This is a genomic window from Sphingobium sp. B8D3B (assembly GCF_025961875.1).
Lineage (GTDB): Bacteria > Pseudomonadota > Alphaproteobacteria > Sphingomonadales > Sphingomonadaceae > Sphingobium.
On sequence record NZ_JAOQON010000001.1, the window covers coordinates 2,729,865 to 3,132,500 of the forward strand.

Annotated in this window: 398 protein-coding genes, 4 tRNA genes, 1 other RNA gene, 1 pseudogene and 1 riboswitch (2 of these 405 running past the window's edge); of the genes and pseudogenes, 226 read left to right on the plus strand and 178 right to left on the minus strand. The window is 64.8% G+C overall.

The window, feature by feature from the left end:
- Both rpsI and M2343_RS12755 read left to right on the plus strand, forming a co-directional pair.
- Positions 1-353: the 3' portion of a 30S ribosomal protein S9 gene (gene rpsI, locus M2343_RS12750; protein WP_264571594.1), read on the plus strand. Its footprint begins 172 nt before the window's first position; 353 of the gene's 525 nt are visible here — the last part of the coding sequence; the start codon falls outside the window, past its left edge; the stop codon is at positions 351-353.
- A 333-nt stretch (positions 354-686) separates the two neighbouring features.
- Entirely contained in the window at positions 687-1,019 is a 333-nt protein-coding gene (locus M2343_RS12755; protein ID WP_264574067.1) for a zf-TFIIB domain-containing protein, read from the plus strand.
- Between the two features lie 10 nt (positions 1,020-1,029).
- On the opposite strand, the gene M2343_RS12760 is transcribed toward M2343_RS12755, so the two are convergent.
- Together M2343_RS12760 and M2343_RS12765 are read right to left on the minus strand one after the other, a co-directional pair.
- On the minus strand, positions 1,030-2,643 hold the full coding sequence (locus M2343_RS12760) for an ABC-F family ATP-binding cassette domain-containing protein (RefSeq protein ID WP_264576951.1): 1,614 nt from the start codon (positions 2,641-2,643) through the stop codon (positions 1,030-1,032).
- Between the two features lie 108 nt (positions 2,644-2,751).
- The gene (locus tag M2343_RS12765; protein WP_264576952.1) at positions 2,752-3,483 is read right to left on the minus strand and encodes a hypothetical protein; all 732 of its coding nucleotides are present in this window, start codon (positions 3,481-3,483) and stop codon (positions 2,752-2,754) included.
- Between the two features lie 51 nt (positions 3,484-3,534).
- Between M2343_RS12765 and M2343_RS12770 the strand changes: the two genes are divergently transcribed.
- Genes M2343_RS12770 through M2343_RS12780 form a run of 3 tightly spaced genes read left to right on the plus strand, consistent with a single transcriptional unit; the run spans position 3,535 to position 6,024 of the window.
- Positions 3,535-3,765 (plus strand): zinc-finger domain-containing protein, encoded by a 231-nt coding sequence (locus M2343_RS12770; protein WP_181561563.1) that lies wholly within the window; start codon positions 3,535-3,537, stop codon positions 3,763-3,765.
- A gap of 57 nt (positions 3,766-3,822) precedes the next feature.
- Positions 3,823-4,797, plus strand: a complete 975-nt coding sequence (locus M2343_RS12775) for a TauD/TfdA family dioxygenase (RefSeq protein ID WP_264576953.1) — start codon at positions 3,823-3,825, stop codon at positions 4,795-4,797.
- Positions 4,798-4,827: 30 nt separating this feature from the next.
- Positions 4,828-6,024, plus strand: coding sequence for a L,D-transpeptidase family protein (locus M2343_RS12780; protein ID WP_264576954.1), 1,197 nt, complete (start codon positions 4,828-4,830; stop codon positions 6,022-6,024).
- 33 nt (positions 6,025-6,057) lie between these two features.
- Here the strand turns inward: M2343_RS12780 and M2343_RS12785 are convergent, their stop codons facing one another.
- The 9 genes from M2343_RS12785 to M2343_RS12825 all read right to left on the minus strand — a co-directional run bounded on the left by M2343_RS12785 (position 6,058) and on the right by M2343_RS12825 (position 16,621).
- Complete coding sequence (locus tag M2343_RS12785; protein WP_181560981.1) at positions 6,058-6,660, minus strand: murein L,D-transpeptidase catalytic domain family protein; 603 nt, start codon at positions 6,658-6,660, stop codon at positions 6,058-6,060.
- 380 nt (positions 6,661-7,040) lie between these two features.
- Entirely contained in the window at positions 7,041-8,558 is a 1,518-nt protein-coding gene (gene dnaA / locus M2343_RS12790) for a chromosomal replication initiator protein DnaA (protein WP_264576955.1), read from the minus strand.
- A gap of 426 nt (positions 8,559-8,984) precedes the next feature.
- On the minus strand, positions 8,985-10,436 hold the full coding sequence (locus M2343_RS12795) for an efflux transporter outer membrane subunit (RefSeq protein ID WP_264576956.1): 1,452 nt from the start codon (positions 10,434-10,436) through the stop codon (positions 8,985-8,987).
- Between the two features lie 5 nt (positions 10,437-10,441).
- Positions 10,442-11,554 (minus strand): ABC transporter permease, encoded by a 1,113-nt coding sequence (locus M2343_RS12800; RefSeq protein WP_264576957.1) that lies wholly within the window; start codon positions 11,552-11,554, stop codon positions 10,442-10,444.
- A complete protein-coding gene (locus M2343_RS12805; RefSeq protein WP_264576958.1) occupies positions 11,554-12,738 on the minus strand; it encodes an ABC transporter permease in 1,185 nt (394 codons plus the stop codon). Before M2343_RS12805 ends, M2343_RS12800 begins: the two co-directional genes overlap by 1 nt.
- On the minus strand, positions 12,735-14,489 hold the full coding sequence (locus M2343_RS12810; protein WP_264576959.1) for an ATP-binding cassette domain-containing protein: 1,755 nt from the start codon (positions 14,487-14,489) through the stop codon (positions 12,735-12,737). The genes M2343_RS12805 and M2343_RS12810 overlap by 4 nt, the downstream gene beginning before the upstream one ends.
- A gap of 49 nt (positions 14,490-14,538) precedes the next feature.
- On the minus strand, positions 14,539-15,543 hold the full coding sequence (locus M2343_RS12815; RefSeq protein WP_264576960.1) for an HlyD family efflux transporter periplasmic adaptor subunit: 1,005 nt from the start codon (positions 15,541-15,543) through the stop codon (positions 14,539-14,541).
- 4 nt (positions 15,544-15,547) lie between these two features.
- Positions 15,548-16,153, minus strand: coding sequence for a CerR family C-terminal domain-containing protein (locus M2343_RS12820; RefSeq protein ID WP_264576961.1), 606 nt, complete (start codon positions 16,151-16,153; stop codon positions 15,548-15,550).
- A 300-nt stretch (positions 16,154-16,453) separates the two neighbouring features.
- Positions 16,454-16,621, minus strand: coding sequence for a hypothetical protein (locus M2343_RS12825; protein WP_264576962.1), 168 nt, complete (start codon positions 16,619-16,621; stop codon positions 16,454-16,456).
- 110 nt (positions 16,622-16,731) lie between these two features.
- Between M2343_RS12825 and M2343_RS12830 the strand changes: the two genes are divergently transcribed.
- Positions 16,732-16,806, plus strand: a tRNA-Thr gene (locus M2343_RS12830).
- A 204-nt stretch (positions 16,807-17,010) separates the two neighbouring features.
- Positions 17,011-17,451 carry a DUF4168 domain-containing protein gene (locus tag M2343_RS12835; protein WP_181560990.1) on the plus strand — a complete coding sequence of 147 codons (441 nt, stop codon included), beginning with the start codon at positions 17,011-17,013 and terminating at the stop codon, positions 17,449-17,451.
- Between the two features lie 58 nt (positions 17,452-17,509).
- Here M2343_RS12835 and M2343_RS12840 read toward each other — a convergent pair whose 3' ends face one another.
- Entirely contained in the window at positions 17,510-19,624 is a 2,115-nt protein-coding gene (locus M2343_RS12840; protein ID WP_264576963.1) for a malate synthase G, read from the minus strand.
- An 18-nt stretch (positions 19,625-19,642) separates the two neighbouring features.
- Positions 19,643-20,071, minus strand: coding sequence for a GlcG/HbpS family heme-binding protein (locus M2343_RS12845; RefSeq protein ID WP_264576964.1), 429 nt, complete (start codon positions 20,069-20,071; stop codon positions 19,643-19,645).
- 252 nt (positions 20,072-20,323) lie between these two features.
- Here M2343_RS12845 and dapD point away from each other — a divergent pair, with 252 nt between their 5' ends.
- The gene (gene dapD, locus M2343_RS12850) at positions 20,324-21,178 is read left to right on the plus strand and encodes a 2,3,4,5-tetrahydropyridine-2,6-dicarboxylate N-succinyltransferase (protein WP_264576965.1); all 855 of its coding nucleotides are present in this window, start codon (positions 20,324-20,326) and stop codon (positions 21,176-21,178) included.
- 47 nt (positions 21,179-21,225) lie between these two features.
- Here the strand turns inward: dapD and M2343_RS12855 are convergent, their stop codons facing one another.
- The 3 genes from M2343_RS12855 to M2343_RS12865 all read right to left on the minus strand — a co-directional run bounded on the left by M2343_RS12855 (position 21,226) and on the right by M2343_RS12865 (position 23,695).
- Positions 21,226-22,476 (minus strand): mechanosensitive ion channel family protein, encoded by a 1,251-nt coding sequence (locus tag M2343_RS12855; RefSeq protein ID WP_264577561.1) that lies wholly within the window; start codon positions 22,474-22,476, stop codon positions 21,226-21,228.
- A 135-nt stretch (positions 22,477-22,611) separates the two neighbouring features.
- Positions 22,612-22,932, minus strand: a complete 321-nt coding sequence (locus tag M2343_RS12860; protein WP_264576966.1) for a DMT family transporter — start codon at positions 22,930-22,932, stop codon at positions 22,612-22,614.
- 130 nt (positions 22,933-23,062) lie between these two features.
- The gene (locus M2343_RS12865) at positions 23,063-23,695 is read right to left on the minus strand and encodes a PilZ domain-containing protein (protein ID WP_264577562.1); all 633 of its coding nucleotides are present in this window, start codon (positions 23,693-23,695) and stop codon (positions 23,063-23,065) included.
- Between the two features lie 236 nt (positions 23,696-23,931).
- Here M2343_RS12865 and M2343_RS12870 point away from each other — a divergent pair, with 236 nt between their 5' ends.
- Positions 23,932-26,298 (plus strand): ribonuclease R family protein, encoded by a 2,367-nt coding sequence (locus M2343_RS12870; protein ID WP_264576967.1) that lies wholly within the window; start codon positions 23,932-23,934, stop codon positions 26,296-26,298.
- A gap of 70 nt (positions 26,299-26,368) precedes the next feature.
- Here M2343_RS12870 and M2343_RS12875 read toward each other — a convergent pair whose 3' ends face one another.
- From M2343_RS12875 to hisC, 3 genes are all read right to left on the minus strand, one after another.
- On the minus strand, positions 26,369-27,037 hold the full coding sequence (locus M2343_RS12875) for a hypothetical protein (RefSeq protein ID WP_264576968.1): 669 nt from the start codon (positions 27,035-27,037) through the stop codon (positions 26,369-26,371).
- Between the two features lie 113 nt (positions 27,038-27,150).
- Positions 27,151-28,059 (minus strand): prephenate/arogenate dehydrogenase family protein, encoded by a 909-nt coding sequence (locus M2343_RS12880; protein WP_264571615.1) that lies wholly within the window; start codon positions 28,057-28,059, stop codon positions 27,151-27,153.
- Positions 28,059-29,174, minus strand: a complete 1,116-nt coding sequence (gene hisC, locus M2343_RS12885; RefSeq protein WP_181561000.1) for a histidinol-phosphate transaminase — start codon at positions 29,172-29,174, stop codon at positions 28,059-28,061. The genes M2343_RS12880 and hisC overlap by 1 nt, the downstream gene beginning before the upstream one ends.
- Positions 29,175-29,312: 138 nt before the next feature.
- On the opposite strand from hisC, the gene metX reads away from it, so the two are divergent.
- From metX to M2343_RS12910, 5 genes are all read left to right on the plus strand, one after another.
- Positions 29,313-30,452 (plus strand): homoserine O-acetyltransferase MetX, encoded by a 1,140-nt coding sequence (gene metX, locus M2343_RS12890; RefSeq protein ID WP_264576969.1) that lies wholly within the window; start codon positions 29,313-29,315, stop codon positions 30,450-30,452.
- A gap of 5 nt (positions 30,453-30,457) precedes the next feature.
- Positions 30,458-30,913 carry a GNAT family N-acetyltransferase gene (locus M2343_RS12895; RefSeq protein WP_264577563.1) on the plus strand — a complete coding sequence of 152 codons (456 nt, stop codon included), beginning with the start codon at positions 30,458-30,460 and terminating at the stop codon, positions 30,911-30,913.
- Entirely contained in the window at positions 30,906-31,499 is a 594-nt protein-coding gene (gene metW / locus M2343_RS12900) for a methionine biosynthesis protein MetW (RefSeq protein WP_181561002.1), read from the plus strand. The genes M2343_RS12895 and metW overlap by 8 nt, the downstream gene beginning before the upstream one ends.
- A gap of 136 nt (positions 31,500-31,635) precedes the next feature.
- Complete coding sequence (locus tag M2343_RS12905) at positions 31,636-32,859, plus strand: multidrug effflux MFS transporter (protein ID WP_264576970.1); 1,224 nt, start codon at positions 31,636-31,638, stop codon at positions 32,857-32,859.
- A gap of 115 nt (positions 32,860-32,974) precedes the next feature.
- Positions 32,975-33,841, plus strand: a complete 867-nt coding sequence (locus tag M2343_RS12910) for a pirin family protein (RefSeq protein WP_264576971.1) — start codon at positions 32,975-32,977, stop codon at positions 33,839-33,841.
- Positions 33,842-33,857: 16 nt separating this feature from the next.
- On the opposite strand, the gene M2343_RS12915 is transcribed toward M2343_RS12910, so the two are convergent.
- The 4 genes from M2343_RS12915 to M2343_RS12930 form a co-directional block, all read right to left on the minus strand.
- Positions 33,858-33,933 (minus strand) — tRNA-Val (locus M2343_RS12915).
- Between the two features lie 412 nt (positions 33,934-34,345).
- Entirely contained in the window at positions 34,346-35,659 is a 1,314-nt protein-coding gene (locus tag M2343_RS12920) for a DUF3883 domain-containing protein (protein ID WP_264576972.1), read from the minus strand.
- Entirely contained in the window at positions 35,656-36,852 is a 1,197-nt protein-coding gene (gene dcm / locus M2343_RS12925) for a DNA (cytosine-5-)-methyltransferase (RefSeq protein WP_264576973.1), read from the minus strand. Before dcm ends, M2343_RS12920 begins: the two co-directional genes overlap by 4 nt.
- The gene (locus M2343_RS12930) at positions 36,849-38,486 is read right to left on the minus strand and encodes an N-6 DNA methylase (protein WP_264576974.1); all 1,638 of its coding nucleotides are present in this window, start codon (positions 38,484-38,486) and stop codon (positions 36,849-36,851) included. Before M2343_RS12930 ends, dcm begins: the two co-directional genes overlap by 4 nt.
- A gap of 867 nt (positions 38,487-39,353) precedes the next feature.
- On the opposite strand from M2343_RS12930, the gene M2343_RS12935 reads away from it, so the two are divergent.
- Positions 39,354-39,980: an SOS response-associated peptidase gene (locus M2343_RS12935; protein ID WP_264603897.1), complete on the plus strand. Its 627-nt coding sequence runs from the start codon at positions 39,354-39,356 to the stop codon at positions 39,978-39,980.
- Positions 39,981-40,308: 328 nt separating this feature from the next.
- On the opposite strand, the gene M2343_RS12940 is transcribed toward M2343_RS12935, so the two are convergent.
- From M2343_RS12940 to M2343_RS12950, 3 genes are all read right to left on the minus strand, one after another.
- Positions 40,309-40,473: a hypothetical protein gene (locus M2343_RS12940; protein ID WP_181561007.1), complete on the minus strand. Its 165-nt coding sequence runs from the start codon at positions 40,471-40,473 to the stop codon at positions 40,309-40,311.
- A gap of 230 nt (positions 40,474-40,703) precedes the next feature.
- Positions 40,704-41,726 (minus strand): phage portal protein, encoded by a 1,023-nt coding sequence (locus tag M2343_RS12945; protein ID WP_264576977.1) that lies wholly within the window; start codon positions 41,724-41,726, stop codon positions 40,704-40,706.
- Positions 41,723-43,582 (minus strand): terminase large subunit domain-containing protein, encoded by a 1,860-nt coding sequence (locus tag M2343_RS12950; RefSeq protein WP_264576978.1) that lies wholly within the window; start codon positions 43,580-43,582, stop codon positions 41,723-41,725. Before M2343_RS12950 ends, M2343_RS12945 begins: the two co-directional genes overlap by 4 nt.
- A 147-nt stretch (positions 43,583-43,729) precedes the next feature.
- Between M2343_RS12950 and M2343_RS12955 the strand changes: the two genes are divergently transcribed.
- From M2343_RS12955 to M2343_RS13025, 15 genes are all read left to right on the plus strand, one after another.
- The gene (locus M2343_RS12955) at positions 43,730-44,545 is read left to right on the plus strand and encodes a GPO family capsid scaffolding protein (protein ID WP_264576979.1); all 816 of its coding nucleotides are present in this window, start codon (positions 43,730-43,732) and stop codon (positions 44,543-44,545) included.
- Between the two features lie 48 nt (positions 44,546-44,593).
- Positions 44,594-45,676 carry a phage major capsid protein, P2 family gene (locus M2343_RS12960; protein WP_264576980.1) on the plus strand — a complete coding sequence of 361 codons (1,083 nt, stop codon included), beginning with the start codon at positions 44,594-44,596 and terminating at the stop codon, positions 45,674-45,676.
- A 50-nt stretch (positions 45,677-45,726) separates the two neighbouring features.
- Positions 45,727-46,536, plus strand: coding sequence for a phage terminase small subunit (gene gpM, locus M2343_RS12965; protein ID WP_264576981.1), 810 nt, complete (start codon positions 45,727-45,729; stop codon positions 46,534-46,536).
- A gap of 204 nt (positions 46,537-46,740) precedes the next feature.
- Positions 46,741-47,220 (plus strand): head completion/stabilization protein, encoded by a 480-nt coding sequence (locus M2343_RS12970; protein ID WP_264576982.1) that lies wholly within the window; start codon positions 46,741-46,743, stop codon positions 47,218-47,220.
- Positions 47,220-47,444 (plus strand): tail protein X, encoded by a 225-nt coding sequence (locus M2343_RS12975; protein WP_264576983.1) that lies wholly within the window; start codon positions 47,220-47,222, stop codon positions 47,442-47,444. Before M2343_RS12970 ends, M2343_RS12975 begins: the two co-directional genes overlap by 1 nt.
- Positions 47,445-47,446: 2 nt before the next feature.
- On the plus strand, positions 47,447-47,782 hold the full coding sequence (locus M2343_RS12980; protein WP_264576984.1) for a hypothetical protein: 336 nt from the start codon (positions 47,447-47,449) through the stop codon (positions 47,780-47,782).
- Between the two features lie 3 nt (positions 47,783-47,785).
- Positions 47,786-48,238 (plus strand): D-Ala-D-Ala carboxypeptidase family metallohydrolase, encoded by a 453-nt coding sequence (locus tag M2343_RS12985; protein ID WP_264576985.1) that lies wholly within the window; start codon positions 47,786-47,788, stop codon positions 48,236-48,238.
- Positions 48,239-48,273: 35 nt separating this feature from the next.
- Complete coding sequence (locus tag M2343_RS12990; RefSeq protein ID WP_264576986.1) at positions 48,274-48,726, plus strand: hypothetical protein; 453 nt, start codon at positions 48,274-48,276, stop codon at positions 48,724-48,726.
- Entirely contained in the window at positions 48,692-48,955 is a 264-nt protein-coding gene (locus tag M2343_RS12995; protein WP_264576987.1) for a hypothetical protein, read from the plus strand. Before M2343_RS12990 ends, M2343_RS12995 begins: the two co-directional genes overlap by 35 nt.
- Positions 48,952-49,470 carry a phage tail protein gene (locus M2343_RS13000; RefSeq protein WP_264576988.1) on the plus strand — a complete coding sequence of 173 codons (519 nt, stop codon included), beginning with the start codon at positions 48,952-48,954 and terminating at the stop codon, positions 49,468-49,470. Before M2343_RS12995 ends, M2343_RS13000 begins: the two co-directional genes overlap by 4 nt.
- Positions 49,467-50,132, plus strand: a complete 666-nt coding sequence (locus M2343_RS13005; protein WP_264576989.1) for a phage virion morphogenesis protein — start codon at positions 49,467-49,469, stop codon at positions 50,130-50,132. Before M2343_RS13000 ends, M2343_RS13005 begins: the two co-directional genes overlap by 4 nt.
- Before the next feature lie 84 nt (positions 50,133-50,216).
- Positions 50,217-51,212 (plus strand): baseplate J/gp47 family protein, encoded by a 996-nt coding sequence (locus M2343_RS13010; protein ID WP_264576990.1) that lies wholly within the window; start codon positions 50,217-50,219, stop codon positions 51,210-51,212.
- Positions 51,209-51,760, plus strand: coding sequence for a phage tail protein I (locus M2343_RS13015; RefSeq protein WP_264576991.1), 552 nt, complete (start codon positions 51,209-51,211; stop codon positions 51,758-51,760). Before M2343_RS13010 ends, M2343_RS13015 begins: the two co-directional genes overlap by 4 nt.
- An 11-nt stretch (positions 51,761-51,771) precedes the next feature.
- Positions 51,772-53,481 carry a tail fiber protein gene (locus M2343_RS13020; RefSeq protein WP_264576992.1) on the plus strand — a complete coding sequence of 570 codons (1,710 nt, stop codon included), beginning with the start codon at positions 51,772-51,774 and terminating at the stop codon, positions 53,479-53,481.
- 10 nt (positions 53,482-53,491) lie between these two features.
- A complete protein-coding gene (locus M2343_RS13025) occupies positions 53,492-53,719 on the plus strand; it encodes a hypothetical protein (protein ID WP_264576993.1) in 228 nt (75 codons plus the stop codon).
- 90 nt (positions 53,720-53,809) lie between these two features.
- Here M2343_RS13025 and M2343_RS13030 read toward each other — a convergent pair whose 3' ends face one another.
- Positions 53,810-54,571: a hypothetical protein gene (locus M2343_RS13030; RefSeq protein WP_264576994.1), complete on the minus strand. Its 762-nt coding sequence runs from the start codon at positions 54,569-54,571 to the stop codon at positions 53,810-53,812.
- Between the two features lie 293 nt (positions 54,572-54,864).
- Here M2343_RS13030 and M2343_RS13035 point away from each other — a divergent pair, with 293 nt between their 5' ends.
- The 9 genes from M2343_RS13035 to M2343_RS13075 are packed head-to-tail and all read left to right on the plus strand — an operon-like array spanning position 54,865 to position 61,811.
- On the plus strand, positions 54,865-55,437 hold the full coding sequence (locus tag M2343_RS13035) for a phage baseplate assembly protein V (RefSeq protein WP_264576995.1): 573 nt from the start codon (positions 54,865-54,867) through the stop codon (positions 55,435-55,437).
- Positions 55,434-55,784 (plus strand): GPW/gp25 family protein, encoded by a 351-nt coding sequence (locus M2343_RS13040; protein WP_264576996.1) that lies wholly within the window; start codon positions 55,434-55,436, stop codon positions 55,782-55,784. Before M2343_RS13035 ends, M2343_RS13040 begins: the two co-directional genes overlap by 4 nt.
- Positions 55,785-55,801: 17 nt before the next feature.
- Positions 55,802-56,971 (plus strand): phage tail sheath subtilisin-like domain-containing protein, encoded by a 1,170-nt coding sequence (locus M2343_RS13045; RefSeq protein ID WP_264576997.1) that lies wholly within the window; start codon positions 55,802-55,804, stop codon positions 56,969-56,971.
- A gap of 39 nt (positions 56,972-57,010) precedes the next feature.
- On the plus strand, positions 57,011-57,523 hold the full coding sequence (locus tag M2343_RS13050) for a phage major tail tube protein (RefSeq protein WP_264576998.1): 513 nt from the start codon (positions 57,011-57,013) through the stop codon (positions 57,521-57,523).
- Between the two features lie 58 nt (positions 57,524-57,581).
- The gene (locus M2343_RS13055) at positions 57,582-57,893 is read left to right on the plus strand and encodes a phage tail assembly protein (RefSeq protein ID WP_264603898.1); all 312 of its coding nucleotides are present in this window, start codon (positions 57,582-57,584) and stop codon (positions 57,891-57,893) included.
- A gap of 11 nt (positions 57,894-57,904) precedes the next feature.
- A complete protein-coding gene (locus M2343_RS13060) occupies positions 57,905-58,036 on the plus strand; it encodes a GpE family phage tail protein (protein ID WP_181561032.1) in 132 nt (43 codons plus the stop codon).
- A 2-nt stretch (positions 58,037-58,038) separates the two neighbouring features.
- Positions 58,039-60,387 (plus strand): phage tail tape measure protein, encoded by a 2,349-nt coding sequence (locus tag M2343_RS13065; RefSeq protein WP_264577000.1) that lies wholly within the window; start codon positions 58,039-58,041, stop codon positions 60,385-60,387.
- Positions 60,388-60,399: 12 nt separating this feature from the next.
- On the plus strand, positions 60,400-60,810 hold the full coding sequence (locus tag M2343_RS13070; protein WP_264577001.1) for a phage tail protein: 411 nt from the start codon (positions 60,400-60,402) through the stop codon (positions 60,808-60,810).
- The gene (locus tag M2343_RS13075; protein ID WP_264577002.1) at positions 60,807-61,811 is read left to right on the plus strand and encodes a contractile injection system protein, VgrG/Pvc8 family; all 1,005 of its coding nucleotides are present in this window, start codon (positions 60,807-60,809) and stop codon (positions 61,809-61,811) included. The genes M2343_RS13070 and M2343_RS13075 overlap by 4 nt, the downstream gene beginning before the upstream one ends.
- A gap of 11 nt (positions 61,812-61,822) precedes the next feature.
- On the opposite strand, the gene M2343_RS13080 is transcribed toward M2343_RS13075, so the two are convergent.
- Entirely contained in the window at positions 61,823-62,023 is a 201-nt protein-coding gene (locus tag M2343_RS13080; RefSeq protein ID WP_264577003.1) for a DUF5818 domain-containing protein, read from the minus strand.
- Here M2343_RS13080 and M2343_RS13085 point away from each other — a divergent pair.
- Positions 61,970-62,374, plus strand: a complete 405-nt coding sequence (locus M2343_RS13085; RefSeq protein WP_264577593.1) for a hypothetical protein — start codon at positions 61,970-61,972, stop codon at positions 62,372-62,374. The genes M2343_RS13080 and M2343_RS13085 overlap by 54 nt on opposite strands.
- A 48-nt stretch (positions 62,375-62,422) precedes the next feature.
- Here the strand turns inward: M2343_RS13085 and M2343_RS13090 are convergent, their stop codons facing one another.
- From M2343_RS13090 to M2343_RS13105, 4 genes are all read right to left on the minus strand, one after another.
- Positions 62,423-62,890, minus strand: coding sequence for a thermonuclease family protein (locus tag M2343_RS13090; RefSeq protein ID WP_413716020.1), 468 nt, complete (start codon positions 62,888-62,890; stop codon positions 62,423-62,425).
- Between the two features lie 15 nt (positions 62,891-62,905).
- Positions 62,906-63,547 carry a hypothetical protein gene (locus M2343_RS13095; protein WP_264577004.1) on the minus strand — a complete coding sequence of 214 codons (642 nt, stop codon included), beginning with the start codon at positions 63,545-63,547 and terminating at the stop codon, positions 62,906-62,908.
- 78 nt (positions 63,548-63,625) lie between these two features.
- Positions 63,626-64,156, minus strand: coding sequence for a DUF2846 domain-containing protein (locus M2343_RS13100; RefSeq protein ID WP_264577005.1), 531 nt, complete (start codon positions 64,154-64,156; stop codon positions 63,626-63,628).
- A 232-nt stretch (positions 64,157-64,388) separates the two neighbouring features.
- A complete protein-coding gene (locus tag M2343_RS13105; protein WP_264603899.1) occupies positions 64,389-64,889 on the minus strand; it encodes an XRE family transcriptional regulator in 501 nt (166 codons plus the stop codon).
- A 105-nt stretch (positions 64,890-64,994) separates the two neighbouring features.
- On the opposite strand from M2343_RS13105, the gene M2343_RS13110 reads away from it, so the two are divergent.
- The 10 genes from M2343_RS13110 to M2343_RS13150 all read left to right on the plus strand — a co-directional run bounded on the left by M2343_RS13110 (position 64,995) and on the right by M2343_RS13150 (position 72,002).
- Positions 64,995-65,285 (plus strand): carph-isopro domain-containing protein, encoded by a 291-nt coding sequence (locus M2343_RS13110; protein ID WP_264577007.1) that lies wholly within the window; start codon positions 64,995-64,997, stop codon positions 65,283-65,285.
- A 133-nt stretch (positions 65,286-65,418) separates the two neighbouring features.
- Positions 65,419-65,685: a hypothetical protein gene (locus M2343_RS13115; RefSeq protein WP_264577008.1), complete on the plus strand. Its 267-nt coding sequence runs from the start codon at positions 65,419-65,421 to the stop codon at positions 65,683-65,685.
- Positions 65,682-66,023 (plus strand): hypothetical protein, encoded by a 342-nt coding sequence (locus tag M2343_RS13120; RefSeq protein ID WP_264577009.1) that lies wholly within the window; start codon positions 65,682-65,684, stop codon positions 66,021-66,023. The genes M2343_RS13115 and M2343_RS13120 overlap by 4 nt, the downstream gene beginning before the upstream one ends.
- Positions 66,020-66,523: a hypothetical protein gene (locus M2343_RS13125; protein WP_264577010.1), complete on the plus strand. Its 504-nt coding sequence runs from the start codon at positions 66,020-66,022 to the stop codon at positions 66,521-66,523. Before M2343_RS13120 ends, M2343_RS13125 begins: the two co-directional genes overlap by 4 nt.
- Positions 66,524-66,554: 31 nt before the next feature.
- Positions 66,555-66,827, plus strand: a complete 273-nt coding sequence (locus M2343_RS13130; RefSeq protein ID WP_264577011.1) for an ogr/Delta-like zinc finger family protein — start codon at positions 66,555-66,557, stop codon at positions 66,825-66,827.
- Between the two features lie 88 nt (positions 66,828-66,915).
- The gene (locus tag M2343_RS13135) at positions 66,916-69,630 is read left to right on the plus strand and encodes a toprim domain-containing protein (RefSeq protein WP_264577012.1); all 2,715 of its coding nucleotides are present in this window, start codon (positions 66,916-66,918) and stop codon (positions 69,628-69,630) included.
- A 159-nt stretch (positions 69,631-69,789) separates the two neighbouring features.
- On the plus strand, positions 69,790-70,035 hold the full coding sequence (locus M2343_RS13140) for a DUF2312 domain-containing protein (RefSeq protein ID WP_264577565.1): 246 nt from the start codon (positions 69,790-69,792) through the stop codon (positions 70,033-70,035).
- 175 nt (positions 70,036-70,210) lie between these two features.
- Positions 70,211-70,759, plus strand: coding sequence for a hypothetical protein (locus tag M2343_RS13145; protein WP_264577013.1), 549 nt, complete (start codon positions 70,211-70,213; stop codon positions 70,757-70,759).
- On the plus strand, positions 70,756-71,055 hold the full coding sequence (locus M2343_RS16725) for a helix-turn-helix domain-containing protein (RefSeq protein WP_413716021.1): 300 nt from the start codon (positions 70,756-70,758) through the stop codon (positions 71,053-71,055). The genes M2343_RS13145 and M2343_RS16725 overlap by 4 nt, the downstream gene beginning before the upstream one ends.
- Positions 70,941-72,002, plus strand: a complete 1,062-nt coding sequence (locus tag M2343_RS13150) for a tyrosine-type recombinase/integrase (RefSeq protein WP_264577014.1) — start codon at positions 70,941-70,943, stop codon at positions 72,000-72,002. Before M2343_RS16725 ends, M2343_RS13150 begins: the two co-directional genes overlap by 115 nt.
- A gap of 143 nt (positions 72,003-72,145) precedes the next feature.
- Here M2343_RS13150 and M2343_RS13155 read toward each other — a convergent pair whose 3' ends face one another.
- A complete protein-coding gene (locus tag M2343_RS13155) occupies positions 72,146-72,988 on the minus strand; it encodes a MarR family transcriptional regulator (RefSeq protein ID WP_264577015.1) in 843 nt (280 codons plus the stop codon).
- Positions 72,989-73,497: 509 nt separating this feature from the next.
- Here M2343_RS13155 and acnA point away from each other — a divergent pair.
- Positions 73,498-76,173, plus strand: a complete 2,676-nt coding sequence (gene acnA, locus M2343_RS13160; protein WP_264577016.1) for an aconitate hydratase AcnA — start codon at positions 73,498-73,500, stop codon at positions 76,171-76,173.
- 161 nt (positions 76,174-76,334) lie between these two features.
- Complete coding sequence (locus M2343_RS13165; protein WP_264577017.1) at positions 76,335-77,012, plus strand: DsbA family oxidoreductase; 678 nt, start codon at positions 76,335-76,337, stop codon at positions 77,010-77,012.
- A 28-nt stretch (positions 77,013-77,040) separates the two neighbouring features.
- Here M2343_RS13165 and M2343_RS13170 read toward each other — a convergent pair whose 3' ends face one another.
- From M2343_RS13170 to M2343_RS13285, 24 genes are all read right to left on the minus strand, one after another.
- Positions 77,041-77,847: a class I SAM-dependent methyltransferase gene (locus tag M2343_RS13170; RefSeq protein ID WP_264577018.1), complete on the minus strand. Its 807-nt coding sequence runs from the start codon at positions 77,845-77,847 to the stop codon at positions 77,041-77,043.
- 88 nt (positions 77,848-77,935) lie between these two features.
- Complete coding sequence (locus tag M2343_RS13175) at positions 77,936-79,423, minus strand: CpaF family protein (protein WP_264577566.1); 1,488 nt, start codon at positions 79,421-79,423, stop codon at positions 77,936-77,938.
- A gap of 25 nt (positions 79,424-79,448) precedes the next feature.
- A complete protein-coding gene (locus M2343_RS13180) occupies positions 79,449-81,386 on the minus strand; it encodes a GtrA family protein (RefSeq protein WP_264577019.1) in 1,938 nt (645 codons plus the stop codon).
- Positions 81,383-82,408 carry a glycosyltransferase gene (locus M2343_RS13185; protein ID WP_264577020.1) on the minus strand — a complete coding sequence of 342 codons (1,026 nt, stop codon included), beginning with the start codon at positions 82,406-82,408 and terminating at the stop codon, positions 81,383-81,385. The genes M2343_RS13180 and M2343_RS13185 overlap by 4 nt, the downstream gene beginning before the upstream one ends.
- 85 nt (positions 82,409-82,493) lie before the next feature.
- Positions 82,494-82,748 (minus strand): ATP synthase F1 subunit epsilon, encoded by a 255-nt coding sequence (locus tag M2343_RS13190; RefSeq protein ID WP_181561055.1) that lies wholly within the window; start codon positions 82,746-82,748, stop codon positions 82,494-82,496.
- A gap of 149 nt (positions 82,749-82,897) precedes the next feature.
- On the minus strand, positions 82,898-84,343 hold the full coding sequence (gene atpD / locus M2343_RS13195) for a F0F1 ATP synthase subunit beta (protein WP_181561056.1): 1,446 nt from the start codon (positions 84,341-84,343) through the stop codon (positions 82,898-82,900).
- Positions 84,344-84,370: 27 nt separating this feature from the next.
- A complete protein-coding gene (locus M2343_RS13200; RefSeq protein ID WP_181561057.1) occupies positions 84,371-85,243 on the minus strand; it encodes a F0F1 ATP synthase subunit gamma in 873 nt (290 codons plus the stop codon).
- A gap of 84 nt (positions 85,244-85,327) precedes the next feature.
- Entirely contained in the window at positions 85,328-86,857 is a 1,530-nt protein-coding gene (atpA, locus tag M2343_RS13205) for a F0F1 ATP synthase subunit alpha (protein WP_181561058.1), read from the minus strand.
- A gap of 30 nt (positions 86,858-86,887) precedes the next feature.
- Positions 86,888-87,442 (minus strand): F0F1 ATP synthase subunit delta, encoded by a 555-nt coding sequence (locus tag M2343_RS13210; protein ID WP_264577021.1) that lies wholly within the window; start codon positions 87,440-87,442, stop codon positions 86,888-86,890.
- 152 nt (positions 87,443-87,594) lie between these two features.
- Positions 87,595-89,370, minus strand: coding sequence for a hypothetical protein (locus tag M2343_RS13215; RefSeq protein WP_264577022.1), 1,776 nt, complete (start codon positions 89,368-89,370; stop codon positions 87,595-87,597).
- Positions 89,367-89,768 carry a GtrA family protein gene (locus M2343_RS13220; RefSeq protein WP_264577023.1) on the minus strand — a complete coding sequence of 134 codons (402 nt, stop codon included), beginning with the start codon at positions 89,766-89,768 and terminating at the stop codon, positions 89,367-89,369. The genes M2343_RS13215 and M2343_RS13220 overlap by 4 nt, the downstream gene beginning before the upstream one ends.
- Before the next feature lie 7 nt (positions 89,769-89,775).
- Positions 89,776-91,308 carry an NAD(P)/FAD-dependent oxidoreductase gene (locus M2343_RS13225; protein ID WP_264577024.1) on the minus strand — a complete coding sequence of 511 codons (1,533 nt, stop codon included), beginning with the start codon at positions 91,306-91,308 and terminating at the stop codon, positions 89,776-89,778.
- Positions 91,309-91,395: 87 nt separating this feature from the next.
- Positions 91,396-93,339: an acetate--CoA ligase gene (gene acs / locus M2343_RS13230; RefSeq protein WP_264577025.1), complete on the minus strand. Its 1,944-nt coding sequence runs from the start codon at positions 93,337-93,339 to the stop codon at positions 91,396-91,398.
- 106 nt (positions 93,340-93,445) lie between these two features.
- The gene (locus M2343_RS13235) at positions 93,446-93,967 is read right to left on the minus strand and encodes an MmcB family DNA repair protein (protein WP_264577026.1); all 522 of its coding nucleotides are present in this window, start codon (positions 93,965-93,967) and stop codon (positions 93,446-93,448) included.
- A gap of 105 nt (positions 93,968-94,072) precedes the next feature.
- Positions 94,073-94,693: a cell wall hydrolase gene (locus tag M2343_RS13240; protein WP_181561065.1), complete on the minus strand. Its 621-nt coding sequence runs from the start codon at positions 94,691-94,693 to the stop codon at positions 94,073-94,075.
- A 174-nt stretch (positions 94,694-94,867) separates the two neighbouring features.
- Positions 94,868-95,209, minus strand: a complete 342-nt coding sequence (locus M2343_RS13245) for a DUF1491 family protein (protein ID WP_264577027.1) — start codon at positions 95,207-95,209, stop codon at positions 94,868-94,870.
- Positions 95,206-95,718, minus strand: a complete 513-nt coding sequence (locus M2343_RS13250) for a PaaI family thioesterase (protein ID WP_264577028.1) — start codon at positions 95,716-95,718, stop codon at positions 95,206-95,208. The genes M2343_RS13245 and M2343_RS13250 overlap by 4 nt, the downstream gene beginning before the upstream one ends.
- Positions 95,678-96,145 carry a PTS sugar transporter subunit IIA gene (locus M2343_RS13255; RefSeq protein WP_264577029.1) on the minus strand — a complete coding sequence of 156 codons (468 nt, stop codon included), beginning with the start codon at positions 96,143-96,145 and terminating at the stop codon, positions 95,678-95,680. Before M2343_RS13255 ends, M2343_RS13250 begins: the two co-directional genes overlap by 41 nt.
- 181 nt (positions 96,146-96,326) lie before the next feature.
- Entirely contained in the window at positions 96,327-96,914 is a 588-nt protein-coding gene (gene hpf / locus M2343_RS13260) for a ribosome hibernation-promoting factor, HPF/YfiA family (protein WP_181561069.1), read from the minus strand.
- Positions 96,915-96,981: 67 nt separating this feature from the next.
- Positions 96,982-97,683: a DNA polymerase III subunit epsilon gene (gene dnaQ / locus M2343_RS13265; protein ID WP_264577030.1), complete on the minus strand. Its 702-nt coding sequence runs from the start codon at positions 97,681-97,683 to the stop codon at positions 96,982-96,984.
- A gap of 27 nt (positions 97,684-97,710) precedes the next feature.
- Positions 97,711-98,316 carry a dephospho-CoA kinase gene (gene coaE, locus M2343_RS13270; protein WP_264577031.1) on the minus strand — a complete coding sequence of 202 codons (606 nt, stop codon included), beginning with the start codon at positions 98,314-98,316 and terminating at the stop codon, positions 97,711-97,713.
- 22 nt (positions 98,317-98,338) lie between these two features.
- On the minus strand, positions 98,339-99,163 hold the full coding sequence (locus M2343_RS13275) for a shikimate dehydrogenase family protein (protein ID WP_264577032.1): 825 nt from the start codon (positions 99,161-99,163) through the stop codon (positions 98,339-98,341).
- Positions 99,160-99,765 carry a Maf family protein gene (locus M2343_RS13280; RefSeq protein ID WP_264577033.1) on the minus strand — a complete coding sequence of 202 codons (606 nt, stop codon included), beginning with the start codon at positions 99,763-99,765 and terminating at the stop codon, positions 99,160-99,162. The genes M2343_RS13275 and M2343_RS13280 overlap by 4 nt, the downstream gene beginning before the upstream one ends.
- On the minus strand, positions 99,762-100,604 hold the full coding sequence (locus tag M2343_RS13285) for a pyruvate, water dikinase regulatory protein (protein WP_264577034.1): 843 nt from the start codon (positions 100,602-100,604) through the stop codon (positions 99,762-99,764). Before M2343_RS13285 ends, M2343_RS13280 begins: the two co-directional genes overlap by 4 nt.
- A 292-nt stretch (positions 100,605-100,896) precedes the next feature.
- On the opposite strand from M2343_RS13285, the gene hemE reads away from it, so the two are divergent.
- The 10 genes from hemE (at position 100,897) to M2343_RS13335 (ending at position 110,825) form a co-directional block, all read left to right on the plus strand.
- Positions 100,897-101,943 carry a uroporphyrinogen decarboxylase gene (gene hemE / locus M2343_RS13290; protein ID WP_413716022.1) on the plus strand — a complete coding sequence of 349 codons (1,047 nt, stop codon included), beginning with the start codon at positions 100,897-100,899 and terminating at the stop codon, positions 101,941-101,943.
- A 140-nt stretch (positions 101,944-102,083) separates the two neighbouring features.
- The gene (locus M2343_RS13295) at positions 102,084-102,524 is read left to right on the plus strand and encodes a CopD family protein (RefSeq protein ID WP_264577568.1); all 441 of its coding nucleotides are present in this window, start codon (positions 102,084-102,086) and stop codon (positions 102,522-102,524) included.
- A 176-nt stretch (positions 102,525-102,700) separates the two neighbouring features.
- Complete coding sequence (gene rho / locus M2343_RS13300) at positions 102,701-103,957, plus strand: transcription termination factor Rho (RefSeq protein ID WP_181561074.1); 1,257 nt, start codon at positions 102,701-102,703, stop codon at positions 103,955-103,957.
- 28 nt (positions 103,958-103,985) lie between these two features.
- A complete protein-coding gene (locus M2343_RS13305; protein ID WP_181561075.1) occupies positions 103,986-104,666 on the plus strand; it encodes a YjbE family putative metal transport protein in 681 nt (226 codons plus the stop codon).
- Positions 104,667-104,845: 179 nt separating this feature from the next.
- Positions 104,846-105,112, plus strand: coding sequence for a DUF6489 family protein (locus tag M2343_RS13310; RefSeq protein ID WP_264571637.1), 267 nt, complete (start codon positions 104,846-104,848; stop codon positions 105,110-105,112).
- 23 nt (positions 105,113-105,135) lie between these two features.
- Positions 105,136-106,431 (plus strand): tRNA uridine-5-carboxymethylaminomethyl(34) synthesis GTPase MnmE, encoded by a 1,296-nt coding sequence (gene mnmE, locus M2343_RS13315; protein ID WP_264577035.1) that lies wholly within the window; start codon positions 105,136-105,138, stop codon positions 106,429-106,431.
- 80 nt (positions 106,432-106,511) lie between these two features.
- Positions 106,512-108,386: a tRNA uridine-5-carboxymethylaminomethyl(34) synthesis enzyme MnmG gene (mnmG, locus tag M2343_RS13320; protein ID WP_264577036.1), complete on the plus strand. Its 1,875-nt coding sequence runs from the start codon at positions 106,512-106,514 to the stop codon at positions 108,384-108,386.
- Complete coding sequence (gene rsmG / locus M2343_RS13325; protein ID WP_264577037.1) at positions 108,383-109,117, plus strand: 16S rRNA (guanine(527)-N(7))-methyltransferase RsmG; 735 nt, start codon at positions 108,383-108,385, stop codon at positions 109,115-109,117. Before mnmG ends, rsmG begins: the two co-directional genes overlap by 4 nt.
- Positions 109,114-109,896: a ParA family protein gene (locus M2343_RS13330; protein WP_264577038.1), complete on the plus strand. Its 783-nt coding sequence runs from the start codon at positions 109,114-109,116 to the stop codon at positions 109,894-109,896. Before rsmG ends, M2343_RS13330 begins: the two co-directional genes overlap by 4 nt.
- Complete coding sequence (locus tag M2343_RS13335; protein ID WP_264577039.1) at positions 109,893-110,825, plus strand: ParB/RepB/Spo0J family partition protein; 933 nt, start codon at positions 109,893-109,895, stop codon at positions 110,823-110,825. Before M2343_RS13330 ends, M2343_RS13335 begins: the two co-directional genes overlap by 4 nt.
- A gap of 16 nt (positions 110,826-110,841) precedes the next feature.
- Here M2343_RS13335 and kdsA read toward each other — a convergent pair whose 3' ends face one another.
- From kdsA to M2343_RS13355, 4 genes are all read right to left on the minus strand, one after another.
- Positions 110,842-111,678, minus strand: a complete 837-nt coding sequence (gene kdsA, locus M2343_RS13340) for a 3-deoxy-8-phosphooctulonate synthase (protein ID WP_264577040.1) — start codon at positions 111,676-111,678, stop codon at positions 110,842-110,844.
- Between the two features lie 77 nt (positions 111,679-111,755).
- A complete protein-coding gene (locus M2343_RS13345) occupies positions 111,756-112,550 on the minus strand; it encodes an SDR family NAD(P)-dependent oxidoreductase (RefSeq protein WP_264577041.1) in 795 nt (264 codons plus the stop codon).
- 27 nt (positions 112,551-112,577) lie between these two features.
- Positions 112,578-115,376: a DNA polymerase I gene (gene polA / locus M2343_RS13350; protein ID WP_264577042.1), complete on the minus strand. Its 2,799-nt coding sequence runs from the start codon at positions 115,374-115,376 to the stop codon at positions 112,578-112,580.
- Positions 115,377-115,419: 43 nt separating this feature from the next.
- Entirely contained in the window at positions 115,420-116,529 is a 1,110-nt protein-coding gene (locus M2343_RS13355; RefSeq protein ID WP_264577043.1) for a glycerophosphodiester phosphodiesterase, read from the minus strand.
- A 178-nt stretch (positions 116,530-116,707) separates the two neighbouring features.
- On the opposite strand from M2343_RS13355, the gene M2343_RS13360 reads away from it, so the two are divergent.
- Genes M2343_RS13360 through M2343_RS13370 form a run of 3 tightly spaced genes read left to right on the plus strand, consistent with a single transcriptional unit; the run spans position 116,708 to position 118,926 of the window.
- The gene (locus tag M2343_RS13360; protein ID WP_181561084.1) at positions 116,708-117,451 is read left to right on the plus strand and encodes a YebC/PmpR family DNA-binding transcriptional regulator; all 744 of its coding nucleotides are present in this window, start codon (positions 116,708-116,710) and stop codon (positions 117,449-117,451) included.
- 19 nt (positions 117,452-117,470) lie between these two features.
- On the plus strand, positions 117,471-117,962 hold the full coding sequence (ruvC, locus tag M2343_RS13365) for a crossover junction endodeoxyribonuclease RuvC (protein ID WP_181561085.1): 492 nt from the start codon (positions 117,471-117,473) through the stop codon (positions 117,960-117,962).
- Positions 117,963-118,020: 58 nt separating this feature from the next.
- Positions 118,021-118,926, plus strand: coding sequence for a YdiY family protein (locus M2343_RS13370; RefSeq protein WP_181561086.1), 906 nt, complete (start codon positions 118,021-118,023; stop codon positions 118,924-118,926).
- A 23-nt stretch (positions 118,927-118,949) separates the two neighbouring features.
- Here M2343_RS13370 and M2343_RS13375 read toward each other — a convergent pair whose 3' ends face one another.
- Positions 118,950-119,288: a DMT family protein gene (locus tag M2343_RS13375; protein ID WP_264577044.1), complete on the minus strand. Its 339-nt coding sequence runs from the start codon at positions 119,286-119,288 to the stop codon at positions 118,950-118,952.
- 80 nt (positions 119,289-119,368) lie between these two features.
- On the minus strand, positions 119,369-120,472 hold the full coding sequence (locus M2343_RS13380; protein WP_413716023.1) for a fatty acid desaturase family protein: 1,104 nt from the start codon (positions 120,470-120,472) through the stop codon (positions 119,369-119,371).
- Between the two features lie 159 nt (positions 120,473-120,631).
- Here M2343_RS13380 and M2343_RS13385 point away from each other — a divergent pair, with 159 nt between their 5' ends.
- Both M2343_RS13385 and M2343_RS13390 read left to right on the plus strand, forming a co-directional pair.
- Complete coding sequence (locus M2343_RS13385; protein WP_264577045.1) at positions 120,632-121,789, plus strand: GNAT family N-acetyltransferase; 1,158 nt, start codon at positions 120,632-120,634, stop codon at positions 121,787-121,789.
- Between the two features lie 91 nt (positions 121,790-121,880).
- Positions 121,881-122,315: a TIGR01244 family sulfur transferase gene (locus tag M2343_RS13390; protein ID WP_264577046.1), complete on the plus strand. Its 435-nt coding sequence runs from the start codon at positions 121,881-121,883 to the stop codon at positions 122,313-122,315.
- Positions 122,316-122,337: 22 nt separating this feature from the next.
- Here the strand turns inward: M2343_RS13390 and M2343_RS13395 are convergent, their stop codons facing one another.
- From M2343_RS13395 to M2343_RS13410, 4 genes are all read right to left on the minus strand, one after another.
- Positions 122,338-122,739, minus strand: coding sequence for an MAPEG family protein (locus M2343_RS13395; protein WP_264577047.1), 402 nt, complete (start codon positions 122,737-122,739; stop codon positions 122,338-122,340).
- Between the two features lie 199 nt (positions 122,740-122,938).
- A complete protein-coding gene (locus tag M2343_RS13400; protein WP_181561092.1) occupies positions 122,939-124,270 on the minus strand; it encodes an ammonium transporter in 1,332 nt (443 codons plus the stop codon).
- Between the two features lie 17 nt (positions 124,271-124,287).
- Positions 124,288-124,626 carry a P-II family nitrogen regulator gene (locus M2343_RS13405; RefSeq protein WP_181561093.1) on the minus strand — a complete coding sequence of 113 codons (339 nt, stop codon included), beginning with the start codon at positions 124,624-124,626 and terminating at the stop codon, positions 124,288-124,290.
- Positions 124,627-124,825: 199 nt separating this feature from the next.
- On the minus strand, positions 124,826-125,716 hold the full coding sequence (locus M2343_RS13410; RefSeq protein WP_181561094.1) for a prephenate dehydratase: 891 nt from the start codon (positions 125,714-125,716) through the stop codon (positions 124,826-124,828).
- A gap of 185 nt (positions 125,717-125,901) precedes the next feature.
- On the opposite strand from M2343_RS13410, the gene M2343_RS13415 reads away from it, so the two are divergent.
- Positions 125,902-126,543, plus strand: coding sequence for a c-type cytochrome (locus M2343_RS13415; RefSeq protein WP_264577048.1), 642 nt, complete (start codon positions 125,902-125,904; stop codon positions 126,541-126,543).
- A 117-nt stretch (positions 126,544-126,660) separates the two neighbouring features.
- Here M2343_RS13415 and M2343_RS13420 read toward each other — a convergent pair whose 3' ends face one another.
- Both M2343_RS13420 and M2343_RS13425 read right to left on the minus strand, forming a co-directional pair.
- A complete protein-coding gene (locus M2343_RS13420; protein WP_264577049.1) occupies positions 126,661-127,536 on the minus strand; it encodes an LOG family protein in 876 nt (291 codons plus the stop codon).
- Between the two features lie 44 nt (positions 127,537-127,580).
- Positions 127,581-128,249, minus strand: a complete 669-nt coding sequence (locus tag M2343_RS13425; RefSeq protein ID WP_264577050.1) for an extensin family protein — start codon at positions 128,247-128,249, stop codon at positions 127,581-127,583.
- A gap of 273 nt (positions 128,250-128,522) precedes the next feature.
- Between M2343_RS13425 and M2343_RS13430 the strand changes: the two genes are divergently transcribed.
- The 4 genes from M2343_RS13430 (at position 128,523) to M2343_RS13445 (ending at position 134,186) form a co-directional block, all read left to right on the plus strand.
- A complete protein-coding gene (locus tag M2343_RS13430; RefSeq protein WP_264577051.1) occupies positions 128,523-129,671 on the plus strand; it encodes a phosphoserine transaminase in 1,149 nt (382 codons plus the stop codon).
- Between the two features lie 113 nt (positions 129,672-129,784).
- A complete protein-coding gene (serA, locus tag M2343_RS13435) occupies positions 129,785-131,368 on the plus strand; it encodes a phosphoglycerate dehydrogenase (protein WP_264571656.1) in 1,584 nt (527 codons plus the stop codon).
- A 92-nt stretch (positions 131,369-131,460) separates the two neighbouring features.
- Positions 131,461-132,597, plus strand: a complete 1,137-nt coding sequence (locus M2343_RS13440; protein WP_264577052.1) for an ATP phosphoribosyltransferase regulatory subunit — start codon at positions 131,461-131,463, stop codon at positions 132,595-132,597.
- Between the two features lie 98 nt (positions 132,598-132,695).
- Complete coding sequence (locus M2343_RS13445; protein WP_264577053.1) at positions 132,696-134,186, plus strand: DUF389 domain-containing protein; 1,491 nt, start codon at positions 132,696-132,698, stop codon at positions 134,184-134,186.
- 27 nt (positions 134,187-134,213) lie between these two features.
- Here M2343_RS13445 and M2343_RS16690 read toward each other — a convergent pair whose 3' ends face one another.
- Positions 134,214-135,329 carry a DUF924 family protein gene (locus M2343_RS16690; protein WP_319799409.1) on the minus strand — a complete coding sequence of 372 codons (1,116 nt, stop codon included), beginning with the start codon at positions 135,327-135,329 and terminating at the stop codon, positions 134,214-134,216.
- Positions 135,330-135,396: 67 nt separating this feature from the next.
- Between M2343_RS16690 and M2343_RS13460 the strand changes: the two genes are divergently transcribed.
- Together M2343_RS13460 and M2343_RS13465 are read left to right on the plus strand one after the other, a co-directional pair.
- Entirely contained in the window at positions 135,397-135,642 is a 246-nt protein-coding gene (locus tag M2343_RS13460) for a type II toxin-antitoxin system CcdA family antitoxin (protein WP_181561102.1), read from the plus strand.
- On the plus strand, positions 135,642-135,938 hold the full coding sequence (locus tag M2343_RS13465) for a CcdB family protein (protein WP_181561103.1): 297 nt from the start codon (positions 135,642-135,644) through the stop codon (positions 135,936-135,938). The genes M2343_RS13460 and M2343_RS13465 overlap by 1 nt, the downstream gene beginning before the upstream one ends.
- 30 nt (positions 135,939-135,968) lie before the next feature.
- On the opposite strand, the gene tldD is transcribed toward M2343_RS13465, so the two are convergent.
- The gene (tldD, locus tag M2343_RS13470; RefSeq protein ID WP_264577571.1) at positions 135,969-137,411 is read right to left on the minus strand and encodes a metalloprotease TldD; all 1,443 of its coding nucleotides are present in this window, start codon (positions 137,409-137,411) and stop codon (positions 135,969-135,971) included.
- 77 nt (positions 137,412-137,488) lie between these two features.
- Here tldD and M2343_RS13475 point away from each other — a divergent pair, with 77 nt between their 5' ends.
- Positions 137,489-138,490, plus strand: coding sequence for a ligase-associated DNA damage response exonuclease (locus M2343_RS13475; protein WP_264573985.1), 1,002 nt, complete (start codon positions 137,489-137,491; stop codon positions 138,488-138,490).
- A complete protein-coding gene (locus tag M2343_RS13480) occupies positions 138,490-140,121 on the plus strand; it encodes a cisplatin damage response ATP-dependent DNA ligase (RefSeq protein ID WP_264577054.1) in 1,632 nt (543 codons plus the stop codon). The genes M2343_RS13475 and M2343_RS13480 overlap by 1 nt, the downstream gene beginning before the upstream one ends.
- 15 nt (positions 140,122-140,136) lie before the next feature.
- On the opposite strand, the gene M2343_RS13485 is transcribed toward M2343_RS13480, so the two are convergent.
- On the minus strand, positions 140,137-140,766 hold the full coding sequence (locus M2343_RS13485; protein WP_264577055.1) for a TlpA family protein disulfide reductase: 630 nt from the start codon (positions 140,764-140,766) through the stop codon (positions 140,137-140,139).
- A gap of 31 nt (positions 140,767-140,797) precedes the next feature.
- Between M2343_RS13485 and argH the strand changes: the two genes are divergently transcribed.
- The 3 genes from argH (at position 140,798) to pepN (ending at position 145,275) form a co-directional block, all read left to right on the plus strand.
- Positions 140,798-142,180, plus strand: coding sequence for an argininosuccinate lyase (argH, locus tag M2343_RS13490; protein ID WP_264577572.1), 1,383 nt, complete (start codon positions 140,798-140,800; stop codon positions 142,178-142,180).
- Positions 142,177-142,467: a hypothetical protein gene (locus M2343_RS13495; RefSeq protein ID WP_264577056.1), complete on the plus strand. Its 291-nt coding sequence runs from the start codon at positions 142,177-142,179 to the stop codon at positions 142,465-142,467. The genes argH and M2343_RS13495 overlap by 4 nt, the downstream gene beginning before the upstream one ends.
- Before the next feature lie 207 nt (positions 142,468-142,674).
- Complete coding sequence (gene pepN / locus M2343_RS13500; RefSeq protein WP_264577057.1) at positions 142,675-145,275, plus strand: aminopeptidase N; 2,601 nt, start codon at positions 142,675-142,677, stop codon at positions 145,273-145,275.
- 24 nt (positions 145,276-145,299) lie between these two features.
- Here pepN and M2343_RS13505 read toward each other — a convergent pair whose 3' ends face one another.
- The 4 genes from M2343_RS13505 to M2343_RS13520 all read right to left on the minus strand — a co-directional run bounded on the left by M2343_RS13505 (position 145,300) and on the right by M2343_RS13520 (position 148,893).
- Positions 145,300-145,953 (minus strand): ABC-type transport auxiliary lipoprotein family protein, encoded by a 654-nt coding sequence (locus M2343_RS13505; protein ID WP_264577058.1) that lies wholly within the window; start codon positions 145,951-145,953, stop codon positions 145,300-145,302.
- A complete protein-coding gene (locus M2343_RS13510; RefSeq protein WP_181561110.1) occupies positions 145,950-146,912 on the minus strand; it encodes an MlaD family protein in 963 nt (320 codons plus the stop codon). Before M2343_RS13510 ends, M2343_RS13505 begins: the two co-directional genes overlap by 4 nt.
- 74 nt (positions 146,913-146,986) lie before the next feature.
- Positions 146,987-147,787: an ABC transporter ATP-binding protein gene (locus tag M2343_RS13515; RefSeq protein WP_264577059.1), complete on the minus strand. Its 801-nt coding sequence runs from the start codon at positions 147,785-147,787 to the stop codon at positions 146,987-146,989.
- Complete coding sequence (locus M2343_RS13520) at positions 147,784-148,893, minus strand: ABC transporter permease (RefSeq protein ID WP_264573978.1); 1,110 nt, start codon at positions 148,891-148,893, stop codon at positions 147,784-147,786. Before M2343_RS13520 ends, M2343_RS13515 begins: the two co-directional genes overlap by 4 nt.
- Positions 148,894-149,009: 116 nt before the next feature.
- Between M2343_RS13520 and M2343_RS13525 the strand changes: the two genes are divergently transcribed.
- Entirely contained in the window at positions 149,010-149,654 is a 645-nt protein-coding gene (locus M2343_RS13525; RefSeq protein WP_181561579.1) for an HAD family hydrolase, read from the plus strand.
- Between the two features lie 27 nt (positions 149,655-149,681).
- Here the strand turns inward: M2343_RS13525 and pgeF are convergent, their stop codons facing one another.
- The 4 genes from pgeF to M2343_RS13545 form a co-directional block, all read right to left on the minus strand.
- Complete coding sequence (gene pgeF / locus M2343_RS13530) at positions 149,682-150,446, minus strand: peptidoglycan editing factor PgeF (protein WP_264577060.1); 765 nt, start codon at positions 150,444-150,446, stop codon at positions 149,682-149,684.
- Positions 150,443-151,462, minus strand: a complete 1,020-nt coding sequence (locus M2343_RS13535; RefSeq protein WP_264577061.1) for a class I SAM-dependent methyltransferase — start codon at positions 151,460-151,462, stop codon at positions 150,443-150,445. Before M2343_RS13535 ends, pgeF begins: the two co-directional genes overlap by 4 nt.
- Positions 151,452-152,315, minus strand: coding sequence for a prolipoprotein diacylglyceryl transferase (gene lgt / locus M2343_RS13540; RefSeq protein WP_264577062.1), 864 nt, complete (start codon positions 152,313-152,315; stop codon positions 151,452-151,454). Before lgt ends, M2343_RS13535 begins: the two co-directional genes overlap by 11 nt.
- Before the next feature lie 125 nt (positions 152,316-152,440).
- Complete coding sequence (locus M2343_RS13545) at positions 152,441-152,941, minus strand: sterol desaturase family protein (protein WP_264577063.1); 501 nt, start codon at positions 152,939-152,941, stop codon at positions 152,441-152,443.
- A gap of 314 nt (positions 152,942-153,255) precedes the next feature.
- Between M2343_RS13545 and M2343_RS13550 the strand changes: the two genes are divergently transcribed.
- Positions 153,256-153,801, plus strand: coding sequence for a peptidylprolyl isomerase (locus M2343_RS13550; RefSeq protein WP_264577573.1), 546 nt, complete (start codon positions 153,256-153,258; stop codon positions 153,799-153,801).
- 128 nt (positions 153,802-153,929) lie between these two features.
- On the opposite strand, the gene M2343_RS13555 is transcribed toward M2343_RS13550, so the two are convergent.
- The 3 genes from M2343_RS13555 to sseA form a co-directional block, all read right to left on the minus strand.
- Positions 153,930-154,667, minus strand: coding sequence for a TorF family putative porin (locus M2343_RS13555; RefSeq protein ID WP_264571674.1), 738 nt, complete (start codon positions 154,665-154,667; stop codon positions 153,930-153,932).
- 319 nt (positions 154,668-154,986) lie between these two features.
- Positions 154,987-156,231: a cystathionine beta-lyase gene (metC, locus tag M2343_RS13560; protein WP_264577064.1), complete on the minus strand. Its 1,245-nt coding sequence runs from the start codon at positions 156,229-156,231 to the stop codon at positions 154,987-154,989.
- On the minus strand, positions 156,228-157,073 hold the full coding sequence (sseA, locus tag M2343_RS13565; protein WP_264577065.1) for a 3-mercaptopyruvate sulfurtransferase: 846 nt from the start codon (positions 157,071-157,073) through the stop codon (positions 156,228-156,230). The genes metC and sseA overlap by 4 nt, the downstream gene beginning before the upstream one ends.
- A gap of 77 nt (positions 157,074-157,150) precedes the next feature.
- Between sseA and queF the strand changes: the two genes are divergently transcribed.
- Positions 157,151-157,597, plus strand: coding sequence for a preQ(1) synthase (gene queF / locus M2343_RS13570; RefSeq protein ID WP_181561119.1), 447 nt, complete (start codon positions 157,151-157,153; stop codon positions 157,595-157,597).
- A 20-nt stretch (positions 157,598-157,617) separates the two neighbouring features.
- Here the strand turns inward: queF and M2343_RS13575 are convergent, their stop codons facing one another.
- The 4 genes from M2343_RS13575 to hflK all read right to left on the minus strand — a co-directional run bounded on the left by M2343_RS13575 (position 157,618) and on the right by hflK (position 162,953).
- Positions 157,618-159,219 (minus strand): DUF853 domain-containing protein, encoded by a 1,602-nt coding sequence (locus M2343_RS13575; RefSeq protein ID WP_264577066.1) that lies wholly within the window; start codon positions 159,217-159,219, stop codon positions 157,618-157,620.
- 116 nt (positions 159,220-159,335) lie between these two features.
- Positions 159,336-160,835, minus strand: a complete 1,500-nt coding sequence (locus tag M2343_RS13580; RefSeq protein WP_264571679.1) for a DegQ family serine endoprotease — start codon at positions 160,833-160,835, stop codon at positions 159,336-159,338.
- Positions 160,836-160,986: 151 nt separating this feature from the next.
- Entirely contained in the window at positions 160,987-161,832 is an 846-nt protein-coding gene (hflC, locus tag M2343_RS13585; RefSeq protein ID WP_264571680.1) for a protease modulator HflC, read from the minus strand.
- A complete protein-coding gene (gene hflK, locus M2343_RS13590) occupies positions 161,829-162,953 on the minus strand; it encodes an FtsH protease activity modulator HflK (RefSeq protein WP_264577067.1) in 1,125 nt (374 codons plus the stop codon). The genes hflC and hflK overlap by 4 nt, the downstream gene beginning before the upstream one ends.
- 124 nt (positions 162,954-163,077) lie before the next feature.
- Here hflK and M2343_RS13595 point away from each other — a divergent pair, with 124 nt between their 5' ends.
- Genes M2343_RS13595 through M2343_RS13615 form a run of 5 tightly spaced genes read left to right on the plus strand, consistent with a single transcriptional unit; the run spans position 163,078 to position 168,415 of the window.
- A complete protein-coding gene (locus M2343_RS13595) occupies positions 163,078-164,091 on the plus strand; it encodes an Mrp/NBP35 family ATP-binding protein (protein WP_319799411.1) in 1,014 nt (337 codons plus the stop codon).
- Positions 164,092-164,111: 20 nt separating this feature from the next.
- Positions 164,112-166,391, plus strand: coding sequence for a xanthine dehydrogenase family protein molybdopterin-binding subunit (locus M2343_RS13600; protein WP_264577575.1), 2,280 nt, complete (start codon positions 164,112-164,114; stop codon positions 166,389-166,391).
- On the plus strand, positions 166,388-167,410 hold the full coding sequence (gene hemH, locus M2343_RS13605; protein WP_264577068.1) for a ferrochelatase: 1,023 nt from the start codon (positions 166,388-166,390) through the stop codon (positions 167,408-167,410). The genes M2343_RS13600 and hemH overlap by 4 nt, the downstream gene beginning before the upstream one ends.
- Before the next feature lie 34 nt (positions 167,411-167,444).
- Complete coding sequence (gene phbB, locus M2343_RS13610) at positions 167,445-168,167, plus strand: acetoacetyl-CoA reductase (protein ID WP_181561125.1); 723 nt, start codon at positions 167,445-167,447, stop codon at positions 168,165-168,167.
- Positions 168,168-168,220: 53 nt separating this feature from the next.
- Positions 168,221-168,415 (plus strand): ribbon-helix-helix domain-containing protein, encoded by a 195-nt coding sequence (locus tag M2343_RS13615; RefSeq protein ID WP_413716053.1) that lies wholly within the window; start codon positions 168,221-168,223, stop codon positions 168,413-168,415.
- Between the two features lie 29 nt (positions 168,416-168,444).
- Here M2343_RS13615 and M2343_RS13620 read toward each other — a convergent pair whose 3' ends face one another.
- Complete coding sequence (locus M2343_RS13620; RefSeq protein ID WP_413716024.1) at positions 168,445-169,455, minus strand: adenosine kinase; 1,011 nt, start codon at positions 169,453-169,455, stop codon at positions 168,445-168,447.
- Positions 169,456-169,584: 129 nt separating this feature from the next.
- Between M2343_RS13620 and M2343_RS13625 the strand changes: the two genes are divergently transcribed.
- The 3 genes from M2343_RS13625 to rnk all read left to right on the plus strand — a co-directional run bounded on the left by M2343_RS13625 (position 169,585) and on the right by rnk (position 171,258).
- Positions 169,585-170,250 carry an EI24 domain-containing protein gene (locus tag M2343_RS13625; protein WP_264577071.1) on the plus strand — a complete coding sequence of 222 codons (666 nt, stop codon included), beginning with the start codon at positions 169,585-169,587 and terminating at the stop codon, positions 170,248-170,250.
- A 4-nt stretch (positions 170,251-170,254) separates the two neighbouring features.
- Positions 170,255-170,620 carry a hypothetical protein gene (locus M2343_RS13630; protein WP_264577072.1) on the plus strand — a complete coding sequence of 122 codons (366 nt, stop codon included), beginning with the start codon at positions 170,255-170,257 and terminating at the stop codon, positions 170,618-170,620.
- A gap of 239 nt (positions 170,621-170,859) precedes the next feature.
- A complete protein-coding gene (rnk, locus tag M2343_RS13635) occupies positions 170,860-171,258 on the plus strand; it encodes a nucleoside diphosphate kinase regulator (protein WP_264577073.1) in 399 nt (132 codons plus the stop codon).
- Between the two features lie 58 nt (positions 171,259-171,316).
- On the opposite strand, the gene M2343_RS13640 is transcribed toward rnk, so the two are convergent.
- Entirely contained in the window at positions 171,317-172,894 is a 1,578-nt protein-coding gene (locus M2343_RS13640; protein WP_264577074.1) for a S1C family serine protease, read from the minus strand.
- 199 nt (positions 172,895-173,093) lie between these two features.
- Between M2343_RS13640 and ada the strand changes: the two genes are divergently transcribed.
- Positions 173,094-174,137 carry a bifunctional DNA-binding transcriptional regulator/O6-methylguanine-DNA methyltransferase Ada gene (ada, locus tag M2343_RS13645; protein ID WP_264577075.1) on the plus strand — a complete coding sequence of 348 codons (1,044 nt, stop codon included), beginning with the start codon at positions 173,094-173,096 and terminating at the stop codon, positions 174,135-174,137.
- A 171-nt stretch (positions 174,138-174,308) separates the two neighbouring features.
- The gene (locus tag M2343_RS13650; RefSeq protein ID WP_264577076.1) at positions 174,309-175,409 is read left to right on the plus strand and encodes an LPXTG cell wall anchor domain-containing protein; all 1,101 of its coding nucleotides are present in this window, start codon (positions 174,309-174,311) and stop codon (positions 175,407-175,409) included.
- Positions 175,410-175,487: 78 nt separating this feature from the next.
- Here M2343_RS13650 and M2343_RS13655 read toward each other — a convergent pair whose 3' ends face one another.
- Positions 175,488-177,656, minus strand: coding sequence for a primosomal protein N' (locus M2343_RS13655; protein WP_264577077.1), 2,169 nt, complete (start codon positions 177,654-177,656; stop codon positions 175,488-175,490).
- 146 nt (positions 177,657-177,802) lie between these two features.
- On the opposite strand from M2343_RS13655, the gene fsa reads away from it, so the two are divergent.
- Complete coding sequence (gene fsa, locus M2343_RS13660; protein ID WP_181561134.1) at positions 177,803-178,456, plus strand: fructose-6-phosphate aldolase; 654 nt, start codon at positions 177,803-177,805, stop codon at positions 178,454-178,456.
- 81 nt (positions 178,457-178,537) lie between these two features.
- Here the strand turns inward: fsa and M2343_RS13665 are convergent, their stop codons facing one another.
- Positions 178,538-179,752, minus strand: a complete 1,215-nt coding sequence (locus tag M2343_RS13665) for a penicillin-binding protein activator (protein WP_413716025.1) — start codon at positions 179,750-179,752, stop codon at positions 178,538-178,540.
- Between the two features lie 10 nt (positions 179,753-179,762).
- Here M2343_RS13665 and rsmI point away from each other — a divergent pair, with 10 nt between their 5' ends.
- From rsmI to M2343_RS13685, 4 genes are all read left to right on the plus strand, one after another.
- Positions 179,763-180,599: a 16S rRNA (cytidine(1402)-2'-O)-methyltransferase gene (gene rsmI, locus M2343_RS13670; RefSeq protein ID WP_264577078.1), complete on the plus strand. Its 837-nt coding sequence runs from the start codon at positions 179,763-179,765 to the stop codon at positions 180,597-180,599.
- Positions 180,596-180,970, plus strand: a complete 375-nt coding sequence (locus M2343_RS13675; protein WP_264577079.1) for a YraN family protein — start codon at positions 180,596-180,598, stop codon at positions 180,968-180,970. The genes rsmI and M2343_RS13675 overlap by 4 nt, the downstream gene beginning before the upstream one ends.
- Positions 180,971-181,062: 92 nt before the next feature.
- Positions 181,063-182,022, plus strand: coding sequence for a glutathione synthase (gene gshB / locus M2343_RS13680; protein ID WP_264577080.1), 960 nt, complete (start codon positions 181,063-181,065; stop codon positions 182,020-182,022).
- 50 nt (positions 182,023-182,072) lie between these two features.
- Positions 182,073-182,684, plus strand: a complete 612-nt coding sequence (locus tag M2343_RS13685; RefSeq protein WP_181561139.1) for a DedA family protein — start codon at positions 182,073-182,075, stop codon at positions 182,682-182,684.
- Between the two features lie 7 nt (positions 182,685-182,691).
- Here the strand turns inward: M2343_RS13685 and M2343_RS13690 are convergent, their stop codons facing one another.
- Genes M2343_RS13690 through M2343_RS13700 form a run of 3 tightly spaced genes read right to left on the minus strand, consistent with a single transcriptional unit; the run spans position 182,692 to position 184,344 of the window.
- Positions 182,692-183,600, minus strand: a complete 909-nt coding sequence (locus M2343_RS13690) for a tyrosine recombinase XerC (RefSeq protein ID WP_264577081.1) — start codon at positions 183,598-183,600, stop codon at positions 182,692-182,694.
- Positions 183,597-184,097 carry an NUDIX hydrolase gene (locus tag M2343_RS13695; protein ID WP_264577082.1) on the minus strand — a complete coding sequence of 167 codons (501 nt, stop codon included), beginning with the start codon at positions 184,095-184,097 and terminating at the stop codon, positions 183,597-183,599. Before M2343_RS13695 ends, M2343_RS13690 begins: the two co-directional genes overlap by 4 nt.
- Entirely contained in the window at positions 184,060-184,344 is a 285-nt protein-coding gene (locus tag M2343_RS13700; RefSeq protein ID WP_264577083.1) for a BolA family protein, read from the minus strand. Before M2343_RS13700 ends, M2343_RS13695 begins: the two co-directional genes overlap by 38 nt.
- A 50-nt stretch (positions 184,345-184,394) precedes the next feature.
- Here M2343_RS13700 and M2343_RS13705 point away from each other — a divergent pair, with 50 nt between their 5' ends.
- The 3 genes from M2343_RS13705 (at position 184,395) to cobS (ending at position 187,486) form a co-directional block, all read left to right on the plus strand.
- Positions 184,395-185,018 carry a J domain-containing protein gene (locus tag M2343_RS13705; protein ID WP_413716026.1) on the plus strand — a complete coding sequence of 208 codons (624 nt, stop codon included), beginning with the start codon at positions 184,395-184,397 and terminating at the stop codon, positions 185,016-185,018.
- A 65-nt stretch (positions 185,019-185,083) separates the two neighbouring features.
- Positions 185,084-186,403, plus strand: coding sequence for an Hsp70 family protein (locus M2343_RS13710; protein WP_181561143.1), 1,320 nt, complete (start codon positions 185,084-185,086; stop codon positions 186,401-186,403).
- A 75-nt stretch (positions 186,404-186,478) separates the two neighbouring features.
- Positions 186,479-187,486 (plus strand): cobaltochelatase subunit CobS, encoded by a 1,008-nt coding sequence (cobS, locus tag M2343_RS13715; RefSeq protein ID WP_264571700.1) that lies wholly within the window; start codon positions 186,479-186,481, stop codon positions 187,484-187,486.
- Positions 187,487-187,531: 45 nt separating this feature from the next.
- Here cobS and M2343_RS16730 read toward each other — a convergent pair.
- A pseudogene (locus M2343_RS16730) lies at positions 187,532-187,639 on the minus strand (PEPxxWA-CTERM sorting domain-containing protein); the annotation flags it as partial.
- Positions 187,640-188,388: 749 nt separating this feature from the next.
- Here M2343_RS16730 and cobT point away from each other — a divergent pair.
- A complete protein-coding gene (gene cobT, locus M2343_RS13725; protein ID WP_264577085.1) occupies positions 188,389-190,215 on the plus strand; it encodes a cobaltochelatase subunit CobT in 1,827 nt (608 codons plus the stop codon).
- 319 nt (positions 190,216-190,534) lie between these two features.
- Here the strand turns inward: cobT and M2343_RS13730 are convergent, their stop codons facing one another.
- The 3 genes from M2343_RS13730 to M2343_RS13740 all read right to left on the minus strand — a co-directional run bounded on the left by M2343_RS13730 (position 190,535) and on the right by M2343_RS13740 (position 193,628).
- Positions 190,535-191,737 (minus strand): pyridoxal phosphate-dependent aminotransferase, encoded by a 1,203-nt coding sequence (locus tag M2343_RS13730; protein ID WP_264577086.1) that lies wholly within the window; start codon positions 191,735-191,737, stop codon positions 190,535-190,537.
- A gap of 74 nt (positions 191,738-191,811) precedes the next feature.
- Positions 191,812-192,405, minus strand: coding sequence for an aminotransferase class IV (locus M2343_RS13735; RefSeq protein ID WP_264577577.1), 594 nt, complete (start codon positions 192,403-192,405; stop codon positions 191,812-191,814).
- Between the two features lie 35 nt (positions 192,406-192,440).
- A complete protein-coding gene (locus tag M2343_RS13740; RefSeq protein ID WP_264577087.1) occupies positions 192,441-193,628 on the minus strand; it encodes an aminodeoxychorismate synthase component I in 1,188 nt (395 codons plus the stop codon).
- Positions 193,629-193,729: 101 nt separating this feature from the next.
- On the opposite strand from M2343_RS13740, the gene M2343_RS13745 reads away from it, so the two are divergent.
- Both M2343_RS13745 and M2343_RS13750 read left to right on the plus strand, forming a co-directional pair.
- Positions 193,730-194,431 carry an NnrU family protein gene (locus tag M2343_RS13745; RefSeq protein WP_264577088.1) on the plus strand — a complete coding sequence of 234 codons (702 nt, stop codon included), beginning with the start codon at positions 193,730-193,732 and terminating at the stop codon, positions 194,429-194,431.
- Positions 194,432-194,565: 134 nt separating this feature from the next.
- A complete protein-coding gene (locus M2343_RS13750; RefSeq protein ID WP_264577089.1) occupies positions 194,566-194,736 on the plus strand; it encodes a hypothetical protein in 171 nt (56 codons plus the stop codon).
- Positions 194,737-194,768: 32 nt separating this feature from the next.
- Here the strand turns inward: M2343_RS13750 and M2343_RS13755 are convergent, their stop codons facing one another.
- Positions 194,769-195,704, minus strand: a complete 936-nt coding sequence (locus M2343_RS13755; protein WP_181561149.1) for a ribose-phosphate pyrophosphokinase — start codon at positions 195,702-195,704, stop codon at positions 194,769-194,771.
- A gap of 174 nt (positions 195,705-195,878) precedes the next feature.
- Between M2343_RS13755 and M2343_RS13760 the strand changes: the two genes are divergently transcribed.
- Positions 195,879-197,543 carry an NAD+ synthase gene (locus tag M2343_RS13760; RefSeq protein WP_264577090.1) on the plus strand — a complete coding sequence of 555 codons (1,665 nt, stop codon included), beginning with the start codon at positions 195,879-195,881 and terminating at the stop codon, positions 197,541-197,543.
- 6 nt (positions 197,544-197,549) lie between these two features.
- Here the strand turns inward: M2343_RS13760 and M2343_RS13765 are convergent, their stop codons facing one another.
- A complete protein-coding gene (locus M2343_RS13765; protein ID WP_264577091.1) occupies positions 197,550-198,452 on the minus strand; it encodes a hypothetical protein in 903 nt (300 codons plus the stop codon).
- A 57-nt stretch (positions 198,453-198,509) separates the two neighbouring features.
- Between M2343_RS13765 and gltX the strand changes: the two genes are divergently transcribed.
- The 14 genes from gltX (at position 198,510) to M2343_RS13835 (ending at position 218,661) form a co-directional block, all read left to right on the plus strand.
- Positions 198,510-199,850 carry a glutamate--tRNA ligase gene (gltX, locus tag M2343_RS13770; protein WP_264577092.1) on the plus strand — a complete coding sequence of 447 codons (1,341 nt, stop codon included), beginning with the start codon at positions 198,510-198,512 and terminating at the stop codon, positions 199,848-199,850.
- A gap of 128 nt (positions 199,851-199,978) precedes the next feature.
- Positions 199,979-200,659, plus strand: a complete 681-nt coding sequence (locus tag M2343_RS13775) for an energy transducer TonB (protein ID WP_264577093.1) — start codon at positions 199,979-199,981, stop codon at positions 200,657-200,659.
- A gap of 60 nt (positions 200,660-200,719) precedes the next feature.
- A complete protein-coding gene (locus M2343_RS13780; protein WP_181561153.1) occupies positions 200,720-201,178 on the plus strand; it encodes an OmpH family outer membrane protein in 459 nt (152 codons plus the stop codon).
- Positions 201,179-201,204: 26 nt separating this feature from the next.
- Complete coding sequence (ribD, locus tag M2343_RS13785) at positions 201,205-202,161, plus strand: bifunctional diaminohydroxyphosphoribosylaminopyrimidine deaminase/5-amino-6-(5-phosphoribosylamino)uracil reductase RibD (RefSeq protein ID WP_264577094.1); 957 nt, start codon at positions 201,205-201,207, stop codon at positions 202,159-202,161.
- Positions 202,162-202,171: 10 nt separating this feature from the next.
- A complete protein-coding gene (locus tag M2343_RS13790) occupies positions 202,172-202,780 on the plus strand; it encodes a riboflavin synthase (RefSeq protein ID WP_264577095.1) in 609 nt (202 codons plus the stop codon).
- A gap of 55 nt (positions 202,781-202,835) precedes the next feature.
- Positions 202,836-204,122, plus strand: a complete 1,287-nt coding sequence (gene ribB, locus M2343_RS13795) for a 3,4-dihydroxy-2-butanone-4-phosphate synthase (RefSeq protein WP_264571710.1) — start codon at positions 202,836-202,838, stop codon at positions 204,120-204,122.
- Between the two features lie 2 nt (positions 204,123-204,124).
- Positions 204,125-204,988: a DMT family transporter gene (locus tag M2343_RS13800; RefSeq protein ID WP_264577096.1), complete on the plus strand. Its 864-nt coding sequence runs from the start codon at positions 204,125-204,127 to the stop codon at positions 204,986-204,988.
- Positions 204,989-205,020: 32 nt separating this feature from the next.
- The gene (gene ribH / locus M2343_RS13805) at positions 205,021-205,440 is read left to right on the plus strand and encodes a 6,7-dimethyl-8-ribityllumazine synthase (protein ID WP_264577097.1); all 420 of its coding nucleotides are present in this window, start codon (positions 205,021-205,023) and stop codon (positions 205,438-205,440) included.
- Between the two features lie 62 nt (positions 205,441-205,502).
- Positions 205,503-206,198 carry a COQ9 family protein gene (locus M2343_RS13810; RefSeq protein ID WP_264573941.1) on the plus strand — a complete coding sequence of 232 codons (696 nt, stop codon included), beginning with the start codon at positions 205,503-205,505 and terminating at the stop codon, positions 206,196-206,198.
- Positions 206,199-206,302: 104 nt separating this feature from the next.
- Positions 206,303-206,566 (plus strand): FeoA family protein, encoded by a 264-nt coding sequence (locus tag M2343_RS13815; RefSeq protein WP_181561160.1) that lies wholly within the window; start codon positions 206,303-206,305, stop codon positions 206,564-206,566.
- The gene (gene feoB / locus M2343_RS13820) at positions 206,566-208,431 is read left to right on the plus strand and encodes a ferrous iron transporter B (protein ID WP_264577098.1); all 1,866 of its coding nucleotides are present in this window, start codon (positions 206,566-206,568) and stop codon (positions 208,429-208,431) included. Before M2343_RS13815 ends, feoB begins: the two co-directional genes overlap by 1 nt.
- Before the next feature lie 108 nt (positions 208,432-208,539).
- A complete protein-coding gene (ssb, locus tag M2343_RS13825) occupies positions 208,540-209,064 on the plus strand; it encodes a single-stranded DNA-binding protein (protein ID WP_181561162.1) in 525 nt (174 codons plus the stop codon).
- 449 nt (positions 209,065-209,513) lie between these two features.
- Positions 209,514-209,593: riboswitch (cyclic di-GMP riboswitch) on the plus strand.
- A 434-nt stretch (positions 209,594-210,027) separates the two neighbouring features.
- A complete protein-coding gene (locus M2343_RS13830; RefSeq protein ID WP_264577099.1) occupies positions 210,028-211,689 on the plus strand; it encodes a ShlB/FhaC/HecB family hemolysin secretion/activation protein in 1,662 nt (553 codons plus the stop codon).
- 51 nt (positions 211,690-211,740) lie between these two features.
- Positions 211,741-218,661: a filamentous hemagglutinin N-terminal domain-containing protein gene (locus M2343_RS13835; RefSeq protein WP_264577100.1), complete on the plus strand. Its 6,921-nt coding sequence runs from the start codon at positions 211,741-211,743 to the stop codon at positions 218,659-218,661.
- 23 nt (positions 218,662-218,684) lie between these two features.
- On the opposite strand, the gene M2343_RS13840 is transcribed toward M2343_RS13835, so the two are convergent.
- Positions 218,685-219,251: a hypothetical protein gene (locus M2343_RS13840; RefSeq protein WP_264577101.1), complete on the minus strand. Its 567-nt coding sequence runs from the start codon at positions 219,249-219,251 to the stop codon at positions 218,685-218,687.
- Positions 219,252-219,477: 226 nt separating this feature from the next.
- Positions 219,478-219,642: a DUF1674 domain-containing protein gene (locus tag M2343_RS13845; RefSeq protein ID WP_264577102.1), complete on the minus strand. Its 165-nt coding sequence runs from the start codon at positions 219,640-219,642 to the stop codon at positions 219,478-219,480.
- A gap of 108 nt (positions 219,643-219,750) precedes the next feature.
- Between M2343_RS13845 and M2343_RS13850 the strand changes: the two genes are divergently transcribed.
- From M2343_RS13850 to M2343_RS13870, 5 genes are all read left to right on the plus strand, one after another.
- Positions 219,751-221,061, plus strand: coding sequence for an RsmB/NOP family class I SAM-dependent RNA methyltransferase (locus M2343_RS13850; RefSeq protein ID WP_264577103.1), 1,311 nt, complete (start codon positions 219,751-219,753; stop codon positions 221,059-221,061).
- Between the two features lie 79 nt (positions 221,062-221,140).
- Positions 221,141-221,803, plus strand: a complete 663-nt coding sequence (gene rpe, locus M2343_RS13855; protein WP_264577104.1) for a ribulose-phosphate 3-epimerase — start codon at positions 221,141-221,143, stop codon at positions 221,801-221,803.
- The gene (locus M2343_RS13860) at positions 221,800-223,557 is read left to right on the plus strand and encodes a heparinase II/III family protein (RefSeq protein ID WP_181561169.1); all 1,758 of its coding nucleotides are present in this window, start codon (positions 221,800-221,802) and stop codon (positions 223,555-223,557) included. Before rpe ends, M2343_RS13860 begins: the two co-directional genes overlap by 4 nt.
- Before the next feature lie 11 nt (positions 223,558-223,568).
- The gene (gene purH / locus M2343_RS13865; protein WP_264577105.1) at positions 223,569-225,158 is read left to right on the plus strand and encodes a bifunctional phosphoribosylaminoimidazolecarboxamide formyltransferase/IMP cyclohydrolase; all 1,590 of its coding nucleotides are present in this window, start codon (positions 223,569-223,571) and stop codon (positions 225,156-225,158) included.
- Positions 225,159-225,290: 132 nt separating this feature from the next.
- Positions 225,291-225,998, plus strand: a complete 708-nt coding sequence (locus M2343_RS13870; protein ID WP_264577106.1) for a peptidylprolyl isomerase — start codon at positions 225,291-225,293, stop codon at positions 225,996-225,998.
- Here the strand turns inward: M2343_RS13870 and M2343_RS13875 are convergent.
- Complete coding sequence (locus M2343_RS13875) at positions 225,995-230,650, minus strand: NAD-glutamate dehydrogenase (protein WP_413716027.1); 4,656 nt, start codon at positions 230,648-230,650, stop codon at positions 225,995-225,997. The genes M2343_RS13870 and M2343_RS13875 overlap by 4 nt on opposite strands.
- A 139-nt stretch (positions 230,651-230,789) precedes the next feature.
- Positions 230,790-232,112, minus strand: a complete 1,323-nt coding sequence (locus tag M2343_RS13880) for a hypothetical protein (RefSeq protein ID WP_264577108.1) — start codon at positions 232,110-232,112, stop codon at positions 230,790-230,792.
- A 224-nt stretch (positions 232,113-232,336) separates the two neighbouring features.
- Here M2343_RS13880 and M2343_RS13885 point away from each other — a divergent pair.
- From M2343_RS13885 to M2343_RS13905, 5 genes are all read left to right on the plus strand, one after another.
- Positions 232,337-232,412, plus strand: a tRNA-Thr gene (locus M2343_RS13885).
- A 244-nt stretch (positions 232,413-232,656) separates the two neighbouring features.
- Positions 232,657-233,160 (plus strand): hypothetical protein, encoded by a 504-nt coding sequence (locus M2343_RS13890; protein WP_264577109.1) that lies wholly within the window; start codon positions 232,657-232,659, stop codon positions 233,158-233,160.
- A gap of 11 nt (positions 233,161-233,171) precedes the next feature.
- Positions 233,172-233,468, plus strand: coding sequence for a hypothetical protein (locus M2343_RS13895; RefSeq protein ID WP_264573913.1), 297 nt, complete (start codon positions 233,172-233,174; stop codon positions 233,466-233,468).
- Positions 233,469-233,783: 315 nt separating this feature from the next.
- Positions 233,784-234,095, plus strand: a complete 312-nt coding sequence (locus M2343_RS13900) for a hypothetical protein (protein WP_264577110.1) — start codon at positions 233,784-233,786, stop codon at positions 234,093-234,095.
- A gap of 299 nt (positions 234,096-234,394) precedes the next feature.
- A complete protein-coding gene (locus tag M2343_RS13905; protein ID WP_264577111.1) occupies positions 234,395-235,690 on the plus strand; it encodes a YceI family protein in 1,296 nt (431 codons plus the stop codon).
- 40 nt (positions 235,691-235,730) lie between these two features.
- On the opposite strand, the gene M2343_RS13910 is transcribed toward M2343_RS13905, so the two are convergent.
- On the minus strand, positions 235,731-236,210 hold the full coding sequence (locus M2343_RS13910) for an SspB family protein (RefSeq protein ID WP_181561177.1): 480 nt from the start codon (positions 236,208-236,210) through the stop codon (positions 235,731-235,733).
- Positions 236,211-236,319: 109 nt separating this feature from the next.
- Between M2343_RS13910 and hisB the strand changes: the two genes are divergently transcribed.
- The 7 genes from hisB to M2343_RS13945 all read left to right on the plus strand — a co-directional run bounded on the left by hisB (position 236,320) and on the right by M2343_RS13945 (position 241,560).
- Positions 236,320-236,913 (plus strand): imidazoleglycerol-phosphate dehydratase HisB, encoded by a 594-nt coding sequence (gene hisB / locus M2343_RS13915; protein WP_264577112.1) that lies wholly within the window; start codon positions 236,320-236,322, stop codon positions 236,911-236,913.
- Positions 236,914-236,919: 6 nt separating this feature from the next.
- Positions 236,920-237,534, plus strand: coding sequence for an imidazole glycerol phosphate synthase subunit HisH (hisH, locus tag M2343_RS13920; RefSeq protein WP_264577113.1), 615 nt, complete (start codon positions 236,920-236,922; stop codon positions 237,532-237,534).
- Entirely contained in the window at positions 237,531-238,277 is a 747-nt protein-coding gene (gene hisA, locus M2343_RS13925) for a 1-(5-phosphoribosyl)-5-[(5-phosphoribosylamino)methylideneamino]imidazole-4-carboxamide isomerase (protein ID WP_264577114.1), read from the plus strand. Before hisH ends, hisA begins: the two co-directional genes overlap by 4 nt.
- A 110-nt stretch (positions 238,278-238,387) precedes the next feature.
- Positions 238,388-239,152 (plus strand): imidazole glycerol phosphate synthase subunit HisF, encoded by a 765-nt coding sequence (hisF, locus tag M2343_RS13930; protein ID WP_264577115.1) that lies wholly within the window; start codon positions 238,388-238,390, stop codon positions 239,150-239,152.
- Between the two features lie 60 nt (positions 239,153-239,212).
- Positions 239,213-239,530: a phosphoribosyl-ATP diphosphatase gene (locus tag M2343_RS13935; RefSeq protein WP_264577116.1), complete on the plus strand. Its 318-nt coding sequence runs from the start codon at positions 239,213-239,215 to the stop codon at positions 239,528-239,530.
- A gap of 3 nt (positions 239,531-239,533) precedes the next feature.
- A complete protein-coding gene (locus tag M2343_RS13940; protein ID WP_264577117.1) occupies positions 239,534-239,911 on the plus strand; it encodes a histidine triad nucleotide-binding protein in 378 nt (125 codons plus the stop codon).
- Between the two features lie 125 nt (positions 239,912-240,036).
- Positions 240,037-241,560, plus strand: a complete 1,524-nt coding sequence (locus M2343_RS13945; protein WP_264577118.1) for an amino acid permease — start codon at positions 240,037-240,039, stop codon at positions 241,558-241,560.
- A gap of 32 nt (positions 241,561-241,592) precedes the next feature.
- Here M2343_RS13945 and M2343_RS13950 read toward each other — a convergent pair whose 3' ends face one another.
- From M2343_RS13950 to rnpB, 3 genes are all read right to left on the minus strand, one after another.
- Positions 241,593-241,907 carry a (2Fe-2S) ferredoxin domain-containing protein gene (locus M2343_RS13950; protein ID WP_181561185.1) on the minus strand — a complete coding sequence of 105 codons (315 nt, stop codon included), beginning with the start codon at positions 241,905-241,907 and terminating at the stop codon, positions 241,593-241,595.
- Positions 241,904-242,443: a J domain-containing protein gene (locus tag M2343_RS13955; protein WP_264577119.1), complete on the minus strand. Its 540-nt coding sequence runs from the start codon at positions 242,441-242,443 to the stop codon at positions 241,904-241,906. Before M2343_RS13955 ends, M2343_RS13950 begins: the two co-directional genes overlap by 4 nt.
- A gap of 100 nt (positions 242,444-242,543) precedes the next feature.
- An RNA gene (rnpB, locus tag M2343_RS13960) (RNase P RNA component class A) lies at positions 242,544-242,974 on the minus strand.
- A gap of 194 nt (positions 242,975-243,168) precedes the next feature.
- Here rnpB and M2343_RS13965 point away from each other — a divergent pair.
- A complete protein-coding gene (locus tag M2343_RS13965) occupies positions 243,169-245,091 on the plus strand; it encodes a hypothetical protein (RefSeq protein ID WP_264577120.1) in 1,923 nt (640 codons plus the stop codon).
- A 121-nt stretch (positions 245,092-245,212) separates the two neighbouring features.
- Here M2343_RS13965 and M2343_RS13970 read toward each other — a convergent pair whose 3' ends face one another.
- The 9 genes from M2343_RS13970 to M2343_RS14010 form a co-directional block, all read right to left on the minus strand.
- The gene (locus M2343_RS13970) at positions 245,213-246,988 is read right to left on the minus strand and encodes an SLC13 family permease (RefSeq protein ID WP_264577121.1); all 1,776 of its coding nucleotides are present in this window, start codon (positions 246,986-246,988) and stop codon (positions 245,213-245,215) included.
- 131 nt (positions 246,989-247,119) lie between these two features.
- Entirely contained in the window at positions 247,120-247,803 is a 684-nt protein-coding gene (locus M2343_RS13975) for an N-acetylmuramoyl-L-alanine amidase (protein ID WP_264572348.1), read from the minus strand.
- A gap of 53 nt (positions 247,804-247,856) precedes the next feature.
- A complete protein-coding gene (locus tag M2343_RS13980) occupies positions 247,857-248,750 on the minus strand; it encodes a CheR family methyltransferase (RefSeq protein ID WP_264577122.1) in 894 nt (297 codons plus the stop codon).
- The gene (locus tag M2343_RS13985; RefSeq protein ID WP_264577123.1) at positions 248,747-249,835 is read right to left on the minus strand and encodes a chemotaxis protein CheB; all 1,089 of its coding nucleotides are present in this window, start codon (positions 249,833-249,835) and stop codon (positions 248,747-248,749) included. Before M2343_RS13985 ends, M2343_RS13980 begins: the two co-directional genes overlap by 4 nt.
- Before the next feature lie 19 nt (positions 249,836-249,854).
- On the minus strand, positions 249,855-250,220 hold the full coding sequence (locus M2343_RS13990; RefSeq protein ID WP_264577124.1) for a response regulator: 366 nt from the start codon (positions 250,218-250,220) through the stop codon (positions 249,855-249,857).
- 78 nt (positions 250,221-250,298) lie between these two features.
- On the minus strand, positions 250,299-250,739 hold the full coding sequence (locus M2343_RS13995; protein WP_264577125.1) for a chemotaxis protein CheW: 441 nt from the start codon (positions 250,737-250,739) through the stop codon (positions 250,299-250,301).
- Positions 250,736-253,183, minus strand: a complete 2,448-nt coding sequence (locus M2343_RS14000; protein WP_264577126.1) for a chemotaxis protein CheA — start codon at positions 253,181-253,183, stop codon at positions 250,736-250,738. The genes M2343_RS13995 and M2343_RS14000 overlap by 4 nt, the downstream gene beginning before the upstream one ends.
- Before the next feature lie 92 nt (positions 253,184-253,275).
- The gene (locus M2343_RS14005) at positions 253,276-253,929 is read right to left on the minus strand and encodes a histidine phosphotransferase family protein (RefSeq protein WP_181561590.1); all 654 of its coding nucleotides are present in this window, start codon (positions 253,927-253,929) and stop codon (positions 253,276-253,278) included.
- Positions 253,930-253,938: 9 nt separating this feature from the next.
- Positions 253,939-254,433 (minus strand): M67 family metallopeptidase, encoded by a 495-nt coding sequence (locus tag M2343_RS14010; protein ID WP_264577127.1) that lies wholly within the window; start codon positions 254,431-254,433, stop codon positions 253,939-253,941.
- Positions 254,434-254,503: 70 nt separating this feature from the next.
- Between M2343_RS14010 and M2343_RS14015 the strand changes: the two genes are divergently transcribed.
- The 8 genes from M2343_RS14015 to M2343_RS14050 all read left to right on the plus strand — a co-directional run bounded on the left by M2343_RS14015 (position 254,504) and on the right by M2343_RS14050 (position 262,244).
- Positions 254,504-255,403: an RluA family pseudouridine synthase gene (locus M2343_RS14015; protein ID WP_413716054.1), complete on the plus strand. Its 900-nt coding sequence runs from the start codon at positions 254,504-254,506 to the stop codon at positions 255,401-255,403.
- A gap of 52 nt (positions 255,404-255,455) precedes the next feature.
- Complete coding sequence (gene rpoH / locus M2343_RS14020) at positions 255,456-256,364, plus strand: RNA polymerase sigma factor RpoH (RefSeq protein WP_181561196.1); 909 nt, start codon at positions 255,456-255,458, stop codon at positions 256,362-256,364.
- Between the two features lie 62 nt (positions 256,365-256,426).
- Positions 256,427-257,752: a hypothetical protein gene (locus M2343_RS14025; protein WP_264577129.1), complete on the plus strand. Its 1,326-nt coding sequence runs from the start codon at positions 256,427-256,429 to the stop codon at positions 257,750-257,752.
- Between the two features lie 72 nt (positions 257,753-257,824).
- A complete protein-coding gene (crcB, locus tag M2343_RS14030; protein WP_264577130.1) occupies positions 257,825-258,211 on the plus strand; it encodes a fluoride efflux transporter CrcB in 387 nt (128 codons plus the stop codon).
- On the plus strand, positions 258,208-259,449 hold the full coding sequence (locus tag M2343_RS14035; protein WP_264577131.1) for an RluA family pseudouridine synthase: 1,242 nt from the start codon (positions 258,208-258,210) through the stop codon (positions 259,447-259,449). The genes crcB and M2343_RS14035 overlap by 4 nt, the downstream gene beginning before the upstream one ends.
- 239 nt (positions 259,450-259,688) lie before the next feature.
- A complete protein-coding gene (gene ligA / locus M2343_RS14040) occupies positions 259,689-260,090 on the plus strand; it encodes a protocatechuate 4,5-dioxygenase subunit alpha (RefSeq protein ID WP_264571743.1) in 402 nt (133 codons plus the stop codon).
- A 1-nt stretch (position 260,091) separates the two neighbouring features.
- Positions 260,092-260,964 (plus strand): class III extradiol dioxygenase subunit beta, encoded by an 873-nt coding sequence (locus M2343_RS14045; protein ID WP_264577132.1) that lies wholly within the window; start codon positions 260,092-260,094, stop codon positions 260,962-260,964.
- A 170-nt stretch (positions 260,965-261,134) separates the two neighbouring features.
- On the plus strand, positions 261,135-262,244 hold the full coding sequence (locus M2343_RS14050; RefSeq protein ID WP_264577133.1) for a 5-methyltetrahydropteroyltriglutamate--homocysteine S-methyltransferase: 1,110 nt from the start codon (positions 261,135-261,137) through the stop codon (positions 262,242-262,244).
- A gap of 46 nt (positions 262,245-262,290) precedes the next feature.
- On the opposite strand, the gene M2343_RS14055 is transcribed toward M2343_RS14050, so the two are convergent.
- From M2343_RS14055 to M2343_RS14065, 3 genes are all read right to left on the minus strand, one after another.
- Entirely contained in the window at positions 262,291-263,607 is a 1,317-nt protein-coding gene (locus M2343_RS14055; RefSeq protein WP_181561203.1) for an MFS transporter, read from the minus strand.
- A gap of 148 nt (positions 263,608-263,755) precedes the next feature.
- On the minus strand, positions 263,756-264,427 hold the full coding sequence (locus M2343_RS14060; RefSeq protein ID WP_181561204.1) for an RlmE family RNA methyltransferase: 672 nt from the start codon (positions 264,425-264,427) through the stop codon (positions 263,756-263,758).
- Positions 264,427-265,497 (minus strand): Ppx/GppA phosphatase family protein, encoded by a 1,071-nt coding sequence (locus M2343_RS14065; protein ID WP_264577134.1) that lies wholly within the window; start codon positions 265,495-265,497, stop codon positions 264,427-264,429. Before M2343_RS14065 ends, M2343_RS14060 begins: the two co-directional genes overlap by 1 nt.
- A gap of 158 nt (positions 265,498-265,655) precedes the next feature.
- On the opposite strand from M2343_RS14065, the gene M2343_RS14070 reads away from it, so the two are divergent.
- Positions 265,656-265,729, plus strand: a tRNA-Gln gene (locus M2343_RS14070).
- 72 nt (positions 265,730-265,801) lie between these two features.
- Here M2343_RS14070 and M2343_RS14075 read toward each other — a convergent pair.
- The 4 genes from M2343_RS14075 to ispG all read right to left on the minus strand — a co-directional run bounded on the left by M2343_RS14075 (position 265,802) and on the right by ispG (position 270,519).
- Positions 265,802-266,458, minus strand: a complete 657-nt coding sequence (locus M2343_RS14075) for a LolA family protein (protein WP_264577135.1) — start codon at positions 266,456-266,458, stop codon at positions 265,802-265,804.
- Between the two features lie 93 nt (positions 266,459-266,551).
- Complete coding sequence (locus M2343_RS14080) at positions 266,552-268,882, minus strand: DNA translocase FtsK (RefSeq protein ID WP_264577136.1); 2,331 nt, start codon at positions 268,880-268,882, stop codon at positions 266,552-266,554.
- A gap of 156 nt (positions 268,883-269,038) precedes the next feature.
- Positions 269,039-269,356 (minus strand): hypothetical protein, encoded by a 318-nt coding sequence (locus M2343_RS14085; protein ID WP_264577137.1) that lies wholly within the window; start codon positions 269,354-269,356, stop codon positions 269,039-269,041.
- Positions 269,353-270,519: a flavodoxin-dependent (E)-4-hydroxy-3-methylbut-2-enyl-diphosphate synthase gene (gene ispG, locus M2343_RS14090; protein WP_264577138.1), complete on the minus strand. Its 1,167-nt coding sequence runs from the start codon at positions 270,517-270,519 to the stop codon at positions 269,353-269,355. The genes M2343_RS14085 and ispG overlap by 4 nt, the downstream gene beginning before the upstream one ends.
- Positions 270,520-270,772: 253 nt before the next feature.
- Between ispG and M2343_RS14095 the strand changes: the two genes are divergently transcribed.
- Positions 270,773-271,042 (plus strand): hypothetical protein, encoded by a 270-nt coding sequence (locus M2343_RS14095; protein WP_264577139.1) that lies wholly within the window; start codon positions 270,773-270,775, stop codon positions 271,040-271,042.
- 2 nt (positions 271,043-271,044) lie between these two features.
- Here M2343_RS14095 and M2343_RS14100 read toward each other — a convergent pair whose 3' ends face one another.
- From M2343_RS14100 to lysA, 3 genes are read right to left on the minus strand one after another with little or no spacing between them, the layout of a single operon-like run.
- Positions 271,045-271,950, minus strand: a complete 906-nt coding sequence (locus M2343_RS14100) for an SMP-30/gluconolactonase/LRE family protein (RefSeq protein ID WP_264577140.1) — start codon at positions 271,948-271,950, stop codon at positions 271,045-271,047.
- A gap of 49 nt (positions 271,951-271,999) precedes the next feature.
- Entirely contained in the window at positions 272,000-272,770 is a 771-nt protein-coding gene (locus M2343_RS14105) for a siroheme synthase (protein ID WP_264571755.1), read from the minus strand.
- Positions 272,771-272,822: 52 nt separating this feature from the next.
- Positions 272,823-274,085, minus strand: coding sequence for a diaminopimelate decarboxylase (lysA, locus tag M2343_RS14110; RefSeq protein WP_264577141.1), 1,263 nt, complete (start codon positions 274,083-274,085; stop codon positions 272,823-272,825).
- 151 nt (positions 274,086-274,236) lie between these two features.
- On the opposite strand from lysA, the gene msrP reads away from it, so the two are divergent.
- The 3 genes from msrP to M2343_RS14125 are packed head-to-tail and all read left to right on the plus strand — an operon-like array spanning position 274,237 to position 276,748.
- The gene (msrP, locus tag M2343_RS14115; protein WP_264577142.1) at positions 274,237-275,175 is read left to right on the plus strand and encodes a protein-methionine-sulfoxide reductase catalytic subunit MsrP; all 939 of its coding nucleotides are present in this window, start codon (positions 274,237-274,239) and stop codon (positions 275,173-275,175) included.
- 4 nt (positions 275,176-275,179) lie between these two features.
- Positions 275,180-275,827: a sulfite oxidase heme-binding subunit YedZ gene (locus tag M2343_RS14120; protein ID WP_264577143.1), complete on the plus strand. Its 648-nt coding sequence runs from the start codon at positions 275,180-275,182 to the stop codon at positions 275,825-275,827.
- A gap of 33 nt (positions 275,828-275,860) precedes the next feature.
- Entirely contained in the window at positions 275,861-276,748 is an 888-nt protein-coding gene (locus tag M2343_RS14125) for a CHAD domain-containing protein (protein WP_264577144.1), read from the plus strand.
- Positions 276,749-276,753: 5 nt separating this feature from the next.
- Here the strand turns inward: M2343_RS14125 and galE are convergent, their stop codons facing one another.
- The 9 genes from galE to M2343_RS14170 form a co-directional block, all read right to left on the minus strand.
- The gene (gene galE, locus M2343_RS14130) at positions 276,754-277,761 is read right to left on the minus strand and encodes a UDP-glucose 4-epimerase GalE (protein WP_264577145.1); all 1,008 of its coding nucleotides are present in this window, start codon (positions 277,759-277,761) and stop codon (positions 276,754-276,756) included.
- A 163-nt stretch (positions 277,762-277,924) separates the two neighbouring features.
- Complete coding sequence (locus M2343_RS14135) at positions 277,925-278,980, minus strand: mannose-1-phosphate guanylyltransferase/mannose-6-phosphate isomerase (RefSeq protein WP_264577146.1); 1,056 nt, start codon at positions 278,978-278,980, stop codon at positions 277,925-277,927.
- 96 nt (positions 278,981-279,076) lie between these two features.
- Positions 279,077-280,063: a type II secretion system F family protein gene (locus M2343_RS14140; protein ID WP_264577147.1), complete on the minus strand. Its 987-nt coding sequence runs from the start codon at positions 280,061-280,063 to the stop codon at positions 279,077-279,079.
- 15 nt (positions 280,064-280,078) lie between these two features.
- The gene (locus M2343_RS14145; RefSeq protein ID WP_264577148.1) at positions 280,079-281,074 is read right to left on the minus strand and encodes a type II secretion system F family protein; all 996 of its coding nucleotides are present in this window, start codon (positions 281,072-281,074) and stop codon (positions 280,079-280,081) included.
- A 46-nt stretch (positions 281,075-281,120) separates the two neighbouring features.
- Complete coding sequence (locus M2343_RS14150) at positions 281,121-282,410, minus strand: AAA family ATPase (protein ID WP_264573874.1); 1,290 nt, start codon at positions 282,408-282,410, stop codon at positions 281,121-281,123.
- Between the two features lies 1 nt (position 282,411).
- Positions 282,412-283,071: a CpaD family pilus assembly protein gene (locus M2343_RS14155; protein WP_264571764.1), complete on the minus strand. Its 660-nt coding sequence runs from the start codon at positions 283,069-283,071 to the stop codon at positions 282,412-282,414.
- Positions 283,072-283,087: 16 nt separating this feature from the next.
- Positions 283,088-284,536: a type II and III secretion system protein family protein gene (locus M2343_RS14160; protein WP_264577149.1), complete on the minus strand. Its 1,449-nt coding sequence runs from the start codon at positions 284,534-284,536 to the stop codon at positions 283,088-283,090.
- Between the two features lies 1 nt (position 284,537).
- The gene (gene cpaB, locus M2343_RS14165; RefSeq protein WP_264577150.1) at positions 284,538-285,509 is read right to left on the minus strand and encodes a Flp pilus assembly protein CpaB; all 972 of its coding nucleotides are present in this window, start codon (positions 285,507-285,509) and stop codon (positions 284,538-284,540) included.
- Positions 285,510-285,564: 55 nt separating this feature from the next.
- Positions 285,565-286,038 carry a prepilin peptidase gene (locus M2343_RS14170; protein WP_264577151.1) on the minus strand — a complete coding sequence of 158 codons (474 nt, stop codon included), beginning with the start codon at positions 286,036-286,038 and terminating at the stop codon, positions 285,565-285,567.
- A gap of 100 nt (positions 286,039-286,138) precedes the next feature.
- Between M2343_RS14170 and M2343_RS14175 the strand changes: the two genes are divergently transcribed.
- The gene (locus tag M2343_RS14175; protein ID WP_264577152.1) at positions 286,139-287,260 is read left to right on the plus strand and encodes an NAD(P)/FAD-dependent oxidoreductase; all 1,122 of its coding nucleotides are present in this window, start codon (positions 286,139-286,141) and stop codon (positions 287,258-287,260) included.
- 36 nt (positions 287,261-287,296) lie between these two features.
- Here M2343_RS14175 and M2343_RS14180 read toward each other — a convergent pair whose 3' ends face one another.
- Positions 287,297-287,944: a c-type cytochrome gene (locus M2343_RS14180; protein ID WP_264577153.1), complete on the minus strand. Its 648-nt coding sequence runs from the start codon at positions 287,942-287,944 to the stop codon at positions 287,297-287,299.
- Between the two features lie 230 nt (positions 287,945-288,174).
- On the opposite strand from M2343_RS14180, the gene M2343_RS14185 reads away from it, so the two are divergent.
- From M2343_RS14185 to M2343_RS14205, 5 genes are all read left to right on the plus strand, one after another.
- Entirely contained in the window at positions 288,175-288,675 is a 501-nt protein-coding gene (locus M2343_RS14185; RefSeq protein WP_264577154.1) for a MarR family winged helix-turn-helix transcriptional regulator, read from the plus strand.
- A gap of 89 nt (positions 288,676-288,764) precedes the next feature.
- Positions 288,765-289,733 carry an NAD(P)-dependent oxidoreductase gene (locus M2343_RS14190; RefSeq protein ID WP_264577155.1) on the plus strand — a complete coding sequence of 323 codons (969 nt, stop codon included), beginning with the start codon at positions 288,765-288,767 and terminating at the stop codon, positions 289,731-289,733.
- A 6-nt stretch (positions 289,734-289,739) separates the two neighbouring features.
- Entirely contained in the window at positions 289,740-290,960 is a 1,221-nt protein-coding gene (locus M2343_RS14195) for a glycerate kinase (RefSeq protein ID WP_264577156.1), read from the plus strand.
- Positions 290,961-291,047: 87 nt separating this feature from the next.
- On the plus strand, positions 291,048-291,947 hold the full coding sequence (locus M2343_RS14200) for a TauD/TfdA dioxygenase family protein (RefSeq protein ID WP_264577157.1): 900 nt from the start codon (positions 291,048-291,050) through the stop codon (positions 291,945-291,947).
- A gap of 168 nt (positions 291,948-292,115) precedes the next feature.
- On the plus strand, positions 292,116-293,285 hold the full coding sequence (locus M2343_RS14205; protein ID WP_264577158.1) for an amidohydrolase family protein: 1,170 nt from the start codon (positions 292,116-292,118) through the stop codon (positions 293,283-293,285).
- Between the two features lie 74 nt (positions 293,286-293,359).
- On the opposite strand, the gene M2343_RS14210 is transcribed toward M2343_RS14205, so the two are convergent.
- The 4 genes from M2343_RS14210 to M2343_RS14225 form a co-directional block, all read right to left on the minus strand.
- Positions 293,360-294,355, minus strand: coding sequence for an alpha/beta hydrolase (locus M2343_RS14210; RefSeq protein ID WP_264577159.1), 996 nt, complete (start codon positions 294,353-294,355; stop codon positions 293,360-293,362).
- Between the two features lie 32 nt (positions 294,356-294,387).
- On the minus strand, positions 294,388-295,374 hold the full coding sequence (locus tag M2343_RS14215) for a zinc-dependent alcohol dehydrogenase family protein (RefSeq protein WP_264577160.1): 987 nt from the start codon (positions 295,372-295,374) through the stop codon (positions 294,388-294,390).
- Between the two features lie 33 nt (positions 295,375-295,407).
- Positions 295,408-296,343, minus strand: a complete 936-nt coding sequence (locus M2343_RS14220) for an SDR family NAD(P)-dependent oxidoreductase (RefSeq protein ID WP_264577161.1) — start codon at positions 296,341-296,343, stop codon at positions 295,408-295,410.
- Between the two features lie 219 nt (positions 296,344-296,562).
- Positions 296,563-297,126, minus strand: coding sequence for a hypothetical protein (locus tag M2343_RS14225; protein ID WP_264577162.1), 564 nt, complete (start codon positions 297,124-297,126; stop codon positions 296,563-296,565).
- 216 nt (positions 297,127-297,342) lie between these two features.
- On the opposite strand from M2343_RS14225, the gene M2343_RS14230 reads away from it, so the two are divergent.
- Complete coding sequence (locus tag M2343_RS14230) at positions 297,343-298,893, plus strand: TetR/AcrR family transcriptional regulator C-terminal domain-containing protein (RefSeq protein ID WP_264577163.1); 1,551 nt, start codon at positions 297,343-297,345, stop codon at positions 298,891-298,893.
- Positions 298,894-298,924: 31 nt separating this feature from the next.
- Here M2343_RS14230 and M2343_RS14235 read toward each other — a convergent pair whose 3' ends face one another.
- From M2343_RS14235 to M2343_RS14280, 10 genes are all read right to left on the minus strand, one after another.
- Positions 298,925-299,821 (minus strand): pirin family protein, encoded by an 897-nt coding sequence (locus M2343_RS14235; protein ID WP_264577164.1) that lies wholly within the window; start codon positions 299,819-299,821, stop codon positions 298,925-298,927.
- Between the two features lie 92 nt (positions 299,822-299,913).
- Positions 299,914-301,011 carry a branched-chain amino acid aminotransferase gene (locus M2343_RS14240; protein ID WP_413716028.1) on the minus strand — a complete coding sequence of 366 codons (1,098 nt, stop codon included), beginning with the start codon at positions 301,009-301,011 and terminating at the stop codon, positions 299,914-299,916.
- A 113-nt stretch (positions 301,012-301,124) separates the two neighbouring features.
- On the minus strand, positions 301,125-302,375 hold the full coding sequence (locus M2343_RS14245; RefSeq protein ID WP_264577166.1) for an MgtC/SapB family protein: 1,251 nt from the start codon (positions 302,373-302,375) through the stop codon (positions 301,125-301,127).
- A gap of 2 nt (positions 302,376-302,377) precedes the next feature.
- Positions 302,378-302,752: a DsrE family protein gene (locus M2343_RS14250; RefSeq protein ID WP_264573860.1), complete on the minus strand. Its 375-nt coding sequence runs from the start codon at positions 302,750-302,752 to the stop codon at positions 302,378-302,380.
- Positions 302,749-303,507: a HesA/MoeB/ThiF family protein gene (locus M2343_RS14255; protein ID WP_264577167.1), complete on the minus strand. Its 759-nt coding sequence runs from the start codon at positions 303,505-303,507 to the stop codon at positions 302,749-302,751. The genes M2343_RS14250 and M2343_RS14255 overlap by 4 nt, the downstream gene beginning before the upstream one ends.
- A 15-nt stretch (positions 303,508-303,522) precedes the next feature.
- Positions 303,523-303,981 (minus strand): dUTP diphosphatase, encoded by a 459-nt coding sequence (dut, locus tag M2343_RS14260; protein ID WP_181561241.1) that lies wholly within the window; start codon positions 303,979-303,981, stop codon positions 303,523-303,525.
- Positions 303,962-305,215 (minus strand): bifunctional phosphopantothenoylcysteine decarboxylase/phosphopantothenate--cysteine ligase CoaBC, encoded by a 1,254-nt coding sequence (coaBC, locus tag M2343_RS14265; RefSeq protein WP_264577168.1) that lies wholly within the window; start codon positions 305,213-305,215, stop codon positions 303,962-303,964. The genes dut and coaBC overlap by 20 nt, the downstream gene beginning before the upstream one ends.
- A gap of 57 nt (positions 305,216-305,272) precedes the next feature.
- Positions 305,273-306,811: a 2-polyprenylphenol 6-hydroxylase gene (ubiB, locus tag M2343_RS14270; RefSeq protein WP_264577169.1), complete on the minus strand. Its 1,539-nt coding sequence runs from the start codon at positions 306,809-306,811 to the stop codon at positions 305,273-305,275.
- A 48-nt stretch (positions 306,812-306,859) separates the two neighbouring features.
- The gene (locus M2343_RS14275; protein ID WP_264577170.1) at positions 306,860-307,591 is read right to left on the minus strand and encodes a class I SAM-dependent methyltransferase; all 732 of its coding nucleotides are present in this window, start codon (positions 307,589-307,591) and stop codon (positions 306,860-306,862) included.
- An 89-nt stretch (positions 307,592-307,680) separates the two neighbouring features.
- Complete coding sequence (locus tag M2343_RS14280) at positions 307,681-308,205, minus strand: DUF1993 family protein (protein ID WP_264577171.1); 525 nt, start codon at positions 308,203-308,205, stop codon at positions 307,681-307,683.
- Between the two features lie 385 nt (positions 308,206-308,590).
- Here M2343_RS14280 and rpsL point away from each other — a divergent pair, with 385 nt between their 5' ends.
- The 24 genes from rpsL to rpmD all read left to right on the plus strand — a co-directional run bounded on the left by rpsL (position 308,591) and on the right by rpmD (position 322,494).
- On the plus strand, positions 308,591-308,962 hold the full coding sequence (gene rpsL / locus M2343_RS14285; RefSeq protein WP_181561246.1) for a 30S ribosomal protein S12: 372 nt from the start codon (positions 308,591-308,593) through the stop codon (positions 308,960-308,962).
- Positions 308,963-308,980: 18 nt separating this feature from the next.
- Positions 308,981-309,451 carry a 30S ribosomal protein S7 gene (gene rpsG / locus M2343_RS14290; protein WP_181561247.1) on the plus strand — a complete coding sequence of 157 codons (471 nt, stop codon included), beginning with the start codon at positions 308,981-308,983 and terminating at the stop codon, positions 309,449-309,451.
- Positions 309,452-309,634: 183 nt separating this feature from the next.
- On the plus strand, positions 309,635-311,728 hold the full coding sequence (gene fusA, locus M2343_RS14295; protein WP_264571786.1) for an elongation factor G: 2,094 nt from the start codon (positions 309,635-309,637) through the stop codon (positions 311,726-311,728).
- 106 nt (positions 311,729-311,834) lie between these two features.
- The gene (tuf, locus tag M2343_RS14300; protein ID WP_181561249.1) at positions 311,835-313,025 is read left to right on the plus strand and encodes an elongation factor Tu; all 1,191 of its coding nucleotides are present in this window, start codon (positions 311,835-311,837) and stop codon (positions 313,023-313,025) included.
- Between the two features lie 144 nt (positions 313,026-313,169).
- Complete coding sequence (gene rpsJ, locus M2343_RS14305) at positions 313,170-313,481, plus strand: 30S ribosomal protein S10 (protein ID WP_014077880.1); 312 nt, start codon at positions 313,170-313,172, stop codon at positions 313,479-313,481.
- 236 nt (positions 313,482-313,717) lie between these two features.
- Entirely contained in the window at positions 313,718-314,476 is a 759-nt protein-coding gene (gene rplC / locus M2343_RS14310; RefSeq protein WP_181561250.1) for a 50S ribosomal protein L3, read from the plus strand.
- 3 nt (positions 314,477-314,479) lie between these two features.
- Positions 314,480-315,106, plus strand: a complete 627-nt coding sequence (gene rplD / locus M2343_RS14315; RefSeq protein ID WP_264571787.1) for a 50S ribosomal protein L4 — start codon at positions 314,480-314,482, stop codon at positions 315,104-315,106.
- Positions 315,099-315,413 (plus strand): 50S ribosomal protein L23, encoded by a 315-nt coding sequence (locus M2343_RS14320; protein ID WP_181561252.1) that lies wholly within the window; start codon positions 315,099-315,101, stop codon positions 315,411-315,413. Before rplD ends, M2343_RS14320 begins: the two co-directional genes overlap by 8 nt.
- 14 nt (positions 315,414-315,427) lie before the next feature.
- The gene (gene rplB, locus M2343_RS14325) at positions 315,428-316,264 is read left to right on the plus strand and encodes a 50S ribosomal protein L2 (RefSeq protein ID WP_181561253.1); all 837 of its coding nucleotides are present in this window, start codon (positions 315,428-315,430) and stop codon (positions 316,262-316,264) included.
- A 3-nt stretch (positions 316,265-316,267) separates the two neighbouring features.
- Entirely contained in the window at positions 316,268-316,546 is a 279-nt protein-coding gene (gene rpsS, locus M2343_RS14330; RefSeq protein ID WP_181561254.1) for a 30S ribosomal protein S19, read from the plus strand.
- Positions 316,546-316,929 carry a 50S ribosomal protein L22 gene (gene rplV / locus M2343_RS14335; RefSeq protein WP_264577172.1) on the plus strand — a complete coding sequence of 128 codons (384 nt, stop codon included), beginning with the start codon at positions 316,546-316,548 and terminating at the stop codon, positions 316,927-316,929. Before rpsS ends, rplV begins: the two co-directional genes overlap by 1 nt.
- A gap of 3 nt (positions 316,930-316,932) precedes the next feature.
- A complete protein-coding gene (gene rpsC, locus M2343_RS14340; protein ID WP_181561256.1) occupies positions 316,933-317,628 on the plus strand; it encodes a 30S ribosomal protein S3 in 696 nt (231 codons plus the stop codon).
- Positions 317,629-317,652: 24 nt separating this feature from the next.
- Entirely contained in the window at positions 317,653-318,084 is a 432-nt protein-coding gene (gene rplP / locus M2343_RS14345; RefSeq protein WP_181561257.1) for a 50S ribosomal protein L16, read from the plus strand.
- Positions 318,085-318,089: 5 nt separating this feature from the next.
- Positions 318,090-318,293 carry a 50S ribosomal protein L29 gene (gene rpmC / locus M2343_RS14350; protein WP_181561258.1) on the plus strand — a complete coding sequence of 68 codons (204 nt, stop codon included), beginning with the start codon at positions 318,090-318,092 and terminating at the stop codon, positions 318,291-318,293.
- Between the two features lie 15 nt (positions 318,294-318,308).
- Positions 318,309-318,587 carry a 30S ribosomal protein S17 gene (rpsQ, locus tag M2343_RS14355; protein WP_181561259.1) on the plus strand — a complete coding sequence of 93 codons (279 nt, stop codon included), beginning with the start codon at positions 318,309-318,311 and terminating at the stop codon, positions 318,585-318,587.
- A gap of 81 nt (positions 318,588-318,668) precedes the next feature.
- Positions 318,669-319,037, plus strand: a complete 369-nt coding sequence (rplN, locus tag M2343_RS14360) for a 50S ribosomal protein L14 (protein ID WP_014077869.1) — start codon at positions 318,669-318,671, stop codon at positions 319,035-319,037.
- Positions 319,037-319,345, plus strand: coding sequence for a 50S ribosomal protein L24 (gene rplX / locus M2343_RS14365; RefSeq protein ID WP_181561260.1), 309 nt, complete (start codon positions 319,037-319,039; stop codon positions 319,343-319,345). The genes rplN and rplX overlap by 1 nt, the downstream gene beginning before the upstream one ends.
- Positions 319,345-319,920, plus strand: a complete 576-nt coding sequence (rplE, locus tag M2343_RS14370; protein ID WP_264577173.1) for a 50S ribosomal protein L5 — start codon at positions 319,345-319,347, stop codon at positions 319,918-319,920. The genes rplX and rplE overlap by 1 nt, the downstream gene beginning before the upstream one ends.
- Before the next feature lie 41 nt (positions 319,921-319,961).
- Positions 319,962-320,267 carry a 30S ribosomal protein S14 gene (gene rpsN, locus M2343_RS14375; protein ID WP_181561262.1) on the plus strand — a complete coding sequence of 102 codons (306 nt, stop codon included), beginning with the start codon at positions 319,962-319,964 and terminating at the stop codon, positions 320,265-320,267.
- A 10-nt stretch (positions 320,268-320,277) separates the two neighbouring features.
- Positions 320,278-320,673: a 30S ribosomal protein S8 gene (gene rpsH / locus M2343_RS14380; RefSeq protein ID WP_181561263.1), complete on the plus strand. Its 396-nt coding sequence runs from the start codon at positions 320,278-320,280 to the stop codon at positions 320,671-320,673.
- Positions 320,673-321,206, plus strand: a complete 534-nt coding sequence (gene rplF / locus M2343_RS14385; RefSeq protein ID WP_181561264.1) for a 50S ribosomal protein L6 — start codon at positions 320,673-320,675, stop codon at positions 321,204-321,206. Before rpsH ends, rplF begins: the two co-directional genes overlap by 1 nt.
- Before the next feature lie 3 nt (positions 321,207-321,209).
- Positions 321,210-321,563 carry a 50S ribosomal protein L18 gene (gene rplR / locus M2343_RS14390; RefSeq protein ID WP_181561265.1) on the plus strand — a complete coding sequence of 118 codons (354 nt, stop codon included), beginning with the start codon at positions 321,210-321,212 and terminating at the stop codon, positions 321,561-321,563.
- A 2-nt stretch (positions 321,564-321,565) separates the two neighbouring features.
- On the plus strand, positions 321,566-322,309 hold the full coding sequence (gene rpsE / locus M2343_RS14395) for a 30S ribosomal protein S5 (RefSeq protein ID WP_264572349.1): 744 nt from the start codon (positions 321,566-321,568) through the stop codon (positions 322,307-322,309).
- A 5-nt stretch (positions 322,310-322,314) separates the two neighbouring features.
- Complete coding sequence (gene rpmD / locus M2343_RS14400; protein WP_181561266.1) at positions 322,315-322,494, plus strand: 50S ribosomal protein L30; 180 nt, start codon at positions 322,315-322,317, stop codon at positions 322,492-322,494.
- A 102-nt stretch (positions 322,495-322,596) separates the two neighbouring features.
- Here the strand turns inward: rpmD and M2343_RS14405 are convergent, their stop codons facing one another.
- Positions 322,597-323,712: an acyltransferase family protein gene (locus M2343_RS14405; RefSeq protein WP_264577174.1), complete on the minus strand. Its 1,116-nt coding sequence runs from the start codon at positions 323,710-323,712 to the stop codon at positions 322,597-322,599.
- A gap of 227 nt (positions 323,713-323,939) precedes the next feature.
- Between M2343_RS14405 and rplO the strand changes: the two genes are divergently transcribed.
- From rplO to M2343_RS14425, 4 genes are all read left to right on the plus strand, one after another.
- Entirely contained in the window at positions 323,940-324,422 is a 483-nt protein-coding gene (gene rplO, locus M2343_RS14410; RefSeq protein WP_264577175.1) for a 50S ribosomal protein L15, read from the plus strand.
- A 202-nt stretch (positions 324,423-324,624) separates the two neighbouring features.
- On the plus strand, positions 324,625-325,992 hold the full coding sequence (secY, locus tag M2343_RS14415; RefSeq protein WP_181558375.1) for a preprotein translocase subunit SecY: 1,368 nt from the start codon (positions 324,625-324,627) through the stop codon (positions 325,990-325,992).
- Between the two features lie 58 nt (positions 325,993-326,050).
- Positions 326,051-326,698, plus strand: a complete 648-nt coding sequence (locus tag M2343_RS14420; RefSeq protein ID WP_264577176.1) for an adenylate kinase — start codon at positions 326,051-326,053, stop codon at positions 326,696-326,698.
- Positions 326,699-326,759: 61 nt separating this feature from the next.
- Positions 326,760-327,950, plus strand: a complete 1,191-nt coding sequence (locus tag M2343_RS14425; protein WP_264577177.1) for a glycosyltransferase — start codon at positions 326,760-326,762, stop codon at positions 327,948-327,950.
- 9 nt (positions 327,951-327,959) lie between these two features.
- On the opposite strand, the gene M2343_RS14430 is transcribed toward M2343_RS14425, so the two are convergent.
- Positions 327,960-329,459: a lipopolysaccharide biosynthesis protein gene (locus tag M2343_RS14430; RefSeq protein WP_264603900.1), complete on the minus strand. Its 1,500-nt coding sequence runs from the start codon at positions 329,457-329,459 to the stop codon at positions 327,960-327,962.
- A 292-nt stretch (positions 329,460-329,751) separates the two neighbouring features.
- Between M2343_RS14430 and rpsM the strand changes: the two genes are divergently transcribed.
- From rpsM to rplQ, 5 genes are all read left to right on the plus strand, one after another.
- On the plus strand, positions 329,752-330,120 hold the full coding sequence (gene rpsM / locus M2343_RS14435; RefSeq protein ID WP_181558379.1) for a 30S ribosomal protein S13: 369 nt from the start codon (positions 329,752-329,754) through the stop codon (positions 330,118-330,120).
- 488 nt (positions 330,121-330,608) lie between these two features.
- Positions 330,609-330,998 (plus strand): 30S ribosomal protein S11, encoded by a 390-nt coding sequence (rpsK, locus tag M2343_RS14440; protein ID WP_014077853.1) that lies wholly within the window; start codon positions 330,609-330,611, stop codon positions 330,996-330,998.
- 128 nt (positions 330,999-331,126) lie between these two features.
- The gene (locus M2343_RS14445; protein ID WP_181558380.1) at positions 331,127-332,191 is read left to right on the plus strand and encodes a DNA-directed RNA polymerase subunit alpha; all 1,065 of its coding nucleotides are present in this window, start codon (positions 331,127-331,129) and stop codon (positions 332,189-332,191) included.
- A 175-nt stretch (positions 332,192-332,366) separates the two neighbouring features.
- Positions 332,367-333,452: a radical SAM/SPASM domain-containing protein gene (locus M2343_RS14450; protein WP_264577179.1), complete on the plus strand. Its 1,086-nt coding sequence runs from the start codon at positions 332,367-332,369 to the stop codon at positions 333,450-333,452.
- 157 nt (positions 333,453-333,609) lie between these two features.
- Positions 333,610-334,035, plus strand: a complete 426-nt coding sequence (rplQ, locus tag M2343_RS14455; RefSeq protein ID WP_264571794.1) for a 50S ribosomal protein L17 — start codon at positions 333,610-333,612, stop codon at positions 334,033-334,035.
- 183 nt (positions 334,036-334,218) lie between these two features.
- Here rplQ and M2343_RS14460 read toward each other — a convergent pair whose 3' ends face one another.
- From M2343_RS14460 to M2343_RS14485, 6 genes are all read right to left on the minus strand, one after another.
- Positions 334,219-335,019 (minus strand): IclR family transcriptional regulator, encoded by an 801-nt coding sequence (locus M2343_RS14460; RefSeq protein WP_264577180.1) that lies wholly within the window; start codon positions 335,017-335,019, stop codon positions 334,219-334,221.
- Positions 335,020-335,157: 138 nt separating this feature from the next.
- Positions 335,158-336,102 (minus strand): hypothetical protein, encoded by a 945-nt coding sequence (locus tag M2343_RS14465; protein WP_264577181.1) that lies wholly within the window; start codon positions 336,100-336,102, stop codon positions 335,158-335,160.
- Positions 336,103-336,188: 86 nt separating this feature from the next.
- The gene (locus tag M2343_RS14470; RefSeq protein WP_264577182.1) at positions 336,189-338,792 is read right to left on the minus strand and encodes a TonB-dependent receptor; all 2,604 of its coding nucleotides are present in this window, start codon (positions 338,790-338,792) and stop codon (positions 336,189-336,191) included.
- A 244-nt stretch (positions 338,793-339,036) separates the two neighbouring features.
- Entirely contained in the window at positions 339,037-340,572 is a 1,536-nt protein-coding gene (locus M2343_RS14475) for a tannase/feruloyl esterase family alpha/beta hydrolase (protein ID WP_264577183.1), read from the minus strand.
- 38 nt (positions 340,573-340,610) lie between these two features.
- Complete coding sequence (locus M2343_RS14480) at positions 340,611-341,099, minus strand: DUF3237 domain-containing protein (protein ID WP_264571798.1); 489 nt, start codon at positions 341,097-341,099, stop codon at positions 340,611-340,613.
- A 16-nt stretch (positions 341,100-341,115) separates the two neighbouring features.
- Positions 341,116-342,723 carry a carboxylesterase/lipase family protein gene (locus M2343_RS14485; protein WP_264577184.1) on the minus strand — a complete coding sequence of 536 codons (1,608 nt, stop codon included), beginning with the start codon at positions 342,721-342,723 and terminating at the stop codon, positions 341,116-341,118.
- A gap of 408 nt (positions 342,724-343,131) precedes the next feature.
- Here M2343_RS14485 and M2343_RS14490 point away from each other — a divergent pair, with 408 nt between their 5' ends.
- From M2343_RS14490 to M2343_RS14530, 9 genes are all read left to right on the plus strand, one after another.
- Positions 343,132-343,608: a nuclear transport factor 2 family protein gene (locus M2343_RS14490; protein ID WP_264577185.1), complete on the plus strand. Its 477-nt coding sequence runs from the start codon at positions 343,132-343,134 to the stop codon at positions 343,606-343,608.
- Between the two features lie 59 nt (positions 343,609-343,667).
- Entirely contained in the window at positions 343,668-344,147 is a 480-nt protein-coding gene (locus M2343_RS14495; RefSeq protein WP_181558389.1) for a nuclear transport factor 2 family protein, read from the plus strand.
- A gap of 3 nt (positions 344,148-344,150) precedes the next feature.
- Entirely contained in the window at positions 344,151-346,382 is a 2,232-nt protein-coding gene (locus tag M2343_RS14500; protein WP_264577186.1) for a PQQ-dependent dehydrogenase, methanol/ethanol family, read from the plus strand.
- 129 nt (positions 346,383-346,511) lie between these two features.
- A complete protein-coding gene (locus M2343_RS14505; protein ID WP_264577187.1) occupies positions 346,512-347,933 on the plus strand; it encodes an MFS transporter in 1,422 nt (473 codons plus the stop codon).
- Between the two features lie 46 nt (positions 347,934-347,979).
- On the plus strand, positions 347,980-348,444 hold the full coding sequence (locus tag M2343_RS14510; protein WP_181558391.1) for a DUF3237 domain-containing protein: 465 nt from the start codon (positions 347,980-347,982) through the stop codon (positions 348,442-348,444).
- A gap of 2 nt (positions 348,445-348,446) precedes the next feature.
- The gene (locus M2343_RS14515; RefSeq protein ID WP_264577188.1) at positions 348,447-348,920 is read left to right on the plus strand and encodes a nuclear transport factor 2 family protein; all 474 of its coding nucleotides are present in this window, start codon (positions 348,447-348,449) and stop codon (positions 348,918-348,920) included.
- Positions 348,921-349,094: 174 nt separating this feature from the next.
- Complete coding sequence (locus M2343_RS14520) at positions 349,095-349,883, plus strand: SDR family oxidoreductase (RefSeq protein WP_264577189.1); 789 nt, start codon at positions 349,095-349,097, stop codon at positions 349,881-349,883.
- 199 nt (positions 349,884-350,082) lie between these two features.
- Positions 350,083-350,763, plus strand: coding sequence for an epoxyqueuosine reductase QueH (locus M2343_RS14525; RefSeq protein ID WP_264577190.1), 681 nt, complete (start codon positions 350,083-350,085; stop codon positions 350,761-350,763).
- A gap of 89 nt (positions 350,764-350,852) precedes the next feature.
- The gene (locus M2343_RS14530; protein WP_264577191.1) at positions 350,853-351,605 is read left to right on the plus strand and encodes an SDR family oxidoreductase; all 753 of its coding nucleotides are present in this window, start codon (positions 350,853-350,855) and stop codon (positions 351,603-351,605) included.
- Between the two features lie 79 nt (positions 351,606-351,684).
- On the opposite strand, the gene M2343_RS14535 is transcribed toward M2343_RS14530, so the two are convergent.
- On the minus strand, positions 351,685-351,819 hold the full coding sequence (locus M2343_RS14535) for an entericidin A/B family lipoprotein (RefSeq protein WP_181558396.1): 135 nt from the start codon (positions 351,817-351,819) through the stop codon (positions 351,685-351,687).
- A gap of 186 nt (positions 351,820-352,005) precedes the next feature.
- Here M2343_RS14535 and M2343_RS14540 point away from each other — a divergent pair, with 186 nt between their 5' ends.
- Positions 352,006-352,563 (plus strand): NADPH-dependent FMN reductase, encoded by a 558-nt coding sequence (locus M2343_RS14540; protein ID WP_181558397.1) that lies wholly within the window; start codon positions 352,006-352,008, stop codon positions 352,561-352,563.
- A 7-nt stretch (positions 352,564-352,570) separates the two neighbouring features.
- On the opposite strand, the gene M2343_RS14545 is transcribed toward M2343_RS14540, so the two are convergent.
- Positions 352,571-352,849 (minus strand): hypothetical protein, encoded by a 279-nt coding sequence (locus M2343_RS14545; RefSeq protein ID WP_264577192.1) that lies wholly within the window; start codon positions 352,847-352,849, stop codon positions 352,571-352,573.
- A 154-nt stretch (positions 352,850-353,003) separates the two neighbouring features.
- On the opposite strand from M2343_RS14545, the gene M2343_RS14550 reads away from it, so the two are divergent.
- The 5 genes from M2343_RS14550 (at position 353,004) to M2343_RS14570 (ending at position 361,836) form a co-directional block, all read left to right on the plus strand.
- Positions 353,004-356,348 carry a DUF2126 domain-containing protein gene (locus tag M2343_RS14550; RefSeq protein WP_264577193.1) on the plus strand — a complete coding sequence of 1,115 codons (3,345 nt, stop codon included), beginning with the start codon at positions 353,004-353,006 and terminating at the stop codon, positions 356,346-356,348.
- 14 nt (positions 356,349-356,362) lie between these two features.
- Complete coding sequence (locus M2343_RS14555) at positions 356,363-358,846, plus strand: circularly permuted type 2 ATP-grasp protein (protein WP_264577194.1); 2,484 nt, start codon at positions 356,363-356,365, stop codon at positions 358,844-358,846.
- A gap of 23 nt (positions 358,847-358,869) precedes the next feature.
- Positions 358,870-359,766, plus strand: coding sequence for a transglutaminase family protein (locus M2343_RS14560; protein WP_264577195.1), 897 nt, complete (start codon positions 358,870-358,872; stop codon positions 359,764-359,766).
- Positions 359,767-359,896: 130 nt separating this feature from the next.
- Positions 359,897-360,691 (plus strand): DUF1206 domain-containing protein, encoded by a 795-nt coding sequence (locus tag M2343_RS14565; RefSeq protein WP_264577196.1) that lies wholly within the window; start codon positions 359,897-359,899, stop codon positions 360,689-360,691.
- A 71-nt stretch (positions 360,692-360,762) separates the two neighbouring features.
- Positions 360,763-361,836: an AI-2E family transporter gene (locus M2343_RS14570; protein ID WP_264577197.1), complete on the plus strand. Its 1,074-nt coding sequence runs from the start codon at positions 360,763-360,765 to the stop codon at positions 361,834-361,836.
- A gap of 119 nt (positions 361,837-361,955) precedes the next feature.
- On the opposite strand, the gene rpsT is transcribed toward M2343_RS14570, so the two are convergent.
- The 3 genes from rpsT to M2343_RS14585 all read right to left on the minus strand — a co-directional run bounded on the left by rpsT (position 361,956) and on the right by M2343_RS14585 (position 364,648).
- Positions 361,956-362,219 carry a 30S ribosomal protein S20 gene (gene rpsT / locus M2343_RS14575; protein WP_181558404.1) on the minus strand — a complete coding sequence of 88 codons (264 nt, stop codon included), beginning with the start codon at positions 362,217-362,219 and terminating at the stop codon, positions 361,956-361,958.
- 105 nt (positions 362,220-362,324) lie between these two features.
- Positions 362,325-363,521 (minus strand): AI-2E family transporter, encoded by a 1,197-nt coding sequence (locus M2343_RS14580; RefSeq protein WP_264577198.1) that lies wholly within the window; start codon positions 363,519-363,521, stop codon positions 362,325-362,327.
- 89 nt (positions 363,522-363,610) lie between these two features.
- On the minus strand, positions 363,611-364,648 hold the full coding sequence (locus tag M2343_RS14585; protein ID WP_264577199.1) for a quinone-dependent dihydroorotate dehydrogenase: 1,038 nt from the start codon (positions 364,646-364,648) through the stop codon (positions 363,611-363,613).
- A gap of 370 nt (positions 364,649-365,018) precedes the next feature.
- Here M2343_RS14585 and M2343_RS14590 point away from each other — a divergent pair, with 370 nt between their 5' ends.
- The 11 genes from M2343_RS14590 to M2343_RS14640 all read left to right on the plus strand — a co-directional run bounded on the left by M2343_RS14590 (position 365,019) and on the right by M2343_RS14640 (position 373,187).
- Complete coding sequence (locus M2343_RS14590; protein ID WP_264577200.1) at positions 365,019-365,897, plus strand: AraC family transcriptional regulator; 879 nt, start codon at positions 365,019-365,021, stop codon at positions 365,895-365,897.
- A gap of 156 nt (positions 365,898-366,053) precedes the next feature.
- Complete coding sequence (locus M2343_RS14595; RefSeq protein WP_264573823.1) at positions 366,054-366,542, plus strand: RrF2 family transcriptional regulator; 489 nt, start codon at positions 366,054-366,056, stop codon at positions 366,540-366,542.
- The gene (gene sufB, locus M2343_RS14600) at positions 366,539-368,026 is read left to right on the plus strand and encodes a Fe-S cluster assembly protein SufB (protein ID WP_264573822.1); all 1,488 of its coding nucleotides are present in this window, start codon (positions 366,539-366,541) and stop codon (positions 368,024-368,026) included. The genes M2343_RS14595 and sufB overlap by 4 nt, the downstream gene beginning before the upstream one ends.
- 127 nt (positions 368,027-368,153) lie before the next feature.
- Positions 368,154-368,453 carry a cytoplasmic protein gene (locus M2343_RS14605; protein ID WP_264577201.1) on the plus strand — a complete coding sequence of 100 codons (300 nt, stop codon included), beginning with the start codon at positions 368,154-368,156 and terminating at the stop codon, positions 368,451-368,453.
- Between the two features lie 33 nt (positions 368,454-368,486).
- Positions 368,487-368,954: a hypothetical protein gene (locus M2343_RS14610; RefSeq protein ID WP_264571816.1), complete on the plus strand. Its 468-nt coding sequence runs from the start codon at positions 368,487-368,489 to the stop codon at positions 368,952-368,954.
- On the plus strand, positions 368,954-369,700 hold the full coding sequence (sufC, locus tag M2343_RS14615) for a Fe-S cluster assembly ATPase SufC (RefSeq protein WP_264577202.1): 747 nt from the start codon (positions 368,954-368,956) through the stop codon (positions 369,698-369,700). Before M2343_RS14610 ends, sufC begins: the two co-directional genes overlap by 1 nt.
- A complete protein-coding gene (locus M2343_RS14620; RefSeq protein ID WP_264577203.1) occupies positions 369,697-370,041 on the plus strand; it encodes a hypothetical protein in 345 nt (114 codons plus the stop codon). Before sufC ends, M2343_RS14620 begins: the two co-directional genes overlap by 4 nt.
- Entirely contained in the window at positions 370,041-370,793 is a 753-nt protein-coding gene (locus tag M2343_RS14625; RefSeq protein ID WP_264577578.1) for a SufD family Fe-S cluster assembly protein, read from the plus strand. Before M2343_RS14620 ends, M2343_RS14625 begins: the two co-directional genes overlap by 1 nt.
- Before the next feature lie 232 nt (positions 370,794-371,025).
- Positions 371,026-372,237, plus strand: a complete 1,212-nt coding sequence (locus M2343_RS14630; RefSeq protein ID WP_264577579.1) for a cysteine desulfurase — start codon at positions 371,026-371,028, stop codon at positions 372,235-372,237.
- Positions 372,234-372,731: an SUF system Fe-S cluster assembly protein gene (locus tag M2343_RS14635; RefSeq protein WP_181558413.1), complete on the plus strand. Its 498-nt coding sequence runs from the start codon at positions 372,234-372,236 to the stop codon at positions 372,729-372,731. Before M2343_RS14630 ends, M2343_RS14635 begins: the two co-directional genes overlap by 4 nt.
- A 96-nt stretch (positions 372,732-372,827) precedes the next feature.
- Positions 372,828-373,187 carry a HesB/IscA family protein gene (locus M2343_RS14640; protein ID WP_264577204.1) on the plus strand — a complete coding sequence of 120 codons (360 nt, stop codon included), beginning with the start codon at positions 372,828-372,830 and terminating at the stop codon, positions 373,185-373,187.
- 156 nt (positions 373,188-373,343) lie between these two features.
- Here M2343_RS14640 and M2343_RS14645 read toward each other — a convergent pair whose 3' ends face one another.
- Positions 373,344-375,635: a S8 family serine peptidase gene (locus M2343_RS14645; protein WP_264577205.1), complete on the minus strand. Its 2,292-nt coding sequence runs from the start codon at positions 375,633-375,635 to the stop codon at positions 373,344-373,346.
- Between the two features lie 216 nt (positions 375,636-375,851).
- Here M2343_RS14645 and M2343_RS14650 point away from each other — a divergent pair, with 216 nt between their 5' ends.
- Entirely contained in the window at positions 375,852-377,318 is a 1,467-nt protein-coding gene (locus M2343_RS14650; RefSeq protein ID WP_264577206.1) for a carotenoid oxygenase family protein, read from the plus strand.
- 148 nt (positions 377,319-377,466) lie between these two features.
- Here the strand turns inward: M2343_RS14650 and M2343_RS14655 are convergent, their stop codons facing one another.
- The 4 genes from M2343_RS14655 to M2343_RS14670 form a co-directional block, all read right to left on the minus strand.
- The gene (locus M2343_RS14655) at positions 377,467-379,917 is read right to left on the minus strand and encodes a TonB-dependent receptor (RefSeq protein ID WP_264577207.1); all 2,451 of its coding nucleotides are present in this window, start codon (positions 379,915-379,917) and stop codon (positions 377,467-377,469) included.
- A 107-nt stretch (positions 379,918-380,024) separates the two neighbouring features.
- Positions 380,025-380,201 carry a YezD family protein gene (locus M2343_RS14660; RefSeq protein WP_264571822.1) on the minus strand — a complete coding sequence of 59 codons (177 nt, stop codon included), beginning with the start codon at positions 380,199-380,201 and terminating at the stop codon, positions 380,025-380,027.
- A gap of 132 nt (positions 380,202-380,333) precedes the next feature.
- Positions 380,334-380,825: a nuclear transport factor 2 family protein gene (locus M2343_RS14665; protein WP_264577208.1), complete on the minus strand. Its 492-nt coding sequence runs from the start codon at positions 380,823-380,825 to the stop codon at positions 380,334-380,336.
- Entirely contained in the window at positions 380,822-381,382 is a 561-nt protein-coding gene (locus tag M2343_RS14670; protein ID WP_264577209.1) for a nuclear transport factor 2 family protein, read from the minus strand. The genes M2343_RS14665 and M2343_RS14670 overlap by 4 nt, the downstream gene beginning before the upstream one ends.
- A 169-nt stretch (positions 381,383-381,551) precedes the next feature.
- Here M2343_RS14670 and M2343_RS14675 point away from each other — a divergent pair, with 169 nt between their 5' ends.
- Both M2343_RS14675 and M2343_RS14680 read left to right on the plus strand, forming a co-directional pair.
- Entirely contained in the window at positions 381,552-382,559 is a 1,008-nt protein-coding gene (locus M2343_RS14675) for an aldo/keto reductase (protein ID WP_264577210.1), read from the plus strand.
- 2 nt (positions 382,560-382,561) lie between these two features.
- Complete coding sequence (locus M2343_RS14680; RefSeq protein ID WP_264577211.1) at positions 382,562-383,485, plus strand: hypothetical protein; 924 nt, start codon at positions 382,562-382,564, stop codon at positions 383,483-383,485.
- On the opposite strand, the gene ald is transcribed toward M2343_RS14680, so the two are convergent.
- Both ald and M2343_RS14690 read right to left on the minus strand, forming a co-directional pair.
- The gene (ald, locus tag M2343_RS14685; RefSeq protein WP_264577212.1) at positions 383,482-384,600 is read right to left on the minus strand and encodes an alanine dehydrogenase; all 1,119 of its coding nucleotides are present in this window, start codon (positions 384,598-384,600) and stop codon (positions 383,482-383,484) included. The genes M2343_RS14680 and ald overlap by 4 nt on opposite strands.
- Before the next feature lie 92 nt (positions 384,601-384,692).
- A complete protein-coding gene (locus tag M2343_RS14690) occupies positions 384,693-385,331 on the minus strand; it encodes a TetR/AcrR family transcriptional regulator (protein ID WP_264577213.1) in 639 nt (212 codons plus the stop codon).
- Positions 385,332-385,421: 90 nt separating this feature from the next.
- On the opposite strand from M2343_RS14690, the gene M2343_RS14695 reads away from it, so the two are divergent.
- Genes M2343_RS14695 through M2343_RS14705 form a run of 3 tightly spaced genes read left to right on the plus strand, consistent with a single transcriptional unit; the run spans position 385,422 to position 389,598 of the window.
- The gene (locus M2343_RS14695) at positions 385,422-386,894 is read left to right on the plus strand and encodes an efflux transporter outer membrane subunit (protein WP_264577214.1); all 1,473 of its coding nucleotides are present in this window, start codon (positions 385,422-385,424) and stop codon (positions 386,892-386,894) included.
- Positions 386,887-388,041, plus strand: a complete 1,155-nt coding sequence (locus M2343_RS14700) for an HlyD family efflux transporter periplasmic adaptor subunit (RefSeq protein WP_264577215.1) — start codon at positions 386,887-386,889, stop codon at positions 388,039-388,041. The genes M2343_RS14695 and M2343_RS14700 overlap by 8 nt, the downstream gene beginning before the upstream one ends.
- A gap of 27 nt (positions 388,042-388,068) precedes the next feature.
- On the plus strand, positions 388,069-389,598 hold the full coding sequence (locus tag M2343_RS14705) for a DHA2 family efflux MFS transporter permease subunit (protein ID WP_264577216.1): 1,530 nt from the start codon (positions 388,069-388,071) through the stop codon (positions 389,596-389,598).
- Positions 389,599-389,670: 72 nt separating this feature from the next.
- On the opposite strand, the gene gyrB is transcribed toward M2343_RS14705, so the two are convergent.
- Positions 389,671-392,202 carry a DNA topoisomerase (ATP-hydrolyzing) subunit B gene (gyrB, locus tag M2343_RS14710; RefSeq protein ID WP_264577217.1) on the minus strand — a complete coding sequence of 844 codons (2,532 nt, stop codon included), beginning with the start codon at positions 392,200-392,202 and terminating at the stop codon, positions 389,671-389,673.
- Positions 392,203-392,358: 156 nt separating this feature from the next.
- On the opposite strand from gyrB, the gene M2343_RS14715 reads away from it, so the two are divergent.
- Positions 392,359-392,778, plus strand: coding sequence for a hypothetical protein (locus M2343_RS14715; protein ID WP_264577580.1), 420 nt, complete (start codon positions 392,359-392,361; stop codon positions 392,776-392,778).
- Between the two features lie 95 nt (positions 392,779-392,873).
- Here the strand turns inward: M2343_RS14715 and ppa are convergent, their stop codons facing one another.
- The 4 genes from ppa to M2343_RS14735 all read right to left on the minus strand — a co-directional run bounded on the left by ppa (position 392,874) and on the right by M2343_RS14735 (position 397,483).
- On the minus strand, positions 392,874-393,425 hold the full coding sequence (ppa, locus tag M2343_RS14720; RefSeq protein ID WP_181558429.1) for an inorganic diphosphatase: 552 nt from the start codon (positions 393,423-393,425) through the stop codon (positions 392,874-392,876).
- A gap of 19 nt (positions 393,426-393,444) precedes the next feature.
- Positions 393,445-395,400: a M61 family metallopeptidase gene (locus M2343_RS14725; protein WP_264577581.1), complete on the minus strand. Its 1,956-nt coding sequence runs from the start codon at positions 395,398-395,400 to the stop codon at positions 393,445-393,447.
- Positions 395,401-395,488: 88 nt separating this feature from the next.
- A complete protein-coding gene (locus M2343_RS14730; protein ID WP_181558430.1) occupies positions 395,489-396,952 on the minus strand; it encodes a carotenoid oxygenase family protein in 1,464 nt (487 codons plus the stop codon).
- 123 nt (positions 396,953-397,075) lie between these two features.
- Positions 397,076-397,483: a GFA family protein gene (locus tag M2343_RS14735; RefSeq protein ID WP_264603901.1), complete on the minus strand. Its 408-nt coding sequence runs from the start codon at positions 397,481-397,483 to the stop codon at positions 397,076-397,078.
- 95 nt (positions 397,484-397,578) lie between these two features.
- On the opposite strand from M2343_RS14735, the gene hisS reads away from it, so the two are divergent.
- A complete protein-coding gene (gene hisS / locus M2343_RS14740) occupies positions 397,579-398,814 on the plus strand; it encodes a histidine--tRNA ligase (protein WP_264577219.1) in 1,236 nt (411 codons plus the stop codon).
- Positions 398,815-398,855: 41 nt separating this feature from the next.
- Here the strand turns inward: hisS and M2343_RS14745 are convergent, their stop codons facing one another.
- Complete coding sequence (locus M2343_RS14745; protein ID WP_264577220.1) at positions 398,856-399,110, minus strand: GIY-YIG nuclease family protein; 255 nt, start codon at positions 399,108-399,110, stop codon at positions 398,856-398,858.
- A gap of 131 nt (positions 399,111-399,241) precedes the next feature.
- On the opposite strand from M2343_RS14745, the gene prfA reads away from it, so the two are divergent.
- From prfA to M2343_RS14760, 3 genes are all read left to right on the plus strand, one after another.
- On the plus strand, positions 399,242-400,321 hold the full coding sequence (prfA, locus tag M2343_RS14750) for a peptide chain release factor 1 (protein ID WP_264577221.1): 1,080 nt from the start codon (positions 399,242-399,244) through the stop codon (positions 400,319-400,321).
- An 82-nt stretch (positions 400,322-400,403) separates the two neighbouring features.
- Positions 400,404-401,231, plus strand: coding sequence for a peptide chain release factor N(5)-glutamine methyltransferase (gene prmC, locus M2343_RS14755; protein WP_264577222.1), 828 nt, complete (start codon positions 400,404-400,406; stop codon positions 401,229-401,231).
- Positions 401,232-401,504: 273 nt separating this feature from the next.
- Positions 401,505-402,290, plus strand: coding sequence for a DUF4167 domain-containing protein (locus tag M2343_RS14760; protein WP_264577223.1), 786 nt, complete (start codon positions 401,505-401,507; stop codon positions 402,288-402,290).
- 119 nt (positions 402,291-402,409) lie between these two features.
- Here M2343_RS14760 and M2343_RS14765 read toward each other — a convergent pair whose 3' ends face one another.
- Positions 402,410-402,636, minus strand: the 3' portion of a protein-coding gene (locus tag M2343_RS14765; RefSeq protein ID WP_264571838.1) for a hypothetical protein. It continues 79 nt past the right edge of the window; the window shows 227 of its 306 coding nt (coding positions 80-306); the start codon falls outside the window, past its right edge; it ends in the stop codon at positions 402,410-402,412.

The following is a 402,636-nucleotide window of genomic DNA, read 5'->3' on the forward strand; positions in this document are numbered from 1 at the left end:
ATGCCGTCGCCCGCGTGTGGGTGAAGCCCGGCACCGGCAAGATCACGGTCAACGGCCGCGATCAGGAAACCTATTTCGCACGTCCCACGCTGCGTCTCGTCATCAATCAGCCCTTCACGGTCACCGACCGCACCGGCCAGTATGACGTGATCTGCACCGTGAAGGGTGGCGGTCTTTCCGGTCAGGCCGGCGCCGTGAAGCACGGTATCGCGCAGGCGCTCAGCAAATATGAGCCCACGCTGCGCGCCGCCGTGAAGGCAGAAGGCTTCCTCACGCGCGATCCGCGCGTCGTCGAGCGCAAGAAGTACGGCCGCGCCAAGGCTCGCCGCAGCTTCCAGTTCTCGAAGCGCTAAGAACGTCGGCGGCGTTTCGCGGAGCAGACCATGGTCCGGCTCCGCGGACGCGCAGAAGGTTCAGAATTTCCCGTCCGGGACCGGAACAAGGGCTGCTCTTCAGGGCGGCCCTTTTCTTTTGGACGCGTTGTGGGCGCAGCGCGCATAGCTTCACGCGCGAAGGCTTGACCTACGACAGGGCTCACCTACTTTGGGTCTGCGGGCCGGGCCCCTCTGGCGATCCCCTATGGATCGTGATGTCGGACCGCATCGAGTGCGCTCGGTGCCGGGTCCAGACTCACTGAAGACCTGCATCAGCTACCCGATCGACAATCGTTCCATCGGAGGTTTTTCATGACATCAGCCCAGTCCATGCCCTGCCCGGTTTGCCACGTGCCGCTCGTGATGAGCGAGCGCCAAGGCGTCGAAATCGATTATTGCCCCCAATGCCGTGGCGTGTGGCTGGACCGAGGCGAGCTGGACAAGATTATCGAGCGCGCCAGTGCCGAATTGGCGCCTGCTGCTCCGCCGCAGACCCGCGCCGAGCCTTATCCGCCCCAGCCTCAGGCCCAGCAGCCGTACCGCGATGAGCGATATCGCGAGCAGGGCTATCGAGACGGCGGCTACCGCTCGCATAAAGGCTATCCCAAGCGGAAGAAGTCGTTCCTCGAAGAGCTGTTCGACTGATCGGCGGCATTCAGCGTCGCGTGCCAGCGCCGTCCACGCCCAGCGCAAGCCGCTGCTCAATGCCGATCCGGTCCAGAAACGCGGCATCGTGGCTCACGACGAGCAAGGCGCCGTCATAGTCGGCGACCGCCTGCTCAAGGAGCTCGATGCTCTCGATGTCGAGATGATTGGTCGGCTCATCGAGAACTAAAAGCTGCGGCGGCACCGGCCCGCTTGTGATCACGCACAGGGCGGCGCGCAGCCGCTCGCCGCCGCTCAGAACCGCGACATCCTTCAGGGCATCGCGGTTGCGGAAGGCGAAGCGGGCCAGCGCCTCATGCGCCATGTGCGGGATCATGCCGGGATGCGCGGCCAGCATCGCCCGTTGCAGGGTCTGGCCGGCCCTCAACAGGTCGGCATGCTGGTCGAGCAGCGCGATCCGGCCCGGTCCGCGATGGATGGTCCCCGCGCTCGGTTCTGACAGGCCGACCGCCAGGGCGAGCAGGCTGGTCTTGCCACTGCCGTTCGGGCCCGTGATCGCGACGCGCTCCGGCCCGGTCATGGCAAAGGACAGCGGGCCGAACAGCCGGCGCCCGCCCCGTGCCAGCAGCACATCCTCAAACCGCAATACCGTGCGATTATGCGGGAGGCCGGCCGATGGCAGATTGATCTGCAGCGGCGTCAGAACCTCCACCTGCGCGCGGGCGGCCTCCAGCGACTGGCTGGCGGCGCCGATCTGGCGCTCGGCCTGATGACGCTCGCGTGCCCCGCTTTGCTCGGCTTGCTCGGCCCGCTTGCCGAGCAGAATGCGCGGCTGATCCCCCCGCGCCCGGGCAGTGCGCCCGGCCTTGTCCCGCCGGGCCTTGCGCTCGGCCTGAGCCTGGGCATCCCGCTGCTGCCGGGCGAGCGTGCGCTGGGTGCGATCCAGCTCGTCCTCGGCCCGTGCGCGCATCGCATCGCGACTCGCCACAAAGGCGCTCCAATCCCCGCCGACGCTGAAGGCCCCGACCGGCGAGAGCTGGACGATCCGGTCCATGCCTTCCAGCAGTGCGCGATCATGGCTGGCGACGAGTGCGCCGCCCGGCCAGCAGGCCAGCAACTCCCCCACCGCGGCCCGGCCGGCGTCGTCGAGATTGTTGGTGGGTTCATCGAGCAGCAGCAGTTCGGGCTCGGCAAGCAGCATCGCCGCCAGCCCGACGCGGGTGCGTTCCCCGCCCGACAGCGTCGCGCAATCGCGATCCAAAGCCGTGCCGGTCAACCCGACATCGGCCAGCGCTCGCTCAAGGCGCTCGGGCAGAGTCCAGTCCGCTTCTGCCGCATCCTCCGGCGATCCCTCGCCCCCGTCCAGGCGCGCGAGTCTCTCCAGCGCATCGGACAAGCCGAGCGCTTGTGCAACGCTGCCGGCATCCGGCTGGATCTGTCGTAAGGTGCCGATGCGCCCGGTCCGGTGGATCGTCCCCGCCTGCGGCGCGCCGCCCTCTGCGATCAGCGCGAGCAGGCTCGACTTGCCGGCGCCGTTGCGCCCGACAAGGCCCACCCGCTCCCGACCGATGGCCAGAGTCAGGTCAGAGAAAAGCGCCGTCCCGTCAGGCCGGGCGAGCGTGACGTGATCAAGGGTGAGAAGAGCGGGATTTGGGCCGGGCATGGAGCACCTGTGACGAAGGAACAATCGGGCGGATGTCCGGTGCCTTGTCCATGGTGATGTGCTCCTGCTGGCGTTGAAGGGGCGATGTAAGCGCGATCGTGCGCGGAATCAAATCCGCCGCACCAAGCGCGCGACGAGAAGCATCGCGGCGGGAAAGCTGAGTCCCCACAAGGCACCCACCCAGATCAGCCACGGCCAGAACATCTGCAGCGCCAGCGCCGGCATCAGGAGGGCGTTGGCGAGCAAGGCTGCATGGGCCGCGCGACCGCCCCGCCCGGCGGGAAGCGCGAAGGCAGCCAGCAAGGTGGCGAGACTCATCAGAGCGTAGCCCAGCAGATCCACCGCGAAGAGGAAGCTGCGATAGGGCAGGAAGAGAAAAGGCTCGATGCCTGCCGTATCGCCGCTGGCCAGTCTCGGCGCGACGAAGGTAAGCTGAACGAAATAGACGAGGCCCGTGAGCGTGGCATACATGATCGCGAAGCCAAACGCGCTTTGACTGAAGGCCCGACGCCCCAGCGGCGCGAGCCGATGCAGGGCGGCCATGAGGATCACGAAGGCCGGACCGAGCAGCAGCGAGGGCGTGAGCAGCAGCGCCAGCCCGCGCGCCGTGCTGGCAGCATTCGGGCCGCCGGCAGAGCCCAGCAGGCCAAGCCATTCGAGCAGTTGCCCGCAGACATAGGCGAGGGCGAACAACGCGCAGGCCCGTGCAGCCGCATAAGCGAGCCGTGCGGCCGTCGCGCGGTCCTGCTGTTCTGATGGATTGCCCATCGTCTGCCGCTCGTCTTCCAACATGTGCACAGGATAGGTCAGCCCCCACCGCCAGGCTTTGCGCGGGATCAACCGCATCCTCCATATTGCCCGCTGGCGGCGGGGATGCTAACCGCCAACCTCATGCACACGCCGCCTGAAATCATTCACGTTCATGCTCGCCGAGTCTCCTGCGATGGCTCGGGCCACGGCATCCCCGCTGCGCTGGGGCATCCGCGCATCTTCCTGGAGATCGACGAGCATGGCTATGTCGACTGCGGCTATTGCGACCGGCGCTTCGTCCTGGCCGGCGGCCCAGCCGACACCCCGGACATTGTGAACAAACCAGACATTTCGTCCGGCGCCAGCCTCTGAACGGCTGACGACCCAACCGGCGAAGACCGGGCCATCAACGGAGAGGATCGACCGCCCATGCCATTGCATCCCGTGCCGGTCGACGATCCCGCTGTCTGGACCAGTGCCGAAATCGGTGGACGCGAAGGCTTCACCCATCGGCTTTCCCCTGCGCAACGCGACGCTATCGATCGCGCCGTGCTCCGCGTACGCGGCCGAGTCGCAGATGACATCCGGCGCGAGGATTTCTCCTGCCCTGAAATCGACGCGCTGATGAAGGCAGCGCGCTGGCAGCTTTTCCATGGCTGCGGCGCGGTCATCCTCGCCGGGATCGATGCTGGCCGCTATGATCTGGCAGATCATGAGCGGCTCTATTGGGGGCTTGGCACCCATATCGGCACCGGCGTCGTGCAAAGCCCACGTGGCGACCATATCGCCCATGTCCAGAAGGAAGAGGGCGGGCCGCCGCGCGGCTACACGTCCGATCTGGAACTGCGCTCCCATACGGATTTTCACGAAGTGCTCTCGCTCTACGGCCTTCGTGCCTCGGCGCAGGGCGGTGAGAGTGGTGCTGTCAGCCTGCTCGCCATCCACAACATCATGGCCCGCGAGCGACCCGATCTTCTCGCCCGTCTCTACGAGGGCCATTATATAGACTGGCCCCAGCGGCAGCAGCCTCATGAAGAGGCGCTGCCCTTCTTCTGGACATTGGATGGCAAGACGAGCGGGTTCAACAACCGCGTGTTCCTGCGCCATGGCCGCGAGCCGGAGAAGCTGCCTGCTGCATTCCGCGAGGCGCTCGCCCTGTTCGACGAGATCGCGCTGCGGCCCGATGTCCGCGCCGATTTCGTGCTGCAGCCCGGCGAGATGTTCTTCTGGCACAATTTCCTCGTGCTGCACTCGCGCCAGCAATTCCATGACACGCCCGACGCGCGCCGCCTGCTGCTGCGCCTGTGGCTGAACATCCCGGACGGACGGCCGATTCATCCCGCCATGCGCAGCCTGACGGCGGAGATTGATGCATATCATGGCGGGGTTGCGGTGCCGGCCTAGGAGGGACCGATCATCTTGGGAGGACGGCCCATGCCTCGTATCCTGCTCGCTCTTCTATGTTTTCTCATCGCGATGCCGGCGCAGGCCAGCACGCCCTGGTCCCGCCCGGCGGCAACCACGCTGCTCGATTATGGCCGGAAGATCGACTCGCACGGCCTCGATCCGCGCGATTATGAGCTGGACCGGCTCAGCACTGCCCTTGGCGCTGGAGACCAGCGCGGCCTGGACATCGCCGCGACGCGCAGCTTTGCCTTGATGGCCCGCGACCTCGCCAATGGCCGGGTGCCTGCCGACCAGCGCCGCCTCTCCTATTTCCGCACCCCGAATCTCAGCCCGGACGCGGTGCTCGCCCTGATCGACCGCGCGCTGAGCAGCGGCGATATCGCTGCCGAGCTGGACCGGCTGGCCCCTGCCCATGCCGATTATCGCAGGCTTCGGGCCGCGCTGCTGAGCCTGCCGGCCGATGCCGTGGCGGACCGTGCCCGACTGCGCGCCAATCTCGAACGCTGGCGCTGGCTGCCCCGCGACATGGGGCCGCGCTATCTGATCGTGAACGTGCCGGAATATGTGGCGCAACTGGTCGATCGCGGTGCGGTGCTAGCCACCCACCGGGTGATCGTCGGCAAGCCGGGCACGCCGACTCCGCAATTCGCCACCACCGCCACGGGCGTGATCCTCAATCCGACATGGACCGTGCCGCAGTCGATCGTGCGCGAGAGCGTCGGCGCGCTGATCCGCACGCGCCCGGCCACGGCCCGCGCGCGGGGCTATAGCTGGACCCAGCAGGGCGGCAGCCTGCAGGTCGTGCAGCAGCCAGGCCCCGGCAACGCACTCGGGCAGATGAAGATCGACATGCCCAACCCGCTCGCCATCTTCCTGCACGACACGCCGAGCAAGAGCCTGTTCGAGAAAGAAGAGCGCACCTTCAGCCATGGCTGTGTTCGCACGGACCAACCGTTCGACCTCGCCGTGGCGATGCTCGCCGGCACGGACTGGACGCGAGCGCGGATCGACGCTGCAGTCGCCGCCGGCACCACCGTGACGGCCAAGCTGGCCGCACCGATTCCGGTCTACATCGTCTACATGACCGCGCGTGCCGATGCGAAAGGCCGGCTCAACAGGTTCGATGATGTCTACGGGCTGGATGGCGACATTGCCGCAGCCCTCGGCGCCGGCAACCTCGCCGCGACCCGGCAACTCTCCAGCATGGGATGTCTGGCTGGCTAGGCGCCCCGTAACACGCTCGTCAGTGGCGGCGCCTTACACCTTGTCGGCGTAGAGCATCCGTCCGGGGCCGAGCCAGTCGAGCAGAGGGTTGATCTGCGTTTCGCTCACGGCAAAGCAGCCCTCGCTGCGCCCCAGCTTGCCGAGGCGCTTCACCATGTCGTCATTGCTGTACCAGGCGCCGTGAATCACGATGGCGCGCGATTCGGCATTGTCGTTGCTCGTCTCCAGCCCGATCAGCCGCTGCGAGCGGCCATGCTGGCCGGTGTAATGAGCGCCGGTGAGGTAGGCCCCGCGCGAGCTGGCGTTGGAGCCGGGCGCATTGCTGAAGCTGTGCAGGAAACCGCTATGCGCCGGGTCGGACCCACGCCCGTGCGCGACGGTGAGCAGCCGGTGGAGGCCGCTCTCGCGATCGACCAGCAGCATCCGCGCGGCGGCCGAGGGCAGCGAGAAGTCCACGACGACGAACCGGTCGCGCAACTTGACGCTATACTGGTCCATGGCCGCTTCCGCCTTGGCAACGAGCTTGGCCCATTGCGGCGGCGTGCGCACGGCGGCGCGCACACTGGCGGGCACCAGAGCGGCCGATGCGGCCGCTCCAGCGAGCGTAAGAAACTGACGGCGATGCACAACGGACATGACGGCTCTTTTCGATCAATCGATGATTGCAACGCGCCCCGCACCCCGTCCCCACGGAGGCTTCGATAGATCGGAAAATAGGGGAAGAGCCCCCATTTGCCAAGTCCCGTGCGGTGCATCGTGCCTTTCGATGGCCGCGCGTTGGGGAAGAAAACCCCACGACCTGACCACCCCGTGCTCCTGCGAAGGCAGGAGCCTAGGGCGCATGGGACCGCCTAAACCGCCCTGGCCTCCTGCCTTCGCAGGAGCACTGGGTGGATGGGTGGAGAGCAGGTGATCATCTCAAGCTGGCCGAGGCGGGACATGATTATCTCGGGTGGCAGCGGCGCGCCGCCTGCCGAGCCGGATGCACACCGCACCCGACCCACCTCATCACCCGTTCAACCCTCGAGCTGCTTCTGCAGCGTGCGGATATCCGCGTCCATCTCGGGATTGTCGAGGCGCATTGCCTCGATGGTCTTCACGGCGTGGATCACCGTGCTGTGGTCCCGTCCACCGAACACGCGACCGATTTCCGGCAGCGAGCGCGGCGTGAGCTTCTTGGCCAGATACATCGCCACCTGACGCGGCCGGGCAACCGCACGGGCGCGACGCTGTGAGCGCATTTCGGACTGGTCGATCCGGTAATGGGCCGCGCACAGCTTCTGGATCTCATCGATGGTGATGCGCCGGTGGCTCGCGCGCAGCGATTCGGCCAGCATCGACTGCGCCAATTCGGTGGTGATCGCCTTGTCGACGAGCTGGGCATAAGCCACCAGCTTATTAAAGGCGCCCTCCAACTCCCGAATGCTGGTGCGGATGGCCCCGGCGAGCAGGGCGATGACGTCGTCCGGCACGGCGATATCCGCCACTGCTTCGCGCCGCGCTTCCAGAATTTTCATGCGCAGCTCAAGGCCCGCAGGCTGAATGTCGGCGACCAGCCCGCCCGCCAAGCGGGACAGGATGCGCGGATCCACCGAACCAAGCTGCTGGGGCGGACGATCGGCGGCGATCGCGATCCGCGCGCCGGCATCGATGAGATCGTTGAGCGTGTGGAGGAATTCCTCCTGTGTCGGCCCCTTGCCGGCGATGAACTGGATGTCGTCGATCAGCAGCATCCGCGCTTCGCGCAGCCGGGCCTTGAACGAGAAGGTGTCGTTGGCGCGAATCGCGGCCACGAACTCGTTCATGAACCGCTCGGCCGACATGTAGAGGATTGCCCCGTCCCGCACCGACGCACCGGTGGTGCCGCCAAGCGTCTCGCCATAGGCCTGCGCAATGGCGTGGAGCAGGTGGGTTTTGCCAAAGCCGGTCGGGCCGTGGATGAACAGCGGATTGAAGGCCGGGCGGGTCGCGCCGGCCATGGCCTTGGCAGCCGACGCCGCCAGCACATTGCTCTCGTCCGTCATGAAGCCGGCGAAATCGTGACGCGGCTCGAAGCGTTGCGCAGCGCGCCGCCCCGCCGACTCCCGGTTGGTCGATGCGTCCTGCGAGGACGCGAGCGCCCGCGTGGACTGGCCCGGACGCGCCGTGCTCTCTTGCGGGCGGAAGCCGCGCGGGGTGACCGCCACCGTCTCCGGCGCCTCGCTGGCGCGAACGATGCGCAGGTCATGCACGCCGACGGGCGTCGTGCGCCAGGCCAGTGCGATCCGCGTGGCGAAATTGCTGGAGACGTAGCTCGCCGCGAATTCCGACGGCGCCTCGATATCGAGCGTGCCGGACTGAGCGCAGAAGCTGCCCAGCCGCAACGGCCGAATCCATTGATCGAACAGGCGAACCCCGACGGCCCTGCGCAGCCCCGCACGGATCTCCGTCCATGCCTGTTCCAGCGCCTCGCGCTCGGGCTGCTCGCCGATGTCGGCTGGCCCGATGCCGTCGGCAACGCTGCTGAAATGTTGCTGATTCACGTGTTGCCCCATGTCTTCCCGATCCCCGATCGTCCTACTCCTCGCAGGTGATCTGCTGTCAGACGCTGGACGCGAAAATCCCTCGCGGGAGTGCCCCTCCCACGTCCAGTGTTCAACTCAGACCGCTGTATGACGTGGCTACGATTCGAGCCCCGCCGAGGGCAAGTTGTGGCAGTGCTCGCCCCCCCGATCAAGCACGCCCTCTGTCAAAAATCTGAAATAAAATGCTTGACCACGGAATCCCGACCGGAAGGACGGTTAAACAGATAACCAACTGATATTTAACACATTTTTCCAGCCTTGAGAGGCCGGAATTTGCTGCGCCCGCTGCGAATCGTTGGGATTCCGAAGATCAGGTCACGGCGCTCCTGCGCCCCGAAAGTTTAACCGTTCGGACACCATTTGCGCTTGTCCTCTTCTTGTTCTCATACGGCTCGCTCAGCGCGCTCCGTCGGGTTCCATCGAGGCCTGCGACTCGGACGTCCAGCCTCCGCCCAATGCCTTGTGGAGTGCAATCGCAGCCTGTACCGCCCCCGCCTGCGCGCGGTTCAGCTGCTGCATCGCGGACTGGCGCACCAGAGCGGCCCGCGCCAGGGCGAGCCGGTCGTCCTCGCCAGCGGCCTGGCGGCGGGACACCAGCGCATAGGCAGCCTCTTCCCGCGCCAGCGTCTCGCGTGCTGCGGTGAGCCCCTCCACGCTGCGGTCGAATCGATTGATGGAGTCTTCACTGTCCGCCAGCGCGCCGACCACGGCGCCATCATAGCGGGCCGCCGCTGCCTGCGCGCGCGCATCGGCCGCGCGCACCATCGCCCGCGCCCGCCCGCCGTTAAACAGCGGCCAGAACAGGCCGCCCCCGCCCTGCAGCCGGGTGCTGTCCCCGCTCACCAGATCGCCGATCGCGCGGGCCTGCTGGCCAACAGCCAGGCTGAGCGACAGGCGCGGAAACAGATCGGCCCGCGCCACGCCGATGTCGGCCGTGGCTACCGCCAGCTCCCGCTCGGCGCTGAGAATATCCGGCCGGCGCCGCAATAGCTCGGAGGGCAAGCCCGCCGCAATGGCCGGCGGCGGCGCAGGAATGGCGCCCGGCTGCTCCAGTTGCGGGACCAGCGCGGCGGGGTCCTTGCCGACCAGCCGCGCCACTTGCACCGATGAGCTCCGCACGCCGGCCTGCGCCTGCGTCACCGCCAGCCGGGCGGTCTCGGCCTCGCCCCGCGCGCGGCCGGCATCGATGGCATTGGCTTCGCCAGCACGCTCCAGCAGCCCCGCCAGATCGGCAAGCTGCGTGCGCGCGGCAAGCATGTCCTGCGCGACCGCAAGATCCGCCTGCGCCTGCCGCAGACCGACATAGGCCCGCGCCAGTTCGGCGATCAATCGCATCCGCACCGCCTGCGCCGAGAGCGCCGCCGCCTCGCTACGCGCCTGCGCGGCCTCACTCTGGCGCGCCTGCCGGCCCCACAGATCAAGTTCCCAACTGGCGTCGAAGCCGACATCGAACAGCGGGAAGTCCCGCGCGAAACCGGGAATCTGGCCCACCGGCATCTGGCCATTCTCGCTCAGCACCACCTGATTGCCGCTGGCGCTCGTCGTTACCTGCGGCAGGCGCCCGCCGCGCACGGCATCGCGATTCGCCCGCGCCTCCGCCACCCGCGCCTGTGCCTCCCGCAGGTCCGGATTGCCGGCCAGCATTTGCTCGACCAGTTCGTTGAGCATGGGATCGTGCAACTGCTCCCACCACCGCTCGGCCTGCACGGCGCCCGTCCCAGCCTCGCCCAGCCAGCGATCCGTCACATGGGTCTGCGGCGGCGCATAGGCGGGACCGAGCGCACAGGCGGAGAGCAGCAGTGGTGCCAGCGCAGCGCCGGCGAGCGGAGGGAGAGGGGTAACACGCATGGACTTCACTCCATTCGGGCACGGAACAGCCAGGCCGCCGCACTCAGAGAGACGAGGGCTATGACACCAAGCGGCCAGAGCTGATGGAACACGACGGCGGCGGGCATGGCCTTCAAGAACAGACCCTGCACGATGATGAGGAAATAGCGGACCGGATCGGCGTGCGTAATGATCTGCAACCAGTCCGGCATATTCTCGATCGGCGCGGCATAGCCGGAGAGCAGGATGAGCGGCACGGTGACGATGAACGAGCCGAGAAACGCCTGCTGCTGCGTCATCGACATGGCCGAAACGAGCAGACCCAGGCCGATGAGGGCAAGCTGGTAGAAGAGCATCGCGATGAGGAACAGCAGGAAGGAGCCGGTGAAAGGCACCCCGAAGGCAACCTGCGCCACCACCAGAAACAACACGCCATTGACCATGCCGACCAAGAGCGGCGGCACCATCATGCCGATGAGAATCTCATGCACCCGCATGGGCGAGACCATCAGCTGATCGAACGTCCCAAGTTCCCGCTCGCGCGCCACGGCCTGCGAGGTGATGGCGATGCCGGCGATGGAGATGATCAGCGCCACCAGCCCCGGCAAGGTGAACCACATATAATCAAGGCTGGGATTGTACCAATGCGTCACCGCGCTGCCGCCGGCCATGCGCGCACTGATCGGCGCCAGTTCCGCGCCATAGCCCGCCGCGATCTGGTTCACATAGCCCGCGACGATCTGTGCAGCATTGGACCGGCGGCCATCCAGCACCAGGCCCAGCGTGGCGCTCTCCCCACGCGCAAGGCGCTGATCGAAATCCTCCTGGATGACGAGCGCGGCGAGCACCTTCTGCTCGTTGATCGCCTCTTCCATCGCCGCCATGGAGGGCAGCACGATGACGTCCCGAAAGCGCGGACTGCCCTCGATGCGCTGGAGCAATTCCTGCGCATGGGCGCCGCCGGAGCGGTCGACGAGGCCGATGTCGACATTCTTGACGTCCAGCGTGGTGGCGAAGGTGAAGATCAGCAACTGAATCAGCGGCGGCAGCACGAGCACGATGCGCGACTTGGGATCGCGCAACAGCGCCCAGATTTCCTTGACGATCATCGCGCGCAGGCGGGTGAAGCGAGCGGCCATCAGTCAAGGCTCCGCCGCGTCGCGCGGAAGCAGAGGATGAAGAACAGGAGGCCAAAGCCCAGCATGATGAGGATGTTGGGCAGGATGATCGCCCAGATGTCGCCGGCCATGAACACGGTTTGCAGCGCGGGAATGAGGTAGCGCGCCGGCACGGCATAGGTCAGCGCCTGGATCGGCCAGGGCATCGACCCGATCTCGAAGATGAAGCCGGAGAGCAGGAAGGTCGGCAGGAAGGAGGCGAGCAACGCCACCTGACTCGCCACGAACTGGTTGCGCGTCGTCGCCGAGATGAACAGCCCCAGCCCCAGCGCCGGCAGCAGAAAGGCGGCAGCGATGGCGAACAGGGCAAAGATCGACCCGTGGAAGGGCAGCCCGAAGGCGGTCACGGCAATCACCGTGCACAGCGCCATGGAGACCATGCCGAGCAGGAAATAGGGCAGCACCTTGGAGAGGATGAACTCGGTCATCCGCATCGGCGTGGCCAGCAGCGCCTCCATGGTGCCCCGCTCCCATTCACGCGCGACGACCAGCGCGGTGAGCAGCGTCCCGATCATCGTCATCACGATGGCGATGGCGCCGGGCACGAGGAAATAGCGGCTCTGCAGGCCCGGATTGAACCACATGCGCTGGGAGACATCGATGGGCGGCGCAGCCCGGCGCCCGAGGCGCATCCCCAACTCGTCGGCCATCCATGTTTGCCGCACCCCCTCGGCATAGCTCGCGACGAAATTCGCCTGATTGGGCTGGGTGCCATCGGTGACGATCTGGATTGGTTGCGGTGTCCCGTGCGCCATGGCCCGGCCGAAATCGGGCGGAATGACGACGAAGCCGCGAATCGCACCCTGCTGCATCAGCGCGCGGGCGGGCAGCACGGCATTGAGCGGGGTGACCTGGAAATAGGGCGAATGGGCATAGGCCTGCGCCAGCCGCGCGGCCGGCGCGCTGTCGTCCTGCACGACCAAAGCGATCTTGGTGTCGCGCGGATCGAGGGAAATCGCATAGCCAAAGAGGAAGAGCAGCAGCAGCGGCATCGCAAAGGCGATGAGGAAGGTCGAAGGATCGCGCCGGATCTGGGCATATTCCTTGACGATCAGCGCCAGCAGCCGGCGGTGCGAAGAGCCTGCCATGGCGCCGGCACTCGCCTCCACCTGCGCCAGCGTCGGGTCGGGATCGGTCCCACTCATGCCGCGGCCTCCGCGTCCCTGTCGGCGTCGGACGCCTCAATGAGGGCGATGAACGCGTCCTCCATCGTGGGATCATCCTTGCCGGTCAGTTCGCCAGCTTTCGCCTTGAGCGAGTCGGGCGGGCCGCTGGCGATCTGCCGCGCGCGATAGATGAGCGTCACATCGTCGCAATATTCGGCCTCGTCCATGAAATGGGTGGTGACCAGTACCGTGACGCCGCGCCGGACGAGTCCGTTGATATGCGTCCAGAACTCGCGGCGCATCACCGGATCGACACCGGATGTCGGCTCATCGAGGAACAGCACCGGCGGCTCGTGCATCACCGCGCAGGCCAGAGCGAGGCGCTGCTTGAAGCCGAGCGGCAGCGTCCCGGCATTGCGCTTGAGGTTACCGCCGAGCTCGAAAATGTCCGTCACCCGCTCGATCGCCGCGCGCGCCTGCCCGCCGGACAGATCATAAGCGCCGGCGAAGAAATCGAGATTCTGCGCGACCGACAGATCGCCATAGAGCGAGAATTTCTGGGCCATATAGCCCAGCGATCCGCGGGCCTGTGCTGCGGCCCGGCGTAAATCGTGCCCGGCCACCGATCCGCTGCCCTCGCTCGGCGTGAGCAGGCCACACAGCATCTTGAACGTGGTCGATTTGCCAGCACCATTTGGCCCCAGCAGGCCGAAAATCCGGCCACGCGGAACCGTGAAGCTCACATCACGCGCCGCCGTGAAGTCGCCGAATCTTTTGGTCAGCCCCCTGGCTTCGATGGCGGGTGCGTCGCTGGCGGGAATCTCGCGATAGGCCGCCGCCAGCGCGCTGGTCCCTTCCGGCCCGCCCCCTAGCCGCTCGATGAACCCATCCTCGAAGCGCGCAGGCGCCCGAGACACCTGCGTTTCCGGCCCCATATCGAGCGCGTCGGCATCCGGCACCGGATGGCCCTCGCCGATGAGCAGGCGGATCGCGCGGCCCTGCAAGGTGCCGTCGATCACGTCCGGCCGGTCGAGCGCGCGGGTGAGCGCCTGCCGCCGGCGCTCGGCAAAACCGGTGACCCGAATTACGCGGTCGCTGATCGCATCGGTCAGCGTGGCCGGCGGACCCGTGAACAGCGTCCGCCCCTCGCTCAGCAGATACACCGTGTCGCACATCTCGGCTTCATCGAGATAGGCGGTGGACCAGAGCACGCCGATGCCCTCCTTGGTCAACTCGGCAACCATGGCCCACAGCTCGCGGCGGCTGATCGGATCGACGCCCACGCCCGGCTCGTCCAGCAGCAGCAATGGCGGCGTGCTCACCAGCGCGCAGGCCAGGCCCAGCTTCTGCTTCATGCCACCCGAGAGCTTGCCGGCCGGGCGCGCCTGAAAGCGGGCGAGATCGGTGAATTCGAGCAGGCGCTTGAAGACGCTCTCCTGCGCGTCGCGCGGCAGACCCCGCATCTCGGCATAAAGGACGAGATTCTCACGCACGGTCAGGTCTTCATAGAGGCCGAAGCGCTGCGGCATGTAACCGATCGAATCAAGGCGATCGGCAGGCGGCGCGCTGAGAATGGAAACGGTGCCTTCATCCGCCCGCATCAACCCGGCCAGCACGCGAATCAACGTTGTCTTGCCGGCACCATCCGGCCCCACCAGCCCGGTAACCTTGCCCGGCACCACAACCAAATCGACCCCGCCGAGCGCGCGTGTATCGCCGAACGCTTTCACGATCCCCGTGGCCGTCGCGACCGGCTGGCTATCGCCAGCGACTGGCGCGAGGTCGCTCATATCGGCCTGCCGCCGTTATTCCGTCGCGATGGCGACGTCCCGCGCATGGTCAGCGCTTCGCTGTGGGGGCGGGATCGGCGATGGCAACGCTCACCGGCTGGCTCTGCCGCAGCTTGCCGTCCGGATCATCCACGACGATCCGCAAGCGATAGACCAAGTCGGTGCGCAGGTCGCTCGTCTCCACCGTCTTGGGGGTGAATTCCGCGCGCGGCGAAATATAGCCGATGATGCCGGAATAGGATTTGGGGTTGCCATCCGCCGTGATCGTGACCGTCATGCCCGGGGCTATCCGGCTGAGCTGGTTCTCCGCCACATAGGCCCGCACGCGCACCGGGCGATCGATGGCCAGCGTGAAGACGGTTTCGCCCGGGGCCACGATTGCACCGGGTTCGCGCGCGCGCGTCACCACCACACCATCCACGCTCGCGAGCAGGCGGGCGTCATCGAGATCGGTGCCAACGCCCTTTCGCGCAGCCTCGGCCGCCTGCAGCGCCGCGCGCGCCGCCTCGACGTCTTCGCGCCGCGCGCCGGTGCGCACCAGGGTCAGCGCCGCCTGCGCCTCGGCGAGCTGGGCATTAGCGCGATCGCGCATGGCGACCGTGGATTCCCACACATCGCGGCTGATTGCGCCCGGGGCGACCAGCGGCTGCCGGCGTTCAAAGTCGCGCTGGGCATCGCGCGCCGCCGCCTGCGCTGCCGCAAAGCGAGCCTGCGCCTGAGCGACATCTTCCGGCCGACTGCCGCGCTGGAGCTTGAGCAGTTCCGCGCGGGCCTGCGCCACGCGCGCATCGGACTGGGCGACGGCGCTATCGATGGAGGCCCGGTCCAGCTCGGCCAGCAGCATGCCCTGCTTGACCCGCTGGCCTTCCTCGACCGGGATCTGCGCGATCCGTCCGCCGACCCGGAAGCCGAGATCCACTTCCCGAATGTCGACATTGCCATAGAGCGTCAGAGGCCCGTCATCCCGCCCCAGCAGCCCGAAGCCGCGCGTGCTCACGGCAGCGATCAGCAGGACGGCGACGATGATGAGCACGATCAGGCGCTGGCGGGTCATGGCGTCATTCCTCGGTGAGCAGGGTTTCGGCGGACTTGAGCAGGCTGGCAACCAGCGCCTCGCCCGTAGCGGAATCGAGATCGGGCACTTGCATGGTCCGCACCACGCAGGCGCGACCGAGGCGCAAAATCAGCGCCATGCCCATGATATGGAGGATCAGCGGGCGGCGCTCCGCTTCGGTGAGCGAGGGCCGTGCGACGGCGGAGAGCAGGATCGCGGTCTCCACCAGCGGCCCGATCAATCCATCGTAGAGGCGCGTGAAGGCCTCGGTCGGGTGCTGCTGCTCACGCGCCACGAACTGCGCAAAGGTCGCCGAGCGCGACGAGAGCAGGAAGCGCGCCAGCGTCTCCAGCAGCGCCAGCATCTGCGTGCGGGCCTGCGCGGGCGTCTGCGGTGGCTGCTTCTCGATGATGGCGATCAGCGGCGCGTAGATACTGCCCACGACGGAGGCGATATGGTCGGCGCAGGCGAGGTAGAGCCCTTCCTTGGAGCCGAAATGATAGGTGATCGAGGACATCGCCGTCCCGCTGGCGCGGGCAATCTCTCGCGTGCTGGCCCCATCGAAGCCGAAGCGGCCGAATTGCTCCAAGGCAGCTTCGATAATCTGCAACGGAAGATCGCTTCTTGCAGGGCTTTCTGTGCCCATGGATGCGGCCCCGATATCCGTTGCGAGCGCTTTCTTGCGCGTGCGGGTTACGGCCTCATGCATTTTCTTTGCCCGTCGTAGCGTGGCGGACGTGCTGGTGGCACGTCCCTGAACCGCTCGATCTCGACATCCTTCGAGCGGCGTTCAACGATGACCAGCACAATGACGATGGAGATCGCATGAAGGATATTTGTTCGATCGAACGAACAATGTCAAATGGTGAGAGTAACCGTCAGTAAGGCTGGGTTGAACCGCTGCGACGCCCTAGCGACCTGTAGGAGCCTCCTCCTCGCGCCCCTCGACAGGTTGATCCAGCGTGGCCTTTGAATCCGGCGCATCCGTCTTGGCCCGGGCCTGCCCCTTGCGGCGGCGCAGATTGGCCCGCAAGGCTTCGGCGAGCCGGCGTTGGCGGTCGGAGGGCGGGGTACTCATGCCCTTGCTTTACGAATCCGGCTTTTGCGCTGCAAGTCGCCTTGACAAGGCCAGACGGTAAGGCCATAGGCGCGGCCTTGCTGACGCGGGGTACCCCTGCGAACGGCAGTGCTGCCGTAGCTCAGTGGTAGAGCGCATCCTTGGTAAGGCTGAGGTCGCGAGTTCAATCCTCGCCGGCAGCACCATTTTCCCCATCTGCTGTAAAGAACGCAGCGCCCGCCCCTGAAGGGCGGTTGCGGGCCATGATAAATCATCGACTTACGGCGCATGAGTGGCGCTGCAGACACACCTCACCCCGGTGAGTAAACGTGTAATCGACGTTTATTTGCCCCCTCCCCATCGCTCCCTACCTTTCAAGCACGGTTCAAAACATCTGAAAGGTATCCGTCATGAAGTCATCACTGCTTTACACCGCTGCGTTGCTGCTGAGCGGCGGCATTGCCGTGCCAGCCATGGCGCAGGACACCGCAGCGCCGGCTACTGCACAGCCGGCCGCCCCCGCGTCGCCAGCCTCGCCCGCAGCGCCGGCTTCTCCTGCCACGCCGGCCGCACCGGCTACGGCAGCAGCTCCCACGAGCTTTACGGATGCGGAGCTGGTCGGCTTTGCCAAGGCCGCTATCCAGGCGGACAAGATCCAGAAGGACGCAACGGTCGCTGCGGACGCCAAGCAGGAGCAGATGCTCGCCGCAGTGCAGTCCAATGGCCTGACGCCGGCGCGCTACAACGAGATTGCCCAGGCGACCCGGACCAATCCGGATCTCGTGAAGAAGATTCAGGAACTGGCCTCGGCCGACATGGCGACGCAGCAGCCGGCGACCGCGAATCCTTAAGACGCGGCGCGCACAACGCTGAAACGAATTGGGCGGCTCCCTCCGGAGCCGCCCATTTTCATGCCCGGTTGTCCTGCGCCTTCACCCGCAATCGCCACGCATGAAGCAGGGGCTCGGTATAGCCGTTTGGTTGTGCGACGCCCTCGAACACCAAGGCCCGTGCGGCTTTCAGCGCGAGGCTCTCCGGATGGCCTGCCATCGGTCGATAGAGCGGATCGCCGGCATTCTGTGCGTCGACCTTGGCCGCCATCTTCTCGAAGGCCGAATCGACCTGCGCCGGCGTACACACGCCATGAAGCAGCCAGTTGGCGATATGCTGGGAAGAAATGCGCAGCGTCGCGCGATCTTCCATCAGGCCGATGTCGTTGATGTCCGGCACCTTCGAACAGCCAACCCCCTGATCGATCCAGCGCACGACATAGCCGAGAATCCCCTGCGCATTATTCTCCAGCTCCTCGACGATCTCCTGCTCGGACCAGTTGGTGCCGGACGAGAGTGGCACGGTGAGCAGGTCCGAAAGCGGCGCCACCGGCTCGCGGCCGCGCCCCTGCTGGCGCGCCGCCACATCAACGGTGTGATAATGCGTCGCGTGCAGCGTCGCCGCCGTCGGGGAGGGCACCCAGGCCGTGTTCGCCCCGCTCATGGGATGCGCGATCTTCTGCTCAAGCATGTCGGCCATCCGGTCCGGCGCCGCCCACATGCCTTTGCCGATCTGCGCCCGGCCAGAGAACCCACAGGCCAGACCGATCTGCACGTTGCGATCCTCATAGGCCTTGATCCAGGCGGCGCTCTTCATGTCGCCCTTGCGGATCATCGCCCCGGCCCGCATCGATGTGTGAATCTCATCGCCCGTCCGGTCGAGGAAGCCGGTGTTGATGAACACCACCCGATTCTTGACCGCCGCGATGCAGGCCATGAGGTTGGCGGACGTCCTCCGCTCCTCGTCCATTACGCCGACCTTGATGGTGTGCCGGTCCATGCCCAGCATATCCTCGACCGCATCGAACAGATCGTTGGTGAAGGCACATTCCTCCGGCCCGTGCATCTTGGGCTTCACGATGTAGACGCTGCCGGCGAGACTGTTGCGCACCGGGCCGGCGCCCTTGAGATCGTGCAGGGCAATCAGGCTGGTGACGATGCCATCGAGAATCCCCTCGGGCGCCTCGGCACCATCGGGCAGCACAATCGCCGGCGTGGTCATGAGATGGCCGACATTGCGGACGAGCAGGAGGCTGCGTCCCTTGAGCGACCATTCCGACCCGTCGCGATCCTTGAAAACCCGGTCCTGGTTGAGCCTGCGCGTCTGCGTTTTGCCGCCTTTCTCGAACGTCGCAGAGAGGTCACCCTGCATCAGCCCGAGCCAATTGGCATAGGCCGCCACCTTGTCCTGCGCATCCACGGCCGCGACCGAATCCTCCAGATCGACAATGGTCGAGAGCGCTGATTCGATCACTACGTCAGCGATGCCCGAGGGGTCATTCTTGCCGATGGGGTGATTGCGATCGAACACCACCTCGATATGCAGGCCGTTCTTGCGGAACAGGCGGCCCTTGGGCGTCTGGCCGACATATTGGGTGCCATCCGCGATCGCGAAGCCATTGGCGGGATCGCCCATGTCCGCCCAGCTCCCGGACACCAGCGGCACGGCCCTGTCGAGAAAGGCCTTGGCCCAGGCGATGACCTGCGCGCCGCGCTCGGGATCGTAGCCGCCCGGCTTGGCCGTTCCCGGCAAGGCATCCGTGCCGTAGAGCGCATCGTACAGACTACCCCAGCGGGCATTGGCGGCATTGAGCAGGAAGCGGGCGTTGAGCACCGGCACCACCAATTGCGGACCGGCCAGCGTTGCGAGCTCGGCATCGACCTTTTGCGGATCGATGGTGAAGGACGCCGGCTCTGGAACGAGATAACCAATCTCGCGCAGGAACGCCTCATAGGCCGGCTGATCGATCGGTTGGCCGGCCCGCGCCTCATGCCAGGCATCGATCTGCGCCTGAAGATCGTCGCGCTTCGCCAGCAACGCCCGATTGCGCGGTGCAAAATCGGCGAAGATCGCCGCCGTGCCGGCCCAAAAGTCTTGCGCAGTCAGCCCCGTACCCGGCAGCGCGCGCTGCTCGATGAAGTCGGCCAGTTCCTGTGCAACCGAGAGCCCGGCGCGGTCCACCTTGTTCGTCATGCCTTGCATCCCCGCCGTTCAGCCCTGCGCCTTGAGGCCGGCCGCTGCCAGCCCGGCCAGCGCGGCCGCTTCGTCATTGTCCGATGTGTCGCCGGTCACCCCGACCGCGCCGATCGCCGCGCCCTCATCGTCGACGATGATAACGCCACCGGCGGCCGGGATCACCGCATGCGGCGCGGAGGCCGCAAAAGCGCCGATGAACCAGGGCCGCTCCTGCGCCATATCCCCCAGCTTGCGCGAGGAAACGCCCATGGCGAGCGCGCCAGCCGCCTTGCCCGTCGCCACCTGCGCGCGCGCGAAAGAAGCGCCATCGCCGCGCTGAAAGGCGATCAAATGCCCGCCGGCATCCACGACGGCTGCGCTCAGCGGTTTGAACCCTGCGGCCTCCCCTTTCGCGAAGACGCCCTCGATGACCGCATTGGCCTGTTGCAAACTGATCCGGCTCATAAATCTGTTCCTTCCGCTCACGGGCGATCATCGGGATTTGGCTGTGCGTGGACATAGCCGGCCCGTTCAGTCGAGACCAGCGAAGTCCGCGTCGAATCAGCCGCGAAGCGCAACGCCTTGCTGGCGACAGGACATCGGTCACAGCAACTGCCGAAATGCCAACGCCCCGGTCACAAAGCGGTTCAGCATCGTGCAAAAACGCATTAAGGGGCGGCCCACACTCCGCAGTCGCGATGAAATACGAGGGACGTCATGACCGATACCAAGCTGATCGCCACCATCGATGCCGCATGGGAGGACCGCGCCAATATCGGCCTGTCCACCACCGGCGACGTCCGTGCGGCGGTGGAGAAGGCACTGGCGCTGCTGGACAGCGGCGAGGCGCGCGTGGCGGAGCCGACCGACGCAGACGGCAATGGCGGCTGGCAGGTCAACCAGTGGCTGAAGAAGGCCGTGCTGCTCTCCTTCCGCCTTAACGACAATGCGTTGATCGACAATGGCCCCGGCGCCGGCCACTGGTGGGACAAGGTGCCCTCCAAGTTCGCCAACTGGGGCGAGGCGGATTTCCGCGCCGCGGGCTTCCGCGCCGTGCCCGGTTCCATCGTCCGCGCCGGCAGCTATATCGGCAAGAATGTCATCCTGATGCCCAGCTTCACCAATATCGGTGCGTTCGTGGGTGACGGCACGATGGTCGACACCTGGGTGACGGTCGGCAGCTGCGCGCAGATCGGCAAGAACGTCCACCTCTCCGGCGGCGTCGGCATTGGCGGCGTGCTGGAGCCGCTGCAGGCCGACCCGGTGATCATCGAAGATGACTGCTTCATCGGCGCGCGCTCGGAAGTCGTCGAGGGCGTCCGCATTGGCCAGGGCTCGGTGCTGTCGATGGGCGTGTTCATTGGCCAGTCGACCAAAATCGTCGATCGCGCCACCGGCAAGGTCTATATGGGCGAGGTGCCGCCCTATTCGGTGGTTGTGCCCGGCTCGCTCCCCGGCAAGCCGCTGCCGGACGGCACGCCCGGCCCGAGCCTCTATTGCGCCGTCATCGTCAAGACCGTCGACGCACAGACCCGCTCCAAGACGGGCATCAACGACCTGCTGCGCGACTGATCAGGAAAGGGGGCGGGGCCAGACCTCGCCCCACCTTCTCCCCATTCTCACGCTGCTTTGAGCTGGCGCAAATCCCGGCCGCTAGGCTCCTGGAACACCCGCAGATCGAAGGAGTCCAGCACGGCCAGCATATGGTCGAAGATGTCGGCCTGGATCGCCTCATAAGCCGCCCATGCCGTGGTGGTGGTGAAGCAATAGATTTCCAGCGGAATGCCCTGCGGCGTCGGGTCCAATTGCCGCACCAGCAGCGTCATCTCCTTCGAGATGCGCGCATTGGCCCGCAGATAGGCGGCCATATAAGCCCGGAATGTCCCGAAATTAGTGACCCGCCGGCTGTTCACCGGATCGAGGCCGTCATGGGCGATGCGGCTGTTCCATCGCTCCAGCTCCGCCTGCTTTTCCACCAAATAGTCGCCCAGCAGCGCAAAGCGGCGCAGGCTCTGCTCTTCCTGATCGGACAGAAACCGCACGCTGGTCTGGTCGATCATCAACGAGCGCTTGATCCGCCGCCCGCCGGATTCCGACATGCCGCGCCAGTTCTTGAAGCTCTCCTCGATCAGCCGGTGAGTCGGGATGGTGGTGATGGTCTTGTCCCAGTTCTGCACCTTCACCGTGTGCAGCGCGATGTCGATCACGTCGCCATCAGCATTGAGCTGCGGCATCTCGATCCAGTCACCGACGCGCAACATGTCGTTGGAGGTCAGCTGGACGGAGGCCACCAGCGACAGGATCGTATCCTTGAACACCAGCATGATGACCGCCGCCATAGCGCCAAGGCCGGACAGCAGCAGCAGCGGCGACTTGTCCATCAGCTGGGCGATCATCAGAATCGCCGCCGCCGCGAACAGCACGATCTTGAGAACCTGGATATAGCCCTTGATCGGCCGGTTCACGGCGTGCGGCCGCCGCTGGTAGAGATCGTTGACGAAGGTCAGTGCATGGCTGAGCGCCAGCACGATGGTGAGGATCACGAACGCGCCCGCCACATTCTGCACCACCGTCACCAGCGACGGCGGCAGATGCGGCACGGCCGCGATCCCGCGTGAGACGACCATAGCCGGGACGATATTGGTCAGCCGGGCCACCGCGCGGCCGAGCGCGGGCGTATCGTGCGGCAGGACGCGCAGCGCCATGCGCAGCAGGATCGACTTGAAGATGAAGTTCGCGAGCGCCGCGACCGCGATCAGGATTGCCAGCCCGGAGAGGCTTTCAGCCCAGGCCGGCAGACCGGCGAACCATCGATCGAGAAGGGGAATGGAAAAGGAAGGGTCGGTTGCCGTGGGAATAGAATCAATCATGACAAAGGGCGCGGCCGCGAGCGGGCCGGCGATAAGCTCCTGTTTCATCTCAAATTGGGCTGCCAACCTGCCTGCCTTTAGGCATGAAGTCAAACCAGCGGCCGGATTGCGCGGGCCGCTGGCTGCTCCCCCGATCTAGACCGGCGTTGAAATCTTCATGAGGACAAGGCCCGAAACAATCAGCCCGGCGGCGGTTAATCGCAGCACTGTAAGCGCCTCCCCAAAAAACGCGATGCCGACAGCGAATGCGCCGAGCGCGCCGATGCCCGTCCAGATCGTATAGGCCGTGCCGAGTGGCAAAACCTTCAGCGACCATGCCAGACAGGCAAAGCTGAGCAGCATCGCCGCGATCATGACGAAGGTGGGCCATAGCCGGGTGAAGCCATCCGACTGCTTCATGGCCGTCGCCCAGACGACCTCGAACAAACCCGCGATGCAAAGCGCAATCCACGCCATGACAGCCTCCTGAAAGCGCCGGGCCGTCCCGGTCTTGACGTCAGAGGCGGGAACGTGGTCGCCGCAAGGAAAATTTAGGCGCCACACCGCGTGCGATCAAGGGCAGTTAGGCCCTGAGGTGATCATGCCCTCAGCCGCCGCCGAGCAGGCGCTGGCGGAGGCGTTCCATGCCGATGGCGTCAATGGCGACTGCGCGATCGGGCGCCTTGAGCACCTCGGCCAGATAGCCAAGCGTCTGCGCCGCAAGATCGAACTGCTGCAAGGCGGTCGCCCGGCTCGTGACGTCCACCGTTTCGACCAGTTGCGTGCCGAGGTCTTCGATCAGATGCCGCAGCACATCCAGTTCCTCGGCGATCCGCCGATCCAGCTCCGCAGTCGGGGCCGAGGCGCGGGGCGCCGTCCCAGGCGCAGCGGGCCGTGATGACGGCAGAGGCGCATCGACGCGGGGCTGCCCCGTCTGACTTGCGGCAGCGATCCAATTGCCCTCGCGCCAGCCGGACACCGAAATCGTGCCCTCAAAGCGCACGCCGCAGCGATTCTTGTCCACCCAGATGACCGTGGCGCCCATCTCAAGCTGCAAGCGCCGCAAGATGAGGCCTGCACCGACCGGCGGCAGCGCAGCGCCTTCCAGCAATGCGCCGTGCTCGGAGAGATTGCGGATGCGCACCGGAGCGGCGATCCCCTCCGCCTCAATAGTCGCGGACAGGAGCAGATTCGTGCGGGAAGGCCGAGCGGCCGCTGGGTTGGACTGGTCTGCCGGCATCGGCACAATCGGCTTCCTATCCAAAAAACATTCTCTAGATCCGTCGCTCGGCCCGGCGTCCGTCCGACCTCCCGGACGTCTGCGGGGCTGAGGAAATCTCCCCGCAAATAGCAGGCTCGCTTGCCGGCGCAAATCCCATCCGTCGACTCGCGCCCAATGCCGCGTCCCGAAATGCGCCGAACGGGCCGCGTTGCAATTGATTAGCGCCGGCGCCGGCACGTGCCTATATCGACGCTATGGCACCACCCAGAAAGCCCACCCGTCCCCAGCCCGCCGGCCTGCCGACGCGCGAACAGATCCTCGATTTCATCAGCAATGCCGATCAGCCGGCAGGCAAGCGCGAGATCGCCAAGGCCTTTGGCCTGCGCGGCAACGAGAAGATCGCGCTCAAGGCCCTGCTGCGCGACATGGCCGATGAAGGCCTGCTCGAAACCGGCAAGGCGAGAGCGTTCAACCTGATGGGCGGCGTCCCCAAGGTCACCGTGCTGCGCGTGGTCGAGTCCGATGGCGGCCAGGTCATCGCCGTGCCGGAGCGCTGGGAAGCCGAGGGCCACCCTATTCCCAAGCTGCGCGTCATCGAGCGCGGCAAGCGCGGCGCGCTGGGCATTGGCGACCGGATTCTGGCGCGCACCGAGCAGGCCGGTCATGGCTGGGTCGCCCATCCGATGAAGAAGCTGGCCGGCGCGACCGAGCAGATGCTCGGCGTGGTGGCCAAGGACGAGCGCGGCAAGCTGATCCTGCGTCCCGTCGACAAGCGCATCCGCTATGAGACGCCGATCAGCGACCAGGGCGATGCGCAGCCGGGCGATCTCGTGCTGGCCGAGAAGAGTGGCCGACCCCCGCGCGTCACCGCGCGGGTGACGGACGTGCTTGGCGACCCCTTCCAGCCCCGTAGCTTCAGCCTGATCGCCATTCACAAATATGGCATTCCCGATGTGTTTCCCGAGGAGGCCGAGACCGAAGCCGCGAAGGTCCACGACCTGCCCCTCCACGCCGATGCGCGCGAGGACCTGCGCGCCCTGCCCATCGTGGCGATCGATCCGGTCGATGCCCGCGATTTCGATGATGCCGTGTGGGCCGCGCCGGACGATGATCCGGCCAATGAAGGCGGCTTCAAGGCCATCGTCGCCATTGCTGACGTCTCTTATTATGTACGGCCCGGCTCGGCACTGGATCGCTCCGCGCGCAAGCGCGGCAACAGCGTCTATTTCCCCGACCGTGTCGTGCCGATGCTGCCGCACGCGCTCTCGTCGGACATGTGCTCGCTCAAGGCAGGCGAGGATCGCGCCGTACTGGCCTGTCATCTCGTCATCGGACCGGGCGGTGCGCTCAAATCCTGGCGCTTCACCCGCGCGATCATCCGCGTCGCCGCCAACATTCCCTACGAGATGGCACAGGCCGCCATCGACCGCGTCGAAGGCAAGCCAGAGCGGACCTTCTCAGACACCCGGCTCGACATCGGGCTGATCGATCGCCTCAAAGGCGATGGGCTGATCGACGACGCACTGGTTCCGCTCTGGGCATGCTGGCGCGCGCTGGCCAAGGCGCGCGATGCCCGTGGTCCGCTCGATCTCGACCTGCCCGAGCGCCGGGTCGTGCTCGACGAGGAAGGCCGCATCGTCAGCATCGCTATCCGCGAACGGCTGGATGCGCACCGGCTGATCGAGGATTTCATGGTCACCGCCAATGTCGCTGCCGCCAAGGCGCTGGAAGCCAAGAAGGCGCCGGTCATGTACCGCGTCCATGAGCCGCCCAGCCGGGAGAAGCTGACGACGCTCAAGGAGTATCTTGAAACCTACGGCATCAGCCTGGCGCTCGGGCAGGTGATCACCACCAAGACCTTCAACCGGCTGATCGAGCAGATTCCGGATGATGCCGCCGCGCGGCCGCAGATCATGGAGCAGATCCTGCGCAGCCAGACGCAGGCCTATTACGGCCCGCGCAATCTCGGCCATTTCGGCCTGTCGCTCGGCTCTTATGCGCACTTCACCTCACCAATCCGGCGCTATTCGGACCTGTTGGTGCATCGCTCGCTGGTCGGCGCCTATGGGCTGGAAATGCCGGCACCGGCGGACAAATCACTCCCGCGCGAAACGCGGCTCTCTTCGGAAGACGTGGCCGATCTCGCGCCCATCGGCGAGCGGATCAGCCAATATGAGCGTCGGGCGATGGAAGCGGAACGCGAAACGGTCGACCGCTATGTCGCGGCATTTCTGGCGCAGCATGTCGGCGAAATCATGGCCTGCCGCATCACCGGTGTGCAGAGTTTCGGCTTCTTTGCCACCGTCGTCGAGCTGGGCGGCGATGGCCTCGTGCCCGTCTCGACGCTCGGTGGCGAATATTTCCGCTATGACGAGGTACAGCAGGCGCTGATCGGCGAGGACAGCGGCGATCGCTATGCCATGGGCGACCGCATCGACCTGCGCATCGCCGAATCCGACCCAGTAAGCGGCGCGCTGCGCTTCGAGATTCCACACGGCGCCAGCCACATGCCCGAACGCAAGGACCGTCGCCGTCCCGGCAGTGCGCCCGTCCGCCGCACCGGACGCCCGCCGAACATCCGGCACACCGCGCGCCGCAAGGGGCCGGTCAAACGCCGCTGATCGCGCGGGACATTGGATAAAGGGGCGCTCCATCTAGGCGCGCCCCGTCGTTCATTCCTGCGCTGTCAGGTCAAAAGGCATAGAACAGAGAAAACTGCAGCACAGGGTAAACCTTGTACTTGTTGACCTCGTCGTTGACATCCGCCTGCTCCTTGAGCAACTGCTCCTGGAAAGCCGCGTTGGTCGCGAGGCTACCGGTGGCCCGCAGCGCATCCACGCGCGGCGTGCCCTGGAACATGGCGCCGGCGTCCACGCCGAACTTGATGCCGCGCCTCAGGCCACCCGCATAACCCACGGTCAGCAACGGCGCGAAGTCCTTGGCGCGGATCGTGCCGGAGAGCGTGCCGATCTCGCTCGGGGTATAAGTGACATCGCCGATGGTCACAGGCTCGGTCGGCGTCGCCGTAGCGCTGACCCGGTTCTTGGCGATGCGGAAACCACCGGAAAGCCGGAACCCGCCGCCGAACGGATAGACGTCCGCGACGGCGCCATAGGATTCGAGCTTCAGCTTGCCCTCATAGGTCAGGTCGTTGACGTCGATGTCATGGCTGAAATCGAAGAAGGACGCGCTGGCTCGTACGCCAAACGTGTCATTGATCCTCATCCCCACTTCCGGCCCGGCGCCGAGCGTGCCGGCGGTGACGCCAACCGAGTAACGCGCATCTTCTGCGAAGGCGGGCGACACCGCCAGAAGCGTGGCGGTGCTCAGTGCGAGACAGGTCTTCATCTTGATAGGCATTTTTGCTTCCCCCCAAATGTCGTGAGGGCGCGCTCATGCCCGAGCCGGGTACAGGCGTCATATCCTGTCAGGGATATACGCCGCGGACGCGATCGCTGTGTTTCGGCGGCCGATTATTCGTGCTGCCGGCCGAAGTCAGGCGCGGCGTCGTCCTGCCCTTGCTCGATGATCGAGCGACGGATCGCCCGCGTCTTGCTGAAATGCTCGAACAGCGCGTCGCCATCGCCCCAGCGAATGGCCCGTTGCAGTTGCGAGAGATCCTCCGAGAAGCGCTGAAGCATCTCCAGCACCGCGTCCTTGTTGGTGAGGAAGACATCGCGCCACATGGTGGGATCGGACGCGGCAATGCGGGTGAAGTCGCGAAAGCCGCCGGCCGAATATTTGATGACTTCGCTGCGCGTCACGCTCTCCAGATCATTGGCCGTGCCGACGATCGTATAGGCGATGAGGTGCGGCAAATGGCTGGTGACGGCCAGGACCAGATCATGATGCGCGGCATCCATGATCTCGACATTGGCGCCGAGCCGCTGCCACAGCGCCTCGACCCGCGTGACCGCGACCGGATCGGTCCCGGCCGGCGGCGTGAGGATGCACCAGCGGTTGCGGAACAGCGTCGCAAAGCCTGCCTCCGGGCCGCTATTCTCCGTGCCGGCAACCGGATGTGCCGGCACCAGCGTCACATCGGGCAGGACCCTGTGGATTTCGGCGATGATGCTCGCTTGCGAGGATGCGACCTCCGAGAGGATGACATCGGCCGCCAGATCGTCGCGGATCGCCTCGGCAACCGGCGCCATCGCGCCCGGCGGCACGCACAGCACCACCAGATCGGCGTCGATCACCGCCGCGCCGGGCGTGTCCGTCACATCGTCGCATAGGTCGATCCGCCGCGCGGTCTCTCGCACTTCCGGATTGGCATCGTGCCCGACCACCCGCACGGTCGGCGCATAGGCCCGCAGGGCGCGCGCCAGCGACGAGCCGATCAGGCCCAGCCCGATGATGGCAACGCGCGAAAAGGGCAGCATCAGGCGCCGACGATCCGGCGAAGCGCAGCGACGAGCCCCTTCATGTCTTCCGGCGTGCCGATGGTGATGCGCAGGGCATTGGGCAGATCCTGCCCGGGCAGCCAGCGCACGATATAGCCGGCGTCCATCAGGTCCTTATAGGCCGTCTCGGCGCTCGTCTCGCCCTCGAACAGCACGAGGCTGAAATTGGCCTTGGACGGCACGGCGCGTAGCCCCTTGTTGCTAAGCGCCCCGATCTCCGTCTCGAACCAGGCGCGCCATTCGCTGTTGTGCGCGCGGCTCTTCTCCACGAAGTCCTGCGCCTCCAGCGCCGCGACCGCCGCGCGGGACGAGGCGATGGGGAAGGAGAAGGGCTGGCGAATGCGGTGCATCGCGTCGATCACCTCCGCGCTGGCATAGCCCCAGCCGACCCGGCCGGCAGCAAGGCCGAAGATCTTGGAGAAGGTGCGCGTGACCAGCACATTGGGCGCGGTGCGGGCCAGTTCCAGCCCGCCATCGTCATCCTCGGCGTCGAGATATTCGCTATAGGCCTGATCCAGCACCAGCAGAACATGTGGCGGCAGTCCGGCATGCAGGCGGGCGATCTCCGCGCGGGGCGTGAACGTACCGGTCGGGTTGTTCGGATTGGCGAGGAACACCAGCCGGGTGCGATCCGTGACATGGGCCAGGATGGCATCGACATCCGTCGCATAATCCTTGTCCGCGACCTCGACGGGCACTGCGCCGACGCGACGCGTCGCGATGGGGTAGACGGAGAAGCCATAGCGCATGAAAATGATCTCATCGCCCGCGCCCGCGAAGGTGCCGGCAGCCATGTGCAGCACTTCATCCGACCCGGTGCCGTAGATGATCCGGGCCGGGTCAAGCCCGTGCCGCTGCGCAATCGCTTCGCGCAGCTCAACCGCAGCGGAGTCGGGATAGCGCTCCAGGCAGTCGGCAGCGGAACGGAATGCCGCGCGCACCGGCTCGGCTGTGCCGAAGGGATTTTCATTGGACGAAAGCTTCACGACCTCGCGGCCATCATCCGCCTTCGACTTGCCCGGAACATAAGGCGCGATGGCCATGATCCAGTCTTTGGCGACGGGTGCGGCGGGCTTTTGAAGATCGTCTGTCATGGCGTGGCGCTTTAGCCCCGCTGCGCGCAATTGGCAAAGGCCTGTGCGATTCGCCCAAAGCTCCGCGATGATGCGCTCGACAGCCCCGGCCGGCCGGCCCGATTGACAATATCCGCTCTTCGGCTCAAGCGCTGGATCATGTCCATGGAGAGTGCCATCGCTTCCACAGACCAGCGCTTCGGCCTGCGGCGGTCCATCCGGCTGGCAGGGCCGCTCCGGCTCGATAGCGGCGCTAGCCTGACGCCCGTCGAGATCGCTTACGAAACTTATGGCACGCTGAACGCGCAGGGCAGCAATGCCGTGCTGATCTGCCATGCGCTGACCGGCGATCAGTTCGTGGCGTCGGAACATCCGGTGACCGGCAAGCCCGGCTGGTGGACGCGCGCCGTGGGGGCCGGCAAGCCCATTGACCCCGAGCGGCATTTCATCATTTGCGCCAATGTGTTGGGCAGTTGCCTCGGCTCTTCCGGCCCGGCCAGCATCGATCCTGCCACCGGTGCGCCTTTTGCGATGCGCTTTCCCGTCATCACCATCGCCGACATGGTCCGCGCACAGGCGATGCTGCTCGATCATCTGGGCGTGGCCCAGCTTGCCGCCGTGGTCGGCGGCTCGATGGGCGGGATGCAGGCGCTGGCGTGGCCGACCCTCTATCCCGAGCGCGTGCGCGCCGTGCTGGCGATTGCCACCACCGCCCGTCACAGCGCGCAAAACATCGCCTTTCACGAGGTCGGGCGCCAGGCGATCATGGCCGACCCGCGCTGGCGCGGCGGCGACTATTATGCGAGCGGCGAGCCCCCGGCTGCGGGCTTGGCGGTGGCACGCATGGCCGCGCACATCACCTATCTTTCCGAAGCCGGGCTGACCGAAAAGTTCGGCCGCAAGCTGCAGGCGCGGGAGACGAAGACCTTCGGCTTCGATGCCGACTTTCAGGTTGAGAGCTATTTGCGCCACCAGGGCATCAGCTTCGTCGAGCGGTTCGACGCCAACAGCTATCTCTACATCACGCGGGCGACTGATTATTTCGATCTGGCAGAGGATCATGGCGGCAGTCTGGCCAATGCGTTCGCGCGGACGCAGGCGCGCTTCTGCATCATCAGCTTCGATACCGACTGGCTCTACCCCACGACAGAGTCGCGCAACATCGTCCACGCGCTCCATGCGGCCGGTCGGGCCGCGACCTTCGTCGAGCTTTCAAGCCCCTTCGGCCATGACAGCTTCCTGCTGGATGCTCCCGAGATGAATCGCGTGCTCGACGGCTTCCTGAGAGGCGGCGCATGACCGGGATGCACGCTGATATCACTTTGAGCGACGATCCGGTCCGGTTGGACCGCGCGCGCATTCATGGCTGGCTAGCCTCGAGCTACTGGTCGCCCGGCATCGCCCGCGCGCTGGTGGACCGGGCCATCGACGGATCGCACTGCCTCGGCGCCTATCGCAACGGCGCCCAGATTGGCTTCGCCCGCATGATCACCGACCATGCCACCTTTGCCTGGCTGAGCGACGTGTGGGTCGATGACGCCGCGCGCGGAGCCGGGCTGGCACGCCGCATGGTCCAGTGGTTTCTCGATCATCCTGATTTCCAGGGCATCCGGCGTATCGGCCTCACCACGCTCGATGCGCATGGCGTCTATGCCCCGCTCGGCTTCCGCAGCCCGCGAAAGCCCGACCGCTACATGGAACGGCTCGACCCCGCCTTCGACACGCTGCTGAATGGCGAAGAGACTTCGCCGCATGACTGACGGCCTGCGTCCGGATCTTGCACTGATCGCGCGCCACGTCACCACGGGCTCTCGGGTGCTGGACGTGGGTTGCGGCGATGGCGCCCTCATGGCGGCGATGCGCGACGGAGCACACGCAGACGTGCGCGGGCTGGAGATCGATCCGGCCAATGTGGCCGCGGCCGTCGGGCGCGGCCTGCCGGTCGTTCAGGGCGATGCCGACACCGACCTTGGCTATTATCCAGACAAGAGCTTCGATTTCGCGATCCTCAGTCAGACGCTCCAGACGACGCGGCGACCGGACAAGGTGATCGAGCAACTGCTGCGCATCGGCAAACAGGCCTTTGTCTCCTTTCCCAATTTCGCGCACTGGCGCGGGCGCCTCTCGCTGATGTGGGGCGGGCGGATGCCGGTGACGCCGCTGTTGCCCGAGCGCTGGTACGACACGCCCAACATCCACCACCTCACCATCGACGATTTTCGGGCGCTGGTGCGTGAGCGGGGCTGGACCATCGATGCCCAATGGTTCCTCAACCATGGCCGCACGACGGGATCAGCCAATGCCAATCTGTTCGCCGAACACGCCGTCTTCCTGCTGCATGCCTGATGGGCGACACACCATCCTTCCGAATTATGCTGCAGTGCAACAACGGGGTGGCCAGATCGCAGCAGGCGGTGCATAGGGCGTGCCACGAACAGAACAGCGAAACGACGACATGACTGCTGCGGCCAAGCCCTTTCCCATGAACGAACGTGAATTTGTCGGCCTGATGGCGTCGATCATGGCGCTCAATGCGCTCGCCATCGACGCGATGCTGCCGGCCTTCCCCGCGATTCGCGCGTCCCTGAACGTGGCCGACCCCAATTCGCTGCAATATATGATCACTGCCTATATGCTGGCCAATGCCGTCGGTTCGCTGGTCGCCGGCCCGCTGGCGGACCGGTTCGGGCGCAGGCCGATGCTGCTGCTCAGCATTACCTTTTCGGCGCTCGGCGGCCTCGCCAGCGCGCTGGCGCCGACCTACGAGATGCTGCTCACGATGCGCGCGGTGCACGGCTTCTTTGCCGCGGGCCTGGGCGTGCTCGCCGTGTCCGTGATCCGCGATCGCTACTCGGGCGACACCATGGCGCGGCTGATGAGCGTGATCTTCATCATCTTCATGCTGGTGCCGGTCATCGCTCCCTCCGTGGGTCAACTGGTGCTGACCGTGGCATCCTGGCGCGAGATCTTCCTCGTCTTGGCGGCTTACGCCAGCATCGTGCTGGTGTGGACATGGCGCCGGCTGCCGGAGACGCTGGATGAAGACCAGCGCCAGCGCATTTCCCTGCCGGTCATCGCTCGCAACTGGGCGGCGGTCGTCAAGGATCGTCAGGGCCTGGGCTATATGCTCGGCGCGGGGATCATGATGGGCGGCATGTTCGGTTTCCTGAATAGCGCGCAGCAGATTTTCTTCGACGTGTTCGATGCCGGGGCCTTCTTCCCGCTCGCCTTCGCCTGCGTGGCAGGGTCGATGGCGGTGGCGAACTTCTCGAACAGCCGCATCGTCGAGCGCTTCGGTGCGCGCAGGGTTTCGCACCTCGCGCTCATCTTCTTCATCGCCGTCAGCATTGCTCAGCTGCTGGCCAGCCAGATGCATCCCGAGCCGCTGCTGCTGTTCATGGTGCTGATCGCACTCAACATGGGCATGGTCGGCTTTACCGGATCGAACTTCGGCTCGATCGCCATGGAGCCCTTCGGTCACATCGCCGGATCGGCCGCCAGCTTCCAGAGCTTTGCGCGCATGGCGATTGCCACGCTGATCGGGGCGGCGACCGGACAAAGGTTCGACGGCACCACCCAGCCGTTGGCGGAAGGCTTCATGGCCACCGGTCTGGTCGCGCTCGTCTTCATCCTGCTGGCCGAGCGCGGACGCCTCTTCACCCGCCCGCGCCGCAACGCCATGCGGCCCCCACTGCCGCCGCGCTGAGCGGTCTCGGGCGAGCGCCGGACGAGCAGCTGCGCCGTCCGTCCTTCATTTCCTGAGGCCCTCACCCTATCTGAATGGGGAAAGGCTGGCCCGTGCCCGCCTGCGGAGATCGTTCGTGCGCAAGGCAATTCTCGGCCGTTACGGCAGCAATCAGGGTCACTGGGTCGGCGATGGCTTCCCGGTTCGCTCGCTCTTTTCCTATCACGATCTTGGGCAACAGATCAGCCCGTTCCTGCTGCTCGATTATGCCGGGCCGCACGCGTTCGAACCGACCCAGGCGCGGCGGGGCGTGGGACAGCATCCCCATCGTGGATTCGAGACGGTCACCATCGTGTATGACGGCGAAGTGGAGCATCGCGATTCCACGGGCAATGGCGGCATCATCGGCCCTGGCGACGTGCAGTGGATGACGGCCGCCGGCGGCATTCTGCACGAGGAGTTCCATTCGCCCGCCTTCGCGCTCGCCGGTGGTCCGTTCCGGATCGTGCAGCTCTGGGTGAACCTGCCCGGCAAGGACAAGATGGGGCCGGCGGGTTATCAGGCGATTTCGGCCGAAGACATTCCCACCGTCGACCTCGGTGCTGCTACGGGTATCGCACGCATCATCGCGGGCGCCCTTGGCGACGCTCAGGGGCCGGCCCGTACCTTCACGCCCATCAACGTGTGGGATGTACGGCTGACCGCAGGCGCGGACACGACGCTCGCTCTGCCGGAGGGGCACATTGCCCTGATCGTCGCGCTGACTGGCCGGCTCACGATCAATGGCACCCAGCCGCTTGATGAGGCCGAGGTTCTGCTGCTGAGCCAAGACGGCAAGGATGTTCAAATCCAGGCCGCGGGCGAGTCGAGCCTGCTCGTCCTCACCGGTGAACCGATCGACGAACCGATTGTCGGCTACGGGCCCTTCGTGATGAACAGCGAAGCGGAAATCCACGCGGCGATCGATGATTTCAACAGCGGGCGCTTTGGCGCGCCCGTGTGATCGCCGGACAGGATGCTGGTGGGCGATGACGGGCTCGAACCGCCGACATTCTCGGTGTAAACGAGACGCTCTACCAACTGAGCTAATCGCCCCCTCGCGGGATTTCCTGCGCTTTCTAGGTTTTCCCTTTGTCCGTCAAGAGCGGTTTCGCGGAACAGAAAGGCAACTGCAGGCCAAATGCGGACCTAGAAGTCCCGAACTATTCCCGAACTTTTGGAACACGTGCGAAGGCAGGGATTTAATTGATAAGAGGGCTGTTGCCGTGCTGCCAGAATTCTAGCATCGCCGGTTTCCACCCCACCGCTAACGATGCCAGTTAAGAGCCGACGATATGCTGACACGTATTTGTGCGCTTTGACGGCAATGGCTGAGGAGCAGGGCGCAGCAACTACAAAGCTCTTGGTAGCTGTCAGTTTAGCGCCTGCTCGGGAACGATAGCGAGTTCAGCCGAGCGGTCAGCCACAAACACAATCGTTAGGATCGCCTAACTCGACTTCGGCAAGATTAGGGCATGGGCCCAGTATGCTTTCTCCATACCGATCGAGGAAGTGTGTATTGCACTACCTGACGTTTCGTCATCTGAAGCCGAGCCGGATCCTCTACCCATTGGATCGTCGCCACCGAGGTAGGGTCGAAGTTTTCGACAATTGCCAACACATAGTCTCTTCTCAGGGCAATTGCCTGATCATATTCCAGACGGGTGAGCGTAGCTGTACAGATACCGACTGAACTCTTGACCTCAATTAGTTTGAGTGTTCCCGCCTTAATGATCTTGAAATCATAGCCGACTTTTAGACCGCTCGTGTCGGTTACAAGCCACCCAGCGGCCTCAAGGGTTTTCCTAACGGCTTGTTGAGCATCCCACCATCCGCTCGCCGCCGGTGGCGGCGGAGATGTAGTGACTCCAATTGAAGCAGGGTGCGGAACCACAGTTCCGCCCGGCGTCGAAGTTTGTGCGACCGGGACAGGCGGAAGACCTGGCAGCACTGGAGGGGCAGATTGTACAGCTTGTGTTGATTGGAGCCGCGTCCAAGACATTCCAGGATAGGAGAGTGCAAACTCTTGGTGGGCGGGGGAAGCAGGATCGTCGTCGAAGTAGGCGGCAGCCTCGGTAGACGTGAACCCAAAATCGGCCAAGAAATCCGCCACATCTACGTGGCTGCGTCCTGCGGCGAGAAAGCTGTCCGTGTAAATTGCAGCGATAAGTGCAGCGATCGGTATTTTTGTACCGCTGGCTGGCCGAACGATCCCTGAATAGAAGGACACGTTTTGGGGATCATGGACCGTATATTCGCCAGTGACTGGATCTTTGCGAAACATTTTGGGGTTATCTTCGCCGCGATATTTAGGTGGCTCACCCTTTAAATGGCACCAACTCTGAACGAGTGTCGTCGTATTTGAAGGTCGTAGGTGGGGGCAAGTTTTGCGAGAGGCGCTTACGAAGGCCGGACTTTGCATCTCTTGAACTGAGGCGTAGCAGACGAAACCTTTTTGAAGGTTGAGATTGTTCCGCCAAATATTCGAAGGGACTGCCAAAACTCCACCGGTAAGCCCCGTTGGAACCTTATGATCATTGTCGAAAATGATCGCGATCTTTTCAGGATTGGCTCTGCTTGGCTTGTTGTAAAGGTCATCAAGCAACTGTTGCAACTGGCTCGATTCAATGCCGATAGTGGAACCAACCCGAGGGATCTGATTGCCGTAGTGCTTGCAGGCGAGGAAAATCTGGGCAGCGCGGCCACGAAACCCATGACCCGCTACCCCTTTGAGGATCTCTAACGCCTTGTCGTAAACGGCAGGGACATTGATCGGGATCACGCGGCAAGTCGAGAATTGCGGCGGCGTGTTTCAGCCAGATAGGCCGCAGGCGAAAGTTCTCCACGCATCAGAGCCTGATATGAGCAGGTCGCAGCGCTAGAGTAATCAAGTTGGCTTCCATCCTCGCCAGCGATCAGCGCCGGGAGATCGCTGATCGCTTCCGCGACTGTCACCGCTGCCTGCGTTACGAAACTTCCCTCCGGAGAAAGTGAACACCATTCTGCAGGACGACGCGGCGGCATATTGACTCTGCCTGCACGTCGCACACCCACGATTACGACTCTAACGCGGCGCTGAGGGACCCCGAACTCCGCAGCGTTCATTTTCCAAACCTGCGCGTCATAGCCGGCTTCATCGAAGCCCCTCATGATACGCTGTAAGAAAGTCCCACCTGACATGCTTAAAAGTCCAAGAACGTTTTCGAACACGAACAGGTCGGGTTTCATTTTCTCCAAGAGTAAAGAGTATCTAGCATGGAGATGGTTGCGGACATCCGCTTCTGAACGCTTGTTTCCGCCCGTCGAGAAACCTTGACATGGAGGCCCGCCTACCAAGGCGAGAGGCCGCGCCCCGCAGCGTTCTTTCGATGCAGTTACTAAATATTCTATGACCTGATCGTCGTTCATGTCGCCAACGACGGCAAGTGGCGAAACGTTCTGCCTGAATGCCGCGACTGCGGACTTGTCGAAGTCTGCCGCCGCCAACGTTGTCCAACCCTGCCATTTAAAACCGAGCGATAGGCCTCCACATCCTGCGAACACGTCGACCATGTCGCCCGGTGCACCTAGGGCTTCGGCGATTTGCATTGCGAGCAGAGGCGGAACTGCATTGCCGATCTGCTGACATACCGCGCGCTGTGAACCATGAAAGATGAAGTCGTCTGGGAACGATTGCAGGCGCGCTGCTTCCCTGTGGGAGATGGTGCGATCTTGCGAGGCGTCTGGATGTAGAAAGCAGCCATTGCCAGGCCGGGTGTAGTAAGTGCCGATTGTGTAGCTAGGAGCGTCGGGAAGGAGGCGGCCGTAGTAGGTGGAACGTGACCCCTTGCCTGCTGCGCAACTTTCCCGAATTTGCGCCAAACGCGCCGATGGAACATCTTCGGGGATGTTTTTCCAATTCCCACCTGGAGGCACGGCGCGGGCAAATTGAAGATCCAGCGCGCTCAGTTTAGCGCTCTGATGGTTCCAGATCATAATCTGCACTCGTTCCAATTTGCGACGCTAGTCAAGGCATCGCGCTCCCAATCTTCAAGCTTAGGAAAGTCGTCAAGCAGCCGCGCCATATCAGCTCGATTTAGCCCGTAAGCTTTCGCTACGGTGATTTCGAGACGATGCTCAGCCGCGGATCCGCCGCCATTCATAGCGCACCTAGCGATTGAAGACAGCTTTCCTACTAATTGATCGTTCAGCTCGGGCATTCGCGCCTGCCTGACTACGCCAAGAGACATATGGCCGGTAGTAAGCCGCGCTCGAACCTGTGCTTCGACGACGAACGATGAGAGCAGAGCATGAAGAGCAGTAGTGCGGTCTAGCTTGCCATCTCGGTAACACGCGACGTGTAAAGAGTTCCCTGCGACCCAACCTGGTGGAATCACCGTACCAATCATGCGCCGCTTGGATGTGGCTCGGGCCACGTCACGCCATACCGCTCGAGGAAAGCTGGTGGAATGGAACCCCGTGCAAAGAGCTGGACGGACTGACATTGTCGGATCCTCAATTACACCGTGCCGGCTGATCATACGGCCTTTGACGAAGGGGTATCGAGTTCCCTTGGTAACTTTCTCGGCAAGACGGGTTTCGTCTAACTCTCGCCCCAGCCAAAGGTTATGCGGACGATCCCCTTCCCAGGACTGTAAAGTTGATAAGCCACTAAACTTCCCGGCCAATTCGTCAGCTCCCGAGGGAGGCCCAAAAGGAAGGGTCCAGTTGCGAGCTTCCATCGCCGATCTATTTAAGATGACGGCCTGTTCGCTAACTAAAGAGCCATGTGCGTCGAACGACCGTATCCGTCCCTTCCCCGCCGCTCGGCTACCGGCGTGCATAGTAAGCGCGACGACCGGTTGATCCACCCGTTCGAACAAGCGTGCCTCAGATGGATATGTCGCTGCGTCGACGATTCTGTTCGATCCAAATGCCTTGCGGCGTATCGCGGTCGAAGACTGGTCGCCCATGATCGTTGCGGGAAGAATGATCCCGATGACGCCGCCCCTTCGCGCAATACTTAGACTCAAATCCCAGCCACATCGGGCGAGGTTAGTGCCCCACCCGCCCCATGCGCCTTCCGCGCGGGCTGCTGGAAAGCGCGTGTCAAGCACTCGCGAGAGGGCACGTAGGTCCTCCTTGTATCGCTTCGCGCCCAACAAAGACAAATGCCTTACCTCTCTGCTGTCGGGCTTCAGCAGTTCCCAAGGCGGATTCGTGATAACGAAGTCAAAACGCGGGGAGAGATCAGTGGCAAATGTATCGCCCACTATTACATCCGTCTTGACGTTCATGCCGAGCCGACGCGCCATTGCACACACACGCGCGGCGGCCGTGTTGGCCGCAGCAGCCTCTCGGTCGCGAAGCTCAATGAGCCACGGAAGTTTCGAAAGCTTGGGATTTCGGGCCGATACTGAGAGAAGCGCAAGAATGAGGCGCCCATCCCCACAAAATGGATCAGTTGCAGCGATTTTCGTTAATGACGTTATCTCCAGCGCTGAAATCATCTGTTCGGCCAGATCATTAGCTAGCCGGGTCGGCGTGTAGAAGCGTCCGGTCGCCCTCTCCGCCAGGGTCTTGCCGTTGTAGCTTTCCTCGCTGGCCGCATGGCTATCCAGCTCAAGCATGGGCAACCTCAAGCGGTAGGCCTGACTCGGCTTTTATCAGCATTTGAACCAAGAACATAATTTGACCTCTTCCCGCCGCAATGTCGGGCGCCAGAATCTTGGGGGAATGAGAACGTTTCGGCAACCGGAATTCCGTGCGATCGTCAGATTGATATCGAGCGACCTGCGGGCGTTTTCGAACACCCGACAGAGTAGGAGATGCGGACGCTGCATTGCTACCAAACGATCTCAGCAAGAGTTCGTCGCTAGCCGCCAGGAACGACTATTGAACATGAACGTTACGCCATCCCTGTTGCCAATTGGGGGGCGGGAAAACCATAACATCCATAACATGGGCTTATTTTCAATGGCTTACACCATAACATCTGACATAATATTACCATAACCAGATTATGTCTTTTGAAGGTGACATTTCGATTTGAAAAAGCCCCTTCTTTTCAAAGACATTATGTTTCCACCCGCTTAAGATTATAAAAAATTATGGTCGAACCATAACCATAGAAATGGCAGTTTTCTGCTACTTACAGCGCAATATCTCCGCGAGATTATGGATGTTATGGTTTTCCCGACCCCATCCCCCGCCCTTGGGCGGACGAGCGAAAACTCAGAAATTTTTGCGACGTGATTGGACGCTCAGAATAAATTGACCGATTATCGGATCCAAATAGGTGCGAGTGTGCATCAGGATGCATCTGCGGAGCACCGATATATTCGGCCACTCCGTCCGGCTCTTAGGCCGGTTTCCGGCGCCGGTGAAAATGCATCAATACCGACACAAAAAGCGCGCGGGCGAGGCGGGGGGAAAAGCGCGTTTCGCGGGGGGCCATCGCGTAGAGGCGTTTGTCGGGCTGCGGATCGATGCTAGTCATGCGATCAGCGCTGGCATTGATGGAGGCCGCCATCTGCAATCACTTCCGGGCCGACCCCTCTAAGCTCTCGACATGGGCAGAGTATATCGGCGCCCATCTTCCCGAGCCTGAGCTGCAAGCGGCATCCGAGGATGTCTGGCCCCGCAAGCCCGCCATCGTGGCGCGCAGTAGTGAAGGGCAAACCGTCGTTGATCAGATGATCTGGGGCGTCCCGCGAAAGATGCCCGGCAAGCGCCCCGGCACGACGATCACCAAGCACATCACCAACGTCCGCAATCTCGATAGTCCGTTCTGGCGATCAATGATCGCAACGCCGGCGCAGCGTTGCCTTGTGCCCTTCACGCAGTTTGCCGAGCCGAAGATCGGCCAAGGGCGTGAGGAGTGGTGGTTCACGATCAATCAGCAGCCGGTGTCATGCTTCGCCGGGATTTGGCGTCCGAGCGAGGCCGGGATCGTCTTTGCGTTCCTGACCTGCGAACCCAACCCGCTGGTCGCCCCGCTTCACCCGAAGGCCATGCCGGTCATTCTCCATCCCGAGGACTATCAGGTTTGGCTGACCGGCGATTTGGATGCGGCTCGCGCTCTCGCTCAGCCCTTTCCCAGCCAGCTTATGGCAGTCGCCTGAACGTCAGGTGCGGTATCTGCGCAGAGCTTTCTTCCAGACCAGCTGATCTGGAAGCGGGAGCAGGATCGTCTCCCTGTCCTGGCTCGTTTCGATCAGCATGGGCCGCACGCGTCGGCCGCGAGCAGCTGAGCATCGCCGGCAATAAAATCTCATCCGGGCGTCGCGAAACGTGTCGTTCCAATGGCGCTGCTGAAACCACCACCATAGCCCGTGCGGATCGAAGGGCGCTGCGTGTCCGCACCGGCACACCACGCGAACGGCGTTGTGCCATGCTGCTGCTTCGAAAATACACGTCGCGACCCTTATATCGCCAACATAGCGGGCCACTTCATCGAGCAGTGTTCAGCAGCTTCGCGCATGCGAGCGCGCCAAACATAAACGGTCCCTCGTCTCGCGCGCCTGCGCGGATCTCTTCCAAAAACTGGCGGTTACCGTGGCCGCGCTCTTCCAGCGCCTTCGCGACGGCGTCGCGAATGTCGTCAATTCGGTCCATGTGCATGTTCTCCTGATAGAGAACATATGAGGAACATGGTGCGATTCGGTCAATGGAAGAATCTCGGGAAACTTGGCTGACGCGACGAACTGTCGTAAAAGCAAAATTGCAGGCGCTGACTCTGTTGGCCCTGCTTGGCGGTGCCCATCCCCCCCGGATATAACCGCCAATAAAGAGGGGCGTCGCTCTGCGGCGCCCCTCCATTCTTATCCGGTGCTGAGATATGCCAATCACATATCGCGTGGCCGAAATCGCACAACCTCAGTCCCGACCGCCTCATTCAGATCTAGAAACACCGATTGCAAAGGCGCCAGCTCCAGCTCGAAGAAAGCGTCGGTCGCCTTCGTCACATCACCAAAGCCGCCCGCGTTCGCCGGCACAATGCCAAGCAGCTGCGGCGGCACCCGGTGCGCGGCAAGCACGTCGTCGCGCGTCGTGTTCTTGATGCCGAGGAACTCGTCGCTCGCGCCCATCTGCGCGATTGGCAGCAGTTTGATGCCGTTCTCCTTCCCGTTGGGCGAGTGGACGAACAGATTGCGGAAATTGCCCGGCCCGCGCGATCGCTTGAGCGCATCGCGCATCTTGTCCACGTCGCCCTCGGCAAATTCGCCGGTCGCATACATGATGTAGCCCGCATGGCTCCCGTTTTCATAGTAGCGCCGGCGGAACAAGGTGGCGTTCTCATTGAGCAGGGCTGACTGCAAGGCCGAGATATATTCGGGCACGCCGTAAATCTCCTGATTGAGATCGAGCGCGAGCAGCTGATGGACGGTGCCGAACGGGAACTGCTCTTCATGCTGGAACCCCGGCACCCACCAGAAGGCGCCCGGCTCGACGCCGCGCCGCGTATATTTGGCAAGCGGATGATCGAGGCGCAGCAGGTCGCCCAGGCGGTTGCGGATCTCCTGCGCATAGGCGTTCCCGAGCACGAGATAGTCGAGCACCATGCCGGCGAACACCTTGCGGCTCAGCCAGCGCGTCGGCTCGAGGCTGGCGGCCAGCATGTTGCGCTTGAGCATGATCGCGCTCGAATGGTGCGGCGAGGCTCGAAACGCACGGGAAAGGCCGTTGAGCGAGATCGGCGGCTCATACCAGCGGCCATTGTGCCCGCACTCCATCATGTCGAGCATGGTGGCGCGGCTCAGCACCGGCTCGGGATCGCCGAAGCTGAAGGCTTGCACCTCGCTGACCGTGGCCGGCATAGCGGTGGACAGGGCACGTGCATTCTGGCGGCGAGATCGGCGCTTGCTCATTCGATTATCTCCATTGTGCCCTTGGGCTTTTCCTTGCCGTCGAGCGGCTCATTCATCAGGATGTGCATCGTGGCCCATGCGAGGTCCGCGTGGCCGTCATTGCCGCCGCGCCCGGCCTTGAACGTCATGCTGCGTCCGCTGGCTGTGAGGGTCTTCTTCACCGAGACAAATGATGAGACGAGATCGAGCATGGAGGCATCGAATGCGAGGCGGCCCCGGCGCACGACATTCTGCGCCTTCATCACCATCTGGGCTTTCAGCTCGAGCGAATATTCGATCTTGGCGACCGTGCAGCCCGGCATGGCGCCCACCTTAGCGAGGAGCTGATAAACGCCCGCGCCCACGCCCTTGGCGTCAACGCCCAGATAGGTGCAATTGTATCGGCTGAGCATCACCTTGATGAACTCGGCCTGCTGCTCGAAATCGAGGCCGCGCAGTTGGTGGCGCTCGAGGATCCTGAAAGGCTCGCCTTCTCTTTCCGGCGGCGCTGCAATCACCAGCGCGGCATTGTCGCCGTCCTCGCTCTCCTGCGGGTCATAGCCGGCCCACACCCGGCGAGTGCCATAAGGGCGCAGAGCGTCGGGATCGAAATCCACCCACTCCACCAGGCTATCGCAGCCGCAGGCGATCAGATCGTTGAAGCGGAAGGCCGAAAGGCTGTCATCCACGAACTCGCACAGGAACAGGTTGGCGAACTCATCGGGCGCATACTCATCCTGCAGCTCGTCGATGTCGAAAAGATCACAGCCGCCGGCCTCGGCGTCGCGGATGTTGACGATATGGCGCCACACCCGATCCGGCCCGACCGATCCGATCGCCAGCGCCGCATGGCTCACATCGATCTCGATCCGATCCGCCTTTTTTCGCCGCTTGTTTCGGCGCTCGCCAGTCCAATAGGGATAAGCCGGATGCGCCACGCTCGATGGCGTTGAAAAGTAGGTTTTGCGCCACTTCTTGTGCGTCGCCATGCCCGAGGCGACCTTGTTCAGCTCCTCGAATGAGTGAACCCAGAAGAACTCATCGAAATAGAAATTGCCATGCCGGCCCTGCGCCGTGCGGAAATTTGTGCCGAGATAATGCAGCTCGGCCGCCGCTTCCTCCGCCGGGCGCAGATCGGACGTGATCAGCATCGGATCGCCGGTCAGCGCCACGCCGACCAGCTTGGCGAAACTCACGATATAGCTGCGGAACTGATGGGCCTGCGCCTTGGAGGCAGAGAGGAAGATCTGGTTGCGCCCGGTTTCGATCGCGTCGATCAGCGCCTCGAACGCGAAATAGTAGGTCGCGCCGATCTGGCGGGACTTGAGGATCATGCGCGTGCGCTGATCCTTCGCCTCCCACCATTGCGCCTGATAGTCGTACAGCCCTTCGAGGAATATCCGCTTCAGCTCGGCGGCCTGCTCTTCCGTGAAATGGTTCTTGCGCGCTTTCTTGCGCGGCCCGGCGTTGCGATTGGCGACCTTCTCATTGAGATCGCCCTCATGTCCGCCCTCAGCCTGATAGCGGCGCACGCGGGCCATGGCCGTGATCGAGCGCGATAAGGCGTCCAGCTCGGCCAGATCCGCGTTGGTCTTCTTCTCCTTGGCGACCAGCACCATGAAGCGGCATTCGAGGCTGTCCTCGATCTTGCTGATCGAGGGCGCGTCGTCCCACCGATCGCGCTGTTTCCAGCTTTCGATGGTCGCGCGCGGGATCGCGCTGCCCTTCTCATTGACGATGCCATGCAGCGCGAACTCGTCCGCGATCTGGGCCACGCCCCAGCCTCGCCAGTAGAGGCTGCGCGCATGTCGGCGCGGGTCGAACTGCCAGAAGCTGGGCGGCCCTGCTGGGGCAGTGAGGGGCTGGGCAACGGTCATCGCGCCTGACCATGCCGTCCGCGCCGATCAGATCACGGTCCTCCATCGGGTGAGAAGCTCTCGCCCGATGGACTGGCTTGAGGATCACGTCCCGTACGGCCCTTCTGGCGCCAGCACCGCCGATCCAAAACAAGGGAGCCCGCCCCCATGGCCAAGAGCAAGTTTTTCCGCATCGCCGTTGAAGGTGAAACCGTCGATGGCCGCGTGATCCAGCGCGAATGGCTCGAGCAGATGGCCGCCAGCTACGATCCCAAGACGTACACGGCGCGGATCAACTGCGAGCATATCGCTGGCTACAGCCCGGATAAGCCGTTCAATGCCTATGGCACCATTCTGGCTCTGCGCACGGCCGAGGTCGAGCTGCGGATCAGTGGCCAGACCGTCAAGAAGCTGGCGCTCGAAGGCGAAATCGAGGCGAACGATCAGCTGCTCGCGATCAACAAGGCCGGCCAGAAGCTGTTCACCAGCTGTGAGATCCACCCCAATTTCGCGGACAGCGGCAAGGCCTATCTGGTCGGCCTGGCCGTAACCGATCAACCGGCATCGCTGGGCACCGAACCGCTCAAATTTGCGGCCATGACGCGCCCCAACCTGTTCACCAACGCGATCGAAACATCGCTCGAGTTGACGGCCGAGCCGATCGAGCCTGCCGGCATCGCCGAGGCGATCAAGTCCGGCTTCGCCGGCGTCGCGGCCCTGTTCTCGCGCTCGGAAGAAAAGCCGAAGGAAGAGCCGGCACCCAAGCAGGAGCCGGCCAACGACAACAGCTTCGATGTGACGGCTTTCGCGAGCGCCATCGGTGATCAGGTCGCGGCTGCAGTCAAGCCGGCCAATGACGCGATCGCGGCGATCAATGCGCGCTTCGATGCACTCGATGCGAAGCTCGCCAAGACGGAGCAGCCCGGCACGTTCACGCGCACGCCCGCCACCGGCGGCAGCGGCGCGGTGGTCACGGATTGCTGATCACACGCCCCGCTACCTCTCCCGCACCCGCCCCATTGGAGCCTGACCATGCGTAACGAAACCCGCCTCCTGTTTGCCGCCTATGTGAGCCAGATCGCGCTCATCAATGGCGTGGCAACCGCAGAAACCAAATTCACCGTCGCGCCCGTTGTCGAGCAGAAGCTCGAAGAGAAGATCAAGGAGTCGAGCGACTTCCTCGGCATGATCAACATCCAGCCCGTCGTGCAGCAGAGCGGCAACAAAGTCGGCGTCGGCGTCACGCGCCCGCTTGCCGGTCGCACCAACACCGCCGGCGGCAACCGTCGCACGCCGACCGATCCCACGGACACCTCGGATGAAGGCGGCTATTTCTGTCGCCAGACCAACTACGACCATGCGATTCCCTATGCCAAGCTGGACGCATGGCGACACAAGCCCGAGTTCCAGACCCTCCTGCGCGATGTGATCATCAAGCAGCAGGGCCGCGACCGGATCATGATCGGCTTCAACGGCATCTCGGCGGCCGCGACCACCAACCGCGATGACAATCCGCTCCTGCAGGACGTCAATGAGGGCTGGCTGCACAAGATTCGCACCAAGGCGCCCTCGCGTCATCTTGAGGACGGCGCGCTGACCTCCGGCGGCACGAAAGCCATCTACGTCGCCGCCGGCGTCGAAGTCGTAAACGGAGCCGGCACCAATACGGACACCGCCAAGGCCGATTATGCCAATCTCGATGCGCTCGCCTTCGACGCGCTGGATCTGCTCGACCCCTGGCACCGGGGTGACACCGATCTGGTGGTGATCGTTGGCTGGCAGCTGGTGAAGGACAAATATCTGAACCTGCTGCAAGCCGCCGGCGACACCGCGACAGAGCGCGAAGCCGCCCACCGCATCCTCACGCTGCCCAAGCAGCTCGCCGGAAAGCGCGCCATCATCGTCCCCTTCTTCCCGGAGACGAGCCTACTGGTCACCAGCCTCGATAACCTGTCGATCTATTGGCAGGAAGAGACGCGCCGGCGCCACATCAGGGATGAGCCGGCCCTCGACCAGATCGAGAATTACGAGAGCGTCAATGAGGATTTCGTGGTCGAGGATTACGGCCGCTGCGCCCTTGTCGAGAATATCGTGATGGGCGCCAAGCCGGACTGATCGGCCGGCGCCCTTCTCCCGCATTCGCTCCAACTGACAGGACACGCACAATGAGCCTCGCTCGCCGCCACAGGGACCGCATCCTTGCTGCACAGACCGTTGCGTCCGCTCCCAATGTTGGAGCGGCCACCCCCGCCGCCGCACCTCTCCCGGCGGCGGGGGATACCTGCCCGAGCGGATCGCCCGCTGATCGCGCAGCCGCCCAGATCGCCATGCGCCTGACACATGATCTGCGCCGCCTTCACGAAATCAAGGGCGTGGATCTCAAGATCGCCGCCAAGCGCGAAATGCTACCCGAATATGCCGATTGGGTGAAAGGCCTGCTCGATGCCGATGCCGGCGTAGGGACGGGCGTTTCTGCCGAAGTTCTGCCCACTGTCATGGTCTGGCTGATCGACGTGGGCGCGTTTGATGATGCGCTCGAGCTGGTGCCCTTCGTTCTGCGCCATGATGTGCAGATGCCGGCGCGCTACAACCGCGATGCCGCCACGATCGTGGTGGAAGAGATCGCGGAGGCCGCACTCAAGGCGCACAATGCAGGCGCCCATTTCGATCTGGGCGTTCTGCTCCGCGTGGCCGAGCTGACAGACGCGATCGACATGCACGATCAGGCCCGCGCCAAGCTGCGTAAGGCCACCGGCGCGCAGCAGCTCTACATTGCCGAGGACATGGAGGCCAACGCCGAAGGCCGGGCGATACTCGAGGCGGCGCTCGCGTCCCTCAAGGCCGCGCAGGCGCTCAATGATCGCATTGGGGTGAAGGACAAGCTGAAGCGCGCCGAGAAGATGCTCAAGGCGCAGGACGCCGCTGCGGCGGCCACCACAGCGCAACCCAACCACGAAGGCGGCTCAGCCGCCTGACAAGCTCGCCCCCGGCGCTCGGGGGCGGATCGCGCGAGGCGGGAGGTTTTTACAACCGAAGGGCCGCCCTCTGTCCCGATCCTCACCCCCGTAAGCCGAGAGCCGGAAAGGACGCACGATGCTGACGCGCAACGACTATCTGCTGCTCGCCCTAATCGGCATCATGGTCGGGGGAATGGCGCCCCTCGCGCGAGCGATCATGGCATGAGCTTCGTCGCCAAGCCCCCGTCGCCTGAGAGCGGCCCACAGCCGGCGGAAACCGTCATCGAGAATGACGACTTTTTCCCCGCGATCGATCCGCGCGAGATCCGCGAGCTGGCACGCATCACATCCAGCATCACCGCGCCGCGCCTGCGCGGCGCCATTCTGGCCGCCATGGATGCGACGGAGATCGATCTGCGCGCGTGGGTGGCCGAGCAGACGGGGCAGGGGCACGCCACGCTGGCGGACGTTCCTGCGCCCCAGCTGGGTGGAGAAAGCCGCAACCTGATCCGCTATCGCCGCGTCATCGCTCTGCTCGCCAAGGCCGAGCTGATCGATCGACATCGCGACTTTGACACCACCGCCGCCGGCGCAAGCCAGGGCGATGAACTCGATGAGAGCGTGCGCGAGCTGCGCCGCGATGCCGCGCATGCGATCCGCGACATGCTGGGCCGCACGCGCACCACCGTGGATCTCATCTGATGGCCCGCATGCAGCCCCTCACGGCCCGGCAAGGCGACACCATGGACGCACTGATCTGGCGCGAGGCTGGCCTTGGCGCGGGCTCGATCGGCACGGTGCTCGATGCCAATCCGGGCTTGGCCGACCTCGGCCCGATCCTCCCGCTCGGCACCGTCGTCATGGTGCCGATTTCCAAGGCGCCCGAGGCGACCCGCCAGCGCCCCCTCATCCAGCTCTGGGACTGATCATGGACCCTAAATCGATCCTGCCGGCCGCTATCGAAACGATCAGCTCGCTCACGCCCGCACTCATCGGCTCTGCCGTCGCACAGGCGTGGAAGCCGGGCCTAAACTGGCGCCAGCGCTTCGTGCAATGGGTGGTTGGCTCCACGGTGAGCTTTTACGCCACGCAGGGCATCGTCGCCTTCACTGGCTGGAACGAGTTTGTCGCGCAGTCGATCGGCTTCGGCATTGCGCTGGTGGCCTTTGACGCCACCCCGCGCGTGATCGCCTCGGCCTCCGACACGCTCACCCATGCGCCGGGCCGCCTTTCCGATCTCATCTTTGGCAAACGGAAGGACTGAGCCATGCAGCTCTCGCCGAACTTTTCTCTGGCCGAATTCACCGCATCAGCCACCGCCAAGGCCCAGAAGATCGACAACAGCCCGAACGCGCAGCAGATCGCTGCGATGCAGCTGCTCTGCGCCAAGGTGCTTGAGCCGTTGCGCGCGCATTATGGCAAGCCCGTGCGCGTCAACTCTGGCTATCGGTCGCCGGCGCTTTGCGTGGCCGTGGGATCCACCGTCAAAAGCCAGCATGCGCTGGGCGAGGCGGCCGATCTTGAGGTGGTGGGCGTCGATAACTTCACCGCCGCCACGTTCATTCGCAATGCCTTGCCATTCGATCAGCTCATTCTCGAGAACTATGTGCGGGGCGAGCACGATAGTGGCTGGATCCATGTGAGCTATCGCGCCGGCCGCCTGCGGCATGAGGCCCTGACTTATTCCCGCCGCACCTATTTCACGGGCCTTTTGTCGTGAAGTGGGCGCTTGGGATCCTCAAAGCTGGCTGGGGCATGCTGAGCGGCTCGCGTGAGACGCTGATCCTGCTGGGCCTCGCCGGTGCAGCAGCGGGGCTTTACGCTTGGGGGGGCAGCGGCCGCGCCGAGCGCGACCGCCTCGAGGCGTGGGCGCAGCAGCTCTGCCTTGCCGCCGGCGGCGAGTTCACCGGCACGAAGCCCAAGGGCAAAGCCAAGCCGGATGGCTGCACCGCTCTGGTGGCGAGCCTTGCTGCCTATAAGCGGGACTCGCAGAGCGCCACGGCCGCCGCGCTCGCCCGCGCTGCCGAGCGCACGCAGGCGAAGGCCACCGCCGATCGCGCCCTTGCAACCGCGCAGGCCACGCGCCGCACCGCCACCGTTCAAGCCATGGAGAAAGCAGATGAAACGATCGCGCCAGATGATCGCGTTGGGGGTGATTGGTTTGATCGCCTCAATGACCTTGCAGGGCTGCGCCCAGCGCCAGATTGAAACGGCGCCGGCCGTCATCGCGGTGGAAGTGAAAGACACGCCACCGGCGGATCTGCTGGCCTGCCCGGCGGCGCCTGCGCCATTCCCGCGCGATGCCACGGCCACAATCCCGCCGGCGGTCCGATCGGCGCTCATCGCCCTTGCCACGGCCTATGCGGATACGCGCGACCAGTTGCTGCGCGTCATCCGCTGGCATGAGCCGGGCGCCTGCGCGGATCCGCGCCGATGAAAAAGCCGGCGAGCCTTCGCGCCCACCTCACCGCCTATTTGCCCGAGTTGCAGACGCAACCGGACCGCCTCGCCATCTATGTCGAGAGCGGCAGCGTGCGCGCCCTCCAGTCGCGCTCCCACAGCTATGAATTTGCCTACAAGCTGCAGGTGGGCCTCTGGGATTTTGCCGGCTCGGCCGATAGCCTCATGCTCCCCCTGCTGATCTGGTTGGAAACAGAGCAGCCCGAGCGCCTGCGCGATCGCGATGCAACGCCCTTCACCTTTGAGACTGAGCTGCTGGACAGCGACACCAGCGATATCCTGATCTCGATCGATCTCACCGAGCGCGTGATCGCCAAGCCCCGCGAGGATGGCACCGGCTTTGACCTTGAACACCCGGCTGAGCCGCCCGTGTTTGAGACCTTTCCCGGCATCGATAATCCCTTCATTCAAGGCTGGGGCGGCACTGAGCCGCTCGAGGCAAGTAAAGCGCCTGGCACCATTCTGACACCGGCAATACCGCCAGACGCATGAGCGAGGATCTGCTCGAGCTGGAGGCGATGGCCGGCGCGATCGTGCGGGCGCTGCGCGCCGGCGAGCGGCGTGCCATGCTGCGCAAGATGGCCCAGCGCCTCGCCCTGAGCCAGCGCCAGCGCATCGCCGCCCAGCGCGCGCCCGATGGCAGCGCCTTTGAGGCGCGCAAGCAAAAGACCCCTGCGATCCCCTCGCGCGGCCCGGCATGCTTCCTCTATCCATCGAGCGGCGGCGTGCGCCGCGTCATCATGCGCGGCTTCTCATGGGACAGCGATCGCAAGATGACCGGCTTTGATGTGGAGGCCGGCGGCATTCGCTCTTTCCACTTCGACAAGGTGGTGAAGTGGCTTCCCGTGCCCGAGGAATATCGCGGGGGCGGCGGCAGCACATTGCGTCGCAAGGGCGGCCTGCGCCGGCGCGCTATGTTCCGGCGGCTCTCTTCGGGCCGCTATCTCCGCTCTGGCGTGGACGATCGCGGCTTTTGGGTGGGGTTTAGCGGGAAAGCGAGCGAGATCGCCGGCATCCACCAGCACGGCCTTCGCGATAAGCCATCGCTGCGCGCTCGTGCGATTCCCTATCCCAAGCGCGAGCTGATCGGGGCGACGGAGGCGGATCGGGAAATGCTGATCAACCTGCTTTACGAGCAGCTGAGCGGGGCATAGCGACAAAGCACCTTCATCGGGCGAGAGCGTCTCGCCCGATGCGCCTCATGGAATAGGGCGCCAGCCTCGGCCGAAATGGGCGGCATGGCTGATGCAACTTTCACCGCAGTAGATCTCTCGCGCCTTCCCGCGCCCGATGTGATCGAAAAGCTCGATTTCGAGACGATCCTCGCCGATGCGGTGGCGCAGATGCAGGCGCGCATGCCTGACTTTGAGGCGCGGGATAGTGACCCCGCCACCAAGCTACTACAACTCACCGCCTATCTCGCTCAGCTGCTACGCCAGCGCGTCAACGATGCCGCTCGGGCCGTCATGCCGGCTTATGCCACCGGCGCGGATCTCGACAACATCGCTGCCCTGTTCGGCATTGCCCGCCTCACACTCGCGCCCGCCAACACTGAGCTGGGGATCCCGGCCGTCACGGAGAGCGATGCCGATTTCCGCCGGCGCATGGTGCTGGCGCCCGAAGGATATTCCGTCGCCGGGCCGGAGGGCGCCTATATCTTCCACGCGCTGAGCGCCGATCCGCTGGTGCTCGATGCCAGCGCCACCAGCCCGGAGCCGGACGACATTCGCGCGCTCGTGCTCTCGGTGCTCGCCGATCACGGTGCCAATCCGGCGCTGGTCAATGCCATGGCGCAGGCGCTCGATGGCGCGACATGGCCGGGCGAAGTCGTCGTTTCCGTGCTCTCACGCGCAGAGACTGGCGAGGCATCGCCAACGCTGATCGCGACCGTTGAGGCGCACCTCTCCGATGAGACGATCAGGCCGCTCACGGATCATGTGATCGCGCAGTCAGCCGAGATCGTCGGTTTCGAGGTGGATGCGACCCTCACGACATTCAGCGGGCCAGATGGCGCGGTGGTTCTTGATGCCGCGCGCGCGAGCCTCGATCGCTATGTGGAAGAGAGCCACCGGATCGGTCGCGATATCACGGTTTCGGGGCTGCACGCGGCTCTGCACGTCGAAGGCGTGCAGAATGTCGTGCTCGCGCAGCCAACCGCAGATCTCATCATCAGCCGGACACAGGCGCCATTCTGCACCGGGATCTCGCTCACCTATGCGGGCACCGGCGAATGAACGCGCCTAGCATCCTGCCATCTGGCTCAACCCCGCTCGAGAAAGCACTCGAGCAGGTGATCGCCGCCGCGCTCGATATCCCGGTGCCGATCCGCGAAACATGGTCGCCCGATCTCAACCCGATCGCGCATCTGCCATGGCTGGCGTGGGGTCTGAGCCTCGATAACTGGTCGTCGGACTGGTCCGAGGCGATCAAGCGTGAGCGCGTGCGCAAGGCGATCCCGATCGCGCGCCAGAAGGGCACCGCCGCCAGCGTGCGCAGCGTGGTGCAAAGCTTTGGCGGCTCGGTCGCGATCCGCGAGTGGTGGCAGCAGGAGCCGCGCGGGATCCCGCACACATTCCAGCTGCTGCTCAATCTCGAGCAGGCCGGCGCCCCGGCGAGCGCGGCCTTTGTCGATCAGGTCATTGCCGAGGTGAGCCGCGCCAAGCCGGTCCGCTCTCACTTCACATTCACCCAGGGCATCACGGCACGCGGCGGCATCGGCCTTGTCGCGCGCGCGAGGCCTGCGCTGCTCGCCCGGCTCAGCTGCGCCGCGCCGGCCGCCTAATCGGAGGTTCCATGGCTCTCTCTATCATTGTCACCGATGCCGGGCGTGCTGCGCTGGTCAATGCCGAGAACAACGGCACCAGCCCGGTCGTGATCACGCAAGCCGGCATCACCGCGACCGCCGTTGTGCCATCGCCCGGCGCCACCGCTGTTCCCGGCGAGATCAAGCGGATCTCGACAATCTCGGGCGATGTGGTGGCCAATGACATGATCCACCTCGTGGTGCGCGATGAAACGGCCGACAGCTATGCGCTGCGCAGCTTTGGCCTCTATCTGGCCGATGGCACCCTGTTCGCGGTCTATGGGCAAGCCGAGCCGGTTATGGAAAAGTCATCGCAGGCGATGATGCTGCTCGCGATCGACATTGCTTTTGCCGATATCGATGCCGCCCAGATCAGCTTTGGCGATGCCAATTTCATCAACCCGCCCGCCACCGAGACCGTGCGGGGCGTGGTGGAGCTAGCGACGCCTGCGGAAACCGCCGCTGGCGTGGACACTACGCGTGCAGTGCATCCCAAGGGCCTTAAGGATAGCGTCACGAGCTGGCTTAATGCGCGCTTTGGCGAGGGCAATCCTTCCGCGTTCATGAAAGGCCTGCTCGCCACGGCGTCGGCCGCTGCCATGCGCGTCGCGCTCGGGATCAAGAGTGGCGCGCTGAAGGACGAAGGCGCCGGCGGCGGCCTCGATGCGGATCTGCTCGATGGGCAACAGGGATCATACTACTCCAATGTGACGGCGCGGCTCGGTTACACACCGGCAAATAAAGCGGGCGAGACGTTCACCGGCCCGATCTCCGTTCCTTCCATCAACGTGGCAAGCGGCGACCTCTATCTAAGCCGAACGAGTGACAGTTGGGGTTATGTCATCCGCCCTTCAGCCGCTGGCTATCGTAACCTAGGGTTCACGACGGAGGGAGGGGTAGCACCACTCGATAACGTGAATTTTCACGCATTGTATGTTGGACGGCAGGGCCACCGGATCTGGGATGCCGGCAATGATGGCGCCGGCTCTGGTCTCGACGCGGATCTCTTGCGCGGCCTTTCACCCGACCAAGTTGTGACCGTCTCACGCATCCTTGCAGCACTGGGCTTCACGCCGGCGAACAGGGGAGGCGACACCTTTAGTGGCACGATCACAGCGCCAGCTTTCAAACTGGACGGGCTCTATGGTGCAAGTGCTTCGGGTATGAGTGTCGGGACCGGAGACGGCGCGAGCTTCACAACCTTCAATATGGAGGTGAAGAGTTGGTACGGCATCGGCTTCAGGACGTACGACAATTCGGTAAACGGCGTTTATGACAGTCGCGCGGGCCTCTGGAATGTCAGGGCCGGCTATTACATCAACGGCACGTCTGTTTGGCATCCAGGCAATGACGGTGCCGGCTCTGGCCTCGACGCAGATCTGCTGGACGGGCATCAGGCCGACGCCTTTGATCGCATCACGGCGCAAAATCTATCGGCCAATGATGGCTATATCGTGCATGCAAATGGGCTGAAAGAATGTTGGACGACGCTGTTTGTGCCCGGCGACAGCGGAGCGACCTGGGCGCTTCCTGTTGGTCACTCTCAGTGGGTCAATCCCGTGATCTCTATGTCTATCCAAAACGGCGAGAATAACGCGCAGCAGGTGGTCGGCATTGTGTCCGCCAGCCTGACCCACATTCAGATCTACTCCGCCGTGAATTACGGCCAGACCGTTCGCATCCAGACCAAGGGCGTATGAAATGGAAGATATGACCATCAAGATCGGGGTACTCGACAGCGCGACGCACACCGTGCCCGTGACGTTCACGCTGGGCGAGATCGAGCACAAGCGCCCGGTCAACGCCGTCATCAAGGAAAACGGCACGCATGATCGCGCAGCCACAGTTGAGCGCGTCAATGAGGTGGCGCGAGGCGTGGCGGAGAAGATCAAGCTTGGGGTCATCAGGGTCGCCCTGCCTCCTCCCGACCCGGAGTAAGCTCTCACGTCCTGTTTTCGGAAAGGCTAGGATCTACCAATCAGAACTCAGCACGGCATTAATTTTGCGGACTACTAACACTAGCCGGTTTTAAATGCTCCCACCATTGTGAGGAAAAACTTGAGCGTCGCCATTCTGTTGAACGGTTACTAAATGTGTCGTTCCTTGCGAGCAGCTTACTTGCCAAGTCGCCTCTTCCGCATTTTGAACACGTTCAACGTTGGAGACTTCCATGCAAGCAAAATCCGCGTCTCGAATCGTCTTGAGAAAAACGGATCGACGCTGAGATTCTGAAAGATTGTCGATTGCGTTCACGTGATCGACCGCGTCAACATTGCTGTCGTGATCAGCCAAATCATCAGCTTGTTCCTGCCCCACTTCTCGTTGTTCTGCATCCCGCTGCATCAGGACTAGCATTGCGATTTCTGCGAGATGATCTTCTATGGCGCTGACATTCACGCTCATTGCAGCCGAATCAGAACCATCGGCAAGAAGCTGCCATGAAAATGGGATACGAAACTGGCGATCTTGAACCAGAGAACTACCAAGATTATTTTTGATTTCTACGGTAACTTCGCATTCAATTTTGTTAACCGATTTATCTATGTTTGAAGCGGTCGGCAGAGAATAATGGACTTCGACAACTTTGGAGAAATCTCTTCCTTCGGGGATGAAGCGGGCTGTCAAATTATCGTAGGTTTCCTGAACGCCGCAGACTTTGGCGTCTCCAACTTTGATCATGTCGACGATTGAGACTTTTTCGTCTAGCGAGCCAGCCTGATTATCACTTACAATCGAACATCCGGCGACCATTACCAAGGTCAGCGCAGCTACCGCATTCCGCCAAATCATGTTCACCCCCCACACATCGTTGGGTGGAGCTTCTAGCGTTTGCATCACCGCCGGACAATCGCGCGCAGAGCATTCATGATTGAAGCCCGCGGTCAGTCTGCGGTGTCGGCCCTCCCCGGCAAGTAGGTCATCTTGAGTCAGAGTTTCGCAGCCGCGCCGGGCCGAAGTTTGCGGCGCCTCGTTCCGCGACAGCCTAGAATCCTCTGCCTGATCACAACGGACTCCATCGGGCGAGAGCGTCTCGCCCGATGGCCCCCCGCGCATGCCGGAAGGGCGCGCGGCATGGTCTGCCCATGCGCAACCCTTCCGACCTCGAACAGATGACCGGCGAAGTGATCCAGCTGGGCGCGATCGCATCCGTGGATCCCGCGAACGCCACCTGCATCGTGGCCATTGGCGAGATCACCACCGGCGAGCTGCCATGGCTCGCCCAGCGAGCCGGCGGCGTGCGCTCATGGTCGCCGCCTACGGTGGGCGAGCAATGCGTGGTGCTGGCACCCGAGGGCGATCTGGCCAACGGGCTGGTGGTGCTCGGCCTCTACAGCAACGCGCACCCCGCACCGTCAGCCAACCCCGATCTCGTGCAGCTGGCACTCAATGACGGCGCCCTGATCGAATATGATCAGGCGGCCCATGTCCTGAGCGCTACGCTGCCTGCCGGCGGCACGGCGCAGATCGAGGCGCCCGGCGGCATCACGATCAAGGGCGACGTGACGATCGAGGGCGATATCAGCCTCGATGGCAATATCAGCATGAGCGGCACGCTGACGGCCGAGCAGGATGTGCTGGCGGCCGGCAAGAGCCTCAAGAACCACCGGCACAGCGGCGTGACGGCGGGCGGCGCGCAGAGCGGGCCACCGGCATGAGCGGGATGGATCGCCGCACGGGCGCCCCGCTCGAAGGGCCAGACCATATCCGCCAGTCCGTGAGCGACATTCTCGGCACCGCGATCGGCGCGCGCGTCGGCCGCCGTGAATATGGGTCGCTGCTACCCGAGCTGATTGATCGACCAATGACGGCGCCCAACATCCTGCGCCTCTATGCGGCCACGGCTCTGGCGCTCTCGCGCTGGGAAAAGCGCCTGCGATTGCGACGCATCCAGCTGGTTGCGGGCAATCGTCCTGGCACTGCCGCACTCACCATTGATGCCGAGCGCACGGATGCCCCTGCGCCGAACGCCCGGCTGCGCCTCACTTACCCCCTCAACGCTTAAACTCGAGGAACCGACCAATGGCTTTCAAGCACGGCATCACCATCACCGAGATCGATACCGGCGCGCCCACGATCAGCGCCGTGGCCACCGCCGTTATCGGCCTTGTCGCGATCGCCAGCGATGCGAACGCGGCGACCTTCCCGCTGGATAAGCCCGTGCTGATCACGGATCTTGCCGATGCGATCAGCAAGGCCGGCACCAACGGCACGCTCGCCAGCTCGCTGCGCGCGATCAGCTCGATCGTGAGCACGCCCGTGGTGGTGGTGCGCGTGGAAGAGGGCGGCGATGCGGCGGAGACGGCCAGCAATGTGATTGGCGGCGACGTGGCCGGCGAAAAGACCGGCATGCAGGCTTTGCTTGCAGCGCGCGCTCAGACGATGGCTCAGCCCAAGATCCTGATCACGCCCGGCCTCGAGACGCAGGCGGTCACCAAGGCGCTGGCCGGGGTGGCGAAAAAGCTGCGCGCGTTCGCTTATGCCCGCGTCGTCGGCGACACCGTGGCCGAGGCGGGGCTTTATCGCGCCAATTTTGATGAGCGCGAGCTGATGCTGATCACGCCCGACTGGCTGGTCTGGGATACGGCCACCAGCGCCAATGTCACCGGCGATGCTGCTGCCTATGCCGGCGCCATGCGCGCGCTGATCGATCAGCAATATGGGCCGCAAAAGACCCTCTCGAATGTCCCGGTGCCCGGCGTTCTTGGCATCACCAAGGATTTCTATTGGGACATCGAGAATATGGCGAGCGATGTGGGCGTGCTCAATCAAGCGCACGTCACCAGCCTCATCCGCACCGATGCCGGCTATCGCTTCTGGGGCAACCGGACCTGCGCGGCGGATACCAGCCTCTATAAGTATGAGAGCACGGTGCGCGTGGCGCAGCTGCTCACCGATACGATCGCCAAGGGCATGTTGTGGGCGGTGGATAAGCCGCTCACCCCGTCGCTCACCCGCGATATCATCGAGACGATCAACGGCTTTTTCCGCCAGCTCAAGGCGCAGGGCGTGGTGCTGGGCGCCAACGCATGGTTCGATTCCGCGCTCAACTCGGTGGAGAGCCTCAAGGCCGGCAAGCTGCGCATCGACTATGATTACACGGTGCCGCCGCCGCTCGAGGATCTCGGCTTCAATCAGCGCATCACGGACAAATATCTGGCCGATTTCAGCGCGGCGCTGAGCGAGGCCTGATCGCCCGCCATCCTCTTTCCCCGATCATAGGAGCAAATCATGGGCCTCCCCCGCACTCTCAAAAATATGATGCTGTTCAACGAAGGCTCGGCCTATCTGGGCGAAGTCAAGACGGTGACCTTGCCCACGCTCACCCGCAAGATGGAAGAGAGCCGCCTTGGCGGCATGAACGGCCCGGTGAGCTTTGACATGGGCATGGAGGCGCTTTCGGCTTCCTTCACCGCTGGTGGCCCGCTGCGCGACGTTCTGCGCCAGTTTGGCGCAACGACCATCGATGGCGTCTATCTGCGCTTTGCCGGGGCCTATCAGCAGGATGACAGCGGCAACGTCGACGCGATCGAGGTGATCATGCGTGGGCGCCACAGCGAGATCGAGATGGGCGATCAGGAGGTGGGCGAGCCGGGCGAATTCAGCGTCTCCAGCGCGCTCGTCTATTACAAGCTGCTCTGGAACGGCCGCACTGAGATCGAGATCGATTTCATCAACATGATCGAGATCGTGGACGGCGTGGATCGCCTTGCAGCCCAGCGCAACGCCATCGGCCTCTTCTAATCGCCCCGGCCCGGCTTCACCGGCCGGGCCGCGTCCCCCCCTTGCCCTTCTGGAGAGCATGATCATGACCATCCCGGCCGAGCCGATCTTTCGCACCGTTTCCCTCGACAGCCCCGTGCAGCGCGGCGAGCAGTCGATCGACAGCATTCAACTGCGCAAGCCCAAGTCGGGCGAGCTGCGCGGCCTTTCGCTGGTCGACCTCGGCCAGCTCAAGGTCGATGCCCTCACCAAGATCATTCCCCGGATTTCCATGCCCACGCTGACCGAGGCCGAGGTGGCCAATCTCGATCCCTCCGATCTGCTTGCATGCGGCGCGGAGATTGGGAGTTTTTTGCTGCAGAGATCGCAGAGGGCGGCGCTCCACGACTGATCGAGGATGCCATGGCGGATCTGGCGATCACCTTCCACTGGTCGCCGGCCGTCATGGACGAAATGAGCGTGAGCGAGCTGCTGGGCTGGCGCGAGCATGCCGCCCGCCGATCAAGGCCCCCTGAGAAACCCGGAAAGCGGTAGTCATGGCATCCAAGAACCTTCGCCTGCAGGTCATCCTCGAGGGCCTCGATCGCGTGACCGCGCCGCTCAAGGCGATCACCGGCGCCAGCTCGAACGCGCGCAAGGATCTGGCCGAGACGCACAGGCAGTTGCAAAAGCTCGATGCGGCGCAGCAGCAGGTCGGCAAATACAAGGCGGCCGAGGGCCGCTTCGCCGCCGACACGCAGGCTCTGGCGCAGCAGCGCGCGAAAATGGAAGAGCTGCGCGCTACGCTCGAAAAGACCGAGGCGCCGACCAAGAAGCTGCGCAATGAGTTCGCGCGAGCTGAAAAGCAAACCGCCCTGCTCACGGCCAAGGTGGACAGGGGCGGCGATGAGCTGCAGCAGCTCTCCCGGCAGCTGGGCGAGGCGGGCATCGACGTAGCGGACCTTGCGCGCCACGAGAATGATCTGGCGATGCGCACACATGATGCCAATCAGGCCCTGAAGCGCCAGACAGAGCAGCTCGACAAGGTGGCGAAGGCACAGCGCAACACCGATCGGCTCAATGAGGTGAGCGCCAAAGCGACCGGACTTGGCCTCGGCATGGTGGCCGCCGGCACCGCCGCCGGCGCGCCGATCGTCATGGCAACGAAACAGGCCATGACGCTCGAGGCAGCGATGGCTGATGTGCGCAAGGTGGTGGATTTCGATTCCCCGCAAGCCTTTGCGCAGATGACCAGCGATATCCTCGACATGAGCGAGCGGATCCCGATGGCGGCCGAGGGCATCGCTGCGATCGTGGCGGCCGCCGGGCGAGCGAACGTGCCCCGCGAGGAACTGCTGCGCTTTGCCGAAGATGCGGCAAAAATGGGCGTGGCCTTTGAAAGCACTGCCGAGGTTGCCGGCGCGACCATGGCCAAGTGGCGCACCGCTTTCGAGCTGCCGCAAGACGGCGTGGTGGAGCTGGCCGATCAGATCAACGCGCTCACCAACACCTATGGCGGCAATGTCGGAGCCGTTACCGAAATGGTGACGCGCATCGGCCCGCTCGGCAAAGTGGGTGGCCTCGCTGCAGCCCAGATCGCCTCCATGGGCCAAGTGCTCTCAAGCGTGGGCGTTGAAAGCGAGATCGGCGCCACTGGCATCAAGAACATGATGCTGGCGCTCACCAAGGGCAGCGCCGCCACCAAATCGCAGCAGAAGGCGTTCGCATCGCTGGGCCTTGATGCCGAGCAAGTCGGCAAAGCCATGCAGAAGGATGCCGGCGGCGCAATCCTCGATGTGCTGGGACGCCTGCAGGGGCTATCGAAGGAGGCGCAGGCTTCCACCCTCACACAGCTCTTCGGATCCGAGAGCGTCGGCGCGATCGCGCCGATGCTCAACAATCTCGATCAGCTGCGGGAGAACTTCGCGCTGGTGGGCGATAGCAGCCGCTATGCCGGCTCGATGAACGCGGAATATCTCGGCGCCATCGCCACGGCCGAGGGCGCCACCGGCCTTGCGACCAACGGCCTCAAGGCGCTCAACATCACCATGGGGCAATATCTGCTGCCCACGGTGGTGAAGGTCGCTGGCATGGTCGCCGGTGCGGCCAAAACCATGCGCAGCTGGGCGCAAGAGCATCCAGTGCTGGCCAAGGGCATTATGATGTTCGTCGGCGCCGGCGCGGCGCTGCTGATCCTGCTCGGCACGCTGGCGCTCGGCTTCGCCGCTCTCACCGCTGCCGCCGCACCGTTGGGAATCGCGCTCGGCCCGCTGCTGCTCATTGTGGCGGCCGTCGCCGCCGTAGCCGCTGCTGCCTATCTTATCTATGCTAGCTGGGATGGCATCGTTGCCTATTTCAGCGGCCTCTGGAGCGGCATTCTTGACGCGATCCGAAACGCAGTGGGGTTCTTCCGCTCTCTCGACTTCGGACAGATCGGCCGGGATCTCATCCAAGGCCTGATCAACGGCATGCTGGGCAAGCTGGCGGCGCTCAAGGATACGATCGTCGGCGCGGCGAGCAGCGTGGCGAAGTGGTTCAAGGAAAAGCTCGGCATCCATTCGCCTTCGCGCGTGTTCGCGGGGCTGGGCGGGTTCGTGATGGACGGCCTCGATCAGGGCCTTGCTGCAAACACCGCTGGGCCGCTGCAGCGGATCTCCGAGCTATCGGGCCGAATGACCCGGGCGCTGGCCGTGGGCGCCGGTGGAGCGGCCGTGGCGATCGCTGGACCGGCTGCGGCGCAGGGAGGCGCCAGCGCGTCTGCTGCGCCGGCTGCGGCACCCTCCACCTATCATATCGAGATCAAGGTGAGCGGCGCCGGCGTGCCCGAGGACATTGCCGATGCCGTGCGCCGGGCCATTGAGCAGATCGAGCGCGAGAAGCGTGGGCGCGGCTATGGCGACGATTAGGGAGGCGGCGCGATGCATCTGATGGCTCTGGGCATGTTCGTTTTCGAGATGGGATCGCTCGCCCCCGATGAGCTGCAGCGCAAGGCAGACTGGCAACATGCCCGCGCGCCGCGCATGGGCGCGCGGGATGCGGTGCAGTTCACCGGGCCGGGCACCGAGACCATTTCGCTATCGGGCGCCACATATGCCGAGCTGAGCGATGGGCAGGTGAGCATCGACCAGCTGCGCGAGATGGCCAGCGCCGGCGATGCCGTTCCACTGGTGAGCGGCGCCGGCGAGGTGCTTGGCAATTTCGTGATCGAGGCGATTGATGAGCGCCATTCCTATTTGATGGCCAATGGTCGCCCGCGCCGCATCGATTTCGCGATTGATCTGTTGCGCGTCGATGATCCGGCGCCAGAGGATCCCGAGGCCGCGCAATGAGCGGCCACAATATCGCGGACTGGCGCGTGACCCTCGATGGCGTCGATCTCTCCGACCGGCTGCGCCCGCGCCTCGTCTCGCTCAGCCTGTCCGAGCGGCGCGATGATGAGGCCGATCAGCTCGACATCGTGCTGAGCGATACCGATGGCGGCCTTGCGATTCCCAAAGAGGGCGCGGTGTTGAGCGTCGAGATCGGTTGGAAACAGGGCCGCAATGTGCCCATCGGCCTTGTTCACAAGGGCAGCTTCAAGGTGGACGATGTGACCCATGCTGGACCGCCCGATCAGATCACGATCCGCGCGCGATCGGCGGATTTTACCTCGGAGATCCGCAACCGCCGCGAAGGCAGTTGGAAGGATACCACGCTGGGGGCGGTTTTGCGGGACGTGGCAGGCCGCAACGGCCTCACTGCAAAGGTGGCGCCGGATCTGTCGTCGATCGCCCTGGCATCAATCGCACAGAGCCGGGAGAGCGATGTGGCATTCCTGCGCCGGCTCGGTCGGGCGCACGATGCCGTGGCGACGATCAAGGATGGACACCTGATCTTTGCCCGCAAAGGGGCCGGCGTCACCACAAGCGGCAAGCCCCTTCCGGCGCTGGTGATCGAGCGCGCGCATGTCTCCAACCACTCATGGCAGCGCCAAAAGCGCGACGGCCAGACGGGCGTGGCCGCCAGTTGGCATGACAGGGGCCGCGCCAAGCGCCAGACGATCACTGTGGGAGAGGCAGGCGGCGCGAAACGACTGCGCAAGGTCTATCCTGATGAAGCCAGCGCCCAACGCGCGGCCGTTGCCGAGCGGGATCGGCTCAGGCGGGCACCAGCGACGCTGGATCTTAATCTCGCGCTCGGTCGCCCCGACGCGACACCGGAAGCCCGCGTCCGTGTCAGCGGGTTCAAAGATGAGATCGACGCCACAAACTGGCTGATCAGGGAGGTCACGCACCGGCTCGACAAGGCTGGCGGCCTATCGTCCGATCTCCGAATGGAAACCGGCACATAGCAATCTCCCCATCAAGCGCGACCAATCCGCTCAACGCTTAGCAAGTCGAAGCCATCTCTCTCGCCCGCGAGTTTGACGCGCAGGCCTAGGAACGGCCGCAAATTCTTTGCACTGTCGAGACGCCATGTTCCGCCATCGTCTGTCTGCAACACGAACTGGTGTTTATCCTGACGAAGGACACCGAAGACTTCCAACTTGGTTCCTCGACCCATCTTCCCCCCTTTGCCAATCCGCTAGCCCTTGCAGATTGGCATCCTTTGCCGCACTCGATTTGCACACTTCGATCATCTCAGGTCGCGCATATGCTACACGATGAATGTCCATCATGCCTGTCGACACGGATCAAGGTTTGGCGTGAGGACGACTTCTGGTTTGCCCGCTGCGAATCCTGCGGTCACGAGGGGCCGCGCATGCGCGATGCTCATGAAGCGAATGAGAAATTTGTAGCTGATGGCCCGAACGCGCGCATTATCGCCGAAGCCGGCTGGCTGACGCTTCTGCTCATTGCGGTCGGTGCGCTGCTTCTGCTCGCAGTGCTGGACTGGTTCGAGGGGAATATCTGAACACGTCCCGCGACGCCGCAGTGACAGGACCTTTCAAACGTTGCGCGCCTAGCACCAGGGTTCGCGCCGACCGGTCCACGTTCGCGCAAGCCCTTCCTGCACCAACTGGTCCCCGAGCGAACGACCATCGCGAACCAGAACCCGGAGTTTTCGGTTGTACCGATCAGCATCACGGTTGCCGATCGGCCGGATTTCAAATGGCCCTTCGTTGACCAGCTCGAGAAGACGGCGCTTGGCGCGCTGTCCGAGTGCCATCTCAGCATCACATCGAGGCGACCCGATTTCTGGGGTATCGATATCCGCGATGCGAATCTTCACGCCGTCGATCCACAAGGTGTCCCCATCCACAACGCAATTGTGGCGGCTAACGCCGCACAGGTCATAGCGGGCAACGCCCTCGGTCGCGGTCGATGCAAGCGAGCTCGGCGGCGCTGATCGACTCTCAAAATAAGAGAAGCCACTACCGACGCCGATCCCGAGAAGGGCCGCAACCGCAAGGATGGCCGAGGGCCGCAAGACTGCCTTCGCCTGTTAGTTTCTCACGACCGCAGGCGCGGTGAAGTCCCGCTCTGAAGCGGCGTCCTTGGGCGCGCTCTCCATCTTGGACTGCACCAACGGCGCTGTTGCGGGTTGCGCATGCGGCGTGGTGAAAGCGAGGTCCTCATCAAGAAACGCCTTCACGCTTGAACCCATGGGGATGTAAGCGCTCGTGCCTGTCGTAAAGAAGCCCGCCAATGGAACGAGTGCAACAGCGCCGATGACGCCAGCCGTTCCAGTGACGCCCTTGTCATCAAACGTGCCGGTCAGTCGGACGTGCCGGTCGCCAAGGCGCATCGAGACGACGCGCGCTCCAATGTAGCCGGATTTTCCCCACATCCCTTTGTTGCGAACTTCTGTGACTTCTCCAACGACAGGCGTGCCGCCTGGGATCACCGTCACGCCGTTCATCGTGACGCTGGAGGCGACCTCCATTTGGAAGCGCTGGCCGACCCGCAGCTTCTTCTTTTTCGTCGTCAGCTCCTCCCGCATTTGAAGAGGAACTTCCGTTCCGGCGCGCATCACATTCTCGGCGACTGGCGCGATAAGCACGGCTTGGGATGCTGGCGCAATTTCCTGCGCAGACGCAGGTAGCGCGGTCAAAATACCACAAAGACCCACAGCGTAAATTTTCATGTCACTCCCCTCCACTAAAATCCGAACCGATCAGATAGAGCAGATCAGCTCACATGAGCTTGCTCAACCTTAGCCGCATCAGTTGACAGCAACTGTCGCCGTCTCTTTTCGCTCAAAATCGGCAGCGTGCTGAGCATAGCTCTCTTGATCGACGATTTGCAGGTCAGCTCGTCCCGTCATGAAACCGGGCTTAATCTGGCAGCGGACATACTTGGTCTGCCCAGCCGTGAGGTTGACCTCAACGCTGGCAGTTTTGTTGCCTAGGATGTAACTTCCGGCAGGGACGGTCCACTCAGCAAATTTGCCGCGACCGAGCTCCACCAGTTCTACCCCTTTGTACCGGATCGGGCAGGCGATACCCATGCCCATGATCGATTGGGGACGAAACATCACGATTTTTGACGAAGTGGGGGCCGCGGCGGTTACGGTTGCTGCTGCCACACCAGCTCCCAAATCTTCCGTTGTGTGGCTGACCCGCTCATCTGTCGCATCCGACCCGTCGACGACTGTTTGTGCCTTATCCCGAGGCTCGATCTGACTCGGGGTCTGCGCTGATACTGCAGACGATGCGAAGGACGCGCACAAGAGCGCGAAAATGCGAAAGTTCATGAAATCCCCCCAAAAGATTCGCACGAAGCGATATTCAGTTTGGTGGATAAAGTCACCTAATCTCGATCACGTTAACCTTTTATGTGCTGTCCTACACACATCGCACGTGCTGTATTAGAACGTAACAGGAACAAATGGATAAGGTTGGTGACCGGAAATACGTGGCGATTGACGCCGGGGTGCGAGTTTGCGTGCGATCGATGCAGTGTGCGGTGTGCGACGATTGCGGCGGTCAGGGACGATCTGTGGCGAGAGACTGAGCAGCTTCTGCGGGCGCAATCACTGGCGCCTTGCCCTGATCGAGCGCGACAGGTCCGATCGCTGCAAAGCCAGCTGGAAGGCGCTGAGCAAGAATTCGCGCGGCTTCGGCCTTCGTTGCGTCCGCTGGCACCAGTGCGAGCAAACTCTGGAACATATCAGCAAGCGCGTCTTCACTAGGCAGGGCGACTGCCATTGTGACGTACTGGACCAGCGGTTTTGCGGCTTCGATGGCGCGCGCCTCCGGTTCGACCTCGCCCTCGTTCAGCCCGGCAAGCTTCATGACTTCAGCCGGGTCAACGTTATGCCTCGCCAGAACTGCGGCGATGCGGCGCGTCAAATCTAGGGGAAGCTCACCTTTTTTGTAACGCGATGGGGTTTCGTACGACGAGTACGTCCCGAAAGGCATGCCCAATGCTTCGGCGATGCCGCGCACGGTTAGTGGCGGGACTGCGGACTTGCGCAGGGCCTTCAATCGGGTGGCTATCGACTCCATCGCTCAAGTATGCGGAAATTTCGCACACTGACTTATGTATTTTGCCATTGACCGGTGTGCGCAAATATCGCACATGCTCCCTGCATGGAACGCACACAATCCCTTTTCGACCTTTTCGGCGGCATCCGGCCCATGGCGCGCGCGATCGGCGAAGCCCCTTCCACCGTGGCGAGCTGGAAGAGAGGCGGGCGCATCCCCGCTGAGAAGCAGCCCGTTGTCCTCAAAATTGGGCAAGGCATCGGCTTGGGCATCTCCGCCGACCATGTTGTCTTCCCCCTCGGCTGTCCTGCCACTGATGCCTCGGATCTAGCCCATCCGGCGAAAGCGGTCTGTTTCAATCACGCGGACGAAACGAAGCGCGAGGGGCAAGCCTGATGCTCGCCCTCGGCTCCATCCTTTTCCCACTGGCCGGGGCCGCTGCCCTCGCCACGATCATCAAAAGCGGGGCGGACTATCGGGTACAGGCGCGTGCCGCCCTCTCCGCTCTTTTCCATGGAGGATCACAGTAATGATCAGCAGCCGCATCTATCGGCCCGGCGAGATCATGCCGGCGAGTGAGTGCCGCTATTGCCATGGCAAGGGCACGTTGCAGAACGTCCATTCTTCCGCCTGGGCGGCGCCGAGACTGATCCGAGTCCGCTGCACGCACAAGGTGGGCGACCCTTATGGCTTCGCCGAGCAGCAGCGCAGCAACCTGCGCTATTGGCTGATCAGCCTCATCGCGGGCGGCATTCTCCTCGCCCTGGCCCTGCTGATTGGAGGGCGCGGCCAATGACCTTCTCTCGTGTCGATCAAGAAACGATCCGCGCCATCGTGCGCGAAGAAATCGCGCTCGATGAGCTGAACAGGCTTGAGGTTCCCACCTCTCCCACAAACAAGCCTGCCCAGCTCACCAAGCGCGCGGGGGCTGGCGCACCTCCCACTGTGCCGGCCCCCACTACAATCGCCAAAGCCGCTGAGTTCGTCGCGACGCTGCTTCGTGCGGAGCGGGATCGCCGCTGCGATATTGAAGCGGTGACGGTGCATCATCGGCAGAAGGGCACGGAGGTTCGCCTGATCGCCGGCGGTCGTTCGTTCACGCTCACCGTAAATGAAAAGCAGGTGATGGGATGACCAAGCGCCGCGAACCGCTAAGCTTTGCCGCAGCCGTCAACACCGTGGGATCACTGGTGGGCTGGGCGCAACTCGGCCAGATCCTCGGCAAGTCTGAACGGCTCATCCGCTACTGGTCTGATGAGGAACACCGCGCGCAGCCATCGCTTGAGCAGGCCATGGCGCTTGATCGCGCCTATCTCGCCGCCGGCGGCAATCATGCGCCGGTGCTCGAGGCCTATGCCGATCAGCTCGACCTGCATACCTGGACGAGCAGTCCCTGTCCTGCCGGTCTGGCATCAGACATATCCACCGCCACGCGCGAGACGGCCGAGGCGATCAGCATCAGCATCACCTTGATCCAGCCCGGTGCGACCCTGCCAGACATGCGCAGCGCCCAGCGCGAGGTGAACGAAGGAATTGACGCGCTCAATCGCGTCCGCGCCCGCCTCAACAGCATGATCGTTCATGACGGCGGCGCGAAGCAACAGGGAAGCCGCGCGGGGCGGCTTTGTGCATGAGGAGGCCATGTTGGCACGAGAGAATCACCGGATGCCGGGCGCGAGCTGCCCGGCCTGCGGGGGCGGTGCAAAAGCGCGCCGGGTGGGCAAGGTCGCGCTCACCTATCGCGAGATCTACTATCACTGCCGCGACGAACTGGGCTGCGGTCACGTTTTCGTGGCCGAGCTCACCGCGATCAGGACGGTGCGCGTCAGCCAGCGAAATCCGCCGATCCATCCCCTCCCGATCTCAGAGTGGCGGAGGGGGCCGGCGAACGACGATTCCCCCAATCCTGAGCCGAATGCTGGCGCGCTAAAAGCCTAACGGCCGCCAGCCCCTCACAGACTGATTTACGCCGCCCGGAAAGCCTCATTCCGGGAACGCTACCCCTTTGCCTTTTGGATGCCATCCCGTGCGCGATGAATTGCTCAATGAACTGCTCCCTCGCCTCAAGCGCGACTATGGCTTTGCGGAAAAGGGCGAGTGGCTGCGCGAGGGCAAATGCCCCGAATGCGGCGCCAAGAAGTCGCTCTATACTCACGCGGAACACCCGTGGATGCTTCGCTGCGGCCGCCTCGACAGCTGCGGCGCCGAGATCTCAGTCAAGCAGAGCTATCCCGACATTTTCGATAACTGGTCGAAGCGCCACAAGCCGACGCCCGAGAAGCCCAACGCGGCGGCCGATGCCTATCTGCGTAGTGCGCGCGGCTTCAATCTGGCTCCTCTTGCCGGATGCTACGCGCAGGAATGGTACAAGGATCCCGAGCTGAATATCAGCTCGGCGACGGTGCGATTCCCGCTGCCCGGCGGCGGCTACTGGCAACGTCTCATCGATCAACCCGGCCGCTTCGGCGATAAAAAGGCGACCTTTAGCCCCGGCTCAAAGCATCGCGGCCATTGCTGGCTCTACCCCGGCGATGGTTTCGAGACGCTCGCCGCAGAGCGCGAAATCTGGATTGCCGAGGGCATCTTTGACGCCATCGCGCTGAGGCAGGCGGGCATTGCCGCCGTCTCGGCCATGACGTGCAACATCTGGCCCGAGCATTTCCTCGCGGATCTGCGCAAGGCCTGCGCCGAACTCAATCGACCGATGCCCAAGATCATCTGGGCCTTCGATCAGGGCGCCGCCGGCGTGGAATGGTCACGGCGCTTTGCCAAGCAGGCGCGAGAAGCTGGCTGGCCGGTGGGCGCCGCGCAGGTGAGGGTGGATGGCGAAGGCAAGAAGACCGACTGGAACGATCTGTTTCAGGCCGACAAGCTAAAGCCAGAGCATGTTGAGGACTATCTTTGGGCAGGCGACGTAACGATTGCGCAGAGTGCCGATGAAAAAGCGTTCCTGATTTACAAGAAGCATCGCTCGGCCTCCTTCCCGCTGGTGTTCAATGGTCGGCAGCTGTGGGCGACGTTTTCGCTTGAGCGGATCGAGCAGCACCTCGAGCAGCTGCGCGAGGCCGATCCTTCGATCGCCGAGCTTCCCTATGGCGAGCAATGGGAACTGGCGGCCCGCCAGTCCGTGGACATTGCCGAGTTGGCGAACTGCACCTTTCGCACCCTCTATTTCCAGCGCGATACCAACATGGAAGAGGGCGCCTATTATTTCCGCATCGACTTCCCGAAGACGAAGGGCGGCCCGCGCAAAGATGCGGTGAAGGCGCCGTTTTCCGGCTCTGCCTGCTCATCCTCGGGCGAATTCAAGAAGCGGCTCGCGGCCGTCGCGCCCGGCGCGCAGTGGGTCGGCGCGAACTACCAGCTCGATAAGCTGATGCTGCGCCAGTGGACCGATATCCAGACCGTCGAGGCGATCCAGTTCACCGGCTATTCGATCGACCATGAGGGCTGGCTGCTGGGGGATCTGGGCGTCTCCAAAGGCAAGGTCGCGAAGATCAATGAGGACGATTATTTCGTCTTCTCCCGCAAAGCGGTGAAGCTGCGCACCAGCGATCGCCTGCTCTCCATCAAATATGATCCCGACAAGCTCGATATCCGGTGGACGGGCGACATCTATCGTGCGTGGGGCGCCAAGGGCCTCGCGGTGATGACATTCTGGGGCCTCTCGCTGTTTGCTGAGCAGATTCGCGCCATGCAGGAATCGCTCGCCTTCCTCGAGGTCACTGGTCCGCCCGGCACCGGCAAGACCACTCTGATCGCCTTCCTCTGGAAGCTCATGGGCCGCGTCGGCAATTATGAGGGCTTCGATCCGACCAAGGCGACCAATGCCGGCATAGCGCGCACGTTGGGCCAAGTCGGCAATCTCCCGGTGGTGCTGATCGAGGGTGACCGCAATCAGGACACGCCACATAGCCGCCGCTTCGAATGGGACGAGCTGAAGACCGCCTATAACGGACGGGCGGTGCGGACGCGCGCGATCGCCAATGGCGGCATGGAGACATTCGAGCCGCCGTTTCGCGGTGCGATCGCGATCGTGCAGAATGACCCGGTGGAGGCGTCACCGGCGCTGCGTGAGCGCATCATGGGCCTGTGCATCACAAAGGATGGCTGGGGGCCGCAGACACGCGAGGCGGCCGAGCGGATCAACCGCTATGAGCGCGATCAGGTGAGCGGCTTCATCGTTCACATGGTCAAGCGAGAGGCCGAGATCCTGACGCGCTACCGCGAGCGGTTTGCCGTCCATTATGAGCAGATGCTCAGGCAAGAGGGCATCCGCAACGACCGCCTGGCGAAGAACCATGCGCAGCTCGCTGCGATGTTCGATGCGATGCGCATGGTGCTCACCAACATTCCCGACGATGTGGCGAACGAGGTGCAGGCGCAGTTTCGCGTGATGCTGGCCGAACGCCAGCGCCTCACCGAGAACGACCACCCACATGTGGAGCTGTTCTGGGAGCGGTTCGATTACATTGAGGGGCAGGAAACCGAGAGCACGACGCACCGGATCAATCACAGCCGCATCGATGGCACGATCGCGGTCAACCTCGTGCAGTTTGAGCAGAAGTGCGGCGATCTGCGCCTCTCGCTGCCGCCTATCAACGAACTCAAGCGCCTGCTGCGCACCAGCAGAAGCCGCAAATTCATTGCCTACAAGCCGATCAATTCCGGCGTGACAGGCAAAACCACTGCCTGCTGGGTGTTCGAGCGCCCCGCAGGCTCCACCAGCAGCCACCCATAGGAGAGCGCAATCATGCAGCCACAGACTTCCACGCCCGTTGAAATGCGGATGATGGCCGTGCCCGATGGCAAGGGCGGCACCGTCCACAAGCTTATGCCCGTCTCTCCCTCCGTTGCTGCGGGCAGGGGCAAAAAGAAGGCTCGGCCCGCGCCGGATCCAATCAACGCAAATCCCGACGCGGCGGCTCAGAACCTGCGCCAGCTCATCGAACGGCTCGAAACCCTCGAAGGGGAAAAGCGCGGGATCTCTGACGATATCAAGGATGTTTACGCTGAAGCCAAAGCCACCGGCTATGACGTGAAGGCCGTGCGGGCGATCTTGCGGCTGCGCAGCCTTGATCCCAGCACCCGCCTCGAGGACGCGGCCATCCTCGAAACCTACCTGTGCGCGCTGGGAATGGAATGATGCTGGTGGCTCTGCAGCGCACGCTGCTGATCCTCGCGATCATCATCGCGATTCCCTTCCTGTTCGCACGCGGCATCGCCCGCATTTCTGGAGAAAAGCGATGAGCTTCGATCTCTTCTTTCGCTGCATGTCGGATGAGAGCGCCGATCCGCTCACGGTGCCGAAAGCGGCGATCGTGGAAGAGCTGGCGCGCGAGCTGCACATGCGGCGCCAGCATTACCCAGATCGGATCGCCAGCGGCAAAATGACCCGCGAGGATGCCAATCGAGAGATCAGCATCATGGCCGCCATTCATGCCGATCTGGCCGCTGATCTCCTGCTAACCCCCGGCAATGAGGACGCCGCTGCCAAGGCAAGGCGAGAGGCCGATGAACGCCTCGCCCCGTTCAGCTGGCGCGAGCTGGTGAGCTGCCTCCGCCGCGAGATCGCGATGCGACGCAAATTCTATCCGCGTATGCTCGCCACCGGCGATCGTTCGCCGGCCGACCTACGCGCGCAGCTCGAACGCCTCGAGGCCGCGCATTTCTATTACTGGGCACTCGGCCGAGCATGGTGGCCGGATGAGCTGAAACAGCACCGGCAAGAACACACCGGCATGACCGACCGCGATCATCAGGCTTTTCGCGAAGCCTACGCGAAACACCGCGCCCACTTCATCCCCCTGACAGTGGCGCCGCGAGGGGCTTATGCGACGGTCGCCGAGCCGGAGGGAGCAGCGGCATGAGCGACGAAATTCTGCTGACCCCGGCGGAGGCCGCCGCCCGGCTCCATATCAGCGACAAGACATTGCGCCGGCTGCGCCAACAAGGTCATATTCGCTACGTCGCCATCACACCGCGTAAGATTCGCTACCGCCCCGAAGATTGTGACGCGTATGTGATGAGCCGCCGCCGCGAGGACGATCAGTGTCAGTCTACAAGCCGAAAAATTCCACGGTCTACGTCTACGACTTCCAGCATCGTGGTCGCAGATTTCACGGCTCGACGGGCCAGAAAACGAAACGCGCGGCGGAAACTGTAGAGGCGCAGAAGCGCGCCGAGGCAGCTCTCAACATCACCACTCGGCCGCCCATCACCCTCGATGAGGCGGCAGGCATCTATGAGGAAAAGCTTCGCAAAGAGGGGCGCTGGAGCAAGTCAACGGAGTGCTGGATTGACCGCATTGTGAATGCAATCGGGCCGAGATCGTTCATTGCAGACATCAACCATGTGGCGATCGGCAAATATTTTCGCAGCCGCGCCGCCGAGGTGAGCGGCGGCAGCGTCAATCGCGAGATCGATGTAGCGCGCGCGCTCTGGCGCGCCACTGCCAGGGCGAAATATGACGTGGGCGAAATGCCCGATTGGGCCTCAATGCGCTACTCTGTGCGCGAGCACGATCCCCGCGAGCTGCAATTTGATGAAGAGGCTCGGCTGCTCGAGGCGATCCGTCAGGACTATCAACCGTTCGTGCGATTCGCGCTGCTCTCGGGTTGGCGGCTTGCCGAGGTGCGCGGCCTGCTTTGGTCCGATATGGATTTCCCGGCTAAGGTCGCGTGGCGCACGGTAAAGGGCGGCCGGCGCATCAAACGTCCCCTCACAACTGAAATGATCGTTCTGATCGCCACGCAGCCACAGGCCTGCGCGCAAGTGTTCACCTATGTTTGCCAGAAGAGCCGGCAGAAGCGGCGCGAGGGCGAGCGCTATCCGATCTCCAAGGATGGTTGGCGCAAGGTGTGGGCGGAGGCGCTCACCGCCGGCAAGATCCCCGATTTCCGCTTTCATGATCTGCGCCACACCCGAGGTACCCGGATCCTGCGCCAGACCGGCAACCTAGCCGCCGCTCAAAAGGCGCTCGCGCATAAAAACATTCGGACGACCCTGCGATATGCCCATGCGTTCGATGACGACGTGCGCGCAGCGCTCGAGGCGAGCGAGTCCCGAACTATTCCCGAAGTCCCGAAGATGCAGGCAATAAAAAAGGCCTAAGCCCAACAGCTTAGACCACATCAGCAATTTCCGTGTAAACGAGACGCTCTACCAACTGAGCTAATCGCCCCAGCAGCATCGTGACGGTTCGCCCGTCACAGGCGCCCCTTATCGGTCGCTATGGGGGCGGGTCAAGCTGTGCTTCAACGCTGCGGCGCCAGAAGCCCGCCCCTGCGGCGCACCTTGTCGACCCATTGCAGGGCCGCGTCCGCCGTCTCGTCGGTCAGGTCGATGAATACCCGCCGCCCATCGGTGGGATCAGCAAGCCGGACCAGGATTTTGCGTTCGGTCAGCTGCGTGATCCAGCGCAGCGCCGTGGTCGGCGGAACGGCAGCGGCGATGCAGAGGCTCGAAACCGAAACGCGCTGGCCAGCAAGGCGGGCCGCCAGCAGGTCCAACAGCATGTCCCAGGCGGGATCGGCGAACAGGTCCGCCGGCAGAAACTCGTCGCGGAGCCGCCGCGCCCGGATGAGGGCGCGGATCTCCGCGGCACTGGCGCGGCTTTCGATCGGCGATCGCTCCGCCATGGCCGGCTGGGCTGGGACCGCTGCGGCCTGAGACTTTTGTGTGGAGGGCGGCGGGGAAAGCGCCTGTCCGCTTTGCGATGTCGAACCCTCTAGCGATGAAGCAGGCTTGGCGCTGCCGGACAGTCGCTCGAGCGTCTGGGCGAGCCGGCGGACTTCCTCGCTCAGTCTCTCCAGCCGAATGCCCTCCCCGTCCCCGGCGATATCGCGCATCGTCGCAGGTCCGGACGTCATTGGGCGCAGCCCGGCGGAGACGAGCATCGTGACGATGTCCGCAAGGCTGGGATCGCACAACACCTCGGCCTCGACGCCTTCGAGAAGCGCAAAGGCGCTCTCGAGGGAAGCCAGATCGACGAGCACACAGACCCGGCGTCCCTTCAGCATGACTTGTGGGGCCAAGGGATGCTCCAGCCAGTCGCGCGCCTCCTCACCCCTCAGATCGAGCAGGAGCAGGTCAGACACGATCGAGACCGCCGACCAAAGAAGGGCTGTCAGGCTTGTCGACCCGATACATTGCAGTCCCGCCCGCTCTGCAGCCCGCGACAAAAAGTCACTTGCCGGGCGATCCCCTCCCACCAGAATCGTCGGCTGCTCCAACGCTTCGCACAGCATCTGGTCGAGCCGGGGCGCAAAGCTTGCATCATAACGCGGGTTGTCATCGAAGCCTGTTAACATTTGGAGCCTCAATTGCTTGATCTGGCGCCAATATGCGCCATTCGATTAACCTTTTGAACCAGTTTTGTTCCATTTTGGATGAATTGGCTGTCCCGCCACCAATCCAGTCATATCGGCACCGAGCCGGGGCGCCACGTCCGCGCTCTGATTGGCCCGGCCCGCGCTCGCGCTCCCGTTGACAGGTCGCATTGAACCGTTATGGCCCAACCGATCAAAACGCCCTGCGCTGCGACCGCACTGAACGGCTAGAACCATGCGGAGTGCCAGCCACTGATATTTTTCGAGGAGACCCGCTGATGACCGCGATCGGACAGGATACGCTTGGCACGCGCGACACACTGGATGTCGGTGGCAAGCGCTATGGCTATTACTCGCTGGCGAAGGCCGCCGCGAAGCTCGGCGATTGCTCGCGCCTCCCCTTCTCGATGAAGGTGCTGCTGGAGAACATGCTCCGCTTCGAGGATGGCGTCACCGTCACCACCAACGATGCGCAGGCGGTCATCGACTGGCTCAAGAACCCCACGGCCTCCAGCAACGAGATCCAGTATCGCCCCGCGCGCGTGCTGATGCAGGATTTCACCGGCGTGCCCTGCGTTGTCGACCTCGCCGCGATGCGCGACGCGATGAACGCGCTCGGCGCGGACGCCAGCAAGATCAACCCGCAGGTGCCTGTCCACCTCGTCATCGATCACTCGGTCATGGTCGACGAGTTCGGCACGCCCAAGGCGTTCGAGGACAATGTCGCGCTGGAATATCAGCGCAACGCGGAGCGCTACGACTTCCTGAAATGGGGGTCCAAGAGCCTCGACAACTTCAAGGTCGTTCCTCCCGGCACCGGCATCTGCCACCAGGTCAATCTGGAGCATGTCGCGCAGGCCGTGTGGACCTCGGTCGACGCCAATGGCGAGACGGTCGCCTATCCGGACACCTGCGTCGGCACGGACAGCCACACGACGATGATCAATGGCCTGGGCGTGCTCGGCTGGGGCGTCGGCGGCATCGAGGCAGAGGCCGCGATGCTCGGCCAGCCGGTCTCCATGCTCATCCCCGAGGTCGTTGGCTTCAAGCTCACCGGCACGCTGGCCGAGGGCATCACCGCCACCGACCTCGTGCTCACCGTCACGCAGATGCTGCGCGCCAAGGGCGTGGTCGGTCGCTTCGTCGAGTTCTATGGCCCGGGCGTCAGCGCGCTCAGCCTCGCCGACCGTGCGACCATCGCCAACATGGCGCCGGAATATGGCGCGACCTGCGGCTTCTTCCCCATCGACGGCAAGACGCTCGATTACATGCGCCTCACCGGCCGTGACGAAGACCAGATCGCGCTGGTCGAGGCCTATGCCAAGGTGCAGGGCTTCTGGCTCGACCCCGAAGCTGCCGACCCGATCTTCACCGACACGCTGGAGCTGGACATGGGCTCGGTCGTGCCCAGCCTCGCCGGCCCCAAGCGCCCGCAGGACAAGGTGATCCTCACGCAGGTGGACGAGGTGTTCAACGCCGACCTCGCCAAGGTTTACAAGAAGGATGCCGCCGTGCGCGTGCCCGTCGACGGCGCGGCGCATGACATTGGTGACGGCGACGTTGTGATCGCCGCGATCACCAGCTGCACCAACACCTCCAACCCGAGCGTACTCGTCGCCGCCGGTCTGGTCGCCAAGAAGGCCACCGAAAAAGGCCTCAAGCCCAAGCCATGGGTGAAGACCAGCCTCGCGCCTGGGTCGCAGGTGGTTACCGATTATCTCGAGAAGGCGGGCCTCCAGACCTATCTTGATGCCGTCGGCTTCAATCTCGTCGGCTATGGCTGCACGACCTGCATCGGCAACAGCGGCCCGCTCGCCGATCCGATCAGCAAGGCGATCAACGGCAACGACATCGTCGCCGCCTCGGTCCTCTCGGGCAACCGCAACTTCGAAGGCCGCGTGAGCCCGGATGTGCGCGCCAACTTCCTCGCCTCCCCGCCCCTCGTGGTTGCCTATGCGCTCAAGGGCACGGTCACGACCGATTTCGTCGAGACGCCGATCGGCCAGGGCAGCGATGGCACAGACGTCTATCTCAAGGACATTTGGCCCTCGAACGAGGAAGTCCGCTCGGTGATGGAAGGCGCGCTCACGCGCGACATGTTCCAGAGCCGCTATGCCGCCGTCTTCACCGGCGATGAGCGCTGGCAGGCGATCGACGTGACCGGCTCGGATACCTATGCGTGGCGCGCCGGCAGCACCTATGTCGCCAACCCGCCCTATTTCGAGGGCATGGAGATGACGCCCGCGCCGGTCGCCGACATCATCGACGCCAAGCCGCTCGCCATCTTCGGCGATTCGATCACCACCGACCACATCTCTCCGGCCGGCTCGATCAAGGCGGCCAGCCCGGCCGGCCAGTGGCTGCAGGAGCGGCAGGTCGCACCCGCCGACTTCAACAGCTACGGCTCGCGTCGCGGCCATCATGAAGTGATGATGCGCGGCACCTTCGCCAACATCCGCATCAAGAACCTGATGCTGGACGGCGTGGAAGGCGGCATGACCAGCTATGCCGGCGAAGTGATGCCGATCTATGACGCAGCCATGAAGCATGAGGCCGACGGCACGCCGCTCGTCGTCATCGCCGGCAAGGAATATGGCACCGGCTCCTCGCGTGACTGGGCGGCCAAGGGTACGCGCCTGCTCGGCGTGCGTGCGGTCGTGGCCGAGAGCTTCGAGCGCATCCACCGCTCCAACCTCGTCGGCATGGGCGTGCTGCCGCTGCAGTTCCCCGAGGGCACGAACCGCGAGACGCTGGGCCTCACGGGCGACGAGAGCTTCACCATCCGCAACGTCGCCGGCCTCAAGCCGCGCCAGACGGTGACGGTGGAAGCGCGCCGCGCAGACGGCACCAGCTTCACCTTCGAGGCGCTGTGCCGCATCGATACGGTGAACGAGCTGGATTACTTCCTTAACGGCGGCATCCTGCCCTACGTGCTGCGCAAGCTGGCGGCCTGAGGTTCAAGGGACCGGGCACGCTGACCCGATCGATATCGAGAAGGGGGCGATGGACGATGGTCTGTCGCCCTTCTTCATGTCCGGGCGGCGGCGGTAGACGGCCCTCGCCGGGGTTGTGCTCCCCCTCCCCTCCGCTACATTCGTCGCGATCAGGAGAGACCATGACCCCTACCCTCAGAATAGACTTCGTATCCGATATCGCCTGTCCCTGGTGCGTGCTGGGCCTGCTCGGGCTTGAAGAGGCGATCGGTCGGCTGACGGGTGACGTCGATGTCGACCTGCATTTCCAGCCGTTCGAGCTCAGCCCGGATATGGCGCCGCAGGGCCGCACCGTCGTCGATCATCTTGCGCAGGCTTATGGATCAACGCCCGACGAGATCCTCCAGCGCCGCGCCGTGGTGAGCGATCGCGCCGCCGCTTTGGGCTTCGAGATGAAGACCTCGCTGGAGACGCGCGTCTACAACAGCTTCAATGCCCATCGCCTGATGCATTGGGCCGGGCTGCAGGGCCGGCAGCCGGCCCTCGCGCGCGCCTTGTTCGAGGCTTATCACAGCCGCAACGAGAATATCGCGACCGCTGACGTGCTCCTCGACGCCGCCGAGCAAGCCGGGCTGGATCGGGATACCGCAGGCGCGGTTCTCGGCTCGGACCAATATGCCAATGATGTGCGCCAGGCCGAATATCTCTGGCGGACCCGCGGCGTGACAGGCGTGCCGGCAGCGATCATCGACGGTCGCTACCTGATCTCCGGCGCGCAGCCCGCGGAAGCCTATGAGCAGGCGTTGCGGCAGATCGCCGCACAGGCCCCATCAGACGGCAACCCGCCCGCCCCCGCGTAAAAGATGGGGCTGAGCGGGGCCGTGCCGCTTAGCCGGGCTTGCGGAACCGCAACGTCATGCGGTCGCTTTCGCCCACCGCCAGATATTTGTCCCGATCGACCGCGCCATTGCGCAGGGTCGGCGGCAGCGTCCAGACGCCGGTGGCCCAATCGGCCGTGTCGCGCGGATTGGCGTTCACGTCGGAACTTGCCTCCAGAACGAAGCCGGCATCTTCAGCCAACTTGCGGACCGTCGAGACTTTCAGATAGCCGCTCGTCTTCTCGGCCGCGGTGTCGCGGTCTTCGGGCAGGCGATGATCGACCACGCCCAGCACGCCACCGGGCTTGAGCATCCGGAAGAACTGGCCGAAAATCTCGCCACCATTGCCGCGCATGACCATATTGTGGACATTGCGGAAGGTGAGCACAGTATCCGCCGCGCCATCTGGCACCTCGGTCAGCTCGACCAGCTTCACCCCGCCATAGAGCGCGGAATTGGATGCGATCAGCTTCTCTGTGGACTGGCGCCCCTGCCCGCCGGGCTGGACGCCATAATAGGTGCCGCCACCCTTGGCCGCCAAAGGGGCGAGAATCTCGAGATACCAGCCACCGGAGGGGAAATATTCGACGACTGTCTGATTGCCGCTCACGCCGAAGAAGCTCAGCGTTTCGGCCGGGTGGCGATATGTGTCGCGTGCAACATTGCTGGCTGTGCGGGTCGGCGCAGCCACGGCTGCGGCGATGTCCGGCTTGATGGTGACGGCTGCCTCAGTGGTTGCCAGTGCCGGAGCGGTGGCGACGCCACCACCAGCGAGCAGAAACGCACCGGCGAGCATGAGGGATGTCCTGAAAGGCATGGCGTGTCTCTCCGTGAGGGGGCGTTGTGCGGCAAGATGTCGCAAGCCCGGACGGAGCGCAACCCAATGAGGGACGAACGCGCTGCCCTTAGAGGCAGGCTTCGAGCAATGCCTGATCGAAGCCGAAGCCGCGCGCCTTCTCCAGCGTATAGGGGCGCAGGCCCATGGAGCGATATTCGCCGATGATCCGCCCGTCCGCATCTTCATCCAGATACTCGAACTTGAACAGCTCTTGGGTGACGATCACGTCGCCCTCCATGCCGATCACCTCGGTGACGTTGGTCACACGGCGCGAACCGTCGCGCAGGCGCTTCACCTGCACGATCAGGTCCACCGAATCGGCGATCTGCTTGGAGATCGCTTCCTTGGGGATCTTGATGTCGCCCATCAGGATCATGTTCTCCATACGGCCGAGGCACTCGCGCGGGCTGTTGGAGTGGAGCGTACACATGGAGCCATCATGGCCGGTGTTCATGGCTGCGAGCAGATCGAAACACTCCGCGCCACGAATTTCGCCCAGAATGATGCGGTCCGGGCGCATACGCAGGGCGTTCTTGACGAGATCGCCGATGGTGATCGCCCCCTGCCCTTCCAGGTTCGGCGGCCGGGTTTCGAGCGGCAGCCAGTGCGGCTGCTGAAGACGCAGTTCCGCCGCGTCCTCGATGGTGATCACGCGCTCGCCCGGATCGATCATCTTGGAGAGGGCATTCAGCATCGTCGTCTTGCCCGAGCCGGTGCCGCCCGAAATCACGATGTTGAACCGGCAGGCCCCGGCGATCTTGAGCGCCGTTGCCATCTTGTCGGACATCGAGTCGCCCCGCGCCATGATGTCCAGCGTGATCGGCTTGGCGGCGAACTTACGAATCGAGATCGCCGTACCGCGCAACGAGAGCGGCGGCACGATCACGTTGACGCGGCTGCCATCCGGCAGGCGGGCGTCCGCCAGCGGCGTGGTCTGATCGACCCGGCGGCCGACCTGATTCACGATGCGCTGGGCGATCTGAAACAGATGCTCCTCATCGCGGAAGTGAATCTGCGCGAGTTGCAGCTTGCCCTTCTTCTCGATGTAGGTCTGGGCCGGGCCATTGACCATGATGTCGCTGATATCCGGGTCGGCCAGCAATTCCTCGAGCGGCCCGAACCCGAGCAGCTCATCAACCAGCACCTTCTCCAGTGCAAACTGCTCGCGCCGGTTGAGCGTGAGCTTAAGCTGCGCCAGCACCTCCATGATGATCGGCCGGAATTCCTCGGCCAGCTCATCCTTGGTCAGCGTCGCGGCCGCTTCCGGGTCCACTCGCTCCAGCAAGCGCGGCAGCACCTGCTCCTTGATGCGATGGACGTTGGCCTCGAATCCCTGCGAATGATCGGTCTGCGCATGCTCGGAATTCATCCGCTCATTGAGGCGCCCGAGCGCATCGGCGTGACGATCGGGGATGGGATTGGCCGGAAGATCGGGGGCAATAGGCTCCGCTGCTGGAGATGGACTTGTCGGGGCTGCTCCCGGTCCATGCATCGGCCGCGCCACCCCGAAGGATGGCTTGCCGCCCAAACCGTTCTTTCGTCCAAATGCGTTCATCATCGAACCACAGAATTGCGTAGAATCACCGCAACCACTTAGCCGCCATAGGTTGCGAAAGATTAAAGTCGGAACATCGCCGAGGCACTTCGCCTATCCGACGGTAAGCAGCAAACAGGCGGGTGCCTGCCTCCTCTCGATAATGAGCCCTGAGAAAGGCGGCGATGGATTGGTCAGATGCAAAGAAGGACTGGACGTTGAAGTACCGTCTGGGAACCCCGTAGCTGTGTTCCATTCGCTCGACGAGGATTAACGCTGGCGGACGACAGCGCAAATCGCGATCGGTTTGAAGCAATATCGTGGCGGCCAAAGAACGGATCAGCCCAGGATCAGACGGATGTACCGCGACATTCCCGATCGCAGGGAGCATCCAATAAGAATAGAGGTGAAGCGGCCACTCCAACCCTAGCCGCTCAATTGCAGGCCATTGGAACATTGGGTCGGCGGCCAAAACCGCCACTGGTTGTCCTTTTGGAACACTGCCAAGCAGCGCGCCCGTCTCTCGTTCCAACCAGTTTTGATAAGGCCCCTGCGCAATCCCGATATAGACAGCAAACCCGATAACAGCCGCGCCGAGTGGATAACGAGGGACTGCCCGAATGCCTTGAGACGTAATGCGAACGGCTACTGCAGCAAGCAAAGCGCCAGTAACCGGCAGAGCATGATACTGCCATCCTTTGAGTTGTGCGAAATAGGCGAAACCGAATCCTATGGCAACGAGAGCAAATGCTGTGTCTATTGGTTTATCGGGGTCGACAAGCCTTCTGTTCATCACGAAAGCCAGCCCACCGATCAGCCACACGATTTGCGCAGGCTCATCTATCATTAGCAAGAATGGAACTTCGTAGCCGTGATAGGCAGCCCGTACCATTGGCACCATGCGCGTCAGGAAGTCAGGCGCCAGCACTATGACCGCCGCAGCGTAGAGCCCTGCCATGACCGCTAGCACTGCCGTTTCGGGTCGCACGGGTGACCACCGGCGGCGCAATGAAAGGAAGAGCCAAGCCTCCAAAAGAACTGGAATAGCCAGGAAATAGTGCTTTAACGCGAAGCCGTAGGAGGCTGCCAACCCAATAGCGACCGCCAAACATGGCACAACTTCGTGCCCCGACCGTCGCCTAGATATCAGAGCAGCATAAGGCAGCGCGCAGATCAAAGCGAGTTGCTCGCGTTGTCCGAAATCGAACAGCGGCAAGGCGACCATGAACCAGTAGCAAAAAAGCATTACCGCACAGCGTCGCGCGGCGGTTCCGAAGTCGCCGAGAGCACCGATCGCAAGCGCAGATGCCGTTCCCATAGCAATAACGGTGGCCACGAGCAGGTAGCGTGGGGCAACGCCAATTATATCTGCGAACTGTACGATGGGGATGGCAGACCAGAACCAAATCGGGGGATTTAGCTCCCAGATATCCTTGTAAAGCACCGCCCCTTGGATAATTCGCCGGGCGATCCAGATCTGCCACACAACGTCATGGGTCAGGGGAATTGTTGTGAGGACAATTGCAGTTATGGCACTTGCAAAGAAAATGGTGATTTCCGGCCACCAAGAGCGCATCGTATATTTTACTGCCGAGAAATCAAATTTTTCGCGGAATACGTAAAAGCGTGACATGATGAAAAATACCGTCGTGTATAACACCATGCCAGGTATTTGCAGTATAATACCATTAAACTGGCCAGCCGCGCGCAGGGATAGTAGAACGCAGACGTTCGTGCTGTATGCGACTGCGAACGCGAATAGGAAGCGAAGCCCCTCCTGCAGCGCAGCTTCCCCCGTCCGACGAAACGTCCAAACACGGTTAGCAAAAAACGAGAATGAAAGGCCGCCTGCATAACCCACGACGTTCGCTGTCAGGTCGCTATAACCTGCCGCGAGCATAGCCGCGATAATCAGGAGACTGAGCGCAGTGTTAACGGCGCCCACGGTTCCAAACCGAGCAGCGGACGAAAGGAGTTCACTCATGCTACGTCCGAGAGGCGGGCCCGCAAACCTTGGTCAAGATTGTGCACCGGATTAGCCGACTGCACCGGCAAAGCGACTATCTCTTTGATAAGAAAGAGGGGACGGCGCTTGGTTTCCATGTACATTCTGCCCAGATATTCTCCGAACACTCCTAAAATAAGGAGCTGAATGCTTCCGAGCACTAGGATCAGAGCGGCGAGACTTGTCCAGCCCGCGACCGTTCCTGACACAACATAAGCATAACCCACCCAGCCGAGCGCAAGCACGCCGGCGAGAGCAAATAACAGGCCCAAGTACGAAGCAAAACGGAGGGGCAACACGGAGAAGCTCGTCGCAGCGTCAAGGGCAAACGCAATCATCTTTCGCAGGGGGTAGTGGGTAGACCCAGCGAATCGCGGGTCACGTTCATATGGGAGCGCACATTGGTTATAGCCAAGCCAGCTCACCATTCCGCGAACAAACCTATAGCGTTCTGGCATTGCATTGAGGTGGGCAAGTACCCGCCGTGTCATCAACCGGAAATCGCCAGTGTCGGCCGGGATGTCAACTTCAACGATTTTACCCATCAAACGGTAGAAAATGCAGGCCGTTGCCCTTTTGAATACGCCCTCACCATGACGCGCCACCCGCTGGCCGTAGACGACATCATAACCGTCCCTTATCCGTTTGAGCATATCTGGGAGGAGTTCAGGCGGATCCTGTAGGTCTGCGTCCAGAATGAAGATCAACTCACCTCGACTCTGGTGTAACCCGGCTGTTAGCGCAAGTTGATGGCCGTGGTTTCGCGCCAAATTCACACCGGTGACACCCCGTCCCGCATTGACCGCCTTCATGATTTGTGACCACGTGGCGTCGGTCGATCCGTCGTTGACTAGGATGATCTCATAGCTAGTCTCAAACGCAGCCTCGCAGACAACCGTCACCCGCCGGACCAGCTCCTCTATTCCGCCTTCCTCATTGTAGCAGGGTACGACTACCGATAGATCGACTGACCCTATCTCGATCGCGTGTTCGCTAACCATCTGCTGCCCCTTCCAATCTGGAGCCGCACATAAAGGCCAGGCGTTGAGATTCTATAAAGGCTATTTTCCGAAGGCTCCTCGGCCCTCAGCCAGCCTTCTCAGCCAGCACCGTCAACCCAGCCTCGCTCACCTCAGCAAAGCCCCCTTCGACCATGATCACGCGTGGCTCGGCGCCGTCGCGGTCGTAGACCTTGAGGGCGCCGTCCTTGACGGTGGACATGAAGGGCGCGTGGCCTTCCAGCACGCCGAATTCGCCCTCGGTGCCGGGCACGACGACCATGTGGACGTCCTGCGAGAGGACGAGCTTCTCAGGGGTCACGAGTTCGAAGTGCAGTGCCATGGTCTTCTCTCCCCCCTCACATCGGAGGGGTAAAGGGTGGAATGGTCGCGCCGGCTGAACATGCCCGGCGCCGACCCTGTTTCGATTACACCCCGCGAAAGGGTGCCGGCGCCTCTCGCCATCGGCGAAAGGCGCTTCAAGCCGTCAGATCAGGCTGCTTCCGCAGCCAGCTTCTTGCCCTTCTCGATGGCTTCGTCGATGCCGCCGACCATGTAGAAGGCAGCCTCGGGCAGATGGTCGTATTCACCATCGACGACGGCCTTGAAGCTCTTCACCGTGTCTTCGATCTGGACGAACTTGCCCGGAATGCCGGTGAACACCTCGGCGACGTGGAAGGGCTGCGAGAGGAAGCGCTGGATCTTGCGCGCACGGGCGACGGTCAGCTTATCCTCTTCCGACAGTTCGTCCATGCCCAGGATCGCGATGATGTCCTGCAGCGACTTGTACTTCTGCAGCGTCTCCTGAACGCGGCGGGCCGTGTCGTAATGCTCCTGGCCCACGACGGCGGCGGTCAGCACGCGGCTGGTCGAGTCGAGCGGGTCCACGGCCGGGTAGATGCCCAGCTCCGAGATCGCGCGGTTGAGCACGGTCGTGGCGTCAAGGTGCGCGAAGCTGGTGGCCGGCGCCGGGTCGGTCAAGTCGTCTGCCGGCACGTAAATGGCCTGCACCGAGGTGATCGAGCCCTTGTTAGTGGAGGTGATGCGCTCCTGCAGCGCGCCCATGTCGGTCGCGAGCGTCGGCTGATAGCCCACGGCCGAAGGAATACGGCCGAGCAGAGCAGACACTTCCGAGCCGGCCTGCGTGAAGCGGAAGATGTTGTCGACGAAGAAGAGCACGTCCTGCCCTTCCTGGTCGCGGAAATATTCGGCGATCGTCAGGCCCGAGAGCGCCACGCGCGCACGGGCGCCCGGGGGCTCATTCATCTGGCCGAACACCAGCGCCACCTTGGAGCCTTCCGGCGTCGGGTTGCCGTCGGCATCCTTGGCGATAACGCCGGCATCCAGGAACTCGTGATAGAGATCATTACCTTCACGCGTGCGCTCGCCGACGCCGGCGAACACCGAGGTGCCGCCATGGCCCTTCGCGATGTTGTTGATCAGCTCCTGAATGAGCACGGTCTTGCCCACGCCGGCGCCGCCGAACAAGCCGATCTTGCCGCCCTTGGCATAAGGCGCGAGCAGATCGATGACCTTGATGCCCGTCGCCAGAATGCTGGTCTCGGTCGACTGGTCGACGAACTCCGGAGCCTTGGCGTGGATCGGCGCGGTGGTCGCGGCATTCACCGGGCCACGCTCGTCGATCGGCTCGCCAATCACGTTGAGAATGCGGCCGAGCGTCATCGGGCCGACCGGCACCGAGATCTGCGCGCCGGTGTCGACCACGTCCTGACCGCGGGTCAGACCGTCGGTGGCGTCCATGGCAATCGTGCGCACGGTGTTCTCACCCAGATGCTGCGCCACTTCGAGCACCAGCCGCTGGCCGTTATTGTCCGTCTCGAGCGCCGAGAGAATCGCCGGGAGCCGATCCTCGAAGATCACGTCGACGACGGCGCCGATCACCTGGCTGATCTTGCCGACATTGTTGGTGGCTGCCATGTCTCTGCTTCCTTGCCTGCTTGTCCGTTAAAGCGCTTCTGCGCCCGAAATGATTTCCACCAGCTCGGTGGTGATCGCGGCCTGACGGCTGCGGTTGTACTCGATCGTCAGACGATTGATGAGATCGCCAGCGTTGCGCGTCGCATTGTCCATCGCGGTCATCGATGCGCCCTGCTCGCTGGCCATGTTCTCCAGCAACGCCTTGAAGATCTGGATGGTGATGTTGCGCGGCAAGAGATCCGCGAGGATCGCTTCCTCGTCCGGCTCATATTCGACGGCGGCGCCCGAAGAGGCAGGCGCATCCGCCGGCACAGCGACCGGGATGATCTGCTGCTCGGTCGGCGTCTGCACCAGCGGCGAGCGGAACGCGGCATAGAAGAGATGAGCCACGTCGAACTCGCCGGCGAAGAAGCGCTCGGAGATGTCCTGCGCCACGGCCTGGGCCTCGTCGAAACCGGGCGTGCGCACGTCCGTCGTATCGAACTGACCGGCGATGAGGCCGGGGAAGGTGCGCGCGATCACCGCGCGACCCTTGCGGCCGATGAGGTAGAACTTCACCGTCTTGCCCTGTGCGATCAGCACACGCGCCTTGGCGACAGCCGCCTTGACGATGTTGGCGTTGAAGGCACCCGCCAGACCCTTGTCGCCATTGGCCACAACGAGCAGATGCACGTCGTCCTTGCCCGTGCCCGCAAGCAGACGCGGTGCGCTGTCGCCGGTCACCTTGCCGGCAAGACTGGCCACAACCTTCTCAAGCCGCTGGGCATAGGGGCGCCCGGCTTCGGCCGCCGCCTGCGCCTTGCGCAGCTTGGCCGCAGCGACCATCTGCTTGGCCTTGGTGATCTTCTGGGTCGACTTGACCGAGGCGATCCGACCCTTGAGTTCCTTGAGCGAAGCCACTGGCTCAACCTACCTTTTCATCGTCGTGCCGGTCATGCCGGCATCAGGTCCCCACCGGCTAGGCCGATGGGGATGCGAACCATCTCAGGCGAACGTCTTGCCGAACGCGTCCAGCACGTCCTTGACCTTGGCCTTCACATCGTCGCCGAGGTCACGGCTGTCGCGAATCGCGGCCAGGATATCGGCATGGTGGGCGCGCATATGGGCCAGCATCGCCGCTTCGTAGCGGGTGACGTCGCTGGTCGCGATGCCATCGAGATAGCCATTGGTGCCGGCGAAGATCGACACGGTCTGCTCCTCGAAAGGCAGGGGCGAGAACTGCGGCTGCTTTAGCAGCTCCGTCAGGCGCGCACCGCGGTTCAGCAGCTTTTGCGTCGAGGCGTCGAGGTCCGAGCCGAACTGGGCGAACGCGGCCATTTCGCGATACTGGGCCAGCTCCAGCTTGATCGAGCCGGACACCTTCTTCATCGCCTTGGTCTGCGCCGCCGAACCCACGCGAGACACCGAGAGACCCACGTTAATGGCAGGACGGATGCCCTGATAGAACAGGTTCGTTTCGAGGAAGATCTGACCGTCGGTGATCGAAATCACGTTGGTCGGAATGTAGGCGGACACGTCGCCGGCCTGCGTCTCGATGATCGGCAGCGCGGTGAGCGAACCGGCGCCATTGGCGTCGTTCATCTTGGCGGCACGCTCGAGCAGACGGCTGTGCAGATAGAAGACGTCGCCCGGATAGGCTTCGCGGCCCGGAGGACGACGCAGCAGCAGCGACATCTGGCGATAGGCGACGGCCTGCTTGGAAAGGTCGTCGAACACGATCACGGCGTGCATGCCATTGTCGCGGAAATACTCGCCCATCGCGGCGCCGGTATAGGGCGCGAGGAACTGCAGCGGCGCCGGCTCGGAAGCAGTCGCGGCAATGACGATGGAATATTCCATTGCGCCATTCTCTTCGAGCTGACGGACGATCTGCGCAACGGTCGAGCGCTTCTGGCCGACGGCGACATAGATGCAGTAGAGCTTCTTGCTCTCGTCGGTGCCGGCGTTCGGGCCCTTCTGGTTGATGAAGGTATCGATCGCGACAGCGGTCTTGCCGGTCTGGCGGTCACCGATGATCAGCTCGCGCTGACCACGGCCGATCGGCACCAGCGCGTCAATGGCCTTGAGGCCGGTCTGCACCGGCTCATGCACCGACTTGCGGGGAATGATGCCCGGGGCCTTCACCTCGACGCGCGAACGCAGGTCCGACTGGATCGGGCCCTTGCCGTCAATGGGGTTGCCGAGGCCGTCAACCACGCGGCCGAGCAGGCCCTTGCCGACCGGAACGTCCACGATGGTGCCGGTCCGCTTGACGACGTCACCTTCCTTGATCTCGGCGTCCGAGCCGAAGATCACGACGCCGACATTGTCGGCTTCCAGGTTGAGGGCCATGCCCTGCACGCCGTTGGAGAACTCGACCATCTCACCGGCCTGAACCTTGTCGAGGCCGTGGATGCGCGCGATGCCGTCACCGACGCTGAGCACGGTGCCGACTTCGCTGACTTCCGCTTCGGCGCCGAAGTTGGCGATCTGGTCCTTGATGACCTTGGAGATTTCTGCGGCGTTGATATCCATGTTCAGCCTTTCATCGGATTCTTTGGCGCGTTAGCCGCGCATCGCCTGGGCGAGCTTGTTCAGTCGGGTACGGAGCGAGCTGTCGATCATCTGGCTGCCCATCTTGACGACGAGGCCACCCATGATTTCGGGATCGACGGTAAGATCAAGAGCCATGTCGCGGCCCGTGCGCGCCTTGAGCTGCCTGGCCAGCGCGTTCTGCTGGTCCTGGGTCAGCGGGAAGGCGGAGGTCACTTCTGCACGCGTCTCGCCACGATGGGCAGAGAGCAGCGTGGAGAATGCCCGAATCACGGCAGGAATCTGCGAGAGGCGGCGATTCTGCGCCAGTACGCCCAGCGTCCGCTCCGTCAGCGAATCGAGCCCGAGGCTCTGCGCCACGGCCTTGATCGCCTTGGCGGCATTGTCGCGGCCGACCAGCGGGCTCTGCGTCAACGCTTTGAGATCGTTCGATTCGGCCAGTGCGGCCTTGAGAGTCTCAAGGCTTGCCGCCACCGAATCGAGCGCCCCCTTGTCCCGCGCCAGCTCAAAAAGCGCGAGCGCATAACGCCCCGCCAAGCTAGCCTGAATACCGCTGGAATGCTCCACGCGCGCCTTGCCTCTTGTCCGAATTGAATCGCGCCAGAAAAGGGGAGGTACGGCTGCACCCCCCTTGACACGGGGGGGCGGTTAGCAGGGGTCGCCCTGCGATGCAAGTCGGGAGGGACAGGCCGGGCACGGATGCGCCGGAAGGCGTGGCGTCAGCGCAAAATGCGGTACAAACGCGCGCCCGGCTGCTGCAGGCGGTCATCGGGGACAAGCCAGGCCGGCACCTGCCCTTCCGTCAGACTGGCAGCAAGGCCGCGAGGTGCGGCCTTGAGATAATTGCGCGCTTCCGGCGCGGTCGGGCACAGCAGCAGATATTGGGCGGGTGTCGCGAGGACGATCGCGCGCGCGTTGTCGGGCTTGGCCGTGAAGGCGCGAATGACTGTCGCCATCGCGGCACTGTTCCGATGATAGCCCGCTGCGACGATGGAGAGATCGGTGCGATAGAGAATCAGCGGTCCCATATCGATCGGAGCGAAGATCTGGCCCGCACCCAGAGATTTGAACATCGGGCTGGCGATGGCGGCCGGGCAGTCGCCATCCGTCCGCGCGTCGGTGCTGCCTTTATCGGGCGGGAACAGCATCTGGCCGAGCCCATAGGCCGGGAGTGCCGTCGAGAGGAGCAGGGTGCCCGCCATCGCGAGGCTCCAGCCGATTCGCGGCCGAAAATGATGACGCTGGCCGGCGAGCAGCATGATGGCGGTGGCCATGCCGGGCAGGGCATAAAGCTCTGCCACCGCTGTGGCCCGCATCACGGTCATGCCGAGCAGCCAGGCGAAGGCGGCCGCCAACGCCAAACCGAGCCACGTTGTTGCATCATGCGACCGGCGACAAGCCCAGGCCCGCCACATAGCGGCGATGACGCCGGGGAGAGGTGCCAGAATCATCAAGGTCGCGAACGCGCCGCCCTGTCGCCAGAAGGGCAGGCCCTCGCGGACGCTATAATACCAGTAATCGCGCACCAGAGGATCCAGCCCGGCAAATGGCCCCGCCAGACAGGCGGGCGCGATCAGCGCGACCGCAGCGGCGGCGCTGGCTCCGGCGACAATAAGCGGGACGAGGCGCATGGTTGGATTGGCAGGACGAAGCAGGCGGTCGACCAGGAAGAGCATTGCGCCCGCAATGAACAGCGCGGCGATGTAGGGCGCGGAGATCGCGTCGCAATGGCTCTCCACAATCAGGCCAGCGCCGCGGGTGCCGAGAATCAGCAACAGGCTCGCGCCGATCAGCGCCGCCATGAACAGATGGATGCGCCGATCGCCGGTGCGCACAAACGCAAGCGCATAGAGGCCGGCGAACAGCGCCGCATAAGGCAGGCCCTCAATGGATACATGCATCCAGACCGCACAAGCCAGCGCACATCCAACCGCAGCCCAGCGGCCGGGCCGGGTCCACGCCAGCAGGGCGCAGGCGGCCATCAGCAACTGCCAGCCATGATGATCGACCCGCATCGGCGCAAACTGCAGCCCGACCATGAGGCATGCGGGCAACAGGGCGAGCATCAGCAATGCGACCTCCCGCCCGGCGATATCCCGGAGCAGCCGGCCCATGACGAGCATCAGGGCGAGACAGAGCAGGGCCGGCACCGCCACCAATGCGACGACTTCGGCCATGGGCTGGCCGACAAGGGGCCGAAGCAGCACGATCATCAAAGCGATCGGCAGGTCCACCAGCCGGGACCAGTGCAGGTCCCCACCGGTCGGCAGGTTCATGCGATATTGGGTGACGTCGCTCCACGCCTGGCCATTCAGCCAGTCGCGGACCTGGACCATGCGCATGTAATTGTCCGGATCGCCGAGCGAACCCGCCCTTGTCTCGGTCCAATTGGGAATGGCGAGAAGGGCCATGGCGAAAAGCCAGATGAGGGGCACGTACCGGTAAAAGGGCTCACCGTGCCCGAGGCGCTGGCCCGAAACATCCCCGGCAGTCATGCGAAAACGATCGCCTTGCGCAACATATAGGTCGCCTGGAAACTGACAGCGACCGCCAGCGCCTTGGCGAGCAGGGGCATCACCCCGAGCATCGCACCGAGCGCGACGATACCGGTCGTCAGCGCCAGACCGATCAGCGCAGACCCCACGAACAGCGCCTTCTGACGAACGCGATCCGCGCCGCTCGCAGCGAGGCCTTGCGCGAAGACCAGGCGCGAGGAGATCAGCCAGTGCATGAGGATGCCGGCCATATAGCCAAAAGCCGCTGCGGCGGCAGGGGCCATGCCCAGGTGCAGGCCAGCCATGAACAGCCCCACGTCGCCAGCCAGCGCCACGAGGCTGGCAAGACTATAACGCAGATAGGTGTGGCCGAGCAGCCCGGCCAGGAACGCGCCCATCACCCGATCATGCCACCATGCGGCGCCCGGCGGGCACGGCGCGCTGGCTCTCCAGCGCCGCACGCTCTCCCGCGCTCAGGGCGCCCTCATGGCCCGCTTCATGATATTCGGCATCCTCGTTGACGCCCCAGATATCGAACACCCGCTTGCCGGCGATGATATTGCGCACGGTCAGCATGGCCGTCATCATCGCGTGATCCTGATTGTTATAGCGATGCATCCCGTTCCGCCCGATCAGGTGCAGCGTGGGATATGTATACTCCAGCTCGGCGCGAATGGCCGCGACATTCGCCGCATAAGCCTCGTCATAGACGGGATAGGCTTTCTCCTGACGCACCACAGCGCCGCCGACCACCTGATCCGCGCGGATGAGGCCCATCAGTACCATCTCCTCGGTCGCCAGCGCGATCAGCTCGTCATCGCTGGATGACCAGAGCCCGTCGCCCTCGAAGCAGAAATATTCCAGGCCCACGCAAGCGATATCGGGATCGGGCACCATTTCGGGTGACCAGCTGCGGAAATTCTGCACCCGGCCCACCTTCACGCGCGGATCGTGGATGTAGATCCAATTGTCCGGAAACAGGTCTTCGGAGCGGATCATCAGCGCGACTGTCAGAAAATCGCGATAGTTGAGCGCCAGCGCGTGCCCGAGCGTCTTGGGCACCGGATGGATGCGGCTCGCCAGCTCCCGCATCGGCGCGGAGCTGATCACATGGTCGGCACTGATCGCGACTGTATCGCCGGCCGCCCGCGTCGCGGTAACGCGCCACCGGCCTGTCACCTGATCGCGGTGAATCTGCTTGAGGGCATGGCCCATCAGCACATGATTGCCGCCTTCGACCACGCGATCGCGCGCCGCATCCCACATCATCCCGGGCCCGAGGCGCGGGTAGCGGAAATTCTCGAGCAGGGTCTTGGCACCCATGCCGTTGTTTGGCTTTTTGTTGAGGCCAAGGCTGCGCTTGAGGCCATCCAGCACCGCCTTGCCCAGGCTCAGGCCCTTGATGCGCTGCGCCGCCCAGTCGGCGGACATGGTATCGCACGGCATCCCCCACACCTTCTCGGTGTAGGTCTTGAAGAAGATGGAATAGAGCTTGCGACCGAACTGGTTGACCACCCAGTCCTCGAAGCTGCGCACCGGCTTGATCGGCGCGATCTTGGCCTTGGCGTAGCTCAGCATGCACAGGGTCGAGCGGATGATGCCGAGATTGCGCAGCGCCTCGAAGGCACGCAGCGGATAGCTGTAGAAGCGGCCCTGATAATAGATGCGGCTCATGCGGGGCCGCTCGATGAAATCATGGGGCAGGATCTCGTTCCACAGATCGACCACCTCCTGCGATTTCGAGAAGAAGCGGTGGCCGCCGATATCGAAGCGGAATCCCTCATGCTCGACCGTGCGGCTGATGCCCCCGACCTGCGCGGAATCCTTCTCGATCACCGTCACGCGCAGCCCCGCCTTGGTCAGCAGATAGGCAGCGGTCAGCCCGGCCGGGCCAGCACCAATGATGGCCACATCAACGGAATGGGCGGAATTCGACATTCAGGCAGGTCCCCCGGAACCGAATAGGTCGACTCCGGGAGTGAAGGATCTTGCCTAATATTCCATTAATCCACGCCGCTCGGTGCCTCAGCGCGCCGGGCGCTGCCGGTTGGCGACGAGGTGATCCACCACGGCGGGGTCCGCTAGCGTGGAGGTATCGCCAAGCTGATCCACCGCGTCCTCGGCAATCTTGCGGAGAATCCGGCGCATGATCTTGCCCGAGCGGGTCTTGGGCAGGGCAGGAGCGAACTGGATCGCATCGGGCGTCGCGATGGGGCCGATCTCGTAACGCACCCATTGCACCAGCGCCTTGCGTAGTTCGTCATCGCCCTCGATGCCGACATTCAGCGTGACATAGGCGTAGATGCCCTGTCCCTTGATGTCATGCGGCATGCCTACCACGGCCGCCTCGGCCACCTTGGCATGCGCAACCAGTGCCGATTCGATCTCGGCCGTGCCCATGCGGTGGCCGGAGACGTTGATGACGTCATCGACCCGGCCGGTGATCCAGTAATAGCCATCCTCATCGCGCCGGCAGCCATCGCCGGTAAAATATTTGCCGGGATAGGTGCTGAAATAGGTCTGGAAGAAGCGCTCATGATCGCCCCACACGGTGCGCATCTGGCCCGGCCAGCTCTCGGCAATCACCAGATTGCCCTCGCACGGGCCTTCGAGGATCTTGCCTTCGGTATCGACGATCTGCGGCAGCACGCCGAAGAACGGCTTGGTGGCACTGCCGGGCTTGAGATCGATCGCGCCGGGAAGGGGCGTGATCATGTGGCCGCCGGTTTCAGTTTGCCACCAGGTGTCCATGATCGGGCAGCGCCCGTCGCCCACGACGCGGTGATACCAGTCCCACGCCTCGGGATTGATCGGCTCGCCGACCGAACCGAGGATGCGCAGGCTCTTGCGGCTGGTCTTCTCCACCCACGCATCGCCCTCGCGCATCAGGGCGCGGATCGCGGTCGGCGCGGCATAGAAGGTGCTTACGTTGAACTGATCGACCACCTGCCAGAACCGGCTGAAATCGGGATAATGCGGCACGCCCTCAAACATCACCGTCGTCGCGCCGTTGGCGAGCGGGCCGTAGACGATATAGCTGTGGCCGGTGACCCAGCCGATATCGGCGGCGCACCAATAGATATCGCCGGGGCGGTAATCGAACACGTAATGATGCGTCATCGCCGCCCAGAGCAGATAGCCTGCGCTGGTGTGCAGCACGCCCTTGGGCTTGCCGGTGGATCCTGAGGTGTAGAGGATGAACAGCGGATCCTCGGCGCCGATTTCCTCGGCCGGGCAATCGTCCGAGACGCTGTCGCGCAGCACGTCATACCAATGATCGCGGCCCTCTGTCATCGCAACGGCATTGCCGGTCCGGCGCACCACAATCACCGATTCCACGCAGGTGCAGTCGTCCAGCGCTTCATCCACATTGGCCTTGAGCGGGATCGTCTTGCCCCCGCGCACGCCCTCGTCGGCCGTGATCACCACCGTGGAATCGCAATCGGTGATGCGCCCCGCCAGACTGTCCGGCGAGAAGCCGCCGAACACCACCGAGTGGATGGCGCCGATACGGGCACAGGCGAGCATCGCCATCGCCGCTTCCGGGATCATCGGCATGTAGATGGTGACCCGGTCGCCCTTGCGGACGCCTTGCGCCTTCAGCACATTTGCAAAGCGGCAAACTTCCCCGTGCAATTCGCGATAGGTGATCGTGCGGCTCTCATCGGGATTGTCGCCGGCCCAGAGGATCGCCGGCACATCGCCGCGCTCCGCCAGATGCCGGTCGAGGCAATTGGCCGCGATGTTGAGCGTGCCGTCGGCGAACCATTTGATGCCGAAGTCAGCTTCATCGAAGCTGGCGTCCTTGACCTGGGTGAAGTCCTTGATCCAGTCGAGCCGCGCCACCTCCTTGCGCCAGAAGCTCTCTGGTTCTGCAATCGATTGCGTATACAGGCGTGAATAATCGTCACCGGTCACATAGGCGCGCTCGCGCCAATTCGCAGGCACAGGGTAGAGGGGCTGGCTCACGCACTTCTCCAAAGACTGTTATGGCGCCAACCTTAGCCGTTTTGCCAGCCATGCCAAGTCCATCGCGGATGGCACGGAACGGCGGTCCCAGAAGCCGGGACCAGTCTCAGGCGTCGTTGCTCCACAGCAATTGGCCGTCCGGATCGGTGATCTGAGTCAACCGGCGCGCCGCGCGGCGCGCAAGCCGCTGCACTTCGAGCTTGCGCCGCGCGGGCGCCAGAGGCTCGCTGGGCGCAGGGCGAAGGATTTCGGCATCATATTGGTCGGCAACGATGAGCCCCGTGCGCCCTGGCCACAGCGCCTCGGACTCGAACAGCGTGAGATCAAAGCCGACAGGCACGGCCCAGAAGTAGCGATCGCAATAATCGAAATAGTCCGGCCATTTGCCGTCCCCGAGCAGGTCGGCACGGCTGCATTTGATTTCCACGGCAATAATCTGGCCGCGGGCATCCACAGCCATGATGTCGAGCCGGCGACCATTGGGAAGCGGCACTTCGGAAATGCCGAAAATATCGTGGCGCGCAAAGAGACGCAGCACTCCGCGCGTGACGGCCAGCGCCGTTCCATCGGTCAATGCAGGATCGCAGGCGATCACAGGTTCAAGCGCAGGTTCAGGATGTGAGGCCATGTGGCGGGATTAGAACACAATAAGAACAACTGCAAGCCAAGCTCAAACGAGACGGGCCGGCCCAGCGCTCTGCTGACCCGGCCCGGCTTGTGATGATTGGTTGGCTCAGCGGTAGAAGATGTGACCGCCAATGCGCGTGAGGCGATCATGCTTCCAGTTCGGCGACACGCGCGCGGAATGGAAGAACAGGGCGCCTTCCACCGGGTTGTCCCAGCTTCCGTCCAGCGCAATCTGGGCGATTGCGCGCGCGGTGCGCCACTGACCGGCATGGGTCGGCGTGGGCAGCTGGCCCTGACGGACGAAACTGAACTGACCCGGCTGCGTGACGACGCCGCACAGGCTGGTGGGGAAACGCCCGGACCGCGCCCGCTCAAGCACGACATTGGCAACGGCGAGCTGGCCGGTCAGGCTCTCGCTGCGCGCTTCATAATAAATGGTGGTGGCGAGACATTTCGCATCAGCGTCGGAAATCTCTTCGACATTGGCCTGCTGAACCAATTCGGCCAGCGAATCGACAGAGTCGGCAGAAGCGGCTTCGTTCGGAGCCGTCTCGGCATCGGGTTCAACCGTTGCGGGGGTCGTCAGGCTTGCAGCGACGACGGCGGGAACCTCGAGCATTGTCGAGAAACCTTGGCGGGCTGTCCCCTCAGGAGCAGCAGCCAGAGCGATTGTGGACGAGAGAAGTCCAACGGTCGCCACGATGGCGACCACGACACGATTGGGCATTCATTCTCAGTACTGTGCGGTGGGTCGGAGATCGGAATGCAGGTCGCATCTATCGTGCAACGCTCAGCGCTCCGGTCCGCCCCCCGTCTGCGTGTTTGCGATGACCTGTCCCCATGACGGCCACACGCAACCTGCGCGAGTTGGTGGGGCCTTTGGCCGCTCAGCCGGGAACTGTCAACTCGTGCACAGTATCTCGGCGGCGAGCCGTTCCCCGTCTGCGACATCCAGTTCCACGAACCAGATGTCGGGGTCCACCCGGGTTCTTCTGTCTATATATTGTGATATTTCAGAGTCTTGGGTTAAATCCCGTGGTCCGCAGGGCGTGAGAGAAAGAGTCCCGTCAAGGGACGTAACACGCTCAAAAAGCCCGATTGTCCGGCCGCGATCCACCGCCTGCACGACGATGGTTCCGCTCAACGGCTCCCCTTTGTGAAGCACGGTGCCATGCCCCCCCTGCGCCTGGACACGGCGCAACAGAACCCCGATGAGGATCTGGCTCGTCAGGCGTGCGGTCACCGGTCTCCTACTTCCGGGCGCACATAACCCGGCAGGCCGACCAGCGGGATGGTGGAGCGCATGAACGTGCCGGTCCCGCGACCCACTTCCTCCCCCTCGGCATCGACAAGGCGCGCCTCGGCGACGAAAACGCGTCGCTTGCCGCTCAGCCATTTCCCTTCCGCCACGATCGGCCCCGCCTTGAGCGGGCGGGTGAACAGCAGGTTGAATGCGGTGGTGAGGAGGAAGCGATCCGTGACGAGGCTGTTGGCGGCATAAAAAGCCGCATCGTCGAGCATCTTGAAATACAGCGTGCCATGGGTGGCGCCTGCGGCATGGAAATAGTCCGGCGTCACGTCGATGACGATGCGCGCCTCGCCGGGGGCCGAGATATCCAGCCTTGAGGGGAATAATCCGTTGATCGGCGCCGAGGCATAGAGCCGTTCGAGCGCCCGGAAATGCGCGGCCTCGCCGGATGGCGGCGTGCCGTCAGGCTGCGTCACGCGACTCGCCGCCGGCGAGCAGGGCATAGAGCGCGGCGTCCGAGCCAACGCCACGAATGCGCGCAAGATGGCGCTCGTTACGGAGCAGGCGCGAGACGCGGGCCAGAGTCTTGAGATGCTCGGCGCCACTATCTTGTGGGGAGAGCAGCATGAACACGACATCCACCGGCACATCGTCGATTGCATCGAAGGGGATCGGCTCGGCCAGCAGCACCACGGCGCCATGGACGCTCTCAAGCCCTTCCAGCTTGGCGTGGGGAATCGCGATTCCGCCACCAAAGCCCGTCGAGCCAAGGCGTTCCCGCTCGGTGATGCACTCGACAACCTCGGCGGCATCGAGCCCATAGGCATCGGCCGCCAACTGACCCAGCTTCAGGAAAAGCTGTTTCTTGTTAGGAAGGGCCACCGCGGACGAAACAGCGTTCGCCGCGAGCAAGTCGCTGAAATTATCCATGTTCAACCCGTGTCCTGCGGCCGACCTGGGGATTTCTGCGCCGGGGTGAAGTCCACCCATCATGGCCGCCTGGAAAAAACTTGGCCGGCTGATAGGCGCAAAGGCCATTCGGGTCAACCGGTTGCCGGGGAGGGGGTCAGGGGAGGGAGGGCTGCGCATCGCGCGCAGCCCTCGAGCGCGTTCAGGCGCGGGGCGGCTCCACCCAGCCGATGGTCCCGTCAGTGCGACGATAGACCATGTTGAAGGTGGCCGTGCTGCTGTTGAGGAACATGAGCGCATTGGTATTGCGCAGATCGAGCATCATCACCGCATCGGATACGCTGGCGCGCGGAATATCCACGCGCATCTCCGCGATCACCACCGGTGCATCGACGTCCACTTCCTCTTCCGCTTCGCTGGACTGGAAGACGACATAATTGGCATCGTCGATGCCGGGCGCATCGCGTTGGGCTTCGGCGGCGAGCGCCTGGCTGTGGCGATCTTTCAGCCGCCGCATGTAGCGGCGCAGCTGCTTTTCGATGCGTTCCGCGGCCTGATCGAAGCAGACATGGGCATCATGGGCCTCGCCCGCGCCCTTGAGGATCAGCCCTGCCATCACATGGCAGACGATGTCGCAGCGAAAGGCGCCATGAGGCGCGTTGCTGAATGTCACGCTGGAGGAGATGGTGCGCGAGAAATACTTGTCGGCGATCGCCTGCATCCGCTCGGCAACATGCGCCTGAAGCGCCTCGCCGGTGTCGACCTGATGACCCGATACGCGGATTTCCATCTGATTTCTCCTTCTTGTTGGACCTGATGGTCTATGAACGTGGCGCGCCGCCTAGTGAGGATAATCCTCAGGACGGGCGATCGAGCCACAAAGGGTGATCGATCTTTTCCAGAAACGCGGCATGACGCGCCAGTTCCTGCGCGCTCGGCGAAAACAGACGGGCCGGGCGGAACGGGCGGGCAGCCGGAATGGCCATGGATTGTGTGGTCGTCACGGTGACGGTGATCTGTTCTTCCGCCATCAAGGTGAGGCCGATCTGACGCCCGCCGGTCAGTTCGATATAGAGCTGCGCGAGCAATTCCGCGTCCAGCAACGCGCCATGCTTGATGCGGTGGCTGCGGTCGATCCCGTAGCGACTGCACAGGGCATCAAGACTGTGCTTGGCACCGGGGTGAAGGGTCCGCGCAATCGTCAGGCTGTCGATCATCCGCCCCATGTCGACGGTGGGATGGCCGCACCGCTCCAGCTCGGCGTTGAGAAAGCCGAAATCGAACCGCGCATTGTGCGCGACCAGCATTGAATCGCCGAGAAACTCGAGCAACTCTGCGGCCTTGCTGCCGAACAAAGGCTTGTCGGAGAGAAAGCGCGCGGACAGCCCGTGAACCGCCTCGGCCGAGGCGGGCATATCGCGCTGGGGATTGAAATAGGCGTGGTAGGTTTCGCCGGTCGGGATGCGATTGATCAGCTCGACACAGCCGATTTCGACAAGACGGTCACCGCTGAGCGGATCAAAGCCGGTGGTTTCAGTATCGAAGACGATTTCACGCATCGTGGCATTTCACTCGTTGGGGAGGCATTATCGGACCAGCGCCGTGCGAAGGCAAGCAACGAGACGAAAAATCCGCGCTCTCATCCGCCATTTTGGCTGTGCTGTATCCAGCACCAGGTCGGCATGGCGGCGCTTGAGGTGATCGGGAAGCTGACTGGCCTTGATGGCTTCAAACCGCTTTGCGGTCATGCCGGGCCGGCGAAGCACGCGCCGCCGCTGGAGAGACGGCGCAGCGGAAACGACGACGACCAAGTCCATGTGCCGCTCGCCCCGCGTTTCGAACAGCAGCGGGATATCGAGAACGACCATCGGCCGGCTGCGGTGACGACGCAGAAACGCTGCGCGCGCCCCGGCAACGGCGGGATGCACGATCCGCTCCAACGCCCGCATTTCCTCTGGCTGGCCGATCACCCGGGCACCAAGCATCCGGCGATCGACGCCGGCAGCGCTGGTGGTGCCGGGAAAGCGCGCTTCAATCGCGCCGAGCAAGGCGCCGCCGGGCCCCTGCAAATGATGGACTGCGGCATCGGCATCGAACACCGGCACGCCCGCTGCGCGAAACATGGCGGCTGCGGTCGATTTGCCCATGCCGATCGATCCGGTCAGTCCGATGCGGAATGGACGATGTCTCACGCGCAGACCCGACAAGCGGCGGTCAGGCAGGCACGAGCAGGCGTTCGCGCAACTGCGCATCCAGCTCGCGCGGCGGCTGGGCATCGAAGAAGATGTCAAAGGCGAGCGCGGCCTGGCCGATCAGCATCTCCAGCCCGTCAATGCACATGAGGTCGCGCTTGCGCGCCGCCGCCAGCAGCGGTGTTTCCAACGGGGCATAGACGATGTCGTAGACCATTGCCTTATCCGGCAACGGTGACAGATCGGGCGTCCATGCCGGCTGCCCGACCATCCCGAGCGAAGTGGAATTGGCCAGCAGATCGGCTGCCGGCAGTGCCGCATCGAAATCCTGCACGCGGCCGGCCAGACCCAGCCGGTCCAGCAAAGCCTGCCCCTTGGCGGCATCGCGTGCCACGATCGTCAGGTCGGTCACGCCCACGGACCGCAAGGCGAACCCGATTGCCTGCGCCGCGCCGCCGGTGCCGGCCAGAATGGCGCTGGTGCCGCTCCAGCCGCGTGCCAGCAAGGGCTGCAGAAATCCGCCTGCGTCGGTGTTGGTGCCGATCAGCGGCCCGCCGGTTTCGCAGGCGACCGTATTGATGGCACCGATACGATCCCGCACACCGCCAGGATCATCGACATAATCCAGCGCCGCGATCTTGTGCGGAATGGTGATGTTGCAGCCCAGCCAGTCCGGATCGGCCCGGCGCCTGAGGAAATAGCCGGCCAGTTCGTCCGGCGCGACCCGGGTCTTGCGATACTCCGCATCGATGCCCAGCTCTTCCAGCCAGAAATTGTGGATGACCGGCGACTTGCTGTGCGCGATGGGGTCGCCGATCACCTCGGCATATGGTTTTCCCTGACTCATGCCGGCAAGATAGAGCGCACGCGCAAATAGTCGAGTAAAGGAAGTAGGGGCAGGCCCTGTACGGCAAAGAGGCTGCCGGAAATGCGCGAGAAAAGCTGCGCGCCCGGCCCCTCAATGCGATAGCAGCCGACACACCAGCGGCACTGCTCCCAGTCGAGGTCCAGATAATGGTCGATGAAAGCCGCGCTGAGCGGACGCATCTGGAGCGTGACGCTCTCGATCTGGCGCCATTGCGCCTGCTCGGCCTGCGCGATCACGGCCGCGCTGTGGAGCTTATGCGCCCGGCCGCTCATCCGCGCGAGCAGATCGGCCGCGGCTTCCCGTGTCTCCACCTTGTCGATCAGGCTGCCGTCATCCAGCTCCAGCGTCTGGTCGCAGCCCAGCACGAACGCGTCCGGGTGCCGCATCGACGGGCGACGGCATTTCCATTCCGCCACCGCGTCGGCCAGATCGCGGGCGTTCAGGCCCTCGGCGACCAGACTGGCCTTGATCGCATCCTCGTCCACACCGGCCGGAACTGTCTCGAACGGCACGGCAGCGTCGGCGAGCAGGCGCCGGCGACTTTCGCTCTGCGAGGCGAGCAGAAGAGGCGGTGTGCTCATACCGGCCCAAGCCCCGGCAGGCCGCTGCTGCTCTTCAGTCGTTCCTGATACAGGTTGACGATGGCTGCGGCGGTTTCTTCGATGGAACGGCGCGTGACATCGATCACCGGCCAGCCCTGATCGGCAAACATGCGGCGGGCATGCGCCACCTCGCCATTCACGCGCTCAAGATCGACATAGGCCGTTTCCGGCGCCTGATTGAGTGACAGCAGCCGGTTGCGCCGCACCTGCACCAGCCGCTCGGCGCCAGCGGTCAGGCCGACCACCATCGGGTGGCGCAATTTGAACAGGCTCGTCGGGGGCGGGGATTCCAGCACCAGCGGAATATTGGCCGTCTTGTAGCCGCGATTGGCGAGATAAATGCTCGTCGGCGTCTTTGACGTGCGGGACACGCCGGCGAGGACGATATCCGCCTCCTCCCAATTCTCCCAGCCGACGCCGTCATCATGGGCGATGGTGAACTGGATGGCGTCGATCCGCGCAAAATAGGCTTCGTCCAGCACATGTTTGCGACCGGGACGATTGCGCATTTCCTGGCCCAACAAATTGGACATGGCGTCCGTCACTGGATCGAGCGGCGCGACATAGGGGATGCCGATGGCCCGGCAGCCATTTTCGAGCCGGCGACGCAGGGTAGGGTTGGCCAGGGTGAACAGCACCATGCCCGGATTGCGCGCCACTTCTTCCAAGATGCGCTCAAGATGCTGTTCGGAACGCACCATCGGCCAGAAATGGCGGATCGTCTCGACATTCTCGAACTGGGCGAGTGCCGCCTTGCCGATATGCTCGAGCGTTTCGCCGGTGGAATCCGAAAGCAGATGCAGGTTCAGGCGGTCCATATCCACCGTTCATGTGGAACATTGCGGGATAACACAAGGGACAGAACTGTGGATAACTGCTTCCCCTCAATTCATGCCCACTCACCCTGTCGGAACCCGATCATCTATCCACAGCCGCAATGGGTTGCACACAGGCTGTGAATCATGGGGATAACGCCGGCGACTCGTCCCGGCTTCACGGGTCGCCTGAGGTCAAGCTGTTGGCAAAAGGGTGATGAGCGAATAATGCCCGTTGTCCACTCCCCAACAGAATCCAACAACCTTCTCTTTTATATAAATAGGATATTGGTCTGTGCATGACTCGTCCGTGATCGATCCCGGTGTGACGGCACCGCTGCTGAGCGTCCTGCGCGGCGCTGTCCCGGCGCGTCCGCCCCTGTGGCTGATGCGTCAGGCCGGGCGATATCTGCCGGAATATCGGGCTTTGCGTGCCGAGAAGGGCGGTTTCCTCGATCTTTGCTATGACAGTGAGTCCGCGGCAGAGGTCACCTTGCAGCCCATTCGCCGCTTCGGGTTCGATGGCGCGATCCTGTTTTCCGATATTCTGGTGGTCCCCCATGCGCTGGGTCAGGATCTCTGGTTTGAGGCCGGCGAAGGACCGCGCCTTGCCCCGCCGCTGGTCGAGGGCGAGCTGACAAGTCTCGCGCCAGCGCCACAGCGGCTGGCGCCGGTGATCGACACGGTCCGGCGCGTGAAGGCCGCGCTGGCCCCGCAAACGACGTTTCTGGGCTTTGCCGGCAGTCCCTGGACGGTGGCGACCTATATGGTGGCCGGGCAGGGCAGCAAGGATCACGCGGCCGCCCGTCGCATGGCCTATCAGCAGCCGGCGAAGTTCGGCGCCATCATCGATGCCATTATCGAAACGACGGTCGATTATCTCTCGGCCCAGATCGCGGCCGGCGTGGATGCCGTGCAGCTTTTCGATAGCTGGGCCGGTTCGCTTAGCCCGGCACAGTTCCGCCAATGGGTGATCGCGCCCAACGCGCGCATCGTCAAAGCCTTGAAGCTGCGCCATCCCGATACGCCGATCATCGGCTTTCCAAAGGGGGCAGGGGCCAAACTCGTTGCCTATGCCCAGGAAACCGGCGTCGATGCGCTGGGTCTCGATGAGACGCTCGATCCGGCCTGGGCGGCGCGTGAATTGCCCGCCCATCTGCCGCTGCAAGGCAATCTCGATCCGCTGGCGCTGATCGCGGGCGGGGAGACGCTGGATCGGGCGGTGGACGCCATTCTCGAGGCTCTGTCCGGCCGGCCGCACATCTTCAACCTGGGTCATGGCATCTTGCCAGACACGCCGATTGCCCATGTCGAGCAACTGGTGGCGCGCGTTCGCGGGTGATCGGCGGCTCTTGGAAAACGCAAGCCAGCGCCTCGCACCCCGTTTCAATTCCTGGTCGGCTGGCCTAGAAGGCTTGGCGATCGCGCGCGGTTGTTGAAGCACGACAAAGAGGTTTAGTCTCCATGTCCATCCTGCCCGGCATCGGCTTTCTTGGCGCTGCTTATCCGTGGGTTCTTGCCGCACATGTGATCTTCGTCATCTTCCTGATGGCCAGCCTATTTATGATCCCGCGCTACTTCATCTACCATCATCAGACCGAGCCCGGCTCGGCCGAGGATCAGGCGTGGATCGAGCGCGAGACGCGGATGAAGCGCATCATCATGAACCCCTCGATCATACTGGTCTGGGTGCTGGGCCTGCTGCTGGCCTTTCAGACCGGGGCCTGGAGCGAGGGCTGGTTCCACGCCAAGCTGCTGCTCGTGATCATCCTCTCGGGCTTTCACGGCTGGATCGTCCGCTATTCCAAGAAGCTCGCGCGCGGCCTGCGCCCTTGGCCGGAAAAGCGCTTGCGTATGATCAACGAGGTGCCGGCGCTGCTCGTGACCCTGATCGTCATTCTGGTGATCGTCCGCCCGTTCTGAACGGACCTTTGCGAGCGGTGAGAGCGCCATCGCTCTGCGCTTGACTTGGAATCGGCCAGTGCGTAATTCGGGGCGTTCCCTTTACAGGCGCTGACCTATGCGCCTGATTGCCCTCTCCAGGCATTCCGGCACAGTCATATTCCCTTTATTTTCACTCCCGCCGTCGGACCCAATCCATGCATCTTAAAGATTTGAAGCGCAAAGCCCCGGCCGAGCTGGTCGCCATGGCCGAGGAACTCGGCGTCGAGGGCGCGTCGACGCTGCGCAAGCAGGACCTCATGTTCGCCATCCTGAAGGAGCAGGCGGAAAATGGCGAGCAGATCATGGGTCTGGGTACCATCGAGGTGCTGGCCGATGGCTTCGGCTTCCTGCGCAGCCCTGAGGCGAACTATCTGGCCGGCCCGGACGACATCTACGTCTCGCCCAATCAGGTCCGCAAATTCGGCCTGCGCACCGGTGATACGGTGGAAGGCGAGATCCGCGCACCCAAGGATGGCGAGCGCTATTTCGCGCTGACCAAGCTCGTCTCGGTCAACTTCGACGATCCCGATGTGGTCCGTCACCGCGTCAATTTTGACAATCTGACACCGCTTTATCCCGACGAAAAGCTGCGGCTCGACACGCTTGATCCCACGATCAAGGACAAGTCGGCCCGTGTCATCGACATTATTGCGCCGCAGGGCAAGGGCCAGCGCGCGCTCATTGTGGCGCCGCCGCGGACCGGCAAGACCGTGCTGCTGCAGAACATCGCCAAGGCAATCACCGACAATCATCCCGAGGTCTTCCTGCTGGTGCTGCTCATCGACGAGCGGCCGGAGGAAGTCACGGACATGCAGCGCAGCGTGAAGGGCGAGGTGGTTTCCTCCACTTTCGACGAGCCCGCGACGCGCCACGTCCAGGTCGCCGAAATGGTGATCGAAAAGGCCAAGCGCCTTGTCGAGCACAAGAAGGATGTCGTCATCCTGCTCGATTCCATCACGCGCTTGGGCCGCGCCTACAACACCGTCGTTCCCAGCTCCGGCAAGGTGCTGACCGGCGGTGTCGATGCCAACGCCCTGCAGCGCCCGAAGCGCTTTTTCGGCGCAGCGCGGAACATCGAGGAGGGTGGCTCGTTGTCGATCATCGCCACGGCACTCATCGATACGGGTAGCCGCATGGACGAAGTGATCTTCGAGGAGTTCAAGGGCACCGGTAACTCGGAAATCGTCCTGGATCGCAAGGTCTCGGACAAGCGCATCTTCCCGGCGCTGGATGTCGGCAAATCCGGCACCCGTAAGGAAGAGCTGCTGGTCGAGAAGGACAAGCTCTCAAAGATGTGGGTGCTGCGTCGTATTCTCATGCAGATGGGCACGATCGACGCGATGGAATTCCTGCTCGACAAGATGAAGGATTCCAAGACCAACGAAGACTTCTTCGCCACGATGAACCAGTAACGCATTTCAACAGGGGTTACGCGCTGCCATGGCTGAAATCTGGTCCCATATCGTCTCGGACGTCTCCACGCTGTTCTCGGGCGATATCAGCGCCTGGTCCGCGTTCGTCAAAGTTCTGTTGATCGACGTCGTCCTGGCCGGGGACAACGCCATCGTCATCGGCGCGCTCGCGGCGGGATTGCCGGCGCATCAGCGCCGGATGGTCATCTTCATCGGTATCATTGCCGCGCTGGTGCTGCGCATCGCCTTTGCGCTCGTGGTCACGCAGCTCATGCAGATCATCGGGCTGATTTTTGCCGGCGGCATCCTGCTCCTGTGGGTATCCTGGAAGATGTACCGCGAGATCGTGCAGGGGGCGGGGCACAATGCCGGCTCGCCTGAGGTCGAGGGTGACGAGCATTCCGGGCTTCGTCCCGCGAAGAGCTTCATCGGCGCGGCTTGGGCTGTGGCGGTGGCAGACGTCTCCATGAGCCTCGACAATGTGCTGGCGGTGGCCGGTGCAGCCCGCGAGCACCCCGGCATTTTGATGATCGGCCTGGTCTTCGCGGTCGCTCTGATGGGCATCGCTGCGAATATCATCGCGAAATATATCGAGCGCTATCGTTGGATTGCCTGGATCGGCTTGCTGGTCATTCTCTATGTGGCCGCGACGATGATCTACACCGGCATCACCGACAAGGATATCGGGCTGCTCCAGCTCTTCGCCTAAGCCGAGAGGCAAATTGCTAAACAGGAACCGGCAGCGCTCAGCAAAGGAGCGCTGCCGGTTTCCTTGTTTCTGGCTGACCAGTGCGGGGTGATAATCGCCGGCCGAGGGCAATTTGCTAGCGAAATGAGCCCCGATGCGGCATGTCATGCCCACCCTATCTCGCGCGGAGCCCTGCCATCATGAAGTTCAAGGTCGATGTTGAGTGCACCCCGGAAGAGGCACGGTCGTTTCTCGGTCTGCCTGATCTGAAGCCGATCCATGATCTTTATATTCAGGCGGTGCTCGATACGATGAGCGGCCAGACCAACCTTGAGCAGATGGAGCGGATGTTCCGCAGCATGTCGCCGCTGGGTGATGCAGGCATGAAATTGTTTTCCAGCCTCATGGATATTGGCATGGGCGCGGCGGGCGCTGGCTCTCCTGCAAAATCCAAGAACGACGGCTGATTTTTCACGTGGTTTGACGATCGATGACGGATCGGGATACGATTTTTGCGCTCTCCAGCGGGCAACTGCCCGCCGCGATTGCGATCCTCCGGGTATCTGGACCTCTCGCGCTTGAGGCTGCTCGCGTCATAACAGGTCGGGATGCCCCAGCGGCTCGGCAAGCGGCGTTGCGGCGGTTTTTCGATCCGGCGAATGGCGACTTGCTCGATGAGGGTTTGCTGATTTGCTTTCCCGGCCCCAATACAGAGACCGGCGAAGACATGGCCGAATTCCAATGCCATGGCTCCCATGCGGTGGTGCGGGCGTTGGAAGCCGCTCTGGCTGCAATGCCGGGCTTTCGGCGGGCAGAGGCGGGCGAGTTTACCCGGCGCGCCTTTCTGAACGGCAAGATGGATCTCGCCGGGATCGAAGGCTTAGGCGATTTGATCGCGGCAGAGACGGCGCTGCAACGGCGTGCTGCCATGGCGATGATGGGTGGAGCGTTCTCCCGCAAGATCGACTCCTGGACGACAGACCTTCGACTGCTCGCCGCACAGATCGAGGCTCAGCTCGATTTTTCCGATGAAGGGGACGTATCGGGCGCGGACCTCGCGCGCATCACAGCCGCAGCGATTGAGATCAGCGCAGACATGCGTAAGGAGCTGCAGCGTCCCTCCGCGGACCGATTACGCGATGGTATTCGCGTCGCCATCGGCGGTCCGCCCAATGCTGGCAAGTCGTCCCTGTTCAACCAGCTGGTTGGACGCGATGCTGCCATTGTCTCCCCTCATGCGGGAACGACCCGCGATGTGATCGAGGCGTCAGTCGCCCTCAATGGCATCGCATTCGTATTATCTGACTCGGCGGGACTGCGCGAAGCCGGTGACGAGATCGAGCAGATCGGCATCGGACGCGCGGAAGTTCTTTTGGCCGAGGCTGACATCGTGCTGTGGCTAGGGCGGTCTGAAGACGCGCCCTCAGGTCGAGGGGAATTGGTGCAGGTCGCACCGAAAGCCGATCTTGCTCTCGCAGATCGCGAGGCATCGAGCCTGCACGTGTCGAGCGTGACAGGTGAGGGGATTGATTCTCTCATGGAGGAACTGTGTGCGCTGGCCGGCAGCATGCTGCCGGCGCCCGGCGACTATGCGCTGTCACAGCGGCAACGAGCTGTCATAAAACGAGCGGGTGATGCTTTGGATGCCTGCACTGGTGAGCCAGACGAAATCCTGGTTGCAGAAAATTTTCGTCAGGTGCTGGCCGCTCTGGATGAATTGACCGGACGCACCACGACTGAGCTTGTACTGGACGAGGTGTTTCGCGGCTTCTGCATCGGCAAATAGGCGGTGTTTGTTCCACGTGGAACATCGGCCGGCTCCGCAATGCTTTGACGCTCTTTGATGTGGCCGCTAGGGGCTGGGACATGAGCAAGCATGCGCAAGCCATGTTCGATGTCATCGTTGTCGGCGGTGGCCATGCCGGCACGGAAGCTGCGGCCGCTGCCGCGCGCCGAGGCGCGCGCGTCGCTTTGGTAACGGCCGATCCGCGCCGCATCGGGGAAATGTCGTGCAATCCTTCAATCGGCGGGTTGGGCAAGGGCCACCTCGTACGTGAAGTGGATGCATTGGATGGGTTAATGGCGCGCGCCGCAGACAGCGCAGCGATCCATCGCCGAATGCTCAATGCCAGCAAGGGCGCCGCTGTTCGCGGCCCGCGTGTTCAGGCCGACCGCCGGAAGTACCGCGCAGCCATTCAGAGTATGATCGCGGCGCAACCGGGCCTCTCGGTCATTGGCGGTGAAGTGGCGGCATTGGATGTCGGCCCTGCCGGGGCCTTGAACGGCGTCTTGCTCGCGGATGGGCAGAAGCTGGGCGGGCAAGCTGTAGTCCTCACGACCGGAACATTTCTAGGCGGCCTGATGTTCAGGGGCGCGGAGCGAGTTGTCGGTGGGCGGATCGGTGAGCATGCCGCGAGTGCCTTGGCTCAGCAGTTGCGAGACCTCGACCTACCAATGGGCCGCCTCAAGACGGGCACACCGGCCCGTCTGGATGGACGCACGATCGATTGGGCCCGGCTGGAAGAACAGCCGTCAGATCTCGACGCCTGGTCGATGTCTTATCTAGGCTTTGATGACAGCGAGCAGCTACCGCAACTTCGCTGCGCCATCACTCGGACCAACGGCGAAACGCATCGCATCATCCGCGATAACCTCGGCCTCTCACCCCTGTTCTCGGGCGATATTGAGGGGAGAGGACCACGCTATTGTCCCTCGATCGAGGACAAGATTGTCCGCTTCGGAGATCGGGAGGGCCATCAGGTCTTCCTCGAGCCGGAGGGTCTGGATGACCATCTTGTCTATCCCAATGGCCTGAGTTCGTCCCTGCCGACGGACGTGCAGATTGCATTTCTCCGGTCCATGGACGGGCTGGAACAAGTCGAGGTCGCCGTGCCAGGCTACGCGGTCGAGTATGACCATATCGACCCGCGCGCCTTGGACCGGACCCTTTCGCTCCGTGCCATGCCTGCGCTCTTTCTGGCCGGTCAGATCAATGGCACCACCGGCTATGAGGAGGCTGCGGCACAGGGGCTTGTGGCTGGCGCGAACGCTGCCGCTCATGCCTTGGGTCTTGATCCTTTGCTGCTTGACCGGGCAGAAAGCTATATTGGCGTTCTTATCGATGATCTCTGCCTGCAGGGGATCACCGAACCCTACCGAATGCTGACCGCGCGCGCCGAGTTCCGGCTGCGACTGCGTGCGGACAACGCTGCAACGCGCCTCACGCCGACGGCCGTTCGGCTTGGCTTGGCAAGCGCTACCCGAATGACTTGGTGGCACCAGCGAGAACAAGCACGCGTGGCGCTCGCTGGCGTGTTGGAGAAGCAAGTGTCCGGCACTGATTTACGCGCGGCGGGGGCAGATGTTCGCGACGACGGCGTCCGCAGATCCCTCGCTGAGTGGGCTCGTTTCCCGGCAGTGACGCGCGGGCATCTTGCCAAATATGCGCCGGCCCTGAAAACGGGAGAAGACGGCCTTGTTGAGGAGCTTCTGCAGGATGCGATCTATGCGCCTTACGTCGAAAGGCAGGACGCGGAAGTGAGGGCGCTCCGGGCCAATGATGCCATCGCGCTGCCCGCCGACCTCGATTTTTCTGCGGTCGGCGGTTTGAGCACAGAGATGGTCGAACGGTTGACCCTTGCGCGCCCCGAGACGCTTGGTGGTGCCGCCCGGATCAGGGGAATTACGCCGGCAGCTTTGGCCGCGCTGCTCGTCGCAGCGCGGACGGGCCGCGCCGCATGACGGAGGAAGAGGCGCAAGCGTGGCTCTCCGATCAAGGCTGGTGGAATGGTCCAACCGGGGATAGGCTGCGGACTTTTGTGGACCTCGTACTGGAAGAGGCAGACCGGCAGAACCTCATTTCTGTTGGGACCAAGGCATCCATTTGGGCGCGGCATATTGTAGACTCCGCCCAGTTGCTAACTCATGCGGTATCCGCTCAAACGCCCGCCGATGGATTGTGGCTGGACCTCGGAACCGGCGCTGGGTTTCCGGGCATGGTCATCGGCTGCTTGCGCGAGGCGCCGATTCGTCTCGTAGAGGTCCGTCCCTTACGAGTCGATTTCCTCAAACGCTGTGCCGAGTCTCTCGGCCTCGATCATGTGGAAGTCGTGCAATCCAAGGTGGAATCGGCCCGATTTGATCGGCCCGCTGCCATTATCAGCGCCCGTGCTTATGCGCCGTTGGATCGACTGCTCACCACAGCGCATCATTTGGCGGACGAAAACACCATCTGGCTGCTCCCCAAGGGCCGGAGCAGTGAGAAGGAACTGGAAATTATCCGGCCGCACTGGCAAGCTGTGTTTCACGTGGAACAAAGCGTCACGGACGCCGAAAGCGCCATCCTAACAGTCCGCCAGCTGAAAAAACGTGTCCCGGTCCGAGCGACCGATAAAAAGCCGGGCAGTTCGAGACGGAATGGCAAGAGGCGCAGGGCGAGAGTGACGTCGGCGGGGCCAAAAGGACAGTCATGATCAGTATTGCAATCGCGAACCAGAAAGGCGGCGTTGGCAAAACCACCACGGCGATCAATCTCGCTACTGGCTTGGCTGCCACTGGTCACCGCACCTTGCTGATTGATCTTGATCCGCAGGGCAATGCCTCCACGGGGATGGGCGTCACGACGAAAGATCGCGCGCGCTCGAGCTACGATTTGCTGATGGGCGATTGTGATCTCGATGATGCGGTCATTCGCACGGTGGTACCGGGCCTGGACCTCATTCCTGCCACACAGGATCTCTCTGGGGCTGAGATCGAACTGATCGATGTCGAGCAAAGGACCCATCGTCTTGCCAACGCTTTAAACAATACGGAGGCCGGTCGTTGGGAGGTCTGCCTGATTGACTGCCCGCCGTCGCTAGGGCTGTTGACGGTCAATGCCATGGTCGCGGTGCAGTCGATCCTTGTGCCGCTGCAATGCGAGTTCTTTGCCCTTGAGGGCCTGTCGCAGCTGCTGCAGACCTTCGAGCGCATTCGGGCGCGGTTCAATCCGGACCTGTCAATCCTCGGCGTGGCGCTGACGATGTATGATCGCCGAAATCGGCTGACCGATCAGGTCGCGGACGATGTGCGGGCCTGTCTCGGCGACCTCGTGTTCAAGACGGTCATCCCGCGCAACGTGCGCCTCTCGGAAGCCCCCAGCCACGGGCTGCCCGCCCTTATCTACGACATGCGCTGCGCTGGATCGGAAGCCTATATGGCGCTCGCGCGCGAACTGATCGAGAAGCTTCCCAAGGAGACCGTAGCGGCATGAGCGACGCAGATGTATCCGGCAAGCCGCGTCGTTTGGGGCGTGGTCTTTCTGCCCTGCTCGGTGAAGTCGAACGCGACGTATCGGTTTCCGAGGAGGGCCGGGCTGGGGCGGATAGCGGGGCAGGCGATGCGGACCGGCCCAAGGCCGTCCGCTTCCTTGAAATCGTCCGCGTGTCGCCGCATCCCGATCAGCCGCGGCGACATTTCGACGAAGGTGCCCTCTCTGAACTCGCAGACAGCATCCGCGAGCGAGGAATCATCCAGCCCATCGTTGTGCGACCGCTTGGGAATGATCGCTACCAGATAGTCGCGGGTGAGCGGCGCTGGCGGGCGGCGCAGAAGGCACAGCTTCACCAAATCCCCGCGATCGTCCGCGATTTCACCGAGGCAGAAACGCTCGAGATTGCGCTGGTTGAGAACATCCAGCGGGAGGAGCTGAACCCGATCGAGGAGGCGCAAGCCTATCAGCGCCTGATCAATCAGTTTCACCACACCCAGGACGCGCTGGCCCGGATCGTCGGCAAGTCGCGCAGCCATATTGCGAACCTGATCAGGTTGCTGGATCTGCCGGAGCCTGTTCAGGAGTTGGTGATGACCGGGGCCCTGTCCATGGGGCACGGGCGCGCCCTTATCGGCTCCGCCGATTGCGCGGACCTGGCGAAAGATGTTGCGTCAAAGGGCCTTTCCGTCCGCGAAACCGAGCGCTTGGTTCGCTTGGCACGTGAAGGAAAATCCACGGCACGTGCTGAGGCGCGACCCGCATTGGGCCGCGATCCCGATCTGATCGCCATGGAACAGCATCTGTCTGATCTGCTCGGCCTGCGCGTCGGCATTAATCATGAGGGCGGGAAAGGCACGCTGACCCTGCAATATTCCAGCCTCGAACAGCTGGACATGATCTGCCAGAAGCTGACCGGCGGCGGCTTCTAATCGCTTCCTTCGGGCGTCAGCGCCGCTTGGCCAGCGCGTCGAACGCCTGAAGGTCGCGCAGAAGCGCTGGCAGGTCGCGCAACGGCACCATGTTCGGGCCGTCGCTCGGCGCGCGGTCAGGGTCTTCATGCGTTTCGATGAATATGGCCGCGACGCCGATTGCAACCGCAGCGCGCGCCAGCACGGGCACGAAGCGTCGTTCGCCGCCTGAGCTTTCTCCCCGTCCGCCCGGCTGCTGGACACTGTGGGTGGCATCGAACACGACCGGGCAGCCGGTTTCTGCCAGAAGCGGGAGCGCCCGCATGTCGCTGACCAATGTGTTATAGCCAAAGCTCGCGCCGCGTTCGGTCAGCATGACCTGATCGTTTCCGGCACTGCGCAGCTTGCGCACGACATTCGCCATGTCCCAAGGGGCCAGAAACTGCCCCTTCTTGACGTTGACGACGCGGCCGGTTGCGGCAGCAGCCAGCAAGAGATCGGTCTGGCGGCAAAGGAAGGCCGGAATCTGGAGAACGTCCACGACCTCGGCCACCGGCGCGCATTGGGCTGCGTCATGCACATCGGTGATCACTGGGCAGCCGAATTGCGCTTTCACATCCGCAAAGACATCCAGCGCCTGCGCGAGGCCAATGCCGCGGGGCGCATCGACAGAGGTGCGGTTCGCCTTATCGAAGCTGCTCTTGTAGATGAGCGGCATCCCGATTGCGCTGGTCATCTCGACAAGGGCCTGCGCCGTCTCCAGCGCATGCGCGCGCGATTCCATCGCGCAGGGGCCTGCAATCAGGGCAAGTGGGCGGTCATTGGCGATGCGCAGCGGGCCGATGGTGACGCTGTGAGGGGCAATCTCTGTCATGCACCCCGCATAGCCGCCCAACGCGGTCCCGCAAAGCCTGAGCAGCGGGCGCCGGTCAGCATTGTTGGCGCGCTCGCTTACTCTTCCGCCAGGCAGGCGGCGAGGCCACTGCGATAATCTGGAAACCGGGGCTGCCATCCCAGCAGGCGTTTCGCCTTGCCATTCGCGATACGCCGGTTCTCGCTGTAGAAAGCCTGTGCGGCCGGAGACAGGCCTGCGGCTTCTATGGATTGAAGGGGCGGCGCCGGCCGGTCGAGAAGTGCGCAACCGAACGCAATGACGTCATTCTGAGAACAGGGCATGTCGTCGGCGAGATTGTAGGCGCCGCAAGGCCCGGCCATACCCGCCAGCACGCCTAAGACGATATCCTCCACGTGGATCCGACTAAATATCTGGTCCGGCAGATCGATTCTGTGGGCCCGGCCGTCGCGGATTCGGTCCAGAGCGCTGCGCCCCGGGCCGTAAATGCCGGGCAACCGAAACACCCGAACGCGCGCGCCAAGCTTCTGCCATGCCAGATCAGCAGCGGCTCGCGCATTGCGCCGGCCTTGGCCAACGGGCGCACTTTCATCCACCCATGCGCCGCCCGTATCCCCGTAGACCCCGGTTGACGATAGATAGCCGATCCAATTGGCAGGCGCTTCTTCCAGCAAGGCACCGTAGCGCTGCAGCACTGGATCGCCTTCGTCTGTCGGAGGAACAGAGGACAGGATGTGGGTCGCCCGGCGCATGGCGTTCGTGACCGCCGCGTCGTCATCGAATGCGATCGTGCCGGCACGCCCGGTCGCCTCGACCGTCCAACCGCGCGATCGGAGCGCCTCGGCGAGCCGTGTAGCGGTGTAACCCAGTCCAAAGATCAGCATGTGGGGCATCAGGTCGAGTTCCGCATATAGCTGCCCCTAATGGGCAGCGCCCCAGCTCGATCCGGTCCCGATTTCCACGCCAAGCGGCACGGTGAGCTTAACGAGTGGCTCTGCGGCGCTGGCCATGACAGACCGGATGATCGGCGTGGCGGCCGCCACATCGTCTTCCGGCAGTTCGAACACCAGCTCGTCATGGACCTGCAGCAGCATCTTCACCCGGTCCAGTCCGGCATCCCGAAGAGCCGGACCCATGCGCACCATTGCGCGCTTGATGATGTCTGCGCTGGTCCCCTGAATAGGGGCGTTGATCGCGGCGCGCTCCGCGCCCTGGCGGACGTGCTGCACCGGCGACTTGATCTGGTTGAACCAGGTCTTGCGGCCGAACAGCGTGGTCGTGTGCCCCGTGGAACGCACCTTCTCCAGCGTCTCGTTGATATAGGCCGAGATACCTGGGAAGCGGTCGAAATAGCGGCTGATCATCGCCTGCGCTTCGTCCGCGTCGATCTCCAGACGGGCCGCCAACCCCCAGCGTGAGATGCCATAGAGAATGGCGAAGTTGATCGTCTTGGCCCGGGCGCGCGTCTCGCGGTTCATCTCGCCGAACAGCTCCTGGGCAGTCGCGGCATGAATATCCTCGCCGCGCAGGAAGGCGTCCCGCAACTGTGGCACGTCGGCCATGTGCGCCGCAAGGCGAAGCTCGATCTGGCTGTAGTCCGCAGCCAGGATCACATTGCCCTGTTCGGCAATGAAGGCATCGCGAATCTGGCGACCGGTTTCGGTGCGGATCGGGATGTTCTGCAGGTTCGGGTCGGTCGAGGAGAGGCGGCCGGTCTGCGCGCCAGTCAGCGAGTAGCTGGTGTGGACGCGACCGGTATCGTGGTTGATCTGGGCCTGCAGGGCGTCGGTATACGTCGATTTGAGCTTCGAAAGCTGGCGCCAGTCCAGCACCAGCCCGGCGATCTTGACGCCATCCGCCTTCATGCGCTCGAGCACGGTCACATCCGTGGAATAAGCGCCGGACTTGCCTTTCTTTCCGCCTTTGAGGCCCATTTTCTCGAAGAGGATCGCACCAAGCTGCTGGGTCGATCCAATGGCAAAGGGCTGGCCGGCCTCAGCGTGAATCTCTTCTTCCAGCCGTGCCATTTCCTGCGCGAACCGGCCGGAGAGCCGGGAGAGATGATCGCGATCCACCTTGATGCCGCTGCGCTCCATGCCGGCGACCACCGGAATGAGCGGGCGGTCCACCAGCTCATAGACCCGGGTCGCGCCTTCTTGGGCGAGGCGGGGCTTGAACCGCGTCCACAGCCGCCAGGTCACGTCGGCATCCTCGCCGCCATAGCGTGTGGCGGCATCAAGCGGCACCTGCGCAAAGCTGATCGCCTTCTTGCCGGTGCCGGTGACGTCCTTGAAGCTGATGCACGTATGCTCAAGCACCGCGTGCGCAACCTCATCCATGCCGTGGCCAGCAAGGGACTGCCCGGCATCGAGATCGAAGCTCATCACCAGCGTGTCGTCGAAGGGCGTGACAGACAGCCCATGCCGGGCCAGCACGTTGAGATCATATTTGATGTTGTGGCCGATCTTCAGCACGCTCGCATCGGCAAACAACGGGCGAAGGCGGGCGAGGGCGTCCGCCATGGGAATCTGTGGCGGCGCTTCGGCGAACATGTCGTCGCCGCTGCGGTGGCCCAGCGGAATATAACAGGCCGTGCCGGGGGCGGTGGCGAGGCAGATGCCCACCAAATTGGCAGCCATGCTGTCGAGGGAATCCGTCTCCGTATCGATGGCGATGATGCCGCTGGCGTAGGACTGCGCGATCCACGCATCCAGCCGCTCCAGCGTCGTCACCGTCTCGTAGCTCTCGCAGTTGATCGGGGGCAGGGGGATGAAATCCGGGGTCGTCGGGTCCAGCGCGGCGTCCACGACCGCCTCGGCGACGGGATCCGCCGTCTGCCGGCCCGGCGCATGGCTGGCCATGCGGGCCAGCAAGGCCTTGAAGCCCTGATCCTCAAGAAAGGCGCGCAGCGGCTCGGCGGGGATGCCATCCAGCTTGAGATCATCGAGCGCGTGCGGCAGCGGCACTTCGCAGTGGAGCGTAACCAGTTCGCGCGAGAGGCGGGCGAGCTCGGCATGCTCGATCAGCCGCTCCTTGAGCTTGGATGGCTTCATGTCCGGCGCTGCGGCGAGCACCGCATCCAGGTCGCCATATTCCCCGATGAGCTTCGCAGCGGTCTTCGCGCCGACGCCGGGCACGCCGGGGACATTGTCGACGCTGTCGCCCATCAGGGCCAGCACATCGCGCAGCTGCTCGGGTGCGACGCCGAACTTGTCCTGCACATAATCGGGGCCGCGCCGCTCATTCTTCATGGTGTCGAGCATGTCCACGCCCGGCTGGATGAGCTGGGCCAGATCCTTGTCGGACGAGACGATCGTCACGTCCCAGCCCTGCGCCACCGCCTGGCAGGTGTAGGTAGCGATGATATCGTCGGCCTCGAATCCCGCTTCCTCGATGCAGGGCAGCGAAAAGGCGCGGGTCGCCTCGCGGATCAGCGGAAACTGGGGGATCAGGTCTTCCGGCGGCGGCGGGCGATGGGCCTTGTACTGATCGTAAAGATCGTTGCGGAAGGTGTGCGAGCCCTTGTCGAGGATCACCGCGAGATGGGTCGGCCCCTCCTCCTTGTCCAGCGCGTCGGCGAGCTTCCAGAGCATCGCCGTATAACCATATACCGCGCCGGCGGGCGTGCCATGGCGGTTGGTGAGCGGTGGAAGCTGGTGATAGGCGCGAAAGATGTAACTCGAGCCATCGACGAGATAGAGATGATTGCGGGAAGCCATGCAAAGCGGGATAGCGCGGCCACGGGCGGGAGGCCAGCGCCGATCAGGCTCCATCCACGGCGAGGCGCCCCAGAGCCGGGTCATCGGTGAAGAAGCCATCCACCCCAAGCGACAGATAGCGCCGGATCTCTGCCACTGAGCCCGCCTCATGCCGGGCATTTTCGCCGCCGGGACCGCGCAGATCGCTCGGCAAGAAGCGGTTCTCGGGGCGGAAGGTATAGAGGTAGACGCGCAGCCCCGCGGCATGAGCATCGGCGACAAGGCGGGCCGGCTTGGCGAGGCGGCCTTCGGCGTCCAGCGGCATGACCGAGCGCGAGGAGGGGCCGATGGCGTCGGCATAATCGGCAATGGCGGCGAGCCCGGCTGGGGATGCCATGTCGCCATAGGTTGTCTTCAGTCCGTCGAGGGCGGCGTCGGCGGGCTGGCGGTCGAAGGTCTCGAACAACTGGAGCAGCTGGATGTTCGTCGGCCGACCGATTTTCTGCCGAATGGCGCGCAGATTGGTGGTTTCGAAGGACTGAATCACGATCGGGCAGCGGCGCGTATAATCGTGGCCGGCCAGCGCACTGAGCAGGGCGTCTTCAAGCGGCAGGCCGATGCTGGCGAAGTAGGTGGAATGCTTGATTTCCGGAATCAGGCCGATCGCCTTGCCTCGCGTGCCCGCCTGAACCGCGACGAAGGCGATGATCTCGTCCAGCGTCGGGATGGGGAACTGGCCGTCGTAGCTTTGGCTTTCCGGGCGGATGGCACCCAATCGCTCGACGGCACGCAGGGTCTTGAGTTCCGCGAGCGAAAAATCCTCGGTGAACCAGCCGGTGACCGCCTCGCCATCAATTTGCTTCGTGGTCCGGCGGTCTGCAAATTCTGGGCGCTTTGCCACATCAATGGTGCCGCCGATCTCGTTTTCATGTCGCGCAACGAGCACGCCGTCGCGGGTCATCACCAGGTCCGGCTCGATGAAATCCGCGCCGTCCGCAATCGCCCGGCCATAAGATTCCAGCGTATGCTCGGGCCGCATGGCGCTCGCACCACGGTGGGCGAACACGAGGGGCGCCTTGCCGTCCAGCGTCTGAGCGCGGCCGGCTTCCCTGCCGATAGCGGGTGTCGCCAACGCCGCGACGCCCAAGCCGATGGCATCCCTTCGGGTCAACATTCCACCTCCACCGCGAGAGTCAGGACGGGCACGAGCCTATGCGTCGTGCTGGCGCATCTTCGTGACAGGACGATGGCGCTCATTTTGCCTCCTGCCCTCGCGCCCGTTGCCTGATTGGACTTGCCGCGATAGGAGGCCCCCAAGAAAAATCCGGATCACATAATCGAAGGAGCCGGCCGTGGCAGGCCATAGCAAATTCAAGAACATCATGCACCGCAAGGGCGCGCAGGACAAGAAGCGCTCGGCCATGTTCTCCAAGCTCTCGCGCGAGATCACCGTCGCGGCCAAGATGGGCGCGCCGGACCCGGACATGAATCCGCGTCTGCGTCTGGCCATCAACGCGGCCAAGGCGCAGTCCATGCCCAAGGACAACATCCAGCGCGCGATCGACAAGGCGAGCAAGGGTGACGCGGAGAATTACGAGGAGGTGCGCTATGAGGGTTACGGCCCGGGTGGCGTCGCGATCATCGTCGAGGCGCTGACCGACAACCGCAATCGCACCGCAACCAACGTTCGCACGGCCTTCTCCAAAAATGGCGGAAATCTGGGCGCATCCGGCGCGGTGAGCCACGGGTTCGATCGCATGGGCCTGATCACCTATCCGGCCTCCGTGGGCGATCCAGACGCGATCTTCGAAGCTGCTTTGGAAGCGGGCGCGGACGATGTGTCGTCAAACGACGATGAACACGAGATCTGGACGGCCATGGATGCCCTGCACGAGGTCGCGAAGGCGCTGGAAGACAAGCTCGGCGCCGCAGCAAGCGCCAACCTCGCGTGGAAGCCGCAGACCACCGTGGAACTGGACGAGAGCAATGCCGGCACGCTGCTCAAGCTCGTTGACGCGCTGGATGATGACGATGACGTTCAGACCGTCTGGGGCAATTACGAAGTTCCCGACGACGTGATGGAAAAGCTGGGGTGATCGCCCGCATCTTGCGGCCATGATCATTCTGGGTCTCGACCCCGGCCTTGGCACCACAGGCTGGGGCCTGATCCGTGCGCAGGGCAATCGCCTGTCTCATATTGCCAATGGCCAGATCCGCACGGCAGCGAGCGATGCTTTGCCCGCCCGGCTGGTCGCGCTCGATGCGGCGCTAGCGGCCCTCATCGCGGAACATCGGCCGGCGGAAGCGGCGGTCGAAGAGGTGTTCATCAACACCAACCCGCAATCGACCCTCAAGCTGGGGCAGGCGCGGGGCGTTATTTTGCTCGGCGCTGCACGCACCGGCATACCGGTCGGCGAATATGCAGCCCGGCTCGTCAAAAAAGCCATTGTGGGCGTGGGCAATGCGAGCAAGGATCAGATCCACGCCATGGTGATGCGGCTGCTGCCGGGAACGAGCGTGGTCGGTCCTGATGCAGCAGATGCACTTGCCGTCGCCATCACCCATGCGCATCTTCGCGCCAGTCGGCGGCTCGAGCGAGGCGAGTGAGGTCAGGAAGCGGTCCCCGTGCGGGACGGACGTCCTGTCGTTTTAGAAGGAGTTGGGCATGAAGTCGGCCCTCAGGCTTGGCGCAATGGCGATGATCGCGAGCGGCGTTGCGGCTGCACCCGCAGCGGCCGAACTGCCGCCATCGGTCAAGGCCATGCTGGATGCCGCCATCGCAAGCGGGGATGCCGGGGCGCTCGCCACCGTCGCGCGCTTTGCCAAGCAGACGCATCCCGACAATGCCGCGGAGATCGACGAGAAGATTCAGGCGCACAAGGCCGCCATTGATGCCGAGCGGGAAGCCCGGCTGAGGCAGGCGAGCTTCTTTCACGCCTGGTCAGGCAGTGGCGAACTGGGTGGCTTTATCACCACCGGCAATACCGAAAGCTCCGGCATCAGCGCAGGTCTCTCGCTTGAACGGCGTGGGATCGATTGGCTGCACAAGTTCCGCGCCAATGTCGACTATCAGCGCAGCGATGGCGTCACGACGCGCAACCAGTGGCTGGCAAGTTATGAGCCCAACTTCACCCTGAACGACGCGATCTACGCTTATGGGCTCGCGACATACGAGAAAGACCGGTTCCAGGGTTTTTCGGACCGCACCACGGCCTCGGGCGGCGTCGGTGTGCGGCTGGTGCGGCAGGCCGATTTCAGTCTGGACATCAAGGGCGGACCGGCTTGGCGGCACACCGTCGGGATCGACGAGCCCGATACGACTGAACTGAACACGCTCGCCGCCGCCGATCTGCGCTGGCAGATTTCACGCGCCTTCGAGCTCAAGAACAATGCCCAGGCGGTGTGGAGCTCCGGCAATAGCAGCTATGCGAACACCACTGGCCTCACCGGCAAGCTCAACGGTTCGCTCTCCGCGCGCCTCTCTTATGCGGTGCGCCATGAGACGTCGCCGCCCGCAGGCTCGGAGATGACGGATACGATTACGCGCGCGACGCTGGTCTATGATTTCTGACGCGCGCCTCGCTGCTGCCAGCGTCAGGCCTTGCCCCAGAAGAGGAACGCCACCGCGCCGATGAGGCAGGTCAGGGCACCGAAATGGCGCCAGTGGAGCGGTTCACCCAGAAAGGTGACCATGAAGACGCCGAAAACGGTTAGCGCGATGACTTCCTGCGTGATCTTGAGCTGGCCGGCGCTCCAGCCGCTGGCATAGCCGATGCGATTGGCCGGCACCGCAAAGCAATATTCAAAAAAGGCGATGCCCCAGCTGATCAGGATGACCAAGGCGAGCGGTTTGCTCATGCCGCCCTTGAGATGCCAGTACCAGGCCGTGGTCATCAGGATGTTGGAGGCGAGCAGCAGCGCGATCGTGGGCATGAAGCCCAAATGGCAGGTTCGCCGTGGGAAGGCGATGGGGAAAATACGCCGCTCGGGAGCGTGATTCTCACCGGTGGTGACTATCGCGCGACCATCGTGCTCCGCGCGATCCGAACGACCAGTGGGACCATGCCGGGATAGTTGGCCCGATCATAGGTCGACCCCGCGCCCAGATGCTGCGCGATCCGGCGATGGGCCTCGCCCAACGCATGATAGGGCATGCTCGGCAGCAAATGGTGAAGCGCGTGATAGCGCAGACCGACCGGCGCCCACAGCGCGGCCAGTGGCGCGGGTGGCGGCACATTGACGGAATCGAGGAACTGGCCGGTCACCGTCATCGTCTCGCCTTCATTCTCCCAGAGATGGGCGACCAGCGTGCGAAGCTGATTGGCGACCATCGCCACCGAGAGGATCGCAAGATAGGTGAGCAGCGGACGCCAGCCGAGCAGCGGAACGCTGGCGATGAGCGCCATCGACCAGAGGCTGGTGCCGGCTTCCTGCCAGGCCCACATCCGCGCGAAATCACCTTCCGGCGCGCGGCGCCGATAATCGGGATTGATGGACAGGGCCGAGTAGCGCTCCACGATGAACCGGCGCAGCGGGGGAATGACGAGGCTGAGCGGTGCCAGCACGCCGAAGCGCACGATGAACGCCACCGGGGCTAGGGCAGCCGCGAGGATGAACAGGGGCAGGCTCCACGGCTTCATCAGCGCGAGCGGCAGATATTCGGGATCATCGATGGTGCCATAGCGCGTCTTGGCATGATGCTGGGTGTGCACGCCCTCATAGAGAAAGGAGGGGAACAGCAAGGGAATGCCGATCAGCAGGTTCCACGTGAAACGAAAGCCCGGCAGCGCACCTGCCCGGATGTGCGTCAATTCGTGGATGAAACTCGTCGCGCGATACAGCGCCAGGGCGGAAATCACGCCAGCGAGGGCCACGATCCAGCCTTGCGAGGCCAGCATCGCCAGCGCCATGGCAGCATAGCCGACCAGCGCGGAAGCCAGAAAATCAGGCCAGTAGATGCCGGGCCGCGCGGTTGCCAGATCGCGCGTCAAATCCACGGCGGCGCGGAGCATCGCCATATCATCGGGCGTGGTTGCCAACGCAGGGCCCGCTGCGGCGGGGGCCTTGCCGGCTGGCGCGGACGGCGCGGCGTCCAGTCTCTGGTCGATTGCGGTCATGCAAAGGGGTCCTATCGGTCGAATGAGCACAGATCATGGCAGCAATGTGATTTTGTTCTGCCGCCACGGCGCGCGGCTTGACAAATCCGCCGCCAGTTCCGCAGTGCTGTGCCCTCTCAGCAGCGCTTCATCGTCGAAGCGCGGGACAGGGGTATCGCCGTGACATCAGCCGATTTAGTGATCACTCCCGTCTCCGGCAAGGCCGACATGGCGGCGTTCATCGATTTGGCATGGACCATCTATGCCGATGATCCCCATTGGGTGCCGCCCCTTAAGAGCGAAGTGCGCGGCCTGCTGACACCGGGCAAGAACCCGTTTCACGAACATGCCGAGCATCAATATTTCCTCGCGCGGCGCGGCGGCAAGGTCGTCGGGCGCATCAGCGCGCATATCGATCATCTCGCCATTTCCATGCCTGCCGAGCAGGGCATGGGGCCGGGGACGGGCAATTTCGGCATGTTCGAAGCCATGGATGAAGCAACCGCGCACGCGCTGATCGCGACGGCGGAAGGCTGGCTGCGCGAGCGGGGAATGACCCGGGTGCTCGGCCCGATCTCGCTCTCTATCTGGGAGGAGCCAGGCCTCCTCGTGAAGGGCTTCGACCATTCGCCTACGGTGATGATGGGCCATAACAGGCCGGAATATCGCGCCTGGATCGAAGCGGCCGGCTATGCCCATGCCAAGCAGCTCGATACTTACGAGCTAGACATCACGCAGGAATTTCCGCCGCTGATCCAGCGGATCGTCCAATCCGGCGAGCGCAACGAGCGCATTCGCATTCGCCATGTGGACAAGAGCGAGTTCGACCGGGATGCAGCGATCATCCTGCATATTCTCAACGATGCCTGGGGGCGCAACTGGGGCTTTGTGCCGATTACCGACCATGAGGTTGCGCATTTCGGCAAGGCGCTCAAGCCGCTGGTGTTCGAGGACCTGATTCGCATTGCCGAGCTGGATGGCGAGCCGGTGGCCTTCATGATGACGCTGCCGGACATGAACGAAGCGCTCGCCCGCCTTAACGGCACGCTCTTTCCCTTCGGCTGGGCAAAGCTGCTCTGGTGGCTGCGCAAGCCCAAGGTCCGCACCATGCGCGTGCCGCTGATGGGTGTCGTCCAGCGGCTCCAATCCTCGCGCATGGCGAGCCAGCTGGCCTTCATGATGATCGAATATATCCGCCGCGACGCCATCACCCATTATGGCGCGACGCGCGGGGAGATCGGCTGGATCCTCGATGATAATCAGGGCATGAAAGCCATTGCCGAGGCTATCGAGAGCCGCATCAACCGCAGCTATGTGATCTACCAGAAGGCGCTTTGACCGCTTCGCAAATCCGTACCGGCAACCCCTCTCTTGCGCGCAGGGGACTGCCGGGCCTAGGGACGGGCAAGGCCCTTATCGGAGACGCGCCATGTTGCGGCAACTGACCCCATCCCTATTCGTCGCCCCGCAGATCGATGCGGATGTCGTGGCGCAGGCTGCGGCAATGGGCATCTCGCTCATCGTGAACAACCGACCCGAAGGTGAATCGGTGGACCAGACGTCCGGCGACACGATCGAGGCGGCGGCACGGGCGGCGGGGCTCGATTATGTCGCCATTCCCGTCTCGCATAGCGGCTTTGCGCCCTGGCAGCTCGATGCGCTGGATGAGGCACTCGCGAAGAATGGCGAGGGCAAGGCGCTCTGTTATTGCCGCTCCGGCACCCGCAGCACACTGCTTTGGGCCTTGGCGCGGGCACGGGCGGGCGATTCGCCGGATGTCCTGGCCGAGCAGGCGGCCGCGGCGGGCTATGATCTCTCGCCGATTCGCGAGATGATGCACGCACTGGCCAACCAGAAGGGCTGACGGCCCCCACCGGCACTCCTGTTCAGAACGCGAGGCTCAGCGCCGGCCAGAGCAACATCAGCACGCCAATCATGCTGATACCGAATACCATCGTCCGCACCACCGGAACCCCTGCAGCATAAAGCGGAAGATAGACGATGCGCGCGCCGAGCCAGAGCGCGGCGCCGATGGCCGTCCACCGATCGAACAGGCCGAGCTGCGCATCGATGAGGATGGCGATGGCGACGATCGGAAAGGTCTCGAAATAATTTGCCTGCGCTCGCGCCAGCCGCCCGACGAGGGGCTTGGGCTCGGGCAGCGACTGATCGCGCGCGCCGACATTCCAGGCGGTGCCATATTGCGCGGTCTTCGCCCGCACGGCAGCGAAGATGTGAACGAGGGCCAGCAGGCAGCCCCAGGCCAGAATGATCAGTTCAATCGGCATCGTTCAGTCTCCTCATCGGGCGTCTTTCGCCGGACGAGGAATAGGACGGTCAGGCGCGAAATGAAATTGCCGTGTCCGAGACTGCAAATCGTCAGCTGCGGGCCGCCCAAAAAAAAGGCCGGCGCTTTCACGCCGGCCCAGGGATGTTCGCAGGAGGAACAACGGACGGCGGGGACCTTTCGCCCCCGCCGAATTCGGATCAGTTGTAAGCGCGCTCGCCGTGCTCGCCGAGGTCGAGGCCTTCCTGCTCGACTTCGGTGCTCACCCGCAGGCCAGTGAGGGCCTTTGCGATGAACATGGCGATGACGGTGCCGACGGTGGCGATGACGATCGTGGCAAGCACGGCCGTGATCTGCGTGACCAGCTGGCCGCCCATCGCATAGTCGGCGCCACCAGGGCCGCCGAGCGAGGGCGAGTAGACCACTGCGGTGCCGATGGCGCCGATGATGCCGCCCACGCCGTGGATGCCGAAGGCGTCCAGTGAGTCGTCATAACCCAGAGCCGGCTTCACCTTCGCGACGAAGAAGTAGCAGACGATGGAGGCAACGGCACCGAGAACGATGGCACCGAACGGACCGGAGTTGCCCGCAGCGGGTGTCACGGCGACGAGGCCGGCGATGATGCCCGAGCAGAAGCCGAGAGCCGAACCCTTGTGGCCCATCACGCGCTCGGTGAGCATCCAGAAGAGACCGGCCGAGGCGGTGGCGACGAAGGTGTTGATCATGGCGAGAGCCGCAGAGCCATTGGCCTCAAGCGCGGAACCGGCGTTGAAGCCGAACCAGCCGACCCACAGCAGGCCGGTGCCGACCATGGTCAGCGTCAGGCTGTGCGGGGGCATCGGCTCGCTGGGGAAGCCCTTACGCTTGCCGAGGATGAGGGCGGCGACCAGTGCGGAAACGCCCGCATTGATGTGCACCACCGTACCGCCGGCGAAGTCCAGAGCACCCATGGCGAAGAACACGCCGCGCGCTTCCCAGACCATGTGGGCGACCGGGAAGTAGACGATGGTCAGCCAGACGATGGCAAAGACCATGATGGCCGAGAACTTCATGCGCTCGACGATGCCGCCAAGCACGAGGGCGATGGTGATCGCGGCGAAGGTCATCTGGAAGCTGACGAACACATATTCCGAGATCACTTCAGACGTGAAGGTCGCGGCGGTCGAATCCGGCGTGATGCCAGCAAGGAAGAACTTGCCCCAGCTGATGAACTGATTGCCTTCAGGACCGAAGGCGAGGCCGTAGCCGTACATCACCCAGATGAGCATCGCGAGCGCCGCTACGGCCCCGATCTGCGTCATGGTGGCGATCATGTTCTTGGAACGCGTCAGGCCGCCGTAGAACAGGGCGAGGCCGGGCAGGATCATGAGGAGAACGAGGACGGTGGACGTCATCATCCATGCGTTGTTACCCGGATTGGGAACGGCAGGCGCGGCTTCCGCTGCGGCCTCCTGCGCCCATGCGGGCAAGGCGGCGAAGAGCGAAAGGCCCAGAGCCCCCGCCGCGCCGCAGAATGTCTTGAAAGGTGTCATGCGTTACCCCCTTTAACTTACAGCGCGGTTTCGCCGGTTTCGCCGGTGCGGATGCGGATGGCCTGTCCCACGTCGAGGACGAAGATCTTGCCATCGCCGATGGCGCCGCTGTTGGCGGCCTGCTGCACGGCTTCCACAACACGCGGCGCGAGGGCATCGTCGCAGACGACCTCGACCTTGATCTTCGGGACCATGTTGGTGGAATATTCCGCACCGCGGTAGATTTCGGTCTGGCCCTTCTGGCGGCCAAAACCCTTCACTTCACTTACTGTCATGCCAGCCACGCCCAGCGCAGAGAGAGCTTCACGCACCTCGTCCAGCTTGAACGGCTTGATGATTGCCATAATGAGTTTCATCTCTTGCGCCCCCATTGGTTGCAGGGGAATGCCAAGCAAGAGCTGTGCCAAATCATAAACGAGGCGTTAAAGCGGTCGGCAGTCGGGCCTCGTTGAGGCGATTGCCTCAAATTGAGGCGGCATGTGTGAGCAGTGCTTAAAAAGTACGCACAGACCGTTCGCAGTTATCAGGTGGATAGGGCCTCGAGGCCCAGCGACGTCAGATCGAGCGAGAGCGCCCCTGCGGATAACTGCCCAGCAGACGGACCCATTTGCTGTGGAACGCCAGTTCTTCCAGCGCGCGATCGACGGCGGGGTCGCCCGGCATCCCCTCGATATCGGCGTAGAATTCCGTCGCCGAGAAGCTGGCGCCGCGCTGATAGCTCTCCAGCTTGGTCATATTCACCCCGTTGGTCGCAAAGCCGCCCATTGCCTTGTAGAGCGCGGCGGGGATGTTTTTCACCTCGAAGAGGAAGCTCGTCATCACCGGCCCGTCTCGCGAGGGCATGATCGCATCGCGGCCCAGCACGACGAAGCGCGTCATGTTGTCGCTGCTGTCCTCAATCTTCTCATCATGGATCGTGAGGCCATAGAGTCGCGCGGCGAGCGAGGGCGCAATCGCCGCTGCGCCGGGCTCGCGGACCTCGGCGACCAGCGCGGCCGCGCCGGCGGTGTCGGCATAGACGATCGGGCGGATGCCACGGCTGCGCAGATATTTCCGGCACTGCCCCAGCGCCTGCACATGGCTGAGCGCGCTGACCGGCGGCGTCTCGTCCGCGCTCATCAGGCTGTGGTGGATCGGGAGGAAATATTCGTCGATGATCGACAGGCCGGATTCGGGCAGCAGAAAGTGCATGTCCGCAACCCGCCCATGCAGCGAATTCTCGATGGGAATCATCGCGCGGTCGGCACGGCCATCGCGAACGGCATCCAGCGCGTCTTCGAAGCTGAAGCAGGGCAGGGGCAGGCCGTCCGGCGCAAAATCCATCACCGCCAGATGCGAATTGGCGCCCGGCGCGCCCTGAAAGCTGATCGCACGCTCAGGCGCGCGCGCGGCGGCGTCCGTCATCTCGGCGACAAGGCGCTGCGCGGGGAGCGGATAGGTGTCCATGATGGCCGCTGCGCTTAGGGCTTTGGGCCCTGCCGCGCAAGGCACCGGCGCATGTGTCGCGACACAGGCCTTCCGACAGGCTTGCACCCGCGCAATGCAGTCATTAAGGGGAGCGCCGACGGGCACCGGCAGCGCCGCGATTGAGGAGGTCGCGCGTCGGGTAGATTTCTGGAGATTGAGGGCGCATGAGCGATCGTTTCAATACCATTGCAGGCTGGGCACTGTTTGGCGGCATCATTGCGCTTGGCAGCGGCATTGTGAGCAGCAAGCTGTTTCACGCCGAGCGTCCCGAGCCGATGGGCTACGCGATCGAGGGCGTTGAGGCGGAAGGCGAGGGCGGTGCGTCCGGTCCTTCGCTGAACACGCTGCTCGCCTCGGCGGACGTGGCAGCCGGTGAGAAGGTCTTCGCCAAGTGCGTGGCCTGCCACACGGTCAATCAGGGCGGCGCCAATGGCATCGGCCCCAACCTCTGGGCCATCGTTGGCGACCCGATCGGCCATGGCCGTGGCGGCTTCGCTTTCTCGGATGCGCTCAAGAAGGTGGGCGGCAACTGGACCTTCGAGCAGCTGGATCACTGGCTGACCTCGCCGCGTTCGTTCGCCAACGGTACCAAGATGAGCTTCGCCGGTCTCAGCAAGCCTGAAGATCGCGCCAATCTGATCGCCTATCTCAACACGCAGGGCTCGAACCTGCCTCTCCCGGCTGCCGATGCACCGGCCGAGGCCCCTGCGGCAGAGGTCGGTGCCGACAATGCAGCCGCTGCAGGCAATGCGGCGGAAGCGGGCGCTGAGGGCGCTGCCGCCAACGCTGCGACGCCGCACGAATAATCTCATTAGCCAGAGCCCAGGCTTGGGTTCGGTCAAATATTCAAGCAGGCGCGGGGCAACCCGCGCCGCTTTTGTTATCGGACCCGCTGGTATCAGCGAGCCGGACGGGCGCGGACCTCAGCAGCCCCGCTGGCTATCCGCATAAAAGCTCTCGACCACGGCCCAGCCTTCTTCTGCCGTTTCGACCCAGCTGATCAGATCGAGATCGCGTGGGCTGATCACGCCTTCCTCGGCCAACGCCTCGAAATTCACGACGCGTGTCCAGAAGTCCTTGCCGAACAGCAGGATGGGGATGCGCTTCATCTTGCCGGTCTGCACCAGCGTGAGCAGCTCGAAAAATTCGTCGAACGTGCCGAAACCGCCGGGAAACACTGCCAGCGCGCGAGCGCGCAGGGTGAAGTGCATCTTGCGCAGAGCGAAATAGTGGAACTGGAAGGAGAGATCCGGCGTCACATAGGGGTTGGGCGCCTGCTCGTGGGGCAGCACGATGTTGAGCCCGATGGTTTGTGCGCCGACGTCCGCCGCGCCCCGATTGGCCGCTTCCATGATCGACGGGCCGCCGCCCGAACATACGACGAAGTGATGGCAGCCAGCCTCGTTCGGCGGACATTGCGCCGCGATTCGCGCCAGCTTGCGGGCTTCCTCATAATAACGCGCCTTTTCGGCGAGACGCTCGGCGACTTTCCGGGCGCGCTCGTCGGGCGCGGCATCGATCAGCGCCTGCGCGGCCTCCGGCTCGGGAATGCGCGCCGAGCCATAGAAGACGAAGGTCGAGGCGATCTTTGCTTCATCGAGCAGCAGCTCCGGCTTCATCAACTCGAGCTGGAAGCGGACCGGCCGCAGGTCTTCCCGCAGCAGAAACTCGTTGTCCTGGAAGGCCAGCTTGTAGGATTTGCTTTCTGTCTGCGGGGTGGGGATGATCCGCTTGGCATCGACGGCTTCTTCGCGGGCACGGCGAAACTTGCTTTCGCGCACTGTAGGCTGGTCTGTCATCCAGTGGCGCTAGACGATTTCGGCGGAGAAGAAAACTGGCGGGTTCAGCGGCAAAAACTGCCCCGCCCGCCCATGTCGAAATGGAAATGGTCGCGGTGGGCGCTGTTATAGTCCGGGCCGAGCACGGTGCGGAATCGCTTGCACGCGCTCTGGTGGAGGACCCGCAGGAACTGAGCATGGGTGCTCTCGCCCTGCCAATCGTTCACCAGGCTGATTCGGCGCCCGTCGGCCAGCACGAAGGCGGAAATGTCCACGGCATTGGCGTGGGCATGTTCGCTGCGCTTGCCGGCGATGGTCCCACCGGTGCCGCGGACATCGCGGCAGGCATAAGTGCCGAAGGTCTCGACGCGCACCACTTCGCTGCGCAGATAGAGCCGCGCGGCGGGGCGCACCGCATATTGCACCCAGGCCGCGAAATTGGCGGCGAGGGGGCAGGTCATCGGTCCCAGATTGGCCACCGGTGTGCCGATCTCCAGCAGGCGGATGGTATCGATTGTCGTGCAGCCGCCGCCGCGATCCTGATTGGGCAGCGGTTCGAAGCGGACCTTCGCGGTCGAGAGGCGCGCCGCGCACATGCGATAGCTCTCGCTGTTCGGCATTGTGCGTTGTGCGGGCGCTGCGGCGCCCGGCGCCCTTACACCCGTGCGCGGGCTGGGGCGGTCGGCGCAGGCGGCAAGACTGGTGACCAGCAGCAGGCCGACCAGCCTGCGCATTCCCGCCCTCAATCCGACCGATGACGCCCAATGGATCATGGCGCCGTTTATCACGCATCGCAGCTGAACAAAACCTAGACAGTGCAAGGGGATGCCTCGGCCGCCGCGCGCGGTCTGGCGCATGTCCGCCCAAGCTCCGTTCAGCCCGGGCGAGGCACGCAGGTCCCGATCTTAGCCCGATCTTACATTGACACCCGTCTGCAAATCTCTATGGCCGCCGGCGGGCCACGCGGTCCCAACGCCGCGCGTGCTCTCTGCAAGGAGACGCATACCATGACTGACGTTACGAAGCCGGCGACCACGCCGGCCCGCCCCCATTTCTCGTCCGGCCCCTGCGCCAAGCCGCCCGGCTATGATCCGGCGAAGCTGGCCACCGAAGTGCTCGGACGCTCCCACCGCTCAAAGCTCGGCAAGGATCGCCTCGCTTATTGCATCGCCCTGATGCGCGAGCTGCTGAACCTGCCCGAGACCCACCGCATTGGCATCGTGCCCGGCTCCGACACCGGCGCCTTCGAGATGGCGATGTGGACGATGCTGGGTGCTCGCCCCGTGACGACGCTCGCTTGGGAGAGCTTCGGTGAAGGTTGGGTCACCGATGCCGCCAAGCAGCTCAAGCTCGATCCGACGGTGCTGCGCGCCGATTATGGCCAGATCCCCGATCTGAATGCGGTCGACTGGTCGAATGACGTGCTCTTCACCTGGAATGGCACCACCTCGGGCGTGCGCGTGCCCAATGGCGACTGGATCGCCGACGACCGCGAGGGCCTCTCCTTCGCGGACGCCACCAGCGCCGTGTTCGCCTACGACCTGCCGTGGGAGAAGATCGACGTCGCCACCTTCTCCTGGCAGAAGGTGCTGGGCGGTGAGGGCGGCCATGGCGTGCTGATCCTTGGCCCGCGTGCCGTCGAACGGCTTGAGCAGTACACGCCGAGCTGGCCGCTGCCCAAGGTGTTCCGCCTGATGTCCAAGGGCAAGCTCGCTGAGGGCGTGTTCAAGGGCGAGACGATCAACACGCCGTCCATGCTGGCGGTCGAAGATGCGATCTTTGCGCTCGAATGGTCCAAGACCATCGGTGGCGCCAAGGGCCTTATCGCCCGCGCGCAGGCCAATGCCGATGCGCTCAATGCCATTGTGGAATCGCGCGACTGGCTGGGGCATCTCGCTGCCGATCCGGCGATCCGCTCGATCACCAGCGTCTGCCTCACCGTCGAGGGTGCCGATGCCGACTTCATCAAGAAGATGGCCTCGTTGCTCGAGAAGGCGGATGCCGCCTATGACGTCGCGGGTTACCGCGACGCCCCGGCTGGCTTGCGCATCTGGTGCGGTGCCACGGTCGACACCGCGGACATCGAGGCGCTCGGCCCTTGGCTCGATTGGGCCTATGCCGAGACCAAGGCCGCGCTGAGCGCGACTGCCGCCTGACCCCACTTTCCGGTGCTCCTGTGAAAACAGGAGCCCAGGGCTCAGCAGCACTGCCATCCCGCCCTGGGCCCCTGCTTTCGCAGGGGCACTGTCTCTCTTTGAAGGACAGTAAAATGACCAAGCCCAAAGTTCTCATTTCCGACAAGATGGACCCGCAGGCCGCGCAGATTTTCCGCGAGCGCGGGTGCGAGGTGGACGAGATCACCGGACTGAAGCCCGATGAACTCAAGGAAATCATCGGTAAATATGATGGTCTGGCAATCCGCTCGGCCACCAAGGTGACCAAGGAGATCATCGACGCCGCGACCAATCTCAAGGTCATTGGCCGCGCCGGCATCGGCGTCGACAATGTCGATATTCCCTACGCTTCGGCCAAAGGCATCGTGGTGATGAACACGCCCTTCGGCAACTCCATCACCACCGCCGAACACGCCATCGCCCTCATGTTCGCCCTCGCCCGCCAGCTGCCGGAGGCCGATGCCTCCACGCAGGCCGGCAAGTGGGAGAAGAACCGCTTCATGGGCGTGGAGGTCACGGGCAAGACGCTTGGCTTGATCGGTGCCGGCAACATCGGCTCCATCGTGGCCAGCCGCGCGCTGGGCCTCAAGATGAAGGTCGTCGCCTTCGACCCGTTCCTGACGCCCGAGCGCGCCATCGAAATGGGCGTGGAAAAGGCAGATCTGGACACGCTGCTGGCCAAGGCGGATTTCATCACGCTGCACACGCCGCTGACCGACCAGACCCGCAACATCCTCTCGGCTGAGAATCTGGCCAAGACCAAGAAGGGCGTGCGCATCATCAACTGTGCGCGCGGCGGTCTGATCGACGAGGCGGCGCTGAAGGCCGGTCTCGACAGCGGCCACATCGGCGGCGCGGCGCTGGACGTGTTCCAGACCGAGCCGGCAACGGACAGCCCGCTGTTCGGCACGCCCAACTTCATCTCGACCCCGCACCTTGGCGCGTCCACCAGCGAAGCGCAGGTGAACGTGGCGCTGCAGGTCGCCGAGCAGCTCAGCGACTATCTGCTGAGCGGCGGTGTCACCAACGCGCTCAACATGCCGAGCCTGTCGGCTGAGGAAGCACCCAAGCTCAAGCCCTATATGGCGCTGGCCGAGAAGCTGGGCAGCCTGGTTGGCCAGCTTTCGCGTGACGTCATCCCCCGGATCTCGATCCACAGCGAGGGTGCGGCGGCCGAACTGAACCAGAAGCCGATCGTCTCGGCCGTTCTCGCCGGTTTCCTGCGCACGCAGACGGACACGGTGAACATGGTCAACGCGCCCTTCCTCGCCCGCGAGCGCGGCATCGAGGTGCGCGAGATCAAGACCGAGCGCGAGGGCGACTACAGCACCCTGATCCGCGTCTCGGTGAAGACCTCGCAGGGCGAGCGCTCGGTGGCCGGCACGCTGTTCGGCAACGGCGCGCCGCGTCTGGTCGAGCTGTTCGGCATCAAAGTCGAGGCCGATCTCGATGGCACCATGCTCTACATCGCCAATGTCGATGCGCCGGGCTTCATCGGTGGCGTGGGTGGCATTCTTGGCGAGGCCAAGATCAACATCGGCACCTTCCACCTTGGCCGTCGTGAGGCCGGTGGCGAGGCGATCCTGCTGCTCTCGGTGGACGAGACCGTTCCGCAGACGCTGGTCGACAAGATCTGCGCCCTGCCGAACGTGCACCGGGTCTGCCCGCTCAAGTTCTAAATCACGGCCCGGCCCGGCGTGTCATCACGTCGGGCCGGTCACGCTTGTAATTTATCCTCGCTTGGCGAGCGGAATCGGCTAAATGCCGCGGCATGACTGAAGCCATCGCTCCCGGATTGCTGCCCGAAGGGCTTGCCGATCGTCTGCCGCCCAAGGCGGAGGCCTCCGCCCGCCTCGTGCGCGAAGTGCTCGATACCGTCGCATCGCATGGCTATCGGCGCGTGATGCCGGCCCTCGCCGAGTTCGAGGAAACGCTGGTCGCGCGCCTGCAGTCGGCCCGCGCCGAAGATCTGCTCCGCGCCGTCGATCCGCTCTCCCAGCGTAGCCTGGCGATCCGGCCGGACATGACCGCCCAGATTGGCCGCATCGCCGCCACCCGCATGGCTGCGACCCCGCGTCCGCTGCGCCTGTGCTATGGCGGACCGGTGATGAAGCTGCGGGCCGACCAGCTGCGGCCCGAGCGCGAGCGGATGCAGGTCGGCGCCGAGATCATCGGCACAGACAGCGTCGCGGCGGCAGTCGAAATTGTCAATGTCGCCATCGAAGCGCTGCAGCGCGCGGGTGTCAGCGGCATCACCATCGACTTCACCTTGCCCGATCTCGTGACGATGCTGGCCGATGGCCCGATGCCGCTCCCCCAGGGCGATGTCGAGGCGGTCCGCGACAGTCTCGACGCGAAGGACGCAGGTTCGCTGGCGGCGCTGGGCGAAGCAGCGCGGCCCTATCTGGCACTCATCGAGGCGACCGGGCCATTCCACCCCGCCATGGAGCGACTGCAGGCCTTCAACGCGGGGCCGGCCAAAGGCAAGCTGGATAACCTCATTGCGGCACTGCGCGCGATTGCCAAGCCGATCGGCTGGGATATCACGCTGACGCTCGATCCCACCGAGCGCCACGGTTTTGAATATCAGAGCTGGTTCGGCTTTTCTGTCTTTGCCGAGGGCTTCATCGGCGAGATCGGCCGGGGCGGCAGCTATGCGGTGGCGGGGGCGGACGGCAAGGCCGAGCCGGCCATGGGCTTCTCGCTCTACCCTGATCCGCTCATCGATGCCGGGTTCGGCACCACCGCCGCGCAGCGGGCCTTTTTGCCGATCGGCCATGATGGTGCCCGGGCTGCGGCGCTCCGGGCGGAAGGCTGGGTGACCATCGCCGCGCTGGACGAGGCCGACGACCCACTGGCGCTGGGTTGCGAAGCGATTCTGGACGGCACCGAGCTTCGGCGGTTGTAAGGTCCCGGCTCGCCCGCATGGGCAGCAGACTGGAAACACAGCGATTTTCCCTGCTAGGGCGTCAATGAAATGACGGACGTGGCAGAGGAGCCGATCGCTTGACCAACAAGACCTACGCGGTTTCGCGCAACCCCCTCTGGGTCAGCTGGCGGGAACGCTCGATTGCGACGGTGGATCACGACGCAATCCTGCGGAGGATCGTCGAGGAATCCGGCTGGTCGCCGCGCTACGTCTTCATGACGGTCATATCCGCCGGTATCGCCATTCTCGGGCTGCTGCTGCCGTCCAGCGCGGTCCTCATCGGCGCCATGCTGCTGTCTCCGTTGATGATGCCGATCATCGGCCTGGGCTTTGCGCTCGCGACGCTGGACTTTGCGGAAATGCGCGCATCCGGCTTCGCGTTGGCGGTCGGCGCGGTGATTGCGATCGCGTTCACCGCGCTGTTCGTCCTGGTTTCACCGGTGCAGACCGTGACGACGGAAATCGCGGCCCGCACGCGGCCCAATCTCTTCGATCTTCTCGTCGCTTTCTTCTCGGCACTCGCGGGTGGTTATGCGCTTATTCGCGGGCGGGGCGAGACGGTCGTGGGCGTCGCCATCGCCATCGCCCTCATGCCGCCGCTCGCCGCCGTGGGCTTCGGCATCGCCACATTGAACTGGACCATCGCTGGCGGTGCTTTCCTGCTTTTCATGACCAACACGGTTACGATCACGCTCACGGCCGCATTCATGGCCCGGCTCTACGGCTTTGGCTCCCACCTCACGCCGGCCCATACCCGGCTGCAAAGCATCGTCATGGTGGTCTGCATGACGGCGCTCTCGGTGCCGCTGGCGCTCACCTTGCGACATATCGCCTGGGAGACGTTGGCCGCCCGCCAGGTGCGGGACGTGATCCAGCGCCAGTTCCCTCAGACGGCACGCATCAGCGATCTGGAAACGGATTTCAACCGCCAGCCCATGCGGGTCGTCGCCACCGTGCTTACGCCCACTTATGCGAAGGATGCCGAGCGGGACACCGCGACCAGCCTGCGCGATGCGCTGCAGCGGGATCTGGATGTCACCATCGACCAGATCCAGGTGGGGGCGGGTAATAGCGAGGCAGCTCAGGTGGCCGCCGCCCAGTCGCGCGAGCGCACCCAGAACCTCGAGCGCTTTGCGACGACAGCAGTCGACCGGCTGGCCCTCGTCGCGGGCGTGTCCAGCGATGCGGTGCTGGTGGACCGGGGCCGGCGCCAGGCCACGGTCGCAGCCGAGCCGTTCACCGGCGCGTCGCTCGATCTCTACCGCCAGCTGGAACGGCGCGCATCCGACGGCCTGGATGGCTGGACGCTGGTGCTGACGCCGCCGCCCGCCCCGCTGCCGGTCATCGGCTTTTCGGGCGAGGCATTGACCCAGCAGGGCGCCGCCGACCTCGATCTGGCCGTGTGGGCGGCGCGGCGGGTGCCTTTGGGCATCACCATTACGGGGCAGGCCGCACGCGCCGAGATGGTGCGGGAGATTCTGCGCGCCCAACAAATTCCGGACCAGCGCCTGCTGATCGCGCCCAATGGCGATTCAGATGTCCGCCTGAACTGGCGCCTGCCGGACTGATGCCGATCCGCTGCGAGCGGCGGTGGGTTACCAGTCGCTGCCCTCTGCCACCGCTTCTTGCTCCTCGGGCCGGGTTTCCCGTCCGAGCGCCGCATTGCGATGCGGGAAGCGGCCGAAGCGGGCGATGATTTCGCGGTGGGCCTCGGCGAATTTCAGATTATGCTCGAAGCCCGGCGCGCTGAACAACGCGACGCACAAGTCCTGATCGGCCAGATCCTCGCTGTGCATGAACGGCATGTAGAAGAAGGCGCGGGCGCCCTCGACGAATGCTTTGTCGAAGCCACGCTCCAATGCCGTCCGGGCGATCTCGCGGGCGAGCGGATCGGTCGCGAAGGCGCGAGCCTCGCCCCGGAACATGTTGCGCGGAAACTGGTCGAACAGAATGAGCGCCGCCAGCGCCGTGTCGGCATCGGCCATGAACATATCGGCAGGCTTGTCGCGCTGCGCTTCCCAGAGCGAGCGGAAGAGATGCGTCAGCCGCACATCCTCTTCCTCGCTCGAATCGAACCAGCCGTCCGGGCCGATCTCATTGAGCCAGTGATTGAGCACCGCCGGCACCCAGTCGGGATCGACATGCACCTGCGCCGGCTTGCGCTCGGGGAAATGGTCCTGCACGCGCACCGGCAGGCCATCGATGCTTTGTGTCCGGGTCGAAATGCGCGCCAGCCGTTCCGGGGTTTCGTTTTGCTCATGATAGCGAGAGAGCGTGTCGCGATCCTTCTCGTGCCGCATGAAGGGCACGCCCCAACCGCAACTCTCCTGCACGCTCTCCACCGCGATCATGAAAATCTGGCGGGTGCCGGGCAGGATGGTGAAGGGCCGCGAGGCGAAATCCCATTCATCATCCTGAGGCAGCACCGCCTTGCCGCGCCCATAGAGTCGCAGGATCAGCGGCGGCTGGTCGAACGCACAGAACATGATGGTGATGCGCCCGTCTGCTGCGAGATGGGCCTGGGTCTCGTTGCCGGATCCCCCCACATCCAGATAGCCGACCAGATTGGGCCCCAGCACGCGGAAGCTGTCCATGCCCTTGGGACTGAGGTTGATCCGCGCGCCGTCCGCAGCGGTGGCGACAAAGAAGACCGGCTGTTTCTCGATGAAACTGCGTTGCTTGTCGGAAATGGCAGTGAAGAATTCAGACATGGGCCTCAGGTCTTGCTGGTCGGATGCGCACATTGACGCGCATGGTTCATGCGCATAGCTTGCGCATATGAAGCTTGATCCTATCGCGTCCGGCAAGCGCAAGCCAGTCAATCTCTCGCTCGATACTGGCGTGGTGGAGGCCGCGCGGGAGGCCGGGATCAATCTCTCCCAGACCTGCGAAGCGGCCCTGCGCGCGGCGGCGAAGGCAGAGCGCGAGCGGCGCTGGCAGGAGGAGAACAAGGAGTGGGTCGAAGCCCACAACGCGTGGGTTGAGAAGAACGGCCTTCCCCTTGCCCGTTACCGCATGTTTTAATGGCCCAATATGATGTCGTTCGGCTGAGGTCGGGGCAGTATGTCGTAGACTGTCAGGCTGAGGTGCTGTCGGGCATCAACACACGGTTTGTCGTTCCGCTGGCTTACCCAAACGACGCGCCGCCGCCCCGGCCGGGCCTCAATCCCCGCTTTCGTATGCAGGGCGAAGACTGGGTGCTTGTCACCCAGTTTGCAGGTGCAGTGTCGGTGTCGGAAATCCAAGAAATCGCCGGCTCCCTCGCGCAAGAAGAATACCGGATCAAGAACGCGCTCGACATGTTGCTCACCGGGGTGTGAGGGCGTCGTCTGGTCGTCCCGACCGGCGCCTCAGCCCCCGGTGCCGCCGACCGTCAGCCCTTCGAGCAGCAGTGTCGGCTGGCCCACGCCCGCGGGCACGCCTTGTCCCGCCTTGCCGCACATGCCGATCCCTTCATCGAGCGCGAGGTCGTTGCCGATGCCGACAATGCGGTGCAGCGCGGCGGGGCCATCGCCGATCAGCGTCGCGCCCTTGATGGGGTCACCGATCCTGCCATTTTCCACCTTGTACGCCTCGGTGCAGGAGAAAACGAACTTGCCCGAGACGATGTCCACCTGCCCACCGCCAAAGCTGCGCGCGAAGATGCCGGTCTTTACGCGGCTGAGCAGCTCGGCGGGATCGTCGTTGCCCGCGCGCGCATAAGTGTTGGTCATGCGTGGCATCGGCGCATGGGCATAGCTTTCGCGCCGGCCGTTGCCCGTGGGTGCCACGCCCATCAACCGCGCGTTGAGCCGGTCCTGCATGTAGCCGCGCAGAATGCCATCCTCGATCAGCACATTCTCCTGAGTCGGGGTGCCCTCATCATCGATGCTGAGCGACCCGCGTCGCGCGTCCATCGCGCCATTGTCGACCACCGTCACGCCCGGCGCCGCCACGCGCTCGCCGATCTTGCCCGAGAAGGCGCTGGTGCCCTTGCGGTTGAAATCGCCCTCCAGGCCATGGCCGACGGCCTCATGCAGCATCACGCCCGGCCAGCCAGGACCAAGCAGCACGGTCATCTCGCCCACCGGCGCGGGCATTGAGCGGAGGTTGACCTGCGCCTGTTTAAGCGCCTCGTCGATCGCGCGCTGCCAGGTCGCCTCCTCGAACAGGGAATCGTAGAGATAGCGCCCGCCAATGCCAAAATAGCCGGTTTCGCGCCGCCCATTCTCTTCCATGATGATCGAGACGTTGAGGCGGACGAGGGGACGCACGTCGGTCGCCACGAAGCCGTCCGGCCGCACGATCTCAACGACCGACCAACTACCGGCCAGCACCGCAGAGACCTGCACCACGCGCGGATCGCGGGCCCGCGCCGCGGCGTCAATCTTGGCCATCAGGTCGACCTTCTGCGCGAAGGGGACGAGATCGAGCGGGTTGGCGTCGGTATAAAGATGCCGGTTGGTGCGCTGAGGCGGCGTTGTCATCGGCTCACGCGCCGGGTCGAGCAGCTGGAGCGTCTGCGCTGCCTTGCGGATCGCCCGCTCGCTGATGTCATTGGCGTGCGCGAAGCCGGTCATCTCGCCAGAGACGCCGCGCAGGCCAAATCCGGCATCGGTGGAATAATCCGCTGTCTTCAGCCGCCCATCATCGAAGCCGAAGCTCTCGGTCGCGACATATTGCAAGTAAAGCTCGCCATCTTCGCAGCCGGTCAGCGCCTCGGCGGTGAGCCGACGGGCGCTATCCGGGTCGAGAGACCCATCGCGATACAGGAAGGAACGCACGTCTGTGGTCTGGGGAGCAGCATCTGTCATGGCCATGATATAGGTCCTTTGGGGCACATCGCAAAGCCGCGCTGGAACCGGGACGTGCCGGTCGCCATTTAGAGGCCATGGCCGACTTCTCCTGGATTCGCGCGGAGGCGCATGGGCTACATGTCGTGCCGGCCAAGGCGTGGGTCGATCCGGCCGATCCGGTGGAAACAGCCCTCGTCACGCATGGCCATGCCGATCATGCCCGGGGCGGCCACGGCCGCTGCATCGCGACGCCAGAGACGCTGGCGATCATGGACCTGCGGTACGGTCCGCCCGGCGCCGCGCAACCGGTGGCCTATGGCGAGACGATTAGCTTGCCGGGGAGCGTGCAGGCGACATTCCTGCCGGCTGGGCATGTGCTCGGGTCCGCGCAGATCCTGTTTGAACATGCCGGCGAGCGGGTGATCGTCACTGGTGATTATAAGCGCCGGGCCGATCCGACATGCCCGCCTTTTCAGGTTACGCCCTGCGATGTGTTCATCACCGAAGCCACGTTCGGCCTGCCGGTCTTCCGTCACCCGCCCATTGGCGAGGAAATCGGCAAGCTGCTCAAGGCGCGCGAGGCCAATCCCGAGCGCTGCATCCTTGTGGGGGCCTATGCCCTGGGCAAGGCGCAGCGCGTCATCGCGGAGCTGCGCCAGGCAGGTTATGTCGAGCCGATCTATCTGCACGGCGCGCTGGAGCGGATGTGCCGGTTGTATGAAGACCTCGGCGTCGATCTTGGCGAGCTGCGATTGATCGCCGGCATGCCCAAGGGCGCGCTGGCCGGGCAGATCATCCTCTGCCCGCCTTCGGCCCTCAACGATCGCTGGAGCCGTCGCCTGCCCGATCCGGTCACGGCCATGGCAAGCGGCTGGATGCGGGTGCGACAGCGTGCGCGGCAGCGCAATGTCGAGCTGCCCCTGGTGATCTCGGACCATGCCGACTGGGCGGAACTGACGACCACGATCGCGGAAGTGAATCCGGCGCAGACCTGGATCACCCATGGCCGGGAGGATGCGTTGCTGCGCTGGTGCGAGCTGCACCAACGCCGGGCCCGCGCGCTCGCCCTTGTCGGCTATGAGGATGAGGACGACTGATGGAGGCCTTCGCCGCCCTGCTGGATGCGCTCGTCTACACCCGCTCGCGCAACGGCAAGCTCGCCCTGATCGCCTCCTATCTGCGCGAGACGCCCGATCCTGACAGGGGCTGGGCGCTGGCTGCGTTGACGGACGGCCTCGATTTTCCGGCGGTGAAGGCCGGCACGATCCGTGCCTTGCTGATGGACCGTGTGGACCCGGTTCTGTTCAAGCTCAGCCGCGATTTTGTCGGGGATACGGCGGAGACGGCGAGTCTGCTCTGGCCGGAAAATCCCGCCGCGCTTGATCCGCCGAGCCTGAGCGAAACGGTGGCGGCGCTTTCCGCCATGACCCGCCAGTCCGTCGCCCCCGCGCTGGCGCAGCTCATGGACCGGCTCGATGTGAATGGCCGCTATGCGCTCATCAAGATGGCGACGGGTGCGATGCGCATCGGCATTTCGGCGCGGCTCGCCAAGGTCGCTTTCGCGCAGGCGTTCGATGTGCCGGTGGACGATGTCGAGGAATATTGGCACGGCCAGACGCCGCCCTATGGCGCGCTGTTCGATTGGGCCGCCAAGGGTGGCCTTCCGCCGCGCGTCGACCATATCCCCACCTTCCGTCCGTTCATGCTGGCGCATCCCCTGGAGGATGATGTCGTCGCGCGCGAAACGCTCAACATGGCCGACTATGCCGCCGAGTGGAAATGGGACGGCATCCGCGTGCAGATCGTCCATGTGCCTGAGGAGGATGGCGCCGGGCCGGGCGGGGACACGCGGCTCTTCTCACGCACCGGGGACGACATCACCGGCAGCTTCCCGGATATCGCGGCGGCATTTCGCGAGCCCGGCGTGCTCGATGGCGAACTGCTGGTCCGGGGCAGCCATCAGGGTGGCGAAGAAGGCGGCGCGGCGAGCTTCAACGCCTTGCAGCAGCGGCTGGGGCGCAAGACTGTCTCTAAGGCGATGCTCACCGATTTTCCCGCCTTCGTCCGCCTCTACGATGTCTTGCTCTCCGACGGCGAGGATCATCGCGCGTTGAGCTGGGAGCAGCGCCGCGCCGTGCTGGAGGCGCTGATGCCCCGGCTCGACTCCGCCCGCTTCGACATTTCGCCGCTGATCGAGGCTGCAAGCCTTGCCGATCTTGCCGCCATTCGCGAGCGCGCACGCGATGATGCCATTGAGGGCGTGATGCTCAAGCGGCGGGATAGCCCTTATGTCGCCGGCCGCCGCACGGGCTTGTGGTACAAGTGGAAGCGCGATCCGCTGCTCGCCGATTGCGTGCTGATGTATGCCCAGCGCGGCAGCGGCAAGCGCTCCTCCTTCTACAGCGATTTCACCTTCGGCTGCTGGGATGGCGATCCCGATGCCGGCGCTGAGTTGCTGCCTGTCGGCAAGGCCTATTTCGGCTTTACCGACGAGGAGCTGAAGTGGCTCGATTCTCACGTCCGCCGCCACACCGTCAATCGCTTTGGCCCGGTGCGGGAGACGGACAAGAGTCTCGTTTTTGAGGTGGCGTTCGATTCGATCCACGAGAGCAAGCGCCACAAATCCGGCCTCGCCATGCGCTTCCCGCGCATCAGCCGCATCCGCAATGACAAGCCCGCCCATGAGGCCGACCGGATCGAAAGCTTGCGGGCGATGATCTCCGGCTAGGGGAGCTGGGACGGCTTACCCGCCAATTTCGGCGATCAGTTCCTGCCCATCTTCCTCGTCCCACTCCAGGGCGCCGACGATGCGGGCGACTTCCTTGCCCGCGCCATCGTAGAGAATGGTCGTCGGCAGCGTGCCAGTGCCGTAATGGAAGCCGAGCGCATTCTCCCGGTCCAGCCAGGTTTGCAGGGTGGAGAGCTTGCGCGCCGACCAGAAGGCGGGGACGCCATCTTGCTCCATGTCCTGAGAAACGGCGATCACTTTAACGCCCTTGCCCTCCGCAGCCTTGGCGGCGCGGTCGAGGGCAGGCAGTTCGGCCACGCAAGGCGCGCACCAGGTCGCCCAAAGATTGACCAGCATCGGCTTGCCCTGCGCAATGGCCTTGAGCGTCGCCGGTTTGCCCTCGATGGTGGTGAAGGGCTTGTCCGGCATCGCCTCGCCCTTGTGGCTGCGGTCAATGACATGGGAGAAGGTCTTGCCCGCGCTCCCCGGTGCGGCTTCGTCCGGGCTCACTTCATCGGGGGAGAGGGCATTGCCCACCGCGGCGGCGTTGCCGGCGCCTTGCGCGTTTTGAGCGGATTGCCTATCGCAGCCGCTCGCGGCCAGTGAGAGGCCGATCAGCATAGCAAGGGCAGAAATAGAGCGCATGGCAGACTCCGCAAGCAAGGGCGCGAACAGCATGTGGGGCGGTCGCTTCGCGGCCGGGCCGGCCGCCGTCATGCGCGAGATAAATGCCTCGCTTCCGTTCGACAAGCGCTTGTGGCGGCAGGACATTGCCGGCTCCATCGCGCACGCCCGGATGCTTGGCGCGCAAGGCATCCTTGCGCAGGACGAGGCGGCGACGATCATTGGCGGGCTGGAGGCGATCCAGGCCGAGTATGAAGCCGGTGATCTGCCCGAGGATCTCGACCTTGAGGACATCCACATGGCGACCGAGGCGCGGCTGGCCGAGAAGATCGGTCCCGTGGCCGGGCGGCTGCACACCGCGCGCTCACGCAACGATCAGGTGGCGACCGATTTCCGCCTCTTCGTGCGCGATGCTATCGATGAGGTCGATGCCAGCCTCAAGGCGCTGCAGCGGGCGCTGATCGGGCGGGCCGGCGAGCACTCAGAGAGCGTGATGCCGGGGTTTACCCATTTGCAGAGCGCCCAGCCGGTGACGCTCGGCCATCACCTCATGGCCTATTATGAGATGATCGCGCGGGATCGCTCGCGCTTTGCCGATGCGCGCGCGCGGCTCAATCTCTCGCCGCTGGGTGCGGCGGCGCTGGCGGGCACGGGCTTTCCGACCGATCGGCATATGACCGCGCAAGCGCTCGGCTTCGACGGGCCGACGCGCAACAGCCTCGACAGCGTTTCCGACCGGGATTTCGCGCTCGATTATCTCATGGCCGCCACCCAGTGCAGCCTGCACCTCTCGCGGCTGGCGGAAGAGTTTGTGATCTGGGCAAGCCAGCCCTTCGGCTTCATTTCGCTGCCCGATGCCTATTCCACCGGCAGCTCGATCATGCCGCAAAAGCGCAATCCCGATGCCGCCGAGCTGGTGCGCGGCCATGCCGGGCGGATCATGGGCTGCATGACGTCGCTGTGCGTCACCATGAAGGGCCTGCCGCTGGCTTATTCCAAGGACATGCAGGACGATAAGCCGCCTTTGTTCGAGGCGCATGATCTGCTCGGCCTCTCCATCACCGCGATGACCGGCATGGTGGAGACGACGACCTTCCGCACCGAACGGATGCGGGCGCTGGCCGAAAGCGGCTTCGCAACCGCAACCGACCTTGCCGACTGGCTGGTGCGGGAAGGCAATGTGCCGTTTCGCGAGGCGCATCACATCACCGGGCGTGCGGTCAAGGCCGCGGAAGAGGCGGGCGTGCAACTGGCGGCGCTGCCGATCGAGACGCTCAAGGCCATTGATGCGCGGATCGACGAGCGCGTTTTTGCGGTGCTGACGGTGGATGCCTCTGTCGCCAGCCGCAAGAGCTATGGGGGCACCGCACCCGATCAGGTGCGCGCGCGGATTGCCGAAGCGCAAGCCGCGCTGGATGGAGAGACCGGTCGATGAAGGCGATGAATCACAAGATGATCGCGCGTGCCGCTCTGGCGCTGCTCGTGGCGGCTAGTCTTTCGGGCTGCGGCTCGGTGAAGGATCTGCGCCCCAAGGAGGGCATGGGCCAAGTGCCCAAGGCCGCCGCCGCGCCTGAGCGGGAGACGCCCAAGCAGCTCATGACGCCATCCACCCAGGCAAAGCCCGACCGGCAGGCAGATCTGCTCGACCGATCCATGGAGCGCGCCGAGGACCCGTTCGATTTGCCGCCCGGGCCGAACAACGGGCGGAGTGGGGCGGAGTAATCTTGGTATTCTGACCTCCCGTTCGTGTCGAGCGAAGTCGAGACACGTTAGGACTGTCCTCGGTGTCTCGACTTCAGCCTTTAGGCTGAAGTTTATCCTGAGCGCCCGCCCTGCGGGCAGTCGAAGGGCTCGACAGGAACGGATGTTGGGACTTTTACCGCCCGCACCCCGCTTGTGCCCCGCCTGATGCGGGCATAGGACTGAGGCATGGATATTCAGACCACCCAAGCCGCCGCCACGCCGCCTGTCATCCGCCGCGAGGATTATCGCCCGCCGCTCTGGCAGGTGCCGCAGATCAGCCTCGACTTCGATCTCGATGCCCGCGCCACCCGCGTCAAGGCCCGGCTTGAGGTCACCCGCGCCGGCGATCATGCCCAGCCGCTGCGACTGGATGGCGACGGACTGACGCCGCTGCGGGTCGCCGTCGACGGCCGCACGCTCGCCCCCTCCGACTGGCGGCTCGAGGAGGGCGCGCTGCTGATCCCGCTGACCGGCGAGAGCCACGTCGTCGAGACCGAGGTCGAGATCAATCCTGCAGCGAATACACAGTTGATGGGGCTCTACGCTTCTGGGGGCCTGCTCTGCACCCAGTGCGAGCCGGAGGGCTTCCGTCGCATCACCTTCTTCCCCGACCGGCCGGATGTGCTCTCGCGCTATGATGTGACGCTGCGCGCCGACAAGGCGACCTATCCCGTGCTGCTCGCCAATGGCGATCCGGTGGAGGCGGGCGATCTGGAGGGCGGGCGGCATTGGGCGCGCTGGACCGATCCGTTCCCCAAGCCGAGCTATCTGTTCGCTTTGGTCGCTGGCAATCTCGCCTGCAATGCGGACAGTTTCACGACCATGAGCGGCCGGCCGGTGAAGCTCGGCATCTGGGTGGCGGAAAGCGATCTGCCGCGCACGGACCATGCGATGAAGGCGCTCAAGGATTCGATGGCGTGGGACGAGCGCGTCTATGGCCGCGAATATGATCTCGATGTGTTCAACATCGTGGCGGTGGCGGATTTCAACTTCGGCGCGATGGAGAATAAGGGCCTCAACATCTTCAACACGCGCTACATTCTGGCAGACCCGGAAACGGCGACCGACCCGGATTATGACGCCATTGAGGCGGTTGTGGCGCACGAATATTTCCACAACTGGTCGGGCGACCGAGTAACCTGCCGGGACTGGTTCCAGCTCTCCCTCAAGGAAGGTTTCACCGTCTATCGCGATCAGGAATTCTCCGCCGACATGGGCTCGGCACCGGTCAAGCGGATCGAGGATGTGCGCGTGCTGCGCGCGGCGCAGTTCCAGGAAGATGGCGGTCCGCTCGCTCACCCGGTGCGGCCAGAGTCCTATATGGAGATCAGCAACTTCTATACGGCGACCGTCTATAACAAGGGCGCCGAGCTGATCCGCATGATGGCTAGGTTGCTGGGGCCAGAGCGGTTCCGCAAAGGCACCGACCTGTATTTCGAGCGGCATGACGGGCAGGCGGCGACCTGCGAGGATTTCGTCCGCGCGATGGAAGATGGCGGCGGCATCGATCTCGCTCAGTTCCGGCTCTGGTACAGCCAGGCCGGCACCCCGCGCGTGACGGTCGAGACCGCGCATGATGCGACGAGCGGCACGGTGACGCTCACCTTGCGCCAGACCGTGCCGCCGACGCCAGGGCAGGGCGAGAAGCAGCCCATGGCGATCCCATTCCTCTTCGCCCTGTTCGACCGGAAGACGGGCGCCCATGCCGGCGAGGAGTTGGAGGTGCTGACGCAGGCGGAGACGGTCATCACGCGCACCGGTTTCGCGCAGCCGCCGGTGCTTTCGCTCAATCGCAGCTTCTCCGCGCCAATCGTGGTGGAAGCCGAGCAGAGCGCCCAGGATCTGGCCTTTCTCGCCGCGCGCGATGACGATGCGTTCAGCCGCTATGAGGCGTTGCAGCAGCTCATGATCAATGGCCTGCTCAGCCACATTGCGGGCGGACCGCTGGAGAGCGGCGTCATCATCGACTCGATCCGCCGGACGATCAGCGACGACACGCTGGACCGGGCGCTGATCGCCGAAGCGGTGAAGCTGCCAAGCGAGGCCTATCTCGGCGACCAGATGCAGGTCGTCGATCCGGATGCCATCCACGCGGCGCGTGAGGCGCTGCAGCACGAGATCGGCGCGCAACTGGAGCAGGACTGGCGCAGGCTCCATGCCGATTGCGCGCGCAATGGCTTCTCGCTCTCGGCGGACGCGCGCGCGGCCCGCAAGCTGCGCGGGGTTGCCTTGAGCTATCTGGTCGCATCAGGCGCATCGGATGGCCCGGCGCTTGCCTTCGCCCAGTTCGAGCAGGCGGATAATATGACCGAGCGCCAGGCCGCGCTGGCTGTTCTCGCCAATGGCACGGCGGCGGAGCGGGACGCAGCACTGGCGGCGTTCCACGCGCGCTATGCGGGCAACGCGCTGGTCATCGACAAATGGTTCCAGACCCAGGCTTTGGCCTTCCATCCGGAGACGGTCGATAATGTCGCGGCGCTGAGCAGCCACCCCGACTTCACACTCGCCAACCCCAACCGCGCCCGCGCGCTTTATGGCGCGTTTGCCGCCAACCAGTGGGCGTTCCACCGGGCGGACGGCAAGGGCTATGACATGGTGGCAGGCGCCATCATCGCGCTCGACAAGCTCAATCCGCAGACCGCCGCGCGGCTCGTGCCGCCACTTGGTCGCTGGCGCCGGTTCGATGCGCAGCGGGGTGCCGCCATGCGCGCGGCACTGGAGCGGATCATCGCCGAACCCGGCCTCTCGCGGGACGTAATGGAGCAGGCGACGAAGAGCCTCGCCTGAGCGGGATAGGACTTCAGCCGGGCGTCAGGTCCGGCTGGAGACCCAGGTCGCCACGGCATTGGCGACATCGTTGGCGGCGGCGCTGATCGCCGGGGCGACGCCATCTGCGTCGATGCGGCTGACCGGCGCGGAGGCGGTGAACCGCTGGCGCGTCACTGTCAGGCCGTCGGGCGAGAGCATGGTCGCGTCGAACGTGACGACCGCTTCCCGGCGCGTCGCATCGATACCGAATTCGACCAGATCGCCATTGAGGATGTAGCCGGTGCGGGCGAGATACTGGCCGGGGTCGAGCACCAGGATATTGCTGCGCGACCGGATCGTCTCCGATAGGAGAGACTGGAATTGCCGGGCTGGCGTATCGACCCAGATCGCATCCTTCACATAGGCAAAGCTGGTGCTGTTCTCGCGCACCGCCACGCGCGGGGTCGCGAGGGCCTTCGGCACGTTCGGCACATCGATGAACAGGGCGGATTCACTGGCACTGGATGCCGATACCCCGGCCGGCACCGTCGCCGTGCTGGCAATCGCGAGCAGCCGGTCGGGCGGCTCGGCACCGAACTTCACGCACCCGGCCGCCGAAATGAGCAGGCCCGTGATCAGGGCCGCCCGCGCTGCGTTGCGCATCGCTGCTCCGCTGGTCGCCGGGGTGGTCTGCACGTTCGCTCTGCTGTTCGTCATGGCTTGTAATCCGGCAATTTGGGCGAGCCGATCAAGGCGCCTGCACCCTGTTGTTCAACGGTATCCGTCACAGCCTGAAGCGAACGGGAGACCTGACGCAGATCGCGGACCAGCAGGCCGATTTGCGGCATGGTGTCGCGGGTAAAGGTCCGCATGCCCGGCTGTGCCTCCTTCAGGGTCGCATCCAGCGTTTCCAGCGTCGCGCCGGCATTGCGGATCGTCGTGCGCAGGTCGCGGATGAGGGGACGACCCTCTTCGTTCACCAGCGCATTGGTGTTGTTCGCGGCCTGGGCGAGCGATTCGGCAGCCTTGGAGGCATTTTCGAGCGTCAGCTTGGCTTGTGTGATGGTATCAGCCAGTTCCGGTCCACGCGCGGCGATGTCGCCTGTCAGCTTGTCGAGATTCTGCAGGATGCCGGCAATATGCTTCTGGTTGCGATCATCCAGCAGCTCGGTCAATCGCTCGGTGAGCGTCGTAAGCCGCTCCAGCAGCATCGGGGCGCTGTTGAGCAGTTCGCCAAGCGCACCGGGTTTGGTCGGGATGACGGGGACGCCTTCGGGGCAGACCGACTGCGCATTGCGCTCCGGGCAGACGATCGGCGGTGCGCCGCGCACCGCGCCCTCAAGCTGAATTTCCGAGACACCGGTAAAGCCCACGCCATTGATCGTCGCGGTCGTGCCCTGCAGGACGGGCGTCGTCCGGCTGACGACGATGCGCACGCGCACGAACTGGGGGTCGCGCTCCCAAAGCTCGATCGACTGGACCTGCCCCGAGGGCACGCCAGCATAAGTCACAGCAGAGCCGCGGGCGATCCCGCTCACCGACTGCTTGAAGAAGATGTCGTATTCCTTGCGATCGGATTCGCCGATGCGTGAGAACCAGAAGGCTGCCCCGACCGTCAAGGCCATCAGGAGCAGGACGACCGCGCCCACGAACACATTGTTGGATCGTGTTTCCATCTATTTCCTGCTTTCCCCCAACAGCTTTATGGCGCCGTGGTTCCACCCTGTCCATGTCTGCGGCCGATTGTGCATCACGCGCCTCTCATCTTGGCGCTCTGGCCATGGGCAACGCGCCCGCGCGGCCCGTTGAAATATTCCTGGATCCAGGGATGATCGAGCGCCAGCAACTCGTCGATCGTCCCGACCGCGATGACCTTTTGATCGGCGAGCACGGCAACGCGGTCGCAAATGGCGTGGAGCGTGTCGAGATCGTGGGTGATCAGGAACACGGTGAGGCCAAGCGTCTCCTGCAAGGCCCGCGTCTGCTCGTCGAATGCCGCAGCACCGATGGGGTCGAGCCCCGCAGTCGGCTCATCGAGGAATAGCAAGGCGGGATCGAGGGCCAGTGCGCGGGCGAGGCCGGCGCGCTTGCGCATCCCGCCGGAGAGCTCGGATGGGAATTTCGGTCCCGCATTGTCCGGAAGACCGGTCATCAGAATCTTGTAGGCGGCGATTTCCTCGCGCAGCTGAACCGGCAGATCGGGATAATATTCGCGCAGTGGCACCTGCACATTCTCGGAGACGGTCAGCGTGGAGAACAGCGCACCGTTCTGGAACAGGATGCCCCAGCGCTTGCGGATTGCCAGCAATTCCGGGTCCGCTGAGTCGCGGTCCAGCATCTGCTCGCCGAACACCTCGATGGAGCCGGCATAAGGGCTTTGCAGGCCGATGATCGAGCGCATCAGCACCGACTTGCCGGTGCCCGATCCACCCACCACGCCGAGAATCTCGCCGCGCCGCACGTCGAGGTCCAGCCCGTCATGCACGGTCTGGTCGCCGAAGCGATTGACCAGTCCCCGGATGGAGATGACCGGATCGTCGCTAGCGCTCATTTCCACCCCAGCCAGGTGAAGAACACCGCGAAGATGGCATCGAGCACGATGACGATGAAGATCGCCTGCACCACAGCGGCGGTGGTGCGCAGGCCGACTTCCTCGGCATTGCCGCGCACCTGCAGGCCCTGGAAGCAGCCTGCGATCGCGATGATGAGGCCAAAGACCGGCGCCTTGATGAGGCCGATATAAAGGTCGGTCAGCGGCACGACTTCGCGCAGCCGCTGGAAGAAGGTAACGGGCGGAATATCGAGCGAGACCGCGCACAGGAAGGCACCGCCGATCACCGCCATGACCGAGGCATAGAAGCCGAGCAGCGGCATCATGATGACCGCGGCCATGATGCGCGGCATCACCAGCGCTTCCATGGGCGAGACCCCGATGGTGCGCATCGCGTCCACTTCTTCATTGAGCTGCATCGTGCCGATCTGCGCGGCAAAGGCCGATCCTGAGCGGCCGGCGACCATGATGGCCGTCATCAGCACGCCCAGTTCGCGGAAGGTCAGGCGCCCAACGAGATTGACGGTCAGCACTTCCATGCCGAACTGCTCGAGCTGCACCGACCCTTGCTGCGCGATCACGATGCCGACGAGGAAGCTCATCAGCCCGATGATGAAGAGCGCCGAGATTCCGACGACCTCGATACGCTGGACGACCGCGATCAGACGGATGCGCGAGGGATGCCGCAGCAGCATGAATGATGTGATGACCACCGCGCCCAGAAAGCCGAGCAGGCCGATCATCGTGTTGAAGGTCATCCGGGTCGCAACACCCACTTCCTCGAGAATGCGCACGATCGGATGGGGCGGCACATTGCGCGTTTCCAGCGGTTGATCGTTGCGCGAGACGACGTCGATCAGGCGCATTGCGTCGTCACTGGCGCCGGTGATTTCCGCCTGCGTGCGTTTGGCGAGGCTGTGGACGATCCACGCGCCGATTGTGTCGATCTGGGTGACCTGCGTGAGGTCGATCCGGGCGACATCGCCCTCTATCGCCTCGGTGCGATTGGGCAGATCGCCGATCTGGGCGAGCGCAAGGCTGCCGGTGAAGGCAACCGTCCGGCCTGTTGCATCGTTGCTCTCGATGAGGTCGGCAGATTGCGTCATCTGAGCCACAGTGGGCCAGTTTGCGTTGCACGGCAAGCCGAATTGGACCATCTGGCGGGCCGCAGCCCGAGAGCACAGGGAGACATTGAGCGGTGCAGAGGATCGCGATCTACGACATGGACCGCACGATCACCGTGCGCGGCACCTATGCGGCGTTTCTCACGCACATGGCTCTCTCGCTGGCGCCGTGGCGGCTGATTTTCCTGCCTTTGGCGGGCATCGTCATGCTCGGTTACGTGTTGCGGCTGGTCGATCGTGGCCGGGCGAAGGAACTCAATCAGGCGCTGCTGATCGGGCGACGGGTCAATCGCGAGAGGATCCGTCCGGCCGTGGAGGCCTATGCCGACAAGGTGATTGCGCGCAACATTCGCGCCGGCGCGCTGGCCCAGATCGCGCAGGATCGCGCCTCCGGCTGCCGGCTGGTGATCGCTTCGGCATCCTTCCGGCTTTATGTCGAGCCGATTGCGAAGAGGCTGGGCTTTGATGATGTGATTGCTACCGATCATTTCAGCCAGGGTGTCGATTACATCCGGGCACGCATTGCAGGAGAGAACTGCTATGACGTCGCAAAGTTGCGGATGATCGAGGCGTGGATGTCCCGCGAAGGGATTGCCCGGGCCGATGCGCACGTCCGCGCCTATAGTGATCATGTCACTGATGCGCCGCTCTTGGGCTTTGCGGACGAGGGCTATGCGGCCAATCCCCATCGCGCCTTGGCGTCACTGGCGGCGGAAGAGGGCTGGCCGGTACTTCACTGGTGAAGTTGCGCGGCGCGACGGGAATTGCGCCTACGTCGGTAACCCGATGAGCGAAATCTGCCGCCCATAGCCCGGCTCTCCGGCATGGCAGGCGCGACGGTAGGAGAAGAATCGCGCGGGCTGGCTGTATGTGTCCTCGTCGAGCAAGGTGACCGTGCCGATGCCCGCCTGCGCCAGACGCGCCCCGACATAACCGGCGATGTCGAACTGCAGATGGCCGGGACGCCCCTCGGCGAAAAAGCGCTCGTCATCGGGATCGCGCTCCATGAACGGGCGCTCGAAACCGGCACTCACCTCATAGCTCGCCTTGCCGATGCATGGGCCGATGGCACAGGCGATGGTGGCGCGTGTCGCGCCCAAGGACGTCATTGCGTCAATGGTCGCTTCCGCCACGCCGTGGAGCGCGCCTTTCCACCCCGCATGGGCCGCCCCCACGACGCCATGGGTGGGATCGGCAAAGAGGATCGGCACGCAATCGGCAGTGAGAACGCCCAGCAGCAGCCCGGGGCGGGCTGTCACCAGCGCATCGGCTTCCGGTCGGGCGTCGAGCGGAAAGGCAGCGTCTGCAATGACAACCCGTGCGGAATGCACCTGGTGAAGCGTCACCAGCGTCGCTTGCGGCAGTACGGCTTCGCGCGCCAGATCGCGATTTGTCAGGACGGCATCGCGTTCGTCATCCGAACCCAAGCCGACATTCAGCCCGGCGTGAATGCCGGTTGAAACGCCGCCCGTGCGCCCAAGAAAGCCGTGGGGTACATCGCCCAGCGCGCCGGCGCGCAGCACTTCGATGCTCATGCGAACCCCGCCGATGCCGGCCAGTCCGGGTGACGCAAGGCGAGGGCCTTGAACAGCGTGCCCATCTGATCGGGCTCGACCAGCCGGTCACGCGCTACACGGAGATCATCGGCACGTGCCGGATTTGCGCGGGTAAGCGTGGCTGCGCGCGCATCGATGCCCAGCGCCGTGAGCAGGGCGCCCTGCCCGATGCATGGCTGTGGCCGTAGCCCGTGCGCCCGGCCGACGGCGGCCATCATGCCGAAGTCGACATGGGCGGTCAGGTCGCGGGTGCCCGGGGCGTCGAGCGGATCGGCAAAGCGGTGCTGGCTCATCGCTTGCAGCGTATCGCCCGATGCCGGTCCCTCATAGCCATAATCGATGGTCAGCAGCGCACCGCCCTGTCGGCAGAACCGCTCTGCGAGATCGGCGACGATGGCTTCGGCTGCAAAATTGCGCTCGACCATGGATCCCAAAGGCGCATCGCCGAGCGCAAGGGGAATGTGCTGGCTGCAATCCTCACCGCCAAGGATGAAAGCGGCGGGCTCGCGCTGCACGAAGCGTTCGCGCCAGCCCGCGCCGGTGCGCTGGAACTGGCGGATCGGCAGGGCATCGAAAAACTCGTTGGCGATGACGATCAGCGGGCGATCATCGGGCAGTGTCGCCACGCTGTCATGCCAGATCGCGCCCGGCACGGCGGCCTGCTGGCGAGCACGCAGCGTAGGGCTGGTTTCGACGAGATGGACCGGCGGTACGAGCCTGGCTTGGCCCATCGCTCGCAGGGCGTCGGCCGCGAGCGTCCCGCGACCCGGTCCCAGCTCGACATAGGCGAAGGAAGGGCCGACGCCGGCGCGCAAGGCAAGATCGGCCATCCAAAGCCCGATCAGCTCGCCGAACATCTGGCTGATCTCCGGCGCTGTGATGAAGTCCCCGCGCGCGCCCAAGGGATCGCGCCCGGCATAATAAGCGGCATTGGCTGCCGCCATGAAGTCGTGGAGCGAAAGAGTGTCGCGGCCCTGCCAGATGTCAGGCGACACTGTCCTGCCCGGCAATCGGCTCGACGCGGGTCCGGCGGCCCTTCGCGGTCACCACCAGATAGAGGCCCAGCACCAGCATCGGCAGGGTCAGCCACTGGCCCATATGCAGGCCGGTGCGTTCCGCGAACTCCATCAACTGGGAATCCGCCTCGCGGTAGAACTCGACGAAGAAGCGGGCAGCGCCGTAGCAGAGCGCGGCAATGCCGAACAGCTTGCCGGGCTCGTAGCGGGCCTTGGTCTTCCAGAAGAAAAAGGCGAGGATCGCGAACATCAGCGGCCCTTCCAGCAGCGCTTCGTAGAGCTGGCTGGGATGCCGGGGCAGGTCGCCTCCGCCGGGGAAAACGATACCCCATGGCACGGTGGTGACCTTACCCCACAGCTCACCATTCACGAAATTGGCGAGCCGGCCGAAGAACAGCCCGAACGGCACGACGCAGGCGATATAGTCCGCCACCCGCAGGAAGGAGAGCTTCTCGCGCCGGGCCATCCACCAGATCGCGGCGATGACGCCGATGGTGCCGCCATGCAGCGACATGCCCCCTTCCCATAGCTTGAAGATGTCGATGGGGTTCTGGAGGATCGACGGCTGATAGAAGAGAATATAGCCGAGCCGTCCGCCCACGATGATGCCGAGCGTGGCATTGAAGATGAAATCGTCGGCATGGCGACGTGCCATGGGCGCGCCCGGCTGGCGGAGCAGCACGGTTAGATACCAGTAGCCGATCAGAATGCCGGCGAGATAGGCCAGACTATACCATTTGATCGCGAAGAAGCCGAGATCGAGGGCGACCGGATCGAGCCCGAGATTCTGGAAATAGATGGGCGGAGCAGCGGCCAGGACAGCAAGCGTCAAGTGTTTTCCCCGTCAGTTTTGCGCTGCATAGTGCAAGACGTCAGCAACACCAAGGCCGGAGAATGACAGGCCGCGCTGCAAGCCATATCCTCGGCATGGAAAGCACCCGTGGCGGCGAGAGCCTCCTACCGGCCCCGCGCGTCGCGGATGCGGCCCGCGTCCATGCCAGCGAGTTGCCGCTTGAGATCTTCCGGCGCCGGCGCGATCAGGAAGCCGAAGCTCACATTGCCTTCGCGCGTTTCCACGACATGATGCAGGCGATGCGCCTGCACGATGCGCTTCATGTAGGGCGAGCGGGCCACGTAACGATGCTTCACCCGCTGGTGAACGATGATGTCGTGGAAGCCGAGGTAGATGGCGCCATAAGCGGCGATCCCGGCGCCGACAGCGGTCGCCCAGTTGCCCCAGCCCCATTGCACGCCGCCGAGCAGCATCAGGATCGAGGGCAGGGCGAAGATCACGAAATAGAGATCGTTGAGCTCCCAATTGCCGTTTCGCGGCCGATGGTGGCTGGCATGCAGAAACCAGCCGGGCCCGTGCATCACCCAGCGGTGCATCACATAGGCAAAGCCCTCCATCAGCGCGACGGTGAGGATGAAGAGAGCGACGAGGCTGAGGAACGACATGGTGCTCCCGCCTATAGGCTTGCGGGGACGGGCTGTGAAGCGAAAGGGCTGCCTTGTCTTGCGGGGAGAGCGCGGGTTAGCATGGCGTCATGATGATCCTCTCACGCCTTCGCCGGCTGACGATGCCCGTCGCCCTGGCCACCCTTTCGGCAGCGGCGCTTGCCCCGGCCCACGCCCAGCGATCCGAAGCCGAGATTCAGGCGAAGATCGATGCCGAGCTGGAAGCGATCAACCGTGCCGAGGCCGCCGCGCGGGCGGCCGAAGCGGCCGCGGTCCAACGCAAGGCTGAGGAGGAGGCTGCCAAGGCGCGGGAGGTGGTCGAGACGCAGGTCTTTGAGACCGTGCCCGTCGTCCTGACGACCAGCGCCGGCGCCGTCACCCTTGCGATCGAGACAGAGCGTGCACCCGTGACTGCAGCCAATTTCCTCGCCTATGTCGATGGGAAGCGGCTCGATGGCACGTTCTTCTATCGCGCCTTCAAATGGGAGGACGGCACGCCCGGTGGATTCATCCAGGGCGGAACGCAGAACGATCCAAAGCGCATCCTGAAACCCGTGCCGCATGAGCCGACCAGCAAGACCGGGCTGAGCCATATCGAAGGCGTCATTTCCATGGCGCAAGGTGCGCCGGGGACGGCGACGGGCGATTTCTTCATCATCGTCGGCGACATGCGTGGCTTCGACGCGACGCAGGATCAGCCGGGTTTTGCCGCTTTCGGCCGGGTGATCGACGGCATGGATGTCATTCGCAGCATCTGGAACGCCCCGCGCAGCGCGACGAAGGGTGAAGGCGTGATAAAGGGGCAGATGCTCGAGCCTGCCATTCGCATCATCACGGCCCGGCGGGCCAAGGCCGACTGACCTGGTTCGAGGTCGGGTTGTAAGAGCGCGGCCGCTCCCTCGTCGCCCATAATAAAAAGGGGCCGCGACGGATGTCGCGACCCCTTTGTTCAGCCGTCTCCCCCCGGTGACGGCCGCACTTTATTCGATCAGAACGCTGCGCCGACCGAGAACACGACCGCTGCGTCGCTGCCGCGGATCTGGCCGGGCTCGTCGGTGTCGACATAGCGCACGCCGAAGGTCAGCTGCTTCCAGCTGGCGCTGACGCCAGCCGACCAGTCGAACACTTCGCCGTCAACGCCGCCGAGGAAGCTGTCGCTCGTTGCGTAGCCGATGCTGCCGTCAACCGTGAACGGTGTGCCAGGGATGGCGAGCGACGGAGCAGCCTTGATGTAGAAGGCGTCGTTCTTGCCGAGCGCGTCCTGCTTCCAGGCATAGTTGGCGGTCACTGCCAGGCCAACCGGGCCGAGCGTGGTCTTGACCGTGACATAGGGCTCGAAGAAGTCGGTCGCGACGTCGGTGACCGTGTCCTTGGGGTACAGATAGTAGAGCAGACCGGCGTCGACCGTCACGCCCGGAGCCAGCTCCGTGGAGTAGCCGGCGAAGAAGTCGAGCTCAGCGGTCGCGCCATTGCCAGCGCCGTCGAGATCCGGGAAGTCGACGTTCGAACCCCAGGTGCCGAAGTAGAAACCGCTGTCGTGCGTCACGGTGATGCCGGCCTGGATGGCAGCATTCTGCTTCGTCTGCGAGAAGCCGCGGAAGCGGTAGTCGGACACAACGGTGGCGGAGCCGGAAACGGTCAGGCCGCTGTCATCGTCCTGCGCGAGAGCAGGGGTGGCAGTGGCAAAAATAGCGAGGGCCGAGAGGCCCAGAATGGACTTACGCATGGGATTCCCCTTAACGAGATAAAAATGCGATCGTCCCTGCCTGCAGCGCCGGGCGATCGCTTCATTTTGGATCCGCATTTGTTGCGGTTGAGCGGACTTGCCGGCAAGCCGCGATCCTGATGCCTCTGTCTTGTGCGACGCACAAGACAGAAACTGCACATATGTGTTGCGAACTCATGAAGTGTTGCAGCCGCGCCACGCTGGCTATTGACCGAAACCGTAGGGGAAGCAGGCGCATCTGGAGGTTTCGCCAGACTTGTTCAGGCGCGAAGTGCCCCCATGGGCGGTCAGCCAGGGTGCAGTGCAAGCGGCGGGCGACTCAACGAGCGGCGTGGTGCTCCATCGCAAGCTGCCAACGCTGAAGCCCCTGTTCGAGGTCTGCGATGAGATCGTCAGGCTCTTCCAGCCCAACATTGATCCGCACCAGCAAACCCTTGGCCTCCCACTGCCGCGCCGTGCGCAGGCTGGCGGGATCGACCGGCAGGGCAAGGCTCTCGAACCCGCCCCAGCTATAGCCGATGCCGAACAGCGTCAGCGCGTCGATAAAGGCCGAGCGGGCCGAGTCGTCGTTGCTCGCGAATTCGAAAGCAAACAGGCCGGCGCTCCCGGCGAAATCGCGGCGCCACGCTGCATGGCCGGGGCAGGATGCCAAAGCCGGGTGCAGCACGCGCGCAACTTCGGGCCGCGCCTCCAGCCAGCGCGCCAGCGCCAGCGCGCTTTCGCCCTGATGTTTGAGGCGCACGGCCAGCGTCCGCATGCCGCGCAGCACCAGCCAGGCATCGTCCGGGCTGACGGTCTGGCCGAGCATGTGGCCGCGCTTGTGGATGGCGGGCCATAGCGCAGCATTTGCGGTGACGGACCCCATCATGACGTCACTATGGCCGCAGAGGTACTTTGTGCAGGCGAGGATCGACACATCCACTCCCAGCCCGAGGGCCGGCAGCAGCAAGGGTGTCGCCCAGGTGTTGTCGATCAGCGAGATGATCCCGCGCGCCTTTGCCACCGCGACAATGGCGGGCACGTCCTGCACCTCGAAGGTCAGGCTGCCGGGGCTTTCGAGGAAGATGGCGCGGGTTCGCTCGGTGCAAAGCGCAGCGATATCGGTGCCGATGAGCGGATCATAATAGATCGTCCGCACGCCGAACTCGCGCAGCATTCCATCGCACATCGCGCGGGTCGGGCCGTAGACGCTGTCGACCATCAGCAGGTCGTCGCCGGGCTTCAGCACCGCGAGCAAAGCGCCGGCAATGGCGGCGACGCCCGAGGGGTAGAGCAACGTGCCCGCCGCTTCCGGCTCCAACTGGGTGATGGCCTCCGCCAGCGACCAGCTCGTGGGCGCGCCACGCCGGCCATAATAGAGGCGGTGCGGATCGGCAGTCGTGGCGCTGCGCAGATGCGCGACATCCTCATACAATATGGTGGAAGCGCGCCAGACAGGCGGGTTGACGATCCCGCCGGGCTGCCCGGGCATCCCGGTCCATTCCGGGCGGCGACCGGCCTGGACCAGTCGTGTGCCCGGGCTAAGAGGTTTGCCGGTCTTTCCGTCGTCGCTGGTGCCGCTCATGCCGGACCGACCGCCTTGGGCGTCGCGGGATCCGCGCCCCATTCGGACCAGCTCCCGTCGTAGATCCGTACATCCTCCTTGCCCAGCAGTGCTGCGCCGAACAGAAGATTGCAGGCGGTGACGCCGCTGCCACAGCTCATGATCAGGGGCTTGTCGAGGTCGACACCCGCATCGTCAAAGGCTTGGCGCAGCGCATCGCCCTGCTTCCAGCGTCCCTGTTCGTCCAGCAACAGGTTCGAGGGGAGATTGGCCGAACCGGGGATATGGCCTTCCGCCATGCCGGGGCGCGGTTCGGCGGCATCGCCCCGGAATCGGTCGGCGCTGCGGGCATCCACGACTTGCGCGGCGCAACTCTCCAGATTGGCGAACACATCGGCCTTGCTGGCAATCGCGCTGTGATCGCGGGCGGCGGTGAAGGCACCGTTGTTCGACCTGGCTGCCTCGCCTGCTTCGGTCGGGCGGCCTTCTGCCGTCCAGCGCGCCAACCCGCCATCCAAAATAGCAACCTGACGTGCGCCAAAGATGCGTAGCAGCCACCACGCCCGGCCCGCGCTGCTCAGCGGACTATTGTCGTAGATGACGATGCGGTCGTCCTGCCCGATGCCGAGGGCCGCCATCCGCTCGGCGAACTGGGCGTTGGTCGGCACCATCGCGGGGCGTGGATCGCTCGCGTCGTTGAGCGTCGAGAGATCGAGGAACAAAGCGCCGGGAATATGCTGCGCCAGATATTCCGCCTTGGGGTCACGCGGGGTGCCCGGCAAGAAGGCCGTGGCATCGAGGACCTTGAGGTCCGGCGCGCCGAGCGCCTTTGCGAGCCAATCGGTAGAAACCAGCATATCCATGGCGAAGCGTATCCTTGAGGTGGGATGGTTGGCGCAAGGGGTTCGCGCCGGCCACGAATCATATTAAGGCGCGTGGCATGACACTCAAGCATCTCGGTCAGACAAGCGGCCTTCCGGCAAGCCCGGAGGAGGCCGTTCTCGATTATGTGCCCAATCCCCGCAAGGGCCGGCCCTATCTGGTGCGCTTCACCGCGCCGGAGTTCACATCGCTTTGCCCCGTCACCGGCCAGCCCGATTTCGCGCATCTGGTCATCGATTATGTGCCGGGCGAGACGATTGTGGAATCCAAGTCGCTCAAGCTCTTCCTCGGCAGTTTCCGCAATCATGCCGGCTTCCACGAGGATTGTACGGTCGGCATCGGTGAACGGCTGACGGCCGAAATGCAGCCGCTCTGGCTGCGCATCGGCGGCTATTGGTATCCGCGTGGTGGCATTCCCATCGATGTATTCTGGCAGTCCGGTCCGCCCCTGGATGGCGTATGGCTCCCGGTTCAGGATGTCCCCGGCTATCGCGGCCGGGGCTAAGCGGGCACCCGAGCGAACCGTTATTTGAGCAGTCCGCCCAACACGCCGCGCACGAGACGCCCGACCAGCCCGCCGCTGCTCTTGCGACTCGATCCACCGAGAATCGCCTTGCCGATCTCATTGGCGACCTGCCGGCCCACCGAAGAAGCGGCCGAGCGCGTCGCGGACTGGATGGCGCGGTCGAGATTGCTCGGCTTGGAAGCTTCCCGCGCCTGAGCGCGCGCTTCTGCTTCGCGCTGCTTGGCTTCCAGACTGGCCTGCTGTGCAGCGGCCTTGTCCGCCTGGGCTTGTGCCTTGGCTGCATCTGCGGCCGCGGCTGCGGCCTGCGTGCGGGCCAGCAGGATCTCCTCGGCTGATTCGCGGTTGATCGCCTCGTCATATTTGCCGTCGCAGGGCGAAATGGACTGGATGATCGCGCGCTCCTTCGCGTCCAGCACGCCCAGCCGCGAACGCGGTGGCGCGATCAGCGTCCGCTGGACCATCGAGGGCGCGCCATCTTCCTGCAGCAGGGAAACGAGCGCCTCGCCCACGCGCAGTTCGATGATCGCGGTTTCGACGTTCAGAGCGGGATTGGCGCGGAACGTCTCGGCGGCGGCCTTGATCGCCTTCTGCTCACGCGGGGTGAAGGCGCGCAGGGCATGTTGCACTCGGTTGCCGAGTTGCCCCGCCACATCCTCCGGCACGTCGATAGGGTTCTGCGTCACGAAATACACGCCCACGCCCTTGGAGCGGATCAGGCGCACGACCTGCTCAATCTTGTCGACCAGCGCCTTGGGGGCGTCGTCGAAAAGCAGATGCGCTTCATCGAAAAAGAAGACGAGCACGGGCTTTGCAGGGTCGCCGACTTCCGGCAGCGTTTCGAAGAGCTCGGACAGCAGCCAGAGCAGGAAAGTCGCATACAGCTTCGGGCTGCGCATCAGCTTGTCGGCGGCGAGGATGTTGATGAACCCGCGGCCCTTCTCATCGGTGCGGATCAGGTCGCTGATCTCCAGCGCGGGCTCGCCGAAGAATTTGTCGCCACCCTGCGATTCGAGCTGCAAAAGCTGGCGCTGGATGGCGCCCACGCTGGCCTTCGTCACATTTCCATAGCGGCTGGTGAGCATGTCGGCGTTGTCAGCGCAATAAGCCAGCATCGCCTGCAGATCGCCCAGGTCGAGCAGGAGCAGCCCTTCATCATCCGCATAGCGGAAGGCGATGGTCAGCACGCCTTCCTGCGTTTCGTTCAGCCCCATCAGCCGGGCGAGCAGCAACGGCCCCATTTCGGAAATGGTGGCGCGGACCGGATGGCCCTGTTCGCCATAAAGATCCCAGAAGATCGCCGGATTGTCCGAGAAGGCATAGTCAGCCATGCCGATTTCCTGCGCGCGGGCGATCAGCTTGTCGGCGTTCTTTGCCGTCGGCGAGCCAGCCATGGCGATGCCGGACAGGTCGCCCTTCACATCGGCAAGAAAGACCGGAACGCCCTGCGCCGAAAAGCTCTCGGCCAATCCCTGCAGCGTGACCGTCTTGCCGGTTCCAGTCGCGCCAGCGATCAGGCCGTGCCGGTTGGCGCGACGCAGGACCAGACGCTGCGGTTCGCCGTCGAGACTTTGGCCAATGAAGATGCTCGTGTCGTCGCTCATGCCCGTTCTCCAACCACAGGCCAGAGGTAGCTTGGCAAGGGGAGCAAGAAAAGCGGCACAAACAGAAAAGGGCGCGAGGTCATCGCGCCCTTTCACTCCGTCGGGATGCCCCGCGCTTACATGCCGCGCAGGCGGATCGGCACGAAGGCCGGCGGCGATCCGCGGCGGACCACCTGCAGGAGCACGGCGTTGCGGCCGGCATCCTTGGCAGCCTGCGCGGCCTTGCCCAGTTCCGCCTCGCTGGTGACCGGCTGGCCATTGGCCGTGGTAATGACGAAGCCGCGGCGCAGCCCCTTCTGTCCGGCATCGGTCGCGGGGTCGACAGCCGTCACCACCACGCCGCGCGTATCCGCCGGCACGCCAAGCTGGCGGGCGATGGCGGGCGTCAACGACTGGACGGCGATGCCAAGCAATTGCTGCGAGGCTTCCTTGGTGGCCTGGGCATCCTGGTCCGAGAAATCGTCCTCGGCCGGCTGGCTGAAGTTCGCCAGTTCCTCTTCCGCCGGACGCTCCTCGATCGTCGCGCGAATGGTCATGCGCTTGCCATTGCGGATCAGCTCGATCGGCACGCTGGAGCCGACTGGCAGATTGGCGACGATGTAGGACAGCGTCTCGTCCGGATTCACCTCGCGATCGTTGACCTTCACGATGACATCGCCAGCCTTGATGCCGGCCTTGTCGGCAGCGCGGCCCGGCTCGACGCCATGCACAAACTCGCCGCGGTTGCGGGGCAGGCCAAGCGAATCGGCCATGTCTTCGGAAAGCTGGCCGATCTGGATGCCGAGATAGCCGCGCGTGATCGTCTGGCCCTTCCGCAGCGTCTCAATGATCGGGACAGCCTGCTCGGCCGGGATCGCAAAGCCGATGCCGATGTTGCCGCCGGTGGGCGAGAGGATCTGGCTGTTGATGCCGATCACATTGCCGTTCATGTCGAACATCGGGCCGCCGCTATTGCCCTGGTTGATCGACGCGTCGGTCTGGATGAAGCGCTCGCCGCCCCCGGTGTTACGGTGGAGCGCCGAGATGATCCCGGCGGTGACCGTGCTGCCGATGCCGAAGGGATTGCCGATCGCGATCACCCAGTCACCCACGCGCGCCCGTGTCGAATCGCCGAACTTCACGAAGGGCAGCGGCTTGGTGGTGGAGATCTTGAGCACGGCAAGGTCAGAGCGCGGGTCGGTGCCGATCAGCTTGGCCTCATATTCCGTGCGGTCGGGCAGGGTGACGGTGATCGAGTCGACCCGCGCGCCCCGCGCACCCGGCGCGATCACATGATTGTTGGTGACCACATAACCATCTGCCGAGATGATGAAGCCCGAGCCGAGCGACTGCGCCTGGCGCGTCTGCGGCTGGTCGCCCGAGCCGAACAGGGCGCCGAACGGCGTGCCTGCAAACGGGTTCTGCACCTGCACGCGCTGGCGGGTGGAAATATTCACCACGGCCGGCTGCAGGCGCTGCGCCATGTCGGCGAAGCTCATTGGCGCGCCGCGCGGCGCCGCTGCGGCCATATTTTCGTTCTGCGCGGTCTGCGCGACGACGGTGGATGAATTGGATGTCAGGGCAATGGCGGTGCCGCCGAGGAGGAGGGCTGCGGTAATAGCATAAGCGTAGCGCACGAAGATGTTCCTCTTCTCTTCATCTTTCGCCGGGTGTTCCGGAAGGGAAGGCCCGGAGCCGGGGAGTGACCCACCGGCCATGGAATCGCCCGGATGAACGGGCATTGAATGGTCAGCGCGCGACGTAAAAACGCCGCGCCCTCAATCAGCCTTAGCGCCCCCGGAACTGGCGGAGATAGTCGTTGTCCGTGGACAGGACGGCGCTTGTCTCGCCCGGTGCGGTTTCGGCGAAGGTCGTCCGGTAGGACTGCATGGCGCGATAGAAATCGTAGAACTGCGCGTCCTTGCCGAAGCTGGCGGCGTAGACCTTTGCTGCGGCGGCATCGGCATCGGCGCGGATCAGCTGTGCGCGCCGGGCGCCTTCTGCGCGGATGGTCAGCGCCTCCTGCTCGCGCGCCGTGCGCATCCGCTGGAACGCGCTCTGCAGCGGCGTGCCGTCGGGCAGGTCGGCGCGCATGATCCGCACGTCGATGATCTCGGCGCCATACTGCCGCGCGACCCGGTTCAGGCTGGCGGTGATGTTGTTCATCACCTCGCTGCGTTCCGGGCTGAGCAACAGGTCGAAGCGGCGGCGGCCCAGCTCGTTACGCAGGGCCGAACCCAGGATCGGGCGCAGCGCGTCCTCAACTCGGGTCTCGCTACCGGCCGAGATGAACATGCGCCGGGGGTCGACGATGCGGTAGCGTGCAAAGGCATCGACCTGCAGGCGCAGCTGATCGGTGGAGAGCACCTGCTGGCGCTCCATGGCGACCGACTGCACGCGCTTGTCGATCCACACGACCTGATCGACGAACGGCAGCCGGACCTTTAGCCCGGCCCCGGTGTTCCCGAACACCTCATTGGGCTTGTAGGCATTGTAAATGCGCACCGGTTCGCCGAAGCGCAGCACGACGGCCTGCTTGGTTTCCGGCACGATGGAGAAGGTGCTGGCCAGCAGAATCAGGCCGACAGTCGCCAGAACGGCAAGCAGGATGGGGTTGCGCAAGGAGAGGTTCATTGTGCGCCTCCCTGCTGCTGGGCTTGCGGCTGTGCAGGCGTCTCCACGCTCACATTCGCGCGGGGGCGAAGGGCTGGGAGCGGCAGATAGGGCGTCACACCGGGGGTTTCGACAATGGTCTTGTTCACGCCGGAGAGCACACTTTCCATGGTTTCATAATACATGCGGCGACGCGTCACGTCGGGTGCGAGGCGATACTCCTCATACACCTTGTCGAACGCGGCGGCCTCACCCTGTGAGCGGGCAGAGAGCTGCTGCGCATAGGCGCGGGCCTGATTGAGATAGGTTTCGGCAGCCTGCTGCGCAGCGCTGACTTCCTTGAAGGCATCGTTCACGGCGGCTGGCGGATCGGCCTGCTTGATGGCGACGCCCTGAATGCGCACGCCCGCGCCGTAGCTGTCGAGAATCTGCTGCATCCGCTCCTGCACCTGTGCCTCGATGGCATTCCGCCCAGCGCCGAGCGCGTCGGTCAGCGAGACCGTCGCCACCACTGCGCGCATGGCGGATTCGGAAACGGCGGTGATCGTTTCCTCAGGATTGGCGATCTGGAAGAGATATTGCTGCGGGTCGCGGATATTCCAGCGGACAGAATAGCCCAGATTGATGATGTTCTGGTCGCCGGTGAGAACCAGCTTCTCGGATTCATCGCCCGCCGAGCCGAGATCGACCGTGCGGATCTCTTCGACGTCCAGGATGGTCACATTCTCGAGCGGGGCGGGCAGCGACCAGTTGATGCCGGGGCCAAGGGTGCGGCTGTAGCTGCCCAGGATGGAGACGATGCCGCGCTCTTGCGGGCCGATCCTGTGAATGCTGGTGGTGGCAATCCACAGCACGACGATGGCGATGGCGGCATAGAACCAGATCGCGCGCCCGCCGGGGCTGCGTGGCGTGCCGCCACCCTGGCCGCCGAAGCTGTCCCGCGCGCGGCGCATCAACTCATCGATTGCGCTCGGGCCGCGCGAATCCGCGCCACCTCTGTCATCCCGGGGCGGTGGGGTCCACGGGTTGCGCGGACCTTCCTTGCCCTTGCCGGAAGACGGCACCTCGCCCTGCGTGCCCCAAGGACCACCCTCGCTCATTGGCAAAGTCTGGCCGGGATTTTCCATCAATTCCTTACTCATGCCGTGGTTATAGGGACGGTCTTTGCGGAAATACAGGGCCGTGCTGCGATAATTGCCCCTTGGTGAGGGCGTATTCGGGCGCTCTTCGATTCACAAAACAGTCGGCATGTTCTAGAGCGCCCGCATGACTGACTCTCCGATCGATGATGCGTCCGCCCTTCCTCCCGCTCTCACCGCCCGGATCGAAGGCCTGGCAGCGGGCCGCGCCGGGGGACTTCGCCTGCGCGACAATGTCCTCAGCCTGGTGCTGGATGTGAGCGGGCTGGACGCGGAGCAGCGCGATTCCCTCGCCGCGCAGCTCGTTGCCGCGGGGACGAGCGAATTCGGTCTGGAGGATGTGCGGGTCGCGATGACCGCGGAACGCGCCGCGCGCCCCACGATCATTGCGGTGGGGTCGGGCAAGGGCGGCGTCGGCAAGTCGACGCTCTCGGTCAACCTCGCCGCTGCCCTCAAGGCGCTCGGCAAGCGTGTCGGCATGGTGGACGCGGACATTTATGGCCCGTCGCTGCCTCGTTTGCTGGACAGCGAGGATGCCAAACCCAAGGCGGAAGGCAACCGCCTGTTCCCGGTCCAGAACGCCTATGGCATCCCGATGCTGTCCATGGGGCATCTGGCCAAAAAGGGGCAGGCGATTGCCTGGCGCGGGCCGATGGCCGGCAATGCACTCGGGCAGTTGCTGGATGCGGACTGGCAGGGCATCGATCTTCTGGTGGTGGATTTGCCACCGGGCACAGGCGACGTGCAGCTTACCATGATCCAGCGCTACAAGCCGGCCGGGGCGGTGATCATCTCCACGCCGCAGGATCTGGCGCTGATCGACGCGACGCGCGCGGTGAGCTTCTTCGATCAGGCAAAGGTGCCGGTGATCGGCATGGTGGAAAATATGGCAGGCTATGTCTGCCCGCATTGCGGCGAGGTGTCCGATCCGTTCGGGTCCGGCGGAGCAGAAGCGAGCGCCGCGCAAATGGGCTTGCCGTTCCTCGGGCGCGTGCCGCTGGATATCGCAGTCCGCACCGCATCGGATGCCGGCAAACCGCCCGCTGCGGATGAGGGCGTGGCTGGCCAGCCGTTCCGCGCCATTGCCGAGCGCGTCGCCCGCTGGCTCGATCGAAACGGGTCGGGCGCTACGGCCGGTTGATGCGGACGCCGCGCAACAGGATGGGCAGCGGCGGCGGCGCAGAGAAGTCCGGCAAGGGGGTTCGTTCATCCATAAACCGCCGAACGCTCCTGATCGGGGCTGCGGCAGGCGGCGGACTGGCCCTAGCCTGGGGGCTCTGGCCGCGCGACTACGCGCAAACCGCGGATGCAACGGAGAGCGAGACCGCGTTCGGCGCGTTCCTGAAGATCGACCGGAATGGGCAGGTCATCGTCATGGTGCCGCAAGCGGAGCTGGGGCAGGGCGTCTTCACGCTGTTCGCGCAACTCGTTGCGGATGAACTCGGCGCTGACTGGCGCACCGTCGCGGTCCAGCCCGCCCCGCCCGGACCGCTTTACGCCAATCCCACGCTCCTGCGGCAATGGTTCTCCGGGCCGGTCACCGAGCAGTTCGGGGATCTGAGCTTTCGGGCGATCGAGGAATATGCGCGTCGGTATAATCTGGTCCTGACGGGTGGGGCGACCTCGGTTGCCAATTTCCGCGACGCCTTGCGCGAGGCCGGTGCAACCGCGCGGGTGCTGCTCTGCATGGCGGCGGCCGATCGCTGGGGCGTCGGCTGGGAAAGCTGCGACATTGTCGCGGGGATTGTCGGCGATGGGACGAACAAGGCGCGGATCGGCGCGCTGGCCGAGGAGGCCGCCGCTTTCACGCCGCCCGATCCGCTGCCCTTCCGGCCAGAAGGGCGCGAGGATGCCTTGATCGGCACCGAAGCGCCCCGGTTGGATGTGCCGGCGAAGATCGACGGATCGGCCAATTACGCGGCCGACATTCGGTTGCCGGACATGATCTATGCCTCGATTCGGCAGGGGCCGGTCAATGCCATCGCGCTCGAAGCGATCAACGAGGCGGCGGCGCGCGCGGTGCCCGGCATGATCGACATCGTGCAGGAGGCAGGCTGGGTCGCGGTGACCGGCCGCACCTGGTGGGCAGCGAATCAGGCGCTGAGCCGGCTGGATCCCGTGTTCCGGCTCGATGGGCCGGAGCTGGACGACGCAGCCATTGATACCGCGCTGGAAGCGGCGTTCGAGAGCGGTCAGGGCGGGCGCTATTTCCGCCGGGGGGATCTGGAGCCGGTCTTTGCGGGTGCGCAGGTCGTCAGCGCCACCTACGATGTGGCGCCGGCGCTGCATCTCGCGCTCGAACCCATGGCGGCGACCGCGCGCGTCCGGCCGGAGGGCGTGGAGCTGTGGATGCCTACCCAGGCCCCGACGCTGGCTCGCGATGCCGTGGCCAAGGCACTGGGCGTGTCAGCCCGGGACGTTACCATTTATCCCTTGTTCGTGGGCGGCTCCTTCGGGCTCAAGATGGAGGTCGATGCCGGCGTCCAGGCAGCGCTCATCGCCCGTGCCGCCAATGCCCCGGTGCAGCTCATGTGGTCCCGCGCGGAGGACATCATCCGCGATTATCCGCGGCCGCCGGCCCGCGCGCGGATGGTTGCCAAGCTGGGGCCGACCGGTCTGATCGAGGGCTGGTCCGCCAAGGTGGCTGCACCCGCCGCGCTGGCCCAGCAGTGGCGACGGATCGCGCATGGCCGCACGCGCGCGCAAGCGCGGGCCGACACAGCAAACAAGGCCGACGCTCTGGCTGTCTCCGGCATGGACCTGCCCTATGCGATTCCCAATTTCGCGGTGGATCATTTCCCCGCCGACCTCGCGCTGGCGACGGGTCGCTGGCGGGGCAATGCGGACAGCTATGGCTGCTTCTTTTCCGAGAGCTTCATCGACGAACTGGCGGTGGTCTCGCAGGTCGAGCCGCTCTCCTTCCGGATGCAGTTGCTCGGCAACAATCCCCGTCTGGCGCAATGCCTCACCGCCGTCACCGCGCTTGGCGATTGGCAGGGCGGCGTGCCGGGCAGCGGCCAGGGCATCGCCTGCCACAGCATGGCTGGCGGCCACATCGCGGTGCTGGTGGAGGCTGGCTTGTCGCAGGGACGGGTCGCGGTGAAGAAAATCTCCGCCGTCGCCGACTGCGGAAAGCTCATCAATCCGGGGATCGCCCGTCAGCAGATCGAAGGGGGGCTAATCTTCGGCCTTGCCATGGCGCTCGGTGGCGCGCCGGCCTATGCCGGATCGTTGCCAGCCGGGCTGCAGCTTGGCGATTATGCCCTGCCGCGCATGGCGGATGTGGGGGAGGTGAGCGTGGAATTCATCGACAGCAGCGCGGCCCAGTCCGGCCTTGGGGAAATCGGCGTGCCGGCGGTTGCGCCAGCGCTCGCCAGTGCGCTGGCGACGGTCACGGGGCGGCGCTACCGTCGCTTGCCGGTCATGGGAGAGGATGGATGAACGAATCGCAGATGACGGGCGACGCCATCGGCGCTCAAGGTGGCCGGGTGGCCGTGCTGGTCGTCAATCTCGGCACCCCTGATGCGCCGACGCCAGCAGCGGTGAAGCGCTATCTGCGCGAGTTCCTGTCCGATCCGCGCGTCGTCGAGATTCCGCAGGCAGTCTGGCAGCCGATCTTGCGCGGTGTCGTGCTCAATGTGCGCCCGCGCAAGTCGGCGCATGCCTATCAGCAGGTGTGGACGGACGATGGCTCCCCGCTGGCGATGCACACGCGGGATACGGCGCGGGGCTTGCGGGTCATCTGGGAGGACGCGATCACGGTCGACTGGGCGATGCGCTATGGCGCGCCATCCATTGCCGACCGGCTGAGGGCCCTGAAAGAGAGCGGCCATGAGCGCATTCTCATCGCCCCGCTCTATCCCCAATATTGCGGCGCTACCACGGCGAGTGTGATGGATGCGGTCGGCCAGGCGCTGGAAGCGATGCGGTGGCAGCCCGCCATCCGCACCCTGCCGCCCTATTTCGACGATCCTGCCTATATCGAGGCATTGCGAGCCCGCACGCAAAGCCAGTTGGCGGCCCTGCCATTCGCCCCGGATCGCCTGCTGGTGAGCTTCCACGGCATGCCCAAGCGCACCCGCGAGCTGGGCGATCCTTATTATGCGCAGTGCGTGGAGACGGCCCGCCTGCTCGGCGAGGCGCTCGGGCGTGAGATCATCGTCACCTTCCAGTCCCGCTTCGGCCCCGCCAAATGGCTGGAGCCGGCGACGGACACCGTGCTTGAGGGGCTGCCCGGCCAGGGCGTGCGCTCCGTGGCGGTGATGACGCCGGGCTTCTCGGCGGACTGCTTGGAGACGCTCGAGGAAATCGCCCTGCGCGGCAAGGAGAGCTTCGTCGCCGCGGGTGGCGAGCATTTCGCCTTTTTGCCCTGTCTTAACGCTCAGGCGGACGCTATTGCCATGTATCGGCAGCTTCTCGGGCGAGAACTTGCCGGCTGGGTAGAGCCGTCCAGCATTTGACCGAACCCTTGATGACGCGCAGGAGAGGCATTGAATGAGCAGAGTAGCGATCGTGACCGGCGGAACCCGCGGTATCGGCGAAGCAATCAGTCTGGCACTGCGCGAAAAGGGGTTTGAGGTCGCTGCCAACTATGCGGGCAATAGCGAGCGCGCCAAGGCTTTCACGGACAAGACCGGCATTCGCTCCTACGCGTGGGACGTGGGTGATCATCAGGCCTGCCTCGATGGCTGCGCCCAGGTCGCGTCCGACCTTGGTCCGATCGACGTTGTCGTGAACAACGCCGGCATCACGCGAGACGGCGTGCTCATGAAGATGAGCTTCGAGGACTGGAACGAGGTGATGCGCATCAACCTCGGCGGCTGCTTCAACATGGCCAAGGCCACCTTCCCCGGCATGCGCGAGCGGGGCTGGGGCCGCATCGTCAACATCGGCTCGATCAATGGGCAGGCCGGCCAATATGGTCAGGTGAACTATGCAGCCGCCAAGTCGGGCATCCACGGCTTCACCAAGGCGCTGGCTCAGGAAGGCGCCAAATATGGCGTGACCGTCAACGCCATCGCGCCGGGCTATATCGATACCGACATGGTCGCCGCTGTGCCGGCGGCGGTGCTGGAGAAGATCGTGGCGCGCATTCCCGTCGGGCGCCTGGGCCATGCGGAAGAGATCGCGCGGGGCGTTGCCTTCCTGTGCAGCGAGGATGCCGGGTTCGTGACCGGATCGACCCTGTCGATCAACGGCGGCCAGCACATGTATTGAGCCGGGCGGTGGAAGAGACGCCACCGCTTTATGCCGGCCCGGTCAAGCGCAGCATGACCATTGCCGGCCACACGACCTCGATCAGCCTGGAGCCTGTCTTCTGGCGGGCGCTGGAAGACAGCGCCCGCGCGGCGGACCTGCCGCTGAGCGCGCTCGTCGCCCGCATCGATGCCGAGCGGATTCAACAGAGCGAGCCGCCCAATCTTGCCAGCGCCCTCAGATGCTGGTTGCTGGTGCGCGCAGGATAAGCGCCGGGCGCGCCGGCGCGTGCCCGGTTTCAGGCGAGCAGGGTGCCGGCCAGTTCCTTGAGATCGACCTCGGGCCGCGCGCCATAATGCGAGATGACCTCTGCAGCGGCGATGGCGCCGAGCGTGAGGCAGGTCGTCGGGTCCTGCCCACGCACATGGCCGGTCAGGAAGCCAGCGGCGAAAAGATCGCCCGCGCCGGTCGTGTCGATCACGCGCTCGACGGGCGCGGCTGCCACCTCATAGCGGGTGCCGTTCTGGATGGCGATGGCGCCCTTCTCGCTGCGGGTGACGATCAGCGTCGGCAGCTTGTCCGCAAAGCGCGCAATGGCCTTTTCGCAGTCCTGCGTTTGCGCCAGCGAGCAGATCTCGGTTTCGTTGGAGAAGAGGATGTCGATCATCCCGCCGTCGATCAGGCTGATGAAGTCCTCGCGATGCCGCTCGATGACGAAGGCGTCGGACAGCGTGAAGGCCACCTCGCGGCCCGCCTCGCGCGCGGCGGCGATGGCATCGCGCATGGCGGCGCGGGGCTGCTCGGGGTCCCACAGATAGCCCTCAAGATAGAGGATGCGGGCCGAGCGAATCATGTCGAGATCGAGCGCGGCCGCGGGCAGGAACTGGGATGCGCCAAGGAAGGTGTTCATCGTGCGCTGAGCGTCGGGCGTCACCATGATGAGGCAGCGCGCGGTGGGCGGACCGTCGCTCGCCACCTCGGTTTCATAGCGAATGCCCAGCGCGCGAATGTCGTGCGCGAAGATGCGGCCCAGCTGGTCGTCGGCGACCTGGCCGATGAAGCCGCATTTGCCACCCAGCGCGGCCATGCCGGCCAGGGTATTGGCCGCCGACCCACCGGAAATCTCAAGGCCGCTCGCCATATCGGCATAGAGCGCCTCGGCCTGGTCGGCATCGATAAGCTGCATCCCGCCCTTGGTGAGCGCGCGGCTGGCGATGAAGGCATCGTTTTCCTGGGAAATCACATCGACAATGGCATTGCCGATGGCGACGACATCAAGAACAGCTTCGGACAAAAGGCATTCCTTCATGAAGGATGAGGCAGGGCGGGAGAAAGCCCGTCCTTATCCGCCTGATCTCGCCCCGGCAAGCAGCGTGGGACAGGGCATGGGGAACGCCGGCCGCTTGACCGCCGCGCGTGCTCGGGCAAAACCTGTCCCATGGTGTTTCCCGCCTTGCTGCGCGCCCTCCCGCAAATCCTGTTGCCCGGCATTCGCGCGGTGCTCTGGCAGAGTCTCGCCATCACCGTGGCGATCTTTGCGCTTATCGGCGCGGGCGTCTGGTTTGGATTGCGCCTGCTGCTGACCCGGACCGGCTGGCTGGATGCAGACGGTTTCGCCGGCGCAGCGCTCGCCGTCGCAATCGCGCTGGTCATCGGCTGGCTGCTGTTTCGCGCCGTGGCCATCGCCATCGTCGGGCTTTACGCGGATCGCATCGTGGCGGTGGTCGAGCAGACGGACTATCCCACACGCCATGCGCAGGCGGCGGCCGTGCCTTTCGCCACCGGAATGCGGATCGCCTTGCGCTCGGCCGGCCGCGCGGTCGGCTGGAATCTGGCGGTGCTGCCGCTCTATCTGGCGCTGCTGGTCACCGGCGTTGGCGCACCGATCCTGTTCCTTGTGCTCAACGCTTATCTGCTCGGCCGCGACCTTGCCGAACTGATCGAGGGGCGGCATCCGGGCCTGACGGTGTTCACGGCTGGCCAGCGCTGGCAGCTGGGCCTCATTTCGGCGCTTCTATTCCTGCCACCCGTCGTGAACCTGTTGGCGCCGATCTGGAGCGTGGCTATGGCCGCGCACATGTTCCACGCGCGGCGGAAGACCTGAACAGATGCTCTTGCGCTTTGGCTTTCCCCTGCTTGCCCTGCTCCTCTCCGGCTGCGGCGCGTCGCTGGTCCCGCAGACCGGCGGCCTGGCGCCCGCAGTCGGCTATGCGCCGGCCAAGCGGCCCCAGCCGGGCAGCATCGTCGGCGCGGATGCGCGGGGCCTGCAACGGCTCTTCGGGGAGCCGCGGCTGGACATTCGCGATCCTGCGGTGCGCAAGCTGCAGTTCGCCAACGGCCAGTGCGTGCTGGATGCCTATCTTTATCCCCCGGCCGCGAATCGGGAGCCGGTTGTAACGCATGTCGATGCACGCAACAGCGTTGGCGACGACATGGACGCCGCTGCCTGCGCGGGCCTGCTCCGCAGGCGCTAGGATAGCGCGCCCGGGCGCATCGATTGACTTCCCGACCAGTCAATGACAGCTTGCAGGCATGACTGAGCATGTTGGCCAGCCTTGTTGCCTGTCGGGCAACCGATCTTATCGAGGTCAGATCCTCACGGGACGATAGCCCCGGGAGTCGGTGCGTCTTGCCCCGACTGTCGGGGTGAATTCGCGCATCTTGCCCAGCGTCCCCTTGGTGGCGCTGGCCCTCTACCTTGAAAGATCCTTCCATGACCAACACACAGGCGGGCCGCAGGCCGGCCATCCATATGATCGACACGGAAGCCGATCGCCTGACCGAACTGGCGCTCGGCGCCGAAGATCGGTTTCCCGAGGTCAGCGCCTTGTTACTTGACGAAGTGGGGCGAGCGACGGTGAAGACCGCCAGCCAGATCGGCCCCGATGTCGTCAGGATGCAATCCACGGTGTCGTTCATCGACGAAGAAAGCGGCGCCGAACGGTCTGTCCAACTCGTCTATCCCGGCGAGGCGGACATCAATGCCGGGCGCGTCTCCATCCTCACCCTGATCGGCGCGGCGCTGATCGGCCTGCGCGAGGGTCAGTCGATCAACTGGCCGGATCGCAGCGGCAAGCGGCGACGGCTGCGCATCCAGTCCGTCAGCCACTGAGGCGCCATGCGGGCAGGCCGGGCGTCGGGACTTAGGGTGCTGTGCCTGGTCCCGCCGCCTACGGCACCTGTCGCTCGCAGTGATAGACGAGGCGCTCGTTCGGGCTGGATGGCAGACGCGCCTCGATCTCGCCCTGAATCTGCATCAGCTTGGCGAGCCGCTCGGGGTCGATCGAGCAGCCGGACCAGCCGATCTTGTCCCGCAGCGCCCGCATCTCGGCGGCGCTCTGTGCGCTCACCAGATAATTATCGGTGCGATATCGGCCGATACCGGGGTCGAAGCGCCGCACCGAAACAGCGGCCTCGTCTGCCGGCACGAGGGCGCGGGACCAGCCGGTCGCGCCATTCTGGAACTGGGTGCGCCCGTCGAGGCACCCCTGCTGCGTCCAAGTAAAGCTGAGGTCCGCCGTTTCCGAGACGGTGACTCGGCTTAGCCCTGGTTCGAGCCGGCATAGCCAGCGACCGCTTTCGGCCGACGCCGCGCCGTCCGTCTCGTTGCCGACCGCATTGCCGGCATCCGGCAGCGGCTCGGCCGGTGCGTCGGCGCTGTCGAAACTCGGGCGCAGCGCGAAGGTCAGCACTGCAGCCAGCAGCAGCACGCCTGCCGCACCCCCAAAGCGCCGGGCGTGACGGATGTTGCCGCGCGACTGGCCCAGTACGGCGGCGCCACCGGTGAGCGCGGCGGCGGCAAGAAGCAGCGCGGCGATGGCAATCATGTTCTCGCGGCGGGCGATGACCTGCTGCTGGGCCTGCTCGCGCGCGGCGATGGCGCGCTCGCGATCCTTCAGGGCGGCTTCGTTCTGCCGTCGCGCGGCCTCGGCGCGGGCGCGCTCGTCGGCGGCCTGCTGGGCGGCATCGATTTCCGCCATGGATCGGCAGGTTTCGCTGGATCGGCGCACCTGAACATTGGCCTGCCGCAGAAAGCTCGCAATCTCGCGCGTCGATACCGCAAAGCCATATTCAGCATCGCTGCCGTCAGAGAGCGAACCGAAGCTGTTGATGCCGATGACGCGGCCGCAATCGTCCACCAGCGGCCCGCCGCTGTTTCCAGCGGCGAGCGGCGCGGTGTGCAGCACGGTGTCGAACTGGCGGGAGGCGCGCCCTGCCGAGACATTGCCAGAGGTGCGCACGGCGCTCATCGGGCGAATGATATCCTCAATGCTCATGCCCTGCGCGCGATCGACCGAGCCGGGATAGCCAATGGCGGTCACCCGCGTGCCGTCTTCCACCGGGCCGGCCAGGAAAGTCGCGATGGGGATCGACGGCGCATCGTCGACCGCCAGCAAGGCCAGATCATTGCCCGGCGAATAGGCCAGGATGCGGCCGCCATAGCTGTTCGTCCCCTCGGAGGGGATGATGCCGATGACGATGTTGGATTCGCTGCGGGCGAGTTCGACGACATGGGCATTGGTGAGCACGCGGCCCGGCGCGATCATGACGCCGCTGCCATGGCCCACGAAATAGGCATTCTGGCCGTCCGTTGCCACCAGCGCCACCCGCACGACGCTGCGCGAGGCAGCGGCGATGTCCTGCACATCTGCCCGTGCCGGCGTCAGGGCAAGAGGCAGCAGCAGCGCAAGGGCGAGGTGGAGGACCGCTTTGAAGGAACCGAACAGTCCGGTGCGAGGCTTGATCATGGGGAACCTTTAACGCGCCCTTCGAGCTCTCGACAGAGGTTTTCACGGTCCAGGCGCTTTGAAAGCAATTTACGGGAAGCTTGCCCGCATTGCCGGTGCGACAAGGACCCGCCGCTGACCCCGCGCCTTGCGTAAGCATGACCGGCCCGCTTACATCGGATAGCTTCCGCTCGATTGCGGAAGAGATAGGAAAGTTGTTATGCCCGCTCCGGCGCAGGCCATTGATGAAGAGACGGCATGGGCGGCCTTCGCGGCGCGCGACCGCCGCATGGACGGGCGTTTCGTCGTCGCGGTCAAGACGACCGGCATCTATTGTCGACCGAGCTGCCCTGCGCGCCGCCCCCGGCCGGAGCATGTCACGATCCTGCCCGATGGCGGCGCGGCGCGCGCGGAGGGTTACCGTCCCTGCCTGCGCTGCCGGCCGGACGATGTCGCGCCGGATCGCGCTGCCGTCACACGAGCGCTGGCATTGCTGGAAGCTGGTGAGGTCATGCCGCCGCTGGCCGAGCTGGCACGCGCCGTCGGCTACACGCCCCACCATTTCCAGCGCCTGTTCAAGCGGGCCGTCGGAGTCTCGCCGGCGGCTTACTGGCGCGGCCTTCGGGCGGATCGGCTGACGCGCGCGCTCCACAAGGCCGAAAGGATCACAGATGCGATCTACGATGCCGGCTATGAAGCACCCAGCCGCGCTTATGCCGATGCGCGGACGCGACTTGGCATGACACCGTCCGCCTGGCGCAACGGCGGCGCGGACGTGACGATTCGCTTCACGGTCACGGCGACCTCTCTGGGCGACATGCTGGTCGCGGCGACCGACAAGGGCCTGTGCCGGATCAGCTTCGATGAGGAGGAAAGCGACCTGCGGCGGCATTTTCCGCGCGCGACGATCGTTGCTGGGGGTGCCGATTTTGCGGCATTGGTAGCGCAGGTCGTGGCGCTGGTCGACGATCCCACACGGGCGGTGGATCTGCCGGTCGATGTCGCCGGTACGGCATTTCAACAAGCGGTATGGGCGGCCTTACGGGCGATTCCCATTGGTGAAACGCGCACTTACACGCAGATCGCAGCAGCGGTCGGCAAGCCGGCTGCCGTCCGCGCGGCGGGGTCGGCCTGTGGTGATAACAAGCTGGCGGTGCTCATTCCCTGCCACCGGGTTCTGCGCAGCGATGGCGGATTGGGCGGTTATGCCTATGGGACGGATCGCAAGACGGTCCTCCTGGAGAAGGAAAAACGGCAGAAGTAGGACTTTACTGGGGGAACATGAGGATAGAGTCGGCCCCCAATAGATCAGTGGCGAAAAAACAATGAAAACTCATTACCTTACGCGCCGGCCGCCAAGTAAATTTTCCGTTCAACTTGTCGCCATTGCCTAACAACTGGCCGGATTCAGCCGGGGGACGCGAAACCAGCAGGCATGTTCGGCGGTTTTTTCCTCACTATGACACGTAACCATGAAACCCCTCGTACAGCGCTGACCGCGATTGCCGCCGTCTTGGCGCTTGGCTCCACCTCGGCTCTGGCGCAGGAGGCCGGAACCGCTCCACCCGCGGTCGATCCCGCAGGTAGTGAGATCGTGATTCCGGATGCGCAGCGTGCGCCTACGGCGGTCCCGCTCCCGACAACCGCGCCGCCGCTGACGACCGTGGCTCCGATCGTCACGCAGAGCACGGCAGCGCCTTCATCGAGCGCCTTGACGACCGCCCCCATCGTTGCTCCGGAAGCCACAACCGCGGGTACTGTTGATACCCCTTCCCAGGCGCGTCAGGCTGCCCCGTCATCCTCGGAAACGACCTCAGCGCCTGCCGAGCGCACATCGAGTGCCCGCGCGGAATCGACGCGTCCGACTGCGGCGCGTGAACCGGCTCCGCAGCCAGTCGCCAGCGATGCTGTTGCTCCGGCTCAAGCCCAACCTCAGGCGGTTGAGACAGCCCCCGCGACTACGGCGCCGATGGTCAATGAGACACCGCAACCCGCGCCGCTTGAAACCACCGGTGAGGCTGCTTCCAGCGATAACACTGCGATCATCATCGGCGGTGCTGGTGCGCTCGTACTGCTTGGGGCCGGCTTCATGGCCTTCCGTCGCCGCAAAACCTATGACCGTGAGATCGAGGCGGATGCGATGGAGCGGGAGGTGATCCGTGAACCCGTCGTCACGCCGAAGCAGGATACGGTCATGAACCCAGCCTATGCACCTGCCGTAGCGGCGCGTGCCCCGGTTGATTCTTCTGCTCCGACCATGCAGCGCTCCACTGTCGTCCGCGAGGGCGATCTGGAACAACAGGTGGCCGCGGCGCCGTCGCGGGAGAACCCGTTTCTTACCCGCAAGAATCGTCTGCGTCGTGCCAGCTTTCTGATGCGCCATGGCGCACTGCCTGAGGCTGCGCCGGCAACGGTGGACCGCCAGACTGCGGAGGCGGCAGCGCCCGCAACCCAGCCGCAAGCCCCTGCGCGTCAGACGGTTTATAGCTTCGGCGGGACGACCGTCCGCCCGACCCAAAAGCCGCGCACGACCTGATCTCCACCGGTCCGTAGATTAAGATGCAGCCGCTCTTCGTAACGAGGAGCGGCTGTTTCACTACAGCGCCGTTCGCAATCAGACGAAGCTGTAGGGATCGATATCCACACTCACCCGCGTCGTGGACTTCCAATCGATCTGGCCCAGCCATTTGCGGACGATGGCCTGCAAATCCACCCCGCGCCGCGCGTGGACGAGCAATCGGAACCGGTGTCGACCGCGCAGCACGGCCAGCGGCGCTTCGGCTGGCCCATAAACATCCAGACCATCCTGATGCGGCGCAATCTTCCCGATTCGCTGGGCCGTCTCACGGGCGAGCGCGCCGTCGGCATCGCTGACGATGATTGCCGCGAAGCGCCCAAACGGCGGCGCGTTGGCGATTCGCCGGCTTTCCGTCTCCATCGCGTAGAAGCGCGCGCCATCGCCGTCGAGCAGGGCGCGGATCACCGGTGCCTCCGAGGCGCGGGTCTGGATGAAGACCCGTCCAGGCTTCTCGCCACGCCCCGCGCGCCCCGAGACCTGCATGATCTGCTGATAGGTGCGCTCGGCGGCACGCAGGTCGCCCCCATCCAGCCCAAGATCGGCATCGACCACGCCGACGAGCGTCAGTTCGGGGAAGTGATAGCCCTTGGTGACCAATTGCGTGCCGATGATGATATCCACGGCCCCGCCCGCGACATCCCGCACAAAGGCGGCCGCTCGGGCCGGGGACCATAAGGTGTCGGAGGTGACGATGGCGGTGCGCGCCTGTGGGAAGAGCAGCTTCACCTCGTCCGCGATGCGCTCGACACCGGGCCCACAGGCGACCAGCGCATCGCTCTCGTTGCATTCCGGGCAGGCGTCGGGCGTGGGGATGCTGTGGCCGCAATGATGGCAGGCGAGGCGCCGGGTCAGGCGATGCTCGACCATCCACGCCGTACAGTGCGGGCACTGGAAGCGATGGCCGCAATGGCGGCATAGGGTGAGAGGTGCATAACCGCGCCGGTTGAGGAACAGTAAGGATTGCTCGCCGCGCTCCAGCGTCTCCGCCATGGCCTTGACCAGCGGCGGCGCGAGCCATCGCCCCCGGTCGGGCGGGTCGCGCGTCAGGTCGAGGCCGATGATCTCCGGCAGTTCGGCGCCGCCGAACCGGCTAGGCAGGGCAATCTCTTCATAGCGCCCCAGAGCGACCTGATGGCGCGTCTCGATGGCCGGCGTCGCCGAGGCGAGGATGATCGGGCAGCTCTCGAACATGCCGCGCATCACCGCGACGTCCCGCGCATGGTAGCGCACGCCTTCTTCCTGCTTGAAGCTGGTCTCATGAGCCTCATCCACGATGATGAGGCCGAGCTTGGGGTAAGGCAGGAACAGCGCCGAGCGCGCGCCCACCACGACCTGTGCCTCGCCCCGCGAGATCGCCCGCCAGGCGCGACGCCGGTCGGATTGCTTGAGGCCGGAATGCCAGGGCACCGGCTCACAGCCGAAGCGCGCGGTGAACCGGTCGAGAAACGGCTCGGTCAGGGCGATTTCGGGCAGCAGCACCAGCGCCTGCTTGCCCTGCCGCAGAGTCTCGGCCAGCGCCTCGAAATACACCTCCGTCTTGCCCGATCCGGTGACGCCATCAAGCAGGACGGTCTGGAAGGCATGGGCGCGAACATGCTCTGTCAGCCTGTCGGCCGCGGCCTGCTGGTCGGCGCTGAGCGTGACGGTCACGAAGTCGGGGTCCGGATCGGGATAGGGCTGATCGGTGGAGACTTCGACAGCCTCCAGCGCGCCCTGCTTTACCAGCCCGCGAATCACCGCGTCGCTGACTTCGCCAATGGCGGCAAGTTCACGCACCAGCCCCTGACGCTCGCCGATGCGTTCCAGCGCTTGCGCGCGCTGGGGCGTCAGCCGATCCGGCACGGCGCCGGTTGGACGATATTCCACCACTGTCTTCTCGCCATCCAGCGCGGACATGGAGGCGAGCGCCATGCGCAGCACGGCAGCGGGCGGGGCAAGGTAATAATCAGCCGTCCACTCGATGAGGCGGCGCAGCGAGGCGGGCAAAGGCGGCGCATCCAGCACGCCGGTAATGGGACGCAGACGATTGTCGCCAACCGGCGCGACATCCGGGAAGTGGTCCGCTTCCCACACAACGCCGATCATCGGGCGTGGGCCCAGCGGGGCGACGACGATCTGCCCGGGCTCCACGCTCATGCCATGCGGCACCCGGTAATCGAGCGGGCCAAGCGCGGCGTTGAGCAGAATGATCCGGGCGCGGGTCATGCCCCGGCCTTAAAGACTGTCTGGCTCGGAGGAAATGGCATCGTCGCGCTGGCTTCACGCCTGCGCGCGGCGGGCAAGGCCTTACATCCGCCGGCGTGCGGCGCTATAGGCGGCGCCAATCTCTCCACAACCGGGAACCTCTGGCCATGAAATTCTTCGTCGATACCGCCGACACTGCCGACATTCGCGAGCTTGCCGCCACCGGCCTGCTGGACGGCGTGACGACCAATCCCAGCCTCATCCACAAATCGGGCCGCAAGTTCCTTGAAGTGGTGGAAGAGATTTGCGGGCTGGTCGATGGCCCCGTCTCGGCGGAGGTCGTGGCGCTCGATCATGAGACGATGATGAAGGAAGCCGCTGTGCTCCGGAAGATCGCCGAGAATGTCTGCATAAAGGTGCCGCTCACCATCGATGGCTTGAAGACCTGCAAGGCGCTCACGCAGGATGGCTGCCAGGTCAATGTCACGCTGTGCTTCTCGGCCAATCAGGCCCTGCTCGCCGCCAAGGCCGGCGCGACGTTCATCTCGCCCTTCGTCGGGCGGCACGATGACAATGGCTTCGACGGCATGCGGCTGATCGAGGACATCCGGCTGATCTACGACAACTACGCTTTCGAGACCGAGATTCTCGCGGCTTCGCTGCGTCACCCCATCCATGTGCTCGAATGCGCGAAGATCGGTGCGGACGTGATTACGGCGCCGCCAGCGGTCATCAAGTCGCTGGTCAACCATGTGCTGACCGACAAGGGCCTCGCCGCTTTCGCTTCGGACTGGGAGAAGACGGGTCAGTCGATCCTCTGAGTCCTACGGCAGTCCAAAAAGAAGGGCCGCTGTCTCCCGGGAGGCAGCGGCCCTTTTCTTGGGCTCAAAGGACGGCGCGATCTACCGCCCAAAACCCTTCGGCGCGGCATCAACCACGGTCGATCCACTGGCGCCGACCTGTTGTACTTCCAGTGCGCGCTCGGCGATCCCGTCCCTGCCGAAGCGGAAGGCGCCGTCGATGCCGGCGAAGCCCTCGGCGTCGCGTAGCCGCGCCGCCGGGAAGGCGCTCCCGGGCTTCCAGTCCTGCGCGATCCGCACGGTGAGCAGCACCGAATCATAACCGAGCGACGCGAGGCGGTAGGGTGCCGTGCCGTAGGACGAGCGATATTTGGTCGCGAGCGTGCGATAAAGACCATCCGAGACGCCCGCATACCAGGCACCGCGCAGCGCCGTGCTGGCGGAAAGACCGGATTCGGTCGCCCATAGCTCGGTGCCGAGAATGCGCGCGTCCTTGGCGCCGGCGGTGCGCACCAGCGGCGCGGCCTGCAGCGCGATGCGACCGACATCGGCGATCAGCAGCGCATCATAGCTGGAACTGGCCGACAGGCGCTGGACCGCTGATTGCACCGAATTGGCCGAGCGATCGAATGTCTCCATCGCCACGACCGTGCCGCCGGCAGCTTTCACCTCGCTGAGGAACGCCTTGCCGGCTCGCTCGCCATAAACGCCGCGCGGCACGAGCGCTGCGAAATCGCTCAGGCCGCGCGCCCTCGCAAAGCGCACGACGCGGGAGACCGATTGCTCCGGGCTGTAGCCGAGCAGATAGACGCCATTGCCGGCGACGCTTTCGTCATTGGAATAGCTCAGCACCGGGATGTTGGCGGCGCGGGCGATCGGCGCGACGGCGCGCACCTCGTCCGCCGTCAGCGGGCCGAGGATGAGCTTGTTGCCCTCCGCCACGGCCTTGCGCGCGGCCTCGGCCGGGTTGCGCCCGGTATCATAGGTGGTGACGCGCAGCCGCTCGGTCTTGGTATCCAGCAACGCCATGGTGGTGGCATTGGCCAGCGAGCGCCCCACGCCGGCATTCGCGCCACTCATCGGCACAAGCAGGGCGATGCGGTGCCGCTCGGTATCGGTCGGCAGGCCCTGCGTCACGTCCGGCTGCTGCGTTTTGGGCGGCGGCGCAGGCGGCGCGGAGGGCGGCACTACGCGCGTACAGGCCGCCAGCAGCATGGCGCCGATCAGCACAATGCCCTGCAGAATGCGACGGGGCGTCGGGGTGCCTCCAGCCGCGATGTCGAACCTCACTTGCCCCGCAAGGCTCCTCTCTGCCATGGCACACCTCATGTCCGCTTCACTTGAGCCTGGCCTATATATCGTTGCGGGACCGATCGGCAACTTGTCCGACCTGTCGCCCCGCGCTGCCGCGGTCCTCCAAGGCGCGGATGTGGTGGCCGTGGAGGACAGCCGCGTGAGCGCCAAATTGCTGCGCCATGCCGGGTCCGACCGGCCCATGATTCCGTACCATGACCACAGCGATGAGCGGGTTCGCGCCCGTCTGGTCGAGCGCATGGCGAGCGAAGCGGTGGCACTGCTGTCGGACGCAGGAACGCCGCTCATCTCCGATCCGGGATACAAGCTGGTGCGAGACGCCCGTGCGGCAGGCCGATCCGTCAACACGGTGCCCGGTCCCTGCGCGGCCATTGCGGCGATCACACTCTCCGGCCTCCCCAGCGACCGCTTTCTGTTCATGGGCTTCCTGCCGCCCAAGACCAAGGCGCGGACCGACGCGCTGGCTGAGGTGGCGGGTCTGCGCGCAACACTGGTCTTCTACGAGAGCGGGCCACGCTGCGCTGCGTCGCTGGCCGATATGGCGGCTGTGCTCGGCGATCGTCCGGCTGCGCTCTGTCGAGAGATCAGCAAGGCTTATGAGGAAAGCTTGACCGGCACGCTGACCGAACTCTCGGCGGCCTGCGCGCAGAAGGAGCCGCGCGGCGAGATTGTGCTGGTGGTCGGCCCGCCGGGAGAACGCGCCGCGCCGGAAGCCGACGAGATCGATGCGGCGCTGCGCGAGGCGCTGGAGCGGCTGACCGTCTCGCAAGCGGCAGGCGAAGTCGCACGCGCATTGGGGGCGGACCGCAAGGCGCTGTACGCGCGCGCCATGGAGCTCAAGGGAAAGTGAAAGGCAGCCCGCCCACGCCAGCGCGGCTCGCGGCCGAGAAGCGGGGCCGGCAGGGCGAGCGGCTCGCGGGCTGGTGGTTGCGGCTCAAGGGCTGGACGATACTGGCGCGGCGGGTGCGCACCCGCGCCGGCGAGATCGATCTGATCGCCCGGCGCGGCAAGATCGTCGCCTTTGTCGAGGTAAAGACGCGGGCCAGCGAGGCGCTGCTCGATGAGGCCATCGATGAGCGGCGGCTGGCGCGCGTTGCGGCGGCGGCGGAAGCGGTCGCCCACAACTGGCTGGGGCCGGATGATGACATGCGCATCGACGTGATGCTGCTTGCGCCGGGTCATCGGCCACGCCATCTGGAAAATGTCTGGCACGGCGGCTAGCGCCTGCGGTCCCGGTTGCGTCGCGTGTCAGCGTCTCGGTTCAGAACAAGAACAGGGCTTGAAGCAGCCCGAACGGTGGAAGGTAAGAACGGATGTCGCTCAAGGTCGCTCTGCAGATGGACCCGATGGAGTCGCTGAACATTGCCGGCGATTCGACCTTTCACATCATGATCGCGGCTCAGGCGCGGGGGCACCGGCTCTACCATTATCGCACCGATGATCTGAGCTGGCGCGGCGGACGGCTCTATGCGCAGGCGCGTGAGGTGACGGTGCAGCGCGTCGAGGGCGATCATTATCGCTTCGGTGAGACGGTCCGGCTGGACCTTGGCCGTGATGTCGATGTGGTCTGGATGCGGCAGGACCCGCCGTTCGACCTCAATTATATCACCGCGACGCATCTGCTGGAGCGGATCACCGGCGAGACGCTGGTCGTCAACGATCCGGTGGCCGTGCGCAACGCACCGGAAAAGCTGTTCGTGCTGGATTTCGCGCGCTTCATGCCGCCGACGATGATCACGCGCAGCCTTGAGGAGACCCGCGACTTCCTTGCCGAGCATGGCGAGATCGTCGTGAAGCCGCTGTATGGAAACGCCGGTTCGGCGGTGTTTCGCATTGGCGCAGATGGCGCCAATCTCGCCGCTCTGGTGGAACTTTTCGGCGAGATGTGGGTCGAAAGCTTCATGGTGCAGGCTTTCCTCAAGGACGTGGCGCAAGGCGACAAGCGGATCGTCCTCGTCGATGGTGAAGTGGCCGGCGCGATCAATCGTATTCCCGGCAAGGGCGAGATTCGCTCGAACCTGGCCGCCGGCGGCACCGCCGCCAAGACCGAGCTGACGGCGGAGGAGCAGGAGATCTGCGCCGCGCTGGGGCCGGAGCTCAAGAAGCGCGGCCTGCTGTTCGTCGGCATCGATGTTATCGGTGGCAAATGGCTGACCGAAATCAATGTGACGTCACCGACCGGTATTGTCGCCATCGATGCCTTCAACGGCACGGATACCGGCGGCATGATCTGGGATGCGGTCGAGCGCCGGCTGGTGGAGCGGGCGGCCTGAGGCTGCTGCAACAACCAGATGATCGACAAGTCGATGATAGGTGACGACAGATGAGCGATTGGGTCGTTCATCTGATCGATGCCGGCGGTTATTGGGGCATCGCTTTGCTGATGGTGCTGGAAAATGTGTTTCCGCCCATCCCTTCCGAACTCATCATGGGCATTGGCGGCATTCGCGTCGGCCAGGGGAAGATGGATGTGGTGCCCCTGCTGGCAGCGGGGACCATCGGCACCACCATCGGCAATCTCTTCTGGTATTATCTGGGGCTCTGCCTCGGCTATGCGCGCCTGAGACCCTTGGTCGAGCGCTATGGCCGCTGGGCGACGTTGCGGTGGCGGGAGGTCGAGTGGCTGGAGCGGATCTTCCTGCGCCATGGCGACAAGATCGTGTTCATCTTCCGCTTCATGCCGGTGTTCCGCACGATCGTCTCGCTGCCGGCGGGGCTGTTCGCCATGCCATTCTGGCGCTTCGTCATCTGGACGACCGGCGGCGCGCTGATCTGGAACGTCGTCTTGGTCGGGGCCGGCTATTATCTTGGCGTGCGGTTCGAGCGCATCGATGATTATCTTGGCCCGCTCACCAATATCGCGGTGGCGTTTCTGGTCGTCGGCTATCTCTGGCGGCTGTTCACCTGGAAGAGCGAGCCGCGCGACCGGCCGTAATCATGTCTTATCCTTCCGCGCGCGGGTGCGCGTTGCGATAGACATCGAGCAAGTGCGCCGCGTCGACCTGCGTGTAGATTTGCGTCGAGGACAGGCTGGCATGACCGAGCAGTTCCTGCAGTGAGCGCAGGTCCGCGCCGCGCCCGAGCAGATGGGTGGCGAAGCTGTGGCGCAGCGCATGCGGCGTCGTGCGATCGTGCAGGCCAAGGCGCCCGCGCGCGCCCTGCACGGCGCGGCGAATCAGCGCCGGGGAAAGGGGCCCGCCGCGCGAACCCCGGAACAGCGGCGCGTCTTTGCCCGTCGGATAGGGGCAGAGCGCGATATATTCCTCGATCGCGCTGCGGACTTGCGGCAGCAGCGGCACCACCCGCGTCTTGCCCCGCTTGCCCAGCACCCGCAGTGTTTCAGCGAGGGGCAGGGCATCGCCCGTCAGTCCCAAGGCTTCGCTGATGCGCAGGCCCGCGCCGTAGAGCAGCATCAGCACGGCCCAGTCGCGCGCGCCGATCCATCCGTCTCGCGCGGTTTCGGCAATGTCCTCGGCGAGCGCGACGGCTTCATCCGGGCTGATCGGGCGCGGCACGCCGGGCTTGACGCGCGGCCCGCGCATTACCGGAATCGTGGCGCCCTCGCCGCCTACGAACCGCAGAAAGGCGCGCAGGGCCGAGAGCTCCCGCGCCGCCGAACTGTTGCCGATGCCTTCCGCCCGGCGCGCCGCCAGATAGGCGCGCAAATCGCTTGTCGTCAGCTTGGTGAGGGCCGCCGATGTGGGCGGGCGGCCGTCCATGTCCGCCATCCAGTCGAGCAGGCGTTCGGCGGTGGAGACATAGGCGCGCACGGTGTGAAGCGAGCGGCGCCGGCCTTCGGCGAGATGCGCGCGCCAGCCTTCCAGCAGCCCTGCCCGCGTTTCGCCGGTCATGACGGCACGGTGCCGGCGAGCAGCTCCTGCCAGATGCTCAGCAAATCGACCGGATACCAAGCCTCGTCATGGGCCGCCAGCTCCTGTGGCGTCCACCAGCGGTGTGAGAGCATGACGGCCTTCTCGAGATCGGTATGGCCTGCCGTATCGATTCGCGCCTCCGCGACGGGGACCGCGTAAAAGCGTTCCTCGGCATCGACGGGAATGCCCTCGAGCGTGACGAAGGTGACATGGCGGACCGCCACGAGCGGACCGGGTTCGAGGTCGAGCCCGGTCTCCTCGCGCAGTTCGCGCCGCGCGGCCTGCTCAAATGTTTCGCCCCGATCGACCGCGCCGCCGGGCGTCACCCAGAAAGGCGGGCGATCATCGGGCGTGAAGCGGAAGAGCAGCAGCCGTCCTTGCGGATCGGTGACCAGCAGGCGGGCCGCCGGACGTTTCGCGCGACGGGTCACGCCCGGCTCATTCACCCGGCGCGCGGGCTCGAATGGCGAGGGCATGCACCTTCTCACGCAGCAGATCGGCGAGCGCCGCGTTGACCATGCGCTGCCGCGCAACGCGGGATTGGCCGGTGAAGGAGTTGGCGACGATCTCCACGGTGAAGTGGCTTTCGCCGCTGCCATCATCGCCCATATGGCCGCGATGCTTGGCGCTGTCATTGATGACGGCGAGCTGTTGCGGGGACAGGGCATTTTCCAGCCGCCGTGCGATCTCTTGCCCGACCGGGCCTAGCGAAGCGTCAACCATGCGCCCTATATAGGCGTTTTGGTTCACGCAGCCACAGGGAAGAGACGGTCGTGTCAGGGTCGGGGTTCAATCAGGGTGCATCGCGCCGCCACACGCGCTTTCACGGCCGCGTGGAAGGCGAGGCGCGCCGCTGCTCGCATCCCGGCTGCATGGAAGCAGGCGAGTTCCGCGCGCCGCCCGAGGAAAGGCGCGGCGCGCCCGATGGTCCGCCGCAATGGCGCTGGTTCTGCCTGGATCACATCCGCGCGTTCAACACCGAATATAATTACTTCAAGGGGATGAGCCCGGAGGAAATCACGCAGGCGCAGCGCCCTTATGGCGGTTGGGAGCGGGAGACGCGGGCTTTTTCGTCCGCCGCAGCGAGTGGCACGCCGCCGCCGCGCTGGGCCGATTTCTCCGATCCGCTCGATGCGATCGGCGCCCGCTTCAAGATGCGGGCGGCGGAAACCGCGCAACGGCAGGATGGCAAGCCGCTATCCGGCGCGGATCGGTCTGCCCTCAAGACGCTCGGCCTTTCGACCGATGCCGACCGGCGCGCCTTGCGCACCCGCTATACCGAGCTGGTCCGCCGCTTTCACCCGGATCATAATGGTGGCGACCGTGCGCATGAGAAAGCGCTGCAAGACGTGATCGCGGCCTATTCCCATCTCCGCAAGGCGCCGGCCTTCGCCTGACGGACCTTGCCGCGCCGGGTCTACGCTGCCATAGGCGCCGGCCCGCTTTCAGGAAGGTGATTGATATGGCGACCGGCACGCCGGCCCGCGCGATGGGCTTCGACTTCGGCACCACCAATAGCGTGGCCGCGATTGCCCAAGACGGCACGTCGCATATGCTGGAGTTCTCGGGCGACAAGGCGACGGGCGCTGTCTTCCGGTCCGCGCTCTGCTTCTGGGAAGAGGGCGATCGCCGGTCGGCGCTGGCGCGCGAGGCAGGGCCATGGGCTATCGCTGAGTATCTGGAATTTCCGCAGGGCTCGCGCTTCATCCAGTCGTTCAAGTCGGTCGCCGCCAGCCCGCTGTTCGATCATGCCAGCATCTTCGACCAGCGCATGACCTTCGAGCAGTTGGGCGAGGCCTTTCTGGAGCGCATGGTCGCCCATGCCGGTGGCGCGCTGGGCTCCGGGCCGGATGAGCGGCCCGAACGGATCATCGTCGGTCGACCGGTGCGCTATGCTGGCTCGCGACCGGATGAGGCGCTGGCCCGCACCCGCTACGATGCCATGTTCCGCACCTTCGGCACCGATATCCATTATGTCTACGAACCGCTCGGCGCGGCGTTCAGCTTCGCCAGCCGTCTGTCGGAGCCGGCGACGGTTCTGGTCGCGGACTTCGGCGGCGGCACGAGCGATTTCTCCATCGTGCGGATGCGTCCCGCCGGCGACGGGCGGCGCTGCGAGCCGCTCGGCCATGCCGGCATCGGCATTGCGGGCGACCGGTTCGATTACCGCATCGTCGATCATCTCGTGCTTCCCATGCTTGGCAAGGGCAGCAGCTATCGCTCCTTCGACAAGGTTCTGGAAATTCCCCGCAGCCATTTCGCGGACTTTGCCGACTGGTCCCGACTCGCGCTGATGCGCAACCGGCGGACCCTGGAAGAGCTGGCGCGGCTGCAGCGCGCCGCCGTCGATCCCGCCGCCATCGGGCGCATGATCGCCATCATCGAGCGGGAGCTCGGCTATGCGCTGTACGATGCGGTCGGCCAGCTCAAGCGTGCGCTGTCGAGCGAGGATGAAGCGCATTTCCGCTTCGAGAGCGATGATCTGGTGATCGATGCCGATGTGACGCGCGCCCAGTTCGAGCGCTGGATCGCGCCGGATGTCGCGCGGATCGAGGAGACGGTCGATCAGGCCCTGGCAGACGCCGCATTGGACGCCGGCGCCATCGACCGCGTGTTCCTCACAGGCGGATCGTCGCTCATCCCCGCGATTCGCGCCATATTCGAACGCCGGTTCGGTGCCGAGCGGATCGCGACCGGCGGAGAACTGACGTCCATCGCGCACGGTCTCGCGCTGATCGGGCTGGAGCACGATCCGGCGGAATGGGCGGTCTGCTCCGCCTGATGGAACCCTACCTTCTATCGACAGGGCGCGCGGCAATCGGTTAGGGGCGGTATGACTCGCAGGAAGATGATGACTATGACCGATCTGCCCAACACCAATTCCGACATGCGCAGCGAGGTGCTGCTCGATGCGCCCGATCGCGTCGTGAGCGCGCGCGAGGTGTTCGGGGTCGATATCGACATGGAGATCCCCGCCTTTTCCGAAGCGGACGAGCGCGTGCCGGATACGGACCCCGCCTATGTGTTCGATCCGGACACGACGCTCGCGATCCTGGCCGGCTATGCCTATAATCGCCGGGTGATGGTGCAGGGCTATCACGGCACCGGCAAGTCGACTCACATCGAGCAGATCGCGGCTCGGCTCAACTGGCCCTGCATTCGCATCAACCTCGATGCGCATATCAGCCGCATCGATCTCGTCGGGCGTGACGCCATCGTCCTCAAGGACGGTCAGCAGGTCACCGAGTTCAAGGAAGGCCTGCTGCCCTGGGCCTTGCAACGCCCGGTGGCGTTGGTGTTCGACGAATATGACGCCGGCCGTCCGGACGTGATGTTCGTCATCCAGCGCGTGCTGGAAGCGGACGGCAAGATGACCCTGCTCGACCAGAACCGGGTGATTCGTCCGAGCCCGTGGTTCCGCATGTTCGCCACCGCCAACACGGTCGGCCTGGGTGACACCACGGGCCTCTATCATGGCACCCAGCAGATCAACCAGGGCCAGATGGACCGCTGGAATCTGGTGGTGACGCTGAACTATCTACCGGCCGAGACCGAGGCGCAGATCGTTCTCGCCAAGTCCGGCGAATATGATCATCCCGGCGGGCGCGAGGAAGTCGCGAAGATGATCCGCGTCGCGGAACTGACCCGTCAGGGCTTCATCAACGGGGATATTTCCACCGTGATGAGCCCGCGCACGGTGATCTCATGGGCGCAGAACACGCTGATTTTCAAGGATGTCGGCTTCGCCTTCCGCCTGTCGTTCCTCAACAAGTGCGACGAGGCGGAGCGGGCGCTGGTGGCGGAATATTACCAGCGCGTGTTCGGCAAGGACCTGCCGGAAAGCGTCGTCGGCAAGAGCGCCTGACGCGGCAAGGCGGCCCGAGCGCGGGCCGCCTTCGCGAATGGGTGATCAGGCGATGCGCGTGCGGGTCACCCGGTAGCGCAGGGCGACGCCGGCCAGCGCGAAGCCGGCAATCATCATGGCCCAGGTCGCCGGCTCGGGAATGGCGGGCGGCGGTGCCATCATCGCGCGCATCAGCGGGCCGGCGGTCTCCGTGTGCGACTCTGCCTGCGGCTCCGCGGCCTCGTCGAAATAGCTGCCCAGCACTGAATGGGTGAACTTGTAGGGCGCGCCTTCGAACACGGTTGGCGTCGGTTCGGTCACGGTCGCCATCGGCGTGGCGGGCGCCGGGCTGGTGAAATAGCTGTCGAGCACGGAGTGGGTGAATTTGTACTGGCCGCCCTCGAAAACGCCTTGCGAATCCGCATAGTGGCCCAGCCAATTGTTGAGCTGGGCATAATTGTTGAAGTTGCGCACGCCATCCAGGCCCTTGAAGACCATCTGCTGGCTGCCGCCGCTGTTGATCGCAAAGCTGAAATCGCGCTGCGAGAAGCTGGCCTCGGTGTGCAGAATGCTGGTCAGCAGGGCGATGCGCGCATTGAGATTGACCGCCGCGCTGACGCTCTGGATCGGCAGGAGTGCGCCGCTCGTCAGCATCGCGGCAAGGCAGGCAGTCCGGATCATGGGCAATCGTCCTATCACAAAAAGCTGCGCGACCTAGCCGCTCCAGCACCGTCCCTTGGGGACGCTGATAGGCAGGCAGGCCGCGTTCGAAAATGGATTTAACCAAGAAATCCTAATAATTTGGGTGCTGTTCCACAGCGGCACAGTTGAGCGCGCAAAGGTTGACGAGCTGAGATGGGCCGCTCTGCCAAAGGGCAGGAGGGTTGACAGGATCGGGGCACTGGACCAGCCCATTGTACATCATGGCTGACCGTTCCCCCCTCGACCGCTTCAAGGAAGTTCTCACCGGCGCCTCGCGCGCTGTCGCGCATGATGCCGAGGTTGAGCTCGGCTTCACGCCCGATGCACCGCACCTCGCCGGCAAGCAGATCAAGGTGCCCACGCCGACGCGCAATCTGCCGGCGGATCAGGTCGCGCTCGCGCGCGGCTTTGCAGACAGCTTCGCGCTCAAGCTTCGCCACCATGATGCGCGACTCCATTCCGCGCGGGCGCCGAGCGAGCCCGCTGCGCGCGCCGTCTATGATGCCGTCGAGATGGTCCGTTATGAGGCGCTGGGGTCCAAGAACTACGCCGGCATGCGGGCCAATCTCGCCGCCGCGCTGGACATGCGCACCCATTCCGACCCGATCACGCGCGCGCAATCGGCCGATGAAGTGCCGGTGCAGGGCGCCGTTGCCTTGCTGCTGCGCGAGAAGCTGACCGGGGAAGCGCCGCCGCCCGAATCCCTCAAGGGCATCGAATTTCTGCGCGAGTGGATCGACGAGAAGGCCGCTGACGACTTTGAAGGCCTGTCTTTGTGCCTCGACGATCAGCAGGCCTTTCAGGACAAGGTGCTCTCGATGCTCCAGCATCTCGAGCTGGTGCGCGCGGAGGTTCCCCCCGAATCGCCCGATGAGGATGACGAGGACCAGGACGAGCAATCCGAGCAGCAGGATGAGGACAAGGAAGAAGACGAGGGCGAAGAGGACGATCAGTCCCGCGCCGACACGCGCGGCGAGGATAAGGGCGAGCCGGGCGAGGAGATGTCCGAAGAGCGCGAGGAGCAGGACGGCGACGCGGACGAGGATGGCGATGGCGACGCGCAGGATGACGATGGCGCCATGCCCGTGCGCCCCAATCGCCCCTTGTCGGACCTGCCGCCGGACTTCGACTACCACGCCTATACGACGAAGTTCGACGAGGTGGTGACGGCGCTCGACCTGTGTGACGCTGACGAGCTGGTGCGCTTGCGTGGATTTCTTGACCAGCAGCTCGCCCCGTTCCAGGGCGCGGTCTCCAAGCTGGCGCACCGTCTGCAGCGGCGCCTGCAGGCCCAGCAGAACCGCAGCTGGGATTTCGACCAGGAAGAAGGCATGCTCGATGCCGCGCGACTGGCGCGCGTTGTCGTCAATCCCGCGCACTCGCTCTCCTACAAGATGGAGCGGGACACCGATTTCCGCGATACGGTGGTGACGCTGCTGATCGACAATAGCGGCTCGATGCGGGGGCGGCCCATCGGCATCGCGGCGATCAGCGCGGACATCATGGCCCGCACGCTGGAGCGCTGCGGCGTGAAGACCGAAGTGCTGGGCTTCACCACCCGGGCCTGGAAAGGCGGGCAGAGTCGCGAACAATGGCTGGCCGCCGGACGTCCACCCCGGCCCGGTCGTCTCAACGATCTGCGCCACATCATCTACAAGAAGGCGGACGAGCCCTGGCGCCGTGCTAAGGCCAGCCTCGGCCTGATGATGCGCGAGGGGCTGCTCAAGGAGAATATCGACGGCGAGGCGCTGCTCTGGGCGCACAACCGCCTGCTCGCCCGGTCCGAGGAGCGGCGCATCCTCATGGTGATTTCCGATGGCGCGCCGGTGGACGATTCGACGCTGTCGGTGAACAACGGCACCTATCTGGAGCGGCACCTGCGGCAAGTGATCGGCTGGATCGAAGGGCGCTCACCGGTCGAGCTGATCGCCATCGGCATCGGCCACGACGTCACCCGCTATTACAAGCGCGCCGTGACGATCATGGATGCCGAGCAACTGGGCGGTGCGATGGTGGAGCAGCTCGCGGCCTTGTTCGACAAGGACTAGTTGGACGAGCCTTGCGTCGGGGAGCATTTCTTCGCCTGGGGAAGCTCCGACCATGACGCCGAAGCGGTCTTCGCCGATCTTCACCGTTCGTGCTGAGTAGGCTCTGAGGAGCGCCGCAGGCGCATATCGAAGAGCCGTATCGAAGCATCGCAGCGTACGGGCCGGTCCTTCGATACGCTGCTGCGACAGGCTCAGCAGCTACTCAGGACGAACGGAGAGCTGCTCGAAGAATATCCGTGCCGACGCCGGCAATGGCGCCCATCAGGCGGCGCTGGAGGCAGGCCGGCCCAGCGTTCCCGCTCAGACCGGCCTGTCCTTATCAGTTCAGCGCGGCGCAGGCTTCCTGGATGCGCGTGCAGGCCTTGCGGAGGATTTCTTCCGACGTGGCGTAGCTCACGCGGAAGGCCGGGGCGAGGCCGAAGGCGCCGCCGTGGACGGCTGCGACGCCCTTGCTCTCGAGGAAATAGGTGATGAGGTCCTCGTCCGTGGCAATGGTCTTGCCCTCGGGCGTGGTCTTGCCGATGCAGCCGGCGGCATCGGGATAGACGTAGAAGGCACCTTCGGGCGTCGGGCAGTTGAGGCCCGGCGCATCGTTCAGCATCGCCACCACCAGATCGCGCCGCTTGCGGAAGGCCTCGTTGCGCTCGATGAGGAAGCTCTGGTCGCCATTCAGTGCGGCCGTCGCCGCGGCCTGGCTGATCGAGCAGGGGTTGGAGGTCGACTGAGACTGCAGCTTGGCCATCGCCTTGATGATCCACTGCGGACCACCGGCATAGCCGATGCGCCATCCGGTCATCGAATAAGCCTTGGACACGCCGTTCACCGTCAGCGTGCGCTCGTAGAGATCCGGGCAGACCTGCGCGATCGTCTTAAACGGGGTCGGCGCATACCAGACATGCTCGTACATGTCGTCGGTGAGGATCAGCACATGCGGGTGCTTGCGCAGCACCTCACCGAGCGCCATCAACTCCTCGCCGGAATAGGCCGCGCCCGTCGGGTTGGAGGGCGAGTTGAGCAGCACCCAGCGCGTCTTGGGGGTGATCGCCGCGTCGAGCTGGGCCGGCGTGATCTTGTAGAGCTGGTCGGCACCGGCCGCGATGATCACCGGCGTGCCGCCGGCAAAGTTCACGATGTCGGGGTAGCTCACCCAATAAGGCGCGGGGATGATGACCTCGTCGCCGGCTTCCACCGTCGCGATCAGCGCGTTGAACAGAGTGTGCTTGCCGCCCGAGTTCACGCTGATCTCGCTCGTCTTGTAGGAGAGCTCGTTATCGCGCTTGAACTTGGCGGCGATGGCTTCCTTCAGCTCGGCGGTGCCGTCGACATTGGTATATTTGGTCTGGCCACCGCGGATCGCGGCGATGGCGGCATCCTTCACGAAATCGGGCGTGTCGAAGTCCGGCTCGCCGGCGGAAAGGCCGATGATGTCCTTGCCTTCCCGCTTGAGGGCAATGACCTTGTCGGTCATCGCGAGCGTGGCGCTGGGCTGAATACGGCCGAGGGCGGCGGAAGTCCGGGACATGGAAAGCTCCTGACAGTCAGGGATGATGCGCGTGGCGCCCGGGACACTCCCGGACGGCGCGGTGCATAGTCGCCTCAGCCGTGCGGTGCAACCAGCCTCGCAGCCATCAGCCCGCGCGCGGCATTGCCGATGAGGAAACCGTCTGCCAGATCTTCCGGCCGCAGGTCGGCCTCCTGCGCCTTGCCCTGGTCGATCAGGCTCTGGCGCAGCACGCCCGGCAGCAGGCCGCGCGCAAGGGGTGGCGTCAGCAGGGTCTCGCCCCGCTGGAGGAACAGGTTGGTGAAGCAACCCTCCGTCAGATAGCCGGCCTCGTCGGTCAGCAGCACTTCGAACGTGCCCGATTGCCGCAGGGGCACTTCATAATGGCGCCGGTCCGTGGTCTTGTGCCGCACGCGAATATCGTCTCCGCCGAGCAGGCGGGGCGCGATGCTCACCGACGCCGGTCCCTCCAGCAAGGGCGGCATTTCGCGAACCTCAATACTGAGCGTGCCGATCCGGCCGAGCAGGATGCGCACGCGCCTCGGCTCGACAAAGCCGAAGGTCGCGGCCTGCAGTTCGTTGCGCAGCTCATGCCGGTCGAGAATGAAGCCAAGTTCGTGCGCGCTGCGTTCGAGTCGCCGGATGTGAAGGTCGAGAAGCGGCAGGCCGATCTCGGGATCGAAGGCCATGGTTTCGATGAGGTCGAAATGATGGGCCTTTGCGATCAAAGCACGTTCTCCCCAACGGCCAGAAACCGTCCCTTGTCGAGGCATTCCTGCCATTCTGCCTCCCGCTGGCTGTCCGCAACGATGCCGGACCCTAGCCCTACGATGCCCGCCTGCGCGTCCTTCTCCAGCACGATGGTGCGGATGGCGACATTGAAGCGCGCCGTGCCGTCCGGCGCAATATGGCCGATGCTGCCCGTGTAGAGTCCGCGCCCGAAACGCTCCACCTCGCGGATGATCTCCATGGCGCGCAGCTTGGGGGCGCCGGTGATCGATCCGCAGGGGAAGAGGGCGCGCAGCACGTCCGCCGGCCCGAGTTGCGGTTGCAGCCGGCCCTCGACGACGGAGATCATCTGATGGACCGTCGGATAATGCTCGACATGGAAGAGCGCCGGCACCGCGACGCTGCCCGCCTGCGTCACACGAGAGATATCATTGCGCAACAGGTCAACGATCATCAGATTTTCGGCGCGCTGCTTGGGGTCGCTGGCGAGCTCGCGCGCGGCGGCGGCATCGCGGGCCGGGTCGGCATCGCGCCGCGCGGTGCCTTTCATCGGCCGGGTCGTCACCGTGCCATCGGCCAGCGTGAAGAAGCTCTCGGGCGAGAAAGACAGGACATGCCGTCCATCATGGCGCAGCAAGGCGCCGTGGCCGGCGGCGGCGCGGGGCCGGATGGCGCGGTAGGCGGCGAGGGGATCGCCATCGATGGTGACGCGCGCGGGGAAGGTCAGGTTCGCCTGATAGATGTCACCAGCGCGGATATAGTCCAGCACTGCCCCGATGGCGCAGTCATAGTCGGCGCGCGAGATCATCGGCTGGATCGGGCCGATCGTGACGGGCGTCTCCGGGAGCAGCGCGTCCACGGCATCCGCCGCAAGGGGTTGTGGCGCGTTGAACAAGCCGAACCAGAGCAAGGGCCCGGCATCGCCCTCGCGCGGCACATAGCCGTTCAGCCGCGCCTCGAAGGCGTGGCCCGCCGTATAGGACAGGTAGCCGGCGGCGTGCAGCCCGCTTTTGACCGCCGCCTCAACCCGCGCCAGCGCAGGCAGCACATCGGTCAGCCGGTCGGCGCGGATTATGTCGACTGGGTCGCGGAACAGTGTTGCACTGCCCGATCCGTCTGCCCGCGCATCATCGAGCAGCACGAAAGGCGCGTCGGACGATATGGGCAGGGCGGGGCGAGTCATGGCGCCCTATTGGCAGCGTGATGGCATCAAGGCCAGCGTTTCAGCACCGTCAGACTCGGTGTAGAAGCTGGACAGGCGGCAGCGTCGAGGAGGTACGTCTCATGCAGGCTTTGATACATCTGGCTTTGGCGATGGGGAGCTTCGTCGGCACGCACCTTCTCCTGTCCCATCCCCTTCGTGCGCCTCTGGTGGCGCGGCTGGGCGAGCGGGGCTTTCTTGGCCTCTATACCCTCACCGCTTTCGCCACGCTGGGCTGGACGATCCTCGCTTTCCGGGCCGCGCCCGCAGCGCCGCTGCTGTGGATGGCGCCCATCGGCCTGTGGCACCTCGGCGGGCTAGTTATGGCGCTCGCCGGCGTGATGCTGGTCGGCTCCCTCATCGGCAATCCGGCGATGGTCGATCCCACCGGGCAGATGACCGCGCCCGAGCGCGCCCGGGGTGTCTATGCCTTGACGCGCCACCCGATGATGTGGAGCTTCATTCTCTGGGCGCTGGTTCACGCCACGCTCTGGCCATCCGGACGGACGCTGATCCTGAGTGGCGGCATCGCCCTGCTCGCCTGTGTGGGTGCGCTGGGGCAGGACCGGAAGAAGGCGCGGCTCCTGGGTGCGCCATGGCGCCAGTGGCAGGCGCGCACGAGCTTTGTGCCATTCGCCGCGCTCCTGTCCGGGAAGGCGGAGTGGCACGCGCTGTGGCCGGGCGTCGTTCCGGTGCTCGGCGGCGTCATCCTCTGGCTCGGTGCCACCTGGGCGCATCCCTTGCTGGGCGGACCGTTCGTGCCGCCTTGGCTGTGGATTGGATGACACAGTCTCTCCCAAAATCGACGCGCCACCCCGGTTTGGGCCGGCCGGCACCGTCAATGTCGTGGATTGTCAGCCGCTGTTCGGCGCATGGGCGAATCCGTGTCATCGGCTATCGCGGGAGCGGAAGGCGTATCATGTTCGGGTTTGGCAGGATCGCAGGCGCAATAGTGGCTCTGCTCGCGGCGCTGGGCCTTGCGCTGTTGCTGCGTTCCGCGCCCGAGGCGGCGCGTTGGTCGCTGATGATCTGCGTGATGGGCTTCATCGGCGCCACCATGCGTCTGCGCCGACTCGACGCCGGTTTCTGATCTGCGGCCGTGGGAACTGCCCCGGCGCCCGATCAGTCGAACAGCGAGCTGACCGAGCTTTCGTCCGCGATCCGGCGGATCGCTTCACCGAGCAGCGGCGCAATCGGCAACTGACGGATCTTGGTCGAGGCCGCGACGGAGGGCGTGGCGAGAATCGAATCGGTGATGACCAGCTCGCGCAGAGCCGAGCCTTCCACCCGCGCGACTGCGCCGCCCGAGAGCACGCCATGCGTCACATAAGCCACGACGTCGGTCGCGCCGGCATTCTTCAGCGCGGCGGCTGCGTTGCAGAGCGTGCCCGCCGAATCGACGATGTCGTCGATCAGGATGCAGAAGCGGCCCTTCACGTCGCCGATGATGTTCATCACTTCCGATTCGCCGGCGCGCTCGCGGCGCTTGTCGACGATGGCGAGCGGGGCATTGTCGAGCCGCTTGGCCAGCGCGCGAGCACGGACCACGCCGCCGACGTCCGGCGAGACGACCATCAGATTCTCATTCGGGAAACGGGCCTGAATGTCTGCGGACATCACCGGCGCGCCGAACAGATTGTCGGTCGGGATATCGAAGAAGCCCTGGATCTGTCCGGCATGGAGGTCGACCGAAAGGACGCGATTGGCGCCGGCGGTGGTGATGAGGTTCGCCACCAGCTTGGCCGAGATCGGCGTGCGCGGGCCGGGCTTGCGGTCCTGCCGGGCGTAGCCGAAATAGGGAACCACCGCCGTGATGCGCCGCGCCGATGCGCGCTTGAGCGCATCGATCATGATTAGCAGTTCCATGAGATTGTCGTTGGCCGGATAGCTGGTCGACTGCACGACGAACACATCCTCGCCGCGCACATTCTCGTGAATCTCGACGAAGATTTCCTCGTCCGCAAAACGCCGCACGCTCGCATCGGTGAGCGGGAGCTCCACATAATCGGCAATCGCCTGGGCGAGCGGCATGTTGCCGTTGCCAGAGATGATCTTCATGTCGGGGTCCCCATGGCTGCGGTTGTCGCGGCCCCTCTAGCGAGCAGGTGCGCCGCTGAAAAGGCGCTTGTGACGCTTCGGGGACAAGGGATTGCGGTCAATGGCGCGGCAAGGCCGCATATCCGGCTCGGCGATGCCCTTGCTCCCGCCCCCGCCCGCCCATAAAGCGGCGCTATGACAGCCTCTCTCCGGATCGCCATGGCCCAGCTCAACCAGAGCATGGGTGATATCACGGGTAATGCAGAGGCCATGCTGGCCTGCCGAGAAAAGGCACGCGGGCAGGGCGCGGATCTGATCGTCTATCCCGAATTGCAGCTCATCGGCTATCCGCCCGAGGATCTGGTGCTCAAGCCCGCGCTGGCCGCGCGCGCGGAGACGGCGCTGCACCAGCTCGCCGAGGCGACGTCGGATGGTGGCCCGGCGATGCTTGTCGGCACGGTCATCGCCAACAAAGGCCTGCTGTTCAATTGCGCGGCGCTGCTCGATGGCGGCAAGGTGGTCGCGATCCGCCAGAAGCGCGAGCTGCCCAATTACGGCACCTTTGACGAGAAGCGGCTGTTCGCGCCCGGGCCGCTGCCCGACCCGGTCGAGTTTCGGGGCGTGAAGCTGGGTCTGCCGATCTGCGAGGACATCTGGTTCCCCTTCGTCACCGGGCATCTGGCGGAAAAGGGCGCGGAGCTGCTCATCTCGATCAACGGCAGCCCCTATGAGGTGGCCAAGGATGATTTCCGCGTCCGGGGCGTGTGCATGGAGCGCGTCAACGAGACGGGCTTGCCGCTCCTGTATCTCAACCGCGTCGGCGGGCAGGACGAGCTGGTGTTCGACGGCGCCTCCTTCGTGCTGAATGCGGATGGCGACATCGCCCATATGCTGCCGGACTGGGAGGAAGCGCTGGTCATCACGCAGTGGGACCGGGGCGACGATGGCCGCTGGTTCTGCAAGCCGGGCGAGGTGCACGCGCTGGATGCGCACCCGGCGGATATCTATCACGCGATGGTCGTGGGGCTACGCGACTATGTGAACCGCAATCGCTTCCCCGGCGTGGTGCTCGGGCTTTCGGGCGGTATCGACAGCGCGCTTTCCGCAGCTGTGGCGGTGGATGCGCTGGGTGCGGATCGCGTCTGGTGCGTGATGATGCCGTCGCGCTTCACCGGCCAGGAAAGTCTGGACGATGCGGCGGAATGCGCACGGTTGCTCGGCTGCCGGCTCGATACCATCCCGATTTCCCCCGCCGTCGGCGCGTTCGAAGCCATGTTGGCGGAGGCGTTCACCGGGCGGACCGCGGATCTGACCGAGGAAAACATCCAGTCGCGTATTCGCGGCGTGACGCTGATGGCGCTCTCCAACAAGTTCGGCCACATGCTGCTCACCACCGGCAACAAGAGCGAGATGAGCGTGGGCTATGCCACCATTTATGGCGACATGGCCGGCGGCTATTCGGTGCTCAAGGATGCCTACAAAACGACCGTGTTCGATCTCTCGCGCTGGCGCAACGCGGAGAAGCCGGCGCTTGGGCTAGGGCCGGACGGGCCGGTGATGCCGGAACTCGTCATCACCAAGCCGCCCACCGCCGAATTGCGCGAAGACCAGAAGGATTCGGACAGCCTGCCGCCTTATGAGGTGCTGGACCCCATTCTCTACGGCCTGGTCGAGCAGGAAAAGTCGGTCGATCAGCTTGCTGCCATGGGCTTCGATCGCGCGACCGTCGCCCGCATCGAGCGGCTGCTCTACGTGGCCGAATATAAGCGCCGGCAGGCGCCGCCGGGCGTGAAGCTGGGCGGCCGCAATTTCGGCCGCGACCGGCGCTACCCGATCACCAATGCTTTTCGGACGGCCTGAGCGGCTTCAGCGCCATTGTTTGGCGATGTAGCGGATAGCGGCTTCTCCCGTCAGGTCCTGGCCATCATCCGTGGTAATTTGCGCGCGCGAAATTGCAGTCATCACATTTTCGCTTTCGCACGCGGTCCGCTCAATGGCGGCAAGCGTGGTGCTCTCCAGGACGCAGCGAAACGCGGCTTCCTCTGCGGGGACCAACATTGTGGGTTCCGAGGCAGTCACTGAAGCCTGCGCAAGCGCTTTCAGGGTCGAGAGATAATGTAGCAAAAACGCGGGGTCAGTGTCTCCCCCGGCCCACTCAGTCTTTTCCGCAAGGTCGTCCAACCGGGACAGGGCTGCATCAAAAAGGCCAAGCTCACGCGAGGCATTGGCGGCGCGAAGCGTGATCCAGAACCAATCTTCCTTTTGGCCATCCGGCCGCAGCGCTGCCGCCGTATCCAAGAAGGCCTGCTGATAACGAGCCTTGCGAGCGGGGTCATTATCCGTTTCCCAACTCGCGATCAGCAGCGCCGTCGCCAATGCATAAGGATCGTTGCTCCCCATTGCGTTTTGCAGCCACCATGAGCGGTAATGCTGAGTCTCCGAGGATCGCATAGCCTGATAGACGTCGGAAGCGACAAGCGGGGTCGCTCGTTTCACTTCGTCGGAGGAAAAGGCGTCCTTATAGAGGAGAAAGCCGTTATCCGGGCATTCAATGATGGGTGGTACGGGCGTCGGACTGTATGGTTTTCCGTCAGGCCGCTGTCCGAAGGTCGAGTTGCTGGCCATGATCTGCGCGGTGAACGTCTTTCCGCCGACCGGGCATATCTTCGTCTCAGGGATGAAGGTCGTAGCCGGGGCAGGCGCTGCCAACAGTGTACCGATCACAACCAGCACCAGTCCTGCGCACGCGCGCGACACGAGAGCCGACATCCCACCTCCTCAATCGGCTCTAGGAACAAGCCGGTTTGACGTTTAACGGCGGGTGTCATGACTGTCATCACCCGTTTCGCGCCGTCGCCGACCGGCCATCTGCATGTGGGCAACATCCGCGCGGCGCTTCACAACTGGCTTTGGGCGCGCAAGATGGGCGGGCAGTGCCTGCTGCGCATCGACGATACCGATACCGCGCGCAGCGAGGAGCGCTTTGTCGAGGGCATCCGCGCCGATCTCGCCTGGCTTGGTCTGGCGCTGGATGGCGAGGTGCGCCAGTCGGCGCGGTTCGATCTCTATGAGGAGAAATTCGCGGCGCTGCGGGCCGCCGGGCGGGTCTATCCCTGCTTCGAGTCGGCGCAGGAGCTGGACTTGCGGCGCAAGATCCTGCTCGGGCGCGGTCTGCCCCCGGTCTATGATCGCGCGGCGCTGGCGCTGAGCGCGGACGAGATTGCGGCGAAGCAGGCGGCCGGCGAGCAGCCGCACTGGCGGTTCAAGCTGGATCATGATGCGCCGATCGAATGGACCGACCTGATCCGGGGCGACCAGCACTTCGATCCTCGACTGCTCTCCGACCCGGTGATTCGCCGGGCGGACGGCAGCTGGCTCTATATGCTGCCGTCGGTGATCGACGATATCGACATGGGCGTCACCCATGTGCTGCGCGGCGAGGATCATGTCTCCAACACGGCCACGCAGTTGCAGATGTTTGCCGCCCTCGGCGCATCGCTGCCGCAGTTTGCCCATATGGCCCTGCTCACCGGCGCGGAAGGCAAGCTCTCCAAGCGTCTCGGCGCGGTTGGCGTCGGCGATCTGCGGGAAGCGGGGGTCGAGGCGATCACCATCAGCGCACTGCTCGCGCGGCTCGGCACCAGCGATCCGGTGGAGCCGGTGATCGACATGGCGCCGCTGATCGAACGCTTCGATTTCGCGCATTTCGGGCGAGCGCCCGCCCGCTTCTCGGATGAAGAGCTGTTCGGCCTCAACGCCAAGATCGTCCACATGCTGCCCTATGGGGCAGTCGCCGATCGCCTCCCGGCGCAGATCGATGCCGCCGCGTGGCCGGTCGTGCAACCCAATCTCGAGACGGTGGCGGGGGCAGCGGACTGGGTTGCGGTGCTCAGCGGCGAGATCGCGCGGCCCGATCTCGATGCCGAAGACCACGCGTTCCTCGCCCAGGCTGCCGAGGTTGCAACGGACATCGACTTCGCCGCCGATCCCTGGCGGGCGCTGACGAGCGCTCTCAAGCAAAGCAGCGGGCGCAAGGGGAAGGCGCTGTTCCTGCCGTTGCGTCTCGCCCTGACCGGCGTGGATCACGGCCCTGACATGGCCGCGCTGCTGCCGCTGATCGGGCGGGACCGTGCGCTCGCGCGGCTGCGTGCTGCCGCCAGCAGTTGAGCGATCGTCGGCGCCGCTGAGCCCACTCCCGGCCGACCCATGCGTACTCTGACACCCGATAAAAACCCCTTCGCCTGATCTCTATCTAGTGATAGTATAACATCACAAATAAAATCAGGAGAGGTGTCATGTCCCTTGTGTCGTCTCAATCATCCTATGCCCCCCAGAGCGGCTATGCGGCCCGGCGGTCACCGGGCGCGCTGGCAGCGGCCATTGCCTTTAATGGCGGGCTCATCGGGCTGTTGATCGCCTTGCCGGCCACACATTATCTGAGGCCCGCACCGACCCCTCCCATTGATGTGCGGTTCGTGCCGACCGCTCCGTTGCCGCCGCCCGTCACACCGGAGCCGGAGGCGAAAGTGGAGACTCAGCCGACTCGCCCGCTCGATACGCCACGCGACCCGGTGAGGGTCGATCCGCAGATCAACCTCGGCACCATGACCGATTTGACGACGAAGCCCTACCCGCCTTTGCCTGACCCAGATGCCGGCAAGACCATCGTCATGCCGCCCGCCGCGTCCGTCATCGTGCCCGCTCAGCCAGATGCGCGGTTTGCCGACCGGTTTCGCCCGCCTTATCCGCCCGCCATGCAGCGCGAAGGGCGCGAGGGCAGCGTCACGGTGCGGGTCAGCATCGACGAGCGTGGACGGGTGACCGCGGTCGAGCAGGTCCGCGGGAGCGATCCGGCCTTCTTCGAGGCGGCCCAGCGCCACGCGCTGCGGGCTTGGCGTTTCCGCCCGGCCACGCGGGATGGCGTGCCGGTCGCGTCCGAGCAGGTGCTCACCTTGCGCTTCGAACTGGAACGTTAAGCGAGGCGTCACGATGACGCGCTGCTTTTCAAGGCCATGGCGCCGCCCTATGTAGGCGCCATGGCCATTTTTCCCCGCCCGGTTTCTCCACGGAGTGCTGCGTCCGATCTGCGCGAGATGTTCGCACCCGATCGCCCGCACCGCTGGAGCATTCTTGCGCTCTCGGTGACGCTGACTGGCGTTCTGCTCTGGGGGTTCGCGATCGACTCGCGCAAGCCGGAGCAGGAACGGCAGATCATCTACATCGAGAATTGGGAGGCCAACCGGCCGGACAGTGCGATCATCCAGCGCCAGATTGAGGATTTCGCGCGGTATCGGGTGGCGCTTGAGAGCAAGCAGGGCGAGTTTCAACGCCTCGCCGATAGTCTCGGCATCGACTGGCGCGAGGATGCCGCGCGCACCAAGCGCGAGCGCGAAGAACTGTTCGATGCGAAGGAAAAGGAGTTGCAGCAGAAGCTTGCTGCGGCTCTGGCCAAGGAAGGCGGCGTAGCGGGCAATACCGCGACGGCAACGCCCTGACTCTTGCCGGTGACAGCGCTTGGCTGATGGCAGCCATCGCCTTGTCCCACCGCTCACGCGGTCGCACCGCGCCCAATCCCAATGTCGGATGCATAATGCTCGATGCCGCAGGCCGCGTCGTCGGGCGAGGCTGGACGCAGCATGACGGCCGCCCCCATGCCGAGGCGATGGCACTGGCCATGGCCGGGGCATCGGCGCGGGGCGGCACGGCCTATGTCAGCCTGGAACCCTGCGCGCACCCATCCGCGCGCGGCCCTTGCTGTTCGGATCTGTTGGTGGAGGCAGGCGTGCGCCGCGTCGTCGTGGCGGCGGGCGATCCCGATCCACGGACCAACGGTCGCGGCATGGCGCGCTTGCGGGACGCGGGGTTGACCGTTGAGGCACTGCCAGAACTAGCGTCCAGAGCGCGCGAAGCGATGGCTGGCTTCTTCACGCGCCAGCGGGCCGCGCGTCCGCACGTTACACTCAAGCTCGCCACCTCGCTCGACGGCTGCATTGCGCAGGCAGACGGGACGAGCCAGTGGATCACCGGCCCAGCGGCGCGGGCGCACACGCATCTGGAGCGGGCGCGGCATGAGCTGATCCTGGTTGGGCGCGGCACGCTCACGCAGGATCAGCCCCGGCTGGACGTGCGCCTGCCCGGGCTGGAGGCGCGCTCGCCCGTCCGGGTGCTCCTAAGTCACAGCGGTGCGGCGCCAGATGGTTGGCTTGCGATCCAAACTCCGGCTCAAATCGCAGGCCTTCCCGGCGATCATCTGATGGTCGAGGGCGGCGCGCAAACGGCTGGCGCCTTTCTCGCGGCCGATCTGGTGGATCGCCTTCTGCTCTACCGCGCGCCGATCCTCATCGGGCGCGGCAAGGCGGCGCTGGGCGACATTGGGCTCAATCGTCTGGCCGATGCCCACGGCCGCTGGCGGCTGGTCGACGCGCGCAATTTGGCGCCAGACCGGCTGGAGGTTTACGAACGCGTGCGGCCCGCATAGAGCAGCAGGCATGTTTACCGGCATCATCACCGACATCGGCACCATCCAGAGCGCGCAGCAGCGCGGCGACCTGCGTCTGGTCATCGGCTGCCATTATGACATGGAGGGCGTGGATATCGGCGCCTCCATTGCCTGTTCCGGCGTGTGCCTTACAGTGGTGGACAAGGGCGCCAACTGGTTCGCGGTCGACCTGTCCGCCGAGACCGTCTCGCGCACCGCGCAGGGCGCCTGGGCAGAAGGGCGGTTGCTCAATCTGGAGCGCGCGCTCAAGCTCGGGGATGAGCTGGGCGGGCACATCGTCACCGGGCATGTCGATGGCATCGGCGAAGTCGCAGACGTCACAGCCGAAGGTGATTCGCACCGGGTGACCGTGCGGCTTCCGGCCGATCTTGCCCCCTATGTCGCGGCCAAGGGGTCGATCACGGTCGCTGGCGTATCGTTGACCGTGAATTCCGTGGAAGACGGTTCGGAGGGCTCGACTTTCGGCCTCAACATCATTCCGCACACTTGGTCGGTGACAACCTTCGGCCAGCTCGCACCGGGCCAACCGGTGAATCTGGAAATCGACGTGCTGGCCCGATATCTGGCGCGCATGAAGGATTATCAGGCCCGCAGCTAAGGCGCAGTTGCCGAGAAACATTGGCAATCACATTACAATGTGATATTTGCCGTTCATGAGCAGCGAATTGATCGAAAACGTCCGTAAGCTGGTGCGCGATGGCATTCTGTCCCGCTCCGGTCTCGCCCGTGCCGCCGGGCTCCACGCCAACAGCCTGCGCCGGTTGGATGAAGCCGACTGGAATCCCACCGCCGACACACTGGGCAAGCTGGAAAGCTATCTGCTCGCCCGCGCGCACGGGACGGCCTTGGCTAGCGCCGAGGAGATCATCAACGAGGCGCGCAATGGCCGGATGTTCATTCTAGTCGACGACGAAGATCGCGAGAATGAGGGCGATCTTGTCATCCCCGCGCAGATGGCCACCCCGGATGCAATCAACTTCATGGCCACGCACGGCCGCGGCCTCATCTGTCTGGCGCTGACCCGTCAGCGCGTCGAAACGCTGGGCCTCAACCTGATGAGCGCCAGCAACGGCACCCGGCACGAGACGGCTTTCACGGTATCGATCGAGGCCCGCGAAGGCGTGACCACCGGAATCTCCGCAGCCGATCGTGCACGGACCGTCGCCGTGGCTATCGATGCCTCCAAGGGGCGCGAGGCCATCGTGACCCCAGGCCATGTCTTCCCGCTGATCGCGCGCGACGGTGGTGTGCTCGTGCGCACCGGCCATACCGAGGCGGCGGTGGACGTCGCGCGGTTGGCGGGACTCAATCCCTCCGGCGTGATCTGCGAGATCATGAAGGACGACGGGACCATGGCCCGCCTCGATGATCTCATCCCCTTCGCGCAGAAGCATCGCCTCAAGATCGGCACCATTCGCGATCTCATCGCCTATCGCCGCCGCAACGATCATATGCTGGAGCGGCGCGCAGAAGCCACGTTCACCAGTCGCTGGGGCGGAGAGTGGCGGGCGGTGACCTTCTTCAACCGGGCGACCGAGTCCGAGCAGGTCGCGCTCATCAAGGGCCACGTCACGCCCGAGCAGCCGACGCTTGTGCGGATGCATCAGGTGTCCGTCTTCACTGATATTTTCGGCGAAGAAGGCCCGCGCGCCAGCCTGCTCTCCCGCGCGATGGAAATGATCGCCGAGGCAGGGGCCGGCGTCATCGTCGTCATCAATCGCCCGAGCGAAGACCGGTTCAGCCGGCAGATGAAAATCCGCACTGGTGAAGCAAGCCCAGCCGGTATGGACGAGCTGCGCGATTATGGCGTCGGCGCGCAGATCCTGGCCGATCTCGGCGTGCATGACATGATCCTGCTCACCAACAGCCACCACAATCTGATCGCGCTGGATGGCTATGATCTGGCGGTTGTCGAGGAGCGGGCGATCACGGGCGTCTGACCATGATCGAAGGGAGCGCTGCGGCAGTTCTGACCGGCCTCCTGCTCGCATTGTTTTCGGCGCTCGCCTCGGCGGCAGCGCATGCGCTGCTCAAATCGGGCGAGAACAAGCTGGCGGTGCTAGCCTGGATTCGCTGCGTCGAATTCGTGCTCGCCCTGCCATTCGTGCTGTGGATCGGCCTGCCGCCGGCAGTGCTCTGGCCCTGGCTGCTCGCGGCCGTCGTGGTTCATGCCATCTACCAGCTCGTCCTCTCCTGGTCCTATTCGGTCAGCGATTTCAATGCCGCCTATCCCATCGCCCGCGGCTTCGTGCCGGTGTTCACCGCCTTGCTCGGTATGGCGTTGCTGGGCGACCGGCTGGACGGTTTCGTCCTGACCGGCATAGCGGTCGTGAGCACCGGGATTCTGGTGCTGGCGAGCGGCCGATCCATTTCGCCGGCCGGCTTTGCCGCCGCTGCCATCGCCGGGCTGCTGACCACCTGCTACACGCTGGTCGATGCCAAGGGCGTGCGAGCTGCCCCGGATTCGCTGACCTTCATCGCCTGGTTCTTCCTGCTCGGGTCATTCCCCATGCCGGCCGCTCTGGTGGTGCGCCACGGTCGCAACGCCTTGTCCCTCATGATCCGCGACCGGGTCGCCGGGCTTCGGGCGGGGGTGATGGCCGTGGTCGCGTTTGCCCCGGCGCTGTTCGCGCTTGGTCTGGCGCCAGTCGGCGCGGTGGCGGCGGTGCGCGAATCGAGCATCGTCTTCGGGCTTGTGCTTGGCGCGTGGATGCTCAAGGAGAGGCTCGGCTGGCGCCGCCTGACGGGCGGTCTGCTGGTGATGGCGGGCACGCTCGCGGTGATTGCCGGCACGGCGTTCAGATAAGCTCACGAACATATGTCTTGAAAGGAACCGACATGGCCAAGTTTCTGATCGTCGAAGCGCGCTTCTATGACCACCTCAATGATATGCTGATTGCCGGTGCGCGGGCGGCGCTGGAGGCGGCGGGTCATCTGGTCGACGTGCTCACGGTGCCCGGCGCGCTGGAGATTCCCGCCGCTGTGTCGCTGGCCGCTGAGAGCGGGCGCTATGAAGGCTTCGTCGCCATCGGCGTCGTGATCCGTGGCGAAACCTATCATTTCGAGATCGTCTCCAACGAAAGCGCGCGTGGACTGATGGCGCTCACCATGGATGGCATCCCGATCGGCAATGGCATTCTGACCGTGGAAAACGAGGCGCAGGCGCTCGAACGCGCCGATCCGGCCCGCAAGAACAAGGGTGGCGAGGCCGCCGTTGCTGCGATGCGCATGCTGGAGATCGCCGAAGAGTATCGCTGAGACGGCCATCGCGATGGCGGCAGCGATTTCCTCGCGCGTGAAAATGCCGTAGAGCAGGGGCCATGACCCTCGCGCCCTCCACCGCCGCGCCGCAGACTGCCGGTCTGCTGGCTGATGAGACCCTGGACGACCTGCGACTGCGGCTCGCGCCGTTGATCGCGGCCAATGCCGCCTTCGATGGCTGGTCCGATGCGGCTCTCGCGGTCGCAGCCGACACAGCTGGTGTGGATCGGGACGTGGCGGCGCTGGCTTTCTCCGGCGGCGCTCTGACCATGATCGATGCGTGGTTCGCCAGCGTCGATCAGGCCATGCTTGATGCCCTGCCGGCGGAGCGTCTGGCTGCGATGAAAATTCGTGAGCGGATCACGGCACTGGTCGAAGCCCGGCTTGCGGTGCTGGCGCCCAATCGCGAGGCGCTGCGCCGCGCTCAGGCCGTGCTGGCGATGCCGCTCAACCTGCCGCGGGCGACCCGGCTGGGCTGGCGCGCTGCCGATGCGATGTGGCGTGCCGCTGGCGACCGCGCGGTGGACTATAATCATTATTCCAAGCGCACCACGCTGGCGGGAGTCTATGCCGCGACCCTGCTCGTCTTCGTCAATGACGAGAGCGCAGATTATGCCGACACCCGTGCCTTTCTGGCGCGGCGGATCGAAGGGATCATGCGGTTCGAGAAAGCCAAGGGCCGGCTGACTGGGCAGACCGACCAGCATTTCAGCATGGCGCGCTTCCTGGGCCGGCTGCGCTACCGGGGGCGCTAAACATCTGGCGTCCTGCCGATAAGCCACGGCCGCGCCAGCATCGCCTTGCTTCTATCGGGCGATATTGATAGTCGTTCGCAAAACCACAAGAGATCGATATTGCGTTGCGCCTGACCTCCCTAGAACCCAATCGCCCCGCCTATGTCGACAGTGTCGACTGGAACGCCATATCCGAGATGGACGGTCGCCGCCTGCGCGAACTCGGCCTGCATGAGGGCGCCAGCGTCGAACTGCTCCATCGCGCTGGATTCACAGGTCGCGGGGCTCATGCCTGCCGCATCGGGCGCATGATCGTCGCCATGCGGGCGGCGCATGCCGATGCCATCCACGTCCGTACTGCGGCTGATGCGGGTGAGGCAGCGGCGTGATGGATGATCGCTTCACCATCGCGCTGGTCGGCAATCCCAATGCCGGCAAGAGCGCGCTCTTCAATGCGCTGACCGGCGCGCACCAGAAGGTCGGCAATTATCCGGGCGTCACCGTTGAGCGCAAGCTCGGAAGGCTGGTGCTGCCGGATGGGCGGACAGCCGATCTCGTCGATCTTCCCGGCACCTATAGTCTCGATGCGAAGAGCCCGGACGAGCAGGTGACCCGCAACGTCGTGTTCGGCCATCAGGAAGGCGAACGGCGGCCGGACCTCCTCGTCATCGTCGTCGATGCCGCCAATCTCGACAATCACCTGCGCTTCGCGCTGGAATTGATCGCGCTCGGCTCGCCCTGCGTTCTGGCGCTGAACATGGTCGATCTGGCGACCCGCGACGGACTGGAACTGGACGCGACGCAGCTTGCGGCCGACCTCGGCGTACCGGTCATCCCGACCGTCGCCGTGCGCCGGCGCGGGCTGGATGATCTGAAGGCGGCCATGGTGGCGGCAGTGCCGGCCCATGCTCCCGCGCCCGCCGTCCTCGCAACGCACGCAGCGCGGGATGCCGATGATCTGCGTCGCGAAGCGCGCCGAATCGCCCAGCGTGCCATCGTCGCCGAAACGCCCACCCGCCGGATCACCGCACAGATCGACCGGATCGTGCTCCATCCACTCCTGGGACCGCTCATCCTGCTGGCGCTGCTGTTCGTCATCTTCCAGGCCGTTTTCGCCTGGTCCGAGGCGCCGATCGCCATGATCGAGGCAGCATTCGCCTCTCTTCAGGCGGCGATGGAAGCGATCCTGCCCGAAGGCTTCGTGCGCGATCTCATCGTACAGGGCGTCATCAACGGCGTGGGGTCAGTGGTGGTCTTCCTGCCGCAGATCCTCATTCTCTTCTTCTTCATCCTCATGCTGGAGGCGACGGGCTACATGACCCGCGCCGCCTTCCTGATGGATGGTCTGATGGCGCGGGTCGGCCTGTCCGGTCGCGCGTTCATTCCGCTGCTCTCCAGCTTCGCCTGCGCCATCCCCGGCATCATGGCGACACGGACCATCTCGGACCCCAAGGATCGCCTCACCACCATCCTCATTGCGCCGCTGATGACCTGCTCGGCGCGCTTGCCGGTCTATACGCTGATCATCGCCGCCTTCATCCCCTCGACCACGGTCTGGGGCGGGGTCGGTCTGCAGGGTCTGGTGCTGTTTGCGCTCTATGTATCCGGCATCATCGGCGCGGTCATCGTCGCGATGCTGCTGCGCATGGGCGTCATCAAGGGGCCGGGCGGCAGCTTCCTGATGGAATTGCCGAAATATCAGATGCCGATGCTGCGCGACGTCATCATCGGCCTGTGGCAGCGTGCGTGGATCTTCCTGCGCCGCGCCGGCACGATCATCTTCGGCACCACCATTGTCCTGTGGCTGCTGCTCTCCTTCCCCAAGCCGCCGGCGGGCAGTTCGGCCAGCCTGGTCGAGTATAGCGCGGCGGGGCGCATCGCGAGTGTGATCGAGCCGGTGCTGCGGCCGGTGGGGTTCAACCATGAAATCGCGCTGGCGCTGATCCCGGCCATGGCAGCGCGTGAGGTCGCCGTGTCGGCGCTCGCGACGGCCAATGCCATCGAGGCCAGTGAAGATGAGGACGAGACCGCCCGCACACTTGGCGAACGCCTGCAGGGGCGCTGGTCGCTGCCGACGGCGCTGGCCTTCCTCGCCTGGTTCGTGTTCGCTCCGCAATGCCTGTCGACCATCGCGGTTGCCCGGCGGGAGACCAATGGCTGGCGCTGGCCGCTTTTCATGACGGCCTATCTGTTCGGGCTGGCCTGGCTGGCCGCGGGCGCGACCTATTGGACGGCGGTCGCCTTCGGCCTTTAATCGACGCGAGGCGGATGCAGAGCGGTATTGCGATCTGGACGAGACGCCGTTCAGCTTTATAAGCAGCCGTTCGATTTCCTATCCTCGTCGCGTTTTTCGGAGAGCTCCATGGCAGGCAGCGTCAACAAGGTCATTCTGGTCGGCAATCTCGGTGCCGATCCTGAAGTGAAGAGCTTCAGCAATGGCGGACGCATCTGCAATCTGCGCATCGCGACGTCGGAAAACTGGACCGATCGCGCCTCCGGTGAGCGCCGTGAGCGGACCGAATGGCACAGCGTCGTGATCCGCTCGGATGGCCTGATCGGCATTGCCGAAAAATACCTGCGCAAGGGCAAGAAGGTCTATCTCGAAGGCTCGCTGCAGACCCGCAAATGGCAGGACCAGAACGGGCAGGACCGCTATTCCACCGAGATCGTGCTCTCCGGCCCCGGCGCTGTGATGACGATGCTCGACGGCGGCCAGGGCGGCGGCGGTGGCGGCGGTCAGGGCGGTGGTGGCGGCAGCCGCAACGATAGCTGGGGCGGCGGTAATGACGACTTCGGCGGTGGTCGCTCCTCGTCTGGCGGCAGTGGCGCGCGCTCGAGCAGCAGCGCGTTCGACGACGGGCTGGATGACGACGAAATTCCGTTCTGACGGTCGCCCGGCGCACAAGGCGCGCGGGTTCCTTGCAGCGATAAAGCTAGCGCCGGCAGTCTGAATGGACGTGCGGAGCGCTTCTGCGCGTGGGTCTGTCCGCGCCTACGGCGTAAGCAGTTGGCCGCCAGGGGAGCGACCGCGCCGCCGATCACAGTGAGCATGTCAAAATCCCAGGGTCCACGTCAGTTAAATAGAGTTTAACTATAGTCTTCAACGCAATCCTGCAGAGCAATTGCGACGCGTGATTGGCGATACCGCGATGCCATAAGACAAATCTCGCTCCTTATCTTGGCGACTGCCCGGATTATTCCGGAATCGACGAAATTTTCACGCGAACGTGTGTCAGCGTGAAATTTCTATTAATCCTTCATCTTTGCAATCGGCTCTCATTAACCTTGACGGGCTCGATTAACTATGCCCATTAACAGACCGATGAGATCGCCTTGATCTCGAAAGGGCAAACCGTCGGTAACGGCGGGACGCAAAGCCTCCGGTCCTGAGCCTTCAGGATAGCGGGGTTGCCGAAAGGTCGAACATGACACCGCGTGATCTTCCGGGCTCCCCCAGGAGCCTTCGAAAGCCGCCATGCTCCGTAGCGGAGATATGCGGGTTTTCCTTTGAATATCTTGAAAACAGGCGCGTTTTCGCGCGCCAAATGTGGCGCGCGCGATGGCGAGGCTTGGCGTCTCTCACATTCTTGTCACCGCAGAATGAGCGGGCCGGCACGGTGAGGCGGCCCTGCGGCGCCCTGCGATCACGGGCTTTGCAGCAAGAGCAAGAGGCGGGTCGGGCTTCAGCCGGTCAGGGACTTGGCCGCCAGCCTGTCACGGTTACCGACCGCCGCGCGACAACCGCTCTCGTTAAAGATTTCAGAGCCGCCTGACGGCGCTCGCACACCGCGATGCAGGGGGCTGCATCGTGGCGCTCAATCACTTTCCGATGGGGAACAAGGGGATCGGAATGACCATGACGACTCGTAGCTTATTGCTGGCCGCCATCGCGCTGGCGGGCACATCCGCGCATGCGCAGCAGACTGTCGATCCCGGAAGGGTCGACGAGCGTCTGCGCGGGCAGCCGGCCATGCCCTCGGTCTCGCCGGTGGAACTCCCGCAGGCGCCCACATCGGAGGCTGCGCCGGAGAGCACGGCGTCGCTCCGCCTCTCCCTCATCCGGTTCGAGGGAGCGACCGCGGTGCCGCTCGACGTTCTGAACGCTCTGGCCCAACCCTATCTCAACCGCGACATCACCCTGGCCGACCTTTTCCGGCTCGCGGAAGCGGTGACGACGGAATATCGGCGCCGGGGTTTCGTGCTGTCCCGCGCGGTGGTCGCGCCGCAGCGTATCGAAAACGGCGTTGCGACGATCAACATTGTCGAGGGCTTCATCGGTGACGTGCGCGTCGAGGGCGATCCCGGCGGCTATCGCCCGCTCCTCGAAGGCTATTTCGCGCCGGTGCGGGCCGAGCGGCCGACCTCGGGCGATGATCTCGCACGTGCGCTGCTGCTCGCGCGCGACCTCAAAGGCGCCAGCGTGCGTGCCGTGCTGACCCCGTCGAGCGACGAAGGGGCCGCCGACCTCTCTCTCCTCGTCGCGCGCCAACCGATCGAGGCCTTTGTCGCGGTGGATAATCGCGGATCGCGCTGGCTCGGGCCGGTGCAACTCTTCGGAGGGCTGGTTTTCAACGATCTCGCGCAGCTGGGCGGACGCCTTGCCCTCACCGCGGTGGCCGCCCCTGATGAAAGCGGTGAACTGGCCTTCGTGTCCGGCGCCTATGATCAGCCGCTCGGCGGTTCCGGGCTGCGGATGAGCGGCTTTGCCAGCTTCGCGCGCACCAAGCCGGGTGACGAACTGCGGGTGCTGGCCGTCAAGGGCAAGAGCTTCAGCTGGGGCCTTGCTCTCCAATACCCCATGTTGCGCAGCCGGCACACCAACGTTCTCGGGCGGTTCTCCTGGCAATCGCGGGAGAGCAGTTCCCGCAATCGCCTGATCGATCCGGTTTTCGATGACCGCATTCGCACCGTCACGGCCGAATTGCTGGCCAATCATGCCGACCGAATGGGCGGCCAGACGACGCTGCGCGCCTCCGTGACACAGGGGCTCGACGTTTTCGATGCGACAAGGCTGGGCGACCCCGCGAAATCACGAGGGACTGCATCGGCCATGTTCACCCGTCTCAATGGCGAAGTGACGCGGGTGCAGCCTCTCTATCGCGGCCTGCATCTTCTGCTCGGCGCCACGGGTCAGTGGTCGGCCGAAAGCCTGCTGGCCTCCGAAGAGTTCGGCTTGGGCGGCGCCCAATATGGCCGCGCCTATGATCCCTCCGAAATCACCGGGGACAAGGGCATCGCCGGCAAGGTGGAGCTTTTCTACACCATCGCCGCGCGCGGCATGGGGACGGTCGAACCCTATGTCTATTATGAAGGCGGCCGTGTCTGGCAGAACGATCTGCTGCCAGGCGAGCGCCCGCGCGCCGGATTGCGATCCTATGGCGCCGGCCTGCGGGCCGGCATTGCCGACCGTTTCAGCCTCTCGATGGAATACGCCAAGCCCGTCCGCCGCGCCGTGAGCGCCGAGGGCAACCGGGATGGCCGCATCTTTGTGTCCCTGAGCGCCGCTTACTGAGCCGGCGCGACCATCCTCGCGCCGATCGTTCCGATTTCGTGGAGACCTGATATGAGCACGTCCACTCTCGCAGCACAGCCCGCCCTCTCACCCCTTCGCGGCCGCCGGACCGCGCTGCTGCTCTCGGCAGCCATTCTCGCGCTGGCCAGCGCACGCCCCGCTCTCGCGCAGGACGCCAATGCCCTGCCGACCGGCGGCGTGGTGGTCGGCGGCAGCGCCACCATCGGTGCGCCCGTTTCCTCCAGCCTGGCCATCACGCAGACCAGCGACCGCGCGCTGATCGAGTGGAACAGCTTCGACATCGGCTCGAATGCGCAGGTCACCTTTTCGCAGCCGGGCGCCAGCGCCGTCGCGCTCAACCGTGTCGTTGGAGGCGATGCGCCGTCGCAGATCGCCGGGTCTCTCAATGCCAACGGCATCGTGGCGGTCATCAACAGCAATGGCGTGATGTTTGCCGGCACGGCCGACGTGAATGTCGGCGGCCTGATCGCCAGCAGCGCCAATGTGGTGGATGCCGATTTCATGAACGGCGGCCCGCTCGCCTTCACCGGTATGCAGGGATCGACGGCCGAGATCGTGGTCAGCGCTGGCGCCAATATCAGCATTGCCGATCAGGGCCTTGCCGCGTTCTTCGCGCCGACCGTGCGCAATCAGGGCGTGATTTCGGCCCGGCTGGGGCGCGTCGTGCTCGCCTCGGGTAGCAGCGCTACGCTGGATCTGGATGGCACCGGCTTTCTGGAGATCGGCCTCGGCGCGGACAATGCGCTGGTCGAGAACAGCGGCACGATTGCCGCGCGGGGCGGCCAGATCCTGCTCACCGCCCGGACAGCCGGAGCCCTGATCGATCAGGTGGTCAATAGCGGCACGCTCACGGCGTCCGGCATGACCTCCGAACCCGACGGAACGGTCGTGCTGTTCGCCCAAAGTGGCGATCTTGCGATGAGCGGAACCATCGATGCCGGTGCGGACGGTCTGGCCGGCGCCAGAGCGGCCGGTGGGATCGACGTCACCTCGGCGCTGTCCGTGTCTGGCGATATGCTCGTGGAGGGCGCCCGCATCGGCGGGGCCGGGCAGATCAATGTGGCGGACGGGGCGCTGGCGATGTCGCTCAATGTCGGCGGTGCCGATGTGAGCGGCAATGGCGATGTGATCGGGGATGCGCTCGGCGTGATCGGCACCGTCGCCGGTGGCACGCTGCTGAATCTGGGCGAGGGCATCTACGCCGCCGGTGCGACCATTTCACGCGACAATGTGACCATCAATGGTGGCGGTCTGGCGACCATCCGGCTTCCGCTGACGGGCGGCGCAATCAACGGGCTGACCGTCAATGCCGATGACGTGACGATTACCGGCATGCGGTTCATCGGTACTCTGCCCGAAGGCGCGACCGCATCGGGTTTTGATTGGGGGAACTCAGTTACGCGTGGCATCGCGCTGCTCAATGGCGCAGATAACGCAACGATCGCCGGCAACAGCATCATTGGCGTGCGCAACGGTATTCTCGTCGATGGACGCAATGTCACCGATCTGCGGATCACCGGCAACCTGATCGACAATACGAAGAGCGGCATTTCCCTCCAATATGTCGATGGGTCCGCCTCCGGGTTCGTCATCAGCGGCAACAGCGCGGGTGCTTTCGGCAACGAGTGGGGCATCAACCTGCATCTGAACGGGGTGTGGGACGGCACCACGACCGCGTCCGGAAACGGTCTGCTCGGCGCCAATATCTCCGTGGACGAGCAGGCGCGACTGCTAGCGCTGAGCGGTGCCAATGGCGGCATGTCCGTGTTCAACCAGGCCTATACCGCCTCGAACCGGACGCATGTCACGGTCGCAACAAACGGTTCCGGAGGCGCTCAGGGATCGGCGGCGACGCCTCTGTCGTCGGTACAGGCTGGCGTGAACGCCGTCGTGTCCGGCGGCATGGTGGAGGTGCGGGACGGCACCTACGATCTTGGCAGTTCGCAACTCGTCATCCGCAAGGCGCTGACCCTGACTGGCCAGTCGGAAAGCGGCGTGATCCTCGATGGGCGCGCGGTCAGCGGCAACGGGCTCGGGACGATCTCCGTCTTTGCCGACAATGTGTCTCTGTCGAATTTCACGCTATATGGCAGCACGCTCGCCGGCGGTAATTACGGCATCAAGGTCCAGCCCGATCCGGCGGGGCATGTCAGCACGCCGGGCGGAACGAGCGAGCGGGTCCACGACTTTGCGATCAGCAATGTGACGGTGCGTGGCTCGCGGCGAGCCGAGCTGGACCTTAACGGTGTGGTCGGTGCTCGCATAACCAACGTCACCGCCGATGGCCGCAGCGTCGCCGACGACGCAATTCTCACGGAAGGGGCCGGTGTGCAGATCACCGACAGTGCCGATGTGGTGCTGGAGGGCGTGCATACGCTCGGCAATGATTGGGGCGGCGTTGCCCTGTATCAGAGCAACAAGAGCAGCGGCTATAATGGGCAGACGACGAACATCACCATCAATGCTGCTCTCAACAGCTTCGAAGAACAGCTGGGTCTGTTCAGCCAGCTTGAATCGACCACGCAGCAGTTCGGCCAGCTCAACCTGACCGGCTTCGATTATGCGGTGCGCAACAGCGATCATCGCAGCGATGATCTAGACCGGCAGTTCATTTTCTATCGCACCGACCTGGCGGATGCGCTCAGTTTCGCGCGGGACGTGGGCAATGCTGCGGCCAGTTCGATCGAGGGATACGGCCCGGGCGGCCTGACCAACATCTTCACCGTGGCCGAAGGCCTGTCGATCAACACCGCGATCGGCGATGCGCGGTCCGGCGCGACGGTGAATGTCGCCGCCGGCACCTATGAAGAGACCGCAGCCATCACCAAGGCGCTGACCCTGAGCGGCGCAGGCATGGATGAGACGATCATCACCGGCGGCATGACGATCAGCGGCAGCCCGAGCGGACTGACCCTGCGGAACTTCGCGGTGCGGGGCTCGGCCGGCTCCGCCGTAATCAGCAACAGCGGGACGATCACCGGGCTAACCCTGAGCGGCGTGCGGATCGACGGCGAAAATGCCGCGGGCCGCCACGGCTTCATCGGCGGGCAGATTGGTGGCGATATCGCGATCACCGGCTCGGAATTCCTCAATATCCGTGGCTGGGCAGCGTTCGATACGCGCAGCGGTGCGGGTGGCGCCAATGACGGCGCGCAGATTGGTCGTGTCGTGTTCAGCGGCAATCTGCTCGACCACACGGCAGGGCACATCGCCTTCCGGCAGCAGAGCGGCGACTTCGATTATCCGGATGTGACGATCGCTCAGAATATCGTGCGCGATGGCGGCGATTCGGACCTCTCGTTCGGCGCGATCTTCAAGGCGTTCCGCGCCGGAACCGTCGATTTCGTCGGCAACAGCGTCAGCGATGTCGGGGCGAGCAGTTGGACGCCCAGCGGCGAAGCCACCTACGGCGCCGTGCTGATGATGCGGGGCGTGGAGGCGCTGAACCTTACCGACAACATCTTCACCAACAACAACCAGGTTCTGGCTGTCGAGCCCGGCTTTGGCCTGCCGACGGCGACGACCATCACCGGCAACAGCTTCATCAACAATCGCTATGATTTCTACCTGCCGACCAATGTCGCCGGCGCGGGGACACTCAGCTTCGGCAGCGGCAACAATTTCGTCGCGGGTGACGCCACCGTGCAGCATATTGTGTGGCGCAGCGCGAATGATCTCGATCTGACCGGAGTCAGCTTCAACGGCGTGCTGGCGAGCGCACTGACGCTGGACCAGCTCTTCGCTGTCGAAGATCGGATTACCCATGGCGTCGACGTGGCCGGCGCGGGTCTCGCCCATGTGGTGGCCGGCCAGCTCTTCGTCACCACCGCATCCGGCCCGGATGCCGTGCGGCGCGCCCTGGCGCTGGGCCAAGATGGCGATAGGCTGAACCTGTCGGCGGGCACCCACAGTCTCACCGACACGCTGTTTATCACAAAGGATATCGATGTGGTTGGCCAGGGCTCCGGGCTGACCGTGATCGATGCCAGCGGTCATGGCCATTACGGCATAAGGGTGAATGCCGACGATGTTGCATTGAGCGGTTTCGCGTTGCTCGGTTCCCACGCGAACACCAGCTCCACCTACGGGATCAAGGTTGAAAAGCGCGGCGATGCCGATTCCCGGAACACCGGCTTTGCGATTACTGATGTGGCGATCAGCGGATCGCACAAGACCGGTCTCGATCTGAACGCCGTCGTCGGCGCGACCATCGATGGGGTGTCGGTCAGCGGCGTCGTGGCCGGCAACGGCATTTCGATCACCGACAGCGCCAATGTCGTTGTGCGCAACAGCCAGACGGCCGGCAATGCCTGGGGTGGGCTGGCGCTCTATCAGGCCAACAACATCGACGGTGGTGGCAGCACCCAGCAACTCACCAATATCACGATCGAGGCCAGCAACAGCTTCGGTGAATCGAACGGCCTCTACCTGCAGAATTCGTCCACGATGACGGCGCCCGGTGCGATCAATATCCTGGGCTACGACTATATCGTCCGGAATGCCGAGCACCGGCAGGACGGCGCGCAGTTCACCTTCTTCCAGAAGAGCCGGCAGGACGCCTTCGACTATGCCGTTAACCTTGCAGCGGCAAACGCGAGCCTTGTTCAGGGCTGGTCTGGCACGGCGAGCAGCGGCACCTATTATGTCGGCGAGGGGCAGCTCGGTGCTGGGGGGACGGCGATGCTGTCGCTCCAGTCGGCGCTCGACGGCTCCAGCACGGGCGACGCGATCTTCGTCGGCGCCGGCCGCTATAGCGAAGCGGCCAGCCTGTCCGGCTTGCGCGCGCTCATCTTCGAGGGCGCGACTTTGGACGGGATGACACTTGGCGGCGGCGCGGCCGGCAGCAGCATCAGGGGCTCGGTGACGGTGGGGCAGGGCGGCTTCACCGCCGCCGGTCTCCTCACCCTCTCCGGGGATATGGTGATTGGAGCGCCGGCGGGCACGATCAGCCTTGCCTCGGTCGACGGAAACCATGGGCTGAGCCTGAGCGGCAACACTGTCGCCATCGGAAGCGCGGCAATCGGTCGTCTGGACGCCACGGGCACGATGCTCTCGGCCTCCAACATCGCAACGACCGCCACCCAGACCTACACCGGCGCGACCAGCCTCTCCGGCACGTTCAGCACAGGCGGAGGCGCCTTCCGCGTGGATGGCGCGACCACGCTTGGTGGCGCAACCACGTTGGTGACGAACGGCGGAGCTGTCCGTCTGGGTATCGTCAGCGGACCCCCGACGCTGGCCGTGGACGCCGGGCAAGGCCCGATCGAGCTGGGGTCGGTGAACGTCGGCAGCATCACGGCGACCGGCGGTCAGATCATGACCGCGGGCGCTGTCACGGCGGGAGCGCAGAGCTACACCGGCGCGACGACGCTGGCCGGCACGTACAGCGCAACCAGCTTCTCCGTGAACGGCGCCACGACGCTGGCCGGCGCCACCACGGTCGACGCGCTGACGGTGGCCAGTTTCCTCGGCATCAACGGAAGTGCAGGCGGTGGCCAGACGTTCACGCTGAATGCGAGCACGGCCGCTCTGGGCAATATCGGCCAGATCACCCGGCTCGGCGCAACGCGCGTGACCGGCAATCAGGTCGTGCTGAACGGCAGCAGCTACACGGCGAGCGGGCTAACGTTCAGCGGAACGGCGAACGGATCAACGCTGCGCCTGACACAGGCGCTCACCCAGTTCGATGCGCGTCCCGGCGGGTCGATCGCGATCAGCCCCAATCTGATCGGCACCGCCAATGCCGCGCAAAGCGTGGCGTTCCTCACCGGCACCGGTCTTGCGGGTGCCACAGGGGATGGTGACGTCAACCTCGGCAATCTGGGCAGCGAAAGCGTGCGGCTGGGCAGCCTGTCCGTCACGGGCGGGAACTTCTCCGCCGCAACCGTCAAGCTGGCGGGCGACTTCACCTCGCAACTGAGTGGCAACCAGCTGTTCAGCGCCAACACGCTGGATACGCTCGGCAATGTGAGCGCTTCGGTGACTGGCAGCGAGAGCGGCCCCATCGTGGCGGGTGGCTCCGTGGCGGTGAGCGCGGGCGGCTCGGGCACGGGCTCGATCATAGCGGGCGGCCCGGTGCAGCTTGCCTACACCAGCAATGTCTCGCGCGACGTCAGTTCGCAAAGCAGTGTCTCGCTCACCTCAAGCGGCAGCGTAGGTGGCTCCATCCAGGCCGCCGGGCCGGTGGCGCTGAGCGCGACGGGGCCGGTCAGCTCGTCCGTCACCTCCGGGGGCTCGGCGTCCATCGCCTCGCAGTCGGGCATATCGAGCACGGTCAATGCGGGCGGCGGCGTGAGCGTCTTGGCGGGGTCCGGCAATGTGAGCGGATCGATCAAGGCGACCGGCCCGGTCACCGTGCTGGCCAGTGCCGGATCGATCAGTTCGCAGATCGTCACGGCGGGCAGCGCCTCGGTCACCTCGGGCACGGGCAGCATTTCCAGCGCGATCAACGCCGGTGGCGCCGTGTCGGTGGCGGCACCGGGCGCGGTGACCAGCACGATCAGCTCGGGCGGCACGATCTCGCTGCAGTCGAACACGCCGCTCAACGTGCAGGTCAACGGCGGCGCGCTCGTCGTCGATGCGCCCGGCGGCACCATCGAGGGTGTGTTCAAGGAGATCAGCAGCAATGGCGATGGGTCGTTCGTGGTCAACGATCAGCCCGTAGTGGCTGGCGGCAAGATCAACCCGAACCAGATTATCACGGACACGTTCATCACGCCCGTCGGCGGTCAGGTGACCGGCACCGGCGAGATCATCCTGCCCGTCAATCTCACGCTGGGCGTAATCGCGCCCGCCAGCGCTGCGGTTGGTCCGGCGCGGCCTCCGATCGTCGTCAACACCGTCCAGCGGCTGGGCGAGCTGCTGCGGCAGGGCTACAGGGCGATCATCATCCAGATCGACGAGGGCCGGCAGGAGGTGGAGCGGGAGCTGGAATTGGCCAGCGCGCGCTAAGGATCAGCCTCGCCCCCGCTCGCCTAGATTTCCGCGATCTGCGCACAAATCCGGTCGAGCGAGGCGGCTTCCCGCTCGACTTCCCGCAGGCCGATTTCGAGCGGGCAGTTCTTGATATCCCGGCAATTCAGGATCTTGCCGGATGCGCCCTGGGCGCCGTCGATGATCAGCTGGCGGAACTGGGCGGTGCGCTGGAGGCTGCCATCGATGGTGGCGATCACCGCCAGCGCATCCTGATCGTGGCGGTCGCGCATGGCGACCAGCGCGCGCAGTTCGGCGAGCAGCTTTTGCAGTGTGGGGCGGGTTCGTCCGCCGACGGAGCGGACATCGCCGAACGATTCGCGCATGGTGAAAACCTTGTCGGCGGTCGTCCGCTCAAGCTGGCCCCAGGCGAGAATCAGGCGGCCGACCGCCTGCAGCAGCGCGGCATCGCCATCGGCAGGCACAGTCGCAGGTCGTGCGCCGGGGAAAAGATCGGGCTGGTCTTCATTAAGCGGTTCGCCGGTCGGCGTGGGAGAACCGACCGGCGTTCCTTGCTCGACACCGGCATTGTTGCCGGGCGAAGCAGAAGTTCGGTGGGAATCGGACACGTTGCTCATCCGTCAGGCAACAGCGCGCATCGGCATGATGGTGGGATCATCACAGCAGACACAATGGCATCTCGCCCCAAGACCAGCGAACCGACTCTTCGTCCCACTCTCTTTGTGGAGTGTTAAGTGTACTATATGACCGATAGGCGCCGAGAGTGCATCCGAAAATTGCGTTGAACCAAGGCGAACGCCAAAAAAATGCAACATTGCGTGCAGGGGGTGGCGCTCAGAAATCAACTGCGATGCCCTTGCGCTCCCAATCGCCGAAGCGCGTCGGGTCCAGTCCTTCGTCAGAAGGGCGCGGCTGCGCCGGGGCTTGCTCCGGCTGGGGCACCGGCGGGTTTTTCGAAAGGTAGCTCGGCGGCTTGAGATGATCGGGGCGTTTTCCCACGCTTTAATGCTCCGTTTTCGTGCCAATGGCACGCGGTCCGTGACCTGATGATGCCATAAGCGGCATTTCCCGGCCACGTATCGACTTTAGCTGTTATAGGGCCAAGCCATGTCCCGCCCAACCGCCAAATCGCAGCACGTCCCTCAAAATGCCCAACCTGCCGGTCTCCCTGCCCGGCGAGCGGCGCTCAGCCTGCTCGATGCGGTGATCCGGCGGGGGCAGCCGCTCGAACAGGCGCTGGGGGCCGCGGCCCGCAACATCAGCCATCCGCCAGACCGCGCCTTGGCGCATGGCATCGCGGCCGGGGTGTTGCGGTACATGACGGAACTGGATGCGCTGATCGACAGCGCAACCGCCCGTCCGCTGCCCGTGGACGCGAAGGCGCGCATGGTGCTGCGGCTGGCGCTGGCGCAGGCGCTCATCCTCGAAACACCCCCTCATGCCGTGATTGCGACGTCCCTGCCCCTGGTCGATGGCGGGCCGCGCAAGCTCGTTCACGGCGTTCTGGGCACCTTGTTCCGGCGCCAGCTGGCTCTCCCCGAGGCGCCGCGCCTGCCGGATGAGGTCGAGGCGCGCTGGAGCGCGGCGTGGGGCGAAGAGGTTATCGTCGCGGCGCGGCAGCTGATCGCGCACCGTCCTCCGCTCGATCTCACATTGCGCGATGCCGGGGCGACGGAAGAATGGGCGGAGCGGCTTGGCGGCGTGTCGCTTATGCCCGGTCACGTCCGTTTGCCGGCGGATAGCGAGGTAACAGCCCTGCCCGGCTATGCCGAGGGGCAGTGGTGGGTGCAGGACCTCGCCGCCTCGCTTCCGGCCCGGCTGCTCGGGGCGGGGGGAGGCCGTTCCGTGCTCGATCTGTGCGCGGCGCCTGGCGGCAAGACCATGCAGCTTGCGGCTGCGGGCTGGACTGTCACCGCTGTGGACCAGTCCCAGCGCCGGCTGGAGCGGATGCAGGCCAATCTTGCGCGTACCGGGCTTGAGGCAGCTGTGCTGCGCGCCGACCTCACCAACTGGGCGCCGGACGCGCCGGTGGACGCGATCCTGCTCGATGCGCCCTGTAGCGCGACCGGCATTTTCCGGCGCCACCCGGACGTGCTGCACCGCGTCGGCCCGCGACAGATTGCCGAGATGGCCGAAATCCAGGCGGCGCTCGTCGCGCGCGTGTCAGGCTGGCTGAAGCCCGGTGGCGTGCTTGTTTACGCCACCTGTTCGCTGGAGCCCGAGGAGGGCGAGGCGCAGATGGACACCCTGCGCGCGAACCATCCCGAGATGCTGCCACGGCCGATCGACACGGCCTTGCTGCCCGAGGGGCTCGTGGCGGACGGGCATGTGCTGCGCCTTCTCCCCGGTGCGTTGATGCCCGCGGGCGGGCTCGATGGATTCTTCATCGCCAGCCTGTCCCGCTCTGACTCGGTTTAGGGCACGCGCGGCCCAATCCATCCACAACTTTCGGCCTGTGGCAGTTGCACTGTCCGAATCGCAGGGTTAAGCGAAATTCATGATGCCATCCGTGCGTATTTCCCCGTCGATCCTCTCCGCTGACTTCGCGCGCCTGGGCGAGGAGGTCCGCGCCGTTGACGAGGCGGGTGCCGACTGGATCCATGTCGATGTGATGGACGGGCATTTCGTGCCCAACATCACCATCGGCCCGATGGTCGTGAAGGCGCTGCGGCCGCATACCCAGAAGCCGCTCGACGTGCATCTGATGATCTCGCCGGTGGACAGCTTTCTCGATGCGTTTGCGGAGGCCGGCGCGGATATCCTGACCGTGCATCCCGAGGCCGGGCCGCACATTCACCGCACCGTGCAGCGCATCAAGGCGCTGGGCAAGAAGGCGGGCGTTTCGCTCAATCCCGGCACGCCGGCCAAGATGCTGGACTATCTGCTCGAGGATCTCGATCTGGTCCTGATCATGAGCGTGAACCCCGGCTTTGGCGGCCAGAGCTTCATCGACAGCCAGCTTCGCAAGATCGAGGCCGTGCGCAAGGCCATCGACAAGACCGGCAAGGAGATCGCTCTGGAAGTGGATGGCGGCGTGGACGCCGTTACCGCGTCGCGCGTGATTGCGGCGGGGGCCGATGTGCTGGTGGCGGGCACCGCGACCTTCCGGGGTGGCCCGGCATCCTATGCCGACAACATCCGGATGCTGAGGGGCGGATGAGCGCCCGGCCGCTCCCCACGCCTACGCCGCCCCCGGAACCGCCGGTGGAAGACGGTATTGAGCGGGGCAAGCGGCTGATTCGCGTCTCGGACGATCGGGGTGTGTCGCTGACCGAGCGGCTGGCCAATCACTTCTACCGCCTCAGTTGGGCGACGCCGTTCCACAATATGCGGCTCAAGGGCAAATATCCGCTCAAGCTGCTCGCCGTGCCGGATGACGGCATTCCGGGCGACGCGCGGGCGGGCAAGGCGCTGCGGGCGGGCTATTTCCTGTTTCGCGGGCTCAAGCAGCCCGTGGCCACGCTGGACTGGCGCCGCATCGAGCAGCCGGCGGAGTTCGTGGATTATCTCCACAGTTTCCGCTGGATGCGCGATCTGGCGGCCGCCACCACGCGGGACAATGCGGTGCCCGTCGCCGAGGCGCAGATGCGGGCCTGGCTGACCGCCCATGCCGAAAAGCCGACCGACCCTGCCTGGCGTGCCGATAATGCCGGATGGCGTATCCTGTACTGGACGGCCTATTCGCCGCTGATCCTCTCGAGCAACGATCTCGTCTACCGCAGCCTGGTGCTCAACAGCATCGCGCGCACGGCGCGTCATCTCGATCGGGGCGCGGACAAGGCGCCGCTCGGCCTGCCGCGCGTGATTGCCTGGACCGGCATCGTTGCGGCCGGCCTGCTGCTGCCCGGTGGCGATCCGCGACGGATATTTGGCGAGGCCGGGCTGCGGCGTGCGCTGGAGACGGGCTTTTCGAGCGATGGCGGCATCATTTCCCGCTCGCCGCTGGAGCAGGTCGAGGCGATCACGCTGCTGGCGATGCTGCGCGCCGTCTATGACGTCCGCCGCGCCGACCTGCCGGCCTGGCTGGCTGAAACGATGGAGCGCATCGTCGCGGCCCTGCTCGGCATATTGCATGGCGATGGCGCGCCCGGAAGCTGGCAGGGCGGGGCGCCGCTCGATCCCGCACGGATTACCGCTATCGTCGCGGCCTCCGGCATTCGCGCCCGGCCGCTGCGGCAGGCACGCGACTGGGGCTATCAGCGGCTGAGCGGCGGCACGACTGTCGTTCAGGTCGATGCGGCCCCGCCGCCGGTGGCTCGGCTGGCCTCCAATGGCTGCGCCTCGACGACAGCGCTGGAAGTGTCGGATGGGCCGGTGCGGCTCATCGTCAATTGCGGCGGCGCGGCACTGGCGGGCGCTTCTCTCCCGGCTGATCTGACCCAGGGTCTGCGCACAACGGCGGCGCATTCGACGCTGGTCCTGGACGATACCAATTCCACCGCGATCCTCCCCGATGGCGCGCTCGGCAAGGGCGTGAGCGAAGTCGAGCTGGATCGGCAGGAGCATGAGCAGGGCAGCCGGCTCGAAATTGCGCATGATGGCTATGCGCGGCGCCTTGGCCATTTGCATCGGCGCACGCTGGTTCTCACGCATGAAGGGCGGGAGCTGCGCGGCGAGGACGTGCTGCTGCCCGGTAGCCGCCGCCGCAAGCCGGTCAGCTGCCCGCTCGCCATCCGCTTCCATCTCGGCCCGGATATCGAGCCGACGTTGACCGCTGACCGGCAGGGCGCGCTCTTGCGCTTGCCCAGCGGTGCCTTGTGGCAGTTCCGGGTCGGCGCTGGGGAACTTGCAGTGGAAGAAAGCCTCTGGGTGGACGGCGAAGGCAGGCCCCACCCCACGCAGCAACTCGTGGTGAGCGCCACCACGGGGCCGGGCGGAACAAGCATCGGCTGGCTGCTCAAGAAATCGGGATAAGGACAAGACAGATGCAGGATGTGACGATCCGGCGGGCACTCCTTTCGGTGTCCGACAAGACCGGGCTATTCGAGCTGAGCGCCGCGCTGGCGCGCCATGGCGTGGAGCTGGTTTCCACCGGCGGCACGGCCAAGGCGCTGCGCGAGGCGGGGCTTGAGGTGCAGGATATTTCGGACCTCACCGGTTTTCCCGAGATGATGGACGGGCGCGTCAAGACGCTGCACCCCAAGGTCCATGGCGGCCTGCTCGCGGTGCGCGACAATGCCGAACATGTCGCAGCGATGGAGGCGCATGAGATCGGCGCGATCGATCTCGTCGTGGTCAATCTCTATCCCTTCGCCGCCACCGTCGCCAAGGGCGCGGACCGCGACGAGGTGATCGAGAATATCGATATTGGCGGTCCCTCGATGGTCCGCTCGGCGGCCAAGAACCACGCCAGCGTGACGATCCTGACCGATCCGGCCGATTATGCGCGCCTGATCGAGGAGATGGACGAGAAGGGCGGCGCGACCAGCTATGATTTCCGGCGCCTCTGCGCCGCCAAGGCCTATGCCGCGACGGCGGAATATGACGCCATGATCGCAAGCTGGTTCGCCACGGTGGATCAGGGCGAGCCGTTCGCGCCCCGCATGGCGGTGCCGCTGCGGCTCGGCCAGTCGCTGCGTTATGGCGAAAACCCGCACCAGCAGGCCGCGCTGTATCTGCCGGCCTTCGCGCCCCAGGGCGGCCTTGCCGATCACCGGCAGGTGCAGGGCAAGGAGCTGAGCTACAATAATCTGGCCGATGCCGATGCGGCGATGGAGCTGGTCAGCGAGTTCCGCGACGGGCCGCCCACGGTGGTCATCATCAAGCACGCCAATCCCTGCGGCGTTGCCACCGGCGAGACGCTGATCGACGCCTATCGCGCCGCCTTCCAATGCGACACAGTGTCGGCCTTTGGCGGCATCATTGCAGTCAACCGGCCGCTCGACGGGCCGACGGCCGAAGCGATCACCGAGATCTTCACCGAAGTCGTCTGCGCGCCGGATGCCGATGATGCCGCACGCGCCGTGTTCGCGAAGAAGAAGAATCTGCGGCTCATCCTCACCGGCCCGCTGCCCGATCCGGCACGCGCGGGCATGACGATGAAGTCCATTGCGGGCGGCATGCTGGTGCAGACGCGCGACAATGGCCGCATCAGCCGCGATGACCTCAAGGTGGTGACCAAGCGGGCGCCGACCGATCAGGAACTGGCCGACTGCCTGTTTGCCTGGACCGTCGCCAAGCATGTCCGCTCCAATGCCATCGTCTATGCCAAGGATGGCGTGACCGCGGGCATCGGTGCCGGGCAGATGAACCGGCGCGATTCCTCCCGCATCGCGGCCATCCGCGCGCGCGAGGCGGCCGAGGCGGCGGGCTGGAGCGAGCCGCGCACTGTCGGCAGCGCCGTGGCGTCCGATGCCTTCTTCCCCTTCCCCGATGGCCTGCTCGCAGCGGCCGAGGCTGGCGCACGCGCGGTGATCCAGCCGGGCGGATCGCTGGGCGACGACGCGGTGATCGCGGCGGCGGACGAAGCCGGTCTGGCGATGGTCTTCACCGGGATGCGGCACTTCCGCCACTAAGCTGTGCCGGCAGAAGTAGGCATGCAGCCGGAGCGGGCCTCGGTCCGCCCGGTTCTGCGCGCCGGCGGGTTGATGCCGGCCGCCGCGATGTGACATGATGCGGCTTCGCCCGCCTTGCCACTGCCCGGATCGATGCTCTTGTTTCTTCAGCCTGTCCCCGTCCTGCGCCTCAACCTCATCTTCCTCGCTCTTTTCTCCCTGCTGCTGGTTGCGCTGCCCGGGCCGTTGCTTGCGCAAAGCGCGAGCAAGCCGACGCCGGGCTTCATCCGCGTGCGGCTGGAGACGGACATGGGCAACATCGTGCTCGCTTTGAACGCCCGGCGCGCGCCCAAGACAGTCGCCAATTTCATGATTTATGTGGATGACGGCCGGCTGGACGGGACGAGCTTCTACCGCGCCTTCCGCCGCAAGAACGATCCCAAGTCGGGCTTCGTCCAGGGCGGCATCGATACCGAGGCGCGGCGGGTCTACTTCCCCACCGTGGAGCTGGAGCCGACCGACCAGACTGGCCTCAAGCATCTGGATGGCACCATTTCCATGGCGCGCCACAAGGAGCCGAATTCGGGCACCGGCAACTTCTCCATTCAGGTCGGCGCCAATCCCACGCTCGATGCAAGGCCGGGCTATGCCGGCTATGCCGCCTTCGGCCAGGTGGTCGCGGGCATGGATGTGGTCAAGCGCATCATGGCGCGCGACACCTGCTGCGGGCGCGGCGTGATGTTCGGCCAGATGATCAAGGACCGCGTCACGATCAAGCGCGCCGTGCGGCTCGATGGCACGCCCAAGCCGAGCGGCGTGGTGAAGCCCTGGCTGGTGAGCCCGCGCGGCGCGGTTCGCTAGCGGCTGAGCAGCGTCCGGGCCTGTCCGGTCAGTTCCGCGACCATGGCGGCGGAAGGCGCAGGGGCCTGCCGGGCGCGCGCAATGAAGTCCGTGAACTTCTCCACCGCAACCTTGTTCTCCGCGAGCCAGCGATCGAGATGCTCCTCGCTCGTCTTCGCGCCGGCGCGGGCCAGGAAGCCGAGCCGCATCTGCTGCAATTCCCGCGCGCTGCCGGCAACCAGCAAGCGTTCCCACGGGTCGCTCGGCGTCATCTGGGCGGCGAGGGCCTGAAGCCAGTCGATGCCGAGCAGGCTGCCCAGCCGCGTGAAGGCGGCGGCAACGCTCAGCGCGTCCTGCGACCCCTTCTGCGCGAGCATGGCAAGGCCGATGGCGCCATCCATTTTCACCAGCATCACGGTCCGTTCGGCCAGCGCATCCGGCACGCCGAGGCTGGTGAGCATGGCTCTCATGGCTTCGGCGGCCTTGAGCGGCTCGGGCTGCAGCAGGCTGTCGACCTTGGTCTTGAGCGTGTCGATGGCGCCATCGAGCATCGCCATCGCTTTGTGCGGCGCGATGCCAGTCGGCAAGGAGCGGTGCGCATCGCCGATATGGCCTGCCATCGCATTGGCGACGCTGCGGTAGAGGGCGAGCCGCGCCTGCTCGGAGAGATCGGCGCTGTCGATATCGTCCCAGAGCTGCCGCACGCCGAACAGACGCTCGGCGATCACGAAGGCATGGGCAATTTCATCGAGCGAGCAACTGGCTTCCTCGGTGAGGGCAAAGGGCAGGATCACGCCGAGGCGATTGACGATGCGGTTGGCGATCTTGGTGGCAATGATCTCGTCGCGCAGCTGGTGGGCGGCAATCGCATCCCCCTCGCGCTGCTGCATCAGGGGTGGGAAGGCGCCGATCAGGTCGCTTTCCAGCGCGGGATCGCGGGCAAGGTCGCTCTTCTCGATGGCGTCCTGCAGCGTCAGCTTCGCGGTCGAGAACAGCACGGCCAGCTCCGGCCTTGTCAGCCCCAACCCGTCACCGGCGCGGCGCATCAGTTCCTCATCCGGGGCAAGACCCTCCACCTTGCGGTCGAGATGCCCGCCATCCTCCAGCGTGTGGATCAGGTGGACATAGGAGGCGAGGTCCGCGCTCCCGCCCTGCTCCGCGATGGAGAGGCCGAGCGCCTGCAGGCGATTGTCTTCCAGAACGATGGCGGCGACCTCATCGGTCATGGCCCGCAGCAGATCGTTGCGCGCCTCCTGCGCAAGCCGCCCTTCGGCGACCTCCTTGTTGAGCGCGATCTTGATGTTCACTTCATTATCGGAGCAATCGACGCCCGCGCTATTGTCGATGAAGTCGGTGTTGATCCGCCCGCCCTTGAGCGCATAGGCGATGCGCCCGGCCTGGGTGACGCCCAGATTGGCGCCCTCACCGATTACCTTGGCGCGCACGTCCTCGCCATCCACGCGCAGACGGTCGTTTGCGGTGTCGCCGACCTCGGCGTTGTTCTGGTTGGCGGCCTTGATGTAGGTGCCGATGCCGCCGAACCAGAGCAGATCGGTCTCCGCGCGCAGCAGCGCCGAAATCAGCGCCGCCGGCTCCATGGCCGTCTGGTCGGTGCCGACCAGCGCCTGCATCTGCGGGCTGAGCGGGATGCTCTTTTCGCTGCGGGCGAACACGCCGCCGCCTTCGCTGATCAGGCTTGCCTTGTAATCCGCCCAGCTTGAGCGCGGCAGCTTGAACAGGCGCTGGCGCTCCTTCCAGCTGGCGGATGCATCGGGGTCGGGATCGATGAAGATATGGCGGTGGTCGAACGCCGCGACCAGGCGGATGCTCTTGCTGAGCAGCATGCCGTTGCCGAACACGTCGCCGGACATGTCGCCCACGCCGATCACCCGCACCGGGTCCTTCTGCACGTCGACGCCCATTTCCGCGAAATGGCGCTGCACGCTGATCCACGCTCCGCGCGCGGTGATGCCCATCGCCTTGTGGTCATAGCCGTTGGAGCCGCCGCTAGCGAAGGCATCGCCCAGCCAGAAATCATGATCGATGGCGATGGCATTGGCGACGTCCGAGAAACTCGCCGTGCCCTTGTCGGCCGCCACCACGAAATAGGGGTCGGCGCCGTCGCGGATGACCATGCCCTTTGGGTGCACGGTCTTGCCCTTGACGATATTGTCGGTGACGGAGAGCAGCGCCCGGATGAACACGCGGTAGCTCTCGGTGCCTTCGGCCAGCCACGCATCGCGGTCGCTCGCCGGGTTGGGCAGCATCTTGGGGTAGAAGCCGCCTTTGGCGCCGGTCGGCACGATGACCGCATTCTTGACCCGCTGGGCTTTCATCAGCCCCAATATCTCGGTGCGGAAGTCATCGCGCCGGTCGGACCAGCGCAGCCCGCCGCGGGCGATGCGCCCGGTGCGCAGGTGGATGCCTTCCACGCGCGGCGAATAGACCCAGATCTCGCGCCAGGGCAGCGGTTTAGGCAGGCCGGGCACCAGCGCGCTGTCCAGCTTGAAAGCCAGCGCCTCCTGCGCGGCCGGGGTGAAGGCGTTTGTCCGCAGCGTCGCGTTGACCACGGCACGATAGAGCCGCAGGATGCGGTCTTCGTCGAGGCCTTTGACGCCTTCGAGCGCAGTGTCGATGGCGGCATTGATCGTCGCGGCGTCATCGGCATCCTTGCCGCGCGCGGGATCGTGCAGCGCAAAGAACAGGTCCACGATCTGGCGGGCGATATGCGCCTCGCGCCGCAGTGTTTCGACGACGGTCAAAAGGCCGTAGGCAAGGCCGGTCTGGCGCAGATAGCGGAAGATGGCGCGCAGGAAGACGATGTCGCGCGGCCCCAGCTGCGCCGTGACGATCAGTTCGGCAAAGCGATCATTCTCCGCCCGGCCCTCCAGCACGGCATCGAGCGCCTCGCTGACAATTGCCGCGCGGTCGAGCACCTCGGCCGCCGGGCCGCCATCCTGCCGCTCCAGGGTGAAGCGCTGGATATGACCGAGCGACCCCTCCGTCCCCGCGCTGGTGCTGCGCTCCTCCAGCACCCGGAAGCCGAAATTCTCGAACGCCGGCACCGCTTCGGACAGAACGAGCGGTTCAAGCGAATAGATCTTCACCCGCAGCTGGTGGTCGCCATCCTGCGCGATGCGGTAGAAGCGCACGCTGCGATCATCGGGGCCGGTGAGTTGGTGCAGCGCCAGCACGTCCCGGGCGGCTTCGTCCGGCCCGGCGCTTTCCCGGTAGGACATCGGGAAGGTCGGCGCGTAGCGCTGGGCGAGCACGGCGGCGCGTGAACTTTCGCCCAGTTCGATGAGGCCCTGTTCCACGGCTGGCGTCCAGCCGCGCAGCAGTTGCGCGATCTGCAGGTCCAGCGCCTCGGCATCGGGCACCTGTCCTTCATCACGCAGGTCGAAGGTGAAGCGCACCAGCGCCAGACCGCTCTCTTCCAGCGCGATGGACCAGCCGAGCAGGCTGGCGTGCGCCGCCGAGGCGATCAGCGCGGAGATACCTTCGCGACGGCTGGTCGAGAGGTCGTCGCGCATCATCCAGACGAAGGCGAAGAGGTGCCGGCCCAGCACATCGCTCACCAGCTCCAGCTTGGGGCGGGGCCGGTCGGCCAGCGACATGGCGGTGAGCGTGATGCGGTCCCGGTCCTGCGCGCTGAACGCCAGCATCAGGTCGTGCGGCAGGGCGGTGAGGGCGTGCACCAGCGATTTGCCGGCATGACCGGAGGGATTGTAGCCGAACCGCGCCATCAATCCCGAAAGCGTGTCGCGCAGGATGGGCACATCCTCCGGCGCGGTGGCGAGCGCTGCGCTCGTCCACAGACCGGCATGGATGGAAATGGCGGTGATCTTGCCCTCTTCCCGCACCGGCACGAGGAACAGGTCGATCAGCACATGGCGATGGACCTTCGCCATCATGTTGGATTTGAGGATCAGCGGCCCGGCATGGCCAGATTCGAACCAGGCCAGGGCCGCAGCGGCGGACTGGTCCGAAAGCACGGGGCTTTCGGCGGCCCGGCAAATGCCCTTGCGCCGGCTTGGCTGGGCATTCGGCGTCCAAAGCTCGTGCCCCAATTGGGTGAGATTGCCCTTGAGCAGCCAGCGTAGAAAGTCGCCGCCTTCGCCCGCACCCAGGCGATTGGCATCGGCATTGAGCGCATCGATCATCGCCCGCCAGTCGCTCACCGCCGCGCGGACGTGGCACAGGGTTTCCTCCAGCGCCCGACAAAGCTCCCGCCGACCGCGCGCGTCGATGCGGTCGGTCTCGATATAAATCAGCGATTCGCGGACGGCGCCGTCCTCATCGCCAATGGCCAGCAACCCGCCGTCCTCGTTACGCCGCACCGGGAGAATCGGGTGGGCGAGCACGTGGATCACCAGATCGGCCTGGCTCAGGCAATTGCCGATGCTGTCGACAAGAAAGGGCATGTCGGCGTTGATGATGGCGATGCGCTGCCGCCGGCTCGCGGCGCCGGCACTGCGCTCATCGGTCAGGCTGTCGATGAGGATGGCGCTCTCGCCATCCCTGCGCATTGCGGCGGCTTCCAGCACGAAGCGCGCCGCCTCGTCCCATTGGTCCGGTTGGGGCGATTGCTGCTCGCTTTCGAGCACGCCCTTGGCCAGTGCCTCCGCGATGGCTGCCGTCAGCGCGTCGTCGCGATTGGTCTTGATGGTCATGGACATCCTCTTCCACTTGTGCCGGCCCTTGTCTGCCTAACGCACATCTGTGGAAGCAGTGTCGGGCCTGTGTGGTTAAACCCCGCCGGCAGGGTCCGCAACCGGACCATTGCTCGGCCTGCTTATGCTCCGCGCCGGCTTAGGACGCCGGAAGTGCCTTGGCGGCTTTCGTCAGAACCCGTTCGGCAAGCTGGTCGGCGCCGTCGAGCGCTGCGACCATCGCAAGCGAGCCATCGGCCTCTCGCCGCATGATCACCACGGCCAGCCCTTCGCCGTCCACGACCAGTTGATCGGCGGGGAGGGCGGGGGCCTGCTTCAGCACCCTGCGGGAGCGCGCGATGGCCTTGTGCGGCTGTTTGGGAGCTTCGTTGCGGCGCGCCGCGCGGACCTGCGCCACCACGCCCTTGAGGCCGCCCACCGTGGCATGAAGATGCGCGATCAGGGCGCCCGGCTGCATCCGCGCGTCGAGCGCGAACTGGATGGCGCAGACGAACTCGGCCAGGCGCGTCTTGTCATAATGCGTGCCGAAGACCAGCTTCACCAGCGCCGTCAGCGGGCTGCGGGGCTGCACGGCTATGCCGGAGTCGGCGAGCAGCGCGGCATAATCCTCCGGCCGGGCGGCGGCGACCTGCGCCAGCGCATGCGCGAGCCCGACCGCGCGGTAGAGCGCGTGGCGTGTCCGCCCCTCTTGGGCATGGGCGGCCATGGCGGCATCGCGCGCCAGGGCCAGCATGTCGGCCAGCGCCGTATCCTGGTCCGGCAGGGTGATCGTCTCGCTGGTCAGGTCCAGCGCATCGTCGGTCGGCACGTCTTCGGCGAAATCGGTCACGGACGCAGCCGCGATCGTCTGCGCGGAGGGGCCATCGGCCCAGATGGCGGTGGCGTCGGTCGTCCTCACACGCACCGGCGCGGCGGCCTCGGCCTGCGCGATGATGCTTTCGGTCAGCGCGTCCGTCGCGACCTCCTTCCAGTTGATCACGCCATAGACGAAGTCGATCGCGTCATCGCGGGTCGAGAAGGGCATCATGATGCCGCGATACATGACCTCGACGCCACGCTGGTTGGTGAACTCCGCCTCGAACCCGATCGGTGCGGCGTTGGCCACGATCTGCAGATAATGGTCGGTCAGGCGGGAGAGCAATGTGCGCGCCGGAACCTGGCTGGCCCGGCGCACGGAGGTGTCGATATCGCACTGCGCGGCCAGAGCAGGACCGATGAAGGCAATGGTCGGATCCTCGACGCCCGCCGTGAAGTCCAGCAGCACGCTGTGCGAGCCGAAATCCTGCAGTTCCTCGGGATTGAGATCCTCGATGCTCGGCAGCGACCGGTCGCGCAGCAGCGAAGACCAGTAATTATAGGCGCGGATGTGCATGCGCCGCTCGTCGAAGCGGACGAGCGGAGGGGCATCCATGGCTTCGTCCAGCGTGGTGACCGCGTCGGCCTGGCTGTGATGTACGTCCATTCGAGGATTCGCCTGTGGTCGCGTGCAACGGGCGAACCCTGCGCCATGAAGGGTAAAGGCCCGGTAAAGGCACCAAATATCGCCGCCGGCCCGCGCGATACCACAGGCGAAAACGCGATCGGCGCTTGCCATGCCCGGCACACGCTGATAAGCGCCCCGCCTGCATGATCGTGTGCCGCACTGGACACGCATCATGATGATCGCCGGTTTGCCGGCGAGCCGGAGCCGCTTTAGCTCAGCCGGTAGAGCATCGCATTCGTAATGCGAGGGTCAGGTGTTCGAGTCACCTAAGCGGCACCATTTTTCCCAACGGGTGATATCCCCAGCTAATCGCCACGCATCTGGGTCTGGCGACAGTCCGCTTGACTTGCTGGAAAATGTTCCTGAAATGTTCTCATCTCAAGGTGGAGGTGGGGCGAATGATCGAGTTATCAGAGGACGGATGGCGACATGCCCTTTCGGCATCGTTGCGCACGGGCAAAGTGCCTTCGTTGCGGGGACACGGCGATAGAGTGTAAGTTCAATCCTTGGCATGATCCGGAAGATGGCTGGTTCACTTTTGCCGGATCAGGACATTATTATGGCGGAGAACGGCCTAGGCCAGCGTCTTGTACGCCAGGCGGCTCTTGGCAAAGTTTCCGCGTTACGCCGTCTGCGCGGAACCGTCCCTCGCCCACCTCATGAGCCGCCGCAGATCGGCTGGGTTAAGGAAAACCTCGGTCGCGGAACGCTGGCGAAGCGATATAATGATGCCGCGACGGGCGCGCGGCCCGGTCAGGCGCCCACGTTGATGCGGACGATGCCGGATGGCTCGAGAAGACCGGTCAAGTTCGATGGCTTGCAGGGTGAATATGTGATCGACCGAAAGTTCAGGGTCGTGAACCGCCCCAGGGCGCGTGCCCAGTTATTGCGGCAGTCGGAAGCACTAGCGCATAATCGCGCCACTGGAACTTGGGAAGTGCCCAACGAAGCCGAGCGAATCGCTGCGCTCAAGCTGTTTAAAGAGATGAAGATCACGAACATCAAGGTGAGGGTGGTGAAGCCATGAGTGTGCTAGGGGTGGCGCGGATCATCGCTGATTTCATATTGTTTCTCGATCTCACCGATGATGAGGTTCTTGATCCTGATGCAGCTGTCCTCATGATGGAGGATATGGCGGCGAGGCTTCAAGATTTGGACAAAGCTTTCCTTAGAGAGCTGGTCGACGCATTTCCTGTGATCGCCTCAGAATATAGCGGCGAGGCCCAAAAATTGGTGCTCGACATACCCTATAGCTTCTACCTTGAGGAAACACTTGCTGCGGGCGACCCGGTGAGGCTGGCCGAACTGGAAGCGCTCCGCGACGCGAGGGATTGAACGTCCGGTTTTAGGGCGGGTTGCGCGTCACCTATGCCGACGGCTTTGTGCTTCATCGCGTGCTGAAGGGTGGCTTCCGCAGTTTGGCCTTGCCGGCGAGCGCGACCAACCACGCGAGCGATGTCAGCTTTAGGGGCAGGGTCTCAGATGTGCCGGCAAACCGGGCGATCACCAGCTATTGCGCCAGTCAGAGGCTCTAGCGCATAATCGCTCTATCGGAACTTGGGAGGTTCCAAATGAAGATCAGCGTATTGCTGCGCTCAAGCTGTTTAAAAAAATGAAGATAACCAACATCAAGGTAAGGGTGGTCAAGCCATGATTGTTGAACAGATCGCCAGAATCATCGCAGATTTTTTCCTGTTCTTGAATACGACTGATGAGGAATTGTTAGATCTTGATGTGTCCGTCCTCATGATGGAGGATATGGCAGCGAGGCTTCAAGATTTGGACAAAGCTTTCCTTCGAGAGCTGGTCGATGCATTTCCTGTGATCGCCTCAGAATATAGCGGCGAGGCCCACAAATTGGTGCTCGACATACCCAATAGCTTCTACCTTGAGGAAACGCTTGCCGCCGGCGATCCGGTGAGGCTGGCCGAACTGGAAGCGCTCCGCGACGCGAGGGACTGAACGTCCGATTTTAGGCGGCGGTCGTGTCACGCACCTTTCGAAGCCGCCCTATGACGCGCGTCAATAGAAACTTCTCGGTGATTTGAGTGCCCATCTTTGTCGTCTGTGGCACCATTTTTTCCTTAACGGCGGGTCTTGTGCGGTCGTCCCGGTCTGGCGGCTGCTTCGACTGCCTTGCCTTTTGAGCGCTTGCCCTCCCCGAAGCGGTACGCCGCTCCCAACCCGCTTGCTAAGCGCCTGTCCGGCTGGCAGGTTCGGCGGCACTCTATTCGACTGGGTGTTGGGGGAACGCGACGGACATGAGCCTGCATCAATCGCCTGCGCGCTATTCGCTTGCCGCGATTATTCTGCACTGGTTGCTTGCCGCTTTGCTGCTCTTTCAGGTGTCGCTGGGATGGCGCCTGGAGGATCTGGCCGGCCTGCCGCAGTTCGCGGCCTATCAGCTTCACAAGACGATCGGCATCAGCATCCTGCTGCTCAGCGTGGCGCGCCTGGTGATCCGACTGCTGGTGCCCCGGCCCCGTCCGCTTAACACGAGCCTGCTGCTCGCCGCCCTCGCCGGCGGTGTCCATGCCCTGTTCTATGTGGTGATGATCCTCGGACCGCTCACGGGCTGGATCATCGTCTCGACCTCGGCGATCAAGGTGCCGACATTGCTGTTCGGCGTCATTCCATGGCCGCATCTGCCTGTGAGCGCTGCCCTGCACGACCCGGCGGAAGCCGTGCACAGCCTGCTTGGTTGGCTCCTGGCCGGGCTGGTGATCCTGCATGTCGCGGGAGCGCTGCGGCACCACTTTTTGCGCAAGGATATTCTTGGCCGCATCGTGCCTAGCGCCTTGGGCAGACGGGGCGCGCTCAATGTGGTGGCGGGTCTCGCGATCGCGGGCGCGCTAACGGCCTTTGCACTGGCCTGGGTGCTGCCGTTCGGCGGCAAGGCCCCGGCGCAAGCGGGAGCCGGTCTTGCGGGCTCAAACGTGGCGGTCGCGGATAACGCGGGTGACCCTGCCGTCAACGCCAGCAATGCAGCCGAAGATGCTTTGGCGGTCAAGCAGGCAGCGGCGCCTGCCGATGAGCCAGCCAAGGATGAGGCGCAAAAGGCCGCCGCTTGGACGGTGCAGCGCGGCGGCACGCTCAATTTCCGCACGGCCTATTCCGGCTCCGACATCGAAGGCGGCTTTGCACGCTGGGATGCCGACATTTTGTTCAGCCCGGATGATCTGCCCCGTTCGCGCATCGCCGTGACGGTCGATCTGGCGTCGGTCGACAGCGCTGACAGCCAGCGCGACGACATGCTGCGCGGCGACGAGTTCTTCGGCGTGGCGGCGCATCCGCGCGCGACCTTCCGGGCATCGCGCATCACGCATCGCGATGGCAATCGCTACCGCGCAGCGGGCACGCTTTCGCTCAACGGGCAACAAAAGCCAGTGACGCTCGATTTCACGCTGGATATCGACGGAACGGTTGCGCGCGCCCGCGGCTCCACGCGCATCGACCGCACGGCCTTCGGCGTTGGAACCGGAGAATGGTCCGACACCGGTACGATTCCCGACGCCGTGACGATCAGCTTCAATTTTCAGGCAAAGCGGGCGGAGTAAGCGGGAGTAGGACGTGCGCGGGTCGCGCTTGCGCGGCCCCTTACTTCTTCTTGCCGAAGTCTACCGTCACCACGTTGGAGCCGTCTTCGGCCTGTGCGACCGGCGTATCGTTTTCCGCCATCTCCATGGTTTCGACGGCCTCGCCGCTCTCCATCACCTGGAATTCCAGCGAGAAGTTGACGGCCGGGTCCACGAAGAAGCGCAGCGCTGCGAACGGGATCACCAGATGCGCGGGCACCTGATTGAAGGTGAGGCCGACCTCGAAGCTGGTATCGGTAACCTTGAGATCCCAGAATTTATGCTGCAGCACGATGGTCATCTCGTCCGGGAAGCGCTCCGCCAGCCAGGTGGGAATGCTCACCCCCGGCGCCTGCGTCTTGAACGTGATGTAGAAATGATGATTGCCCGGCAGGACGCCCGTCAGCGCAATATCCTGCAAAACGCGCCCCGGAATCGCACGCAGCGCCTCCTGCACGATTTCGTCATAGGGAATCAGGCTGTCTGCTGGCTCTTCCGTCATGGCCACAGTCCTAGCGCGGGGGGCTCGCCGGTCAAGCACAGAGCGTTACAGCCGTTAACGGTCGAGAAGCGCATTGCATGGTCCGCCGCGCGCGTTATAGGCCGCAACCATGCGTAGCGCGGAGATCAGGCGGAAAACCGGCGAGACCGATATCGAGGTGAGCGTCAATCTCGATGGGTCCGGCACTTATTCCATTTCGACCGGCATCGGGTTTCTCGACCATATGCTCGAGCAGCTCTCGCGCCATTCGCTGATCGATCTGAGCGTGAAGGCGGTCGGCGATCTGCATATCGACCAGCACCACACCACCGAGGATACCGGCATCGCGGTCGGTGAGGCGATCGCCAAGGCGCTCGGCGACAAGCGCGGGATCGCCCGCTATGGCGAGGCGCACGCGCCGATGGACGAGACGCTGACCCGCGTCGCGCTCGACATTTCCGGTCGTCCCTGGCTGGTCTGGAAGGTGGAGATCCCCATGCATCGGCTGGGTGAGTGGGACACCGAGCTGATCGAGCACTGGTTCCAGAGCTTCGCGCAGTCGGCGGGGATCACCCTGCATGTCGAGAACCTTTATGGCAGCAACAATCACCACATCGTGGAGAGCTGCTTCAAGGCGCTGGCCCGCGCGCTGCGACAGGCGGTGGAGATCGATCCGCGCAAGAGCGATGCGATTCCCTCCACCAAGGGCACGCTGGGCGGCTGACAGTCCATGACCATCGCGCTCATCGATTATGGCGCGGGGAACCTCCACTCCGTGCACAATGCGCTCCGGGCCGCCGGGGCGCATGGCGTCGTCATTACCGCCGATGCCGAGGTGGTGCGCCGGGCCGATCGCATCGTGCTGCCGGGCGTGGGCGCTTTCCGCGCCTGCATCGAGCCGTTGCGCGCGCTGCCGGGCATGATCGAGGCGATGCACGAGGCGGTGTTCGAGGTCGGGCGGCCGTTCCTCGGCATTTGCGTGGGCATGCAGTTGCTGGCCGATGCCGGCGAGGAGTTTGGGCGGCATGAGGGGCTGGGCTGGATTCCGGGCACGGTGCGACGCATCGAGCGCGACGATCCGGCGATCAAGATCCCGCATATGGGCTGGAATGATGTGGTCGGCGCGTGCGCCCATCCGCTGGTGGAGCCGGGCGAGGCCTATTTTCTGCACAGCTATCATTTCGAGGCGGCGGAGGCGGCGCATGTCGTTGCCACCACCGACCATGGCGGACCGCTGGTGGCGGCGGTCGGCAAGGACAATATTTTGGGCGTTCAGTTCCATCCGGAAAAGAGCCAGGCCTATGGCCTCGCGACCCTCGCCCGTTTTCTGGAGTGGGCGCCATGAGTGAAATTCCGCCGTTCATCGTTTTTCCCGCCATCGATCTCAAGGGCGGGCAGGTCGTCCGCTTGGCCGAGGGCGATATGGATCGGGCGACCGTCTATGGCGATGATCCCGCCGCGCAGGCGCTCATCTGGGCCGAGCAGGGTTCGGATTTCCTGCATGTGGTAGATCTGGACGGCAGCTTTGCCGGCCATGCCGTCAATGGCGCAGCGATTGCGTCCATCGTCCAGGCCTTCCCCGGCCATGTCCAGCTTGGCGGCGGCATTCGCGATCCGCAGGCGGTGCAGGGCTGGTTCGCGCTCGGCGTGTCGCGTGTCGTCATCGGCACGGCAGCGCTCAAGAACCCGCAGTTCGTCAAGGATATGGCGGCAGACTATCCCGGCGGCATCGTCGTCGCGGTGGACGCGCGTGACGGCATGATCGCGACCGATGGCTGGGCCGAGAAGTCGGACATGCCGGTGGTCGATCTCGCCCGCCGCTTCGAGGACGCGGGTGTCGCCTCACTGCTGTTCACCGATGTGGGCCGCGACGGCCTGCTCAAGGGCGTGAACATCGATGCGACGGTCGAGCTGGCGCGGGCCGTGGACATTCCCGTGATCGCCAGTGGCGGCGTGGCGGATATCTCGGACATTCGGGTGCTCAGCCTCCATGCTGGCGATGGCATCGAGGGCGTGGTGACCGGCCGGGCGCTTTACGATGGTCGGTTGGACCTGCGGGCCGCGATTGCTGTGGCGAATGCCGCGTGAATGTCACGCAGCTACCTCCCGTTCGTGTCGAGCGAAGTCGAGACACGCGAGGACAGTGCTGGCCGTGTCTCGACTTCGCTCGACACGAACGGATGTGAGGATTTAGTCCAGTGACCGTCCGCACCCGCATCATCCCCTGTCTCGATGTTGCCAATGGCCGTGTGGTCAAGGGCGTGAACTTCGTCGATCTGCGCGATGCCGGCGATCCGGTCGAGCAGGCCAAGGTCTATGATGCGGCCGGGGCGGATGAATTGTGCTTCCTTGATATCACCGCCAGCCACGAGGATCGCGGCACGCTGCTCGATATTGTCGCGCGCACGGCGGAAGTCTGCTTCATGCCGCTCACCGTCGGCGGTGGCGTGCGCAGCGCGGAGGATGCGCGGGCGCTCCTGCTCGCCGGCGCGGACAAGGTCGCCGTGAACAGCGCCGCCGTGTCGCGCCCCGAAGTGGTGAGCGAGATTGCGGATCGGTTCGGCAGCCAGTGCATCGTGGCCTCCGTCGATGCGCGGCGGGTCGGTGAGGGCCGCTGGGAAATCTTCACCCATGGCGGCCGTCGCGCCACCGGCATCGACGCGCTGGCTCATGCCGCGCGGCTGGCGGGGCTGGGCGCAGGCGAGCTGCTCGTCACGTCGATGGATGGGGACGGCACCAAGCAGGGCTATGATCTCGCGCTGACCCGCGCCATTGCCGATGCGGTCACCGTGCCGGTCATCGCCAGCGGTGGCGTCGGCACGCTCGATCATCTTGTCGAGGGCGTGACGCAGGGCCATGCCAGCGCGGTGCTCGCGGCCTCCATCTTCCATTTCGGCCAGCACAGCGTGCGTGAGGCGCGGGCAGCATTGGCCGCTGCGGGCATTCCCGTCCGCCATCTCTGAGCGCGGCGTCAGCGGGAAAAGCCATTGACGCCCGGCGACGCAGCGGCAAGGACAAGCGCCATGGACAGCCTCTTCCGCCTCGAACAGACCATCCTCGCCCGGCGCGAGGCCGATCCCGACAGCTCCTATGTTGCCCGCCTGCGCGCCAAGGGGCTGGGCAAGATGGCGCAGAAATTCGGCGAGGAAGCCGTCGAGACGGTGATTGCCGCGCTGAGTGAGGACAAGGCGGCCCTGACCGGCGAAGCGGCCGACCTCTTGTTCCACCTGCTCGTCCTGCTCGCCGAGCGCGGCGTTACCCTTGCCGATGTCTGCGCCGAGCTGGATCGGCGCGAGGGCGTTTCTGGGCTGGACGAAAAGGCATCGCGCACAAAGGAGTGAGCCATGGCGATCAACCCGACCCTTCTCTATGACGAGAGCAATATCTTCGCGAAGATCCTGCGCGGAGACATCCCCTGCAACAAGGTGTTCGAGGACGATCATGTCCTCGCCTTTCATGACATCGCCCCGCAGGCGCCGACGCACATTCTCGTCATTCCCAAGGGTGCCTATGTGAGCTGGGATGATTTCTCGGCCCGCGCGAGCGAGGGCGAGATCGCGGCCTTCGTGCGCGCGGTCGGCGCGATTGCCCGCGAGGCGGGGCTGGTGGAGCCGGGCTATCGCCTGCTCGCCAATGTCGGCGCGCATGGCGGGCAGGAAGTGCCGCATCTGCACGTTCATCTGTTCGGCGGACGCGCGCTGGGGCCGATGCTGGCGCGCTGAGCGCGGTTTGCCTGCCATCGACGCCTTCCCCTGTCGCAAGCCCCTTGCGCGTCGCCGATAAGCCTATAGGCTTGGCGGTCAGTTCAGGGGGAGCGGCTGCGGCCGCGCTGTATAGAGAGACGCGCATGATCTTTGGCCGCATCAAGCCACTCGACGCCATTCTCGCCACTGCCGAAAAGAAATCACTGCACCGATCGCTCGGGGCCTTCCAGCTCACCATGCTGGGTGTGGGCGCCGTGATCGGCACCGGCATTTTCGTGCTGACGGCGGAAGCGGCGCAGAAGGCGGGGCCGGGCATGATGCTCTCCTTCGTCATCGCCGGCTTCGTCTGCGCCGTGGCGGCGCTCTGTTATTCGGAAATGGCCTCGATGGTCCCGGTTTCGGGATCGGCCTATACCTATAGCTATGCGGTGATGGGCGAGCTGATCGCCTGGATGGTCGGCTGGGCCTTGATCCTCGAATATGCCGTGGCGGCGGGGGCCGTCTCGGTCGGCTGGTCCGGCTATGTCGTCGGCCTGCTCGAGCATGCGCTGGGCATCGACATTCCCAACATGCTGGTGCGCGGGCCGTTCGATGGCGGTCTGGTCAATCTGCCCGCCATGGGCATCGCCCTGCTGGTCACCTGGCTGCTCGTCATCGGCACGCGTGAGAGCGCGATGGTCAATGCCGTGCTCGTGGTGATCAAGGTCGCGGCGCTCACTCTGTTCATCGTGCTGGCGCTGCCGGTGATGAACATGGAGCAGTTCTCGCCCTTCGCGCCTTTGGGCTTCGGCGGCATCGGCGCGGCGGCGGCGTCGATCTTCTTTGCTTATGTGGGCTTCGATGCCGTCTCCACGGCGGCGGAGGAAACCAAGAATCCCCAGCGCAACATGCCGATCGGCCTCATTGGCTCGCTCACCATCTGCACGATTTTCTACCTGTTGGTTGCTGCCGGGGTTGTCGGCACGGTGGGCTCGCAGCCATTGATGGGCCCGGCCGGGGAAGCGCTGGCGCCGGGCAGCAAGGCGCTGGCCGATCAGTGCGCGGCCATCGGCGATCAGGCAGTGGTCTGCTCGAAAGAAGCGTTGGCCTGGACGATGCGGGAGATCGGCTGGCCGCAGATCGGCAACCTCATCGGCCTGGCTGCTGGTCTTGCCCTGCCGTCGGTCATCCTCATGATGATGTTCGGCCAGACGCGCATCTTCTTCGTCATGAGCCGGGACGGGCTGCTGCCGGCGGTGTTCTCCAAGGTCCACCCCAAGTTCCACACGCCGCATGTCATCACGATCATCACCGGCGTTTTCGTGGCCCTGTTCGCGGCCTTCTTCCCGGTCGGCATTCTCGCCGACATTTCCAATTCCGGCACGCTGTTTGCCTTTGCCGCCGTCTCCATCGCCGTGCTCGTGCTGAGGCGGACGGACCCGACGCGCAAGCGGCCGTTCCGTACACCGGCCATCGCCATCACCGCGCCGGTCGCGATCCTCGGCTGCATCTACCTCTTCTTCAAACTCGGTATCGAGACGAAGCTGATGTTCGTGGCCTGGGCTGTAGTCGGTCTCGTCGTCTATTTCGCCTATAGCCGCTCGCGCAGCCATGTCGGGCGCGGCACCGTCGAGGTGCATGAGGCCGATCCCGACGCGCCGCCGCAGCCCGTGCCGCCCATCGACTGACGGCACCGGTCAGCCGCGCCGCATCGATTATCTCAGGATTTGTTGCGCAGGCCCAGATCGTGCGCGAGAACATCCAGATTGGCGCCGGGGTGGATGATCAGCCATCGGTCCGGCTTGCTGGTGTCGACCACGGTCACCGCGCGCTTGGGGCAGATGTCGAGGCAGCCGACCTCGAGAATGCCGGCACCGGCCTTGCGACCCTTGCCGAGCTGCAGGTGCTTGCGCAGGGCCTTGCCGAGGGTCTTGTTCCCCTCCGGCCCGAAGCCGCCGCCCTTGATCTTCTTCTCGCATTTGCGACAAACCAGCACCGCGTTGGACCAGCGACTGCGGACCTGACGGGCGCTCATGGCGCGGGCTTCCAGCTCTTGCGCTCCTCGGCCACGCGCAGCACGTCATAGGCGGCCTGGATGGCCTGAAAGCGCGTGGCGGCGTCGGCATCGCCGGGCCGCACATCGGGGTGGCATTCCTTGGCGAGTGCGCGCCAGCTCCGCTTCACCGCCTCGAAATCGGCATCGCTCTCCAGCCCCAGCACATCGAGCGCGCGCATCTCGTCGCGCGAGCGGGTGCCATCGCCGGGGCCGGCCCATTGATTATGGGCGCTGGTCCGATAGCCGGAGGCATCGCGTTGCTCATTGTGCATGCGCTCGTTGCGCTCTTCCTCGTCCAATCCCGCGAAATAATCCCAGCCCTTGTTATATTCAGCGGCATGAGCCTGGCAGAAATACCAGCGGTCCGGGCTGTTGGGGGATTTGGGCGCGGGGCAGTTGCCGGGCTGGTCGCAGCCATGCCGGTCACACAGCCGAACGGCCTGCGCTTCCCGCGTGGAGCCATAGCTGCGCCAGCGGGGAAAGCCCCAGTCATTGTTCCGTCCGCTTCTGGCCATCCGATCTCACTTAGTGTGGGTTCGTAGTGAAATCCACCGTAGCGCGGTGAAAATGCGGGTATCGCAGCGGTCGTGCAATTGCCCTGCAGGCGATCAGCAAAATGCCAGGCGGTCTGTAAGCCGGGTTCTGTCCACCGCCGCCGTATCCCGTAAAGGGACGCGCATGCGGATGGGCGACCATTCCTCTAGGGCCATGCTCTCGCAGGGCCTCAAGCAACCAACCCGGGCGATCTCGGCCGAAACAAGCCTAGCAGGCCCGAAGACCTGCGCGCCGCCCCTATTCGGTCTTGCTCCCGGTGGGGTTTACCGTGCCGTCCGCCGTTGCCGGGGACGCGGTGCGCTCTTACCGCACCCTTTCACTGTTCACGCGGCCGAAGCCCAAGCCCGAAGGCGCACGTGACCTGCTCTCTGTTGCACTGTCCCTAACTCCCGCGAGGAGAGCCGCCGGACGTTATCCGGCACCGTTGTTTCGTGGAGCCCGGACTTTCCTCGCCGGACGCAAACGCCCGCCGCGGCCGCCCGACCGCCTGGCGAACGGGGCTATAGGCGCAGGCGGGCGGAGAGTCATCAGTTCAGTTCACCTTCGCCCACTAAACTCAGGAAAAGAAAACTTTAAATTGGCGCAGACCGCCATCTGCGGAGTCACGTTAGAAAGGGCTAGGTTTTGTCGGCATGAGATGTCACTTCAGGATCTGGTGTTGGGACGAGAGGGGGAAGGGACAAATATGTCTATAGTTGTTGGACTGGCGCTGTTTACCGCTGCTGCCAGCATTGAAACAGCTGAGGCGACTCAGGCACTTGCTACAATTCGGGAGCAGACCGCCCGCCTCGATCTTACGGCAGCGGCCAAAACAATGAACGCCGCAATCAGCGAGCGACTTCCGTCACCTGACTCCAAACAGCCCGATAGCATCCTCGACCGCATGACCATCGAGGCTGCTGCCGCTCAAAAGATTTTGCCGGCCGTCCGGACGATCATAGATCGGACGGTCAAAATCCCCTTGGCAGACGATGGCGCCCGTTATCGATTGATGCAGGCGCGTGCATCCGAAGTGAATGGCGACTTTAAGGGCGCCGAAGCGCTTTTTCGGGCGGTTGCCGACGAGACATCGGGCGACCCAGACGAACGGTGGCAGGCCCGCCTGGGCGTCGCGCGGCAGCTACTCATTACTGATCCGGCCGCTGCAATCACTTATCTGAAGTCTTTTCAGCGGAGTGACTTACCGGCCAAATATCGTTGGGAGGCCGACCTGATTGAAGGCCGATCAGAAGCTATTGTTCACAGTGATGCGGTATCCGCAGACATCCTTCGACGAGCGTGGATTGGAGCCGTTGATGCGGCGCCCACAAGCGCTGCTCCAGCCCGCATTGCCGGGGACTTGGCCTTCTTGGCCGCTCGTTCGGCAAACCGCTCCAGCTACCTCGCGATGCTCGCGGTCGGGCATTCGCAAGTTACTTATGGATCCCCGCAAAATGCTGTTTTGGGCAACCTGCCAGTCTGTGGGGAAGCAGGCCTACGGCCGGAAGATGTGGTGATTGTCGAGCTTCTCCGGCAGCAACCGCAATTCAGAACGGATGTGGGGCTGGTATGGGCTAGCAGAGCAGGGATTGCGCAGCCATTTCTGGCGGCGTTGCTGCAAGCCGAATCCATAGACAGTCCGGCCCGTCAGATCAGCCATCTCGCCCTCCGGTGCAGGAGCTTGCCTGCCGCCTCGTATAAGGCGGGCAGAACTTTGGTAGATGAAATAGTTGCCTGGATGTCCGGCGCAGGCGTCTATTTACCGTGGGGGCAAACCGAGCAAGAGGATCTCCTGGAGAACCTGACGGAGCTTGGTCGAAGAGAGGCGAAATATGGCGCGACTTCGATCATGCTACTTCCCCCTTTGATTAATATTGAGATCGCCAGCGAACCTGCCTTCTTCACCGCGGACAAGAACGCTCAATTGCGCTTGCTGGAACTGTCGCAACGCACCCTGTCCATCCTTGATAACAACGACGCGCCCAAATCCTTCATAATGGCCTATCGACTGAAAATTCTAGGAATGTCAGTGGCTGCGCAAACTCGAACAGTTGAGCAGGCCGAGGTCGAGCTTTCCAGTATAATGGACGCCGCGGCCGCCGATTCCACCCTGCCCCTCGATTTGCTGTACGGGATGGCGGTGTCTCTAGACGATGCCCCCAACCTATCGAGCACTATGAAGCGAGAGCTGCTGACCTCTACGCTCGCGGTGCTGCGGCGGCGCGTCGCGCCGACTGACCCGCGACGGCGAGCAGTCATTCTCCGCCTCGCTGGGCGAGAAAGAGAGCGGGGGGACATGAAAGCCGCGGCCACACTCTACGATGCGTTGAAGATCGCGCCGAATGCCTGCTTGAGACCTGACACTCGGCCGACGTTCGTGTCAGCGAACATTCAGTCGGAGGACTATCCATCCGACCTCACCTTTTCCGGGATCGTCGGCAATACAACGGTCGAATTCGACCTAAGCAGTGCCGGCCAACTTGAAAATCCCCGCATCCTCATGGCCGATCCCCCCTTTGCTTTCGACCATGTGGCAGCGGCACGGGTGCCAACGATCCGTTACGATATGCAAGGCGGCTCATCCTGCCGGTTCCAAGTTCAGGACGTTCGGTGGCAATTGCCCTACTGAGCATCCTGTGTCGCCCCACGCTCGCTGCGGTGCCGCGGTAAGAAAGCAAATATGGAGGGCGACACTGCAGTCGTTCTCGTCGGAATTGCAGATCCCCAAGCCATTTCGTGGTGGGGACCCCCTACTGCAGCGGCCAGGTCCAGATGATGAGCGGGGTACCGATGAGCACCACCAGCAGCGAGAGCGGCGCGCCCAGGCGGGCATAGTCGCCGAAGCGGTAGCCGCCGGGGCCAAGGACCAGCGTGTTGCACTGGTGGCCGATGGGCGTGAGGAAATCGCAGCCCGCGCCGACGGCGGTGGCGATGAGGAAGGCTTCCGGCCGATAGCCCAAGTCATGCGCGAAGACGCCGGCGATGGGGGCCATCACCAGCACCGTGGCGGCATTGTTGAGGAACGGCGTCACGGCCATGGCTGCGACCAGAATGAGCGCGACGGCGCCCCAGGGGGGCAGCGCGGCGGCGACATGAGCGAGATTGGTGGCGATGACATCAGACGCGCCGGTGCTGCGGATGCTGTCGCTGACCGGGATGAGCGCGGCGAGCATGATGAGGATGGGCCACTCGACCGCATCATAGGCTTCCCGCACCGGCAACGCGCCGCTGATGACGGTGAGCGCGGCGGCGGCGAAGAAAGCGATGGCTACCGGCACATAACCGCTCGCCGTGGCCGTCATGGCGACGGCGAGGATCAGCAGCGGCAGCCAGCCGCGATGTGACTTGCCCAGCTTGACGCCCCGCTCCGCCAGCGGCAGCGCGCCCAGATCGCGCAGCCGCGCCGGCAGCAGGCCGAGGGGCCCCTGCAGCACGATGACATCGCCCGCACGCAGGTTGATCTCGCCCAGCTTGCGCCCGAGCATCTGCCCGGCGCGCGAGACGGCGATGAGATTGACGCCATAACGCTGCTGGAGGAGCAGCCGCTCCGCGCTCTGCCCGACCAGCGGGGACTCGGCCGTCACGACTGCCTCGGTGACGCCGATCTCGTCCCCTTCGCTGCCTTCGGGCAAATCGCGCGTCTCGCCGTCCAGCTCCAGCGCGTCGCGGGCGATGACCCGCTCCAGCGCATCCGGCTCGCCGTAGAGAATCAGCACGTCGCCTTCCTGCAGTCGCGCATTGCCCTGCGTCGAGAGCGGACGCCGGCCGCGCAGGCGGCTGGTGATCTGCACCTCATGATCGTGGCGCTTGAGGAAGGCGGCGATGGTCTCGCCATCGGGCGGCGTGTCCTCGCGCACCGTCGCTTCGGTGACATAGCCGGAGATGTCCATGGCATCGCCCATGGTCGCCGCGCCCCGCCGATCGCGCGGGAGCAGTCGGTAGCCGAAACGCAGGAACAGCAGGCCCACGATGAACAGGCCAAACCCGGTCGGGAAATAATCGAACATGCCGAAGGGCTCGCCAGTCATCTCCGTGCGCACGCGGCTGACGATGATGTTCGGCGAGGTGCCGACCAGCGTCATCAGCCCGCCCAGCAGCGAGGCGAAGGCCATGGGCATGAGGAAGACCGAGGGACTGGCGTTGTTGCGCTTGGCCATCTGGAAGGCGGCGGGCATCAGCATGGCAAGCGCGCCGACATTCTTGACCAGCGCCGAGGCCGTGCCGACCGTGGCGGTAAGCAGCAGCAGCTGGGAGCGGACATGGCGCACGCGGCCCGCGACGAATTTGAGCCCCACCTCGATCGCGCCGGAGCGCTGCACGGCGGCCGAAAGCACCAGCGCCGAGCCGACGATGATGACGATATCGTCCGAGAAGCCGGAGAAGGCGTCGGCCGGATCGACAATGCCGATCAGGACCGCGAAGAGCAGAACGATGACAGCCGTGACATCATAGCGGAAGCGCCCCCACAGGAAGAGCACCATCATGCCGGCAAGCGTGGCGATAGAGAGCCATTGCGGCCCGGTCATCGCGTTCTCCCCCCAAGCCCGTCGCGGCGCTGCGCGACCACCCTCGCTGTCATCATCCCCGCCAAACGCCCGAAATGGATTTCAGTGTGCGGGTGCTGAAAAATAATCCGGTCCGTCTTGTCCGATCGCGCTTAGTCGTCGCCGCGAGGCCTTGGCAGCAGCAGCGCGAGCAGGATGGCGCGGCATTCCCCGTCGATCACGCCGTCGATCAATTCCGGCCGGAAACGGCGCTGGAACGCCGTCACCGCGGCTTCCGGCTCGGCGATATCATAGCCGAATCGCTCGAGCGCGAGCATGAAGGCGCCGTCGCTCCAGAGTGGGTCCATGAGATTGCGGGTCGGGCGCGGCAGGGCGAGGCGCAGCCGGGCGAGCTTGCTCCAGGGGAACAACTCGCCGGGGTCCTGCTTGCGTGCGGGCGCCACATCGCTGTGGCCGACGACATTGCCGCGCGTGATGCGGTGGCGCTGCATGATGTCGTGGACGAGCGGGATCAGCGCATCGATCTGCGCCTGCGGGAAGGGCCGATAGCCCCATTCATGGCCGGGATTGACGATCTCGATGCCGATGCTCGCGGAATTGACGTCGGTGATGCCGCGCCACCAGGCTCGTCCGGCGTGCCAGGCGCGCTTGGTCTCGTCGACCATGCGGACCACCTTGCCCTCCTCTGTGACGACATAATGGGCAGAAACCTTGCTATCCGGATTGGCCATCCAGTTGATCGCGCTCTGGGCATCCGGCATTCCCGTATAGTGCAGGACGAGGATGGAAACCGGGAGCGTTCGGTCGTCAAAATTGGGTGACGGCGTCTCGATCATGCAGAACTGGGCCACTTTCCTTGCGCATGCCGGCATGTTGCCGGGCGGTGCGGTCAGCCCTGTCCTAGCTCAATGGCGGGTGCGGAGGAAGCGCCGCCTGCAGGCAGCATCATGCGCGGTTGATCGGGCCGGGCTTCACGGGCCTGATAAAGGCAGCTGAGGCCCCGGCAGGCCAAAAAGCCGGACTCGGCACAGGCCATTTCGCCGGCCCCGAGCGCGAGATAGCCGCCGGGCCGAACCCGGCTGGACAGCGTTTTCCACGCGCGGCGGCGCCTCTCTTCGGAAAAGTAAAAGAGCACGTTGCGGCACAGGATGAGATCGAACGGGCCTGCGCCATGAGCGGGGTCGAGCAGATTGTCCTGCTGGAACACGATCATCTGCTGAAGCTCGCCGGCAATCTGCCATTCGTTATCGACGGGATGGAACCAGCGCAGCAATTCGCTGATCGGCAGGCCGCGTTGCATGTCCATCTGCGAAAAGCGACCGCGCTTTGCCTTGGCGATCGCGAGGGCCGATACGTCCGTGGCGTGGATGCTGACCGTGCAATCGGCCAGCGCGGCCGAGCGGTGGACGATCATGGCCAGCGAATAGGCTTCCTGCCCGGTCGAGCACCCGCCGCACCAGATGCGCAGTCGCCGATCCGCGCGCGTTCGGGCGAGGTCGGGCAGGACGCTGTTTTCGATCGCGTGGAAGACGCTGACATCCCGGAAGAACGAGCTTTCGTGATTGAGCAGGGCGTCGATCACTTCGGCCTGCAGGAGCCCGCGAGGCGCCCGCTCGATCGCGTTCACGAGCTCTTCCAGCGTGCGCAGCCCGTGTGCGCGCAGCAGCGGTCGCAGCGACGTTTCGATGCGCCAGCGCCGGGCTTCCGAGAGCGTCTGCCCGGTCTCCCGGTGGAGCAGTTCGGCGAGGCGACAGGCGGCGTTGGAAACTGGCTGCATGGTCATGCGCCTGCCTGCCATTGCTGCAGGATCAGCTCGGCGATCTGAGCGGGGGGCAGAATGGCACTGGCGAGACCTCCCTTCACGACCGACCCGGGCATGCCCCATACCGCGCTCGACTGGTGGTCCTGCGCGATCACCCAGCCGTCCGCGCCGACGATGGCTTGCGCGCCGGCCAGTCCGTCGCGCCCCATGCCGGAGAGGATGACGCCGCAGGCGCCGCGCCCATAATGGCGTGCCAGGGCGGTGAACATGGGGTCAACCGCCGGGAAGCTCTCATGCAGGCAGCGCTGGGTGCTCAATCGCACCAGTATTTGCCCGTGCGCTCCTTTGCCGAGCGAAAGATGGGCAGTGCCGGGTGCCAGATGGATGGTGCCCGGCTGCACTAGCATGGCCTGTTCCGCCAGAACCACGGGCAGATGCGTGGCGCGGCGGAGCTGTTCTGCCAGCAGCGGCTGGAAGCTGGCAGGCAGATGCTGGGTAATGAAGATGGGAAAGGCCGGATTGTCCTCAAGGCCCTTGATGACCGAGAGGATCGCGCTGATCCCGCCGGTCGAACCGCCGATGGCCACGGCGCGCACGAGCGTGCCGGGCGGCCGCAGGCGGGCGCTTGCCTCATCGAACCGCTCCGGGGTGCGGCTTCGTTCGGCCGCCGGCGCCAGATGGGCCAGGCGATCGAGTAGATGTTCCACGAATTGCGGGCTGAAATGGCCGGCGCTGGGCTTGGCCACGACATCACCGGCACCCAAAGCCAACGCCTGCAAGGCGACCTCGCTGCCCTCGCTGCATGAACCGCTGAGCAGCACCACCTGCCGGCGCTGATCGGGGCCAAGCAGGTGAGGAAGCACCTGCAAGCCGTCCAGCTCGGGCATGTCGATATCGAGAAGCACAAGGTCCACCGACTTTCTGGCCACGAAAGCCAGAGCCTGCTTTCCGCTGGCTACCGTGCCAACGACGCGGAAGCGCGGATCCTCGCCCAGCACCCGACCCAGCACACGGCGGACGACCAGCGAATCATCGACGATCAGCACATCGATGGGCGAACCATCGGTTCCGGAGCTGGCATCGGACAGGAGGGCAGCGCACGCCATTCCCGGCGCTCCCGAGCCCTTAGAGAACCCCGACGATCTGGAGCTTGCTCTCCAGCGTGTCGCGATCGAAGGGCTTCATGACATATTCGTCGGCACCGGCATCGACGGCGGCGCGGATATGGTCCACGCCATTCTCGGTGGTGCAGAAGATCACCTTGGGCGGCTGTGCGAAATTGCGGCGGGAGAGTTCCTTGAGGAACTCCAGGCCGCTCATCACCGGCATGTTCCAGTCGAGCAGCACCACGTCCGGCACCTGCCCTTCACACATGTCGAGCGCTTCACGTCCGTCCTGCGCTTCGTGAACGTCGAGATCGAGGGATTCCAGAATGTGGCGCGCCACCTTTCGGATCACCTTGGAGTCATCGACAATGAGGCAGTTCGGCATGAGTCGCGACCCCTGATACTTGCTTGGCTACGTAACCTACGGGCAGAGCGTGTCATTTTGGTAAATTCGTTAAATATCTCAGGCAGCCAGCGCGCCAGAGGGGGCGTTGGTGAAATCGGCGAGCGTGAGCAGAAGATGGCTGCGGCCATCATAATCGACGAGGCCGGAAACGAATGGCCGCCACGCAGGATCGATGCGGCCGCGCAATGGCTGCACGCCGCCCTGCGCCTGGCAGATATCGGTCACGGCATCGATGAGGAAACCATAGCTGTGCCCGGCAATGTCCGCGACAATCGCCAGCGGTGCGGTCTGTGCATCCGCCGCCGTGCCAAAGATGCGCGATTGCAGATCGATCACGGTGAGCACCCGGCTGCGCAGCGCCGCCAGCCCACACACATGCACAGGCGCCAATGGCACGGGTACGATATCCCCCAAGCGCACCACGGCTTCGATGACACAGGCACGCACGGTAATCGGGGCGCCCGCGATGGAGGCGAACAGGAACAGCGAGTCGGTCATGCGGCCTTCCGTGCGAAGCTGGAGATCGCCGCCATCAGCCCGGCGCGGTCATAGCGGTAGATGGAGGGCGGCGCGTCGGGGTCGGCGGGCAGTTGCGGCTGCTCCCGCAGGGCAAGCACTGGAACGCCCATGGGCGCGGGGGCGTGCCCGCTGCCACATAGTACGACATCGGGCGGTGCGTCGCCTGCGGCGCCCAGAACGACGTCATAGCCGGCCTGAACGAGCAGCGGCGCCAGGATGTTGCGCATCCACGGGTCTTCGACATCGGCGATCATGCAGCGCACGGCCTGCGCGGCAGCGTCAGAGGCCGGGCGGGCCGCGACCTCCTCAAACAGGGTGAACGGATCGACCAGCTCCAGTTGCTGCTCGCCAACCAGCACCAGGCCGGCGATCCGTCCCCGGCCGATCGGCACGTCCAGCCGGGCGGGGATTTCAAGAATGTCGAGCACCTCTTCGATGAGGAAGATGAGCAGATCGCGCCCATCGTGCAGGCGCATGGCCTTTAGCACACCGGTCTCATCCGGGCGGACATTGAGCGCCGGCAGCAGGCGCTCCTCGATCCGCGCGAATGCCCGTCCCTCGGAGCGCCCGATCTGCGTACAGTCCAGTTCCTCGACGCGCTCGACGATGGGCAGCGGCATCAGCCGTTCCACGCCATCCCGGTCGCGATAGAAGAGCACCTGCAAGGTATCGATGGCCTCGGTCGGTTCCTGGCTGTGATGATCCCGCCGCGCCTTGTCGGCATCGACCACGGGCAATTGCGCGATCTGGAAGAGCCCGGTGGCGTCGAGCAGCAGCATTGGCTGGCCGTTGTCGGGGAGCGTCATGCCCGCAAATGCCCCGGCGGATGCGATCACCGGTGAGGCCGGGCGAATGACCAGCTCCTCATTGCTGTCGACGGTTTCGACACCCAGCACATAGTTTTGGCCGGCCGAGGAGCGAATGACCATCAAGGTCCGCGGCCCGTTCGCTTCTGCCTGACGGGCAAGGCCCAGCACGTCCTCAAGCGCCACAACCGGATGACGCTCGCCGCGAATGGTCGCGATGCGTCCGCCGGCGACCTCCTCGATCGAGACCATGTTGCTGTTTTCGTGGATCAGCTCGACGACATTGCCACGCGGCATGGCGAAGGTCTGGCCGCCACACCGGACGATCAGGCCCGGAATGATGGTCAGTGTCAGCGGCACGCGCATGGTGATCACCGTGCCGTCGCCAGGCGTCGTGGTGATGTCGATCACGCCGCCGATCTGTTCGATATTGGCCCGCACGACATCCATGCCGACGCCACGCCCGGAGATGGAAGTGACCTCCCGCGCCGTGCTGAGGCCGGGCAGGAAGATCAGGTTCAGCTTCTCTGCGTCGCTCATCCCGGCTGCCTCGGCAGCGGTGACAAGCCCGGCCGCGACCGCCCGATCGACCAGGGCAGCCCGGTCCATGCCGCGCCCATCGTCGGCCACCTCGATGACGATCTGGTTGCCCGACTGCCGGGCGACGATATTCAACCGGCCGACCTCGGGCTTGTCGGCCGCGATGCGGTCGGCCGGTGGCTCAAGGCCGTGGTCGAGGGCGTTGCGCACGATGTGGGTCAGGGGATCGCCGACCATCTCGATCATTTCGCGGTCCATCTCGACATCGCCGCCATCGAGATCCACGACGACCTTCTTGCCCAGTTCGCGGCTGAGGTCGCGCACCATGCGCGGGATGGCCGCATACAGGCGGTCGACCCGCTGCATGCGCGTCTTGCTGATCATGTCGCGCAGGTCCGCGACATTGGTCGACATCCGCTCGAAGCTGCTCTCCACATCCGGCGCGACGCCATGGTCGCGCATCCGGCGCGCCAGATCGTTGCGCGCGAGCACCATGTCGGAGATGCCGTTCATCAGCTGATCGATGAGCGCCAACGGCAGCCGAATCGTGCGCGGGGCTTTGTCGCGCGGCGGGGCGGTTGGTTGTTGCGGACTGGGCGACGGGGGAACGGGTGCCTCGGCGGAGTCCGTGCGCGGCGCGGGCGGTTCGCGGGGCGGGGCCGGCATCGCCCCGGCGGGCGCGATGGGGTGAAAGAGCTCAAATCCGCCGGACCGCAGGGACAGGGCGTCCAGCAGCCCGTCATCATCGGCTTCATCCGGCACGGGTTCACCGCCCAGACCGCGCGCCAGCGCGCCGATTCGGTCCATGACGGCCAGCACCGCCGTAACGGTGGCGGGATCGGCCAGCCGTTCGCCGCGCCGGATGGCTGCCAGCACGTCCTCGGCGCCATGCGCCAGCCGCTCGAAACGGGGCAGGTTCAGGAAGCCGCAGCTTCCCTTGACGGTGTGGAAAAACCGGAAAAACGCGTCGAGGCGAGACTTGTCGGTCGGGTCCGCTTCCCACGCGACGACTTCGCCGGAGAGGACCTCCAGCGTTTCAAGAGTTTCCGCAATGAACTCCCCGATGATCTCGTCCATGCCGCCGCCTGTGGTTAACGCGGCGACACCTTTGGGGCCAAGTCGTGAAAGCCCGGTTAAGACCTGCCGGCCGGGCTCTCACACCGGCGGGATCAAGCCGGCAGGCGCGCGCCGAACAGCAGGTGGGGCTCGTCGGCGCCCGAGATCATCAGCTCACCGCCGGCTTCGGTCGCCACCGTGCGGATCATCACCGCCGCGGCCGTGCGGGTGGTCAGATCGCCATGCCCTTCCAGCCCGGCGCGTATGGCGGGGTCGAAGGTGATGCGCGTGCCTTCGCCGCGCACCGCGATCTCGGTCGATCCGCCCTGCTGCTCCGCACCGATGGCGATCACGCCGCCGCGCGGCAGGGCTTCGCCGGTCAATAGCACCAGATTGAGCAGCAGCTTGGCGGCCGGCTTGGAAAGGCTGTCCCCGGCGATCATCCAGTCGAGCGAGATCTTGCCGCCGGGTGGAAACATGCCTTCCACGGCAGAACGGATTTCGTGCACGGGAATGGCCTCGCCATATCCGCCCCCGGCACCGAAGGCCAAGCGGAAGAATTTGAGTTTGCCCGCCGTCGTCCGGGCGCTGTCCGCCAGCAGCGTGAGGCATTGCTCGCGCATCCGCGGGTCGGTCTCATCGGCAAGCAGCTCGATGCCGTTGTTCAGCGCGCCGACGGGGCTGAGCAGATCATGGCACAGGCGAGAGCAGAGCAGGCTGGCGAAATCGATGGAGTCGGACGCGGTGGATTTGACCAAGACGGGGATATCCTCTCTTCAGGCGATGGCCGTGCCCTCATGGCGCTGCGGGCGCGCGGGTGCAAGCCGCCCATGCGGCGAACCGACCAGTTCGACGGGATCGAAAACGCCATGGATGCGGCCTGACGCAACAACTTGCCAGGCCAGAAGGTCGCCGCGCGCGTCGACGAGCAGCCAGATCTCGCCCGCCGCCCCCGCCATGGCCGCATCGATCGCCGAGGGGACGGCCTCGCCATGAGGATGGGAATGATAATGGCCGACAATAGCCGGTCCGCCCTGGCGCGCCTCGCGATGTGCGGCGATGAGCATGGCCGGATCGACCTCGAAGCGGTGCTCGGGCTGCTCCGCCACATTGGCGGCGGCGCGAAGTTCGGTGATGGCGATGGTAGTCGTCCCGCCGTCCGCGCCGGCCAAGCGCTGGCCCATCAGTAGGCCGCAGCATTCCAGCGGGGCGGCGGCCTTCGCCTGCGCGAGGATCGCATCGCGCAGCGGTCTTGATATGTGCACGGCCATCCCCAGATATTAGGCCGTGGAAACGGGGGTTACCAGCATTACGGCGCTGATCACGCAGGCCGAGCACGGCATGAGACTGGACCGCGCGCTTGCGAGCGTGCTGCCAGCCCTGTCGCGCGAGCGCGTGAAGGCGCTGATCCTGGCAGGGCAAGTGACCGGGCCGGACGGCCGCCCGGCGGCTGATCCAGCCTATAAGGTGAAGGCCGACATGGCCTTTGCCGTAGAGATTCCGGAGGCGGCGCCCGCCGAGGCGCAGCCGCAGGCGATCGATCTGGTGATCGCCCATGAGGATGCGCATCTGATCGTGGTGGACAAGCCGGCGGGCATGGTCGTGCATCCCGCCGCCGGCAACCCGGATGGCACGCTGGTCAATGCCTTGCTCCACCATTGCGCCGGGCAGCTTTCCGGCATTGGCGGGGTCGCGCGGCCCGGCATCGTCCACCGCATCGACAAGGATACCTCCGGGCTCCTGGTCGTCGCCAAGACGGATCAGGCGCATGAGGGGCTGGCCCGCCAGTTCAAGGACCACAGCATCGACCGGCGTTATCTCGCCATCGTGCAGGGGCGGCCTGCGCCGCCTTCCGGCACGGTCAACCAGTGGATCGGCCGCTCGGACGCGGATCGCAAGAAGATGGCCGTGCAGCGCGAGGGGCGCGGCAAGCACGCCATCACCCATTATCGCACGCTCGAGCGACTTGATCGGGCGGCGCTGATCGAATGCCGGCTGGAGACGGGACGGACCCATCAGGTGCGCGTGCACATGGCCCATCTCGGTCACCCGCTGCTAGGCGATCCGGTCTATGCCCGCGGCGGCATCCACAAGGCGCTGCTCGCCGAACTTGGCTTTCGTCGTCAGGCGCTTCATGCGGCCCGGCTAGGGTTCATCCACCCGGTCACAAGCCAGCCTCTCAGCTTTGAAAGCCCGATTACGGATGACATGCAGCAACTGTTCAGCCATCTTTGCGTATAAGGATGAGCGCGATGCCCCTTCTTGTTTGCGCGCTCCAGAAGGATGAAGTTTCGTGAGTAACGGCAGTAATCTCCCTGCAACGATCCCTGCGCTTGGCGGCGATGCGAGCCTGAACCGCTATCTGTCGGAGATTCGCAAGTTCCCGCTCCTCAAGCCCGAGGAGGAGTATATGCTCGCCAAGCGCTATCAGGAGCATGGCGATCCGGAGGCTGCGGCGCGGCTGGTGACGAGCCATCTGCGACTCGTGGCGAAGATCGCCATGGGCTATCGCGGCTATGGCCTGCCTGTCTCCGAGCTGATCTCCGAGGGCAATATCGGCCTGATGCAGGGCGTGAAGAAATTCGAGCCGGACCGGGGCTTTCGTCTCGCCACCTATGCGATGTGGTGGATTCGCGCGTCGATCCAGGAATTCATCCTGCGCTCGTGGAGCCTCGTGAAGATCGGCACCACGGCGGCGCAGAAGAAGCTGTTCTTCAACCTGCGGCGCATGAAGAACCAGATCGAAGCCTTCGAGGATGGCGATCTGCGCCCCGAGGATGTGACCAAGATCGCGACCGATCTCGGTGTCTCGGAAGATGACGTCATTTCCATGAACCGCCGCATGGCCATGGGCGGCGACACCTCGCTCAACGTTTCCATGAACGATGACGGCGAAGGGCAGTGGCAGGACTGGCTGGCGGACGAAGGGCCGTTGCAGGACGAGCGGATTGCCGACGCGCAGGAAAGCGACGTGCGGCACGACATGCTGCTCGATGCGATGGATGACCTCAATGACCGCGAACGGCATATCCTGCAGGAGCGGCGCCTCGCGGAGGAGCCCAAGACGCTCGAGGAACTCAGCCAAGTCTATGGCGTCAGCCGCGAGCGCGTGCGCCAGATCGAGGTTCGGGCGTTCGAGAAGCTGCAGCGCGCGATGCTTCGGATCGCCGGTGAAAAGCGCCTGATGACGGTAGCCGGCTGACGAGTCTGCGGATTGCGCTCGTCGCCTAGGCGAAGGGGCAGTCGTAACGGATAGGGGACGCGATGCAGCGCAAGCGTGCCTCTGGCTCGTGGATGGGATTGGCAGGCCGTAGCCCGCGGGCGCGGGTCTGGCGTGTTCTGGCGATCCTCTTTGTCTTGTTCGTCCTGCCTGTACTCATTGGTGCGGTGCTGTTTACCAGCAGCGCGCCCCTTGCCGACGCCCGCCCCACGCCAACGCCTCTGCAGGTCGGTGCCGGTCGGGCCGCAATCGAGCAGTTGCAGGCCAGCAGGCAGCGGCCCGGCGGTGTCAGCTTGCTTACGCTCACGCCCACCCATCTCGACGGCTTGAGTGCGCTCGCAACTCATGGCTTTCGCCCTGACCGGCTCAACCTCGACCTCCACGATGAGCAGCTTCATGTCGCCGCGAGCCATGCCCTTCCGCTCGGGCGCTGGTTGAATGTCGGTCTGGTTGTGAGCGGCCCGAGTAACGGATTTCCCGAAGTAGAGGCACGCATCGGCGCGGTCTCGTTGCCGGCATATCCGACTCGGCTGCTGCTGGAGGGGTTGCGTCAGCTGCTGCGCCTGCGCGGCGCCGTGATTCCGCCGCTCGACACGGTCGTCCAGCGCTTTTCCATTCGCAACGGCGCGGTGATGGCGGCGGTGCAGTTGCCGCCCAAGACCGGCCTGCTCGATCAGTTTACTGGCGGTGACGCGGTCGACGGCGCGAAGGTGCTGGATCGCTATTGCGCGCTGGTGGCGCTGCAGGCGCGCGATCCGCAAAGCGACTTCGCCATACAGGTCCGCCGTGCGTTCCCGCCGAGCCAAACCGCTACGTCGGAAACGAATCGCGCGGGCTTTGTGGCGCTGGCGATGCTGGTGGTCGATCCGCGCGCCGGGCAACTGGCCGGGCTGGAGCTGAGCGCCACGCGCCGCTGTCCGCCGCCTGCGACAGCAATCACGCTCCATGGCCGGGACGACCTCCCCAAGCATTGGGCGCTGTCCGCCGCGCTGGCTGCGCAGACCGGTGTGCAGTTCTCATCGGCAATGGGCGAGTGGAAGGAACTGGCGGACAGCCTGTCTGCCGCGTCGGCGTTCCAGACCGGCACCGCCTCTGGCTTCTCCTTCGTCGATCTGGCGGCGGACCGCTCCGGATTCCAGGTCGCGCAGGCCGCTGGCGATCCGCGCCGGGCGCAGGACGTCGCGCAACGCCTGGCGACCGCGACGCAGGAACGCCTGCTGCCGCCTGCCCTGCTTCAGAACGACGAGGGGCTGAGCGATGCCGCCTTCGCCGCGCGCTACGGCAGCGTCCAAGACCCGCGCTACACAAGGCTCGTTGCCGAGGTCGACCGGACACTGGCTCGGGATGGATTGCTGGCGCCATCCGACTGAGAAGGCCGACCGGCGCAGCCTCGCAGCGAAGGTCCATTTGCCTGTTGCGCAAAAGCGGCTAGGGCGTGCACCATGCTCAATACAGTTCTCGTGATGATCGGCGGCGCCATCGGCGCGGCCCTGCGCTACCAGTTGGGACGCGCGAGCCTGGGCATCATGGGGCCGGGCTACCCCTGGGGCACGCTCGCCGCTAATGTGCTGGGCGGGCTGGCTATGGGCCTCGTCGCGGGCTGGCTGGCCGCGCGCTATCAAGGCCAGCAGGGCGAGCAAATCCGGCTGCTCGTGGCAGTCGGCGTGCTCGGCGGTTTCACGACCTTCTCCGCTTTCAGCCTGGAGACAATGCTGATGATCGAGCGCGGCGAAGCGCTGAACGCGCTCGGTTATGTGCTGCTCTCCGTTGCCGCCTCCATCGGCGCGCTTGCGCTGGGCCTCACCCTCATGCGGAGTGCCACGGCATGAGCAAGACCGACCTCGCTGGCGTACGCCAGTTCACCGTGCGTGCCGAGGATGATGGCATCCGCCTCGACCGCTGGTTCAAGCGCCACATGCCGGAAGCCAGCTTCGCCATCGTTTCACGTTGGGCGCGGACCGGGCAATTGCGCGTCGACGGCGCCCGCGCGACGCCGGGCGACCGGATTGCCGAGGGGCAGACCTTGCGCGTGCCTCCGCTCGATGTCGCTGCGGCAAAGGAAGCCGGCAAGGCACCACGCCCGCGCCCCATCCTGACCGAGGATCAGATCAACTTTGCCGAGGGTCTGGTCATCCACCGCGACGCGCAGGCCATCGTCATCAACAAGCCGCCGGGCCTTGCCACGCAGGGCGGCACCAAGACGCACGAGCATGTCGACGGACTGCTCGATGCTCTGATGTTCGAGCGGGACGACCGGCCGCGCCTCGTCCACCGGCTGGACAAGGACACCAGCGGTGCGCTGCTGCTCGCCCGCACCTCGCGCAGCGCGGCGCATTTTGCCAAGAGCTTCTCCTCCCGCACAGCGCGCAAGGTCTATTGGGCTATCGTGATGGGCGTGCCCTCCGTCTCGGACGGCTTCATCGATCTGCCACTCGCCAAGCAGCCGGGCACCGGCGGCGAGAAGATGCATGTCGATGAGAAGGACGGCCTGCCCGCCCGCACGCGCTATCGGGTGATTGAGCGCGCCGGCAACCGCGCCGCCTGGGTGGAGCTGCAGCCGCACACCGGCCGCACCCATCAGTTGCGCGTCCATATGGCCGAGATCGGCCACCCGATCGTAGGCGACGGCAAATATGGCGGCAAGGAGGCGTTCCTCAGCGGATCGATCAGCCGCAAGATGCACCTGCACGCCCGGCGCATCCGCATCGACCATCCCGATGGCTCCCCGCTCGATGTGAAGGCCGAGCCGCCCTTCCATTTCGCTGAAACGCTGGCGAGCCTGGGCTTCGACGTGAACGAGGGCGATCTGCCGCTGGAGATCGACATCCAGCCGACCGCCTCCGACCGCAAGGCCGCCGACAAGCGTGCGTCCACCGCCCACGCCAAGGACATGCGCAAGGCTCGCCGTGGGGAACGCCGCTCCCGCAGCGCCCCGGACAAGCCCGAGCGCTTCAAGGGCCCGCCGAAGCCGCGCGGCAAGGGGGCCAAGCCGGCCGGGCCAGCCGCGCGCCCGGGTGCCAAGCGGCCCACCGGCGGCGCACGGCCGCGAAAGCCGGAGCGGGATTAAGGGCAAAAGGCGCAGCGGAATGACACCGCATGCTCCCCTCCTCTTCAGAGGAGGGGCTTGCGTATCCTTTTGAAGGCGAGGTGTTCTCATTCGATTTTGCGCTGCAGGCAGGGCCAATGCGCACGTCCGACAGCATCACCCCGCTTGATTTCGCAGGCGCACAATGACAAGGGCCTCTGCCATTGGAAAGGCGCAGGCCTTCCATTATATTCTTCATTCGACCGATCGAAAGGTCCGCCATGCGCACTCGCCTTTATCCGCTCAGCGAGCTGGAAGACATTCCCGGCACGACCGTGTTCAATGCCCGCCGCTCGCGTGAGGCTTATCACCTGCACAAATTCTGCATGTCGCTGATGGATGCAGGCAATCGCGCCGAGTTCAAGGACCATGAGCGCGCCTATCTCGACAAGTTCAAGATGAGCGAAGAGCAGAAGCGCGCCGTGCAGGATCGCGATTTCAGCAAGCTCATCGATCTGGGCGGTAACATCTACTTCCTCGTCAAGCTCTCCAATACCGATGGCTGGAGCACGCAGCGCGCGGTGAGCTCGATGACCAATATGACGCCCGACGAATATGCCGCGATGATGCGGTCCGGCGGTCGCTCGCCGACTGGCCAGCGCTCCAAGCGGGAGGGCAACTGACATGGCACGGATCACTGCCGGCATTGCGACCAGCCACGTCCCCGCTATCGGCGCGGCCTTCGACACCGGGCGCTCGACCGACGACTACTGGAAGCCGATCTTCGATGGCTATGAGTGGGTGAAGACCTTCGAGCAGGAGGAAAAGCCTGACGTCGTCATCCTGTGCTACAACGATCATGCGTCCGCGATGATGCTGGACGTGGTGCCGACTTTCGCGCTCGGCATGGCCGAGGAATTCGAGCCGGCCGACGAAGGCTGGGGCAAGCGCGACGTGCCCGTGGTCGAAGGACATATCGAGCTGGCCGCGCACATGGCCGAACAACTCGTCATCGACGAGTTCGACATGACCCTGATGAACAATATGGATGTCGACCATGGCTGCACGGTTCCGCTCAGCCTGATGTTCGGCAAGGTCGACAAATGGCCGTGCAAGGTCATTCCGCTCGCGGTGAACGTCACGCAGTTCCCGACGCCCTCGGGCGCGCGCTGCTGGGCGCTTGGCGAGGCGATCCGCTATGCGGTGGAGACCTATCCCGAGGATCTCAACGTGCAGATCTGGGGCACTGGCGGCATGAGCCATCAGCTGCAGGGGCCGCGCGCCGGGCTGATCAATCCCGAGTTCGACAATGCCTTCCTGGACAAGCTCGTCGGCGAGACCGATGAGCTGCGCGCCATCACGCGGCTGGAATATCTGCGCGAGGCGGGCACTGAGGGCATTGAGCTCATCATGTGGCTCATCATGCGCGCCGCGCTCGGCACCGAGGTGGAGGCGTTGCATCGGTTCTACCATGTTCCGGCCTCCAACACCGCCGTCGGCCACATTGTGCTGCGGCCCAAGGAGATCGCGGAAGCGCCTGCGAAGGCCCGCCTTTGAGCGGTTTCGCTCTCTTCAAAGCATCCCAGGAAAGCCCGGCCTTGCGCCGGGCTTTTTCGTTTGTCGGCTCAGCGTGTCGGCCTATCACATAAAGCTTCCTATATATAAAGAATACTTTATATGATGATTTCGTACGGCGTGCGTTGCGCCGGTTGGAGCTGGAGACTGCCATGACGTCCAAACCCCCTTTCCGCGCCGACCATGTCGGCAGCTTCCTGCGCCCGCAGGCGCTTATCGAGGCCCGGCACGATCATGCCGCCGGCAAGATCGACGCTGCCGCGCTGCGCGCGATCGAGGACAAGGCCATTGCCGATGTCGTGGCGTTCCAGGAGAGCGTCGGCGTCAAGGCGGTGACGGACGGCGAGTTCCGCCGCAAATTCTTCCACACCGACTTCCTGCTGCAGCTCGACGGCATCGAGGAGCAGGGCGGCATGGAAGTGCAGTTCCAGAATGCGATCGGCAAGGACGTGCATTTCGCGCCGCCCAAGATGGTGGTGACCGCCAAGATCGCCCACGCCAAGCCGATCCAGCGGGCGGATTACGAATATCTCGCCAGCGTGGTGAGCGAGACGCCCAAGGTGACCATTCCCTCGCCCACCATGCTGCATTTCCGCGCCGGGCGCGAAGGCATCAGCGAGGCGGTCTATCCCGACATGGCCGATTTCTTCGCGGACGTGGCCTCGGCCTATCAGGAGGAAGTCGCCGATCTCGCCGATGCCGGCTGCCGCTATCTGCAGCTCGACGATACCAATCTGGCCTATCTGTGCGATGACAAGCAGCGCGAGAATGCCCGCAAGCGCGGCCTCGATCCCGATGATCTGCCGCGCCATTATGCCAAGATGATCAACGATGCGCTGGCCACCGCGCCGGATGACATGTTCACGGCGATGCACCTGTGCCGGGGCAACTTCCGCTCCAGCTGGGCCGCCGAGGGTGGCTATGAGCCGGTCGCCGAGATCATGTTCAACGAGGTCGATATCGACTCCTTCCTCCTCGAATATGACGATGCGCGCTCGGGCGACTTCGCGCCGCTGCGCTTCCTGCCGAAGGGCAAGATCGTCGTGCTCGGCCTGATCACCACCAAGCTGGGTGAACTGGAGACCAAGGACGAGGTGAAGCGCCGGATCGACGACGCGACGAAATATGTCTCGCTCGACCAGCTTGCCCTGTCCCCGCAATGCGGCTTCGCCTCGACCGTCCACGGCAATGACATCGCCTTCGACCAGCAGAAGGCGAAGATGGAGCTGGTGGCCGAGGTTGCTCAGGAAGTCTGGGGCTAAGGCTCAGCTCGCCTCCTCCCGCCGCATGCGGGAGGGAGCGTCGCTCCTAAAGCGCCCGATCTGGCGGTAGCACCGCCGGGCCGGGCTCACGCAGATGCGGGTCCGGGTTCATGTGCAGGCGCGGTCCTTCGTCATCCCAGATGAAGCGCAGGTTGCGCACGCGGATCAGATAGCTGAGGCCAATCGCCGCGGAGAGAAAGCCCGCCGCGCCGCCGACGCCCATCGCGGCGCGCGCGCCATAGGTGTCGGCGACCCAGCCGATCAGCGGCGCGCCGAGCGGCAGGCCGCCCAAGGTGATCGCGACATAGATGGCCATCACCCGCCCGCGCATCGCCCGGTCCGTCGCCAACTGGACGAAGCCGTTGGATGAGGTGAGCGATGTCTGAGCCGCGAGGCCCACGCCGATCAGCACCAGTCCGAACAAGATATAGCTTGGCGAGAGCGCGGCGGCGGTCATGAAACAGCCGAACAGGAAGGTGCCGATGACCGCGTGATGCATCCGGGGCCGGTCGCGCCGGGCGGTCAGCAAGGCGCCGGTGACTGAGCCGATCGCCATGATGGAGGTCAGCAGGCCATATTCGCTGGCGCCCTGCTGATAGACGGTCGCCGCCATCACGCTGATGAAAATCCCGAAGTTCATGCCCAGCGTGCCGAAGAAGAACAGCATCAGGAACACGGTGCGAATGTCCGGTCGCCCGGCCACATAGCGAAAGCCGTCGAGCAGCCGGCTCACCCCGCGCGGCTGCGCGGCCGCATGGGCATGCCGCGTCACCCGCACATTGAGCAGGCCGGTGGTGACGATCAGGTAGGAGAGCCCGTTGATCACGAACACCCAGCCGGTGCCCACCAGCGCGATGCACAGGCCCGCCAGTGCCGGTCCGATCATGCGGGCGGTCTGGAAGGCCGTGCTGTTCATGGCCACCGCGTTGCCGATGATCTCGTCCCCCACCAGATCGGAGACGAAGCTGTGCCGCGCGGGCGCCTCGAACGCCATGCAGCAACCGAGCGCAAAGCCGAAGATGTAGACGTGCCAGAGCTCCGCCAGCCCGGAAATGATCAGGGCGCCAAGACTGAGCGCCAACAGGGTCTGGAAGCACTGGATCGTGATGAGCAGCTTGCGCCGGTCGACATGGTCGGCGACCGATCCGGTCACCGCCACAAGCAGCACCTGGGGCAGGAACTGCAGCGCGGTGAGAATGCCGACCGCGCCGGCGCTATGATCGGTTAGTTCGGTGAGCACCAACCATGTCTGGGCCGTGCCCTGCATCCAGGTGCCGATGTTGGAAAAGAGATTGGTGCTGACCCACAGCCGGAAGTTGCGGTTGGAGAGGGAGCGAAACATGCCATTGCCGCCTGACCTCATGCCGCCTCCTCTATCCTGTTCCGGCACAACGCCCGACGCGGCGTCTGGTCGCATGTCCATGCGGGTGAGCGACGCTGCTTGCCCGCGCAGTGGCCGGCCAGATGGCGCTAGTCCCCTTGTGCGGTCCGGGTCAACCGCACAACCGCCTTTATGGCGCCTGCCGGCCCTTGAACCCCTGCGCGACGACGAACCACTCCACCGATCCCTTGCGGCTGGACGGCGGCTTGGCGTGCTTGACGGTGCGAAAGGCCGCCTTGAGCTGGCGCAGCAGGCCATCATCCGTCCCGCCGGCAAAAACCTTTGCGACGAAGGCGCCGCCGGGCCGCAGGGTCTGCATCGCGAAGTCGGCGGCCGCCTCGACCAGGCCCATGGTGCGCAAATGGTCCGTCTGCTGGTGGCCGACCGTATTGGCCGCCATGTCCGACAGGACCAGATCCGGCGCGGCGCCCAGCTCCGCGATCAGTTGATCGGGCGCTTCGTCTGCCATGAAGTCCATCTGGAGCAGGGTCACATCGGGCAGCGGCTCGATGGGCAAGAGGTCGATGCCCACGACCTTCGCTTTGGGCAGCACCTTTCGCACCACCTGCGTCCAGCCGCCAGGCGCTGCGCCCAGATCGACGACATGGCGGACATCCTTGAGCAGGCCGAACTTCTCGTCCAGCTCCAGCAGCTTGTAGGCAGCGCGGCTGCGATAGCCCTCTGCCTTGGCCCGCTTCACATAGGGGTCGTTCAACTGGCGCTGCAGCCAGCGCGTCGATTGGGCCGTGCGCCCGCGTGCCGTGCGCACGCGCGTGCCGACAGATTTGTCACCTCTGGCCATTATCCCAGGTCCCGGCTTGAGGCGCTGTCCGTCAGCGCACGGAGAATCCCTTCGCGAATACCGCGGTCGGCGACGCCCAGCCGGTCTGCCGGCCAGATGTCGAGAATGCTTTCCAAGATTGCGCAGCCCGCCACCACCAGATCGGCGCGCTCGTCGCCGATGCAGGGCTGGGCGATGCGGTCCGGAATGCTCATGGTGGAGAGCCGCCCAGCAATATCTCGCATGGCATCGGCCGGCACCGTCAGTCCGTCGATCGCCTTGCGATCATAACGCGGCAGGCCCAGATGGACGCTGGCGAGCGTGGTGACGGTGCCGGACGTGCCGAGCAGGCGCACCGGCACGTCCCTGGGCAGCCGCTCGGCAAAGGCGGCAAAGGCCTCGCGCATTCGCCGGAGCATTTCGGCATAGGCCGCAGCGCGCTCGCTGGCGGTGTCGCCATGGCCGGCCACAGCTTCCGCCAGTGACACGACGCCGTGCGGCGCGCTGTGCCAATCGACGATGCGCAACTGATCGCCATCGCCATCGAGCAGCACCAGCTCGGTCGAGCCTCCGCCGATGTCGAAGATGAGCGCCGGGCCTTCGCCACGTTCCAGCAGCGCCTTGCAGCCGAGGACCGCAAGCCGCGCTTCCTCGCGGGGCGAAATGATGTCGAGCATGATGCCGGTTTCGCGCTGCACCCGGTCGACAAAGGCGCGCCCGTTTTCTGCCTGACGGCAGGCTTCGGTCGCGACAGAGCGCGCCAGGACCACGCGGCGGCGGCGCAGCTTCTCGGCGCAGACGGAGAGGGCGGACAAGGTGCGGTCGATCGCGGCGTCCGACAGGCGCCCGGTGGCGGAAAGGCCTTCGCCAAGGCGCACGATACGGGAAAAGGCGTCCACGATCACGAAGCGGTCACCATCCGGCCGCGCGATGAGCAGGCGGCAATTGTTGGTGCCGAGGTCGAGCGCAGCCAGATTGCCGCGCGGCAGCGGACGATTGAAGGATCGCGCCTTCTGTTTCGCGCCCCCGGCGGACACCAGTGTGCCGGGCTCCTGCCCCATGCGCGGCGCGGGCGTCGCCTTATGCGCCATGACTTCTTGACCTTCTCTTCCGGCGGGACTTCCGCCGGGACTTGCCACCACGCTAGACGTGCGTGGCGGGCGACGCAAGGTGGCTGCCATGCTCCGAACGATGAGGGTGGAAAATCGCCTTGACCGCAGGCAGTCCGCGCCCTATCTGCGCCCGCTCTTGCCCCGTCGTCTAAAGGTAAGACTACGGACTCTGACTCCGTCAATCGAGGTTCGAATCCTCGCGGGGCATCCAGCTTTTCAGATCATCGCGACCGCGTCCGCCCCTTTCGGGGCGGCGCGGCCGGTCGCCGGTTTCGCGGTCGGATCAGCGCGGGCCCCGGGTTCCGCGCGGGTCGCGCCAGCGGAAGGCCGAATCGGCAATGGGCGCGCCATATTTGAGATTGCTCAGGCGAATATTGGTGCGATTGCCCTGCGCATCCAGCGCCACCCAGCCATAGAGCGAGAGCCCGCCCGGCACGCCGGCCTTGCGGGTGAAGATGAGCGTGATCACGCCATATTCGGGATGCTGGGGATCGCGCACTTCCACCGAGACGACGCGCGGATCGCCGGTGTCGACGATCTTGCCATAGCGGGTGATATCGCGCTTGGGGTCGAGCAACGCGCCCAGCGGCGAATTGCGGATCGGCCAGCGCTGCACCTGCGCAACCTGATAGTCGATCATGTAGAGCGAGCTGCCGTCGGCAACGATGAGCAGATCGCCGGCGCCATAATCGAAGCGGATCTTGCCCGGCTGCTTCCAGAGCAGCTTGCCGTTCTGCACCTGCCCGTTGCGGTCGGTCTGGGTGAAGTCGCCGCTCAGCGTGGTGATGCCGCGAACCGCCGTGCTGACGCTCGCGAGGTCGCTCGACCTCGCGGCTTGCGCAGCCACCGGGCTGGCCGGCACCAAGGCCGGCGCCGCGAGCGCGGTCAGCAGCAGAGAGAGGGTGGCGGAACGCCGGGTGAATTTGGGAAGTCTGATCATCGCGCCCGGATAGGTCCCTGCCGTTGAATATCCACTGAATGCCGCGCGCCGCAGCGCGTTCCCGCGCCCGGGGGGCGAGGCAATCGGCCGCTCTTACTTGGGATTGCCCATTTCGTCGCGCAGCACTTCCCGGCGGCCGACATGGTTGGGCGCGCCGACCATGCCTTCATTTTCCATCCGCTCGATCAGGCGCGCCGCGCTGTTATAGCCGATCCGCATCTGGCGCTGGAGCCAGCTGGTCGAGGCCTTCTGGTTCTCGAACACGAGCTGGCAGGCCTTGCGGAACAGCTTGGCATCGGCGCTGTCATCGCCGAGATCGACGCCATCGAGCGCGAAGCTGCCATCCTCGGGCTCCTCGGTGACCGCGGAAATGTAATCTGGCTGGCCCTTGGAGCGCCAATGGTCGGCGACGCCGCGCACCTCGTCATCGCTCACGAACGGCCCGTGGACGCGCATCAGGCCCTTGCCGCTCGCCATGTAGAGCATGTCGCCCTTCCCCAGCAGCTGCTCGGCGCCCTGCTCGCCCAAAATGGTGCGGCTGTCGATCTTCGAGGTGACGAAGAAGCTGATGCGGGTCGGCAGGTTCGCCTTGATGACGCCAGTGATGACGTCGACCGAGGGGCGCTGGGTCGCGAGGATGAGGTGGATGCCGGCGGCGCGCGCCTTCTGCGCGAGGCGCTGGATCAGGAATTCGACTTCCTTGCCGGCCGTCATCATCAGGTCGGCCAGCTCGTCGACCACCACCACGATCTGCGGCAGGGGCTGATAATCCAGCTCCTCCTCCTCGTAGATCGGCTGGCGGGTCTGTTCATCGAAACCGATCTGGACGCGGCGGCCCAGGGACTTGCCCTTGGCACGGGCGCCGCGGACTTTCTCATTATAGCCCGCCAGGTTGCGCACGCCGATGGAGGCCATCATGCGATAGCGATCCTCCATCTGCTCGACCGCCCATTTGAGCGCGCGGATGGCCTTGGCCGGCTCGGTGACGACCGGGGAGAGCAGATGCGGGATGTTGTCGTAGATGCTCAGTTCCAGCATCTTCGGGTCGATCATGATCAGGCGCAGATCGTCCGGCGTCATCCGGTAGAGCAGCGAGAGCAGCATGGTGTTGAGGCCGACCGACTTGCCCGAGCCGGTCGTACCCGCGACGAGCAGATGCGGCATACCGGCGAGATCGGCGATGACCGGCTCACCGAAGATGTTCTTGCCGAGGATGATGGGCAGGCCGCCCTTCTGTTCGGCGAATTGCTGGCTGGTGATGAGCTGGTGCAGCACCACGGATTCGCGGTCAGCATTGGGCAGCTCGATGCCGATCACCGTCCGCCCCGGAATGGTGGCGACGCGCGCCGAGAGCGCCGACATGTTGCGGGCGATGTCGTCGGCGAGCTGGATGACGCGGCTGGCCTTGATGCCGGGGGCTGGCTCAAGCTCATACATGGTGACGACGGGGCCGGGGCGCACCTCGGTGATCGCGCCCTTGACGTGGAAGTCATCGAGCACGCTTTCCAGCAGCCGCGCATTGCGCTCGAGGCCGGGCCGGTCGATCTTGCTGACCGCGCTGGCGGGCGCGGGTGACAGCAGATCGGGAGATGGCAGCGCGCCATTGCCGAACAGGTCTTCCTGTCCCGAGACGGGGCCGAAGGCCTTGGGAATGGCGGCGCTGCTCGGCGACTGGATGGTGATCGGCTGGCGGGGTGTGGTGTCCACCGGGCGGCGTGGTTCCGCCTCGCGCTCGGGATGCGGGTCGCGTTCGGGCTCGGCGACATCCAGGCTGCCAGCTTTCGCCGTCCGCAAGGAGCCAAGGCTGGAGAGCAGCGGCAGGGCGGGGCGGGCAAGATGCCAGAGCGGCTTTTCGAGCGCGAGGCTGCGGACCCACAGCCACAGGCCGCTGGCGATAAAGGCCGCAAGCAGCAGCCATTGCAGAATGAGGTCGGCGGTTTCGCCGAGGCGTGCGGTCAGGGCTGTGAGGCCGTGAGCGAACAGGAAGCCGATGACGCCGCCCCAGCGGGCCGGCAGCCCGACCAGCGGTTCGGGCTGGGCAATCCACAGGCCGGTGCCGATGAGCAGCAGGCCGCCGAGACATTTGGCGATCTGGCCCTGCCAGCCGCTCATGTCTGCATCGGCCCACAGGCGCCGCGCGAAGACGAGGATGAAGGGCAGCAACAGCAAGGCAGGCAGGCCGGCGAAGGTGAAGAGAATGTCCGCTGCCCAGGCACCGGCGGCGCCCATCAAATTGCGCGTCTCCGGCCCGGCGGCGGTGTTCAGGGCTTGGTCGCTCACCTTGTAGCTGAGCAGTGCTAGCAGCAGAAACAGCGCCAGCGCGTACAGCCCGACCGAGCCAGCAAAGGTGCCGATGCGGATCAGGCTCCGGCGCAGCATCGCCTGCCATTCGGGGGTCCGATTCATCGGTGCCCGACTTGCCATTGCCACTCACTCCTTCGTCCGGCGCGGCGGGGTCACGCACGCGCCGTGCCCGAAATGTTCCGCGCGGCGACAATCCTCTTTCACGGACTCGGCGTCAAGAGTCCCCGGTTTTTCGGCATGCTGGGCGCGCTACGGCAGGCGCCGGCGCTGCGAGCCTCACCGGCCAGGCGTTTCCCCGGTGCGAATGGCGTTCCCGATTTCCAGCGTGTCGATCCGCAGCCGGCTGATGCGGGCCTGTCCGATGCGCAGCCGCCCGATGGCGAGCGCGCCGATCGCAATTGCGCCCATGGCAAGGGCACCCAACGCGAATGCGCCGACCGCAACTGCGCCGGTCGCGGAGGCCCCCGTCGCCGTCGCACCGGTCGCCACTGCACCCGTGGCGCTTGCGCCTGTGACGCGTGAGGCGGCCTGCGTCTGCGGTGCGCGCAGATCACGGCTCGGCGCGGAAGGGGCCATGTCGGGCCGGTCAGTCATTCGGCCGCCACGGCGCTGGCATTGGCAGCATCGCTCATCTCGGCTTCCAGCTTGGCGGCTTCGATCTCGGCCGCCTTGGCTTCCACCAGCGAAACGATGTGGTCGATCATCTGGGCATCGTTGATGTGGTGATCGGTCACGCCGGAGAGGTAGACCATATGCTTGCCATTCCCGCCGCCGGTGAGGCCGATGTCCGTCTCCCGCGCTTCGCCGGGGCCATTGACCACGCAGCCCAGCACGGAAAGCGAGATCGGCGTGTTGATGTGCTGAAGGCGGCTCTCCAGTGCCTCGACCGTGCGGATCACATCGAAGCCCTGCCTTGCGCAGCTTGGGCAGGAGACGACACGGACACCGCGCGTGCGGATGCCGAGCGACTTGAGGATTTCATAGCCGACACGCACTTCCTCTTCTGGCTCGGCGGAGAGCGAGACGCGGATCGTGTCGCCGATGCCGGCCCAGAGCAGGTTGCCGATGCCGATCGCGCTCTTCACGGTGCCGCCGATCAGCCCGCCGGCTTCGGTGATGCCGAGGTGCAGCGGGCAGTCCACCGCGTCGGCAAGCTGCATATAGGCCGCGACGGCCAGGAACACGTCGCTCGCCTTCACCGCGACCTTATAGTCGTGGAAGTCCTGGTCCTGCAGCAGCTTGATATGGTCGAGCGCGCTTTCCACCAGCGCCTCGGGGCAGGGCTCGCCATATTTTTCCAGCAGATCCTTTTCGAGGCTGCCGGCATTCACGCCGATGCGGATCGCACAGCCATTGGCCTTGGCGGCATCGACCACTTCCTTCACGCGGGCGGCAGAGCCGATATTGCCGGGGTTGATGCGCAGGCAGGCCGCGCCCGCATCGGCGGCTTCCAGCGCGCGTTTATAGTGGAAATGAATGTCCGCGATGATCGGCACCTTGGCCGCGCGGACGATCTGCTTCATTGCCGCCGTGCTCTCCACGTCCGGGCAGGAAACCCGGATGAGGTCGACACCGGCCTCCTCGCAGCGGCGGATTTGGTCGATCGTCGCCTTCGCATCGTGGGTCGGCGTGTTGGTCATCGTCTGCACGGTCACCGGCGCGCCGCCGCCGACCGGCACGTTGCCAACCATGATCTGGCGGCACTCGCGCCGCGCAATGTCGCGCCACGGGCGCAGGCCGGGATTATGCTCTGACATGATTGTCCTTGGAGAGGGGGCGTGTCCGGGGGTCGGTCATCATCCCGGCGCTTATAGCCCCGCTCTAGGGCAGAGGCGAGGGGGGATTGCGCGGATGGACCCGCTGTCGGGAGCACGGGTCGCACCCCGTCACAAATCGCCATCAGGCGCGCGTGGCAAATCGTCCCGACAAGAGACAGGATGCGCCGAGCCGTTGGCATAGGCAGGAACCCGCGAACGCGCGGGACGTTTTCATGGCCGGAAGGATCGTGACATGGCGCATTCACCTGTGCAGGCTTTGAGCTCTGCCGTTCGTCACCCGGGCATTCACGTCAAACCATTCGATGGCACGGCCATTGGCGCGCGCTATGAGCCAGGCAAGCTCAATCAGTGTCCCGATTGCGCCAGCACGCAATGGTATGTCGGACGCGTCAGCGCCCAATGCGCCGTCTGCGAAACGGCGCTGCCGCTCGCACAGGCCTGCTACGCAACCAGCCCACCGGTGTTCGTGACCCGCTTTGCCAAGCGCGCCAACAAAGCCTAGGCTTAGCCGCCAAAGGGTGCCTCGGGCAGACCCGGCACATCGACGGGAAAGCTGAAAATCGCGCCCGCATGCGGCTCGCGCGCCAACGCCGCCTGGTCCAGCCCAGCCCGCGCCGTGGTGACATAAGCGGCGCGCAGATCCTCACCCCCGAATGCGATCATGGTCGGCCGGCTGACCGGCAGCGTCACCGTCTGGAGCAACTCGCCTTCGGGCGAGAGCCGCACCACCCGGCCACCCTCGAACAGGGCGCTCCAGTAACAACCCTCCGCATCGAACGATCCGCCATCGGGGCGCCCGGTGCCGTGCTCGAACTGGTGAAGGATGCGACGGTTGGAGAGCGTGCCGCTCGCCGGATCGGCATCATAGGCGCGCAGGGCGTGGCTGGGGGTGTCCGCGTGGCAGAAGGTCGTCCCCGACGCATTGAAGGCAGCCGCGTTGCAGGTGAGCATGCCGCTTTCGATCAGGTCGATCGCCCCGTCCGTGCCGACGCGATAGAGCGCGGCATCATGCGCACTCTTGGCCATGTTGACGCTGCCCACCCAGAACCGCCCGGCCGAATCCGTCCGCCCATCATTGAAGCGCAGGTCCGGCTTGCCCGCGAGGATCTGATCGCCAAAGGGCTGCGGCTCGGAGCCCCAGTCGGCCAGAATGGCGAGGCCGTCCTTCATCGCCAGCAGCAAGCCACCGGCCGCGCGGAAGGCGAAGCAGCCGACCGGCTGGGCGAAGGCGCGCATCTCGTCCGCCCCAGTTTCTGGGTCGAAGCGGTGCAGTTCATTGCGCAGGATATCCACCCAATAAAGCCGGCGCTCGGCTGCGTGCCAGCGTGGCCCTTCGCCAAGTGCGGCGCGGGCATCGAGCGCGACCGATACGGCGGGCGAGGCTGCGGGGGCGGAGGGATGTGACGTCATGAACGATCTCCTGAGCCGGTATTCCCGGCGCTCACGGCGGAAAGGCCTATCAATCCTCGGCCGGGACGAGCCAGACGGTCAGCCCCGGCAGTTCGGGCGGGGCTTCTTCCGCGCTGAGCGGCAGGCGTTCCGCGTCGGCGCGGGCGCGGGCGAGAATGGCGGGCGGGGTGTCGGGCGCGAACAGGATGCGGTCTGCCTGGCCGAGCGTGCGGGCTTCCCGAACCGTCAGGTCATCCGGGTCGTCCGAGCGCAAGGCGATGACATGCACGGCGCGGGAGGCCGGCGCGATGCGCGCTTCCAGCCACGGGTCCACCGCAGGCGTGCCGAAGGGGTCGAGCATGCCGCCCGGCGCCAGCGCCTCGCCAAGCGCGCGGCGGCGGTCGCGGGCATCGGGCCAGGCCTCCCGCATTGCGACCTTGGCGGCATTGAGCGCGCTGGCGAGGGCGCCGAGCCGGGCCGGGAGGATCGTCTCCAGCCGCTGACGCAAGGCTGCGGCCAGCCCTGAGGAGGCGCCGCCCGTGGAAACGGCGATCAATACCGGATCGCGGTCGACAATGGCGGGGGTCGTGAAATCGCACAGCGCCGGCCGGTCGACGACATTGACCAGCAGTCCGCGCGCCTTGAGCCGGTCTGCGGCGGCTTGGGCGGCTGTTTCATCCTCCAGCGCCACGAAGGCGATGCGGGCAGTGGCATTCTCGTCCGCAACCGGCACGCCGCCGGCCCGCTCGATCAGCCGGCGCTTGGCGTCCGCGGCCTCCCCAGTGCCAAGCAGGATGACCGGCTGGCCCGACAGGATGACGAAGAGCGGAAGGCTGTGCATGGCGCTCTCCTAGCCGGTCCTGGCCCGTCCGTCTGCCCCTTGCGGCCGATGCTCAGTCCTTAAGAAAATCCGGCAGGCGCTCGGCGGCGATGATCGCCTCGGGCATGATGCGGTCGGCAACGACGGCGAACTGGTCGCCATCCACCATCACTTCGGGCACCAGCGCGCGCGAATTGTAGGTGCTGGCCATCGTTGCGCCGTAGGCCCCGGCGGTGCGGAAGATGCCGAGATCGCCGGTCTTCACCACGTCGATATCGCGGGCCATGGCGAAGGTGTCGCCGCTCTCGCAGACCGGGCCAGCAATGTTGGCCACGATCCGCTCGCCGGTCGGCGCGACAGCCTCGAAGTCGTGGAAGGCATCGTACATGGCCGGCCGGGCGAGGTCGTTCATGGCCGCATCGACGATCACATAGGGGCGAATGACGCCGGGCTTCACCCAGATGACGCGGGTGAGCAGCACGCCGGCATTGCCGACGATCACGCGGCCCGGCTCGAAATAGAGCGTGACGTCCCAGCCCTTGGTCGCCCGCTCCACCATTGCGCCATAATCGGCCGGCGTCGGCGGCACCTTCGTGCGTTCATAGGGCACGCCGAGTCCACCACCCAGATCGATGCGGTCGATGGTGTGGCCGGCCGCGCGGAGTTCGCCCATCAGCGCGCCGATCTTGCCATAGGCGGCTTCGAGCGGGGCGAGGTCGAACAACTGGCTGCCGATATGCGTGGCGATACCGCGCAGATTGAGGCCGGGCAGGGCGCAGAGCCGCTGGAAGATGCCGGCCGCCTGATCGATGGCGACGCCGAACTTGTTTTCCTTCATGCCCGTGGAAATCTTGGCGTGCGTGCCGGCATCGACATCCGGGTTGACGCGCAGCACGGCATCGGCGGTCTTGCCCATCGCGGCGGCGATCTCGGCGAGGACGGCGCCCTCCTCCTCCAGCTCGATGTTGAACTGGCCGATCCCGGCTTCCAGCGCCGCGCTCAGCTCGGCGCGGGTCTTGCCGACGCCGGAGAAGACGATGTCCCCAGCCGGCATCCCGGCCGCCAGCGCGCGCTGCATCTCGCCGCCCGAGACGATATCCGCGCCATAACCCTCGCGCGCCAGTACGCGCAGCACGGAGAGATTGGGGTTGGCCTTGATGGCAAAGGCGATGTGCTTGCGGGGCAGGCCGGCCAGCGCCTCGCGGAACACGCGGGCATGGCGCTCCAGCGTGGCGCGCGAATAGATGTAGACCGGTGTCCCGACGGCCTCGGCAATCGCCGCCATCGGCACGTCCTCGGCGTGCAGTACGCCATCCTTGTAAGCGAAATGATCCATGATCTGCGCCCCTAGAGGCTGGTGCGGCGGATGGAAACCGGCTTTTGCGTCTGGCGGGAGGGGTTATTGCCCCTTCGGCCATCGGCATGTTCATTGCACATGCAGCCAAGGGCAGGCATTGTTCCGGCTCTGGGGGCAGGAGAGTCTTGCCATGCTGATCCGTCAATCTGCCGACCTGACCGAAAACGACGTCACCGATGAAGCGCTGTATCTGCGCCGGCGCGAGTTCATTGCCGGTGTGGCCGGCATCGGCGCCGCCGGACTGATCGCGCCGGCGGCGATGGCGGCGGATGCGCCCGCGACGGTAAAGTTCTCGCCCAACAAGATGAAGATCGACGAGACGCCGACGCCCTTCGCGGACGTCTCGACCTACAATAACTTCTACGAGTTCGGTACCGACAAGAGCGACCCGGCGGCCAATGCCGGCAGCCTGCGAATCGCGCCCTGGACCGTCACCGTGGATGGCCTGTGCCAGAAGCCGCGGAAGTTCGACATTTCGGACATCGTGCGGCGCTTTCCACTGGAAGAGCGCATCTACCGGATGCGCTGCGTCGAGGCCTGGTCGATGGTCATTCCGTGGATCGGCTTTCCGCTCTCCGCGCTGCTGCGCGAGGTGGAGCCGCTCGGCAGCGCTAAATGTGTGGCTTTCCAGACCCTCAACGATCCCAAGCAGATGCCCGGCCAGCGCCGGAACGTGATCGACTGGCCCTATCGTGAAGGCTTGCGGCTGGATGAGGCGATGAATCCCCTCACGCTGCTTTCGGTGGGCCTCTATGGCCGCCTGCTGCCCCGCCAGAACGGCGCGCCCATTCGCCTGGTCGTGCCGTGGAAATATGGCTTCAAGGGCATCAAGTCGATCGTGCGGATCACGCTGACCGACCGCCAGCCGCGCACCAGCTGGCAGATGCTCGCGCCCGACGAATATGGCTTTTACGGCAATGTGAACCCGGACGTTGATCATCCCCGCTGGTCGCAGGCGCGTGAGCGGCGCATCGGCGAGCTGCTGCGCCGCAAGACGCTGCCGTTCAATGGCTATGGCGATCAGGTTGCGAGTCTCTATCGCGGCATGAACCCCAAGAAGCTTTACTGACGGCATGACCAGGAAGACGCGCGATCGCCTGATCTCGGCGCTGGTCTGGCTGCTGTGCGTGGCGCCCCTGCTGCTGTTCGTCTGGCAGGGCCTGACCGGTGGGCTCACGGCCAATCCCATCGAACATGTGTTGCGCGAGCTGGGTCTGTGGGGCCTGCGCTTCCTGTGCATCACGCTGGCGATCAGTCCGTTCGCCAAGCTGCTTAAGATGCCGGCGCTACTCCGTTATCGCCGCCGCATTGGCCTGTGGGCCTTTGCCTATGTGGCCCTGCATCTGATCATGTATGTGGCGGTGGACCAGCAGTTCGGCTGGTCGTTCATCGTCGCGGATATCGTCAAGCGACCCTATATCACCATCGGCATGGCGGCCTTCGTGCTGCTGGTCCCGCTGGCGATCACCTCCGCCAATCGCATCCGGCGCAAGATGCGCGTGCGCGCATGGCGGCGTTTGCACCAGCTTGTCTATCTCATCGCGATCATGGGCGTGGTGCACTATTTCCTGCTGGTGAAGGCCGATACACGCTCGCCGCTGATTTATGGGGGGATCGTGGCGGCACTGCTCGGCTGGCGAGCGGTCATGCGGTTGCGCGCAGGGCCTGCGCGGCCGGCTTCCGCAGCATCCCAGCTGGACCAGCCTGCCCCGAGCCTTTAGCGTCCGACCCGTCATCAGGGGGATGGGCGCGACATGCCGTTTCGGTTCAGATCGTCCGATACATCCGTGGAGGAGGGTTTCCGCCGGATCGCCTGCGAGCGGCTGGACGAGGCGCTCGCTCTCCTTTGCAGCAGCGATGCGCCGCCCGCGCGGATCGTTCATCAGCTGCGGCGGACCTGCAAGGCGATGCGCGGCCTGCTGCGGCTCGTCCGCCCCGCCTTTCCAGCCTATCAAACCGAAAATGCCGCCTTCCGGGATATCGCAGCAATGCTTTCCGGCGCGCGGGACAGCGCGGTGCTGATCGAGACGCTGGATAGCCTGATCGATGCGGACGAGGCGCGCCAGGACTGGGCGATGCTGCGGTCACATTGGGCAGCGCCGGGGCATGGTGCTGCCGGGGCTATGGCCGAGCAGATCGAGTCATGTCGGGCGCCGTTGCTCGCAGCCCGCGTCCGCGCGCCGACATGGGCGCTCACCGCGCGGGGCGAGGACGCGATCCTGCCGGGCTTGCGCAAGACCTATCGGCAGACCCGGCAAGCGATGCGCGGGCTCGAGGCCGTCAGCGGAACGCCCGCTGCTGCGCAAGCCAGTCATGCATGGCGCAAGCACGTCAAATATCACGGCCAGCATATCCGCCTTCTGAGCCGGTTGAACCCGGACCTCGCGAAGCGGCGCCTCGCCAGGACCGATCGTCTCGGCGACCTACTGGGCGACCGGCACGATCTCGACATGCTGATCGCGCGCCTGCGTCAGGATGGCGGATTGCTGTCCGAACCCGCTGCGGCGGCGCAACTCGCTGCCTTGGCGCACAAACGCGCCGAGGCTCTTGCCCGCAAGGCGACCCGGCTGGGTGAGGCGTTGTTCGCCGAGAAACCCTCAGACTTGGCCGCGCACTGGGCTATCCCGCCGCACCGGCGCTGAACCGCTCAGCTATTGCCGCGGATGTCCGAGAGCTTGCGCTCCCATGCCAGCGCGTGATCGACGATGGTGTTGAGATCCGCATAAGCGGGCTGCCAGGGCAGCGTGGCCTTGATGCGGCGGTTGTCGGAGATGAGCGCCGGCGGATCGCCAGCGCGCCGGCCTTCGATGCGGCGCTCCACCTTGCGGTTCGTCACCCGGTCCACGGCGTCGAGCACGTCCAGCACCGAGAAGCCACGGCCATAGCCGCAGTTCATCGTCAGATTGCGCTCCGGCTCGGCCATGAGCGCTTCCAGCGCCAGCACATGCGCGGCAGCCAGATCGCTCACATGGATATAATCGCGCACCCCGGTGCCATCCGGCGTATCGAAATCCGTGCCGAAGACCGCGACGCTCTCGCGCTTGCCCAGCGCCGCTTCGACCGCCACCTTGATGAGGTGCGTCGCCCCCGCCGTCGACTGGCCGGACCGCCCCTGCGGGTCCGCGCCGGCGACGTTGAAGTAGCGCAGCGCGCAGAAATTGAGCGGATGGGCCGCGGCGACGTCCGCCAGCATGATCTCGGTCATCAGCTTGGACATGCCGTAAGGGTTGATCGGCTGCTTGGGGCTGTCCTCGCGCACCGGGCTTTCCTTGGGAATACCGTAGGTGGCGGCGGTAGAGGAAAAGATGAAGTGCGGCACGCCGGCCTGCACCGCGGCCTCGATGAGGGCGCGGCTGTTGGCGGTGTTGTTGCGATAATATTTGAGCGGATTTTCAACGGATTCGGGGACGATGATGGAGCCGGCGAAGTGCATGATGCCCTTGACGCCGTGCTGCCGCAGCACGCCTTCCATGAACGCGGCGTCGCCGATATCGCCTTCCACGAACGCGGCTTTCTCATGCACGGCCCAGCGGAAGCCGGTGGTGAGATTATCGACCACGACGACCGGCCATCCCCCATCAACCAGCGCCAGCACGGCGTGGCTGCCGATATAGCCGGCGCCGCCGGTGACGAGGATGGTGGGCTTGTCGGTCATCGGATTTCCTTGCTGCGTGGGGCCGCCTTGCCACGAGGCTGTTGCGCTTGGAAGTGCCCTTGGCGGTCGCGCGACGACTACACGAACTGGGCGACGACCGGCAGGACGATCATCAAGGCCAGGACGATCAGCAGTGCCCGCAGCCAGTGAGGGCGGGTGCGATTCATGACCGCCCCGGGCGCTCGCTCAGCGCCGCGACGGCCTTGCGGACATCCTGAGAGCGCCCGCGCGGGAGAACGACGATCTCGTCGCCCGATGCGATGACGATCAAGTCCTCCGCGCCGACCACGGTCACCGCCGGGCCATCGCTGCGGATCAGGCAGCCCTTGGCATCAATGGCATAGGCGGCGCCCTGCAGGGCATTGTCCGCCTCATCCTTGTCGGCAAGGTCGTAAAGCGCATCCCAGCTCCCCACGTCCGACCAGCCCATGCTGACCGGGACGCAGGCCACCTTGTCTGCCCGTTCCATGACGGCATAATCGATCGAGTCGGACGGGCATTGCGCGAAGGCTGCGGCATCCGGCAGAATCGCGGCGCCCTGGCGGGTGGCTGCCGCCATCGCCGCGCGCGCAGCGGCCAGCATCGCGGGCTGGTGCGTCGCCAGTGCGGCCAGAAAATCGCGGGCGCCGAACAGGAAGATGCCGGCGTTCCACACATGCCCGCCCTGTGCGAGCATCTGTGCGGCGCGGGTTGCGTCAGGTTTTTCGACAAAGCGGCTGACGGTGTTGACGCCCGCAGCCAGTTCGTCCCCGAGCGCGATATAGCCAAAACCGGTTTCCGGCGCGGTCGGCTCGATACCGAAGGTCACGAGCCAGCCATCGGCGACCAGCGGCCGGGCGCGCTCGATGGCGGCATGGAAAGCCGGGACGTCAGCGATCACATGATCGCTCGGCATCACCAGCATGGCGCTGTCGCTCTCTTCCAGAGCCAACGCGGCCAGCGCGATGGCGGGCGCCGTGTTGCGGCCGCTCGGTTCGAGAATCAGCGTCAGCTCGGGGCCCGCCTGCTTGCGGATGAGCTCGGCATGGGCCGCGTTTGCAACGACAATCGGCGGCGCGCTGCGCTCCAGGCCGGCAATCCGACCAAGCGTCAGCTCGAACATTGTTTCCGGCGCAGTGAGGGCAATGAACTGCTTGGGGCGCTCGTTACGACTGACCGGCCAGAGCCGCGTGCCCGATCCTCCCGAGAGGATGACCGGCGTGATGATCTGGGCGGGCAATGTCGGTCTCCTGATAGCCGGTTCCACGATGGCGACTGTTGTCCTAGTGGCGCACGGGCCACGCGGCCGCAAGGCGAGCCGCGATGAAATGCCCGTTTAAAGCAGTGCCTTCTTGATGGAGCAGGCCGCCGGGCCAAGAATGACGACGAACAGCGTCGGCAGGATGAACAGGATCAGCGGGATGGTCATGATCGCCGGCAGGCGCGCCGCTTTTTCCTCGGCGCGCATCATGCGCTCATGGCGGAATTCGGCGGAAAGGATGCGCAGCGCAGAGGCCAGCGGCGTGCCGTATTTCTCGGTCTGGATCATCGTGGTGACGACACCCTTGAGCGCCTCGACATCCACCCGCTCGGCCAGATTCTCGAAGGCCATGCGCCGCTCGGTCAGGAAGGACAGCTCGATGGAGGTGAGCTGAAATTCCTCGCCCAGTTCGGGATAGGCCGAGCCCAGTTCGCGGGCGACGCGCGCGAAGGCGGCATCCACGGTCAGGCCGGCCTCGGCGCAGATCACCAGCAGATCGAGCGCATCGGGAATGCCCTTGCGGATCGCATCGGAGCGCTTGGTGACCTTGTTGCCGACATAGAGGTCCGGCGCCTTGTAGCTGAGCAGCAGGGCCCCGGCGAAGGCGCCGAACTTCTTGAGCGGCCCCCAGTGCGGCCAGAGGTCAAGACCGTAGATCAGCAGAGCCGCCGAGCCGCCCACGGCGATCGGCAGCACCAGCCGCGCGAAAATCACCGCGATGGCATATTCCTTGGAGCGGATGCCGGCCTGGGCGAGCTTCTTCTGCGCATCCCTGACCTGATCGTCCTGCAGCACCTTGAGCGAGGACAGGAAGCGCTGCATCCAGTCGGTCGTGTCGCTCTGGTGGACGATCTTGGTCCGCCGCTTGGACGGGGCAACGATGATGCCGGCCTTGAGTTGCTCGCGGCGATCGTTCAGCGCCCGCAGTCGCCGGCCCATCGGATTGCGCACCGTCGTGGCGGCGTAGAGCGCGACCAGCACGGCGAAGGTCGCCATGGCGGCAAGTAAGGTGCCGAGATCGGCTGCGGTGAGGCCAAAGAGCGTGGCGCCGGTGGATTGCATGATCGCGCGCTCCCCTCAGATCTCGAAGCTGATCATCTTGGCCATGATGAACACACCGATGCTCATCCACATCATCGCGCCGATGGCGATGACCTGCATCAGGCTGAGGCCGAACACGCCATTGGGATCGCCGATGAAAAAGGCCGACATATATTTGAAGTTGATCCAGCTGATCAGCCCGAAGACGATGAAGGGCAGAGCGCCGATGATGTAGGCCGATGCCTTGGATTCGGACGACATGGCGCGAATCTTCAGCTTCATCTGCGCGCGCTGGCGCAGAACGTTGCTGAGGTTGGCGAGCGTTTCGGCCAGATTGCCGCCCGTCTCGCGCTGGATGTTGATGGTGATGCAGAAGAACTTGAATTCCGCCGTGCCGAGGCGGGCGGCGGTTTCCTGCAGCGCCTGGTCCATCGACTGGCCAATCTTGATCCGCTCGGTGATGAGCTTGAATTCCTCACCCACCGGCCCGGGGATTTCCTGGCTGACGACCATCATCGTCTCGCCCACCGGCAAGCCAGAACGCAGGCCGCGCACGAGCAGGTCGAGCGCGTCAGGGAAATTGGTAGTGAACTTGTTGACCCGCCGCGCAATCAGCCGACCGACGACGAAGTGCGGAATCCCGAAGCCGATCGCGGTCGCGACGAGCACCGACAGAAGAAACGAATAATCGCGCAGCACCATGATGGCGAGCACGCCAATCGCCAGCGCGACGGACGTCGTGACATATTGGCTGAGCGTCCATTTCTTGCCCGTCATGCGCAGTCGGGCGGCGAGCAATTCCGGGTTCGGGATCAGCGATGTGAACAGATGCCCCTGATCGAGACCACGGGCGGCAATCGCCTTGCGCATCCGCGCTTCGATCTGGTTGCTCTCGCTGCTTGCATGGCGCCCACGAATAGCGGCGATCCGGCGGCTTCCGACGCGGTCGGCGGACGGCCCGGAAAGGGCCATGACCAACAAGGCAATGGCCATCGCCGCGAGCAGGATCAGCAGGAGAAGCTGGCTATTCATCAGGGTCTCATCCAGTTACGTCTTGCTCGCAGGCGCATGCATCGCGTCAATCATTGCCCGGCACAGGATCGGCATCCATCTTCTTCTTCGCCTTGCCCGGAATCTTCACCTCCAGCAGCCGGCCGATCAGCGATCCGCCGCTCTTGCCTTTGGCACCCGTCTCGGCGAGGTCGGCCGAGTTCAGTCGGTTGCTCAGATCGAGCAAGGCCTGGCCCAGCTTGCTGGAGCGGCCGCTTTCCGCTGCCGTCTTGCCCAGCTTGGCCGCCTGGGCGGTGACCTTGGCGTCATAGGGCAGCACCACGTCGATGGCCCGCTCGATGCTCTGCTCGAAGTCCTTGCGGGTGATCTCCGCGACGCCGACCTGCACCTTGTTTGCGGCCACGATTACCTGCGATTGCGGGGCGTTCGTCTTGAGCCAGGAGAGGATGCGGATGGTGTCGCGCGCCGCCGCGAGCGTGAAGTCGGTGACCAGCACGATGGCGCTGGATTCATGGATCAAATGCGGGTGCTGGACCAACATGCCACGCGGCATATCCACGAATGTCCATTCGAAAGCAGACCGCAGCTCTTCCTCCAGCTGGAAGTAAGCCGATCCGTCGGTCAGCAATGGCTGGCTGATCGGCGCTTCGGCCGAGAGCACGGCCAGCGTTTCGCTGGCGCGGACCATCGCGCGCTCGATGAAGAGCCCGTCGATGCGGCTGGGATTTTCCACCGCATCAGTGAGGCCGCGCCCCGGTTCGAGATCGAGCGCGAGGGCGCCGGTGCCGAAATGCACGTCGAGATCGAGCAGGGCCGTCGAGCGCTTGCCGCGCGCGCTGGTGAGATAAGCGAGTGACGTGGCGACAGTGGAGGCGCCGACGCCCCCGCGCGCGCCAACGACAGACACCATCATGTGCGCCCGCTCGCTCGCCACCTCGGCCTTGGGCGTCAGGAAGACCGCCTGAGCGCCGGTGAGAATATCGCGCATGGTGTCGACGGCGAGCGGCTTGAGCAGATAGTCCTGCAGGCCGCTGGCGACGAGATCGCGGTACAGGCGCACGTCGTTCACCTGCCCCGAGGCAATCACCACCGTGCCCGGCTCGCAGACCTCCGCCAGACTGTTGATGTCGGTGAGCGGGTCGGCCGATTCGGAGAGGTCGACGAAGAGAATGTTGGGGCTTGCGGACATCGAGAGCGACTGCACGGCATTGCGCAGCCCGCCCTTGTAGAGCTTTTCGGTCGGCCAACCCATCTCCTGCACCGCTGTCCGCAGTACCTCGAGGCTATGATCGTCGCAGACATAGGCGTGAAACGCATCGCGGCCATGCGGTCCGCCGGCTTTCCAGGGTGCGTTCATCTCACTTGCCTCCCACCGACATGCCCTGCAGGCCGCCGGCGCCCGTCGGGGCCGTCTCCTGATAGGTCTTGATGGCTTTGCTGTTCACGACGTTGGTGACGTCCAGGCCGCCCTCGCGCCCTTCCACCAGATCGCGCGGATCGGCGACCATGGCTGCGAGGTTGGTGGCCATGGCACAACCATAATTGTCGCTGAGGCCGCCACTCAAATTGGCTTCCGCCTTGTCCCGCCATGTGGGACAGCCCGGCACGCTGGCGACCGAGCGGCTGACCACGACGCGCAGGCCGCCGATGGGCGGTGCGCCTGCCGTCAGTGGCGCCTCGCCATCCACGAGCAGGCCGTAGCGCCCCACGACCTGCGTCACGCCATCGCGCAGCGCCAGCGAGCCGCTGGTATCGCCGGCGAGCGTCACATGGTCGCCATAGCCAAGGCCAAGGGCGTTGAACCAGACGGTCAACCGGCGCTCGTCCATGCGGCTGAGCGTGCCTGCGCCGTCCGGGCTCAGGTCGAAGACGAAATCGGTGCGCTCGACGACCGGCTGATGCACTGGCTCGACCCCGCGATTGACCTCGCGGGAGCGGGCATTGGCGGACTGACCGATGAGGGCCAGTGCCATCAGGGTTGTGGTGCCGGCTGTGCGGAAGAAGCTTGTCTTGGTCATCTCTCGTCCTTCCACCTCAGAAGCTGAAGCCGGGTGCGGCATTGCCCGAGCGCGCGGCGACGCTGCCCTGCTCGACCGTCTTGGGAGGCAGGGGTTGCGGCGTGGGCCGGGCATCGCCGGATCTACCGTCGTGGATCTGACCACCCAGAATGCGTTGCGCGTCATCGGCACTGCGATAACCGTCAGTCGGCAGCGCGATCTGGCGCGCGTCGACCGGGCGCACGAGATAGGGCGTGACGATGATCACCAGCTCGGTTTCCTGGCGCCGATAGCTCTGCGACTTGAACAGATTGCCAAGAATGGGGATGTCGCCCAGGAACGGCGTCTTCTCGATCGTGTTGCCGCTCGCCGTGGAGAGCAGGCCGCCGATCATGAAGCTCTGGCCCGAGCCCAGTTCCACGGTCGTCTCCGCGCGGCGGGTCTGGATGCCGGGAATGTCGAACCCACTCACGCGCACCGCCGAGCTGCTGTCGAGCTGCGAGACCTCGGGCCGCACGCGCATCGAGATGCGGCCATTGGCAAGCACCGTGGGAGTGAATGCCAGACTGACGCCATATTGCTTATATTCGACGCTGACCTGCTGCTGGGTCGCGATGGGGATCGGCACCTCGCCACCCGCGAGAAAACTCGCCGTTTCGCCGGAGAGGGCCGTCAGGTTCGGATTGGCCAGCGTGACCGCCAGGCCCTGATTCTCTGCGAGATCAAGCGTGCTGAGCACGTTGAGGCCGAGCAGATTGCCCGCGAAGGCCATGGACGTGCCATTCTCGATGACGTTGAACTGGCCCGTCGCCAGCGAGCCGGGGTTGCCCCGGCCAATGCCGAACTGGAAGCCGCCCGTCGTATCCTGCGTAAGGATGTTAAAGCCGAGCGATTTCGTGAAGTTCTTGTTCACTTCCGCAATGCGGACCTGCAGGTTGACCTGCAGCGGCGTCGCGGTGCGCAGCCGGCTGACGACGTTGGTGTCGGCGCCCGAGAAGGCCTGGACGAGCCGCTGGACCTCCGCTGCGTCTTCCGGCGCTGCGACGGTGCCGGTGAGCAGCACCATGCCGTTCATGGTGTTGACCTGCACGTCCGATTCGGGCATGGCGAGGCGGAGCATCTGGTCGATGCTGGTGATGTTGTTCCCGACCCGCACCGCATTGGCATAGAGCATCTTGCCGTCGCGCGCGGTGATGAACACGTTGGTTTCGCCCGATGCCTTGGCGATCAGATAGACCTGCCGCTGCGAGCGGACATGCACATCCACCACATTGGGGTTGGCGATCACCACGTCGGTGAGATTGGCCGGCAGGTTGATCACCCGGCTTTCGCCAACGGCCAGCAGCAGCGTGCCGTCGGTCTTGGGCGCCATGGTCGCCTGGGCATGAAGGGCCGGCGCCACGGTAGCGCTGACGGTCAGGGCGAGCGCGGTGGCGAGAACGCCGGTCGCGGTGCGCGCCATACGGAGCCTGGACGGGCTGTTCATCTCACTTGCTCCCCAGCTCGACATTGGTGACGGCCGTCCCCCGCGCCACGCGCACCATCGGACCATTGCCGGACGGCGCGCCCGAGGGGTCAATGGGTTTGGCGGGAACGGTGCTGCGCTGATAGCGCGACACGTCGGCACCGGTGGAATAGGTGGAGCGGCCATCGACCGGCCGCGCGGCGGGGATCAGCGTGTTGCCGCCATTCTCGGCATCCACCGCATCGATGTCGCCGGAGGCCAGCGCGGCTTCCAGCTCCTGCGTGTTGTCCGCCAGCGAGCGCAGAGCCAGCGACAGAGCGCCAACGGTCTGCGCGACGCTGATCTTTTCGGCCATGCGCGGCGTGACTTCCATGGTCACGTTGGAGAACGTCCGCACCACCGGATTGCCCGATTCGTCGAGCGCGTTGGTGCGCTGATCGGTCGCCAGCACGCGCAGGTTGCGCAGGATGGTCTCAGAGACCTTGAGGGGCGGGCCGTCGCCGCCGCCGGGCACGCTCTGCGTGAGCACCAGGTCGACGCGGTCACCGGGGAACACGAAACCGGCAACGCTGCTCTGCACGGAGACAGGCACCGTCACGGCGCGCATGCCGGGACTGAGCGCTGCGGCGAGGAAGCCGCGATCGCCCGGCTTGATCAGCGATCCCTGCGTGACCGGCTGGCCCGCCGCGATGGCGGTGCGCACGACCGCGCCCACCATCTGGGCCTCGTCGGCTTTCCCCTGAATATAATAGGCGTCCTCGACCAGTTCCTTCGGCCAGGGCTGGAAGCGATAGGCATCCGGCCCGACGATCGTGCCGACCGGCAGCGGCTTGGTCGCCACCAGCACATGCGGCATCTGCGCGGTATCGGGCATGGCCGATGCCGTTGCCTGTGGCGATCCCCCGCCGCTGGTGAACATGGACCGGGCGAGAAACGCCGCCGCCACCGCTATGATCAACGCGCCAGCAAGCAGCGCGATCTTCTTCGGTTCCATTTCGAAACTCGCCTCCAGTTGGCGGAGCCACCCCCGGCCCCAATCCGCGTGATCATTAAGTCAAATGGTTAAGATAGCGTTCGCCGAGAACCCAAAGGCCCGCGAGCGCAATGGCGACGCCGTAGGGGATCTCCGGCTGGCCGATTCGGCGCGTCGTCCGGTGGTGGACGACGGTCACGATAGTGACGAGGCCGCCGATCAGCGCCATGACGATGATGAGGGTCGACATTGCCGCCAGCGGAAGCCACAAGGCCAGCGCGCCAAGCATCTTGACGTCGCCCCCGCCCATCATGCCGAGCGCGAACAAGCCCGTGAACAGCAGGAAAACTGCGAGGGCCAGGCCGATTTGCAGCAGAACGTCAGGATAGAAGGACAGGCCATTGGCCCACCACCAGCAGGGCGCGAGTAGCGCGATGGCCAGATTGAGGCGGTTGGATATGATTCGGCTGCGCAGGTCCGTCGTCGCTCCCCATATGAGGAGCAACGCCAGCATGGCGCTGAGCGCTGTCGATATCCAGACACCCGACATGATGGGGCACGACTAGAGTGTACGCCTTACCAAAGCGTAACCACTATCTGGCGCGCATTCCCTGGCTTTGCCAGGCTGCCGCCGATTCGGAGCGGCGCCGATGACCTCGGTCGATATCCTTATCGTCGGCGGCGGTATCGCCGGGTTCAGTCTGGCCGCAGGCATAGCCGGCAGCGCTCGGGTCATGCTCATCGAGCAGGAAGATCAGCCCGGCTATCACGCGTCCGGGCGGTCGGTGGCGTTCTGGGAAGAGACCTATGGTGGTCCCGGCGTACAGCCGTTGACCAGTGCGAGCGGGCCGATGCTGGCGCGGCCGGAACCGTCATTTTCCGAGCATGGCTTTCTCTCGCCGCGCGGCGCCATCCACCTTGGCCGCCATGATCAGCAGGGGCTTGCCGACCGCTTGATCGCCGATTTCGCGAGCAGCGACGTCCAGTTCACGCGACTCGGGCGTGAGGCGGTTGCTGAGGCCGTGCCGGGCATCCGTGACGAATGGACGATCGGTGTCGCGGCCCCCTCCTGTGCGGACATCGATACCGGAGGCCTGCTCGCTGCCTATCGGCGGGCTGCACGACGCGGCGGCGTGGCAGAGCGGTTGACGAATCGGCTGCTTTCAGCGCGCCGCGAGGGCGCGGGCTGGGCTGTGGAAACCAGCGACGGGCCGCTGTCGTGCGGCGTCATCGTCGATGCGGCCGGGGCCTGGGCCGATGATGTCGCCCGGCGTTGCGGCGTCGCGCCGCTGGGCATCACGCCCCTGCGCCGGACGGTCGTGCAACTGCGCTGCCCAACGGCGCCTGCGCACGTCCCGCTGGTCATTGCGCTGGATGGAAGCTTCTACTTCAAGTCGGAAGGGCAGGGGCGTTTGTGGGTGACCCCGCATGACGAAACGCCGGACGATGCACGCGACGTGGTGCCGGAAGAGCTGGATGTCGCGCGCGCGGTCGATCGGTTCATGCAGGTCACCGACTGGCCGGTCGCGGCCGTGGAGCATAAATGGGCAGGACTCCGTAGCTTCGCGCCCGACCGGCTGCCGGTCTATGGCTATGATGCGGCTGTGCCCGGCTTTTTCTGGTTCGCGGGACAGGGCGGTTTCGGCATGCAAACGGCGCCGGCCGCAGCACAGATCGGCGCGGCCACGTTGCTCGACGAGGCGCTGCCGACGGCGGTCCGGCACATCGATGCATCCATCTACGCGCCGGATCGGTTCGGGTCGTCCCGCTGAAGCCGGACCTTATTGGCTCGGCTTCAGCCTGGCGGCTTATTTGAGGGTCTGAAGATAGGCGATGACGTCGGCGCGCTTGGCATCGTCGGCAATGCCCGCGAACGCCATCTTCGTGCCCGGCATCGCCTTCATCGGCGAGCGCAGATAGGTGTTCAGCGCAGATGCCGACCAGGTAATGCCGCTGCCCTTGACGGCCGGCGAGTAATTGAACCCGGCGAGCGTGCCGGCCTTGCGGCCGACCACGCCGTGGAGCGACGGGCCAAGACCATTTCTGTCAGGCTCGACAGAGTGGCACACGCGGCATTGTGCGAACAGCTTGGCACCATTGGCGGCATCGCCCTCCGGCGCGGCGGCCGGAGCACTGGCGGGTGCCGAGGTTGCGACCTTCGCGGGGGCCGGTGCGGCCGCTGCGGTTTCCTTGGGTGCTGCGGTTTCGGCGGCAGGCTTTGTCGCTGCAGCCTCTGTCGCCTCGGCAGCCGGCGCGGGTGTCGCCGCCGCCTGATTGCTGGCTTCATTTGTGACAGGCACCGCCGCCGCGTTCACGGCGTTTTCCTGCACATTGTCAGGTTCGGAAACATTGTTCTGGACCGGTTCGGCACTGCCGCCACAGGCCGAAAGCACGGCGAGGCAAGGCAGGATCAGGGCAGCGTGAGCGCGAGTCGACAGCGCGCGAAGGGTGGACATTGCAGCAACTCCCAACAATCTTTTCTGTCGTCCTCTCCAACCCTCGCGGGCTTGTGCCCAAGCATCTGGCGTGGCGGACGGGCAGCGTCAACACTCAATTGTGCATTGCGATACGCCGGCCGGCTGGGCGGCAATCCGGTTAGGCGTCAGCTCTCGGGTTGACAGGGGACAAATGATCGGGCCTTTGGAACGACTTGCAATCAGGCGCGCCGGCCACGTGGGGGTTACTATTGGCTGAGAATTCTGAGGAACCGGCAGCGATCGTCCTGCCGACGATCACCGGCGGGAGCCGGCTGGATCGCGAATATGGGTTCACCTATCGCATGATCCTCGTCGCGCGCCGCTATCGCGCGATGTTGGACGAGCGCCTGCGTCCGCTGGGCTATGGTTCGGCCCGCATGGAAGCGCTCTCGACGATCGCCCGGTCGCCCGAACCGAGCGCGCAGATTGCCATCGCCAAGCGGATCGGGATCGAAGGGCCGACCCTCACACGGATGCTCGATACGCTGGAAGCCGATGGCCTGGTGGTGCGGTTGCAGGACCCTGGCGACCGGCGCACCAAGCTGATCCAGCTCACGCCGGCGGGGCAGGAAGCGCTGGATGAAATCATGGCGGTTGCCCACGCCTTCCGTGCGTCCGTACTGGAAGGGCTGAGCGACAAGGAGATCGATCAGGTCAACGTCGTCACCGACAAGCTTATGAGATTGCTGTACGAATCTCCAATGGGCTGATTGCCTTTCGGGGCCGCTGCATCAGGCGCTGGACTTGGCCTGCCGCGCTAGATAGTTGCATTGCGAACGATCTAGGGAGAGCGATCCGCATGGCAACGGGCACGAACGAGCAGGCAGCGCACGGCGCGCCGCGCATTGTGCATCTCGACAAGATAACGATGGGCGGGTTCGAGATTCCCCGGCCCGATATCGCGCATGAGTGGATCGAGCATGATTTCACCGAGCCGCAGGATGTGGCGGCTCGCCTCGCCGGCGCGCAGGTGGCGATCATCAACAAGGTGCGGCTGGACGCCGCCATGCTTGCCGCGCTGCCGGATCTCAAGCTCATTGCCGTGACGGCGACCGGGACGGACGTGGTCGACAGCGTCGCGGCCAAGGCCCGGGGCATCGAAGTGCGCAATGTGGTGGGTTACGCCGGCACATCCGTCGCCGAGCATGTGATGATGCTGATTCTCGCGCTCGCTCGCGGGCTGGTGCCGTTCCGCAATTCGGTGGTCGATGGCCAATGGGAGAACGGCCAGGCCTTCTGCGTCTTCGCCGCACCGGTGCGGGATCTCGTTGGGCAGCGGCTCGGCCTGTTCGGCAGCGGCGCGATTGCGCAGGCCGTCGCCAGCCGCGCGCAGGCGATGGGCATGGACGTCGTGTTTGCCGGGCGCCAGGGGCAGCCGGCCGGTGAGGGACGTATGGCCTTCGAGGAGGTGCTGGCGACCAGCGACATCATCAGCCTGCATTGCCCGCTGACGGACGACACGCGGCACATGCTCAACGCGCAGACGCTGGCCGGCATGAAGGCCGGTGCCGTCATCATCAACACCGCGCGCGGCGCCCTGATCGATCTCGATGCGCTGGAGGACGCGCTGGCGTCAGGCCATATCGGCGGCGCCGGAATCGATGTGGCGCCGGTCGAGCCGCCGCCACCGGGCAGCCCCATTCTGCGCCTTGCTCAACGCGACAATGTGATCGTCACGCCGCACTCGGCGTGGCTGAGCGCACAGGCGGTGACGGAAGTGGCGCGGCGCACCGGCGAGAATGTCGCAACCTTCCTGGCGGCGCGCTAAATGGCCATGAACCGGCGCGCTCTGCTGGAGGAGGCCTTTGCCGTTGCGGTTGCGGCGTGCAAGCGGCCCGAGACGATCATTGCGGCCCTGCCGCCCCGGCCCAAAGGGCGCGTGCTCGTCATCGCCGCAGGCAAGGGCGCCGTGCCGATGGCGCAGGCGGTGGAGCAGCACTGGTCTGATGCCACCGGCCTCGCCGTGACCCGCACCGGCTATGGCGGCCCGCTCACCCGCATTGAACTGGTTGAAGCCAGCCATCCCGTGCCGGATGCTGCAGGTCTTGCGGCGGCAGAGCGCTGCCTCGCTCTGGCTGAGAGCGCCGAGGAAGGCGATCTGCTGCTGGTGCTGCTTTCGGGCGGGGCCTCGGCCTTGCTCGCAGCGCCATCCCCGCCACTCGATCTCGCGGCCAAGCAGGCGGTGACCCGTGCGCTGGTGCGCTCCGGCGCGTCGATCGGCGAGATCAACATGGTGCGGCGCCACCTGTCGCGTATCAAGGGCGGGCGTCTCGCGGCGGCTGCCTGGCCGGCGCAGGTCGTGACCCTTGCCGTCTCGGATGTGGTCGGCGATGTGCCGCAGGACATCGGCTCCGGCCCGACCGTGGGCGATGAAAGCACGGTGGCGCAGGCACAAGCGGTGCTGGCGCGCTATAGCATCGCCGATCCGGGTGGCTGGAGCGAATCGATCAAGCCGGATGATCCCCGCCTGGCGGAGAGCCGGTTTGAGGTGGTCGTCCGCCCCGATGACGCGCTGGATGCCGCCGCCGCATTTTTGCAGGCGCAGGGTTATGAACCGGTCATTCTCGATCGGGAGGCCCATGGCGATGCGCGCGAGGTCGCGCGCCGTCATGCCCAGGCCGCGATCCTGGCGCACAATCGCGCCCAACGCTGCGCACTGCTCTCGGGCGGCGAATTGACGGTGACGGTTACCGGCCATGGGGTCGGTGGCCCCAATCAGGAATATGCGCTGGAGCTGGCCGGGCAGATCGCCGACCATCCCGGCGTCGCCGCGCTGGCCGCCGATACGGACGGGGTGGACGGCAACCGGGATGTCGCGGGCGCCTATGTCGATGGGGAGACCGGCTTTGCGCTGGACGAGGCCGGCATCGATGTCGAGGCAGTGCAGGCCGCCAACGATGCCGGGGGCGCGCTGGGTCAGGTGGGCGCGCTGTTCACGCCCGGACCGACGCTCACCAACGTCAACGATTTGCGGATCATTCTGGTCGATCCTTGACGGCTCGGCGCGCAAGCATTGAATTTGCAAATCATTTGAATCGGAATTAATAGAAGCTGCACAAACATGTGAGACGGGAGAGGTGCGATGGACGTCAGGAGGCTGCATCCGATTTTTGGCGCCGAATTGTCCGGCCCTGACCTGTCGCAAGTACCCGATCAGCCGCTGATCGATCTCGTCGAACGCCTGATGGACGAGCATGTCGTGCTGTGCATCCGCGGCCAGGGGCATATCACGGATGAGGAGCATCTGAGCTTCGCCCGTGCCTTCGGGCCGCTCGAACTGCCCGGCGTCTATCGGCCGGATGAGCCGCGCCGGATGGCCTATGGCCTCTACGATGCCTCCAATCTCGACGTGAACGGCGAGATCGTGGACCGCGAATCGCTGCGGGCCAAGTTCGCCAAGGGCAATGAGATTTTCCACGCGGACAGCAGCTTCAACGACATGCCGAGCAAATGGTCGATGCTGCGCGGTGTGATCGTTCCGCCGGAGCGCGGCGACACCGAGTTCGTGGATCTGCGCCATGTCTATGATGAACTTCCGCAGGCGATGAAGGATCGCATCGAGACGCTCGTTGCCGAGCACAGCTTTGCGGCCAGCCGCATCAAGGGCGGCGCCAGCCCCGAGGAAGCGGCCCGTATCCGCGAGATCATGCCGGGCGCGATGCAGCCGATGGTGCGAATCGGTCCCTCGGGTCGCAAGAGCCTGTTCGTGGGCAGCCATGCGTTCCGCGTCGAGGGGCTGAGCGATGCCGAGGGCACGGCCCTGATCGACGAATTGATCGCCTTCGCCAGTCAGGAGAAGTTTATCTACGCGCACAAATGGCGCCAGGGCGACCTGCTGATCTGGGACAATCGCTATGCGCTGCACCGCGGGACTGCGTTCGATTATGTGCGTTACAAGCGCGATTTGCGCCGCGCCAACGTCAATGAATACGGCGAGGAGCGCAGCGCGATCACCGCGCCGTTGCGCGCCATTTCCAGTTGAGGAGCGCCAGCCGGGTTGAACCGAAGGGCAAAGGCGACGGAAATGCTTGCATTGCTCCATGAAAAGCTGCAAGATAGTTAGGTAGCTAATTACATTGCTGAGGACCGAAGGCTGACGGCACAAAGCCGTCCTCGTTTCATTCGGTCTTCAGGCGAGAGGAGCAGGCCCATGGATTATCCGCTGATCAGTTGTGACGATCACCTCGATCTCAATCAACTTCCTACCGATCTCTGGACGAGCCGGCTGCCCGGCCATCTGAAGGATCGCGGCCCCAAGGTCGAGATGGTCGATGGCCGCGCCACCTGGATGAGCGACGGCAAGAGCCTGGGCGGCTGGTCGGGTGCGCCGAGCACGATGACCGGTCCCAAGCCGATCTTCACCGCCCTGGATCGCGGCGGCATCGTCGATCAGACCGAGCGCCGCCCTGCGGTCGCCGAACTGCGACTGGCCGACATGGATCGGGATGGCGTGTACGCGCATGTCATCTTCGGCCCGGTCACCTCGCTCGATTTCGATGACAAGGAACTGCGCGACGCCTGTTATGGCGCGTATAATGAATGGCTCAAGGAGTTCTGCTCCGCCGCTCCCGACCGGCTGATCGGCGTGCCGATGCTGCCGCCCGAGCCGGAGGCGGCCGTCGCGATGCTGCAGAAGATCGTCGATCTGGGCGGTTTCAAGCAGGCCAATCTGCAGATCGCTATGGCCCAGCCGCGCCTTGAGGACGAGCGCTGGGAGCCGCTTTGGACCATGCTGGAGGAGAATAACATCATTCTCTCCTTCCACGTGACCGTGTTCCCGAGCGTCAGCCGCGCATTCGACAAGTATAAGGGCAGCCCGGGCGCCACCTTCCTGCACGTGAAGATGTTCATCGAGCAGTTCATGGACCCGTTTGTGGACCTGTTTGCCTGGGGCATTCTCGAGCGTCACCCCGGCCTCAAGATCGTCATCGCAGAGAGCGGCATCGGCTGGCTGCCCTGGGTGATCGAGGAACTGGATTATCGCCACTGGCGCCTGTGGGAAGCCGAAGAATTCTGGAACGCGCGCGGCGGCATTCCGCACAAGATGAAGCCGTCCGAGCTGTTCAAGCGGCAGGTCTATGGCACGTTCCAGCAGAGCCCCACGGCAATCGCGCTGCACAAGTTCTATGGTGAGGACAAGCTGCTGTGGGCGACGGACTATCCGCACCCGGACAGCATCTGGCCGAACAGCCGCAAGGTGCTGGCCGAGTTCACCGAGGGCGCCGATCCGGCGCTGGTGCGCAAGATTGCCTATGAGAATGCCGCCAAGCTCTATGGGCTGGACATTCCGGCCCGCGTCGACGCGATTGCCGCTGAGTAAGCGCGCACTTCGCTGTAAGATATGAAAAGGGAGGGCGCGCGCTCTCCCTTTTTCATGGCCAGCCCGCGGCTGCGCTAGCTCTGCTGCGGCACCACGCGCCCGATGAACCGGGCAACCTCGCGCTCGATTTCCCTGTTCTCCGGCACCTCGCCCCAGCCGAACCCGGCGTGCGGCATCGCTTCCCACACGTGCAATTCGGCATCGACGCCCGCCTCTCGCAACTTGCGGTGGAAGAGCACGGAATTGGACAGGAAGAGATCGCGCGTTCCAGTCTGCACCAGTGTCGGCGGAAAGCCCCGGGTGAAGTCGCCGAAGAGCGGGGAAAGATAAGGCTGCGTGAGGTCATGGCCGTTGGCGTAGAGCGCGTTGCACTCCGGCAGCCCGCGCTTGAGCACCACATCCAGCCCTTCATTGGTGAGGAAGCTGTCACCCGACTCGGTCAGATCGACTTCGGGCGTCAGTAGCACGAGACCGGCGGGGAGCGGCAGGCCCTGATCGCGAATCATCAGCGTCACAGCCGCGGCGAGATTGCCGCCGGCGGAACTGCCGCCAATCACGATGCGGCGCGGATCGGTCCCGGCCAGCAACGCCCGATATACCGCAAGGCAATCCTCCGGCGCAGCCGGGTAAGGGTGGTCGGGCGGCATACGATAATCCACCGAGACGACCCGGCAGCCCAGCGCCGCTGCCTGCCGGGCACCGGTCGCCTTGGCGAATGCGCCACCGCCGAAAACAAACGCGCCGCCATGAATGAAGACATAGACCGGACCATCATCAGCTGTTCCGGCGTGCGGCACGCAGTCATGGCAGGTCACGCCGACGATCTGCACGGTGTCGATGGTCACCGGTAGCGCGGCGAGCATGGCCTGCGCCATCGGCTCCCACATGGCGTTGCTGGCCGCCAGCCGTTCCCGCCAGCCTGCCAGATCGGTTGCGCTCGGCCAGTCCGTCGCCGGCGTGGCGGCGCCCTCGATCAGCGCTTGCCGGGCTTGCGGGCTGATCGTCCGGGGTGGCGGGATGTCCCGCGCCGGGAGTTTCACGCTGGTCTGGCCGTGCTCTTCATCCGCCATATTTCTCTCCCGCAGCGACGCCGCCATCCGGTTCAGACAGTGACGACGATCTTCCCGATTTGCTGGTTCGATTCCAGATAGCGATTGGCTTCCACGATCTCGCTGAACGGGAAGGTCCGCGCGATCACCGGTTTGAGCTTGCCCAGCTTCAATCCCAGCAGAATGTGCTCCTGCGCGCGCTTGTACCGCTCGGGATGGTTCCAGATTTCCGAGGCGACCCAGCCGCGCATCGACAGGCCCTTGAAGGCCATGTTCCAGTGCGGATAGGGGGTCGGTTGTTCGGACAGGCCGCCATAGATGAACAGAATGCCACGCTCGGCCATCGCGCTGGTGAGCGTCTGAACATACGGCCCCTGCACCGGATCGAACACCAGCCGCGCGCCTTTGCCGTCGGTGATCTGCATGACGGCCTCGCCCAGATCCGTCTCCCCGGTCGCGATGACATGGGCGGCCCCGTGCGCTTTGAGCGCCTCGGCCTTGTCGCTGGTGCGCGTGGCGGCAATCGAGACGGCGCCGGCCCAGTTGGCAAGCTGGATTGCAGCGAGACCGACGCTGCTGGAGGCGGCGGGGATGATGACATAGTCGCCGATGCCAGCCTTGCCGACCTCGATGATCGCATAGGCTGTCATATACTGCATCCACACCGCCGCAGCCTGCGCGGCGCTGAGCCCGGGTGGTGCGTGCAGGAGGCAGCGGGCCGGCACGATCGCCTGCTCGGCCCAGACACCATATTGGCCGAGCGGATACATGGGCAGGGCACAGATCCGATCCCCCACGGCAAAGCCTGACACGCCATCACCGAGAGCTTCGATGATGCCGCAGGCCTCATAGCCGATCAGCGTCGGCAATGTCGGCTTGGTGGGATAGCGCCCTGCCCGGAACATCGCTTCGGAGCGGTTGAGGCCAATGGCTTCGACCCTGATCCGCACTTCACCAGGGCCGGGCGCGCCGACCGCGATCTCGTCGAAACGGAGCACGTCAGGTGGCCCCAGTTCATGCACGCGGACGACCTTAGCCATCTTTTCTCTCCTGTTGCGGTCAGCTCCGCCGTCTCAAAGCGGTTCGTCGAGCGGCTGCTGCTCGTCGTAGATCGGGTTGTACATGAGCGTTCCGAACTGGGCGACGAGATTGGCGCGGGCCTCGTTCGGCGCTTCAACCGGAATGGCACGGACCAGCGCCTTGCTACGCGCTTCGATTCCGTGCTGGAACTCCGGGTGGGTCATGATGAACAGGTCGCGGCGGCGAATGCCGCGCAGCACGCGCTCACCTACTTCCTCGCTGGACATGAAGAGGCTTGGGTCGAAGCCGGGTGCCGGCCGGGCATCCTTCTTCGCGCCGACGGCCTCGGGGGCCGGGGGCGGCGCATCATTGCGCAGATGCTCGGGGCGGGTGGCGTTGGTCGTGCTGCCGAGCTGGGTCTGCACCGGGCCGGGGAAGAAGACCGAGGCACCAAGCGCGGTGCCGCGCAGATCGGTCGCGAGGCTCTCGAACATGCCGGCCACGCAGAACTTGGCAGCGCAATAGAGCCCGGCATTGCCCACCGCAGAAAAGCCGCCGGTCGAGGATGTGACGACGATCTGCCCTTCCTCGCCATGCTTGAGCATCCGCGGCAGCATGGTGACGAGCCCGTTGACGACGCCGCCGACATTGACGGACATGTTGAAGTCCCAGTCCTTGTAGGTCGCCGTCAGCATCGAGCCGGTCACGCCCACCCCGGCATTGAGCGCCAGCACATGAATATTGCCGAACTGCGCCTCGGCTTCATCGGCGGCGCGTGCCCAGCCGTCGCGGTCTGCGACATCCAGCTTGATAGCGTGAACGGCCAGATTGGTCTTGGCAAAGCCTTCCATCGCCTGATCGAGCGCGTCCTGGCGGATGTCGGCGATGATGACCCGCATCCCCGCTTCACCGAAAGCCTTTGCCATGCCCCAGCCCATGCCGCTCGCGCCGCCGGTGATGAAGGCCGTCTTGCCGCTCACGTTCAACATCAGATCACCTCTCCTCAATCCGCCTGCTCATGCGGGATGGCACGGCCCTATCGAGATCAGAATGACTAAGTCCACAAAAAAGCGGCGGCGCGTGCTTCGCGTGGCTGCGGCGAGCAACGGGCGGATGTGCAATAAGCCGGCGGTAGGCGCGGGGCCGATCCTGCTCGCAGCAAGCCGGCGGTTTGTTGATTAGGTCTTTCCGCCGGATGCCGCGCGCGATCAGCGCACGCGGTTCACGCGCACAGCTGCCTGCCGCCCGACTTGCATCAGATAGCTGCCGAGCGCGCCCTTGCGGATGGTGACCGGGTCCTGGGGGGCGGGCGGCTGGAAGGCGGTCATCCGCTCGGTCATCCGCCAGACCGCGCCATCCCCAAGCGTGACCTGCCAGAGCCCCGGGCCGATCTCGCGCACGCTTGCCACGGTGGCGCTCGTTTCCTTGTCGTCCTGAGATGCGCGCGGCTGGCGCGTGGCGCGCTCCACCTGCTCGGCGCCAAAGCCGGTCGTCGCTGCAGGGGCAGGCGGGGCAGCCGGTGCGGGTGTGGACGTGCGGCTCGTACTGCCGGACTCGGAGGCGCCTGGCACAGGCGCGGGAGAAGAGGCACCGCCTTGCGGCTGATTATACTGCGCCACCGAATCGTAGCAGGCGAGGCGTGCTTCCGTGGACCCAATTCTCGCGCAGGTCGCCAACTGGTCGTTCAGGCTGCCCTGCGCTTGGGCCACGCCGCTCAGTCCGGCTGCGACGATGATGAAGGCGCTGACTGCCGCCACGGATTTGCTGATCACCGGTCCTCTCGCTCCCACATATCTTGTCTTCTCGTGACGCGGTCGTCCGCGTGGCGAAAATCTTACTACGCCATCTATTGCGGGTCTAACGATTTTACGGATCGCTTGGGGATGACGATCATGTCTGATTATTTTGCATAAACATTGACCGCTGCTCGAAAATGCGATGAATCTGGCCGAATCACGCGAAAGGTGGGTCTTTGGGGATCGGTCATCATGAATAAGGGGCGCGCGGCGCTCGGTTCGGTCCGGGCGCGCATCGGCAGGGCATCGATTATCAGCGCCGGGCTGGCCCTGTTGGGCCGGTCGGGCCTGGACGGCTGCACTCTGCAGGCCGTCGCTGCCGACCTTGCGACCGATCCGGCCGAGATCGAAGAGCATTTCGCGAGCGACGATCAACTTCTGACGGCGTTGGCGCAGGACATGGTGCGTGCTGCCGAGGGTGGCGCGGCAGGCCCGGGCTGGCGCGGTCGCCTTGCCTTGCGCGCGCAGACCAGCCGGGCCGCCATGCTCTCCAGTCGCGATGGCGCCAGGCTGTTCGCGCATGTCGCCTCGCGCTTTCCTCTCGCGGTGGGAACGCCGGACGCGGTCGCACCCTTGTGCGAGGTCGGCCTCGCGCTCGATGAAGCCCGCGTGATCGCGCAGGCGCTCGAGCATTTCGTGATCGGGTGGACGCTGGTCGAGCAGGCCCGTGCCGAACCATCGGGACCGGACAGTTCCTTCGATCGCCAGCTGGATGTCCTGCTCGACGGCATCGACGTCGACGCCCCGTCGCCGGCGCCCGGCCCGCGGGACGAGCGTCAGGCCCGGTTCCAGTCCAAGCTCTGGGTCTTTCTGCGCAATGCCCGCGAGAGCGCGAATATCTCCTTCGCCCGCACCGCGCATATCAACGAGCTGGACCGGCGGATCCTGCTGCTCCTTCATGTCCAAGGGGGCATGACCCTCGCGCAGATTTCCCTGGCCTGCGGTGTCGACAAGGCGCAGATCAGCCGTGCCATCAAGCGCATGGGCGAGGTCGCCCTGCTGCTGCGCAGCGGCATCCGCAGCCCCATCCGGCTCAGCCCGAGCGGCAAGCAGCTGGCGGATCGGCTGCAGCGCCATGCCGAGCTGCGCAATCGGGAGCTCACCTTCGGCATCAGCGATGAGGAACTTCAGACGCTCTCCGGAGTGCTGGACATGCTGCTGACCCGCGCCATTGCCCTGTTCGAGCAGGAGCGCAAGCAGGCGGCGAGCAATCAGCGGCCCGAGACCGTGGCATTTCAGGATCTCGTCGATGAAGGCCTGCCGGACGAAAACGGTGTCGCGGCGGACCGCTCACGCGTGTTGCCGCCGTTCGTCACTCTGTGCTCCTACATGCTGCGCGGCGGTGCCCTTGCCCATAAGCGCCAGACCAGCCTGTCGAATTTCGAGACCTGGGTCATGGCGGAAATCTGCCGCAATCCGCCGATCAGCTGGCCCCAGCTGGTGCTGGCATTGGCGCGCGACCAGAGCCAGGCGGGCCGCACCGTCAATCATCTCATCGAGATCGGCCTGATCGAGCGGACCGGACGCCCGGGACGCCGCCACGGCTTCTTCGGTCCGACCGAGAAGGGACGCGCGGTGAGCCAGATCATTGAGGAGACAGCGGTTCGGCGCAGCGAGTTCCTGTTTCAGGGCATCCCTGCCGACCAGCTCGACAGCTTCATGACGACATTCGATGCGCTGACGCACAATGCCGAAGTCCAGCTCGATCGGGAGCGGGCGATCCAGGAAATGGATCGGGATTGAAGGCCTCCGCCCGGCCTGAAATCGTTCAGGCCTAGTCGGGCAGCGGAATGAACTCGCGCTCGCCGGGCACGGTGTCGAATCGGCCCTGCCGCCAGTCGTCCTTGGCCTGTTCGATGCGATCGCGGGAGCTGGAAACGAAGTTCCAGTAGATGTGCCGTGGCCCATCTAATGGCTCGCCGCCGACCAGCATGATGCGGGTCGGGCCATTGGCGCGCAGGACGATCTCGCTGTCCGGCTTGAAGATCACCAGCTCGCCGGCGTTGAAACCGCCGCTCTGGCCTTCCACCGCCAGCCCGCCCGAGATGACATAGACCGCGCGTTCGATATGGTCGGTACCCAGCCGGTAGCGCGCGCCGTCCTGGAGGGTGACGTCGGCGTACAGCATGTCCGAGAAGGCCTGCACCGGCGAAGTCAGCCCGTCGCTGCTGCCCGCCACGACGCGGATGCGCACGCCCTCTGCCTCCGTTTCGGGAATCGTGTCGGCGGGGTGATGGAAGAAAGCCGGATCGACCTCTTCCTTCGCTTGCGGCAACGCGACCCAGGTCTGGAGGCCGAACAACGGCCCGCCTGCGGCGCGGGTATCATCGGCGCTGCGCTCGGAATGGACGATGCCGCGGCCCGCCGTCATCCAGTTGACGGCGCCGGGGCGGATCGGCTGCACCTTGCCCAGTGAATCGCGGTGGAGGATTTCGCCCTCCAGCACATAGGTCACCGTGGCGAGGCCGATGTGCGGATGGGGGCGGACGTCCAGGCCCTCGCCGGCCGAGAAGGTCGTCGGGCCGAACTGGTCGAAGAACACGAAGGGGCCGACCATCCGGCGATGGGCCGATGGCAGCGCGCGCCGGACCTGAAAGCCGTCGCCCAAATCGCGCACGGGCGGCAGGATGATCATGTCGACATTGTCGATGCCGGTCGGGCGCAAGGTCATCGGGTCTGTTCCTTCAGATAGACTGGTTCATATCCTTGCAGAATGACCCGCTCCGTTCCCGGCCGTTTGCCGGCCCGTTCAGGCCAACCCGCTTAGGCCAGGCGGGTCATCCAGCCATGCTGGTCCGGCTTCTGGCCCAGCTGCACGCCGACCAGCGCCTCGCGCAGCGCGCGGGCCACCTCGCCGCCATCGCCATTGCCGATGATGAAATCGCCCTGGGTCGAGCGCACCTCGCCGATGGGCGTGATGACGGCAGCGGTTCCGCAGGCGAACGCTTCCTTCAGCTTGCCGCTCTTGGCATCGGCCATCCACTGCTCAAAGCTGTAGGGTTCCTCCTTCACCGTGTAGCCGGCGTCCTCGGCGACGAGCCGCAACGAATCGCGGGTGACGCCGGGCAGGATCGAGCCGTTCAGCGGCGGGGTGATGATCGTGCCGTCATTGAAGACGAACATGATGTTCATGCCGCCCAGCTCCTCGATCCATTTGCGCTCGACCGCATCGAGGAACAGCACCTGATCGCAGCCATGCTCGATGCCGACGGATTGCGGCTGCAGGCTCGCCGCATAATTGCCGCCGCACTTGGCAGCGCCGGTGCCCCCGGGGACCGCGCGGACATAATCATGGCTGACCCATAGCGTCACGGCCGACTTGCCGCTCTTGAAATAGCCGCCGACAGGGGACGCGATCACGCAATAGATATATTCGCGCGCCGGGCGGACGCCGAGAAACGCTTCGCTCGCGAACATGAAGGGGCGCAGGTACAGGCTGCCCTTGTCGGCATCCGGCACCCAGTCGATGTCCGCCGCGACCAGCTTGCGGATGCTCTCGACGAACAGATCCTCGGGCAGATGCGGCATGGCGAGGCGCGTGGCGCTCTGGTTGAAGCGGGCGGCGTTGGCCTCCGGGCGGAAGCTTGCGACGGACCCGTCGGGCAGGCGATAGGCCTTGAGCCCCTCGAAAATCTCCTGCGCATAATGGAGCACGGCCGCTGCCGGATCGAGCGGAATCGGCTGGCGCGGACCCAGTACGGCATCATGCCAACCCTGCCCCTCGGTATAGCGGATCGTCACCATATGGTCGGTGAAGAGCGTGCCGAAACCGAGCGTGGCCATGGCGGCAACACGGTCCTCGGGCGAGGTGGGGGTGGCGAGCGGCTGGGTCGTGAAGTCCAACATGCGAAATCTGTCCATTGAGGCTGGATGGGTTCAGGTGGCGCAGGCGGTATCAGGATAAACGCAGGCTGTCATGCCCCCGCGCGTCCGCTGGTGGCATCGGTTGCCGCGCCGTTGCAGGTGCGCCGCGCTCAGCTCAGCCAGAACAGGGCAGCGCCCGCCAGCGAGGCGAGCAGGGACGCAAAGAGCGGAGCGGATGCGACGATGCCATTGCGTCCCCCGGCCAGTACAAGCGCCATCACGCCTTTGACGGCGGTATTGGCGAAGACCGGCGCGGCGAGGATGAAGCCCGCCGTAGCATTGTCGAGCGTTTGTGCGGGCAGGCCGGCAAGGGTGAGCACCGCCGCATCCACATCCATGAAGCCGGTGAGGCCGATGACAACCGCGATGCCTTCGTCGCCCCAGACATCCAGCGCCCAGCGCGCCACCAGCGAGAAGATCGCGACGAAGCCGGCGAGCATCAGCGCCGGGCCAAAATCGAAAGGATTGCCCAGCTTGACCGGTGGCCCATCCGGCGAATCGTCACGGCGCCAAGCGAGCAGGGCCATGATCGCCGAGACGACCAGCGCCGGCGCCAGCACCAGTGCGAGCGTCGGCAGGGCGCGGGGCACGAGGATGGCGGTCAGCACCTGCACGCGCACGAACATGACGATGGTGGCGATGGCGATGCCAGCGGTCAGCACGCCGCGTAATTCCGGCTCGGTGCTCAGGCGGCGGGCGTACCAGGCCGTCACCGCCGTGGACGAGACGATGGAGCCGGTCAGTGCCATCATCAATACGCCCCGGCTGCTGCCGAACCGGCGCGCGACGACATAGCCGGCGAAGGAGAGACCGGCGACCAGCACCACCACCATCCAGATCTGGCGGGGATTCCAGGCATCATAGGGACCATAAGTGGCATCGGGCAGCAGCGGCAGGACGACGAGCGCGACCAGCGCGAAGCGGGCGACACCCTCGATCTCGGCTTCCGTCAGCCCGCGCAGCAGGGCGTGCATCGAGTGACGGGCGCTCAGCAGCACGAATGCCGCACCCGCCGCCGCCAGAGCGATGGCGGGTGAGAGCGCCAGCGCGGCATAGCCAATGGCGAAGGTCAGGAGCGCCGCCACAATCGTTGTGGCGGAAAGCTGGTCGTCGCGAATCGCCTGACCGAAACCAATGAGCAGCGCGCCGACCACGCCCAGCGCCATGATCGCGGCGATCATCTCCGGCAGGAGCGCAGACAGGCCACCGGCAAAGCCGATCAGGCCGAAGGTGCGGAACCCCGCCACCCGTTGCCCGGCCTGCTTGTCGCGCTGAGTCCAGCCTCGTTCGAGGCCGATCAGAAGGCCGGCGGCGAGAGCAGCGAGAAGCCCGAGCAGCGATGGAGACAGAGCGAGGCTCATGGTCAGAGCGTCAGCAGGCGGATGTCCGGCCCAGCCGCTGCGAGAAAGGCAATGGGGCCAGTGATCTCGATACGGGAGTCGAGGCCGTCCGCCGCCACGCCTGCCATGGCAAGGCCGCTCTGGCAGAGGCTGATAGCCACGCCTTCATCCAGCGCATCATCCAGCAATTGCGCGAGCGTCGGCTCCCCAGCTGCAGTCCAGGCGGCGTCCTGCGGTGCGCGGATCGGGGTGCGCAACAGGGCAGCCGCCTCGCCTTGCAGGAAGATGCGGGCCGCGCTTCCCAGGGCGATCTCCGCCCGCGCGAGGGACAGGGCCGCGCGCAACCGAGACGGCTCGGCGCTGATGACGACGAGAGCGAGAGGCGGCCGCGCGCTCATGCGCAGGCCAGCGCGGCCTTGCAGGCCGGGTCCGGCGGAATGGCCATGGTCCGCAGACGACGGGCGAGCAGATCGAAGACGATGAGCTTGCCGGTCGCAGCTTCACCGAACGGCACGAGGGCGCGGAGGACCTCCAGCGCCGCCATCGATCCGATGATGCCGGTCAGCGCCCCGACAATGCCTTCCTCGGCGCAGGTGCGGGCGGGGTCGGTGCGGGTGTCGCCGACCAGGCAACGATAGCAGGGCTGGCCGGCTTCCCATCCCCGCCAGACACCGATCTGCCCCTCGAACTGGCCGACGGCGGCGCTCACCAGCGGAATGCGCAGACGCGTCGCAGCGTCGGAAACGGCGAGGCGCGTCTCGAAATTGTCGCAGCCATCGAGGATGATGTCGGCATCGCGCAGCAGCGTCGCGGCATTGTCGGCATCCAGCGCTGTGTTGATCGGAATGGCATGACAATCCGGGTTGAGTCGGCGCACCGCGTCCCGCGCGGCTTCCGCCTTCGGGCGACCGATGTCCTCGCTGGCGAACAGGATTTGCCGCTGCAGGTTGGAGAGGCTTACCGTATCATGATCGATGATCCGCAGGGTGCCGATGCCGGCTGCCGCCAGATAGGCAATCGCCGGGCAGCCGATGCCGCCCGCCCCGATGATCGCGACATGCGCGCCGGCCAGCCTCGCCTGCCCTGCGCCGCCGATTTCGCGCAGCACGATGTGGCGGGCATATCGCTCAAGCTGATCGTCGGTGAAGTCCATCGGGGTGGGCGTGCGTCAGACCGTGCGGACGCCCGTGGAGCCGAAACCGCCCGCACCGCGCGCCGTATCGTCCAGCGTCGCGACCTCGACCATGCGCGCGATCTGCACAGGCGCAACGATGAGCTGGGCGATCCGGTCGCCGCGCTTGATCTCGAAATCATCCTCGCCCAGGTTGACCAGAATGACCTTCAGTTCGCCGCGATAATCGCTGTCGATCGTGCCGGGGGTGTTGGGCAGCGTGATGCCATGCTTGAGCGCCAGCCCCGACCGGGGGCGCACCTGCACCTCGAACCCCTCGGGAATGGCAAGCGCGAGGCCGGTGGCCACCGCATGGCGAGCCATGCTCGGCAGCGTCACATCCTCGGCGGAGACCACGTCCATGCCGGCCGCGCCGGCGGTAGCATAGCTGGGCAAGGGTAGGTCTTCGCCATGGGGCAGGCGCTTCACCGCAATGTCAACGAGCGGCCAGTTCATCGGAAATCCTTTCAATCAGCCGCGTGGCGACGAGGGCTTTGGGCATGTCCGGCCAGTCTTCGACGCCCTGCGCCGTGACCAGATGGACGCTGTTGCGCGATCCGCCCATGACATCGCCGGAGACGTCATTGGCGACGATCCAGTCCGCGCCCTTGCGCTGGCGCTTGGCGATGGCGTGGTCGACGACAGTTTCCGTCTCGGCCGCGAAGCCGACGAGCAGGGCGGGGCGTTGGCCGTGGCGCGCCAGTGTCGCGAGGATGTCCGGATTCTCGGCCAGCGCGAGCGGAGCGGGGGTACCCGAACCGTCCTTCTTGATCTTCTGCCCGGCCTCGTCGGCGGCGCGCCAATCGGCCACTGCTGCAACCAATATGGCAATATCGGCTGGCAAGGCTCCCTCCACGGCGGCCTGCATCTCCCGCGCGGTCTGCACGTCCACCCGGGTGACGCCGCGCGGCGTGGGCAGGCTGACGGGCCCGGCGATGAGGGTGACGCGCGCCCCCGCCTGTGCGGCGGCGGCGGCAATCGCAAAGCCTTGTTGCCCGGACGACCGGTTGGCGATGTAGCGCACCGGGTCGATCGGCTCATGAGTCGGCCCGGCGGTCACCAGCACATGGCGGCCAAGCAGATTGGCGTGGCTGAGATCGGGCGCATGGATCGTTCGGCTGGTGTCGGTCAGCAGCGCGGCCGGTGACGGCGCCTCTGCCAGCAGCCGCTCGATTTCCTGCACGATGGCGGCCGGCTCGGGCAGGCGACCCTTGCCCCACTCGTTGCAGGCCATGGCGCCGACGTCAGGCTCCATCACATGGATGCCATCGCCGCGCAGCGTGTCGAGGTTTCGCTGGGTGGCCTTGTGGTGCCACATCCGCACATTCATCGCGGGCACGGCGAGCACCGGCTTGTCAGTGGCGAGCAGCACGGTGGTGGCGAGATCGTCAGCGATGCCCGATGCCATCTTGGCGAGGATGTTGGCGGTCGCCGGCGCGACGACGATCAGGTCGGCCTCGCGGCTGAGCTGGATATGGCCGATCTCCCGCTCCTCCTTGAGGTCGAACATGTCACCATAGACATGATCCTCGGAGAGCACGCCGAAGGAGAGCGGCGTCACGAATTTGGTGGCTGCGTCGGTCAGCACGGCGCGCACGGCAAGGCCCTTGCCCTTGAGCAGGCGCACCAGTTCCAGCGCCTTGTAGGCGGCGATCCCGCCGGAGACAATGAGGAGGATCCGCTGGGTCATGATGGCTCCATAGCGGCTGGGCGCCGGTCCGGCTAGCGGCTCAGCAGGGGCGGGATGTCAGCCAAGGAGCGCCATGGCGCCGGCGCCGGCCGCTGCCGCGAGAATCGCCACGCCCGCATAGCGCCAGAACCAGCCGACCTTCACCTGCACCAGCTTCACCGCCGGCAAGGGCGGCGGGGGCGGGGCGCCGCCCGGCTCGGGATAGGCTTCCTCCAGCCGCCGGACGAGGCCGGGCAGTCGGCGGATCGTGTCCACCGTTTCGTGGATCGAATCGGCGAGCTTGGCTTCGGGCCCGAGTTCGTCGCGCAGCCAGCTCTTCACATAGGGGCCGGAGACGTCCCACATGTTGATCGTCGGGTCGAGCATGGTCGCCACGCCCTCGACCATCACCATCGTCTTTTGCAGCAGCAGCAGATGGGGCTGCGTTTGCATGTCGAAATCGCGGGTGATGGCGAACAGGCCATCCAGCATCTGACCAACGGACAGCTCGCTGACCGGCTTGCCGCGCATGGGTTCGCCCACGGCGCGCAGGGCGGTCGCGAACTCGGCGACATTGTGGTGGGCCGGCACATATTGCGCCTCGAAATGGATTTCCGCCACGCGGCGATAATTGCCGGTGATAAGCCCGTATAGAATCTCCGCCAGCCACAGCCGCGCGCGCCGGTCGATCCGCCCCATGATGCCGAAGTCGATGGCAACGATGGTGCCGTCGGCCTGCACGAACAGATTGCCCTGGTGCATGTCGGCATGGAAAAAGCCGTCGGCGATGGCCTGCCGCAGGAAGGTGTTGACTAGCCGCGCCGCTAGATCGCTCAGATCATGCCCGGCGGCGACCAGCGCCGCTCGGTCGCTGATCTTGATGCCGTCGATCCATTCGAGAGTCATCACCCGGCCGTTGGTGCGATCCCAGTCGATCTGTGGGATGCGATAGCGCGGCACGGCGGACATGGCCTCGGCCAGTTCCGATGCAGAGGCTGCCTCACGTCGCAGATCAAGCTCGCGCACCGTCCAGCGCTTGAGATTGGCGACGACCAGACGCGGTCGGAGGCGGGAGGCTTCGCCGCCCAGTTGCTCCAGATGGGCTGCAGCCCATTCATAAGTGTCGATGTCGCGGTTGAACCGCTCGCGAATGCCGGGGCGCAGCACCTTGATGGCGACCGCGCGGCCGTCCGTCGTCACGGCACGATGCACCTGTGCGATGGAGGCAGCGCCGACAGCCTGCTCATCGACACTGGCGTAGATCGAGTCGAGCGGTCGCCCGAAGCTGGCTTCGATCTCGGCGCGAATCGCGGAGAAGGGCATGGGCGGGAGCGCGTCCTGCAGCGACAGCAGATCGCGGGCAGCATCCTCACCGACCAGATCGGGGCGCGTCGCCAGCGACTGGCCGAGCTTGATCGCGGCCGGGCCAATGGCTTGAAACGCCTCCGCATAGCGCGGCTCCTTGGGCACGCGCGCACCGAGCCGCGCCAGCCGTGCGAGGCGGCGCACCGGGGCGGGCGTATTGCCATCCCGCTCGATACCGCGCAGCGCGCCGTGGCGAGCCAGGGTCCGCCCCCATGAGAGCAGGCGCCAGAGATGGGTGATGTGGGCTGTCATGACCTTATCGCCCTGCGGAACGCACCATGGGACCGCTGCGCTGGCGAATCATATCTTCCACCCCGAGTGGATGGCGACGAGCCCGCCCATGATCGGCTCGGCCTTCGCCTGCACGAAGCCCGCCTCCTCGATCATGCCCTTGAACTTCGGCATGTCCGGGAAGCGACGGATGGATTCGATGAGATAGCGGTAGCTCTCCGCATCGCCGGCGATCATCTTGCCCAGCTTGGGCACCAGCTTGTGCGAATAGGCGTCATACACATCGCCGAAGCCCGGCCAGGTGGTGCTGGAAAATTCCAGGCAGAAGAAGCGCCCGCCATATTTGAGCACGCGATGCGCCTCGCGCAGCGCCGCCGGGATGTCGGTCACATTACGGATGCCGAACGCGATGGTGTAGGCATCGAAACTGCGATCGCCGAAGATGAGCTGCTCGGCATTTTGCGGCTGCCAGACCAGCCCCTCGATGCCGCGCGTCTGCGCCCGCGTCATACCCACGGCGAGCATATCCTCGTTGATGTCGCTCACCGTCACACGCGCGCCATGCTTGGCCATGCGAAAGGCGATGTCGCCGGTGCCGCCGGCCATGTCGAGAATCGCCTCGTCCTTGCGTGGCTTCACGCGGCGGACGAACTGGTCCTTCCACAGCCGATGCATCCCGCCGGACATCGCATCGTTCATGATGTCGTAGTTGCGGGCGACATTGGAGAAGACGTCGCCGACCAGCTTCGTCTTTTCCTCGGGGGCTACCTCACGATAGCCAAAGGACACTGTCTCGCTCATGGGGCCGGGCTCTAGCCGACTCTGTCGGTCGCGCAAAGGGCGAACCACGCCGGAGCGGCCGATGCCGCGCGGGATAGGCCGCTGTCAGCTCATGCCGGGTCGGCGAGCGGGACCGGCGCGCCGAGATGCGCTAGGAAATCCGGCTTGCCGATCGCGATCCCACGTGCCCGCAGCAGCGCATAGGCCGTCGTCGCGTGGAACAGGAAGTTGGGCAGCATGAAGCCGGTGACATAATCCCGCCCGTGGAACCGATATCCCTGACCGTTCGGGAAGCGCAGCACGATCTCGCGGTCCTCGCTGGCGTCCAGTTGTGCGGGCGTCACGCTCTGGACGAAGGCGATGGTCTTTGCGCGCCGCTCCTGCAGGGCATCGAGGCTCGCCTCGGTGTCCGGCATGGCGGGCGGCTCGATGCCGGCGAGACGGGCGATGCCATTCTTCGCGCTGTCCGACGCCATCTGATATTGGGCGGTGAGCGGGCGCATATCCTCGATCAGCCGGGCGCCCAGCAGATCGGCCTCGGCAGCACGCACATCCGGGCGCGCGAGCCACCTCTCCATGTTGGTCAAGCTGTTGACGAGGAGGGGAACGGTGATCGCGTGCATGGTCAGGGTCATCAGCTCTCGCCTTTGCTGCCAGGGTGTTGGGCCAAGGTATTGGGCCGGGTGATTGGGATGTGCGCGCGCAGGCCGAAAGAGGCAAGGCGGCATTTCAAAACGCCTCGCCGCCGCGCATGCCCCTTGGGGTGAGCCGTGCTTGACCGGTTGGCGGCCTCTCTGTATAGGCCCGCCTGCCTCGCGGCCCGCAACCTGTGCTTTCACTAGGATTCGGTCGCTCGTCCGCTGGGTCATACAGAGCTTGAACATTGCCTATGCTCTTGCGGGGCCAGGGGGTCTTTACCGACCGCCGGGTCTCTTGTCGTTTGGAGGTCAGCCCCGGCTGGTCATCGGCCGACCCAGGACATGCAGATGGCAGAGTAACTGAAAAAAGGTGAAGGGCTTCATGCCAACGATCAACCAGCTGGTCCGCAAGGGCCGCGAGCCGCAGAAGGCCAAGAGCAAGGTCCCTGCGATGGAGCAGAACCCGCAGAAGCGCGGCGTCTGCACCCGTGTCTACACCGTGACCCCGAAGAAGCCGAACTCGGCTCTCCGCAAGGTCTGCAAGGTGCGCCTCACCAACAGCCGTGAGGTCATCAGCTACATTCCGGGCGAAGGCCACAACCTCCAGGAGCACAGCGTCGTGCTGATCCGTGGCGGCCGTGTGCGCGACCTTCCCGGTGTGCGCTATCACGTTCTTCGCGGCGTTCTGGATACCCAGGGCGTCAAGGACCGCAAGCAGAGCCGTTCCAAGTACGGCGCGAAGCGTCCGAAGTAAGCAGGGGAGAACAGAGATATGTCACGTCGTCGTCGCCCCGAAAAGCGCGTCATCCTGCCCGATCCCCAGTATGGCGATCAGGTTCTGTCCAAGTTCATGAACAGCGTCATGTATGACGGCAAGAAGGCCGTCGCTGAGCAGATTGTTTATGGCGCACTGGCCACCGTTGAAACCCGCGCCAAGAAGGACCCGATCTCGGTCTTTCATGACGCGCTCAATAATGTGAAGCCGGGCATCGAGGTCCGCAGCCGCCGCGTTGGCGGTGCGACCTATCAGGTGCCGGTGGAAGTCCGTCCCGAGCGCGCCCAGGCGCTGGCCATTCGCTGGCTCATCAATGCGGCGCGCAGCCGCAGCGAGACCACGATGGCGGCCCGCCTCTCCGGCGAGCTTCTGGATGCCGCGAACAACCGTGGTAATGCCGTGAAGAAGCGTGAAGACACGCACCGGATGGCCGAAGCCAACCGCGCCTTCTCGCATTACCGCTGGTAAGCACTATATTGGATGCCGGGGCCGTCGCAGGACTGTCCCGGCTTCCTGCACCACCGTTCGCTCGGGCCTGTCGAAGGGCTGTTCTTCCGTGAGGGGAGAAACGGGTCCCCGCCGAGCCAACCCGAACGGAGAGGACCCTTTCAGACCGCAGCCCCGCCGCACGCGGGCAATGGAGTAAAGATCATGGCCCGCAGCCACCCGCTCGAGCGTTACCGCAATTTCGGCATTATGGCGCACATCGACGCCGGCAAGACGACGACGACCGAGCGCATCCTCTATTACACCGGCAAGTCCTACAAGATCGGCGAAGTGCATGACGGCGCCGCCACGATGGACTGGATGGAACAGGAGCAGGAGCGCGGCATCACGATCACGTCGGCTGCGACGACCTGTCTGTGGAAGGCTGACGAGGGCAAGGGTCCCGAGCATCGCCTGAACATCATCGACACCCCCGGCCACGTGGACTTCACCATTGAGGTGGAGCGCTCGCTGCGCGTGCTCGACGGCGCGGTTGCCGCGTTCGACGGCGTCGCCGGCGTGGAGCCGCAGTCGGAGACGGTGTGGCGTCAGGCCGACAAGTACGGCGTGCCCCGGATGTGCTTCATCAACAAGCTCGACCGCACGGGTGCCAATTTCTATTATTGCGTGCAGACGATCATCGATCGCCTGGGCGCGACCCCGGCCGTCCTGTATCTGCCCATCGGCGCGGAATCGGACTTCAAGGGTCTCGTCGATCTCGTCAACAACCGCGCGATCATCTGGAAGGATGAGAATCTGGGCGCCGAATTCTTCTATGAAGAAATTCCGGCCGACCTTGCCGACAAGGCTGCCGAGTACCGCGAGAAGCTGGTTGAGCTGGCTGTCGAGCAGGACGATGCCGCGATGGAAGCCTATCTCGAGGGTAACGAGCCCGACGTCGCGACGCTCAAGAAGTTGATCCGCAAGGGCACGCTGAACCAGAGCTTCGTGCCGGTGCTGTGCGGCTCGGCCTTCAAGAACAAGGGCGTGCAGGCGCTGCTGGACGCGGTCGTCGACTATCTGCCCAGCCCGCTGGACATCGAGGACGTGCAGGGCATCAACCCCGACACGGAAGAGCCGGACAGCCGCGCGACCAGCGATGAGGCGCCGTTCTCGGGTCTCGCGTTCAAGATCATGAACGATCCGTTCGTCGGCTCGCTCACCTTCCTGCGCGTCTATTCCGGCACGCTGAGCAAGGGCACCTATCTGAACTCCGTGAAGGACAAGAAGGAAAAGATCGGCCGTATGCTCCTGATGCATGCGAACAGCCGTGAGGACATCGATACGGCTTATGCCGGCGATATCGTCGCGCTGGCCGGCATGAAGGAAACGACGACCGGTGACACGCTGTGCGCCGAGCGTCAGCCGATCATCCTGGAACGCATGGAATTCCCCGAGCCGGTCATCGAGCTGTCCGTGGAACCCAAGACCAAGGCCGACCAGGAAAAGATGGGCGTCGCGCTCAACCGCCTGGCCGCCGAGGATCCGTCCTTCCGCGTTTCGACCGATCACGAATCGGGCCAGACGATCATCAAGGGCATGGGCGAACTTCACCTTGAAATCCTCGTCGATCGCATGAAGCGCGAGTTCAAGGTCGAGGCGAACGTCGGTGCGCCGCAGGTGGCCTATCGCGAGTATCTCAAGAAGGCCGTCGACGTCGATTATACCCACAAGAAGCAGTCGGGCGGCACCGGCCAGTTCGGCCGCATCAAGGTGAAGGTCACGCCGGGCGAGCGCGGTGCGGGCATCATCTTCAAGGACGAGATCAAGGGCGGTAATATTCCCAAGGAATATATCCCGGCGATCGAGAAGGGTATGCGCGAGACGGCGGCCACGGGCTCGCTCATCGGCTTCCCGATCATCGACTTCGAGATCAACCTGTATGACGGCGCCTATCACGACGTCGACTCGTCGGCGCTGGCGTTCGAAATCACCGGTCGCGGTGCGATGCGTGAAGTCGCGCAGAAGGCCGGCATCACGCTGCTCGAGCCGGTGATGAAGGTCGAGGTGGTGACGCCTGAGGAATATCTGGGTGACGTCATCGGCGACATGAACTCGCGTCGTGGCCAGATCCAGGGCACCGACAGCCGCGGTAATGCGCAGGTTGTCGAGGCGATGGTCCCGCTGGCCAACATGTTCGGCTATGTGAACTCGCTCCGCTCGTTCACCCAGGGCCGCGCGAACTACTCCATGCAGTTCTCGCACTATGACGAGGTACCGCAGAACGTCGCGGACGAGGTGAAGGCCAAGCTGGCCTAAGCCGGCACTTTCATCTGGATTTATGTAAATTTGCTGTTATGGGGGCGCCTTCGCGAGGCTTCCCCGAGCGGTTGAACCCAAGCTATTGAGCGAAAAGAGGTAGGAAATGGCTAAGGCTAAATTCGAGCGGAACAAGCCGCACTGCAATATCGGCACCATCGGTCACGTCGACCATGGCAAGACCACGCTGACCGCCGCCATCACCAAGGTGCTGGCCGAAACCGGTGGCGCCACGTTCACGGACTATGCCAACATCGACAAGGCTCCCGAGGAGCGCGAGCGCGGCATCACGATCTCGACCGCACACGTCGAGTATGAGACTGGCGCCCGTCACTATGCGCACGTCGACTGCCCGGGCCACGCTGACTATGTGAAGAACATGATCACCGGTGCCGCCCAGATGGACGGCGCGATCCTCGTGGTGAACGCTGCTGACGGCCCGATGCCGCAGACCCGCGAGCACATCCTGCTCGCCCGTCAGGTCGGCGTGCCGGCGCTCGTCGTGTACATGAACAAGGTCGACCAGGTCGACGACGAGGAGCTCCTCGAGCTCGTCGAGCTGGAAGTGCGCGAGCTGCTCTCGAGCTACGACTTCCCGGGCGACGACATCCCCATCGTTAAGGGTTCGGCTCTGGCCGCTCTCGAAGGCCGTGACGACGCGATCGGCAAGGATTCGATCAAGGCGCTCATGGATGCCGTCGACGCCTACATCCCGCAGCCGGCCCGTCCGGTTGACCGTCCGTTCCTGATGCCGATCGAAGACGTGTTCTCGATCTCGGGTCGCGGCACCGTGGTGACCGGCCGCGTCGAGACCGGCGTTGTGAAGGTTGGCGAAGAAGTCGAGATCATCGGCCTCAAGCCCACCAAGAAGACGACCGTCACCGGGGTGGAAATGTTCCGCAAGCTGCTCGATCAGGGTGAAGCCGGCGACAACATCGGCGCGCTGATCCGTGGCGTTGGCCGTGAAGAAGTCGAGCGTGGTCAGGTTCTGGCCAAGCCAGGTTCGGTCACGCCGCACACCGAGTTCGAAGCCGAGGTGTACGTGCTGTCGAAGGACGAAGGTGGCCGTCACACGCCGTTCTTCGCCAACTATCGTCCGCAGTTCTACTTCCGCACGACGGACGTGACCGGCGAAGTCGTCCTCCCCGAGGGCACCGAGATGGTCATGCCTGGCGACAACGTGAAGCTGGCCGTCAAGCTCATCGCGCCGATCGCGATGGACCCGGGTCTCCGCTTCGCTATTCGCGAAGGTGGCCGCACGGTCGGTTCTGGGGTTGTCGCGACGATCTCGAAGTAATATAGGCAGCGAGCCGCTCGGATCAGGTGATTCGAGCGGCCTGCTTTTTTCGCCGCTTCGCGCGGGCTCGTGAGTGCCAGAACGGCACCGGGGCCATCAGGGTGAAGCGGTTTTGTTTTGGCTCTTTCACATCGGTTAGTGGACATGGAAACGCAGAATATCCGTATTCGTCTCAAGGCATTCGATCATCGCGTGCTGGATCAGGCGACCGGCGACATCGCCGACACCGCTCGTCGTACGGGTGCTCTCATTCGCGGTCCCATTCCGCTGCCGACCCGCATCGAGAAGTTCACGGTCAACCGTGGACCGCACATCGATAAGAAGAGCCGTGAACAGTTCGAGGTCCGCACCTACAAGCGCATGCTTGATATTGTGCAGCCGACCCCGCAGACCGTCGACGCGCTGATGAAGCTCGATCTGGCTGCCGGCGTGAACGTCGAGATCAAACTGGCCTGATGGCCGTAGCGGGGCGGCCTCCGGGTCGCCTTGCAGGACATTTGGATACCGCCGGCTTCGGCCGGGCAGCGTCCTCCGTCGTTTCCGCCTCGCTTGTCGAGGGTCCGGAAGCATCCAGCCCGGACGGGGGAACGCATCGCAAAATCGGGTTGGCTGCCTGGGTCTTAGGGTCCTGGCGGTTTTTTCGTTGGATAAGCCCCCGCATCATGCAGGGGCCTCTATTGGAGGATTGGATCATGCGTACCGGCGTGATCGCGAAGAAAGTGGGTATGACCCGCCTGTTCCAGGATGATGGCCGCCATGTGCCCGTCACCGTCCTGGCGCTCGAAGGCAACCAGGTCATTGCCCGTCGCGAAATGGATAAGGACGGCTATGTAGCCGTGCAGCTGGGTGCCGGCGTTGCGAAGGCGAAGAATGTCGCCAAGCCGCAGCGCGAGCACTTTGCCAAGGCTCAGGTGGAACCCAAGGCGCAGGTCGTCGAGTTCCGCGTGGCCGAGGACGCGCTGCTCGATGTCGGCGCGGAAATCGCTGCCGATCACTTCATCGCTGGTCAGCTCGTCGATGTGACGGGTCAGACGCAGGGCAAGGGCTTTGCCGGCGCCATGAAGCGCTGGGGCTTCGGCGGTATGCGTGCCACGCACGGTGTGTCGATCAGCCACCGTGCCCATGGTTCGACGGGTAACCGTCAGGATCCGGGCCGCGTGTTCAAGAACAAGAAGATGGCCGGCCACATGGGCGACCGTCAGCGCACCCAGCAGAACCTCGAGATCGTCCGCACCGACGTCGAGCGCGGCCTGCTGTTCGTGAAGGGCAGCGTGCCCGGCTCGAAGGGCGCCTGGCTTCTCGTCAAGGACGCCGTGAAGGTCGATCGTCCGGCTGATGTGCCGTACCCGGCCAGCATCAAGTCGGCTGCGAACAATAACGCCGAGGCTCCGGCCGATACGCCTGCGCAGGACGTCGCGGCGCCCGAGGCCACTGAAGGCCAGGAGGGCTAAGTCATGAAGATCAAGGTTCTCACTCTGGACGGCGGCAAGGCCTCCGGCGATGTCGAGCTGAATGACGATGTGTTCGGCCTCGAGCCGCGCGCGGACATTCTGCACCGTGTCGTCACCTGGCAGCTTGAAAAGCGCCGTGCCCCGGCATCGGCGACGCGCGAGCGTTCTGACGTTGCCCGCACGGGCAAGAAGTTCGGTCGCCAGAAGGGCGGCGGTACGGCTCGTCACGGCGATCGCCGCGCCCCGATCTTCATCGGTGGTGGTAAGGCGCACGGTCAGCGTGCCCGTACCTTCGGGCATTCGCTCAACAAGAAGGTGCGTGCGCTGGGCCTGAAGATGGCACTTTCGGCCAAGGCCAAGGGCGGCTCGCTCACGGTTCTGGACAATCTGGACGTCAAGGACGGCAAGACCAAGGAACTGGCGGGTCAGCTCGCCAAGCTCAACCTCGGCAAGGTGCTGTTCATCGACGGCGAGGCGACCAACCTCTCCTTCGCCAAGGCCTCGTCCAATCTCGTCGGTGTCAATGTGCTCCCCGCCATCGGTGCCAATGTCTACGATATCCTGCGTGCGGACAGCCTGGTGCTGACCCGTGCCGCGGTCGAGCAGCTGGAGGCGCGCTTCAATGGCTAAGAAGCAGGCAGCAGCGGTGGCCACGCGTCATTACGACGTGATTGTGGCCCCGCACATCACCGAAAAGGCGACGCTGGTCTCCGAGCACAACGCGGTTGTGTTCAAGGTCGCGCGTGACGCTTCGAAGCCCGAGATCAAGGCCGCTGTCGAGGCGCTGTTCAATGTCAGCGTCAAGTCGGTCAACACGATCGTCCAGAAGGGCAAGACCAAGCGCTGGAAGGGCAAGCCCTACACGCGCTCGGACGTGAAGAAGGCTGTCGTGACCCTGGCCGAAGGCCAGTCGATCGACATCACCACGGGCATTTGAGGGCGGACTGAACAATGGCACTCAAGCATTATAACCCGACGAGCCCGGCCCAGCGTGGCCTGATCCTCGTCGACCGGTCCGGCCTCCACAAGGGAAAGCCCGTCAAGGCGCTGACCGAAGGCAAGCGCAAGACCGGTGGTCGCAACAACAAGGGTCATGTGACCTCGCGCGGTATCGCCGGCGGTCACAAGCAGCGCTATCGCATCATCGACTTCAAGCGTCGCAAGTGGGACGTTGAAGGCACGGTGGAGCGTCTGGAATATGACCCCAACCGCACGGCGTTCATTGCGCTGGTCAGCTATGCCGATGGCGAGCAGGCCTACATCATCGCCCCGCAGCGTCTGGCTGTCGGCGACAAGGTGATCGCAGGCAAGAAGACCGACGTGAAGCCGGGCAACGCGATGGAACTGGGTCAGATGCCGGTCGGCACGATCATCCACAACATCGAGATGAAGCCGGGCAAGGGCGCTCAGATCGCACGCAGCGCGGGCACCTATGCCCAGCTCGTCGGTCGCGATCGCGGTATGGTCATCGTCCGTCTCGGCTCGGGTGAGCAGCGCTACATCCGCTCGGACTGCATGGCGACCATCGGTGCGGTGTCGAACCCCGACAACCAGAACCAGAACCTCGCCAAGGCCGGCCGCAGCCGCTGGCTCGGCCGTCGCCCGCTCACCCGCGGCGTCGCCAAGAACCCGGTCGACCACCCGCACGGCGGTGGTGAAGGCCGGACCTCGGGCGGCCGTCATCCGGTTACCCCGTGGGGCAAGCCGACCAAGGGTGCTCGTACCCGTCACAACAAGTCGACCGACAAGATGATCATCCGGTCGCGTCACGCCAAGAAGAAGAGGTAAGCGATGGCTCGCTCCGTCTGGAAGGGTCCCTTCGTGGACCTGCATCTGCTCAAGAAGGCAGAAACCGCGCAGGAGAACAACGGCCGTGGCGGTCCGATCAAGACCTGGTCGCGCCGCTCCACCATCCTGCCGCAGTTCGTTGGCCTGACGTTCAACGTCTACAATGGTCGCAAGCACGTTCCCGTTTCGGTGAACGAAGACATGGTCGGTCACAAGCTGGGTGAATTTGCGCCGACGCGCTACTTCCCCGGCCACGCCGCTGACAAGAAGGGCAAGCGCTGATGGGCAAGGCAAAAGCTCCCCGCCGCGTCTCGGACAATGAGGCGCTGGCCGTCGGCACGCAGATCCGCGGTTCGGCCCAGAAGCTGAACCTGGTCGCCGCGCTCATCCGCGGCCGCAAGGTCGAGGACGCGATGAACGTGCTCGCCTTCTCCAAGCGCGCGATGGCGGTCGATGTTCGCAAGGTGCTCGCCAGCGCGGTCGCCAATGCGGAGAACAACCACAATCTCGACGTCGACGCGCTCGTCGTCGCCGAGGCGAGTGTCGGCAAGTCGTTCACCATGAAGCGCTTCCATGCGCGTAGTCGCGGCAAGTCCACCCGCATCCTGAAGCCCTTCAGCCGCGTGCGCATCGTCGTGCGTGAAGCTGCGGAAGAGGAGGCCTGATCCATGGGTCACAAGAGCAATCCCATCGGTCTGCGCCTGCAGATCAACCGCACCTGGGACAGCCGCTGGTTCGCGGAAGGCCAGGACTATGGTCGCCTGCTGCTTGAGGATCTCAAGATCCGCAAGTATGTCATGAAGACGCTGCCCCAGGCCGCGATCTCCAAGGTGGTCATCGAGCGTCCGGCCAAGCTGTGCCGCGTGTCGATCTATGCAGCCCGTCCCGGTGTCATCATCGGCAAGAAGGGCGCGGACATCGAGAAGCTGCGCAAGAAGCTGAGCGCGATGACGTCCAGCGACGTGAGCCTGAACATCGTCGAGATCCGCAAGCCGGAAATCGACTCCAAGCTCGTCGCCCAGGGCGTTGCCGATCAGCTCGAGCGTCGCATCGCTTTCCGTCGCGCCATGAAGCGCGCCGTGCAGAGCGCGCTGCGTCTCGGCGCCGAGGGCATCAAGATCACCTGCGGCGGCCGTCTGGGCGGCGCGGAGATCGCCCGTGTCGAGTGGTATCGCGAAGGTCGCGTTCCGCTGCACACGCTGCGTGCGAACGTCGATTATGCAGAAGCCGAGGCCCACACGGCCTATGGCGTTTGCGGCATCAAGGTCTGGATCTTCAAGGGCGAGATCCTCGGCCACGATCCGATGGCGACCGACCGTCTCATGCTGGAGGCTCAGACCTCCGGTGTGCGTCCGGCTCGCTGAGAATTGAGAGCAAGGTAAAGCATCATGCTACAGCCGAAGAAAACCAAGTTCCGCAAGACCTTCAAGGGTCGCATCAAGGGCGATGCCAAGGGTGGAACGGACCTCAATTTCGGATCCTACGGCCTCAAGGCTCTGGAACCGGAGCGGGTCACTGCGCGCCAGATCGAAGCGGCTCGCCGCGCGATCACGCGTCACATCCGTCGTCAGGGCCGTCTCTGGATTCGCGTCTTCCCGGACGTGCCGGTGTCCAAGAAGCCTGCCGAAGTCCGTCAGGGTAAGGGCAAGGGTTCGATCGAATATTGGGCGGCGCGCGTAAAGCCCGGCCGCATCCTGTTCGAGCTGGACGGCGTGCCCGGTCCGCTGGCTGCGGAAGCATTCAGCCGCGCAGCGATGAAGCTGCCGATCAAGACGAAGGTGGTGGCGCGTCTCGGCGACACCTCGCATCTGGGAGCATGATGGTCATGACCAAGATTTCTGACCTCAAGGCGAAGAGCGACGATCAGCTTTCGACCGATCTGGGCGAGCTGAAGCGCGAGCAGTTCAACCTGCGCTTTCAGGCTGCGACCAACCAGCTTGAGAAGCCGAGCCGCGTGCGCGAAGTGCGTCGCGACATCGCGCGGATCAAAACCCTCCAGGCCGAGCGTTCGCGCTCGTCCGCGAAGTAAGAAGGAAACAGGCCCATGCCCAAGCGCGTGCTGACGGGAACGGTGGTTTCCGACAAGGGTGACAAGACGGTCGTCGTCAAGGTGGAGCGCAAGGTGAAGCACCCGCTCTACGGCAAGATCATCCGTCGCTCGAAGAAGTATCACGCCCACGACGATGCCAATGAGTATCACGAGGGTGAGACCGTCCGTATCGAGGAGACGGCGCCGATCTCGAAGCTGAAGACCTGGAAGGTCATCGCGCGGGTCGACACCCACAAGTCTCCCGAGCAGGTTGCTGCAGACGCAGCAGCCTGAGCAGGTCTCAAGGATTTAACGGAACCACCGGGCCAGACACAGGCTGTGTCCCGGCAGGCCAATTGAGAAGGAACCGGATCGATGATCCAGATGCAATCCAATCTTGATGTCGCTGACAACAGCGGCGCCAAGCGCGTCCAGTGCATCAAGGTGCTCGGCGGCTCGAAGCGTCGTTTTGCCAGCGTTGGCGACATCATCGTCGTCTCCGTGAAGGACGCCGCCCCCCGTGGCCGCGTGAAGAAGGGTGACGTTCACCGCGCTGTGATCGTGCGCACCGCCAAGGACGTTCGTCGTCCCGACGGCAGCGTCATTCGCTTCGACGGCAATGCGGCCGTGCTGGTCAACAAGAATGCGGAGCCGATTGGCACGCGTATCTTTGGCCCCGTGGTCCGCGAGCTGCGCGCGAAGAACTTCATGAAGATCATTTCGCTTGCTCCCGAGGTGCTGTGATGAGCGCTGCACGTATCAAGAAGGGTGACACGGTCGTCGTGCTCGCCGGCAAGGACAAGGGCCGCACCGGTTCCGTCCTCCAGGTGATGCCCAAGGATGACAAGGTGCTGGTCGACGGCATCAACGTTCACGCCCGCCACCGCAAGCCCGACCAGGCAAATCCGCAGGGCGGCATCGATCGCAAGCCGGCGCCGCTGCACATTTCCAATGTTGCACTGGCTGTCGACGGCAAGGCCACGCGCGTCCGCTTCGAGGACCGTGACGGCAAGAAGGTCCGCGTCGCGGTCAAGACCGGGGAGGTCATCTGATGGCTGACAAGTACATCCCGCGCTCGCGCAAGCTGTATGACGAGACCATCGTCAAGGCGCTGAGCGAGAGGTTCGGTTACAAGAACCACATGGAAATCCCCCGGATCGAGAAGATCACGCTCAACATGGGCGTGGGCGAGGCGACCCAGGACAAGAAGAAGGTCACCCAGGCCGCCGAGGAAATGGAACTGATTGCCGGCCAGAAGCCGGTCATCACCAAGGCGAAGAAGTCGATCGCGCAGTTCAAGCTGCGTGAAGGCATGCCCATCGGTGCGAAGGTGACCCTGCGTCGCGAGCGCATGTACGAGTTTCTCGATCGTCTGGTGACGATCGCGATGCCCCGCATCCGCGACTTCCGTGGTCTCAACCCGAAGAGCTTCGACGGCCGTGGCAACTATGCCTTCGGCATCAAGGAGCAGATCATCTTCCCCGAGATCAGCTATGACCGCGTCGACAAGGTGCGTGGCATGGACATCATCGTGACCACCACGGCCCGCACGGACGAAGAAGCGCGCGAACTGCTGCGTCTTTTCGGTTTCCCGTTCCCCGCCGAGGCGGAAAAAGAGGCTGCGTGAGCGTGGCCGGATCCAATTTCTAAGGAAGAGAGCTTAAGTCCATGGCGAAACTGAGTTCGATCAACAAGAACGAACGGCGCAAGAAGCTGGTGAAGAAGTACGCCGGCAAATATGCCCGTCTCAAGGCAGTGGCGAATGACACGTCGCTTGATGACAGCGAGCGTCTGATCGCGCGTCTCAAGCTGGCCGAGATCCCCCGCAACGGCAACCCGACCCGGGTGCGCAACCGCTGCGAGCTGACCGGTCGTCCCCGCGCTTACTATCGCAAGTTCCGGCTTTGCCGTGTTCAGCTGCGCGATCTGGCCAACAAGGGCCTGATCCCCGGCGTCACCAAGTCGAGCTGGTAAGGATTAAGAGATGGCACTGACCGATCCCCTGGGTGACCTGCTCACCCGCATCCGCAACGGCCAGCGGGCACGCAAGGACAGCGTGGTTTCGCCCGCGTCTAAGCTGCGTGCACGTGTGCTCGACGTGCTTCAGCGCGAGGGTTACATCCGCGGCTATTCCGAAGAGCAGGTGGCTGGCCATGATGGCCTGCGCATCGAGCTGAAATATTTTGAAGGCGAGCCGGCGATCAAGCACGTCGCGCGCGTTTCCAAGCCTGGCCGTCGCGTCTATTCGGGCTCCAAGGAGCTTCCGGTGGTGCGCAACGGCCTCGGTATCACCATCGTCTCGACGCCCCGTGGCGTGCTCTCGGATGCCGAAGCGCGCGCACAGAATGTCGGCGGCGAAGTGCTGGCGGAGGTGTTCTGATGAGCCGCATCGGCAAAAAGCCGGTCACGATCCCCAGCGGGGTGACGGCCACCATCGAGAACGGTCAGCTTTCCGTGAAGGGCCCCAAGGGCACGCTGGCGCTCCAGATGCGCGACGAGATCAGCTATGAGCTGGAAGACGGTGCGATTTCGATCAAGCCGGCCAACGCGACCAAGGCGGCTCGGGCATTCTGGGGCATGCAGCGCACGCTGGTGCAGAACCTCGTCACGGGCGTGACCGAGGGTTACACCAAGGTGCTCGAGATCACCGGCGTCGGCTATCGTGCCACGGCCCAGGGCAAGAACCTGAAGCTGCAGCTCGGCTACAGCCATGATGTCGATTTCCCGGTTCCGGCCGGCATCGAGATCAAGACCCCCGATAACACCACGGTGGAAATCAGCGGGATCGACAAGCAGCAGGTCGGCCAGGTCGCGGCGGAAATCCGTCGCTGGCGCAAGCCGGAGCCCTATAAGGGCAAGGGTATCAAGTATCGCGGCGAGTTTATCTTCCGCAAAGAAGGCAAGAAGAAGTAAGCCATGGCGAAACTCTCTCTCTTCGATCGTCGCGCCCGGCGCGTGCGTACCGCGATCAAGGCGCGGGCGGGTGGCAAGCCCCGTCTGTCCGTGCACCGTTCCGGCCGGCATATCTATGCGCAGGTCATCGACGACACGCAGGGCAAGACCCTGGCCGCAGCGTCGACCCTGGACAAGGATGTGCGCGGCAAGACCGGCGCCACCTCATCGGCTGCAGCCGATGTCGGCAAGCGCGTGGCCGAGGCTGCTGCCAAGGCCGGCGTTACCAAGGTCGTGTTCGATCGTGGTGGCTTCCTCTTTCATGGTCGCGTGAAAGCGCTGGCCGATGCCGCTCGTGAAGGCGGACTGGAGTTCTGATGATGGCAGACGAAAACACCACCGGTGAGGGCAATCAGCCCGAGGCTGTTCTCGCGCCCGAGACCACGCCGCAGGACGTGACGGGTGTGGCCGCCGAGCCGCAGCAGCAACAGCGCCGTGGCCGTGGCGGCCGCAGCGGTGGCGATCGGGATCGTGGCGGCCGTGGCCGTCGTGACGACCGTCGCGGTCGTGGCGGTGAGGACGACAATGGCGAGGAATTCGTCGAGAAGCTCGTCCATATCAACCGCGTCTCGAAGACCGTGAAGGGCGGCAAGCGCTTCGGCTTCGCGGCGCTCGTGGTCGTCGGTGACGGCAAGGGCCGTGCGGGCTTCGGCCATGGCAAGGCTCGTGAGGTTCCCGAGGCGATCAGCAAGGCGACCGCCGCTGCCAAGAAGGCAATGGTTCGCGTTCCGCTCAAGGAAGGCCGCACGCTGCACCATGATGGTCGCGGGCACTTCGGCGCCGGCAAGGTGACCGTTCGTACCGCGCCGGCAGGCACCGGCATCATCGCCGGCGGTCCGATGCGCGCCGTGTTCGAGAGCCTTGGCGTGGCCGACGTGGTGACCAAGTCGGTCGGCACGTCGAACCCGTACAACATGATCCGGGCGACGTTCGCGGCTCTCACCGAGCAGACCAGCCCCAAGTCGGTCGCTCAGCGTCGCGGCAAGAAGGTCGCTGACCTGCTTCGTCGCGGTGGCGCCTCTGCCGAGGTCGCTGCGGCTGACGCCGAAGCGATTGCGGAGTAACTGACATGGCGAAGATCAAGCTGAAGCAGATCGGTTCCCCGATCCGCCGTCCGGCCTCTCAGGAGAAGATCCTGATCGGCCTCGGCCTGGGCAAGATGAACCGTGTCGTCGAGCTCGAGGACACGCCGGAAGTGCGCGGCGCGATCCGCAAGCTGCCGCACATGGTGCAGATCGTCGAAGGCTGAAGCCTTTTACGACCGACATTGAAAACGGAGCGCGTAGCCTTGAGGGTTACGCGCTCCGTTTTCGTTTGTAGGTAATGCCGAACGCGTACTCGGGAAGGCGGCTCAATGGCCGCGCGGGACGGCCGGGCGGGATGATGTGGCCGGAAGAGCTAGAGCGGATGCAGGTGCACGTGCTTTGACATGCTGGGCCGGCGCGCTGCGGGGCGCGGGCGCCTTGGTCCGGATGCCCAGGGCCAGCGGGCCGACGACGGGCGTCTTGAGCAGAATGAGATGCAGTGCGACAGGGCCGAGCAGCCCCGCGAGAATGCCGACCGGCAGGTGAATCGCGAGCGCGTCGATACCGACTGTGTGGAGTGCCATCCGCGCACCGGCGGTCGCGAACACATGATAGAGGTAGATGGTAAAACTGAACTGCCCAACCTTGCGCGCATAGGGGTGGTGGGGCCAGCGGAGCAGAATGAGCAGGCTGACTGACATGCCCAGTAGTAGCGACGAGGCAATGCTCGTGTTCGGAGAGACGCCGAGCATCAGATAATCATAGAAGGCGCCACTGAAGGCGAGCAATGCAGCCACGGCGGCCAGCGGGACGATCAGCCGCCCATGCTGCGCGATCCATGCCCAGCTTCGATAGACGCACATGCCGAAGATGAAGAAGGGCGCCAACAGGATCGCTTGCGGCAGTGCGAAAAGCGTCGGGATGGGCGGGGGCCATAAGGCAAGTAGCAAGGCGCTGGCGAACATTGGCCACTGCCCGCGATGATCGAGCGCGATGTCGATCAGGCCGATGACGATGAACAGCGCGAGAATTGCCTGCAGGAACCAGAAGTGCGCATAGGGGAAGATGGCCAGCCCCAACAGGGCTTCGGGGGGGATGCCGAACCGCGAGCCTTGCATGTAGGCGACCGTTCCAAACAGGACGGCGGCGATCAGGCCAGGGAGCGCGATGCGCCGCGCCTTGCCGCGCAGAAAGTCGCGCATATGGCCTCGGGTGGGCGGACGCAGGCAGTAGATGAAGCCGGCGACAAAGGCGAAGGCCGGCATCCGGAAGCTGGCGCCCAGATCGACGATGAACCGCGCGGGGTGCCCGTCCTCGATTCGCAGCCCGCTGTCGGTCTGCCCCACGACATGAAAGCCGACGAGCAAAACGGTCGCGATAATGCGCAACTCGTCAATGGAGCCGGGCGCGCTCGGGCGCGACTGATCACCAGCGTTAACCATGTAAAGCCCTAAAGCGAATGACTTTTCGAGCCTTCGCACTTGCAAAATTTGTGAATGCCGGGGTGCCGCTTAACCATGAGGCTTGTCACGCCGATAGCGCCGAGCCGTGTGCAGGACGCGAAGGACGGAGATCGGCCGAGACAGATTCTATGGGGTGACAAAGCAAAGTGCGGCGGCTATGGGCCGCACTTTCCACCAGCGCGACAACAGCGAAAGCGAGTGCACTTATGAAGCTGAATGAACTCAAGGATAATGCCGGTTCCCGCAAGGGCCGGATGCGCGTCGGCCGTGGTATCGGCTCGGGCAAGGGCAAGACTGCCGGTCGCGGCCAGAAGGGTGCCAAGGCACGTTCGGGCGTCGCCATTAACGGTTTCGAGGGCGGCCAGATGCCGCTCCACATGCGTCTGCCGAAGCGCGGCTTCAACAACATCTTCCGCAAGGACTATGCGGTGGTGAACCTCGGCATGGTCCAGAAGGCAATCGACGCCGGCAAGCTCGATGCGGCCGCGACCATCGACCAGGCGGCGCTGCGCGCGGCCGGCATTTCGCGCGGCGGCAAGCATGGCGTGCGTCTGCTCGCCAAGGGCGAACTGACCACCAAGGCGAGCTTCGCCGTGGCCGGCGCCTCCAGCGCTGCCATCGAGGCTGTCGAAAAGGCTGGCGGCAAGGTCGAGATTCTCGCCAAGGCTGCACCGGCCGAGGCCGCATAAACTCCTTGATCGGGAGACAGGCCTGACTGTGAGCTTGCATAGCCGACCCCTCCCGCCGATATGGGCGGGTGGGGTCGCTTGCATATGCCGTCATATGGTCAGGCACCGCTATTCGACAGGCGCCGGTGAGACGTCTAAGGGATAAGGCTGTTCGTCCCCGTTTCTCCTGGGCGAGCATCATTTTTCGGGATTGCAAGCGATCATGGCATCACGCGCCGACCAAATGGCAGCCAATCTGAGCCTCGCGAACTTCGGCCAGGCTACAGAGCTCAAGAAGCGGATCTGGTTCACGGTGGGCGCGCTCATCGTCTTCCGCTTTTTCTCGTTCGTCCCGCTCCCCGGTGTCGATCCGACCGTGCTGGCCCAGCTCTATCAACAGACGCAGGGCGGCATTCTCGACATCTTCAATACCTTCTCCGGCGGCAGCCTGCAGCGCATGAGCCTCATCGCGCTCGGCATCATGCCCTATATTACTGCCTCCATCGTCGTGCAGCTCGGCTCGTCGCTCTCGCCCAAGCTGGCCGCGATCAAGAAGGAAGGCGAAGCCGGGCGCAAGAAGCTCAATCAGTATACCCGCTATGGCACGGTCGGCCTCACGGCGATCCAGGGCTATTTCATTGCCGTCGGGCTCGAAGCCTATGGCGCGCAATCCGGGCTGCAGGCCGTGGTCGATCCCGGCATGTTGTTCCGCATCAGCGCGGTCATCTCGCTGATCGGCGGCACGATGTTCCTGCTGTGGCTGGGTGAGCAGATCACCAGCCGCGGCATCGGTAACGGCATCTCGCTGATCATCATGGCGGGTATCGTCGCGCAATTGCCGGTGACGCTCACCAACCTCTTTGAATCGGGCCGCACCGGCTCGATCTCGGGTCTGGTCATCCTTGGCATCATCATCGTCGGCCTCGGCCTCATCGCGGGCATCTGCTTCGTCGAGCGCGCCCAGCGCCGCGTGCTGATCCAGTATCCCAAGCGCCAGACCAAGCAGGGCGTGATGCAGGCGGACCGCAGCCACCTGCCGCTGAAGATCAACACCGCCGGTGTGATCCCGCCGATCTTCGCCTCGTCGCTGCTGCTGCTGCCGCTCACCATCACGCAGTTCTCCGGCGCGGGTGCCAATGCGTCGACCGGCGCGTGGGGCGACTTCGTGCTGTCGATCAACCAGTATCTGTCGCACGGCACGCCGCTCTACATGGCGCTCTATGGCGCAGGCATCATCTTCTTCTGCTTCTTCTACACCGCGGTGGTCTTCAACCCGGAAGAGACTGCGGAGAATCTCAAGCGCAACGGCGGTTTCATTCCGGGCATCCGTCCCGGCAAGAACACCGAGAACTATCTCGACTACGTGCTGACGCGGATCACGGTGATCGGTGCCATCTATCTGGCCCTGGTCTGCCTGATTCCCGAGTTCGCCATCGCTCGTGCCGGGATTCCGTTCTATCTCGGGGGCACGAGCCTGCTCATCGTCGTCAACGTGACCGTGGATACCGTCACGCAGATCCAGAGCCATCTCATCGCCCACCAGTATCGCGACCTCATCAAGAAGGCGCGTCTGAAAGGCCGGATGCGCTGAGCCGGCCGGGGCAACCCGGCCGCAGGCTTATCCTTCTTGTGAATTTTGGGGGAGTGACATGAACATCATCCTGCTGGGACCGCCCGGCGCCGGCAAGGGCACTCAGGCTCAGCGTCTGGTCGCTGCGCGTGGCATGGTTCAGCTCTCGACCGGCGACATGCTGCGGGCGGCGGTGAAGGCCGGCACCCCGGTGGGTCTCAAGGCGAAGGCGGTGATGGATGCCGGCGAGCTCGTCTCGGACGAGATCGTCTCGGGCATCATCGGCGAAGCGCTGGATCAGCTTGCACCGGATGTCGGCGTGATCTTCGATGGCTATCCGCGCACGGCGGCGCAGGCTGAGAGCCTGGACGTGCTGCTGGGCGCGCGCAACCGTCAGCTCGATCATGTCATTGAACTGGCGGTCGACGAGGATGCACTGGTCGACCGGATCACCGGCCGCTTCACTTGCGCAAGCTGCGGTGAAGGCTATCATGATCGGTATAAGACACCGAAGATCGAGGGCGTTTGCGACCGGTGCGGGAGCACCGAGTTCAAGCGGCGGCCCGATGACAATGAGGAAACGGTGCGCACCCGCATGGCCGAGTATCGCGCGAAAACAGCGCCGATCCTGCCAATCTATGAGGAACGCAACATCGTCAGCCGGGTTGACGGCATGGCGGATATCGATGAGGTGTCGAACGCGATTGTGACCATTCTCGATCGCTGATCCTCCCCTCGTTCGCAAACGAGGCTGGTGCGCTGGGCGCAAATAGGACGGAGCGATAGTGGTGACGGGGATCGAAGCGCGGGTGATAAGCCTTCTGGATGATGGAAGGCGCCGCTACGATCCGGTGAAGCCTGTCATCCGGTCCCATCTCGCGCGCCGCTTCCCTCGCCAGGCCCAGACGCGGATTCTGTTCATCTATGCCGATGACCAGATCGCCTGGCCGCAAATCTACCCTTTCTATCATGACGCGGATCGCTTTGCCCGACAGGGCTATGCGTTCCGCGCCGTGCCTTATCCGGCGGAAAATGCGGAGCATCTGATCAAGGATGCGTCTGCCATCCTGATCCAATCCTTTTATGTGTTGCCGGATGGCGAGCTCGAGCGCGTGTTGGAGCGGGTCAAGTCCGCCAATCCGCACGCGCCCATCACCTATCTCGACTGGTTCGCGCCGACCGATGTCCGCTTTGCCGACCGGGTCGCGGATTATGTCGATCTCTATGCCAAGAAATCACTGATGCTGGAACGCGATCATTATCGCGTCGCCCAAGCAGCGCACACCAATCTCGCGGCTTATTACGGCAACAAGGCGGGGCTGATTGTGGACGAGCCAAACTGGCGCTGTCGGCCGGACATCGTCGACCGGCTCGTGCTGGCGCCGGCTTTTGCGACCGCGCCAGTGCTGCTCAAGGCGTTCGAACAGCGTCAGGCGATCCCCAGCGGTCCCCGCCCCATCGACGTTCATGCGCGCTTCGCGCTCGCACCTGCGCAGTTGCACGCCGAGGGGCGGGTGGACGCGGGCGAGCGCACCCATTGGTATGTAATCATGCGCCGCGAGGCCGAGCAGGCCGTGCGAGCCCTCGCTGCGCGCCATCAGGTGGCGTGGCAGGGCCGGGTCGATCGGGCTGCGTTCATGAGCGAGATGGACCAGTCCCAGCTGTGCTTCAGCCCGTTCGGTTTTGGCGAGATCTGCTGGCGCGATCTGGAGGCGGTGCTGACCGGCGCCGTGCTGGTGAAGCCCGACATGAGCCATCTGGAAACCTTCTGCGACATCTACCGGGCCGGGGAAACCTATGTGCCGGTACGCTGGGATCTGTCGGACCTGGAGGATGTCGTCGCGGACTTGCTCAAGCGCCCCGACGAATGCCGGGCCATCGCGGAGCGCGCCTTCGCGGCAATCAAGCGCCATCTTGATGGCCCCAAGCTCGACATGCTGCTGCAGCGATTGACGGCAGGGACCGCCTCGGCCGGCTAAGCCTGCCTTTTATTGCTCGGATAGTCCGGGCTGGGGCTTTTTGAACCGTCCCAGCTTGCGCAGGACGCCGTTGAAGATGGCGATCAGATCGGTTTCCGGTCCTGCAGGCCGTCCGCGCAGGATCCACACGCCCAAATGGCAGGCGATATAAGCCACCCCGCCGACCGCAATCGTCGCCAGCAAACCGGACACGCTATGCGCGACATGGGCGGGCAGGGCCATCTTGAAGGCGATCACTCCCGCGCACATGCCGCCCACGGCGACAAAGGTGCGCGCGCAGCCGAGAAACTGACGGCGGATGCTGACATGCACGATCTGCTTGGCGAGCAGCATGTTGAGCAGGACAGAGGCAAGGGTGGACAGCACGCGCGCCCCGAGCAGCCCCGTTATGCCGAACAGCAGAAGCCCGGTGATGATAAGCGGCACGCGGAATGCAAAGGTCATGAGATCGCGCACGAACAGTGCGCGGGTCGCGCCCATGGCCATCGCAAGCGGCGCGGTGGCGGTGACCAGATTCTCGAACGCGAAGGTAAAGGCCAGCACCTGCATGATCGGGATAATCTCGATCCATTTCGGGCCGAGCAACACATGAACGAACATGTCGGCAACCAGGCCGAAGCCGGCGCCGGCCGGCACGCAGACGGCGAAAATGACGGTCAGGGTGCGCTGATAAGCCGCGGCGAGCCGGGCGGGATCATGCCGAACCGCGGTGAGGCCGGGAAATAGCAGTCGGATGAGCGGCGTTGAGAGCTCGCGCGTGGGCATCCGCGCCTTCTCATCGGCATAGCTGTAAAATCCGACTTCGCGCTGCCCCAGAACACCGCCCAGCACGAGACTGTCGATGCGCGCGTTGACGGTCGTCAGCACGGAACTGAAGGTCATCCAGATCGAGAAGGACCAGATCTCGCGCACCTTCGAGAGCCTGAGGCGCGGCAGATAGGGCGCATAGAGATGCGTGACCACCACGCTGAGGAACTGCATCAGCACGATCGGGATCACGATCGCCCAATAGGTTTGGTACAGATAGGCGATCACGACCGAAGCAGTGACGGCCGCCACGCGCGTTACGACCCCGGCGATCGCGTCCGGTGCGAAGGAGAGCTGCTTCTGGATCATCGGCCAGCGGGCACTGTAGAAGCCGCTGATGAAGGCCTGCCCCGCAAGCGCGAGCATGATCGGCGCCAGGCGACTGTCGTCATACATGGCCGCGACCGGCCAGGCTGCCCCGGCCAGCAGCAGCGTCAGCATCATCGCGCGGATGAAGCCTAGCGTGAACGCGCTGTGGAAGTGATCGTCCTCGATATCGTTGATCTGGATGAGCGCCTCGGACAGCGGCATGGAGGTCAAGGCCGTCACGACCGCGCTGACCCCCAGTGCAATGGCGACCAGGCCGAAGTCTTCCGGCATCAGCAGGCGCGCCAGCACGATCGACGAGGCGAACGACACTGCGTTGATGATGACCTGCGAGGTCATCACCCAGCCAGCCCCCTTCACGAGTCGCGTGGTCACCGAGGATGTGGGAGCGCTTTGGGACATGAAAAAGGGGCTCTGATTCGGAAACGGGCGACAGGGCGGCGGGCTGGAAGGCTCATAAGAACCCGGCAGGGGTTTTGATACTGTTAAAGAGGCGGTCCGTTCCGGCCTGCCGTTGACAGGGCGCGAGCGTTGCAGTAACGACCGCCGTTCCCAATGCGACAAGGTCAACGGCAGCGCGAGCGAGCGCTCGCCGTGCTTTGCGCGTCCGGGTTCAACGCTACGAGATAGGATGCCCGCCAGAGCATCCTGTGGAGCAGGAGGATATATGGCACGTATTGCGGGGGTCAACATCCCGACCAACAAGCGCGTGATCATCGCGCTGACCTACATCCATGGCATCGGTCCCCGGACCGCCGTGGGCATCGCCGACAAGCTCGGCATCGATCACAGCCGCCGGGTTCAGGACCTGACCGACGCGGAAGTGCTGCAGATCCGTGAGACGATCGACGCCGACTTGACGGTCGAGGGCGATCTGCGTCGCGAAACCGCGATGAACATTAAGCGCCTGATGGATCTGGCCTGCTATCGCGGCCTGCGTCATCGCAAGGGCCTGCCGGTCCGTGGCCAGCGCACGCATACCAATGCGCGCACCCGCAAGGGCAAGGCCAAGCCGATCGCCGGCAAGAAGAAGTAACGCAAAGCCGGATGGCGATGCTGGCATGGCTGCGGCCATGCCATCGCGAGCCGCCCGGCGCCGGAGCGATCCGGCTTCTTCTGTTCCGCCGGGCGCATGTGCTGAAACATCGCATCCGCACCCGCCAGAACAGTCCGGACCAGACGTCCCCGCCGTAGCAGGCCCGCCCAATGGGGGCGCGCCGGACCCGGCAAGGCCCGCAAGGCCAGGGGCGTGCAGGGGCAAGGCGAGACCACCGGACCATCCGGTTCCTCGCTCTCCGCCCCGGCAGCGTGCTAGCGCTCAGGTCTTGGTCCCGCATGGGATCGCCTCTTCCCACGGGCCTGCCGATCACTCGGCGCCCGAGGCGGGATGGGTGATCGACATGGGGACCGGCAAAGGGACGATGCTCCCGGCGCGGACAGGCATGGCAGGGTGTGTGCGACGCAGGAATTGCGAAACAGGCGCAGGCACCGGTTCAACCAGTTTCGAGTAGGAAAGTTAGTCAGATGGCACGGGAACCCCAGCGGCTTCGCAGGCGCGAGCGCAAGAATATCTCGGCAGGCGTCGCGCATGTGAACGCCAGCTTCAACAACACCATGATCACCATCACCGATGCGCAGGGCAATGCGATCAGCTGGTCCAGCGCCGGCATGATGGGCTTCAAGGGCAGCCGCAAGTCGACGCCTTATGCCGCGCAGGTCTGCGCCGAAGACGCCGGCCGCAAGGCCGCCGAGCATGGCGTGCGCACCCTTGAGGTGGAAGTCAAAGGCCCCGGTTCGGGCCGCGAATCGGCTCTGCGCGCGCTGCAGGCCGTCGGTTTTACCATCACGTCCATCCGTGACGTCACGCCGATCCCGCACAATGGCGTGCGGCCGAGCAAGCGCCGCCGCGTCTGATTCGGCCCGACGAGCAGGGCGGGGGTTTCTTTGCGGAAACCCCATCCCTGCCCGACCATTCCTTCTAAGGCCGGGGCCGGATCGCAGCTGCACTCCACCGTCCTCCGCCCAACTCCCAGGGGAAATACATGACTGTCAACATCCGGAACTGGCAGGAATTGAAGAAGCCCAATGGCCTCGAGATCAAGGCCGGGGGCGACCCGAAACGCCGCGCGACCTTCGTCGCCGAGCCGCTTGAGCGCGGCTTTGGCCTGACGCTGGGCAACGCGCTTCGCCGCGTGTTGCTCTCCTCGTTGCAGGGTGCCGCCGTCACCGCGATCAAGATCGAGAACGTGCTTCACGAATTCTCGAGCCTCGCCGGTGTGCGCGAAGACGTGACCGACATCGTGCTCAACGTGAAGCAGATCGCGCTCAAGATGGAGGGCGAAGGCCCCCGCCGTCTTCAGCTCAGCGCCACCGGGCCCACGACCGTCACCGCCGGTGACATCGTGGTGACCGGCGACATGGCCGTGATGAACAGCGATCTGGTGATCTGCCATCTGGACGAAGGCGCCAGCTTCAACATGGAGCTGACCGTCGACACCGGAAAGGGCTATGTGCCTGCCGTGAACAACCGCCCGGCCGATGCGCCGATCGGCCTCATCCCGGTGGATGCGCTCTACTCGCCCGTGCGCCAGGTGGCGTACAAGGTCGAGAACGCCCGTATCGGCCAGGAGCTGGACTATGACCGGCTCAACCTGACGGTTGAGACGGACGGCACCGTCAGCCCCGAGGACGCAGTGGCCTATGCCGCGCGCATCCTGCAGGACCAGCTGCAGCTCTTCGTCCACTTCGAGGATGCGCTGCCGACCGCCGGCCCGAGCACGGGTGCAGGCGCCGGTGCCGCCGCTGACGAAGGCGAGGGCGATGCAAACCAGATCAACCGCTATCTGCTCAAGAAGGTGGACGAGCTGGAGCTCAGCGTGCGCAGCGCCAACTGTCTCAAGAACGATAACATCATCTACATCGGCGACCTCGTCCAAAAGACCGAGGCCGAGATGCTCCGCACGCCGAACTTCGGCCGCAAGAGCCTCAACGAGATCAAGGAAGTGCTCTCCAGCATGGGCCTGCGCCTCGGGATGGACATCCCGGGCTGGCCGCCGGAGAACATCGAAGAGATCGCCAAGAAGCTCGAGCAGGAACTGCTGGGCTAACAGTATCGGGTCAAAGCGTATCTTTGACCCGGTTCAGCTTGGATAATGAGAAGGGCCCCTGCCGCAAGGTGGGGGCTTTTTCTATGTAGGTGCAACGCAAATGTTATTTTGAATATACAACGTTTATAAATTTCAATGATATTTGCATACTTCACCAGCGAATCTGTGAGACCCTGTGCAAATTGGAACATTGAGCCGGCTTGGCGCCAAAGCGTTGCGTAGAAGCTTTACCGAAGCATTGTTTTTTCGATCGCGCATTAATTTCACGCGCCCGTCAGACATCAAAGCGACATTGACCGAGCGATGCAATTATCGGTGCGTCTATTGTGCGCACTGGCGGCAGAAACATTACACGGACGAAATGCCGCTGGAGGCTTGGAAGCACGCTCTTCGGTCGTTGAAGGATTTCACACCCGGCTGTGCGGTCCAATTTATCGGCGGCGAGCCGATGATCGTCCCGTGGTTTTTCGATTTGGTTTCATTTTGTCACGAGGAAAGAATCGACTGGGGCGTCATCACGAATGGCTCCAGCCTCAGCGAAGCCCGGGTACAGGATATCGTCGCCGCAAAGCCTCTCAACATTGATGTCTCGATAGATAGCGCCCTTTCGGCCGAACATGATTCCTTACGAGGGGTAGCAGGATCATTGGGAAAAGTGCGTGCGGGCGTCGAGCGGCTGGTCGCTGAGAGGACGCGGACGCACAGCCGGTTCCTCATCCGGCTGAAACCGACGGTTACCAGGCAAACGATGACCTCGTTGCCAAACTTGGTAGATTGGGCCGAAACGCAAGTTGGCGTGTTTGTCGACTTTTCCCCGGTACGTCTCTGGCGCCAGTCTGATGTCCAAGCACTTTATCCGGCCACCCCGGAAGAATTACGTCAACTAGAGGCGGTGGTCGGCATCCTGATTAGGCGCAAAGTCGCCGGTGCACCGATTGAAACGAGCGCAGACAAGCTGTTGGCGATGATTGATCATTTCTCGGGTCGTCCGAACAGTCACGGTGTTGGTCGATGTAGGGTGGGACTACGTAGCCTCGACATTCGCCCGAACGGCGATGTCATCCATTGCTGGAACTTCAATCGGATCGGAAATGTCCGCGAAGCTTCGATTGCAGATATCTGGGAGAGCGCCGAGAGGCGGGCCATGATCGAGCAAACCGTCGCGTGCGATCTCTTCAAGACGACATGTAGCACCTCCTGTCATGCTCACAGGACCTTGCGTCAGGAGATTGCGCGCGGGATTCGCTATTTGCGCAGCTGACGCACAGAATGCTTTCCCTTGACTCTTCGCCCCCAACCCGCTTTAGGGCGGCGCTTCAAGTCCTTCTTGCAGGAGGCCGGGTTTTGGCGGTGCCCGTTATGCATCGCCTGGTACGGGGTGCCTTGCACGGCCCCATAACGAACGAAGGACTGGACTCATGCGTCACAGATATGGCGGCCGCAAGCTGCAGCGTACTTCCGCTCACCGCACCGCGATGTTCCGCAACATGGCGGCCGCGCTCATCAAGCACGAGCAGATCAAGACCACGCTGCCCAAGGCCAAGGAACTGCGCCCCTATGTCGAGAAGCTGATCACGCTCGCCAAGCGTGGTGGCCTTTCCAACCGTCGTCTGGCGCATGCCCGCCTGCTCGATGACACGCAGCTCACCAAGCTGTTCGACGTGCTGGCCGAGCGCTACAAGGATCGCGCTGGCGGCTACACCCGCATCATCAAGGCGGACATCCGCGCGTCGGACGCCGTGCAGATGGCGATCATCGAGCTGGTCGACCGCGACGAGAGCGCCAAGGGCCAGGACAGCGGCCCGGTGCAGACCGCCGATGAGGACGAGCTGGAAGCCGCCTGAGGCCTGCACAGCCCGGCCTGACCGGACAAAGTATTTAAAAGGCCCCGCTGGCACGACCGGCGGGGCTTTTTTTGCTGTCTGCTGACAGGAAGCCGGAGGAGACGTCGAACCCGACGATGCCGTGAGCGCGCGGGGCCGCATTCCCCCCCCCGCAGCGAAGCCTCTCCGTCATGTCCCTATCGATCAGAGGCTCTTGCGCTGTCGGCTTCCGCCATGGCCGAGCGCCGCGCTCATGCCGCGCGCGGCCTTGATCACGGCCGCGCTGAGGCTGGGCTGCATCTCGGCATCGTAACGCACGGCGGGAATGGCGACGCCAAGGCTGCCGAAGATCTGGCCGCGCGCATTGAATACCGGCGCCGCCGTGCCATTGGTGCCGAGCGCGCTGGGGCTGGTCGCCACGAAGCAGCCCTGCTTGCGCACCCGCTCATTCTCGGTCTGCAGCAGTTCGTAGGTCATCGGCGGCGTGCCCGCCTCCAGCGGTGGCCCCTGCCGTTCGATGGCGATGCGCACATCGGCCTCGTCCAGCCAGGGCAGCATCGCGCGGCCGAGCGCGCCCCAGACGAGCGCGCGGGTCTTGTAGGTCTCCACGACATATTGCAGCGGGTGGAGCGCGTTGATCGTCTCGATGATCGAACAGCTATGCTCGTTCGGCAAATAGAGCGCGAAGGCGCAGGTCTCCTGAAACGCATCCGACAGGTCGGCGAGGAACGGCCTCGCGATGGCGCCATAATCGAATTGCGCGGCGACTATGGAGGAGAGGCGCACCAACTCGCGGCCGACGCGATAGCTGCCATGGCTCGACTTCTCGACAAAGTTCATCGCGCCCAGCGACTGCAGCAGGCGATAGGCGGTGCTGGTCGGGATGCCGACATCTTCGGCGAGATCGCGCGGGGTGAACTCGCCATGTTCGGCGACCGACTTGAGCGCTCGCAGCGCGCGCTCGATCGCGCCGGTCATTTCGGGAGCTTCACTGGCCTTTGCCATCACCACGCATCCTTCTTGCCGCGCCGGCCGTTTCCCGCCCGCTCCGCGCAGCCCAGCTTCGCAGGCTCTTAGGGAGTGGGCGGTAAATTCGCAATCACCGGACCCCGGTCGCGCGCAATGCCAATGTGCGGCGCGGCTTCAGGGGAAGTTCTTGCGTTGGACCGTCCAGCGCGGATCGGTGCAGAGCGTGCAATCCGCGCCGACGAACCAGCGCGCGGCGCGCGGGTCGCCCTTGAGCTGCCAGTCCAGCCAGGCCAGCGCCACCGTGCCATAAGCCCCGCCGTTTTTGAGCAGGAAGGTGCCGGAATGAGCGACATCCTTGCGCACCGCGAGCATCGCGGGGATGCCGCTGATGCGCGAGAAGTCGTCCGTGCCGTTGGGCAGGGCGCTGTCCTTCTCGCCATGAATATAGGCAATCGTGCCGTGGATCGTATCGAGCGATTTCTTGGTGATCTCGGGCGCGCCGGGCAGGCCGCCGGTGCCGATGTTCCACACGCCGCCATTGAGCATCAGCGTGGTCGTGACGCGCGGATCGGTGGAGGACATCGCCAGCGCCTGCAGCGTGCCGCAGCTATGGCCGGAAACACCGATCTTGCTGGTATCGAGCCGGCCCTTGAGCGGGCTGCCATCCTTGCTGTTCTGCGCCACTGCCCAGTCGATCGCCGCCTTCATCTCGTGCGGCAGCGTGCCGGTGGGGCCATCGAGCGGCGGCGGCGTTTCCGGCATGCCGAATTCGCGCGGCCAGCGCCCGAAATTATTCTCCTCGCCCTTGGGGCCGATCTTGCCCAGCGCCACGACGAGATAGCCATGCGCGGCAATATGATCGAGCATGTAGCGATAGGCATTGCCCTTGTCCGCGCAGCCGCCATTGGCCCAGATGAAGATGGGGAGCTTCTTGTCGCCAAGCGTGGCCAGATTGGCCGGCTGATAGACGGTGTGATGATCGAGGCCGTCAATCTCATCGGTCATCGTCACCCGATAGGGGCCGGCTCCGCCGCTGGTGGAGGTGGTCGCTGGGGCCGCCGTGGCCAGCGCCGCGCCGAGTGCGAGGGATATCAGGGCCTTGCTGCTGCTGTTCAACATTGCTGCCTCTCCGGCTTCATCGGGGTTTGAGAAATGGCCGGGGCGGCGGCGGGAGGATGGCCAACCCGCCGCCGCCTGCCGGTTCGTCAGAAGGTGCGCTTGAGCGACAGCGACCACTCGCGCGGCATGCCGGGATTGGCAGCCACGGTGCCCGAATTGTTGTTGGGGCCGATGCCAGTCCAGTACAGCTTGTTGGTGATGTTGGTCACCTGCAGGGCAAGCTGCCAGTCATCATCCGCCGAGTTCCAGGCGATGCGGCCGTTGAGCAGACCGTAGGACGGCAGATAGGACAGCACGTTGTTCTGCACCGTCAGGGTCTGCTGCCGCGAACGCCAGCTCCAGTCGAGACGCGGCGTGATCGATCCGGCGGAGCCGATATCGAACTTGTACTGCGCGCCGACGCTGATCTGCCGCTTGGGCGCATAGGGCAGCGTCATGCCGTAACGCAGGCCGGCGCCCAGACCGCCCGACGGTGCCGTGCAGGTCGTCGGCGTGAGGGCCGGCGAACAGCCCGACAGCTGGTCATATTTGAAGTCCAGCAACGCCGCCGAGGCATCGATGAGCAGATTGTCGACCGGCTCGAGCGACAGTTCGGCTTCCAGACCCTTGAGCGTCGCCTTGCCCGCGTTGACGAAGTAGGAGCAGGTCAGGTCGTTGGGCGAAATCGGGCAGCCCGCATTCGGTGCGGTCGTCACGCGGGAGAAGACGCTCGCGATGAAGTCCGAATATTTGTTGACGAATGCCGAGACGTTCAGCTGCGCGCGCCGATCAAAGAACCGCGACTTGAAGCCGATTTCATACGCCTTGAGGTTCTCGGGATCGAACGGAACCGCCTGCGCCGGTGTATAAGGACGGGGATTGATGCCGCCACCCTTGAAGCCGGTGGCGACGCTTGCGTAGGTCATGATATCCGGCGTCCACTGATATTGCAGCACGGCGCGCCAATCGACATTGTTGCCCTTGTAATCGCCCTCAGCGCCATTCAGTCCGCAGAAGGCAACGTGGACGACGCCATAGTTCACGCCATTGACCGTGCAGGGGAAATAAGGCGCCGGGTTACCGGCCTGCACGCCCGGACGACCGCCCCGGAAGAAGCGGAACGTCTTTTCCTCCTCGGAATAGCGGATGCCGCCGTTCAGCTCGAGCTTGTCGGTGATCCGCCAGGAGGCATTGGCAAAGGCCGCCCAGTTGGTGGCGGGGATTTCGTCATATTCGGTGAAGATCAACAGACCCTGGTTGATCGTGCCGCGATAGGTGCCGAAGCGATTGATGTAGAAGCCGCCCACGACCAGATCGACCTTGTTGTCGAACAGGCTGGAGGCAAGGCGTAGTTCCTGGCTGAACTGCCAGTTGGTCGCTTCATAATCGATCAGCGCGTTGCTGAGCGGTGTGGCATCGAAATCCTGCACCCAGTTGGCCGTGAAGCTGCGATAGGCTGTGATCGAGGTCAGCTTGAGATTGTCAGAGAAGCTGTAATCGATGTTGCCGCTGACGCCCCAGCCATTCACGCGGCTCTGCGACTTGAAGCAATAGGGAGGGGAGCCATCCACCGGCTGCGCATCGCAGTAGGTGGAGTAATTGACATAGGGGCTCTTGGTGAAGCTGTCCCCCGCCACGCCCCAGGGCGAATAGGGTACGAACGGCGAGGTGCCGGTCGTGGGATTCCACAGATTGAGGCCGTTTGTGGGGGCCGTGGAATACATGGGGTAGTTGCGGCTGAGGTTCAGCCCCGTCGTGCCCGGCGTGTAGCTGGTCGCGTTGGCCGTGCCGACGAAGATCAGCGTCTGCGGTGCGGCCTCCGAATCGTCGCGGGTAATGTCGCCACTGATGTTGATTTCCAGATCTTCGGTCGGCACCCAGCGCAGGGAGCCGCGCGCCGCGACATAAGATTTCCCGCCTTCGGTGCCGAGCTGGCAATCGCGCCCGTCGGTCTGGGAGGGAATGTTGTAGACCGCGTCCAGTTGCGGATGGGTACATGCGAAGTCATAGACCTTCACATAACCGTCCTGATTGCGCGACACGCCCGAGATGCGGGCGAACAGACGATCCGGCACGATGGTGAAGTTGGCGGCAGCGCGTACATCCACGCGATTGAGGCTGCCGACAGTCGCTTCCACGAAGCCGCCGTCATTGCCATCCGGCTTCTTGGTGTAGAGCTTGATGGCGCCACCGATGGAGTTCATGCCCGCCAGTGTGCCCTGCGGCCCGCGCAGCACTTCGACCCGCTCCAGATCGAGCAGATCGAGCACCGATCCGGTGAGGGTCGAATAATAGACGTCGTTCACATACACGCCCACGCCCGGCTCGAAGGCGAGGCTGAAGTCGGCCTGGCCGATGCCGCGAATATGGGCCTGCAATGACGGGCCCTGCGGATTGCTCTCGCGCAGGTTCACGTTCGGCGCTTTGGTGGCGATCTCGGTGATGCTGGTCTGGCCGCGTGCCTCAAGCTGCTGCGCGCTCAGCGCGGTGATGGCGATCGGCGTCGACTGCACGTTCTGCGAGCGGAACTGGGCGGTGACGATGATGTCTTCCGTCTTGCCGCCCTCTTGCGGGGCCGCATCCGTCTGTGCGGCGGCCGCGGTGGCGAACAGGCTGGCGGGCACGCACAATGCGGCGGCCAGGGTGATGCGTGATATGCCACCGAGGCGGACATGGCCACGCGCGCGTCCTTTCAGAAACTCGGAAATCATTGGCTCTCTCCCTCAACTCGAATTTTGAAAAAATCGGCTGTCTGGACTCAGAATTTTGTCTTTTTACGTCGTCTGAAAACTGGCGTGGCCCGGTCGATGCGGTCTGGCTTCGTGCCTGTATCTGCGCGATTGCGTGAACCGGATCGGGCCCTGCTCCCCCTTCTTCCCCTCCTTCTTCAGTGTCTGGCGCGCACCCTCCGGCAGAGTCGCTCAGGCGACGAGCCATAGGGTGTCGCGAGTGTCGTTACGTGCCTCCCCGCGCATGGCTGTCGCAGCGCAGATCGGCGCCTGGACCGGTCTCGGCGCCCTTGGAGTGTGATGCTTGTGCGGGCCAGGCGCAGAGCGGGCGGGCCGTCGTCACGGTCCCGTCCGCGTCCGCATGCCGGGCGAGGATCGCGCCGGGCGCGGTGCCCTGCTCCACCCATGCCACCAGCGCCGCGAGCAGGTCGCTCTCGGGCTTGCCGGTCGCGCTGCGGTCTTCCGATCCGCCGAAGCGGTCCGTGCCGGCCCCGCCCCGGCAGTGCTGCATGCCCGGGACCATGTAGAGCCGGGCGAAGGCGTCGCGGTCCTGCTCCGCCTCTGCGCCCATGCGCGCGAAGAGATCGAGCGTGGAGAGTGGCTGCACGGATGCATCGGCCCAGCCATGATAGAGGATCAGCTTGCCCCCGCGCGCCGCGAAGGCCCGCATGTCCGCGCTGCGGGCATCCATGGTCGCGAAGCTTTTCCGGGCGGCCGCGAGATCGGCGGCAAGATCGAAGCTGGCCGGGTCCCAGCCGGCGTCGCCCCGGCCTGCACTGTGACGCGCATGGCCGAACATCTGGACAGGCAGCGGTGGCAGGCCGCCGGGGCGGGCCGTGATGCCGGGCAGCAGACCGAAATCATGGGTCTTGCCGGTGCTGTCGGTAAGCGGGGCGACGATGTTCGCGATGGTTTTGACCGTGGCGGGCGCAAGGCAGTCTGTAGATTGGCCGGGCTTGCAGGCGAGCTCCTCGACGCGGAAAGCGCAGCTGCGCGGATCGCCGATAATGCCATCGACCGCGCCGTCATTCGCATCGCAGCGCGCAATGGCGCGGCGGGAGACCAGATCCCAGTCCGCCGCGCTGATCGCGACGCCGTCGTTCTGCGTCTGGGCCAGATGCACATGCAGCAGCCGGGCGGCGAGCAGGGGCACGTCCAGACCCGGCGCGCCGATGAGCGCGCCGTCATAATCGCCGGGGTAGAGCTGTAGCTCGCGCAGGCCCTGCCGTCCCCCGCCGGAGCAGCCGAGAAAATAGGCGTGCGCGGCCGGCGCGCCGTAAAAGCCATCGATGATCGCCTTGGAGACCTGTGTCAGCCGGTGATAGGCGATATGGGCATAGGTTTCCGATTTGCGGGCATCGTCGATCCAGCGCTCGCCCTGGCGATGGCCGGTATCGCTGGAGGCAGCGGCAAAGCCCTGCTCCACGCCGCGCGCCATATCGGCATAATTATAATAGCCGGCCTCGCCGCCGACGCCGGTGCCGAGGAAGCGCCGATTCCAGTCGCGGGGAAGCCAGAGCTCGAAGCCGATGTCGCCGTCGATCATGCCGGCCAATCGGCAGAAGTCCGCTCGCACCGCTTCGCCTTTCGGCGATGTCGGCGAGGTGGGACTCTGCCAGTGCGAAGCGGGCGCCACCGTTTCGAGTGTGGTGAGCGTCACGTTGGCGGGCAGGAGGGCGCGGGCCGCTGCGCAGCGATCGGCAAAGGCCGGCGTTCCATTGGCGGCGAGCGCAACGGAGGCGCTGCCGAGCAGGCCCGCCAAAGCGAGGGTCTTGAAAGCTGTGAGGGATCGCGCCGCGATCACAGCACCGCCCAGTAGGAGAACACCGCGCGGTCGGCGCGGCGATCGATCTTGCCCACGAACATCGTGCGGCAGAGCCAGTCATGCGGGCCTTCCGGCGCATCGAACACCGGGCTGGCGCCGGCATAATAGTCCGCCGGGTCGACGGCCTCGTAATTCTGGAGCCGGGCCAGCACATCCTTGTTGCCATGCCGCACGCCGCGGTTCTGCAGCTCGATGATCGTGCCGTCATCCGCCTGGATCAGATAGCGCGCCTCGAACTTGACGGTGTGGTCGGTGCGGATGGTCGGCCAGTCGCCGCCGCTGTGCGGGACGACGATCCCATTCAGGCGCGGGCCGCGTACGATGCCGCTTTCCACGCCCACAAAGCCGCGCTCGGCACCCCAGAAGGTGGGGCCGTAGCGATAGCGCTTGGTCAGCTCGATCTCGATCTCGAAGGCGAAATCGAGCGCGGGCGGCTGGCGCTCGGGCGTTAGCGATCTACTCATTAGCGGCCCCTCCTCATCAGCGTATCCAAGGCCCGGGCGGGCGCGGTTCGCGTTCGCCGAGCTGCTCGGAGCCGAAGCGCGCCATGTAGCTGCGCTGCGCGGCCAGCGGATCGGATTCGAGCCGAACGGTCTTGCCGAAGCGCATCGTGGCCCGCAGCGAGGTTTCGTAGGGCAGCCACACCGGCATGTGCGGATTGTCCGGCCGGCCGGTCCGGGCGAAGGACGTCCATGCGCCGGACATGGCGGCACGCAGGGCATCGGCTTCGGGCGTCACCGTGCCGACGCCGGAATGTGCCTCGATATTGCCGAAGGTGAAGGCCAGCTCAATGCCATGGGGCGACACCCCGTGCAGACTGCCAATGTCAGTCGGCCAGTCGACCAGATAGAGATAGGCCGGTGCCCGCCCGAGCGCGGCCTTGCTTTCGGCCTGGATCGTCGCGTCGAGCAGATAGGACCGGTCGGTGGTCAGCCGTGCGAACAGCCGGGTGTTGCTATGGTCTGGGAACATGCCCCGCCAGGTCTCGATGGCCTTGGGCGCCTCGCCAGACGGGAAGAACCGCAGCGATTCCTCCAGCACCCGCGCATCGCTCATCGTGTCGTAGGAAGGCACATGGCCGAGGAATATCGTCGTTTCCTCGATCGTGGTGCCGAGCATCATCGGCACGTCGGCGCTGAGCAGCGGCGCGTGCGGCAGGAACGGGTGCTGGACCACGCTCAGCCCGTCCACGAAGGGACGGAACTGGCCGGTCTCGTTACGCACCTCGATGCCGGTGGCGGTCAGCGTGCGGGTCGGCACGTCCGCCAGCCGGCGCAGCCCGCCCTTGCGGATGCCCAGCTTGTGCAACAGGCGGTCGGCGCGGTCGAGCGAGATTTCTCGCGAGTCGAGCCGGATCCCGGGGCCGCTTTGCGAGATGGCGCGGTGGAACAGGCCCGAGGCCGACGGCATCGTCATCATCGCATTGATTTTGCGGCCGCCGCCCGAATGGCCGAAGATCATTACCCGGTCGGCATCGCCACCGAACTGGCCAATATTCTCGCGCACCCAGGCGAGGGCCAGCGCAATGTCGAGCGCGCCGGCATTGCCGGAGAGCGCATAGCGCTCATCACCCGCTTCCGAGAGATTGAGATAGCCATGGACGTTGAGGCGGTGGTTGATCGAGACCATCACGACGTCATGATTGCGCGCCAGCCAGGCGCCATTGCTGACGGGATCGTCCGAGCCACCGACTTCCCAGCCGCCGCCATGGACCCAGACCATCACCGGCTTGCTGCCGGTCAGCGAGCCGGTCCAGACATTGGCGACGAGGCAGTCTTCGGAATTCGTGGGCGTGTCGGGACCGCCGAGAAAGCCATGCTGCGGGCAGCGCGGCCCGTAGCGCGAGGCGTCGCGCACATCGCTCCAGGGCTTGCGTACGACAGGCGGGAGGAAACGTGCGGCGCCGCCCGTCGGCTCGCCATAGGGGATGCCCTTGAACGCATAAACGGCGCCCTCGGTGATGCCCTGCACCTTGCCGGCCGAGGTCGAAACAATGGGCCGTTCACCGACGGTGCCGATAGCGGCGAGCGAGGGCGCGGCGATCAATCCGACGCCAGCGCCGAGCAGGCCGCGCCGCGAGAAGGCCATGTGTGGACGCCGTGACGCGCCGCCTGCGCGCGCGGTGGAGCACGGATCGCTCATCGCATCGCCTTCCGCGCTCGGAAGGCGCGCTGAGACACGCGGATGCAGCCGGGATGCAGCATTGTCCTCTCCTGTGAACCAAGCTCCTGCCGCGACTCTTTCTTGAATCGTCTAGCAATCGTGAGATGAAACTTGCAAATTTGTTCATTCAGTGCAAGCTGGTTCCGTTCAATGAGAAAAAATTGCCGTTTCCCCTTTCGTTGCGGAGCGGTTGAGCGGGGAAATGCGGATCGCCGAGTCGGGCCAGAGGTCTGAACCAGGCGACCGCGCGGAGAGGGTGCGATTCGGTCCGGCGCGTGTGCGACGGCCGGCGACATCGGATCGGACGATCATGGGTCGGGAAGAGGTGAGAGGATGAAGATATCGCTAGTGCTGGGTGCCCTTGTGCTGGTGGGCGTGACCGCCGCGATCAGCTGGTGGCTCGGGATCAATCACGAGCGCAGGCGCGAGCAGGCCAATATCGAGATGGTGCTGGCAATGTGGGATGGCGTCATCAATCGCGCCGATCCCGATGCGGTGATGAAATATATCGATGAGGATTACATCCAGCATAATCCCAATGTGCGGCAGGGCCGCGAGGGGGTGCTGGAGCTGATCTCGCTGATCCGCAATCCGCCCCCCGCGATGATCCCGCCCGGCAAGAAGACGCTGAAGAAGGCCATCGCGCAGGGCGACTATGTGGTGGTGATCTGGACCCAGCCGCAGCCCGATCCGCACAATCCCGGCGAGACCTACTCCGGCGAAGCCTTCGACATGTTCCGCATCGCCAATGGCAAGGTGGTCGAGCATTGGGACGATACCCGCAAGGCGCTGACACCCTGGCGGCGCTAGGGGCTGACCCCAGTTCCGGCGCCCAAGACAAGATTTGAGACCTGAGGAGAGGAACGTTCATGGCCAGTTTCGCTGACGACCGCGCGGAAATCGAGGATCTGCAGGCGCGCTATCTGTTCGCGCTCGATTGGCAGGACCCGGATGGCTACGCCGGCACCTTCGCCGAGGAAGGCGTACTGGATTGGGCCGGTGGCATCGTGCGAGGGCGCGAGGCAATCCGCGAGGAATGCAAGGGCATGCGCACCTACTTCTCGGGGCGCGGCAAGGGCGAGGAGCCGACTCGCCCGCCGCGGCTGCGCCACTTCATCACCAACATCACCGTGAAGGTGGAAGGCGACAAGGCCTGGAGCCGCTCCTTCTGGTTCGAGATCGACAACGATACCCGCCTGCGCACGCCCTATGTGGGCGGCTATGGCCATTATGAAGATGAGTTGCGTCGCGTCGATGGCAAGTGGCTCTTCACCTTCCGCAAGATATGGAACGAGTGCATGGAGGACCGCGCCGCCGAATATGTGAACCCCGTCACGCAGATGGGTTGAGCAGTGTCCGGGCGTCCTGCCGTGCCGCCATCCGGTGTGTCGAGCCTGCTTGGCGCCATGCTGGGCCTTGCCCTGCTGGCGGCCTGCTCGAACGCGCCACCCGGCAGCATGGCGGGACCGCCTCCGTTCGGTGCGGGCGACGATTGGGACAATCCGGGCGGGGATTGGGCGGAAAGTCGCTACTCCCGCCTCACCGATATCGACAAGACCAATGTGGGTAGGCTCGGCCTCGCCTGGGAGTATGATCTCGGCACCACCCGCGTGCAGGAAGCGACGCCGGTCGTCATCGACGGGGTGATGTATACGTCCGGCAATCTCGGCCGGGCCTATGCGCTGGACGCGGCAACGGGCCGGCAACTCTGGGCCTTCTCGCCCGAGGTCGACATGCAGGTCAATCGCTACGCCTGTTGCGATCAGGCCAATCGCGGCGTGGCGGTGGCGGACGGCAAAGTGTTCGTCGCCGCGCTCGACGGATGGCTCTATGCGCTCGACCAGAAGACCGGCGCGGTCGTCTGGAAGGTCGACAGTTTTCTCGATCGCAGTCGGGCCTATACCAGCACGGGCGCGCCGGAAGTGGCGGGCGACCTCGTCATCATCGGCAATGCCGGCGCGGAATATGACACGCGCGGCTATGTCATCGCGTTCGATATCCGCACCGGCAAGGAAGTCTGGCGCTTCTACACTATACCGCGCGATCCCGCGCTGGGGCCGCAGGAAAGCAAGGCGCTGGAGGCGGCGCTCAAGACCTGGAACCCGAAAAGCCGCTGGGATATCGGCGGCGGCGGCACGGCCTGGGATGCGATTACCTACGATCCCGAATTCGATCAGGTCATCATCGGCGTCGGCAATGGCGGGCCTTATGCGCAGGCGATCCGTTCGCCGGGCGGCGGGGATAATCTCTACCTGAGTTCGCTGGTCGCGCTCGACCGCAAGACGGGTGCGATGAAATGGCATTTTCAGGAGACGCCGGGCGACAACTGGGATTTCACCTCCGTCCAGCCGATGATCCTGACGCGCATGGCCGTGAACGGCGCCGAGCGCCCCGTGCTGCTGCACACGCCCAAGAACGGCTTCTTCTTCATGCTGGACCGGGAGACGGGCAAGCCGCTCGCTGTGCACAGGATGGTGCGCACAAGCTGGGCTTCGGGCTGGGACCTCAAGACCGGCAAGCCGATCGCCACGCCCGAATATTCGGACATCAATGCGGGTCCCAAGCTGGTCTTCCCGGCCCCGCCCGGTGCACGCAACTGGTATGGCGCGGCTTATGATCCGCAGCGCAAGATGTACGTCGCCCATTTTCTCGACATGGGCAATCTCATCATGGTGCCGCCCGCCAATCTGACGATGCCGCGGCGCAAGCTGGCCCTGAACGCGGGCACGGAATCGATCTTCACGCCCTTTCTGGAGGCTGCGCTTCCCGGTCTCCCCAAGGATGTGCAGAAGACCATCACCGATCTGCCGCAATGGCAATGGGTGAAGGACAAGCCCTGGGCGGCCGATGTGCGCGCCGTCGATCCGGTGACCGGCAGGACGATCTGGAGCTATCCGCGCGAGGATGGCTGGCAGGACCGCAGTGGCGTACTCACGACCCAGAGCGGCCTCACCATCTTCGGCACGCTGTCCGGCAAGCTGGTCATCCTGGATTCGGATACAGGCAAGGTGCTGCGGACGATCGAGACGGGTCGCTCGATCCTCGCTGCCCCGATGACCTATCGGGTGAAGGGCGTGCAATATATCGCGGTGCAGACCGGCTGGGGCGGGGGCGGCTGGGGCTTGGTCCCCGATTATTCCGCCGCCTATGCCAAGGGGAACGCCAATCGCATCCTGGTCTTTCGGCTGGATGGTGGGCCGGTGCCGATCCCGCCGGACCTTCCGCCGGAGGGGCCGATCCCGGCGCCGCCCGCGCAGATCTCCGGCACCGATGCCGATCGGTTGGCGAAGGGACGGGTGCTCTTCTCGAAAAACTGTTCGATCTGCCATTCCAACATGCCGCGCGCACCGCTGCCGAGCCTGACCCGCATGAGCGACGGCGCGCATCAGGCGTTCGAGCAGATCGTGCTGGAAGGGCTGCTGCTGCCCAACGGAATGCCGCGCTGGGACGATCTGCTGACGCGCGCCGACGTGCAGGCGATCCATGCCCATCTGATCGATCTGCAGAGCAAGGCATACGCCCGGCAGCAGGCCGGAGCGCCGCCGGAAACCCCGATCTACTCCCGCATCACCACGGCCAACTGATGAGAGCATGAGCGAGATGGATAACCTATTCTCACTGTCTGGATTGATGTCGCTCTCGAGAGATGTGGAGAGGCGCGCCTTGCGGATGAGCATCCTTGTCTGCCCAGCCTCGGACGCGGGTGGTCGCGTATGACTGCCGCAGCGACGGCCATGCCCGAGCAGGATGGCATCGACATTTTCGAATCGGCCCGGCTCAAGCCGCGCTACTGGCTGCTCGTCGTCCTGTTGATGACGCAGGGCCTGTTCGAGTTTTTCGATTTCTACATCATCGGCTTTCTGGTCAGCGTCATCGGGCCGGAATGGAACCTGACTTTCGGCCAGGTCTCTATCGTGCTGCTCTCGGCGGGCGTGGGTCAATTGGTGGGTGCGCTACCCTTCGCCTGGTTCGCGGATCGTTACGGGCGCAAGCCGGCGCTGATTTCCGGCATCGTGCTCTATTCGTTGGCGGCCGGCTGCGCGGCCTTCGTGCCGGACGGGAGCTGGATGCTGTTCGCGTTCCTGCGCTTCATCGTCGGCGTGGGCTATGGCGGCACGCAGATCACCTTGCTGATCGAGATCGCGCCGACGCGCTGGCGCACCATGATCGCAAGTGCGAGCGGCCTGATCGCGCCCGGCGGGGTGTTGCTGGCCTCGTTGCTGGTCGCCAATTTCCTGCCGACCATCGGCTGGCGCGGCCTCGCCCTGCTCGGTTTCTTCCCGCTCGTCATCGCCTTCGCACTCTACTTCCTGGTGCCGGAATCGGTCCGCTGGCTGGTCTCCCAGGGCCGCGCGACCGAAGCGCATGATGTGCTCGCCAAATATGTCGATCTGCCCAAGGACCAGATCCCGCTGCCGCGCGTGCCCAAGGAAGTGCGCCGCGCCCGCCTGCGCGACATCGCCTTGTATCCAGGTCGCTTCTGGCTGATCGTGGCGACCAGCTCGGGGCTCGGCATCGCGGGCTTCGGCGTGGCCTTGTGGGGCCCAACGGTGCTCACCATGCTGCTCAAGATCCAGCCGGCCGAGGCGGCTGCCTATTTCGTGTTCGTGAGCATTGCCGGCATCGCCGGCCGGGCGCTGTGGACGGTCACCCCGCACTTCATCGGTCGCTGGCGCTCCGCGCTCATCTGCCTGTTCGGAACGGCGGTGACGATCAGCGCGGCGGCCTTCCTGCACCCTTATTTCGTGGCCGGGGTGCCCGTGTTCCTGCTGTGCCTGATGTGTGGATCGCTATTCTACGATGGCGGTGCCTCCAACAGCTCGCCTTACGGGACGGAATTATTCCCGGTCCGCCTCGCCGGGCTGGGCGGCGGCCTCGTCCAGATGGTCAGCGGCTTCGGAAAGCTGCTCGGGCCGATCATTCTCGCGCTGATCGCCGGCAGCGGCAATCTGCTCTCGCCGCAGGCGACGGAAGCCGCGATCACGCCCGGCTTCCTCACGCTCGCCGCCTTTGCGGTCATTGGCTTCCTCGCCACCTCGATGCTGCGATACGAGACCCATGGCGTCCGCATGGTGACGGACGAGGATGATTTCGTTTCCGGCAAGGTCAACGCCAAGCCGCCGCCGCTCGCCTGAGCGCCGCCACCCGCCTCATCCACACACCCACATGCAAGGAACCGGTATGCAACCGCCTGAACTGGAATATGTCTTCACCATCGAAATCGATCTGAGCCCTCGCTTTCGTTACGGCCCGACCACGGACGGGCTGGAGCGCGGCTATGTCGGCGTGCTCGGTGGCCGCATCACCGGTCCGCGCCTCAATGGGCGCATCGTGCCCCACACCGGCGGCGATTGGCCCAGCATCCGCCCGGACCAGACCTGCGACTTCAACGCGCGTTACCTGATCGAGGCCGATGACGGCACGCTGATCCAGCTGCGCAACACCGGCGTGCGCCATGGCCCCAAGGAGGTTCTGGATCGCCTGCAGAATTATGAGCCGGTCGATCCCTCCGAATATTATATGCGGGTGACCCCGCAGTTCGATGCACCGGAAGGGCCACATGGCTGGCTCAGCCGGACCGTGTTTATCGGTAAGACGGATCGGCAGAAGACCAAGTCTGTGTTCAACTATTGGGCGGTGCTCTGAACATGGCGGAGTCCTCTGCAGGGCTGTTTCCGGTGGATCGGGCGATCGCGCAGGGCGCGGTCGTCGATCCGGCACAGGCCGGGAGCGCCGATCATGTCGCGCTGACGGCGCGCAACCGGGCGTTGATGATCGACTTCGTGACGATCCTCTATGAGCAGCGCGACCCGCGCCGGGCCTTTGAGCGATATGTCCATAAGGACTATATCCAGCACAACCCGATCATCGCTGATGGCCGCGAGAATGCGCTCAAATGGCTGGAGCCGGTCTTCTCCAAGCCAGGCACGGAGATTCAGGTCCGGCGGGTGCTGGTGGATGGCGACTACGCCACCGTGCAGATCATCGGACGGATGGGGCCGGAAGATGGCGGCAGTGCGGTCATGAACATCTTCCGCATCGAGGACGGGTTGATCGTGGAGCATTGGGATGTGACGCAAGCGATGCCGGCGGAAACGGCAAGTGGGCGGCCTTTGGGTTGAGGGCAGCGCCAATAACTTGAGCCGTCATTCCCGCGAACGCGGGAATCCAGAACCCAGCCGCATTGCCATCGCGCCTCTGGATTCCCGCGTCCGCGGGAATGACGAGAGTGTGATGGTGTCAGCCGCTCGCCGACGCTAGGCTGGGCCGAACGAGAAACACAGGAGAGGCAAGCCATGGATCTGGGCATCAGGGGCCGCAAGGCGATCGTCAACGGCGCCAGCGCCGGCATGGGCAAGAGCGCGGCGATGGCGCTGGCCCGCGAGGGCGTGGACGTGTTCATCTCGGCGCGGGGTGAGCAGCGGCTGATGCGCGCGGCGCAGGAGATTGCCGATGAGACCGGCGCGCGGGTCCTGCCAATCGTCGCCGATCATGCCAGCGCCGAGGGGCGCGAGCGCATTCTGGCGGCCTGCCCGGAGCCGGACATTCTCGTCGGCACCTGCGCCCCGCCGCCGATGACGCCGGACTATCGCGCGATCACCGGTGAGCAATGGCAGAGCGCCATCGAAATTTCGCTGCTCTCGCCCATCGAGTTCATGCGCCGCGTGCTCGATGGCATGGTGGAGCGCCGATGGGGCCGGGTGGTGAATATCGCCACGGTGGCGGCGAAATATCCTGGCGAAATCCGGGCGCTCTCGGGCAGCACGCGGGCGGCGCTGGTGAACTACAGCGTCGCCGTCTCGAAGGTGGTAGCCAAGCACAATGTCGTCATCAACAACCTGCTGCCGGGCATGCACCACACCGCGACAGTCGAGGACCAGTTCAATGCCCGCGCGAAGGCCAAGGGCACGACCTATGAGGATGAGGTCGCCGAGTTCGTGCGGGACTGGCGGATCGCCAGCGGGCGCTTCGGCAATGCGGAGGATGTCGGGGCGTTCGTGGCGATGTTCTGCAGCGAGTTTGCCAACTACACTACCGGCCAGAGCCTCACCATCGATGGCGGTGCCACGACCTCGACCTTTTAGAGGACGGTTGGTTGGTCGGGCGGATGATGAGATATATGATCTCCGTTCACCCTGAGCCTGCCGAAGGGCTGTCCTTCTCAGCTCAGCCCGAACGGCGTGGGGAAGGCCGGACCGTGTTTGGGGTTAAGGCATAGATCAGTCTACCCGCCCGCCGCACAGCGGGTGACGCGCGCCCGGCGATCTGCTATGGGCGCGCGCCATGACGAACCCCAATAGCCTCGATTACGAACGCCCGGTCATCACGCCGCCCGATGGCGAGAAGAAGGTGCTGCTGCACAGCTGTTGCGCGCCCTGCTCGGGCGAGGTGATGGAAGCGATGACCGCGAGCGGCATCGACTACACCATCTTCTTCTACAATCCGAACATCCACCCCAGGGAGGAATATCTGCTGCGCAAGGAGGAGAATATCCGCTTTGCCGAGCAGCATGGCATTCCCTTCGTCGATGCCGACTATGACACGGTGAACTGGTTCAAGCGCGCCAAGGGCATGGAGAATGAGCCCGAGCGGGGCGCGCGTTGCACGATGTGCTTCGACATGCGGTTCGAACGCACGGCGCTCTACGCGCATGAGCATGGCTTCCCGGTCATCACCTCCTCGCTCGGTATCTCGCGCTGGAAGAACATGAACCAGATCAACGATTGCGGGGAGCGCGCGGCGGCGCATTATCCCGGCATCAAATATTGGACGTTCAACTGGCGCAAGGGCGGCGGCGCGGCGCGGATGATCGAGATCAGCAAGCGCGAGCGTTTCTACCAGCAGGAATATTGCGGCTGCGTATTCTCGCTGCGGGATACCAACGCGCACCGGGTCGCCCAAGGCCGTGAGGAAATCCGCATCGGCGAGCTGTATTATGGGGACGAGCCTTCCGCGCAGGGCTGAGCCATGCGGGAGGGGTTTGACCACAAGAAACGGGACGCGCCCGTCCGGCCGCGCGTCTAGCTGATCAGCTCCACTTATGGAGCTGGATCATGACATTACTGGATCGCAAAGTCGCCATCATCACTGGCGCGAGTTCGGGGATCGGGCGCGCCGCTGCTCTGCTGTTCGCGCAACAGGGCGCGCCCGTCGTGCTGGTTGCCCGACGCGAGGCGGCGCTTGAGAGCGTCGCCGAGTCCATCAGAGCGCGGGGTGGTCGGGCGGCCATCGTCGCGGGCGACGTGTGCGAGGAGGGGACGCACCGCCGAGCCGTCGCGGTCGCCTGTGAGACCTTCGGGGGGCTGCATATCGCGTTCAACAATGCCGGGCTTGTCGGGACGATGCAGCCGCTGGCAGACCTCACGCCGCAGGATTGGTCGCAGGCGCTGGCGGTCAACCTGACGGCGGCTTTCCTCGGCGCCCGCGCGCAGATTCCGGCCATGCTCGAACAAGGCGGCGGCGCGCTTGTCTTCACCGGCAGCTTCGTGGGCAACAGCGCCGGCTTGCCGGGCATGTCGGCTTATGGGGCGGCGAAGGCGGGGCTGCTTGGTCTCGTGCGCGGCATTACGGCAGATTATGGCGCGCAGAGGATCCGCGCTAATGCCTTATTGCCGGGCGGGACAGTGACCGGGATGGCAGGCGATGGCGATCAGCAGGCCTGGGCGGCAAGTCTTCACGCGATGAAGCGGATCGCCCAACCGGAAGAAATCGCGCAGGCGGCGCTATTTCTGGCCAGCGACATGGCGAGCTTTGTGACTGGCTCGGCGCTGTGGGCGGATGGGGGCAACGCCGCCGTCAAATTGTGATGCTGGGGACGTTGATAGTTGGCGGGCGGGCTCTTGAAGGATCGGGCGGCCGTATCAAGGCCGCCCGTGTCACTCTCGCTTAGTTGCCGTCGATCACTTCCTGCCCGGCCTGACCAACCGATTCAATGTCCTTGCCGGCGCCTTTGACAGTCGCGCAAGCCTGGAGTGCGAGGGCCGCGCCGAGCAGCAGAATCAATGTGCCGCGCTGTTTCATGATCGTCTTCCTTCTGTTTGTTCCGGGCGATGAAATGCTTGAGCGAGGGTTCGGTTGCGATTCCCGGTCGGCGGGCGCAGCTTGCAGGGAAGGTGTCAGGGAACGCGTGCCTCGTCGGGCCGTTCAGGAAGATGAGACGGCAGCGCCTCGGCCGCGCCGGATAGCAACCAGATGAAAGGGTCAGTGATGAGCGGGAAGATCGATGTCGCGGTAATCGTGGGCAGTCTGCGCAAGGACTCGTATAACCGCAAGGCGGCGCTGGAGCTGGCGCGCCTCGCCGATGACGATATGGCGCTGCGGATCGTGGAGATCGGCGATTTGCCGCATTATGATGAAGATGCGGAGACCGACAGCCCGCCGGCAGCGTGGACGCGCTTTCGCAAGGAGATCGCCCCGGCCGACGCGTTGCTGTTCGTCACGCCCGAATATAACCGCTCGGTGCCGGGCGTGCTCAAGAACGCTATCGACGTTGGCTCGCGGCCCTATGGCCAGAGCGTGTGGATGGGTAAGCCCGCGGCGATCATGACCGTCTCGCCGGGAGCGCTTGGCGGGTTCGGCGCCAATCATCATCTGCGCCAGATGCTGGTCTTTCAGGACACGCCGATCCTCCAGCAGCCCGAGGCCTATGTCGGCAACGCGGCCAAGCTGTTCGAGGATGACGGCCGGCTGACGGACAAGAAGACGGAGGATTTTTTCCGCAGCTTCCTGGATGCCTTCCGCAAGCTGATCGACCGGGCGGGCTGACCGGCGCTCAGTTTACGATTGCCTTGAGGCGCCGCCAGATTCGCGTGCGCAGCGGCGTGCGCGATTCGATGCTCAGGCCACGCGCGCGCGCAGCCCGCATGAGATCGCGGGTCAGCGCGCGCAACTGGCGATCGTTGAGCGCCGTCGACACCCGGTGGTGGCCGCCGCGCATGCCGCTTTCGGCAATATGCAGCGTCAGGATGACGCCATGGTCCGCGCCGCGCCGCTCCCAATCGATAAGCGCCCCGGAAATATACTCCTGCCGCCTGAAATCCTGTTCCGCCATGCCTTCCTCTGTTGCGCCCGGCTTGCGCGCCGTCCTGCTCGTGCAATCCCTGACCGCCGTTTCTTAACGTTTTGGAAAGGCCGGGCCGAGCCGTTGGCGCACCGGGCGCGCATTGTCTATTGCGCATTGCACAATATTCGCATTCACTGCGCGGATGCTCAAAGCTGCAGTTTATCATCGCACGGCCTATCACTATAGCAGGCCGATCCGTCTCGGGCCGCAGATCATCCGGCTTCGACCCGCGCCGCATAGCCGCACCAAGGTGCCGAACTATGCCCTGCGGATCGAACCCGAGGGCCATTTCATCAACTGGCAGCAGGACCCGCACGGCAACTGGCAGGCGCGGCTGGTCTTTCCCGATCCAGTCGACCGTTTCGTAGTCGAAGTGGATCTGCTCGCCGATCTCGACGTCATCAATCCGTTCGATTTCTTCGTTGAGCCTAATGCCGAGGAGTATCCGTTCGCCTATGACGAGGCGCTGAAGACGGATCTGGCTGCCTATTTCGAGGTCGAGGCGCAGGGTCCGCTGTTCGAGGCGCTAGTGGCGCAGCATGCGGGCCATCAGGGCCGCACCATCGATTTTCTGGTGGAGATCAATCGCCAGCTCGAACAGCGCATCGGCTATGTCATCCGCATGGAAACCGGGGTGCAGACCCCGGAAGAGACCCTGCAGATCGGCACCGGCTCTTGCCGGGATAGCGCCTGGCTGCTGGTGCAGATGGTGCGGCGGCTGGGCTTCGCGGCGCGGTTCGTCTCGGGCTATTCGATCCAACTGGTTGCGGATGTCGAGCCAGTGGAAGGCCCCAAGGGCGTGACGCGCGACGTGGTCGATCTCCACGCCTGGGCGGAAGTCTATGTGCCGGGCGCCGGCTGGATCGCGCTGGATGCCACTTCCGGCATGTTCGCCGGCGAGGGGCATATCCCGCTCTGTGCATCGCCCCATTATCGCTCGGCTTCGCCCATCGAGGGGCTGGCCGAGCCGGCGGAAGTGGACTTCCGCTTCGAGATGCGCGTCTCGCGCATTGCCGAGGCGGTGCGGATCACCAAGCCGTTCACCGATGAGCGCTGGGCCGCCGTGCAGGCGCTGGGCGAACAGGTCGACGCCGACCTCGTCGCGCAGGATGTGCGGCTGACCACCGGCGGCGAGCCGACCTTCGTCGCCGAGAATGGCGGGCAGGAGGATGAGTGGAACGGCGGCGCCGTCGGCCCGACCAAGCAGGGCTATGCGGACAAGCTCGTGCGAGCGCTGCGGGAGAAATTCGCGCCGGGCGGGATGCTCCACCACGGTCAGGGCAAATGGTATCCCGGCGAGAGCCTGCCGCGCTGGGCCTATGCGGTCTACTGGCGCAAGGATGGCGTGCCGGTGTGGCGCGACCCGATGCTGATCGCGCGGGAAGAGGCCGAGGGCAAGCCGATCGCGACGCCGGCGCTTGCCGCACGCTTTCTGGCGACTATCGCCGCAGGCCTTGAGGTTCAGCCCGATTATGTCGCGCCGGTCTATGAGGATGAGCAGGAGTGGGCGCGCAAGGCGGAAGATTTGCCCGTCAATGTGACGCCAGACGATAACAAGCTCAGCGATGTCGAGGCGCGCGAGCGGATGAAGAAGGCGTTTGCGATGGGGCTGGTCGAGCCCGTCGGCTACGCCTTGCCCATCCAGCGCTGGCAGGCCGCGCAAACCAAGCCACGCTGGCAGAGCGAGGTCTGGGCGGTGCGCCGGGGCAAGCTCCATGCCGTGCCGGGCGACAGCTCGCTGGGCTATCGCTTGCCGCTGGGCTCGCTGCCCTTCGTGCCGCCGGCCGACTTCCCCTACATCCACCCGCGGGACACCAGCGAACCGCGCGAGCCGCTGGCGGATTATCATGTCCAGCGTGCGGAGCGGGCGCGCCGGCCGGATGTGCGCGAGCAGCGCGTAGCCTCCCGCGCGGAGGCCGGCGGCGCGGCAGCGCAGGAGCGGGTGGAGCAGGAGATCATCGAGGGCGCGGTGCGCACCGCGATCACCGTCGAGCCCAAGGCACATTATCTCTCCGTCTTCCTGCCGCCGGTGCGCGAATTGGAGGATTATCTGGAGCTGATCGCGCAGGTGGAGGCCGCAGCCTGCGCCATGCGCGTCGAAGTGCGGATTGAAGGCTACGCCCCGCCGCCCGACCCGCGCCTGCAGGTGCTCAAGATCACGCCCGACCCGGGCGTCATCGAGGTCAATGTGCAGCCGGTCGCGACATGGGGCGAGACGGTCGAGCTGACCGAAACGCTCTACGATGTTGCGCGAGCGCTCAAGCTCACGGCCGACAAGTTCATGGTCGATGGGCGCGCGGTGGGCACGGGCGGCGGCAATCATCTCGTGCTCGGCGGGCCGAGCCTCACCGATTCGCCGTTCATCCGCAGGCCGGACCTGCTCAAGAGCTTCGTGCTCTACTGGCAGCGCCATCCTTCGCTCAGCTATCTCTTTTCCGGTCTGTTCATTGGTCCCACCAGCCAGGCACCCCGCATCGACGAGGCGCGGCATGACGGGCTGTACGAGCTGGAGGTGGCGCTGGCGCAGGTGCCGAAACCGGGGGAAGGCGCCACGCCGCCGCCCTGGCTGGTCGACCGGCTGTTCCGCAACCTGCTGGTTGACGTGACCGGCAACACGCACCGCACCGAGATCTGCATCGACAAGATGTTCTCGCCCGATGGGCCGACCGGGCGGCTGGGGCTGGTCGAGTTCCGAGGCTTCGAGATGCCGCCGGATGCGCGGATGAGCCTGGCCCAGCAATTGCTGCTGCGCGCGCTCACCGCCTGGTTCTGGCGCGCGCCGCAGGAGGGCAATCTCGTGCGCTGGGGCACCCGCCTGCACGATCGCTTCATGCTGCCCCATTTCGTCTGGGAGGATTTTCTCGACGTGCTCGGCGACCTCCGCCGGGCCGGTTATGATTTCGATCCCAACTGGTTCGAGGCGCAGAAGCAGTTCCGCTTTCCTGTCCATGGCGCGGTACGGGCCGGCGGGCTGGAACTGGAGATTTCCCATGCGCTGGAGCCTTGGCATGTGCTGGGTGAAACCGGCGCAATCGGCGGGACCGTGCGCTATGTGGACAGCTCCACCGAGCGGCTGCAGGTGCGCGTTTCAGGGCTGGTCGAGGGGCGGCATGTCGTAGCCTGCAACGGGCGTCGGGTGCCATTGGCAGCCACTGGCGTGGCGGGCGAGGCGGTGGCCGGCGTGCGGTACAAGGCGTGGGCGCCGTCAGACTGTCTCCATCCGCGCCTGCCGGTCAACGCGCCGCTGACCTTCGATGTGTTCGACGCATGGAGCGGCCGGTCGCTCGGCGGCTGCGTCTATCATGTGGCGCATCCGGGCGGACGCAATTATGACGACGTGCCGGTGAATGCCTATGAGGCGGAGGCGCGGCGCAAGGCGCGGTTCCAGGACCATGGCCATACGCCGGGCTCCATGGCGCTGCCGCCGGACGAGAAAACGGGGGAATTTCCATTGACGCTCGATCTGCGACGGCCCGCGACCCTTTGAACGCGTCGCTTGCCATGACTGCCGGGGAAGAGGACATCGGCCAGGCCCTCGCGCGCTATGCGCGGGAAGCCGGGCGCGGTGACCTCATGCTCTCGGCGCAGGGCGATCCTGCCATGGCGCATCGCTGGGAAGCGATGTTCGGTGCCATTGCCAGCGCCGCGCGGGGCGGCTTCGCCGGCCTGCAGGCTCGGGCCGACCAGCAGGTCGTCGATCTCGGCATGGCCTTCCGCCTGACCGGCGAGGTCGAGGAGCGCGTCTGGCCGCTCAGTCCCGTGCCGATGCTGATCCACGCGACGCAGTGGCAGGGCATCGAGGCGGGTCTGGCGCAGCGGGCCGATCTGCTCGAGCATGTGCTCGATGATCTGTATGGCGCGTGCAGCCTTGTCGCCAGCGGCGAGCTGCCGGCGGCGATCGTGGCCGGTGCGCCGGACTACTGGCGGCAGATGCGCGGCCTGCCGCCGCCGCGCGGCCACCGGCTGCAATTCTACGCGGTCGATCTGGCGCGCGGGCCGGATGGCGAATGGCGGGTGCTGGCCGATTATGTCCGCACGCCGGTCGGCGCGGGCTATGCGCTGGAAAACCGGCTCGCGATGACGCGGGCGACGGATGACGCACTCGGCATCGTCAATTTCGTGCGGCTGGCACCCTTCTTCTCCGATTTTCGGCAGGGCCTCGCCGCCATCTGCGCCCGGCCCGATCCGCGCATCGCGCTGCTGACGCAGGGGCGCTACAACCAGAGCTATGCCGAGCAGGCGCACCTCGCGCGCTATCTCGGCATCCTGCTGGTCGAGGGGCAAGACCTCACCGTACGCGACGGGCAGCTTTATGTCCGCACCGTCGAGGGTGTGAAGCGGGTCGATGGGCTGTGGCGGCGGATGGGCACGGACCTGCTCGATCCGCTGGCGTTCGATTCGCGCTCGACCATCGGCGTACCGGATATTTTCGAGGCGATGCGCCACGGCGGCCTCGTCATCGCCAACTGGCCCGGTGCCGGGGTGCTGGAGACGCCGGCACTCGCGGCCTTCCTGCCGCGCCTCTGTCGCAAGCTGCTCGGCGAGCCGCTGCGCATTCCCAATGTTGCGACATGGTGGTGCGGGCAGGCGAAGGAGCGCGCCCATGTCCGCGAACAGGCGGACCGGCTGGCCATCGGCTCTGCCTTCGGCTTGCCGGTGCCGGCCATCCCCCATGGCCGGGCGCGCCTGGCCTCGCGCCTCAGTCCTGCGGAGAACGCGGCGTTCCTTGCCGAGCTGGAGCAGCGCCCGATGGACTATATCGGGCAGGAGCTGGTGCAATTGTCCACCACGCCGGCGCTGGTCGATGGCGTGCTGCTGCCGCGCCCGTTCATCCTGCGTGCCTTTCTCGCCCGTGATGCGCATGGCCAGTGGCGCGCAATGCCGGGCGGGTTTGCGCGGCTCGCAGCGCATGACGACATGCGGGCGGTGCTGATGGGGCAGGGCGATATGTCCGCCGACGTCTGCATCGTCGCCGATGAACCGCAGACGGCAGTGGTCACGCTCGACAGCGGTGCGCCGGTCGCCATTCGCCGGGTCGCGGGCACGCTGCCCAGCAAGGCGGCGGATAACTTCTTTTGGCTCGCGCGCTATCTGGAGCGCGGCGAAATGGTTCTGCGCATGATCCGCGTGCTGATCGGCGGCAGCATCGAAGGCGAGGCAGCCTCCGCGCTCGACCGCCCGACGCTCGGCCGCGTGGCCGATACGCTGGTTGCCTGGGGCAGCGCGCGCAAGGACAAGCTGGGTGAAGGCACCGGCAAGCTTTGCGTCCATGCGCTGAGCGAACCGGAGATGCCAGGTAGCGTCCAATCCCTGTTCGAGGCGGCCGAAGCGATCGGTCGCGGCCTTCGCGAGCGGCTGGCGGTGGATTTCTGGCGCCTGCTCAGCCGCCAGATCGACCGGGTGAGCGAAGCGCGCGAATCGCAGCTCATGGCGCATGTCGCGCGGCTGCTGGATCGTTGCGCGGCGCTCTCCGGTCTGTCTGCCGAGAATATGGTGCGGGGTGCGGGCTGGCGTTTCCTCGAACTGGGTCGGCGGCTCGAACGCGCGATCCATCTGTGCCGGCTGGCGCGCACCTTCGCCGGTGACGATGCCAATGGGCACGATCTCAACCTGCTGCTCGATCTGTGCGATTGCCAGATCAGCTATCGCACCCGCTATCTCTCCGGTTTGGCGCTGGCGCCGGTGCGCGACATGCTGCTGCTGGAGCCGGGCAATCCGCGGTCGCTGGCTTTTCAGGTCGATGCCATCCTCGATCATCTCCGCGCCTTGCCGACGCTGCGCGACGACGGGATGCCCGAGCCGCCGGTGCAACTCGCTCTGGCGCTCTCCGCCCGCCTGCATGCCGCCTCGGCCGAGATGCTCACGGCGCGCGATCTGGAGGTCATCGAGACGGCGCTGCTCGATCTCTCCGACCGGATCGATGATCGCTTCTTCCTCAAGGGCGAGGATGCGCCACGCGCCTCCGGCATGACGCGGCTGGCATAGATGAGGCGGATGCATAACAAGCGATGAGATATCGGGTCAGCCACATCATCCGCGTCGATTATGATCCGCCCGTGCGGCTGGCGCATTTCAATCTGCGTCTCGCCCCCATCGCATGGCCGGGTCAGCAGGTGCGGGACTATCGCCTCATCGTCGATCCTGTGCCCGACGTGCGCCAGGAGCGCGTCGGGGCCTATCCGTTCAACCTCACCCGCATCGAGATGCTCAAGCCGGTGGCCTCGCTGGAAGTGCGCTCCACGTTCATTGCCGATGTGAGCGAGGCCGAGCTGGATCTGCTTGGCGCCCAGATGAGCGTGACGGAGGTGGCGCAGGCGGCGCTAGCCGTCATGGATGTCGGGCCGATGTCCCCCGTGACCTATCTCTTCCCATCCCGCTTATTGCCGCTCGTGCCGCAGATCGCCGCCTGGGCGCGGCCGCACCTGGCGCCCGATGCGGACTGCCTGAGCGCGGCACTGGCGCTGGCCCGGCACATTCAGGCGACCTTCCATTACGACACCAAGGCAACCGAAGCCGATACGCCGGTGGCCGAGGCCTTCTCCATCCGGCGCGGCGTCTGCCAGGATTTCGCGCACATCCTCATCGTCGCGCTGCGTGCCGCCGGTTTGCCGGCGGCTTATGTGAGCGGCTATCTGCGCACCGATCCGCCGCCGGGGCAGGCGCGGCTGGTCGGCGCGGATGCGATGCACGCCTGGGTGGCCTTGTGGTGCGGTCCCCTGCGCGGCTGGGTAGGGATTGATCCGACCAATGGCGTGCTCGCCAATGGCGATCATCTCGTCGTCGGCATGGGCCGGGATTATTCGGACATCTCGCCCATCGACGGCGTGTTCGTCGGTGGCCATTCCCAGAAGACCTTCAATTCGGTGGACGTGTCACCCATGGACAGCCGCGTAACTTCCGGCTGACCGCTGCACGGTCCAAGGCCTCCCTCATGAGCGACCTCTCCCGGTCGAGCGGACCTGATCCGCTCGACGCATCGGCGCGGAACGTCGCTGCGCCCTGATCGTTAGCGTCGGTGAACAGGGAGATGCACACATGGATACCGGAGCCAGACTGACGATGCTCGCGCGCGCCGGCTTCGCGACCCGTGGCGCGCTTTACATCGTCATTGCCTTCCTCGTGCTGCGGGCTGGGCGGGCCGAAGATCCGTCGGGCGCGCTTGAATATCTCGGCGATGGCGGCGGCATGATTCTCCTTGGCCTGATGGCGGCGGGGTTGATCGGCTATGGGCTCTGGCGACTGTCGGACGCCGCTTTCAACATCGAGCAGCATGATGATGATACCAAGGGCAAGATCAGCCGCGTCGGCGCGGCAGCAAGCGGCCTGATCCACCTGTTTCTGGCGTGGCAGGCGATCCGGCTCATGCGGGGCACCTCCGGTGGCTCGGGCGGTGGGACGGAGGAAAGCGCACAGAGCGCCCTCCAATTGCCGGGCGGCTTTATCCTGCTCATCATCGGTGGCCTGATCCTGATCGGCACGGGGCTGTATCAGCTCTTCAAGGCCGCCAAGGGCAGTTACTTGAAGCATCTGGAACCGCAGGTCGCAGGCAAGGCCTGGGCACAATGGACCGGTCGACTGGGCTATGCGGCGCGTGGGGCGATCTTCCTGATCACCGGCGGCTTTCTGGTCTCTGCGGGGCTGGATTCGCAGGCAAGCGAGGCCGGCGGCATGTCGGACGCGCTCGCCTGGCTGACCAACCCCTGGGACATCCTGATTGCCATCGGCTTGCTCGGCTTTGGCATGTTCAGCCTGATCGAAGCGCGGTACCGGCGCCTGCAGACCGTTTCGGCCGGCCCTCTGGCAAGCGGGGCATCGCGCTTCGGCTGGTGAGCTGAGCCCAACGGCACATTGCGCAGACACCGCGAGGCACTAAGCTGACGGCGAACGATAAGGGGGATGTCATGACAGTTCAGCAGCGCGAGGCGGATCCGGCGCCGCGCGAACGGCAAGGTCCGGGCGCGCGGATCGCCATGGCGACCGTGATCATTCTGGCGGTCGTGGGCACTGCGTGGCTGTTCGTCAAAATGTCCGGCCTGCTGCTGCTGGTCTTCGCGGCTTTGGTGTTGGCGGCCATTCTCGACGCCATAACCCGCGTCATCTGCCGCATCCCCAAGCTGCCGCGCGGACTGGGACTGGCACTCGCGGTGGTGACGCTGCTGGCGGTCATCACCGGCGCTTTCACGCTGTTCGGCACGCAGATCGTGGGAGAGTTCGACACCATCCGGGACAGCATCCCGCCCGCCATCGATCAGGTGCAGGCGCTGCTGGAGCGGTTTGGCCTCGGCGACGCCACCCGCGACCTGATCGAGCAGGGGCAGGGCGACCTCTCCAATCTTCTCTCTCAGGCCGGCGGTTATGCGCTGACGGCGGGCAATGGCATCGCCAATCTGGTGCTACTGTTCGTCGGCGCCATTTTCATCGCCAGCGATCCCGCCGTTTATCGGCGCGGGCTCATCTTGCTGATGCCCCGGCGGGCCGAATCCCCGCTCGGCGAGGCACTCGATGATGCGGTGCGCGGCTTGCGGGGCTGGATGATGGGACAGGCTGTCTCGTCGGTGGTCGTGGCGGCGTTGACCTGGGCCGGGCTCGCGGCGCTGGGCGTGCCCGCAGCAGGCGGCCTTGGCATTATTGCGGGTCTGCTGGATGTGATCCCGATGATCGGCCCGATCATCGCGGGCGTGCCGGCCGTGCTGCTGGCCTTTACCGTGTCGCCGATGACCGCGTTGTGGACGACCCTGGTTTTTCTCGTCATCCAGCAGTTGCAGGGCAATTTCCTGCAGCCGATGATCCAGAAACAGGCCGTGGACGTGCCGCCCGCCGTGCTGCTCTTCGCGGTAGTGGCGGCCGGGCTTCTGTTCGGCTTCATGGGCATGCTGCTGGCTGCGCCGCTGACGGTCGTGGTCTTCGTGATGGTCCAGCGGATCTATGTGCGGACCCTGCTTGGGAAGAAGATCAAGATCGCCGGGCAGGACTGACGGGCGCGCGAGAACCGCGGCTGATCATGAAGGACGGGAGGGGCCAGCCGCTCGTCCGGACAACAAAAAAGGCGCCGGAAAGTCCGACGCCGTTCTTGTCTTGAAATCCGCGAGAGCGCTCAGGCCAAGCCGGCGACGCTCTTGGTCAGGCGGCTGAACTTACGCGAGGCGGTGTTCTTGTGGAGCACGCCACGGGCCACGCCGCGCGACAGCTCGGGCTGCGCGGCGGAAAGGGCTGCCTGCGCCGCTGACTTGTCACCCGCTGCGACCGCTGCTTCCACCTTCTTCACGAGGGTGCGGATGCGGCTCATGCGGCTACCGTTGATCTCAGCGCGACGTGCGTTGCGACGAATGCGCTTCTTTGCCTGCGGCGTATTGGCCATGAAATTCCTCGAACTCGAAACTGTTTTTGGGCGCGCGGCCCGACTCGCCAGGCGGAAGCCGCAGGCGCGCGAAGGCCGGGCCATTAGCCCTGATCCGGGACAGCGTCAACCGCCTTGTGGCGACGAAGCCGGCTTCTGCGTGCCTGCCGCATCCGTGCGCAAGCGCGCTTCCACCTCGCCGACCGGGACGGAAGCGGCATCCGGCAGGTCGTCTGGCTCCGTGATGGGGAGCGCGGCCTCATCCTGCCCGCGCATCCCGCCCACGATATTCCAGGTGGCGATGAACAGGGCAGCGATGACCGGACCGATCACCAGCCCGCTGAAGCCGAATAGTTGCAGCCCGCCCAGCGTGGTGATGAGCACCAGATAGTCCGGCATCCTGGTATCCCGCCCGACGAGGATCGGCCGCAATAGATTGTCCACCATGCCGATGACGAAGATGCCGCAGAAGATGAGGATGAGCGCCTCGACCAGCGCGCCGCTGACCAGGAGATAGACCGCGACTGGCACCCAGACGATGCCGGTGCCCACGGCGGGCAGCAGCGAGAAGAAGCCCATCATCACGCCCCAGAGCAAGGCGCCTTCCACGCCCAGCAGCCAAAACACGACGCCGCCGATGAAGCCCTGCACAATGGCGACAATGATGCTGCCCTTCACGGTCGCGCGGATCACCAACACGAATTGGCGGAGCAGTTCGCGACGCGGCCCATCGCGCAGCGGCGTGCGCTTGATCACGCTCTCCATCAGAGTCTCGCCATCGCGCAGCAGGAAATAGGTGAGATAGAGCATGACGGTGAACGCGATGAACAGGCTGAACGCACTCTGGCCGATGTTCACGGCTTGCGCCGCCACGAACTGAAAGCTGTCTGCCGCCGCTTCGCGCAGCCGCTCTTGCGCGGCATTGAAATTGTCGAGCCCGTAACGCTGGAGCCAACTTTCGGACCAAGCGGGCATGCTGGCGCGCAGATCATCGAACAATTGCGCGAAGTTGATCTCGCCGGACTGAATGCGCGCGTAGAACACGCTCGCTTCCTGGATCAGCGCGATGGTGAGCAGCAGCGCCGGTACGATCACCAGTGCGATGATGAGCAGCAACGTCAGGCCGGCAGCGGCGCTGGGCCAGCGCGGCATGATGTCGCGAATCTCGCGATGCACCGGCTGGAACAGGATGGCGATGATCACGCCCCACAGGATCGCCTGGAAATAAGGCTCCAGAATGAACGCGAAGGCGACCGTGATGAGGATGACCAGCGCGAGAAAGGCGTGATCCTCGATCTTGCGGGGCGGTGGGCTGGCATCCATGCTGGGCGAATTCCGTTCAGTTCGTCTGGCGCGACCTCATCGCAAAAACAGCGCAAAGGCAATGTCGATCCGTTGAGGCCGGCAATTCCTCAGCGCGTGTTGACCCCGACGGCCTGGCTGATCGACGTGAACCCATCCCGGCGCAAGAGATCGGCGAGTCCGGCATTGATGCGCGCGGGCAGATACGGCCCCTCATAGACCATCGCCGAATAGAGCTGGATGAGGCTCGCGCCGGCGCGGATGCGGGCATAGGCCTGCTCGGCGGTACGGATGCCGCCGGCGCCGATCAACGGCAGCCGGTCGCCGAGGCGCTGGCGGAAATCGCGCAGGCGGCTAAGGGCCATATCATGCAGCGGTGCGCCGGACAGGCCACCCGATTCCCCGGCAGTGGCGGAGCGGAGGGAGGCCGGACGGCTGATCGTGGTGTTCGTTACGATCAGTCCGTCGATGCGGTGCTGCAAAGCCAGTTCCGCGATGTCGTCGACGTCCGCCGGCTCGAGATCGGGTGCGATCTTGAGCAGCATCGGCGGCCCATCCTCTGCACGCGCGGCCATCACGCGGCCGAGCAGGGCGTCGAGCGCGCCCCGGTCCTGCAGGGCGCGCAGGCCGGGGGTATTGGGCGACGACACATTGACGGTGAGGTAATGGCAATGGGGGCTCATTGCCCGCACGCCTTCCTCATAATCGGCAATGCGATCCTCGGTGTCCTTGTTGGCGCCGATGTTGATGCCGATGATCAGCCCCCGTGGCTTGCCGCGTCGACCGAGCCGGGCGCAGGCCGCCGGTTGCCCGCCATTGTTGAACCCCAGCCGGTTGATGATGCCGCCATCCTCGACCAGCCGGAAAATGCGCGGGCGTGGATTGCCGACCTGTGGGCGTGGGGTCAGCGTCCCCAGTTCTCCAAAGCCGAAGCCCAGCGCGCCGACCCGGTCAATCACCTCGCCATTCTTGTCGAACCCGGCAGCGAGGCCGACGGGGCTGGCGAAGTCCAGTCCGAACAGCCGCTGGGCCAGAATTGGGTCCGGCTTCGGCGCAGGGGGGAGCGGCAGGCGCAGCGCGGCAAGGGCGAGGCCATGTGCGCGCTCCGCATCGAGCGCGAACAGGAGAGGGCGGAGCTTCTGGTACATGCCGCGCGCTATGCCAGCGCTCGGTCAAGCGGTCAAAGGGCAGCGCGACGGAGCCGTGGCGTGGAACCCCACCGGGCTGCGATTCGCATTATCATGACGATTCCGTCCAATCCAAGCTGAACGAATCGGGTTACGGCGAGACTGCGACCCGAAGGGCTCTTGGTCATTTGGCTCAGAGACCTTGAACTTTAGCGGTCTGGCGGGTGATATTGCCTGCCGGGCCGCTTTTTTATTTGCCGCATCAGCGATTTGTGCGAAAGGTCGGTCAGGGTGGAGCACGCGATGGCGTGGCCTTGGCCCTGCCGAACTGCCAGTCCTTCCGATCGAACATTTCGGCTCGTCTTTCCCTGGAGAGTGGTCAGGGTCGCGCGTGCGTCACAGATTCTCCGTTGCCGATACTGCGGACATGGTAGCGCTCAGCTACTTCGTTCCGCCTGTCGATCTGGCACATTATTTTGGCGCAATGTACTTGTTCACGGCGGACCAGCCGCGCGTGGCGGACCATACCCGTGCGGACTTCGCGCAAATTCGCTTTATGCTCGCCGGTTCGGGCGCCTATCGGTTCGTGGACGGGCACCGGGCGGAGACCCCTGAATGCTGCCTGCTCGGCGCGACCAGCGCGGCGACGCATTTCGATGTGCACGGGCCTTTGCAGGTCTTCGGCGTTTCCGTTCTGCCGCTAGGCTGGGCGGCGCTGCGGGCCGGCGATGCGGATGCGACATCCGATGATGTCGTCGATCTCGCTGCCCGGTTCGGCCCGGGCTGGACCGACATGCTCTCGGCGCTGCGGAGGATTGATGATCCCGGCAGCGCGGAAGATATCTTCTGGGCTTTCATCCGCGATCACCTTCATCCCGTCCCGGATGCAGAGCGCAGATTCATCGAGGTCGTGGATCGCTGGCTGGCAGACGAGCAGTCGCCCCGGGTCGAGGTGCTGCAGGAGACGACGGGCCTCTCCGCGCGCCAGCTGGCGCGCTGGTGCAATCGCCTATATGGCGCGCCGCCCAAATATCTGGCGCGCAAGTATCGCGCGCTGCGCTGTGCCCAGGTTCTCGCGCGCGAAGATCTGGAGTGGGCGGAAGTGAGTGGCGATGCCTTCTATGACCAATCGCATTTCATCCGCGAGATCAAGCATTTCACGGGCCTCACGCCCACGGAGCTGCGCGAGCGGGCCAGCATCGTGATTCGCCTCTCGATGAAGCGCGCGGAGCTGAAGGACGGGATCGCCAAGCTGAGTCAGATCAGCTGACTCGCCAGCCGCTGTCGCCTGCCCGCCCCTGATGGCGTAAGGCAACAGAAGCGCCCGCGCTGCGAAATGCTCTGCTTTCGGGCTTGATTTCCGCCGAGCGTCGGCCCATTTGCGCAATCAGACCGATTTACTCCGATTTGAGAGTCGTTTGCAAACATGCGCCTGTCGAGCCTTGCCGATTACGCCGTGCTGATGATGCGGACCGCCGCCTCGCAGTGCGGTGGCGCGCGGGCGAACGCCGCGAGCCTCTCGGCCAAGGCCGGCATCCCCGTGCCGACCGGACAGAAGCTTGCGAGCCTGCTCGGCCGGGCCGGGCTGATCAAGGCGACGCGCGGCAGCGGCGGCGGCATCAAGCTGGCGCGCCCTGCAGCGGCGATCACGCTGGCCGACATCATCGAGGCGGTGGATGGACCGATCGCGCTCACTGGCTGCCTCGAGCCCCACGGAGCGGAATGCTGCGCCCTCTCGCAGCCCTGTGACATCCGCCCGCACTGGATCGGCGTCAACGCGCTGGTCCGCGATGCGCTGGCGCATGTCACGCTGGCTCATCTCATCGCTTCCCCTGAAACGCTGCCGGTTGCGGCTTTCTCGCCCCCGGGCCTGACTGGCCCTGCAAGCGCAACCGCCATGGAGTCCGTGCAATGACTGCCCCGGTCGATACCCGCCCCAAGAATGAAGATGCGCTCGCCGCCGCCAAGAAGGTGAGCGACTATGAGTGGGGCTTCAGTTCGGACATCGAGCAGGAGTTCGCGCCCAAGGGCCTGAGCGAGGACACTGTCCGCTTCATCTCGGCCAAGAAGAACGAGCCGGAATGGATGTTGGAGTGGCGCCTCAAGGCCTATCGCCACTGGCTGACGATGGACTCGCCGGACTGGGCGAAGCTGAACGTGCCGCCCATCGATTATCAGGACGCCTATTATTATGCGGCGCCCAAGAAGAAGGTCGAGCTGGGCAGCCTGGACGAGCTCGATCCGGAGATCCGCCGGACTTACGAGAAGCTGGGCATTCCAATCGAGGAGCAGAAGGTGCTCGCCAATGTCGCGGGCGCGCGCCGGGTTGCTGTGGATGCTGTGTTCGACAGCGTTTCCGTTGCGACCACCTTCCGCAAGGAGCTGGAGGAAGCCGGCGTCATCTTCCGCTCGATCAGCGAGGCGATCCGCGAGTTCCCCGAGCTGGTGAAGAAGTGGCTCGGCAAAGTCGTGCCGATGCATGACAACTACTTCGCCACATTGAACTGCGCGGTCTTCTCGGATGGGACCTTCGTCTACATTCCGGAGGGCGTGCGCTGCCCGATGGAGCTCTCCACCTATTTCCGCATCAATGCCGAGAATACCGGCCAGTTCGAGCGCACGCTGATCGTCGCCGACAAGGGCAGCTACGTCTCCTATCTGGAAGGCTGCACCGCCCCGCAGCGCGACGAGAACCAGCTCCACGCTGCCGTGGTCGAGCTGGTCGCGCTCGACGATGCCGAGATCAAATATTCGACAGTGCAGAACTGGTATCCCGGCGATGCTGAGGGCAAGGGCGGCATCTACAATTTCGTCACCAAGCGGGCGCTCTGCCAGGGGCGCAACAGCAAGGTGAGCTGGACGCAGGTGGAGACCGGCAGCGCGATCACCTGGAAATATCCCAGCTGTGTACTGAACGGCGAGAACAGCGTCGGCGAGTTTTACTCGGTGGCGGTGACCAACAATCGCCAGCAGGCCGATACCGGCACCAAGATGATCCACAACGGCAGGAACACCCGTTCGACGATCGTCTCCAAAGGCATCAGCGCGGGCAAATCCAACGGCACCTATCGCGGCCTTGTGCGGATGAGCGCCAATGCCGAGGGCGCGCGCAATTTCACCCAGTGCGATTCGCTGCTGCTGGGTGACCAGTGCGGCGCCCACACCGTGCCCTATATCGAGGTGAAGAACCCGAGCGCCATCGTCGAGCATGAGGCGACGACGAGCAAGATCAGCGACGATCAGCTCTTCTACGCCCTGCAGCGCGGGCTGGATCAGGAAGCGGCGGTGAGCCTGATCGTCAACGGCTTCGCGAAGGATGTGCTCCAACAGCTGCCGATGGAATTCGCAGTGGAAGCACAGAAGTTGCTGGGGATCAGCCTTGAGGGATCGGTTGGGTGACTCCTGCGCTTTCTCCCACCGTCATGCCGGACTTGATCCGGCATCCCGCTTCGTCCAGCGCGGCGCCGAAAGGCAGCTGGACCCCGGATCAAGTCCGGGGTGACGAATTAGATAAGGCCATCGGAGGGTGACCGGCGAGTTCGACGAGGTCAGCGCAAATCCCGCCGAGTTAAAGCGACAAGGCGGTCCCGAGGTGGAAGCGCACGTCCATTGCGCTAACCATCGGACGGAGCTTGATCGAAGTAGCGTGGCGGGTTGTTTTTACTGCTGCACTAGTTTCGCCGCTGCCGGGATAGAGGATTGGGTTGATGATGGCGGAACAGCCTTGTGCCCGAACTGCGGCATCGACTCAGTGATTGGGGATGCTTCTGGTTTCCGGGTTTCGGATGAAGCATTTTTGAAGCGGATGCACAGCATCTGGTTCTGACGATCAAGAATTTAAGAATCGAAGGACAGACTTTTGAGCGACGAAGACGATATCCAGGATGCCCTCGCCGATTTCGCGGAAGATGTCGGCAATGGCCAGTCGTGGACGGCGGCCATCCGCATCCTGACCGAGGATTATGAACTGGAAGAGGGCGAGCTTCAGCCGCGTGCCGTCCAGGATTTCGGCGATCTCGATGCCTATCAGGCGCAGTGCCGCGAGGCGCTGGCCAAGGGCGATGCGACGTTCACCGAGCGGCTGCGGACGGACAAGGCGTTCCACAAGGCGAAGGCGCCCAACCTCGCGCGCATGGGGCCGGTGAGCGAGTTCGTCGTGGGCCTGCTGGAGAAGGGCGCACCGGAGCCGGGCGCCGACTGGTGGCCCTATATGCCGATCAAGCGGCACATCGACACGCTGTTCCCCGCCCCCGGCGACGTGCGCGACATGGCCTTCTGGACGGCCCGCACGCTCATCCGCCAGCACGAGCAGGAAGGCGCGCGCTGATGCTGATCATCGACAATCTCCACACCGAAATCGACGGCAAGGCCATCCTCAAGGGCCTCAGCCTCTCGATCAATGCGGGGGAAATCCACGCGATCATGGGGCCGAACGGCGCGGGCAAGTCCACGCTGGCCTATACGCTTGGCGGCCGGCCCGGCTATGAAGCGACGCAGGGCAGCGTCTCGTTCAACGGCGCCGATCTGCTCGACATGGAGCCGCATGAGCGCGCCGCCGCCGGCTTGTTCCTCGGCTTCCAATATCCGGTCGAGATTCCTGGCGTTTCCAATGTCCAGTTCCTGCGCGAGGCGCTGAACAGCCAGCGCCGCGTCCGCGGTGAAGAGCCGCTGTCCGCCGCCGATTTCCTGCGGCTGGCGCGCGAGAAGGCGGCGCTGCTCGGCATGGACATGGAGATGCTCAAGCGCCCGGTGAATGTGGGCTTTTCCGGCGGCGAGAAGAAGCGCGCCGAGATGGTCCATATGGGCATATTGGACCCGAAGCTGGCGATTCTCGACGAGACCGATTCCGGCCTCGATATCGATGCGCTCAAGACCGTGGGCGCAGGGATCAACGCGATCATGCGCGCGCCGGACAAGGCCGTGCTGCTCATCACCCATTATCAGCGCCTGCTCGATTATGTGCAGCCGGACTTCGTGCACGTGCTCGCCGCCGGCCGCATCGTGAAATCGGGTGGACCGGAACTGGCGCTGGCGCTGGAGAAGGACGGCTATGCCGAGGTGGTCGCCGCATGAGTTTGATTGCCGCCTTGATGCTCGCCCAGAGCGCCGTCGCTGCGCCGCCGGTGCCGAATGAGGGCGCGACCGACGAGGGCATCACCGTCATCGCGCAGCGCCTGCGCGGCGTCCAAGTGGGCATTACCCGTGACGCGGCGGGCAAATATCATTGCGGATTGAGTGAATCGACCGGCGTGCGCAAGCTCGACGCGGCCTTGTGCAAGGCCACCACGCAATGCGTGCGCAAAGGCAAGGCGACGCAGGACGAGGTGCGCGCCTGCGTGGACAAGGCCCGGCCCTCGTTGGTCGCGCGCATTCGCGAGTATCTGTCGACCGAGCGTGCGGGAGGCGGCGCATGATGGCACCGGCAACGCTCCCCACGCGCCGCGACGAGGCTTGGCGCTATAGCGATCTCGACGCTGCGGCGCAGGTCTGGCCCGTGGGCGCGCCCGAGCGGATCGTCGTCGCGCCCGGCGAAGTGCGCACGCTGGCGCTGCTGCAGGATGGCGCGGACGGCGAGAGCATCGTGCGCGATCATTTGGTCGAGATCGGCGCGAGCGGGACGCTCAACGTCCATCTGCTGAACAGCGGCGGCACGCTGGGGCGGGTCACCTTCGACGTGACGATGGCGCGCCATGCGCATTTCGAGCTGAAGGCGGCGTTGATCGGTGGCGCCGCGCAGACCATCGAACTGGTGACCACGCTCAACCATGCTGAGCCGGAAGCGACCAGTGCACAGACCGTGCGGGCGATCGCGGCGGGCAAGGCGACGACCAATTATCTCGGTCAGATCCGCGTTGCGCGCGATGCGCAGAAGACCGATGCCGCGCAGAGCTTCAAGGCCATGCTGCTCGGCCGCACCGCCACGGCCAATGCCAAGCCGGAGCTGGAGATCTTCGCCGATGACGTGAAGTGCGCCCATGGCGCCAGCATCGGCCAGCTCGATGCCGCTGCCTTGTTCTACATGGCCTCGCGCGGGATCGATCCGACAAGCGCCAAGGCGCTGTTGCTCGAAGCCTTCATCGCCGGGCTGTTCGACGACATGGCCGACGAGGCCGAGCGCGAGCGGTTCGCGACCGTGGCGCGGGCTAGGCTGGAGGCGCTGGGATGATGGGGCGTGCTGCTCTTCTGAATGGTTCGCTGACCTCTGCCATCCCCGTGCTCCTGCGAAGGGGCCGTGCTGGGCGTGTCTCGACTTCGCTCGACACGAACGGGAGGGTGGGCGTGATCGGGTTATTCCGGCCTCGGGTTCGCGCTCGCGCGCTCTATTTGGAGTTATCGGCGTGATGACGACCAAGACCCCGTTCGTGTCGAGCGAAGTCGAGACACCCTCCGCCGCAACCATGAACGCGCTCCACAGCCGCCGCACCGATTTCCCCGGCCTCGTCACCGCTGACGGCAAGCCCTGGCACTATCTCGATACCGCCGCCACGGCACAGAAGCCGCAGGCGGTGATCGACGCCACGGTGCGGGCAATGGGCGCAGACTATGCCACGGTCCATCGCGGCGTTTACGCCCGCTCGGCGGATATGACGCTGGCCTTCGAGGCCGCGCGCCGTCGCGTGGCGGAGTTCATCAACGCGCCGAGCGAGAATGAGATCGTGTTCGTGCGCGGCGCGACCGAGGGGATCAATCTCGTCGCGCAGAGTTGGGGTGGCGCCCATCTCAAGGCCGGCGACCGCATCCTGCTCTCGACGCTCGAGCATCACAGCAATATCGTGCCCTGGCAGCTCATTGCGCAGCGGACCGGTGCGCAAATCGACGTCGTGCCGCTGACGCCGGATGGTCGCATCGATCTGGATGCCATGGCGGCGATGCTCCGCCCGGAGCACAAGCTCGTGGCACTTGCGCATGTCTCCAATGTGCTCGGCAGCGTGCTGGACGTGCGGCGCGCGGCGGAGATTGCCCATGGCGCCGGGGCGCTGCTGCTGGTCGATGGCTGTCAGGCCGCGCCGCGTCTCGCCATCGATGTGCAGGCGCTGGGATGCGATTTCTATCTCTTCTCCGGCCACAAGTTGTACGGCCCAACCGGCATCGGCGTGCTGTGGGCGCGGGGCGCAATCCTCGAGGCCATGCCGCCTTATCATGGCGGCGGCGCGATGATCGACAAGGTGACCTTTGCGCGCACCACTTATGCACCGCCCCCGGCGCGGTTCGAGGCCGGGACACCCGCGATCATCGAGACGATCGGGCTGGCGGCGGCAATCGATTATGTCGAGGCGATCGGGCTCGATCGCATGGCTGCCCATGAGGATGCACTGGTCGCCCGCACGCGCGAGGCGTTGCGCGGCATCAACACCATCCGCCTGCTCGGGCCTGAGGATGCGGCGGGAATCGTGTCTTTCGTGATGGAGGGGGTTCATCCTCACGACATCGGCACTATCTTGGATGAGAGCGGCGTGGCGATCCGCGCGGGCCATCACTGCGCACAGCCGCTCATGGCGCATCTCGGCGTCGAGGCGACGGCAAGGGCCAGCTTCGGGATTTACAATGATGAAAGCGATATCGAGGCGCTGCTGCGCGGCCTCGATCGGGTCAGGACGATATTCGGATGAATGACGAGAGCAGAATCAGGACCGAGGAAGTCGAAGGCGTCGCCCCGCCGCCGCGCGCTCGCGTGAGCGATGTGGTGGAGGATGCTTCCGGCGTTGCGGAAAACGCCTCGGACAAGGTCGCCCGCAAGCGCGACTATCTGGAGGGCTTTCTCGCCCAGAAGCCCAGCGATGCGCCCGCCGGTGAGCCGGGCGGCGCGACCTATGATGCGGTGATCGATGCGCTCAAGAGCATCTTCGATCCGGAAATCCCCGTGAACATCTACGATCTGGGGCTGATCTACGGGGTCGAGGTGGGCGAGGACAATCATGTCGCCGTCACCATGACGCTCACGACGCCGCATTGCCCGGTCGCAGAGTCGATGCCCGGCGAAGTGGAAATGCGCGTGGGATCGGTGCCCGGCGTCGGGCTGGTGGACGTCAATCTCGTCTGGGACCCACCGTGGGACCCGCAGAAGATGAGCGATGAAGCCAAGCTGGAACTGGGGATGCTGTAAACACTTAGCCCCTCCCCTTCAGGGGAGGGGTTGGGGTGGGGGCTGGCGGTTATTTCCCCGACCTGCCCGACCGGAGTTACTGTGAAGGACGGAGCCATGACCACGACCACCACCAAGCGCCCGCTGCCCGCCGCCGTCACGCTGACGCCGGCCGCCGAGCAGCGCGTTGCGGATCTGATGGCCAAGGCGCCTGAGGGCGCGATGGGCGTCAAGCTCTCCACGCCGCGCCGGGGCTGCTCGGGGCTGGCCTATTCCGTCGACTATGTGAGCGAGGTCGCGCCGTTCGATGAGCGCATCGAGACGCCCGGCGGCCTGTTCTTCATCGATGCCGCCTCGGTGCTCTACCTCATCGGCTCGACCATGGACTGGGTGGAAGACGATTTCGCCGCCGGCTTCGTGTTCAACAATCCCAACGCCAAGGGCGCCTGCGGCTGCGGCGAAAGCTTCACCGTCTGAAGGCGGGCAGTTCTCCCCTCTCGTCATTCCCGCGCACGCGGGAATCCAGGGGCGCAATCGCAGTTCGGCTGGGTTCTGGATTCCCGCGTGCGCGGGAATGACGGGAATAAGTGGGCTCTGAGTTTGGCCAGCCCACCATTCGGCAGCAGTCGAGCCTCAGAACCCTACCGACCAACGCAGGGCCATGCCCAGTTCATCGGGTATGGCCGCGATGTTGCTGCCCTGCTCGCGCAGGAAGAGGTTGGCGCCCAGCCAGCCGGGGCCGATGCCGCGCTCATAGCTCAGCTCATAATCGCGCTGGCGGCCGCGCGGCACGAGGTTGAGCGGCACGCGCGCGTCGGTCGCGATTTCCTGCTCCCAGTCCCAGGCTTGAGGCACGATCAGCGTGAAGCGGCTGGCGATGACGCGCAGCGGTTGCGCGATGCGCAGGCCCACCAGATCGCCGGGCGCGAAGAGATTGCCCCGGGCCAGATCAGCCGACCAACTCTGGCTGACCAGCGATCCGCCTTCGCGCAAGGTTCCACCCGCTGCGGCGCGGGTCCAGCCGCGCTGCCAGTTGGCCGAGAGGCGGACGGCGCCCGGCAGGTCGGCGCGCGCACTCAGCCGGGTAAACAGGCTGCGCGCTGACTGCGCGCCGAAATTGGCGGAGAAGCGGGCGCCGAGCAGCGTGGCCTGTTCGTCCAGCATCGTCGTCCCGGCAGTGAGGCCGATCGCCCCGCGCTGATAGTCGAGCGAGAGCGACGCCGCGTGATAGGGCGTAGCGCGCCACTGCTCGGCATCCGCGAGAGCGGCACGTTGCATATCGCCCCGCTCGAACCCGCCGGTAACGGTCAGCGCCGGTGACAGCTGCTGCGAGACGGTGAGGGCGGCTTGGGCCTGCCGGTCGGCATGATCGGCATCGAAGCCATGATCCGCCATCAGGAAGCTGGGGCCGGCACGGTCGGCGAGGCGCTGTTCCAGGGCGGCGATGCCCGTCCGCAGGCCAAACATCACGCGCGCGTGGGGCGCGATCTGCGCGCTCAGCGTGCCGGAGAGCAGCCGGGTGCGGGCCTCGTCTGACTGACGGAACGCAAACGGATCGCGCGTGGTGGCGGCCTCGACCGTCGGGCGGAGATTGAGCGACAGGCTGAGCGCCGGCGTCCCCAGATTGAGATGGCGCTGGGCGGTGTCGAGCGCAGCGGCGAATTCCCGGCGCGGTGCAGGGCGGGCGAAGCGCGGGGTCAGGTCCACGCGATAGGCGCGCTGATAATCGTCCAGCGCAACCGCATCCAGCGCGGCAGGCGTGGCATCGCCCATCGGTGCGGACAGTATGCTGGTCGAAAGGGGTGAGAGCGCGATCTGTGTGCCAGCCATGCTGAGCGGGCCGACAGGCTGGAACGCCTTGGCGATATCCAGGATGCCCACGCCATAGCGCGCATCCGCGCCCGGCGCGCCGACATCGCGCGCGCTGTTCTTGAGCAGCGCAACGATCTGCGCGCTGGTGAGATTGGGGAAGGCATCCGCCAGCAGCGCAGCGGCGCCGGCCACCTGCGGCGCGGCGAATGATGTCCCGGAATAGAGATAATCAGTGCCGGTGTGATCGAAGGACAGGACGCGACTGCCGAGCGCGGCGATGCTCACGCTCTCGAAGCCGGCGACACCGGCCGAGAAGCTGCTCACCGTATCGTTGCTGTTTACCGATGGCGCGATGATCACGAGGCCGTTGCTATAGGCCGGATTGGCAAAGGATTGCGCCAGCTCGTCCGGCGCGGCCATCATGGGCTGGCCGTCCTCGTTATTGCCGGCGGAAATGACAATGATGATGCCGGCCTGGGTGGCGCGCTTAACCGCCTGCAGCAGATAATTGGGAGCCGCGCCGCCCCCGAGCGAGACGTTGATGATCCGTGCGCCATTGATCCTGGCATGGTCGATGGCGTTGGCAATGGCCGTGGTGCTGTGCTTGCAGCCATCGGCATCGCAGTCGGACTGGTCGTCGGTCCGCAGCGCCATCACGGTCGCGCCCCAGGCCATCCCCATCACGCGCCGGTTGTTGCGCCCTGCAGCAAGCACCGCCGAGACCGCCGTGCCATGGCCCTCCACATCCGTGTAGCTGCTGTTGCCGGCAAAGTCCGCGGAGGCGGCGCTGATCCGGCCGGTGAACTCGCCGGTCGGATCCGAGAGGCCGCTGTCCACCACGCCGACCGTCACACCCGCGCCGCTGGCGCCCGCCTGATAGGCAGTGATCGCGCCATGATAAGGCAGGCCGGAGGAATTGCGGTATTCGCTGGTGTCGTAATTGACCGTGCTGGGTGTCGGCGCGGGCGTGGGTGCCGGGGCCGGAGTTGGGGTCGGTGTGGGAGCCGGGGCGGGTGTGGGTGTGGGCGTCGAATTGAGCGCGCCGCCGCCACCCCCGCAGCCGGCCAGCGTCAGCAGCGCCACTACCGAGCCAAAAGCGATCACATGCCGCATGATTGCAGGTTCCCCGTCCGCGCGACGATGCGCGCTGCGACACTAGCGGCGCCTGGTTAACGGGCTGTTTCGCAAAAACAGGGCTGCGAGGGGGCGGTTGCCAGCCTGTCCAATCAGGCGACGAGATGATCCAGGCGCGTGTTGCGCTCGATCAATTTCTGCGGATGCGCGGGCCGGTAGATCAGGCGCGAGAGAGAGAATCGAGGAGAGCGACGCATGGCCCATTTCCCCAACACGTTCGGTTTCACCGGTACACTTCGCCCGCTCCGTTTGCAGGGCGACATTCACGACGTCGAAATCGAGGGGGAAATCCCCGCCGATCTGGATGGCGCCTTCCACCGCGTCCACCCGGACAATCAGTTCGCGCCCAAATTCGAGGACGACCAGTTCTTCAATGGCGACGGCATGGTCAGCATGTTCCGGGTCAAGGATGGCAAGGTCGATTTCCGCCAGCGTTATGCGCAGACCGACAAATGGAAGCTGGAGAACAAGGCCGGCAAGTCGCTGTTCGGCATGTACCGCAATCACCTGACCGACGATCCGAGCGTCGAAGGGCAGATTCGCGGCACCGCCAACACCAATGTGCTGGTCCATGCCGGCAAGCTCTACGCCATGAAGGAGGACAGCCCCTGCCTGCTCATGGACCCGAACACGCTGGAGACGCATGGCTATACCGATTTCGGTGGGCGGATCGACAGCAAGACCTTCTGCGCCCATCCGAAGATCGACCCGGCCACCGGCAATATGTGCGCCTTCTCTTACATGTCCAAAGGGCCGATGACCCATGACATGAGCTATGTGGAAATCTCGCCAACCGGCGAGCTGCTGTTCGAGATTCCCTTCCAGAACAAATATCTGTGCATGATGCATGATTTCGGCGTGACGGAAGATTATGCGGTCTTCTCGGTCATGCCGCTGCTCACCAGCATGGAGCGGCTGGAAAAGCGCCTGCCCTATTTCGGGTTCGACACCACCCAGCCGGTCTGGCTTGCCGTGCTACCCCGGCAGGCCGGCGCCACGGCCGCGGACATGCGCTGGTTCAAGGCGCCATCCAACTGCTTCGTGGGCCATGTGATGAACGCCTTCAACGAGGGCACGCGAATCTACTTCGATCATCCGGTGGCGGCCAACAACAGCTTCCCCTTCTTCCCGGATATTCACGGCGCGCCGTTCGATCCGATTGCGGGCCTGGGCTATCTCAGCCGCTGGAGCGTCGACATGGCGTCCAACAGTGACGAGTTCGAGAGCATCGAGAAGCTGACCAATCTCGCCGACGAGTTCCCCCGGATCGATGATCGCTACGCCACGCAGGCTTATCGCCATGGTTGGATGCTCGTGATGGATCGGGAGAAGCCCTATGAAGGGCCGGGCGGTCCGTTTGTCGGCATGATCAACAGCCTTGCCCATATCGATCTCGCCACGGGGAGCACCAAGATCTGGTGGCCGGGGCCGCAATGCGGCATCCAGGAGCCCTGCTTCGTTCCGAAATCAGCGGATGCGCCGGAAGGCGAAGGCTATGTGATCGCACTGGTCGACAATCACGTGACCAATTATTCTGAGCTGTGCTTCTTCGATGCCCAGCATGTCGACGAGGGACCGATCGCCCGCGCCAAGCTGCCCGTGCGCATCCGGCAGGGGCTGCACGGCAATTGGTCGACTGGGGAGCAGCTGGTGGGGATTTGAGGGGCGAGGCTACTCCCTCCAAAGCCGCCATCCCAACATCCCGTTCGTGTCGAGCGAAGTCGAGACACCAAAGCAGAGCGCTGATCGTGTCTCGACTTCGCTCGACACGAACGGGGAAGGGCATGGTCAGCCCTCCCCCGCCGCGTGACTAGAACGAGACCTTCACCGTCGCGCCCCAAGTGCGCGGGTCGCCGGGCAGGCCGGCGATCAGGCCGGTATTGCCGGGGCCGACGAACAGCTGCTCGTAATAATTCTCGTTAAAGGCATTTCGCACCCATCCGAAGATGTCGAGGCCGGCATCCGTCCGGAAGCCGAGCCGGACGTTCGACAGGCTGTAGCCGTCGATCCAGGTGTAAGCCGAGGGTGAGGCGTTGGACGAGAAGTTGGAGCGATAACTGCCGTCATAGCCGACATACACCTCGCCGGTCTGGCCGAGCAGCGTGGCCGGCACATTGCCTTCCGTGCCAAAGGAGAGCGCCCATTTGGAGACGCCCGGTAGGCGCTGGCCTGAGATGTCGCAATTGGCCGGGCTAAAGCCACCGGGGGTGCCCGGCGCGCTCGGCGTATTGGTCCCGGCTGCCGTGCCGCCAGAAAGCTCCGGCGGACAAGGCGCGTCGACGAAGCGCCGATAGGTCGCGTCCGTGTAGGCGCCATTCACATAGGCATTGAAGCGCTGGCTCGGGCGCACCGAGAAGTCGACCTCCACGCCTTGCGAGCGGACCTTGTCGGCATTGGCGAGATAGCCGCGCAGCACGCCGAACTGGCCGTTGTTCACCGTGGCCTGATAGTCCTTGATGTCGGTGCGGAAGGCCGAGAGGTTGAGCGTCGCGCGACGATCCCAGAACTGCGCCTTGATGCCGGCCTCGAAATGCTGGACCTGCTCGGGCCGGATCTGCCCGGCGGCGAGGATCGGATTGCCGGCGGCATCGGTGGGCAGGCCGTTCTGGTTGATGCCGACCGTCTTGAAGGTCTTGGCATAGGTCGCATAGGTCAGGATGTCCGGGGCGACGCGGTAGCTCACTGTGAGGTCGTAGCTGAAGTTCCAGTCGCTGGCCTCCGGCGCGCTGAGCTGCGGGGTAAAGACACCGAGCTGCGCCGCACGCACAGTGCCCGTGTCCGTCGCGAAGATTTCCACACCCTGCCCATCGAAGACGCGGCGCTGGTAGAAGCCTTCCTTCTTGTCATAGTTGAGGCGCAGGCCTGGCTGGATGGTCAGCGCGTCGGTGGCCTTCCACGCGAGCTGGCCGAACAGCGCCAGGCTGGTGCTCTTGAGATATTGCGTGTTGCGCGCGGTCAGCCCGTTCAGCACCGCCGGGTTGCTGGCGAGCGCACTGGTCGGGTTCAGCGTCCAGCGGCTGGATGCCGAACCATGCTGCTCGGTTCCCTGCGTGTCGATCCGCTGGTTGAAGGCAAAGGCGCCCAGGACGAAATCGAACTGCTTGCCGCTGTAATTATAGCGCAGCTCCTGCGTGTACTGATCCTGCTGGGAGGGATTCTGCGAGAGCGTGACGATCGGCAGGCCGGTGAAATCGCGGTCGTTCTCCGGTTTCCAGTTCCAGCTGCGCCAGGCCGTTACGGAGGTGAGCGTGCCGGGGCCGACATCCCACTTCAACCGCAGGGCGACGCCGCCGATCACGTTGCCGGCATTGAGGCTGGCATCGAGATCGGTGAGGCGGTCAAAGCCATTGAGGCTGGGTGGCGCGTAGTTCTGCGCCGCAGCCAAGGCGGCGAACTGGCGATTGAGCGGGCGCTGGGTGGCGCCCGTGCGCACGAACACCGAGCCGCAGCAGGCCGCATCCTGCTCGCTATAGTCGCCCACAAGGGTGGCGCTGAACGTGTCGGTCGGCTTCCAGAGCAACTGCCCGCGCAGGCCGATATTGTCCTGGCTCTGAATCCACCGGTCGGTCGTGACATTGTAGATCGTGCCACGCCGGCTGGTGCTGGAGACGGCGATGCGTGCGGCCAGCGTGTCCGAGAGCGGGCCGGAAATGGCGGCCTTGGCCTGCTTGAAGTTCAGGCTGCCCACGCTGACCTCCGCCTTGCCCTCAAAGTCGAAGGTCGGCTGGTTGGTGGTGATATTGATCGCCCCGGCTGTGGTGTTCTTGCCGTAAAGCGTGCCCTGCGGCCCGCGCAGCACTTCAATCTGCGCAACGTCGAGAAAGTCGAAGGTCGCCGAGGCCACGCGCGAATAATAGACGTCATCGACATAGATGCCGACGCCCTGCTCGAAGCCATCGCTGGTGAGGCCGAAGGGCACGCCGATGCCGCGGATGTTGACCGCCGTGTTGCGCGGATTGGACGAATAGAATTGCAGCGTGGGGGCAAGCTGCTGGAGACGGCCCACATTGAAGGCCCCGGTGCTGTCGAGCTGGGCACCGCCGACGACGGAGACGGCAATCGGGATTTCCTGCGAGGTTTCGGAGCGCCGGCGCGCCGTCACCACGATCTCCTGCGGGGCGCTGCGGTCTTCATGCGCTGCGGCCGTGCTGCGGGAGCCGGTAGCGGGCGCTGGGCCCGCGGTTTCGTCCGCTTGCGCGGTGCCATGAAAGAGAAGAGCTGCGGCGAGCGCGCTCAGCGAAAGAAGCGGTCTGTTGACCATGGTGAAATCCCCTTGTTTGGAAAAAAGGGATGCCTCCAGTGGTCCGGTCAGCATCATGCTATGGGTCTGTTATCGGCGCGGGCGGCCAGGCGGCCCGCCGGAAATTGTCAGGCGGTCAGCCTGGTCTTCTCGGTCACCTCGATCTGGACGAGGCGGCCTTCATGCACGGTCAAATGCACGGCGCCGAATTTGAGGCGGTCAAGATGCTGCCGAATCAGAGAAAGCGCGCTGCCATGGGGATCATCCCCGCTCTGCGCAGCGGAATGGGGCGTGGGTGTGGACATCGGCCGTTCCTCCTGTTTTGCCGGGTCGGAGGCACTAACTTAACTCAATCGATTATATTGACAATAGGATTGCGATGAACATTTGCTTTTCCGCGAGGAACGGCAGCTTCCTCCTGCGCCGCCCCAGCTCCGCTAAGGTCGGCGCGTAGGCATGAGCCGCTTCACAGACCGGCGCGCGAAGACCCAGCGCCCGTCTTCGCGCACCAGATCGTCCTCATAGGCGGCCATGAGCATGGGCGTAGGGCGGCTCCGCTCATCCGGCACGACGTAGAGGGACATGGACGTCGCCCTGGCGCTGTCCGAGCCGGTGAAGGTCACGACCTCGTTGAAGAACAGGTGATAATTCGGCTCTGCAAAGCCCATGGCATTGCCGGCGAAGACCTTGCGCATCATCTCGCCCGTAGCCGGCCCCCGCGCTTCTGCGCCACCGCCGGCGGCATAGACGCCATCCTTACCGAACAGTCGCCCGAACCCCGCGAAGTCGCGCGCGTCGAGCGTGCTGCCATAAGCGACGAGCAGCGCGTGGATGGCGGCGCGATCAGCTGTCTCGTCGCGCTGGGCGCTGGCAGGAAGAGCGGCACCGGCGAGCAGCGCGATCGCGGCGATGGGGCGCAGCCCGATCATTGCGCGGCCTGACGCGCGCGGACGACCTTCATCCATTCCTCGGCGGTGGGCATCACCGGATAATCGACGCGGCGCCGGATCTTCCATTCGCCACTCTCGCGGATGAATTCGTCCTCATAACGGCCCGCGAGCGCGGGGACGGGCTCGCCATTCGGGCCGCGCCAGATGAGCAGGTGGCGCGAGTGCGCCGTCGCCCGGTCACCGTCGATGTCGATCTGGATGTTGGACGTGAGGTGATAGTTCTCGTTGTTCAAGAAGCCCGCGGGCGGCGTGCCATAGAGGTTGACGAGCAACTGGCGGATTGCTGCGCGCCCCTTGTGGACTGCCTTCCCGTTCGCCCATTCGCCATCGGTGGCAAACAGATTCGCATAGGCGGTATAGTCGCGGGCATCCTGCGTGGCGGCATAATCGACGATGATGCGCCGGATCGCCAGCTCATCCTCCACCCGCTGCAGCCGCTGCTCGACGGTGAGCGGCGCTTTTGGCGTCTCCGCCAGGCTCGCCCCGCTCAGTCCGACCATGGCCAGCAAGCCTGCAGCTATAATTGCATCACGCATCGCACTCTCCCTCTATTCTGTGTGCCCTTGCCGGGCATCATCGAGCGGAGGTTAATGGCCGAAGGTGGAAATTTGAATGGACGCGCTGTCCTCAAGGCTGACGGCGATTGCTTAGCATGGTAGCGATTGCCAATCGCACGATCGTGTCAGGAGGGAGAGGAGAGGGACTATGGACTATCGCTATCTGGGGCGCAGCGCCCTCAAGGTCTCGCCGCTTTGCCTTGGCACCATGATGTTCGGCGGCGCGACGGACGAGCCCACGGCGACGCGGATCATCCACAAGGCGCGGGATCAGGGGATCAATTTTCTCGACACTGCCGATGGCTATAATGGCGGCCAGTCGGAGGAAGTGGTGGGCCGCGCGATCCGCGGCCATCGGCATCATTGGGTCGTCGCCACCAAATTCGGCCATGCCTTCGGGAAGGGGCCGAATGAGGGCGGGCAGTCGCGCAAATGGATCGTGCAGGATGTCGAGGCGAGCCTCAAGCGGCTGGGCACCGATTATATCGATCTCCTTTATTTTCATAAGGCCGATCCTCATGCGCCCTTCGAGGAAGGCCTGCGGGCGATCGACGATCTGATCGCGCAGGGGAAGCTGCGTTATTATGGCGTGTCGAACTTTCGAGGCTGGCGCATCGCCGAGATCTGCCGCGCGGCGGACGCCATTGGCATGGACCGGCCGGTTGCGAGCCAGCCACTGTATAACATGGTCGATCGCCTCGTTGAGGTGGAGCAGATGCCCGCCGCCGGCCATTATGGCCTGGGCGTCGTGCCCTACAGCCCGCTGGCCCGGGGCGTGCTGAGCGGCAAATATGCCGGTGACGGGCCGCCGCCGGCGGACTCCCGCGCCGCGCGGGGCGACATCCGTCTCAAGCAGACCGAGTGGCGCACCGAATCGCTGGCCATTGCTGAGGCGGTGAATGCCCATGCCGCCGCTAAGGGCGTGAGCACCGTCGCCTTCGCTTTGGCCTGGGTGCTGCGCAACCGCTTCGTCAGCGCCGCGATTGCCGGTCCGCGCACCGAGGCGCAGTGGGATGCCTATCTCGATGCGCTGAGCGTGCCGATGGGCCCCGAGGACGAGGCCTTTGCCGACGGACTGGTGGCCCCCGGTTATGCCTCCACCCATGGCTATACCGATCCGGCCTATCCCATCGAGGGCCGGCAGGTGCGGGACTGAGCATGGCCGCTGCGGCGGATATCTACGCGGCCCCGGCGGTATCGGTCGATGCGCTGCATGATCGGCTCTATCGCGGCGATATCGTCCGCTTTAGGACCCTTCCGGCGATGCGCACGCTCGCGGATCATGCGCGCGCCTTCGTCGAGCAGCACCTCGCGCCCCACGATCCGGAGCGCATTCACGCGGCGCTGGACAGGGTGGCGCTGGCGGAAACGCTCGACGCCGTACAGCGCGCCTTCTCCAATGACGCGCAAGCCAAGAACTTATGGCGCGCGCTGTTCGAGGCGGTGGGGTTGCAGGCCGACGACGTGGCGCGGGACCGGCTGCTGCTGCGCTTCCAGCCGCCCGTGCCGGCGGATAACCAGCCGCACAAAGCGCGCAGCACCGCGACGGTCGGCTTCCATCGCGATAGCTGGGGCACCAATCTGGCGGCGCAGGTCAACTGGTGGGCGCCGGTCTGGCCGATCACAAGCGGGCGCACCTTCGCGTTTCTGCCCGAGCTGTTCGACCGGCCGATCCCCAATGACAGCGCCGATTTCGATCTCGCCGAAGCGATGGCCCGGCGCCGCACCGGCAGCGCCTCAGCCGATCGCGGTCGCATGGCGCCGCGCCCGCTCGTCCCCATCGATGCCGCCCAGGGCACGCCGGTGCTGATCGCGCCGGGCGAGATTATCGCCTTTTCGGCGCAGCACGCTCATGTCGGGGTGGAAAACCGGACCGGGCTGACGCGCATCTCGTTGGAGACGCGCACCGTGCGGATCAGCGATCATCTGGCAGGGCGCGGCGCGCCGAATGTCGATGGTCGCGCGCGCTGGATTGCCTATGCGCTGTTCCGGCGGCTCAGCGATGGCAGACCGCTGGCCGATGTGCTGGGCGTCAGCCCGTTGATGCCCTTTGGCGAGGGGCCGGCGGTTCCCGGGATTTAGGACCCGAGTGCGGCCTCCACCGGTTCCACCTCATAACCCAGCGCCTCCGCGACGGCGGGGCAGGTGACCTTGCCGGCACGGACATTGAGGCCATTGGCCAGATGCGGGTCGCGGGCAAGCGCGGCGCGCCAGCCGAGATCGGCGATGCTGAGCGCATGGGGCAGGGTGACGTTGTTCAGCGCGTAGGTGCTCGTGCGCGCCACGGCGCCGGGCATGTTGGCGACGCAATAATGCACGATGCCATCCACAATGAAGGTCGGCTCGGCATGAGTTGTCGGCCGGCTGGTCTCGAAACAGCCGCCCTGATCGATCGCGACATCGACGAGCACTGCGCCGCTCTTCATGGATGAGAGCATGTCGCGTGAGACCAGCTTTGGCGCAGTGGCGCCGGGTACCAGCACCGCGCCGATCACCAGATCCGCATCGACAAGGCTTTCCGCAAGCGCCGCGCGGCCCGAGAAGCGGGTCTTCGCGCGCCCCTCGAAGTGGGTGCCGAGACGCTCCAGAACATCCGGGTTGCGGTCGAGAATCGTCACGTCGGCGCCCAATCCTGTGGCCATCTGCGCGGCATTGAAGCCGACCACGCCGCCCCCGAGAATGACCACCTTGGCCGGCAGGACGCCCGGCACGCCGCCGAGCAGAACGCCGCGCCCGCCATGCGCCTTCTCAAGCGCGGTCGCGCCGGCCTGTATGCTCATCCGCCCGGCCACCTGGCTCATCGGTTTGAGCAAGGGCAGCGTGCCGTTGGGCCCGGTCACCGTTTCATAGGCGATGGCCGTCACGCCGGAGCGAACCAGATCGGCCGTCTGGGCGACATCAGGGGCGAGATGGAGATAGGTGTAGAGAATCTGCCCGGGCCGAAGCATCGCGCGCTCCTCGGGCTGCGGCTCCTTGACCTTGACGATCATCTCGCACTGCTCGAACACCGTCCGCGCATCGGGCTGGATGATCGCCCCGGCGGCGCGATAATCCTCATCGCTGCTGCCGATGCCTAGACCCGCGGCCTGTTCGACCCAGACTTCATGGCCGTGCGCCACCAGTTCCCGCACGCTCTCCGGGGTGAGGCCGACACGATATTCGTGGTTCTTGATTTCCCTGACTGTCCCGATGCGCATCGAATTTCTCCTGTCTTCTGCACATAGGAGAGGATGTGTTGGAGACAATGAGGCTGCGGGCCGCGCGGGGGCGACGATGCGCCGCCCGGATCTCAGGTGCCCCGCGCGTAGGCCCGCATGAAGATGTGCGTGAAGCGGAGTGCATAGACGTCAATCTCGGCGTCGTTCAGTCGCTCGAATCCCCAGATCGCCCGCATGTGCTGGCCGATGCACAGGCCCATCAGGGCTTCCACCATGACTGCGGGGTCTTCCTCGATCAGCGCGCCGCTGGCGATCTGCCGGGCAAAGAAAGCCTGCAATGCGCCTTGGACAGGCTGCGCGGCCCGCTCATGGAAAATCTTGCCGACCTCGGGAAAGCGCCCACTCTCCGCAACGACCAGCCGCCAGGTGGCCTGCCCATCGGGTGACGTGATCTTGCGCAGGAAGGCGCGACAGAAGGCGATAAGCGTGCACTCAAGATCGGCCTTCGTTGCCAGCACATCTTGAATCTCGGCGCGAAACTGCAGGCTGACTTCCTCAACGACTGCGGCGAACAGGTCTTCCTTTGATCGGAAATAGCCCCACAACGTCGCTTTGGAGCCGCCGAGCGTCTTGAGCAGGCCAGACATCGACGTGCCGGCATAACCATGCTCCAGAAACGAGGTGCGCGCAGCGTCGACAATGGCCTGCCGGCGGTCCTGCTTGCGGCTTTCCCGGCGCGTGACGGGGAGTGTTTCAATATCCTGCTCCATAACCGTACTATACAGTACAGTTTTCTGTTGACAACCCCGTCATGGAGGATCAGAGCGCTGACTGTACCCAACAGTACGGTTTTTCGACTCATGGCCACGACTTTCCTGTCTCGACGCGCTGGTGCCCTGCTCGCGATGCTGGCTCTCCCCGGCTGCGCGGCCGTCCCCCATATGGGACCGGCACCGGCGATCGCGCCGTCCGACCATTACGCGGCGAGCCAGAGCCTGGCTCCGACTGCCCCGGGCGCGCCTTGGGTCAAGGCGGATTGGTGGGCCAGCTATGGCGACCCGCAGCTCGACGGGCTGATTCAGGAGGCGCTGGCCGGATCGCCGGATCTCGCGGTTGCGCTAGCCCGTGTCCGCCGGGCCGGGGCGATCGCCCAGCAGGCCGGCGCGGCCCGCTTGCCCTCGCTTGATGTGTCCGCCGGCGGCTCCGCTGCCAAGCAAAGCTATAATAACGGCATTCCGCCGGCTTTCGTGCCGCAGGGCTGGAACAGCTCGGGCAATGTCCAAGCCGCGCTCGGTTTCGATCTTGACCTCTGGGGTCGCAATCGCGCGGCCTATGCCGCTGCCCGCTCGGATGCCGAGGCGGCGCAGCTCGATTATCAGCAGGCGGCGCTGATGCTCTCCACTAATGTCGCGGATGCCTATGCCGATCTGGCGCGGCTGTTCGCGCAGCGGGCGGTGCTGCAGACGGCGCTGGAGGTGCGCGAGAAGACGCAGGGCCTGGTGAGCGATCGCGTGACCTCCGGCCTCGATACCCAGGCAGAGCTCAAGCAGGCCAGCGCCGCCGTGCCCGCCGCCCGCAGCGATCTCGCCGCGACGGATGAGCAGATCGGGCTGGCTCGCAACCGGCTGGCAGCCCTGCTCGGCGCCGGCCCGGATCGCGGTCTGGCGATCATGCCGCCGGCCGTGACCATCGCGGCGCGGGGCATCCCCGAGGATGTCACCACCGATCTGGTCGGCCGCCGGCCCGACATTGCCGCCGCGCGTGTGCGGGTGGAGGCCGAGGCGAGCCACATCAAGGTTGCCCGCGCCGATTTCTATCCCGCTATCAACCTGTCCGCGATCTTCGGCTTTCAGTCGCTCGGGCTATCCAACCTGTTCAAGAGCGGCTCCGACTATGGCAGTGTTGGTCCGGCGATCACCCTGCCGATCTTTCGCGGCGGCGCACTGCAAGGGCAGTATAAAGGCGCCCGCGCCGGCTATGACGAGGCCGTGGCGAGCTACGACCGGACAGTGACCGACGCCTATCGCGCCGTCGCAGATGCCGTCGTCAGCCAGCGCGCGCTGGCCGTTCAGCTTGAGCAATCGCGCAAGTCGCTCGCGGATTTCGACGCGGCTTATGCGATTGCCACGCAGCGATACGAGGGCGGGCTCTCCACCTTTCTCGATGTGCTGACCGCGCAGGACCGTGCGCTGCAGGCCAAGCGCACCGTGGCCGATCTTCAGGCGCGGGCCTTCACGCTCGACGTCGCACTCGTCCGTGCGCTCGGCGGCGGATTTACCGATACGGGCACGGCTGCCCAAACGACGCCCACCAAGGATGCTACCCATGGCTGAAGCTGACCCTCACTTCCCCGCCGCTACTGCAACGCAAACGTCGGACGCTGCGCCCTCCCGCAGTCGGCGCAAGACGGCTTTGCTGGCGATTGCCGGCGCGGTTCTGCTCGCGGGCATCGGTTATGGCGGATGGTATGCCGCCATCGGCAGCCACTATGTCGAGACCGACAATGCCTATGTCGGCGCAGATACCGCGCAGATTACCCCCATGGTCGGCGGACAGGTGGCGGCCGTGCTCAAGACGGACACGGACAGCGTGAAGGCGGGCGACATCCTTGTCCGGCTCGATGATCGCGATGCGCAGATTGCCCTCGCGACCGCGCAGGCCGAATTGGCCAAGGCGCGCCGCCAGTTCGGGCAGGCGAGCGCGACAAGTAACGCGCTGTCCGATCAGGTTCTCGCCCGGGGCGCGGACATCCGCAGCACGCAGGCCCAACTCGTCGCGGCGCAGGCCTCGTTCGAGAAGGCGCAGGTCGATTATAGCCGGCGCAAGGCGCTCTCCGCCAATGGCGCGGTCTCCGGTGATGAGCTGACGGCGGCGACCAACGCGCTCGCCGGCGCGCGTGCCGCGCTGGAGCAGGCCAAGGCCGCCATGGCGCAGGCCAGCGCGTCGCGCGGGGTTGCCGCGGGCAATCTCGCCGCCAACGATGCGTTGATCCAGGGCAGCACGGTTGAAACCAATCCGGATGTTCTCGCCGCCAAGGCAAAGGTGCGGCAGGCCGAGCTCGATCTTGAGCGAACCGTCATCCGCGCACCCATCGATGGCGTCATCGCCAACCGGACCGTGCAGGTCGGCCAGCGCATCGCGCCGGGCGCGACGGTGATGCGCGTCGTGCCGGTCGGTCAGGTCTATGTCGACGCCAATTTCAAGGAGAGCCAGCTCACCAAGGTGAAGCCGGGCCAGCCGGTGACGCTGGTGTCCGATCTCTACGGCAGCAGCGTCGAATATCATGGCCGCGTCGTCGGCTTTTCGGGTGGCACCGGATCGGCCTTCGCGCTGATCCCAGCCCAGAATGCGACCGGCAACTGGATCAAGGTGGTGCAGCGCCTGCCGGTGCGCGTCGCGCTCGACGCCAAGGAGCTGGCCGCGCATCCGCTGCGGGTGGGGCTTTCGATGACGGCCGAGATCGATACATCGGCGCACTGAGCGCGACCGGATAGGAAGGGCACAGACATGGCCAGCAAAGCGGATGATTTCACGCCGCTCTCGGGCGCTGCGCTGGTGATTGCCGGCGCGGTGCTCGCGCTCAGCAATTTCATGATCGTGCTGGACACGACGATCGCCAATGTCTCGGTGGCGCATATCGCCGGCTCGCTTGGCATCTCCGCCTCGCAGGGCACGTGGATCATCACATCCTATGCGGTGGCGGAAGCGATCTGCGTGCCGCTGACCGGCTGGCTGGCGGGGCGTTTCGGCACCGTGCGCACCTTCACCTTCGGCATGATTGGCTTTGGCATCTTCTCGGTGCTCTGCGGCCTTTCGAGCAGCCTCGGGATGCTGGTCGCCTTCCGCATCGGCCAAGGGTTGTGCGGCGGGCCGCTAATGCCGCTCAGCCAGACCTTGCTGATGCGCATCTTCCCCAAGCATCTGCGGGGGCAGGCAATGGGCCTGTGGGCGATGACCACCGTCATCGCGCCGATCCTCGGCCCCATCCTGGGCGGAACCATCAGCGATAGCTGGTCCTGGCACTGGATTTTCTTCATCAACATCCCGGTGGCCGCGCTCTGCGCCTATGGCGCCGTGCGCTTCCTGAGCCGCGCCGAAACGAAGACCGAGAAGATGCGTGTCGACACGATCGGGCTGGCGCTGCTGATCCTGTGGATCGGCGCGCTGCAGGTCATCCTCGACATCGGCCGCGAGCATGACTGGTTCGGGGACAGCAAGATCGTAATCCTGGCGATCATCGCGCTGATCGGCTTCGCGCTGTTCCTCGCCTGGGAGCTGACCGAGGCGCAGCCGATCGTCAATCTGCGGGTGTTCCGGCATCGGGGCTTTTCCGCAGCGGTGCTCAGCCTGTCGCTTGCCTTCGGGACGATGTTCTCGGCGGTGGTGCTCATCCCGCAATGGCTGCAGACCGACCTTGGTTACACCGCCACCGACGCTGGCTATGTGACCGCCTTCATGGGCGTGGCTGCTGTCATCATGTCGCCCATCGTCGGCAAGCTCACCAACAAGGTCGATCCACGCGTTCTGGTGACATTCGGCATCCTGTGGCTCGGCCTCACGTCGCTGCTGCGGGCGCACTGGACGTCGGGCGCGGACTTCTGGACGCTGGCCTTCCCGCAGCTGATGCAGGGCATCGGCATGCCCTTCTTCTTCATTCCGCTCACCACGATTGCGCTCTCGGCGGTGGACCCGGACGAGACCGCATCGGCGGCGGGCGTGATGAGCTTCCTGCGCACGATGGCCGGCGCCATCGGCACCTCCGTCGCGACGACCATGTGGGCCAATAATGCCGTGACGGCGCGCAGCGAGATGGTCGGCGCCATGAACAGCGAGGCGACGCGCGAGGCGCTGCAAGGCGCCGGCTTCTCGCTCGATCAGGTGCGCGGGGTGATCGAGCAGACCGTCCAGCAGGAAAGCCTGACGGTGGCGATCAACCACATGTTCCTGCTGTCCGCGGCCGCCTTCGTGTTCGCTGCCGCAGCAGTATGGTTCGCGCCCCGGCCGAAAAGGGCCGTCGATCCGGGCGCGGCACACTGATGGACACCCTCAGCCGACTCGATATCAAGCAGGCCGAGGGCGCCTCATTCCAAGCCGGCTAGTGGGGGCGCCTCAAACGTCGAGATTGGCGACGTTGAGGGCGTTGTCCTGGATGAACTCGCGGCGTGGTTCGACGATGTCGCCCATCAGGCGCGTGAAGATCTCGTCGGCGACGTCCGCCTGCTCGATCTCCACGCGGAGCATTGAGCGCACATTGGGGTCGAGCGTGGTTTCCCACAGCTGGTCGGCGTTCATCTCGCCAAGGCCCTTGTAGCGCTGGATCGCGAGGCCCTTGCGGCCGGCGGCCAGCACGGCGTCGAGCAGTTCGGACGGGCGAGTGATCCGCACGCCGCGCGCCTGCGTGGCGGCGGGCAGGGCGGTCTCCTCGCCGTCGCTGTCTTCCGCCTCGCTCTCGGCCTGCGCCTGCGCGGCAGCGCGCGCGGCGAGCAGATGGCTTGGGCTGGCGTAGAGGCTCGCCTGCTCCTTGGTCAGCGTGTCCAGCTTGCGGGCTTCGGCGGAATTGAGGAAGGCCGGCTCGATGATGTGGTGATCGGTCACGCCGCGCACCAGCCGCTCGAGATGATAGCCGCCCTCGGCCGAGAGGCGGCCGGTCCAGCGGCCTTCCTCGTCGGTCCGGTCCAGCCATTCCGCCGCGCGGGCGAGCGCCTGCGCGCGGGCATCGTCGGAGAGATCGAAGGCCAGCGCGCCGGCCAGCGCCAGCGCCTCGACGATCGCACCGTCATAGCGACGCGGCACATAGCGCATCAGCGCGCGGCTGCGCCGGGCATGGTCGATGAGGTCGCGCAGGTCCTGACCCGAGCGGGTGCCGGTTTCCGTCTCCAGCACCAGCGTATCGACACCATTGTCGACCAGATACTGGTCGAGCGCGGCTTCGTCCTTCAAGTAGACTTCGCTGCGCCCGCGCGTAGCTTTGTAGAGCGGCGGCTGGGCGATGTAGAGATGCCCGGCCTCGATGATCTGCGGCATCTGCCGGTAGAAGAAGGTCAGCAGCAGCGTGCGGATGTGGGCGCCGTCCACGTCGGCGTCTGTCATGATGACGATCTTGTGGTAGCGCAGCTTCTCCAGATTGAAGTCGTCGCGAATGCCGGTGCCCATCGCCTGGATGAGCGTGCCGATCTCGCGGCTGGCCAGCATCCGGTCGAACCGGGCCCGCTCGACATTGAGGATCTTGCCGCGCAGGGGCAGGATCGCCTGGAAATGCCGGTCGCGGCCCTGCTTGGCCGAGCCGCCGGCCGAATCGCCCTCGACGAGGAACAGCTCGGATTTGGCGGGATCGCGCTCCTGACAGTCGGCGAGCTTGCCGGGCAGGGAGGCGATGTCCATCACGCCCTTGCGGCGCGTCAGTTCGCGGGCTTTCTTGGCAGCCTCGCGCGCGGCGGCGGCGTCGACCACCTTCTGGATGATCGACTTGGCGTGGCCGGGATTTTCCTCCAGCCATTCCTGCATCTTGTCGGCCATCAGGCTTTCAAGCGGCTGGCGCACCTCGGAGGAGACCAGCTTGTCCTTTGTCTGGCTGCTGAACTTGGGATCGGGCAGCTTGACCGAGACGATGGCGGTCAGCCCCTCGCGCATGTCCTCACCGGTAAGGCTGACCTTCTCCTTCTTGAGCAGGCCGGACTTGTCGCCATAGCTGTTGAGCGTGCGCGTCAGCGCGGCGCGGAAGGCGGCCAGATGAGTGCCGCCGTCTCGCTGCGGGATGTTGTTAGTGAAGCAGAGGACGTTCTCGTAATAGCTGTCGTTCCACTCCAGCGCGACATCAATGCCGATGCCGTCCCGGTCCGCCGAGATGGCGATGGGGTCGGGCATCAGCGCGTTCTTGTTGCGATCGAGATATTTCACGAAGGCCGCGATGCCGCCCTCGTAGAACAAGTCGTGCTCCTTCACCTCTTCATGGCGCTTGTCGCGCAGCAGGATGCGCACGCCGGAGTTGAGGAAGGCAAGCTCGCGATAGCGATGCTCCAGCTTGTCGAAATCGAACTCGGTGACGTTCTTGAATGTGTCGGTTGAGGCGAGGAAGGTGACGCGCGTGCCCTTTTTGGGCTTGCCGTCGACCACGGGCGCATCGCCGCGCACGACGAGCGGGCCTTCCGCATCGCCATAGCGGAAGCGCATCCAGTGCTCCTTGCCCTCGCGCCACACGGTCAGCTCCAGCCACTCGGACAGGGCATTGACGACAGAGACGCCGACGCCGTGCAGGCCGCCGGACACTTTATAGGCATTGTCGTCGGAGGTGTTCTCGAACTTCCCGCCGGCGTGCAGCTGGGTCATGATGACCTCGGCCGCCGAAACGCCTTCCTCGCGGTGAATGTCGGTCGGGATGCCGCGACCATTATCCTCGACCGAAACGGAGCCGTCCGGGTTCAGCTCGATCAGCACCAGATCGCAATGCCCGGCCAGCGCCTCGTCAATGGCGTTGTCGCTGACCTCGAAGACCATGTGGTGCAGTCCGGAGCCGTCATCGGTATCGCCGATGTACATGCCGGGGCGCTTGCGCACGGCGTCCAGGCCCTTGAGCACCTTGATGCTGTCGGCACCATAATCATTTGCGTTCTGAGCGGGGGTCGTATTGCTATTGTCCGTCATGCCCCAGCCTATAGGAAAAGGGGGCGACGAACGGAAGCGAAATGCTGTTTTTTCACCGTGCGGAAAGGGGCGCTCATGGCCCATTCAGGCAGAAGGGGGTAGAGCGGCAATCGGGCGCGGGAAATGGGAAACCGGAAAGGACGCAGGATGCGTTTCATGTCTCGCCTGTTCACAGGCATTATCGGGGTCGCGATGGTCGCTACGGTGCCCGCCGCCGCCCAATCGACTCGCGCAGCAGATGCGCAGGCCAAGAATGACGCCAAGCTCGCCAAGGCGCTGGAAGGGCGCACCGCCGGAGAGCCGGTCCGGTGCATCAGCCTGAGCAGCGTGCGCTCGACGCAGATCATCGACAAGACGGCGATCATCTATGAGGTCGGCGGCAAGCTCTACGTCAACCGGCCGGTGAGCGGCGCCTCGTCTCTCGACGATGACGATATTCTCGTCACCAAGACGAGCAGCTCGCAGCTGTGCGATGTCGATATCGTACGGCTGGTGGATCGCGCCGGGCACTTCCCGCGCGGGTTCGTCAGCCTGGGCAAGTTCGTTCCCTATGAGAAGGTGAAGACCGCGAGCTGAACTCATTCCGACATAATCTCATAAAAAAGAGGCTCCCGGCGGTGCGCTGGGAGCCTCTTTTTGTATCTGCGGGGCCCGTGCAGCGGGCCAAACGATCAGGCGGCGCTCTTCGCGGCCTTGTTCTGCTGGTAGCGCTCAATGGCTTCCAGCGTGATCTGGCGGGCTTCCGCGCTGTTGCCCCATGTGCCGACACGCACCCACTTCTCGGCCTCGAGATCCTTATAGTGCGTGAAGAAGTGCTCGACCTGCTTGAACACGATGTCGGGCAGATGCTCCTTCTCGGTCACATTGGCGTAATAAGGGAAGGTCGCGTCGTCGGGGACGCAGAGCAGCTTCTCGTCACCACCATGCTCATCCTCGAGATTGAGGACGGCGATGGGGCGCGCGCGCACCACTGAGCCCGGGATGAAGGGCGAGCGGGCCACGACCAGCGCATCGAGCGGATCGCCATCGGGCGAGAGGGTGTGCGGCACGAAACCGTAATTTGCGGGGTAGCGCATCGGCGTGTGCAGGATGCGATCGACGAAGAGGGCGCCCGATGCCTTGTCGAACTCATATTTCACCGGCTCGCCACCGGTCGGCACCTCGATGACGACATTGAGGCTTTCCGGCGGATTGCTGCCGACAGGAATCATATCGATGTTCATGGTTTTTCGCACCCACAGGTTAATTGACGGAAGTCTCGCCGGTCCGCGCTGTCAGCAGTCGGTCGAGACTGGTTGAACCCTCTTGTGATTTTTCGAGGCGCGGATAGCGCAGGCCGCCGGAATAATCGAGCGTGATCGTGCGATATCTTTTGTCCCGCCTCAGGGTCAGGACGAGCGGATGTTTTTGGGCCGTCGCCCGCACGCCCTCGCGGAAGACATCGGCGGAAAACTCGGTGTCGCCAACCGCCGTGATCGAATCGCCGACCGCGATAGCAGCCTTGAAGGCGGGGCTATCCCAGATGACAGAGCGTACGACGCCATCCTCCCCGACGATCAGCCCGGGGCCGAAGCTCTGGTCGACATATTTGCCCACGGTCTCGGCGGCCCGAATCGTCGAGTTGGTGATAAGGCCGTAGGTCAGCTTGTAGCCGCCTAGGTCGAACCCGGCCTTGGTGACCTCGCTATTGGTCTGCTCTACCCGCTCGCGCAGCAACCCGTCCCAATCATAAGCGACGACGCCGTTCAGCGTGTCGATGACATCCTGACGATTGTAGGTCAGCACGCCCCAGTCGCGATCGTTCACGCCGAAGAAGGCCTTGGCGAAATCGTCGAGGCCGCGCGCGCCGGCGGTTTCGCGGCGGATGATGGCATCCACTTCCAGCCAAATCATCAAGCCTTCGTTATAATAGTCTTCCGGGCGCTGCCAGCTCGTCCAAGCCTTGGGGCGGCGCGCCGCGATGATCGGATCGTAGGTGGTGTCGATCACCGGGCGCCAGGTGCGGCCTTTGGTCGCGTCGAGCCGCGCCGCGATGGCGGCCAGCGCATCGAGGGTTTCGGCCTTGCTCAGCAGTCCCGCGCGGGCGGAGAGCACATAGCCCCAGAACTGGGTCTGTCCTTCATACACCCAGAGCAGATCGTCCTGCATGGGGGTGGCGAAATCTGGCGTCCAGAGCATCTCCGGGCGGCGATATTTGCCGTTCCAGCTATGGGTGAATTCGTGCGCGAGCAGGTCGCGGTCGCCCAGCGCGGCCTCCCATTGCGTGAAGTAGCCCAGCGAGACGCCATTTTCGCTGAGCCGGTGATGCTCCAGGCCGATGCCGCCCAGCTTGTCCGAGATGGAGAGCAGGAAATTATAGCGATCATAATGGCGCGCGCCGAACAGGGCGACGGCTTCATCGATGAGGCGGCGATGCAGGTTGATCTGCGGCTCGGTGGCTTTGAGCTCTTCCGGCGTATCGGCAAAGACGCTCAGCCGCACGTCCGGCGTCAGCGCGATCTCGCGGCTGTGGAGCCCTGCGAAGATCGGCGAATCGACCAGCGTTTCATAATCGGTCTCCTCGTAGCGGACCGTCTTGCCGTCGCGCTCACTGGTCAGCGCAGTCGCCGCGGTCCAGCCTTCCGGCAGCGTGACGCTGGCCTGAATCGGGATGCGGCGGGTGTAGAAGCCGGCGGGATAAAGCGAGACGCTGTCCCACTGCAGGTTGAGCAGCGAATCGGTCATCACGATCCGGCCCTGATTGCCCGCGGTGGGCGCCAGAAACTGGAAATTGGCGATCACGGCGCCTGCCCCGTCCGGCACGGAGAGGTGAAAGGCGTAGACGTTGAGCGGGTCGCGCTTCCAGCGCAACGGCCGGCCGTCCGCCGTGGTGAAGCTCAGGCCCGCGATCTTCTCGATCTGCCCGCGTGGGGCGTGGTGGCCCGGCAGCCATTCGGGCAGCAACAGGGTCAGCGGACCACCGGTCGACATGGGGATGGTCTCGCGGATGGTGATGATGCGCCGGTCCACATCGGTTGCGTCCACCTCCACCTTGAGCGTGCCGCTGGTCCAAGCGATGTCCCGCGCTTGCGGCACGATGCTCAGGATCGGGAGAGCCGCGGGGGCAGAGCGCAGCGGCGGCGCGGCGGCATCCTGGGCGAAAAGGGCGCTCGCGGGCAGGGTCAGCAGGAGTAGGGCAGGCAAAAGGCAACGGCGCATCATGGCACTCCGGGGAAGTAGATGCGCCCAGCATGACAAGGGGGTGGCAAGGCGTCCACCCCCTCGGTCGATATCCTATGCTCGGCCCTCAGGCGGCGCGCGGCAGCTTGCTGGCGTCCGCCCAATTGCCATGCAGGCCGGAGCGGATGCGAATGGGCAGCTTGGCGCGGGCGATCGGCCCCGCGGGCAGGTTGAGCGCGTCGAGCACCACCAGGTCGGAATAGTTGGTGATGAGATTGTCCACGAGCGCGATGATGTAACCATCGCCCTCCGGCGCATCGGCCGAGCGCGGCACGAAGCAGGGCTCCTGGATGATCGATTCCGGACCCGCCCACCAGCAATCCTCGGTGCGTGCGACGAGATCCCAATGGCCGATCTTGTTCATCTTGAAGCCGCTGGCGCGCCCGCGCAGGAAGTCCATCGGCATGTCCGGGTCCATCACGAGGCCCCAGCCGTGGCGATAGGGCTGGCCGACGAAGCGCTCGTCGATGCGGGGAAATTCGTCGATCCAGTCGGTGAGCTTCTCGATGCTGGCGAATTCTTCACCGTTGGAGGCCAGGTCGACCGTCCAGCGGGTCAGGAAGGGACGCGCCGCGACCGGATCGAAGCTGTCGTCATGGATGTCCGGGAAGAAGGGGAAGCTGTTCCCTTTCGCCTCGCAGGTGTCGAAGTGGATCTTGGTGCCGTCCTGATAGGCGTTCATGACATGGCTGGCGAAGCAGTTGTCGCGCTTGAACCAGCGAATGTCGGAGCCGTCAGCGCCGCGCTTCAGCACGCCGAGATAGACCGGGAGCGTCTTGTCGAAGCCGAAATGCGGCTTGCCGGCCTTCAGCCGATCCCAATTGCCGGTGATTGGCACGATGTGGAAGATCACATAATCCTGCGTCAGGCCGAAGTCGTGCATCATGCAATAATAGGGAACCTTGAAGAAGGTCTCGAACAGCACATTGCCCTGCGGGTCGATCTCGAAATAGCTGACATCGTCGGTCAGCACGCCGGTCGCGGCATAGCCATGGTTGCAGAAATTGCCGGTGACGGGGTCGATCTTGCCATGGCCGGAGAAGGTCTGGTTTTTGATCTTGCCGTCAAAATTCGTGTAGCCCTCGGTTTCCAGGCTGAGCGGATCCATGATGAGACAGGGGCTGTCCTCCTTCATCGCATAGAGCTTGCCGGCGTGGACCATGACGTTGGTGTTGGCCGTGCCGCGGATCATGCCCTTGACGCTCTCGTCATCGGTCAGCGGATTGCGATACATGCCGAACAGCGACTTGCCGGCGGCCCGCTCGGCCTTCCACTTGTCGGTCTGGGCGTAGCGCTGGCGGAAATCGACCTTGCCATCATGGAAGTGGAACAGGCTGACCATGCCGTCGCCATTGAAGAACTGATCGTTCTCGAACATCGGCGGGAATTGCGCATCGGGGTGGACGCGATGGAAGGTGCCATTGAGTTGCGCGGGGATTTCTCCCTCGACTTCCATATCCAGAATGTCGCCTTCGATGCGCAACGGGCGCAGCACGCCTGTCATGCCGGGCGTATTGGGGTAGTGGGCCATCCGACTCTCCTTGATTGATCTCTCAACAAGTCGAGTGAATGGCCGCTTTCGAAAGGGGCGGCGTTGATCCGTGTCAAACCCTCAGCCCCACCGCGCTTCAGATGAAACGGATGGGGGCGGACCTTATTCGCCGGGAAAGCGCTCGAAGCTCGGCAGCGCGTCCAGCGTGGTCATCCAGTGCGGCCGCTCTGCGGTCTGGATCTGCACCTGCGGCGGCAGCGCCTCGGGATCGTCGAACGTGGCGGCCTGGATGTCGATCAGCCCGGGCAGCGCCTCCGGATTTGTGAAGAACAGGCCCGTGCCGCAGACGGGGCAGAAGCTCCGGGTCACGGACGGCGAGGAATGATAATCGCTGACATTGCCATTCAGCACCGTCACCGCTTTCTCGGCAAAGGCGGCCCAGAGCACCATCGGCGCGCCGGACGATTTGCGGCAGTCCGCGCAATGGCAGAGCGCCACATGCTCAGGTGTCCCCGTAGCCCGGTAACGCACTGCGCCGCATTGGCATCCACCTTCCAGACTCTCGCTCATCATCGTCTCCTAAATCCTACCTAGGAACATAAAGTGAACAATCTGCCCTTGCAAGCCGGTTTCCTTAAAGCACGATTCCCGCTAGAGGCGCGGCCATGGCGAAAATCGAGACACCCCGGCCCGTTCGCGGCACTCAGGATATGATCGGCGACAGCGCGGACCGCTTCGCGCATGTGGTCGAAACATTCGAGAAAGTCCGCAAACTCTATGGCTTCCGGCGGATCGAAGTGCCGGTATTCGAACAGACGGCGGTCTTCTCCCGCTCGCTGGGTGAGACCACCGACGTCGTCTCCAAGGAGATGTACAGCTTCGAGGATCGCGGCGGGGATTCGCTCACGCTGCGTCCGGAGTTCACCGCCGGCATCGCGCGGGCCTATATCACCGAGGGCTGGCAGCAATATGCGCCGCTGAAGGTTGCGACGCACGGGCCGCTGTTCCGCTATGAGCGGCCGCAAAAGGGGCGCTATCGCCAGTTCCACCAGATCGATGCCGAGATCATCGGCGCGGCCGAGCCGCTGGCCGATGCCGAGCTGCTGATCTTCGCCGACCAGTTGCTCAAGGAGCTGGGCATCAGCGAGGGCGTGACGCTGACGCTCAACACGCTGGGGGATGCCGCAAGCCGCGATGCCTGGCGCGCGGCGCTGGTCGCGCATTTCGAGGGGCACAAGGCGAGCCTGAGCGAAGACAGTCTGACCCGGCTCGAAAAGAACCCGATGCGCATCCTCGACAGCAAGGACCCGCGCGATCAGGCGGTCGTGGCGGACGCGCCGGATATCGACGCCTATCTGACCGAGGAGGCGCAGGCCTTCTTCGAGAGGGTGACCGACGGGCTGAAGGCGGCCGGCGTAGCATGGACCCGCAATGCCCGGCTGGTGCGCGGGCTGGATTATTATCGGCACACCGCGTTCGAGTTCGTCACGGATCGGCTGGGCGCGCAGGGGACGGTGCTGGGCGGCGGACGTTATGACGGGCTGATCGAGACGCTGGGCGGGCCGGCGACCCCGGCGGTCGGCTGGGCGGCGGGGATTGAGCGGCTGGGGATGCTGCTGGGTGACAGTGGCACGCAGAAGCTGGATGCCGTCATCGCTCTGGAGGATGATGGTCTGCTGAGCCTGGCCATGCGCGGCCTCACCGCTTTGCGCCAGGCTGGACACTCCGCTGACCTTGTAGCGACGGGCTCGGCTCGCAAACGCTTTGACAAGGCGGCGAAGATCGACGCGCATGCCCTTATATCCCTCGGGACGCGCGACGGTGCGATCTATCTCAATGTGCGCGGAGACGGCAGCGATACAGCAGCGCGTGCCGAAGCGATGATCAGGTCCATCGGATGATTGGTTGCACCGCTCCTTTCTCCCGTCACCCTGAACTTGTTTCAGGGTCCATGGAGCTGCGGCTCGGCCAGTCCCCACGTCACCGCGAGGTCGGCCCAGTCGGGATTGTTCGCTTCAATGAGGTTGATCTTCCAGGCGCGATGCCAGCGCTTGAGTTGCTTTTCGCGGCTGATCGCCCCGTCCATGGTCTCGAAGAATTCGGCATGGACGAGGCGGTGAACGCGGTAGCGCGAGGTGAAGCCCGGACTCTGGGCGGCCCGGTGTTGCCCAATGCAGGCGGGGAGATCGGACGTCACGCCGACCTACAAGGTTCCGCGTTTCTGGCTGGCGAGAATATAGGTGCACGGATTGCGACGTCGCATGCCCCTACCATTGCCGTGCCATGGATGCTGAAACAAGTTCAGCATGACGGGGGCAGGGCGCAGGCATGACCACCATCTCCCCTGATCGCATCGCTGCGATCCTCCGGCGGCAGGAGGAGGTGCAGGCGCAGATGGCGCGGCCGGATCTTGATCCGGCGGAGTTCGTGCGGCTCTCCAAGGACTATGCCGAGCTGGAGCCGGTGGTGCAGGCCGCGCGGGCGGTTGTGGCGTTGCGCGCCGAGCAGGGCGAGCTGGAAGCGATGCTCGCCGATCCCGAAATGAAGGCGATTGCGCAGGAGGAACTGGAAAGCCTGCGCGCGCGGCTTCCGCAGGCCGAACATGCGCTGGCCTTGGCGCTGCTCCCCAAGGATGCGGCGGATGCCCGCCCGGCGATGCTGGAGATTCGCGCCGGCACCGGCGGCGATGAGGCTGCACTGTTCGCCGGGGATCTGTTCCGCATGTATCAGCGCTATGCCGAGACGCAGGGCTGGCGCGTCGAGATCATCTCGGCCAGCGCGTCCGAGGCGGGCGGCTTCAAGGAAGTGATCGCCAGCGTGACCGGCACTGGGGTGTTCGCGCGCATGAAGTTCGAGAGCGGCGTCCATCGCGTGCAGCGCGTGCCGGTGACGGAGAGCGGCGGGCGCATCCATACCTCGGCGGCGACCGTGGCCGTGCTGCCCGAGGCCGAGGATGTCGACGTGCAGATCAACGAGGCGACCGACCTGCGGATCGACGTCTATCGCTCGTCCGGCTCCGGCGGGCAGCATGTGAACACGACCGACAGCGCCGTGCGCATCACCCATTTGCCGACGGGTCTCGTCGTGACGCAGCAGGACGAGAAGTCCCAGCACAAGAACAAGGCGAAGGCCATGAAGGTGCTGCGCACACGCCTCTACGAAGCCGAGCGCGAGCGCACGCAGGCGGAGCATGCGGGCGCGCGCAAGGCGATGGTCGGCTCGGGCGACCGCTCGGAGCGCATCCGCACCTATAATTTTCCGCAGGGCCGCGTGACCGATCATCGCATCAACCTGACCCTGCATCGCCTGCCGGAAATTCTCGAAGGCCCTGGACTAGACGAGGTGATCGCCGCGCTCATCGCCGAGGATGAGGCTGCGCGGCTGGCGCAGCTCGACATGGCGGCGTGAGCGGCGGGGGTGTGTCGACCATGAAGCCGGGAGCGGGGGGCTGCTTTGCCCTGGGCTCCTGCCTTCGCAGGAGCACGAGCTTGTGAGCCGGCTAGCCGATTGGCTGCGCGCCGCCACGACCGCTCTGGGCGCGGTCAGCGATACGCCCCGGCTCGATGCTGAACTGCTTGCCGCCCACGCGCTGGCGATGAGCCGCGAGGAGATGATCCTCGCCATGCCCAGGCTCTCCTGCCCCGAGGGCGCCGATGCGCTGCTCGCCCGGCGGCTGGCGCATGAGCCGATCGCCTACATCACCGGCACGCGGGATTTCTGGACGCTGACCCTGAAGGTCGCGCCGGGCGTGCTGGTCCCGCGACCGGACAGCGAGACCCTGATCGAGGCGGCGATCGCGCAGTTCGAGGGGAGGCAGGCGCCGGGTCGCATTCTCGATCTCGGCACCGGCTCGGGGGCGCTGCTTCTGGCGGCGCTGGATGTCTGGCGGGAGGCGAGCGGCATCGGCGTCGATGCCTCTGCGGCCGCGATCGAGATCGCACGGGCGAATGTCCGGCTTTGCGGGATGGAGGCGCGGGCGGAGATCCGCGCGGGGGACTGGGCCGAGGGGGTCGACGAGCGCTTCGATCTTATCCTCTGCAACCCGCCTTATATCAGCACGTCCGCCATGCTGCCGCGGCAGGTGCGCGATCATGAGCCAGCCAGCGCCCTGTTCGCAGGGGCCGATGGGCTGGACGATTATCGGCGGCTCGCCGCGCAGACGGGCGACCGCCTCGCCGCAGGAGGCGCAGCGATCTTCGAGATCGGTTTCGACCAGGAGGAGACGGCCGGCGCACTGTTTCGGGAAGCCGGCTTCCACGTCGCGGTGCGCCGCGATCTGGCCGGGCGGGCGCGGGCGCTGGTGCTCACCAGGGCATAGGGCTGCGCTTTTTCACGGCTCCCAACGATTTTCGCTTGGTTTGATGCACGGGAACGACTATCTGCCAGTTTCAGGACCACTGTTGCAAACGCGCGAAGCGCTTGCGTGAGTGGTCTGCTCCCACAGTTTTGGCGGCGTTCTGGAATTGGAGCCGTTGGCCGAAGCGCGGGGCGAGAGCGGTGTCAAAACCGTTCCGCCAACGATGTGTTGTATAGCGCTTGGGGCCATTGATCGGGAACGCCGGGTTTTAGTCGAGAGCATAGGGACGAACCTTTGATCAATAATCGTCAGGCCGGTCGCCGTCGCGGTCGGAATAACCCGCGCCAAGGGGGCGGAGGCAATCGCGGTAACGGCGATTCGGGCAACCGGATCGACAGCCGCGCACGGGGCAATGCGCCTCAGCTTCTCGAAAAATATCGCAATCTGGCGCGCGACGCCCAGATGTCCGGCGATCGGGTGAACGCGGAATATTATCTGCAGTTCGCCGATCACTATTTTCGCGTCCTCGCCGACAACCGTGCGCGGCAGGAGGAGCAGCAGGGCCGCTTCCGTCGCAACGACGATGGCGATCAGGACAACAGCTTCGACAATGACGAGCTGATCGACGGCAGCGAGGATGGCGACGAGTTCGCACCGCGCCATCAGGATTTCCGTCAGCAGGACAATCGCAATCAGGACGAGCGCCCGCGCCGCGATCGTGGGCGGGACCGGGACGGGCAGGATCGCCCGGCACGGCAGGAGCCGCGTCAGGACCAGGGCGAGCGTGCGGAACGGGCAGAGCGGCCCGAGCGTGCTGAACGCCCGGAACGCGCCGAGCGCCCGGAGCGTGCTGAACGCAAAGAGCGTCAGCCGCGCCGTCCGCGCGTTGCCAATGATGACGAAACCGATCGGGATGAGGGCGAGATCGGCCTTCCCGGTCTGCCGCCCTCCATCGCCCGCATCGAATCGGACGAGTCCGAGGATCGGGCCGAAGCGCCGGCAGAGGCGAATGACGCCACGGAAGCGCCCGCAAAGCCGCGCCGGGGCCGTCGCCCTCGTGCGACCGAAGCGGCGGAATGATCTGATCCGGAGCCGCGTTCTTTGAGGGCGCGGACGTGTGATCCGGTTCGACCAAATCAAAAGAGCACGATCGGCCATATAGCTGATCGTGCTCTTGTCGTTTCAGGCGCTGAGTGGGCCTAGCGCTCGGTTGCCTCGAGCAGATCGTCGCTCAGCGGATCTTCGACGCTCTGGTCATGTCCCGTCCCGCTCGAGAGGAACATCAGGCCCATGAGCGCCGCCGCCATCATGATGGTAGCGAACACGCCGCCGACGACCATGCCGAGGAAGACCCAGGGCAATGGGCCGCGCAGCCACCAGAGCAGCCCGGCGACCGCAAGACCGACCAGCAGCGACACGCCGGCGA

What these genes read in the sequence shown, in the direction of transcription:
- M2343_RS14460 (WP_264577180.1), bottom strand. Translation starts at nt 335,019, where the DNA reads ATGGCAAAGGCCAGTGAAGCTCCCGAAATGACCGGCGCGATCGAGCGC.
- M2343_RS14065 (WP_264577134.1), bottom strand. Translation starts at nt 265,497, where the DNA reads ATGGCGCATAAGGCGACGCCCGCGCCGCGCATGGGGCAGGAGCCCGGC.
- M2343_RS14625 (WP_264577578.1), top strand. Translation starts at nt 370,041, where the DNA reads ATGGCACCGGCAACGCTCCCCACGCGCCGCGACGAGGCTTGGCGCTAT.
- M2343_RS13250 (WP_264577028.1), bottom strand. Translation starts at nt 95,718, where the DNA reads ATGCCCTGCTCGCCGGCGGCGAGTCGCGTGACGCAGCCTGACGGCACG.
- M2343_RS14585 (WP_264577199.1), bottom strand. Translation starts at nt 364,648, where the DNA reads ATGTACCAGAAGCTCCGCCCTCTCCTGTTCGCGCTCGATGCGGAGCGC.
- M2343_RS14480 (WP_264571798.1), bottom strand. Translation starts at nt 341,099, where the DNA reads ATGAGTAGATCGCTAACGCCCGAGCGCCAGCCGCCCGCGCTCGATTTC.
- M2343_RS13060 (WP_181561032.1), top strand. Translation starts at nt 57,905, where the DNA reads ATGGCGGATCTGGCGATCACCTTCCACTGGTCGCCGGCCGTCATGGAC.
- rplO (WP_264577175.1), top strand. Translation starts at nt 323,940, where the DNA reads ATGAAGCTGAATGAACTCAAGGATAATGCCGGTTCCCGCAAGGGCCGG.
- mnmE (WP_264577035.1), top strand. Translation starts at nt 105,136, where the DNA reads ATGACGGATCGGGATACGATTTTTGCGCTCTCCAGCGGGCAACTGCCC.
- M2343_RS13995 (WP_264577125.1), bottom strand. Translation starts at nt 250,739, where the DNA reads ATGACCGACTCGCTGTTCCTGTTCGCCTCCATCGCGGGCGCCCCGATT.
- M2343_RS13735 (WP_264577577.1), bottom strand. Translation starts at nt 192,405, where the DNA reads ATGGCCTTCGATCCCGAGATCGGCCTGCCGCTTCTCGACCTTCACATC.
- M2343_RS13370 (WP_181561086.1), top strand. Translation starts at nt 118,021, where the DNA reads ATGAAGTCGGCCCTCAGGCTTGGCGCAATGGCGATGATCGCGAGCGGC.
- rpsJ (WP_014077880.1), top strand. Translation starts at nt 313,170, where the DNA reads ATGGAAACGCAGAATATCCGTATTCGTCTCAAGGCATTCGATCATCGC.
- M2343_RS14205 (WP_264577158.1), top strand. Translation starts at nt 292,116, where the DNA reads ATGGATTATCCGCTGATCAGTTGTGACGATCACCTCGATCTCAATCAA.
- M2343_RS13380 (WP_413716023.1), bottom strand. Translation starts at nt 120,472, where the DNA reads ATGACCGCAATCGACCAGAGACTGGACGCCGCGCCGTCCGCGCCAGCC.
- M2343_RS13405 (WP_181561093.1), bottom strand. Translation starts at nt 124,626, where the DNA reads ATGAAACTCATTATGGCAATCATCAAGCCGTTCAAGCTGGACGAGGTG.
- rpmC (WP_181561258.1), top strand. Translation starts at nt 318,090, where the DNA reads ATGACCAAGATTTCTGACCTCAAGGCGAAGAGCGACGATCAGCTTTCG.
- M2343_RS14680 (WP_264577211.1), top strand. Translation starts at nt 382,562, where the DNA reads ATGGCCGCTGCGGCGGATATCTACGCGGCCCCGGCGGTATCGGTCGAT.
- M2343_RS14320 (WP_181561252.1), top strand. Translation starts at nt 315,099, where the DNA reads ATGGCTAAGAAGCAGGCAGCAGCGGTGGCCACGCGTCATTACGACGTG.
- M2343_RS14195 (WP_264577156.1), top strand. Translation starts at nt 289,740, where the DNA reads ATGAACCGGCGCGCTCTGCTGGAGGAGGCCTTTGCCGTTGCGGTTGCG.
- M2343_RS14490 (WP_264577185.1), top strand. Translation starts at nt 343,132, where the DNA reads ATGAAGATATCGCTAGTGCTGGGTGCCCTTGTGCTGGTGGGCGTGACC.
- rpsT (WP_181558404.1), bottom strand. Translation starts at nt 362,219, where the DNA reads ATGGCCAATACGCCGCAGGCAAAGAAGCGCATTCGTCGCAACGCACGT.
- M2343_RS13555 (WP_264571674.1), bottom strand. Translation starts at nt 154,667, where the DNA reads ATGCGTAAGTCCATTCTGGGCCTCTCGGCCCTCGCTATTTTTGCCACT.
- ribB (WP_264571710.1), top strand. Translation starts at nt 202,836, where the DNA reads ATGAGCAGCGAATTGATCGAAAACGTCCGTAAGCTGGTGCGCGATGGC.
- M2343_RS13800 (WP_264577096.1), top strand. Translation starts at nt 204,125, where the DNA reads ATGATCGAAGGGAGCGCTGCGGCAGTTCTGACCGGCCTCCTGCTCGCA.
- M2343_RS13070 (WP_264577001.1), top strand. Translation starts at nt 60,400, where the DNA reads ATGCATCTGATGGCTCTGGGCATGTTCGTTTTCGAGATGGGATCGCTC.
- M2343_RS13630 (WP_264577072.1), top strand. Translation starts at nt 170,255, where the DNA reads ATGCTCTTGCGCTTTGGCTTTCCCCTGCTTGCCCTGCTCCTCTCCGGC.
- M2343_RS13175 (WP_264577566.1), bottom strand. Translation starts at nt 79,423, where the DNA reads ATGAACGCATTTGGACGAAAGAACGGTTTGGGCGGCAAGCCATCCTTC.
- M2343_RS13935 (WP_264577116.1), top strand. Translation starts at nt 239,213, where the DNA reads ATGGACAGCCTCTTCCGCCTCGAACAGACCATCCTCGCCCGGCGCGAG.
- M2343_RS12760 (WP_264576951.1), bottom strand. Translation starts at nt 2,643, where the DNA reads ATGCCCGGCCCAAATCCCGCTCTTCTCACCCTTGATCACGTCACGCTC.
- M2343_RS14675 (WP_264577210.1), top strand. Translation starts at nt 381,552, where the DNA reads ATGGACTATCGCTATCTGGGGCGCAGCGCCCTCAAGGTCTCGCCGCTT.
- M2343_RS13755 (WP_181561149.1), bottom strand. Translation starts at nt 195,704, where the DNA reads ATGAAGATCATCTCTGGCAACGGCAACATGCCGCTCGCCCAGGCGATT.
- M2343_RS14650 (WP_264577206.1), top strand. Translation starts at nt 375,852, where the DNA reads ATGGCCCATTTCCCCAACACGTTCGGTTTCACCGGTACACTTCGCCCG.
- M2343_RS14180 (WP_264577153.1), bottom strand. Translation starts at nt 287,944, where the DNA reads ATGTCCACCCTTCGCGCGCTGTCGACTCGCGCTCACGCTGCCCTGATC.
- M2343_RS12875 (WP_264576968.1), bottom strand. Translation starts at nt 27,037, where the DNA reads ATGCCTATCAAGATGAAGACCTGTCTCGCACTGAGCACCGCCACGCTT.
- M2343_RS13415 (WP_264577048.1), top strand. Translation starts at nt 125,902, where the DNA reads ATGAGCGATCGTTTCAATACCATTGCAGGCTGGGCACTGTTTGGCGGC.
- M2343_RS14550 (WP_264577193.1), top strand. Translation starts at nt 353,004, where the DNA reads ATGCTCAAAGCTGCAGTTTATCATCGCACGGCCTATCACTATAGCAGG.
- M2343_RS14570 (WP_264577197.1), top strand. Translation starts at nt 360,763, where the DNA reads ATGACAGTTCAGCAGCGCGAGGCGGATCCGGCGCCGCGCGAACGGCAA.
- M2343_RS13040 (WP_264576996.1), top strand. Translation starts at nt 55,434, where the DNA reads ATGAGCGGGATGGATCGCCGCACGGGCGCCCCGCTCGAAGGGCCAGAC.
- M2343_RS16725 (WP_413716021.1), top strand. Translation starts at nt 70,756, where the DNA reads ATGAGCGACGAAATTCTGCTGACCCCGGCGGAGGCCGCCGCCCGGCTC.
- M2343_RS13025 (WP_264576993.1), top strand. Translation starts at nt 53,492, where the DNA reads ATGACCATCAAGATCGGGGTACTCGACAGCGCGACGCACACCGTGCCC.
- M2343_RS13035 (WP_264576995.1), top strand. Translation starts at nt 54,865, where the DNA reads ATGCGCAACCCTTCCGACCTCGAACAGATGACCGGCGAAGTGATCCAG.
- M2343_RS14200 (WP_264577157.1), top strand. Translation starts at nt 291,048, where the DNA reads ATGGACGTCAGGAGGCTGCATCCGATTTTTGGCGCCGAATTGTCCGGC.
- M2343_RS13440 (WP_264577052.1), top strand. Translation starts at nt 131,461, where the DNA reads ATGACTGAAGCCATCGCTCCCGGATTGCTGCCCGAAGGGCTTGCCGAT.
- M2343_RS13695 (WP_264577082.1), bottom strand. Translation starts at nt 184,097, where the DNA reads ATGCCCTCGCCATTCGAGCCCGCGCGCCGGGTGAATGAGCCGGGCGTG.
- M2343_RS14645 (WP_264577205.1), bottom strand. Translation starts at nt 375,635, where the DNA reads ATGCGGCATGTGATCGCTTTTGGCTCGGTAGTGGCGCTGCTGACGCTG.
- M2343_RS14010 (WP_264577127.1), bottom strand. Translation starts at nt 254,433, where the DNA reads ATGGCCGTGCACATATCAAGACCGCTGCGCGATGCGATCCTCGCGCAG.
- M2343_RS13010 (WP_264576990.1), top strand. Translation starts at nt 50,217, where the DNA reads ATGGCTGATGCAACTTTCACCGCAGTAGATCTCTCGCGCCTTCCCGCG.
- M2343_RS12985 (WP_264576985.1), top strand. Translation starts at nt 47,786, where the DNA reads ATGCAGCTCTCGCCGAACTTTTCTCTGGCCGAATTCACCGCATCAGCC.
- ispG (WP_264577138.1), bottom strand. Translation starts at nt 270,519, where the DNA reads ATGTCAGAGCATAATCCCGGCCTGCGCCCGTGGCGCGACATTGCGCGG.
- rplD (WP_264571787.1), top strand. Translation starts at nt 314,480, where the DNA reads ATGAAGATCAAGGTTCTCACTCTGGACGGCGGCAAGGCCTCCGGCGAT.
- M2343_RS13330 (WP_264577038.1), top strand. Translation starts at nt 109,114, where the DNA reads ATGATCAGTATTGCAATCGCGAACCAGAAAGGCGGCGTTGGCAAAACC.
- dnaQ (WP_264577030.1), bottom strand. Translation starts at nt 97,683, where the DNA reads ATGCGTGAAATCGTCTTCGATACTGAAACCACCGGCTTTGATCCGCTC.
- M2343_RS13905 (WP_264577111.1), top strand. Translation starts at nt 234,395, where the DNA reads ATGAGCCTGCATCAATCGCCTGCGCGCTATTCGCTTGCCGCGATTATT.
- M2343_RS12840 (WP_264576963.1), bottom strand. Translation starts at nt 19,624, where the DNA reads ATGACGAACAAGGTGGACCGCGCCGGGCTCTCGGTTGCACAGGAACTG.
- queF (WP_181561119.1), top strand. Translation starts at nt 157,151, where the DNA reads ATGACACTCAAGCATCTCGGTCAGACAAGCGGCCTTCCGGCAAGCCCG.
- M2343_RS14100 (WP_264577140.1), bottom strand. Translation starts at nt 271,950, where the DNA reads ATGACGTCACATCCCTCCGCCCCCGCAGCCTCGCCCGCCGTATCGGTC.
- M2343_RS13710 (WP_181561143.1), top strand. Translation starts at nt 185,084, where the DNA reads ATGGCGACCGGCACGCCGGCCCGCGCGATGGGCTTCGACTTCGGCACC.
- M2343_RS12870 (WP_264576967.1), top strand. Translation starts at nt 23,932, where the DNA reads ATGGCACCACCCAGAAAGCCCACCCGTCCCCAGCCCGCCGGCCTGCCG.
- M2343_RS13730 (WP_264577086.1), bottom strand. Translation starts at nt 191,737, where the DNA reads ATGTCCCGGACTTCCGCCGCCCTCGGCCGTATTCAGCCCAGCGCCACG.
- M2343_RS13395 (WP_264577047.1), bottom strand. Translation starts at nt 122,739, where the DNA reads ATGCCGATTGAACTGATCATTCTGGCCTGGGGCTGCCTGCTGGCCCTC.
- M2343_RS13650 (WP_264577076.1), top strand. Translation starts at nt 174,309, where the DNA reads ATGTTCGGCGGTTTTTTCCTCACTATGACACGTAACCATGAAACCCCT.
- M2343_RS13615 (WP_413716053.1), top strand. Translation starts at nt 168,221, where the DNA reads ATGACCATTGCCGGCCACACGACCTCGATCAGCCTGGAGCCTGTCTTC.
- M2343_RS14060 (WP_181561204.1), bottom strand. Translation starts at nt 264,427, where the DNA reads ATGGCCAGAGGTGACAAATCTGTCGGCACGCGCGTGCGCACGGCACGC.
- M2343_RS14630 (WP_264577579.1), top strand. Translation starts at nt 371,026, where the DNA reads ATGAACGCGCTCCACAGCCGCCGCACCGATTTCCCCGGCCTCGTCACC.
- M2343_RS14050 (WP_264577133.1), top strand. Translation starts at nt 261,135, where the DNA reads ATGACGTCCAAACCCCCTTTCCGCGCCGACCATGTCGGCAGCTTCCTG.
- M2343_RS14055 (WP_181561203.1), bottom strand. Translation starts at nt 263,607, where the DNA reads ATGAGGTCAGGCGGCAATGGCATGTTTCGCTCCCTCTCCAACCGCAAC.
- kdsA (WP_264577040.1), bottom strand. Translation starts at nt 111,678, where the DNA reads ATGACAGAGATTGCCCCTCACAGCGTCACCATCGGCCCGCTGCGCATC.
- M2343_RS13485 (WP_264577055.1), bottom strand. Translation starts at nt 140,766, where the DNA reads ATGCGCTCTATTTCTGCCCTTGCTATGCTGATCGGCCTCTCACTGGCC.
- M2343_RS13520 (WP_264573978.1), bottom strand. Translation starts at nt 148,893, where the DNA reads ATGACGCAATCTGCCGACCTCATCGAGAGCAACGATGCAACAGGCCGG.
- M2343_RS13465 (WP_181561103.1), top strand. Translation starts at nt 135,642, where the DNA reads ATGGCCCAATATGATGTCGTTCGGCTGAGGTCGGGGCAGTATGTCGTA.
- rpsS (WP_181561254.1), top strand. Translation starts at nt 316,268, where the DNA reads ATGGCTCGCTCCGTCTGGAAGGGTCCCTTCGTGGACCTGCATCTGCTC.
- tuf (WP_181561249.1), top strand. Translation starts at nt 311,835, where the DNA reads ATGGCTAAGGCTAAATTCGAGCGGAACAAGCCGCACTGCAATATCGGC.
- rpsK (WP_014077853.1), top strand. Translation starts at nt 330,609, where the DNA reads ATGGCACGGGAACCCCAGCGGCTTCGCAGGCGCGAGCGCAAGAATATC.
- M2343_RS14150 (WP_264573874.1), bottom strand. Translation starts at nt 282,410, where the DNA reads ATGAACGCACCCTGGAAAGCCGGCGGACCGCATGGCCGCGATGCGTTT.
- hisH (WP_264577113.1), top strand. Translation starts at nt 236,920, where the DNA reads ATGACCATCGCGCTCATCGATTATGGCGCGGGGAACCTCCACTCCGTG.
- M2343_RS13810 (WP_264573941.1), top strand. Translation starts at nt 205,503, where the DNA reads ATGACCCTCGCGCCCTCCACCGCCGCGCCGCAGACTGCCGGTCTGCTG.
- M2343_RS13095 (WP_264577004.1), bottom strand. Translation starts at nt 63,547, where the DNA reads ATGAAAATTTACGCTGTGGGTCTTTGTGGTATTTTGACCGCGCTACCT.
- M2343_RS12795 (WP_264576956.1), bottom strand. Translation starts at nt 10,436, where the DNA reads ATGCGTGTTACCCCTCTCCCTCCGCTCGCCGGCGCTGCGCTGGCACCA.
- M2343_RS14520 (WP_264577189.1), top strand. Translation starts at nt 349,095, where the DNA reads ATGGATCTGGGCATCAGGGGCCGCAAGGCGATCGTCAACGGCGCCAGC.
- M2343_RS13100 (WP_264577005.1), bottom strand. Translation starts at nt 64,156, where the DNA reads ATGAACTTTCGCATTTTCGCGCTCTTGTGCGCGTCCTTCGCATCGTCT.
- M2343_RS14635 (WP_181558413.1), top strand. Translation starts at nt 372,234, where the DNA reads ATGAATGACGAGAGCAGAATCAGGACCGAGGAAGTCGAAGGCGTCGCC.
- M2343_RS13130 (WP_264577011.1), top strand. Translation starts at nt 66,555, where the DNA reads ATGCCGGGCGCGAGCTGCCCGGCCTGCGGGGGCGGTGCAAAAGCGCGC.
- M2343_RS14240 (WP_413716028.1), bottom strand. Translation starts at nt 301,011, where the DNA reads ATGGACAGATTTCGCATGTTGGACTTCACGACCCAGCCGCTCGCCACC.
- M2343_RS14535 (WP_181558396.1), bottom strand. Translation starts at nt 351,819, where the DNA reads ATGAAACAGCGCGGCACATTGATTCTGCTGCTCGGCGCGGCCCTCGCA.
- hisA (WP_264577114.1), top strand. Translation starts at nt 237,531, where the DNA reads ATGAGTGAAATTCCGCCGTTCATCGTTTTTCCCGCCATCGATCTCAAG.
- M2343_RS13950 (WP_181561185.1), bottom strand. Translation starts at nt 241,907, where the DNA reads ATGAGCGCCCGTCAGGTCCGCAGTCGCTGGTCCAACGCGGTGCTGGTT.
- M2343_RS14105 (WP_264571755.1), bottom strand. Translation starts at nt 272,770, where the DNA reads ATGCACAGCCTTCCGCTCTTCGTCATCCTGTCGGGCCAGCCGGTCATC.
- M2343_RS13620 (WP_413716024.1), bottom strand. Translation starts at nt 169,455, where the DNA reads ATGAAGGAATGCCTTTTGTCCGAAGCTGTTCTTGATGTCGTCGCCATC.
- rpsH (WP_181561263.1), top strand. Translation starts at nt 320,278, where the DNA reads ATGGCACTGACCGATCCCCTGGGTGACCTGCTCACCCGCATCCGCAAC.
- M2343_RS13835 (WP_264577100.1), top strand. Translation starts at nt 211,741, where the DNA reads ATGAGCACGTCCACTCTCGCAGCACAGCCCGCCCTCTCACCCCTTCGC.
- dut (WP_181561241.1), bottom strand. Translation starts at nt 303,981, where the DNA reads ATGAACTGGCCGCTCGTTGACATTGCGGTGAAGCGCCTGCCCCATGGC.
- M2343_RS13955 (WP_264577119.1), bottom strand. Translation starts at nt 242,443, where the DNA reads ATGGCCAGAAGCGGACGGAACAATGACTGGGGCTTTCCCCGCTGGCGC.
- fsa (WP_181561134.1), top strand. Translation starts at nt 177,803, where the DNA reads ATGAAATTCTTCGTCGATACCGCCGACACTGCCGACATTCGCGAGCTT.
- M2343_RS14555 (WP_264577194.1), top strand. Translation starts at nt 356,363, where the DNA reads ATGACTGCCGGGGAAGAGGACATCGGCCAGGCCCTCGCGCGCTATGCG.
- rplN (WP_014077869.1), top strand. Translation starts at nt 318,669, where the DNA reads ATGATCCAGATGCAATCCAATCTTGATGTCGCTGACAACAGCGGCGCC.
- secY (WP_181558375.1), top strand. Translation starts at nt 324,625, where the DNA reads ATGGCATCACGCGCCGACCAAATGGCAGCCAATCTGAGCCTCGCGAAC.
- M2343_RS13765 (WP_264577091.1), bottom strand. Translation starts at nt 198,452, where the DNA reads ATGTCGGCTCTCGTGTCGCGCGCGTGCGCAGGACTGGTGCTGGTTGTG.
- M2343_RS12995 (WP_264576987.1), top strand. Translation starts at nt 48,692, where the DNA reads ATGACCTTGCAGGGCTGCGCCCAGCGCCAGATTGAAACGGCGCCGGCC.
- M2343_RS13900 (WP_264577110.1), top strand. Translation starts at nt 233,784, where the DNA reads ATGATTGTTGAACAGATCGCCAGAATCATCGCAGATTTTTTCCTGTTC.
- pgeF (WP_264577060.1), bottom strand. Translation starts at nt 150,446, where the DNA reads ATGAGCATCGAAGTGCTGCGCGCCGGCGCGCTGGGCGATGTACCCCAC.
- M2343_RS13975 (WP_264572348.1), bottom strand. Translation starts at nt 247,803, where the DNA reads ATGATCGAGACGCCGTCACCCAATTTTGACGACCGAACGCTCCCGGTT.
- M2343_RS13940 (WP_264577117.1), top strand. Translation starts at nt 239,534, where the DNA reads ATGGCGATCAACCCGACCCTTCTCTATGACGAGAGCAATATCTTCGCG.
- M2343_RS14670 (WP_264577209.1), bottom strand. Translation starts at nt 381,382, where the DNA reads ATGCGTGATGCAATTATAGCTGCAGGCTTGCTGGCCATGGTCGGACTG.
- M2343_RS13275 (WP_264577032.1), bottom strand. Translation starts at nt 99,163, where the DNA reads ATGAGTCAGGGAAAACCATATGCCGAGGTGATCGGCGACCCCATCGCG.
- M2343_RS13870 (WP_264577106.1), top strand. Translation starts at nt 225,291, where the DNA reads ATGCTCTTGTTTCTTCAGCCTGTCCCCGTCCTGCGCCTCAACCTCATC.
- sufC (WP_264577202.1), top strand. Translation starts at nt 368,954, where the DNA reads ATGCTGATCATCGACAATCTCCACACCGAAATCGACGGCAAGGCCATC.
- M2343_RS14275 (WP_264577170.1), bottom strand. Translation starts at nt 307,591, where the DNA reads ATGAGCGAGACAGTGTCCTTTGGCTATCGTGAGGTAGCCCCCGAGGAA.
- M2343_RS12935 (WP_264603897.1), top strand. Translation starts at nt 39,354, where the DNA reads ATGCGATCAGCGCTGGCATTGATGGAGGCCGCCATCTGCAATCACTTC.
- crcB (WP_264577130.1), top strand. Translation starts at nt 257,825, where the DNA reads ATGCTCAATACAGTTCTCGTGATGATCGGCGGCGCCATCGGCGCGGCC.
- rpsQ (WP_181561259.1), top strand. Translation starts at nt 318,309, where the DNA reads ATGCCCAAGCGCGTGCTGACGGGAACGGTGGTTTCCGACAAGGGTGAC.
- M2343_RS12905 (WP_264576970.1), top strand. Translation starts at nt 31,636, where the DNA reads ATGAACGAACGTGAATTTGTCGGCCTGATGGCGTCGATCATGGCGCTC.
- M2343_RS14280 (WP_264577171.1), bottom strand. Translation starts at nt 308,205, where the DNA reads ATGACCCTGACCATGCACGCGATCACCGTTCCCCTCCTCGTCAACAGC.
- M2343_RS13190 (WP_181561055.1), bottom strand. Translation starts at nt 82,748, where the DNA reads ATGGCACTGCACTTCGAACTCGTGACCCCTGAGAAGCTCGTCCTCTCG.
- M2343_RS12990 (WP_264576986.1), top strand. Translation starts at nt 48,274, where the DNA reads ATGCTGAGCGGCTCGCGTGAGACGCTGATCCTGCTGGGCCTCGCCGGT.
- rplC (WP_181561250.1), top strand. Translation starts at nt 313,718, where the DNA reads ATGCGTACCGGCGTGATCGCGAAGAAAGTGGGTATGACCCGCCTGTTC.
- hpf (WP_181561069.1), bottom strand. Translation starts at nt 96,914, where the DNA reads ATGGAAATCCGCGTATCGGGTCATCAGGTCGACACCGGCGAGGCGCTT.
- M2343_RS13065 (WP_264577000.1), top strand. Translation starts at nt 58,039, where the DNA reads ATGGCATCCAAGAACCTTCGCCTGCAGGTCATCCTCGAGGGCCTCGAT.
- M2343_RS14725 (WP_264577581.1), bottom strand. Translation starts at nt 395,400, where the DNA reads ATGCGCCGTTGCCTTTTGCCTGCCCTACTCCTGCTGACCCTGCCCGCG.
- M2343_RS12805 (WP_264576958.1), bottom strand. Translation starts at nt 12,738, where the DNA reads ATGAGTGGGACCGATCCCGACCCGACGCTGGCGCAGGTGGAGGCGAGT.
- M2343_RS14235 (WP_264577164.1), bottom strand. Translation starts at nt 299,821, where the DNA reads ATGACCTTGCGCCCGACCGGCATCGACAATGTCGACATGATCATCCTG.
- hisS (WP_264577219.1), top strand. Translation starts at nt 397,579, where the DNA reads ATGGCGAAAATCGAGACACCCCGGCCCGTTCGCGGCACTCAGGATATG.
- M2343_RS13760 (WP_264577090.1), top strand. Translation starts at nt 195,879, where the DNA reads ATGACAGCCTCTCTCCGGATCGCCATGGCCCAGCTCAACCAGAGCATG.
- M2343_RS13945 (WP_264577118.1), top strand. Translation starts at nt 240,037, where the DNA reads ATGATCTTTGGCCGCATCAAGCCACTCGACGCCATTCTCGCCACTGCC.
- M2343_RS13410 (WP_181561094.1), bottom strand. Translation starts at nt 125,716, where the DNA reads ATGGACACCTATCCGCTCCCCGCGCAGCGCCTTGTCGCCGAGATGACG.
- M2343_RS14245 (WP_264577166.1), bottom strand. Translation starts at nt 302,375, where the DNA reads ATGAGCCTCGCTCTGTCTCCATCGCTGCTCGGGCTTCTCGCTGCTCTC.
- gltX (WP_264577092.1), top strand. Translation starts at nt 198,510, where the DNA reads ATGACTGTCATCACCCGTTTCGCGCCGTCGCCGACCGGCCATCTGCAT.
- M2343_RS14495 (WP_181558389.1), top strand. Translation starts at nt 343,668, where the DNA reads ATGGCCAGTTTCGCTGACGACCGCGCGGAAATCGAGGATCTGCAGGCG.
- M2343_RS13115 (WP_264577008.1), top strand. Translation starts at nt 65,419, where the DNA reads ATGATCAGCAGCCGCATCTATCGGCCCGGCGAGATCATGCCGGCGAGT.
- fusA (WP_264571786.1), top strand. Translation starts at nt 309,635, where the DNA reads ATGGCCCGCAGCCACCCGCTCGAGCGTTACCGCAATTTCGGCATTATG.
- M2343_RS14140 (WP_264577147.1), bottom strand. Translation starts at nt 280,063, where the DNA reads ATGCAATCCACCGGCGCCACGCTCTTTGGCCTCACCGCAGCCGATCTC.
- M2343_RS14095 (WP_264577139.1), top strand. Translation starts at nt 270,773, where the DNA reads ATGGCGCATTCACCTGTGCAGGCTTTGAGCTCTGCCGTTCGTCACCCG.
- lysA (WP_264577141.1), bottom strand. Translation starts at nt 274,085, where the DNA reads ATGGATCATTTCGCTTACAAGGATGGCGTACTGCACGCCGAGGACGTG.
- ruvC (WP_181561085.1), top strand. Translation starts at nt 117,471, where the DNA reads ATGATCATTCTGGGTCTCGACCCCGGCCTTGGCACCACAGGCTGGGGC.
- M2343_RS14690 (WP_264577213.1), bottom strand. Translation starts at nt 385,331, where the DNA reads ATGGAGCAGGATATTGAAACACTCCCCGTCACGCGCCGGGAAAGCCGC.
- M2343_RS13685 (WP_181561139.1), top strand. Translation starts at nt 182,073, where the DNA reads ATGAGCGATTGGGTCGTTCATCTGATCGATGCCGGCGGTTATTGGGGC.
- msrP (WP_264577142.1), top strand. Translation starts at nt 274,237, where the DNA reads ATGCTGATCCGTCAATCTGCCGACCTGACCGAAAACGACGTCACCGAT.
- rpsE (WP_264572349.1), top strand. Translation starts at nt 321,566, where the DNA reads ATGGCAGACGAAAACACCACCGGTGAGGGCAATCAGCCCGAGGCTGTT.
- M2343_RS14015 (WP_413716054.1), top strand. Translation starts at nt 254,504, where the DNA reads ATGAGACTGGACCGCGCGCTTGCGAGCGTGCTGCCAGCCCTGTCGCGC.
- M2343_RS13775 (WP_264577093.1), top strand. Translation starts at nt 199,979, where the DNA reads ATGTCCCTTGTGTCGTCTCAATCATCCTATGCCCCCCAGAGCGGCTAT.
- M2343_RS13665 (WP_413716025.1), bottom strand. Translation starts at nt 179,752, where the DNA reads ATGGCAGAGAGGAGCCTTGCGGGGCAAGTGAGGTTCGACATCGCGGCT.
- M2343_RS13745 (WP_264577088.1), top strand. Translation starts at nt 193,730, where the DNA reads ATGCAGGCTTTGATACATCTGGCTTTGGCGATGGGGAGCTTCGTCGGC.
- M2343_RS13780 (WP_181561153.1), top strand. Translation starts at nt 200,720, where the DNA reads ATGGCCATTTTTCCCCGCCCGGTTTCTCCACGGAGTGCTGCGTCCGAT.
- M2343_RS14220 (WP_264577161.1), bottom strand. Translation starts at nt 296,343, where the DNA reads ATGTTGAACGTGAGCGGCAAGACGGCCTTCATCACCGGCGGCGCGAGC.
- M2343_RS14540 (WP_181558397.1), top strand. Translation starts at nt 352,006, where the DNA reads ATGAGCGGGAAGATCGATGTCGCGGTAATCGTGGGCAGTCTGCGCAAG.
- gpM (WP_264576981.1), top strand. Translation starts at nt 45,727, where the DNA reads ATGAGCCTCGCTCGCCGCCACAGGGACCGCATCCTTGCTGCACAGACC.
- M2343_RS14155 (WP_264571764.1), bottom strand. Translation starts at nt 283,071, where the DNA reads ATGACCAAGACAAGCTTCTTCCGCACAGCCGGCACCACAACCCTGATG.
- M2343_RS14530 (WP_264577191.1), top strand. Translation starts at nt 350,853, where the DNA reads ATGACATTACTGGATCGCAAAGTCGCCATCATCACTGGCGCGAGTTCG.
- M2343_RS13425 (WP_264577050.1), bottom strand. Translation starts at nt 128,249, where the DNA reads ATGCGCAGGCTGGTCGGCCTGCTGCTGGTCACCAGTCTTGCCGCCTGC.
- M2343_RS13080 (WP_264577003.1), bottom strand. Translation starts at nt 62,023, where the DNA reads ATGGGTCGAGGAACCAAGTTGGAAGTCTTCGGTGTCCTTCGTCAGGAT.
- M2343_RS13655 (WP_264577077.1), bottom strand. Translation starts at nt 177,656, where the DNA reads ATGACCCGCGCCCGGATCATTCTGCTCAACGCCGCGCTTGGCCCGCTC.
- M2343_RS14025 (WP_264577129.1), top strand. Translation starts at nt 256,427, where the DNA reads ATGCAGCGCAAGCGTGCCTCTGGCTCGTGGATGGGATTGGCAGGCCGT.
- M2343_RS14125 (WP_264577144.1), top strand. Translation starts at nt 275,861, where the DNA reads ATGCCGTTTCGGTTCAGATCGTCCGATACATCCGTGGAGGAGGGTTTC.
- cobS (WP_264571700.1), top strand. Translation starts at nt 186,479, where the DNA reads ATGACCGATCTGCCCAACACCAATTCCGACATGCGCAGCGAGGTGCTG.
- M2343_RS13110 (WP_264577007.1), top strand. Translation starts at nt 64,995, where the DNA reads ATGGAACGCACACAATCCCTTTTCGACCTTTTCGGCGGCATCCGGCCC.
- M2343_RS14545 (WP_264577192.1), bottom strand. Translation starts at nt 352,849, where the DNA reads ATGGCGGAACAGGATTTCAGGCGGCAGGAGTATATTTCCGGGGCGCTT.
- rplV (WP_264577172.1), top strand. Translation starts at nt 316,546, where the DNA reads ATGGGCAAGGCAAAAGCTCCCCGCCGCGTCTCGGACAATGAGGCGCTG.
- M2343_RS14000 (WP_264577126.1), bottom strand. Translation starts at nt 253,183, where the DNA reads ATGGACGAGATCATCGGGGAGTTCATTGCGGAAACTCTTGAAACGCTG.
- M2343_RS12880 (WP_264571615.1), bottom strand. Translation starts at nt 28,059, where the DNA reads ATGCTGCCCTTTTCGCGCGTTGCCATCATCGGGCTGGGCCTGATCGGC.
- M2343_RS14230 (WP_264577163.1), top strand. Translation starts at nt 297,343, where the DNA reads ATGAATAAGGGGCGCGCGGCGCTCGGTTCGGTCCGGGCGCGCATCGGC.
- M2343_RS12970 (WP_264576982.1), top strand. Translation starts at nt 46,741, where the DNA reads ATGAGCTTCGTCGCCAAGCCCCCGTCGCCTGAGAGCGGCCCACAGCCG.
- M2343_RS14465 (WP_264577181.1), bottom strand. Translation starts at nt 336,102, where the DNA reads ATGTTGAACAGCAGCAGCAAGGCCCTGATATCCCTCGCACTCGGCGCG.
- sseA (WP_264577065.1), bottom strand. Translation starts at nt 157,073, where the DNA reads ATGGATATGCTGGTTTCTACCGATTGGCTCGCAAAGGCGCTCGGCGCG.
- M2343_RS13430 (WP_264577051.1), top strand. Translation starts at nt 128,523, where the DNA reads ATGACTGACGTTACGAAGCCGGCGACCACGCCGGCCCGCCCCCATTTC.
- M2343_RS13700 (WP_264577083.1), bottom strand. Translation starts at nt 184,344, where the DNA reads ATGGTTGACGCTTCGCTAGGCCCGGTCGGGCAAGAGATCGCACGGCGG.
- gshB (WP_264577080.1), top strand. Translation starts at nt 181,063, where the DNA reads ATGTCGCTCAAGGTCGCTCTGCAGATGGACCCGATGGAGTCGCTGAAC.
- M2343_RS12770 (WP_181561563.1), top strand. Translation starts at nt 3,535, where the DNA reads ATGCACACGCCGCCTGAAATCATTCACGTTCATGCTCGCCGAGTCTCC.
- M2343_RS12955 (WP_264576979.1), top strand. Translation starts at nt 43,730, where the DNA reads ATGGCCAAGAGCAAGTTTTTCCGCATCGCCGTTGAAGGTGAAACCGTC.
- dnaA (WP_264576955.1), bottom strand. Translation starts at nt 8,558, where the DNA reads ATGGGGCAACACGTGAATCAGCAACATTTCAGCAGCGTTGCCGACGGC.
- M2343_RS13910 (WP_181561177.1), bottom strand. Translation starts at nt 236,210, where the DNA reads ATGACGGAAGAGCCAGCAGACAGCCTGATTCCCTATGACGAAATCGTG.
- ubiB (WP_264577169.1), bottom strand. Translation starts at nt 306,811, where the DNA reads ATGACAGCCCACATCACCCATCTCTGGCGCCTGCTCTCATGGGGGCGG.
- M2343_RS12950 (WP_264576978.1), bottom strand. Translation starts at nt 43,582, where the DNA reads ATGACCGTTGCCCAGCCCCTCACTGCCCCAGCAGGGCCGCCCAGCTTC.
- rpe (WP_264577104.1), top strand. Translation starts at nt 221,141, where the DNA reads ATGATGCCATCCGTGCGTATTTCCCCGTCGATCCTCTCCGCTGACTTC.
- dcm (WP_264576973.1), bottom strand. Translation starts at nt 36,852, where the DNA reads ATGATCTGGAACCATCAGAGCGCTAAACTGAGCGCGCTGGATCTTCAA.
- M2343_RS14700 (WP_264577215.1), top strand. Translation starts at nt 386,887, where the DNA reads ATGGCTGAAGCTGACCCTCACTTCCCCGCCGCTACTGCAACGCAAACG.
- M2343_RS14730 (WP_181558430.1), bottom strand. Translation starts at nt 396,952, where the DNA reads ATGGCCCACTACCCCAATACGCCCGGCATGACAGGCGTGCTGCGCCCG.
- acnA (WP_264577016.1), top strand. Translation starts at nt 73,498, where the DNA reads ATGACCGCGATCGGACAGGATACGCTTGGCACGCGCGACACACTGGAT.
- metX (WP_264576969.1), top strand. Translation starts at nt 29,313, where the DNA reads ATGTCCATGGAGAGTGCCATCGCTTCCACAGACCAGCGCTTCGGCCTG.
- rpsC (WP_181561256.1), top strand. Translation starts at nt 316,933, where the DNA reads ATGGGTCACAAGAGCAATCCCATCGGTCTGCGCCTGCAGATCAACCGC.
- gyrB (WP_264577217.1), bottom strand. Translation starts at nt 392,202, where the DNA reads ATGACGGACAATAGCAATACGACCCCCGCTCAGAACGCAAATGATTAT.
- M2343_RS16690 (WP_319799409.1), bottom strand. Translation starts at nt 135,329, where the DNA reads ATGTCTGAATTCTTCACTGCCATTTCCGACAAGCAACGCAGTTTCATC.
- M2343_RS14485 (WP_264577184.1), bottom strand. Translation starts at nt 342,723, where the DNA reads ATGGCCTTCTCGCGGCGCGGCCTGCTCGGCGCTGGCGTCGGATTGATC.
- M2343_RS14695 (WP_264577214.1), top strand. Translation starts at nt 385,422, where the DNA reads ATGGCCACGACTTTCCTGTCTCGACGCGCTGGTGCCCTGCTCGCGATG.
- M2343_RS13875 (WP_413716027.1), bottom strand. Translation starts at nt 230,650, where the DNA reads ATGACCATCAAGACCAATCGCGACGACGCGCTGACGGCAGCCATCGCG.
- hisC (WP_181561000.1), bottom strand. Translation starts at nt 29,174, where the DNA reads ATGACAGACGATCTTCAAAAGCCCGCCGCACCCGTCGCCAAAGACTGG.
- M2343_RS12815 (WP_264576960.1), bottom strand. Translation starts at nt 15,543, where the DNA reads ATGACCCGCCAGCGCCTGATCGTGCTCATCATCGTCGCCGTCCTGCTG.
- M2343_RS12865 (WP_264577562.1), bottom strand. Translation starts at nt 23,695, where the DNA reads ATGCCGGCAGACCAGTCCAACCCAGCGGCCGCTCGGCCTTCCCGCACG.
- M2343_RS14215 (WP_264577160.1), bottom strand. Translation starts at nt 295,374, where the DNA reads ATGGCTAAGGTCGTCCGCGTGCATGAACTGGGGCCACCTGACGTGCTC.
- metC (WP_264577064.1), bottom strand. Translation starts at nt 156,231, where the DNA reads ATGAGCGGCACCAGCGACGACGGAAAGACCGGCAAACCTCTTAGCCCG.
- M2343_RS12940 (WP_181561007.1), bottom strand. Translation starts at nt 40,473, where the DNA reads ATGGACCGAATTGACGACATTCGCGACGCCGTCGCGAAGGCGCTGGAA.
- M2343_RS13640 (WP_264577074.1), bottom strand. Translation starts at nt 172,894, where the DNA reads ATGATCAAGCCTCGCACCGGACTGTTCGGTTCCTTCAAAGCGGTCCTC.
- M2343_RS13125 (WP_264577010.1), top strand. Translation starts at nt 66,020, where the DNA reads ATGACCAAGCGCCGCGAACCGCTAAGCTTTGCCGCAGCCGTCAACACC.
- M2343_RS14085 (WP_264577137.1), bottom strand. Translation starts at nt 269,356, where the DNA reads ATGACTGACCGGCCCGACATGGCCCCTTCCGCGCCGAGCCGTGATCTG.
- M2343_RS13460 (WP_181561102.1), top strand. Translation starts at nt 135,397, where the DNA reads ATGAAGCTTGATCCTATCGCGTCCGGCAAGCGCAAGCCAGTCAATCTC.
- M2343_RS13305 (WP_181561075.1), top strand. Translation starts at nt 103,986, where the DNA reads ATGGCTGAAATCTGGTCCCATATCGTCTCGGACGTCTCCACGCTGTTC.
- M2343_RS13240 (WP_181561065.1), bottom strand. Translation starts at nt 94,693, where the DNA reads ATGCCCAATCGTGTCGTGGTCGCCATCGTGGCGACCGTTGGACTTCTC.
- atpA (WP_181561058.1), bottom strand. Translation starts at nt 86,857, where the DNA reads ATGGATATCAACGCCGCAGAAATCTCCAAGGTCATCAAGGACCAGATC.
- M2343_RS14120 (WP_264577143.1), top strand. Translation starts at nt 275,180, where the DNA reads ATGACCAGGAAGACGCGCGATCGCCTGATCTCGGCGCTGGTCTGGCTG.
- M2343_RS13000 (WP_264576988.1), top strand. Translation starts at nt 48,952, where the DNA reads ATGAAAAAGCCGGCGAGCCTTCGCGCCCACCTCACCGCCTATTTGCCC.
- M2343_RS13850 (WP_264577103.1), top strand. Translation starts at nt 219,751, where the DNA reads ATGTCCCGCCCAACCGCCAAATCGCAGCACGTCCCTCAAAATGCCCAA.
- M2343_RS13285 (WP_264577034.1), bottom strand. Translation starts at nt 100,604, where the DNA reads ATGGACCGCCTGAACCTGCATCTGCTTTCGGATTCCACCGGCGAAACG.
- ppa (WP_181558429.1), bottom strand. Translation starts at nt 393,425, where the DNA reads ATGAACATCGATATGATTCCTGTCGGCAGCAATCCGCCGGAAAGCCTC.
- rplR (WP_181561265.1), top strand. Translation starts at nt 321,210, where the DNA reads ATGGCGAAACTCTCTCTCTTCGATCGTCGCGCCCGGCGCGTGCGTACC.
- galE (WP_264577145.1), bottom strand. Translation starts at nt 277,761, where the DNA reads ATGACCGACAAGCCCACCATCCTCGTCACCGGCGGCGCCGGCTATATC.
- rpsM (WP_181558379.1), top strand. Translation starts at nt 329,752, where the DNA reads ATGGCACGTATTGCGGGGGTCAACATCCCGACCAACAAGCGCGTGATC.
- M2343_RS13575 (WP_264577066.1), bottom strand. Translation starts at nt 159,219, where the DNA reads ATGAGCGACGACACGAGCATCTTCATTGGCCAAAGTCTCGACGGCGAA.
- M2343_RS13185 (WP_264577020.1), bottom strand. Translation starts at nt 82,408, where the DNA reads ATGGTTAGCGAACACGCGATCGAGATAGGGTCAGTCGATCTATCGGTA.
- M2343_RS13280 (WP_264577033.1), bottom strand. Translation starts at nt 99,765, where the DNA reads ATGAGCACACCGCCTCTTCTGCTCGCCTCGCAGAGCGAAAGTCGCCGG.
- M2343_RS13480 (WP_264577054.1), top strand. Translation starts at nt 138,490, where the DNA reads ATGGAGGCCTTCGCCGCCCTGCTGGATGCGCTCGTCTACACCCGCTCG.
- M2343_RS13170 (WP_264577018.1), bottom strand. Translation starts at nt 77,847, where the DNA reads ATGCCTTTCAGGACATCCCTCATGCTCGCCGGTGCGTTTCTGCTCGCT.
- M2343_RS13830 (WP_264577099.1), top strand. Translation starts at nt 210,028, where the DNA reads ATGACCATGACGACTCGTAGCTTATTGCTGGCCGCCATCGCGCTGGCG.
- M2343_RS13075 (WP_264577002.1), top strand. Translation starts at nt 60,807, where the DNA reads ATGAGCGGCCACAATATCGCGGACTGGCGCGTGACCCTCGATGGCGTC.
- M2343_RS14510 (WP_181558391.1), top strand. Translation starts at nt 347,980, where the DNA reads ATGCAACCGCCTGAACTGGAATATGTCTTCACCATCGAAATCGATCTG.
- M2343_RS13120 (WP_264577009.1), top strand. Translation starts at nt 65,682, where the DNA reads ATGACCTTCTCTCGTGTCGATCAAGAAACGATCCGCGCCATCGTGCGC.
- M2343_RS12855 (WP_264577561.1), bottom strand. Translation starts at nt 22,476, where the DNA reads ATGATTGATTCTATTCCCACGGCAACCGACCCTTCCTTTTCCATTCCC.
- M2343_RS14470 (WP_264577182.1), bottom strand. Translation starts at nt 338,792, where the DNA reads ATGATTTCCGAGTTTCTGAAAGGACGCGCGCGTGGCCATGTCCGCCTC.
- M2343_RS13020 (WP_264576992.1), top strand. Translation starts at nt 51,772, where the DNA reads ATGGCTCTCTCTATCATTGTCACCGATGCCGGGCGTGCTGCGCTGGTC.
- M2343_RS12800 (WP_264576957.1), bottom strand. Translation starts at nt 11,554, where the DNA reads ATGGCCGCTCGCTTCACCCGCCTGCGCGCGATGATCGTCAAGGAAATC.
- pepN (WP_264577057.1), top strand. Translation starts at nt 142,675, where the DNA reads ATGGATATTCAGACCACCCAAGCCGCCGCCACGCCGCCTGTCATCCGC.
- rsmI (WP_264577078.1), top strand. Translation starts at nt 179,763, where the DNA reads ATGTCCGCTTCACTTGAGCCTGGCCTATATATCGTTGCGGGACCGATC.
- M2343_RS13790 (WP_264577095.1), top strand. Translation starts at nt 202,172, where the DNA reads ATGTTTACCGGCATCATCACCGACATCGGCACCATCCAGAGCGCGCAG.
- M2343_RS14145 (WP_264577148.1), bottom strand. Translation starts at nt 281,074, where the DNA reads ATGAATAGCCAGCTTCTCCTGCTGATCCTGCTCGCGGCGATGGCCATT.
- mnmG (WP_264577036.1), top strand. Translation starts at nt 106,512, where the DNA reads ATGAGCAAGCATGCGCAAGCCATGTTCGATGTCATCGTTGTCGGCGGT.
- M2343_RS13215 (WP_264577022.1), bottom strand. Translation starts at nt 89,370, where the DNA reads ATGACTGCCGGGGATGTTTCGGGCCAGCGCCTCGGGCACGGTGAGCCC.
- M2343_RS12845 (WP_264576964.1), bottom strand. Translation starts at nt 20,071, where the DNA reads ATGAGCCGGATCAGTTTGCAACAGGCCAATGCGGTCATCGAGGGCGTC.
- M2343_RS13400 (WP_181561092.1), bottom strand. Translation starts at nt 124,270, where the DNA reads ATGACACCTTTCAAGACATTCTGCGGCGCGGCGGGGGCTCTGGGCCTT.
- M2343_RS13750 (WP_264577089.1), top strand. Translation starts at nt 194,566, where the DNA reads ATGTTCGGGTTTGGCAGGATCGCAGGCGCAATAGTGGCTCTGCTCGCG.
- M2343_RS12755 (WP_264574067.1), top strand. Translation starts at nt 687, where the DNA reads ATGACATCAGCCCAGTCCATGCCCTGCCCGGTTTGCCACGTGCCGCTC.
- M2343_RS13225 (WP_264577024.1), bottom strand. Translation starts at nt 91,308, where the DNA reads ATGTCGAATTCCGCCCATTCCGTTGATGTGGCCATCATTGGTGCTGGC.
- M2343_RS14250 (WP_264573860.1), bottom strand. Translation starts at nt 302,752, where the DNA reads ATGAGCGCGCGGCCGCCTCTCGCTCTCGTCGTCATCAGCGCCGAGCCG.
- M2343_RS13625 (WP_264577071.1), top strand. Translation starts at nt 169,585, where the DNA reads ATGGTGTTTCCCGCCTTGCTGCGCGCCCTCCCGCAAATCCTGTTGCCC.
- rplB (WP_181561253.1), top strand. Translation starts at nt 315,428, where the DNA reads ATGGCACTCAAGCATTATAACCCGACGAGCCCGGCCCAGCGTGGCCTG.
- M2343_RS13985 (WP_264577123.1), bottom strand. Translation starts at nt 249,835, where the DNA reads ATGGCGTGCGCTGCCCTCCTGTCCGATGCCAGCTCCGGAACCGATGGT.
- M2343_RS12810 (WP_264576959.1), bottom strand. Translation starts at nt 14,489, where the DNA reads ATGAGCGACCTCGCGCCAGTCGCTGGCGATAGCCAGCCGGTCGCGACG.
- M2343_RS13045 (WP_264576997.1), top strand. Translation starts at nt 55,802, where the DNA reads ATGGCTTTCAAGCACGGCATCACCATCACCGAGATCGATACCGGCGCG.
- M2343_RS12775 (WP_264576953.1), top strand. Translation starts at nt 3,823, where the DNA reads ATGCCATTGCATCCCGTGCCGGTCGACGATCCCGCTGTCTGGACCAGT.
- M2343_RS14515 (WP_264577188.1), top strand. Translation starts at nt 348,447, where the DNA reads ATGGCGGAGTCCTCTGCAGGGCTGTTTCCGGTGGATCGGGCGATCGCG.
- M2343_RS13310 (WP_264571637.1), top strand. Translation starts at nt 104,846, where the DNA reads ATGAAGTTCAAGGTCGATGTTGAGTGCACCCCGGAAGAGGCACGGTCG.
- hflK (WP_264577067.1), bottom strand. Translation starts at nt 162,953, where the DNA reads ATGAGTAAGGAATTGATGGAAAATCCCGGCCAGACTTTGCCAATGAGC.
- M2343_RS14655 (WP_264577207.1), bottom strand. Translation starts at nt 379,917, where the DNA reads ATGGTCAACAGACCGCTTCTTTCGCTGAGCGCGCTCGCCGCAGCTCTT.
- M2343_RS13965 (WP_264577120.1), top strand. Translation starts at nt 243,169, where the DNA reads ATGTCTATAGTTGTTGGACTGGCGCTGTTTACCGCTGCTGCCAGCATT.
- rpmD (WP_181561266.1), top strand. Translation starts at nt 322,315, where the DNA reads ATGGCGAAGATCAAGCTGAAGCAGATCGGTTCCCCGATCCGCCGTCCG.
- M2343_RS13525 (WP_181561579.1), top strand. Translation starts at nt 149,010, where the DNA reads ATGGACCGCACGATCACCGTGCGCGGCACCTATGCGGCGTTTCTCACG.
- M2343_RS13740 (WP_264577087.1), bottom strand. Translation starts at nt 193,628, where the DNA reads ATGACTCGCCCCGCCCTGCCCATATCGTCCGACGCGCCTTTCGTGCTG.
- M2343_RS13050 (WP_264576998.1), top strand. Translation starts at nt 57,011, where the DNA reads ATGGGCCTCCCCCGCACTCTCAAAAATATGATGCTGTTCAACGAAGGC.
- rnk (WP_264577073.1), top strand. Translation starts at nt 170,860, where the DNA reads ATGACCAACACACAGGCGGGCCGCAGGCCGGCCATCCATATGATCGAC.
- rplE (WP_264577173.1), top strand. Translation starts at nt 319,345, where the DNA reads ATGGCTGACAAGTACATCCCGCGCTCGCGCAAGCTGTATGACGAGACC.
- M2343_RS14170 (WP_264577151.1), bottom strand. Translation starts at nt 286,038, where the DNA reads ATGTCGGGTGTCTGGATATCGACAGCGCTCAGCGCCATGCTGGCGTTG.
- M2343_RS13890 (WP_264577109.1), top strand. Translation starts at nt 232,657, where the DNA reads ATGGCTGGTTCACTTTTGCCGGATCAGGACATTATTATGGCGGAGAAC.
- M2343_RS13690 (WP_264577081.1), bottom strand. Translation starts at nt 183,600, where the DNA reads ATGACCGGCGAAACGCGGGCAGGGCTGCTGGAAGGCTGGCGCGCGCAT.
- M2343_RS14560 (WP_264577195.1), top strand. Translation starts at nt 358,870, where the DNA reads ATGAGATATCGGGTCAGCCACATCATCCGCGTCGATTATGATCCGCCC.
- cpaB (WP_264577150.1), bottom strand. Translation starts at nt 285,509, where the DNA reads ATGGAACCGAAGAAGATCGCGCTGCTTGCTGGCGCGTTGATCATAGCG.
- ribH (WP_264577097.1), top strand. Translation starts at nt 205,021, where the DNA reads ATGGCCAAGTTTCTGATCGTCGAAGCGCGCTTCTATGACCACCTCAAT.
- argH (WP_264577572.1), top strand. Translation starts at nt 140,798, where the DNA reads ATGTGGGGCGGTCGCTTCGCGGCCGGGCCGGCCGCCGTCATGCGCGAG.
- rsmG (WP_264577037.1), top strand. Translation starts at nt 108,383, where the DNA reads ATGACGGAGGAAGAGGCGCAAGCGTGGCTCTCCGATCAAGGCTGGTGG.
- M2343_RS13515 (WP_264577059.1), bottom strand. Translation starts at nt 147,787, where the DNA reads ATGAGCGCTAGCGACGATCCGGTCATCTCCATCCGGGGACTGGTCAAT.
- hflC (WP_264571680.1), bottom strand. Translation starts at nt 161,832, where the DNA reads ATGAACCTCTCCTTGCGCAACCCCATCCTGCTTGCCGTTCTGGCGACT.
- M2343_RS14660 (WP_264571822.1), bottom strand. Translation starts at nt 380,201, where the DNA reads ATGTCCACACCCACGCCCCATTCCGCTGCGCAGAGCGGGGATGATCCC.
- ssb (WP_181561162.1), top strand. Translation starts at nt 208,540, where the DNA reads ATGGCAGGCAGCGTCAACAAGGTCATTCTGGTCGGCAATCTCGGTGCC.
- M2343_RS12980 (WP_264576984.1), top strand. Translation starts at nt 47,447, where the DNA reads ATGGACCCTAAATCGATCCTGCCGGCCGCTATCGAAACGATCAGCTCG.
- M2343_RS14665 (WP_264577208.1), bottom strand. Translation starts at nt 380,825, where the DNA reads ATGATCGGGCTGCGCCCCATCGCCGCGATCGCGCTGCTCGCCGGTGCC.
- rplP (WP_181561257.1), top strand. Translation starts at nt 317,653, where the DNA reads ATGCTACAGCCGAAGAAAACCAAGTTCCGCAAGACCTTCAAGGGTCGC.
- cobT (WP_264577085.1), top strand. Translation starts at nt 188,389, where the DNA reads ATGGCTGACCGTTCCCCCCTCGACCGCTTCAAGGAAGTTCTCACCGGC.
- ribD (WP_264577094.1), top strand. Translation starts at nt 201,205, where the DNA reads ATGGCAGCCATCGCCTTGTCCCACCGCTCACGCGGTCGCACCGCGCCC.
- serA (WP_264571656.1), top strand. Translation starts at nt 129,785, where the DNA reads ATGACCAAGCCCAAAGTTCTCATTTCCGACAAGATGGACCCGCAGGCC.
- rpsG (WP_181561247.1), top strand. Translation starts at nt 308,981, where the DNA reads ATGTCACGTCGTCGTCGCCCCGAAAAGCGCGTCATCCTGCCCGATCCC.
- rplX (WP_181561260.1), top strand. Translation starts at nt 319,037, where the DNA reads ATGAGCGCTGCACGTATCAAGAAGGGTGACACGGTCGTCGTGCTCGCC.
- M2343_RS14640 (WP_264577204.1), top strand. Translation starts at nt 372,828, where the DNA reads ATGACCACGACCACCACCAAGCGCCCGCTGCCCGCCGCCGTCACGCTG.
- polA (WP_264577042.1), bottom strand. Translation starts at nt 115,376, where the DNA reads ATGGCTTCCCGCAATCATCTCTATCTCGTCGATGGCTCGAGTTACATC.
- M2343_RS14175 (WP_264577152.1), top strand. Translation starts at nt 286,139, where the DNA reads ATGACCTCGGTCGATATCCTTATCGTCGGCGGCGGTATCGCCGGGTTC.
- dapD (WP_264576965.1), top strand. Translation starts at nt 20,324, where the DNA reads ATGACCGATACCAAGCTGATCGCCACCATCGATGCCGCATGGGAGGAC.
- M2343_RS14595 (WP_264573823.1), top strand. Translation starts at nt 366,054, where the DNA reads ATGCGCCTGTCGAGCCTTGCCGATTACGCCGTGCTGATGATGCGGACC.
- coaBC (WP_264577168.1), bottom strand. Translation starts at nt 305,215, where the DNA reads ATGACCCAGCGGATCCTCCTCATTGTCTCCGGCGGGATCGCCGCCTAC.
- M2343_RS14160 (WP_264577149.1), bottom strand. Translation starts at nt 284,536, where the DNA reads ATGAACAGCCCGTCCAGGCTCCGTATGGCGCGCACCGCGACCGGCGTT.
- ligA (WP_264571743.1), top strand. Translation starts at nt 259,689, where the DNA reads ATGCGCACTCGCCTTTATCCGCTCAGCGAGCTGGAAGACATTCCCGGC.
- ald (WP_264577212.1), bottom strand. Translation starts at nt 384,600, where the DNA reads ATGCGCATCGGGACAGTCAGGGAAATCAAGAACCACGAATATCGTGTC.
- ada (WP_264577075.1), top strand. Translation starts at nt 173,094, where the DNA reads ATGCCCGCTCCGGCGCAGGCCATTGATGAAGAGACGGCATGGGCGGCC.
- M2343_RS13495 (WP_264577056.1), top strand. Translation starts at nt 142,177, where the DNA reads ATGAAGGCGATGAATCACAAGATGATCGCGCGTGCCGCTCTGGCGCTG.
- M2343_RS13970 (WP_264577121.1), bottom strand. Translation starts at nt 246,988, where the DNA reads ATGACCGGGCCGCAATGGCTCTCTATCGCCACGCTTGCCGGCATGATG.
- M2343_RS14420 (WP_264577176.1), top strand. Translation starts at nt 326,051, where the DNA reads ATGAACATCATCCTGCTGGGACCGCCCGGCGCCGGCAAGGGCACTCAG.
- M2343_RS14715 (WP_264577580.1), top strand. Translation starts at nt 392,359, where the DNA reads ATGTCTCGCCTGTTCACAGGCATTATCGGGGTCGCGATGGTCGCTACG.
- M2343_RS12930 (WP_264576974.1), bottom strand. Translation starts at nt 38,486, where the DNA reads ATGCTTGAGCTGGATAGCCATGCGGCCAGCGAGGAAAGCTACAACGGC.
- M2343_RS14705 (WP_264577216.1), top strand. Translation starts at nt 388,069, where the DNA reads ATGGCCAGCAAAGCGGATGATTTCACGCCGCTCTCGGGCGCTGCGCTG.
- M2343_RS13390 (WP_264577046.1), top strand. Translation starts at nt 121,881, where the DNA reads ATGTTGCGGCAACTGACCCCATCCCTATTCGTCGCCCCGCAGATCGAT.
- M2343_RS12825 (WP_264576962.1), bottom strand. Translation starts at nt 16,621, where the DNA reads ATGAGTACCCCGCCCTCCGACCGCCAACGCCGGCTCGCCGAAGCCTTG.
- hemH (WP_264577068.1), top strand. Translation starts at nt 166,388, where the DNA reads ATGAACGAATCGCAGATGACGGGCGACGCCATCGGCGCTCAAGGTGGC.
- M2343_RS13375 (WP_264577044.1), bottom strand. Translation starts at nt 119,288, where the DNA reads ATGCCCACGATCGCGCTGCTGCTCGCCTCCAACATCCTGATGACCACG.
- M2343_RS12975 (WP_264576983.1), top strand. Translation starts at nt 47,220, where the DNA reads ATGGCCCGCATGCAGCCCCTCACGGCCCGGCAAGGCGACACCATGGAC.
- M2343_RS13475 (WP_264573985.1), top strand. Translation starts at nt 137,489, where the DNA reads ATGGCCGACTTCTCCTGGATTCGCGCGGAGGCGCATGGGCTACATGTC.
- M2343_RS12945 (WP_264576977.1), bottom strand. Translation starts at nt 41,726, where the DNA reads ATGAGCAAGCGCCGATCTCGCCGCCAGAATGCACGTGCCCTGTCCACC.
- M2343_RS14580 (WP_264577198.1), bottom strand. Translation starts at nt 363,521, where the DNA reads ATGGATGCCAGCCCACCGCCCCGCAAGATCGAGGATCACGCCTTTCTC.
- M2343_RS13055 (WP_264603898.1), top strand. Translation starts at nt 57,582, where the DNA reads ATGATCATGACCATCCCGGCCGAGCCGATCTTTCGCACCGTTTCCCTC.
- M2343_RS12780 (WP_264576954.1), top strand. Translation starts at nt 4,828, where the DNA reads ATGCCTCGTATCCTGCTCGCTCTTCTATGTTTTCTCATCGCGATGCCG.
- M2343_RS13165 (WP_264577017.1), top strand. Translation starts at nt 76,335, where the DNA reads ATGACCCCTACCCTCAGAATAGACTTCGTATCCGATATCGCCTGTCCC.
- M2343_RS13545 (WP_264577063.1), bottom strand. Translation starts at nt 152,941, where the DNA reads ATGTCGTTCCTCAGCCTCGTCGCTCTCTTCATCCTCACCGTCGCGCTG.
- M2343_RS12860 (WP_264576966.1), bottom strand. Translation starts at nt 22,932, where the DNA reads ATGGCGTGGATTGCGCTTTGCATCGCGGGTTTGTTCGAGGTCGTCTGG.
- M2343_RS13345 (WP_264577041.1), bottom strand. Translation starts at nt 112,550, where the DNA reads ATGCCCCACATGCTGATCTTTGGACTGGGTTACACCGCTACACGGCTC.
- rpsL (WP_181561246.1), top strand. Translation starts at nt 308,591, where the DNA reads ATGCCAACGATCAACCAGCTGGTCCGCAAGGGCCGCGAGCCGCAGAAG.
- M2343_RS13510 (WP_181561110.1), bottom strand. Translation starts at nt 146,912, where the DNA reads ATGGAAACACGATCCAACAATGTGTTCGTGGGCGCGGTCGTCCTGCTC.
- rplF (WP_181561264.1), top strand. Translation starts at nt 320,673, where the DNA reads ATGAGCCGCATCGGCAAAAAGCCGGTCACGATCCCCAGCGGGGTGACG.
- M2343_RS13335 (WP_264577039.1), top strand. Translation starts at nt 109,893, where the DNA reads ATGAGCGACGCAGATGTATCCGGCAAGCCGCGTCGTTTGGGGCGTGGT.
- M2343_RS13880 (WP_264577108.1), bottom strand. Translation starts at nt 232,112, where the DNA reads ATGGACGTACATCACAGCCAGGCCGACGCGGTCACCACGCTGGACGAA.
- M2343_RS13015 (WP_264576991.1), top strand. Translation starts at nt 51,209, where the DNA reads ATGAACGCGCCTAGCATCCTGCCATCTGGCTCAACCCCGCTCGAGAAA.
- M2343_RS14620 (WP_264577203.1), top strand. Translation starts at nt 369,697, where the DNA reads ATGAGTTTGATTGCCGCCTTGATGCTCGCCCAGAGCGCCGTCGCTGCG.
- prfA (WP_264577221.1), top strand. Translation starts at nt 399,242, where the DNA reads ATGACCACCATCTCCCCTGATCGCATCGCTGCGATCCTCCGGCGGCAG.
- M2343_RS14445 (WP_181558380.1), top strand. Translation starts at nt 331,127, where the DNA reads ATGACTGTCAACATCCGGAACTGGCAGGAATTGAAGAAGCCCAATGGC.
- atpD (WP_181561056.1), bottom strand. Translation starts at nt 84,343, where the DNA reads ATGGCAGCCACCAACAATGTCGGCAAGATCAGCCAGGTGATCGGCGCC.
- hisB (WP_264577112.1), top strand. Translation starts at nt 236,320, where the DNA reads ATGCGTAGCGCGGAGATCAGGCGGAAAACCGGCGAGACCGATATCGAG.
- M2343_RS13980 (WP_264577122.1), bottom strand. Translation starts at nt 248,750, where the DNA reads ATGACCATGCAGCCAGTTTCCAACGCCGCCTGTCGCCTCGCCGAACTG.
- M2343_RS14190 (WP_264577155.1), top strand. Translation starts at nt 288,765, where the DNA reads ATGGCAACGGGCACGAACGAGCAGGCAGCGCACGGCGCGCCGCGCATT.
- metW (WP_181561002.1), top strand. Translation starts at nt 30,906, where the DNA reads ATGACTGACGGCCTGCGTCCGGATCTTGCACTGATCGCGCGCCACGTC.
- rho (WP_181561074.1), top strand. Translation starts at nt 102,701, where the DNA reads ATGCATCTTAAAGATTTGAAGCGCAAAGCCCCGGCCGAGCTGGTCGCC.
- M2343_RS12835 (WP_181560990.1), top strand. Translation starts at nt 17,011, where the DNA reads ATGAAGTCATCACTGCTTTACACCGCTGCGTTGCTGCTGAGCGGCGGC.
- M2343_RS14565 (WP_264577196.1), top strand. Translation starts at nt 359,897, where the DNA reads ATGGATACCGGAGCCAGACTGACGATGCTCGCGCGCGCCGGCTTCGCG.
- M2343_RS13860 (WP_181561169.1), top strand. Translation starts at nt 221,800, where the DNA reads ATGAGCGCCCGGCCGCTCCCCACGCCTACGCCGCCCCCGGAACCGCCG.
- M2343_RS14080 (WP_264577136.1), bottom strand. Translation starts at nt 268,882, where the DNA reads ATGGCAAGTCGGGCACCGATGAATCGGACCCCCGAATGGCAGGCGATG.
- M2343_RS14505 (WP_264577187.1), top strand. Translation starts at nt 346,512, where the DNA reads ATGACTGCCGCAGCGACGGCCATGCCCGAGCAGGATGGCATCGACATT.
- rpsN (WP_181561262.1), top strand. Translation starts at nt 319,962, where the DNA reads ATGGCGAAACTGAGTTCGATCAACAAGAACGAACGGCGCAAGAAGCTG.
- feoB (WP_264577098.1), top strand. Translation starts at nt 206,566, where the DNA reads ATGGATGATCGCTTCACCATCGCGCTGGTCGGCAATCCCAATGCCGGC.
- M2343_RS14035 (WP_264577131.1), top strand. Translation starts at nt 258,208, where the DNA reads ATGAGCAAGACCGACCTCGCTGGCGTACGCCAGTTCACCGTGCGTGCC.
- M2343_RS12785 (WP_181560981.1), bottom strand. Translation starts at nt 6,660, where the DNA reads ATGTCCGTTGTGCATCGCCGTCAGTTTCTTACGCTCGCTGGAGCGGCC.
- M2343_RS14210 (WP_264577159.1), bottom strand. Translation starts at nt 294,355, where the DNA reads ATGGCGGATGAAGAGCACGGCCAGACCAGCGTGAAACTCCCGGCGCGG.
- M2343_RS14255 (WP_264577167.1), bottom strand. Translation starts at nt 303,507, where the DNA reads ATGGACTTCACCGACGATCAGCTTGAGCGATATGCCCGCCACATCGTG.
- purH (WP_264577105.1), top strand. Translation starts at nt 223,569, where the DNA reads ATGCAGGATGTGACGATCCGGCGGGCACTCCTTTCGGTGTCCGACAAG.
- M2343_RS13355 (WP_264577043.1), bottom strand. Translation starts at nt 116,529, where the DNA reads ATGTTGACCCGAAGGGATGCCATCGGCTTGGGCGTCGCGGCGTTGGCG.
- M2343_RS13220 (WP_264577023.1), bottom strand. Translation starts at nt 89,768, where the DNA reads ATGGGCGCGTTCCTGGCCGGGCTGCTCGGCCACACCTATCTGCGTTAT.
- M2343_RS13595 (WP_319799411.1), top strand. Translation starts at nt 163,078, where the DNA reads ATGACTGACTCTCCGATCGATGATGCGTCCGCCCTTCCTCCCGCTCTC.
- M2343_RS14735 (WP_264603901.1), bottom strand. Translation starts at nt 397,483, where the DNA reads ATGAGCGAGAGTCTGGAAGGTGGATGCCAATGCGGCGCAGTGCGTTAC.
- M2343_RS14075 (WP_264577135.1), bottom strand. Translation starts at nt 266,458, where the DNA reads ATGATCAGACTTCCCAAATTCACCCGGCGTTCCGCCACCCTCTCTCTG.
- M2343_RS13990 (WP_264577124.1), bottom strand. Translation starts at nt 250,220, where the DNA reads ATGCCGAACTGCCTCATTGTCGATGACTCCAAGGTGATCCGAAAGGTG.
- M2343_RS12895 (WP_264577563.1), top strand. Translation starts at nt 30,458, where the DNA reads ATGCACGCTGATATCACTTTGAGCGACGATCCGGTCCGGTTGGACCGC.
- phbB (WP_181561125.1), top strand. Translation starts at nt 167,445, where the DNA reads ATGAGCAGAGTAGCGATCGTGACCGGCGGAACCCGCGGTATCGGCGAA.
- M2343_RS13505 (WP_264577058.1), bottom strand. Translation starts at nt 145,953, where the DNA reads ATGACGAACAGCAGAGCGAACGTGCAGACCACCCCGGCGACCAGCGGA.
- M2343_RS14525 (WP_264577190.1), top strand. Translation starts at nt 350,083, where the DNA reads ATGACGAACCCCAATAGCCTCGATTACGAACGCCCGGTCATCACGCCG.
- M2343_RS13180 (WP_264577019.1), bottom strand. Translation starts at nt 81,386, where the DNA reads ATGAGTGAACTCCTTTCGTCCGCTGCTCGGTTTGGAACCGTGGGCGCC.
- M2343_RS13030 (WP_264576994.1), bottom strand. Translation starts at nt 54,571, where the DNA reads ATGATTTGGCGGAATGCGGTAGCTGCGCTGACCTTGGTAATGGTCGCC.
- tldD (WP_264577571.1), bottom strand. Translation starts at nt 137,411, where the DNA reads ATGACAGATGCTGCTCCCCAGACCACAGACGTGCGTTCCTTCCTGTAT.
- M2343_RS13235 (WP_264577026.1), bottom strand. Translation starts at nt 93,967, where the DNA reads ATGGCCTCACATCCTGAACCTGCGCTTGAACCTGTGATCGCCTGCGAT.
- rplQ (WP_264571794.1), top strand. Translation starts at nt 333,610, where the DNA reads ATGCGTCACAGATATGGCGGCCGCAAGCTGCAGCGTACTTCCGCTCAC.
- M2343_RS13420 (WP_264577049.1), bottom strand. Translation starts at nt 127,536, where the DNA reads ATGACAGACCAGCCTACAGTGCGCGAAAGCAAGTTTCGCCGTGCCCGC.
- M2343_RS14045 (WP_264577132.1), top strand. Translation starts at nt 260,092, where the DNA reads ATGGCACGGATCACTGCCGGCATTGCGACCAGCCACGTCCCCGCTATC.
- M2343_RS13600 (WP_264577575.1), top strand. Translation starts at nt 164,112, where the DNA reads ATGGGCAGCGGCGGCGGCGCAGAGAAGTCCGGCAAGGGGGTTCGTTCA.
- M2343_RS14405 (WP_264577174.1), bottom strand. Translation starts at nt 323,712, where the DNA reads ATGGTTAACGCTGGTGATCAGTCGCGCCCGAGCGCGCCCGGCTCCATT.
- sufB (WP_264573822.1), top strand. Translation starts at nt 366,539, where the DNA reads ATGACTGCCCCGGTCGATACCCGCCCCAAGAATGAAGATGCGCTCGCC.
- M2343_RS13255 (WP_264577029.1), bottom strand. Translation starts at nt 96,145, where the DNA reads ATGGATAATTTCAGCGACTTGCTCGCGGCGAACGCTGTTTCGTCCGCG.
- M2343_RS12960 (WP_264576980.1), top strand. Translation starts at nt 44,594, where the DNA reads ATGCGTAACGAAACCCGCCTCCTGTTTGCCGCCTATGTGAGCCAGATC.
- M2343_RS13005 (WP_264576989.1), top strand. Translation starts at nt 49,467, where the DNA reads ATGAGCGAGGATCTGCTCGAGCTGGAGGCGATGGCCGGCGCGATCGTG.